General features: G+C 34.6%; 328 protein-coding genes, 12 tRNA genes and 1 riboswitch. Of the genes, 198 read left to right on the forward strand and 142 right to left on the reverse strand.

The features are described from left to right. Positions 1 to 823: 823 nt before the first annotated feature. Complete coding sequence (locus EZM65_RS05370; protein ID WP_371682992.1) at positions 824 to 1,057, reverse strand: uracil phosphoribosyltransferase; 234 nt, start codon at positions 1,055 to 1,057, stop codon at positions 824 to 826. 44 nt (positions 1,058 to 1,101) lie between these two features. Here EZM65_RS05370 and EZM65_RS05375 point away from each other — a divergent pair, with 44 nt between their 5' ends. After that, a complete protein-coding gene (locus EZM65_RS05375; protein ID WP_136667528.1) occupies positions 1,102 to 2,034 on the forward strand; it encodes a DUF6427 family protein in 933 nt (310 codons plus the stop codon). Here the strand turns inward: EZM65_RS05375 and upp are convergent. Further along, positions 2,029 to 2,682, reverse strand: coding sequence for a uracil phosphoribosyltransferase (gene upp, locus EZM65_RS05380; protein WP_136667529.1), 654 nt, complete (start codon positions 2,680 to 2,682; stop codon positions 2,029 to 2,031). The two genes, EZM65_RS05375 and upp, sit on opposite strands and share 6 nt — an antisense overlap. A 74-nt stretch (positions 2,683 to 2,756) precedes the next feature. Here upp and EZM65_RS05385 point away from each other — a divergent pair, with 74 nt between their 5' ends. Both EZM65_RS05385 and EZM65_RS05390 read left to right on the forward strand, forming a co-directional pair. Next, positions 2,757 to 3,362, forward strand: coding sequence for a DUF4254 domain-containing protein (locus tag EZM65_RS05385; RefSeq protein ID WP_136667530.1), 606 nt, complete (start codon positions 2,757 to 2,759; stop codon positions 3,360 to 3,362). An 11-nt stretch (positions 3,363 to 3,373) separates the two neighbouring features. Then, positions 3,374 to 4,405 (forward strand): glycosyltransferase family 9 protein, encoded by a 1,032-nt coding sequence (locus EZM65_RS05390; protein ID WP_169051643.1) that lies wholly within the window; start codon positions 3,374 to 3,376, stop codon positions 4,403 to 4,405. A gap of 36 nt (positions 4,406 to 4,441) precedes the next feature. Here the strand turns inward: EZM65_RS05390 and EZM65_RS05395 are convergent, their stop codons facing one another. Next, complete coding sequence (locus EZM65_RS05395) at positions 4,442 to 5,494, reverse strand: 2Fe-2S iron-sulfur cluster-binding protein (RefSeq protein ID WP_136667531.1); 1,053 nt, start codon at positions 5,492 to 5,494, stop codon at positions 4,442 to 4,444. Positions 5,495 to 5,655: 161 nt separating this feature from the next. Between EZM65_RS05395 and EZM65_RS05400 the strand changes: the two genes are divergently transcribed. The 18 genes from EZM65_RS05400 (at position 5,656) to EZM65_RS05485 (ending at position 23,602) form a co-directional block, all read left to right on the forward strand. Further along, positions 5,656 to 8,265: a tetratricopeptide repeat protein gene (locus EZM65_RS05400; RefSeq protein ID WP_136667532.1), complete on the forward strand. Its 2,610-nt coding sequence runs from the start codon at positions 5,656 to 5,658 to the stop codon at positions 8,263 to 8,265. A gap of 3 nt (positions 8,266 to 8,268) precedes the next feature. Next, complete coding sequence (locus EZM65_RS05405; protein WP_136667533.1) at positions 8,269 to 8,646, forward strand: polymer-forming cytoskeletal protein; 378 nt, start codon at positions 8,269 to 8,271, stop codon at positions 8,644 to 8,646. After that, positions 8,636 to 8,860, forward strand: coding sequence for an AtpZ/AtpI family protein (locus tag EZM65_RS05410; protein ID WP_136667534.1), 225 nt, complete (start codon positions 8,636 to 8,638; stop codon positions 8,858 to 8,860). The genes EZM65_RS05405 and EZM65_RS05410 overlap by 11 nt, the downstream gene beginning before the upstream one ends. 535 nt (positions 8,861 to 9,395) lie before the next feature. Further along, on the forward strand, positions 9,396 to 10,622 hold the full coding sequence (gene atpB, locus EZM65_RS05415; RefSeq protein ID WP_136667535.1) for a F0F1 ATP synthase subunit A: 1,227 nt from the start codon (positions 9,396 to 9,398) through the stop codon (positions 10,620 to 10,622). A 29-nt stretch (positions 10,623 to 10,651) separates the two neighbouring features. Next, complete coding sequence (atpE, locus tag EZM65_RS05420) at positions 10,652 to 10,846, forward strand: ATP synthase F0 subunit C (RefSeq protein ID WP_136667536.1); 195 nt, start codon at positions 10,652 to 10,654, stop codon at positions 10,844 to 10,846. Positions 10,847 to 10,933: 87 nt separating this feature from the next. Next, positions 10,934 to 11,434 carry a F0F1 ATP synthase subunit B gene (locus EZM65_RS05425; RefSeq protein WP_136667537.1) on the forward strand — a complete coding sequence of 167 codons (501 nt, stop codon included), beginning with the start codon at positions 10,934 to 10,936 and terminating at the stop codon, positions 11,432 to 11,434. Between the two features lie 7 nt (positions 11,435 to 11,441). Beyond that, positions 11,442 to 11,975 carry an ATP synthase F1 subunit delta gene (atpH, locus tag EZM65_RS05430; RefSeq protein ID WP_136667538.1) on the forward strand — a complete coding sequence of 178 codons (534 nt, stop codon included), beginning with the start codon at positions 11,442 to 11,444 and terminating at the stop codon, positions 11,973 to 11,975. 32 nt (positions 11,976 to 12,007) lie between these two features. Further along, on the forward strand, positions 12,008 to 13,585 hold the full coding sequence (atpA, locus tag EZM65_RS05435) for a F0F1 ATP synthase subunit alpha (RefSeq protein WP_136667539.1): 1,578 nt from the start codon (positions 12,008 to 12,010) through the stop codon (positions 13,583 to 13,585). Positions 13,586 to 13,660: 75 nt separating this feature from the next. Beyond that, positions 13,661 to 14,518 (forward strand): ATP synthase F1 subunit gamma, encoded by an 858-nt coding sequence (gene atpG, locus EZM65_RS05440; protein WP_136667540.1) that lies wholly within the window; start codon positions 13,661 to 13,663, stop codon positions 14,516 to 14,518. A gap of 118 nt (positions 14,519 to 14,636) precedes the next feature. Further along, positions 14,637 to 15,788: a hypothetical protein gene (locus tag EZM65_RS05445; RefSeq protein WP_136667541.1), complete on the forward strand. Its 1,152-nt coding sequence runs from the start codon at positions 14,637 to 14,639 to the stop codon at positions 15,786 to 15,788. A 394-nt stretch (positions 15,789 to 16,182) separates the two neighbouring features. Then, positions 16,183 to 16,620 carry a GNAT family N-acetyltransferase gene (locus EZM65_RS05450; RefSeq protein ID WP_136667542.1) on the forward strand — a complete coding sequence of 146 codons (438 nt, stop codon included), beginning with the start codon at positions 16,183 to 16,185 and terminating at the stop codon, positions 16,618 to 16,620. A gap of 40 nt (positions 16,621 to 16,660) precedes the next feature. Continuing rightward, positions 16,661 to 17,128 carry a hypothetical protein gene (locus tag EZM65_RS05455; RefSeq protein ID WP_136667543.1) on the forward strand — a complete coding sequence of 156 codons (468 nt, stop codon included), beginning with the start codon at positions 16,661 to 16,663 and terminating at the stop codon, positions 17,126 to 17,128. A 25-nt stretch (positions 17,129 to 17,153) separates the two neighbouring features. Beyond that, a complete protein-coding gene (locus EZM65_RS05460; protein WP_136667544.1) occupies positions 17,154 to 18,602 on the forward strand; it encodes a lipopolysaccharide biosynthesis protein in 1,449 nt (482 codons plus the stop codon). A gap of 57 nt (positions 18,603 to 18,659) precedes the next feature. Further along, on the forward strand, positions 18,660 to 19,094 hold the full coding sequence (gene dut / locus EZM65_RS05465) for a dUTP diphosphatase (protein WP_136667545.1): 435 nt from the start codon (positions 18,660 to 18,662) through the stop codon (positions 19,092 to 19,094). A 91-nt stretch (positions 19,095 to 19,185) separates the two neighbouring features. Continuing rightward, positions 19,186 to 20,196, forward strand: coding sequence for a sugar phosphate nucleotidyltransferase (locus EZM65_RS05470; RefSeq protein WP_136667546.1), 1,011 nt, complete (start codon positions 19,186 to 19,188; stop codon positions 20,194 to 20,196). 47 nt (positions 20,197 to 20,243) lie between these two features. Then, a complete protein-coding gene (locus EZM65_RS05475) occupies positions 20,244 to 21,593 on the forward strand; it encodes a lipopolysaccharide assembly protein LapB (RefSeq protein ID WP_136667547.1) in 1,350 nt (449 codons plus the stop codon). Continuing rightward, a complete protein-coding gene (locus tag EZM65_RS05480) occupies positions 21,590 to 22,378 on the forward strand; it encodes a DUF4292 domain-containing protein (protein ID WP_136667548.1) in 789 nt (262 codons plus the stop codon). The genes EZM65_RS05475 and EZM65_RS05480 overlap by 4 nt, the downstream gene beginning before the upstream one ends. Before the next feature lie 9 nt (positions 22,379 to 22,387). Next, a complete protein-coding gene (locus tag EZM65_RS05485) occupies positions 22,388 to 23,602 on the forward strand; it encodes a murein hydrolase activator EnvC (protein WP_136667549.1) in 1,215 nt (404 codons plus the stop codon). A 429-nt stretch (positions 23,603 to 24,031) separates the two neighbouring features. Here EZM65_RS05485 and EZM65_RS05490 read toward each other — a convergent pair whose 3' ends face one another. Then, complete coding sequence (locus tag EZM65_RS05490) at positions 24,032 to 24,469, reverse strand: hypothetical protein (protein ID WP_136667550.1); 438 nt, start codon at positions 24,467 to 24,469, stop codon at positions 24,032 to 24,034. Positions 24,470 to 24,497: 28 nt separating this feature from the next. After that, positions 24,498 to 24,662, reverse strand: a complete 165-nt coding sequence (locus EZM65_RS15450; protein WP_169051644.1) for a DUF5670 family protein — start codon at positions 24,660 to 24,662, stop codon at positions 24,498 to 24,500. 327 nt (positions 24,663 to 24,989) lie between these two features. On the opposite strand from EZM65_RS15450, the gene EZM65_RS05495 reads away from it, so the two are divergent. Continuing rightward, on the forward strand, positions 24,990 to 25,202 hold the full coding sequence (locus tag EZM65_RS05495; RefSeq protein WP_136667551.1) for a hypothetical protein: 213 nt from the start codon (positions 24,990 to 24,992) through the stop codon (positions 25,200 to 25,202). 113 nt (positions 25,203 to 25,315) lie between these two features. Next, on the forward strand, positions 25,316 to 25,807 hold the full coding sequence (locus EZM65_RS05500) for a nuclear transport factor 2 family protein (protein ID WP_136667552.1): 492 nt from the start codon (positions 25,316 to 25,318) through the stop codon (positions 25,805 to 25,807). A 1-nt stretch (position 25,808) separates the two neighbouring features. Here the strand turns inward: EZM65_RS05500 and EZM65_RS05505 are convergent, their stop codons facing one another. Next, positions 25,809 to 26,765, reverse strand: coding sequence for an NAD-dependent epimerase/dehydratase family protein (locus tag EZM65_RS05505; RefSeq protein ID WP_136667553.1), 957 nt, complete (start codon positions 26,763 to 26,765; stop codon positions 25,809 to 25,811). 120 nt (positions 26,766 to 26,885) lie between these two features. On the opposite strand from EZM65_RS05505, the gene EZM65_RS05510 reads away from it, so the two are divergent. Beyond that, on the forward strand, positions 26,886 to 27,515 hold the full coding sequence (locus EZM65_RS05510; RefSeq protein WP_136667554.1) for a hypothetical protein: 630 nt from the start codon (positions 26,886 to 26,888) through the stop codon (positions 27,513 to 27,515). 5 nt (positions 27,516 to 27,520) lie between these two features. Next, positions 27,521 to 30,874 carry a transcription-repair coupling factor gene (gene mfd, locus EZM65_RS05515; protein WP_136667555.1) on the forward strand — a complete coding sequence of 1,118 codons (3,354 nt, stop codon included), beginning with the start codon at positions 27,521 to 27,523 and terminating at the stop codon, positions 30,872 to 30,874. A gap of 97 nt (positions 30,875 to 30,971) precedes the next feature. Here mfd and EZM65_RS05520 read toward each other — a convergent pair whose 3' ends face one another. From EZM65_RS05520 to EZM65_RS05530, 3 genes are all read right to left on the reverse strand, one after another. Then, a complete protein-coding gene (locus EZM65_RS05520; RefSeq protein ID WP_136667556.1) occupies positions 30,972 to 31,634 on the reverse strand; it encodes an aspartate kinase in 663 nt (220 codons plus the stop codon). Between the two features lie 98 nt (positions 31,635 to 31,732). Continuing rightward, positions 31,733 to 32,092 (reverse strand): YraN family protein, encoded by a 360-nt coding sequence (locus EZM65_RS05525; protein WP_136667557.1) that lies wholly within the window; start codon positions 32,090 to 32,092, stop codon positions 31,733 to 31,735. A 56-nt stretch (positions 32,093 to 32,148) separates the two neighbouring features. After that, complete coding sequence (locus EZM65_RS05530) at positions 32,149 to 33,054, reverse strand: LD-carboxypeptidase (RefSeq protein ID WP_169051645.1); 906 nt, start codon at positions 33,052 to 33,054, stop codon at positions 32,149 to 32,151. A gap of 198 nt (positions 33,055 to 33,252) precedes the next feature. Here EZM65_RS05530 and metG point away from each other — a divergent pair, with 198 nt between their 5' ends. The 12 genes from metG (at position 33,253) to EZM65_RS05590 (ending at position 43,653) form a co-directional block, all read left to right on the forward strand. Next, complete coding sequence (gene metG, locus EZM65_RS05535; RefSeq protein WP_136667559.1) at positions 33,253 to 35,322, forward strand: methionine--tRNA ligase; 2,070 nt, start codon at positions 33,253 to 33,255, stop codon at positions 35,320 to 35,322. Between the two features lie 36 nt (positions 35,323 to 35,358). Next, a complete protein-coding gene (locus tag EZM65_RS05540; protein ID WP_136667560.1) occupies positions 35,359 to 35,874 on the forward strand; it encodes a ferritin in 516 nt (171 codons plus the stop codon). Positions 35,875 to 35,885: 11 nt separating this feature from the next. Further along, positions 35,886 to 36,071 (forward strand): hypothetical protein, encoded by a 186-nt coding sequence (locus EZM65_RS05545; RefSeq protein ID WP_136667561.1) that lies wholly within the window; start codon positions 35,886 to 35,888, stop codon positions 36,069 to 36,071. A 24-nt stretch (positions 36,072 to 36,095) separates the two neighbouring features. Next, entirely contained in the window at positions 36,096 to 36,779 is a 684-nt protein-coding gene (locus tag EZM65_RS05550; protein ID WP_136667562.1) for an HAD family hydrolase, read from the forward strand. Continuing rightward, the gene (locus EZM65_RS05555) at positions 36,779 to 37,408 is read left to right on the forward strand and encodes a chloramphenicol acetyltransferase (RefSeq protein WP_136667563.1); all 630 of its coding nucleotides are present in this window, start codon (positions 36,779 to 36,781) and stop codon (positions 37,406 to 37,408) included. Before EZM65_RS05550 ends, EZM65_RS05555 begins: the two co-directional genes overlap by 1 nt. A gap of 48 nt (positions 37,409 to 37,456) precedes the next feature. Continuing rightward, positions 37,457 to 38,485, forward strand: coding sequence for a helix-turn-helix transcriptional regulator (locus EZM65_RS05560; protein ID WP_136667564.1), 1,029 nt, complete (start codon positions 37,457 to 37,459; stop codon positions 38,483 to 38,485). 104 nt (positions 38,486 to 38,589) lie between these two features. Beyond that, positions 38,590 to 39,705 (forward strand): nuclear transport factor 2 family protein, encoded by a 1,116-nt coding sequence (locus EZM65_RS05565; RefSeq protein ID WP_136667565.1) that lies wholly within the window; start codon positions 38,590 to 38,592, stop codon positions 39,703 to 39,705. A gap of 38 nt (positions 39,706 to 39,743) precedes the next feature. Continuing rightward, positions 39,744 to 40,646, forward strand: a complete 903-nt coding sequence (locus tag EZM65_RS05570) for a histone deacetylase (RefSeq protein WP_136667566.1) — start codon at positions 39,744 to 39,746, stop codon at positions 40,644 to 40,646. A gap of 86 nt (positions 40,647 to 40,732) precedes the next feature. Continuing rightward, positions 40,733 to 41,143 carry a BrxA/BrxB family bacilliredoxin gene (locus EZM65_RS05575; protein ID WP_136667567.1) on the forward strand — a complete coding sequence of 137 codons (411 nt, stop codon included), beginning with the start codon at positions 40,733 to 40,735 and terminating at the stop codon, positions 41,141 to 41,143. A 78-nt stretch (positions 41,144 to 41,221) separates the two neighbouring features. Then, positions 41,222 to 41,956, forward strand: a complete 735-nt coding sequence (locus tag EZM65_RS05580; protein ID WP_136667568.1) for a 1-acyl-sn-glycerol-3-phosphate acyltransferase — start codon at positions 41,222 to 41,224, stop codon at positions 41,954 to 41,956. A 50-nt stretch (positions 41,957 to 42,006) separates the two neighbouring features. Continuing rightward, the gene (locus EZM65_RS05585) at positions 42,007 to 43,005 is read left to right on the forward strand and encodes an acyl-ACP desaturase (protein ID WP_136667569.1); all 999 of its coding nucleotides are present in this window, start codon (positions 42,007 to 42,009) and stop codon (positions 43,003 to 43,005) included. A gap of 3 nt (positions 43,006 to 43,008) precedes the next feature. Then, positions 43,009 to 43,653 (forward strand): HD domain-containing protein, encoded by a 645-nt coding sequence (locus EZM65_RS05590; protein ID WP_136667570.1) that lies wholly within the window; start codon positions 43,009 to 43,011, stop codon positions 43,651 to 43,653. Between the two features lie 68 nt (positions 43,654 to 43,721). Here EZM65_RS05590 and EZM65_RS05595 read toward each other — a convergent pair whose 3' ends face one another. The 6 genes from EZM65_RS05595 to EZM65_RS05620 are packed head-to-tail and all read right to left on the reverse strand — an operon-like array spanning position 43,722 to position 49,601. Continuing rightward, positions 43,722 to 44,819, reverse strand: a complete 1,098-nt coding sequence (locus tag EZM65_RS05595) for a serine hydrolase (protein WP_136667571.1) — start codon at positions 44,817 to 44,819, stop codon at positions 43,722 to 43,724. A gap of 56 nt (positions 44,820 to 44,875) precedes the next feature. Beyond that, entirely contained in the window at positions 44,876 to 45,658 is a 783-nt protein-coding gene (locus tag EZM65_RS05600) for an enoyl-CoA hydratase/isomerase family protein (protein ID WP_136667572.1), read from the reverse strand. Positions 45,659 to 45,661: 3 nt separating this feature from the next. After that, positions 45,662 to 47,137, reverse strand: coding sequence for an ATP-binding protein (locus EZM65_RS05605; RefSeq protein WP_136667573.1), 1,476 nt, complete (start codon positions 47,135 to 47,137; stop codon positions 45,662 to 45,664). Next, positions 47,138 to 47,689, reverse strand: coding sequence for a CopD family protein (locus EZM65_RS05610; protein WP_136667574.1), 552 nt, complete (start codon positions 47,687 to 47,689; stop codon positions 47,138 to 47,140). It abuts the gene before it with no gap. Between the two features lie 29 nt (positions 47,690 to 47,718). Beyond that, entirely contained in the window at positions 47,719 to 48,735 is a 1,017-nt protein-coding gene (gene hemH, locus EZM65_RS05615; protein WP_136667575.1) for a ferrochelatase, read from the reverse strand. Further along, on the reverse strand, positions 48,735 to 49,601 hold the full coding sequence (locus EZM65_RS05620; protein WP_136667576.1) for a helix-turn-helix transcriptional regulator: 867 nt from the start codon (positions 49,599 to 49,601) through the stop codon (positions 48,735 to 48,737). Before EZM65_RS05620 ends, hemH begins: the two co-directional genes overlap by 1 nt. Positions 49,602 to 49,829: 228 nt before the next feature. On the opposite strand from EZM65_RS05620, the gene hemA reads away from it, so the two are divergent. From hemA to EZM65_RS05670, 10 genes are all read left to right on the forward strand, one after another. Next, positions 49,830 to 51,077 carry a glutamyl-tRNA reductase gene (gene hemA, locus EZM65_RS05625; protein ID WP_136667577.1) on the forward strand — a complete coding sequence of 416 codons (1,248 nt, stop codon included), beginning with the start codon at positions 49,830 to 49,832 and terminating at the stop codon, positions 51,075 to 51,077. Positions 51,078 to 51,082: 5 nt separating this feature from the next. Further along, positions 51,083 to 52,012 (forward strand): hydroxymethylbilane synthase, encoded by a 930-nt coding sequence (gene hemC / locus EZM65_RS05630; RefSeq protein ID WP_136667578.1) that lies wholly within the window; start codon positions 51,083 to 51,085, stop codon positions 52,010 to 52,012. A gap of 2 nt (positions 52,013 to 52,014) precedes the next feature. Continuing rightward, positions 52,015 to 52,701, forward strand: a complete 687-nt coding sequence (locus EZM65_RS05635) for a uroporphyrinogen-III synthase (RefSeq protein WP_136667579.1) — start codon at positions 52,015 to 52,017, stop codon at positions 52,699 to 52,701. 69 nt (positions 52,702 to 52,770) lie between these two features. Beyond that, positions 52,771 to 53,796 (forward strand): uroporphyrinogen decarboxylase, encoded by a 1,026-nt coding sequence (hemE, locus tag EZM65_RS05640; protein WP_136667580.1) that lies wholly within the window; start codon positions 52,771 to 52,773, stop codon positions 53,794 to 53,796. Continuing rightward, positions 53,786 to 54,331 (forward strand): GNAT family N-acetyltransferase, encoded by a 546-nt coding sequence (locus tag EZM65_RS05645; RefSeq protein ID WP_169051646.1) that lies wholly within the window; start codon positions 53,786 to 53,788, stop codon positions 54,329 to 54,331. Before hemE ends, EZM65_RS05645 begins: the two co-directional genes overlap by 11 nt. After that, on the forward strand, positions 54,321 to 55,277 hold the full coding sequence (gene hemF, locus EZM65_RS05650; RefSeq protein ID WP_136667581.1) for an oxygen-dependent coproporphyrinogen oxidase: 957 nt from the start codon (positions 54,321 to 54,323) through the stop codon (positions 55,275 to 55,277). The genes EZM65_RS05645 and hemF overlap by 11 nt, the downstream gene beginning before the upstream one ends. 18 nt (positions 55,278 to 55,295) lie before the next feature. Beyond that, positions 55,296 to 55,649 (forward strand): four helix bundle protein, encoded by a 354-nt coding sequence (locus EZM65_RS05655; RefSeq protein ID WP_136667582.1) that lies wholly within the window; start codon positions 55,296 to 55,298, stop codon positions 55,647 to 55,649. A gap of 77 nt (positions 55,650 to 55,726) precedes the next feature. Then, entirely contained in the window at positions 55,727 to 56,734 is a 1,008-nt protein-coding gene (gene hemB / locus EZM65_RS05660) for a porphobilinogen synthase (RefSeq protein ID WP_136667583.1), read from the forward strand. Between the two features lie 91 nt (positions 56,735 to 56,825). Continuing rightward, positions 56,826 to 57,209: a c-type cytochrome gene (locus EZM65_RS05665; protein ID WP_136667584.1), complete on the forward strand. Its 384-nt coding sequence runs from the start codon at positions 56,826 to 56,828 to the stop codon at positions 57,207 to 57,209. A 104-nt stretch (positions 57,210 to 57,313) separates the two neighbouring features. Further along, positions 57,314 to 57,784, forward strand: coding sequence for a methylated-DNA--[protein]-cysteine S-methyltransferase (locus EZM65_RS05670; RefSeq protein ID WP_136667585.1), 471 nt, complete (start codon positions 57,314 to 57,316; stop codon positions 57,782 to 57,784). A gap of 1 nt (position 57,785) precedes the next feature. On the opposite strand, the gene EZM65_RS05675 is transcribed toward EZM65_RS05670, so the two are convergent. From EZM65_RS05675 to EZM65_RS05690, 4 genes are all read right to left on the reverse strand, one after another. Then, on the reverse strand, positions 57,786 to 58,820 hold the full coding sequence (locus tag EZM65_RS05675; protein WP_136667586.1) for an aldo/keto reductase: 1,035 nt from the start codon (positions 58,818 to 58,820) through the stop codon (positions 57,786 to 57,788). 87 nt (positions 58,821 to 58,907) lie between these two features. Beyond that, positions 58,908 to 59,876, reverse strand: coding sequence for an OmpA family protein (locus EZM65_RS05680; RefSeq protein WP_136667587.1), 969 nt, complete (start codon positions 59,874 to 59,876; stop codon positions 58,908 to 58,910). Positions 59,877 to 59,884: 8 nt separating this feature from the next. Then, positions 59,885 to 61,099 (reverse strand): hypothetical protein, encoded by a 1,215-nt coding sequence (locus EZM65_RS05685; protein ID WP_136667588.1) that lies wholly within the window; start codon positions 61,097 to 61,099, stop codon positions 59,885 to 59,887. Between the two features lie 9 nt (positions 61,100 to 61,108). Further along, positions 61,109 to 61,876: an exodeoxyribonuclease III gene (locus tag EZM65_RS05690; RefSeq protein ID WP_136667589.1), complete on the reverse strand. Its 768-nt coding sequence runs from the start codon at positions 61,874 to 61,876 to the stop codon at positions 61,109 to 61,111. A 194-nt stretch (positions 61,877 to 62,070) separates the two neighbouring features. Here EZM65_RS05690 and EZM65_RS05695 point away from each other — a divergent pair, with 194 nt between their 5' ends. Further along, a complete protein-coding gene (locus EZM65_RS05695; protein ID WP_136667590.1) occupies positions 62,071 to 63,894 on the forward strand; it encodes a GNAT family N-acyltransferase in 1,824 nt (607 codons plus the stop codon). A 15-nt stretch (positions 63,895 to 63,909) separates the two neighbouring features. On the opposite strand, the gene EZM65_RS05700 is transcribed toward EZM65_RS05695, so the two are convergent. The 4 genes from EZM65_RS05700 to EZM65_RS05715 are packed head-to-tail and all read right to left on the reverse strand — an operon-like array spanning position 63,910 to position 65,939. Next, the gene (locus EZM65_RS05700; protein WP_136667591.1) at positions 63,910 to 64,185 is read right to left on the reverse strand and encodes a TM2 domain-containing protein; all 276 of its coding nucleotides are present in this window, start codon (positions 64,183 to 64,185) and stop codon (positions 63,910 to 63,912) included. Positions 64,186 to 64,208: 23 nt separating this feature from the next. Continuing rightward, positions 64,209 to 64,577: a VOC family protein gene (locus tag EZM65_RS05705; RefSeq protein WP_136667592.1), complete on the reverse strand. Its 369-nt coding sequence runs from the start codon at positions 64,575 to 64,577 to the stop codon at positions 64,209 to 64,211. Then, positions 64,574 to 64,996: a hypothetical protein gene (locus tag EZM65_RS05710; protein ID WP_136667593.1), complete on the reverse strand. Its 423-nt coding sequence runs from the start codon at positions 64,994 to 64,996 to the stop codon at positions 64,574 to 64,576. Before EZM65_RS05710 ends, EZM65_RS05705 begins: the two co-directional genes overlap by 4 nt. Further along, complete coding sequence (locus EZM65_RS05715; protein WP_136667594.1) at positions 64,989 to 65,939, reverse strand: 2-hydroxyacid dehydrogenase; 951 nt, start codon at positions 65,937 to 65,939, stop codon at positions 64,989 to 64,991. Before EZM65_RS05715 ends, EZM65_RS05710 begins: the two co-directional genes overlap by 8 nt. A gap of 214 nt (positions 65,940 to 66,153) precedes the next feature. On the opposite strand from EZM65_RS05715, the gene EZM65_RS05720 reads away from it, so the two are divergent. Continuing rightward, positions 66,154 to 67,083 carry a magnesium transporter CorA family protein gene (locus tag EZM65_RS05720; RefSeq protein ID WP_136667595.1) on the forward strand — a complete coding sequence of 310 codons (930 nt, stop codon included), beginning with the start codon at positions 66,154 to 66,156 and terminating at the stop codon, positions 67,081 to 67,083. Here the strand turns inward: EZM65_RS05720 and mgtE are convergent. The 8 genes from mgtE to EZM65_RS05765 form a co-directional block, all read right to left on the reverse strand. Then, a complete protein-coding gene (mgtE, locus tag EZM65_RS05725) occupies positions 67,080 to 68,432 on the reverse strand; it encodes a magnesium transporter (protein ID WP_136667596.1) in 1,353 nt (450 codons plus the stop codon). The two genes, EZM65_RS05720 and mgtE, sit on opposite strands and share 4 nt — an antisense overlap. Further along, complete coding sequence (gene rsmA / locus EZM65_RS05730) at positions 68,422 to 69,201, reverse strand: 16S rRNA (adenine(1518)-N(6)/adenine(1519)-N(6))-dimethyltransferase RsmA (protein ID WP_136667597.1); 780 nt, start codon at positions 69,199 to 69,201, stop codon at positions 68,422 to 68,424. The genes mgtE and rsmA overlap by 11 nt, the downstream gene beginning before the upstream one ends. A 15-nt stretch (positions 69,202 to 69,216) precedes the next feature. Next, positions 69,217 to 69,696 (reverse strand): nucleotidyl transferase AbiEii/AbiGii toxin family protein, encoded by a 480-nt coding sequence (locus EZM65_RS05735; RefSeq protein WP_136667598.1) that lies wholly within the window; start codon positions 69,694 to 69,696, stop codon positions 69,217 to 69,219. A gap of 202 nt (positions 69,697 to 69,898) precedes the next feature. Further along, positions 69,899 to 70,210 carry a DUF4286 family protein gene (locus EZM65_RS05745; protein WP_136667600.1) on the reverse strand — a complete coding sequence of 104 codons (312 nt, stop codon included), beginning with the start codon at positions 70,208 to 70,210 and terminating at the stop codon, positions 69,899 to 69,901. A 63-nt stretch (positions 70,211 to 70,273) separates the two neighbouring features. Further along, positions 70,274 to 72,115, reverse strand: coding sequence for a tetratricopeptide repeat protein (locus EZM65_RS05750; protein WP_136667601.1), 1,842 nt, complete (start codon positions 72,113 to 72,115; stop codon positions 70,274 to 70,276). A gap of 76 nt (positions 72,116 to 72,191) precedes the next feature. Continuing rightward, positions 72,192 to 73,463, reverse strand: coding sequence for a serine--tRNA ligase (gene serS, locus EZM65_RS05755; RefSeq protein ID WP_136667602.1), 1,272 nt, complete (start codon positions 73,461 to 73,463; stop codon positions 72,192 to 72,194). Positions 73,464 to 73,528: 65 nt separating this feature from the next. Further along, a complete protein-coding gene (locus EZM65_RS05760; RefSeq protein ID WP_136667603.1) occupies positions 73,529 to 73,987 on the reverse strand; it encodes a DUF255 domain-containing protein in 459 nt (152 codons plus the stop codon). After that, positions 73,987 to 76,209: a TonB-dependent receptor domain-containing protein gene (locus EZM65_RS05765; protein ID WP_136667604.1), complete on the reverse strand. Its 2,223-nt coding sequence runs from the start codon at positions 76,207 to 76,209 to the stop codon at positions 73,987 to 73,989. Before EZM65_RS05765 ends, EZM65_RS05760 begins: the two co-directional genes overlap by 1 nt. Before the next feature lie 101 nt (positions 76,210 to 76,310). Between EZM65_RS05765 and EZM65_RS05770 the strand changes: the two genes are divergently transcribed. The 3 genes from EZM65_RS05770 to EZM65_RS05780 all read left to right on the forward strand — a co-directional run bounded on the left by EZM65_RS05770 (position 76,311) and on the right by EZM65_RS05780 (position 79,252). After that, positions 76,311 to 76,964 (forward strand): metal-dependent transcriptional regulator, encoded by a 654-nt coding sequence (locus EZM65_RS05770; RefSeq protein ID WP_136667605.1) that lies wholly within the window; start codon positions 76,311 to 76,313, stop codon positions 76,962 to 76,964. 1 nt (position 76,965) lies between these two features. Continuing rightward, positions 76,966 to 78,837 (forward strand): Nramp family divalent metal transporter, encoded by a 1,872-nt coding sequence (locus EZM65_RS05775; protein ID WP_136667606.1) that lies wholly within the window; start codon positions 76,966 to 76,968, stop codon positions 78,835 to 78,837. Between the two features lie 136 nt (positions 78,838 to 78,973). Beyond that, the gene (locus tag EZM65_RS05780; protein WP_136667607.1) at positions 78,974 to 79,252 is read left to right on the forward strand and encodes a hypothetical protein; all 279 of its coding nucleotides are present in this window, start codon (positions 78,974 to 78,976) and stop codon (positions 79,250 to 79,252) included. Between the two features lie 117 nt (positions 79,253 to 79,369). Here the strand turns inward: EZM65_RS05780 and feoB are convergent, their stop codons facing one another. The 6 genes from feoB to EZM65_RS05815 all read right to left on the reverse strand — a co-directional run bounded on the left by feoB (position 79,370) and on the right by EZM65_RS05815 (position 86,995). Continuing rightward, on the reverse strand, positions 79,370 to 81,463 hold the full coding sequence (gene feoB, locus EZM65_RS05790) for a ferrous iron transport protein B (RefSeq protein ID WP_136667609.1): 2,094 nt from the start codon (positions 81,461 to 81,463) through the stop codon (positions 79,370 to 79,372). Continuing rightward, a complete protein-coding gene (locus EZM65_RS05795) occupies positions 81,463 to 81,699 on the reverse strand; it encodes a FeoA family protein (RefSeq protein WP_136667610.1) in 237 nt (78 codons plus the stop codon). The genes feoB and EZM65_RS05795 overlap by 1 nt, the downstream gene beginning before the upstream one ends. Positions 81,700 to 81,777: 78 nt before the next feature. Next, entirely contained in the window at positions 81,778 to 83,217 is a 1,440-nt protein-coding gene (locus EZM65_RS05800) for a nucleoside recognition domain-containing protein (RefSeq protein WP_136667611.1), read from the reverse strand. A gap of 86 nt (positions 83,218 to 83,303) precedes the next feature. Further along, a complete protein-coding gene (locus EZM65_RS05805) occupies positions 83,304 to 84,017 on the reverse strand; it encodes a 3'-5' exonuclease (RefSeq protein WP_136667612.1) in 714 nt (237 codons plus the stop codon). An 80-nt stretch (positions 84,018 to 84,097) separates the two neighbouring features. Further along, positions 84,098 to 85,714 (reverse strand): DUF4139 domain-containing protein, encoded by a 1,617-nt coding sequence (locus EZM65_RS05810; protein WP_136667613.1) that lies wholly within the window; start codon positions 85,712 to 85,714, stop codon positions 84,098 to 84,100. Positions 85,715 to 85,837: 123 nt separating this feature from the next. Then, positions 85,838 to 86,995, reverse strand: coding sequence for a vWA domain-containing protein (locus EZM65_RS05815; RefSeq protein WP_136667614.1), 1,158 nt, complete (start codon positions 86,993 to 86,995; stop codon positions 85,838 to 85,840). Between the two features lie 149 nt (positions 86,996 to 87,144). Between EZM65_RS05815 and EZM65_RS05820 the strand changes: the two genes are divergently transcribed. Both EZM65_RS05820 and EZM65_RS05825 read left to right on the forward strand, forming a co-directional pair. Further along, entirely contained in the window at positions 87,145 to 88,971 is a 1,827-nt protein-coding gene (locus EZM65_RS05820; RefSeq protein ID WP_136667615.1) for a histidine kinase, read from the forward strand. Continuing rightward, positions 88,968 to 89,717 carry a LytTR family DNA-binding domain-containing protein gene (locus tag EZM65_RS05825; RefSeq protein WP_136667616.1) on the forward strand — a complete coding sequence of 250 codons (750 nt, stop codon included), beginning with the start codon at positions 88,968 to 88,970 and terminating at the stop codon, positions 89,715 to 89,717. Before EZM65_RS05820 ends, EZM65_RS05825 begins: the two co-directional genes overlap by 4 nt. Here EZM65_RS05825 and EZM65_RS05830 read toward each other — a convergent pair whose 3' ends face one another. The 7 genes from EZM65_RS05830 to panC are packed head-to-tail and all read right to left on the reverse strand — an operon-like array spanning position 89,718 to position 97,077. Then, on the reverse strand, positions 89,718 to 91,685 hold the full coding sequence (locus EZM65_RS05830) for a transglycosylase domain-containing protein (protein ID WP_136667617.1): 1,968 nt from the start codon (positions 91,683 to 91,685) through the stop codon (positions 89,718 to 89,720). 10 nt (positions 91,686 to 91,695) lie between these two features. Continuing rightward, the gene (locus EZM65_RS05835; RefSeq protein WP_136667618.1) at positions 91,696 to 92,211 is read right to left on the reverse strand and encodes a hypothetical protein; all 516 of its coding nucleotides are present in this window, start codon (positions 92,209 to 92,211) and stop codon (positions 91,696 to 91,698) included. A gap of 1 nt (position 92,212) precedes the next feature. Next, positions 92,213 to 93,574 (reverse strand): DNA repair protein RadA, encoded by a 1,362-nt coding sequence (gene radA, locus EZM65_RS05840; protein ID WP_136667619.1) that lies wholly within the window; start codon positions 93,572 to 93,574, stop codon positions 92,213 to 92,215. A 20-nt stretch (positions 93,575 to 93,594) separates the two neighbouring features. Continuing rightward, the gene (locus tag EZM65_RS05845) at positions 93,595 to 94,860 is read right to left on the reverse strand and encodes an alpha/beta hydrolase (RefSeq protein ID WP_136667620.1); all 1,266 of its coding nucleotides are present in this window, start codon (positions 94,858 to 94,860) and stop codon (positions 93,595 to 93,597) included. Between the two features lie 37 nt (positions 94,861 to 94,897). After that, positions 94,898 to 95,860: a lysylphosphatidylglycerol synthase transmembrane domain-containing protein gene (locus EZM65_RS05850; RefSeq protein ID WP_136667621.1), complete on the reverse strand. Its 963-nt coding sequence runs from the start codon at positions 95,858 to 95,860 to the stop codon at positions 94,898 to 94,900. A gap of 2 nt (positions 95,861 to 95,862) precedes the next feature. Continuing rightward, the gene (panD, locus tag EZM65_RS05855; RefSeq protein ID WP_136667622.1) at positions 95,863 to 96,213 is read right to left on the reverse strand and encodes an aspartate 1-decarboxylase; all 351 of its coding nucleotides are present in this window, start codon (positions 96,211 to 96,213) and stop codon (positions 95,863 to 95,865) included. A 15-nt stretch (positions 96,214 to 96,228) separates the two neighbouring features. Beyond that, positions 96,229 to 97,077, reverse strand: a complete 849-nt coding sequence (panC, locus tag EZM65_RS05860; protein WP_136667623.1) for a pantoate--beta-alanine ligase — start codon at positions 97,075 to 97,077, stop codon at positions 96,229 to 96,231. A gap of 107 nt (positions 97,078 to 97,184) precedes the next feature. On the opposite strand from panC, the gene EZM65_RS05865 reads away from it, so the two are divergent. The 16 genes from EZM65_RS05865 (at position 97,185) to EZM65_RS05935 (ending at position 115,327) form a co-directional block, all read left to right on the forward strand. Continuing rightward, a complete protein-coding gene (locus tag EZM65_RS05865; protein ID WP_136667624.1) occupies positions 97,185 to 97,997 on the forward strand; it encodes a glycogen/starch synthase in 813 nt (270 codons plus the stop codon). A 3-nt stretch (positions 97,998 to 98,000) separates the two neighbouring features. Continuing rightward, the gene (locus tag EZM65_RS05870) at positions 98,001 to 99,647 is read left to right on the forward strand and encodes a DUF4270 domain-containing protein (RefSeq protein ID WP_136667625.1); all 1,647 of its coding nucleotides are present in this window, start codon (positions 98,001 to 98,003) and stop codon (positions 99,645 to 99,647) included. Positions 99,648 to 99,653: 6 nt separating this feature from the next. Continuing rightward, positions 99,654 to 101,501, forward strand: a complete 1,848-nt coding sequence (glmS, locus tag EZM65_RS05875) for a glutamine--fructose-6-phosphate transaminase (isomerizing) (protein ID WP_136667626.1) — start codon at positions 99,654 to 99,656, stop codon at positions 101,499 to 101,501. A gap of 110 nt (positions 101,502 to 101,611) precedes the next feature. Continuing rightward, entirely contained in the window at positions 101,612 to 104,413 is a 2,802-nt protein-coding gene (locus tag EZM65_RS05880) for a TonB-dependent receptor (RefSeq protein ID WP_136667627.1), read from the forward strand. 23 nt (positions 104,414 to 104,436) lie between these two features. Then, positions 104,437 to 106,032, forward strand: a complete 1,596-nt coding sequence (locus tag EZM65_RS05885) for an SGNH/GDSL hydrolase family protein (RefSeq protein WP_136667628.1) — start codon at positions 104,437 to 104,439, stop codon at positions 106,030 to 106,032. A gap of 182 nt (positions 106,033 to 106,214) precedes the next feature. Next, positions 106,215 to 107,726, forward strand: coding sequence for a F0F1 ATP synthase subunit beta (atpD, locus tag EZM65_RS05890; RefSeq protein WP_136667629.1), 1,512 nt, complete (start codon positions 106,215 to 106,217; stop codon positions 107,724 to 107,726). A 47-nt stretch (positions 107,727 to 107,773) separates the two neighbouring features. Then, a complete protein-coding gene (locus EZM65_RS05895; protein WP_136667630.1) occupies positions 107,774 to 108,055 on the forward strand; it encodes a F0F1 ATP synthase subunit epsilon in 282 nt (93 codons plus the stop codon). A gap of 78 nt (positions 108,056 to 108,133) precedes the next feature. After that, complete coding sequence (locus EZM65_RS05900) at positions 108,134 to 108,619, forward strand: hypothetical protein (RefSeq protein ID WP_136667631.1); 486 nt, start codon at positions 108,134 to 108,136, stop codon at positions 108,617 to 108,619. Further along, positions 108,619 to 109,758, forward strand: a complete 1,140-nt coding sequence (locus EZM65_RS05905) for a pyridoxal phosphate-dependent aminotransferase family protein (RefSeq protein WP_136667632.1) — start codon at positions 108,619 to 108,621, stop codon at positions 109,756 to 109,758. The genes EZM65_RS05900 and EZM65_RS05905 overlap by 1 nt, the downstream gene beginning before the upstream one ends. A gap of 74 nt (positions 109,759 to 109,832) precedes the next feature. Continuing rightward, a complete protein-coding gene (locus EZM65_RS15455; RefSeq protein ID WP_169051647.1) occupies positions 109,833 to 109,973 on the forward strand; it encodes a hypothetical protein in 141 nt (46 codons plus the stop codon). 111 nt (positions 109,974 to 110,084) lie between these two features. Continuing rightward, positions 110,085 to 110,948, forward strand: a complete 864-nt coding sequence (locus EZM65_RS05910; protein ID WP_136667633.1) for a TraB/GumN family protein — start codon at positions 110,085 to 110,087, stop codon at positions 110,946 to 110,948. Positions 110,949 to 110,954: 6 nt separating this feature from the next. Next, positions 110,955 to 111,458, forward strand: a complete 504-nt coding sequence (locus EZM65_RS05915) for an RNA polymerase sigma factor (protein WP_136667634.1) — start codon at positions 110,955 to 110,957, stop codon at positions 111,456 to 111,458. Continuing rightward, on the forward strand, positions 111,448 to 112,059 hold the full coding sequence (locus tag EZM65_RS05920; RefSeq protein ID WP_136667635.1) for a hypothetical protein: 612 nt from the start codon (positions 111,448 to 111,450) through the stop codon (positions 112,057 to 112,059). The genes EZM65_RS05915 and EZM65_RS05920 overlap by 11 nt, the downstream gene beginning before the upstream one ends. A gap of 52 nt (positions 112,060 to 112,111) precedes the next feature. After that, positions 112,112 to 112,741, forward strand: a complete 630-nt coding sequence (gene bioD, locus EZM65_RS05925) for a dethiobiotin synthase (RefSeq protein WP_136667636.1) — start codon at positions 112,112 to 112,114, stop codon at positions 112,739 to 112,741. Positions 112,742 to 112,823: 82 nt separating this feature from the next. Beyond that, complete coding sequence (gene bioA, locus EZM65_RS05930; protein ID WP_136667637.1) at positions 112,824 to 114,095, forward strand: adenosylmethionine--8-amino-7-oxononanoate transaminase; 1,272 nt, start codon at positions 112,824 to 112,826, stop codon at positions 114,093 to 114,095. A gap of 56 nt (positions 114,096 to 114,151) precedes the next feature. Then, a complete protein-coding gene (locus EZM65_RS05935) occupies positions 114,152 to 115,327 on the forward strand; it encodes a beta-ketoacyl synthase N-terminal-like domain-containing protein (protein WP_136667638.1) in 1,176 nt (391 codons plus the stop codon). Positions 115,328 to 115,412: 85 nt separating this feature from the next. Here EZM65_RS05935 and EZM65_RS05940 read toward each other — a convergent pair whose 3' ends face one another. Continuing rightward, complete coding sequence (locus EZM65_RS05940) at positions 115,413 to 115,883, reverse strand: regulatory protein RecX (RefSeq protein ID WP_136667639.1); 471 nt, start codon at positions 115,881 to 115,883, stop codon at positions 115,413 to 115,415. Positions 115,884 to 116,112: 229 nt separating this feature from the next. Here EZM65_RS05940 and EZM65_RS05945 point away from each other — a divergent pair, with 229 nt between their 5' ends. After that, positions 116,113 to 119,748 carry a T9SS sorting signal type C domain-containing protein gene (locus tag EZM65_RS05945; RefSeq protein WP_136667640.1) on the forward strand — a complete coding sequence of 1,212 codons (3,636 nt, stop codon included), beginning with the start codon at positions 116,113 to 116,115 and terminating at the stop codon, positions 119,746 to 119,748. Between the two features lie 30 nt (positions 119,749 to 119,778). Here EZM65_RS05945 and dusB read toward each other — a convergent pair whose 3' ends face one another. From dusB to EZM65_RS05960, 3 genes are all read right to left on the reverse strand, one after another. Next, complete coding sequence (gene dusB / locus EZM65_RS05950) at positions 119,779 to 120,768, reverse strand: tRNA dihydrouridine synthase DusB (protein ID WP_136667641.1); 990 nt, start codon at positions 120,766 to 120,768, stop codon at positions 119,779 to 119,781. Between the two features lie 91 nt (positions 120,769 to 120,859). Beyond that, positions 120,860 to 121,234: a hypothetical protein gene (locus EZM65_RS05955; protein WP_136667642.1), complete on the reverse strand. Its 375-nt coding sequence runs from the start codon at positions 121,232 to 121,234 to the stop codon at positions 120,860 to 120,862. Between the two features lie 36 nt (positions 121,235 to 121,270). Further along, entirely contained in the window at positions 121,271 to 121,591 is a 321-nt protein-coding gene (locus tag EZM65_RS05960) for a roadblock/LC7 domain-containing protein (protein ID WP_136667643.1), read from the reverse strand. Positions 121,592 to 121,718: 127 nt separating this feature from the next. Between EZM65_RS05960 and EZM65_RS15795 the strand changes: the two genes are divergently transcribed. From EZM65_RS15795 to EZM65_RS05975, 4 genes are all read left to right on the forward strand, one after another. Continuing rightward, a complete protein-coding gene (locus EZM65_RS15795; RefSeq protein WP_256371335.1) occupies positions 121,719 to 121,850 on the forward strand; it encodes a hypothetical protein in 132 nt (43 codons plus the stop codon). Between the two features lie 152 nt (positions 121,851 to 122,002). Beyond that, positions 122,003 to 123,799 carry a translation elongation factor 4 gene (gene lepA, locus EZM65_RS05965; protein ID WP_136667644.1) on the forward strand — a complete coding sequence of 599 codons (1,797 nt, stop codon included), beginning with the start codon at positions 122,003 to 122,005 and terminating at the stop codon, positions 123,797 to 123,799. 111 nt (positions 123,800 to 123,910) lie between these two features. Continuing rightward, complete coding sequence (locus EZM65_RS05970) at positions 123,911 to 124,594, forward strand: GDSL-type esterase/lipase family protein (RefSeq protein ID WP_136667645.1); 684 nt, start codon at positions 123,911 to 123,913, stop codon at positions 124,592 to 124,594. Positions 124,595 to 124,718: 124 nt separating this feature from the next. Then, complete coding sequence (locus EZM65_RS05975; RefSeq protein WP_211196197.1) at positions 124,719 to 125,684, forward strand: YafY family protein; 966 nt, start codon at positions 124,719 to 124,721, stop codon at positions 125,682 to 125,684. A gap of 174 nt (positions 125,685 to 125,858) precedes the next feature. Here EZM65_RS05975 and EZM65_RS05980 read toward each other — a convergent pair whose 3' ends face one another. After that, positions 125,859 to 126,350, reverse strand: a complete 492-nt coding sequence (locus tag EZM65_RS05980) for a DinB family protein (RefSeq protein WP_136667647.1) — start codon at positions 126,348 to 126,350, stop codon at positions 125,859 to 125,861. A 138-nt stretch (positions 126,351 to 126,488) separates the two neighbouring features. Between EZM65_RS05980 and thiL the strand changes: the two genes are divergently transcribed. After that, entirely contained in the window at positions 126,489 to 127,538 is a 1,050-nt protein-coding gene (gene thiL / locus EZM65_RS05985) for a thiamine-phosphate kinase (RefSeq protein ID WP_136667648.1), read from the forward strand. Between the two features lie 32 nt (positions 127,539 to 127,570). Here thiL and trpS read toward each other — a convergent pair whose 3' ends face one another. Next, positions 127,571 to 128,545, reverse strand: a complete 975-nt coding sequence (trpS, locus tag EZM65_RS05990) for a tryptophan--tRNA ligase (protein WP_136667649.1) — start codon at positions 128,543 to 128,545, stop codon at positions 127,571 to 127,573. Between the two features lie 75 nt (positions 128,546 to 128,620). Here trpS and EZM65_RS05995 point away from each other — a divergent pair, with 75 nt between their 5' ends. After that, positions 128,621 to 129,385: a 1-acyl-sn-glycerol-3-phosphate acyltransferase gene (locus tag EZM65_RS05995; RefSeq protein WP_136667650.1), complete on the forward strand. Its 765-nt coding sequence runs from the start codon at positions 128,621 to 128,623 to the stop codon at positions 129,383 to 129,385. Here EZM65_RS05995 and EZM65_RS06000 read toward each other — a convergent pair. Genes EZM65_RS06000 through greA form a run of 4 tightly spaced genes read right to left on the reverse strand, consistent with a single transcriptional unit; the run spans position 129,382 to position 131,753 of the window. Then, the gene (locus EZM65_RS06000) at positions 129,382 to 129,789 is read right to left on the reverse strand and encodes a hypothetical protein (RefSeq protein ID WP_136667651.1); all 408 of its coding nucleotides are present in this window, start codon (positions 129,787 to 129,789) and stop codon (positions 129,382 to 129,384) included. The genes EZM65_RS05995 and EZM65_RS06000 overlap by 4 nt on opposite strands. A gap of 60 nt (positions 129,790 to 129,849) precedes the next feature. Further along, positions 129,850 to 130,854 (reverse strand): recombinase RecA, encoded by a 1,005-nt coding sequence (recA, locus tag EZM65_RS06005; protein WP_136667652.1) that lies wholly within the window; start codon positions 130,852 to 130,854, stop codon positions 129,850 to 129,852. A 26-nt stretch (positions 130,855 to 130,880) separates the two neighbouring features. Next, positions 130,881 to 131,270 carry an HIT family protein gene (locus EZM65_RS06010; RefSeq protein WP_136667653.1) on the reverse strand — a complete coding sequence of 130 codons (390 nt, stop codon included), beginning with the start codon at positions 131,268 to 131,270 and terminating at the stop codon, positions 130,881 to 130,883. A 6-nt stretch (positions 131,271 to 131,276) separates the two neighbouring features. After that, positions 131,277 to 131,753: a transcription elongation factor GreA gene (gene greA, locus EZM65_RS06015; RefSeq protein WP_136667654.1), complete on the reverse strand. Its 477-nt coding sequence runs from the start codon at positions 131,751 to 131,753 to the stop codon at positions 131,277 to 131,279. A 154-nt stretch (positions 131,754 to 131,907) separates the two neighbouring features. Here greA and EZM65_RS06020 point away from each other — a divergent pair, with 154 nt between their 5' ends. Then, positions 131,908 to 132,330 carry a hypothetical protein gene (locus tag EZM65_RS06020; protein WP_136667655.1) on the forward strand — a complete coding sequence of 141 codons (423 nt, stop codon included), beginning with the start codon at positions 131,908 to 131,910 and terminating at the stop codon, positions 132,328 to 132,330. A gap of 50 nt (positions 132,331 to 132,380) precedes the next feature. Here EZM65_RS06020 and EZM65_RS06025 read toward each other — a convergent pair whose 3' ends face one another. The 4 genes from EZM65_RS06025 to EZM65_RS06040 are packed head-to-tail and all read right to left on the reverse strand — an operon-like array spanning position 132,381 to position 143,094. Next, the gene (locus EZM65_RS06025; RefSeq protein ID WP_136667656.1) at positions 132,381 to 135,593 is read right to left on the reverse strand and encodes a T9SS type B sorting domain-containing protein; all 3,213 of its coding nucleotides are present in this window, start codon (positions 135,591 to 135,593) and stop codon (positions 132,381 to 132,383) included. Then, positions 135,593 to 136,282: a hypothetical protein gene (locus EZM65_RS06030; protein WP_136667657.1), complete on the reverse strand. Its 690-nt coding sequence runs from the start codon at positions 136,280 to 136,282 to the stop codon at positions 135,593 to 135,595. Before EZM65_RS06030 ends, EZM65_RS06025 begins: the two co-directional genes overlap by 1 nt. Before the next feature lie 20 nt (positions 136,283 to 136,302). After that, complete coding sequence (locus tag EZM65_RS06035) at positions 136,303 to 142,623, reverse strand: RHS repeat-associated core domain-containing protein (protein WP_136667658.1); 6,321 nt, start codon at positions 142,621 to 142,623, stop codon at positions 136,303 to 136,305. Positions 142,624 to 142,632: 9 nt separating this feature from the next. After that, entirely contained in the window at positions 142,633 to 143,094 is a 462-nt protein-coding gene (locus tag EZM65_RS06040) for a T9SS type A sorting domain-containing protein (RefSeq protein WP_136667659.1), read from the reverse strand. A 355-nt stretch (positions 143,095 to 143,449) separates the two neighbouring features. Between EZM65_RS06040 and EZM65_RS06045 the strand changes: the two genes are divergently transcribed. Continuing rightward, positions 143,450 to 143,956, forward strand: a complete 507-nt coding sequence (locus EZM65_RS06045; protein ID WP_136667660.1) for a helix-turn-helix transcriptional regulator — start codon at positions 143,450 to 143,452, stop codon at positions 143,954 to 143,956. A gap of 60 nt (positions 143,957 to 144,016) precedes the next feature. Here EZM65_RS06045 and EZM65_RS06050 read toward each other — a convergent pair whose 3' ends face one another. Together EZM65_RS06050 and EZM65_RS06055 are read right to left on the reverse strand one after the other, a co-directional pair. Beyond that, a complete protein-coding gene (locus EZM65_RS06050) occupies positions 144,017 to 146,173 on the reverse strand; it encodes a TonB-dependent receptor (RefSeq protein ID WP_136667661.1) in 2,157 nt (718 codons plus the stop codon). Positions 146,174 to 146,243: 70 nt separating this feature from the next. Beyond that, a riboswitch (TPP riboswitch) is annotated at positions 146,244 to 146,337 on the reverse strand. 112 nt (positions 146,338 to 146,449) lie between these two features. Continuing rightward, positions 146,450 to 147,202 (reverse strand): UDP-2,3-diacylglucosamine diphosphatase, encoded by a 753-nt coding sequence (locus tag EZM65_RS06055; RefSeq protein WP_136667662.1) that lies wholly within the window; start codon positions 147,200 to 147,202, stop codon positions 146,450 to 146,452. A gap of 87 nt (positions 147,203 to 147,289) precedes the next feature. Between EZM65_RS06055 and EZM65_RS06060 the strand changes: the two genes are divergently transcribed. Then, the gene (locus EZM65_RS06060) at positions 147,290 to 148,930 is read left to right on the forward strand and encodes a T9SS type A sorting domain-containing protein (RefSeq protein ID WP_169051648.1); all 1,641 of its coding nucleotides are present in this window, start codon (positions 147,290 to 147,292) and stop codon (positions 148,928 to 148,930) included. A 32-nt stretch (positions 148,931 to 148,962) separates the two neighbouring features. Here EZM65_RS06060 and EZM65_RS06065 read toward each other — a convergent pair whose 3' ends face one another. Next, a complete protein-coding gene (locus EZM65_RS06065) occupies positions 148,963 to 150,180 on the reverse strand; it encodes a TCR/Tet family MFS transporter (RefSeq protein WP_136667664.1) in 1,218 nt (405 codons plus the stop codon). A 72-nt stretch (positions 150,181 to 150,252) separates the two neighbouring features. Beyond that, entirely contained in the window at positions 150,253 to 150,612 is a 360-nt protein-coding gene (locus EZM65_RS06070) for a DUF983 domain-containing protein (protein WP_136667665.1), read from the reverse strand. Positions 150,613 to 150,712: 100 nt separating this feature from the next. Here EZM65_RS06070 and EZM65_RS06075 point away from each other — a divergent pair, with 100 nt between their 5' ends. Further along, positions 150,713 to 151,588, forward strand: a complete 876-nt coding sequence (locus EZM65_RS06075; protein WP_169051649.1) for an AraC family transcriptional regulator — start codon at positions 150,713 to 150,715, stop codon at positions 151,586 to 151,588. 150 nt (positions 151,589 to 151,738) lie between these two features. Here EZM65_RS06075 and odhB read toward each other — a convergent pair whose 3' ends face one another. Then, positions 151,739 to 152,974 carry a 2-oxoglutarate dehydrogenase complex dihydrolipoyllysine-residue succinyltransferase gene (gene odhB / locus EZM65_RS06080; RefSeq protein ID WP_136667667.1) on the reverse strand — a complete coding sequence of 412 codons (1,236 nt, stop codon included), beginning with the start codon at positions 152,972 to 152,974 and terminating at the stop codon, positions 151,739 to 151,741. Positions 152,975 to 153,028: 54 nt separating this feature from the next. Further along, the gene (locus EZM65_RS06085; RefSeq protein WP_136667668.1) at positions 153,029 to 155,794 is read right to left on the reverse strand and encodes a 2-oxoglutarate dehydrogenase E1 component; all 2,766 of its coding nucleotides are present in this window, start codon (positions 155,792 to 155,794) and stop codon (positions 153,029 to 153,031) included. Positions 155,795 to 155,913: 119 nt separating this feature from the next. Here EZM65_RS06085 and EZM65_RS06090 point away from each other — a divergent pair, with 119 nt between their 5' ends. Beyond that, the gene (locus EZM65_RS06090) at positions 155,914 to 156,453 is read left to right on the forward strand and encodes a hypothetical protein (RefSeq protein WP_169051650.1); all 540 of its coding nucleotides are present in this window, start codon (positions 155,914 to 155,916) and stop codon (positions 156,451 to 156,453) included. A gap of 2 nt (positions 156,454 to 156,455) precedes the next feature. On the opposite strand, the gene EZM65_RS06095 is transcribed toward EZM65_RS06090, so the two are convergent. Both EZM65_RS06095 and EZM65_RS06100 read right to left on the reverse strand, forming a co-directional pair. Beyond that, positions 156,456 to 157,337, reverse strand: a complete 882-nt coding sequence (locus tag EZM65_RS06095; RefSeq protein WP_136667669.1) for a hypothetical protein — start codon at positions 157,335 to 157,337, stop codon at positions 156,456 to 156,458. Positions 157,338 to 157,339: 2 nt separating this feature from the next. Beyond that, positions 157,340 to 158,581, reverse strand: coding sequence for an MFS transporter (locus EZM65_RS06100; RefSeq protein ID WP_136667670.1), 1,242 nt, complete (start codon positions 158,579 to 158,581; stop codon positions 157,340 to 157,342). Positions 158,582 to 158,768: 187 nt separating this feature from the next. On the opposite strand from EZM65_RS06100, the gene EZM65_RS06105 reads away from it, so the two are divergent. Continuing rightward, positions 158,769 to 160,046, forward strand: coding sequence for a hypothetical protein (locus tag EZM65_RS06105; protein WP_136667671.1), 1,278 nt, complete (start codon positions 158,769 to 158,771; stop codon positions 160,044 to 160,046). On the opposite strand, the gene EZM65_RS06110 is transcribed toward EZM65_RS06105, so the two are convergent. Both EZM65_RS06110 and EZM65_RS06115 read right to left on the reverse strand, forming a co-directional pair. After that, on the reverse strand, positions 160,038 to 160,391 hold the full coding sequence (locus EZM65_RS06110; protein ID WP_136667672.1) for a hypothetical protein: 354 nt from the start codon (positions 160,389 to 160,391) through the stop codon (positions 160,038 to 160,040). The genes EZM65_RS06105 and EZM65_RS06110 overlap by 9 nt on opposite strands. A gap of 81 nt (positions 160,392 to 160,472) precedes the next feature. Further along, positions 160,473 to 161,447, reverse strand: a complete 975-nt coding sequence (locus tag EZM65_RS06115; RefSeq protein ID WP_136667673.1) for a polyprenyl synthetase family protein — start codon at positions 161,445 to 161,447, stop codon at positions 160,473 to 160,475. Between the two features lie 58 nt (positions 161,448 to 161,505). Here EZM65_RS06115 and EZM65_RS06120 point away from each other — a divergent pair, with 58 nt between their 5' ends. The 5 genes from EZM65_RS06120 (at position 161,506) to EZM65_RS06140 (ending at position 168,771) form a co-directional block, all read left to right on the forward strand. Continuing rightward, entirely contained in the window at positions 161,506 to 162,093 is a 588-nt protein-coding gene (locus tag EZM65_RS06120) for a hypothetical protein (RefSeq protein ID WP_169051651.1), read from the forward strand. Positions 162,094 to 162,106: 13 nt separating this feature from the next. Then, on the forward strand, positions 162,107 to 162,703 hold the full coding sequence (locus EZM65_RS06125) for a TetR/AcrR family transcriptional regulator (protein WP_136667675.1): 597 nt from the start codon (positions 162,107 to 162,109) through the stop codon (positions 162,701 to 162,703). Positions 162,704 to 162,709: 6 nt separating this feature from the next. Further along, positions 162,710 to 164,032, forward strand: a complete 1,323-nt coding sequence (locus tag EZM65_RS06130) for a TolC family protein (RefSeq protein ID WP_136667676.1) — start codon at positions 162,710 to 162,712, stop codon at positions 164,030 to 164,032. 20 nt (positions 164,033 to 164,052) lie between these two features. Next, positions 164,053 to 165,192, forward strand: a complete 1,140-nt coding sequence (locus EZM65_RS06135) for an efflux RND transporter periplasmic adaptor subunit (RefSeq protein ID WP_136667677.1) — start codon at positions 164,053 to 164,055, stop codon at positions 165,190 to 165,192. 114 nt (positions 165,193 to 165,306) lie between these two features. After that, a complete protein-coding gene (locus EZM65_RS06140; RefSeq protein ID WP_136667678.1) occupies positions 165,307 to 168,771 on the forward strand; it encodes an efflux RND transporter permease subunit in 3,465 nt (1,154 codons plus the stop codon). A 35-nt stretch (positions 168,772 to 168,806) separates the two neighbouring features. On the opposite strand, the gene EZM65_RS06145 is transcribed toward EZM65_RS06140, so the two are convergent. The 4 genes from EZM65_RS06145 to rbfA are packed head-to-tail and all read right to left on the reverse strand — an operon-like array spanning position 168,807 to position 172,150. After that, positions 168,807 to 169,244: a LexA family transcriptional regulator gene (locus EZM65_RS06145; RefSeq protein WP_136667679.1), complete on the reverse strand. Its 438-nt coding sequence runs from the start codon at positions 169,242 to 169,244 to the stop codon at positions 168,807 to 168,809. Next, positions 169,228 to 170,508 (reverse strand): Y-family DNA polymerase, encoded by a 1,281-nt coding sequence (locus EZM65_RS06150; RefSeq protein ID WP_136667680.1) that lies wholly within the window; start codon positions 170,506 to 170,508, stop codon positions 169,228 to 169,230. Before EZM65_RS06150 ends, EZM65_RS06145 begins: the two co-directional genes overlap by 17 nt. Positions 170,509 to 170,553: 45 nt before the next feature. Further along, positions 170,554 to 171,756 carry an ABC transporter permease gene (locus EZM65_RS06155; protein WP_136667681.1) on the reverse strand — a complete coding sequence of 401 codons (1,203 nt, stop codon included), beginning with the start codon at positions 171,754 to 171,756 and terminating at the stop codon, positions 170,554 to 170,556. A 1-nt stretch (position 171,757) separates the two neighbouring features. Then, positions 171,758 to 172,150 (reverse strand): 30S ribosome-binding factor RbfA, encoded by a 393-nt coding sequence (gene rbfA / locus EZM65_RS06160; protein WP_136667682.1) that lies wholly within the window; start codon positions 172,148 to 172,150, stop codon positions 171,758 to 171,760. A gap of 83 nt (positions 172,151 to 172,233) precedes the next feature. Between rbfA and mce the strand changes: the two genes are divergently transcribed. Both mce and EZM65_RS06170 read left to right on the forward strand, forming a co-directional pair. Next, positions 172,234 to 172,638, forward strand: coding sequence for a methylmalonyl-CoA epimerase (mce, locus tag EZM65_RS06165; protein WP_136667683.1), 405 nt, complete (start codon positions 172,234 to 172,236; stop codon positions 172,636 to 172,638). Positions 172,639 to 172,683: 45 nt separating this feature from the next. Further along, positions 172,684 to 172,757: transfer RNA gene (locus EZM65_RS06170), tRNA-Ile, on the forward strand. A 103-nt stretch (positions 172,758 to 172,860) separates the two neighbouring features. On the opposite strand, the gene EZM65_RS06175 is transcribed toward EZM65_RS06170, so the two are convergent. The 14 genes from EZM65_RS06175 to EZM65_RS06240 form a co-directional block, all read right to left on the reverse strand. Further along, positions 172,861 to 173,997 carry a type II secretion system F family protein gene (locus EZM65_RS06175; RefSeq protein ID WP_136667684.1) on the reverse strand — a complete coding sequence of 379 codons (1,137 nt, stop codon included), beginning with the start codon at positions 173,995 to 173,997 and terminating at the stop codon, positions 172,861 to 172,863. After that, positions 173,978 to 174,460 carry a type II secretion system protein J gene (locus EZM65_RS06180; protein ID WP_136667685.1) on the reverse strand — a complete coding sequence of 161 codons (483 nt, stop codon included), beginning with the start codon at positions 174,458 to 174,460 and terminating at the stop codon, positions 173,978 to 173,980. The genes EZM65_RS06175 and EZM65_RS06180 overlap by 20 nt, the downstream gene beginning before the upstream one ends. Further along, the gene (locus tag EZM65_RS06185) at positions 174,450 to 174,785 is read right to left on the reverse strand and encodes a hypothetical protein (RefSeq protein WP_136667686.1); all 336 of its coding nucleotides are present in this window, start codon (positions 174,783 to 174,785) and stop codon (positions 174,450 to 174,452) included. The genes EZM65_RS06180 and EZM65_RS06185 overlap by 11 nt, the downstream gene beginning before the upstream one ends. Beyond that, complete coding sequence (locus EZM65_RS06190; protein ID WP_136667687.1) at positions 174,773 to 176,047, reverse strand: hypothetical protein; 1,275 nt, start codon at positions 176,045 to 176,047, stop codon at positions 174,773 to 174,775. Before EZM65_RS06190 ends, EZM65_RS06185 begins: the two co-directional genes overlap by 13 nt. Beyond that, positions 176,044 to 176,538: a hypothetical protein gene (locus tag EZM65_RS06195; RefSeq protein WP_136667688.1), complete on the reverse strand. Its 495-nt coding sequence runs from the start codon at positions 176,536 to 176,538 to the stop codon at positions 176,044 to 176,046. Before EZM65_RS06195 ends, EZM65_RS06190 begins: the two co-directional genes overlap by 4 nt. Further along, complete coding sequence (locus tag EZM65_RS06200) at positions 176,539 to 177,468, reverse strand: hypothetical protein (RefSeq protein ID WP_136667689.1); 930 nt, start codon at positions 177,466 to 177,468, stop codon at positions 176,539 to 176,541. Between the two features lie 4 nt (positions 177,469 to 177,472). Further along, a complete protein-coding gene (locus EZM65_RS06205) occupies positions 177,473 to 178,204 on the reverse strand; it encodes a hypothetical protein (RefSeq protein ID WP_136667690.1) in 732 nt (243 codons plus the stop codon). A gap of 68 nt (positions 178,205 to 178,272) precedes the next feature. Next, positions 178,273 to 182,310, reverse strand: coding sequence for a T9SS type B sorting domain-containing protein (locus tag EZM65_RS06210; protein ID WP_136667691.1), 4,038 nt, complete (start codon positions 182,308 to 182,310; stop codon positions 178,273 to 178,275). Between the two features lie 807 nt (positions 182,311 to 183,117). After that, on the reverse strand, positions 183,118 to 183,789 hold the full coding sequence (locus EZM65_RS06215; RefSeq protein WP_169051652.1) for a barstar family protein: 672 nt from the start codon (positions 183,787 to 183,789) through the stop codon (positions 183,118 to 183,120). Positions 183,790 to 183,835: 46 nt separating this feature from the next. Beyond that, the gene (locus EZM65_RS06220; protein WP_136667693.1) at positions 183,836 to 188,566 is read right to left on the reverse strand and encodes a lamin tail domain-containing protein; all 4,731 of its coding nucleotides are present in this window, start codon (positions 188,564 to 188,566) and stop codon (positions 183,836 to 183,838) included. A 26-nt stretch (positions 188,567 to 188,592) separates the two neighbouring features. Then, complete coding sequence (locus EZM65_RS06225; RefSeq protein ID WP_136667694.1) at positions 188,593 to 190,122, reverse strand: hypothetical protein; 1,530 nt, start codon at positions 190,120 to 190,122, stop codon at positions 188,593 to 188,595. A gap of 174 nt (positions 190,123 to 190,296) precedes the next feature. Further along, positions 190,297 to 195,453, reverse strand: a complete 5,157-nt coding sequence (locus EZM65_RS06230) for a hypothetical protein (RefSeq protein WP_136667695.1) — start codon at positions 195,451 to 195,453, stop codon at positions 190,297 to 190,299. Between the two features lie 6 nt (positions 195,454 to 195,459). Then, complete coding sequence (locus tag EZM65_RS06235; RefSeq protein WP_136667696.1) at positions 195,460 to 196,065, reverse strand: hypothetical protein; 606 nt, start codon at positions 196,063 to 196,065, stop codon at positions 195,460 to 195,462. After that, on the reverse strand, positions 196,049 to 196,621 hold the full coding sequence (locus EZM65_RS06240; RefSeq protein WP_136667697.1) for an OmpH family outer membrane protein: 573 nt from the start codon (positions 196,619 to 196,621) through the stop codon (positions 196,049 to 196,051). Before EZM65_RS06240 ends, EZM65_RS06235 begins: the two co-directional genes overlap by 17 nt. A 119-nt stretch (positions 196,622 to 196,740) precedes the next feature. On the opposite strand from EZM65_RS06240, the gene EZM65_RS06245 reads away from it, so the two are divergent. The 6 genes from EZM65_RS06245 to EZM65_RS06275 all read left to right on the forward strand — a co-directional run bounded on the left by EZM65_RS06245 (position 196,741) and on the right by EZM65_RS06275 (position 204,047). Further along, positions 196,741 to 197,145 carry a type IV pilin protein gene (locus tag EZM65_RS06245; protein ID WP_136667698.1) on the forward strand — a complete coding sequence of 135 codons (405 nt, stop codon included), beginning with the start codon at positions 196,741 to 196,743 and terminating at the stop codon, positions 197,143 to 197,145. 479 nt (positions 197,146 to 197,624) lie between these two features. Next, positions 197,625 to 199,031 carry a GspE/PulE family protein gene (locus EZM65_RS06255; RefSeq protein ID WP_136667700.1) on the forward strand — a complete coding sequence of 469 codons (1,407 nt, stop codon included), beginning with the start codon at positions 197,625 to 197,627 and terminating at the stop codon, positions 199,029 to 199,031. A gap of 35 nt (positions 199,032 to 199,066) precedes the next feature. Then, entirely contained in the window at positions 199,067 to 201,223 is a 2,157-nt protein-coding gene (locus tag EZM65_RS06260; protein WP_136667701.1) for a type II secretion system protein GspD, read from the forward strand. Further along, the gene (locus EZM65_RS06265; RefSeq protein WP_136667702.1) at positions 201,223 to 202,431 is read left to right on the forward strand and encodes a general secretion pathway protein; all 1,209 of its coding nucleotides are present in this window, start codon (positions 201,223 to 201,225) and stop codon (positions 202,429 to 202,431) included. The genes EZM65_RS06260 and EZM65_RS06265 overlap by 1 nt, the downstream gene beginning before the upstream one ends. Then, positions 202,418 to 202,930, forward strand: coding sequence for a general secretion pathway protein (locus tag EZM65_RS06270; RefSeq protein WP_136667703.1), 513 nt, complete (start codon positions 202,418 to 202,420; stop codon positions 202,928 to 202,930). The genes EZM65_RS06265 and EZM65_RS06270 overlap by 14 nt, the downstream gene beginning before the upstream one ends. Before the next feature lie 172 nt (positions 202,931 to 203,102). Next, a complete protein-coding gene (locus tag EZM65_RS06275; protein WP_136667704.1) occupies positions 203,103 to 204,047 on the forward strand; it encodes a polysaccharide deacetylase family protein in 945 nt (314 codons plus the stop codon). A 146-nt stretch (positions 204,048 to 204,193) separates the two neighbouring features. Here EZM65_RS06275 and EZM65_RS06280 read toward each other — a convergent pair. Continuing rightward, positions 204,194 to 204,273 (reverse strand) — tRNA-Leu (locus EZM65_RS06280). A 225-nt stretch (positions 204,274 to 204,498) separates the two neighbouring features. On the opposite strand from EZM65_RS06280, the gene EZM65_RS06285 reads away from it, so the two are divergent. The 3 genes from EZM65_RS06285 to pth all read left to right on the forward strand — a co-directional run bounded on the left by EZM65_RS06285 (position 204,499) and on the right by pth (position 206,780). Beyond that, entirely contained in the window at positions 204,499 to 205,440 is a 942-nt protein-coding gene (locus tag EZM65_RS06285; protein WP_136667705.1) for a ribose-phosphate pyrophosphokinase, read from the forward strand. 29 nt (positions 205,441 to 205,469) lie between these two features. Continuing rightward, positions 205,470 to 206,078, forward strand: coding sequence for a 50S ribosomal protein L25/general stress protein Ctc (locus tag EZM65_RS06290; protein WP_136667706.1), 609 nt, complete (start codon positions 205,470 to 205,472; stop codon positions 206,076 to 206,078). A gap of 78 nt (positions 206,079 to 206,156) precedes the next feature. After that, positions 206,157 to 206,780: an aminoacyl-tRNA hydrolase gene (gene pth / locus EZM65_RS06295; RefSeq protein WP_371682993.1), complete on the forward strand. Its 624-nt coding sequence runs from the start codon at positions 206,157 to 206,159 to the stop codon at positions 206,778 to 206,780. Between the two features lie 64 nt (positions 206,781 to 206,844). On the opposite strand, the gene EZM65_RS06300 is transcribed toward pth, so the two are convergent. Continuing rightward, on the reverse strand, positions 206,845 to 209,616 hold the full coding sequence (locus tag EZM65_RS06300) for a reprolysin-like metallopeptidase (protein ID WP_136667707.1): 2,772 nt from the start codon (positions 209,614 to 209,616) through the stop codon (positions 206,845 to 206,847). Positions 209,617 to 209,768: 152 nt separating this feature from the next. On the opposite strand from EZM65_RS06300, the gene EZM65_RS06305 reads away from it, so the two are divergent. From EZM65_RS06305 to bioB, 4 genes are all read left to right on the forward strand, one after another. Then, entirely contained in the window at positions 209,769 to 211,709 is a 1,941-nt protein-coding gene (locus tag EZM65_RS06305; RefSeq protein ID WP_136667708.1) for a M43 family zinc metalloprotease, read from the forward strand. A 62-nt stretch (positions 211,710 to 211,771) separates the two neighbouring features. Then, a complete protein-coding gene (locus EZM65_RS06310; protein ID WP_136667709.1) occupies positions 211,772 to 212,692 on the forward strand; it encodes a bifunctional riboflavin kinase/FAD synthetase in 921 nt (306 codons plus the stop codon). A 90-nt stretch (positions 212,693 to 212,782) separates the two neighbouring features. Then, the gene (locus EZM65_RS06315) at positions 212,783 to 213,226 is read left to right on the forward strand and encodes a hypothetical protein (RefSeq protein WP_136667710.1); all 444 of its coding nucleotides are present in this window, start codon (positions 212,783 to 212,785) and stop codon (positions 213,224 to 213,226) included. A gap of 112 nt (positions 213,227 to 213,338) precedes the next feature. Beyond that, positions 213,339 to 214,421, forward strand: coding sequence for a biotin synthase BioB (gene bioB / locus EZM65_RS06320; protein WP_136667711.1), 1,083 nt, complete (start codon positions 213,339 to 213,341; stop codon positions 214,419 to 214,421). A gap of 40 nt (positions 214,422 to 214,461) precedes the next feature. On the opposite strand, the gene EZM65_RS06325 is transcribed toward bioB, so the two are convergent. The 4 genes from EZM65_RS06325 to EZM65_RS06340 all read right to left on the reverse strand — a co-directional run bounded on the left by EZM65_RS06325 (position 214,462) and on the right by EZM65_RS06340 (position 216,033). Next, positions 214,462 to 214,680 (reverse strand): hypothetical protein, encoded by a 219-nt coding sequence (locus tag EZM65_RS06325; RefSeq protein ID WP_136667712.1) that lies wholly within the window; start codon positions 214,678 to 214,680, stop codon positions 214,462 to 214,464. Positions 214,681 to 214,761: 81 nt separating this feature from the next. After that, positions 214,762 to 215,709 carry a DUF3078 domain-containing protein gene (locus EZM65_RS06330; protein WP_136667713.1) on the reverse strand — a complete coding sequence of 316 codons (948 nt, stop codon included), beginning with the start codon at positions 215,707 to 215,709 and terminating at the stop codon, positions 214,762 to 214,764. An 85-nt stretch (positions 215,710 to 215,794) separates the two neighbouring features. Further along, a tRNA-Ala gene (locus EZM65_RS06335) sits at positions 215,795 to 215,868 on the reverse strand. Between the two features lie 91 nt (positions 215,869 to 215,959). Continuing rightward, a tRNA-Ala gene (locus tag EZM65_RS06340) sits at positions 215,960 to 216,033 on the reverse strand. Between the two features lie 63 nt (positions 216,034 to 216,096). On the opposite strand from EZM65_RS06340, the gene EZM65_RS06345 reads away from it, so the two are divergent. Then, on the forward strand, positions 216,097 to 216,429 hold the full coding sequence (locus EZM65_RS06345; RefSeq protein WP_136667714.1) for a 2Fe-2S iron-sulfur cluster-binding protein: 333 nt from the start codon (positions 216,097 to 216,099) through the stop codon (positions 216,427 to 216,429). Here the strand turns inward: EZM65_RS06345 and EZM65_RS06350 are convergent. From EZM65_RS06350 to EZM65_RS06360, 3 genes are all read right to left on the reverse strand, one after another. Further along, positions 216,426 to 217,325 carry a metallophosphoesterase gene (locus EZM65_RS06350; RefSeq protein WP_136667715.1) on the reverse strand — a complete coding sequence of 300 codons (900 nt, stop codon included), beginning with the start codon at positions 217,323 to 217,325 and terminating at the stop codon, positions 216,426 to 216,428. The two genes, EZM65_RS06345 and EZM65_RS06350, sit on opposite strands and share 4 nt — an antisense overlap. A gap of 14 nt (positions 217,326 to 217,339) precedes the next feature. Next, positions 217,340 to 218,125 (reverse strand): DUF3050 domain-containing protein, encoded by a 786-nt coding sequence (locus EZM65_RS06355; RefSeq protein ID WP_136667716.1) that lies wholly within the window; start codon positions 218,123 to 218,125, stop codon positions 217,340 to 217,342. A gap of 88 nt (positions 218,126 to 218,213) precedes the next feature. After that, on the reverse strand, positions 218,214 to 219,392 hold the full coding sequence (locus EZM65_RS06360) for an acyl-CoA dehydrogenase family protein (protein WP_136667717.1): 1,179 nt from the start codon (positions 219,390 to 219,392) through the stop codon (positions 218,214 to 218,216). Positions 219,393 to 219,652: 260 nt separating this feature from the next. Here EZM65_RS06360 and EZM65_RS06365 point away from each other — a divergent pair, with 260 nt between their 5' ends. From EZM65_RS06365 to EZM65_RS06390, 8 genes are all read left to right on the forward strand, one after another. Further along, positions 219,653 to 221,227, forward strand: coding sequence for a vitamin K epoxide reductase family protein (locus EZM65_RS06365; RefSeq protein ID WP_136667718.1), 1,575 nt, complete (start codon positions 219,653 to 219,655; stop codon positions 221,225 to 221,227). A gap of 79 nt (positions 221,228 to 221,306) precedes the next feature. Further along, positions 221,307 to 221,477 carry a hypothetical protein gene (locus EZM65_RS15460; RefSeq protein ID WP_169051653.1) on the forward strand — a complete coding sequence of 57 codons (171 nt, stop codon included), beginning with the start codon at positions 221,307 to 221,309 and terminating at the stop codon, positions 221,475 to 221,477. 23 nt (positions 221,478 to 221,500) lie between these two features. Beyond that, positions 221,501 to 221,695, forward strand: coding sequence for a hypothetical protein (locus tag EZM65_RS06370; RefSeq protein ID WP_136667719.1), 195 nt, complete (start codon positions 221,501 to 221,503; stop codon positions 221,693 to 221,695). Between the two features lie 18 nt (positions 221,696 to 221,713). Beyond that, on the forward strand, positions 221,714 to 221,893 hold the full coding sequence (locus tag EZM65_RS06375; protein WP_136667720.1) for a hypothetical protein: 180 nt from the start codon (positions 221,714 to 221,716) through the stop codon (positions 221,891 to 221,893). 71 nt (positions 221,894 to 221,964) lie between these two features. After that, positions 221,965 to 222,159, forward strand: coding sequence for a hypothetical protein (locus tag EZM65_RS06380; RefSeq protein WP_136667721.1), 195 nt, complete (start codon positions 221,965 to 221,967; stop codon positions 222,157 to 222,159). 15 nt (positions 222,160 to 222,174) lie between these two features. Continuing rightward, the gene (locus EZM65_RS15465) at positions 222,175 to 222,339 is read left to right on the forward strand and encodes a hypothetical protein (RefSeq protein ID WP_169051654.1); all 165 of its coding nucleotides are present in this window, start codon (positions 222,175 to 222,177) and stop codon (positions 222,337 to 222,339) included. 62 nt (positions 222,340 to 222,401) lie between these two features. Then, entirely contained in the window at positions 222,402 to 222,626 is a 225-nt protein-coding gene (locus tag EZM65_RS06385) for a hypothetical protein (RefSeq protein ID WP_136667722.1), read from the forward strand. A 504-nt stretch (positions 222,627 to 223,130) separates the two neighbouring features. Continuing rightward, entirely contained in the window at positions 223,131 to 224,876 is a 1,746-nt protein-coding gene (locus tag EZM65_RS06390; RefSeq protein WP_136667723.1) for an AraC family transcriptional regulator, read from the forward strand. 4 nt (positions 224,877 to 224,880) lie between these two features. On the opposite strand, the gene EZM65_RS06395 is transcribed toward EZM65_RS06390, so the two are convergent. Further along, positions 224,881 to 225,135: a hypothetical protein gene (locus tag EZM65_RS06395; RefSeq protein ID WP_136667724.1), complete on the reverse strand. Its 255-nt coding sequence runs from the start codon at positions 225,133 to 225,135 to the stop codon at positions 224,881 to 224,883. A gap of 248 nt (positions 225,136 to 225,383) precedes the next feature. On the opposite strand from EZM65_RS06395, the gene EZM65_RS06400 reads away from it, so the two are divergent. From EZM65_RS06400 to EZM65_RS06425, 7 genes are all read left to right on the forward strand, one after another. Then, positions 225,384 to 226,958, forward strand: coding sequence for a vitamin K epoxide reductase family protein (locus tag EZM65_RS06400; RefSeq protein ID WP_136667725.1), 1,575 nt, complete (start codon positions 225,384 to 225,386; stop codon positions 226,956 to 226,958). Positions 226,959 to 227,039: 81 nt separating this feature from the next. Continuing rightward, on the forward strand, positions 227,040 to 227,240 hold the full coding sequence (locus EZM65_RS06405) for a hypothetical protein (protein WP_136667726.1): 201 nt from the start codon (positions 227,040 to 227,042) through the stop codon (positions 227,238 to 227,240). A 17-nt stretch (positions 227,241 to 227,257) separates the two neighbouring features. After that, entirely contained in the window at positions 227,258 to 227,467 is a 210-nt protein-coding gene (locus EZM65_RS06410; RefSeq protein ID WP_136667727.1) for a hypothetical protein, read from the forward strand. 8 nt (positions 227,468 to 227,475) lie between these two features. Further along, positions 227,476 to 227,646, forward strand: a complete 171-nt coding sequence (locus tag EZM65_RS15470) for a hypothetical protein (protein ID WP_169051655.1) — start codon at positions 227,476 to 227,478, stop codon at positions 227,644 to 227,646. 22 nt (positions 227,647 to 227,668) lie between these two features. Further along, positions 227,669 to 227,851 (forward strand): hypothetical protein, encoded by a 183-nt coding sequence (locus tag EZM65_RS06415; RefSeq protein WP_136667728.1) that lies wholly within the window; start codon positions 227,669 to 227,671, stop codon positions 227,849 to 227,851. 198 nt (positions 227,852 to 228,049) lie between these two features. Next, entirely contained in the window at positions 228,050 to 230,242 is a 2,193-nt protein-coding gene (locus EZM65_RS06420) for a peptidase domain-containing ABC transporter (protein WP_136667729.1), read from the forward strand. A gap of 2 nt (positions 230,243 to 230,244) precedes the next feature. Next, positions 230,245 to 231,543, forward strand: coding sequence for an HlyD family secretion protein (locus EZM65_RS06425; RefSeq protein ID WP_136667730.1), 1,299 nt, complete (start codon positions 230,245 to 230,247; stop codon positions 231,541 to 231,543). 115 nt (positions 231,544 to 231,658) lie between these two features. On the opposite strand, the gene EZM65_RS06430 is transcribed toward EZM65_RS06425, so the two are convergent. From EZM65_RS06430 to EZM65_RS06440, 3 genes are read right to left on the reverse strand one after another with little or no spacing between them, the layout of a single operon-like run. Further along, the gene (locus EZM65_RS06430; protein ID WP_136667731.1) at positions 231,659 to 232,363 is read right to left on the reverse strand and encodes a tRNA1(Val) (adenine(37)-N6)-methyltransferase; all 705 of its coding nucleotides are present in this window, start codon (positions 232,361 to 232,363) and stop codon (positions 231,659 to 231,661) included. A 51-nt stretch (positions 232,364 to 232,414) separates the two neighbouring features. Then, positions 232,415 to 232,939 (reverse strand): ribosome maturation factor RimM, encoded by a 525-nt coding sequence (gene rimM / locus EZM65_RS06435; protein WP_136667732.1) that lies wholly within the window; start codon positions 232,937 to 232,939, stop codon positions 232,415 to 232,417. A gap of 15 nt (positions 232,940 to 232,954) precedes the next feature. Continuing rightward, the gene (locus EZM65_RS06440; RefSeq protein ID WP_136667733.1) at positions 232,955 to 233,500 is read right to left on the reverse strand and encodes a 30S ribosomal protein S16; all 546 of its coding nucleotides are present in this window, start codon (positions 233,498 to 233,500) and stop codon (positions 232,955 to 232,957) included. 166 nt (positions 233,501 to 233,666) lie between these two features. Between EZM65_RS06440 and EZM65_RS06445 the strand changes: the two genes are divergently transcribed. Both EZM65_RS06445 and EZM65_RS06450 read left to right on the forward strand, forming a co-directional pair. Next, the gene (locus tag EZM65_RS06445; RefSeq protein ID WP_136667734.1) at positions 233,667 to 234,353 is read left to right on the forward strand and encodes a DUF6252 family protein; all 687 of its coding nucleotides are present in this window, start codon (positions 233,667 to 233,669) and stop codon (positions 234,351 to 234,353) included. 134 nt (positions 234,354 to 234,487) lie between these two features. Beyond that, positions 234,488 to 234,838: an RNA-binding protein gene (locus EZM65_RS06450; protein ID WP_136667735.1), complete on the forward strand. Its 351-nt coding sequence runs from the start codon at positions 234,488 to 234,490 to the stop codon at positions 234,836 to 234,838. Between the two features lie 164 nt (positions 234,839 to 235,002). Here EZM65_RS06450 and EZM65_RS06455 read toward each other — a convergent pair whose 3' ends face one another. Both EZM65_RS06455 and EZM65_RS06460 read right to left on the reverse strand, forming a co-directional pair. Then, on the reverse strand, positions 235,003 to 236,556 hold the full coding sequence (locus tag EZM65_RS06455) for an FAD-linked oxidase (protein ID WP_136667736.1): 1,554 nt from the start codon (positions 236,554 to 236,556) through the stop codon (positions 235,003 to 235,005). 1 nt (position 236,557) lies between these two features. Beyond that, the gene (locus EZM65_RS06460) at positions 236,558 to 236,905 is read right to left on the reverse strand and encodes a hypothetical protein (protein WP_136667738.1); all 348 of its coding nucleotides are present in this window, start codon (positions 236,903 to 236,905) and stop codon (positions 236,558 to 236,560) included. 548 nt (positions 236,906 to 237,453) lie between these two features. Between EZM65_RS06460 and dnaE the strand changes: the two genes are divergently transcribed. From dnaE to EZM65_RS06515, 11 genes are all read left to right on the forward strand, one after another. After that, positions 237,454 to 241,968 (forward strand): DNA polymerase III subunit alpha, encoded by a 4,515-nt coding sequence (dnaE, locus tag EZM65_RS06465; RefSeq protein ID WP_136667739.1) that lies wholly within the window; start codon positions 237,454 to 237,456, stop codon positions 241,966 to 241,968. Between the two features lie 95 nt (positions 241,969 to 242,063). Then, on the forward strand, positions 242,064 to 243,014 hold the full coding sequence (locus EZM65_RS06470; RefSeq protein WP_136667741.1) for an outer membrane beta-barrel protein: 951 nt from the start codon (positions 242,064 to 242,066) through the stop codon (positions 243,012 to 243,014). 169 nt (positions 243,015 to 243,183) lie between these two features. Then, positions 243,184 to 243,501, forward strand: a complete 318-nt coding sequence (trxA, locus tag EZM65_RS06475) for a thioredoxin (RefSeq protein WP_136667742.1) — start codon at positions 243,184 to 243,186, stop codon at positions 243,499 to 243,501. Positions 243,502 to 243,638: 137 nt separating this feature from the next. Further along, entirely contained in the window at positions 243,639 to 244,103 is a 465-nt protein-coding gene (locus EZM65_RS06480) for a T9SS type A sorting domain-containing protein (RefSeq protein WP_136667744.1), read from the forward strand. Between the two features lie 11 nt (positions 244,104 to 244,114). Continuing rightward, the gene (locus EZM65_RS06485; protein WP_136667745.1) at positions 244,115 to 244,984 is read left to right on the forward strand and encodes a hypothetical protein; all 870 of its coding nucleotides are present in this window, start codon (positions 244,115 to 244,117) and stop codon (positions 244,982 to 244,984) included. A gap of 38 nt (positions 244,985 to 245,022) precedes the next feature. Then, positions 245,023 to 245,961 carry a DUF58 domain-containing protein gene (locus EZM65_RS06490; protein ID WP_136667746.1) on the forward strand — a complete coding sequence of 313 codons (939 nt, stop codon included), beginning with the start codon at positions 245,023 to 245,025 and terminating at the stop codon, positions 245,959 to 245,961. A gap of 86 nt (positions 245,962 to 246,047) precedes the next feature. Next, a tRNA-Asp gene (locus EZM65_RS06495) sits at positions 246,048 to 246,121 on the forward strand. Positions 246,122 to 246,298: 177 nt separating this feature from the next. Then, a complete protein-coding gene (locus tag EZM65_RS06500) occupies positions 246,299 to 246,538 on the forward strand; it encodes a GIY-YIG nuclease family protein (RefSeq protein ID WP_248574833.1) in 240 nt (79 codons plus the stop codon). 95 nt (positions 246,539 to 246,633) lie between these two features. Further along, the gene (locus tag EZM65_RS06505; protein WP_248574833.1) at positions 246,634 to 246,873 is read left to right on the forward strand and encodes a GIY-YIG nuclease family protein; all 240 of its coding nucleotides are present in this window, start codon (positions 246,634 to 246,636) and stop codon (positions 246,871 to 246,873) included. Positions 246,874 to 247,233: 360 nt separating this feature from the next. Continuing rightward, a tRNA-Asp gene (locus tag EZM65_RS06510) sits at positions 247,234 to 247,307 on the forward strand. Between the two features lie 172 nt (positions 247,308 to 247,479). Then, a complete protein-coding gene (locus EZM65_RS06515; RefSeq protein WP_136667750.1) occupies positions 247,480 to 250,794 on the forward strand; it encodes a PA domain-containing protein in 3,315 nt (1,104 codons plus the stop codon). 39 nt (positions 250,795 to 250,833) lie between these two features. Here the strand turns inward: EZM65_RS06515 and gldD are convergent, their stop codons facing one another. Genes gldD through mutY form a run of 3 tightly spaced genes read right to left on the reverse strand, consistent with a single transcriptional unit; the run spans position 250,834 to position 252,893 of the window. Next, positions 250,834 to 251,397, reverse strand: coding sequence for a gliding motility lipoprotein GldD (gene gldD / locus EZM65_RS06520; RefSeq protein ID WP_136667751.1), 564 nt, complete (start codon positions 251,395 to 251,397; stop codon positions 250,834 to 250,836). A 3-nt stretch (positions 251,398 to 251,400) separates the two neighbouring features. Beyond that, positions 251,401 to 251,823 carry a single-stranded DNA-binding protein gene (locus tag EZM65_RS06525; RefSeq protein WP_136667849.1) on the reverse strand — a complete coding sequence of 141 codons (423 nt, stop codon included), beginning with the start codon at positions 251,821 to 251,823 and terminating at the stop codon, positions 251,401 to 251,403. A gap of 38 nt (positions 251,824 to 251,861) precedes the next feature. Beyond that, complete coding sequence (mutY, locus tag EZM65_RS06530; protein ID WP_136667752.1) at positions 251,862 to 252,893, reverse strand: A/G-specific adenine glycosylase; 1,032 nt, start codon at positions 252,891 to 252,893, stop codon at positions 251,862 to 251,864. A gap of 132 nt (positions 252,894 to 253,025) precedes the next feature. On the opposite strand from mutY, the gene EZM65_RS06535 reads away from it, so the two are divergent. From EZM65_RS06535 to EZM65_RS06620, 20 genes are all read left to right on the forward strand, one after another. Continuing rightward, entirely contained in the window at positions 253,026 to 253,316 is a 291-nt protein-coding gene (locus EZM65_RS06535; RefSeq protein WP_073308587.1) for an HU family DNA-binding protein, read from the forward strand. A 381-nt stretch (positions 253,317 to 253,697) separates the two neighbouring features. After that, a complete protein-coding gene (locus EZM65_RS06540) occupies positions 253,698 to 255,245 on the forward strand; it encodes a ribonuclease E/G (protein ID WP_136667753.1) in 1,548 nt (515 codons plus the stop codon). 153 nt (positions 255,246 to 255,398) lie between these two features. Next, positions 255,399 to 255,764 (forward strand): NADH-quinone oxidoreductase subunit A, encoded by a 366-nt coding sequence (locus EZM65_RS06545; protein WP_136667754.1) that lies wholly within the window; start codon positions 255,399 to 255,401, stop codon positions 255,762 to 255,764. A gap of 86 nt (positions 255,765 to 255,850) precedes the next feature. After that, on the forward strand, positions 255,851 to 256,402 hold the full coding sequence (locus EZM65_RS06550; RefSeq protein ID WP_136667755.1) for an NADH-quinone oxidoreductase subunit B: 552 nt from the start codon (positions 255,851 to 255,853) through the stop codon (positions 256,400 to 256,402). A 2-nt stretch (positions 256,403 to 256,404) separates the two neighbouring features. Then, positions 256,405 to 256,926, forward strand: coding sequence for an NADH-quinone oxidoreductase subunit C (locus EZM65_RS06555; protein WP_136667756.1), 522 nt, complete (start codon positions 256,405 to 256,407; stop codon positions 256,924 to 256,926). A gap of 21 nt (positions 256,927 to 256,947) precedes the next feature. Beyond that, on the forward strand, positions 256,948 to 258,183 hold the full coding sequence (locus tag EZM65_RS06560) for an NADH-quinone oxidoreductase subunit D (RefSeq protein ID WP_136667757.1): 1,236 nt from the start codon (positions 256,948 to 256,950) through the stop codon (positions 258,181 to 258,183). Positions 258,184 to 258,188: 5 nt separating this feature from the next. Next, on the forward strand, positions 258,189 to 258,728 hold the full coding sequence (nuoE, locus tag EZM65_RS06565) for an NAD(P)H-dependent oxidoreductase subunit E (protein ID WP_136667758.1): 540 nt from the start codon (positions 258,189 to 258,191) through the stop codon (positions 258,726 to 258,728). A 4-nt stretch (positions 258,729 to 258,732) separates the two neighbouring features. Next, on the forward strand, positions 258,733 to 260,100 hold the full coding sequence (gene nuoF, locus EZM65_RS06570; RefSeq protein WP_136667759.1) for an NADH-quinone oxidoreductase subunit NuoF: 1,368 nt from the start codon (positions 258,733 to 258,735) through the stop codon (positions 260,098 to 260,100). A gap of 84 nt (positions 260,101 to 260,184) precedes the next feature. Beyond that, positions 260,185 to 261,213: a 2Fe-2S iron-sulfur cluster-binding protein gene (locus EZM65_RS06575; RefSeq protein WP_136667760.1), complete on the forward strand. Its 1,029-nt coding sequence runs from the start codon at positions 260,185 to 260,187 to the stop codon at positions 261,211 to 261,213. A 3-nt stretch (positions 261,214 to 261,216) separates the two neighbouring features. Then, a complete protein-coding gene (gene nuoH, locus EZM65_RS06580) occupies positions 261,217 to 262,260 on the forward strand; it encodes an NADH-quinone oxidoreductase subunit NuoH (RefSeq protein WP_136667761.1) in 1,044 nt (347 codons plus the stop codon). 128 nt (positions 262,261 to 262,388) lie between these two features. Continuing rightward, positions 262,389 to 262,916 carry an ORF6N domain-containing protein gene (locus EZM65_RS06585; RefSeq protein ID WP_136667762.1) on the forward strand — a complete coding sequence of 176 codons (528 nt, stop codon included), beginning with the start codon at positions 262,389 to 262,391 and terminating at the stop codon, positions 262,914 to 262,916. Between the two features lie 4 nt (positions 262,917 to 262,920). Further along, entirely contained in the window at positions 262,921 to 263,460 is a 540-nt protein-coding gene (locus EZM65_RS06590) for an NADH-quinone oxidoreductase subunit I (protein ID WP_136667763.1), read from the forward strand. A gap of 1 nt (position 263,461) precedes the next feature. Next, positions 263,462 to 263,971 (forward strand): NADH-quinone oxidoreductase subunit J, encoded by a 510-nt coding sequence (locus EZM65_RS06595; RefSeq protein WP_136667764.1) that lies wholly within the window; start codon positions 263,462 to 263,464, stop codon positions 263,969 to 263,971. Position 263,972: 1 nt separating this feature from the next. Then, complete coding sequence (gene nuoK / locus EZM65_RS06600) at positions 263,973 to 264,293, forward strand: NADH-quinone oxidoreductase subunit NuoK (RefSeq protein WP_136667765.1); 321 nt, start codon at positions 263,973 to 263,975, stop codon at positions 264,291 to 264,293. A 6-nt stretch (positions 264,294 to 264,299) separates the two neighbouring features. Continuing rightward, on the forward strand, positions 264,300 to 266,183 hold the full coding sequence (gene nuoL / locus EZM65_RS06605) for an NADH-quinone oxidoreductase subunit L (RefSeq protein WP_136667766.1): 1,884 nt from the start codon (positions 264,300 to 264,302) through the stop codon (positions 266,181 to 266,183). A gap of 15 nt (positions 266,184 to 266,198) precedes the next feature. Beyond that, positions 266,199 to 267,635: a NuoM family protein gene (locus EZM65_RS06610; RefSeq protein WP_136667767.1), complete on the forward strand. Its 1,437-nt coding sequence runs from the start codon at positions 266,199 to 266,201 to the stop codon at positions 267,633 to 267,635. 41 nt (positions 267,636 to 267,676) lie between these two features. Continuing rightward, entirely contained in the window at positions 267,677 to 269,050 is a 1,374-nt protein-coding gene (locus EZM65_RS06615; protein ID WP_136667768.1) for an NADH-quinone oxidoreductase subunit N, read from the forward strand. Between the two features lie 323 nt (positions 269,051 to 269,373). Further along, entirely contained in the window at positions 269,374 to 269,517 is a 144-nt protein-coding gene (locus EZM65_RS15475) for a hypothetical protein (RefSeq protein ID WP_169051656.1), read from the forward strand. Positions 269,518 to 269,538: 21 nt separating this feature from the next. After that, a complete protein-coding gene (locus EZM65_RS15480; RefSeq protein WP_169051657.1) occupies positions 269,539 to 269,709 on the forward strand; it encodes a hypothetical protein in 171 nt (56 codons plus the stop codon). Between the two features lie 17 nt (positions 269,710 to 269,726). Next, positions 269,727 to 269,915, forward strand: coding sequence for a hypothetical protein (locus tag EZM65_RS06620; protein ID WP_136667769.1), 189 nt, complete (start codon positions 269,727 to 269,729; stop codon positions 269,913 to 269,915). Between the two features lie 89 nt (positions 269,916 to 270,004). Here EZM65_RS06620 and EZM65_RS06625 read toward each other — a convergent pair whose 3' ends face one another. The 3 genes from EZM65_RS06625 to rplU all read right to left on the reverse strand — a co-directional run bounded on the left by EZM65_RS06625 (position 270,005) and on the right by rplU (position 271,251). Continuing rightward, complete coding sequence (locus EZM65_RS06625) at positions 270,005 to 270,457, reverse strand: 6-carboxytetrahydropterin synthase (protein ID WP_136667770.1); 453 nt, start codon at positions 270,455 to 270,457, stop codon at positions 270,005 to 270,007. 79 nt (positions 270,458 to 270,536) lie between these two features. After that, positions 270,537 to 270,797, reverse strand: coding sequence for a 50S ribosomal protein L27 (gene rpmA, locus EZM65_RS06630; protein ID WP_136667771.1), 261 nt, complete (start codon positions 270,795 to 270,797; stop codon positions 270,537 to 270,539). Between the two features lie 25 nt (positions 270,798 to 270,822). Next, the gene (gene rplU / locus EZM65_RS06635) at positions 270,823 to 271,251 is read right to left on the reverse strand and encodes a 50S ribosomal protein L21 (RefSeq protein WP_136667772.1); all 429 of its coding nucleotides are present in this window, start codon (positions 271,249 to 271,251) and stop codon (positions 270,823 to 270,825) included. A gap of 601 nt (positions 271,252 to 271,852) precedes the next feature. On the opposite strand from rplU, the gene EZM65_RS06640 reads away from it, so the two are divergent. The 18 genes from EZM65_RS06640 to EZM65_RS06725 all read left to right on the forward strand — a co-directional run bounded on the left by EZM65_RS06640 (position 271,853) and on the right by EZM65_RS06725 (position 299,986). After that, a complete protein-coding gene (locus EZM65_RS06640) occupies positions 271,853 to 272,449 on the forward strand; it encodes a peroxiredoxin (protein WP_248574829.1) in 597 nt (198 codons plus the stop codon). Positions 272,450 to 272,478: 29 nt separating this feature from the next. After that, complete coding sequence (locus EZM65_RS06645) at positions 272,479 to 273,333, forward strand: hypothetical protein (RefSeq protein WP_136667774.1); 855 nt, start codon at positions 272,479 to 272,481, stop codon at positions 273,331 to 273,333. Positions 273,334 to 273,574: 241 nt separating this feature from the next. Beyond that, positions 273,575 to 274,165 carry a PAS domain-containing protein gene (locus tag EZM65_RS06650; protein ID WP_136667775.1) on the forward strand — a complete coding sequence of 197 codons (591 nt, stop codon included), beginning with the start codon at positions 273,575 to 273,577 and terminating at the stop codon, positions 274,163 to 274,165. Positions 274,166 to 274,227: 62 nt separating this feature from the next. Further along, positions 274,228 to 274,995, forward strand: coding sequence for a TatD family hydrolase (locus EZM65_RS06655; protein ID WP_136667776.1), 768 nt, complete (start codon positions 274,228 to 274,230; stop codon positions 274,993 to 274,995). Positions 274,996 to 275,100: 105 nt separating this feature from the next. Further along, positions 275,101 to 276,237 carry a 1-acyl-sn-glycerol-3-phosphate acyltransferase gene (locus tag EZM65_RS06660; protein ID WP_136667777.1) on the forward strand — a complete coding sequence of 379 codons (1,137 nt, stop codon included), beginning with the start codon at positions 275,101 to 275,103 and terminating at the stop codon, positions 276,235 to 276,237. Further along, positions 276,221 to 277,255 carry an asparaginase gene (locus tag EZM65_RS06665; RefSeq protein WP_136667778.1) on the forward strand — a complete coding sequence of 345 codons (1,035 nt, stop codon included), beginning with the start codon at positions 276,221 to 276,223 and terminating at the stop codon, positions 277,253 to 277,255. Before EZM65_RS06660 ends, EZM65_RS06665 begins: the two co-directional genes overlap by 17 nt. Positions 277,256 to 277,263: 8 nt before the next feature. Beyond that, positions 277,264 to 277,350, forward strand: a tRNA-Ser gene (locus EZM65_RS06670). Positions 277,351 to 278,538: 1,188 nt separating this feature from the next. Further along, entirely contained in the window at positions 278,539 to 282,375 is a 3,837-nt protein-coding gene (locus EZM65_RS06675) for a Pnap_2097 family protein (RefSeq protein ID WP_136667779.1), read from the forward strand. 17 nt (positions 282,376 to 282,392) lie between these two features. Beyond that, on the forward strand, positions 282,393 to 290,312 hold the full coding sequence (locus tag EZM65_RS06680) for an amino acid adenylation domain-containing protein (protein WP_371682994.1): 7,920 nt from the start codon (positions 282,393 to 282,395) through the stop codon (positions 290,310 to 290,312). A 44-nt stretch (positions 290,313 to 290,356) separates the two neighbouring features. After that, complete coding sequence (locus EZM65_RS06685; protein WP_248574830.1) at positions 290,357 to 291,370, forward strand: NAD-dependent epimerase/dehydratase family protein; 1,014 nt, start codon at positions 290,357 to 290,359, stop codon at positions 291,368 to 291,370. Positions 291,371 to 291,500: 130 nt separating this feature from the next. Further along, the gene (locus EZM65_RS06690) at positions 291,501 to 292,199 is read left to right on the forward strand and encodes a phosphatase PAP2-related protein (protein ID WP_136667782.1); all 699 of its coding nucleotides are present in this window, start codon (positions 291,501 to 291,503) and stop codon (positions 292,197 to 292,199) included. A gap of 59 nt (positions 292,200 to 292,258) precedes the next feature. Beyond that, positions 292,259 to 294,523 (forward strand): ACP S-malonyltransferase, encoded by a 2,265-nt coding sequence (gene fabD / locus EZM65_RS06695; protein ID WP_136667783.1) that lies wholly within the window; start codon positions 292,259 to 292,261, stop codon positions 294,521 to 294,523. Positions 294,524 to 294,574: 51 nt separating this feature from the next. Beyond that, positions 294,575 to 294,814, forward strand: coding sequence for an acyl carrier protein (locus EZM65_RS06700; protein ID WP_136667784.1), 240 nt, complete (start codon positions 294,575 to 294,577; stop codon positions 294,812 to 294,814). Positions 294,815 to 294,879: 65 nt separating this feature from the next. After that, on the forward strand, positions 294,880 to 296,142 hold the full coding sequence (locus EZM65_RS06705; RefSeq protein WP_136667785.1) for a beta-ketoacyl synthase N-terminal-like domain-containing protein: 1,263 nt from the start codon (positions 294,880 to 294,882) through the stop codon (positions 296,140 to 296,142). Positions 296,143 to 296,160: 18 nt separating this feature from the next. Then, positions 296,161 to 297,405: a hydroxymethylglutaryl-CoA synthase family protein gene (locus tag EZM65_RS06710; protein ID WP_136667786.1), complete on the forward strand. Its 1,245-nt coding sequence runs from the start codon at positions 296,161 to 296,163 to the stop codon at positions 297,403 to 297,405. A gap of 90 nt (positions 297,406 to 297,495) precedes the next feature. Next, positions 297,496 to 298,281, forward strand: coding sequence for an enoyl-CoA hydratase/isomerase (locus EZM65_RS06715; protein ID WP_136667787.1), 786 nt, complete (start codon positions 297,496 to 297,498; stop codon positions 298,279 to 298,281). Further along, positions 298,269 to 299,015, forward strand: a complete 747-nt coding sequence (locus EZM65_RS06720; RefSeq protein ID WP_136667788.1) for a polyketide synthase — start codon at positions 298,269 to 298,271, stop codon at positions 299,013 to 299,015. The genes EZM65_RS06715 and EZM65_RS06720 overlap by 13 nt, the downstream gene beginning before the upstream one ends. A gap of 14 nt (positions 299,016 to 299,029) precedes the next feature. Further along, positions 299,030 to 299,986: an acyltransferase domain-containing protein gene (locus EZM65_RS06725; RefSeq protein ID WP_136667789.1), complete on the forward strand. Its 957-nt coding sequence runs from the start codon at positions 299,030 to 299,032 to the stop codon at positions 299,984 to 299,986. Positions 299,987 to 300,435: 449 nt separating this feature from the next. Here EZM65_RS06725 and EZM65_RS06730 read toward each other — a convergent pair whose 3' ends face one another. The 4 genes from EZM65_RS06730 to EZM65_RS06745 all read right to left on the reverse strand — a co-directional run bounded on the left by EZM65_RS06730 (position 300,436) and on the right by EZM65_RS06745 (position 305,464). Next, entirely contained in the window at positions 300,436 to 301,176 is a 741-nt protein-coding gene (locus EZM65_RS06730) for a sterol desaturase family protein (RefSeq protein ID WP_136667790.1), read from the reverse strand. A 1,461-nt stretch (positions 301,177 to 302,637) separates the two neighbouring features. Further along, on the reverse strand, positions 302,638 to 303,297 hold the full coding sequence (locus tag EZM65_RS06735) for an MBL fold metallo-hydrolase (RefSeq protein WP_136667791.1): 660 nt from the start codon (positions 303,295 to 303,297) through the stop codon (positions 302,638 to 302,640). A 1-nt stretch (position 303,298) separates the two neighbouring features. Next, positions 303,299 to 304,042, reverse strand: coding sequence for a 4'-phosphopantetheinyl transferase superfamily protein (locus tag EZM65_RS06740; protein ID WP_169051658.1), 744 nt, complete (start codon positions 304,040 to 304,042; stop codon positions 303,299 to 303,301). A gap of 195 nt (positions 304,043 to 304,237) precedes the next feature. After that, entirely contained in the window at positions 304,238 to 305,464 is a 1,227-nt protein-coding gene (locus EZM65_RS06745; protein WP_136667793.1) for a TCR/Tet family MFS transporter, read from the reverse strand. A gap of 679 nt (positions 305,465 to 306,143) precedes the next feature. Here EZM65_RS06745 and EZM65_RS15485 point away from each other — a divergent pair. Further along, positions 306,144 to 306,314: a hypothetical protein gene (locus EZM65_RS15485; RefSeq protein WP_169051659.1), complete on the forward strand. Its 171-nt coding sequence runs from the start codon at positions 306,144 to 306,146 to the stop codon at positions 306,312 to 306,314. Here EZM65_RS15485 and EZM65_RS06750 read toward each other — a convergent pair. Further along, positions 306,311 to 306,994: a hypothetical protein gene (locus EZM65_RS06750; RefSeq protein ID WP_211196198.1), complete on the reverse strand. Its 684-nt coding sequence runs from the start codon at positions 306,992 to 306,994 to the stop codon at positions 306,311 to 306,313. The two genes, EZM65_RS15485 and EZM65_RS06750, sit on opposite strands and share 4 nt — an antisense overlap. An 86-nt stretch (positions 306,995 to 307,080) precedes the next feature. On the opposite strand from EZM65_RS06750, the gene EZM65_RS06755 reads away from it, so the two are divergent. Beyond that, a tRNA-Gly gene (locus EZM65_RS06755) sits at positions 307,081 to 307,153 on the forward strand. 128 nt (positions 307,154 to 307,281) lie between these two features. Here EZM65_RS06755 and EZM65_RS06760 read toward each other — a convergent pair. Beyond that, positions 307,282 to 307,671: an SPOR domain-containing protein gene (locus tag EZM65_RS06760; RefSeq protein ID WP_136667794.1), complete on the reverse strand. Its 390-nt coding sequence runs from the start codon at positions 307,669 to 307,671 to the stop codon at positions 307,282 to 307,284. 217 nt (positions 307,672 to 307,888) lie between these two features. Here EZM65_RS06760 and EZM65_RS06765 point away from each other — a divergent pair, with 217 nt between their 5' ends. The 10 genes from EZM65_RS06765 to EZM65_RS15490 all read left to right on the forward strand — a co-directional run bounded on the left by EZM65_RS06765 (position 307,889) and on the right by EZM65_RS15490 (position 320,549). Further along, on the forward strand, positions 307,889 to 309,223 hold the full coding sequence (locus EZM65_RS06765) for a c-type cytochrome (RefSeq protein WP_136667795.1): 1,335 nt from the start codon (positions 307,889 to 307,891) through the stop codon (positions 309,221 to 309,223). 33 nt (positions 309,224 to 309,256) lie between these two features. Further along, positions 309,257 to 312,283: a TAT-variant-translocated molybdopterin oxidoreductase gene (locus EZM65_RS06770; RefSeq protein WP_136667796.1), complete on the forward strand. Its 3,027-nt coding sequence runs from the start codon at positions 309,257 to 309,259 to the stop codon at positions 312,281 to 312,283. A 27-nt stretch (positions 312,284 to 312,310) separates the two neighbouring features. Further along, positions 312,311 to 313,717 carry an NrfD/PsrC family molybdoenzyme membrane anchor subunit gene (gene nrfD, locus EZM65_RS06775; protein ID WP_136667797.1) on the forward strand — a complete coding sequence of 469 codons (1,407 nt, stop codon included), beginning with the start codon at positions 312,311 to 312,313 and terminating at the stop codon, positions 313,715 to 313,717. A gap of 6 nt (positions 313,718 to 313,723) precedes the next feature. Next, positions 313,724 to 314,248, forward strand: a complete 525-nt coding sequence (locus EZM65_RS06780; protein ID WP_136667798.1) for a DUF3341 domain-containing protein — start codon at positions 313,724 to 313,726, stop codon at positions 314,246 to 314,248. A 7-nt stretch (positions 314,249 to 314,255) separates the two neighbouring features. After that, positions 314,256 to 314,804 (forward strand): cytochrome c, encoded by a 549-nt coding sequence (locus EZM65_RS06785; protein WP_136667799.1) that lies wholly within the window; start codon positions 314,256 to 314,258, stop codon positions 314,802 to 314,804. 19 nt (positions 314,805 to 314,823) lie between these two features. Next, a complete protein-coding gene (locus EZM65_RS06790) occupies positions 314,824 to 316,323 on the forward strand; it encodes a quinol:cytochrome C oxidoreductase (RefSeq protein ID WP_136667800.1) in 1,500 nt (499 codons plus the stop codon). A 19-nt stretch (positions 316,324 to 316,342) separates the two neighbouring features. Continuing rightward, the gene (locus tag EZM65_RS06795) at positions 316,343 to 317,521 is read left to right on the forward strand and encodes a cytochrome c oxidase subunit II (RefSeq protein WP_136667801.1); all 1,179 of its coding nucleotides are present in this window, start codon (positions 316,343 to 316,345) and stop codon (positions 317,519 to 317,521) included. A 31-nt stretch (positions 317,522 to 317,552) separates the two neighbouring features. Further along, positions 317,553 to 319,358: a cbb3-type cytochrome c oxidase subunit I gene (locus EZM65_RS06800; RefSeq protein WP_136667802.1), complete on the forward strand. Its 1,806-nt coding sequence runs from the start codon at positions 317,553 to 317,555 to the stop codon at positions 319,356 to 319,358. A 75-nt stretch (positions 319,359 to 319,433) separates the two neighbouring features. Continuing rightward, entirely contained in the window at positions 319,434 to 320,120 is a 687-nt protein-coding gene (locus EZM65_RS06805) for a porin family protein (protein WP_136667803.1), read from the forward strand. Between the two features lie 78 nt (positions 320,121 to 320,198). Next, a complete protein-coding gene (locus EZM65_RS15490; protein WP_169051660.1) occupies positions 320,199 to 320,549 on the forward strand; it encodes a hypothetical protein in 351 nt (116 codons plus the stop codon). Between the two features lie 171 nt (positions 320,550 to 320,720). On the opposite strand, the gene rpoN is transcribed toward EZM65_RS15490, so the two are convergent. The 6 genes from rpoN to EZM65_RS06840 all read right to left on the reverse strand — a co-directional run bounded on the left by rpoN (position 320,721) and on the right by EZM65_RS06840 (position 328,115). Next, on the reverse strand, positions 320,721 to 322,193 hold the full coding sequence (gene rpoN, locus EZM65_RS06815; RefSeq protein WP_136667805.1) for an RNA polymerase factor sigma-54: 1,473 nt from the start codon (positions 322,191 to 322,193) through the stop codon (positions 320,721 to 320,723). Positions 322,194 to 322,277: 84 nt separating this feature from the next. Further along, positions 322,278 to 323,711, reverse strand: coding sequence for an asparagine--tRNA ligase (gene asnS, locus EZM65_RS06820; protein ID WP_136667806.1), 1,434 nt, complete (start codon positions 323,709 to 323,711; stop codon positions 322,278 to 322,280). A gap of 236 nt (positions 323,712 to 323,947) precedes the next feature. Beyond that, complete coding sequence (locus EZM65_RS06825) at positions 323,948 to 324,490, reverse strand: hypothetical protein (protein WP_136667807.1); 543 nt, start codon at positions 324,488 to 324,490, stop codon at positions 323,948 to 323,950. Between the two features lie 259 nt (positions 324,491 to 324,749). Continuing rightward, the gene (locus tag EZM65_RS06830; protein ID WP_136667808.1) at positions 324,750 to 325,013 is read right to left on the reverse strand and encodes a hypothetical protein; all 264 of its coding nucleotides are present in this window, start codon (positions 325,011 to 325,013) and stop codon (positions 324,750 to 324,752) included. A gap of 150 nt (positions 325,014 to 325,163) precedes the next feature. Next, positions 325,164 to 325,688, reverse strand: coding sequence for a hypothetical protein (locus EZM65_RS06835; RefSeq protein ID WP_136667809.1), 525 nt, complete (start codon positions 325,686 to 325,688; stop codon positions 325,164 to 325,166). A gap of 9 nt (positions 325,689 to 325,697) precedes the next feature. After that, a complete protein-coding gene (locus tag EZM65_RS06840) occupies positions 325,698 to 328,115 on the reverse strand; it encodes an RND family transporter (protein ID WP_136667810.1) in 2,418 nt (805 codons plus the stop codon). A gap of 172 nt (positions 328,116 to 328,287) precedes the next feature. Between EZM65_RS06840 and EZM65_RS06845 the strand changes: the two genes are divergently transcribed. Continuing rightward, positions 328,288 to 330,558: a cation:proton antiporter gene (locus tag EZM65_RS06845; RefSeq protein WP_136667811.1), complete on the forward strand. Its 2,271-nt coding sequence runs from the start codon at positions 328,288 to 328,290 to the stop codon at positions 330,556 to 330,558. On the opposite strand, the gene EZM65_RS06850 is transcribed toward EZM65_RS06845, so the two are convergent. The 4 genes from EZM65_RS06850 to pyrH all read right to left on the reverse strand — a co-directional run bounded on the left by EZM65_RS06850 (position 330,541) and on the right by pyrH (position 335,370). Then, positions 330,541 to 332,772: a DUF5686 family protein gene (locus EZM65_RS06850; RefSeq protein WP_136667812.1), complete on the reverse strand. Its 2,232-nt coding sequence runs from the start codon at positions 332,770 to 332,772 to the stop codon at positions 330,541 to 330,543. The two genes, EZM65_RS06845 and EZM65_RS06850, sit on opposite strands and share 18 nt — an antisense overlap. A gap of 72 nt (positions 332,773 to 332,844) precedes the next feature. Next, positions 332,845 to 333,921, reverse strand: coding sequence for an exopolyphosphatase (locus tag EZM65_RS06855; protein WP_136667813.1), 1,077 nt, complete (start codon positions 333,919 to 333,921; stop codon positions 332,845 to 332,847). 126 nt (positions 333,922 to 334,047) lie between these two features. Beyond that, positions 334,048 to 334,611 (reverse strand): ribosome recycling factor, encoded by a 564-nt coding sequence (gene frr / locus EZM65_RS06860; RefSeq protein WP_136667814.1) that lies wholly within the window; start codon positions 334,609 to 334,611, stop codon positions 334,048 to 334,050. A gap of 51 nt (positions 334,612 to 334,662) precedes the next feature. Beyond that, positions 334,663 to 335,370 carry a UMP kinase gene (gene pyrH, locus EZM65_RS06865; protein WP_136667815.1) on the reverse strand — a complete coding sequence of 236 codons (708 nt, stop codon included), beginning with the start codon at positions 335,368 to 335,370 and terminating at the stop codon, positions 334,663 to 334,665. 186 nt (positions 335,371 to 335,556) lie between these two features. Between pyrH and EZM65_RS06870 the strand changes: the two genes are divergently transcribed. Beyond that, positions 335,557 to 336,183, forward strand: coding sequence for a PAS domain-containing protein (locus EZM65_RS06870; RefSeq protein ID WP_136667816.1), 627 nt, complete (start codon positions 335,557 to 335,559; stop codon positions 336,181 to 336,183). A 29-nt stretch (positions 336,184 to 336,212) separates the two neighbouring features. Continuing rightward, a complete protein-coding gene (locus EZM65_RS06875) occupies positions 336,213 to 337,451 on the forward strand; it encodes an MFS transporter (RefSeq protein WP_136667817.1) in 1,239 nt (412 codons plus the stop codon). A 48-nt stretch (positions 337,452 to 337,499) separates the two neighbouring features. On the opposite strand, the gene EZM65_RS06880 is transcribed toward EZM65_RS06875, so the two are convergent. The 6 genes from EZM65_RS06880 to rplM all read right to left on the reverse strand — a co-directional run bounded on the left by EZM65_RS06880 (position 337,500) and on the right by rplM (position 341,502). Next, positions 337,500 to 337,862: a hypothetical protein gene (locus EZM65_RS06880; protein WP_136667818.1), complete on the reverse strand. Its 363-nt coding sequence runs from the start codon at positions 337,860 to 337,862 to the stop codon at positions 337,500 to 337,502. 54 nt (positions 337,863 to 337,916) lie between these two features. Beyond that, complete coding sequence (locus tag EZM65_RS06885) at positions 337,917 to 338,570, reverse strand: queuosine precursor transporter (protein ID WP_136667819.1); 654 nt, start codon at positions 338,568 to 338,570, stop codon at positions 337,917 to 337,919. Positions 338,571 to 338,652: 82 nt separating this feature from the next. Beyond that, the gene (tsf, locus tag EZM65_RS06890; RefSeq protein ID WP_136667820.1) at positions 338,653 to 339,615 is read right to left on the reverse strand and encodes a translation elongation factor Ts; all 963 of its coding nucleotides are present in this window, start codon (positions 339,613 to 339,615) and stop codon (positions 338,653 to 338,655) included. 129 nt (positions 339,616 to 339,744) lie between these two features. Beyond that, positions 339,745 to 340,503, reverse strand: coding sequence for a 30S ribosomal protein S2 (gene rpsB, locus EZM65_RS06895; protein WP_136667821.1), 759 nt, complete (start codon positions 340,501 to 340,503; stop codon positions 339,745 to 339,747). 157 nt (positions 340,504 to 340,660) lie between these two features. Then, positions 340,661 to 341,047, reverse strand: coding sequence for a 30S ribosomal protein S9 (gene rpsI, locus EZM65_RS06900; protein WP_136667822.1), 387 nt, complete (start codon positions 341,045 to 341,047; stop codon positions 340,661 to 340,663). Continuing rightward, on the reverse strand, positions 341,047 to 341,502 hold the full coding sequence (gene rplM, locus EZM65_RS06905; protein WP_136667823.1) for a 50S ribosomal protein L13: 456 nt from the start codon (positions 341,500 to 341,502) through the stop codon (positions 341,047 to 341,049). Before rplM ends, rpsI begins: the two co-directional genes overlap by 1 nt. A gap of 216 nt (positions 341,503 to 341,718) precedes the next feature. On the opposite strand from rplM, the gene EZM65_RS06910 reads away from it, so the two are divergent. Next, positions 341,719 to 342,747 carry a LacI family DNA-binding transcriptional regulator gene (locus tag EZM65_RS06910; RefSeq protein WP_136667824.1) on the forward strand — a complete coding sequence of 343 codons (1,029 nt, stop codon included), beginning with the start codon at positions 341,719 to 341,721 and terminating at the stop codon, positions 342,745 to 342,747. Here the strand turns inward: EZM65_RS06910 and EZM65_RS06915 are convergent. Together EZM65_RS06915 and polA are read right to left on the reverse strand one after the other, a co-directional pair. Further along, positions 342,742 to 343,149: a hypothetical protein gene (locus EZM65_RS06915; RefSeq protein WP_136667825.1), complete on the reverse strand. Its 408-nt coding sequence runs from the start codon at positions 343,147 to 343,149 to the stop codon at positions 342,742 to 342,744. The two genes, EZM65_RS06910 and EZM65_RS06915, sit on opposite strands and share 6 nt — an antisense overlap. Before the next feature lie 33 nt (positions 343,150 to 343,182). Then, positions 343,183 to 346,026: a DNA polymerase I gene (gene polA / locus EZM65_RS06920; protein WP_136667826.1), complete on the reverse strand. Its 2,844-nt coding sequence runs from the start codon at positions 346,024 to 346,026 to the stop codon at positions 343,183 to 343,185. A 125-nt stretch (positions 346,027 to 346,151) separates the two neighbouring features. Between polA and EZM65_RS06925 the strand changes: the two genes are divergently transcribed. Beyond that, positions 346,152 to 347,390, forward strand: coding sequence for a metallophosphoesterase (locus EZM65_RS06925; RefSeq protein WP_136667827.1), 1,239 nt, complete (start codon positions 346,152 to 346,154; stop codon positions 347,388 to 347,390). 52 nt (positions 347,391 to 347,442) lie between these two features. Further along, positions 347,443 to 347,739: a co-chaperone YbbN gene (locus EZM65_RS06930; RefSeq protein WP_136667828.1), complete on the forward strand. Its 297-nt coding sequence runs from the start codon at positions 347,443 to 347,445 to the stop codon at positions 347,737 to 347,739. On the opposite strand, the gene EZM65_RS06935 is transcribed toward EZM65_RS06930, so the two are convergent. Beyond that, complete coding sequence (locus tag EZM65_RS06935; RefSeq protein ID WP_136667829.1) at positions 347,736 to 348,395, reverse strand: polysaccharide deacetylase family protein; 660 nt, start codon at positions 348,393 to 348,395, stop codon at positions 347,736 to 347,738. The two genes, EZM65_RS06930 and EZM65_RS06935, sit on opposite strands and share 4 nt — an antisense overlap. 115 nt (positions 348,396 to 348,510) lie before the next feature. Next, positions 348,511 to 351,714, reverse strand: a complete 3,204-nt coding sequence (locus tag EZM65_RS06940) for a DUF2723 domain-containing protein (RefSeq protein WP_136667830.1) — start codon at positions 351,712 to 351,714, stop codon at positions 348,511 to 348,513. Positions 351,715 to 351,893: 179 nt separating this feature from the next. On the opposite strand from EZM65_RS06940, the gene EZM65_RS06945 reads away from it, so the two are divergent. Further along, positions 351,894 to 351,964: transfer RNA gene (locus EZM65_RS06945), tRNA-Gln, on the forward strand. A gap of 93 nt (positions 351,965 to 352,057) precedes the next feature. On the opposite strand, the gene fbp is transcribed toward EZM65_RS06945, so the two are convergent. Continuing rightward, positions 352,058 to 353,065 carry a class 1 fructose-bisphosphatase gene (fbp, locus tag EZM65_RS06950; RefSeq protein ID WP_136667850.1) on the reverse strand — a complete coding sequence of 336 codons (1,008 nt, stop codon included), beginning with the start codon at positions 353,063 to 353,065 and terminating at the stop codon, positions 352,058 to 352,060. 177 nt (positions 353,066 to 353,242) lie between these two features. On the opposite strand from fbp, the gene EZM65_RS06955 reads away from it, so the two are divergent. From EZM65_RS06955 to EZM65_RS06980, 6 genes are all read left to right on the forward strand, one after another. Further along, positions 353,243 to 354,064, forward strand: a complete 822-nt coding sequence (locus tag EZM65_RS06955; RefSeq protein WP_136667831.1) for a M48 family metalloprotease — start codon at positions 353,243 to 353,245, stop codon at positions 354,062 to 354,064. A gap of 2 nt (positions 354,065 to 354,066) precedes the next feature. Next, entirely contained in the window at positions 354,067 to 354,537 is a 471-nt protein-coding gene (locus tag EZM65_RS06960) for a GNAT family N-acetyltransferase (protein WP_136667832.1), read from the forward strand. Positions 354,538 to 354,625: 88 nt separating this feature from the next. After that, positions 354,626 to 355,879 carry an aspartate kinase gene (locus tag EZM65_RS06965; protein WP_136667833.1) on the forward strand — a complete coding sequence of 418 codons (1,254 nt, stop codon included), beginning with the start codon at positions 354,626 to 354,628 and terminating at the stop codon, positions 355,877 to 355,879. 130 nt (positions 355,880 to 356,009) lie between these two features. Beyond that, positions 356,010 to 356,492, forward strand: a complete 483-nt coding sequence (locus EZM65_RS06970) for a hypothetical protein (protein ID WP_136667834.1) — start codon at positions 356,010 to 356,012, stop codon at positions 356,490 to 356,492. A gap of 87 nt (positions 356,493 to 356,579) precedes the next feature. Continuing rightward, complete coding sequence (locus tag EZM65_RS06975; protein ID WP_136667835.1) at positions 356,580 to 359,981, forward strand: hypothetical protein; 3,402 nt, start codon at positions 356,580 to 356,582, stop codon at positions 359,979 to 359,981. A 64-nt stretch (positions 359,982 to 360,045) separates the two neighbouring features. Beyond that, complete coding sequence (locus EZM65_RS06980) at positions 360,046 to 360,627, forward strand: hypothetical protein (protein WP_136667836.1); 582 nt, start codon at positions 360,046 to 360,048, stop codon at positions 360,625 to 360,627. Positions 360,628 to 360,739: 112 nt separating this feature from the next. Here EZM65_RS06980 and EZM65_RS06985 read toward each other — a convergent pair. From EZM65_RS06985 to EZM65_RS07000, 4 genes are all read right to left on the reverse strand, one after another. After that, positions 360,740 to 360,814: transfer RNA gene (locus tag EZM65_RS06985), tRNA-Val, on the reverse strand. A 32-nt stretch (positions 360,815 to 360,846) separates the two neighbouring features. Continuing rightward, a tRNA-Val gene (locus EZM65_RS06990) sits at positions 360,847 to 360,921 on the reverse strand. A gap of 32 nt (positions 360,922 to 360,953) precedes the next feature. Further along, positions 360,954 to 361,028 (reverse strand) — tRNA-Val (locus tag EZM65_RS06995). A gap of 84 nt (positions 361,029 to 361,112) precedes the next feature. After that, entirely contained in the window at positions 361,113 to 362,342 is a 1,230-nt protein-coding gene (locus tag EZM65_RS07000) for a folylpolyglutamate synthase/dihydrofolate synthase family protein (RefSeq protein ID WP_248574831.1), read from the reverse strand. Positions 362,343 to 362,485: 143 nt separating this feature from the next. On the opposite strand from EZM65_RS07000, the gene EZM65_RS07005 reads away from it, so the two are divergent. Together EZM65_RS07005 and EZM65_RS07010 are read left to right on the forward strand one after the other, a co-directional pair. Next, complete coding sequence (locus EZM65_RS07005) at positions 362,486 to 363,199, forward strand: MotA/TolQ/ExbB proton channel family protein (protein ID WP_136667837.1); 714 nt, start codon at positions 362,486 to 362,488, stop codon at positions 363,197 to 363,199. Continuing rightward, complete coding sequence (locus EZM65_RS07010) at positions 363,180 to 363,578, forward strand: biopolymer transporter ExbD (protein ID WP_136667838.1); 399 nt, start codon at positions 363,180 to 363,182, stop codon at positions 363,576 to 363,578. Before EZM65_RS07005 ends, EZM65_RS07010 begins: the two co-directional genes overlap by 20 nt. A gap of 85 nt (positions 363,579 to 363,663) precedes the next feature. Here the strand turns inward: EZM65_RS07010 and EZM65_RS07015 are convergent, their stop codons facing one another. The 4 genes from EZM65_RS07015 to EZM65_RS07030 all read right to left on the reverse strand — a co-directional run bounded on the left by EZM65_RS07015 (position 363,664) and on the right by EZM65_RS07030 (position 367,739). Then, positions 363,664 to 364,581 (reverse strand): energy transducer TonB, encoded by a 918-nt coding sequence (locus tag EZM65_RS07015; protein ID WP_136667839.1) that lies wholly within the window; start codon positions 364,579 to 364,581, stop codon positions 363,664 to 363,666. Between the two features lie 111 nt (positions 364,582 to 364,692). After that, positions 364,693 to 365,919, reverse strand: a complete 1,227-nt coding sequence (locus tag EZM65_RS07020; protein ID WP_136667840.1) for a Glu/Leu/Phe/Val dehydrogenase dimerization domain-containing protein — start codon at positions 365,917 to 365,919, stop codon at positions 364,693 to 364,695. A gap of 96 nt (positions 365,920 to 366,015) precedes the next feature. Beyond that, positions 366,016 to 366,594 (reverse strand): chalcone isomerase family protein, encoded by a 579-nt coding sequence (locus tag EZM65_RS07025; protein WP_136667841.1) that lies wholly within the window; start codon positions 366,592 to 366,594, stop codon positions 366,016 to 366,018. Between the two features lie 68 nt (positions 366,595 to 366,662). Further along, on the reverse strand, positions 366,663 to 367,739 hold the full coding sequence (locus tag EZM65_RS07030) for an anhydro-N-acetylmuramic acid kinase (protein ID WP_136667842.1): 1,077 nt from the start codon (positions 367,737 to 367,739) through the stop codon (positions 366,663 to 366,665). Positions 367,740 to 367,830: 91 nt separating this feature from the next. Here EZM65_RS07030 and EZM65_RS07035 point away from each other — a divergent pair, with 91 nt between their 5' ends. Then, positions 367,831 to 368,970 (forward strand): acyl-CoA dehydrogenase, encoded by a 1,140-nt coding sequence (locus EZM65_RS07035; RefSeq protein WP_136667843.1) that lies wholly within the window; start codon positions 367,831 to 367,833, stop codon positions 368,968 to 368,970. Positions 368,971 to 369,112 lie beyond the last annotated feature (142 nt).

Below are 369,112 nucleotides of genomic sequence, written 5' to 3' on the forward strand. Positions count from 1 at the left end.
AGGGTTGTGTATTTTGTATTTCTGGTTTTTTTGCAAAATCATCTCCTGTTAAGGTGTTGGTTTTTAGTTATTTATGTTTTCAGGTGTTGATTTCAAGATCTTTGATCAAATCTTAAAGCCGGATTAAACAGACATAATATTCTGGTCCTTTTTTTTATTTTCCATCCATTTAATTTTCTTTCAGTTTTTAAATTGCTCAAGAAATTTTCGCATCGATTTTGAAGCGATTTCCCGCTGAATCATTTAATCCGGATGTGTTTTGTCTTTTAAGAATTAATGTTTTTTGATTTCTTTAATAAAGAGGTAAATTCCTGTTTGAAGCCGGGTCTTTTGGAACTTAACCGCATTCATATAACGTTTTATTACTGGATAATCACTATCTTATTCTTTTTTAATATACCAAATTACTTATACAGTCAAATTCGGAAATCCTGTTCAGTTTTGCTGTTTGGAAATTTTTTTTGCTGTAATTTATATTGAGAATATCCTGTAAGAGTTTTATTGGTTTCCTTTAAATATAAATGAAGTTTTTCACCTTCCGGTTTGATTTAAGGCAATTAAAATACGGATTACACAATCGGTACAAAAAGCTTAATTAAGTCGTTAAAAGGCAGAAATATTGCTATTTCATGAGCTGTTTATTGCTTAGTTTTTTTTATAGGGGCTAAATAATACTTAAGAAGAAACCGATTCTATTTAGAAACCTGAAATTACTAAATAGCATAAAGTATGGTGTTATTGATTTTAGTCTCAATAAGATAGTGTACTAATCGGGTCTGAGTGCTTGAGAAAAAAAATGCCGCTTCTCATGCGGCACTTAATTTTATTTCAGGAAAGAATGAGCAGTAGTGTCTTGCTCGTCTTCATTATTGTCTTTAAATATTTTTAACTGAATAGTCCAGTAATAAATATAGTAACAAATAATTGCCCACAATACCCAGTTAACAAGATTTGCTATCCACCAGTTTTTTAATTCTGTAAAACGCATTAAATCGTGTGGAGCAAATAAAATTCTTTCAAATAACCATTGAATTGCTTCAAAAAATGATTTCATCATGACGAATGTATTATATTTACACAGCAAAAATATAAAATATACTCATGATAACAAGTGTTTTTAGTAAATCTCGACCAATAAATTATATTATTGTAACAGTTTTATTGGTAGTATGCTTTACTGTATATCAGTTTAACACCAACTTCAATACCATATCAACCCTTGAAATTGCTAAGAAAATTGTTTTTCTGACATTACTTATCGGCTCATTATTCATCACTAATTTTATTACAAAAAAAAATGGATTGAGTAAGGATAACAGTTACACATTCTTGCTATTCTGCATATTTTTAATCCTTTTTCCCTCAATTTTGTCTAATGGGAGTTTAATTGTTTCCAATGCTTTTATTTTGCTGGCATTAAGAAGGCTGATTTCCTTACAGTCTTTAATCACTCCAAAAGAAAAAATATTTGATGCTTCTATATGGATTTTTACAGCTGCATTATTTCATTTTTGGAGTATATTATTTATTCTCTTGGTTTTCATATCAATCATCTTTCACGTGTCAAGAGATTATAGAAACTGGATTATTCCTTTTATAGCTTTATTTACTGTAGTGATTATTGCATTATTGTTTTCTTTAATTTTTGACTCTTCAATAATTCAATCCTATATAGACAATATTAAAATAAATGTAGATTTAAATTATATCGAAACTGTTTTCCAAAGCTTTTCCTTGGGGATTTATGTAGTAACAGCTATAATTGCCTTTTTTTCAATGTTCTTTATAATTGGACATAAGGCACTAAATTTACAGGCTTCCTATAAAAAAATAATCTATGCTTTCTTGTTGGGGTTAGCGGTTTTCTTCCTGTCTCCCAATAAAGATAACGGATACCTTATTTTTACTTTTGTACCCGTTTCAATCATGCTGACAAATTATCTGGAAACCATAAAAAAATACTGGGTAAAAGAAAGTATCCTGGGGATTATTCTTTTTTCCAGTTTGTTGAATTATGTATTAAGATTGTTATAATTTGCTTCCGTAAGCCAAATCACCGGCATCACCTAAACCTGGAACAATGTAATTTTTCTCATTAAGTTTGTCATCCAGGGCGGCAACCCATAAATGACAGTTTTCAGGCAGATTTTCTTGCAAATACTGAACACCCTCCGGTGCGGCTATAACAACAGCAATATGGATTTCTTTTGGTTTTTGCTCCAGATGTAATTTGTGCAGTACAGCCACTATGGATTGTCCAGTTGCCAGCATAGGATCAATTAAAATCAGGTTTTTTCCTTCAAACGAAGGCGCCGCCTGATATTCCACTAAAATATCAAAAGCATCATCATTATTGTAGTGATGACGGTATGCCGAAACAAATCCGTTTTCTGCATCATCAAAAAAGTTCATGAAGCCTTGGTGCAAAGCTAAACCTGCTCTTAAGATAGAGCATAAAACTACAGGTTCGGCAATAGTAGTAGTGTGCTTTATTCCTAATGGAGTCTGCACATCTATATTTTTGTAATCCAAAGTTTTACTCAATTCATAAGCCATAATTTCTCCTATCCGCTCTATGTTTTTACGAAAACGCATACTGTCTTTTTGAATATGAATATCGCGAAGCTGCGTAAGAAAATGGTTGAGAATACTGTTTTGTTCCGAAATGTAATGGATGTGCATTTTGATAATTTTTACAAATTCAGGATAAAAGTACAAAAAAACGCTATTTTTGTAAAAAATAAAGAGTCAAAACTATGTTTGCAGAATTTGCTTTTCCAATATTTGAGCGTTGTATTAAAGACTATCACGTAATTGATGATGTATATCAACCAGCTTTAAATCCTTATGAAAAAGGTTCAATCGAACACTTGTTATATGCTAAAAATTGGGTAGATACAGTACAATGGCATTATGAAGATATTATCCGTGATCCGCAGATCGATCCTGTAGCAGCATTGGATTTAAAACGTAAAATTGATGCTTCCAACCAGGTGCGTACAGATATGGTTGAATATATCGACAGTTATTTTCTACAAAAATATACCGCTGTTCAGGTAAAACCTGAAGCCAGAATCAATACAGAAAGTCCGGCTTGGGCAATTGACCGTTTGTCTATTTTGTCACTGAAGATTTACCACATGAATGAAGAGGCCAACCGTGCAGAAGCAACTCCGGAACACAGAGCAAAATGCCAGGAAAAATTAAATGTTTTACTGGATCAGAAATCAGATATGTTTATATCAATCAGCCAATTGATTGAAGATATCGAAAATGGTGATAAATACATGAAAGTGTATAAACAAATGAAAATGTACAACGACGAGGAGTTAAACCCTGTGTTGTATCAAAATAAAAAATAATTGTGGTTTAGATGGGTAACATCAAACACATTTTAGTAATAAGGCTTTCAGCTATGGGTGACGTTGCAATGACGGTTCCGGTGCTGAGAGCTTTTTCTTTGCAATATCCTGAAGTGAAAATCACGGTAGTTTCCCGTCCTTTTTTCAAACCTTTTTTTAACGGAATAGATACTATAAATTTCTTTGCAGTAGATTTGAATAAGCGACACAAAGGAATGATTGGCTTGGTGAGATTATACAATGATCTTAAAAAGCTCAATATAGATGCGGTTGCTGATCTGCATAATGTTCTTCGTTCAAAAGTAATTAGAGGTTTGTTTGCGGTAAGCGGCAAAAAAGCTGCTTTTACAGACAAAGGCAGAACGGATAAAAAAGCATTAACCAGAACTAAGAACAAGGTTTTTGCTCCGGTGAAATCAATGTTTGAAAGACATTGTAATACTTTTGCACAGTTAGGTTTTTCAATTGATCTATCTCAGAATAATTTTCCTGGAAAAATAACATTAAGTCAGGAAGTTATTGAAATAACAGGAGATAAAAATCAAAAGTGGATTGGTATTGCACCTTTTGCCCAATACGAGAGTAAAGTGTATCCACTGGATTTAATGCAGGTGGTGATAGATGGGTTGACGGCTTCAGGAAATAAAATCTTTTTGTTTGGTGGCGGTAAAGAGGAAATTCAAAAGCTAAACCAATTAAAGAAAGAATATCAAAATGTGATTGTGGTGGCCGGCAGGATAAAACTCCAGCAGGAATTGGAATTGATTTCAAATTTAGATGTGATGCTTTCTATGGACAGTGGGAATGCTCATATTGCAGCTATGTTAGGTGTAAAAGTTATAACACTTTGGGGAGCAACACATCCTTATGCAGGGTTTAAGCCTTTCAATCAACCTTTTGAAAATTGTATCACGGCAGACAGAGATAAATATCCTTTATTGCCTACATCAGTTTATGGAAATAAAAAGGTGGAAGGCTATGATGATGTCATGCGGACAATCTTACCAGCAACAGTTATAGAAAAAATAAATTCCAACCTTTAGAGTTGGAATTTTTATTTTATTCTAAAATCTTAAATTTTAAACATCATCATAATCAACTGTTATTTCAGCTGATGTAGGATGTGCCTGACAAGTTAAAATCAATCCGCTGGCTACTTCTTTATCTGTAAGGATAGAATTCTTTTTCATCATTGCTGAACCCGAAGTAACTTTTGCAATACAGCTGCTGCAAATCCCTCCCTGACAAGAATATGGTGCATCCATGCCTTGTTTTAAAGCAGCTTCAAGTAAAGTCTGTTTGGTTGACATTTCAAAAGTTTCTTCATCATTATCTAAAACAACAGTTATTTTAGTATGCTCAAAAGTTCCGTTGGTAATTGCTTTTTCTGTTGTTGGTGCCGCAGAAAACAATTCAAATTTAATGTCTTTTTCAGCAACTCCTTTTTCCTTTAAAGTCGCATTAACTGTATTGATCATTTCTTCAGGACCGCATAAAAAGTATTTCCCGAATTCCTGGCCTATATGTTTGTTGTGTACAAAATTCACTACAGATTTGTCGATACGGCCGAAAAGCTGCCCTTCAACATTTGCCTGACTAAATACATAGTGTACAGTTAACCTGCCTAAGAATTGTTTTTGTAATTCGGCTAACTGGTGATGGTAAATGGTTTCATCAGCAGTTTTGTTTCCATATACAAGAACAAAAGAACTTTTAGGTTCCTGGAGTAAAACTGTCTGTAAGATTGACATAACAGGAGTAATACCGCTTCCTGCAGAAAATGCCATGTAATTGCGTTGTCTGTCTGCCTGCGGTTCAAAAGTAAAACGTCCTTCAGGCAAGCCAACTTCAATTACATTTCCTTCTTTCAGCTGTTCATTGGCAAATTTTGAAAAAGTACCGTTTTTAACTGCTTTTATGGTAATTTTAAGTTCTCCGCTTGATGGAGATGAACATATGGAATAAGCTCTTCTTAATTCTTGTCCATCTAAAGATAATTTCAAATTAACATATTGACCTGCTGTAAATTTGTAAAAATCCTGAAATTCCAACGGCACATTAAACGTTACTGAAATAGCCTGAGGGGTTTCTCTTTTTACTTCTCTTATCGATAATTTATAGAATGTTGACATGTGCAATCTTTTTTTAGCAAAAATAACAAACTAAAACCGTTTATTTTTACGTTTTATCGAAATAAGACAGTTATCATTTGTAAGAAATTAGAAAAGTAATGTACATTTACACATTAGAATACTACCTGGTAGTTTTAAAAATATACTTTTAAAAAGTTAGTATGCTCACAATAAACAAACTAAAAAACATACTTTACATAACTTCAATTGCTGTTATTGTTTCTTGTTCTACCAAGAAAAATACTTTTGCAAGTCGTTATTGGCATGCTAAAAATGCCAAGTACAATACCATTTATAATGGAGATGTAGCCTTACAGAAAGGTATGGAAGAATTAAAATCAACCTACAGTGATAATTTTTGGGAATTATTGCCTGTAGAACGCATGCAGATTGAAGAGGAAACTGCACTTCCGGGACAAAAAGCGAAGAACCCTAATTTTACCCGCGCGGAAGATAAAGCAGTCAGAGCAATTCAAAAACATTCAATAAACATTGGAGGTAAAGAAAGCAATATGCAAATGGATGAGGCGCATTTACTTTTAGGTAAAGCGAGATATTATGATAAGAGATTTATACCTGCGTTGGAAGCTTTCAATTACATTCTTTATAAATATTCAAATTCCGACAAGATTTATGAAGCTAAAGTATGGCGCGAGAAAACAAATGTCCGTTTGGAAAATGATGCATTAGCGGTTAAAAACCTTCAGCTGTTACTGAAAAAATATGATTTAAAACCTCAGGTTAAATCTGATGCCAATGCCATTTTAGCCCAGGCTTATATTAATTTAGACGATAACAGCAAAGCTGTACAAGCCTTAAAAATTGCTGTAGAAACAACTCCAGGTAAAGAAGAAAGAGCACGTTACCATTTTATTTTGGGGCAATTATATCAGTCATTAAATCATGCGGACAGTGCTTATGTGTCGTTTCAAAACGTAATCGACATGAAGCGTAAGTCGCCCCGTATGTATGTTATACAGGCGCATGCTAAACAGGCCGGACTTATTGATATGACAAAAGATACTCTGGCATTTATTGAAAAATACACAAAACTTATTGAAGACAGGGAAAACCGTCCGCATTTAGATGCTCTGAATCACCAGGTAGCATTGTTTTATGATAAACTAAAACAAAAAGATAAGGCGGTTAAATATTACAATAGATCGTTAAAGGCAGGTTCAAACGACAGTTATTTAATGGCATCCAACTATAGAAACCTAGCCACGATTTATTTTGACAAATCAAAATATGAAGTTGCAGGAAAATATTATGACAGTACTTTAACCAGATTTCCTAAAAAAAACAGGGAATATTTTATTATCGAGAAAAAAAGAAAAAATCTTGATGATGTAATCAAATATGAAGGTATTGCAAGAACCAATGACAGTATTTTAAATGTAGTGGCATTGTCACCTGCTGACAGGAAAAGTTTTTATGAGGATTATATCAAACAGCTGAAAAAGAAGGATTCTATTCAGGAAGTTAAAGAAAAGCAAAAGAAAGAAAAAGAAGCACAGGCAAATCAAACCGGGGTAAACGACGTTGTTTTTGACCCAAACAAACCTTTAACACCTGGATCAAGAGGAGTAATCAATCCGCCTTCAGGATTTGACAACGGTAAAGAATCATTTTATTTTTATACACCTGCAACTGTTTCATATGGAAAAGTTGAATTTGCAAAGCGATGGGGTAAGAGAACTTTAGGTGATAACTGGCGTTGGTCCTCACAAAGCCAAAATGTAAAGACACAGGAGGCAGTAACAGATAATGTACAAAGTCAGGAAACCAAAGAAGATGTTTCATTAGCTGAAAAATACACACCGGAGTTTTATTTAAGCAAGTTGCCAACATCGCAAGCCTCTTTGGACAGTCTGGCAAAAGACCGGAATCTGGCTTATTATCAGTTAGGGCTGATTTATAAGGAAAAGTTTTTTGAAAATAAATTAGCAGAAGATCGTTTTGAGACAGTTTTGATGAACAAGCCGGAAGAACGCTTGATTCTTCCGTCAAAATACAATCTGTTTAAATTATATGAAATTTCTAATCCTGCAAAAGCAGAAGCTCTGAAAGCGGATATAATTGCTAATTATCCTAACACAAGATATGCGCAGCTGCTCACTGGTCAGATATCAGAATCGGAAGGATTAGCCCAAACTCCTGAAGAAGTTTACAAAACAACTTATAAGCAATTTGAAAATCAGGAATATGCACCTGCATTGGCCACTATTGAAAAATGCCTGACACAATTTTCCGGAGACGGTTTGATACCAAAATTTGAATTGTTAAAGGCGTCAGCGATTGGTAAGTTAAAAGGATTGGAAGAATATAAGAAAGCAATTAATTATGTTGCTTCAACCTATCCTGACACTAAAGAAGCACAACAGGCAGATGATATTTTGAGAGTAAGTATTCCCCGATTGGAACAGATGGTTATTTCTTCAGATACGACTTCCACTAAATGGAACGTTTTATATAAAGCAGGAAAAAAAGAGGATGCTGCTACAACTGCTTTAATGCAGAAAATAGAAAAATATATTAAAGAAAAGCAGTATGATAAATTCTCGGTTTCGTATGATGTGTACAATGAAACGGATAATTTTGTAGTTATTCATGGTATTTCATCAAGGGAATTTGCCCAATACTTTATAGAACTTTTAAGAGATACAAAAGGATATAATATTAAAGCCCCAGCTACTGTTATATCAAGTGAAAATTATTCGGTGGTTCAAGTCAGAAAGAACTTTGACCAATATCTTCAGTTAAAAATTTAACCTATGTTTGAAAAAAAAGAAAAATCATACACAGACCTTTTAGGTAAAACGAACCGTATTGTTGAAGGAACAATTATTAAAGGTGATATCGAATCTATTGCTGATTTTAGATTGGACGGTGTTTTAACAGGTAATTTTACTTCAAAAGGAAAGCTTGTTATCGGTCCTGCAGGAGGTGTTGTTGGAGATATAAATGCCCAAAATGTTGACGTGGAAGGAAACGCAGATGGTAAAATTAAGGTTGTGGAAACTTTAAATGTGAAATCAACTGCCGTAATCAACGGCGAGGTTACCTGCGGAAAGCTTTCGGTTGAGCCGGGAGCAAAATTTACGGCAACCTGCGTGATGAAGTCTTCCAATCCAGAAACAGATGCAAAATAATCCTAAAGAAAAATCAAAACTCAATAAGTGGCTTTCACTTGTTAACATCCCGTTTCAAATGGGGATTACAATTTTTTTATTTTTCAAAGGAGGCGAGTGGCTGGACAATAATTATCCCAACACAATTTTTTATTATTCAAAAGTCTTAACCATGGTTGGTGTTATGGTGGCTTTGTATAATGTAATAAGACAGGTAAATAAGATAAATCAATAATGTATTTTAAAGAATTTTTGCAAAAGCTGTTTCTGGCAGGAATAGCCGTTTATTTAATTAACTTTTCAGTTTTATATTTTTCCAATAAAAATCTTTTGAACACAGATTTTCATTTAATGCATTTGTTCTTTTTGTTTTTAAACAGTATCGCATTAATCGTTATGGGGAAAATTTTTAAAAAGAATAAAGATACTGTTGGGATGTCTTTTTTATTGGTTTCAACAGTTGTAACTATTGTGGTTTTTGTGTTTGGCAAATTTGTTTTTAACACCGGAGCAAGTACAGTAAAATGGAATTACTTTTCACTCTTCATAGTATATCTTTTTACAATAACTTTTTTAATAGGCCAAAAGCTTAATCAAACTAAATTCTAAGATATTGACAGTCAGAAAAAAAGATTTGGCAGACTCAGAAAGCAACAGGAAATTGAGTGTTAAAAAAATATATATCTAAAAAAAAATTCGCAATCGTTTTTCATATGAATAAAAAATGTACCTTTGCACCGAAATTTACGAACATAGAATTTTAATTTCTTATGGTGATTACAAGAAAACCTGTGTCCTTAATACTATCAGCTTTTGTTAGCTTATTTTCGGTTGTTGCATTAGCAAATCCAGTTTCTGATTCTACACATGCAACGGCAAAGCCTGTTCATGAAGCGCATGCGGTAGCAAATGATACTGCGCATGCAGTAGAAACTCATGCTGAAGCAGGACATGAAACAACACATGGTGGAGCGGTTAATGAAAAAGAAGAAGTTCAAGCTTATATTGAACACCACTTACAAGATTCTCACGATTTTTACTTTTTTGCTGATGGAGAATCAGGAAAACATTACGGTTTTTCTTTACCGGTAATTTTATGGGATAACGGCTTAAAGTTTTTCTCATCTTCTAAATTCCATAATGAAAAAGAATTGGCAGAAGTAGATGGTAACTTCTACAAAATGGTTCATGGTAAAATTTATAAGTCAGATGCAGAAGGTGCTGTGGCTTATGATGAACACAATCATCCAACAAACGTGAAACCAATTGATTTTTCAATAACTAAAAACGTACTTTCAATGTTGGTGGTTTCAGGTATGTTATTGTTCATGTTTACAAGTTTGGCAAGATCATACAAAAGAGGTCCTGTTCCAACAGGATTCGGAAGAATATTGGAACCGCTAATCATTTTCATTAGAGATGAAGTAGCTATTCCTAATATTGGTGAAAAGAAATACAGAAAATTTATGGGATTCCTTTTAACTGTGTTTTTCTTTATCTGGTTATTAAACCTTTTAGGGATGACGCCGCTGGGAATCAACGTAACAGGAAATATTGCGGTAACAATTTGTTTGGCAGTTTTCACATATATAATTACTCAATTTAGTGCTAATAAAGATTACTGGGGACACATTTTCTGGATGCCAGGTGTGCCGGTTCCAATGAAAATTATTTTAGCACCTATTGAATTGTTAGGTACGCTTACAAAACCATTTGCATTATTAATTCGTTTATTTGCAAATATTACTGCCGGTCACGTAGTAATTATGAGTTTACTTGCAATGATTTTCGTAGGTAAAAATTTAGCGGCTGATATGCCTATTTCAATCGGATTAACATTGTTCATTTCGGTAATCGAATTGTTGGTAGCGTTCTTACAGGCGTTTATCTTTACGATGTTATCATCATTGTTTATTGGTATGGCGGTTCAGGATCACCACCATGACGATCACGAACATCATGATGGTTTGGATTATACAGATAATTCAATTGTTTAATTAGAAGTTTAATTTTTTATTTATATATTATGAATATCCCAACTTTAGTAGGTGCTGGTTTAGTAGTAATCGGTGCTGGTTTAGGATTAGGTAAAATTGGTGGTTCTGCTATGGACGCTATTGCTCGTCAGCCAGAAGCTGCTGGTAAAGTACAAACTGCGATGATTATTATCGCTGCTTTATTAGAAGGTTTAGCATTCGCTGCTTTAATCTTAGGAAAATAATAAAGAAAAATTTAACAATACCTGTAACGGTTGGTTACAGGTGTTGTTTTATCATCAAAAAAATTAAATCATTTTATATTTATTATAATGGAGAAGTTATATAACGATTTTTCATTCGGTCTATTCTTTTGGCAAGCTTTTATCTTAATTGTATTAATCTTGTTATTGGTAAAATTTGCTTGGAAACCAATTATGGAATCTATCACAGCTCGTGAGGAAGGTATTAAAGATGCTTTGTTAGCGGCTGAAAAAGCAAAAAAAGAAATGCATGATTTACAGGCCAGCAATGAGCGTATCCTACAGGAAGCACGTTTAGAACGTGACACTATGCTTAAAGAAGCCCGTGAAATAAAAGAAAAAATGATTGCTGATGCTAAAGATGAGGCACAAACGCAAGGCTTAAGAATGATTGAGCAGGCTAAAGCTTCTATCGAAAGTGAAAAAAATGCTGCTATGGCTGAATTAAAAAACCAGGTATCATCACTTTCATTGGAAATTGCTGAAAAATTATTAAAAGACGAATTGTCTAACAAAGAATCTCAGGTAAAATTAGTTGAGAAAATGTTAGGTGACGTAAAATTAAACTAATATAAGTATGTCAGGTAATAGAGCCGCAGTACGATATGCAAAAGCAATTTTAGACGTTGCTACTTCAAAGGGGGCTGCCCAGGAAGTAAACAATGACATGGCTTTAATTGCAAAAACTATTCAGGATAATGCTGAGTTGGCAACTTTTATTGCTAATCCAACTTTAAAATCTGAAGTAAAGAACAATGCTTTGCTTGAAGTTTTTAAAGGTACAGGGGCAGTTACTAAATCGTTGTTTCAGTTGTTATTGGAAAACAAACGTTTTGGAATTTTAGAGAACGTAGCTTCACAATACAATAAATTGTATGATGTTGCTAACGGTATTGAAGCAGCTGTTGTAACTACAGCAGTTGCTATTACTCCGGAACTTGAAGCTAAAGTTTTAGCTAAAATTACCGAGTTTACCACTAAAAAAGTTTCAATAAAAAATAATGTAGATCCGGCTATCATTGGAGGGTTTATATTGAGAATCGGTGACAAGCAATACAATGCTTCTGTTGCCAGCAGATTACAAGTTTTAAAAAGAGAGTTAAGTAATTAATTATAACACGGAAGTGTAAAAATTATAAAACAATGGCGGAAATTAAACCAGCTGAAATTTCAGCAATATTAAAGCAACAATTATCAGGTTTTGAATCTGGTGCTACTTTAGAAGAAGTAGGAACTGTTCTTCAGGTAGGTGATGGTATTGCTCGTGTTTATGGGCTTTCAAATGTACAATATGGTGAGTTGGTAGAGTTTGATAACGGTATGCAAGGTATCGTATTGAACCTTGAAGAAGATAACGTAGGGGTTGTATTATTAGGACCATCTATTGGTATCAAAGAAGGATCTACTGCTAAAAGAACTCAAACTATTGCTTCATTAAAAGTTGGTGAGCAAATGGTAGGACGTGTAGTAAACACTTTAGGTCAGCCTATCGACGGTAAAGGACCTATTGGTGGTGATTTATACGAAATGCCGCTTGAGCGTAAAGCACCGGGTGTAATTTTCCGTCAACCGGTAACTGAACCATTACAAACAGGTATCAAAGCAGTAGATGCTATGATCCCGGTTGGTCGTGGACAACGTGAGTTGGTAATTGGTGACCGTCAGACTGGTAAATCTACAGTTTGTTTGGATACTATCCTTAATCAAAAAGAATTCTATGATGCTGGTAAACCAGTATTCTGTATATATGTTGCTGTAGGACAAAAAGCATCTACAGTTGCAGGTATCGCTAAAACATTAGAAGAAAAAGGAGCAATGGCTTATACAGTTATCGTTGCTGCTAATGCTTCTGATCCAGCTCCAATGCAGGTTTATGCTCCATTCGCGGGTGCTGCAATTGGTGAATATTTCCGTGATACAGGTCGTCCTGCTTTAATCGTTTATGATGATTTATCTAAACAAGCAGTTGCTTACCGTGAGGTGTCTTTATTATTAAGAAGACCACCAGGACGTGAGGCTTATCCTGGAGACGTATTCTACTTACACTCTCGTTTATTAGAAAGAGCTGCTAAAGTTATTGCTGATGACGATATCGCTAAAAACATGAATGACTTACCAGAGTCGTTAAAACCAATTGTTAAAGGTGGTGGTTCATTAACAGCTTTACCAATCATCGAAACACAGGCGGGTGATGTTTCTGCATATATTCCAACAAACGTAATTTCGATTACTGACGGACAGATTTTCTTGGAGTCTGATTTATTCAACTCTGGTGTACGTCCGGCTATTAACGTAGGTATTTCTGTATCTCGTGTTGGTGGTAATGCGCAAATCAAATCAATGAAAAAAGTATCAGGTACATTAAAACTTGACCAGGCACAGTTCCGTGAGTTGGAAGCTTTCGCAAAATTTGGTTCTGACCTTGATGCTGCTACTTTAAACGTAATCGAAAAAGGTAAACGTAACGTAGAAATCTTAAAACAAGGTTTAAACTCTCCGTTTACTGTTGAAGATCAAACAGCTATTATTTATGCAGGTACTAAAAACTTATTAAGAAATGTACCGGTAAATAAAGTAAAAGAATTCGAAAAGGATTATTTGGAATTCTTAAACAACAAACACAGAGATACACTTGACGCTCTTAAAGCTGGTAAGTTAGATGATAACATTACTGACGTTTTAGAAAAAGTAGCAAAAGAAGTATCTGCAAAATATAATTAATAATTTAGTGAAGAGTGAATAGTGATCGGTAAATAAGCTTATCACTATTCACTTATCACTATTTACTTATAAGAAATGGCGAATTTAAAGGAAATCCGTAATAGAATTACATCCGTTTCATCAACGATGCAAATTACATCAGCGATGAAAATGGTTTCGGCTGCGAAGCTTAAAAAAGCACAAGATGCTATTACAGCTATGCGTCCTTACGCTGAAAAATTAACTGAGTTGCTGCAAAATCTTTCCGCTACTCTTGAAGGAGAAGTTGGAGGTGCATATACTTCACAAAGAGAAGTTAAAAAAGTACTTCTGGTTGCTGTTACTTCTAACAGAGGTTTGTGTGGTGCTTTCAACTCAAATATTATTAAAGAGGTTAAAAATATTACAGATAAATACAAGGGTGTTTCTGTTGATGTTTTAACAATAGGTAAAAAAGGGAACGACATTTTACGTAAAACGTATAATGTGGTAGATAACAAAAGTTCAATTTTTGATGATTTGACTTTTGAAAATGCTTCTGCCGTAGCTTCTGAACTTACTGAAAAATTTATTGCCGGAGAGTATGACCGTATTGAATTAGTGTACAACCAATTCAAAAACGCGGCTACTCAAATAGTAAAAACTGAGCAATTTTTACCTTTAGCTCCTATAGCAAAAGGTGAAGCTGTAACCGGTGATTATATTTTTGAACCTTCTAAAGAAGAAATCGTAATGACTTTAATACCTAAGTCATTAAAAACGCAATTGTATAAAGCAATCCGCGATTCATTTGCAGCTGAGCATGGTGCACGTATGACAGCAATGCACAAAGCAACAGATAACGCAACAGAATTGAGAAATCAGTTAAAATTAACTTACAACAAAGCACGTCAGGCTGCGATTACCGGAGAAATCCTGGAAATCGTTGGTGGTGCTGAAGCTTTAAACGGATAATTTTTATTCCTTTAAGCAAAGTTTTAAACAGTTAATTTACGCTTAATTATAATTCTTTAAAAAGTCCCTAAATGGGACTTTTTTTTAATCTAAAAACAAACAAATTATTCAAATTAAAATGAAAAACAAACTACTTTTACTGATGCTTATTTCTGTGGCATCAACTTACGCTCAAAAAACAAAAACTCCTAAGGTTGACTTGGACAGGTACTCTTTTAGCATTTCTTTACAAAGACTGCCGGAAGTTGTTGTTCCGTTTGAAAAAAGAACATATAATTCAACAGTTAGTTTAGCACAGTCAATTTATAATGTTTTCCCAGATGCAAATGTTTTGAACAACAAACTTCATATTTACGGATGGAAAAGAGTTGAGCAGAATCCAACATTGGAGGTGAATGTAAAATTGAATGAATATGGTCAGTCAGGTTCAAAAATCAATTCTGAGATTGTTGAAAATAAGGATAAAGACGGGAATGTAAAAGAAAGATATACATTGTACCAGTTGGTTGCTGATTATTATGGTTCAGGAGTGTGTTATGTAAACGGTTTAGAATCTGATGTTACCCCACCTGATGCTGAAAAGGTAAGCAAATTGGAATCAAAAGTTAACCGTTTTTTGCAAAATACAACTAACGGAGCAGTTACACTGGATAAATCAGAGTCAAAAAGTACAGTGCGTAAAAATTTTAATTTATCATATCAGTATTCATCTGAAAAAGTTAAAAATTCTTCTTATGAGATCGAGAAAAATTACAGAATGAGTAAAAATGACATTTATAATTCATACGCAAAAAAGTTCTCAAATGAAGTTGCAGATGGATCATTTGATTTCATTAACTATAAGTATGGTTTTACCCCTGAAACATATAATGATAATTTATGGATTATCGATTCAGAAGATGAAGAAGGGAAAATTCAAAAAGAAGCTATTGATGCCGTTAAAGTTATTTTCAATACAATGAAGGCTAATGAGCCAATTGATGATATTAAAAGTAAAATGCAGCCATTAATCGAGTATTTTGAATCTCTGAAAACTAAATATAATGGTGATGATAAGGGAAGTAAAAAAATCAGATATTCAGCTTATTTTAACTTAGGAAAAATATATTTATATCTTGATATGCCGGAAAAGACAATCGCAGAAGGTGAAGGTTTAATTGCAAATGATTACGACAAAAAAGACGGAACAAACCTTATAAATGAAGCTAAAAGATTAATCACTGTATTTGAAAGAACTAAACTGAATACAAGACACAATAAAATTCATTAAAATATTTTAAATATCTATTTAACCTCAGGGAATCTTTCCTGAGGTTTTTTTTTAAAATAAGGATTGCATAATGAAATCATAAAACATCGCTTTTTCTTCAAGTCTCTTTTAGTAGAAACTTTTTTCTTAATAGCAGTATAATATCCTTCGGTATAGGCATTTTGCAGACTTACCCATTTTTTACTTCTTCGGATTCAGTGTCTTCCAGCCAGGCATATGCATCTTTAACCTGATGATTAAACTTTGTGATGATTTTATCAGTTTTTTTGGTTTCAATATTGGTTTGACTAAAAGATGTTGAGCTTATGCTAATGCAATTAGAAGAATTTTAAAATTCATTAAATATTTATTTTCAGCAAAAATATAGTATTTTTAATCAGCTATTAAACTATTTATGGAATTTAAAGAACTTACAACGGTTGATGAAATGCTGGCACATATTGATACAATAAAACATTTGTATCCGTCAATGACGCCGGAAAAGTATTCAGCCTATCTAACGCAGATGATCCCTCATAATTATAAACAGCTGATAGTTTTGGATGATGATACTGTTGCTGGTATTACCGGTTTTTGGAAGGGAGTCAAATTATGGTCAGGACCGTATTTGGAAATCGATAATTTTGTGGTAGTGCCTGAATACAGACGTCAGGGAATAGGTAAATTAATGACTGATTATATAGATGTAAAAGCGGGGGAATATAATGTTAACATGATAGTGCTTGATGCCTATGTTGAAAATTTTAAAGCACACCGGTTTTACTACAATCAGGGTTTCGCACCCAGAGGGTATCATTTCATAAAAATTTTACAGCCTGATAGGTTGAGTTAATTGAGGAACGTTTTTTGTATATGCTTAAAAAAATAAAAATATGAAATCGCTTTATTTAATATTAGTTTTAATTCTATCAGTTCAAAACTGTTCCAATCAAATACAGGATAAATTTCCAGCAGCTGTAAAAGAGGTCTATCATCAGCATTGGATTGGCGGTGTACAAGGAGGCGGATCAGGAACAGGATTTTATATTGAATTCAAAACAAAATTGCCTGAAACCATTGTTCTTAAGCAATTGTATTTCAGAAATGGTTTAGCCCAGGCAAATAAAACCTCAGAAACTCAATATTTATTTAATTTCGTTGGAAAAGCTAACTGGGATAGAAGAGGAGAATTGGAGATAAGCGATGTACCTGCTCCAAAAACAATTAATCCTCCGTATCCTATTAAAGAAAACGAGGCTATCTTAGAATATTTATATAAAGGGGAAAGAAAATATTTTAAAATTAGTAACGTTAAGGAAAAAGAAATGCTTGCCTATCCATCAGCAAGACCACGAAATTAATACCTTTGCGTAAATTGAATTAACCTTGAGTATTTATAAAAGCCTTTTTAAGCAAACCTTGATTTACGGTATGGCAACAGTTTTGCCAAGAATGATTAGTTTCTTGCTTAATCCGTTGTTTGTAAAAAAATTACCCACAGCAGAGTTTGCAAATGTATCTATCATTTTTGCCTATCTGGTTATTTTCAACGTAATTTTGTCGTATGGAATGGAAACTGCTTTTTTTAGATTTTATAATCTTGAAGAAGACAAGAAAAAAGTAATATCTACTTCTACCATTTCCATATTTTGGTCTTCATTATTATTTTTAGCAATAGCACTCGTTTATAGGGCTACTATTGCTGATTTTATTAGCGTAAAAACGGCATTTGTTACGTATACCATTTGGATATTGGTATTGGACGCACTAGTTATAATTCCTTTTTCAAAACTCAGAGCCGAAAAGAGACCAATGCAATACGCAGTAATAAAAATTGGAAACGTTCTGCTCAACTTAGTGTTGAATGTTTTTTTTCTAGTGATTTTGCCAACAATATCTTCAGACAATCCATTAAGTACAATTTACTTCGAAAACTTTCAAGTAGGATATATTTTTGTCTCAAATCTTGTAGCAAGTCTGGCAACTTTCCTTGTACTTTCGCCAAATTATTTTAGGATAAACTGGAAGTTCGACGCAGTTCTTTGGAAGAAAATGATGACCTATGCTTTACCAATCCTTGTGGCTGGTCTTGGATTTGCAATAAACGAACATTTCGATAAAATTTTATTAGAAAAAATGCACGTCCCAAAAACAGATATCGGAGCATATTCTGCATGTTATAAATTAGGGATGTTTATGGTCTTGTTCAGGACAGCATACACTTTAGGAATAGAACCTTTCTTTTTTAGTCATGCAGATAAAGATGATGCCCCACAAACTTATGCAACAATCACAAAGTATTTTGTAATCCTGGGGTCTTTCATTTTACTATTCGTTATCGTTTTTATAGATATTTTTAAAGTTCTTTTAGTACCTAGCGAAGATTATTGGTTTGCCATGAAAGTAGTGCCACTTATTGTATTGGCTAATTTTTTTCTGGGTATATATACAAACCTTTCAGTTTGGTATAAACTAATAGACAAAACCCATATTGGAGCAATAATTTCAATAATTGGAGCAATACTTACCCTGCTTATAAACTTTTGGCTAGTTCCTGCATTAAGTTATTACGGGTCAGCAATTGCAACAATTGTCGCCTACGGAAGTATGATGCTTATTTCCTATTATTTAGGCCAAAGAAAATATCCTATCCCTTATGATGTTAAAAGAATAGGCGCTTATATGGGAGTGGCAATTTTGCTTTCCGCATTATCATTCTATATACCTGTTTTTAGACAAAGTTACATTTTTGGAATATTTGCCTTAATCGTTTTTGGTTACTATATTTATCATTACGAAAAGGAAACCGTTTTAAGAATCCTGAAAAGAAAATAATCTCCCTTTTGAGAAGGTTAGAGAAATCTTAATCTTCTCAGTATAAATACAAAAAGTATGGAAATTAAAATTATTAATAAATCACAGCATCCGTTGCCTCATTATGAAACTGATTTGTCGGCAGGAATGGATTTACGCGCTAATTTAGAAGAATCTATTACTATTCCACCACTAGGAAGAGTTTTAGTAAAAACAGGCTTGTTTATTGAGCTTCCTGAAGGTTACGAAGCACAGGTAAGACCCCGCAGCGGATTAGCTTTCAAAAAAGGAATCACCGTTTTAAATTCTCCGGGAACCATTGATGCCGATTATAGAGGAGAAGTTGGGGTTATTTTAGTAAATTTATCAAATGACTTTTTTGACATTGAAAATGGTGAGCGTATTGCCCAATTGGTAATTGCAAAACACGAGCGTATTTTCTGGCATCCTGTGGAAGTTCTTTCTGATACTGACAGAGGTGAAGGCGGTTTTGGCAGTACTGGAGTAAAATAAAAAATCATAATTTAAAGATTGAAAATTTAAAAATTCATAATAACATTTTTAACCTTTTCAATCGTTTAATCTTTCAATTTAATATTATAAGATGAAAATAATCGTTCCTATGGCAGGACGTGGTTCACGTCTTCGCCCTCATACATTAACAGTTCCTAAACCATTAATCCCTATAGCAGGAAAACCTATCGTGCACCGTTTGGTTGAGGATATCGCAGGCGTAATTAATCAGGAAATAGAAGAAATTGCTTTTATTATCCATAAGGATTTTGGTGATAAAGTAGCTCAGGAATTAATTGTTATAGCTGAAAAATTAGGAGCCAAAGGAAGTATTTACTATCAAAATGAGCCTCTGGGGACAGCCCATGCTATTTTAAGTGCCAAGGAAAGTATGGAAGGCCCGATTGTTGTGGCTTATGCCGATACACTTTTCAGAGCCGATTTCACGTTGGATACTTCAGCAGACAGCGTGATTTGGGTGAAACAGGTAAACGATCCCAGCGCTTTTGGTGTAGTGCAGTTAAACGATAAAAATGAAATTGTAGATTTTGTTGAAAAACCAAAAGAATTTGTTTCTGATTTGGCTATCATTGGTATATACTATTTCAAATCGGGAGAAACTCTTAGAAGCGAGTTGGAATATTTGTTAGATAACAATATTCAAAAGGGAGGCGAATACCAATTAACTGACGGATTGGAAAACATGAAGCAAAAAGGCATGAAATTTGTGCCTGGTAAAGTTGAGGAATGGATGGATTGCGGAAATAAGAATGTAACTGTGGAGACAAATTCTCGTATGCTTCAGTTTTTGTATGAAGAGGGAGCAAATCTGGTTTCAGATACGGTTAGAATTGAAAATTCCACAATTATCCCACCATGTTATATTGGAGATGATGTAGTATTGATTAATTCTATTGTTGGGCCGAATGTTTCATTAGGGAAAGCGACACATCTGACTAATGTTAAAATTCAAAATAGTTTGGTGCAGACGCATGCTCATTTGAAAAATGCTAAATTGGATAATTCCATGATTGGTAATCATGCCTCATTTGACGGTGATTTCAAAAGTATTAGTATAGGGGATTATTCAGTTCTAGAATAGAGAACTGAGATATGTAAATAAGAATTCATTTTTGGTTGCAATATACAATGATTAAAAAAGCTTTAAAAATATCATTTTTATTAGTGCTGATATTCAGTACCCAGTTTTCTATTGCCCAAACTAATCCGGAAGATATTGCACTTGATTCTGATGCTTTTCAGGAAGCGTATTATGAATCCCTGAAACAAAAAGGAATTGAGAATTACGATAAAGCCATTATTGAATTAGAAAAATGTTTACAACTCCAGCCTCAAAATGCTGTTGTCTTTCATGAGTTGGGAAAGAACTATTTTTTCAAAAAAGACTATGTTCAAGCAGAAGAAGCCTATACAAAAGCAACTCAGATTGATCCTATAAATAAATGGTACTGGATAGATTTATATGAAGTGTATTATGAAACCAAGAATTTCAATCAAGGGATTTTAACACTTCAAAAAATAATCCCGCTGGACAAAAAGTATAAAGAAGATTTAGTTTCCTTGTACATGTACACACGCCAGTATGATAAAGCTTTGTTGTTGATTAACGAATTGGATGAAACGGAAGGCAAAACGGAACGCCGCAATCAATACCGTGCTGAGATCAATAAACAAACAGGCTTGAGTGCGGGGAATAAAAATGATCTGGAAAAAGCAATTGACGAAAACCCTCTAAACGAAGAGAATTATTTGTCACTGATTGCTAAATACTCTGAAAGCAATCAGGAGGAAAAAGCACGCCAGGTTCTTGAAAAATTACAGAAAAACATACCAGGTTCTGATTGGGCACAGGTATTTTTATTCAAGTATTATATTAACGACGGTAAAGGACAGGAAGCTTCAAAGGCATTGGAGACTGTTTTGAAAAGCAGAAAAGTTGATAAAAAAATCAAATTTAAAATGTTTAATGAATTCTTGATTTTTGCTTCAAAAAATCCTGCTTTCGAAAACCAATTAGCCTCTGCAGCAAAATATTTTGAAGGCGACCCGGAAGTTGATGTTTACAAAGAGATTGGTAAATTTTATTATAAAAAGCAAAATTGGGATTTAGCCATAAAAAATCTGGAAAAATCTGTTGCTGTTAAAAACAGTGATGTGGAAGCTAATATTTTCTTATTGGCTTCCTATGAAGAGAAAGCTGATTTTCAAAATATGCAAAAAGTGGCTTCTGATTTGATTGATATGTATCCTAATCAGCCGGAGTATTACTTTTTTGCAGGTAAATCGGCATTTCAATTAAAAAATGTAAAAAAAGCCAACGAATTTTTAGAGATTGGCTTGGATTATGTAGTAGACAATACAGGTTTGGAAATTGATTTCCTCAATCTGATGAGTCAGGTTGCTTCTGCTTTAGGGAATGGTAAAAAAGCAGAAGAATATTCAACCCGTGCTGCAAATCTTAAAAATAAAAAGAAATGATAAACAAAATTTTTGTTACAATACTTTTAAGTGTACTATTGGTTTCCTGTAAAGCCAAACAAAAAATGATAGCTCCTGCGGAAGTTGCCACAGCTGCTGTAAACGAAACGGCAAAAAACATCATTGTCAATCACAATGCCGTTAACCGCGATTTTAAAACGGCTTATATTAAATCAAATGTTGATTATCATGATGCAAAGCAGTCGTTGAGTGTTTCAGCTGATATCCGTATCAAAAAAGACGAAATTATTCTGGTAACTGTAAAAATGTTTGGGTTTACCGGAGCAAAAGCATTAATAACTCCTACTGAGGTTAAGTATTATGAAAAAGTAGGCGGAAAATATTTTGAAGGTGACTACAAAATGCTGAGTGATTGGCTGGGAACCGATTTGGACTTTCAAAAAGTGCAGAATCTCTTGTTGGGTAAAGCCATGGATGATTTGACTTTAGGAAAATATAATGTTGCAATAGAAGAAAATAATCCTAAATTGGAAGAAATTACGGATGGTAATTTTGCAAAATCATATATTTTTGACCCTAAGGATTTTTGGCTGAACCGTCAGGAAATAAAACAATTGGAGCCGGAACGCAGGATGATTGCAAATTATTCAAGGTATAAATCGTATCAGGAATGTGTTTTCCCAATGGAACTTGCTATTTTTGCAGTACAAGGGGACAAAATCACAACTATTGCTATAGAAAATAAAAATGTAAGTTTTAATGAAGAACTTACTTTTCCATATAGTGTGCCAAGTGGATATGAGCAAATTAAAATTAATAAGTAAAAGACATTTATGTTAAGATATATTTTTTCCATTCTATTTATTGTAAGTACAACTTTTTCCTGGGCGCAGGAAGAAGACAGACAACGTAAGCTTGAAGAACAAAAAGCAAGGATTCAGGAAGAAATCCGTCAAAAGGAACGTTTGCTGGGAGAACAAAAAAAGAAAGAAAAAAATGTTTCTAAAGTCGTATCACAGCAAAAAGCAAAAATCGGATTGCAGCAAAAACTGATTAATATAACCGAAAAGCAAAAGAAAGTGCTTGGTAACAGCATGTACATTAATCAGGTGAAAGTGAATCAGCTTAGAAAGGATTTAAAAATCCTTAAAGAGGATTATGCAGCTATGATTGAAAAATCATATAAAAGCCGGTCGGAACAAAGTAAGGCAATGTTCATTCTTTCTGCCGATAATTTTTTACAGGCATATAAACGTGCCCAATATATGAAGCAGTATTCTTCTTTCAGAAAAATGCAGGGAGAAGAAATTAAAGGTAAAACAGATCAGTTAGAACAATATCAAAATAAATTAGGCACACAAAAGAAAGAAAAGGAAAAACTGCTTGCCGAAAGTGAAAAAGAAAAACAGGTTTTAGAAAATGAGCGTCTGGAACAGGAACGTTTGCTTTTCAGAATTAAAAAAGACAAAAATAAGATTGTTGCCGAAATCCGTAAGAAGCAAAAAGAATCCCGTGCCATTGAAAGACAAATTGAAAAGTTAATCCGTGAGGCAATTGCCGCAGCTAATAAAAAGGCTGGTAATACGACAAATACAACAACGTTTGTCTTAACTCCTGAGGCCAAAGAACTGGCTAACGATTTCCGTTCGAACCGTGGCCGTTTACCGTGGCCGGTGGAAAAAGGTGCGTTAAGTAAACGTTTCGGGCGTCAGCCTCACCCGCTGGAGCCTTCCATTATGATTGAGAGCAGCGGTATTGAAATTTCATCTGAAAAAGGGGCACATGCCAGAGCGGTTTTCAGTGGCGAAGTAAGTGAAGTGCAGCAGGCAGCAAACGGTACTGCAACGGTGGTAATCCGTCATGGGGATTACATCACTACATATTCAAATTTAAGCTCGGTAAATGTAGGAAAAGGACAAAAAGTATCAACAAAGCAAACTATTGGTACCATTCATTTCAATAATTTCACAAATAAAGCGGTTCTGAAATTTTTGATATACCAAAATATAACAAAATTAAATCCACAATCCTGGTTGATTAATATGTAACATGAATAGGCGCTTAAAGGCGCCTATTTTATTCCTTATATTTGAAGAAAACAGCAATCATAAAAAACGATCCTTTAACTGTTATTCAGCTGTATTTCTTTGGAACAAACAAGAGATAAGGGCTTCGGCATAATCAATGTAATAGTGGTAGAGCCGTTAAATAGGTCCGGAAATTAAATACTCTCGAATTCTTAAAAAACTGACAATAATATCGGTTTTTTTATATTATAATGATTCAGTGAAAAACAGATTCTAAATTTCTAGTAGAGAAATCAATGAGATGAGTAAAATATAAATCACATCTCATTTTAACAGGTAATTAAAGTAAATAAAGAATGTTTTTATTATATAAGACGAGTTACAAACGTGTTGAAATATAGGTTTTGCAGATAATAGTTTTTTTAAATCAATCAAGGTCCTTTTACTGGTTTAAATACGACGAAGTATTTGGTTTACTTCCTTCTTTGTGATTGCTAATATTGTACAAACTCTTTCGAGCATTTCTTCTTTTTTTCCATCAATGTATAATAAATCTGTTTCGCTTAAAATGGGATACATTTCTAATAATTTTTCTTTTTTATAATTCCAATTTTCGTTAAGAATAACTGCTGAAATACTTGTGTTATCAATCAAGTTTTTCAAATGAATTCTTTTGTAATCATCTGTCGTTTTTTTGTAATAATTCATTTGAAAAATTAACTCTTCTAAATAGTTCATTAAATCAACATCGTCTATTTCATCCTTGCTGTAAAATTTAAGTGAAAATGGAGTTTCATCTAAATGTTCATAAATACCTGGGAAGCTCTCTTGGATCTTCTCAGTTAATGAAAATATTTTTTGAGAAAATAACGTGTTTAGACTTTCCATCACTTATCTTTTTATGTTGTAGAATTTATCATCCTTTATTTAAAAGCTTTGCTATATCAATAATGTCATAGATTAGAATCAGGGCTACAGGAATTAATAATAAATGTGTTAATAAGCCAACTTCACCTACATAAAGCCCTATTGTCCATAATACTACAAGTGCTATTGCTATGCTGTTGTATAATTTTTTCATCGTTTTTTTATTAGATTATTATTAGCCTTTATCTTCATTTTTATGAAATATTTCATTTTTCATAAAATAATAACATGGGAAACCACAGTAAATTATAAAACAATACCTATTCCAATTTAATTAAAGGTACAATTTTTGGAATCTAATCTACTTAATTTAAAGTTAAATAATTGTTTTTCAAACATTTAACATAATTAGTTATCAATTAGTTGTAACTTTAATATTCTGTCTGATTAATAGAATATTAAAGTTTTTCTTTTAGTGAGTTTATAACAACTTTTTAGATTTTTTAAAAACTTTATTTCTGTGAAATTAAATTATAAAAACATGAAACAACAGGAAATTATAACCGTTATCACAGGTATTCCTGATGATGTGCAAAAAAAACAGGCCACAATATATACTTACCCTGAACTTCAAGATTTTTTTGAAAAAGGTATGTATGTGGAAAATATGGTGCAAAGCTGCTTGGCCGATGGAAGATGTATAATAACATTTGTTTTAAGATATTACAATGCATCACAATCAAAATCGTACTAAATTAGACAATTAATCGTTGAAAATTAATTATCTGATTCAGGTATATTGTTTTCTTTAATATGTAAAAGAATTGTGCGCTTTTTTTATTTCTTATATTTGAAAAAACATCTTTTATGAGAAATATACTTCTTCTATTTTTATTTACCTGCGCTTCTTTTGCCCAAACCAAAGAAAAGACTGAAATAAATCTTGTACTTGATAATTGGCACAAAGCTGCGTCAGAAGCTAAATTTGAAAGCTACTTTGGATATTTGGCAGAAGAATCTATTTTTATTGGTACTGATGCCACTGAAAACTGGAACAAAAAACAATTCATGGATTTTGCGAAACCTTACTTTGATAAAGGCAAGGCATGGAATTTTACGGTTCTGGAACGCAATATTTATGTTTCAAAAGATAAAAAAACAGTCTGGTTTGATGAACTGCTGAATACCCAAATGAAAATCTGCAGAGGAAGCGGAATTCTAATAAAAGTGGGTAAAGAATGGAAAATAAAACACTATGTTCTATCGATGACTGTACCTAATGATACTGTAAACGAAGTGGTAAAAATTAAAGCGCCTTTAGAAGACGCTTTAATTGAGAAGTTATCACAAAAGAAATAGTTTATTTGTTGTAAACATTTTCATTTAGCTGTTTGAACATTTCGGTTGTCATCGATTCTAAATCGAAATCATTTTGCCAGCCCCAGTCTTCTCTTGCACTTGAGTCATCAATACTTGCCGGCCAACTATTTGCAATTTGCTGGCGGAAGTCCGGTGCATAATTTATAGAGAAATCTGGATAATGTTTTTTAATTTCTTCAGCAATTTCCGCAGGAGTAAAACTCATGGCGCTCAAGTTGTATGAAGAACGTATTTTTATATTTTCAGCAGGTGCCTGCATAATGCTGATGGTAGCCTTGATTGCATCATCCATATACATCATAGGTAAACCTGAATTTTCAGAAAGAAACGAAGTAAAAGTACCTTCAGTAATGGCTTTGTGGTAAATATCAACAGCATAATCTGTGGTGCCGCCACCAGGAGGTGTACTCCATGAAATTAATCCGGGATAACGCAAACTGCGCACATCTACTCCATATTGCTTGTGATAGTACTCACACCATCTTTCCCCCGTTTGTTTGCTGATTCCGTATACCGTTGAAGGTTCCATTATGGTATATTGCGGCGTATTGTGTCTTGGCGTTGTCGGGCCAAAAACAGCAATACTTGAAGGCCAGTATATTTTTTTGATTTTTCCTGCTTTGGCAAGATTCAAAACGTGAAATAATGAGTTCATGTTTAAATCCCAGGCAAAGGCCGGATTTTTCTCGGCAGTTGCAGAAAGTAATGCAGCCATCAAATACACATCAGTAATTTGATATTTTTCAATAAGATGTTCAATTTGATTGTAGTCAAGTGCATTAACAACTTCAAAAATTCCGTCGTTAACAACATCAATATTCAGTTTTCTAATATCAGAAGCTACTACATTTTCATTTCCATAAATCTGACGTAATTTTTGGGTAAGTTCGGTGCCAATTTGACCACATGCACCGATAATTAAAATCTTCGTTTCCATTTGCAACTAGTTTGGTGTACAAAGATACACAATTATCAGCCTCAAATTCTTAACATATTTAACACTTTTAATCACCTAAAACACAAAAAGTGTACTTTTGTGTTTTCAAAGTATTTTGCAATGAATAAACTTTTAAAATATAGCTTTTTGTTTGCGGTTATTTTGGTTTCCTGTAAAAAGGAAGACCGAAGTGAAGCCGTTGAAGTTCAAAGAGCACTAAAGGAAAAAGAATTGGTTTTTAATTCGCTTTCAAAAGCATGGAATTTTTCCAGCCAGCAGCTTACGCCTGAATCTGAAGTTATTGTTCAAAGCTGGAACGAATGGCGTTTGTTTATTAATGAATTAAACCAAAAACCTAAAAGCACAATCAATGCTTTTAAATTGAAAACCAAAAATCTGGTTAAAAAGGCAGATGTTTTGCCTTCTACTATTCCCAACAGATTGAATAAGCCTAAAATTAAGGCCAGGCTCTCCGCGTTGATTACTAAGCTGAAAGCTCTTGATATGTTCTTAAATATTGACAGAATTCCTGAAAAAAGGGTAATAGAATTGGTTAATGATTTGAATTTGGAGGTCAATGCTTTCAACGGTCAGATTGAAGAAATTGTTCGCCGCAGTAAAATTCAAATGGAAGAAGGGGAAGTTGAAATGATTAAGCGTGCCGGTGGGAAAAAGGTTGACACATTAGCAAATCCTCAACCGCAAACGCCGCAAAAAGAAGAAATAAAATCTTTTGAAGAAATAAAATAATAGCTTTGAGTACTGATTATATAAAACAACTATTTGCCAATCAGCCTAAAATTGCACAAATCGCCAATGCTTTAAACGGTGATGCTAAAATTCATGTTAAAGGATTGATAGGCTCATCATTGTCGTTCGTGATCGAATCATTATTTGAAAAAGCGGATAAAACAATGCTTATTTTAGCTAATGAAAAAGAAGAAGCGGCTTATATTCTCAATGACTTGGAAGAGTTAATTGGCGAAAAAGAGGTTTTGTTTTATCCCAGTTCGTATAGAAGACCTTATCAGATAGAAGAGACGGATAATGCTAATGTATTATTACGTTCTGAGGTTTTAAACCGAATCAATTCACGTAAAAAACCTTGCATCATTGTTTCTTATCCTGAAGCAATTTTTGAAAAAGTTATTACTAAAAAAGAGCTTGAAAAGAATACCTTAAAAATTTCGGTAGGAGATAAGGTTTCTATTGATTTTATTAATGAAGTCTTGTTTGAATATGATTTCAAACGGGTGGATTTTATTACAGAACCGGGAGAGTTTTCTGTACGGGGAGGTATTTTGGATGTGTTTTCGTTTTCAAATGATAATCCCTACCGTATTGAATTTTTTGGCAATGAAGTAGACAGTATCCGTACTTTTGATGTGGCCAGCCAGCTTTCTGTGGAGCAGAAAAACAAAATCACCATTATCCCCAATTTTGAAAATAAATTACTGGAAGAAAAACGGGAAAGTTTTTTACAATACATAAGCCCAAAAACTTCCATTTTTATTCAAAATACCGATTTGCTGTTGGCTAATCTGGATAAACTTTTTGTGAAAGCTCAGGAGAGTTTTGAAAAATTATCCAAAGATATAAAACACGCTTCCCCAGAAGAATTGTTTGTCAATCAGCAAACCTTTATCAAACAGGCTTTGAACTTTTCTGTGGTGGAAATGTCTCCTAAAGCGACATTTAGAATTCAGGAAACTTTTGAGTTTAACATAAAACCGCAGCCTTCGTTTAACAAACAATTTGACTTATTGTTTGATGATTTAAAAACCAACAGACAAAAAGGATTAAAAAACTATTTGTTTTGTGCCAATGAACAGCAGGCGAAACGTTTTCATGATATTTTTGAAAGTCTGGATGAACAGCAGCACGAGCATTTTGCCAAGGATTATGAAACAATTGTGCTGCCATTATACCAAGGTTTTATTGATGAGGAAAATCAAATAGCGTGTTATACAGACCATCAGATTTTTGAGCGATATCATAAGTTTTCCATTAAAAATGGTTATGCCAAAAAACAGAATATCACTTTAAAGGAACTGAATTCCCTTTCAGTGGGTGATTATGTAACACATATCGATCACGGAATTGGAAAATTTGGCGGATTGCAGAAAATTCAGGTGGAAGGTAAAACACAGGAAGCAATTAAGTTAGTATATGCCGATAATGATATTGTGTATGTAAGTATTCATTCTTTACATAAAATATCTAAGTACAATGGCAAAGACGGAGCACCACCTAAAATTTATAAATTGGGTTCGGGTGCCTGGAAAGCTTTAAAACAAAAGACAAAAGCACGCGTTAAACACATTGCTTTTAACTTGATTCAATTGTATGCAAAACGCCGTTTGGATAAAGGGTATGCTTTTGCCCAGGATAGTTATCTGCAGTTGGAATTAGAGAGTTCTTTTATTTATGAAGATACACCTGACCAGTTAAAAGCGACGCAGGATGTAAAAGCCGATATGGAAAATGAGCGTCCCATGGATCGTTTGGTGTGTGGTGATGTAGGTTTTGGTAAAACCGAAGTTGCCATCCGTGCCGCCTTCAAGGCGGTTGACAACAGCAAGCAGGTAGCAGTCTTAGTACCTACAACTATTTTAGCCTACCAGCATTTCAGAACTTTCAGATCGCGTTTGAAAGATTTACCTGTAAATGTCAGTTATATAAACCGATTCAGAACGGCGAAACAAAAGACTGAAATTTTAAAAGATTTGGAATCCGGTAAACTCGATATTATTATAGGAACACATCAGTTGGTGAATAAAAATGTCAAGTTTAAAGATTTGGGTCTGTTGATTATTGACGAAGAGCAAAAGTTTGGTGTAAACGTAAAAGATAAACTGAAAACCATTGCAACAAATGTAGATACGCTTACGTTAACGGCAACTCCTATCCCTAGAACGTTACAGTTTTCGTTAATGGCGGCGAGGGATTTATCGGTAATCAGCACCCCGCCACCCAACCGTTATCCTATCGATACGCAGGTGGTAGGATTTAATGAAGAAGTGATCCGTGATGCCGTTTCGTATGAAATAGAGCGCGGAGGGCAAGTGTATTTCATAAACAACCGTATTGAAAATATCAAGGAAATTGCAGGGATGATCCAGCGATTGGTGCCCAATGCAAAAGTAGCTATTGGTCATGGTCAAATGGATGGCAAGAAGCTGGAAGAGATCATGCTTTCTTTCATGGAAGGTGAATTTGACGTGCTGGTGGCTACAACGATTATAGAAAGTGGATTGGACGTGCCTAATGCCAATACAATTTTCATCAATAATGCCAATAATTTCGGACTGTCTGATTTACACCAAATGCGTGGCCGTGTGGGACGAAGCAATAAAAAAGCATTCTGTTATTTCATCACACCGCCTTACTCTGCAATGACTGAGGAAGCCCGTAAGCGTATTCAGGCTTTAACGCAATTTAGTGAACTGGGAAGCGGTTTTAATATTGCCATGAAAGATTTGGAAATCCGTGGAGCCGGGGATTTATTGGGCGGGGAGCAAAGCGGTTTCATCAACGAGATTGGTTTTGAAACCTACCAAAAAATCATGCAGGAAGCCATTGAGGAATTGAAAGAAAATGAATTCAAAGATTTATATCCTGAAGAAAGTGATATTGAAACCAAAGAATATGTAAAAGACCTGCAAATCGACACCGATTTTGAATTGCTCTTCCCGGATGATTACATCAACAGTGTGACGGAGCGTTTGAGTCTCTACAACGATTTGGCCATCATAAAAACCGAAGAAAAATTACAGGAATACCAACAACATCTTGAAGATAGATTTGGTAAACTGCCAAAACCGGCTTTAGCCTTATTGGATAGTTTGCGGATCAAATGGAGAGCGTCGCATTTGGGTATTGAAAAAGTAGTGATGAAGCAAGGGAAATTGGTGTGTTACTTTTTAGGAGACCAACAGAGTGATTATTATCAATCGAACCGTTTCCATAAAGTGCTTGAGTTCGTTCAGCAAAACAGTAACCTGTGTAAGATGAAAGAAAAAGAGACCAAAAATGGTCTCCGTTTATTGTTGACTTTCGAAAATGTAAAATCGGTTAAAAAGGCTTTGGAATTGATTGAGATGGTTTAGTTTTTTAAACCGCAAGGTCCGCAAAGGTTTTTTACAAAGTCCGCAAATAAAAATAGCGTACTTAGCGCTTACTTTGTGTCTTTGCGGTTAAAAATTATTACTTCGTCAATTTCAAATCCTTAACAATCCTGAAGGCTTTATCCACTACATTGTCATCTACTAAAACGGTAAACTCGTTTGAAGTAGAAATCACTTCATAAATTACAATTCCTTCCCATGCCAGGCGCTGGAAGATGAAATAATAAATTCCCGGCGTAACTGTATTTTCTTTTGGAAGTTTAACGGTGATTGAAGCCAGATTCTCTAATTTTTGAGTCAGTTTCTCACCTTTAAAATGCTTGTCAACCAAATGGCTTAACGCTTCGCTTACTACAATGTTGGTTTCGTTTACACCACGTGATGAGGTAAAGAAAGCATCGGGATGCTCATTGATTTCAGCAATCAATTCAGCCTGTTTGTGGAAAATAGTATCTGAAACTAAAAAAGTATAATCATTCAAGGAAGATCGGACTGTAATTTCCCCTATTCCTTTTAAGACTTTGGTAACTTTATGGTTTACCTGAAAACTCAAGTCTTCTGAAAGTCTTTTTAAAGCCATGATTATGGCTCCCTGCTTTACATCTTTACCTAATTCGATTTCAAGTTCATCTGTCATCACTCTGGCTAGTGAAGTCAAATTGATGATTCCCTGCGCTAAGGCATTTAACAAAAAAGGTTTTGTTTTGATGTAATTCTCTACTACTGAAGAAATTGTTTTCATACAAAATTTTTTTACAAAGTTAAATAAACAACCAAAATGTTACATTTATAACATTGTTATGTTTGTTATAAGGATTTTAAAATTTTGTGATATTTCTGTTAAAAATGATAAAACGCGTCTTCAATATGTTCTATTGTGAACGAATCAGCATTTTTTATAACAGAAATAATATCAAACCGAATTTCAAGATCTAAATCGGTTTCCAAAACATATTCATCAATAGCTTTGGCTAACAGTTTGATTTTCTTTTTGTTGACAAAATCTTCAGGATTGCCGAAGTCAACAGAAGTTCTTGTTTTTACTTCCGCAACTATCAGCCAATTGTCTTTTTGGGCAATGATGTCAATTTCTGCCTTTCGGGCCTGATAATTCCGCTGTACAATTTCGTAGCCTTTTTCTAGTAAATAATTTACCGCTGCCTCTTCACCCTGTTTGCCTGTTTCGTTGTGTTCTGCCATAGTCATTGCGAGGAGTTGCGAGGCACGAAGCAAAGCAATCTTTCCTCATTGCTTTTTTATTTATGATCGAAGATCACCTTACTGCATTCATTATTCACATCTATTGTTACCTGTGTTCCAAAAACCAAAGCTCTGTTGTCTTTGATATGTCCGGCAGGGAACTCATATATAATTGGTATGTTGTATTTTTTAGTTACGTCTTCAACAATCTGCAAGGCATTTTTCCCCCAGGGGATATCGTTGTCTCTCATCTTAGTCATACCGCCGACTAAGATTGCTTTAATACTTTCCAGACAGCCGTTGCGTTTCAGGTTCATCATCATACGGTCAATGTGGTAAAGGTATTCGTCCAGATCTTCAATGAATAACACTTTATCAGTACAATCAATCGCAGAAGGAGATCCGAATAAACTATAAAGGATTGATAAATTTCCGCCTACCAATTCACCTTTGGCTTTACCAAATTTGTTCATAGGATGCGGTAAAAGATCGTATTCCAGTCTTTCATCATTAAATAGAGCAACACGTAAAGTTTCTTTGGCTTCAGGAGTAGCTTTTGCAACCGTTACAGGCATGATTCCGTGGATAGATTTATAACCCATGGTGTTCAAATGACTGTGCAAAACGGTAACATCACTAAAACCAACAATCCATTTTGGATGCTGTTTGAATTTAGTAAAATCAAGCATATCTATCATACGCACGGTTCCGTAACCACCGCGGACACACCAAATCATTTTAATATTTGGGTTATCCAGCTGGTCTTGAAAATCTTTGGCGCGTTGTTCATCAGTTCCGGCCAATTGATTTAAGTCTAAACCTATAGTGCTTCCTATTTTTACTTCCAGCCCCCAGCTTTTCAGCAAGTCAATGGCAGGTTTTAAGTTGTCATCAATATTTTTACGAGCTGTAGCCACAATAGCTACCGTATCGCCTTTTTTTAGATAAGGTGGTGTTATCATCTTTTTTTGAGAATAGGATAAATTGGAAATTACTAGTATGATAAATAAAAAACGAAGCATTTTTATTGTTTGTGTTTTCAAAAATAAATAAAAATATATTTAAAATTCGTGTATTCGTGGCTAATCGACTATTTTTGCATTCTGATTTTGAAATCAACTCAAAATCTGTTCCAATTCATTAGATTTAAACGATTAGTTATGATTACGAATCCAAAAAGATATACAATTACTGCGGCATTGCCTTACACAAATGGACCTATACATATTGGGCATTTGGCTGGGGTTTATGTACCTTCTGATATTTATGCGCGTTACCTGCGTCTGCAGGGAAAAGATGTAGCCTTCATTTGCGGAAGTGATGAGCACGGAGTGGCTATTTCAATGAAAGCGAAAAAAGAAGGAATCACACCTCAGGAAGTAATTGATAAATACGACGGAATCATCCGTAAATCTTTTGAGGATTTTGGAATTTCTTTTGACAATTATTCACGTACTTCTGCAAAAATTCATCACGATACAGCATCGGCATTTTTTAAGAAAATGTACGATGAAGGTAAGTTTATCGAAGAAGTTACGGAGCAATTATATGATGAAAAAGCAGAACAGTTTTTAGCTGACCGATTTGTAACAGGTACTTGTCCAAAATGCGATAATCCTGAAGCTTATGGTGATCAGTGTGAAAAATGCGGAACTTCCCTTAACGCAACCGATTTGATCAATCCGAAGTCGACTATCACAGGAACAACTCCTATTTTGAAGTCAACAAAACACTGGTTTTTACCTTTAAACCAATATGATGCATTTTTGAAAGAATGGATTGTAGAAGGTCATAAAAATGACTGGAAACCTAATGTGTATGGTCAGGTAAAATCATGGATTGACGGCGGATTGGAACCGCGTGCTGTTACCCGTGATTTGGATTGGGGAATTGATGTGCCTGTAGAAGGTGCCGAAGGCAAGAAACTTTACGTTTGGTTTGATGCGCCTATTGGTTACATTTCATCTACTAAAGAATGGGCACTAAGAGAAGGAAAAGACTGGGAGCCGTATTGGAAAGATCAGGATACTAAATTAGTACACTTTATAGGTAAAGACAATATCGTTTTCCACTGTGTGATTTTCCCGGCTATGCTAAAAGCACACGGTGATTATATTTTACCGGATAACGTTCCCGCGAATGAGTTCCTGAACTTAGAAGGTAATAAACTTTCTACTTCTAAAAACTGGGCAGTTTGGTTACACGAATATCTAATTGATTTCCCTGAAAAACAGGATGCACTACGTTATGCTTTGACTGCCAATGCTCCTGAAACAAAAGACAACGATTTTACCTGGAAAGATTTTCAGGCAAGAAATAATAATGAGTTGGCGGCTATCTATGGTAATTTTATCAACCGTGTGGTGGTATTGACACACAAATACTATGATGGAATTGTGCCAGCACCAAATGCTTTAACTGAAGTTGACGAACAAACTCTAGCAGAATTAAAAGCCTACCCAGCAGTGATAGCTTCTTCAATTGAAAGATACCGTTTTAGAGAAGCATTGGGTGAATTAATGAATGTGGCCCGTTTGGGTAACAAATATCTAGCGGATGAAGAGCCTTGGAAAATGGTTAAAACCGATCCGGAACGTGTAAAAACGCAAATGTATGTAGCTTTGCAGATTGCTTCGGCTTTGGCCATTCTGTCTGAACCTTTTTTACCATTTACTTCAGCTAAATTATGTAAGATCTTAAATATAGAGCCTAATAATTGGAATTTGGAATTTGAGAACTGGAATTTAACTAAAGCAGGTCATCAAATTGGTCAGGCTGAAATTCTTTTCGCACAAATCGAAGATACTGAAATACAAAAACAAATTGATAAACTGGAAGCTACAAAAACAGCAAATGCATCTGAAAAAGCTTCAGCAAATAAAACTATTATGCCTCAAAAAGAAACTACTACATTCGACGATTTCTCAAAAATAGATTTACGTATAGGAACAATCATAGAAGCTGAAAAAATGCCTAAAGCGGATAAGCTTTTAGTATTAAAAGTGGATACAGGAATTGATGTACGTACTATTGTTTCGGGAATTGCCGAGCATTTTACACCGGAAGAAGTAGTTGGCAAGCGTGTTACTGTTTTAGTAAATCTGGCACCAAGAGCTTTGCGTGGTGTAGAAAGTCAGGGAATGCTGTTATTGACTAATAACGCTGAAGGTAAATTGGTATTTGTTAGCCCGGAGGCTGATGGAGTTGAAAATGGGGCGGTGATTTCTTAAAGTTTTTTCGTAACTTTATAGAAAACGAACTGAACTATGTTACAAAAAAGTATTGAAGACGCTTTAAACAAGCAGATAAGAATCGAAGCCGAATCGTCACAGGTGTATCTTTCTATGGCTTGCTGGGCTGAAATTCATGGTTTTGAGGGCATTGCACGTTTCATGTATTTACAGTCAGATGAAGAGCGTATGCACATGCTTAAACTGATAAAATATGTCAATGAGCGTGGCGGGCATGCACAGATAACCGAACTAAAAATGCCCAAAACAACATTTACAGCTTTTCAGGAAATGTTTGAGGAATTGTACAAGCATGAACTGTTTGTGTCGCAATCTATTAATGAATTGGTTCACATTACTTTTGAATCTAAAGATTATGCAACACATAATTTTCTACAATGGTATGTGGCAGAACAGATAGAAGAGGAGGCGCAGGCTAAAAACATATTGGATAAAATCAATATGATAGGGGATGATAAAGGAGGATTGTATTTGTTTGACAGGGATATTTTGCAAATCACCGCTAAGAATGCTGCAGTAAAACAAACTTAATTCTTTTTGCTTTGAGCAAAAAAGACAAAGATAAGGACAAAGACAAGCACGAAAAAGAGCTTAAAAAATTACACAAAAAAGCAGAAAAGTGTAAGTCACAATGTTGTGAAAAATACAAAAAGAAAGAGTCTAAACGATGCAAACGCTGCCCTATGTTTGACTTGATTGAAAAATATCATAAAGCTCCTTCTGCCTGAAGGAGTTTTTTTATACTTCAAAATATGAAACCAAAAATAATCGCTTTTGATGCCGATGACACGCTTTGGCACAATGAACCCTTTTTTGATGAAGCCCAGGAAAAATTTTGTGCCTTGTTTCAAAACTATGCCTCGCATCAGGAAATTTTGCAGATAATACTGAGTCATCAGGTGAAGAATCTTCCTTTATACGGTTTCGGGATTAAAGCGTTTACGTTATCCATGGTAGAATCGGGTTTGGATTTGACCAACCAGCAAATTTCGGGGCATGTTATCGAAAAAATCCTTCAAATAGGAAAAGATTTGTTGTTAAAACCGGTTGAACTCTTACCGGATGTAGAGGAGGTTTTAAAAGAATTGAAAGGAAAGTACAAGCTCATTGTAGCAACAAAAGGCGATTTAAAAGACCAGCACCGTAAATTGCACGATTCCGGGTTGGGACATTTTTTTCACCATATCGAAGTAATGAGCGATAAAGCTGAGGTGGATTACACTAAAATGCTGGGACGTTTGGATATTCAACCCAATGATTTTATGATGATAGGAAATTCTTTAAAATCAGATGTTTTGCCTGTTTTAAATATTGGCGGATTTGGTGTGCATATTCCATATCACACGACCTGGGCGTATGAACGGATCGATTTTGAGATTGAACATGAAAATTTCAAAGCAATTGCCAATGTAAAAGAAGTTTTATCTTTGCTTTGATGGAAAAAACAAAATTAGACTTAGCCTCATGGAACAGGGCAACGCATTTCGGGTTTTTCAGTCAAATGGAGGAACCTTTTTATGGCATGACTGTAAATATCGACTGTACTAAAGCTTTTGCAAAAGCTAAAGAGCTGGAAATTCCTTTTTTTACCTATTACATGCACAAAACCTTGGCAGCCGTTAACAGCGTAGAAAATTTCAAGTACCGGATTATTGATAAGGAAGTGTTTATCTATGACCGTATAGATGTCTCTGCTACAATCATGCGTGAAGACAAGACTTTTGGTTTTTCATTAATCGAATTTGATTCCGATTTGAATCAATTCCATCAGAATGCAAAACAGGAAATTGAAAGAATTCAAAATACAGAAGGTCTTTTTACCCGTGATTTTCCTGAAACAAATCTGATTCATTTTTCTGCAATTCCATGGGTGAATTTCACGTCATTATCTCACGCCAGAAGTTTTTCATTTCCGGATAGCTGTCCCAAAGTATCTTTTGGCAAACTGACTGAAGCTGAAGGTAAAAAATCAATGCCTATGTCTGTTCACGTCCATCACGGCTTAGTGGATGGATACCACGTAGGTTTGTTTATCGAAGAATTTGAAAAACAAATGAATTCATAAAATTGTCAGGTCTTTTGAAAATGGTAGAGTGGCTAAATAAATTTTGTGATGGAATTCAGTAAAATTATTATTTTCTTTTTTAGTGCATTGGGAGCTTTTAACGGGATTGTTTTAAGTCTCTATTTTCTATTGTTGAAAAAAACCAGAAACATATCTGATTTATTTCTTGGCGGTCTTTTGGCAGCTTTAAGTATCCGGATAGGAAAGTCGGTTTTCTTTTATTTTAATTCCCATCTTTCAAAAACATACCTGCAAATTGGTCTTTCGGCTTGTTTTTTAATCGGACCGCTTTTGTTTTTTTATATAAAATCGAAGACGCATTCTTTCAACATTAATACTGCAAAATATACATTGCTGGGTTTATTCCTGTTTATTGTAGCGCTGGGTTTACTCTTTCCGTATGAAATTTATGTCGAATTATGGAAAAAACCGATTTACTGGACAATTAATATACTATGGCTCCTGTTTATTGTGCTTTCTTTTTATGTGTCCAGAAAAACCTGGGCGAAATTAATTTACAATACCAATAAAATTAGTCAGGAGGATATGTGGATTTTAAGTGTCCTGACCGGTGTTTTTGTAATTTGGACTGCCTATTTTACAGCCAGATACACCTCATACATTTCCGGAGCATTGTCGTTTTCTTTTTGTTTCTATATTTCTATTTTACTGTTTTACACTAAAAGAAATGACGCGGTCAACTTTCCGGTTAAAAAAGAAAAGTATGCTAATAAACTCGAACAGGATACGGTAAATGAAATTTCACAGCAGTTCCTTCTTGCTTTTGAAACAAACAAGCTGTATAAAAATCCTAATCTGACGCTGCCTCTTTTGGCCCAAAATTTAAATGTCCGTCCGCAGGTACTCTCACAGTACATAAATGATAATCTGAACAGGAGTTTTACGCAACTCATAAACGAATACAGAATTGAGGAAGCCAAGCGACTGTTAAAAGAAGAAACAAATTTCAAGATAGATGCAATCGGACTGGAATGCGGGTTTAATTCGACCAGTGCTTTTTACAGCTCTTTTAAAAAAATTACCGGAATCACCCCTTCAAATTACTCGAAAAGCTGAAAATCCACTCCTGAAGTATACATCAGTATTTCATTTTCATTGACTTAAGGGTTCATTTTAAAACTGCTGAATAGTTTTGTGGACGAATTAATATTTTAAGTTTTATGAAAAAATTATTTTTTACTCTTCTGCTGACATTACAGTCTGTAATACTGCTTGCACAATCTGAAACCGAAGCTGTTGCCGCATGTATTCAAAATTACATTGACGGAACTTCTTACAACAAACCTGGTGAAATTTCAAAAGCTTTTTATTCTGAGGCCAATTTGTTTTTATCACACAAGGAAAAACCGCTGTGGATTGTGCCAATTTCTGAATACACTAAATGGTTTCAAAAGGGACAGGAAGGAAAATTTAACGGACGCTTAGGCAGAATTTTATCTTTAAGTATTTTCAATGACATAGCTTTGGCTAAAGCCGAAATTCTTATCCCGGAAAAAAAGCAGGAATTCATCGATATGTTTTTGGTAAAAAAAATACAGGGCGAATGGAAGATAATCAGTAAAACTGCCAGTATGATTTCTTCAGACAAAGTTGGCAAACGTATTTTATTTATTGTATCAAACGCCCATTATTATGGTAATTCAAAAATAGCAACAGGTAATAGTTTTGCAGAAATTGTGAATGCTTATGATACATTTACAAAGTCAGGGTATATAGTGGATTTTGTCAGTCCGGAAGGCGGAAGTATTCCTTTGGCTTACATCAACACATCGGATTCACTGCAGAAACAATATCTATACAATCCTGATTTTATGTATGCAATTGCACATACTTTACAGCCACGCGATATAAAACCTGAATTGTATAAAGCCGTTCATTATATAGGTGGTGGAAGTGCCATGTATGGTGTGCCCGAAAATGAAGCAATACAGAAAATTGCCCTTGCCGTTTATCAGGACAACAAAGGTATATTATCTTCCGTTTGTCACGGAACAGCAGGAATTGTTCATTTAAAAACCAAAGATGGGAAATATGTCGTTGCAGGAAGAAAGATAAGCGGTTATCCTGATTCATTTGAAAAACAGGACGGGGATTATTTCAAACATTTTCCATTTCTGATTCAAAAAACAATTGAGGAACGTGGCGGTACATTTAAGTTTTCTCCAAGAAATATTTCACACGTTGAGGTGGATGACCGGATTATTACCGGACAAAATTTTCAATCATCAAGTGATGTTGCCCTGAAAATAATAGAGCAAATTGAAAAAGTTGAGTAACGTTTGTATTATTCAGCGTAAATGTTGAATTTCGTGCTATGTTTACCATAGCATATCATCCTATTTACAAGCATCCTTTACCTGACGGACACCGTTTCCCAATGCTGAAATATGAGTTGCTTCCTCAGCAGCTGCTGCATGAAGGAACGGCTGCAGGCAAAATGTTTTTTGAGCCTGAAATTGCAGACCTTGCTCCGGTTCTAGCTGTCCATACTAAAGAATACGTTACGCATTTAGCAGATTTGACCCTCGATGCGAGAGCTGTCAGGAAAATTGGTTTTCCGCTTTCAGCCGAATTAGTCGAAAGGGAATTGCGTATAGCACAGGGAACAATTCTAGGTGTTCAAAATGCGCTGCATGATGGTATTGCGTTCAATATAGCCGGAGGAACACACCATGCTTACACAAACAGAGGGGAAGCATTTTGTTTATTAAATGATCAGGCTATTGGAGCGCAGTATTTATTGGATAATAATTTAGCTAAAAAAATACTGATTGTCGATTTAGACGTGCATCAGGGTAATGGTACAGCCGAAATCTTTGAAAAAAACAATCAGGTTTTTACTTTTTCGATGCATGGAAAAAGCAATTACCCTTTTAAAAAAGAAACTTCTGATTTAGATATTGCTCTGCCTGACGGTACTTCGGATGAAGAGTATTTGAAAATTTTAAATGCCACTCTGCCAAAGTTAATAGAAACACAAAAACCCGATTTCATATTTTATCTCAGCGGTGTGGATATTGTGGCTACTGATAAATTAGGAAAATTAGGATGTTCTGTTCAGGGTTGTAAAAAAAGAGATGAAATAGTTTTTGAACTTTGTAAAAAATATCAAATTCCAGTACAATGCAGTATGGGCGGAGGTTATTCCCCTGAAATAAAGACAATCATTGAAGCGCATGCCAATACTTACAGGGTTGCCAACATGATTTATCATTAATCCTCCGTTAAATTCCTATTAAATAGAACAATAAAATTCATATTCTTTGTAACTTTGCAGTTCAATAACTTTTTAACTAAAAGAATATGTATCCAGAAGAAATGGTAAAACCAATGCGTAATGAATTGACTGACGCTGGTTTTCAAGGTCTATATACTGCTGAAGAAGTTGAAAACGCTTTAGCTCAAAAAGGAACAACATTAGTAGTGGTGAATTCAGTTTGCGGATGCGCGGCGCGAAATGCACGCCCAGGCGCAAAAATGAGCTTGGATGGAGGTAAAAAACCGGATCATTTGATTACTGTATTTGCCGGAGTAGATAAAGATGCTGTTGATGCTGCACGTCAGCACATGTTCCCTTTTCCACCTTCATCGCCGGCTATGGCATTGTTTAAAGACGGTGAATTAGTGCACATGTTGGAACGTCACCATATTGAAGGACGTCCGGCTGAAATTATTGCTGAAAATTTAAAAGACGCTTACAACGAGTTTTGTTAATTACAAAACGTTATGTGTGAATGTCATTTGGAAATTTCTCTAAATGACATTTTTCTTTTTTGTCCAAATTAAATGACTATGCAAAAAATTATTTCGTATCCTGTTTCGCTCATATACTATTTATTGTTTGGATTTTGGCTGGTGCTTTTTCACCCGATCCAATGGATCTGCCTGAATGTTTTTGGTTACAATGCACACCGTTGGAGTGTGGCAGTCCTAAATTGGTTTTTGGTCCGTTCCACACATGTGCTGGGAACAACGTACAACGTAAAAGGATTTGAAAATGTGCCTGTAAACAAGCCGTTGATTATTGTGGCGAATCATCAGAGTTTGTATGATATTCCGCCGTTTATCTGGTTTTTAAGAAAATGCCATCCAAAATTTATCAGTAAAAAAGAACTAGGAAAAGGAATACCAAGTGTGTCATTCAATTTGAGACACGGAGGTTCAGCTTTGATTGACAGGAAAGATCCGAAACAGGCTTTGCCGGAAATCAAGCGTGTGGCGGAATATATCAATAAGAACAATTATTCTGTTGTAATATTCCCGGAAGGAACAAGAAGTAAAACAGGTGCGCCTAAACCATTTTCAGTAAACGGACTGAAAATGCTTTACAAATTTGCTCCTGATGCTTATTTCTTACCGGTTTCTATCAACAATTCATGGAAAATGACCCGCTATGGGAAGTTTCCTCTAGGATTAGGCAATAGATTGGATTTCAAGATTCATCAGCCTTTAAAAATTTCTGATTATTCGTTTGAAGAGATTTTGGAGAAAACAGAAACGGTAATAAAAGATAATATTAAAAATTAACCAGATTTTGACTCTGAATTCAGATGTCTGAAATCTAAAATGGATATACAATGTCAATACACAACATGCGTCTGGAAGTGATGCAGTTTTTAGAAAAAAAGATAGATTTCTTTGTGGAAAACTATCTTATACCCGTTGAAAAGATTTGGCAGCCCAGCGATCTACTGCCTAATTCTGAAAAAGAAACATTTATTGAAGATGTAACAGAATTAAGAGAAATTGCTAAGGATCTGCCGTATGATTTTTGGGTAGTTTTAGTGGGAGATACCATTACAGAGGAGGCACTGCCTACCTATGAAACTTGGTTAATGGACGTAGAAGGTGTTTCACAAAAGGGTGAAAATGGTGATAACGGCTGGGCAAAGTGGCTGCGTCACTGGACAGGGGAAGAAAACCGTCACGGTGATTTATTAAATAAATACTTGTATTTATCAGGACGTGTAAACATGCGCGAGGTTGAAATGACTACGCAGCACCTGATTAATGATGGTTTTGATCCGGGAACGGCAAGAGATCCATATAAAAACTTCGTGTTTACAAGTTTTCAGGAGCTGGCTACCTATATTTCTCACAACCGTGTAGCACAATTGGCTAAGAAATTCGGAGATCATAAATTATCAAAAATCTGTAAGTTAATTGCTGGTGACGAAATGCGTCATCATCACGCCTATAGCGAATTTGTAAACCAGATTTTTAAAGTTGATCCAAGCGAAATGATGCTGGCATTCCAGCACATGATGAAGCAAAAAATAACTATGCCTGCACATTTGATCAGAGAGTCAGGTGAAGCTATTGGAACAGCTTTTGAAAAATTCTCTGAATCGGCCCAACGAATAGGGGTTTATACAGCTATTGATTATGTTGAAATTCTTCAAAAATTAATTGATAAATGGGAAATTGATAAAGTAAACGGTTTATCTGATGAAGCGGAGAAAGCCCGTGATTATTTGATGAAATTACCGGCAAGAATGACCCGTCTGGCAGACAGATTGGTTGTACCTGCAGAAGAGAAAGTATTCAAATGGGTACAGCCTGCAATTCTTACGTAATTTATGGAGTTGATAGAAAAGACTATTGCTTTTGTAAAAGAACAGCTTAGAGATGCCGAAGGCGGTCATGACTGGTTTCATATTGAGCGTGTGTATAAAAATGCACAGCTGATTGCTTTTGAAGAGGAATGTGATAAGACTGTGGTAATGCTTGCCGCTTTGCTGCATGACATAGCTGACAGCAAATTTCACGGCGGCGATGAGAATGTTGGCCCGCAGACAGCGAGAAATTTTTTAGAATCTCAAAATGTGGATCAGGAAACGATTGATCATGTGGTGAAAATTATCGAGAATGTTTCTTTTAAGGGAGGTAATTTTGAGGCTAAATTCCATTCAAAAGAATTGGATATAGTACAGGATGCTGATCGTTTGGATGCATTGGGAGCCATAGGAATTGCACGTACGTTTAATTACGGTGGCTTCAAGAACAGGACAATCTATAATCCGGAAATTCAGCCTAAACTGAATATGTCAAAGGAAGAATATAAAAATTCTGAGACACCTACAATTAATCATTTTTATGAGAAACTTCTTTTGTTAAAAGATAAAATGAAAACCCGTACCGGAGTTAAAATTGCCGGACAGCGTCATTTGTTTATGGAAAATTTTCTGTTCCAGTTTTATGACGAGTGGGAGGGGAAGAAGTAGTTTTCAGTTAGCAATAATATTTTATAATAAATTTAAAGAGTCTTAGTTTTACTGGGGCTCTTTGAATTTTAATTGGTTTTCCTGCCCAGAAAATCAATATATTTTTTTGCGACTTCAGGTACTATTTGAATATGGTTGTATTTTTTTGAATTCATCATACGGTTAGCCAATAATGTAATTACCAATTTAGATTTAGGGTAAATGTACATAAAAGCTCTTGAGCCTATCCAGTTGCCTTCATGACCGTAATAATAATTCCCGTTAGCGTCTTTTCTTGATGAAAAGCCAATTCCATAATCAGTATTTTTACCATCAGTTGTTTTTTGATTCTTAATCAAATAAACTAATGTTTCTTTTTTTAATAGTTTTTCCGGAAAAAGAAGAGCATTGCCAAACTTTATTAAATCCTCACTTGTAGACAAAAAACAACCTTCCCCGTATTTGAATTCACAGCTGTAACCTTTTAATGTATTATAATTTTTTCTTTCAAAAAGATATAATTTTGAAACACTACTGTCTGAAAATTCTATCGAATCTTTATGAGTATTTGTCAATTTAAGAATGTCAAAAATTAGTTTTTTATTACATTTTTCTATCTCTAAACCAGACTTTTTTTCTAAAACCAAACCTAAAATTTTATAGCCTAAATTGCTATACATATATTTTGTTTGTGGTTTGTAAATCTGATTGTCTTTTTTATAGTATTCAAAAAAATTATTTTTATTTAGTTTACAAGTCGGTTCAAAAATTTCTTCTGAAGAATCTCTTTGCAGACCGGACAGATGTGCTCCTAATTGTGCAATTGTAAAATCGTAGCCTTTATGTGGTAATTCGGGAAGATATTTATAAATACTCTCCTCAAATTTTATAGAATCTAATTCGGCTAATCGGGCAAGAGAGCAAATTGTTATTGTTTTGGTTACACTGCCAATGTCAAATTTAGTTTTGGAAGGCTCGACTTTGATCCTGTTTTCCAAATCAGCATATCCAAATCCTTCAGAAAATAGAATAGTGTCATTGTAGGAGACAGAAACTGCTACTCCCGGGAGATCTTCTTTTGTTTTGTAATTCTCAATCAGTTTTTTGGTTTTTTGATTGACTTTCTCAAAACTTATTTGTGAAAATGAAATGGTTGATGATAAAAATAATAACAATAAATATTTCATAATATAAAAAAGCAGTAAACAAAATTGCTTACTACTTGATATTGATTGTTTTAAGATTATTTTCCTTCAAACGCGGCTTTCCTTTTTTCTAAAAACGCAGTGGTTCCTTCTTTAAAATCGGCTGTAGCGAAACATTCACCAAAGTTTTTGATTTCCACTTCAAATCCGTTTACACCGTCTTTGAAATTAGCATTTACGGCTTCGATTGCTTTTCCGATTGCAACCGGTGAGTTACGTTGGATTTTATCAGCAATAGTCATGTAAGTAGCAAACAAATCTGCCTGTGGTACTACGTGGTTCACCAAACCTGTTCTGTGTGCTTCATCAGCAGTAATCATACCCGCAGTCATAATCATTTCCATGGCACGGCCTTTACCCACTAACTGAGCCAAACGTTGTGTTCCTCCATAACCGGGAATAACACCTAAAGAAGTTTCCGGAAGTCCCATTTTTGCATTGTCTGATGCAATACGGAAATGACAGGACATAGCCAATTCCAACCCGCCACCTAATGCAAATCCGTTTACTGCCGCAATTACCGGTGTTTTCATGTTCTCTACAAAGTCAAACAATAATTCCTGACCTTTACGCGCCAATGCCGCACCTTCTTTTTCAGAAAAATGAGCAAATTCAGAAATGTCTGCTCCTGCAACAAATGCTTTCTCACCGCTTCCGGTAATAATGATGGTTCTTACCATGTCATTATCTTCTAGTTTTTTTAAGCAATCGTGTAACTCTTTTATTGTTTCAGAGTTTAGTGCATTTAATTTTTCAGGACGGTTGATTGTAATGGTAGCCGTAAATTTTTCGTGTTCGACTAAAATATTTTTCATTTCCATAATTTAATTATTTACAATGGGTAGGGTTACTTTAAATGTTGTTCCTTTGTTTAACTCTGATTCAAAGGTAATGCTTCCGTTATAATTTTCTATAATGTTTTTAATGATGGCTAAACCAAGACCCATACCGCTGGTTTTTGTTGTGAATTTTGGTTCAAATACCCGTTCAAAGTCCTCTTGAGCTATACCTTTGCCATTATCCTGTACTTTGATTATGGCGTAATTAGATTCTTTAGTGACAGATACAATGATTTTTTTATTTCCTTGCTCCTCAGGAATAGCCTGTATCGCGTTTTTAACCAAGTTAGTTATGATACGGATGAGCTGCGTACGGTCTATTTTTGTGATAATTTCTTTTGTGGAAGGGTAATATTCTATGTACTCTTCATTGAAAATTTCTAAAGTCAGATTAATTACATCTATTACGTTTAATGTTTCATTTTGTTGGGCAGGCATAGAGGCAAAATTGGAAAACGCAGATGCTACTGCGCTCATGGTATCGATTTGCTGTATAAGGGTTTTAGAAAAATCAGTTACTTTTTGTTTAATGTTTGGATCTTCAGGATTAAATCGCATTTCAAAGCTTTGCACTGTTAAGCGCATGGGCGTAAGCGGATTTTTAATCTCATGAGCAACCTGTTTCGCCATTTCACGCCAGGCTCCTTCACGTTCACTTTGTGCTAATTTGTTGGCACTTTCTTCCAGCTCATCAATCATTTTGTTGTAGGATTCTACCAAGCGGTCAATTTCTGAACTATTGGAAACCAAGTCTATTTTTTTGTTTTTTTCAGTTAAACTGGTTTCAGAAAGATGATGGGCGATAGTGGCTAATGAACGTGTAATATACCTCGATAAATAAAATGCCAGCCAAATGGAAAGTATAAACATCCCGAAGTAAACCGTACCGAAAATGGTAAGAAAGTTTTGAATTTCCTGTTTGTAATAGCTGTCGTCCTGTTTGTAAGGTAATCGGATAATCCCTATAGGTTTATTTTCTATATGGTCCATCAGATAGCTGTAGGAAAATGTGTAAACATCCCCTCTGGCTTCTCCCTCGCCAACAAATCTGTTGTTTTGAGCATGTTTGATTTGTTCCAGTAAATTATCAGAAATATTTAAAGAAATCTGTCCCGGAATTCTTGGAGCCCTTGAATTGATCAATAACCTCCCATGCAGATCATACATGTCGATTTCCAGATTGTGAATATTGGAAATTTCAAATATTTTGTTTTCAAAAATTGAAGTTAAATTCGCTGTAATTAAGGGGTGCGGTGTTGTTTCCAGTACATATTCGATATGCTGTTTGATTTGTTCTTCCTTGCGCAGTAAACGTTCCTGATGGTATTCCTGGCTCTCATACTGAAAATGCAAAATGGATACCAATGCTATGAGGACAGAGGAAATCAGCGTAATCAGAATCATTGCAATGAAGATTCTGGCACGAAGTGATAGATTTTGACCTGAAAAAAGGGTGTCCATTTACTGATTTTTTTCTCTAATCTTTTTATAGAATTTATACCCGAGCATTAAAAGTACTGAAAAAAGTATAATTCCAATCACTCCGTAAATCCAATTTACAGCACTTTTTAAAATCACAAGAAATACAACAGCAAATAAAATAATGGTTGCGCCCTCATTCCACAACCTAAAAAAACCTGAAGTATGTTTTACTTCGCCTTTTTGCAATTGCAAAAATATTTGATGGCATTTTAAATGATACAGGTACAAAAGAAACACAAAAGCAAGTTTTACATGCATCCAGGGTTGTTTGAGCCATACTTGACCCACTTCAGTAAAAAACAACATCCAATACGCGAAAAAACTCGCCAACACAGCACTTGGCCAGGTAATAATATACCACAAGCGGTATTGCATTAATTGGTACTGCTTAATCAGAATACTTTGTTCAGGCTCTGGCTTTTGCTTTGCTTCGGCATGATACACAAACAGCCGCACAATGTAGAACAAACCTGCAAACCAGGTAATCACAAAGATGAGATGCAGTGATTTGATATAGTTGTAAAATTCCATGTTGAAAAATCCTTTTTCCTTGCTTTTTATCAGTTTTCTTGAAACTCTTTAATCCAATTGGCGATTGTGTCCATCCATGCTTCATCTTCATTCAAACATGGAACAGCCTTAAAGTTTTCTCCGCCGTGAGCTTTGAAATCTTCATCGGCACGCATGGCAATTTCTTCTAAAGTTTCTAAACAATCGGCAACAAATGCAGGAGTAACCACAGCCAGATTTTTGATTCCTTTGGCAGGCATGTTGTTTATTTCAACATCGGTGTAGGGTTCCAGCCATTTGTCTCCGGCAAGTCTTGACTGGAAGGTTTCGCTGTATTTGTTTTTTGGAATATTCAAAAGCTCAACCACTTGACGGGTTGTTTCAAAACATTGGTGACGGTAACAAAATTCATGTGCCGGTGAAGCAGTCACACAACAACTGCTGTTGATTTTACAGTGTGAAGTAGTTACGTCAGTTTTACGAATGTGGCGTTCCGGAATTCCATGATACGAAAATAAAAGATGGTCATAATCAAACCCTTCCAAATGTTTTTTGATAGAATCGGCCAGGTTCTGGATATAATCTTTTTTATTGTAGAAAGAATTAATGTAGGTGATCTTCATTTCAGGAAACTGTTTTTTACGCAGTTCTTCTGCCAGTACAATAATTGTTTTGGTCGATGCCATAGCATATTGTGGATACATAGGCAACAGCAATACTTCGGTAACACCTTTATCTTTCAACTCCTGCAGTCCTTTTTGAATGGTCATTGAACCATAGCGCATAGCAAGTGCTACCGGAATGTCTACACGTTGTTGTACTTTCTTTTGAACATTTTTAGAAATAACAACCAAAGGAGAACCTTCTTTAGTCCAGATTTTTCCGTAAGCATGAGCAGATTCCTCAGGTCTTTTACGTAAAATTATGCCGCGGACTAATAAAGCTCTTAATAAATACGGAACATCAATCACGTACTTATCCATTAAAAATTCATCTAAATAAGGCTTAACATCTTTTGGATCCGGGCTCTCAGGCGAACCTAAATTAACTAATAATACTCCTTTCATTACTGTGTTTTTTCTAATAAATATTTTTTAGGCGTAGTGCCAAATTTCTTTTTAAATGCTGCTATAAAATGACTTGCTGTGCTGTAGCCAATTTTTAACCCTACTTCATTCACATTATACGAACCACTGTCTAATAAATTACGGGCAAAGTCCATTTTATAGTCAAATAAAAAACCATAAACCGTATCGCCGTAAATCTGCTTAAAGCCTGTTTTCAGTTTCTTAAGATTTAATCCTACTTTTTCTGAAAGTTCTTCTAAACTTGGTGGTTCGGCCATATTGGCTATGATGATTTCTTTTGCTTTTTTCAGCTTCTTTACATTTTCCTCATCAACTAAAAAAGGACATTGTTCTACATCCGGATCCTCACTTTTATTAAAGAACAGACTTAAAAGTTCGTATCCTTTTCCTTTGTAGTATAAATTTTTAATCGTTGGGTTAAGATTGTAGTGAAACATCTGATTCAAAACAATCGCCATTGAAGGTGTAATGTTCTCCTCTCCGTAATATTTTCTATCACGGTTTTCCTGGCTTAAAAAAGGAATATGGTCAGCATCGCTGGTAAATAAACCATGAAATTTTTTAATGGAAATCAAGATTGAAATGATCCAGGTTTTAGGAGCAATTTCTAAATGAAGCGGTAATTCTTTTTCCGGATTGTAAAACAAAAGCGATTTTTCATCTTTTAAATCCAAAGTATAATTACCTTTATTAAAGATGAATTTAGCCTTTCCTTTTAATCCAAAATGAAATTGAATCAATCCTGTTTTTACAGGACGCTCGTATTTCATTTCTTCCTCAGAATCATTCTGAAAGCGAATTAAAATAAATTCATCGTCTATTTTTATTTCTTCCGCTGAACTCATAGCGATACTTTTTAGTTTTCAATTTCAGTCAGCCGGGAATTTTTTATTTAGAATGATTCTACATAAACAAATCCTGAAGACCTTATTTTACAGCAAAAATAAAACAAATATCGCTAAAAAGTCTTTTGGAGTATAAAAATTACTTATAGCGACACAAATAGTACTTATAGCGTTATTTTTATAAAAAGTGTAAGGTTAAATTTGTAACGAAAATTTGATTAGGATTTAATGACACAGAATATACCCGTAAAATCGACTTCATTTTATGCAATAGGGTTAAGCTATCTTAAGGCCGATGCTGAAATGAGAGGTAAGTTTAGTCTTGACGATAAAGCCAAAGAAAATTTACTTATTCAGGCAAAATCAGAAGGTATTGAGAGTCTGATTGTAACCTCTACCTGCAACAGAACTGAAATTTACGGTTTTGCACAACACCCATTTCAATTAATCAAACTACTTTGTGAGAATAGTCAGGGAACTGTCGAAGATTTTCAAAAAGTAGCTTATGTATACAAAAGCAAAGAAGCTATCAATCATTTGTTTCGTGTAGGGACAGGATTGGACAGTCAGATTTTAGGAGACTTTGAAATTATTTCTCAAATCAAGACGGCTTTTGTACTTTCCAAAGAAAAAGAATTAGCCAATGCTTATATGGAGCGTTTGGTAAATTCGGTTATCCAGGCCAGCAAAAGGGTAAAAAATGAAACCGAAATTTCTTCGGGAGCAACTTCTGTTTCTTTTGCTTCGGTGCAGTATATTTTCAAAACTGTTCCAGATATAGCCGATAAAAACATTCTGCTTTTCGGTACAGGAAAAATTGGCCGTAATACGTGTGAAAACTTGGTGAAACACAGTAAACACGATCATATTACTCTAATTAACCGTACTAAAGATAAAGCTGAAAAACTAGCTAAAAAATTAGACCTGATCGTAAAAGATTATGCTGATTTACAGGAAGAAATTCAAAAAGCAGATGTTTTAGTAGTAGCTACAGGAGCGCAAAATCCTACGGTGGATAAAACTATTTTAAATCTGAAAAAACCATTGTTGGTTTTAGATTTATCAATTCCTAAAAATGTGAACGAAAATGTTCAGGATGTTGAAGGGGTGACTTTAGTTCACATGGATCATTTGTCGCAAATCACAGATGAAACTTTAGAAAACAGAAAAAGTCAGATTCCAGCGGCAGAGACCATTATCAATGAAATCCTAGAAGAGTTCATGACTTGGACCAAAGGTCGTAAATACGCACCAACGATTCATGCCTTGAAAGCCAAATTACAATCGATCAAAGAAATCGAAATGGCCTACCAACGCAAAAAAATGAGCAATTTTGATGAGGCTCAGGCCGAAATAATAAGCGACCGCATTATTCAAAAAATTACCAATCATTTTGCCAATCATTTAAAAGATGAAAACACTTCGGTTGATGAAAGTGTCGATTGGATTCAAAAAGTATTTCAGTTAGAAAAATAAAATCTGTGGCAAAAAATCGAATTATAAAAATAGGAACTCGCGATAGCGAATTAGCGCTTTGGCAAGCTCACACGGTTGAAAAACAACTTAACGATTTAGGTTACAAGACTGAAATTGTTGCCGTAAAATCACAAGGGGATATTATACTTGACAAACCGTTATACGAATTAGGTATTACGGGTATTTTTACTAAAACACTAGATGTTGCCATGATTTCTGGTCAGGTGGATATTGCGGTACACTCTATGAAAGATGTACCTACAGCTTTACCGCAAGGAATTGTGCAAGCAGCTGTTTTAGAAAGAGCGAATACGGTTGATATTTTAGTACACAAAGGGAATTTGGATTTCCTTGAAGGAGAAGGCACTATTGCCACTGGAAGTTTACGTCGTCAGGCACAATGGTTGCATAAATACCCGCAGCATAAAACTGTCGATTTACGTGGAAATGTAAATACCCGACTTCAAAAATTACAGGAAAGTGACTGGGGAGGAGCCATATTTGCTGCAGCTGGATTAGAACGTCTGAACTTGAAACCCGAAACATTTATTTCTTTAGATTGGATGATTCCGGCACCGGCGCAGGGAGCCATGATGGTGGTTGCGATGGCTGAAGATACTTTTGCATTGGAAGCTTTATCTGAATTAAACCACATCGAAACAGAAATTAGCACCTATATCGAACGACAGTTTTTAAGAACTTTAGAAGGAGGTTGTACAGCACCTATAGGAGCATTGGCTATTTATAATGAAAAAACAGACCAAATTGATTTCAATGGAGTGTTATTCTCTATTGATGGTCAACAAAAAATAGAAATCAAACGTTCTTTTGATATTTCCGAATGGAAAAAATTGGGACTGAATTGTGCTAAAGAAATTTTGGATAATGGCGGTACCGAATTAATGACTGAAATTAAAGAAAAGCTGAAAAAATAACAGTGGCTGAAAACATTCGCATACTATCAACAAAAATACTGCTCAGTAATCAGAAGCAGTTTTTGTTGAATGCTAACCTATCAGTTATAGAAGCCGATTTTATCACAACAAAGTCATTGCAAAAAAGTACACTGAGCGGAGTCGAAGTGATAAACGAAGCTTTAATTTTTACCAGTCAAAATGCTGTTAATGCTGTTTTGGAATTTGATAATTTTTTGGAATTAGAAAGCAAAAAAGTCTTTTGTGTAGGTATAAAAACCAAAGCCTTATTAGAAGAAAATGGGTTTATTGTACAAGCTTATGCGGGTTATGCAACCGAATTAGCTGAAATAATTTCTTTATCTTATACTAATTTGTCTTTTACTTTTTTCAGCGGAAATTTACGTCGGGATGTTTTGCCTGAAATGTTGAAAGCAAACGGAATTAAGTTCAATGAAGTTGAAGTCTATGAAACGATCTTGACACCACAAAAAATCAATTCAAAACCTGATGGTATATTGTTTTACAGTCCGTCGGGAGTAGAAAGTTATTTAAAAGAAAATAAAATTACTGATGAAATGTGTTTTTGTATTGGTACTACTACTGCAAAAGCATTGGAAAACATAACTAATAATATCATAATTGCCAATCAACCTTCGGTTGAAAACGTGATTATTCAATGTATCAATTATTTTGGCCTTAAGCAATAAGCTTTAGGCAATAAGCAATTAAAATGTAAAAGCTTAAAGCGTATAGCTTAAAGCATAAAGCAAGAAAATATGATTAAAAACGACCTATTCTTAAGAGCTTTAAAAGGAGAAACTGTTGAACGTCCGCCAGTATGGATGATGCGTCAGGCAGGTAGATATTTACCAGAATTCAGAGCGTTACGCGATAAATACGATTTCTTTACCCGTTGTGAAACTCCTGAACTAGCAGCAGAAATTACAGTACAGCCTATTCGTATTGTAAAGCCTGATGCGGCTATTTTATTCTCTGATATTTTGGTTGTACCGAGAGCTATGGGAATTCACGTAGAATTAAAGGATAATTTAGGGCCTATTATTCCTAATCCTATTCGCACGATGGAACAAGTAGAACAAGTTTTTATTCCTAATATCGAAGAAAGCCTTGGTTATGTAATGGATGCCATCAAATTGACGAAGGAAATGTTGAACGATGAAGTACCTTTAATTGGTTTTGCAGGTTCACCGTGGACAATCTTTTGTTATGCAGTAGAAGGAAAAGGATCTAAAAGTTTTGATACCGCAAAAGGTTTTTGTTTCTCAAACCCAGTAGCCGCACATTCATTATTGCAAAAAATCACCGATACTACCATTTTATACTTAAAAGAAAAAGTAAAATCGGGCGTAAATGCGGTGCAAATTTTTGATTCTTGGGGAGGTATGTTATCACCTGTTGATTATCAGGAATTCTCTTGGAAATACATCAACCAAATTGTGGAAGCTTTGGCTCCAGTAACTGAAGTAATTGTTTTTGGAAAAGGCTGTTGGTTTGCGTTAAACGAAATGTCAAAATCAAAAGCATCTGCTCTAGGTGTAGATTGGACATGTTCACCTAAAAATGCGCGCTACTTAACAGGAGGAAACATTACCTTACAAGGAAACTTTGATCCATCTCGTTTGTTATCACCAATTCCAACCATCAAGAAAATGGTTCATGAAATGATTGACGAATTTGGAAAAGACAAATACATCGTAAACTTAGGGCACGGTATTTTACCTAATATTCCAGTAGATCACGCTAAGGCTTTTGTGGAGGCAGTGAAGGAATATGGTCAATAATTTGAATATTGAATATTATATAATAGACAAACTAAAACCAATTGATTCCAATCAGTTGCATCAGTTTATGTCTGATAATAAGGAGCGATTAAAATTATTTTTTCCAGTAACATTGGAAATGAATAGTTCTTTAGAAAAAACGGAAGAATATATTTCAATTAAGAATAAAGAAATTGAAGAAAAGACAAATTTCACCTTTGCTATTCGAGATAAAAACAACCAACAGATTGCGGGTTTAATGATTATCAAAAAAATAGATTGGGACAATAAACAAGGAGAATTTGCCTATTGTATTGGTTCAGAATTTGAAGGAAAAGGATTGACATCATTTGCTGTAAAAGAGATGGCTGATTTTGCTTTTGAGGATTTGGGCTTAAAGACACTTCAAATTATTGCTCATAAAACCAACTTGGGAAGTGTGAAAGTTGCTAAGAATAATGGTTTTGTTTGGCAAAAAACATTGATAAACGAATTTACTCCAACCAATGGGACTCCATTAGATATGGAATTATATGAATTGTACAATGAAAAATAAATTCTACACCTACATACAAACCCTTCAAGATCAAATCTGCAAAGGATTAGAAAATATCGACGGAGTTGCTAAATTCCGTGAAGATTTATGGGACAGACCCGAAGGTGGCGGCGGAAGAACGCGCGTCATTGAAAACGGAGCTGTTTTTGAAAAAGGAGGTGTGAATATTTCGGCGGTACATGGTAAATTACCCGATACCATGCAAAAAATGTTCGGTGTAGGCGAAGCTGATTTCTTTGCTTGTGGATTGAGTTTGGTTATTCATCCTAAAAACCCAATGGTACCAACAGTTCATGCGAATTGGCGTTACTTTGAAATGTATGCTTCGACAGAGCTCAGCACAAGTTCCACGTCTCTCGGGGCAGGTGAAAGAAAAATTATTAACCAGTGGTTTGGGGGCGGACAGGATTTAACACCTTATTATTTATTTGGGGAAGATGCAAAACATTTTCATCAAACGTGTAAAACAGCCTGTGACAAACACAATCCAGAATTCTATCCCAATTATAAAAAGAAATGCGACGAGTATTTCTGGAATGCACATCGCAATGAAGCACGTGGGATAGGTGGTTTGTTTTTTGATTATTTGAAAGAAACGGAAACCATGAAAATGGAAGATTGGTACAATTTCGTTACCGAAGTTGGTAATTCGTTCTTACAGGCCTATGTTCCAATTGTGGAAAGAAGAAAAGACTTACCATACACTGAAGCTAATCGCACTTGGCAGGAAATCCGTCGTGGTCGTTATGTAGAATTCAATTTGGTTCACGATAAAGGAACACTTTTTGGATTGAAAACCAATGGTAGAATAGAAAGTATTTTGATGAGTTTGCCACCACACGTTCAATGGGTGTATGATCATCATCCTGAAAAAGGTAGTGAAGAAGAAAAATTAATAAATGTATTACAGCATCCTAAAGATTGGCTTTTAGCTGACAGCAATTAGCTTTTAGCTGTTTTATTTATGAGAGATTATAAAAAATATATTGTTTGGCAGAAATCACATCAGTTGGTTTTAGATATTTATAAAATTACAAAACAATATCCTAAAGAAGAAGTATTTGGGTTAGTAAGTCAAATGAGAAGATCTTCTTCTTCAATCCCTACCAATATTTCAGAAGGTGCCGGAAGAAATAGTGATAAAGAATTTTGCAGATTTCTATATATTGCCTTTGGTTCCTCCAATGAAATAGAATATCAACTAATTTTATCTAAAGATTTGAATTATATAGATAATGAAATAGCATCAGTTCTGATTTCTAATATAGAAGAAGTAAAAAAGATGCTCAATAAATTAATATCAACGCTAGAAAAATAAAGGCTAAAATTAAAGAAAAAATAATCGCTAACAGCAAAAGCTAATTGCTAAAAGCTGTCAGCTAAAAGCTATAAGTTATGTTTCCATTACACAGAGGCCGTCGTTTAAGAGTCAACGAATCTATAAGAAGTTTAGTCAGAGAAACCAGTTTAAGTCCAACCGACTTTATGTTTCCAATGTTTATCATGGAAGGTGAAAACAACAAAGTTGAAGTGCCTTCAATGCCGGGTATTTACCGCAGGACATTGGATCTGACAGTTGAAGAGGTTAAAGAATTATACACTTTAGGAATCAGAGCGGTTAATATTTACGTAAAAGTAAATGATAGTTTAAAAGATAATACCGGTAAAGAAGCCTGGAATCCAGATGGTTTGATGCAAAATGCAATTCGTGCCATTAAAGCGGCTTGTCCGGAGATGATTGTCATGCCGGATGTGGCGTTAGATCCGTATTCGATTTATGGTCATGATGGAATCATTGAAAAAGGAGATGTAGCCAATGACGCTACCAACGATGCTTTGGTAAAAATGGCGGTTTCACACGGACAGGCAGGTGCCGATTTTGTAGCGCCAAGCGATATGATGGACGGTCGTGTGTTGCGTTTACGTCAGGGATTGGATGCAGCTGGTTTCCATAATGTGGGAATCATGAGTTATTCCGCTAAATATGCTTCTGCGTTTTATGGTCCGTTTCGCGATGCTTTGGACAGTGCTCCAAAAGATGAATCGGGTGCTGAGCCTGTCGAGGTACCGAAAGATAAAAAGACCTACCAAATGGATTATGCAAACCGTATCGAAGCGGTTAAAGAAGCGTTATGGGATGTAGAGGAAGGTGCTGATATGGTAATGGTAAAACCTGGGATTGCCTATTTAGATATCGTTCGTGAAGTTAAAAATGCGGTGGATGTTCCTGTTACCGTTTTTCATGTTTCCGGTGAATATGCCATGATTAAAGCGGCTGCCGAAAGAGGTTGGCTGGATCATGATAAAATAATGATGGAGCAATTGATGTGTATCAAACGTGCTGGTGCTAGTTTAATTTCTACGTATTTTGCCAAAGAAGCAGCTATTTTATTAAATAAATAAAACAATCTTGTCATTTCGACGAAGAGGAATCTTATAAACTTAACCCTGTGGGATTCCTTTTTTTTACTCGGAAGAACATTTAAAGTCTAAAATGAAGAAATTACTATTATTATCATTAATCGGATTTTTATTCTCTTGCAAAAAAGAAAGTGGAGAAAACTTTGGGAAACCTAGTGCTGAAATTGCTGAGAATGCCTCTCTAAAGCCTGAAGAATTAGGAAAAGAAATTTTTGAGGGTAAGGGTGTTTGTTATACCTGTCATAAATCTGAAACAAAAACAGTAGGTCCTTCTATAAAAGAAATTGCAAAAATTTATAAAGAGAAAGGGGCTAGTATTTCAGAATTTCTTAAAGAAAAAGGTGAGCCTATTGTTGATCCAAGTCAGTATGCCACAATGAAAACCAATTTTGCTGTTACTAAAAATCTTCCCGAAGAAGAGTTAAAGGCATTGGAAGCTTACATTTTAAGTTTCTAATTTAACGTAACCGCAAAGAACACTAAGGAAGGAGTTATACTAATTTAGTAATGACTTTGTGTGCTTTGCGGAAACTTTGCGTACATTGCGGTTAAATGACACGTATGAAAACAGCTTTTATCAATTCGCCGTTAGGAATCACAAAAATTGAAGGTGATGAAAACGGTGTTGCTGTTATTTCTGTTTTATCGGAAGGAGAATTGTCAATTGAAATTCCAACAGAACTTCTGGATGCGGTTACCCAACTTCAGGAATATTTTGAAGGCAAAAGAACTGAATTCACTTTTAAACTCAATCCAAAAGGTACAGATTTCCAGCAAAAAGTCTGGCAGGAACTATTAAATATTCCTTTTGGAAAAACAATGTCTTATCTAGATTTGTCTAAAAAATTAGGAGATGTAAAAGCAATCCGCGCCGTGGCTTCGGCCAATGGTAAAAACCCACTTTGGATTGTGGTTCCGTGTCACCGTGTTATAGGAACAGATGGTTCACTTACAGGATATGCTGGGGGGTTATGGAGAAAGAAATGGTTGCTGGAACATGAAAATCCCAGCAAACAACAGTCTTTGTTCTAAATCAGGGAGCCGGATTAGGCTGTGACTCCTGAATCTTATTTATTGCATCTATCACTTCATCCGTTAAACGAACATCAAAAGCATTGATGTTTTCTTCCAATTGGTCAACACTTGTTGCACCAATAATAGTTGAGGTCACGAATTTTTGATGGTACACAAAAGCCAGAGATAATTCGGTTAAGGTAAGTCCTAGACTATGAGCCAAATCCTGATATTCTTTTGTTACTTTATAACAATTTTCATTGGTGTATCGTGTAAAGTTAGGAAACGTACCCATACGTGAATTAGCTGGAGTGCCGTTTAAATATTTACCGGTAAGAAATCCAAAAGCAAGAGGTGAATAAGCTAATAACCCAACATTTTCACGCATACAAACTTCTGATAAACCCACTTCAAACAAACGGTTTAAAAGAGAATACGGGTTTTGAATCGTAGCAATTCTTGGTAAGTTATGCTTTTCAGCTTCGATTAAAAAACGCATTACACCCCAGGGATTTTCATTAGAAACTCCTATATGTTTTATTTTTCCTTCTTTAATCAGTCCTTCAAAAATGGTAAGTACTTCAAAAATATTTTCTTTCCATTGTGAATCCACTTCAGTAATTCCTCTTTTACCAAACATGTTCATTACACGTTCCGGCCAGTGCGTTTGGTATAAATCGATGTAATCAGTCTGAAGATTTTTTAAGCTCAATTCAACTGCTTCATGGATGCTTTTTTTAGAGAAATCCAAAGGCTGGCGAATGTATTCCAAACCTCTATTAGGTCCGGCTATTTTTGTTGCTAAAATTACTTTATCGCGTTTTCCTGATTTTTTAAACCAACTTCCAATGTGTCGTTCAGTATTTCCGAAAATTTGAGCATTTCCTCCAATAGGATACATTTCCGCAGTGTCAAAAAAGTTTATACCGCGTTCAAAAGCATAATCCATTTGGGCATGTGCTTCAGATTCTGAGTTTTGATTGCCAAATGTCATGGTGCCGAGGCAAATGTCGCTGACTTCAAGATTGGTATGAGGAAGTGTGATGTATTTCATTTTTTAATGGGGTATGAATATTTTGAGGTGCAAAGATAAAAGGAATTGTATAAAAAAAGGCTTCAAATTTTGAAGCCTTTGTAATTATTAAATTTCATTTAATGCCTTAGTCAATTCGTCTAACTTAGGTGTTAAGATAATTTCAATTCGTCGGTTTTTAGCTTTTCCGTCAGCGTTTTCATTTGAAACTAAAGGATTGTACTCACTTCGTCCCGCTGCGGTAAGATTTTCTTTTTTTACTTTTGAATTAGCTGATAATATATTAACAATTGCTGTAGCGCGTTTTGTAGATAGATCCCAGTTGCTTTCAACACCACCGGCTAAAGTTCCTGTGATTTTGTCATTGTCGGTATGCCCTTCAATAAGTACTGAAATGTCCGGATTGTCTCCTAAAACCTTACCAACTAAATCAACTGCTTTTTTACCTTCGGCACCTACATTCCAGCTCCCAGATTCAAAAAGCAATTTGTTTTCCATAGAAACATATACTTTACCGTCTTTTTGATGAACAATCAATCCTTTTCCTTCAAATGCTTTTAAGGATTTTGACAACGTTTCACGAAGTTTTTTCATAGCTGCTTCTTTCGCGGCGATTAGGTTCTCCAGTTCGGCAACTCTGTCAGAACGGTCCTTAAAGTCTTTGCTTAATTTATCCAGACGTGCCTTTTCTGAAGCCAAAGCTTTTTCTTTTGCTTCTAATTGCGCTAAAAGTTCACGGTTTTTATCCATGTTTGCTTTTAAGGCCTCATCGCTGTTTTTCTCTAAAGCATTGTAAGAGTTTTGCAGTGTTTTTAAATTATTGCTCGTGGCTTCATAATCAGCAGCCAGTTTTGCTCTTTCGGTTTTTAATTTTTCTAATTCAGCTTTTAAATTAGTATTGTCTAAATCCGATTGGCTTTTTCCGGATTTCAACAATTCATTTTCATCTGCCAGTGCATTGCGTTCTTTTTTCAATTCGGCAAATTTATTTTCTAAATCAGTGTATATCTTCTTAGACACACAGGAAGTTGTGCTCAGTGCTAAGAATAATAATGCTATGGAAGTTCTTCTTATCATGATTGGATTTATTTGGATGATTTCTTTTTATTAGAATCAAATAATTTATAGGATAAAATCAATGAATTGCCGTCCCTGGTTTCAATAAATAATTTTGACTTGTAGCTATATCCTAAAATTAAATTCTTTATTGGTATTGAATACTCATGATTATCAGTCTCTCCTTTTATTTTAGTGTTATGTTTTTCTGTCAAAAGAATTGATAATCCAATATAAAGACTTGAATTTTTATTTATATACATGTAATGTTTTGCTCCAAAGTAAACAGCCAGATAGTTTATGTCCACATCTGCGGTATATACCCTGTCAAATAATGGGTTTGGACTATAATGATCTGTAGTTGTAACTTTATAATTAAATTTTTGAAAATTAGTGTTTAAGAAAGTTGCCCATTTATTTCTAAAGAAAAGATATTCTATTTCTGCGCCTAAAGTTAAAAACGGATTTTTTTCTGAATATGCCACTGTTTGATTTTGACTTGAATTATCTCTAAGATTGTGCTTCATTATTCCACTCTGAAGTTTAAAATTCATAGAAGATGCATGTATATTACCGTTATACTGAATCACAGTATTGTTTTTATGTAAATTATAAGCTTTGAAATAATCTGATAAACTTTTTTTATTGTACTTGATTTCTAAAAAGAAAGAAGGTTGTGCGTTTTGATAATTTAATTTTTCAAACAATTGTTTCTGAAAATCATTATTTATAGCTATAGTTGAATTGTTGGGGTTATTGGCTATATTGTTGTTATAGTATCTTTTGTATACAAGCTGCTCAATAGGTGTGTCTCCCAACTCATAAAAATACTTTGGCAAATTCTTGTCAAGGTATTCGTAAAGAGTAGCATCTCCTTCAATCAAAACACTTAATAAAAGTGTTTTGTTTTCCCATATAGGATCTCTTTTTTCAGTTAATTCGTTTAGTGACTGGCTGGAAATATCATATTTCACCTCTTTTTTTACATATTTTATAGTATTGTCAATTCCTAATTCTTTAATATTTGTAATGTCAATTTCTTTTAATTCTTTTTCATCTGGATTTAATTTGTACTTAAAATATTTTGGATTATCACTGAAAGGTTTGTTTTTTATATAGCATTCGGTTTTTACACCATTATTATCAATAAAATATCCCTTTTCAAAACGGATTTGAGCGTAAAAGCTGAAAGTGCATAAGATGATGGCGATGTAAACTCCTTTTTTAATAAAATTTTGTATCATTTTTAATTTCTAATTGTTTTCTATTTCTACAACTACCGGACAATGGTCTGAATGTTTGGCATCCGGAAGAATAAAAGCACGTTTCATCCGCTCTTTCATAGGCTCGTTTACCAGACAATAATCGATTCTCCAGCCTTTGTTGTTTTCACGGGCATTGGCGCGATAACTCCACCAACTATAGTTATGAGGTTCTTTGTTAAAGTGACGGAAACTGTCTACAAAACCAGATTTCATGAACTTATCCAGCCAGGCACGCTCTTCAGGTAAAAAACCTGAAATCTTCGCATTACGGATTGGGTCATGTATATCGATAGCTTCGTGACAAATGTTGTAATCGCCGCAAATGATAAGATTAGGGATTTCTTTTTTCAAGTTATTTGCGTAATCATGAAAATCATCCATGTAAGTAAACTTATGGTCCAATCGGTCAATATTAGTTCCTGACGGTAAATATAAACTCATGACAGAGCAATTGTCAAAATCCACTCTCAAATTACGGCCTTCTTTATCCATGTAGTCAATACCGGTGCCGTATGCTACATTTTTGGGTTCAGTTTTTGACAGGATTGCCACGCCGCTATAGCCTTTTTTTTCGGCGGGGAAATAATACTGGTAAGGATACCCGGCCATTTCAATATCCATTACAGGAATTTGATCATGCGTGGCTTTAATTTCCTGCAGGCAAATTACATCTGGATTTGCTGCCTGTAACCATTCAAGGAAACCTTTTGTAATCGCAGCACGGATTCCGTTTACGTTGTAAGAAATAATTTTCATTTTAGATATCTAGATTTTTCAAAAATAAGTAATTATTGATTGCTGACCGAAGAAATTTTATTGGAATTATCAACTGTCTAATTTTCAGGTATTTTAAATATAAAAATTAAATTTATTGGACTTATAAAGATTAAAAATAAACTTATTCACTTAACTTTTGTTATATTTGTGACTTGCATTAATCATAATTATAAATGGGTTTAGTTACCGCAAAAGAAGTTGCAAAAGCGATTAAAACTGATAAATACGGTCCGTTAGGAACCTTTTCGGGATGGTTGCTTACAAAAGTGCTTCAAATTTCTACTCTTAATAAAATTTATGACAGGAATAAACATTTGAAAGATGTTGAATTCCTGAATGCTATTTTGGATGAGTTTCAGATTAAATTTGAAATTCCTGAAGAGGATTTAAAGCGTTTGCCTAAAGAAGGGCCGTACATTACTATTTCCAATCATCCGCTTGGAGGAATTGACGGCATTTTACTTTTAAAATTGATGTTGGAGCGCGAGCCCAATTTCAAAATTATAGCCAATTTTTTATTACACCGCATAGAGCCTTTGAAGCCCTATATTATGCCTGTAAATCCTTTTGAAACGCATAAGGATGCCAAATCCAGTGTAATAGGATTGAAGGAGACTTTCCGTCATTTGAGTGATGGTAAGCCGTTAGGGATGTTTCCAGCAGGTGAGGTTTCCACCTACCGGGATGGTAAATTAGTGGTTGATAAAGAATGGGAGGAAGGTGCCATAAAAGTTATCCGAAAAGCCCAGGTGCCGGTTATTCCTATCTATTTCCACGCTAAGAACAGCAAGCTGTTTTATTTCCTGTCAAAAATAAGTGATACTTTACGTACTGCTAAACTGCCTTCTGAGTTATTGACGCAAAAAGACAGGGTTATTAAAGTCCGTATCGGGAAACCGATTTCTGTTGCAGAGCAGAATGAATATCAAACGCTTGAAGATTACACTGAATTTTTAAGAAAGAAAACCTATATGCTTGCTAATGCTTTTGCTGAAGAGCCTAAGCTGTTGCAGGCACCTATTATAAAAACAACTGCCAAGCCTGCAAAAACTATAGTTACCGGGGCTAATCAGGGCAAAATGATTGAAGAAGTTGAAAAACTCCGACAAAAAGATGCCCGTTTACTGCAAAGTAAAAATTATGAAGTATTCTTGACCGAAGCTTCAGAAATTCCTAATATTTTACATGAAATAGGAAGGTTGCGTGAAGTTACTTTCCGTGCAGTAGGTGAAGGGACGAACGAATCGATTGACCTTGATAAGTTTGACAAGTATTACCATCATATGTTTTTATGGGATGATGATACGAAGCAAATTGCCGGGGCTTATCGTATGGGGTTAGGGTCAAGGATTTATGCCAAGTATGGTATAAATGGTTTTTATTTACAGGATTTATTCCGTTTTGAGCCTGAATTGTATGACATGATGAGCAAGTCTATCGAAATGGGTCGTGCTTTCATTATAAATGAGTACCAGCAAAAACCAATGCCTTTATTCCTGCTTTGGAAAGGAATCGTGCATACTACCTTACGTTATCCTGAGCATAAATTCCTGATAGGAGGGGTAAGTATCAGTAATCAGTTTTCTGAATTCTCAAAATCATTGATGATTGAATTCATGAAATCCAATTTCTATGATCCTTATGTGGCGCAGTATATACATCCTAAAAAGGAGTATAAAGTCAAACTAAAAGATGCTGATAAAGACTTTGTATTCAATGAAGCCGAATCAGATTTGAATAAATTTGATAAAATTATTGATGAAGTTGAACCGGGGAATCTGCGTTTGCCCGTTTTGATTAAAAAATACATAAAGCAAAATGCCAGAGTAGTGGCTTTTAATGTTGATCCTTTATTTAATAATGCTGTTGACGGTTTGATGTATATTAGAATTGCTGATTTACCTGAAAGTACGGTGAAACCTGTAATGGAAGAATTTCAGGCAGAATTGGAAAGAAAACTGGCAGAAGAAAATAATCATAAAAAAACCGAGGAATAACCCTCGGTTTTTTGTTTAGAACCAGGGTTTTTTATTTAGCTGGTAAGTGTTGTAAAACTCTTCATCAGTTTTTGTCAGATATATAATTCCTTCTATAAGGCCTATAAGACCGCCCAGGCCGCAAAATATATTAAGTATAATTTGAATGATACCTTCAGTTGTATATCCTAATACGAATTTGTGTACCCCCAAACTTCCTAATAAAATTCCAAGTACACCACAAATAACTTTTTTGTTTTCCTGAACAGGCTGCGGATTATTCCAATCTTCTCTTGGTCTGGTTGTTTGCATATAATAGTTTTTTTAGTTTGTTTTTACATAGGTTCCCAAAGTTCAATTTTGTTTCCATCCGGATCTAAAATCCATCCGAATTTTCCATACTCATAAGTCTGCATTTCACCTACAATTGTTACACCTTCTTCTGCTAAAACTTTTAAAAGTTCTTCTAAATTTTCAACTCTGAAATTTACCATGAAAGGTTTTTCGCTGGGTGCAAAATAGTCACTGTCTTCCTTAAACGGAGACCATTGTGTGCTGCAGTCGTTGCCGTTTTTATCCTTCCATTCAAAACTTGCTCCGTAATCATTTGCCGGTAAACCAAGATGTTTGCCATACCATTCGTTAATAATTGATGGATTTTTGGTTTTGAAGAATAATCCTCCTATTCCTGTTACCCGCTTCATAGTTCTGTTGGGTTATGTTCGTATAAATGATGCGCTTTTTTATAGGTAAAAGTAGTAGCAATGATTAAAAGTATTCCTTCAATCGTAAAAATAAACATTGGATCTATTTTTCCTGAAATGTAAGTACAGCCTAAACCAAAGACAGCTAAACCTATGCCTAAAACCAGAACTTGTAAACGTGCTTTGTGACTCCCTATCAAGATATGGTTTGCCAAAATAAGCAGCCAAATACCGGAAATCAGCATCATGATTGAAGAATAAAACCAAATCATCCGCATGCCATTTGCCGCTGGTTCCTGAATTTCGCCTTTTTCAATATGTTCCATCACTGCCTGCATTCCTAAAAAAGCATGTGGAAAAAAGCTGAGACACGTTATAATACCAACAGTAATAACTAAATAGTAACTTTTTTTATTCATATAGTTTAATGATTTTGTTTACAATTGTTTGTGCCAGTTTTTCTTTGCTTTCATGAGTCCATCCTGCAATGTGCGGAGTTAATAATACATTATCTGCTATGAGTAAATAATCAAACGCTTCCGGTTTTTCTCCTTCAAATAAAGCTTCAAAAGACAGTTTTTCGTATTCAAGAACATCAAGTCCTGTGCCTAAGATTTTACCGGATTCCAATCCATTAACTAAATCGGCTGTTACGACGCTGTTTCCCCGGGCAGTATTGATAAACCAAAAGGGTTTTGTAAAAGCATTGATAAAATCTGTGTTGATCATTTTATCGGTCTCTGGAGTCCAAGGGGTATGCAAACTAACCACATCGGCTTTTTGCTGAAATTCTTCAAGTGAAACCTGACGGGCGTTTTCATCACCTGCATTGGGTAAAATGTCATAGCAAAGTGTTTCAACGTCAAAACCTCTTAGTTTTTTTGCAAATGATTTTCCCATATTGCCATAGCCGATAATGCCAACGGTTTTTCCGTCAAGTTCGTGGCCACGGTTGGATTCACGGTTCCAATGTCCTGATTTTACCTCTTTATCAGCCTTGTTTAGATTATTAAAAAGCGAAAGCAGCATTCCTAATGCGTGCTCACCTACGGCATTCCTGTTACCTTCCGGGGCTGCAATGAGATGGATTCCTTTAGTTTGGGCATAATCACAATCAATACTTTCCAGACCAGCTCCCACACGGGCAATGAATTGAAGATTCGTTGCTTTGTCTAAAAAAGTCTTGTCGATTTTAAAACGGCTGCGGATAACAATGCCGTGAAAGTTGGAAATCTTTTTTTCGATTTCTTCTTTTGAAGACGAAAAATCCTCAAAATTCTGAAAACCAGCTTCTTCTAATTGTTTCCAAAGCAGCGGGTGATTGCTGTCAATATGCAGTATTTTTATGTCTGAAAATGTCATTTATAATATGTAATGCTTCTCAAAGTTATTCAATTTGAAATGATTTGTTAAAATTTTTTTAAGTTATTTTTATGTTTTTTCTTAATAAAGAAGTGGTACTTTTGCATCATATTTCAAATTTTTAATAATAAATGGAAGGTTCCCATAGGAAATACTGCTAATTTAAAACAAAGCCATGTTTTTTGGTCTTTGTTAAAAAACGACGATCAAAATCATGAGAAAGTACTACAAAAACGGAATTTCCGGATTAGAAATTACTAACAATCTTAATCAAAATTGCTGGATCAGCATAGAGTCACCCACACAGGAAGATAAAAGCTTTTTGTTAAATGATTTACAAATTCCCGAAGCTTTTTATAATGACATTGAAGATATTGATGAACGGCCGCGTATTGAAGAAGAAAATGGATGGAATCTGATCATTATCCGTATTCCTTATAAAAGTGAGGACCCTAAACTCCCATTTACAACTATACCTCTCGGACTTATTTTTAACAGTCAGCATTTTGTTTCAGTGTGTTTTCATAAAACAGAAATGTTGGATGATTTTATTATTTATACCCAAAGAAAAAATTTAACGGTTAAGGATAATTTCGATTTAGTATTAAAACTACTCTTATCGTCCAGTATCTGGTATCTGAAATATTTGAAACAGATTAATCAGCGAATTAAATTAGCTGAAGATAATCTTGAAAAATCAATTAAAAATGAAGAGCTTCAGGCATTACTCGAGTTGGAAAAATGTTTGGTTTTCTTTATCACTTCTATTAAAGCGAATGATATTTTATTTCATCGTATTAAAAATCTTAAAGCCGAAAGAGAGTATTTTGATGCCGATTTGTTAGAAGATGTTGATATCGAATTAAAGCAGGCACTTGAAATGTCAAACATTTACAGCAACATTCTTACGGGTATGATGGATGCTTATGCTTCGGTAATTTCAAATAATTTGAATGTGATCATGAAGCGGTTAACCTCGGTTTCGATTATTTTGATGATACCTACCCTTATTGCCAGTTTATACGGTATGAATGTTCCTAATAAACTGGAAAATAACCCTAACGGATTGCTGATTATTGTTGTTTTTTCAGGTGTAATAGCAATGATAGGTGCTTATTTGTTCAAGAAGAAAAACCTTTTTTAAAAACCCAGAATGACTCTGGCGATAGAAAAATAAATTAAGATTCCTAAAATATCATTACTGGTGGTAATAAACGGCCCGGTGGCTAAAGCCGGGTCAATACCGTATTTGTTTAATATAATAGGGATGAAGGTGCCTATTAATGAGGCTAATACAATTACAGAAAGTAAGGCTGTAGTTACGGTTAAACCAATATGTATTTCGAATCCTAATAAATAATAGCTCCCTAAAAGCAATATAGTCGCTAAGATTAATCCGTTTAACAAGCTTAATGAAAGTTCTTTAAGTAACCGCTGTAAAATTGTGCCGCTGATAGAATTGTTGGCTAAACCCTGAACTATAATTGCTGAAGATTGTACGCCTACGTTACCAGCCATCGCCGCAATTAATGGGGTAAAGAAAAACAATTGCGGATGTCCTTTCATGGCAGGTTCAAATAAACCTAATACACGAACACTGATAAAACCACCCAGTAAGGCCAAAACCAACCATGGTAACCGTGCGCGTGTTAAATCCAAAATACTGTCATCAGCCTCAACGTCCTGTGAGATACCTGCTGCCAACTGGTAATCTTTATCAGCTTCTTCTTTAATTACGTCAACGATATCATCAATGGTAATACGGCCAACCAAGCGTCCCATTTCATCAACAACAGGAATGGCTTCCAAGTCGTATTTTTGCATGATACGGGCAACCTCCACATCTTTGGTGTCTACTTTTACATAATCAACTTTGTCGATATAAACATCCCTGATAGGGGTTTTTGTTGAAGTGGTCAGTAAATCTTTAAGTGAAAGACGTCCCTTTAATCTGTCCTCATCATCAACTACATATATAGAATGTACTCTGGTAACATGTTCAGCCTGATGACGCATTTCTTTTACACAGGTAAGTACATTCCAGTTTTCATTGACTTTTACCATTTCCTTACCCATCAAACCACCGGCAGTGTCTTCATCATACCGAAGTAAGTCAACAATGTCTTTAGCATGTTCAACGTCTTCAAGTTCAGAGATTACCTGTTCTTTTTTAGCCTGGGGCAGTTCAGCAATAATATCGGCGGCATCATCAGTGTCAAGCTCATCAATCTCTTCTGCGATTTCTTTTGCCGAAAGGTTTTTAAGGATTTTGACACGAACCTCTTCATCCAATTCAAGAAGTGCATCTGCTGTTTTTTCGGAATCTAAGAGTTTAAAAATATAATTGGCACCGTATTCATCAAGCTCATCAAGAATATCGGCAATATCAGCAAAATGGACATCCTGCAACAGGTTTTCTAATTCCTGTGCATTGTTTTCACTGATTAATTGCTCAATTTGAGCTATGAATTCGGGGCTGATTTTAAACTCCATCGGCTTGGATTTTTTGAGTGAGTTCTATGAATTGTTCCACCGAAAGCTGTTCCGGACGGAGGTCAAATATACTATCTTCCCGTAACTTTTCCGATAGATTGAAGGTTTTTAAACTATTTCTTAATGTTTTTCTTCGTTGGTTAAAACCTGTCTTTACTACATTGAAAAACAGTCTTTCATCGCATGGTAAATTAAAGTTTTCTTTACGGCGCATGCGCATTACCCCTGATTTTACTTTTGGAGGAGGTGTGAATACGTGCTCTGATACCGTAAAAAGATACTCGGTATCATAGAATGCCTGCGTTAAAACCGATAAAATGCCATACGTTTTGCTTCCTTTTTTCTCACAAATACGTTCCGCTACTTCTTTTTGAAACATGCCGGCAAATTCCGGGATTTGGTTTCGCTTTTCCAGTACTTTAAATACAATTTGTGTTGAAATATTATATGGAAAATTACCAATTACGGCAAAAGGTTCCTGACCAAAAACTTTCGTCAAATCATACTTTAAAAAATCTTCTGAAAGAATCTTGTTGGATAATTTTAGATAATGCGTCTGCAGATATTCAACGGATTCCGTATCGATTTCAATTACGTAAGTTTCGATAGGTTTTTCCAATAAATATTTGGTCAAAACACCCATTCCCGGCCCTATTTCCAATACTTTATTATACCCTTCCAGAGTCAATGCATCAGCTATTTTTTGTGCGATGTTTTCGTCGTTTAAAAAATGCTGACCAAGGTGTTTTTTTGCTTTTACTTTATCCATCGGTTTGTTTATGGTTTAAAGTTTATTGTTAATTATTTTTAATTCCTGAATGTCTAATAAATCTTTAGGTCTGCCGGATTTAATTTTACTGGTAATTAAATCTTCTAAAGAAAGCACATTCCATTTTATAATTTCAACATCATTTATTATAACTTTTTCACTCTCATTATACGCTGTTTCAAAAGATTTATTTACTGAAAACCTTGTGATTAATTCTAAATTTAGGCTGTTAGGAGAGAACTTTACTGAAATGTTTTGCTCTTGATTTTTGACTTCATTTGGGAAATCATCAATTTCATATCCCATTTTTTTGAAAACAAAAACTAGTTTTTCAAAATTCTCAGATGTTGTTTCAATCCAAAAATCTATATCTGCAGAATGTCTTTGATAACCATGAAAATTAACTGCACCACCGCCTACCATAAGCATTCTTACATTAAATTTATCACATAAAATGATAAACTGCTTAATTTCTTCATCCCAATTTTGAATCATTTGTCTTTGTGAAATCGATTAGAAAATTATTGCTTGTTTTTTCTATTCTCTTTGAAGGAAAAGCATTTATTTTTTTAGACAGATTAATAAAGGCAATAACGCGTTCAGCACCCGAAAGTTTTAAAAAATCTTCCCGTTGCTGTTTATTGCTTTGCTCTTTATTCTGAAATGTAATTTCCACAATGTTTGAAAATTAGTATAATTAATGTTCTGAAATTATTTCCAGTTCTGTTCTAAAGGCCAGCATTTTGTCGCCAAAAAGCATTAGTCCTTCTTCACGTAATTTTGGAGCGTCTTCGTCATAATAGCTTTGAAGCGTTTCTTTGCTGTCAGTGAAATATTGAATAGCGTAAGTTATGCCACCCATTTCTTCCTCAACAAGTACTTTTACCATTTTTGCCGAAGAAAATTTTCCGGTTGCCAGCATATCGCCAATATGTTTGCTTTGCATCCAGTCTAACCACTGGTCGTGTACACTCTCGTGTATGTTTATTGTTACGTTGTAGATTATCATATTTGTGGATTTGTGGATTTGTGGATTCGAATAACCGAATAAACAAATTACCAAATAAACATTTTATAAATTACTATCTCCTCTTAATTTGCGGTACTGTAACTGCGCCTCTACAAAGTAAATACTATCCTGATGATTGAACAATATTTTTTCGTAGAAAGCTTTTGCTTTTTCAGTATCCGGAATATGTTTTCTGTAAATTTCAGCAGAGAAAAATAAAGCTTCGTCTATATAAATTTCTTCAGCATGTTTGTCTATGATTTGCTGATACATTGCCAATGCTTCCTGATACTGTTGCTGTTTTTCGTGTAATTCCCCCATTTTTAAGAGAACGTCGTCTTCAATGCTTTCTCCTTTGTGCTGTTCCAGAATAAGTTTAAAAGCAGCGAGAGCATCATTGTTTTTGCTTTGAAAGGCCAAATAATCAGCTTTGGCAAATTTTTTCAACGCAACCTGGGTTGAATCTTCTACAGTATTGTCGGAAATTAATAAAAACAATTCCATTGCATCATTGGCGATTAACTGTGAAGTGGAAGATTTTAATACTTCAAACTGTTTTTTGGCCCATTCAAAATCACCTTTATAATAGCTTGCTTTTGCCATTTTTAAATTGGCTTCATGGGCTACCTCGTCATTTTCCAGCTCACTTTCAACCTGTGCATAATAAATGATAGCCTGATTGAATTTTTCATCCAATAGAAGAATATCGGCAAGTTCTAATTTTACTTCGGCTCTTGCATAGACATTTAAGGAGAGTTCCAATGTTTTGTTCAGCAGGCTTTTAGCTGATTCAAACTGGTTAAGGTAAAAGGCGTCAAAGTGAGCTTTTAACACTTGAAGTTTTACAGTGTTTGAACCGTATCCATAGTCAGCAAACAATTTGTTGAAACGCTCTGTTATGGATGGATAGTTTTCTTTTTTGGCATTATTGATGTCAATCTGCAGTAATCCATAATTCATGTCCAGAATAACATCGGCATCTGTTGCATATTCTAATATGAATGATAAAATTTCTTTTTCAGTTTCTGTCTCTTTTTCCTGAGAGGCCAATCGGGCTAAATTAAAAAGACGGCTGAAATTTTCAGGATTACGTCTGTAAATAGCTTTTTCCTGTATGAATGCTTTGTTGTATTCTTTTTGGCTGATGAAAAACCAACTCATAAATTCATTCCAAAAAATATCCTGTGTTTTTTGTGTCTTCAGTAATAATGCTTTTCGGAGTGTGTCCGCAAAAATTTTAGAATGATCCTCTGCTAAAAACCGATTGAGCTGATTTTGAACCAGAATTAAATTGCCTGGATATTTGTTGGCGTAATCCAGTAAAGAATCAATCATGAAATCTATATTTCCTAATTGTCCCTGTAACAAGGCAATTTGGTAATCAAAATTGGTTTCAGGATTTAATTTCTGCCCAAGAGTATAAGCTTCTATAGCTTGTGACAATAATACTTTTTGTTCAAAATCACGGGCAACCAGATATACATTATTGGCATTTTCATTGATTTTGTCAATAGCAAGTTTGTAATACTTATCGGCTTTATCCTGTTGCTTTTGAAGCTGGAAATTATATCCTAATTCAACATATAAATTAGGGTATTTTGTTCTGTTGAGTTTTGCCTGAATTGTCTCCTCAGCTTTGTCGAATTGTTTGAGTTGTTGATAGCACGCAATCAGCTTTTGAAAAAATTGATAATTGCTGGCTTGTTTTTTGACCAATTCTTCATACATCACGACAGCTTTGTCAAATTCCCCACGGTCAAAATAATTTTGTGCCAAATACTCATTTGCGTTGTTGCCTTGAGGCAAATGGGCTTGCGGATTACTACCCGTTGGAGGTGTGACCGTATATTCCTGACCCGAAGCAGTAACAGAAATAAAGAAAAGTATCTGGCAGATTTTCTTCATTTTTAATATAAAAAATAATGTACTAAGGTAGCAATAATTCTGCCACTTTAGTACATTTTAGGTTTTTGTTAAATAACTAATTTATAATATCAAACCCTGTGTATTTTCGTAATACTTCTGGAATTACGATTCCTTCCGGCGTTTGGTAATTTTCTAGAATGCCAGCTAAAACACGGGGCAAGGCTAATGAACTTCCGTTTAATGTATGGGCTAATTGTGTTTTACCATCTTTTCCTTTAAAGCGTAGTTTCAAACGATTTGCCTGAAATGTTTCGAAGTTGGAAACCGATGAAATTTCCAACCATCTATCCTGTGCTGTTGAAAATACTTCGAAATCATAAGTCAAAGCCGAAGCAAAGCCCATATCGCCACCGCATAAACGCAAAACACGGAAAGGCAATTTCAATTCACGCATAATCTCTTTTATGTGTTCAACCATCCCATTTAATGCTTCATGAGAATTATCAGGATGTTCAATACGAACAATTTCAACTTTATCGAACTGGTGTAAACGGTTTAGACCACGAACATGTGCGCCCCAAGAACCAGCCTCACGACGGAAACATGGTGTGTAACCTGTAACAGTAACCGGCAATTCATTTTCCTGTAAAATCACATCTCTGTAAATATTCGTTACCGGAACTTCAGCAGTAGGAATTAAATACAAATCGTCTTTTGCATCGTGGTACATTTGTCCTTCCTTGTCTGGCAATTGTCCTGTTCCATAAGCAGAAGCTTCGTTTACTAAATGAGGTACTTGGACTTCCTGATAGCCCGCATCGGTATTTTTATCTAAAAAGTACGAAATTAGTGCACGTTGTAATTTGGCTCCTTTACCTTTATAGACCGGAAAACCTGGTGCAGTAATTTTAGTCCCCAATTCGAAATCGATGATATCGTATTTCTTGATTAAATCCCAATGTGGTAAAGCGCCTTCGTGCAATACCGGAATTTCACCTTCTTCAAATACATTAATATTATCATCAGCATCTTTCCCTTGTGGCACTATATCAGCAGGCGTATTTGGTAATTTGTATAGCTCTAAAATTAATTCTTCGGCTGTAACGTTTACACTTTCTGTAAGCTCTTTTCCTTTTTCGCGAAGTTGTGTGGTTTTTTCTTTTAAGATTTCCGCTTTGGCTTTTTCACCAGCTTTCATCATCGCCCCAATATCCTTGGACAGTTTATTAGATTCGGCTAAAATGTTATCTAATTCGACTTGTGTTGCACGACGTTTTTCGTCTAATGCAATTACAGAATCAACAATTGCTGTAGCATCAAAATTTCTTTTGGCTAAAGCTTTGATCACTTCTTCCCTTTTTTCTCTAATAACTGCTATTTGTAACATGACTAAAAATTTATAAGAACGCAAATTTAACAATTAGTCAATGTAATGCAGCGTAAATGCAAAATTTATTTAAGATTTTGAAGAATTGTGAATAACTCTTTAGCAGATGTAAAAGAGTGTTTTTGAAAAAGTATGGAATAATCTTTGTCTAAAATCGTAATTGTGGGGTACACAACCTCATTTTTTATAGTGGCTAATTCTGAAGCTAATTCATGTATACCAATGTTTTGTCCTGTGGGTTTGAATTTAAATGTATGATTCAAAAAAGTGATATCTGACTTTTCTTCAGCATCAAACGAAACAAAATAAAATTGTTCGTTTAAAATCCGAATAAGTTCATGGTTTTTAAAAGTATTGTTTTCCATCATTTTACAGTACTTGCACCATGAGGTATGAATAAATACAATAGTAGGTTTTGGATCAGTTTTATTTAAATTTTCAACTTCGGAAAAAGAATGTGTTTTTATTTGCCCATAAAGTATCTGGGCAAATAAGTATAACACTATGAAGAAGATTTTTTTCATTATTTTAAAGTATATCTTACTCCTATAAAACTTCTGATGCCTTGGTTAGGACCATAAACATATCCTGGATCGAAGCTTAATTCTCCAGACTGCACATCTTCGTCGAATGGATCATCCGCCCCTGCAATAATAAATGGATTCCCTTTGTTAGGTGTCCAATTCAATAAATTTTTGATTCCAAAATATACTTCGCAGTTTTTTAGTTTATTAAAAGTAAATTGAATGTTTTGAATACTCCATATAGGTGAATATTTTTTTCTTGGGTCGTTTTGTCCTAAATGAGGCAAGCGCATAGGGCCGTATATGTTTCCTGTATAATCAATTTCAAATGGGAAATTAGGGAATTTATAGGAAACAGACCAGGTTCCGGTAAATCTTTCAGTTAGTATTTGACGGGTTTTTACTCCTTTTTCGGTTTTGTTTACATCCATGTAAGTAGCGCCAAGAATGAATTTTAGACCATTGTTGAAAACCATATCTATGTTAGTGCTTATTCCTTGCGTAACAGCAAATCCATCAAGATTTTTATAAATTATTTGGTCAGGATTGGTATCATAATCAGGAATAATTGAATTGGTAAAATAAGTGTACCAGGCACTGGACTCCCAACTAATGAAACTTCCGTTTTCAAAATAAAATTTCTTTAAAAAATTGATATTGACATTATAGGAACGCTCTGGTTCTAAGTCTTCCTGAACAATTACATCGCGTGATCCTGTAAGCGCGGCATGTTCTTCGGTAAATAAATTTACAATTCTAAATCCAGTTCCAGTATTGAATCTGAAAATGCTGTTCTCATTTACTTTCCACTTGTAAGCCAGGCGAGGTGTGAAAATATTACCATGATTTTTATTGTAATCATATCGTGCTCCTAACAAGAGATTGTGTTTTTCTGACAGATGTATTTCATCCTGTGCAAATAAACTAGGAATCCAATTTTCGTCTTTTTGTACAGTTGCTGTAGTGTTATCATCATATAGTTGATAGCGTATGGCTGTTCCAAGAAGGAAATCATGATTTTTTAGTTTTTTGTCCCATGTCAATTGTCCGAAACCTATTTTCTGCTTTGCTAAATATGGAATGTTGCCATAAACTGAATTCTGATCATGGTCTGTATATGAAAAAGAGAAAAGCATTTTTTCCTTTACTGGTAATTCATAAGCTCCCAAAATCTCATAGCGGCTTGTATAAATACTTTCCCCGTAGACTTCACTTCCGCCTCGGTATTTTTTACGCCACTGCATTTCGCCTCCCCAACGGTCTTCGTAAAAATAACGCCCGGCTAATGAAAACAGTTTTTTACTCGTTCTGTTGAAATTCCATTTTTGAAATACTGAAATCCGGTCTTGTAGGGTTACATCAGTGAAATTATCATCATTGTTATCAATTGGATTGGAATAATTGAAATAATTTACTCCGGTTAGTACAGATGCTGTATTTCCAAGATTTACTTTTGCACCCAAGTCTAAATTTGCTTCTCCCCAGCCTGTTGAAAATCCATCGACAGAAAAAGCAGGGGCATTTTTAGGATTTTTGGTGATGATATTGATTAGTCCGCCCACGGCTTCGCTGCCATATAACGATGAAGCCGGGCCTTTAACCACTTCAATTCTTTCCAATAAAGAATTTGGTATTCCTGAAAGTCCGTAAACAGTTGAAAGTCCGCTTACAATTGGCATTCCATCAATCAACACCAGTGTGTAAGGTCCTTCCAACCCATTAATGTGAATATCACCGGTATTGCAAACATTACAATTTAACTGAGGACGTACTCCGTTTACATTTTGCAAAGCTTCAAAAATGTTGGCTGTTGGGTTTTTTTTGAAAAAGGTCGGTTTAAAAACTTCAACCGGCACCGCACTCTCCAGACGACTGACAGGCTTTAAGGTACCTGTGATGACAACTTCGTCTAATTCGTTCTTTTTTTGTTTTTCAGGAATTAACTCGAAATTCAATACAATTTTAGTAGTGTCTTTAACTAAAAACTTTTTTTTCTGAGTTTGAAAACCTTCAAATGCAACTGTTATTTCATGAGAACCGTTAGTTACATTGTCAAATAGATAATTTCCGTCACTATCAGTCTTCGTTTTGAAAGATTTATTTAAGGTTACTTCAACATTATCAAAAGTAATTTTATCAGATGAAATAGTTCCCTGAATTTTAGTCTGTGCGTTTATACAGCCACAGATGATTATTGCTGCAAGGCAGATTAGATTTCTCACAATTGTGATTTTTATGTGTGTAAATAAATTTTTAGACAAAACTAAAAAATAAATTACATACCTTCAAAAAATAATAGTACTTTTGACTTAAATTTTTGAAAATGACACAGTCAGAAGAAAATTATATAAAAGTAATTTATCATTTAAATGAGGCTTCACCCAAAGGAGTGAATACAAATGCGATTGCATTAATGATGGAAACCAAAGCTTCCTCTGTCACTGATATGCTAAAAAAATTAGCAGATAAAGAATTGGTCGATTATCAAAAATACCAAGGTGTAACGTTAACTGAAAATGGGCAATTAGCCGCAAAGATGATTATTAGAAAGCATCGTTTGTGGGAAGTTTTCTTAGTGAAGAAGCTTGGTTTTGCCTGGGATGAGGTTCATGAAATTGCAGAAGAACTGGAACATATAAAATCGGAAAAGCTGATAGATAAATTGGATGCTTATTTAGAATTTCCCGGTTTTGATCCGCATGGTGACCCTATTCCAAATAGGAAAGGAGAGATGATTTTGACGCACAAACTGGTTTTAAGCGAGGCAGCATCGGATGAAAATTACATTTGCGTTGGAGTTAAAAATTCTTCGGCCGATTTTTTACAGTATTTGGACAAACAAAATATTTCTTTGGGATCAGTCATTAAAGTAATTGGTAAAGAAGCTTTTGACGGATCCTTACAGATAACAGTTGAGAATAAGGATTTGGTTATATCAAATAAAATAGCTGAAAATCTATTTATAAAAAAACAATAGCATGAGTAAATCGCTTGAAGAAGTACACGAAAGTGTATCGACACAAAATAAGGGTTCGTGGTTTAAGAAAATATTTGCTTTTTTAGGCCCTGCCTATTTAATCAGCGTGGGCTATATGGATCCGGGGAACTGGGCAACCGATTTGGCAGGAGGAAGTCAGTTTGGGTATAGCTTGTTATGGGTGCTTTTAATGAGTAATATTATGGCTTTGTTACTGCAAAGCTTGAGTGCCCGACTGGGAATTGTAACCCAGCGTGATTTAGCCCAGGCATCGAGGGAAACCTATTCGCCATTTGTGAATATCCTTTTATATATTCTGGCTGAAATCGCTATTGCGGCCTGTGACCTTGCAGAAGTTTTAGGTATGGCAATCGGTTTGAATCTGTTATTCGGAATACCGTTACTGGAAGGTGTGGCGATTACGGTTTTAGATACATTTCTATTGTTGTTTTTAATCAATAAGGGTATCCGGAAAATGGAAGCTTTCATTATAGCTTTGGTTGCGGTTATAGGTTTTTCATTTGTTTTTGAAATGATATTTGCACAGCCTGATCTTGCTCAGGTAGTTTCGGGATTAATTCCTTCACTGCCTAATGAAACGGCGTTGTACATTGCAATCGGTATTATTGGAGCTACGGTAATGCCCCATAATTTATATTTACATTCCTCATTGGTTCAAACCCGTAAATTTGACCGTAGTGAAAAAGGTATAAAACAGGCTTTGAAATATAATTTAATAGACTCGACCATTGCATTAAACCTGGCCTTTTTCGTGAATGCCGCAATTTTAATTCTGGCGGCCGCCACTTTTTACAAAAACGGAATGTTTGATGTTGCCGAGATTCAGGATGCACACCAATTTTTAGCACCTATGTTGGGTACAAAATGGGCCTCTATATTGTTTGCGGTTGCTTTAATTGCAGCGGGACAAAGCTCTACTATAACAGGAACTTTGGCCGGACAGATTGTGATGGAAGGCTATTTGAATTTAAGAATCCAGCCTTGGGTACGCCGTATTATCACCCGATTAATTGCCATAGTACCAGCAATGATTGTGATTTACATTTTTGGTGAAAAAGTAACCGGCAAAATGCTTATTTTTAGTCAGGTAGTGCTAAGTATGCAGTTGGGTTTTGCCATAATTCCTTTGATACATTTTGTGAGTGATAAAAATAAAATGAAAGGTTTTGCAATAGGCAAATGGACTCAAACAGCATCATGGATTATTGCATTGATTATTGTAGGATTAAATGCTAAGCTTGTTTTTGGTGAATTACAAAGTTTGCTGGAAGCTTCTGAAAATCCTTTGGTTCTGTGGTTAACGGTTGTTCCGGTTGCTGTTGGTTTTGCAATTTTGCTGCTGTATATCATTATTAAACCGTTTGTTCAAAAATCGAGCAGAATACTGAACCATTCACCGCATAACATGAATATTCAGTTTACACAATCAGTTGGATCGAAGATGAAAAATATTGCTGTAGCAGTAGATTTCTCCGAGGCTGATGAAACAGCATTAAATCATGCTATCGATTTAGGAGGATTGGAAGCAAAATATACTTTGATACACGTGGTGGAAACCGTTGGAGCGATAGTATATGGTAAAAACATTGAGGATCAGGAAACTAGTATAGATGAAGAATTACTGCATAAATATAAGGAATTGCTGACTGAGAAAGGTTTTGTGGTAAACACTAAGTTAGGTTTTGGCAAACCTAATAAAGCAATTCCTAAAATCATCAACCATGGCAATTTTGATATTTTAGTGATGGGAACCCATGGACATACAGGATTCAAAGACATCCTATTTGGAACAACAGTTGATGCACTCCGTCATAAAATTTCAATTCCGTTGTATATAGTAAAAAATGATTAACTTGTGTTGAAATAATTTTTTATGAAGAAGTTAATCTTATTGTTTTCAGCATTAGTTTTTTTTTGTTAGCTGCTGTTCTCAAAAAGCAGTTACGAATATTGATCAAAAATTAGATGGGAAATCAGCTAAAGAAATTGTGTTAATCAAAATAATAAATGACTCCCGTTGTCCTGAAAACGTGCAATGCATCTGGGCAGGTGAAGTGCAGTTTGAAGTGGCTGTGTATGAAAATAGTAAAATCACTGAGCAGACACAATTAACGCTTACACCACAAAATCAGAGCGAAATAGTAGCTTGGTTTGCCAATCGGCTGCCTAAAACCGATAAGCCTTTGAAGACAGTGTGGGTATTGCCTTATCCCAAAGACGGGACTTCAGTTAATTTAAGTGATTACATGATTAAGTTAGGATATTAACTGCAGCCGCAATCATTACCACAATTGTCTTTTGGTTTCTTTTTGCCAAAGAATTTTTTGTACAGAAAAACTATAGCAAGAATAAGTAACGAAAAAGCAATTATTTCCTGAATCATCTTATTTTAATAATTGATATGCAATCAGTGCAACTGTATAGGCAAATCCTGACATGAACACTAATTGAACTAACGGCCACTTCCAGCTATTGGTTTCTTTTTTTGTAATCGCCAAGGTACTCATACACTGCATGGCAAAAGCATAGAAGAGCAATAATGAAACACCGGTTGCCATGTTAAATAACTTTTCACCAGTATTGTGATTAATTTCTTCTGCTAACCTGTTTTTTACGGTTGCATCCTGATTTTCTGAATCCTGAATGCTGTAAATAGTTGCCAAAGTACCCACAAATACTTCGCGGGCTGCAAATGAAGAGACAATCGCAATACCTATTTTCCAATCGTAACCTAAAGGCTTTATAACCGGCTCTATTGCTTTACCAACTTTGCCTATGTAGGAGTTTTCTAATTTGTAAGTAGCAATTTCGGCTTCAATGTTTTCATTCGGTTTTACCTGCGATGTTACTATCTTTTCTGCATTTTGGAAATCATCACCAGGGCCATAAGAAGCTAAAAACCAAAGTATAATTGATAATGCCAAAATGATTTTACCTGCTCCCAATACAAACGATTTTGTCTTTTCTATAACATTTATTGCCACATTTTTGAACATGGGCAATTTGTAATTTGGCATTTCGATGACAAAATAGGTTTTCGACTGAATGTTAAGTGATTTATGTAAAATCCAGGCAGAAATCAATGCCATCATAAATCCAAGAAGGTACATGAACATTAAAGCAAATCCTTGTAAGTTGAAAAGGAACAATATACGTTTATTAGGTACAATAATGGAAATGATGATTGCATAAACGGGTAATCTGGCCGAACAAGTAGTAAAAGGCGTCACTAAAATAGAGATTAACCGTTCTTTCCAGTTTTCAATATTTCGGGTTGCCATGATAGCCGGAATGGCACAAGCTGTTCCCGAAATAAGAGGGACAACACTCTTTCCGGATAGTCCAAAACGGCGCATCAGTTTATCCATGATAAATACCACGCGGCTCATATAACCGCTTTCTTCCAATACAGAAATGAAAAAAAACAGGAAAGCAATCTGCGGTATGAAAATAATAATGCCTCCAATGCCAGGAATTACTCCTTGGGTGATTAAATCGGTTAAAATTCCAGCCGGCATTTGCGTTTCAATCCAACTTGCCAATGAAGCAAATGAACTGTCTATAAAATCCATCGGCACACTTGCCCAATCAAAAATAGACTGAAAAATCAGCATCAAAATAAAAAAGAAGATGAAGTACCCCCATACTTTGTGCATCAGGATTCTGTCTAATCGGCTTCTTAAATCTTTAGCTTGGTTGATGTCAACAGTTTGACCAATTTTAAGTGTATCATTAATAAACTGATAACGCTTAATAGTTTCTTTATGCTGGAGCCTCTTTAATTGGTCTTTTGATTTGGTAAAAGAGGGGTCAGGTAATTCTTTTCTATCTAAATTGACAAAATTTACATCCTGTGTTATCACTAACCACAATTTATATAGCAATTGGTTAGGAAAAGCTTTTCGTAAATTCCCAAAATATACCGGATCAATTTCAGAAGCGTTTAAGCAAGGCTCTGTTGGAATGTTTTTGTAATTGACGATAAGGTTTTTAAGCGTTTCAATGCCTTCACCTTTTCTGGAGCTAACCAATGCAATTTTAGTCTTTAACGTTTTTTCTAAATAAGGTATGTCCAAAGAAATTCCTTTGTATGACATTCTATCTGCCATATTGATCACTAAAATTGTTGGAATTTCAAGATCTTTAATTTGTGTAAAAAGTAAAAGGTTACGCTTTAAATTTTCCACTTCAGTCACAACAATAGCGACATCGGGATAATCTTTGTCATTTTTATTCAGAAGAAGTTCAATTACTACATTTTCATCCAATGAACTGGCATTTAAACTATAAGTGCCCGGTAAATCTAAAATAGTAGCTTTTAAATTTGAGGCCAGTTTACAAACCCCGACTTTTTTTTCTACGGTTATCCCTGGATAGTTTCCAACTTGCTGGTTCAACCCAGTAAGTTGATTAAATACAGAGGTTTTTCCAACATTAGGATTTCCAATCAACGCTATGTTAATATTTCCAACTTTCATTATCTTTCGTTAGAAATGATTACTTCTATAGCGTGTGCTGTTTCTTTTCTAATAGCTAAGTGTGAATCGTTTACAATCATATACAAAGGGTCGCCCATAGGAGCTACTTGAAGCAATTGAACCTCGTTTCCTGGTAAACAACCCATCTCAAGCAATTTTAAAGGCACAAGGTCTATATCAAAGTCTTCGATAATTGCCTTTTGTCCTTTTTTTAATTGCGCTAAATTTATTTTCACTTACTTTATTTAGATTGAATTAAGATTACAAAAGTAAGGAATATAATTTAAGTTGAACATGATAAATGTTAGGTTTGATTAAAAAAACCAACTTGCCACAGCTATGGCTGCTACAACGCATATAAAATCTACCAATAACATGGTTGGCAGTGTATAACGTGTGTTTTTAATATTTACTGAGCCAAAGTAAACCGCAATTACATAGAATGTTGTTTCAGCACTGCATTGGAAAATGCATACAAGTCTTCCGGTAAATGAATCCACACCTGAATTACGCATAGCGTCAATCATAAATCCTCTTGATCCGCCAGAACTAAACGGACGAAGTATAGCCACCGGTAATCCGTCAGTGATTTTTTTGCTCACACCCAGATTGGAAAACACAAATGCGATTCCGTTGCTGATAATTTCAAACAAACCACTGTTTCTAAAAAAAGAAATAGCCACAAGCATTCCCATCACATAAGGAAAAATTTTAACACCTGTATTCAATCCGTTGCGGGCACCGTCAACAAAAGTGTCAAAAATAGTTGTGTTGGCTTCTGAGAATTTTCTTTCGTTGATAAAAGAAAAAATTAAAGTAAACCCGATAATGGCAATCAGCATTAAGCCTGAAAGATTACCTGTAAATGAATTTTTGCCAATTAAATCCAAAGTGTTTATGTAAAATAACAAACCTACAATAGCACCTATAACCCCCATCAATGCGGCTAACAGACCAACACTTTTAAAATTAATACGCTGACGTATTCCTACAATAAGAAATGCCGCTATTGTACCAATAAATGAAGTAATAATACAAGGCAACATCACGTCTGCCGGGTTTGCTGCATTTTCTGCCGCACGATAACCAATGATGGAAGTTGGTATCAAAGTCAATCCAGCTGCGTGCAAACACATAAACATAATTTGTGCATCACTGGCTTTGTCTTTATCCGGATTCAATTCTTGTAAACTTTGCATGGCTTTTAATCCAAAAGGCGTTGCTGCTGAATCCAATCCAAGGAAATTAGCGGCAAAATTTAACGTCATATACGATATTGATTCGTGGTTTTTAGGTATTGAAGGGAAAACTTTTGCAAAAAGCGGACTCAGTCTTTTAGCTAATTTTTCAGAAGCACCTGATATAATCAGAAGTTCCATTAACCCGCAGAAAAAGGCTAAATAGGCAATCAGCGGTATGATTAAGTCAACCAAACTGTTTTTACAGGTAGGCAATAATCCATCAGCTTTTTGAATGCCACTGTATAATTTTACCGTTTGATTTTTATAAACATAGGTTGTATCAGCATTTAAAGTATCACGATTGACAATCATTGTCATATCGGGGGCTTTTTCAATACTGTCGGCAACAAATTTCGGAATTTGGTTTAAGTATTTTTCAGAAACTAAAATCGGATCGTCTTTTTTACCGTTTAGGATAAAATCAGTAGAATAATTATTTCCTGTAAATAGGCTTATAACAATGAATGTAATAGACGAAATGAAAATTACCAGCCAAAATCTGCTTAGAACCATAGTTTAAATTTTTGTAAATGTAGTAAATCAATGGCAATAGCAAAAATCAATTGCAATGACTATTAATTTGAGATTGTTACTGAATTTTACACATGAATCACTTCTTCCTCAATTAATAAATCTTCGCCTCTTAACCGTAATATTATCTGGGCCACCGCAATTACATCTTTTTCACAATACGTTATAATACGGTCAATGTTTTTGTCAGTGTAATATACTTTTGCAACTTCACTGCCGTCAATGTCATCCTTTGGAGATGGAATTCCTAAAACGTTGGTTAATAATTTTAAGGAAGTGTAATGTTTATAATCACCGAATTTCCACAATTCAAGGGTGTCCAAGTGCGGGACTTCCCATGGTTTTTTGCCAAAGAGATTCAGTTTTTGGGGAATGGTAACTCCGTTAATAATCATTCTTCGGGCTATAAAAGGAAAATCAAACTCTTTCGCATTATGACCACATAAAACATGCTGAGGCTGACCAAAATGATTGTTTAACAAATTTGAAAAGTCTTTTAGGATTTTAATTTCATCTCCAAAAAAAGTGGTCACTCTAAAATGACGGATATCACTTTTGAAAGTAAAATAACCCACAGAAATACAGATTATTTTTCCAAATTCAGCCCAAATCCCTGCGCGTTCATAAAATTCTTCGGAAGTGTATTCGTCTTTTCTCTGGTATTGTGTTTTTAAATCAAAAAGCTCTTTTTTGGTTTCGTCCAAATCTGAAAAATTTTCAAATTCAGGAACAGTTTCTATATCAAGGAATAAAACATTTTCCAGTTGGAGTTTGTCTAGCATTGTTTGTTTGTGTTTTGACTAAAATAGAAAAAAAGGAACAATTAAAAAATAGCTGTCTAATTTTAGACAGCTATTTTGATTTATAAATTCCCAATTATTTTGTCTTTAGGATATTTGACTATATAACTAATCCTTATTTTTTTGGTTTCGTTAGGTTTTAAATTAACATCCCAAGTTAGTATCCCGGTCTCATTATTCACTTTTGCGCCGTCTTTTCCCAATAACTCAATTTCAATTTCTTTGTCACTTGAAAGTGGATATTGGTCTTTTAGCAACATATAAATGGCTTCTTTCTTATTGTTTCGAAGTGTAATGTCGTAAGTAAAAGTCTGTTCTTTTTTAGAAGATAAAAACTTAGTTCCTGATTTATCGACTACTTTTTCGCGTTTGATTGATACTTTTTTATCACGACCCATACTTAAATTTAAAGTATCAGATGTCTGACTTGGGTTGATGTGTGTTTTTCCAACATACATTCCTTCAAAAATGATATTGGCTTCACCAGGCAGTAAATTATATTTTCCGTAGTCTTTAATTTCGGCTAATAAAAAGGCTTCTTTTTCGATTTTAGGAACCGAGTAGTATTTATAAGATGCTGGTATTTTGATATCTTTTAAGGCAACACTATGCGCTTTTCCATTGGATAGAATATCATAAGGAATATCAATGTCGAATGAAATATTGAGTTGGTTTTCAACTATGTCAACATAGCCTGAAATAGATGCAGGTGCAGCTTCACCTAACATTTTATATTCTTTAACTTGAACTCCAGCAACACTGCCTTGTAATTGATTCATCATCCCTTTTTGTCTGTAATTATAACTTGGAGCCCCATAATTTAAAAACCAAGGACTTAAAATAGGAGCTTGATTATTTTGATTAGGATTGCCTGATGATAAGGTCAATTTCACTTTTTTCCAGTCAATACCCGTATTCTGAACTACTTGTGCTTTATACATCATAGTGATAGGTTCTTTTACATTTTCTGCCCTTAAATCATAAAAAGGGGACCAACCTGCATTTTGGGTAATATATGAAATATCTAATGGTACATTGCCTGCTGAATTATTCATAAGCTGCAGTACCAGTTTACCGGTTGACATTTTTTCTTCTTTACTGCTGTCAACTTCCAGTTTTGTGTTCAAACGGGTTAAAGTTTCTCTTAATTTCTTTTCTCTTTCTTCTAGTGCGTTGATGGAATTACTGATCTCTGTTCTTTTGGTTTTGTAATATTCCACCATTTTAGTTAATTCGATAACGCTTAAACCCGAATTTTGACCAAAGACCTGTTGGTTTTTATCCAGTAATTCAATCGTTTTTTGTTCCGAAATTTTGGTGTTAATTACTTTATTGATTTCCTTTTGAACCAAATTGATGCTATCCCTTACTTTTTTTATGGCAGGTGAGTTTTCATCAATGTCATATTCTGAAATATAATCATTAGTAAACTGTACAGAGAGAACAGTAACTGTTGAAGGTGCTCCAATTTGTACCGAATTTTCATTTAGGTTATTTGCTACATTTTTAACCACAACTTCACTTGTGCCATTAGGTAGCATTGCACTAGTAGACTGTACTATTTCTGCCGAGTTGAAATATACCGTTGCTTCTTTTACTCTAGCTTGTGTAAAAATAGGTTTTTGGGCAACAGTTATTGCGGACATTAAAACCAGTAGGATAGACACTATTTTTTGCATGATAAATTTATTTGATACTCTATAAGAGTACAATTTAAGTAAAAAGGTTGGGAAACAATAGTCACAAATTCTTCACTATCCCATTTTGTCAATAGAAAAGAATTTGCGACTATGATTATAAGACTATTTTTCAACGGTATAGCCTTTTATTTTGGCAAAAGCAATTAATGACGTATTGATAGCTTTTCCTAAATCATCCTGAGATTTTGTTTTCTTCATTTCGGTATCGATATATTCCTGACGTTTTTTACCTAACTCAGTAATTTCTTTCTGTATAACTTCACGTTCTTTTGATTTTTTATCCACATACGCTTTTATCTCCTCTTTCGATTTGTTTTGAAGTTCTTTAGGCAGTTCTTCTTTTTTAAGTTTTGCTACAGCTTCTTTGTCCTGCTTCACTTTATCTACTAAATCCCAACTCTCATTTTTATATACTGCTTTGGATTTGCTCACCGCTCTCTCCGCATAATTTGCTGTTGAAACACCTTGAGCATTTCTATCCTGTGTTTGTTGGTTCATTTTCTTTTCATATCCTCTAGCGCCATAGCTAATGTAGGTTTCGTTCATACGTACATTACATTCAGAAATTTTAACATCATAAGGAGTTACAATATAATGCACTGCCTGATTGGAATCGATGTTAAAATATTTTCCTTTTCCGGCATCGGCACCATCTCTCCAAAAGGTTTGGATGCCTTCCATTTGATCACCACAGAAGATAGTGTTTACATAAATATCGTTGCGTAATGCATCGCTGATCGCCTCTTTATAGTTGATGCCTCCTTGATTGAAAGGTTCATTCCCTGCGATATAGATTAGTTTCATATTGTGGCTGTCTCTGCCCCAGGATAACTGTCGGGTAGCATCTGATATTACAGCACCACAGTATTCTGATCCGCCATTGGTTCTTAGAGAGAATAGTTTTTCGGAAATTAAATCCAAATCGGTTGTCAATGGTGCCACCTGTCTGATGTAATTGTTTTGAGATGAAAGACCATCGTTGCCATATTCGTATAAACCAATTTCAATATCCGGTGTTTTTCCATTGTATTTTAAGGTGGTCAGTGTATTTACAATATTCCACAATCGTGATTTTGCCTGTTCAATCAATCCATCCATACTATTGGAAGTATCTAATAAAAGTGCCACTTGGATTTTTGTGTTTTCGTCGGCTATTTGTGCAGTGATTGCTTTTTTGGGCTTTGCTGTTGAAGTGTTGCAGGAAGCAAATGATATTGAAGTGGCTAACAAAGCGGTTGAGAATAAAATTGACGTTTTCATGATTATTTTGTTTTAAGATTATGATTCAAAATTATTGGAAGAAATAGCACGTTTTTTGCAGAATGGGTGAAAGGGGAGGTTGACTTGGTGAAATCGTTTTGATAGCATTTTTTAAAGTAGTTTCTTTACATTATCAAATAATTACAAAGATGAAACGAGTAAATTGGATGTTTTGGACAGTCATTTTGATGTTGGGATTTCAATGTGAAATGCTGGCACAGGATACTATTGTGCCTCAAGCCAAAAGTAAAAAAACATCTTCTGTAAAAATCAGTAAGGCAGCGAGCGATTTGAAAGAATCGTTGGATTCAAATGACGAATTAAAAATTGCCAAAAATTATGAGGTTTTAGCCAAAGGTTTTACTGATAAGGAAGATTTTGTGCGGGCAGAAGAGTATCTTAAAAAAGCTTTAGCAAGTTACACCAAACTCAATTTAAATAGAGACAAAACCAGAGTAGCCCGTAATCTGGCTAAAGTACAGGAATCGCAGAACAAGGTAAATGCAGCGATTAAAAGTTATGAAATGGCAGGTGCGGCTTCAGCAGATAAAGATGCGGAGCTTATAAATAAAAACGATGCCAATCGATTGCGGAATGTTGATAATCCGGCAGTTCAAAAGGAATACTCCAAGTCAAATGTACTGTTGTTGGAAAAAGAGTCTAAAAAAGAAGAAGTAGCAGAAGCTTACAAGCAACAGGCCGAGGCTAGTTTGGTGCAGCGTAATAGTGAGGAGGCAATTCAGAATCTTAAAAAAGCGATTACGTATTCCAAAGATAAACCCGAAGAAGTGGTGAAACTTAAGAATGAAATTGCTAACGTATATGTCACCGAAAACCAGTTTGATAAGGCTATTTCGATTAATCAGAAGTTGTTGGATGATGCGATACAACAAAATGATTTTAACACTCAGATTAAGCAATTGCAGTCATTGAGCACGATTTATTTTAAAAATAATGAGCCTGAAAAGGCAGTGGCCTCATTAAAGAAATCGTATGGTCTGGCTTCGCAGTATGGTAAAACCGATGATGTTAAAAGCAGTCTGAAACAATTGCTTCAGTATTATAAATCGAAAGGTAAAGACATAGAAAGTATGGCTTTGTATGAAGATTTTTTTCAAAATTTCGACCAGTTGATTCAGAAAGACAGTACGTTGATTGATGAGAAAACATTTCAGGTTACTGAAGAGAAAATCCGTCAGTTGGAAAAAGAAAAAGCACTGAAAGACGAATTGATTTCGAAGAAAAACACTTTCAATTACGTATTGTTAGGTTCGATAGCTTTGTTACTGTTGTTCTTCGGATTTATTGTGAAAGCGTTGTATTCTATTAAAACTAAGAATAAGGAAATAGCCTTGCAGTCTTTGAGAAGAGAGATGAATCCGCATTTTATCTTCAACAGTTTGAACAGTGTGAATCAGTTTATTTCGCAAAATAAAGAATTGGAAGCCAATAAGTATCTTTCGTCGTATTCCCATTTGATGCGGAATATGATGGAGAATTCCAACAAGGATTTTATCAGTTTAGGTAATGAAATAGAACAGTTGAAAAAGTATCTGGATTTGGAACATTTACGATTTCAGGATAAATTCGAGTATCAGATTGTGGTTGATGATGCTTTGGATTCCGAGACTGTTTTAGTGCCTAATATGTTGATTCAGCCGCATCTGGAAAATGCAATTTGGCACGGTTTGCGTTACCGCGAAACAAAAGGATTGTTATTGCTGAAGTTTGAGTTGAATAGAGGTAAAGTGTCGGTTATTGTGGATGATAACGGCATTGGATTGACGCAAAGTGCCGCGCTCAAAACCCGAAACCAGAAAGTACATCAATCGCGAGGTGTGACTAATACCAAAGAAAGAATTAATCTCTTGAATGAGTTGTATAAATCCAATATATCGTTCTCGATTACAGAAAAGAACAGCGGTAACACAGGAACGATTGTAGAAATCACTTTTCCAAAGCTTGAAAAAATATGATGACATTACAAAAAATACAGGCTGTAATTGTTGAGGATGAATCGGCAGCCAGAGAAGTGCTTAAAAATTATCTGACTAAGTATTGTCCACAGGTGGAGGTGATTGGGGAAGCGCAAAATATCAAAGAAGCAGTTCCGTTGTTGCATGAAGTGAAACCGCAATTGGTTTTTCTGGATGTTGAAATGCCTTTCGGAAATGCTTTTGATGTTTTGGAAGCCTGTAAAGATTTGCAGTTTGAAACTATTTTTGTAACTGCTTTTTCTGAGTATTCCTTGAAGGCTCTTAATCAAAGTGCAGCCTATTATTTACTTAAACCCATCAGTATAGAAGAGTTAATTGTGGCTGTAAACAAAGTCCAACAGCATATCTTGAACCATGAATTATTCAATAGGAATAAAATCATTGTTGAGAATTTCCGTGAAACACAACCCGAAAAAAAGCAGGTTATTCTACCTACTCTGGAAGGTTTTGAAGTTGTGAAAATGGAAGATATTGTAAGACTTCGCGGTAACGGTAACTTCACCGATCTGTACTTGGCTGACGGAACTAAAAAAATGGTATGCCGTTTTTTGAAACACTTTACAGAAATTTTACCGTTTCCTTTTTTACGTGTACACAAATCGCATATCATCAATATCAACTACGTCAAATCGTACAACAAAGGCGGTTATGTTGTACTCAATGATCAAGCGGAAATTGAAGTTTCCCCGACTTATAAAGAGCAGTTTTTAAAGAATTTCAAATAATTAAAACTCAAATTCTGTCATAGTGGCTTTAGATGAATCAATAGCTATAGTATCCTGAATCACTTTTAGTCTAAGCAATGAACGGGCTCTTCCTGATATATAAATCGGGATAGATTGGCCAATGGTATCGTCAGGAGTAATCAAGGCACGTCTAAGCATCAGGTTCTTTATAAATTTTTGCTGCTTTTCGGCATATGATTTTTGATGGCCTTCTTCATTAAACTGGAACATGAATTTTTTCGGCTTTGGAACTATGGAAGCCAGGAAAAGACATTCATTTAGTGTCAGGTCTTCGGGTTGTTTTGAGAAATAAAACTGCGAAGCTTCTCCTACACCATATACATTTGGTCCCCATTCAATTACGTTGAAATACACTTCAAGCATTCTTTGCTTGGAGGCAATTCGGTTATTTTCCAATATATACACTAACAGGATTTCCTCTAATTTTCTTGACAATGTTTTTTCACGGGTTAAAAACACATTCTTAACTAATTGCATACTGATGGTGCTGGCACCGCGTGCGAATTTTTTAGTTCTGATGTTTTTAGCAATCGATTGTTTGAAAGCTTCAGAAATAAATCCTCTATGGCGCATAAATGAAGGGTCTTCATTCGTTAAAACCGCATTTTTTAAATATGAAGGAATCGAATCTAACGGAGTAAAATTTGGATTAGACCTCCCTACAAAAACAGGACGTTGTGGCTTGCCGTTTTCGATTGCTCTGTAAGTAAAATCGGTGTTTAACTTTTCCAAATTGGCTTCGCCGTATTTTAAAATCCGTAAATTGTTTTTATTGAATTTGCTGTCAAAAATAAGTTTGTGAGGTTTGTTTTTGTTGAATTCAAAGTTGAGGTTGTAATCAAATTCACCTTCGGCCTGCATGCCTTCAAAATGAGAGAATAGGCCTTCGGGCAAAGAAGTAATGAAATCCTGAGCTTTCATTTGGTCAAGCTTTAGTCTTAGCTTGTAAATTGTATCTTCTTCGGTATTGTATTCTAAATATGGTTTTACTTTAATCTTGTTGAGCTGTGCCACCGAATTTTCGCTTAAAGAAATAAAATCACTGCCCAATAAGAATCGGTAATCGAATTGGGCATTTTTGATAACAACATCTTTACGGGCAATTTTAGGATGATTCAATGTTAAGTTGGAAATGGAAGCCAAACCATCAATATGAAGTTTGCCAAAATCCATTTCAATCCGGTCTACTTTTAAACGGATTTTATCAAAGCTGGTTTGTAAGCCATATTTTTCATCAACATACGGTACTTTAATTTTTGACGTATCTGCAGATGAGAAAAGTAAATCGGCTTGTTTTTTTCTTGAATTGGCAAATCCCGAAATATTCCAGTCCTGATTAAAAGTACCTGTGCTGACATTAATTTTTGTGTCTAACTTTTCATTTTCCAAAGCCAGATGATGCATGTGGAAATTGATTTTTTTACCCATATCCTCTATACGAAGGGATAAATTATCCATGTTCATATTAGTAGGGAAGAGGTTAAGAATTTTAGTCAGGATTCTGTTTGCCAGTTTTGCGTAATCTTTTTTCTCATTGGTTGATTCTTCGTTTTTATCTTTCTTTAGAAAAGCATCAAAATTACGGCCGTTTTTATTTTTAACCAGCTGAATGAATCCATTTTTCATTTCAAGATTTGTCAGCTGAACATCACCTGTTAAAAGCTGCAGCAGACTCAATTCTGTCTTTATTTTTTCAACAGAAAGCAACGTGTCTTTTTGATCGGGGATAATTTGGATATTTTCCAATTCAATGCTTGAAGCACCTACAAATTGTGCTTTTCCCACATTAAATTCGGCGTTATATTCGGTTTTGAATTTGTGGCTGACTTTTTGAATCCCTTGTTCAAGTATAGTGTCACGGAAAAGATAAATTGCTCCGGCAATAACAATTACAAGTACTGAAAGTACTGTAAGAACCAGAAATAACCATTGCTTTTTTGTTCTCATGAATTAATTTTTATCGAGACAGCGAAGCTACAAAATCTTCGACTTCTTTTTTTTGTAGTAAATATTTTTCTTGAAGTACTGAGCCTTCGCCCATACGTTTGTAGTAATCGAGTGCTTTATTAGCAAAAAACAGCTGTTGTTCGTCAGCAGGGCTGGGTACCTGTGGGAATATTTTATGAAAAAGCATTTCATAATAAGCCTGCCATTCACGTTCGTTTTTATCGGGAATTAGATTTCCTTCAGCCTTTTGACCTACATGAATCATCTCATGTGCGATAAGATTCAGCATTAATTTGAATTCGAATTCAAAAGTATTTTCAGGGATACGGATAATTTGAGGTTTCCCGAATTCGCCTTCGGTGGTCATCAGGATAAATTTAGGTGCAGCTTTTTCCCGAAGTTCAAAACTTCCAAAATTAGGATGTTTTATGCCGTAAGTTTCCACAACAAAATTGGCCGCAGCAATGGTATCACCTAATTCGTGATAGGTTTGCACGGTTTGAAGTATTTCGTTGAAAGGTTTCATATTATCCAAATAGTTCACTTACCACATCCTCAATTTTAGCCACCAGTCTAATATCAATCGATGTGTTTTTTAATGCTATTTTATTGTATTTGGAAACGAAAATGGTTGAGAAACCTAATTTTTCTGCTTCCTGAATACGTTGCTCGACTCTGTTTACGGGGCGGATTTCTCCGGAAAGTCCCACTTCGCCGGCAAAACAAAAGTCTTTACCGACAGGGATATCTTCATTTGAAGACAAAATCGCTGCAACAACTGCTAAGTCAATAGCGGGATCATCAACAGAAATTCCTCCTGTTATGTTCAGGAAAACATCCTTGGATCCCAAACGGAAACCTGCACGTTTTTCTAAAACAGCCAGAATCATATTCAGTCGTTTAGAGTTATAGCCTGTAGTACTCCTTTGAGGTGTGCCATAAACAGCTGTTGAAACTAATGCCTGTATTTCTATCATCAGCGGACGCATGCCTTCCATTGTGGTTGCAATGGCAGTACCCGAAAGATTTTCTTCCTTGTGTGATATTAATATTTCGGATGGATTGGAAACTTCCCTCAGTCCTGAGCCCTGCATTTCATAAATGCCTAATTCAGCCGTGGAACCAAAACGGTTTTTCAACGAACGCAGTATACGGTATACATGATTACGGTCACCTTCAAACTGCAGCACGGTATCGACCATGTGTTCCAAGATTTTCGGTCCTGCGATATTACCGTCTTTGGTGATGTGGCCAATCAGGATTACCGGGACATTGGTTTCTTTGGCAAATTTAATAAGCTCAGCCGTGCATTCCCTGATCTGGGAAATACTTCCTGCAGAAGATTCGATATAATCAGTCTGTAAAGTTTGAATAGAATCGATAATGACAACATCGGGTTCTATTTCTTCAATCTGACGAAAAATGTTCTGGGTTTTGGTTTCAGTTAAAATGTAGCAATTATTGGTATTGGCTGTAATGCGTTCTGCACGCATTTTAATTTGCTTCTGACTTTCTTCACCGGAAACATAAAGTGTTTTGAACGGCAATTTTAAAGAAATCTGAAGTAACAGTGTACTTTTTCCTATACCCGGTTCACCACCTAATAAGGTTAAGGAGCCTGGCACTAATCCACCACCTAAAACCCGGTTTAATTCACCGTCGGTTGTATCCATACGAATTTCCTCGGCAGAGTCAATTTCGTGAATACGCAAAGGTTTTGATGCTTTTTTTACTGGAGAAGTCTCTGTTTTCCAGGCTGTTTTTTCTTCTTTCTGAATTACTTCTTCAACAATCGTATTCCACTGTTTGCAGGCAGTACATTGTCCTTGCCATTTTGCAAACTGGGTACCGCAACTCTGACAAAAAAAAGCAGTTTTTACTTTTGCCATTAATGACTTTTTATCAATTTTTATTCGTCTTTTTTCTTTTCTTCAGTTGGAGTTTCAGCCGGAGTTTCGGCAGGAATTTCTTCTATAACTTCTTCCGTTTTTTTGTCTTTTCCTTTGCCTCCTTTAAGTTTGTCTTTTTTAGGCATAAGTGCTTTTAGCTCTTCTGCTTTATTCATCATAAAGTCTTTTGTCAAATCGCCTATTTCAGCTTTTGAAAAAGCGTCCTGATAAAATTTTAAAGCCCTTTTGTGTTCGTTTCTTTTTTCCCAGTACATTCCCATGTGGTATTCATACAACATGGTTTTTTCATATTGCTGCCCTGAAATTTGAGCCAACTGTTCATATTCATACCAGGTTTCATTCTTTTTGATGGCAGCTTCTATTGCCTTCATGTCAGTATATCTGATTTTCATTTTCACGCCAAGCGCTTTTTCGATAGCCTCATATTTTTTAGTTAGGTAATCCACATGGCCTTCAGTTAATGGAAGAATTTTTTCCTGATATTCCATTGAAGTGATAGGCTGGTACATTGCAAAAATTTGATATAAGGCACTCGGAATGGCGTTAGGAGCAATACCGTAATGGGCTATTCCTTTGAAATCGTCGAATTTATAATTAAGAAACTCGTTCTTGATGGTTTTTATGTTTTGATCCAATAGTTTTATGGTTTTTTGGAACTTTTTCAAATCACCGTCAGAAGTGGCCTGATAATAAAAAACAGGTTCTTTTGCCTGGGACAAACGTGCCGCAATGCGTCCTTCCATACCTGCAGCTAAATCAGGACTCATAGATATGTAACCTGTAAATAAAGGTACTTCTTTATATAAAAAGGCATTTATAAAACCTGCGGTAGTGTCTAATCCGGCAATTATTCTAAATGGAGAAATACGATATTTTTTTTCTAAATGCGGAATTAATTCACCACCTATAAATTCAAAGAAAGCAGCTCCTTTGCCTTTAGGAAGTCCTTCTGCAGGGTCAAATTCACAGTCATCATAGCGTTCATTGTTCTTGTTTTGAGCAATACCTACAAGAATTACTTCAGGTATGTCATCCCAGTAGTTTCCGTACTTTAATGTTCCTTCAAATGGATCAAACAGATATTCGCTGTCCATCACCAAAATCATAGGGTAAAAACGGTCAGGATTAGCGGCGTAAGAAGCAGGAAGTTTTACGGTTATATCTCTTTTTGCATTAAGCCTTGCAGATTGGAAATGATCTACTGTTGTTTGTGCAAAAAGCATAGTAGAAAATACTAAGGCAAGAGCCAAAACTATTCTTTTCATAATTTGAAGCATTTTGTTGATAAGGCAATTTAGTGATTTATTTCTTTCGGGTTACAATTGGTAAAACCGAAAACGAAAAAATACCTAAAAGTATTGTGATAAGCAATTGCGAAGTCCAGATTATCCATCCGAAAGCATTTCCTGCTTCTAAAGGAATTTGGTATAAAAACAGGATTTTAGCAATCAATACAGGAAAGAAACCAAAGCCGCCATTGGTAAACGACATGGTAAGGCCTCCTATTACAAAAGCCACCATAATTGTTCCTAAACTAATATGGCTGGTTGCCTGTAATGAAAAAACAGTGATGTAAAACATCATTACATAAGAAGTCCAGATTAAGAACGTGAAAAAAATGTATTTCCACTTATCAGGCATGTGTAAAATGCTGAAAATGCCTTCTTTTAAACCGGCAATTTTTGATTTAAACAGTAAGATATATTTCCAGTTTGAGAAACTGTAGAGTAATACAAAAATTCCAAACAAAACAGCACCTACAATCATGAAAATGATAAGCTTTGATACAGGGATGTAGGTTATTAAGAAGTTTTTAAGTGTTTTGAATTCTAACGTTAAAGCAGTGAAAACGAAAAGCAGAAGGAAAATCAAATCTACAATCCGTTCAGCTATGATGGTACCAAAAGCTTTGTCAAAAGGAACGTCCTGGTATTTTTTAAGTAGTAATGCTCTTGAAAATTCTCCTGAGCGGGGAATCGTTAAATTGACAAAGTAGCCAATGCAGACTGCCAGAAAATTTAATTTGAAATCAGGCTGTACACCTATTTCCTGCAATGCATACTTCCATCGATAGGCTCTGAAGATACATCCGCAAACAGCTATAAGTAACGATATTGCCACATAATTGTAATTGGCAGTAGCAAAATACTGTTTCATTTGTGCTACCTGCTCCTCACTGAAAGAGTTGTAAGTATAATAGGTGAAACCAGCCCCTAAAAGCAATGGGATGATTACACTGGCATAGGAACGTATTTTACTGTTCACGGTTATTGTAACGAGTTGGTCTCTTCGTTAGGAAAAACTATTGAAGGCTTGAAGTTTTTAGCTTCGCTTATTTCGATACTGCCGTATGCAATGATGATAATGATATCGTCTTTATGGACTTTACGGGCAGCAGGGCCATTCAGGGTAATTTCGCCGCTGTTTCTTGGACCGGTAATTGCATAAGTTTCAAGACGTTCACCGTTGTTTATATTTACAATAGAAACTTTTTCACCTTCAAAAATATTTGAGGCTTCCATTAAGGCTTCATCAATGGTAATGCTGCCTATATAATTTAAATCGGCACCTGTAACTCGTACACGGTGTATTTTAGATTTTACAACTTGAATTCGCATGGTGCAAAGTTATAATTATTTTAATGAAATGTTGTCAATCAATCGTATATTGTTTACAAAAACTGCAATGAAACCGCGGTAGTTTTTATTATTGCTTTTCCGTTTGCAGGTTAAAAGGGTCTGTTCATCTGCGATTTCAAAATATTCCAATTCAAACATTTTTTGTTTTGCAAACTGTTTTGTAACCCAGTCAGTAACTTCTTTAGCGCTTTTAGTGCCAAATAACTGCTTGGCTTCTTTGATGATTTTGTAAATAACAGAAGCTTCTTTTCTTTCCTCGGCAGTCAGTCTTTCGTTACGCGAACTCATTGCCAGACCGCTTTCTTCTCTATAGATATCGCAGCCAATAACATTCACCGGAATTTTGTATTTCTCAACAAGCTTTTTTACAATTTGCAGCTGCTGAAAATCTTTTTCGCCAAAGTAAGCGTTTGCAGGCTGTACTATTTCAAAAAGTTTTTTTACGATGGTTCCTACGCCGTCAAAATGACCCGGGCGGTGTTTGCCTTCCATTTGAAATTCCAGCCCGTCATAGTCAAAATGTCCGGACTCAGTTTTTCCTTCGTATATATCTTCTACAGATGGTGCGTAGACAATGATGTTTTTGTTCAGACTTTCCACTTTTTTTAAGTCGGCTTCAAGAGTGCGGGGATATTTTTCCAAATCTTCCTTGTTGTTAAACTGAGTGGGATTGACAAAAATACTTACTACTGTTATTTCATTATCCGACAAAGATTGTTCCATTAATGATAAATGGCCTTGATGTAAGGCCCCCATAGTAGGTACAAAACCTATCTTCTTTTTTTGACTCAAATAAGGAGTTAAGAAGGTTTTTAATTCATTTTGTTTAACAAACAAAGACATACAAGATTTATTAAATTCAATGCAAACTTACTATTTTAGTCGGTATCTCCACAAAATTTTGTAATTTTGCATGGATTTGTGTCCAATAAACAAAACAAAAAAATAACATGGAGGATAAAAGGATTTTGTATGTATCATCCGAAGTAGTGCCCTATCTACCAGAAAATGAGGTTTCTTTAATGTCTTATGATGTTCCGAAAATGATCAATGATCAAGGCGGGCAGATAAGAATTTTTATGCCAAGATACGGCAATGTTAATGAAAGGAGACATCAGCTGCATGAGGTAATTAGGTTGTCTGGGATGAATTTGGTGGTGAATGATGTGGATATGCCTCTGATTATAAAGGTAGCTTCAATTCCAAAAGAAAGAATCCAGGTGTATTTTATTGATAATGATGAATACTTCAAGCGTAAGGCTACTTTTACGGATGAGGACGGTGTTCTTTTTCCTGACAATGATGAAAGAGCAATATTTTTTGCAAAAGGAGTTATCGAAACAGTAAAAAAATTAAACTGGGTACCGGATATTATTCATGTTCAGGGGTGGTTGGCGTCTTTATTGCCTGTTTACATGAAGCATTATTATAAAAACGATGCCTTGTTTGCTGATACAAAAGTGGTGACTTCAATTTTCGGAACTGGATTTGATGGGATTTTAGCGGTTGATACTTCAGAAAAAGTACAGTTTGATGGTGTGCCTCACGATTCAATAAAAGAATTGGATAATCCTACGTATGAAAGTCTGATGATGGCTGCGATAAGTCATTCGGACGGTGTTATTGCGGGTTCTGAAGAAATTTCATCAAATTTAACAAAATTTATACAAGCTTCGGGAAAACCTTTTTTACCTTTCGCTCCGAAAGAAACGTTTGCTGATGCATACACACAATTTTACAGAAATCAAATTTTAGGTTTATAAAAAATGAAATATAACTTTTTAAAAACACTTACAGTTGTTTTTAGTTTTGTTGCACTGACATCATGTGATAAGGATTATATAACTATAGGAGGTGATATAATAGGTGAGGAGAATTTTAATTCTGTACCGGGTGAGGAATATGATGTTAAGGTTTACAATAAAAAGATTGGACCAGTGCAGTCAAACAACCTGCCTATTAACCAAATTGGTATTTATAACAATCCTTTCTTTGGTAAAACTGAGGCTAATTTTGTAACGCAGTTGGATCTTGTTGATGTCAATCCAACATTTGGAGAAGAAATCGTGGTAGACAGTGTTGTAATGACTATACCTTATGTTTCTAAGAAGAAAACTAATGCGGCGGGAAAAACAGAGTATGAATTGCTGGATACTCACGGCAGCAATGCTTTTGATTTAGGAGTTTATAGAAATAACTATGAAATATTAAGTCTTAGTCCTGTTCCCGGTGATAATTTTCAAACGGGTGCGAGATATTATTCTAATCAGGATGATACTTTTAATAATGTAAAGAGCGGTTTGGAAAATGTTAGTGATTATAGGTTGAATGATGCCGGTTCCAATTTTGAAAACACTAATTTCCTCGCTTCAAATAAAGAAATCAAATTTTATAAATATGAAGAGAAAAAAATCGGAACTCCTTATGTTGTAACTTACGAGAAAACAACTACCGTTGAGTCTACAATAGCTCCGGCAATGAGACTTCATCTTAACAAAGATTATTTTTTAAATAGCATTATCAAGGCTTCAAAAGATAAGCTGGAAACAAATACTGCTTTTAAAAAATATTTTAAAGGATTATATATTCAGGCAAAAGAAAAAGCTAATGTTACTGGAGGATCACTAATGTCTTTGGATTTTAAAAAAGGAAATGTCACTATTTATTATAAAGAAGATAAAATTGTTAAAGACAAAAATGATGTTGTTTTAGGTAATGACAGACCTAGAAAAACTGTTGTTATGAATATGACTGGTAATTGTGTAAATCTATTCAAGGATACTCCTTCTAATGAGTATCAGAATTTTAACCCTGAATATCTATATTTGAAAGGAGGGGAAGGATCGATTGCTTACGTTGATCTGTTTACTGATGCAGCAAAATTAGCATATCTAAAAAGTAAAAACGCATTAGTTACCGAGGCTTCATTAATTTTTACGGTGAACATCGAGGAAGGAAAGATGAAAAATGCTCCTAATCCACTACGCTTGTATTTGTATGATCTTGAAAATGAAAAAACAATCAGTGATTACAATTTTGATGAAACTAAGAATTCAAGTGATGCTAAAAGAAATAAATATGTTTTTGATGGTATTTTAAAAGAGGAAAAGAATAGTGCCGGGGAAGTGACTAAGAGATACTATAAATTTAGGATAACAGATTTTGTAAACAGGATTTTAAAAGGTACACAAACTAATGTAAGACTCGGACTTGCAGTTTGTGAAAATATAAATGATGCGGGTATGTTGTTTTTGGAAACACCTGTTGATTATCAAAATCTTTCAGGGGAAAATAAACAAATCAAAAAAATCCCAAGATCATCAGTGTATAACCCATTAGGGACTGTTTTGTACGGAAATACAGCTGATGATAACAGAGTCAAGTTTATAATCAATTACGCAACAAAAAATTAATTTAGTATGTGTGGAATTGTTGGATACATAGGCCATAGAGAGGCTTATCCTATAGTTGTTAAAGGATTAAAGCGATTGGAGTACAGAGGTTACGACAGTGCCGGTTTAGTGTTGTATGATGGCGAAAATTTAAAACTATCCAAGACAAAAGGTAAAGTTTCTGATCTGGAAGAAAGGGCAAAAAGCGAAATTACTTTAAATGGATCAATAGGAATAGGACACACGCGCTGGGCAACACATGGTGTTCCAAATGATGTTAACTCGCATCCCCATGTTTCCAATTCTGGCGATATTGTAATTGTTCATAACGGTATTATCGAAAATTATGAACCGTTAAAAAAAGAATTGATCAAAAGAGGATATACTTTCAAATCTGATACAGATACTGAGGTTTTGGTTAACCTGATTGAAGAAGTTCAGAAAAACGAGAATACTAAATTAGGCAAAGCTGTCCAGGTTGCATTAAACCAAGTGGTTGGAGCTTATGCTATCTGTGTTTTTGACAGAAAAAAGCCTGATGAAATTGTAGTGGCCAGATTAGGAAGCCCGCTGGCAATTGGAATCGGTAAGGATGAATTTTTCATCGCATCTGATGCTTCACCGTTTATCGAATACACGTCAAATGCTATCTATTTGGAGGATGAGGAAATGGCGGTTGTGCGTTTGAACAAACCTTTGAAAATCAGAAAAATTAAAGACGATTCATTGGTTGATCCTTACATTCAGGAACTTCAGATGAATCTGGAGCAAATTGAAAAAGGTGGTTATGATCATTTCATGATGAAAGAGATTTATGAGCAACCTAACGTAATAAAAGATACGTATCGTGGCCGACTTCATTCTAATGAAGGTATTGTTAGGATGGCAGGAGTTGAAGATAATATTGAAAAATTTGTCAATGCTAATAGAATTTTAATAATTGCTTGTGGAACATCTTGGCATGCAGGTCTTGTGGCTGAATATATATTTGAAGAATTCACGAGGATTCCTGTTGAGGTTGAATATGCATCTGAATTTAGGTATAGGAATCCTATCATTAATGAAAATGATGTTGTGATAGCAATTTCACAATCGGGAGAAACCGCAGATACTCTGGCAGCTATTAAATTGGCAAAGGAAAAAGGAGCTTTCGTTTTTGGAGTTTGTAATGTGGTAGGTTCTTCTATTTCGCGTGAATCCCATGCAGGTGCCTATACACATGCTGGACCCGAAATAGGAGTGGCTTCAACTAAAGCTTTTACCACTCAGATTACTGTGTTGACTATGATAGCACTGCGTTTGGCAAAAGCTAAAGGAACTTTGTCTAATTCGGATTTCCATAGATATTTGTCTGAATTAGAGTCGATTCCTGAAAAAGTTGAAGAAGCTTTAAAGACAAATGATGTTACAAAGGAAATAGCTTCAGTTTATAAAGATGCGCCAAATTGTCTTTACCTTGGAAGAGGTTATAACTTCCCGGTTGCTTTGGAAGGCGCTTTGAAACTTAAGGAGATATCTTATATACATGCCGAAGGTTATCCAGCTGCAGAAATGAAGCATGGTCCGATAGCTTTAATTGATGAGCAAATGCCTGTTGTGGTTATAGCACCTAAACAAGGACATTATGATAAAGTGGTAAGTAACGTTCAGGAAATCAAATCGAGAAGCGGAAAGATTATCGCGGTGGTTACAAAAGGTGATGAGCAGGTACGTTCCTTAGCGGATCACGTTATTGAAATACCTGAAACGTCTGATGCTTTATCTCCTTTATTGACTACAATTCCATTGCAGTTATTGTCATATCACATTGCTGTTATGAGAGGCTGTAATGTGGATCAGCCAAGAAATCTGGCAAAATCTGTAACTGTGGAGTAAATAGAAATTTAACCATAAAATTATTAAAAGCGAGATTTTTTCTCGCTTTTTTTATTTTTTTCATTTTTTGTTGTATTTTGGCTATATAAAACCAACAAAATTCAAAACGAATGAGAATCTATTTTACTATTTTGTCATTGTTTTTTTGTGTATTTACTTTTGCGCAAAATACAATTTCAGGAACCGTTACAGATGACAAAAGTCAGCCTGTTCCAGGGGCCAACGTTAAAATCGTGGGGACTACTCAAGGTACCTCTGCCGGTTTTGACGGTAAATTCACCTTAAAGACCTCCAGCCAGTTTCCCTTTGAACTTGAAGTGTCAATGGTGGGTTATTCAAGTCAGGTTGTTACTGTCAGTTCAAAAGAACAGGAAATTGTTGTAGTGCTTTCTGAACAGTCAACATCATTAAATGAAATCGTTGTATCTGCTTCAAGAGCACCGGAAAGAGTTCTTGAATCTCCGGTTACAATTGAGCGTATGGGGCTAAAAGAAGTAAAAAATACTACTGCACCATCATTTTATGACGGATTGGAGAATTTAAAAGACGTACATTTCAATACTTCCAGTTTTAACTTTAAGTCAATAAATACAAGAGGTTTTGCCACTGTGGCAAACTCACGCTTTATGCAGTTGGTTGATGGAATGGATAACTCTTCGCCTGCTTTAAACTTTGTGTTGGGTAACTTGTTGGGAGTGTCTGATGTAGATGTGGCAAGTGTTGAAATTCTGCCTGGAGCTTCTTCAGCTTTATATGGTGCGAATGCATTTAATGGTATTATGTTTATGAACAGTAGAAACCCATTCAATAAAGAAGGAATTTCTGCTTACTTTAAATACGGGATGACTTCTCAGAAAGCGGCTGGTGAAAATCCATACAGGGATTTTGGTATTCGTGCTGCTAAAAAATTTACTGATCATTTTGCAGCAAAAGCTAACTTTACCTATATGTCAGCTACTGAATGGATTGCTGATGATCAAAGAGACTTGGCGGATAATTTGACGGGATTCCCTAATAATCCAAATTATGACGGATTGAATATTTATGGTGATGAAGTTTCTACAAACATTAAAGGAGTGGGTGCGGCTTTAGCACAAAGAGGATTAATTCCTGCTTCAGCTGTAAATTTATTACCTAATTACAATGTGGCAAGAACAGGTTATGCTGAGCGTGATTTGAATGATAATAAGATTGAAAGTGCTAAATTTGATGCTTCTTTACATTTCCGACCATGGGTGAACTCTGATTCGAAATTTGCTAAAAATATTGAAATTATAGGGCAGCATAAATTAGGTTTTGGTAATACGGTTTATCAAGGTGCGAATAGATATAAACTGAAGGATTTTTTCATGGATCAGACAAAAATTGAAATCAAAGGAGATAATTTCTTTGTCAGAGGATATAGAACTTCAGAAAATGCTGGAAATTCCTATGATATGCGTTTTGCTGCATGGAATGTAAATAGGGCTTGGAAATCTGACTCGCAATGGTTTGGAGAATATGCAGGTACTTATATACAGGCTACTTTAGGGGGAGCTACGCCTGAGCAAGCACATGCTGCAGCAAGAAATATTGCTGACACTGGGAGATATTTGCCGGGAACTTATCAGTTTAATCAGGCTTTAGCTAATGTGGTTAGTGATCCTGATCTAACTACAGGGGCTAAATTCCAGGATAATTCAAAAATCCATCATGTTGATGCAAATTATAATTTCAAAGATCAGATTAAGTTTGCTGAATTTCAAATAGGGGGGTCTGCCAGACAATATACAATGGATTCAAATGGAACCATTTTTACAGATACACCTGATGAGCCTTTGAAATATAAAGAGTATGGTGTTTATTTTCAAGGACAAAAGAAATTTTTAGATGAAAGAGCAAAACTTACTGCTTCAGTTCGTTATGATAAATCACAAAATTTTGATGGTAATATTTCACCTAGAATTTCATTTACATACGCTGCAGGAAATGAAAAGCAACACAATTTACGTGCTTCTTTCCAAACAGGTTTCCGTAATCCAACGACACAAGATCAATATATTGGTCTTGATTTAGGGCCATTTGCCTTAATTGGTTCAGCGCCGGATAACTTGACGAGATATGTCGAAACTCTTCCTGTAAGTACACCTGGGCAAGTTTTTACCGGCGGTTCGCCAACTGTTACTTTAAGTGGAGTTAATGCTTATACAAACTCATATTCATTAGCTTCAGTGCAGGCATTTGCAGCTTCAGGAAATCCTGCCGATTTAAAAATTGCTCAAATTGGATTGGTTAAACCTGAAGAGGTTAAGGCATTTGAATTGGGATATAGAACTGTTATTAAAAATTTCTCCATAGACTTGTCTGGTTATTACAATATATATAACGATTTCTTGAGCCAGGAAAGAGTTATTACTCCTTTATATGGTACTGTTGGTACTCCAACTTCTTATATGGCTTTGGCAAATGGAGACAGAAGAGTTTATCAAATTTATACCAATTCAACTGCTAAAGTAGATTCTTACGGTGCTGGAATTGGAATTAACAGAAAAGTTGGAAAATTCGATATTGGCGGAAGTTATAACTACTCAGGTTTTAAATTTGATCAGGATTCAGATCCTGATTTTATCCCTGGATTTAACACCCCTAAACATCGTGCTAAAGGATCTTTTGGTGCAGATAAATTATTAAATAATTTTGGATTTAACACTAATGTAAGATGGAATTCTGAATACTTATGGCAGTCTTCGTTCATTGATGCAATGGTTCCTGAGAATGTCGTTTTTGATGCTCAAATTAACTATGCAATACCGTTCTTGAAATCAGTCGTGAAAGTTGGTGGTGCTAACTTGTTTGGAAAAGATTATATTCAGGTTCCTGGTGCAGGAGCAATTGGTCAGCAGTATTATGCTTCTTGGACAATAAATCCATAATTCTTAATTTTAAAGATTATATTATGACTAAAAATATAAAATGGTTGCTATTGGCTTCACTGACATTAGTGGCATGTAACGATGATGATAATACAATAAATGAAGAACCAGTATCTGCGGGAACTGCTGATTTTTCAAAGTATGTAGCTTTAGGAGATTCTTTTGCAGCTGGATTTAGTGATGGAGCATTGTTTAAAACTGCTCAGACAACTTCTTATCCGTCTATTTTAACTGGTCAGTTTGAGGCTGCTGGAGGTGGTGTGATGACAATTCCGTATATGAATGATGATTTTGGAGGATTGTTGTTGGGAGGGAATCCAATTCCTGGACAAGGTGTTAGGCTGTATTTTGGTAAGCCTGAGGGGGCAGATTTTGATGAACCTTTAAGGGTTCCAGGGGCTTCTACTACAGAAGTAACGACAAAGCTTACAGGTACATTTTCTAATTTAGGTGTGCCCGGTGCGAGATGTATAGATTTAGTAAAAGCAGGATGGGGAAATCCTAGCCCGGGAGCTATTGTGTCCAAAATATCCAGCCCTTATTATGCTAGATTTGCTTCTTCAAGCAGTTCTACGGTGATGGCAGATGCTTTGACGCAGCAACCAACTTTCTTTTCTTTGTGGATTGGAGGAAATGATGCTTTAGGGTATGCGCTTGCTGGTGGTGATACCGCTTTTGGTCAATTGACTCCTTCAGCAGGAGAATCGGCCATTGGGTTTGATGCTTCTTATGATGAACTGATTAATAGTTTGACTGCAAACGGAAGAAAGGGAGTTATTGCTAACTTGCCTTATATTACTAACTTACCACAGTTTACTTATTTGAAACCTAGTTTTGTAGATACATTTAAGTATTATACTGATGGTGATGAAAAGAAAAAGACTCGTGTTGTAAGTGCTGGTGATGTGGCGACTATTAATCAAATTAATAGTATTGTTGGGTTTTTAGACCAAGTTTTAACGGCTTATGGACAGCCTAATAGATTTGCTGTTTTGTCATCTGCAACGGGTGCTGTTAATCCTGTTTTAATAAAAGATGAAACTTTAACTGATTTTAGCCTTCAAATAACTGGAGCTGCTCAGGCAAGTGGTAATGCTACCTTGATGGCTTTAGCATCTCATTTAGGTGAAACTTTTGGTAAGGCAAGACAAACAACTCAAGGAGATTTAATACCTTTGATTTCTTCTGAAGTAATTGGGAAACTTACAACAAATACATTACAGCCGGGGGTTCCTGATAATCTAAAAGCATATGGGATAACTTATCCTTTGGAAGACAGACATGTTTTAATTCCAACTGAAATTACTGAAATAAATAATCAAATTGATGCTTATAATGTAAAAATTGAAGCAGTTGCGACAGCAAAAGGTTTGGCTTTTGTTAATGCAAAAAACATATTGAAAAGCATGTCCGAAGGTGGAGTTTCTGAAAGTGGATACACATTGACGACTGAATTTGTGTTAGGAGGGATGTTTTCTTTGGATGGTATTCATCCAACTCCCAGAGGTTATGCTTATATAGCTAATCGATTTATTGATGCAATTAATGCGAAGTATGGTTCTACACTTAAAAAAGTCAATATAGGTACTTATAGAGTGTTGTTCCCAAGGGCACTTTAAAATATAAATTTATGAGAACCGCCGGATTATCCGGCGGTTTTTTTGTTTTTAACTGCCTCTGAAAGGGGATTTTAAAAAAACCAAACTTTTATATTGTAATTCACAATATTAAAATTATCTTTGCACTCTGAAAAAACACATCGTTTTTTATAACTAAATAGCTATTTAATAAATACATAAGTATGTCTAAGGTAATAGGAAAAGTTGCGCAAATCATTGGACCAGTTGTAGACGTGGTTTTCAATACTGCAGAAGTTGAACTTCCAAAAATTTACGATTCATTAGAAATCACTAATCAGGATGGTACTAAATTAGTACTTGAAGTACAGTCTCACATCGGAGAAGATACAGTTCGTACAATCTCTATGGATTCTACTGATGGTTTAAGCCGTGGTACTGAAGTAGTGGGAACAGGTGCTCCTATTCAAATGCCTATCGGTGGTGATATCTACGGTCGTTTATTCAACGTTGTAGGTGACGCAATTGATGGTTTAGGTGATTTACCAAAAGAAGGTGCTAACGGATTGCCAATCCACAGACAGGCTCCTAAATTTGAAGATTTATCAACTTCATCAGAAGTTTTATTTACCGGTATCAAAGTAATCGACTTAATTGAGCCTTATGCAAAAGGAGGTAAAATTGGATTGTTTGGTGGTGCTGGTGTAGGTAAAACTGTATTGATTCAGGAGTTGATCAACAATATCGCTAAAGGTCACGGTGGTCTTTCTGTATTCGCTGGAGTAGGTGAAAGAACACGTGAAGGAAACGACTTATTACGTGAGATGTTAGAATCAGGTATTATTAAATATGGTGACGATTTCATGCACTCTATGGAAAATGGAGGATGGGATTTGACTAAAGTTGACAAAGTAGGTATGAGAGATTCTAAAGCTACTTTCGTTTTCGGTCAGATGAATGAGCCGCCAGGAGCACGTGCACGTGTTGCTTTGTCTGGTTTATCAATTGCAGAGTATTTCCGTGATGGTGCCGGTACTGATCAAGGTAAAGACGTACTTTTCTTCGTAGACAATATCTTCCGTTTTACACAGGCGGGTTCTGAGGTGTCTGCGTTATTAGGACGTATGCCGTCAGCGGTAGGTTACCAACCTACATTAGCAACTGAGATGGGTGCGATGCAGGAGCGTATTACTTCAACTAAAAAAGGTTCAATTACATCTGTACAGGCGGTATATGTACCTGCGGATGACTTAACTGACCCGGCTCCGGCTACAACTTTCGCTCACTTAGATGCTACAACGGTATTATCCCGTAAAATTGCTGAGTTAGGTATTTATCCAGCAGTAGATCCATTAGATTCTACTTCTCGTATTTTATCTCCAGAAGTTTTAGGTGCTGACCATTACAACTGTGCTCAAAGAGTAAAAGAAATTCTACAAAAATACAAACAATTACAAGATATCATCGCTATCTTAGGTATGGAAGAATTATCTGAAGAAGATAAATTATCTGTATCAAGAGCACGTCGTGTACAACGTTTCTTATCACAACCGTTCCACGTAGCTGAGCAGTTTACAGGTATCCCAGGTGTATTAGTAGATATTAAAGATACTATCAAAGGATTTAACATGATTATTGATGGTGAGTTAGACCACTTACCAGAAGCAGCTTTCAACTTAAAAGGTACTATCGAAGATGTTATCGAAGCTGGTCAAAAAATGTTAACTGAAGCATAATTTTAATTGCTTAAAGTCTAAAGCTTAAAGCCTAAAGCAAATAAAAAATGATTGTAGAAATAGTATCACCAGAAGCTACATTATTCAAAGGAGAAGTTACTTCGGTAGCAGTTCCAGGAGTAAACGGCGAGTTCCAAATGTTGAATAACCACGCGCCTATCGTGTCGTTATTAGGAAAAGGTAACGTTAAAATTGTAGGTTCAAATATTAAAATTGCTAAAGAATTTGTAGGTAAATTCAGCAAGGTTAATGAACAGACTTATTGGTTGCCTATCAATTCAGGAACTATTGAAATGAATGATAATAAAATTATTGTTTTAGCTGACTAAGACAATAATTAATAAATAAGAAAGCCAAACAGAAATGTTTGGCTTTTTTTATATTTTTATACTCCTAAATCTATTATTATGAAAACAAAATTTACTTTTCTTTTAATGTTGCTTGTGAGCTTCTTCTTTTCAAGTTCATATGCACAGCAAGCACAACAAACTAAACCGGTTTTAGTATTGTCAAATGCCAAGACTAATAAAAGTATCAAAGTATGTGAAGCCATTGATCCGGATAAGATAGAGGCAATATTAGGTAAAGCAGTTACTTTGGATAAGGAAATTTTTGAAAAAGGAGAAGAACCTATTTATAAGTTTCTTTATGACGGATTGGAAATGGAAATGCAGAATAACAAAATAAAAGTACTTACTATAACCAACAAAAAGTGGAAACTTAATGGTTTTACCATAGGTACGCTGTTTGAAACTATTGAGGCTAAGCATCAGCAGATAAAAAAGATTTATTTCAGTGATTATAAATTTGAAATCAAGAATACAAACGGCTTTATGTTTGTCGATGTAGATAATTTGAAGAATGTAAAGCGCATAGGTGTCTTTTTTAATTAATGGTATTTCCCAAAACACTTCAAGATAAATTAAATCAGCGCGAAGCAGATAATGCTTTGCGCAAGCTTTCAATTAATGAGAATTTAACCGATTTTTTTTCAAATGATTATTTAGGATTTTCTAAATCAGCAATTATTTTTGAAAAGACACACGAGTTTCTGGTTGAAAATGATTTTAAAACTAATGGTGCAACCGGCAGCCGTTTGATTTCCGGTAACTATGAGCTTTACGATATAGCGGAAGATTTTATTGCTCGATTCCATAAGTCGGAAGCAGCGTTGATTTTTAATTCGGGTTATGATGCCAATGTTGGTCTTTTAAGCTCAGTGCCGCAACGAAATGATGTGATTCTTTATGATGAATTATGCCATGCTTCAATACGTGACGGTATCCAGCTTTCCAATGCAAAGGCCTATAAATTTGAACACAACGATTTAGAGGATTTAGAAAGTAAAATTCTGAAATTTAAATCACTTAATTCAAATGTGTTTATCGTAATCGAGTCGGTCTATTCAATGGATGGTGATTCGCCAAACCTGGAGGAGTTTGTTTCTCTATCTGAAAAACACAACAGTTATTTAATTGTTGATGAAGCTCATGCGTTGGGAGTTTTTGGTGAAAATGGGGAAGGTCTGGTGCAGAGTTTACATTTGCAGGATAAGGTTTTCGCCAGAATCATGACTTTCGGTAAAGGACTGGGCTGTCACGGAGCGGCCGTTTTAGGAAGTAAAGAACTTAAATCATATCTGGTTAATTTTGCCCGAAGTTTCATTTATACCACAGGTTTATCACCACATGCGGTGGCAACAATTCTGGTTGCTTACCAACAATTGAAATCGGACAGCAATGCTGTTGCTGATTTAAAACAAAATATCATTTGGTTTAACCAGCAAAAACAGCTTCAAGGTTTAAAACCTATGTTTGTGTATAGCAAGTCGGCTATCCAATGTGCGATAGTTCAAGGAAATGACAATGTGAAACGGATTGCAAGCCAACTGCAGCAAAATGGTTTTAATGTCAAGCCAATTCTCTCTCCAACCGTACCACAGGGACAGGAACGACTTCGTTTTTGCCTGCATTCCTATAATTCTACCGAAGAAATTTCAGCTCTAATAGCCGGTCTTTACAAGCTTTTGTAAAAAAATTCAACTTTTTTTGTAACGTTTTTGCTTTTGGATTACTTACGGGTTGTAATCAAATAAACAGAGCAATTATGAAAACAGAAAAGGCTTCAGTAAACACACTTGGAAACGGATCCAATCCGGTAATGATTTTTTTATCTTCTTTGGGATTGGGATATTCTTTAGTAAATTATTTTATAACCGGAGAAAGTTCTGTAATTCCTCTTTTATAATCAGCTTAATTATTTTTTCAAGAAATATAACTCCGTTTTTTAAAAATAATAAAATCAACAAGTAGGAAGTTTCAATCATCAAATTAATCATCTATAAAATCAATCAAAAAAATGAAAAATTTACTTAAATCAGCTATCGCAGCAACAGTGTCAATCTTTGGATTTTCGGCAAATGCCCAAATGCAATCCGTAGAAAATGAAAAATCATTATTATGGGAAGTATCAGGAAACGGTCTTGAAAAACCTTCTTATTTATACGGAACAGTTCACATGATCTGTGAAAAAGATTACATTTTAAAACCTAAAGTAACAGAAGCTTTTGCTAAAACAACCAAATTAGCTTTAGAGATTAATATGTCTGATCCAAATGAAATGTCGAATATGCAAAAAGCAGCTATGGGAACAGAACTGTTGAGTAAAAAATTATCTCCGGCTCAATTGGCAGAGTTGGAAACAATTTTACAAAAGCAGGCAGGAATAAGTGTAAAGCAGGTTGATAATTACAGTATGCTGACAATCATGAGTCTGCTGTCTATTAAATCTTTCGGATGTCAGAATCTGAAATTTTATGAAATGGAATTGGTTTCAAAAGCCAAAGAGACTAATAAACCTGTTATGGGATTAGAAACTGTAAATGATCAGATGAATTATCTGGGAAAATCGTTTCCGGATAATCAAATGCTGAAATATCTTAAAACTATCAGTGAAACAGAGACTCAAAAATTGGTTCAAAATTATATCAAAGAAGATGCAATGGCAATTTATAAGGAAGTTGTCAATCCCGAGAGTATGGATGCTAACGGTAAAAAGTGGCTGCTGGATATCAGAAATGCAAATTGGGTAAAACAAATGCCGGAATTGATGAAAAAGGAAAGTGTATTCTTTGCTGTGGGTGTGGCTCATTTAGGAGGTGAACTTGGGGTAATACAACTTTTAAAGAAAGCAGGATATACAGTAAAACCTATAATGAACTAAGCTGTTTTGGAAGGTAAAGAAAAAGAATTCTTAACACGGCTTGAACAGCACAAAGGAATCTTATATAAGGTTTCCAAAATGTACATGGACAATAGGGATGACCAGGAGGATTTGTTTCAGGAGATTATCTGCCAGCTTTGGAAAGCATATGATACCTTTAAAGGAGAAAGTCAGTTTTCAACCTGGATGTACCGTGTGGCAATCAACACTTCAATTGTCTTTCTGAAAAAGGAAAAGAGAAAAGTGGATAAGTATGAAATCGAATCGGAGAATATCAAAGAGGACGAAAGCGATTCCCATATAAAAGAAAGCCAACTGGAGCATTTTTATAAAGCTGTGCAAAAATTAGAAAAAATCGACAAGGCAATTATCTTTTATCAACTGGAAGGTTTTTCACATAAAGAAATTGGTGAAAATCTAGGAATTTCGGAAGGGAATGCCAGAGTCAAATTAAACAGAGCAAAAGAAAAATTAAAAGAAATTATAAAACAACAAGGTTATGGACTTTAACGATATACAATCAGCTTGGAATAACGAGCAAAATAATGAGGTAAAAATCCCTCAGAATTTAGACAAAATCAAAGCAGCAAACACACCGCTGGATAAGATCAAGAAAAATTTAAGGAATGAATTCATTTACCAGATTTTATCTATGATATTAATCGGATTAGCACCTTTAATGAAAAGTTTTCCGGTTAATGCCGTAGTGCCTTTTTACCTGTTTTATTCAATTTTCACCGCAGTAAGTATTTATTATCTGGTTAAGCTATTTCTTTTTTACAGAAGATTGACCAAAACAAATTTGAATACAAAGGACAGTTTGTATGAAACGTATTTTGATATTCGTTTAAACATGGAACTTTACAAAACTTTTGGTTTTGCTATTACTTCGTTTTTGGTTTTGTTCCTCGTTGGGGTTGTTTTATTTGAAAATGGTAATTCTGTAAACTTTTTTACAGGAAAATTAAAAAATGCAGCTTTATTGGCTTTGTTTTTTAACATCGTTTTTGTATTCTTATTTATGGGATTGGCTTTAGAATGGTGGGTGCATAAATTTTATGGTAAATACGCCAAGGAAATAAGAAAAGTGATAGACGAATTAAAAGAATAATTATTGAGCCCATCTTTACGATGGGTTTTCTATTTTTGCATAAAGTAATATTATGAAACTATTTGTAACCGGAATTGGGACTGATGTAGGGAAAACCATTGTTTCGGCAGTTATAACTCAAGCTTTGCAAGCCGATTATTGGAAGCCCGTTCAGGCTGGGGATTTAAATAATTCAGATTCTCATAAAATTAAACGATATCTTTCAAATTCACAGACAGTAATTCATAACAATAGTTACGCTTTACAAACACCGGCGAGTCCCCACTTGGCTGCAGAAATTGATGCAGTCACAATCGATTTGAATAAAATTCAGGAGCCTCAGACAAATAGTCATTTGGTGATTGAAGGTGCAGGGGGAGTTTTTGTTCCGTTAAATGAAACTGATTGCGTGATTGATTTGATGCAGCCGGATTATAAAGTTATTGTGGTTTCAAGACATTACTTAGGGAGTATTAATCATACTTTATTAACTGTAGAAGCTTTAAAAAACCGAAATTTTGAAATAGGCGGCATTATTTTTAATGGTGATGAAAATCCTTCAACCGAAGAAATCATTTTAAAGAAAACGGGTCTGAAAATGATTGGGCGTATTGAAAATGAACCGTATTTTGATGCTGGTGTTATTCGGTATTACGCAGATAAATTCCGTGAAAATCTTCAAAATTTAGAAGAAAGAGAATAGAACATAGAAAATAGACTTTATCTTTGTTTAGAATTTAGACACAGTCTTTGATTTATGTTCCATTCTCTATACTCTTTGAAAAATGAAATTATCCAAAAAAGACAAACTATACAACTGGCATCCTTACACACAACATAAAACGGCAGCTGAATTTCCTGCCATTGTTAAAGGGAAAGACGCACTTTTGTGGGATGAAAACGGAAAAGAATATATCGATGCTATTGCTTCATGGTGGGTGAATCCTTTTGGGCATTCCAATGAAGTTATTGCAAACGCTATATATAAACAGTTAACAACATTGGAGCATGTTCTTTTTGGTGGTTTTACACATAATAAAGCGGTAGAATTATCAGAAAAAGTATTGTCAATTTTACCTGCTAACCAAAAAAAAGTTTTTTATTCTGATAACGGATCCACTGCGGTTGAAATTGCCATCAAAGCAGCATTGCAGTTTTTTTATAATAAAGAAGAGAAAAGAACAAAAATAATAGCTTTTGAAGATGCTTTTCATGGCGATACTTTCGGGGCTATGGCGGCCAGCGGTATTTCATTTTTCACCGAAGCTTTTCAGGGATCGTTGCTTGAGGTTATACGGATTCCGGTTCCAACCGAAGACAATGAAGAAGAAGTTTTAAGCAAATTGGAGAGTCTGCTTCAGTCCGGGCAGTTTGCAGCCTTTATTTTTGAGCCATTGGTACTTGGTGCCGCAGGAATGGTAATGTATAATGCTTCAGCACTGGATAAATTAATAGCAATTTGTAAAAAAAACCATGTTTTTGCCATTGCAGACGAAGTAATGACGGGTTTTGGTAAAACCGGAAAAAACTTTGCCTGTGATTATCTGACACAACAGCCGGATATGATGTGCCTTTCAAAAGCTTTGACCGGGGGAACAATCCCTATGGCAATTACTACGTTTACTCAGGAAATTTTTGACGGATTTTATAGTGATGACGTCAATAAAGCTTTGTTTCACGGCCATACTTTTACTGCAAATCCCACAGGTTGCGCAGCAGCTCTGGCAAGTATTGAATTGCTGGAGTCAGATAAAATTCAGCAAAATATAACACAGGTTCACCAACAGCATTTAGTGTTTCAGGAAAAAATAAAAGCACATCCTAAAGTAAAAACAACCCGCGTTTCAGGGGTAATTTTTGCTTTGGAAGTCAAAACCGATAGTCAGGAAAGCTACTACGGAAACCTTCGCAACAAACTATATAATTTCTTTATTGAAAAAGGAATCATTTTACGTCCGGTTGGTAACATTATCTATATTTTGCCTCCGTATATTATTTCTAATGCTCAATTGCAAAAAGTCTATCAAACCATAGAAGAAGCTCTAGAAATAGTATAAAACATAGCGTACTTTGCAAAAACTTTGCGACCTTTGCGGTTAAATAAACTTTGCATTTGAAACAAAAAATTGCCATTACCTCTTTAAGTTCTATATCAGCATTAGGAAGCGATCCTGCTGAAATATGGAAAAACTATTTACTGGGTAAAGCTTTTATCACACAAAAAGAATTTAATGGCAGGATGCAGCCTGTAGCTCCGGTCTCAGAGAGTATCAGAAAGGAATTAAATGAATTGCGTCATTCCGATTTAAAATACAAAGCACTTGATGAAACTGTCTTAATGGCTGTTTTAGCATCCAGAGAAGCAGTTAATAATGCAGGCTGGAAAACCGGAGAAAACTTTGGAATTAACATAGGCTCGTCACGGGGTGCCACACAATTATTTGAGAACCATCACAAGCAGTTCATACAGACAGGTAAAACAGCGACTTTAACATCACCAACCACTACGTTAGGCAATATTTCCTCATGGGTGGCACACGATTTAAAAAGTAAAGGTTTGGCTATTTCACATTCCATAACCTGCTCCACGGCGTTGCATGCGGTTTTAAACGCAGTGGCCTGGCTGCAGTCGGGAATGGCAGCTAAATTTCTGGTTGGAGCGAGTGAAGCTCCTTTAACAGATTTTACTTTAGCTCAAATGGATGCTCTTAAAATTTACAGCAAAGAGCAGGATGAATTTCCCTGCCGTGCTTTGGATTTGGAAAAGAAGAAAAACACCATGATTTTAGGTGAAGCAGCATCGGCAGCGTGTTTGGAAATTGGAAAGCATGATAATGTTTTGGCTTATATCGAAGGGGTTGGTTATGCAACCGACAATCTGGAGCACAATATCTCAATTTCTGAAGAAGCCAAATGTTTTCAGGAATCCATGAAAATGGCTTTGCAGCATACTCCTATTGAAGAAGTTGATGCTGTTGTAATGCATGCCCCCGGAACTATTAAAGGTGATTTGTCAGAATACAAAGCCATACAAAAAGTATTTAACATTTCGACAGACTCAATGCAAAACCAATTACCGATGCTGACAACCAATAAATGGAAATTAGGACATACTTTTGGGACATCCGGAATGCTGAGTCTTGAATTGGCAATAATGATGATGAAGCACGATACATTTATTCCTGTGCCATTTGTGCCTAATCAAACTCCTGAAAGATCAATTAAAAAAGTATTGGTTAACGCCGTAGGTTTCGGAGGAAATGCAGTGAGTATATTGTTGAGTAAGTAAAGATTAAAGAGTCTTTTAGAAAGGTTCGTAAATTACCGCAGGATTTCAATTGTGCTGTTACCGGATAGATAATTTTGTCTACTGTCTACTGTCTACTGTCTACTGCTTCTAATTCTTCCAGTTTCTCAAAAATCAAATTACTCTCGTAGCCTTTTCGGAGTAAGAAATCACAAAATTTCCGTTTCTTTTTTTGAATGTTCGTTTCTTTGATTGATTCCCATTCTTTTTCTGCCAGAGAATTAAAAGTGTTCAAATAGGCTTCGGAAGAAATTTCTTTTAAGGCAGTATCGATATTGTATCTCGAAATTTTTCTAAACTTGAGTTCGTTGACCAAACGGATTTTTCCCCATTTTTTTATGTTGTGCTTGCCCCGTACAAAGGAACAGGCAAAACGTTCCTCATTGAGGTAATTGTTTTCAATTAAATACGCCATGTATTCATCAATTTCATCATAAGGTAATTTTAATGACTTAAGTTTGGAAATTACTTCCTCATGACACCGTTCCTGATAAGCACAATAGTGCTCGATTTTATTTTTAATATCTGATTTCAGCATGGTAATTATAAGTATTCAAAGGTATAAAATAGTCTCCAAATGATTATTGTAAGAAAAACATGTAAAAATTTAACATTTAAAGTCAATAAATACCGATTAGATGTAAAATTTAACGATAAAATTAAGATTAAAAAATTGCTTTTGTTTATAATTTTTTTATTTTTGGTCGCTTTATTCGATTTTTAAATGTTTGATTTTCAGTAAAGCAACAACTCAAATTTGTTTACTTATGAGAATTAAACTACTTATTTTTTCTTTATTGTTTTCTATTGTTGGTTGGGGGCAATTAACTGAAAGTTTTGAAATAGGTTTACCTACAGCTTATACAACAACTACATCCTATACATTAAATTCAGGTGTATGGTCAGGACAGTCTAATGGAGTGATTAGGGGAACTATTGGGGTTCAGTCTGGCACATATTCTTGTCAATTAAGAAGCCAGACAGGAGCACAAATTACAACTCCAAGTTTAAATAGTGTAGGAACAGTAACGTTTTATGCTTCATCTAGTACAACTTCTGGATCAGTACAGGTTAACTATTCAATTGATGGGGGAGCTACTTGGACTCCTGCCACTGGTTCGCCATTTTCTTTAACTACAGGTACACCTGTTCAAAAAACAGCAACAATTAACAGTTCGAATTCTAATATACTTGTGCAATTTTACAGGACTGGCGCAACAGTTTATTTGGACGATATAAATATAAATAATTTTATACCTTCTTCAAATATAAATGTATCCACAACTTCTCTTACAGGCTTCACGTATGCAGTGGGTTCAGGTCCTTCCACAGAGCAGAGTTTTGATGTAAGCGGTTCAAATTTGACTGATAATCTTGTTTTGACTGCGCCCGGAGATTATGAAATTTCAACAGCTTCCGGAACAGGTTTTGGGAGTTCGGTGAGTCTTGTGCCTTCTTCAGGAACTGTAGCATCAACTCCTATATATGTCAGGCTGAAGGCCGGACTTGTATTAGGGAATTATAATTCTCAAAATATTGTTTGTACTTCTACTGGTGCAACTGATCAAAACGTTAGTTGTAATGGCAGCGTGACCAATCCTTCTACTGTTTTTTCAAAAGGTGATTTTGCAGTAATTGGGTTAAATTCAAATATATCATGTTATTCAGGAGCTTATACCGCAGGTGATGATGAAATAAGCTTTATAACGTTTAAAGATATTCAAAACGGAGATTCTTTTTATATAACTGATAATGGCTATGAAAGATCTGGTTTAGGCACATGGGGAGATGGAGAAGGTGTTTATACTTTAACAAGAACTGGTGGAACTATTGTCGCGGGAACAGTAATAACAATAAGACTAAAATCTGCTGCTCCAAATGTGGAATTTGTTTCTCCGGATTCAAATTGGGCGTATAGCAAACCTTCTGGGTTTACAGGTAATATTGTAATGAATTCAGGAGGAGATCAGGTTTTCTTTATGCAGGGAGGAAACTGGAATAACCCCGGAGGAGCAAATGATGCAACATATACACCCGGAAATTATTTGTATGCATTTAATACCGCTTCAGCATGGGAGTCACTGGGGAATAGTACACAAAAATCAGGATTGCCAATAGAATTGAGATGTTTTAGTCTGGCACCGGGTTCAGCAACAGATTTTTTAGAGTATACCGGTCCAGTAACTCCGGCAGACAAGCTTGATTGGATTGCCAGATTGAATAATTCTACATATTGGACAAGCAGGGCAGACTGTGCTGGTTATTTAAGGATGCATGTTGGACAGGTTTATTCCGTTACAACTGTAGGAACTTATGTAAACGGTGTCTGGACAGGTGCCAAAAATACAGATTGGTTTGATTGTTCAAACTGGCAGACACTGAAAGTGCCTGACAATACAATTGATGTCAATTTAAATTCTGCCTATGCGGTTAGAGATGCTGTAGTTGATGTAACTTCAGTTAATGCATCATTGTATAACAGTACAGCGAAAACAAAAAATTTAACTATTTCATCAAGGAAAGTGCAGTTGGAAGCAAATGGCAATAATAAATTAGAAGTTTATGGAGATTTATTGATTGATGGAACTGGAGCATTGGATATGGATGATAGTACAACCGCTTCAGACGGTCAGTTGTATCTTTATGGAAACTGGACAAATAACTTAGGGAATACTGCCTTTTCAGAAGGAAACGGAACAGTTTATTTTACAGGTTCTGTGCCTCAAATAATAAATAATGTAACACCTGAGGGTACAGAAACCTTTTACAATGTTGTTTTAAATAATGATTTTACAACAAATGTGTCTAATGACTTGATTGCAAATGGTGATTTGACTATAAATACTTCAAAAAGCCTGACAATAGCATCAAATGATTATGTTCAGGTGGGATTGAATGTAGTAAATAACGGGAATGTTTCTGTTCAGGACGATGCTTCATTAATACAGGTTGATGATTCCGGAACATATTCAGGTTCCGGAACAAATTCATTGACCAGAACTGCTGTGAATTTAAAATCATTTGATTATGTCTATTGGTCGTCGCCGCAAAACAACAGTCCGTTTACAACTATTCCCAACAGCAGATATTATGAATGGATTGCTGATTACAAAAATCCGGATGGTTATGGATACGGAAATTGGTTTAGACCTTTAGGGGCCACTATGACAAACGGTAAAGGATATATTTTCAGAGTGCCTGATGGAAATCCTACTCAAACTGTGAACTTTTCAGGAAATCAGTTCAATACAGGTGTAATAACGTCACAAATCAAAAAGGGACCATATACCGATGTTCCTTATGCCGGAACCAACGGAATTATTACCAATGCGGATGATAATATGAATTTAGTAGGGAATCCTTATCCTTCAGCTATTGATGCTTTGGAATTTGCAGCTGATAATAGTGCTGTTTTAGAAAATGCAGAAGTATCATTGTGGAGGCATTTAACTGCGATAAGCTCTTCGGTTTCAAGTCCGTATTATCAAAGTTTTGCTTACAATTATTCAGCAAATGATTATGTTACATATACAGCATCAGGTTCAGTGCCTGGAGGTGCTTTCGATGGAAAAATTGCATCAGGACAGGCGTTTTTTGTAAAAATGAAAGATGATGTTGCTGTTTCAGCTTCTGCCAATGCAGTTTTTAATAATTCTCAAAGAAGCAGAACTCACAACAATAGTCAGTTTTTTAGAACATCAAATGCTAAAACTGCCACTCAACTGGAAAAACATAGAATCTGGCTGGATCTGGTAAATCCCAATAATATGGCAACAAGTCAGATGGTTGGTTATATAGAAGGCGCAACAAATTCTGATGATTTTTTGTATGAAGCCAAAACCAGTTTGATGTCCGGTTTTCAGTTCTATTCTTCGATTGATAATAAATTTTTCAAAATACAAGGAAGACAATTGCCTTTTGATGAGAATGATGTGGTGCCTCTTGGTGTAATCGTTCCGGCTGATGGTAAATATAAAATAGCAATCAATTCAACAGACGGTCTTTTTAAAGATGCAAACAGAAAGATTTATGTTGAGGACAAAGCAACAGGGGATATACATGATTTAACAACGGCTCCTTACCAGTTCAATATTGCGAAAGGAAATTATACCGGCAGATTTGTATTGCGGTTCACAAACCAAAGGCTGTCTAATCAAGAAAATACCTTAAATGAAAATGCGGTTACAGTTTATGTAAAAAATAATCTTGTTGGAATCAAGTCGGATAATGAAATTATCAAATCCTATGAAGTATATAATGTTCTGGGTCAGTTGCTGAAAAAGAAATCAAATGTTAATGTTTTGGAATCAGATGTTTTAGATTTGGCTAAAAACAATCAGGCATTAATTGTCAGGATTGAATTGGAAAACGGAAGTTCAATAAATAAAAAGATAATTTTCTAAAAACAGTAAATCCCTCAAAAGAGGGATTTTTTATATCAATTGACCTGCATAATCTTCTATAATTTCATCAAAAACCTGAAGTAATGCATTATGTTCGTCTAAAGTGACCAATTTGTTCCGGTGTTCTTTAAAATGAGGAATTCCTTTGAAATAATTGGTATAATGACGGCGCATTTCTACAATTCCTACACGTTCGCCTTTCCATTCCATTGACCAGATTAAATGGTTGCGGGCAGCTTCCACCCGGTCAGCGATAGTTGGTGATGCTAAATGCTCCCCGGTTTTGAAAAAATGCTTGATTTCATCAAAAATCCAAGGGTAACCTATGGCAGCTCTACCTATCATTATTCCATCTAATCCATAAGTGTTTTTGTATTCCAATGCTTTTTCAGGTGAGTCAATATCGCCGTTTCCAAAGATTGGTATTTTAATTCTGGGATTGTTTTTTACACGGGCAATATGTGACCAGTCCGAATGTCCTTTGTACATCTGCGCACGGGTACGTCCATGAACTGTCAGAGCCTGGATGCCCACATCCTGTAATCTTTCGGCAACTTCATCTATATTTATCGAAGATTCATCCCAGCCTAAACGTGTTTTAACGGTTACAGGTAAATTAGTGCTTTTTACCACAGCTTTTGTAAGACGGACCATTAAATCAATATCTTTCAAAACACCGGCGCCGGCACCTTTGCAGACAACCTTTTTTACCGGACACCCAAAATTGATATCCACTAAATCAGGTTGAACCGTTTCCACAATTCTGGCACTCATAGCCATAGCTTCCTCGTCACCGCCAAATATCTGAATGCCTACCGGGCGCTCATAATCAAAAATATCAAGCTTTTGACGGCTTTTGATGGCATCACGGATTAATCCTTCGCTGGAAATAAATTCCGAGTACATTAAATCGGCACCATGCAGTTTGCATAAACGACGGAAAGGAGGGTCGCTTACATCTTCCATGGGAGCTAATAACAGCGGGAAATCCGGTAATTCTATGTTGCCTATTTTAACCATTTCTTCTACAATTTATCCACTTCATTATGTGTAAAAACAAAAAAAGCTGTAATAATTTACAGCTTTAGTTTCGTGCAAAGATATTAATATTCTACATTTTAGCAGCGATATCTTTGCTATATTTTTTTAGAGTAGCTCTGGCCATGCCTAAATTTACTTTCGAGGAATCTACAGCAAGATAAACGAAATAGTCACCATTTTCTGATAAATCAATAATATGCAATTGGTTTGAAAGCGTGATTAAAATGTCATCAAGTTTTGAGGACAATCCCAGTGCTTTAATGGCATTTAATTTTGCTTTTACAACTTCAAGATTGTAAGCAGATGCTAGTTCGGGATCAAATTTTGGATCTACTGAAAGGGATGCAAACGACATTCCTGTTTTAACTTCTGTTACTGAAACTCCTATGAAGCCTGCAAGATTATCTTTCAGATCTGATGTAAACGTTGTTAAAAATTCTGACATAATTTAAAGTTTTAGAGTTAATATAGTTTGTTATGGTTATGAAATTGCCTGCAGTTTTAAATGAATAAGTCCTAACTTGCTTGGGTTTTTGGTTATAAGTGCCAAATATTCATCCTTCTCTAATTTTCTAACAAAAAAAAGTCCTTTTTCGGCCTGAAGAATTAATTCTTGAGAATTGCCAAGCTTTAAATCCTCAATTAATTCTTTGCACATGGTAAGTAAAATTCCTCCCATAGCTGCTATATTTCCATCAAAATTTAAATAAAGTGATTTTATTAAATTACCATCTCCATTGAAAATAAGGGCAGAATCTACTCCTGTTTCATTAATAAGAGCATCAAGGTCAAGTTTTTTCATAGAAATTATATTATTAGTTTTTAGCTAATGTAGGTTTTTTTTTACAAAAAATTGTTGTTGTTATTGATTTTTTTATATCTTTAATTGCAGTTAAAATTTATTTTTATTTCCTCAAAATAAATAAGTTATGAAAAAAGAAATTAACGTAGAAAAATTAAAAAAGAGACTTCAAAGCAACTTGCTTGAATTTAGAAAATACCGTTTTGCTAAGGGTAAAAAGTATAAAAAAGCAACTATTTTCTCTAAAATATTCAATTAGTATAGCTTATTGTAATTTGTTCATTAATTGCTTCACATAATTTTATACTTTTGTAGCAAAATTTAATAGTTAAGGTATTTGGATTTTTTAATTAAGAATCTGAATTTTACCTTCGAATAAGGCTTTGAACGGCTTTGCATATTGAGTATAGGATGAAGAAGATAAGAAATTTTTGCATTATTGCACACATTGACCACGGTAAGAGTACTTTGGCGGATCGTTTATTGGGTGCAACCCAAACTGTAACAGCCCGTGAGGAAAAAGCACAATTGCTGGACAATATGGATCTGGAGCGTGAACGTGGGATTACCATCAAGAGTCATGCTATCCAGATGGAATACAACTACAAAGGAGAAGACTATATTCTAAACCTTATCGACACTCCGGGACACGTAGATTTTTCATATGAGGTATCCCGTTCCATTGCAGCATGTGAAGGAGCGTTGCTTATAGTGGATGCAGCGCAGAGTATTCAGGCGCAAACAATTTCGAACTTATACCTTGCATTGGAAAATGACTTGGAAATTATTCCTGTATTAAACAAAGTAGATTTGCCTAGTGCCAATCCGGAAGAAGTTAGTGATGATATTATTGACCTTTTAGGATGTAAACTAGAAGACATCATCCATGCGTCAGGAAAAACAGGTTTTGGTGTTGAAAATATTTTGGCCGCTATTATTGAAAAAATCCCGGCACCAAAAGGTAATCCGGAAGAACCATTACAAGCCTTGATTTTTGACTCGGTATACAATCCTTTCAGAGGAATTGAAGTTATCTTCCGAGTGAAAAACGGGGAAATCAAAAAAGGCCAGAAAATCAAATTCATGGCTACAGGCAATGAATATTTTGCGGATGAAATTGGTACATTGAAACTAAATCAGGTTCCTAAAGATAAAGTATCAACAGGTGACGTAGGTTATTTGATTTCGGGTATCAAAGAAGCTAAAGAAGTAAAAGTGGGTGATACCATCACAGATGCTAAAACACCTACTACAAATATGATTCATGGTTTTGAGGATGTAAAACCAATGGTATTTGCTGGTATCTATCCTGTTGATACTGAAGATTACGAAGAACTTCGTACTTCGATGGAAAAATTGCAGCTGAACGATGCTTCATTAGTGTTTGCGCCGGAAAGTTCTGCAGCTTTAGGATTTGGTTTCCGTTGTGGATTCTTAGGGATGTTACACATGGAAATCATTCAGGAACGTTTAGAACGTGAGTTCAACATGACAGTAATTACTACTGTTCCCAACGTATCTTATTTAGCTTATACAAAAAAAGAACCTGAAGTTCCTTTTGTAGTCAACAACCCTTCTGACTTGCCAGAACCTTCAAAATTAGATAGAGTAGAGGAGCCGTTTATCAAGGCAACAATCATCACTAAAGCGGATTTTGTTGGAAATGTAATGAGTCTGTGTATTGAAAAACGCGGGCAAATTACAAATCAAACGTATCTGACAACTGAGCGTGTTGAGTTAAACTTTGACATGCCATTGGCAGAAATTGTTTTTGACTTCTACGATAGATTAAAAACTGTTTCAAAGGGCTATGCGTCGTTTGATTATCACCCTATTGGGATGCGTACATCTAAACTAGTACGTCTTGATGTGTTATTGAATGCACAAAATGTAGATGCGCTTTCAGCGTTGATTCACGAAGATAATGCGTACCATATTGGTAAAAAAATGTGTGAGAAATTACGCGAATTAATCCCACGTCAACAGTTTGATATACCTATTCAGGCTGCTGTAGGGGCTAAAGTTATTGCGCGTGAAACTATTAAAGCATTGCGTAAAGACGTAACGGCAAAATGTTACGGTGGAGATATTTCCCGTAAACGTAAATTGTTGGAAAAACAAAAAGCTGGTAAAAAGCGTATGCGTCAGGTAGGTAATGTTGAAATTCCGCAATCAGCATTTATGGCGGTTTTGAAACTGAATGATTAAATCATAAATAGATAAAAATGTTATATGTAGACCCAACAACGTAAGTTGTTGGGTTTTTTTCTTTTTTCTTGAGAGGTATATTATTTTCGAAGTAAATAAAATCTGTTTATCATGAAAAAAATTGTCCTCTTGTTTCTGCTTATTTTGAGCTCAAAAAGTGGTTTTGGCCAACATATAGCTTATGATACTATTCGATACGCGAAAGAATATTATGAACAGCGTGTCAAACTTTTTAATTCTGAACCTGTTGTCAAAGGCAGAACTATATTTCTTGGTGACAGTATCACTGAATTTGGTAATTGGCCACAATTAACTAATGACAGCACTGCTGTAAACAGAGGAATTGCCGGTGATAATACTTTTGGGGTTCTGGAACGGTTAGAAGATGTTATTAAAAGGGAACCTAAAAAACTATTTGTTTTGATTGGGATAAATGATATTTCTCAAAATATACCTATTGATGTTGTTATCGAAAATATTCATCGGATTATAGGGAAAATGCAGGATTATTCTCCTACTACCGAAATTTATTTAGAGAGTGTTTTGCCTACCAACGACGTGGTGAAAAACTTTTATCCGGATGCTTACGGTAAAAATGATATTGTTGATCAATTTAATGAAAGACTTAAAGAACAGGCAAGGAAACATCACATAACTTACATAGATATTCATTCGGTATTTGAAAATAAAAAAGGTCAGTTAACAGTTAAATATTCTGATAAAGATGGATTACATCTTAATGATTTAGGGTATACAACATGGATTGACTTTTTAAAATCGATGAATTGCTTATAAACATGGTTGATAATTTTAAAAGTTGAATTGAGAAATACCCAATAGTGAAAGTTGTTGGGTATTTTGTTATCTAGTTATTTAAACCAAAACAAGTATCTTTGAGAGAAAAGTTGTATTCCTGATCATGGATGATTCTCTTAACAAATTTGACCGAATAATCGCTATTTTAATCCAATTGCAGTCTAAAAAGATTGTACGTGCTCAGGATTTGGCAGATCGTTTTAATGTGAGTCTTAGAACCATCTACAGAGATGTGCGCACGCTGGAAGCTTCGGGTGTACCCATTTATAGTGAAGCCGGCATTGGTTATTCGTTAATGGATGGTTACCGACTTCCGCCCATCATGTTTACCAGAGAAGAAGCCAGTAGTTTTATTGCGGCCGAAAAACTGATGCAGAAGTTTACAGATACCGCTTTGGATAAAAATTATAAGTCGGCGATGTACAAGCTTAAAGCCGTATTAAAAAACAGCGACAAAGACTGGGTGGATGCCATCGAATCAAAAGTCATCATGCAGTCCAATCAAAAACTGTTTAACGAAAATGCCCCGAATGCATTGGCTTTATTTTTTGAAAGCATCGCAGAACGGAAGCAGATTTTGCTTTCCTATCAAACCTTCGACACCGAAGAAATCAACGAAAGAAGGATAGAACCCGTAGGTGTTTTTCATGAAAATAATTTTTGGTATGTTTTGGGTTATTGTCATTTAAGAAATGATTACCGCCAGTTTAGAACGGACCGTATTCAACAAATCCAAAAAACCGACATTGATTTTATAATGGAGCATAAATCACTTGAAGAATTGCTTCATAAAGAAACTCCTTTATCAACGCTGACTAAAGTGCGGATTTTAGTGGATACTAAAATTGCCCGTTATTTAACCTGGGAACGTAAACAATATGGTTTTGTTTCTGAAAAGAAAGTTGGAAACCAAAAGGAAATGACTTTTATGTGTTATGATATCAGGGAAAGTTTTCCGCGGTGGTTTCTGATGTTTGCGGATTATTCTGAAATTATAGAACCCAAAGAATTAAAAACGAGAGTTCTTGAATTATTGGAAGATAGTATTGCAAAATTGCTTAAAAAGTAAGAGGCTGTCCTAAAAGTCCGCAATCTTGTCATTTCGACCAAAGGGAGACTCGAGGGCTCTGCCTGAATAGGCGAAGCAAATCCCATAATATTGATTATGAGACTCCTCCTTGCGTCGGAGTGACAAACGGTGCGTTGATTTTTTACTTTTTGAACAGCCTCGTTATAAATTACATTATACTTCTCTCTCCCAAAAAAAAGGCGGTGTTATATTCAATGCTCTTAAATACACATACCCTTGTCCTCGGTGATGAATCTCGTTATCAATGAAATAAAAAATATTTTGGATGATGGGAAATTCATACTGTCCGAAAAGATTGAAATTCTCACTGAAATCCTCCACCGATAATTGCTGCCATAACGCATCGATTTCTTTAGTGTCTTTGTCCCATTGTTCTAAATACTGCGCTTTAGTCGTAAAACCCTGTGTTGAACCTTCTGTAAAAGGCTGTACTTCCCTGTTCACGATACCTCGTAATGCCGGAGCCGCAATCGCCAAAAGCTCATCGGTCAACTTTGCAAACGTACGCATCCCGGCAATTGAAAATTCGAAGAAATCTTTTTCCGGAAACATCTCGATTACGCGTCTTGTCAATGCTCTGTGTCCTTGCCAGTGTTTTAATAAATCTTCTGAGCTGATTACTTGTAAAACTGTTTCTGTGTTCATGATATTTGTGTTTTATTGATTACTGAAACAAAATTAAGAGGGGCAAGTGACAACAGTTTGTCAGTAGGAATTTAGAATTTTAAAAAATTTTACGCCTGAAAAAACTTTGTACCTTTGTCGTTCAGAAAATTGATGAACATGATTGAAGATAAAACTCCGCAAAGAACCAGCATTGCACAATTGGGTGAATTTGGTTTAATAGAACACTTGACAAAGCATTTTGAAATAAAAAACGAATCAACCATTAAAGGAATTGGTGACGATGCTGCTATTTTAGATTTTGCAGCTAAAAAAGCAGTTGTTTCTACTGATTTATTGGTTGAAGGAGTACATTTTGATTTGGCTTACATGCCATTGAAACATTTAGGCTATAAAGCAGTAGTTGTAAATCTGTCTGATATTTATGCAATGAATGCCAAGGCTACTCAAATTACAGTTTCAATTGCGGTGTCAAACCGTTTTCCTTTAGAGGCTTTAGAAGAATTGTATGCAGGGATTACACTTGCGGCAAAGCAATACAATGTTGATGTAATAGGTGGTGATACTACTTCTTCTCAAAAAGGATTGATAATTTCCATCACTGCATTAGGTGAAGTAGAGGGAGACAATGTTGTCTATAGAAACGGAGCTAAAGAGAATGATTTATTAGTGGTTTCCGGTGATTTAGGTGCCGCCTATATGGGACTACAGGTGTTGGAGCGTGAAAAGCAGGTTTTTCAGGTGAATCCTAATAACCAACCCGATTTGGATGATTATACGTATTTGATCGAGCGTCAGTTAAAGCCCGAAGCCCGTAAAGATATTCCCGAAATTTTAAAAGCTCTGGATGTGAAACCAACAGCAATGATTGATATTTCTGATGGACTTTCGTCTGAAATTATGCATTTGTGCAAGCAATCCAACGTTGGTTGTAATGTGTTTGAAGAGAAACTTCCATTGGATCCTCAGTTTATCAACGTTTGTGAAGAATTTAATATCGATTCGACTACAATTGCTTTAAATGGAGGCGAAGATTATGAATTGTTGTTTACTATCAAAATGGAAGATTTCGATAAAATCAAAGGAAATCCAAATTTCACAGTAATTGGTCACATGACGCAGCAAAGCGAGGGAATTCATTTGGTATCTCGTGCAAATACAAAAATTGAATTAAAGGCCAGAGGCTGGAATGCTTTACAAGAAGAATAAAAAAAGGTGCTTTTTAAAGCACCTTTTTTGTATTAATATCCTAATTTAGTTCGAACTCTTTTTAATACCCCATCTGCAATAGCTGAGGCTTTTTTAGCTCCTTCTAACAATAATCCTTCTAATTCCTCAAGATTATTCATGTAGTAGTTGTAGCGCTCTCTTTCGGTTGCAAATTTTTCGATGATTAATTCAAATAAAGCTTGTTTAGCATGACCATAGCCAAAATCACGGTTTACGTTTTTGTATTTTTCCGTCATATCTGCTATTTGCGCTTCAGAAGCCAATAACTTATAGATTTTAAATATATTACAAGTATCTGGGTTTTTAGGTTCTTCAAGTGGAGTACTATCTGTTTGAATACCCATAATTTGTTTGCGTAATGGCTTATCTTCTAAAAAGATATTAATCAGGTTGTTTCTTGACTTGCTCATTTTTTCTCCATCCGTTCCTGGTACTAATTTAGTATCTTCACTAGTTAAAGCTTCAGGTAACACAAACGTCTCTCCCATTTGATGATTAAAACGACCAGCAACATCACGTGTAAATTCAAGATGCTGTAATTGATCTTTACCTACAGGGACTACTTCAGCATCATATAATAAAATGTCAGCAGCCATCAACATTGGATAAGTAAACAAACCTGCATTGACATCTTGTAATCTATCCGCTTTATCTTTAAATGAATGTGCAAGTTCTAGTCTCGAAAAAGGGAAGAAACAGCTTAAATACCACGACAACTCTGTTGTTTGTGGCACATCGCTTTGACGATAAAAAATTACTTTTGAAGGATCTAAGCCACAGGCAAGCCATACTGCTGCAGTACTTGTCGTATTCCCACGTAATGTTTCCCCATTTTTGATTTGGGTAATCGAATGTAAATCAGCAATGAAAAGAAATGATTCATTAGCAGGATTTTCGGCCATTTTTATTGCTGGTAAAATAGCACCCAATAAGTTTCCTAAATGCGGGGTACCTGTACTTTGAATTCCGGTAAGTATTTTTGCCATTGTAAATTTTAGTCTAATTTTAGCAAAGTTAATTCTTTTATGATATTTTTAAAGTGAATCCGTATTTTTGACCTTATGAAAATTTTTAAAATAGTTTTTTGGTGTATTTGGCGTTTGTGGTTTTACATACTGGTGATTGTGCCAATATTAATTTTAGCGCCTTTTTTAATATTATCATTATCGAAGGATTCTTGGTATCCTTATTTTTTTAAAATGGCTCGCTTTTGGGCTAAATTTATTCTTTACGGAATGGGTTTTCATTATAAAGTGAAAACGGAACAGAAAATAGTACCTAATCATAGTTATATGTTTATTGCAAACCACACTTCAATGGCCGATGTGATGTTGATGTTGGCTGTAGTGAAGAATCCTTTTGTTTTTGTTGGGAAAAAAGAATTGGTTAAAATACCTGTTTTTGGTTTCTTTTATAAAAGATGTGCCATTTTAGTAGATAGAGATAGTGTGAAGAGTAGAAGTGGTGTTTATCAGCGTGCTAAGCATAGAATTGATCAAGGTTTAAGTATTTGTATTTTTCCTGAAGGGAAAGTGCCCGACGATGAAAGCATAATTTTAGATGATTTTAAAGCGGGAGCATTCAATATTGCAATTGACCATAAACTGACTATTGTACCCATGACTTTTTATGATAACAAAGAATTGTTCTCTTATACTTTTTTTAGTGGCAGGCCAGGGATCATGAGAGTCAGGATACATCCATTTGTAACTACTGATGATTCAAAACATGAGGATAAAAAAGTCTTAAAAGAAAAAGCTCGTAACATTATATTGAACGAGCTTTCTAATGATGCCGCTTATGTGAAATATTCTAGTAGTCGTTAAGGGATAACGGGGATTTCTGTTTCTTCGAAAATATTTTGTCCGTTAGTATCTTTTCCTTTCCATATTTTGAATATATAACTGTTTTCGACAGTTGGTTTAAAATATAAAACAGCAGTCAGAGGATTGGTTGTTGGAGGCCTGCAATTATTTTGTTCAAAAACAATTGTGCCTATAGCAATAGTTCTTACATTAGCTTCCCTGCGATAGTAAAACCCGTCAAAAGCATAGCAGGTTGTAGGTCTTGAGTATTTGAACGGGATTTCATAAATACTATCTCTTTTAAATTCATCAGGAAGCTCAACAGAATCTACCGGTAAGAGTTCATAATGAAAATCGACACCATCATCAATAGTGCAGCTTATGAAGCCAAAAAATAGTACGGCAATGCATAATACATATTTCATAATCAGTTGATTTGGATTTGCAGTACTAAAGTTATAAAAAAAGTCCCAAAAGGGACTTAATTAAACTTCTTTATCTTTTATCATCTGCTTGATTTTTACTTCAAGTTCGTCGGCCAATTCAGGATTGTCTTTAATCAATCCTTTTACAGCATCGCGTCCTTGTCCTAATTTAGTATCGCCGTAGCTGAACCAAGAGCCTGCTTTTTTAATGATTTCGAACTCAACGGCAAGATCAAGAATCTCACCGGTTTTTGATACTCCTTCACCGTACATGATGTCAAATTCGGCAGTTTTGAAAGGAGGAGCTACTTTATTTTTAACGATTTTTACTTTAGTACGGTTACCCAATACATTTTCGCCATCTTTAATTTGTGAAGAACGACGGATGTCCAAACGCACCGAAGCATAGAATTTCAAGGCGTTACCACCTGTAGTCGTTTCAGGGTTACCAAACATTACCCCGATTTTATCACGAAGCTGGTTGATGAAAAATACCGTACAATTTGTTTTGCTGATAGTAGCGGTTAGCTTACGTAACGCCTGTGACATCAAACGGGCGTGCAATCCCATTTTAGAGTCACCCATGTCTCCTTCAATTTCACTCTTAGGTGTCAATGCCGCAACCGAGTCAATAACAACAATATCCACAGCGCCTGAACGGATTAAGCTTTCAGCAATTTCCAAAGCCTGCTCCCCGTTGTCCGGTTGGGAAATGATTAAATTGTCGATATCCACACCTAGCTTTTCAGCGTAAAAACGGTCAAATGCATGCTCAGCATCCACAAAAGCAGCGATACCTCCGGCTTTCTGAGCTTCCGCAATAGCGTGTAATGTCAATGTTGTTTTACCCGAAGATTCAGGTCCGAAAATTTCGATGATTCTTCCTCTGGGATATCCGCCTACACCAAGTGCCAGGTCAACTCCTAATGAGCCTGATGAGATCACTTCCATTTCTTCAACGGCTTTGTCCCCCATTTTCATTACAGTACCTTTTCCGTAGGCTTTGTCTAATTTATCTAATGTAAGCTGTAATGCTTTTAATTTTGCTTCTTTTTCTGAACTCATTTCAAATTGAATTTGCAGATTTATAATTATAATTGGTTGCTTATCGCTTGCGCCAATGCTTTAAATTCCTCGTCGCTTAGTTTTACTTTGCTGGTAAAACGCGCATCGTCCATCATGTTCAGCGGAATTAAATGTACGTGAGCATGCGGTACTTCAAGTCCGATAACAGTCATGCCGACTCTTTTGCAGGGAACTGCTTTTTCTAAAGCGACGGCAATTTTTTTTGAAAAAGCCATTAAGCCAAGATATAAGTCGTCTTCAATATCAAAAATCTTATCGATTTCTTTTTTCGGGATGCAAAGGGTGTGTCCTTTTGCATTTGGGTTGACATCTAAAAAAGCTAAAAAATTGTCGTCTTCAGCAATTTTGTAGCACGGAATTTCTCCGTTTACGATTTTTGTGAATATTGAAGCCATGATAATTTAGTCTCTGGTTATTTCTAATACTTCAAATTTTAAAATTCCGTTTGGAACCTGAATTTCGGCGATTTCACCAACGGATTTTCCTAATAACCCTTTTCCGATAGGAGAGGTTACTGAAATCTTATTCTTTTTTAAATCGGCTTCACTTTCTGCAACCAACTGATAGGTCAGTTCCATACTGTTTGCCTGATTTTTGATTTTTACATACGACAATACTAAGGCTTTAGATAAGTCTAATTGCGACTCGTCTATGATTCTTGCATTGGAATATAATTCTTCCATTTTTGCAATTTTCATCTCAAGTAAACCCTGAGCTTCTTTTGCAGCATCGTATTCGGCGTTTTCAGATAAGTCCCCTTTATCTCTCGCTTCAGCAATAGCTTCAGAAGCTTTTGGACGTTCAACAGATTTTAAATATTCAAGTTCTTCTTTTAGTTTTTTTAATCCTTCCGCGGTGTAGTAAGATACTGTACTCATAGCTTCATTATATTACATAAATAGAAAAAATCCCTTAAAGCGGGATTCCTCTCTACAAAGATATTAATTTTATTCAGTTTGTAATTTAATTGACGATTCAACGTTTTACAAATGTAATTAAATTAAATTTGTTGCAAAATAAAAACGATTTAGAATGAAGAAATATTTTCCTTTTCTGGTTTTCATTTTTTTATTTGGATGCAATAATGACAGTTTCAATAACAGCAATCCTTATTTAGCAAATGTCAGCTTTTCTATAGATATCAATACAACCCTGCCTGCTTATACTGCGTTGCAGTATCCCGGTAATCCGGTGCTTATTGCCAATGCGGGTGCAGGAGTACAGGGAATTATTGTTATGAAAACAGGAGGTGGCAATAGTTATGTTGCCTGGGAAGCGAGTTGCCCAAATCAATATCCTACTTCCTGTTCAAGACTAAACATAAACGGAATCTATGCAAACTGTTCGTGTGATGCTTTTTCCTATAGTCTTTATACCGGAGACGGCGGACAGCAGTATCCTTTAAAGCAGTATAGGGTAGAGACTAATGGAGGTGTCGTTAGGGTGTATAATTAAAAAATGAAAGAGGCAGTTTTAAGAAAAACTGCCTCTTTCATTTTTTAATTTTATCTTTTCAAACTAAAATGTCCTTTCAGGTTTCTTCCATCCTCTAGTTGTATGGTATACCAGTAATCGTTAGCCGGTAGTGGATTACCCAAATACGTGCCGTCCCATCCCTGGCTTAGCGGACTAAGCTCTTTGAGTAGTTTGCCGAACCTGTCAAAAATTAAAATTTTGGTATTGGTGTTTATTGCCATACTAATTCCCTGAATGTTCCAGTAATCATGGTAGCCATCACCGTTAGGGGTAAAAAAGGCAGGAATTCCTAGTACGCTCACCTCTTTTGAGCTAACCCCGCAACCGTTCAAGTCTTTTACATAAACAGTATATACCCCCGCAGGAATATTGCTGAAAACATTGGACTGTTGGAAGTCGGTATTATCTAGGCTATACACATAATCCCCATTACCGATAACCGTTACAACTATACTGTTATTGTTAGACAAATCAGAAACCTGAACATCAGTGATAGTGGCCAGATCAGATGCGGAAACATTCATTGTTCTGGTTCTTGAACAACCGTATGCATTGGTTACTTCAACGGTATATAAACCTTCCAGTGTAATATTCAAGGAATAATTGGTTTCATTGGTTAAAAGTGTTCCGTCTTTTTTCCAAACATAGGTATAATCAGTTGTAGGAGAATTGTCTAATAGACCAGCATCTAAAGTTTTGGTGATAGTTTGTGCATTACACACAATTTCGTTGCCTGAAAGATTTATTTTTGGGACAGGATGCACTACAAATGGAATCGAAATGCTAGCCATACAATTAGTGTTGGTTGGATTAATCACTTCCACTCGGATATTTTGTGTTCCTGTCATAAACGGATTAGGTAACGGGCTAGGCAACGGATTGTTGTTTTGATCGTAATAGTTGATCGTCAAACCTGTTTGATTGCCTAATATTGTATTGTGAAAAGTAGAGGTATCAAAAGCATATTTTCCGTCTTGGTTTACGGGATTGGCTTCGTCATCACAAATCGTAGTAAGAGAAGTGCTTATAGGAAACGCCTCAGGTAAATCATCCACAATGAATTTAATCGTAGTTTCATACTGGCAACCCGTAGCAGTATTGTTTCGCACCACGACACGTAGGGTTTGTGAGGGTGTTACAAACGGATTGGGTAGCGGACTAGGTAACGGGTTATTGTTTTGGTCAAAATAGCTTACCGAGACATTGGTTACCCCATTCAAAAGTTCGCTTTGAACCGTTCCTGTATTAAAAGCGTAGTTCCCATCCTGATCGTCATCACAATGTTGGTACACTTTAGGTTGAACAATAGGAATGCGTTCTACATTTAGCGTTATATGTTGTCCTAAACCCAAACAATCGTTGTTGATTTTACTATCCACGCGTATGTAGATATTTTGTGTATTAGGGTAGCCTATGTTACTATAATTGGCTGTATCTGCAATAGCATTTTGCTCTGCCAGAGCATCAGCAAGATTACGGTAATAGGTGATGTTTAATTGCTGGCCTACAGGAAAAATGTTTTGGATTTGGGCTGTCACACTGCTAAAGTTAAAACTAGCCACCCTATCGGTATTGCTTCCTGAAAGGCTATCATCGCAAACGGTAAAGCTACGGGTAAAGGTAGCGGGGATTTGCGTCGTGGAAACATTAAGATTTAATTGGGCAATTCTAAAACAACCGTTGGTATTGACTATTTTCACATACACCACATCATTACTTACGGTTTGATTGGTGTATGTCGTTGGATTAGGAATGGGATTGTTCCCGCTTTGTGCATCAGTAGCCAATTTGTAATACGTAAAGGTTTCGTTTTGGTAATTGGCTGATATTTTGCTGTTGGCCTCGGTCAAATTAAATACACTAAATCCGTCAATATTGTCGTCGCATTGTTTTAGAAACACTGAGTAGGTGATTACAGGTTTAGGGAAAATTGTAATTTCACGGGTATTGGTTCTTATTCCCGTAGGAGTTGAAACAGTAGCCGTAACGGTATAAGTATTAGGTGTAAGGTAGGTGTGATTTCCATTAATAGCATTTTGTACAGGTGAGCCATCACCAAAATCCCAAGTAACTGCTGTAATATTTTGAATGCCGCTAATGGTGAATGTTGTATTGTCATTCTCGCAACTGGTATCCCATTGAATAACCGGAGTGTAGAACAATGAGGAAGTAAAAAAAGGTAACCCCATTTCGCAACGTTTATCATTAAGGTCAAGCATATTCGTTTGTACAGTGCAGCCTATTCCTAATGTGTTGGGGTTATTGATTACACCCAGTTTTCTTTTAAAGAATTGAGCAATATAGATTTTATTATCAGGGCCTAGCTGTAGTGCACATGGTTGGATGTTAGGTGTGGTTATATCAAATGCACTTGAAGCAATATTAGGTGCATTAAGGTCATATTGGATGATTTTAAACAAGCCGGCAATTGAAATATATAATATATTGTTGTCAGGAGAAAATTCCGTACCATAAGACATTTCATTATCAGTGCCAAAATAAAGAATTTTTGGATTTGTTACTTGTCCTGAGGAACTGTCAAAATCAAACAGTTCCGTATTTAGTAAACTACATACGGCTAACTTACTGCCGTCAGGTGAAATTTTCATGTATCCCCATACATTGTCTGTAGAACCAGAGACTACAGTTCCTGTATTAGAAAGTGTTGGGCTGTTGCTTAAGCCTGATGAACTTAATAAATGACTGTAAAATGTGTTATTTCCAAAACCATGTGTTACTACCCAATAATCAACATTGTTAGCATGCTTTACAATTGCTATTTTTTCATTTGAAGGAGCATAAATTAAAATGTTTTTCTCGTTTGTCACATCACCTAGACTTCCGTTGAGGTTCATGTCAACTACCGAATACCGAAAACCATTAGGATGTACTTCATAATCCAAAGTAAAAATATAAAATAAATTGGGAGAACCAGGCTTAGGAACTATTGCAGTTTGCGTAGTTGACCAGTGTCCCGCTAAATCGTTACCATTAGACATGATTTGGTGATTCTTGTTCCATACTTTTACTCCGTCAGTATAAAATAACAAATTACCATTGCTGTCAGCTAAAGTAGCACAAGCTTCACTGGCAATCATTTGACTATCAGTGAGAGTGGTAATACTATTATCAGCATTAAACTTTATTCCTGCATTGCTCCCAAAATACCAAACACTCGCTTCTTTTTGAGAGTAAGCGAGTGTGGTGAAAAATAAAAAAAATATAATTTTTTTTAAAAACATTATTTAACAAATTTTATAGGAATTTTGTTTTTTGATTTTATTGTTCCATCAAAAATTTCATAACCATTTGCTTTAATTGTTTCAAGCTCTGTACGACTTAAATATTTTTGTGACTTACTATTATTATAACTAGTCATACATAACTCAATTTCATATTTTTTATTAGAGTTAAGTTCAACGATGGATTTAGGCTCCTCAATCATACATCCAAATGGTAAAACTACAAACCATTCGAAATATAAAGTCTCTTTAGGATGTATAATAAAATTTTGCCCTTTGCTATAATATCTGAAATCATAATCTAATAATTCAAATCTTAATTCTTCTTCATTTAGAAATCTTGAAGGTATCGATTTGTTGATTTTTACAATTTCATTTTTATCATCAAAAATATTAATATAAGACTTGTCTAACTTAATACTATTTTGATTAATAAGTTCTTTTTGAAAAGATTTAATATTGAAGAAATAAGTTTTATTGCTATTATTTGTTAATTTATAGGTTATTATTGTTTTAGCTTTTTTAAATCTTTTAGATATTAAAGAGTCTTCATTCATAAAATCGCTGTATTTCTCAGCTTTAATATCTAAAGAGTTAATTTCTTTTGATAATATTTCAAGTTTTAAATCTTGTCCGTTTGAACAACTTGAGAACAAAATAACTAAAAGGATGTAGTTTAAAAATTTCATAAGTGTACTTTTTTAGTAGTTTATTGATTCAGTTTGATCATTTTCTTAATTCCTTCATCTCTATTTCCAAGCCTCCATTCTACAGAATAAGCCATTCTTTCAGCTTCAGTTGTACTTATACCCATATGTAAATTCTGGTAAACATGAGTGAGTTCGTGAAAAATTGTTGAAGCTAACCAATAATTGGAAATAAAAGCTCCGTTATATAGATATATTGTTTTTATTCCAGGTGTTTCCCCTCTTTTTTGACTACTACTCCTTCCCAAAAACTCAAAATTTGGTGAGCCAACAGATTTGTAAAAGTCATTTAATCCTTTTACACTATAAACTATTTTCATTGCATGTAATTGGGCTTGTTCTTTAGTGTTATGTGGAGCTTCAATATCAGGATCCAATCCAGAATTTTTAAAACGGTCTATTAATTTAAAATTAAAATCCAGTAAATCTTTTTTCTGTATTTGATATTCACGAAAATCGAAGGGATCATTTGTACCGCTACTTGCCATATCAAAACTTGATTCGTTTTCCCAATTAACAGAAGTATTTACATAACTATGATTCTCCACAGGATTATTATTCATATACTCCATCTGTGCGGCAGTAGGTTGGTCGTAATTCATAATATAACCATTTACGGCATCTGTAGCAGTTGTTGATACATAATTAAATACTGTTGGTCCAGCAGCTGAAGAAACTGCACCAGCCCATTGTCCCGCATTCCATTCCAAAGGATTAGCATTGCCTGTAGCTTGCGCACCATGTATATAAGTAGAAACTAAAAACCCTACAACCCATCCCCAAATCTCTCCTGATGGGTCAGTATATTTGGTTGGGTTGTTCATTACATACGCATAACGGTTGTAGTTTTGCGTATTGGCTGGATCCTGAATATTATTATCAGGCTGTAAGAATCTATGAAATTTATGGTCATAGATACGCCCGTTCATGTTTATAATATCTACTCCTAACAGATGCTCATGTCCTGTATAGCCCCTGTCAATGAACATGGTTCCGGTTGTTGACGGAATGGTGGTTACGGCTCCGTTTTGATAGTTAATCATTTCACCCCAAACGTCAAACAAGCGTTTTTCTACCATGGTTCCTAAATCATCGGTAATACCTACAATGGTTCCTTGGTAATCGCGGTGAAGGTAATACATTTTTTGCGTAGTACCATCACTTTTTAACAGGGCAGGTGCTGAGTAAGCATCTCCTCCCAAATAGGTTATGAATTCCAGAGATGCAGGGGATGTAGTTTTTAATTTAATCTCCATTGTACCATCGGCAGCATAGTATTTACGGTAAGGTCTCGATTGTTTATCTGCATCAAGGCTGCCGTAATACATTACGGATCTGTTGTTATAAGTATTGTATTCGAAATCAATATATTCTTTCGATTCTACTTTAATGCTTATAGGACTTTTAAAAACGGTATACGTTACATTTTGTATTTTAGGATCAAAGTAACTTAGCACTGGTGAAGTAGATGTTTGGTCAACTGGTGTTACTGATGAAACCTGATGCGGTTTTCCAGAAAATGTGTAGGCATAATCTCCTATATTGTTACTCGCAATGGTTCCATTATTGTTATAATTTTGTGTTTGTACACCTTGTGCATTTTTATAGGTTGTAAGTCTGTCAGCCAGATCATACGACAATGTCTCATTCCATGCCCCAAACATATTATTTGACCTTGTCAATAAATTGCCTCGTATAGGATCAAATGTATTGGTTAAAGTCATAATATTTGTGGTTGACTTATCATGTTTGTTTTGTGTAGGGAAACCGTATATGTCATACGTATTGTTTATAGCTACCCCGTTACCCAAACTTGCTGTTAAAATCTGACCTTGTGGATTTACCGTTTTGGTTTCCCATATTGGCAAGCCTGTCGAGTTATCTAAATTTTTCCATTTGTAACCATTTTTATAGACATTTGTTATCGTTCTTGAAGAGGACTTGTTATTACTTATATTTTGTGATGTATAGGTTTCTGTTGATGGACGGCCAAAAGCATCGTATGTAATAGTTTTGCTGAATTTCGCTTTGCCATTCAATTCTTCTGTAGTAGAAAGAATATTATAATATGCATCATACGTAAAGTTATTTGTCGTGAATGAATTATTAGTATAATCATCTAGGCGGATGCTTTCAACCAATTTATTTGCGTTGTAAGTATATGTGCTTTTTGAGAATAAATTTCCACCGGCATCATTTATCGTTTTACTGATTAATTTGCCTACGCTATTCAATTCATAAATGGTTTCACCTTGCCCTGCAACTTCCTCTTTGATTAATTCTCCAAAAGCGTTATAATCGTATTTTCTGTTTCCTGCTGAAGGATCAATTAATTCTTTTTTGCGACCCCAGCCATCTTGTACTATTGTTATGGTTGCCCCATTGCAGACAGTGGATTTTAAATTACCATTAGCAAAATAACTGTAATTAATAGTACCTCCAGGCGCTTCGGTTAATGAAACTGTTTGGTCTAATGAATTTCTGGTTGTTGTTTTCGGTTTAACACCGTCGTTTTCACTTACAGTTGTTCCTGAATAAGAATAAGTAGTTACTTTACCCGGTGAGCTTCCGGATTTTAAACTTATAGTTTGGATGACTCTCCCGTAAATATCATATTGGGTTTCGTTCCAAACATTTTGATTTCCGTTATTGGGTTGGGTAACAGTAGTCAACCTGTTATTGAAATCATATCCCTTATCTACAAATGTACTGTTACCGTTAAGGTCTTTATTTTCTGTTTGAATTTCGCGGCCTACAGCATCATAGGTTACTTTTAAATAGCCCCCTTCCTCATTGGTTATTTTTTTAGTAAAACCACCTTCATAAGTATTTGCATAAGTATAATTCTCTTTTTTACCATAAATATTACTTTTAGAAATCAGTTTTCCCCAAGTATCATAAGTATAGGTGTTTTTTAGACTGGAAGACGTCACAGAAGGAAAAGACTCTGTCAACAATAGTCCTTTGTTAAGATCATAGGTGTAATTTGTTATTAATCCTTCTATGTCGGTTTTCTTTGTTATAAAACGTCCTGATAAATCGTACTCAAATGAACTTACCCTAGATGTCATATTGGTTGCTGATAACGTTTTTCTGGTAATATTTCCAAAAGCATCATATTGGTTGTCTTCAGTTAAATAATCTGTACCGTCCCCTTTTTTCTTTATTTGGGTTAATAAATTTGTATTATACGTATAGACTTCCTCACTGCTTGTGGTATCGCCACTAGGATAAACTGTTGCCGTATAGTTTTTTTGAGTCAAACGATCCACCATATAAGGTGTAGTGATTGAATCGTAGTTTAGTGTTTGTGTAGCTGTTTTTTCAGTAACGCCCCCATTTTTATAGGTAGTAGTTATTTGAGTTGGACTGTTATTGGTATTATAGGTTAAGGTTTTTTCTACACTCGTACCTTCCAAACCATTAGTCTGGATTATTTTTGTAGGTTTTAGTTTGAAAACTTTATTAACTAATAATGGATTTTCAAAAACAGTATCTTCGTTATTGTAAATGGTTTGTGTTCTATTGATGAAAGATGTTCCAGAGTTTAATGTCAGGGTTGGAGAGGCTAATCCTAAAACAGAAAAACTATCTGTTTGTGCACCACGTTTGTTTATATCGAATTTTGTGATATTTGAAATAATTTGAGAAGTATCATTATACCAATTTGTTCTTAAAATTGAACGGAAGCCAAGGAAACCTTGGCCTTCAAAATTTGTAGTAGCTCCATAATATTTAAAGTCTTGCACTTTGTAATTTGTGTTGTCAGCTTGTATAATTTTTGTAACTATTTTAAACTTTTTTGAAACTAAGATGTCATAATTTGGATAGTTTTCTAGTTGACTAGCGTTAGAGTAATGGCTGTTATAGTCTATGTTATTGTAAGTTATGTATTCTTCATTGTTGTTATTCTTTATTTTTTTAAGTAGTTTGTTATCATTTATACTTGAGATGTCAAAAAACAATAATTTGTTAGCATTGTAATCTGCTATTGATAATATATTTTTTGTAAAACTCTTATTGGTTTTTATGAAAAATGGTTGATAGACATAAATTGGCGAAGCATTTGTTTCAAAACTCCCTGTTGAAAAATTTAAAGTATTGGATTTCCATACAGTCGAATTAATTCCTAGAACACCATTTTTCACAAAAGATTTTACAACTAGATCAATTTTATATGTATCTCTTTTAAAGGCTTTGGTAATTTGATAGCAATCAACTTCTTTTTGAGGGTCACATAGAGTTCCGTCTTGTTTAACGTATAATGTTGAATAAACAGTTTCTGAACTTGAATAAATTCTGTTTTTAGTAATGCTTAAAAAATCACTTTTTTTGTCATTATTAATGTCATAAATAAAAATAGTATTGTTTTCGTCCTCAGTAGGGATATCTGAAGGTATTGTTTCGACTTTAAAACTGCTTCCTGTTGAATATAAAATAACTCTAGCAGTAGATGTAAACAAAATATCAGTTTTTCCATCACCATTGAAATCACCTTCATGAATAGATTTTTTTGCATTATCTGAATATAAGTCAAACTTATATTTAAAATTAATGATTTCGTTTAATCCAGTATTAGTATCATTCAAATTATAAACAGCCACGTATGAATTAACATCGTTTTCAATATAAAGTATTATATCTGTTTTCCCATCTCCATTAATGTCGCCTGTATGAACTACTAGGTTTTTCTTATAGGAATAATTGTCATAATATTTTACTTCACCTAGATACTGAGTATAATCTACAGTTGCGCGTTTGTCTAAATTGACAAAATAAAATTTAATTTTATCTGTTAGTTGTCTTTCACCAGTAAAAGCAACTACGTCTAATAAACCATCCCCATTGAAATCACCTTTTAAAAAATTTGTTTTTTGTCCATCAAAATTTTCAAGTTTCTTTGTTTCGTTAAGTTGTATGACGTCCGTTGAACTTTTTGAATAAATTTTAAATAAAATATCAACGCCAACTCTTTCGATGTCACACCATCCTTGCTTATTTGCAATTTTATTTCCTGAGGTGTTATAGTCCAAGCCGTCAAAAGTAAAAGTATCTAATATAGCATCTCCATTAACAATATGTGGAGTAGAAGTTCTTGTGCCTTGAATGTACCCAGCAGAAGTTTCATCAAAATTTAAAAATAAATCAGAATTTCTAATAATTGTTTGGTTCGTTATAGTGTCTGAATTGCTCTTTATTATCATATCTAACTCCCCATTTCCATCAAAATCTCCTAATACCGGTTGAAATTTTCGTGCAGTCACCATTGCTTCACCTCCTGATACTATGTCTTTTTTGTTCAAAAATTGCATTGTTATTTGATTGTCACTTCCATATACAAACTCAACAGGAGTTAATAATTTAATACCATCACCAGATTTTTCCTGTATTTTGGTTAGTCTTTCATAACCTGTTATTATATCATGAGTTAAGGTGTAGTTCTTATAGCCTACATTATTTCCTAGTATCTTTATTTCACTTAATATTTTGCCATCAATTATTTCGTATCCTCCTTGAAAATATTGTTCAGCATTGTTTCTTGTTTTGTAGATGAACTGCACTTCATTGATACTGGCACTTGAATCTAAAATACCATATTTAATGGATGAGATGTATAAAAAATTATTTGAATTAGTGTAGTTGTAATTTATTTTTAATCCTTGAGGATTTACCCAAGTATTTATTTTATAGTTCGTGTTATATCCTCCATTTTCTGCATCGTAGATAGCATAAGATCCATCTGGGTATAGTACTTTAAAATAAAACCTTGTGGGGTTGCCACTAATTGGGAAAGTCATGATCTTTACGTTAGAGTGATTTTCAGTAACGTATGTTGCACCTGCTTCACCGTAAGTGCCTGTCTCTAAAATTAATCGTTGTCCATCCAGCGCAAAACGGTCATTACTGTCCAAGTCTACCGGGTCATTAAACCCATCATGAAACTTGGTGGCAGGAATTCTTGTTATGGATGATAACCCGGAAACATTCCAGCCATAACCGGCTAATCCTACTCCTCCCTGACTATTATAAGAAAGTGAGAGTTTGGGTTCTATGCCATTAATACCTGGTGGTACTTGAATAGGAACGGTGTAATTAGCTGCCCCCGTTAAAGATACGGACAGTTCACCTCTGGTTTTGCCGACTTCTGTTGGTAAAGGAGGGTCTACCGGGTCTACCGGGTCTAATGGGTCATAGGGATCGTTAGGGTCGATTGGTTCCTCTCTTAAAGTTTGTTGTCCAGTATTTACTTTGTTTTGCTTGTCAGACTGTGAAAAAGTAGTTATTGAAAAAAGGAAAGTTGTAAAAAGAATAATTTTTTTCATCTCAGCGCTTTATTTTTTTGCTTTTAAAATTTTTAATGTTTTTCTTTCCCCATTATTGTACATTAACAATAAGCTATAATATCCGTCAGGAAAATTTCTAAAAGAAACTATGGTGTTTTCATTTCTTTTCAGATTTGGATTTTGTAAAAGCAATTGACCGTTTAATGCATATAGTTCAATACTAGATATGTATTTTTCATTTGTATTTGACCAGTTCACATAGAGTTCCTCTAATACTGGATTTGGGTAATATTTTATGTCGGAATATTCAATATCTTCAATTAAGTCTTTTGGAGTTAGTGTTTCCGGCGTTTTATAAATAGTATCGTTTGAGATTCTTGCCGGGGCATTAATAATAATTTCCCTGCGGATTTGATTGCCGGCAGAATCATACATAAATTTTATTCGTTTAGGTGTTTGTCCTATGGAATTAAGGCCAATGAGGAAGAATAGAAAAAATAGTTTTTTCATTTATTTAAATTTTTTAAGGTGCAAAAGTAGATTAAAAAGCATCCATAAATCAATCCCCATTTTTAGTGATTTTTACCATTTTTAATCGTAAATAGTTAAGGATTTGATTCTGAGTTTTATGTAAAAATAAATCACCGACATAATCGATTAAGTGAATGTTTTTATCGATGAAATTCATTTTTGATTTTGTGCAAAGAGGTTGGTTTACTTCTAGAGATTTTAAAAAGCAGTTTGTAGCAAAATGTATATTTAAAATATTTTGCTGCTACTTATGTAGCAAAAAATAAAATTTTATTAAAATTGCAACAAGTTGAGTAGCAAATAATTTTTTTGAAATAAATTGCTACAAAAAGATATGGCGAGTTCAAGCGATTTTAGAAATGCATTAGGTATAAGCCAAGAAGAAGCGGCAATGTTACTTGGAGTGAGTAGGAGCCAGTTTTCGTTATTTGAGTTGGGGAAACGGAGTTTGCCTACAAAAGCAATGGTGGCTTATGTAGAAATGTGGTCCTATGTACAAGAAAAAGCAAAGTTGGATGTTGATAAGAATACACATACGGCTCTGGATAAAGAAAAGATCAAAATTGCTTTAGAAGCGCAACTAGCCGAAATGCAATACAAACAGAAGTTTCTTCAAAAAAAGATTGTAGCTACAGAAGTAAAATACAAGAAAGCACAAGCAGCATTACACTTGGTTGACTATTTAAGGAATAAGTCAAATCCCAATCAAGAAGATTTCATCCGTCTACTTGAAATGAATGCCCGTAAAAAAATGGAAAAACACGGAGTAGTAGCGCAGACAAAATTGCAAATAGAACTTAAAAGCGTTGTGTCCTATCATAAGCAACTACTAGATTTTTAGAAAAATATGTAACTAAAAAGAGATTATTAATATTTTAATAATCTCTTTTTAAGCTAAGTATTAAAACTTTAAACTAACCCCCGCTAAGAAGCTGGCGCCTGCCTGCGGATAATAATAATTGGTTCCATAATAATCATATCCGTTGGAAACATATTTTCTGTTGAATATGTTGCTGCAAACCACACTGAAACTAACTTCTTTCAATGCTTTGTTTACCGGTATATCCCAACTGAAGTTAAAATCATTAATAAAATAATCCGGTAAATAAGCCTTTTTATCATTTAGATTGTTCAGGTATTGCTTGCCTACAAACTTTGAAAGTAAACTGATATACACGTTTTTAATTGGCATATAGGTAAAGATATTTCCTGCAATGAATTGAGGAGAATAAGCAATTTTTGTATTTCCTAAAGCAACCGGAGTTCCGGAAGCGTCATTGTAAAAATCTTTATTCATGTTCTCGCTGATACTTATATTAGGAGCCAGTATAAAATGTTTTGAAAGCATAATTCTTGCATCGGCTTCAAATCCCAAGCGGTAACTTTTTCCGCTGTTCTTGCGGATAGGAGCTCCTACATCATCCAGTTCTCCGGTAAGTACCAACTGGTCTTTGTACAGCATATAATAACCGTTGATATTCAGTTTTATTTTCTCCGAGTTTAAACGCCAGCCCAGTTCGAAATCATCCAGCTTTTCCGGACGCGGATTTCCGTTTTCATAATCCGTTCTGTTTGGCTCACGGTGTGCTTTTGCATAAGAGAAATAGATGTTGGTATTATCGTTGAATGTATATGTTAAACCTGCTTTTGGATTTAAAAAATTGAAAGTATCATTCACTTTATCAGCTTGAACGCCATTGGCTTCATAACTTACATTTCTAAGCTGTAAATCTCCGTATAGGCTTAGTTTGTTAAAAATTGTATATGTCGCTTTTAAGAAAGCATTGGCGTCAGTTTTGATTCCGTAATCGTTATAATATTTATCGCCTAATTCACCAGTCGACGCATTTCTCGCCCAGATTACTTTTCCAAAATGACTTCCTTCATATTTGTTTAACGCTCCTCCAAGAATCACTTCGGTTTTCTCATCTTTATAATTCAATGAAAAAGTCGTTCCGTAAAAATCATTGTCAAGCCATTTTTGACGGATTAAATCGGTTGTGGTTTGTCCCGCAGGCGGGGTCATTCCATAATCTTCAAAGGATGCATCTTCTTTGTAGTTTTCATAATACCCTTTTCCTTTGGTATAATGCAAAGCCAGATTCATGTTTAAAACATCAGAGAATTTTTCATTCCAGTGCAATTGTGCATGATCCTGTTGGTAATTGTCGGTTTCATTGTCATAAAAACGTTCTTTGCCGTTTTCATCAATAAAATATCCCGACCAGTTAAAAGTAGGGTCAGTGTTTACGGTAGCGCCATCAATACCATTCCAGGCTTGATACGTTTTTTCTTTTCCGCCAAAAACCAATGCTTTAATTCTGGTGGTTTTACCAATGTAGGAACCTTGTAAAAAGTAAGAGCTTAATCTGGAAGAAGCTCTGTCAACGTATCCATCCGATTTAATTTTAGATAAACGGCCTGCTAATTCAAAACCGTTGTTCAATAATCCTGAACTGAATTTTACAGTGTGTTTGAAGGTATTGAAACTTCCTATAGAATTGGAAATTTCTCCCGAAGCTTTATCTGCAGTTTTATCTGTTAATAAATTTAAACTGGCACCAAAAGCACCTGCGCCATTGGTTGAGGTGCCAACACCTCTTTGTAATTGTATGCTCTCCGTTGAAGAAGCAAAATCGGGCATGTTTACCCAATAAGTACCATGACTTTCAGAATCATTGTAGGGAATTCCGTTGATGGTTACGTTTACACGGGTAGCATCGCTGCCACGCACGCGTATTCCTGTATATCCGACTCCGTTGCCTGCATCGGTAGTCGTGACTACAGAAGGAAGATAATTCATTAAGACCGGTATGTCCTGGCCTAAATTTCTTTTTTCGAAATCTTTTTTAGTGAAATTGGTAAAAGTAACCGGAGTTTTATCGTTGGCTCTGGTAGCTTGAACAGTAACTTCAGAAAGTTGGTTTGTTTTTGTAGTGTCTTTTACTTTTTCTTGAGCATAAGAAAAAAGAAAAAAGAAAATAGATAATAGACTTAAAAATGTCTTTTGAGTTTGTGCTTTGGGAGCACATTTTTTTGTTTTGAATAAAGTTCTCATCCGTAAACATTTACGAATAAAAGGGGTAATTATTCTGTTTGTTAATAATTGATTTTCTCGTAACGCAATAGTTACTGCATTACAAAATCCCTTGGCAGCATTACCCGCCCAGGTTCATTGGGTATAATCTCAGCCCGTTGTTTAGAGCACCCCTTTGAGACGGCACAAAGGTAGTTAAAAGTTAATTCTTAAGCAATAGGCTGTAAGCTATAAGCTAATAATGATCTGGTTTTAAGTTTTTAGCATAATGCTTATTGCCTATTGCTTAAAGCTGTATTAAAATTTTTTCAATTCAAAAGTAGTCCCGTCAAAAACGCCATAGGTGAAGTAACCTATCCAATCGCCTAAATTGATGTATTTGGAATTTTCATTCAATTGAATTTCCATCGGCAAATGACGGTGTCCAAACACAAAATAGTCGTAGTGCCTCGATTCCAGTTTTAATTTGGCATATTGTACCAGCCATTCATTTTCTTCCCCCAGGAATTTTACATCTTCGTCGCCGGAAATCAGTTTGTTTTTTACCGAAAGATATTGTGCCAGTTTAACCCCGATATCAGGGTGTAACCAACGGAATAACCATTTTGAAAACGGATTGGTAAACACTTTTTTCATGCGTTTGTAGCCTTTGTCTCCGGGGCCTAAACCATCACCATGACCTATTAGGAAAGTTTTATTGTTGAAAGTAAATTCTTTTGTGGTATGATAAACCGGAATATTCAGTTCTGTTTGAAAATAATCATCCATCCATAAATCGTGATTGCCGACAAAAAAATAAACAGGGATGCCACTGTCACGGATTTCGGCTAATTTACCCAAAACACGTACAAATCCTTTTGGTACAACTGTTTTATATTCAAACCAAAAGTCGAATAAGTCACCTAACAAAAAAATAGCCTCAGCATCTTGTTTTACTTCATCAAGCCACGCTACAAATTTTTGTTCACGGGGAAAACTGGCTTCGGGTGTGGGTGCTCCTAAATGCTGGTCACTGGCGAAGTATATTTTTAGTGGAGAGGAAGACATCATAATCTCTATTTGAGTTCAAAGATAATAACAATTTTGTTTTTTACTGTTTGTCTGAAATAATTCTATATTTGTAAAAAAAGTCTTATGATGAAAAAGTTATTTTTCTGTTTTGTTTTGTTTTTGAGTGGTTGTGCTTTTTCTCAGATGCTTACCGCTAAGGCTTTAACGAATCCAATCATTCCTTATGATGAAAGTTCTACGCCTGTAATTTGTCCGGATAACGGTGAAAGACTTCCTTATATTTTCTTATGTGGCTCAACAGATACGCAACTGTTGCAAACGAATATATCAGATGCTGTAAGTGTTCAGTGGTTTTTATATAACGAAGGTTCATGCGGGGCTTATCCGCTTAACAGCTGTCCAATAACAACCGATTCTTGTTGGACTAATTTAGTTGGAACGGGTTCAAATTATACAGTAGCACAAGCCGGTAAATACAGAGTGGTATTCACTTTCGCTGGAGGATCTTATTCAACTTTTTATTTTAACGTTTACCAAAGTTTACTTAATCCTCAAGTTATTGCTAAAAACATTATTTGTGGTAATCCTGGTGCAATTACTGTGGATAATGTTCCTAATAGTGGTTACCAATTCCAATTGTTAAATGGGCCAACAGTTGTTTTTCCATGGCAATCAAGTAATATATTTGATTCTATAAATACTGCCGGTAACTATACAGTTCAAGCGCGTCCAACAGCATTTAGTGGTGGTTGTGTATTTAGTGTGTCTAATATAGAGATACAAATTCAAGATATAACTGTGACAGCTCAGGTAACTCAACCATTGTGTTATGGTGAATTTGGTGAAGTTAGCTTAGGTGTTACCGGAGTTTCTGGTCAATATTATTTTATTTTGCATCAAGGTGCTACAATAGCATCTCCTATAGTTGGATCGGCAGGACCTACAGATTTGACTAATTATGTATTCAGTAATTTAAATCCTGGTGAAACGTATACATGGGAAACGAGAACCGATGACGGATGTATTCGTTCAGGTACTTTTGCTGTGAATAATCCAACACAGCTGATTGTTAATTCTTTAATAACTCTTCCTGTTAATACTAATAATAGTGGTGTAATAACTGTAAATGCATCAGGCGGAATGCCGCCATATCAATATTCCATGGACAATATTCTTTTTAGCAGTCAAAATGTTTTTACAGGATTACCGCCGGGAAGTTACAATATTTATACTAGAGACAGTAATGGCTGTTTAAATACTACTAATCAAGTTTTAAATCCTATTACCCCTGTAATTGATAATCCAACACAAACGTTTCCACAAGGAGCAACATTGGCTGATATTCAGGTTACAGGGCAAAATATAAAATGGTATGCAACACAATCCGGATATAAAAGAGCTTCTTCAGAGTTGCCTTTATCTACTGTTTTGGTAGATGGGACAACCTATTATGTATCACAAACTGTTAATGGTGTCGAGAGTGAAAAAACTGGGATTACAGTTAATGTTGGTGCGTTATCTAATGATGGTTTTACATTTCAAAATCTAAAAGTATATCCTGTTCCAGTAAAAGAGATTTTGACTGTAAATAATACTGCAGTAATAAAAAAAGCGGTAATATTTAATTATCTAGGTTCCGAAGTGCTGTCACAATCTGTTGATAAAACTAATTTTGAGATTAATTTAAGCACATTGGATAAAGGCGTTTATTTTGTGAAATTAGAATCACAAGACACGCAAAAAACTATCAAGTTTATAAAAGAGTAAACAAAAAGTCCCAGTATAGATTGGGACTTTTTTTATGCATGATGTTTCTTTAAAGATGCATAGGCAATAACAGTGCTTAATAACATACCGGTACCACCCAGGATAAACGGAGCCCCGGCAAATTTGAATGGTGCTTCATTGTGCGTGAAATAATAAAAAACAGTTGACATTACAGGAGGTCCAATAATGGCAGACACACTTATTAAACTGGTCAGCGTGCCTTGTATCTCGCCTTGTTCATTTGCCGGTACCTGTGAAGCTATGACTGCCTGTAATGCCGGACCTGCAATACCACCTAAACAATACGGGATTAAAAAGGCAAACATCATCCAGCTTTGGGTGGCAAAACCAAATAAAAACATACCAAAAGTATATAAGGCCATACCGACATAAATGCTTTTAACGTTACCTAGTCTTGGATTTATCCAGCGGATTAAGCCGCCTTGTACCAAGGCTACCAATATACCCACAACTCCCAATGAGATCCCTACCATGGTCTCGTCCCATTTAAATTGGTACATGGTAAAGTAGCTCCAGTTGCTTTGTACGGCATGTGATGCTGTATGCAGTAAGAAAACAGCTGAAACCAATCCTATTAAACGCGGGTATTTTTTTAAACTGATGAATGAACCTATGGGATTGGCGCGTTTGATGTTAAATTCTCTGCGGTTTTTTTTGATTAATGATTCGGGGAGAATAAAATAACCATATAAAAAGTTTAATAAGCATAATACTGCTGCTGCGTAAAAAGGTATTCTTGCGCCATATTGACCTAGCAATCCTCCCAGTACAGGTCCGATAATAAATCCAAGACCGAATGCGGCACCAATCATTCCGAAATTTTTGGTCCTGTTTTCATCGGTGCTGATGTCTGCAATATAAGCCGAAGCTGTTGTGATACTCGCTCCGGTAATTCCGGCAATAATGCGGCCAATGAAAAGCCAGGTAATTGTAGGTGCAAATGCCAGTAATAAATAATCCAAGCTGAATCCAAAAAGAGAAAGTAACAAAACAGGTCTTCTGCCGTATTTGTCACTCAAATTTCCAACCAATGGCGAAAAAAGAAATTGAGTTATAGCATAGGCGAATGTCAGCCACCCGCCATATTTTGCTGCCTCGCTGACATCTCCGTGAATAAGTTCCTGAATTAATTTGGGAACAACAGGAATAATGATTCCTAAACCGATAACATCAATTAACAGAGTGATGAATATAAAACCGATGGCAGCTTGTTTCTGACTTTTTTTCATAAACACAAATAAACAAAAAATCCTGTCCTGTTTTTTAATGCAGAACAAGATTTTACTTTGTTTTATACTATTTTAAAGCTGTCTCTTTGGTCCGTCAAGCATATAAATCCAAATCATACGTGACAACCTGAAGTTAAAAGTGCTCCATAGAACCGCCATTGCTGCGATTAACCCTACAATAGTCAGGAAGCTATCTATGAATTGATAGGCAATCAGAAATAGGACTACCATTTCGGCTACTAAAAGTGCGTAGCTCACAAACATAGATCCGAAGAAATAGCCCGGTTCTTTTTCAAACTTGTGGTTACAGTGCGAACAATTCGTATGCATCTTGGGTAATTCGAAAAGAAAGATGTTTCCCTTTTTGGCAAATACCTGTCCCTGATGACATTTTGGACATTTTTCGTTTACGATATTTAAGAAAGTTGACATGACTTATTTTTTATGTAAAGTTAAAGTGATTATGGATTGTGACTATTGTCAATTCACGCTATTATTTGTACTTTTAGGACATAACCAAAGAAGTGGAATCATGAAAAAATTCGCCGTACTGAATATCGGGCAATTTGGAACCGGCAACAGGATTGAAGGGTTTCATGTCAATACAATTGAAAATCATCTTATTACAGCACACCGTAATATTCATAAACCACACAAACACAATTTTTATCTGACTGTACTTTTTACCCACGGAAACGGAGTGCATGAAATAGATTTTGTGAAATATGAGGTGAAACCAGGGAGTCTTTTCTTTTTAAATCCGGGGCAGATGCACCACTGGGAGCTTTCGGATGATACTCGCGGATTTATTGTCTTTCATTCCCAATCTTTTTATGATTTGCATTTTGTTAAGGAAAAAATTAACCATTACCCTTTTTTTCATAGTATCCAAAATTTACCCGTATTGTATTTGGAGAAAGAGAGTATAGGGTATTTTAGTAGATTGTTCCAAGAGATTTTAAGCGAAAATACTTCTGTTCAGATATTTAAAATTCCTAAAATCATTGCCCTTGCCGAATTGATTTATATTGAGGCTACCCGTTTGTACATGGGCGATGAGGAATTAGAGATGGTGAAGCTAAATACTTATTCGGAGAAGTTTCAGCAGTTTGAACGCTTGGTGGAAGCAAATTATAAAACTGAGAAAGCTGCGTCACAGTATGCCGATTGGCTGCATATTTCACCGAAGCATCTGAACCGTATCACACAAAACATGGTCAACAAAACCACCACAGATATTATTTTGGAAAGAGTTTTCCTTGAGGCAAAACGCGAATTGATTAGTCAGAAATTCACTTTCAGTGAAATTGCTTCCGATTTAGGCTATGCGGATTATGCTTATTTTTCAAGACTGTTTAAGAAAAAGTGCGGTGAAACGCCTTCGGAGTTTTTATATCGTTACCGTTAGAAATAGCAAATCCCAAACGTCACTTCGGGAGCCTCAGTGACCGGTTTGGGATTTATGATTTTTATGTTAGGCGAAACCATTTTGAAATGGTAGCTGAGCTTGTCGAACTGGTAGCTGAGCTTGTCGAACTGGTAGCTGAGCTTGTCGAAGCTATAATTCCAATGCTTTTCTTGGATTACCACCCATTAAAAGTTCTGTTGGATTTTCCAAAGCTTCTTTTACTGCTACTAAGAATCCAACTGACTCACGTCCGTCGATAATTCTGTGGTCGTAAGATAATGCTACAAACATTACCGGAGCAATAACGATTTGTCCGTTTTTAACGATTGCTCTGTCTACCACATTGTGCATTCCTAAGATACCAGATTGTGGAGGATTGATGATAGGAGTTGATAACATTGATCCGAATACACCACCATTAGAGATTGTGAATGTACCACCTGTCATTTCATCCACAGTGATTTGTCCGTCACGCGCACGTAAAGCCAAACGTTTGATTTCAGCTTCCACACCACGGAATGACAATAATTCAGCGTTACGCATTACCGGAACCATTAATCCTTTTGGTCCTGAAACCGCTACAGAGATATCACAGAAATCGTAAGAAACTTTCTCCTGACCGTCAATCATAGAGTTTACATCCGGATACAATTGTAAAGCACGTGTAACAGCTTTAGTGAAGAATGACATAAAGCCTAATCCCATTTGGTGTTTTGCTTTGAATTCTTCTTTATATTGATCACGTAACGCATAGATAGCGCTCATGTCTACTTCGTTGAAAGTAGTTAACATTGCCGTTTCGTTTTTAGCAGCCACTAAACGCTCTGCTACTTTACGACGCAACATTGATAATTTTGTTTTTTCAGAACCTCTTGAACCACCAGTTGGAGTTCCCATAGAAGGTACTGCGTTTGCAGCATCTTCAGTAGTGATTCTTCCTGCTTTTCCTGTTCCAGCAACTGTAGCAGGATCTATATTTTTCTCAGCTAATATTTTTTTAGCAGCCGGTGAAGCTGAACCTGTAGCGTAAGTTGCTTCCGGAGCCGGAGCTGCTTTAGGAGCTTCAGTCTTTGTGGTTGCCGGGCTTGCCGAAGCATCTGCTTTAGGAGCTTCTGCAGCAGGGGCATCGCCTGTCGAAGCAGGTTTTGCAGCATCGGTGTCGATTAAACATACTACAGCACCAACAGCCACTGTGTCACCTTCTTCTGCTTTAAGCGTAATGATCCCGCTCATTTCAGCCGGTAATTCCAATGTTGCTTTATCTGAATCAACTTCTGCAATTGCCTGGTCTTTTTCTACATAATCTCCATCTTTTACTAACCAAGTTGCAATTTCTACTTCCTTGATCGATTCTCCCGGTGAAGGGACTTTCATTTCTAAAATCATCGGTTATAATTTTATAAAGTGTTGTTATATATCAGTTTATCAAAAATACAATTTTTATTGAAATAAGGTTTTGTCAAAAACCATAGCAATAGCTGCTGCATGACGTTTTTTAGAACGTACGTAACTACCGGCTGCAGGAGCACTGTATGCTTTAGGTGATGCTACTCTGAATTTAACTTCGTTAAAATACATAAGCATATAACCGTAAGCTCCCATGTTTCTTGGTTCTTCCTGTGCCCAAACGTAATCGTCTGCATTTGGATATTTGGCAATGATAGCTTTCATCTGCTCAACCGGTAACGGGAATAATTGCTCCAATCTTACAAAAGCCACATCTTTTCTTCCGTTTGCTTCTCTTTCTGCTTTTAAGTCGTAGTAGAATTTACCTGTACAGAAAACCAATGTTTTAACATCTGAAGGATTTACGTTTGCATCGTCAATTACTTCCTGGAACTGACCCTCAGTGAATTCGCTTAATGCAGAAACCGCTTCAGGATGACGCAATAAACTTTTAGGAGTCATAACTACTAATGGTTTACGGAATTTGGTAACCATTTGTCTTCTTAATAAATGGAAGAAGTTAGCTGGTGTTGTACAATCGGCAACATACATGTTGTGATTGGCACATAACTGTAGGTAACGTTCCATACGTGCCGAAGAGTGCTCAGCTCCCTGGTTTTCGTATCCGTGAGGCAATAGCATTACTAAACCGTTCTGATTGTTCCATTTGTCTTCCGCAGCCGAAATGTATTGGTCAATCATAATTTGCGCACCATTAGAGAAATCACCAAACTGTGCTTCCCAGATGGTTAAAGCATTCGGATTGGCCAAAGCGTAACCGTATTCGAATCCTAAAACACCATATTCTGAAAGGTGTGAGTTGTATACTGAGAAATTTCCTTTTTTGTTTGGAACATGATTCAATAAGATTACTTCTTCTTCAGAATCTTCAACCTTAACTACAGCGTGACGGTGTGAGAAAGTACCACGTTCAACGTCCTGACCTGAGATACGAACATCGTAACCTTCTGTCAATAATGAACCGTAAGCCAGCATTTCACCCATTGCCCAGTCTAACTTATCCGTTTCAACCATAGTTTTACGGTCACCGATTAGCTTAGTTATTTTGCTGATGAATTTTTTGTCAGAAGGTAATTCAGTTACTGTTTTTGCTACAGCATCAATAATCTCTTTGCTTACTTTTGTTTCGTATTTTTGAAGCATGCCTTCAGCTTCTACTTGTTCGAAACCTTTCCACTCGTCCTGCATAAACGGAGAAATTACCGTTAAGTCTTTTTTACGGGAGTTTTCCAGATTTTCTTCCAATGAAGCTTTGTATTCGTCTTCTAAACCTTTAACATAATTTCCGTCAATAGCTCCTTCTGCTTTTAATTGTTCAGCATATAGGTCTCTTGGGTTTTTATGTTTGGAAATGGTTTTGTATAATTTAGGTTGTGTAAAACGAGGTTCGTCACCTTCGTTATGACCGTATTTTCTATATCCTAATAAATCGATAAACACGTCCTGTTTGAATTCCATGCGGTATTCCAAAGCAAATAACATGGCGTGTACTACAGCTTCAGCGTCATCAGCATTTACGTGAAGTACAGGTGATAAAGTTACTTTAGCAATATCAGTACAGTATGTAGAAGAGCGTGCATCTAAATAGTTAGTGGTAAAACCAACCTGATTGTTAAACACAACGTGGATAGTACCATTAGTTTTATAGCCGTCCAGTTTTGCCATTTGGATAATTTCGTAAACAATACCTTGACCTGCTACCGCAGCATCACCATGAACGGCGATAGGTAAAACTTTAGAGAAATCTTCCGGGTAATATTTATCTTGTTTAGCTCTTGCAATACCTTCGATAACTGCACCAACAGTTTCAAGATGTGAAGGATTAGGAGCTAAGTTGATGTTGATTTTTTTTCCGTTTTGTGTTTGTCTGTCGGCTGTAAGACCTAAGTGGTATTTTACGTCACCGTCAAACAAAGCATCATCGTCATAATCTTTTCCGTCAAATTCAGAGAAAATATCCTGTGTTGGTTTTCCAAAAACGTTAGCCAATACATTCAAACGGCCACGGTGTGCCATACCCATCACGAATTGTTCTACGCCTTTATCAGCAGCAGCTTCAATTAAGAAGTCCAATGCAGGAATTGCTGATTCGATACCTTCTAACGAGAAACGTTTCTGACCTACATATTTAGTATGAAGGAAGTTTTCGAAAGAAACCGCCTCGTTTAATTTTTTAAGGATGCGTTTCTTTTGGTCTGAATTGAAATTAGGTAAATTATCGTTGATGTCTAATCGGCGCTGAATCCAGTCGATTACTTTAGGATCGCGAATATACATGTACTCAACTCCAATATGTTGACAGTAAACATTATCTAAATGTTTGATAATGTCACGTAATGAAGAAGGGTTTAAGTTTACCACTTTAGCGGCATCAAAAACAATATCTAAATCGGCATTTGAAAGACCGAAGTTTTCAATTTTTAAATCTGGTGAATATGATCTTCTTTCACGAACTGGGTTTGTTTTGGTAAACAAGTGCCCACGGGTTCTGTAAGCATCAATTAGCTTAAGAACATTGAATTCTTTTTGAAGTTTGTCAGTAACAACCGAACAATCCTGTCCATTTGCTGATAAAGCCAAGCCTTCAACAGGGCTGGCTCCAAATTCATTGGCGAAGTCAAAACCCTGGAAAAATGATCTCCAACTTGGTTCGACACTGTCTGGATTTACTAAATATTGGTCGTATAAATCGGCAAAGAAAGCCGTGTGTGCTGCGTTTAAAAAGGAAAACCTATCCATAATATTATGTGAGGAAGATTTATGGTTAAAAAATTATTGCAAAAGTATAAACTTTTACCCGAAAGTAACCTATAAAATAGTACATTTATGTGATTAATTTTTAATTCTTTAAAATCAATATGAAAAAAAATAGTTACTTAATAAAATCACTGTTTTTTTTAGGATTTTTTTTAGTTTCTTCAATTTCTCAGGCTCAAAATGACAGTATTCCAAAATCTAAGGGGGAGTTTTGGGAAAAAGTGCGTTTTGGCGGAGGATTAGGTTTGAATTTAGGGAGCGGTTTCACTTCTGTTTCTGTTTCGCCCGCGATGTATTATAATTTTAATTCCAGTACGGCACTGGGAATTGGGGTTACAGGGAGTTATATTGAGGACAGCGGGGAATACAATTCATGGATTTATGGCGGAAGTGCCATAGGTTTGTATAATCCAATTGAATACATCCAGCTTTCTGCGGAAATCGAGCAGTTAAGGGTAAATGTTAAAGTTGACAGTAATTTAGGTTACGGTTCAGATAATTTTTGGAATACAGCTTTGTTTTTGGGTGCCGGATACAGAGCTAATAATTTTACTGTAGGACTTAGATATAATGTATTGTATAATGAGAATGACAGGATTTATGCTGATGCCTGGATTCCTTTTGTGAGAGTGATGTTTTAAATTTACCTAAGTACCAGATTTGTTTTGAGTATTAAGCTTTCGCCGTCAAAAACATTGACTGAGTAATTTCCTGACTCCAAATCTTGTACAGGTATTTCTTTTTCAATACGGGTCGTTTTTTTGTTGTATTTTGTTGTGATGATGGCTGAATAATCCAATACTTTTTCACCCAAAGATGTAGTTTCGTTGTTTCCTATGATATTGTTTTTGGAATCTGTAATTTGAATATAAAACTTTTTTATCTGTGTGCCGGCTAATTCATTTTCGCCTATTATGAAACTGATTTTTAATATATCAATTCTGCTGGCTTTTTCGGTAGCAGTCAGTTCACCTGATCTTCTTTTTTTGAATGTTTTTGTTTCAAAACTGTAATATGTCAACTTAGAAGCTTTGGATATCTTTTCAGAGGCTTCTTGTAATTTCTCTGATAAATTTTTATTTCTGCTGTTTAAAGTGTCATTAGATGCTTTAGATTGAGTCAGTTCTGAATTAGTGTCTTCTATTTTCTTTTTATAATCATCAATTTCACTCATCAAGCCGTTGATTCTTGCTTCCAGATTTTGAGAATTTGCTTTGAAGTTTTTTATCTGTTCCTTGCTTAGATTTCCTTTTTTAAGCTGTACAAGCAATTCGTCAACCTTTTTCTTTTCTTTAAGTAATTCGGAATTTAGATGACCTTTATCGTTAACTGCACTGTCAAGAGATAATTTTAATTTTTCGAGATTATAAGTAAGAGTTGCTTTTTCACTTCTAAGATCGAGAATCACATCTTTTGTATGGGAAGACATTTTGTAGATGTAAAAAAAACTTCCCAGTAGTAAAAAGGAAAGAAGTGTAATGACTATCTTAAAACTATTGCTGTATACTTTAGGCTGTTTTTCCATTTTTACTGACCTGCAATCACTTCTTTTTCAGAATGTAAATTTATTTCTAAAATTAAATAAAATAAAATTCCAAATATGCCTATTGCACCCATAATAATCCAATTAAAAAGGAAACTGTAATTTTCAATTATCGTAAAGCTTAGCTTAGGGCTTAAAACCTGCGCTACACTGAAACTCATTGAGTAAAAAGCCATGTATCTTCCTTCAAAACCAATTTTTGCCCTTGATAAAGCAAAGGTATTCGCAAAAGAGAAAATGAAAATTTGCCCTAATGTAATCAAAATAATGCTTATAATTAATATTAAAATCCAATTTGCCAATGTTAAAAAGAAAAAACCGGAAGCCATAAAAACCGCACCTGCCTGAAAAATCTTGGTGTTTCTGTATTTCTGGTTTTCCAGAAAACCTATAATAGGCATCTCAAAAAAGAAAATAATCAATCCGTTGAGTGATAACAGTAAACCTACTTCAAATTCATCAAGATTAAATTTTGAGGAATTATACAAAGGGAGCGTGGTGAATAATTGGAAAAACAATAAAGCGGTTACAAAACTTCCAAATAAGAAAATTAAAAAATTTGTATCCTTAAAAACCGAATGATTTACTTCGGCAACTTCTTCTTTCAGTTTTTCAATTTTGTTTTTGAAGATGTCAATTTTTGTTTCGTCTATTAAAAATATGAACATAATTACGGCAAGTATACATGTTATTCCGTCCAGCCAGAATAAGTTGTCGTAATTTTTGCCGGAAACCATCATTCCTCCCATTACCGGGCCCGAAACAATACCTAAATTTGATGCTAACCGCACAAGGGTAAGTGCTCTTGTTCTGTTGGACCAATTACTGAAACATCCTATGGCAACATACATGGCAGGTTTGTACATATCTGCAATGGCAGTAATTATAAAAAGTCCAATCCATATCTCTGTAAAATCATACAGGAACATTAAGGATATGAATCCAAAACCGACTAAAAACAAACTGGATAGTATGACAGTGTAAAAACCTATTTTATCCGTAAGTCTTCCGCCAATCCAGTTTCCTGCCAGCGATCCAAGACCTATAGCGCTTAAAAGCCAGCCGACTTCCTGCAGACTGAACGAATAGCTTTCGTGAAGATATTTTGTCAGAAAAGGCATAACCATAGCGCCTGCACGATTAATGTAGGTGATAAGAGTTATAATCCAAATTTCTCTGGAAAATCCTCTGAAATTATTTAGATAGGCCTTAATGTAAGTTTTCATTTGGATTAGACTTGGGGAATAATCTAAGACAAATCTATAAAAAGAAATGAGACTTTTAATCTTTTACAATTTTAAATGTTAAAAAAATTAACAAAATATACATGAAAACCGTAAAACAATTCAATTTAAAGAGTTTAATTTTAATAAGACTTTTCCTTTAAAACTAAAACCACTAAACTATAAAACTATGAAACAGAACTTTTTACTGGCTGGAATGCTCTTGTGCAATTCAGTTTTTTCTCAGTATGAGAAGGGAGTGGACGGAGAAAAAAACTGGCTCGTTAACTGGACCAACTTCAAATGTAAATCTACAGAGTATAGCAGTCCTACTGAAATCCTCAATGGGGTAATTACCGGGACAAAATATTTGAAAAGAGGCAAAGTTTATTTGCTGATGGGAGATGTTTATGTAGCAAACAATACTATTCTATATATTGAACCCGGTACAATGATACGCGGAGACTTTGAAACTACAGGAACTTTAATCATTACAAAAGGCAGTAAGATAATTGCCCTTGGCGAAGAAACTGATCCTATTGTTTTTACATCAAGCAAAGGTGAGGAGGAAAGAAGACCAGGTGACTGGGGAGGAATAGTAATTATGGGAGACGCGCCGGGGAATAAGTTTACAGGTATTTTTGATACAAGTTTCGAATCGAAATACAACTTGTACGGAGGTACAAATCATGACAGTGACTCGGGTATTTTAAAGTATGTCAGAATCGAATTTGCCGGAAAAAAAGGAAAGCACAATAAAAGTCTCAGTGCGTTGTCTTTGGCAGGAGTTGGCAGAAAAACAATTTTAAATAATATTCAGGTAAGTTTTTCCAGAGATGATTCCTACAAGTTCTATGGAGGAAATTTATCAGCCGAAAATTTAATTTCGTTTAAACCGGCAGATGATGATTTCAATTTTACAGAAGGAGTACAGGCAAACCTGCAGAATTGTATAGCGGTTAGAAGTCCGTTTACTACAAATTCTGAAAACCCGAGGGTGTTTGAAGTGACGACCTATGAAGATATGGCAAGTTCTGATTTGACAAAAGCATCAACAAGTGTGAGGCTTTCGAAAATTACTGCAATAAGGGAAAATGAAAAGGAAACAGGATTTACTGATGCTATTTCCTATATAGATAATATAAGTAAAGTTGAAACAGTAAACAGTGTTTTTTCGGGATTTGAATCAGGATATATTTTTTCCAGAAAGATAAATTTTAAAAATTATGCTGTATCAAATATCAAATTCAACAACATTTATTTTAACAGCTGCAATAATATTCTTGTGTCAGAAGACAAAGAGCTTACCAAGTCAGTTAATGTGAATTATTTTACTGCTGAAAGCCGTTTCGAAACAGCGAAAAAAACTGTTCATGAAATTTTCTTTTCAGTTGATTTTAAAAAGATCCCGGATTTGCGGCTAAAATCTCAGGGACAGTCATTTGTGAGCAATGTAAGGTTAAATTAATTTATTTCTAAACCATACTTTTTGCCACTCGCGCTTAAGGATTAAGAAAGTAACCTGCTCGGCGAGCTCAATAAGGTCCGAACCGTCGAGCTTTTTTACTTCATTTTCAGAAACATCAATAATATAAAGCAAGTTCAGATATTCGGCAAATTTATGCTGGATCAGCCTGTAAATTTTCTCGTGCAGCTGTATTTTTAAATCAATGGGCAATGTAGTAACAGGGATGTCTATGCTCTCATTGGCAAATGTAAAATCCTTATTGAGTTGTTCAATAAGTTTTATGTACAAAGCTTCTTTCTGAGCTTCAGAAAGTAACAAATCGGTATTTTTAGGAGCTATATACATTTTCAATTTCAATAATCAATTTTATAACAATTACTTTTGAAGCAGTTTTGAACTATTTTAATTGCCATTGTAATTGAGCTTTTAAACATTTCTACCCATTAAATTCTCACCAAAGGATTTTAAAATCGTTTTTTTGTCCTCTTCAATATTCATTTTTCCTAATGTTTTGAAAGCTTCAAATGTGTAATCTTTTATAGCTTCCTGCGTAGCAAGACTGGCTCCTGAGCTGTTAAAAATATTTTTAATGGTCTCAATTTTATCAGTGTTGTCTGACGGCTGTATAGAATATAAATGAAGCAATTGTTCACGCTCTTCCAAGGTAGCAAATTCCAAAGCTTTAAGATACAAAAATGTTTTTTTATTTTCAATAATGTCGCCGCCAACCTGTTTGCCAAAAGTCTTTGGATCACCAAACGCATCCAGGTAATCATCCTGTATTTGAAAAGCAATGCCAAGATTTAATCCAAAATCATAAATTAAATCTGCATTTTCTTCCGATGTTTCAGCAACAATAGCACCCATTTTCATGGCAGCACCCACAAGAACCGCAGTCTTGTATTCAATCATTTTTAAATATTCGAGAATGCTGACATTGTCTCTTGTCTCAAAATCTACATCATACTGCTGTCCCTCACATACTTCCAGTGCGGTTTTGCTGAAAAGTTTTGCCAGTTCCCTGAAAATTTTTGGTTCATAGGCTTCAAAATACTGATAAGCCAATATAAGCATGGCATCACCAGAAAGTATGCCGGTATTGATGTTCCATTTCTCATGTACGGTTTGATTGCCTCTTCGTAGTGGTGCATCGTCCATGATATCATCATGAATTAATGAAAAATTATGAAAAACCTCTACAGCGGTTGCTGCATTCAAAGCTTTTTGACAGTCAGTGTTAAAGACTTCAGCAGCCATTAAAGTAAGAACCGGACGCATTCTTTTTCCGCCTAATGATAAAATATAACGGATAGGTTCGTATAAGTTGTCAGGTTGTTTATCAATTGTCAAATTTTCAAAGTGACTGGCAATAATGTCTTGATAATAGGATGTAGAATGCATTCTTGAGAATTTTTCCGCTAAAGTACTTTAAAACTCACAGATGGCAAAGTGAATCAAAATGTTAAAATTTTCTAAAAACCAAGGAAACTTTTTTGGTGTTAAAAGTTTCCGTTATATATTTGCAGTCAAAATTATAATAGGCAAGATGACTAAAGGTAGTTTAGTGTTTGATAAGGATCATTCCAATGTTTTAATAAAAATCAGAAAATCAATGAATCGTTATTTGAAAACTGATATTCTGCATTCAAATGGATTCTTAAATGTAGTCGATGGGCAGATAGAAGATCTGGAGTTGGAGTTTGTTTTGGGTATTGTCTCGGATAATTATAATTTCTTAAGGCTAAATGAGCAATCCAAAGTTTCTTTTAAATCAATTTCATTCCAAAAGATAAATACAACATTGAATTTTATAAAAGGGTATCTTACTATTAATAATGTTGTTAAAGTTGTTGAGCTGGAAGTTTCGCTTTTATATACAAAAGAGCAGGATTCAGTTTCAACTGCTTTTGTTGAAGTGAATGGTGTACTGGATAAAAATGCTTTTGGCTGGGATTTGAACGGATATAAAAATCTAAGGGATTTTCCGCTTAGCCCAAAAATAAATCTGGTGGCGAACCTGGATTTTAAAAATTTGAATGTAGGATAAGGGACTGATATTTATGAAAGACAAAATTATAGCAAAAGCAACGGAAATGTTCCTGAAATTAGGTTTCAAGAGTGTGACGATGGATGATATTGCCTGCGAAATGTGTATTTCAAAAAAAACCATCTATAAATTTTTCAGCAATAAAGAAAGTTTAGTGGAAGAAGCTACTAAAATGATGCATGAAAGGATTCATTTGGTTATTGATGAGATTGTCGTCAAGAATTATAATGCTATCCAGGAGAATTTTGAAATCAGACGTCTTTTCAAAGAGATGTTTCAAACGCTTGATAATTCGCCTGTTTACCAGTTAAAAAAACACTATCCGGCTATCTATAATAAAATTTTAGAGTTTGAAATTGAAGCCTGTAACGAAATGTTCGGGAAAAACATTCATAAAGGAATAGCTGAGGGATTGTATAGAAAAGAGGTAGATGTTGAGGCGTATATTAAATTTTATTATATCCTGATTTTTAGTATAAATGAAAATACGCCTTTTGAAAGCGAGGCAATTAAACTGGAAATGGAAGCCTTGGAATACCACACCAGAGCTTTGGCTACCCCAAGAGGAATTGAAGAATTAGAGAAACAATTACAGATACATAATAATTAATTTTTAATGAAAACTTTATACAAACTACTATTAACCGTTCTGGCACTTGGGCAGGTACATGCCCAGGATAAAGCTGATTATTCGTTTAGTTTGTCTCAGGCTATTGAGCACGCTGTTCAGAGTAATTATTCTGCCATCAATGCTTCGAGGGACATAGAAGCAGCTAAACAAAAGAAATGGGAAACCACTACTATGGGTTTACCGCAAATAAATGGTAATGTTGGTTACCAGAATAATTTTAAAATTGCCACCAACGTAATTAATTTTAATGGTCAGCAAGCTACATTACAGTTTGGTCAATACAATTCAATGGATGCAGGCTTGCAGCTGACTCAGTTGATTTTTGATGGCTCTTATTTAGTTGGTCTGGAATCCGCAAAAACCTATTTAAAAATTTCTGAAAATGCCAAAGTAAAGACTTCACAGGAAATCCGGGAGTTGACCATAAAAGCTTATGGAGATGTTCTTTTAGCTGAGGAAAGCGTGGCTATTGTTGAACGTAATAAAGTGGTTTTGGAAAAAACGTTAAACGATACAAAACAGATTTATAAAAACGGTTTCATTGAGGAAGAAACGGTGGAACGTCTTCAAATTACTCTGGCAGAAGTGAATAGTTCATTGGATTATGCTAAAAGAATGAAAATAATTGCCACAAATATGCTTAAATTGCTGATGGGTATCGAGTTGGACCAAAATATTGCTTTGACAGACAAACTGGATGATTTAACAGCAAAGAATATTGATTTGGTGATTTTATCAGAGAGTTTTGATGTTAAAAATAATATCGATTACCAAATTGGTAAAAATCTGGAAGAATCGAACCGCTTGCTGTTGAAACTGGAAAGAAGCAAAGCAATGCCTTCGTTGGGAGCACAGGTAAATTTTGGATATAATACTTTCGGAAGCAGATTTACGATGTTTGACGCAGATCAAAAATGGTATAATTATTCAAATGTTGGAGTTGGGCTAAATGTGCCAATTTTTAGTTCATTTGGAAGAAGCTCAAGAACACAGCAGGCTAAAATTGCTTTGGAACAAGCTAAAACCAAGCTGGTAGAAACAGAACAAAGATTGAAATTACAATATCAAAAAGCTAAAAGTGATTATGAATACAGCGTAGCTCAGTATGATAATTCTAAAAACACATTACGGTTAGCAGAAAGAATTGAAAATAAACAAAGTGTTAAATTTAAAGAAGGTTTGTCAACCAGCTTTGAATTCACTGAAGCTCAACGTCAATTGTATGCGGCACAGCAAAGCTTTTTACAATCAATGGTTGAAGTGGTAAACAAAAGAGCTGCTTTAGAAAAAATAACAGCAAAAAACTAAAAAGAATATAACTCCTATCTATGAAAAAAATAATCATCCTTTCCATTGCAACTGTATTTATGTGGGCATGTGGGAATAAAGAAAATTCATCTTCTATCGATCAATTGATAGAAACAAAAAATACTGTTGAGTTAAAGAGTAAAAGAGCCAGTCTTCAGGCTGATTTAGCTAAAATTGATGCCGCACTTGCAACGTTGGAGAAAAAATCCGATGAGGCTCTTGTTGAAACAATTGTGGTTAAAGACACCGTTTTTAATCACTATGTGGAAATTCAAGGTAGTGTGGATACGCAGCAAAATGTACTTATCCAACCGGAAATGGGAGGAGCATTAGTTGTATTGAATGTAAAAGCCGGTCAAAGCGTGTCAAAAGGACAACTTTTAGGTAGAGTTGACGATGCTGGTATGAGCCAACAATTAGCGAGTATTCAAACCCAGCACGAATTGGCCAAAACAACGTATGAACGTCAAAAACGTTTATGGGATCAAAAAATCGGTTCAGAAATACAATACTTGCAGGCTAAAACACAAATGGTTAGCTTAGCTAAATCAATTAATCAAATGAAAGCTCAAATAGCTAAAACTGAAATCCGTGCTCCCTTCAGTGGAGTTATTGATGAGGTTTTTGTAGAAAGAGGTCAGGTTGTGTCGGCAAATCCGCAAGGATTAATGCGGATTGTAAACTTAAGCCAAATGTACGTTAGAACTGATGTGCCGGAAATATATGTTGGTAAAGTAAAAGTAGGTACTTCGGTAGAAACGGATATTACATCTATTGGTAAAACCTATATGGGTAAAGTACGTCAGGTAGCTAAAAATATCAATCCGGCAAACAGAAGTTTCGGTATTGAAGTGAGTGTGCCCAATCCAGAAGGATTGTTACGTCCTAACCAGGTAGCAAAACTTAAAATTGTGGACTATTCAAATGCATCGGCTATTACTGTTCCTACAAACGTTATCCAGCAGGATGCCAACGGGACAAAATATGTTTACGTAGTGAATAATGCCAACGGGAAAAATGGTATTGCTAAGAAAGTGCTTGTAAAAGCAGGTCAAAATACAAATAACAGTACTGAGATTTTATCAGGTTTAAATGCCGGTGATATCGTAGTTTCTGAGGGAGCGAATACAGTTTCTGAAGGGATGAAATTAACATTCTAATTGAATAATTGTAAAGGTTGGCGGAGTAGCCATCGGGGTTTTGTTGGTTTATAATCTTAGCTGCTATGAAGCTGACCTTTCAATTTCAATTCATCATATAAAACATATCAATCTATGTCTCATCAACAAAAAGAATTCGGTATCTCGAGTTGGGCGGTAGATAACCGTGTAACCGTTTACATACTTACATTTATTGTGGTAATTACAGGTATTTATGCTTATGTAACTATGCCACGTGAGGATTTCCCTGAAATCATCGAAAACAAAATTTACATTTCTTCAATCTTCCCGGGAAACTCAGCAGAAGATGTGGAGAAATTGGTTACAAAACCATTAGAAGATAATATTAAAAATATTAGTGGAGTTAACAAAGTAACATCAAGTTCGTTTCAGGATTATGGAATGATTGTAGCTGAATTTGATGATGATATTACTGTTGACCAGGCTAAGATACTGATTAAGGATAAAACAGACGTTTCAAAAGCAGATACTGACTGGCCTACGCTTGATAACGGAAGTAAAGTGGAGCCTAATGTTTTCAGTATCAATATTGCAGAAGAAGTTCCAATCCTTAATATCAACTTAAAAGGAAATTATACGGCACAGCAATTAAAAAAATACGGAGAATATCTGGAAGATGAAATAGAGGATATTTCCGAAGTAAAAGCTGTTGATATTCTTGGTGTTGATGATAAAGAAGTCGAAATTGCTGTAGATGTTTACAAAATGAACGCTGCGCAGGTAAGCTTCGATGATATTGCAAGCGCAGTGAAGTATGAGAATATGACTTTGTCAGGAGGGAATTTAATTTCTCAAGGAGCTAGAAATAACATCAGAATCATTGGTGAAATTGCAAACCCTTCGGATTTAGAAAACATCATTGTGAAATCGTATGGTGGATCTGTTTATTTAAAAGATATTGCTACAATACGTTTTAAAGAAAAGGAAAGAACCACTTTTGCCCGTGAAAAAAATGAAGAGGTAGTGATGCTGAACGTTAAAAAACGTTCAGGCCAAAACATGATTACCGCTATTGATCAGGTAAAAGAAGTTGTTAAGAAAGCGCAGGAAACAGTTTTACCTAAAAACTTAGAAGTAACCTTAACAAATGATCAATCTTCCCGTGTAGAGCATCAAGTAGACGAATTGTCTAACCATATCATTTTCGGGGTTGTCTTGGTAATGATTGTGTTAATGTTTACCATGGGATTACGTAACTCATTGTTTGTAGGAGCAGCAATTCCATTGTCAATTTTCATTGCCTTTACATTATTACAGGCTATTGGAGTGACCATGAACACAATGGTACTTTTCGGATTGGTTATGGGGCTTGGTATGTTGGTGGATGATGGTATTGTGGTAGTAGACAACGTATTTGCCAATATGAAGAAAGGTTTGCCAAGGATACAGGCATCTAAAATTGGTATTGGGGAAATCGCATGGCCGGTAATTTCCTCTACAGCTACAACCTTAATGGCATTCCTGCCATTTGCCTTGTGGCCTGGGACAATGGGTAAATTCATGATGTATTTTCCATTAACGCTGTCAGTTACATTAGGAGCTTCATTATTTGTAGCTATGGTTGTAAATGCAGCTATGACAGGAGGTTCAATGGATATTGAAGATAGAAATATAGCTCCAAAAATCTTGAAAAGAAATACAATTATTTTCTTGGTTGTAGGAATTACATTCGTGATTATTGGTAATGTTATCGATTCAAAATTAGGAAGAGCTGTAGGACACTTATCATTGATTTCTGTTGGATTGATGTGGTTGTACTACAAAAAAATATTCCAATGGACACAGGATTTCCAACATAGTTTCTTCCCTCGTATGGAAGAAAAATACAAAGCATTATTAGCCCGTATTTTAGTTGGAAGATCGGCTTGGAGAGCTTTCGGTATTATTGTAGCAATGCTTTTCTTCTCTTTTATGTTACTTGGAATTTTCCCAAGAAAAGTATTGTTCTTCCCGGATAATATTCCTAATCAGGTAATCGCCTATATCGAATATCCTCAAGGAACCGATATTTCTAAAACCAATAAAGCAACTGAGTTTGTTGAAAAGCAGATTATCAACGTATTGGATAAATATGTGGATCCTAAAACGAGTAAAAATTATTTAGCCGAATCAATCGTTGCGCAAGTAGGTGTTGGAGCGACAAATCCACAAGTCGATTTAGGTTCGCAGTCAGAAACGCCTCATAAAGGTAAGGTAACTGTGAATTTTGCCGAATTCAAATTCCGTCGTGGTGTCAACACTGCCGATGTAATGGAAGAAGTTCGTGCTAAAATCAAATCAATACCAGGTGCTTCGGTTACTGTGGAAAAAGATGCAGCCGGACCACCGGCAGGTTATCCTATTAGTATTGAATTAACAGGAACTGATTATGACCTGATGCTGAAAGAGGCTGATAAGATGATTGCGTTCTTAAACTCTAAAAATATTCCTGGTATCGAAAAATTAAAAGTCGATATCAACAAAGAAAGTCCTGAATTATCTGTAAAAATTGATCGCGCTAATGCAGGTAGTTTAGGTGCCTCAACGGGTATGGCTGGTTTCACTTTACGTAGAGCAGTGTATGGTCAGGAAATCTCTACCTATAAAGAAGGGGATGATGATTACAACATTGTAATGCGTTTGCAGGAAGATCAGCGTAAAAATGAAAGTGTACTGTTCAATCAACCGTTAACGTACCGTAACCCAAATAATGGTCAAATCATGCAGGTGCCTATATCGGCTATTGCAGATACTGAGAAAACAACAACGTATAACCAGATTAAACGTAAGAATTACAAACGTATCATGACTGTGTATTCAAATATTCTAACTGGATATAACGGTGATGAGATTACGAAAAGTATTGCTGCAGAGTTAGAAAACTATAAACTTGCAGGGGATATTACGTATGGTTTCTCAGGAGTTCAAGAGGAGCAAGGTAAAAACCAAAGTTTCTTATTTTTTGCTTTATTCTTGGCGTTAGCAGGTATTACAACAATTATTGTACTTCAGTTCAACTCGGTATCAAAAACATTGGTAATTATGTTTACTGTATTGTTGAGTTTTAGTGGGGTATTCTACGGATATGTAATCGCACAAATGGACTTTATCGTTTTAATGACTATGATGGGTATTATATCGCTTGCCGGAGTTGTTGTGAAGAATGGAATTGTATTAATGGACTTCTTCGTGTTGTTAATGGATAAAAAAGTTGCCGATAACGGTCTTGAAAGCCATGATGATTTAACGCTGGATCAAATTAAAGAAGTTATCATTGAGTCCGGTAAATCACGTTTGCGTCCGGTATTGTTAACAGCTCTTACAGCGGTATTAGGTTTAATTCCGTTAGCGATTGGATTGAATTTTGACTTCTTCGGATTAGTAACCGATTTTAATCCTCACTTGTATATGGGTGGTGATAACGTAATTTTCTGGGGGCCATTGGCATGGACAATCATCTTCGGATTAACATATGCTACTGTATTGACATTAGTAATGGTGCCGGTAATGTTCTATCTTGTAAAAAGAACCAAATACTGGTTACGTGACAGGAGATTAGCCAGACAAAAAGTTGTATAAAAATATGAAAGCTGCCTTTACAAAGGCAGCTTTTTTTATAAAACGGATTTTATAATGTAGGTTACAATTCCCCAGACCATAAACTGATTGTCTTCGGTTACTTTAATTGGTTGGTAATTTGAATTTTCAGGCAGCAGATACAAACAATTGTCATCCAGTTTAATGCGTTTCACAGTGAATTCCCCGTCAATTAAACAAACGGCAATCTTGTTGTCACGGGCTTCTATACTACGGTCAACTATAAGTATATCACCATTGTTTATTCCTGCATCAATCATGGAATTTCCTTTGACTCTTATATAGAAAGTGGCCAAAGGGTTTTCACACAATTCTTTGTTCAGGTCAATAGTGTTTTCAGTGAAATCAGCCGCCGGCGAAGGAAATCCCGCCGAAACCCCGTCAGGAATGAAAGGAATCTGCATTCCGCTTTCTAAATCAGGTTTGAAAAATTCCAATTTATCTTTTGTCGACATCGATTTCTAAAATTTGTTTAAAGTCTGTGGTGTATTTTGGAGATAAATGATTTTGGTTCATATCCCAGGTTTTCTCCATATTTTGGTTGCCCAATTTTATTTTTCTGTTGCCGATTTTTTTGTTTAAGGAGTCAATAGTTTTCATCAAAGCAAAATGTTTTGGATTTTCATCTGCAAACAAATTAAACTGCTTTGTGTTTTCGGGAATTAAACTGGTTACTATTACACCTGCCTTTTTAAACCGTACATTTTCATTGCCTTCGCAGATTTTTTTTAAAATCTTGATCGATTCATTTGCTATTGTCAGGCTGGATTGTGTTGCAAACGGTAAAGTGACTGCCGCGTTAAAATAATATTGCCTGGACTCATATTTATGTCTGTCAACAAGCAGCATGACAATAATGGTATGGCAGCAGGATTTTTGTTTGCGCAATTTTTCTGCACATACAGTTGCGAAGGTGGAAACACGTTCCTTCAACAAATCATAATCGGAAATTTGTTTAGGGAAACTGCGGGTTACAGCAATCGATTTTTTTTGTTCGGATGCAGGCTCAAGGTCTAAAACCGACTTGCCTTCGAGTTCGTATTTTAACCGAAGGCCAATAACTCCCATCTCTTTTCTTATCCAGTCTTCATGCTGTGGCTGGATAAAATCATAGGCAGTTTTTATGTTTCTAAGTACCGCTTTTTTATAAGTGCGTCTTCCAATACCCCAAACGTCTTCAATTTTAATCCATTTCAAGGCCTTGATGCGTTTTTCTTCGCTGTCTATTACATAGGAGCCTTGAGTTTGTTCCGGGAATTTCCGGGCTATTTTATTGGCAACTTTAGATAAAGCTTTTGTTGGTGCAAAACCAGCAGAAATAGGTATGCCAACCCATTTTTGCACACGGTTTTTCATTTCTATCCCGTATTGCTGGTAGTCGCCAATTTCTATTCCGTCAAAATTTAAAAAAGCCTCGTCTATGCTGTAAATTTCAATATTGGGAGTAAACTGATTTAAAATTTGCATGACACGATTGCTGAAATCGCCATACAAAGGATAATTGGAAGAAAAAATCTTCACGTTTTTTTCTTTTAGAAGCTCGCGGGCTTTAAATTCGGGAGCCCCCATGGGTACGCCCAGAGCTTTTGCTTCATCACTGCGCGAAATAATACAGCCGTCATTATTGGAAAGAACCGCTATGGGTTTTCCAATGTATTGAGGTTGGAATATGCGCTCACAGGAGGCGTAAAAATTATTGCAGTCGACTAAAGCATACATAGTACAAATTTAGTCAATATGATAAAGTGAGTGGAATTGTAAAAGTTAATTTTCCAGCAATCGTTTGCTTACCCGGCTGCTGGCAATGTAAGAAGCGATAAAACCTAAAATCATAATAGTTGAAAATACAATGACGAAGTTTTCGATTTCAATCTTTACAGGGTAAGGTAAAGTTTCGGTAATCATAATTACATGAAACTGATTTTGGATAAAAACGATAATCAAGCCCAAAATAATTCCGAAGATACCTCCAAAAAAAGTAAGAAGTGAACCTTGAAGCAGGAAAATGTTTTTAATGTGACTAATGGTAGTGCCTACATTGTAAAGTGTTGTCAGATTATGTTTTTTGTCAAGAATCATCATAATAATTGCTCCTGCCAGTGTAAACAGGGTCATGATAATTACAAGGGTAAAAATTAAGTAAATCGCTGTGTTTTCGGTATTCAGCATTTTGTGTAAGCTGTCGTTAAGCTGTGCTCTGTTTTTGACAGTAACCTGATTGTTAAAAGCTGAAACGATTTCTTCAGTTATTTTTGGCTCATTAGCCATTGAGTCCAATTCTATTTCAATGGCAGATACCTGATTGTCCTTAAATTCTAAAAGTTCCTGAGTAAGTTTTAAATCAGCGAAAACATATTTGGAATCCAGCTCATCATTTACCGAATAAATACCTATCGGGATTAAGTTCGATTTGTTGAAAGCTGTTTCGGGACTTGTAACAGCACCTTTACCGGGTCTTGGTACAAAAATTTCAAAAGTGTTGTTCAAGTCAAACAATCCCATCGAAAGTTTGTGACTTATTCCGTTGCCTATCACTACCTGTGGGGTTTGCGGAACAATCCATTGTCCCTGAAAAAGAGACTTTTGAATTCGGTTTACATTGTTGTACTGGTTGTCAACACCCTTAATTTCTGCAACCTGTTCTTTTCCTTTGTAAACAAAAAGTACTTTCTCTTCAACAACTTTACTGTAAAACCTGATGCCTTCAATTTTACGAACGGCCTGAAGCTGGTTATCTGTAATTAACAGCGATTTCCCTTTTTTTGGGAATACCTTCAAATCAGGATCAAAATCGTTGCTAAACGACAAACTGAAATCTTTCAATCCACTGAATACAGAAAGTACCACAAATAATGACATAGCACCTATAACAATACCCACCGAAGCAATTTTTGTAATAATATTAATAGCATTATTAGTACTTGAAGTACGCAGGTAACGTTGGGCTATGTAAAGAGGAAAGTACAAATTACGATTTCTTTCTTTTGTCTAATAAATCACGGTTTTCAATTGGATTTTCTTTTCCTGATAGTGCATTGTCTATTTTTTCGATATAGTCAAGACTGTCATCAATGTAAAAAATCAAATTAGGAACTTTGCGGAGTTGTAATTTAACGCGTTGTGATAAATCATGTTTTATGAGCGGTGTATTTGTACGTACTGCTTCAAGAATCTCATCGGCTTTGCTTTGCGGGAATACGCTTAAATATACTTTTGCTATTGATAAGTCGGTTGTAACGCTTACTTTGGATACAGAAATAACAAGATTTGAAATTCCGTTTTTACGTACTTCACCTTGCAAGATATCAACCAAATCCTTTTGTAAAACGTTCCCTATTTTTTTCTGTCTGTTTGTTTCCATGGTGCAAAAATACAATTTTTTAGTTGGATAGCTGCAAAGTAACTAAAGTACAAAGTTTCTATATTTGTTCAAATTTTAAAAATATGAGAAAAATTGAACATATAGGTATAGCAGTAAAAGATTTACAGGAATCAAACAGAGTTTTTGAAAAACTGTTTGGTGCACCGGCTTATAAAGAAGAAGAAGTTGCCAGTGAAGGCGTGCGTACCTCATTTTTTATGAACGGCCCCAACAAAATTGAATTGCTTGAGGCTACAAATCCGGAAAGTCCTATTGCAAAATTCCTGGAAAAGAAAGGTGAGGGTATTCATCATATTGCTTTTGATGTGGAAAATATACAGGCTGAGATAGAAAGATTGAAAAATGAAGGCTTTGTGGTTTTAAACGAAACACCGAAGAAAGGTGCTGATAATAAATTAGTTGCTTTCCTGCACCCTAAAAGCACTAATGGGGTACTGATTGAATTATGTCAAGAAATTGCAGAATAATTTTGTTATACGCAAAAAATGTACTAATATTGCAACCTCAAAACTGGTCCTATAGCTCAGTTGGTTAGAGCACCTGACTCATAATCAGGTGGTCCCTGGTTCGAGCCCAGGTGGGACCACATTAGTTTTGAAAAACCTCTTCAGTAATGAAGAGGTTTTTTTGTTTATAGATCAATGAAAAGCGATTATCTCTAGTTTTTAGAGATTTTAAAATTATCAAAATTACCCAATTGCACTGCTTAACTGGAACATAGGGAGGTACATGGCAACTAGTAATACAGCAACAATTCCACCAACAAATAGTATTATAAAGGGTTCTAATACTGTAGTCATTATTTTAGATTGATTAATAACTTCTTGATTATATTGTTCATTAAGTTGTTTAAAGACGTATTCGGTTTGATTGGTTTCTTCAGCTACTTTGACCAAAGATATAATTCGGTTATCAAACAAAGGATTTCCCATTAAACTAGTACTCAAATTATTTCCTTTGAGGATGTTTTGTTCGACCCCTTCTAATGCATCTTGTAACGGGATAAATTGTATCATTTTTTTCACCATCTGGATACTGTTTAACATGGGTACTTTTGCAGTTGTCAATAAAGAAACGGCTTGAGTAAATTGGGCCAAATGCACTTTAGTAATAAAAGCACCTAAAATTGGTAATTTTAAAATTATCCGATGGATTATTTTTTTATATCCCGAGTTGTCTTTTAAAAATTGGGTGATTATAATTAAGAATAGAATCACAAAAAATAAATATCCTCCATATTGCTTCATTATTTCAGACATTTTTACAATAAATCTTGTCAATAAAGGCAGTTCCATATTGTTTTGTTTGAAAATATCTTGAAACATTGGAACTACATAACTCAACATGAAAACTACTACTAAAAGTGCTGTTGAAATAACTATTGCCGGATAGGTGAGTGCAGAAATTATAATACGTCTTTGTTCATTTTTTCTTTCGAAAAAATTACCGAGTTCTTGACAAACTCTTGCAGTAGTACCTGTTTCTTCTCCTATTTGTAAAGAATAAAATTCATATTCGGAAAAAACATTTTGACTTTTTAAAGCCTCAGAGAAAGGACGTCCGTTAATTACATCATCTACTACTTTTTGAATTAATTCCTTATCGTAATTTTTTTTAAGAGATTCAATAATTAAAGTCAAAGCTTCTTTGATTGTTACTCCTGCATTGAGCAAAACTCCTAATTCCTGATAAAAGGCTTGCTTTTTTTTACTTCCAAATTTTTCACCAAATAAAACTATTTCTTTTTTAAGAATAGATTCCAGGTTGTTCTTTTCTTGACTAATTGAAGTCTTGTCTTCTTTTATATTATCTAATTTGAATGTCATCTTCTTCGTTCATTTTCTGGGTTATATCATTCTTTTTAGAAACAAAAATTTTATATTTTGGTAATTCTGATTCTCCTGAAATAGCAATTGCATCAATATCACCTTCTGATACTTTTTCACCTTCGAATTGTATATGATCTATATTAAGTTTCAATTTAATAGTGTCCTTGTTTCGTAAAACAAAATCTGGTTCGAAAGCATATTGTATAGAATCTAATTCCGATTGAAATAGTAATTGACTCTTTTTCTTGTTAAACGTTATTTGATTAAACTCATTGAAATCTTGCCATAGCCTCTGTTCAAACAAAGATAGTTTTGTTGATTTTTCATAATTTCCACGAATTATATTTATTTGATTTTGAACCAATCTCAATACACTAAAAGCCATGCCTACCACGATGGCAGTAATTATCATCACTACCAGTAATTCTGAAAGTGTAAATGATTTTAATTTAGTTGGCATATACTCTTTTTCGTTTTATTTCTTTATCCGTCTTAATATTTGAAGCAGTAAATAAGATATTATCGCTTTGAGGATTCTTATCTCTAGCAATTGTTATGTTCCAATCTTCAAATTCTTCATTATATGGAAGGATTATTTTATCATTGTTAAAGGAATATTCCAACTCATTTAACCTGTATTCTAAGGAATGATTTCTTTTGGTAAATGTGTTTAGGACTAAGTTATTTAAAATTAAACTGGCTATCATAAAGATAACAACCACTAAAACAGTAGCCACCAAAGCTTCTACTAATGTAGCCGATTTAATTTTTCTTAATACATCCATTTTGCAATAATTTTAGGATTATCTTCAAATAATAAACCTCCATATTTTTTTGGAATTGAATTGTTTTCAATGATTCCATTATAAATATGATTTACAAAAGTAGATCCTGCTTGGTTAGCAACAAATTCTTTAGTAAAAACTGATCCTGAAACTGTCCCTTTCAGTTCAAAACTGCCTTGACAATACACTTGTCCTTTTATTTTTGACTCCTCTTCAAGTATGATTCTTGGATTGAAATTAGATATTTTTTGATCCCTATTGAAATAACAAACCACTCCATTAATTTGTGAATTCTTATCAATCTTGATTTTATCTTCTAATTTATCCATTACAGCGATTTTAGGATTGTCCCACAAAATTAATGCGCTGGGATAATTTAATTTGCAATTTTTACCAAGTAAAATGCCTTTGTTGGCTATTGCTTGAAAAGTACCTTTAACATCATCTTCAATCACAATTTCTGGTGCAATGAGAATAATGTCTTTTATGTTTGTTGATTTAGATATAGTTATTTTTCTGGCAGATTTAACTATTATATTGCCTATGAGTTCAATATTGTTTAATATGATATCGTTGTTTGAAATAATGTATTTGGTGTTTTCTTTGAATGAATTGTGTAATTGATTATTAGGAATTGAGTTTTTTTCTTCTGCATTTATTGGTTCAAGATCATTTAAATAATTGTCAATTGTTGTAATTGACTGGGTATTTATTTCAGGTAATTTTAGATCACTTTTGCTGGATTTTCCGTAAATCAATTGGGATCCATAATAACTTTGTCCTCCTATATACCCTGGTTTTACTCCTTGTGATGGCAAAAATACATTACCTTCTATTTTTGTATTACCTACAATTGTTAAAGGATTGTAGCTTTCTGCTAAATACAATGTTGATGCCATTTCAGAATCATTAAGCCCACCTAGCAAGGCTATCCTTTTGAATGCTTTTTTACGATGAAAGGCAATTGCAGTAACTTTATTAAACATCCCCCAATTAGAAAGATTCACTTTGACTTTTCTATTATTAGCCTCTAAGTCTTCTATTTCTAGTGTGTCAAATTCAATATCATGGTGTAAGATGTAATTGATACCTGACTCTGAAAGCTGTATTATGTCGATGGTGGCCTTTGATTGCTCTTTAAAATAAGTAAAAGTATATGCATATAGAATAAGACCGCTAAGGAGTAGTGCAATAAGCACAGAAATAAAAACCGTAAACTGTAAAGCGCCTGAACGCAGTTTTTGGATTGGTTTTATCTTCACTCTTCAATCAATATAATTTTAGACTCGTTTTTGTATTCCATCTCTACAGATTCTCTATCTCCTTCAACAAGATAAACACCATTTTCTTTATTTGAGGCACGCATTAAAAAAGTACGGCCATCTATAATCAACATAAATACTTTGTTTTTACTTTTAGCATCAGATACTATACCTTTATATGAAATTGTTGGCCAAACTATTGATTCTATTTTATCTGGAATAGGTTTAACTGTTTTTGCAACTTTTTTAAAAATATGATTACTATTCTTATTTATCTTGGTAACGTAAACTTTTCCAAGAAATGGATCACGATAATTTACATTAATAGTAATAGGTTCTCTTTTTTTAAACATTAAAGGTTTTACCACTGGTTCCTGTATGGCTACATTTTCTTGATCGGACTTCGAAAAAGTAAAAAATTGATACATTACTGCCCCCCAAATTAAAATAACTAGAGGTAGCAAAATGCGTATGTTTTTTTTATTTTTCACTTAATTTATTGTAAGACTATAGACATTGCTTTTTACACTTTGATTACCAGCTATATCAAATGATTTCACATACCAGTAATAAGTTCCAACAGGTAAAGTAACTGAATATGGGCTTGAAGTTTGTGTTTCAGAAAATAAATTAGTTAAGGCCGCATCTTTAAAAATATAAATTTTATCTGACTCAATACTACCAGCAATAGGTGTTCTGGACCATTGAAAATTTACACTAGTATCATTAGTCACGGTAGCATTTGATGGAGCGACTAATGTTGGTACATTTGGAGCTGTAACATCGACGATTATATTATTTGACGAAAACAGAGTGTTTTGGTTGCCATTAGTAGCTCTTACCCGCCAAGTAAAACTTCCTTCAGGAAATGTAAATGAAGTACTGGTTCCAGTTATATTTTGTGTAGTTATTATTACGTTATTGCTGTTAAAAACCTGAAATGTGTATCCTGTCGCGCCAATAACTGACTCCCAAGACAAATTTTGTGCGGTTATGTTAGTGTTAAAATTGTTTGCCGGACTACTTAGAACAACAGTGTTATCTTGAAAATTTTGATTGCTTAAGACAACAATACTTCTTGTTTGGTATGCTGTAGTTGTATTTCCGCTAATAGCTTGCACTCTCCATTCGTATGATCCTACTGGCAATTGTACAATTTGATTTGTAACAGTAATTTCGGTATCTAAAACAATTTGGGTAGGAGAAGTAAAATTAGGTTTTGCAATTTGTAAACGGTATTTTTTAGCATACTGAACAGGTTCCCAAGTAAAGGTAATACTCGTTGAATTGAATTGCTCGTTATTTTGAGGAGCAACTAATACAACCTCTTCTTTTGAAATATCATCTTCCAATAAAATTTCCTCGCAAGAAAAACACATCAATGAAATAATTGAAAATGCAATTAGTATAAATTTTTTCATCTTTTTACATTTTAAACAAACTTTCTTCTTTTTTAGCTTCTTTCACTTTAGAGAAAGTTTTCCCTTTGCATGAACTGGATTTAGAAATCATATCAGCAATATACCATTTCCCTCTTGGCGTTTGTGACCAACAAAGCGTATTGGTTTGATAACCGATGATAGTTTTTGAAAACATGTCAATTGATTCCGTTTTTTTGCCTTGTTTGTATAAGCCAATTGTGTATTTTTTATCTTGATTGTTGACTAAATAAAAAGCATCGGCTTGTTTAATTTTACTTAAGTCATCATCATTAACATATATGGCAATGCTATAAATAACAGTAAGGTTTTGTAAATCTTCAATTAAAGTGAATAAAGACTTATTGTGTTCAGCATTTAACTCATTAACATAACCTAATTTATCTTCTATGTGGATAAGAACCAATTCAGGCTTTGTAGGTATACTATCTACGTAATTTAATTTGTTTAGACCTTGATTGTACTTATTTTTTAATTTATACGCCTTGGCTGTTTTTTTTGTAAAAGGAACGATATCAACATTTAATTTGATTTTGTTTTCTAAAACAGGTAACGATTTAATTTCAAAAGTATTTTCTAAGTTTAATTTTGAAGAAGCATTACCCAAACTACCCAATTCAATGGCATTATCAGATACTTTGTAAGTTTCATTTTTTATTTTAACTGTTTGACAAGCTACAATAGATAAAAACAGTAACGTTATAAGAAATTTGTTCATTTATAAAAATTTGGGTAAAAATACATAATTCAAAGACATACTACAAATTGGTAAATTCCCATTTTAAATTATCTTTTCAAGCTAAAATGTCCTCTGTATTCTTTACCATTTTCTCTTTTCACAACAAACCAATAATCATTTGACGGTAATGGCTGATTCAAATAAATTCCGTCCCATCCTTCAGAATTGCTTTTTAATTCTTTTAAAAACTTTCCAAATCGATCAAAAATAGATATTGTTAAATTAGGTTCGTTTTCAGAAAAATCTATTTTCCATTTGTCATTGTAGCCATCGTTATTAGGTGTAAAATATTTAGGATAACTTAAAAGGTATACTTCTTTAGCTACTATGCCACAACCTTTTTTATCTTTCACAAATATTGTATAATTTCCTGCTGCTAAATTGCTGAAAAAATGACTGTCTTGATAATCAATACCATCAATTGAATATTCATACTCCCCATCACCAGTAACTATAACATCAATCGAATTATTATTCTCATTCCAGTCTTTAATTACTACATCTTGAATAGTTGCAATATTTGAATTGTAAACATTAAAAGAATGTTTCTTATCACAAATATCCAACCCATATTTTTTTGTTACCGTTAGAGAATATTGACCATCTTGAGTTAGAATTACTTGATTCGAAGTTTCTCCAGTTGACCATAAATAACTGTCAAAACCTGTTGGAGCGGTTATTGTAATTGTACTTCCTTGACAAATAGAATAAATATCACTCATATTTAATACAGGATTTTGATGCGTAATTATATGGAAACTTGTAGTAGTATAGCAACTTTTATTTAATTTATTCTCTACTCGAACATAAATTGTTTGATCTGATGATGTGCTGGTATAATTTACCGGTAAATTATTACTACCTGCATTAGCATCTGATAGTGAATTATGATATGTGATGACAAAATCAATTGCTGATTGATTTCCTAAAAGATTTGATTCCTCATCATTCAGAATAAAACTGCTGGTTAGACCATCACTACATTGTACTTTATTATTAATTTGGTTAGCAACAGGTAATTTGTTTACCAATAATTCAAAAGTTCCCAATTGATAACAATTTGTATTGTCTTTATTATCTACACGTACATAAATTGTTTGGGGATTTGATACGTTTTGATAATATTGAGGTAAAGCATTAATTCCTGACTGGGCATCTGTTTGAGAGAAATAATAATTCACTGTAAAGTCATTTGCATTTTGGCCTCCTAAAACAATGTAGTTATAAGAATACAAATCAAAAGTATTTTTCCCATCATTGGTTACATCATCACAAGCCATTTGTCTGGAAATGGTATTGTATTTTGGCAGGATATTTACAACCAACTTGAAACTTCCTACCGCAAAACAGTTAGGGTTAGATTTGACATAAATTCTATAGTAGATCGTTTGGTTTTGGATAGAATTATTAACAGGAGTAGTTATGGTATTTAAACTACTTACAGCTTCTGTTTGTGTATAATGATAACTAACTCCAAAAGTAGCGCTAGATTGTCCATTAAGTACTTCAGCGTTTTTAGTATTCAAATCAAATGAAGCTTTACCATCATTTGAAGCATCATCACATTGTTTGAAGTCGGTTACTTGTGACAAAGTAGGACTTTGGATTACCTTGATGTCAAAATTAGTTACTGCAAAACAATTTGGATTAGAAATGTTTTCAATTCTAACATAAAGTGTTTCCTGTGGTAATGAATTTGAGTATTGTAATGGTAGTGAATTCGTTTTTGTATTAGCTTCATTTAGTGTTTTGTGATAGGAAATTGCAAAATCAGTAGCTGATTGATTGCCTAATACTTCCGTATTTTTCGATGCCAAATCAAATTGCTCTATCCCGTTGTATGGAGCCGATTCACAAATTACATACTCTGTAGGTTGGTTAGCCATTGGCTGTTTAAATAATCCTATGGTAAAACTAGCTGTTTCAAAACAATTGGGATTTTGAATATTATAAATCCTTGCATAAATTGTTTTTATAGCATAATTAGTTTGTATGGAAGTAATAGCATTACTGTTAGCTATTGCATCAGTTTGGGAAACATAATAGCTAATACCAAATTGAGTAGCTGATTGCCCATTACGTATTTCAGTATCTTTTTGGGATAGCATATAATTTTCAACTCCGTCATTTGTTACATTATCACAAAGTTTTACGTTAGAGATAACGCTTATAGAGGGCTTTGTAAATACCTTTAAATTTACAGCTGTAGTAGCGTAACAACTTGGATTGGAATTATTCTCTACTCTTGCATAAAGCGTTTCTTGAGGTTGTGTATTAGTATAATTTAAGGGTAATGCACTAATGTCGTTAGTCGCGTCAGTAAGATTGGTATGATAGGTTATTGTGTAATTAGCCGGGTTTTGACCATTTAAAATTTGTGTGTTTAAAGTTGACAAATCAAAAACGTCTATGCCATCATGTGGCGCATTTTCACAAATGGTGTAATCAGCAGGTGTTGCTGAAATGGTTTCTTTAGTGTAATTTAAATCGAAATTAGTAATTGCATAACATGTTGGATTTCCAAGGGCATATACTTTTGCATATATTGTTCTAGTCCCAAAATTCAAACTATAATTAGTAGCATTTAATTCATAAAATCCATTTACGGCGTCTTCATAAGAGCCAAAATATTTAACACCAAATTCAGATGTAGATTGTGTACCTAAAACTATAGAGTTAAATTGTGTTAAATCATAATAGATGCTAGTAGAACCACAAAGATTTTGATCAGATATTGGATTTGCAATAATTGGTTGTGATACAATTTTAATCAGTTTCTGTTTTGTAATTGTTTTAGAACTTAGGGTTATTGTTGCTGTAACCAAATAATCTCCAATAGCCTGATAATCGTGTGTAACTGATAACCCTGACATAGTAGGAGAGCCATCACCAAAATCCCAGCTCACATTTAGTACATTATCTGGATTTTCAAGTGTTAACTTAGTAGTAGAACCTGTACAGTATTTTTGACTAGTGATAAGATTATTTAAAAACGATTGCACAAAGCAAGGTAATCCTACATTTGTCTCACCAGCTACAATCACTCCATAAGGATTATAGTTACAGTCAACTCCTAAAACTTCAGGATCATTAATTTCACCAACTACATAAGAGGAAACATTAGAAAAATATATTTTCCCATTAGATGCTAATTGCAATTGACCAACAGGACCATAAAAAAAAGTATTATGTCCTACATATATAATTTTTTGACTTGCTTCAATATTTGCCGCTGTTAAATCATACTGATAGAGTGTTGGTTCATCAGAATGTTTAGTAACATAGGCTACATTTGAGGAAGGTGAGAACTCAACGCCATAACTTGAAGTGGTGTTTACTTGCTTTGGATTTGTTATTTTACCTGTGCTGTTGTCAAAATCATATACAGAAGTGCCATAATTATAATCGCTCACTATTACTTTTTTCCCGTTAGGAGAAAATTTCATACAACCCCTATAAAATGGAGTTAAATTTTGAGGTAAAACAGTATTGCTTAGTACTGGAACTGGATTTATTCCTAAGGTAGTTATTTCAAATATTTTAAATTGGCTGGTATCGCCGTCTATAATTCCTACCCAATAACCTGTGCCAGTACTGTTTTTTACTGCAGATATTCGGCCACTACTATTAGATGATAATAATACGCCGCTATATACAACATCTCCATTATTGTTATCGAGTGTCATATCCACTTCGGCATACTTTAATGAATTTACTTGATTAAAAAATGAATCAAAATACAAAACATTGCTAAAAATATAATACCTATTTGGATTGCCTGGCTTAGGAACAATTATGGCTGATTGTGCTGCAGAACCGAAAATTGTAATTTCTTGTCCATTGGGCATTACTTGATTGTTTTTATTATAAACAGTTGAACCATTTGTATAAAACAATATATTGCCATTAGCGTCGGATATACTTGAAGAGCCACCAAATGAAGTAATAACACTGTATATGTACTGCGGTACTAAACCGTTAAAATCTATAGCAGCACTTTCTCCAAAATGCCAATTATTAGTTTCTCCTTGAGAATAAAGAGAATTTGTGATGATAAATAATAATATGTAAAGTGCTTTTTTCATAGTTTCATTTGAACAGCAAAAGTAATTATTTTACTCACAAATGATTATGGCTTGATTATGAATTTCTTTACTTTTTAAAATCGTGTTTGATTTTATTTTGCCTATATTCTTGATTTAGAAAATAAAAAATAAGGCTTTGATCTTTTGCTTTTTGATTGTATCAGTAGCTAAGTGTTTTGAACCTGCTTTCTAGCTAAACATGAATAGCTATTGACTCGAATGAATTTTAAGAATCACTTTTTTATCATATTAAAAAAAATCTATATTGAAAGGAACTTATGCTGTAGCAAAAATATTATAGAAATCACAATTGCTACAATTTATGTAGCAAAAATTAAAATTTTACTAAAATTACTGCAAGGTAAGTAGCAAATAATTTTTTCTTTAAAAAATGCTGTAAAATCATAACGCCATTAAGTAATTTAAAAAGAACAGATATATAAGTTAAGAAGCAGTGATAGTTAGAAACTCGAGATATTACAATTGTTATTCAATTTCTAAAAAAATAAAATCCTAACTTTTGCGGTTAGGGATTACTTTTTATTCTGGTTGTGTGCCCGAGCGAGACGCTCGAACGAGCGATTACGATTATTTATAGACGCCCGCGCCTGCTAGGGGCACAGAATGCAATTCTGCGCTATCCGTTGTGTTGAGACTCACTTTGCGATAAATCTAAGCCATCTGGGAGTATTTTATAGTTTAGTACTAAATCAGAGACGTTCGCACGGCGTGAAATCGTAAAATTATAGTTCAGCAGACTTAGGAGAGCTGGAGATTCTTTTTTATTATCTTATTTAATTGTTACATCTATTTACTAAACTCTATAATAAAATTATAATTTTCAAAAATTGTTAATATTTTCTCTAAATAATTCATATCACCTGAAAAATTTGCTAAGTTGTGCTTTAAAATACTTCGATTTTTTACGATTATTTTATTGTTAAATGTTGTATTTGCATTTTTTAAAGTATCAATTAATGAATCTTGGTTATTTGCAAAGTATTTTTTTCTTCCAAGAAAATTTTCAGAAAAAACAATAAAAAATTCATAAACAGTTTCAATGTTACTTCCATCAATCAGAATCTCTGTGTTATCTGGTAGAGTAATTGGAACACCTGAATATAAAAGAGTTGCAAACAGATAGGTCCATGTTTTCTTTTTAAATTTTAAAATTTCAGTTTCATTATCCCAAGTATATATCAAATCAACAATCGATTGATCATATTTGTAATATTCTATCTCGTTTTGATTAACATTGCAATCTAATAACAAAAAAGTAGATGTCTGATTTAATATAGTTTCATTGTTTGCTGTAAATTCATATTCGTATATAATATCCAGTTCATTGTTTATATTTTTGATATAACCAGAGAAAATGTATAATTCATTCTTAAAAAAGGTGAATTCTTTTTGTCTATTTTTTAATTGATACATGTAAATGTATGAATCTTCAACTACAACATAGTTAGCTTCAGCCAAAATTTGATTTTTACTATTGCTAATAGTAAAATATAAATTGCTCATATTAAAATTCTATTATTGTGTTTTTTTTATAATGATTTTTTGTCCAACCCCAAGTTGTTGAACCATCTGGGTTGGTTCTTTCTAATATTCTCCACGGAGATTGAGGGGGAGTGCCAGGAATTTTATATTCTTTAGCCCCAGTCCAGTCAGGATTTTCTCTTCCCTGATATATGTCATGCGATTGTACTAAACCTTTTTTAATAAGTTCTAAACCTTTTTTTATAAGTTTTCCAGGTCCTTCAGGTTCATTTGAGCCACCAGAACTGTGTTTCCCTTTTTTAGCAAAATAATTTACAAGACCTATTATAGAACCAGCAGTATTAGCGGCACCTTTTCCTGTTACAGCCCCCCCATGAACTATCAGGCCACTTGCTTCAGGAAGTGCTATTAGTGATGCACCTCCCGTTTCTGGAGCTGCTGCTATTGCAACCGTTCCTGTTCCAATTCCTGCACCTGCTTCAAATTTTCCTGCAACCATACTAAATATGTCCCCACCCAATTGTCCAAATCTAAAAGCGCCTTCGGTTTGTGAATCTTGCCAATTTTGAGGGTTTGTTCTTCCTTGTCCTAAGAGTAAATTAGAGCCAAACGCATTACCAAAGCCTACAATAAAAGCTCTAGAATTATTATAGGTATTTACGGCCTTAGCCATTATGAAATCAGTAAACTGATCAAAAGAAATACCTTGATGTGTAATTTGAGACCCTACATTGAATCCAATGCCAGGCTTGTAATAATCTCCACCAGACATAGATGCGGGCATTTTTCCAAAACCAAAATTTTCTTCGGCAACTCCTCCGTCTGAATCAATCATGTTTATAGGGTCATTCCCCATTCCAAGATAAGGCGAAGTATATTGTCCATAAGGGTCAGGGGTTAACCATCGGCCTATACGACCATCCCATAATCGAAGTTGGAAGGCTTCCATTTGGGTTTCTTCATCTAATTCTTGTCCTTGGTAGGCGTAGCGGTAAGCAATAGCAAGGTCTCCATTTAATAGTTTTTCACCAAAAGGATAATAGTTTGAAATATATACGGCTAAAAGTGAGCTGTTTACTTTTTTATGTATGATTGCACGAACACTACCTTGATGGTCTGTGATTTGGTAAAGTGCAGCGTCATCAGCTGGAATGCCTCCTTTAGTATAGGTCCCTAAAGTGCCTAATCCATAAATCATTAAGTCTTTTTGCGTTATAGGAGTGCTTGACGTTTTTTGATAAACAGCCATTACATTTCCTGTAATGTCCAGAGCGTAATAATCTGTTGTAATTCCTGATGCGTTATAAGACTCTTTCTTAATTCTTTGCCCTCGTTCGTTATAGAAAAATTTTACCAGAGTATTTCCTGCTCTTTTTACTTCGGTGGTTAAACCTTGTGCATTGTAAGTATATGTTAGCGTCTCAGCAGCATTAGAAATGAGTTGTCCTACTGCATTATAACCATAATTTCCTGAAGACTGATTGTCGATATCTGTTAATATTCCAGGGTTAACCGAGTCAGCAACATAATTAAGCTGGTTGTTATTATTGTAATTATAAGATAAATTATCTATTACCTGTCCGTTTTTATCAGTGCGTTGTAAGGTTTTGATATTACCATTTTCATCGTAAGTAATATTACCTTCTTTGAATTGATTATTGTTAGTTATGGTTCCGTTGGTTGTATAACTACCATAATTAGCATTTGTCAGCCATCCATTAGGGTTGTAGTTGTACATATAAGCTCCTTGTGTTACTGGGCCTGAAACAGCACCTCCTGTTACACTTTTACGATTACCCCAACGTGCGGCTTTGATGTTGCCATTAAAGTCTTGATTGGCGCCAGCAATAGTTGGTGAAGAAGTAATATTGGTATTGGCTCTTTTGTAATCACCATCATGATAATCTAAAATAATACCAAAAACATCATTGGCATCATGTCCTGGATCATCGGCTTGTAATAAGCTAGGGTGATTGATACTTTTTAACTGACCGTTTAAAGTATATACGTAGTCTAGACCTTGAGTACCTTGAGCGATTTCAGCTCTTTTTAATTCACCTGTTTTATAATAAGTATATGCTGCATGAGTAATATAATTGATGTTGTCTCTTGATGTTTCTACTTTAGTCAATGCATTGTCAATGCTATTGTAAGTATAGCGATGAACAAATATTTCACTTGAATTATTCTTCTGAAAAATTACTTTAACTACATTTCCTTTATAATCGTATTCATAATGTATGGTTTTTGCACCTAATTCTTCATTGTATTGTACAATCCAAGTTACTCGACCGTAGGCATCGTAGTTATACCAAGTAATTGCGTTAATGGAGTTACCTGTTTTATTAAAAGTACATGCAACATTGCCTGCGAGATTTTCTTGTATGTAATCAGTTGGATTGATTGAGGCAGAGGTCAATACATTTGCTAATGATAAGCTAGGCGGAATAACCATAGATGTTTGATTATTATCTATGTAATCGTAAATAATACCTGCTTGTTCAGAATAACTATAACTACTTCCTGATAAAATTGTGTTGTTGTCCAGATTGGTATTTGATGCATCAGACCATATACCAGAAGCATTTTTAGTTATTATACCAGTTTCAATGGGTCTAGCGTTGTCGTCATAATTAGTATAAGCAACTTTTGTATCCGTTTGAATTTGGTTTTGTGAATAACGTATTTGACCATCGTTGCGATAAAGAAAATTGCTGGTTCCCTGATCAGGACTAACCGATTTTTCGATAAGTCCTTGTTTGTTATATGTGTAAGTTGAAATAAAAGCAGTTGATCCAGAAAGCATGTGAGCTGGAGCGTCTTTGATAACAATATTTGTTTGATAACCTTTAGGTTGTATATTCTTAATTAGTTGTCCTATTTTGTTGTATACGTTTAAGGTGTAGTCGTAGTAGTTCACATTATAGGTAACCCCTAATGCTCCAGCATCGTAGGTGATAGTACCGCCAGCAGGGGTTTGAGCGATGTATACTTTAGGATTGGTAGTAGGAATAGTGACGTTTGGAGCTAGTGCCACACGATAGCCTTCACCTGATGGTAGGCTAGACGGTGTAGAGGAGAATTTAATGCCTGTTCTCAAGTTGAATACTTCATAGTTAGATGGGTTTCCAATCAGGGTTCCTGCTGGGGCTCCTGATGGAATATGAATATCCACAAAACCTTGGGTACCTATTAGGGAATACACTGGATAATTAGCTGGGCCACCTGATCTGGCTGCAGCAAGGGTCTTGTTTTCACCATCAGAAAAAGCTACATTTTCCACCCCATTAGCATCAACACTAACCGATTTGAAGAATTTAGTGATAACTTCCTCTTTGCCGTTAGCAATAGGGCCATCGTAATAATTGTAGCCAAAAGCATAGTACATTTCCTGAGCGGCAGGAACGGTGTAGCTATAGCCAGTTTTCCATTGCGGTGTACCGCTACTGTCTACAATTTTATTTCCTCCTACTACATTGATTACGCTACCAGGATTTAAGCTGTTGTCGTAGTTGATTTCAGAATACGGTTGTTCAGCAGTAGCCTGATAGGCTTCGTATGGATTAGTATTATTATTACTGTAGTATTTATCCAGAAACTGCGATTTTAGGTTGGGATTTGAAAGGTATTTGACATTGTCGAAATCCATACAGGTCACTGTTGGAAATGATTCTTTCCATTTGCGTCCAAAATTATCATAAACAGTTTCAGAAGCCCAACTAAGATTATTTTGGTAATCTTTAGAGATAGATACCGTTGGTTTTCCTGAGTCGTCAAAATAGGTTTTAGACTGGCCAATTATTGCTTGTGTTTTGATATCATAAACGAAGACTTCAGCCTGATTGTCGCTATTAGGATATATTGGATTAACAACAGTCATGAATGGATCAAGCGGCATTAAAGGCACCGTTACATTAGGACTTCTAAAAGGCGAAGCGGTTTCCACGGCGAAAACAGTTTGCTGATTGCTGTAATAACTATTTGCTGTAGAACGGTATATGGCTTTTTTAAGATTGTCGTCTATATCATAAATGCGTTTTCCTTCAGAGTCGGTTACATAACCAGCATTAATATTGTTAGGGTCTATTCGTCTTGGAATACCCGCCATAGGGCCATAAAATATTCCTCCATCGTTATTGTCTAAGAAGTTTCCCGCTAATTCATTTCCCTGTTGAGTATTTGTACCATAAACTATAAGTTGATCATTTTGCCTATCGTTGTTGTATTTGATTTGGTCTACAATCTTTCCATTAGGAGCAAAAAGTTTGATGTGATCACTATCATTGTAAAGTACCATTGTATTTTGTAAAATGATATCTGTAGATTGAAAATTAGGGACGGATGCAATCTCAGGAAAAAATCCCATAAAAGTTTCTCTTGTTATTGGAGCACCTTGATCAAGATACTGTCCGGTAGCCCTAATATAGCCACTATAAAAATAAAAACCACCATAAGTTATGATCTTATACCCTCCTGGTTGGATAATAAAATTAGAGTTTAAGTTATTAGGTGATAACGTATACTGTGTGTGATTATCCTGTATTGTCCAGCCGGTTAAATCTATAGGTGTATCGGAAGAATTATAAAGTTCAATATACTCACCATAATGATGTTTACTAGAAGTTATGGTTTCTTGAAACCGTGTATCAAAAAATATTTCTGAGATGACTACTTTGCCATATTTATTTTCACAAACTTGTGAAAATAAAGAGGTACTTATTAAAAGTAAAAATGCTGTTACTATTTGCTTCATATTATTTGCAAATGTTGGTTTGTTTTTTAGTTTCTTTTTTGAACAAATAAATTCTTAGGATCATAGGCAGCTATTTTTTGTACTATTTCCTTAGCCTGACTGTTTTCCCCCAAAGATTTATGTGCTTGATAGGCTAGAATATACAAAGGTTCTTTATGTCTGAAAGATTCTTTTTGTTTATTTTTAGCCAATATATGAATTTGTTGTATTGTTTTATTTTCTGCTTTTATACCTTCTTCTTCATTTAATCCAAAACGTAAAATTTCTTTGACTTTTAGATAATCTCCTTTTGCGAAATATATGGACGCATATCTGTAAATTAATTTATTGACAGTAGCTGGGCTGTTTGTGTTTAATTCATTGAGGATAGTCTGAATTACAGAAGTTGCTTCTTGGTAATTTCCTTGAGCAATATATAGTTTGGCTAGCTTATCAATGACATCAACTGCTGTTTTTTCAGTTAAACTGTAGGTGCTTAAAATTTTATCTGCAATAGAAACTCCATTAGCCAGAGAATCCTGGGTTACCTGTTTTTTGTCATAGGCATCCTGAATGGCATCAACAACTCCCAGATAACTGTAAACCGAAGGATGGGCCTCGGCAAATCGTTGGCGTTCCTTGATTAAATCGAAATACTTATTGTTGTCTTGATAAGCCTTTTTCAAATGACAAATTGCTAAGGAATCCGAAGGATCTAAATCAAAGATTCGTTTAGCCAAGTCAATATTCTTGGTTTTATCTTTTTTGTAACGTTCCCACAGAATTCTTAAATAACGTTTCTTTTGTTTGGTTACATGAAATTCTTGTTGGTTTTTTTCATGAGCCACAAACAGCTCGGGACGTTTTTTTGTATCCAGTTGTTTTATAAGCAATTCTAATTCAGTATCCGACTTAAGTCGTACTTTGCTTTTTAACTGCCTGTATTGGGCTTTGCTTTCCTTATAGTGTTCCTTTTTTTCATTTTTAAGTTGAGCTTTATCCTTTTTTAAAGCAAGTTTGAGTTTAGCTTCTTTCTTTTTAGCTAAGTGCAATTGGCCTTCAACCAAATATTTCTTAGCACCTTCCAACTCAATGGCTTTTTTGTACAATTCCTGAGCGTCATCAAACAATGAGGCGTTTTTCTGGTTCTTTTTAAGGAATGCCTCGGCTTGCTTGGATTGACTTAATTCCAAATGCTGCAGTGATCTTGCTGCTCTATCATAGAACAATCCTTTCTTTTGGTTTTTTAACAGTCCTTGTTTGAATAATTCAGCACTGGCTACAAGATTATTGGTAGCGCCATAAACATTAGACAGGCTGTCGTAAAACTGAATATAATTAGGAGCCAGTTCAATACAGCGCAAATAGGTATCGATGGCCTTTTGGTATTCTTTTTTATAGAAAAACACTTTGGCTTGTTTGGCCAGTTTTTTGGCTTCTTCGAAACCTTCTTTGGTTGTAGGAAGGTTTGAACTAAAAACACGGGTTATGGCCTGCATTTCTGATACAGGTAACAAGGTTGCTATAAAACTAAGCGAGGTTAACCTGATAAAATCTTTCCTGGAAAAGTGACTCATATCTTATTTTATGAATAAAGGAAAGAAAAGGAGAAGGGGTATTTTTATTTAAAAAATCTCCAACAGAACACTGGGTTTGTATTTTCTTAATAGTTTTTCAACTAAATTAGAATCTCCTCCTTATGCTTTCAAAATTACTATATCTTTTTTAATTACAAAATTTATTTTTACTTTTTATTGTAAATACTTGTACTTCTGGATGTTTTTGGTGATTAGTTTAAAACCTCCGGTTAGGTTATTGGTTTGATCATCAAATACTTCTACGTGAGTTTCTTCCAATCTACCTGCTTTGTCGTATTTAAAATGAGTGGCAAGTCCATTGTTACCTACAACATACGATAACTCATCCCATTCATTATACACATATCCCGTGATGCCTGAAGCGATAGGGCGTAGCATCACGTCATCGTAGATTACCTCTGTGGCATCGGTTGATGTTAGCTGTATTTGTGTAGCAGTGGCAGGAATGTCTAAATAATAGGTTTTTAATACCCAGTCACCAGCCTGCTTGATTTCACCAACTTTAATAGTACCACTGAAATTGATTTTAGCTTTTGAAGCATTGTTTTTATGTATCCAAACATTTAGCTTGTATTTACCTGCTTTGTGTGCATTTTTTAAATCAATGGTTACATTGCTAGCATTTGTGGTTGCTGCTGAATAACGTCCCGTATGAACCAAAGAGCTGTTTCTTATGGAAGTGCCATTTAGCTTGATGCTTGGTTCTAACCAGTTATTGCTGTTTAGGGTTTCCATACTCGAGTAGAACAATTCGTTGTATTTAGCATTACCCACAGCTGTAATCTTGGTGTCGTTGTCCCCCATCTTGGTAGCTGCGTGGTGGTGGTTGATGTCTTCGGCTTCCAACAGCATCGAGTAATGGTCGTACTTGGTTACTTCTGAAATTTGTTTCCATTGCGAAGGTTGTGAACCAACTCCCACGGTCCAATTGAAATCATCGTCATTAGTACTATTGAAATTCTGGAAGATACCCTGGTCATCTTTTAGCCCGTTCCAAACATAGGTTTTGTGCTTGCGCCATACTTTTTCTCTGTCTGTTGTTGATGTTGTTATATTACCCTCAATATCCTGATATTCCCAGATGTTGTTCCAAGTGGTGATACCCACACCGGTTTCTTTCCAGGTGCCATTGTCCATGATGTACGAATATTCCGCAGTGGTTTGGGACAGCATGTTTTTATAGGTAGGATCATCTATTTTAGATCCCATTTTAGCATATTGAGATTTTATATAGGCAGGAATAATACGTGTCTTGAATTTCTTGCCGTCGCTAGTCTCGGTTGTGGTTTCTAATACTTGACCGGTTAGGAAATCAAATTTGTCATAGTTTATTTTGTAGTTGTAAGAACTGTTTTGTGTTTCAATCGATTCTATTATACTTGGATATTTTATCGATTGTAAAGATACCGAGTTGTACTTACTGCCTGTATTGTATGTAGAGTATTTTGTTGAAAAAGCTTCTTCTGTAACTCCAATTTGCCCGTCAGTATCTAAATTAGTTTTAAATTTAAACTTTTTAAATCCTAAAGTTTGATTTTTATAATTGTAACTGTAAATTGAAATCAATTGTCCCAATGAATTTAATTTGTCCTTTAATATATATTTTTTTAGATACAAATCCGATATTTGTCTACAATTACAGCTGGTAGAAATAACATCAAAATGGATATTTTCATCTTGAGTTTTTTGAATTGATAATTTGTCACCCAAGTTAAATTCCATCGAATTGTCTTTTTGACTATCAAACAAAGTATTGAAGTTGTACTGAGTGCCAGTTAGCATATTGTTGTTAGTGTCATAAGTCTCCACTGTTACTGTTTTGTACAATACATTAGCGCTCGGTAAAAGTTGTGCATAAGGAAGTACCACAGGATAGTTGTATGGGACATAAGATGTAGATCCTGAAGATACATACGAGACATTGTTTGAATTTTTATCAGTACCTGCAACATTATAGAAAAATTTTTGTGTATTTTTAACACTATTCTGCTCGGCTACATTTATTTCTTTAACACGTAATCCTCCTCCTTTTGATTTTTTAGGTGTAGAAGATGAAGCTAGTCGATAGTGGAAATTAATATCATCATTGTCGTATGCATCTCTCCAGTCCCAGCAATTTTTATATCCAGCATCTCTCATGATTACACCGTCTTTTGAGCCATTTGATATATGTCTGACTGATGTTAATGCAAATGTTCTGTTAAGTATCCAGTACCTGTCATTGTTATAGAAGGACCAGTATGAGGAATTATCCAGTACTTTTAATTTTGCTTGATTTTCATCAACGCTTACTACATCGCATACGATACCATTAGGTTTGAATTTAACTTCTCTTCGACTGCCTCCATAATCGCTTCGTCGACATATGAACATTTCAAGCGAAGCCTTCTCGCCAACTGCAAAGTAATCTTTGAAATTGGTGAATTCTTCTATAGTGTCATCACCAGTTTCAGTATTTCTAGCGATAGTGATTTCCAGCTCTGACGAAGTGTTTTTTATAAGTGAAAATTTTAACCCTGAACTAAATACTCTGGAAGAAATCGAGGCTACCTGGCTGTAATCATCTTGTTCGTAATTAATTTTTAATTGTTTTCCAATTGGGGTGGTTATTTCACTCAACGACCAAGCATTTGGAAGAGTTTTGTTGTACCCCCATCCATCTTCATTTTGATTGTTAAAAGGAGTTGATGGTGAGTCGTATTTAAATTTATAATTAGGTATTGTTTTGTTACCTTCTTTACCCAATAATTCAATGGCTTGTAAGGTTAATGTTCCTTTGTTTGTGGCATCAGATGTTTTTGTGTATGGTTTTAGGCTGTAATTTGGGTCATATTCAAAATTGATTGTCTTAATAGCTTTTGTTTTAATGTCGATATTGTTTATATCATTTATGTCTAAAATGTTTTGGCTGGAATGAATCTCAAATTTTTTTATAGGATTGTCTTTTTTGGTATATATACCATCAATGCCATGATAAGTATAATCATCTTCATAACTTGCTTGCGTAATTTTAAAACATCGAGTGGTATGTGCAATATAAGCTTCTTTATCGGTTACTAAATCTGCCCCTGTTTTTTTGTCAATAACCAAATCATTATTTTTTACTAAAATAATCTTGTCTAATTTTAATGAATAATGTTTAGGGATATCTTTGTATTTATAATTTTTTTTGTATCCGGCATAGTCAAAATATTTTTTAGTTCCATTAGTTTCTGGAATATTGTAGTTCTTTGGGAAAATTATAAAATATGCGTTGTTTGCTACCGGATCATTTTTAAATGATTCATAATAATTAGATGAAATTTCCAATCCATTAACCAGTTTGTCATAGCTGGCAATACTGCCAATTTTAGCTTTATATTCCTGTATAGGTTTTGCTGTGGCATCTTTTCTTAGGCTTTTGACAAAATATGCGGTATGGGTTCTAGTTTTTATTGCATCTAGATAATAAATCTGTTTTCGTCCTTTGTAGTATTCATATCTGTCAGAGTTTTTTATGTCTCCTTTTATGAAATTATCTTCTGCAGAATTTGTTTGCCATATATAACCGTCAGACCATTTTCCGTATTCAAATTCAATCCAATAGCCATAATCATCTTTGTCGAGAATGTTGTTTCCATTTGTGTCAACATAATCTGAACCTGTTATTGCTGTAAGTAACCAATCGGTAGTGTAAGGGATTCCGTTTTCATTTTCAAAAAAATTGTCATATTCATTACTTCCTGCCTTATAGTTTTTATACCAGCTTTCAAAATTTATGACAGGCAATGAGTAATGATAGGTTTTACCATCAGCTTGTGTGATTCTATAACCTCCAATAGAGTTTTTCAAATAAACTTCTTGATCTGCTCGTGATAAACCTTTGGCTTCGATAAAATTTAGATTGGAACCGTTATTTATTATTTGCTCATTAGTGAAAGTTTCTACCTGTACCCCTTTTCTGTTGTGGTAGCCATTTTTTAAAGGCTCTCCATTAGGGGTTATAGTTTGGCTGTATGTAGAAGTAGGATTTGTTTTTGCAGCTCTGTAAGCAGAAAATGCAATTTCTCCATTATAATTTTTTGGATTTAATATACTTTCTTGTGTTAAATCTCTAACAACATTTGTCCTGTTGTTTCTGGAAAAACCAGAAGCATAACTATTATAGTCCATGAAAATCTTTGTGTTCAATTTCATGTCATTATCCAAAGGATCGTTATTTAATCCTTTACCCAGAAAATAGAATTCATCAAATTGTGATTGATGATGATTATAAGTTAACCTTATTTCGTTAGGGATGTGTGAGTTGATGTTTCCGTTTAATGCTTGTGCATTAACAATATAATTGTCTTTTGAAGGTGATAAAAAAGTTTCAAAATTAGTTACACTTTTGGATTGTTCTAGTAAATTTAATACAGATGAATTATCTTTGTAGATTGAGTTTAAGTTTGTGTCTGTCTCTAGTGAAACGCCACTTTGAAATTCTGTGCCAGTTAAAAAATCAAACATTTCAGGGTATAAGATTCCAGTGTATTTTTTTATGTTTTCTTTAAATAAGCTGTAGCTGATATGCTTGTGCCCATAGTATAAATTTATTCCATAATTTAAACTAAAAGATTCATCTTTGACATAGATATTGTAGTCATTTTTTGAAATACTGCCAGAGTTAAAAGATAATCCTGCTCCCTGACTGGTAATTCCTGTGCCGCTACTTTGAAAATTGTTATTCCCCCAAAAATCATTTACTACATTTTCTACTGTATTAGTATAGCCAAGACTGAATCCCGTTCCTGCACTACCAGCTGTTATTGAGGCAGCGGCAGGTCCGTAACCAAATGTAACGCTACCGCCTAAAGTTTTATTGCTCCCCCAGTAAGCGCCTAGACCTGCAGTTATACCTGCATAGTTAGCCCCGATGCCTACGTTGTAAAAATCGAGTTCTTTCCCTTTGTCATAAACAAATGAATATTCCTCACCTTGCGAAATATCATCAGCATATCCATTTACAAATCTGTTAATTGCTCCAGGATTTAATGACCAGCCTAATCCTGTCCAAGAAGCTTCTTGATCCATAGCGATACCAGCTTTATAAGAAAGTGCTAATGGATATCCTCCTTCTGGAGAAGGGATGTTTAGTAACGGGAGGCTATAGGACATATCACCAGTTAATAAATTAACCATGTCTGTTGCATTGGCTGGTTCGAACCCTGCAGCTTCTAATGCACTAGGTCCGTTGTTAGACGCAAACAGACTTTGTGGAACTAATGTGGGAAAGAAAATCAATAAAAAGAACGTAGCAATGGCTCTTTGGAATCTTGAATTTGGCTTCATTTTATATTAAAATCGTAATTGTGGTTCGTTTTGTAATTTGTTTGTTTCGACTTTGAATTTTATCTCTCCAGTGTCAAAACCTAGGTCTTCAATGGTGAAATTCAAATAATCATTGTTTAAATATTTTTTGTCTCGGGGATAGACTATCATTATTGTGGTAGCATCGGTCATCCCATACATACGCGGGTAAATGAAATCGGCCATAGTTAAGGTGTCTTTCTCGGGAGTGTACAGGTGTACTTTTTGATCCATTTCAAAAGCCAGCTGGTTCACCATTTGACCAAAACGCTGTTTGTCTCTGGCTAATCCGTTAAGTAGCTCTTGGTCGTTCTTAGACATGGATAAGTTGAAATACAGGTATTTTCCGTATTGTTTTCGCAGGTCTTCAATTTGTTTTGGCGTGTGTTTTTCAGGTAGTTCCTGTTGGACCAACAAATCCGTTGGGCGGTATTGCAGGGTGTAATCTACTCCGTTTACTGTTTTTTTGTATTGGTAACCGTTGTCTTCGTCAGTGATATAAACAGTCATTTCTTCCTGCGTATCAAAGCTTTTTGAACAGGAAGAAATGATAGTAATAAGTAGCAGAAGTATGAAACTATTTCTTTTTGTCATACTCTGCGTTTAGTCCTTTTAAAATGTCTTCTGTTAAATCGGCAACTTCAGCTGCATACATGATATTTCCACCTCCGGAAGCGCCAAAGATGATTTTGTAACCATGGTTTTTACCATATTCTTTAACGTAATCATTGATGTCGTTGATTACGGTTTGGGTAATTTTTTTATCTTCTTCCTGAATTTGTTTTTGAATGGCTTCCTGATATCCGTTGATTTGCTGTTGTTTGTTGGCTAACAATTCTTGTTTTAATTTTAACTCGTTAGCTGATAAGGAAGCTCTTTCTTTTTCGTAGTTTTTCAATTCGTTTTGCCATTTTCCAACCAATGAATCAATATTACCTTTCATGGCTGTGGCTTTTTTATCAAACTCGGCTTTAGCAGTTTTGGTTCTGCTGTACCCTTGAATTAATTTGTTTACATCGACATATACCAATTCTGAACTGTTATAACTTTTGAATAATCCAAAAATACTGATTAAAAAAGCTAACAATCCCAATATCCATGGTGTATTTTTATTCCCCAAAATCCCCTTCAAAAACTCTAATTTATTCATTATCTTCAATTTTGGCGCGAAAATAACTGTTAAAAAAGTCTTTACCAAATTCTTTTAACAAGAGTTGTTAACAAAAAACACATTGAAAAAAATTATATTTGCACGCAAATAAATTGAAAATGAAAAAAAATCATAAAATAGCTTCTTTCAACCTTCAGGAAATGCTAATTGTATTAGCGATTATTGGGATATTACTTTTAATTGCTTTACCTAATTTAATGCCTTTAATAACAAAAGCCAAAAGTGTGGAAGCACAAACGCAATTGAAAGCCATATTTAATGCAGAACAACAATATTTTTTCATGAATTCAAAATACTCGAACGCATTATCTGAAATTGACTATGAATTACCTAAAACAGTTAAAGATGGTGGTAGTGCTAATTACACTTATGAAATTATCAATTCTTCTGCCAATGAATTTAAAGCAAAGGCGACTGCAGTAACAGATTTTAACGGTAATGGCATTTTTAATATTTGGGAAATAGACCAAAATGGTAATCCTAAACAAATCACAGCCGATTAATGTTCTTTGTTAAGATAAGTCTAATTATAACATTATTGAGTATTTTGCATCAAGATTATAAAGATCGTGAGGTATATTGGTTTTTATATCCTTTTGCAGGGATGCTGTTTTTTATTTTACAATATCAACAGAGCGGAATTACTGTAACTCTCACGAATTTGACATTCAACTTATTCTTTATTTCAATAATATTACTTTGTGCTTATTGTTATAATCTGATTAGACTTAAATTGAATTTTTTAAAAGAGGTTTTAGGTATTGGTGATATACTTTTTTTTATCTTCATCTGTTTTGGGTTTTCACCGGTTTCTTTTATTGTCTTGTTTGTTTTTTCATTAGTATTCGCTTTGGCAATTCATCTGTCGTTAACAAATAAAAAACAGAAAAGTGTGCCTTTAGCGGGTTATATGTCTTTATTTTTTTGCATTGTACTTCTCTTTGGTTTTTTTATGAATGTATCTTTTTTATATGCTTTTTAAATGACGAACAATTATCATATTTCTACCGAATTCTTAGAGCTTATTAAAGCTGAACAAGCCTACCATTACAGAATAATACCAACAAGTAAAAAAGGATCTGTTTATATTTTTAAAACAGATCATCCTGAATTAGAGAACTTAAAAAGTGAGCTTGGAATTATACTTGGAATTACGATTGAATTAGAAAAGGACAGTACTGAAAACATTAATCGTTATTTATCTACTAACTATAGAAAATCCAACACTGAAAAAATTTCTGAAATTCATTATTCCAATGATTTTTTAGAGAAAATATTAATTAATGCAAAAGAAATAGGAAGCAGTGATATCCATTTTGAGCCTTTTGAAAAAAAAGCCCGGGTACGATTCCGCTTAGATGGAAAACTTAAAGAACAATTTCATATTACTACTGAAGAATACCCTATCTTAATTAATAAAATTAAAATCAGGGCGCAGTTAGATATTTCTGAAAAACGTTTGCCTCAAGATGGAAGAATTGCTGTTGTAACAGACACTGAAGATTTTGATATCCGTGTTTCTGTATTGCCTGCATTACATGGAGAAAAAGTAGTGTTACGTCTCTTAAGCAAAGATACTGATCATCTACAGATGGATTCTTTAGGCTTTTCAAAAAAGGAATTGAAAACATATATTGAAAACATAAAAAAGCCTAACGGAATTGTTTTAATATCTGGACCAACAGGATCTGGAAAGACCACTACTTTATATGCAACATTAAAGCATTTAAATCAACCCAACACCAATATACTTACAGTTGAAGATCCTATTGAATATACTTTAGAGGGTATTACACAAGTACAATTAAAGGAAAATATAGGTTTGGATTTTGCTACTACCCTACGTACTTTTTTGCGTCAGGATCCTGATATTATTATGGTAGGTGAAATTCGCGATATAGCTACTGCTAATATGGCAATTAGGGCTGCTTTAACTGGTCACTTGGTTTTGTCGACAATCCACACGAACTCAGCGTGGGCAACAGTTTCAAGATTAATCGATATGGGTATCCCCTCATTTCTTATTGCCAGTACCTTAAATATAAGCATTGCACAAAGATTAATCCGAAAACTTTGTAATCATTGTAAAGCCGAAGCTGCCATTTCGACTGACATTTTCCCATCAGGTTTTGTAATTCCTATGGATTTAAAACATCATTTCGAGGCAGTGGGTTGTGAATATTGTCATCATACCGGTTATCACGGCAGAAAAGCCATTTATGAAATACTTCCTGTAGATACCCAATTAGCTTCACATATTAAAAACAACCAATTAATAATAGATGATTATTTGAATGACAAAGAAATTTATACATTAAAGAAAAACAGTCTTCAGCTTATCAAAGACGGAACAACATCTATAGATGAAGTTTTTTCATTACTAATGTAATAACATTATATTTGCCACTTCAATTTAAAATTTTCATGAAAAAAATAGCTGGGTTATTCTTCTTTTTCTTTTTTTCGATAGCGTATTCGCAAGATAGTAGAATACAGCAAATAAAAAATAATATTGAATCTGTTTTACCGGATTCTAATGGCTTGTCTGAAAAAGTAAATATTAATATTAAAGAAGCAACTTTAGGTAATTTTTTATTAGCCGTTTCAGAAATTCACAAAGTAAATATAAGTGTAGCTCCAAATTTGAATCAAATTAGCATTGTAAACAATTTTACAGATGTTACTGTTGCTGACTTGTTAGTTTTTTTATGTAAAGAATATAATCTTACTATTGATTTTACAGGGAATATTCTATCAATAAAACCTTTTGAAAGACCTGTCGAAAAACCTATTGTAAAAAATATAGACGTCCAATATGATGCTGGTAATGATTTGGTTTCTTTTGATTTAAAGGAGGATAAACTGTATGATGCTTTTAAAAAAATAATGAATGAAAGTGGTAAAAACATTGTTTTTGCACCGGGTCTTGAAAACAAATTATTAACTGCCTATATTCAAAAAATGCCATTTGATGCTGCGCTGAATAAATTGGCATATGCTAATGATTTAAATGTAACCAAGTCAAAAGATAATTTTTATTTATTCGATCAATTGGAAGGGAGTTATCTTCCGGAAGCTTCAACCGAAAAAGGAACAAATACAATTAGGCAAAACAAACCACAACGTTCTAGAAAGTCTAATTTTTTCTTCAACATATTAGATCTTGACAAAAAAACATTAGAAGTCGATTTTGAGAATACACCTATATCAAGTATTGTCTATGATATTGGTAATGAATTAGGGATTGATATGTTTGTTTCCAGTCCATTAGAAAATGCTGGCAATGCTACATTCAAAGCAAAAAATATTGGATTTGACGAATTGTTAGTAAAATTGTTTGAATCTAAAATGGACGGTAAATCAGCTAGTGGAAATGGTAATTCGTCTCAACATTCTAATGAATCTAATTTTTCTTCTAACGAAAGCTTTACTTTCATGAAGAATGGAACCATTTATTATTTTGGTACAAAAAATCAATTAGTGGTTAGAAATATTAAATCTATTCCTCTAATGCATCGTTCTATTGAGCTTTTAGGAAATCCATCCGGAGAAGGGAGAAGTTCAGGAAGAATTAGCAATAGTGGCTATAGTAATTACAATAATTTTAACGACAATAAACTAAACGGTAATAATTTTCAGAACTCATCAAATTCAAATAATCTCTCTCAAAATTCTGGGACAAATAATTCTTCTGAATCTATTCTTTCTATTATTCCCGATGAAGTTAAAAAAGATTTGGATATTAAAATAGACAAAGAGTTAAATAGTTTTTTAGTAAATGGTCCTGCGGCCAATATTATTCGTTTTGAATCATTTATTAAATATATTGATAAGGCTGTCCCTGTAGTTCTTATAGAAGTTATGCTCTTAGAAAACAATAAAAGCACCACAATAGAAACAGGCATCAATGCAGGAATTGGTGATAAGCCAGTACAAACTAAAGGAAATGTTTTCCCGGGAGCAGATATTACACTTGGAGCAGAGACTATAAATAAAATCATTAATAATTTTGATGGTTTTGGTTCTCTAAACATAGGAAATGTTGTCCCTAATTTTTACTTGAGCTTGAAAGCTTTAGAATCCAATGGGAATTTAAAAATAAGATCCACCCCCAGATTATCTACTTTAAATGGACATAAAGCTTACTTATCTATTGGAGAGACTACTTACTATGTAGTTACTAATCAAAACTTTTACGGTTCACAAATACCACAAACATCTGAAATCAAAAATTATCAACCTATAGATGCTGAATTATCTGTAGCTATAATGCCATTAGTTTCTGGTGATGGACAAATTACAATGGATATCAAAGTGGTTCAGTCTAGTTTTAATGGACAAAAAGTTGATAAAAATGCCCCTCCAGGTATTAATTCAAGGGAGTTTACCTCAATCATCAGAGTAAAAGATCAAGATTTAGTTGTGCTTGGTGGTTTAGAAGAAAAAGTTAAAAACGATTCGGGAGCTGGAGTTCCTCTATTGTCAAGAATACCAATTATTAAATGGTTTTTTAGCTCTAGAAAGAGAGAGGATTCTAAGAAAAAATTAACTGTTTTAATCAAACCTACAGTTATTTACTAATGAACTTTATTGCGTCTTTTAAAAATAAAACAATTGGTAATCAATATGTAGGTATTGAATATTTTTCTGTTGATAATGAAGATAATATAGCAATTCTATTAGTTGATAAAAAGAATCGTGAATTAATTCCGACAAAAGAAGATTTACGAATTTTTAAAGATTCAGTATTTAAAAATCTTGACAAAAAAAGAGTTTATAATTTAGTTATAAACTCCAATCAAGTTGTTCAAAAGGAAATTCAAGAAACTGAGGGTGCTGATTCTAAATTATTACATAAAGCGTTTCCTAATATAAAATGGGAAGATTTTTACTATTCCATTTGGCGTTTAAAAAGTAAATCGATTATTAGTATAACCAGAAAATCGGTTGTTGATGACATAATCAATAAATTCAAAAGTAATGAGATTTTTATTTTTCATATTTGTATTGGAAATTCTCCTTTATCCGTCATTTTCGATATTGTAAATCAAGAGACATTAGAGACAAATAAGCATATTCTTAATTTTGATTACAATAAAGATCTAATCTTACCACGGGACATAAAAACTTCAATTGATTATGAAATAAACGGGCTGAAAATTTCCAATAAACATTTATTAGCTTTTTCAGTAACTCTACAGTCTATTCTGAATAGAAAACTTACTTCAGGAAACTTAGATAGCTTAAACTTGTCTCTTAAGGACAATTTTTTTCAAAAACAATTTTTCACTAAAGGAATCCAGACAGGAATAGGTGTTTTATTGATACTATTACTTTTTAATTTCTTTTTCTTCACAAACTATTATAAAAAAGTTGAAGAAAACTCTAAAACATTAGAAGTAAACCATTCTTCTCAACAAGTATTGTCAAAGCTTAAACTGCGTATTAAATTAAAGGAAGAAACTGTTAAAAAAATATATAGTAATTCAAACATTTCATGTGTGGCTATTTTGAATAATATAACCAAAGATATTCCTTCCTCAATTTTATTGTCAGAATTAACATATCAACCGCTTCAGAAGAAAATTAAGGAAGAAGAAGCTATTCTTATAGACAACAAAGCTATTCTAATTACTGGTGCAACAATAAATACAGAAATATTTACAAATTGGATTGAATCTTTAGAAAAAATAAGTTTTGTAGATAAGGTTGTTATTACACATTTTGGTAAAAATGAAAATTTAGAGACTACTTTTTCACTCAAGTTATTAATAAATGAAACTAAATAGAAAAAATAAATTTTTAATTGTTGGTTTTATTCTAGCATTTTATTTGTGCTACACCTTTGCTATTTCCAATACCATTAAGTATTATAAGGAATTCCTTTCTCAAAAAGAAGTTTTGGCTGGCCAGAATTTTTCTCCTAAAACAATAAGTCAATTGAATCAAAAAGAAAAGCAACTTGATCGATTATTGGAAAATCAACAAATAAACATATCTGAATCTTATCAAAATAATTTATTAAAATTCCTAAACACTCATGCCGTTAAATTCGATTTAAAGATTGTTGAATTTAAAGAGCCTCATGTTGTGAAAGCCAACAAATCTAAAGAGTTAAATTACATTTTCATACTTCAAGGGTCATATAATGGTATTATTTCATTGCTAAATCAATTAGAAAACAATTCTAATATTGGTTTTATAAGACATGTGCATTTTATAAAAGAAAGAAACTATAAATCTAATATCGATCAATTATTTGCTGAAATTGTATTGACGAACAATTAAAATGATTTTCTAGAAGATTTTTTAATAATGTTGATTTTGAAAAACCTCTTCAGCAATGAAGAGGTTTTTTTATTTATGTATTTTTAGGATTTATTGAGTTGTCTTGTTTGAAGGTGTGTTGAAAAAAAATCTTTCTCTTTTGATTTCCTTGTCTAAAATCTAATCCAACGATATGGTTTGTAAGTTGTTTTTGAAATATCTGTTGCTTATTGCTTTTTCAGTTATCACTGTTAATCAGGTTAGCGGGCAGTCACAAGTTGCGATTACTATTGATGATGTGCCAAATACTAAAATTTTCCAAGCCGATAAGTTTCAGTCTTTATTATTAAAGACATTGGATTCTGTAAATATTCCAATAACTATATTTATCAATGAAGAAAAATTAGTCAATACTGATAATGTAGCCAAAAATACCCGATTGCTGAAAAATTGGATAAAAAGAAAGTACATTACTGTTGGCAATCATACATACAGTCATTCCAGATATTCAGAAGCTGGTTTCGAATCTTTTACCAAAGACATTGAAAAAGGAGAGGTACTTACTAAAAAATTGTCCAAAAAATATGGTAAGCCTTTAAAGTATTTTAGATTCCCATTCAACGATTTAGGGAAAGATAGTCTTCAACACGCTAAAATACAGGAACATTTACTTCGTAAAGGCTATTGTGTGACTCCTTTTACAGTTGAGAGTATCGATTGGATGTACAATGCTGTTTATGAATATTATCTCCAAAAAAACGACAAAGCAAATGCTGAGGAAATAGGTGAAAAATACGTTGCAAAAACTATCGAGTATTTTAATTATTTTGAAGCTGTTGCAATGCAAAAATACAACAGACCAATTAAGCATATATACCTTTGTCATGATAATGCCTTAAATATTGTTTTTCTGCCTGAGATTGTCAGCAGGTTAAGAAAGAATAATTATACTTTTATAAGTCTTGACGATGCACTGCAGGATGATGTCTATAAACAAAAAGACCTGTATTATAAAAAATGGGGAATTTCCTGGATTTACAGATGGATGAAATCTCAGGAAGAAAGGATTGGACTCATGAAGAAAGAACCAAGTACGGAAGATATTGAAGGTCTATACGGTCAATTGATTCAAAAATGAAACGAGTTGTTGTTCTTGGAACAGTATAAAAAAATTGAAGCAGTAAAGTATAGGTCAAGGAAGTGTATTATTGATTTATACTGTTGATTAAAAAAAATAAAAAAGCCTTAGATTATAAATTCTAAGGCTTTTTGTTTTTTTAATCGTACCCGGAGTGGGAATCGAACCCACACACCTAAGTACACGAGTTTGAGTCGTGCGCGTCTACCAATTCCGCCATCCGGGCATAAACTGATTGTTGTTTCAGTATTGTGGGTGCAAATGTAATTAAATTTTTTAAATTTCATAAAAAATAGTTGAAAAATAGCTTTTCCAGTTGGATTTTATTCCTAAATTTGCACCGCGTTAAAGCACAACAACACATAACTAACTACATCCGAGGTGTTTATATCGATATGATTTTGAAAAATGATATTGCATAGAAACGTAACGGAATAAAAACAACTGATTAATGTCGCACCTGGAACCCGAAGCAAAAATTTTTGCCTGTTCGCAAAGTGTTTACCTAGCTGAAAAAATTGCCGAGAAATACGGTGTTGAGCTGGGAAAAGTATCGTTCTCACATTATAGTGATGGTGAATTTCAGCCGTCTTATGAAGAGTCAATCCGTGGATTGAGAGTGTTTATTGTTTGTTCAACTTTCCCAAGTGCTGATAACTTGATGGAATTGTTGTTAATGATAGATGCTGCTAAAAGAGCTTCAGCAAGACATATTACCGCTGTAATTCCTTATTTTGGATGGGCTCGTCAGGATAGAAAAGACAAGCCGAGAGTGCCGATAGGAGCTAAATTGGTTGCAAAATTATTGGAAAGCGCCGGGGCAACCCGCATCATGACAATGGATTTGCATGCTGATCAAATTCAAGGTTTCTTTGAGAAGCCGGTTGATCATTTGTTTGCTTCAACAATTTTCCTTCCTTATGTAAAAAGTTTAGGTTTGGATAATTTGACAATTGCTTCCCCGGATATGGGTGGTTCTAAAAGAGCTTATTCATATTCTAAATTTTTAGAATCCGATGTGGTAATTTGTTACAAGCAAAGAAAAGCGGCTAACGTAATAGAGTCAATGGAGCTGATTGGTGAGGTAAAAGGGCGCAATGTTATCTTGGTTGACGATATGATTGATACAGGAGGCACATTGGCGAAAGCGGCCGAGCTGATGCTTGAAAGAGGTGCGTTGAGTGTGAGAGCTATTTGTACTCATGCTATTTTATCGGGTAACGCAGTAGAAAAAATTGAAAATTCTAAACTGACAGAATTAATCGTAACTGATTCAATTCCGTTAAAGAAAGAATCTTCAAAAATCAGAGTAGTGAGCTGTGCGTCACTATTTGCTGAAGTAATGCATATGGTACACCATAATAATTCTATCAGCAGTAAGTTTATAGTTTAATTTTTTTTTATTAATTATATACATTTAAAATGAAATCGATTACAATTAAAGGATCAGAAAGAGAAAGCGTGGGCAAAGTTGCTACTAAAGCCTTACGTAATGCTGGAGCGGTTCCTTGCGTATTATACGGAGGAGATCAACCAGTGCATTTCTCAGCAGAGGACAAAGCATTCAAAAACCTGGTTTACACTCCAAACGCGCACACAGTTGTGATTGAATTGGAAAACGGTAAGTCTTTTAACGCTGTGTTACAGGACATTCAGGTACACCCGGTATCTGACAAAATTTTACATATTGACTTCTATCAATTATTTGATAACAAAGAAGTTACTATGGAAATTCCGGTAAAAATCGTTGGTAACTCTAAAGGAGTTATGGCGGGTGGTGTATTACGTCTTAACCAACGTAAATTAAAAGTTAAAGCTTTACCGGCTAACTTGCCTGACTTCATCGAAACAGATATTTCTGAATTGGAAATGGGTAACAAATTATACATCACTAAATTACATTCAGACGCTTACAAATTTTTACACCCGGACAACACTGTAGTGTGTCAGGTAAGAATTTCTCGTGCTGCGATGAAAGCTGCTCAGGAAGCTGCAAAAGCAGAAAAAGGAGCAAAAGGAAAGAAAAAATAATTTCATTACGATATCTTTCAAAAGCGTTCACATTAGTGAGCGCTTTTTTTATTTGTGACATTCAATTACTTTTGTCATATGAAATTAATTTTCGATTTGTTTAAAAAGAAACTTCCGAAAGAAGAGATTGATCCCATGAAAAAATTTTTGATAGTCGGCCTTGGAAATATTGGCGCTGAATATGTGAATACCCGACATAATATTGGTTTTAAAATTGTTGATTTTTTAGCCAAAAAACATAATGCCGAATTTTCAACAGTGAAATTAGGCGCTTTGGCTGAAGTTAAATTGAAAGGAAGAACCTTGTTTCTGCTAAAGCCGAATACGTACATGAATTTGAGCGGAAAAGCAGTTCAATATTGGATGGAAAAGGAAAAAATAGCTAAAGAAAATATCTTGGTGATTACTGATGATCTGAATTTACCATTTGGTACCATCAGAATTAAACCTAAAGGGTCTGATGGCGGTCACAACGGATTGAAAAATATTCAGTTATTGCTGAATACAACTGATTATCCTAGATTCCGTTTTGGTATCAGCGATGATTTTAAAAAAGGAAAACAGGTTGATTATGTGCTTGGGGAATGGGATGAAGAAGAAAAGGAAAAATTGAAAGAACGTTACGAAGTCTCCGCTGATGCTGTGGAGTCTTTTGCGTTAGCGGGTTTGGGTAATACGATGAGCGCGTTTAACGGGAAATAAATTCTTTATGAATATAAAAAAGGGAAGTATTAAGCTTCCCTTTTTCGTTAAATTATATCTGTGATTATTCAATGATAATACGTTTTACAATTTTCTTGATTCCATCAGAGATAGAAACTAAATAAACTCCTGATTGTGCATTGTTTAATCTGATTTCCTGGTCAAATAAACCTGAATTTGAGTAGTTTTTGTTTAAAATACTTCTTCCGCTCATATCAAAAACTTTCACATCAACTTTATTCGAATCTGAATTTAAGTTTATTTTAAATGAACCTTTGTTAGGGTTAGGATATAATGCAAAGCCTTCAAATTCATTTTCACTGGTGCTTAATGATTGAATTTCCTGATAACAGATTTCAACCGTGAAACTTGCTAAAGTTCCGGAATTGTTGTTTTTCTCCGTTGAAACGTCTGCAACTTTGAAAGTCCAGTTTCCAGCCGAATTTTTCCCGTTTAAAGAGCTTAAAGCATTTAAAGGTCTGAAAGTGCCGCCGGCAGGAAGTTCTGCTGTGTCACAATCAAAATCTGTACCGGCATCATCAAAAGTTGCATTTAAGGCATTTATCCTGTCTGCACACAAACCGGCAACCTTCCCTCTTCCTGTCGGGGTTTGGTATAAAGGAATTTTTGTGCCGTCTGGATGATCAATTCTTAAATATAACTGGTTGGGCTGATGGTTTATTCTGGTGGTTACGTTAACATCTTTAATTACAACGTTTGCAGGGATGTTTAATGTAAAATTTTGATAAGCTAAAGGATTGCTTTCCACTATTGTTGCATTAGGAGAGCTGGTGTAGCTTAAACATTGGTTGATAACATTATATCCAACAGCAAAATCTTTTGTATTGATGGCGTAAAAAATATTAGCTGTAGGTTCAACTAAAATACGGCAGAATGGAGCAGAAACACCTGCCGGCAGATTTACATTCGCAGTTCCGTTATTGGCAATATTGGATGCTAATGTATAAGGATAGGTTAAGCCTCCGTCAATCGATAATTTAACGTTTACATTCGTGGCACCTGTTAATGATGTAGTGTTGTTAACACTCCAGGTTACAGGAATTGAACTTCCGGTGGTATAGCTGATCCCTGAAGCAGCTTGAGAAGTTACTGCAAATGGACCGGCAGTGGTCACAGTAGAAACGGTCATTTCATCGTAGCCATTATTTGAACCGCCTGGTTTGTTGTCTCTGACAGTAAATCTGAAACTCAAAGTTCGTGCAACAGTTGGAACAATTTCCCATTTATTTCCACTTACACCATTTGCCAAATAATCTTCCAATCTTGGGAAATGTCTTGTAGGTGATGTTGTTGCAGTGTAGGATCTGAAATTCGGACCGGATGTTTTTGTAGCGGAAGGATAGGTGGTGGTTGAAGTTCCACTGTCCATCTGTTCCCATATGTAAGTTAAACTATCGCCGTCAGCATCGCTGCCGTTGCCGGTTAATTTGAATGCAGTACCAATTGGTAAAATAAAATTGCTTCCTGCATCAGCTGTAGGGGTTGTGTTTGTGATATCAGTTACAGTAGGGCAGGTTTTTGTCTTAATATTTGTTGTAATCTGTTCAATGCTGATAGCGTGAAATAAAGCATCACTATGTGCCTGTACATCTGTTGCGCCTGTAATGCCGGCATATCCCATAATAGTTGAACCGCTTCCCGGCTCTTTTTGTGCAATACTGCCTGTTTCTGTTGAGTGGGTAAAAGTGTGATTTCCTCCAAATTGATGTCCCATTTCATGAGCAACATAATCGATATCGAAATTATCACCATGAGGTATATCATCTCCAGGTGATGTAAATCCTGAACCTTTGTTTTTGTCTGTTGTGCTTGCAGCGTCATCTCTGCATACACAGCCAATGCATCCTGCATTTCCGCCTCCGCCTGATGCACCAAAAAGGTGGCCGATATGATAAGCGGCATTATTGGCGGCTAAAGAAGTTCCTGTTCCCGTTAAACTTGTGCTGAGAGTGTTTTGCAATTCTGTATTCCACGCTCCGCCGGATCCTGTTGCTCCGTCAGAGTATGGGTCTGTCGCAGCATTGTAGTAAATGACATTTGTGCTTTCGCTGATTATTACCATAGTTGCATTGAAGTCGGTTTCAAAAACACCATTGACTCTTGTCATTGTTGCGTTGAATGCGGCTAGCACTTTGGCAACATCTGCTGCAGATGTTGCTCCAAAATAATTTGAATACTCCGCTGTACATGACAATGCAAGTTTAAAGGTTCTCAGCTTGCTGTCATCCGCACTTCTTAGTTGGGCTGTTTTGTCTGTTAATACGTTTGAAAACTGATTTGCTTCGTCTATTGTTGAGCAGGTGAATTGCCCGTTTGCTCTTTTTGAAGATTTGTCAAATACTTTGTAAACCGAAACATTCCCTTTTTCTACGGGATCAATAATGGTAGTTGTGCCGTTCACTCCTGAACGTATTATTGCGCTGATACCATTATATGGGGATACACTGAATGATGCGGTTGTTGAAGGGTTGCTGACACTTTGACCTCTGAAGGATTTTATTTCAGGAAACCTTGACTGTAATTCAGGTTCAAAACTGGACATTTCAAAAATTCTGAAATCTTCTAATTTACCCTGACTGTCAGGCAGTGAAATAATTACTTCAGATGAATTTTTTTGTAAACTTCTTGACTGGGCTCTGTTTGCGTAGTTTTGAAAGCCGGCCAAATCAAGTTCAAATAGTTTAAAATCATTCGATTCCAAACTTTCGCTGGATGCTTTTTTAAATGTATTGCTTTCTTTCGACTTCCAATATTTATTGGTTTGGGCTTGAAAGTTAAAAGATAGGAATAACATGAAAAGTAGAGTTTTCTTCATATTTCTTTGTTTTTGGGATTATAAACCGAATATATACTATTTGTTGTTGATTATCAAAATTTTAACACATTAAATAGGTGTTGTTTTATTTTTTTGTCCGAATCGTTTTTTTTTTTGATACCCTTTTTTAACTTTACATAAAATATAATGTAATGAATTCAAGAATTGTAATAATATTATTCTTTTGCTTTTTAAGGCTAAATGCTCAGGAGAAAAAATATCCTCAAAAAAGTGATAAGTTGAACAGATGCTCAACAGTAGAGCATGAGGCATACCTTCAAAAGAAATATCCTCAAAGAATGACTAATGCCGGATTTGAGAATTGGCTGAATCCGCTTGTCGAAAAATTTAAAAAAAAACGTTCTGAATCAGGAGGCATAATTACAATACCTGTGGTTGTACACGTTGTGCATAATGGAGCGGTGGCAGGTACTGCCCCCAATATTGATGATCAGCAGGTGGAATCTCAGATAGAAGTATTGAATAATGACTTTAGAAAAATTATAGGAACTCCGGGATATAATCTCAATCCCGTGGGTGTTGATACCCAAATTCAGTTTGCATTGGCTAAAGTGGATCAAAAAGGAAATCCTACAAACGGTATAGACAGAGTGTATTACAATCACGATACATGGACAATGGATGAAATTGAAGAGGTTTTAAAGCCTCAGACTGTCTGGAATCCATCGGAATATCTCAATATGTGGACGGTTGCTTTTTCTGACAGCTCTTTGTTGGGATATGCTCAGTTTCCTGATGCGAATGGTTTGCCGGGATTAGATGCTTCAGGAGGTTTAGGAACAACAGACGGTGTGGTTTCTAATTATACTTATTTTGGATCAAGACTAATTTACCCTAATGGTATTTATGCAGATGTACAATATGATAAAGGAAGAACAATGACGCATGAAGTTGGACATTGGTTTGGGTTAAGACACATATGGGGAGATGCTTCCTGCGGGGATGACTACTGTGCGGACACTCCAACAGCTCATGCGGCAAATTACGATTGTCCTGCAGTTGTAAATTGTGATAATACCGGGAATGAAATGGTGGAAAACTATATGGATTATACAGATGATTCTTGTATGAACATATTTACACAAAACCAAAAGGACCGTATGATTGTTATTATAAATAATGCGGATAGAAGAAAAACGTTAAAAGCATCAATAAAAAATTCCCCAATTCTTTTAGTATCTAATGATGCCGAGATAAAAATTGAAAAAGTTTTCGTAGGGATTACTAATAAATGTACAAATGATCCCAGAAAAATAACATTGACGAACAGAGGGACGAATGATATAAAAACAGCTTCTGTAAACTATAATTTTAATAGCAGTGCTTCAAAATTAATGGAATGGAACGGAATCTTAAAATCCAATGAATCGGTTTCTTTTAATATACCGGAAACTGGTCTTGTAGGTGATGTTTTAAATGTAGAGATACTTAATATAAACGGTGTGTCAGACGGCAGGATATCAAATAATACAGATGCAGTTACCATTGTTAACGCGGTTAATCCGGAATCCTTCCCGTATGATGAAGTAAGTCTTAAACTTCAGTTGGATAACAAAGGATCTGAAATTACCTGGAATCTGACGGACAGCAGCGGAGATGTTCTGCTTAGCGGAGGTCCTTATGAAGATAATAATCCGTTGTTAATTGAACAAAGCTGGCAGACTAAAGACGGTGACTGTTATACTTTTACCATAAATGATACCGGCGGGGATGGTTTGTGCTGTGCTGACGGAGAGGGGTATTTTCAAATAGGAACTAATGATCAGTTGATTACAAACGGAGGGAGTTTCGAGTCTAATTTAGTGTCCAGTTTTGCAATTGAATTCTTGGATGATAAAATTTATCTTGAACAGAATCCGGTACATGATACACTTGTTTTTGTTTATGGAAAAAATGTAGGAAATATGGCGCACTGTGAAATTTTTGATATTTCCGGGAAAAAAATAAGAGAATTTCCAGCGGTTAAGAATGCATATAAAAATGAAGATGTTTTTGACCTGCAGGCTGGATTGTATGTTTTGAAAGTGACCACAGAACTAAAATCTAAAACTGTAAAATTTATAAAAGAATAAAGAGAGGTTTTTAATACCTCTCTTTATTAAATTATTAAATTTGCAAAACTTTAATTTTAATCATGAAAGTAATAAAAGATATTACTTCGCTTAGATTTGATAAAAAAACAATTGTTACCATAGGAACTTTTGATGGAGTGCATTTAGGCCATCAAAAAATCATCAAGCGACTCCAGTCTAATTCCAATGCTGCCAATGAAACGGTAATTATAACCTTCTCACAACATCCAAGATTTGTTTTGCAATCTGATAATTCGATTAAATTGCTTAATACAAATGATGAGAAAATAGCGTTACTGGATAATTTCGGAATTGATAATCTGATTATTCTTGAATTTGATAAGCAATTATCAGGGTTAAGCGGGGAAGAATTTGTGAAATCTGTTTTGGTGGATAAATTAAATGTCCAGAAAATTATAATTGGATATGATCATAAATTTGGCAGAAACCGCTCGTCTGACATTCATGATTTGATTTATTTTGGAAAAAAATACCATTTTGATGTCGAACAAATATCTGCAGAAGAGCTCGATGAAATTACCATAAGCTCAACCCGTATAAGAAAAGCAATTGAGGAAGGTAAAATTGAACTGGCTAATAATTTTTTAGGCTATCCTTACTGTTTTAAAGGTAAAGTAGTCAAAGGAAAACAGCTGGGGAGAACTATTGGATTTCCAACAGCTAATATTCAAATTGAAAATCCTTTGAAATTAATCCCTAAGCTTGGGGTTTATATCGTTCAGGTCTCCTTGAGGAATAAAACTTATAAAGGGATGATGAATATAGGTAACCGTCCTACGGTTGATGGTACTTCTACAACTATTGAAGTAAATTTATTCGATTGTGATTTTGAATTTTATGAAGAAGAATTGAAAGTCTCTGTATTGAAATTTCTACGTGAAGAACAAAAATTTTCCTCTGTTGAGGAACTGAAACTCCAATTGCAAAAAGATAAGAAAGATACCGAAGCTTTTTTTGTATAAACTAACGTTTAGTTAAACATTTGTTTTTCAGGATTTTATTAATTAAATTTATAGTACAGAATTGACATTGTTTAACTAAATTTAGTTATTATGAGCTTATCCAGAGAACTTAACAACGGCATTATGATTTTCATAGGCATAGGGGTTTATTTCCTGTCTATGGAGTTATTGGGGCTTTCAGATGTTTTTATCCTTAGACTGCTCAACATTTTTATTGTCGTTTTTTTTGTAAACAAAGTTATAAAGTCAAATTATAAAGACGGTAGGATAGAATATCTCGATAATCTCATATCAGGGACTTTAACTTCACTTATCGGTGTTGCATTAAGTGTGGCAGGTTTACTGGCATACATATCATTTAAAGGAGGGAATGAATATTTAAGTCATTTGTCAAAAAACTTCCTTTTCGGAGGTGGTGAGCCATCTATGTATCAATATTGTCTTGGATTGCTTTTTGAAGGAATTGCGTCTTCTATTATTATAACCTTTACGTTAATGCAGTATTGGAAAGATAGACCTTTAAAACACTTTTAATCTACTTAATTATATTCGTGAAAATGTTTTCAATAGAGTTGTCTGTTGAAAACATTTTGTTGTTTTAAATGAAAGTAAATCCGTATTTTTGAGCCATAAACAAATTATTGATATGAGTATCACAAAACATAACTGGACAAAAGAAGAAATAATTGAAATTTACAATAAACCATTAATGGATTTGTTGTATGAGGCAGCTGCAGTTCACAGGGAACATCATGACCCTAATGTAGTTCAGGTTTCTACTTTACTGTCAATTAAAACAGGAGGGTGTCCGGAAGATTGTGGTTATTGTCCTCAGGCAGCGCGTTATCATACTGATGTTGAAGGGAATGATTTAATGGGTGTACAGCAGGTAAAAGCACAGGCTTTACGCGCTAAGGAATCAGGCTCGTCACGTGTTTGTATGGGAGCGGCCTGGCGTAATGTTAAGGATGGTCCGGAATTTGATCAGGTTTTAGAGATGGTTAGAACTATCAATAAGCTGGATATGGAAGTTTGCTGTACATTGGGAATGTTAACAGAAAACCAGGCAAAACGTCTGGCAGAAGCAGGATTGTACGCTTACAATCATAACTTAGACACTTCGGAAGAATATTATAAGGAAGTGATCTCAACACGTGGTTTTGAAGATAGAATTCAAACTATTGAAAATGTTAGAAAAACCAATGTTACTGTTTGCAGCGGAGGTATTATAGGTATGGGTGAAAGTGTTGAAGACCGTGCAGGAATGCTTGTGGCACTGTCTACATTAAATCCGCAGCCGGAATCAGTGCCTATTAATGCTTTAGTGGCAGTTGAAGGCACTCCTATGGAAGATCAAAAACCTGTTGAAATTTGGGATATGATCCGTATGGTTGCCACTACACGTATTGTTATGCCTGAAACACAGGTTCGTTTGTCGGCAGGAAGAACGGAAATGTCGAGAGAAGGTCAGGCAATGTGTTTCTTTGCCGGAGCGAATTCTATTTTTGCCGGAGATAAGTTGTTAACGACTCCAAATCCAGATGTGAATGAAGATATGAAAATGTTTGAAATGCTAGGATTAAAACCTCAAAAACCTTTCATAAAGAAGATGCAACCTGAAACTGTTGAGGCTTGTGATTCGGAATATGAATCATTAGGTGAAAAGCCAAGATGGTCCCGTCCCGGTCATGAAATTGAAAGAAATCTTGAAGCGGCAGGTAAGAAATAAGAAATAAAAAGAAAAGCTCCTTATTTAGGAGCTTTTCTTTTTATTTCTTATGAAGTAATTGCTGTTTTCTGAAAATATAAAATGCTGTTAATAAACCAATAATTACTAGAATCCATATATTGGAATCTATTGGTATTCCCGGAGGAGGAGCCTTTTTTGGCTGCGGAGGAGAAGGGATAGCTCCAAACGCATTAATACAACTTAATAAATTAAGGGTAAAAATTACCAGCAGGTTAATATGATTTGGTCTCTTTTTCATAGGTTGTAAAAGTAAAAAAAAAAAATTACTAACAAAATTTTATTTACCATTAATGCCTTATTAATGAAGTAAATAAAAAAATTAAAAACTATACGTTAATCCTATTCCTAAAATTTGTTTTAATTGAAGTTTAGGTCCCACAGTAACCTGTTCTCCGTTCACTTCCTCTTTTGCTTTAATGTCGTCATCATAAATGAAATGTGTACCTATGTTGGCACGGACAAATTTATTTACTACTAAATCGAATTGGATTTGCCAGTTTAAATCTATATTTCCAAAATTATTCAGGTAATCTGAATAAAAGCTTATCCTGTTTTCCAGATAGATATTGCGGAAGATTTCATCCTTGTGATATCCCGTAATTAATGCTCCCACTTCATTTCTGGATTTTTTTCCTTTTGTTACTAAATTTCCATCAATATCATAAACAGCTTTAGTAACTCCAAAGGCACCTTCGTTTGCTAATGTCTGGTTTAAAACCAAGGTGGTTTTCTGTGTCAGTGGAGAAAGATAAATTTTTAATTTTTGTTCTTTATTGATGTATTCGGTACCAACACCTAAAAATAGATAAGCAGGGGCAAAAAGGCCTGAAATAGCTTTTTCGGTATTTGGATACTGATAACCGTTTGTAAACTGAGTGTTGAAATTAAACTTGGCAGAATAAAACCAGTTGGAAATGGTGTCTTTTCTAAATCCAAATGTGGAATTAAATGCTATTGCATCATCAGTTTTTCTTAATTCAACACCATCCTGTTTGTTTACTCCATAGCGGAATAAAAATTCATTGTGCCATTTCGTGTTTTTGTGTTCGTAAATTCTTTTGATTTCACCTTTTAATAAACCTGAAATAGAGTTGTTTCCTCCTGCATTCCAGTTTACAAATGAAATTTGATTAACATCAAAACCAAACTTGTGTAATTTTTTCCAGTGGGTTGTTGAATCCGGTAGTTGTGTGATAATCTTATCCTGTGCTGCAAATTGATTTGATATAAGAAAAACAAATACAATAAGAGTTTTTAAAGCTTTCATTCTTTTTTGTTTTTGGGGCTGTCTAAAGTAAAACGTCCCGATAATCGGGACGTTTATGGTTTTGGTTTTGGTTTTGGTTAATTTGTGGAGAATATCGGAGTCGAACCGATGACCTCCTGCGTGCAAGGCAGGCGCTCTAGCCAGCTGAGCTAATCCCCCGTAGCGAAGCCAAATATACTATTTTTATTTAAAAAATTTCATGTCTTAAAAAATTTAACAAAAAAGCTGAATTTTAATAAAAATTTAATTGTGGAGAATACCGGATTCGAACCGGTCGCCTCTTGCCTGCCAGGCAAGCGCTCTAGCCAAATGAGCTAATCCCCCTTTTTAACGAAGTCAAATATATTGATTTTATTTAAATATGTTTACTTTTGAAAAAAAAATCAGATGGCAGCAGATATTACCGTAGTAATAACAGATAGAGAAGGAGTGTCTCACAAAGTTCAAGCTCCTACCGATATGAATATGAATATTATGGAATTGGTTCGTGCTTACGAATTGGCTCCAGAGGGGACTATCGGAATCTGCGGAGGTATGGCAATGTGTGCTTCGTGTCAGTGTTATGTGTTAAATGATGTTGTACTGCCTGAAAAAAGCGACGAAGAAGATGCAATGCTTTGGGAAGCCTTTAATGTAAAGGAAAACAGCCGTTTAGGATGTCAAATAGCAATTACACCCGAAATAGATGGGCTGGAAGTGGAGTTAGCACCTGAAGGCTAAACATAATCCTTCAATGCCTTAGGTCTTTCAAGATATTCTTTTACAATTTGAAGGGTACCGTCATCACGGGTGTCAATAAACCATTTTATAAGGGCAATTTCTCCATTTTCAATTTCTATTCCTGTTATTGAGCGTGGATGTACACAACTTCCGTCATTAAAATAATTGGCCTGACTATCGTTAGGTTTTGAAAACCTAGGACGATGGGTGTGACCTGTGATAGTAATTTTATTATTGTTTTCTAAAATCCATTTTTTAATTCTGCGTTCCACTTTTATAAGCTCAACATAGTTTTTTGCAGGGCTTGTAGGATCTTTGATTCCCCAAATTTGTAATGGTTTCCATAAAACCCGAACCATGAATTGGTTTATTTTCCAGCCCACATAGTTCATAAAATCAGCCTGATGGCCGTGTATTAAGAAGAGTTCCTGTTTGGTGTCTTTATGCTCGAGAATAATACTTTCGTGATAGACTAACCCAGGCATCAAAGGAACCTTTTGACCTAGATTCATGTCAAAATATTCCGAAAAATTTCTTTTGACAACATTAGGATTTCTAAAAATCATGTCATGATTGCCCCAAATCATGTTCAACCTATTTTCCAGGTAAAACTTTTGCAGTAATAGATAGACGTTCTTATTAGATTCAAATACATCTTTGAAGAATAAATTCTCCCATAGTTCGTCACCGTCTCCTAATTCAATATAATGAAATCCATTTTTTAAATATTGAGACAAGGCATGAAAGAAGATATTTCGGTTGTTGGCAAAGTCGTCAGCATAGCTGCCATCACTTCTGTGGCAATCGCTAAAAAAGATGAATTTAGAAGTATCATCAAAAGGGATTCTGATGGCATTTTTGTAAGCTCGGTCTAATCGGTCTTTTGATGATAACATTTATGAAATCAGATTTAAGCTAAAGATAACTCTTTTTCTTTAATCGTTTTTTCGATAGCATTCCATAATCCAATTCTTTTCTCTAAAGCTTCTATGGCAACTTCCTCCATTTCCTTCCATTTAATTGGATCGTTTTCGGCTAATTCTTCAATCATTTTCATGGCCATTGGTCCATGTTCATCAGCATCTAATTCGATGTGTCTTTCAAAATAATAGATAAGCTTGGATAAATCGGTTTCCGGGAATGATGCCTTAAAGTTTCGTAATATTTCGGTAAACATATTAGGAATCAAATCTTCACGACCAAAAGTAAATGCCGAAGCTATTTCGTGCGCTTTTCCTCTTTCAATAACTTTAAAAGTGAAGTTTAAGAAATCTTTTACGGCATTATCCAAATGACTGTTTTTAATTGCAACAAAAATGTTTTTTGTGCCTTCAACTTCATGTAAAAACTGTTCAATTTCAGTTGTAGAAGCGTTGCAGTCCTGCATAGCCTCTATGTACATTTCGTAATGACTTAATCGTCTTCCGTCCATGGCTAAATCCGATTCTTCTGCTAAAACAATTTCGTTGATTAAATAACGTGTTTCCGGATTTGCAGAAGCTACCCAAGGCGTCGTAGTACAAGTTAATTTTTGTTGCAGTGCTTTTAGCAATGACATAAAATCCCAAACAGCGTAGATGTGAATTTCAAGAAATGAATTCAGGTCCTCTATGGTTTTTATTTGGGAGTATAAAGGATGGTTAAGTAAAACATCCTTTTGGGTTTGGATATTTTTATTGATAGATTGTATGTTCATAGGAGAAATATTTCTACAAAAATAAAGAAAGCTCCTCAAAAAGAGAAGCTTTCTATCTATTTCTTGTCACACTGAGCTTGTCGAAGTGTTATTTAAATGCAGAGAAACCGGTAACATCCATACCTGTAATTAATAAGTGGATATCGTGTGTTCCTTCGTAAGTAATAACCGATTCTAAGTTCATCATATGACGCATGATTGAATATTCACCGGTAATACCCATTCCACCTAACATTTGACGTGCTTCGCGGGCAATTTCAACTGCCATGTTTACATTATTTCTTTTTGCCATTGAAATCTGAGCCGAAGTTGCTCTTCCTTCGTTACGTAAAACACCTAATCTCCAAGTTAATAATTGAGCTTTAGTGATTTCAGTTATCATTTCGGCTAATTTCTTTTGTTGCAATTGAGTTGCTCCAATAGGTTTGTCAAACTGGATTCTCTCCTTAGAATATCTTAAAGCGGTGTCATAACAATCCATTGCGGCACCAATAGCACCCCAAGCGATTCCGTAACGTGCCGAATCTAAACACCCCAGAGGAGCTCCCAATCCAGATTTGTTAGGTAATAAATTTTCTTTAGGGACTTTTACATTGTCGAAAATAAGTTCACCAGTTGAAGAAGCTCTTAATGACCATTTATTGTGCGTTTCTGGAGTTGTGAAACCTTCCATACCACGCTCAACGATTAAACCGTGAATTCTGCCTTCTTCATTTTTTGCCCATACTACAGCAATTTGTGCAAAAGGAGCATTTGAAATCCACATTTTAGCACCATTTAAAAGATAATGATCTCCCATATCTTTAAAATTGGTTATCATTCCGCCTGGATTTGAACCATGATCAGGTTCTGTTAAGCCAAAACAGCCAATCCATTCGCCGGTAGCTAATTTTGGCAAATATTTTTTACGTTGTTCTTCATTTCCGTATTTCCAGATAGGATACATTACTAAAGAAGATTGTACTGATGAAGTTGAACGGATTCCGGAATCACCACGCTCAATTTCCTGCATGATTAATCCGTAAGAAATTTGATCTAGGCCAGCTCCGCCGTATTCAACTGGGATATAAGGGCCAAATCCTCCAATTTCAGCAAGACCTTTTACAATTTGATGAGGGAATTCTGCTTTTTGTGCATATTCTTCGATAATAGGCGAAACTTCACGTTTTACCCAGGCACGTGTAGCTTCACGTACTAATTTATGTTCATCTGTTAGTAAATCATCTAACAGGTAGTAATCAGGTGATTGAAATAAATCTGGTTTCATAATTCATTTTTTAGTGTAACAAATGTAAATAAAGATCTTAACAAATCAATTTGGGAATGTTATAAATTTTTTGATTTTGCGATTGAACAGAATTTATTGATTAAATGTTAAATTTAAGAAAAAACTTATAAAAATTTCAAGAACAACAAAGGCTTTTGTTTATATTGCAGTAAATTCTTACTTTTTTAATTTTTAAAGAGTAAGTGCTAAAAGATGAGCTGAAAAGTTTTTTAAAAATACTCATAGTTGAAACAACCGATATGTTAAACATTATAAAAAAGTACTTGAAACTTAACAAGTATTATAATCAGGAAGAATTATTTGAAGAAGCTTTTTTGTCACATCCCAATTATCCAAGCTTATATGCGGTTACAGATTCACTGAACTATGTGTCTATTGAAAATCTGGCCGTAAAGATTCCTAAGGAACAATTTTCCGAATTACCTGAAATTTTTACCGCAGTTTTTAAACGTGAACTTTTTTTAGTGACGAAAGAGGAATCCTCTGTTTTGATTGAAGATGATAAAGGCAAAAAAGTAAAATTATCTTTTGATGAATTTCTTAGTGATTGGGATCAGATTATTCTTGTAGTTGAGCCAAATGCTGAGGAAAATAATATTGATTTAAAAAATAATTACTCAAAATGGTTCTTGTATCTATTGCCTGTTGGATTATTGGTCCTTTTATCGGTTTTTTCCAATAATTTTTCTGTATCCGGTTTTCTTACTTTAGGAACAACACTTATAGGTTTAGGATTAAGTGTTTTGATTTTACAGGAAAAATATGGAATAAAAACAGAAGTTGGTTCAAAGCTTTGCAATCTCGGCACAGAAACATCGTGTGACTCAGTTATCAGATCAGATAAAGGTGAAATTATTAAAGGCTTGAGTTTTTATGATTTACCCATTTTGTTTTTTGGAATTAATTTTCTGGCATTGCTGTTAAGCCCGGAGACTTCTGGTGTTATAATATCCATATTGAGTCTGATTTCTATCCCATTTCTTTTTTATTCTGTTTGGCTGCAAAAAAATCAAATTAAAAAGTGGTGCTTGCTGTGTCTGGCTGTATCGTCAGTGATTCTTATTCAGGGATTTTTCTTTCTTATCGGAAAATCTTTTTTTGGAAGTGATTTTGTTTCAGGGATTTTAAATTACTTAATGTCTTCAGTTATAATAGGTTCAGCATGGTTCTTAATCAGGCCTTTATTAGAGAAAGAAATAAAATTAAAAGATGAATTAAATACTCATAAACGTTTCAAAAGGAATTTTAAAGTTTTCAGATTTATGATGAAAAAAATAGAAGTCCAGGAGGGTTTTGAAAGTTTAAAAGGTATTACATATGGGGATTCAAACGCAGTAGTAAAATTAACATTTTTCTTAAGTCCAAGCTGCGGGCATTGTCACAAAGCCTTTAAGGATGCTGTAAGCCTTTTTGAAAAAAACCGCGACAAGATTTATCTAAAAATCCTTTTTAATGTAAACCCTGAAAATCGGGACAACAAATATTTACAAATCGTGGAAACGCTGCTGACTTTAAATTCTTCAGATGAAGAAATAGCAAAAGAGGCATTAAATGATTGGCATGGTAAAAATTTAGGTATTGAAATGTGGAAAGAGAAATGGCCTTCATTAACGCACGATATGATAGTAAATAACCAACTGCAAAAACAATATGAGTGGTGTTTAGTAAACAATTTTAACTATACGCCGGTAAAAATAGTTAATAACGAATTGTTTCCAAATGAATATGAATTAAATGATTTGCAATATTTTATTAATGAATACTCAGAAGAAGCGGTTATGCTGCAAAATGAAGAAAATCTAAAAATAGTATAAAAATATTCCTGGCCGGAAATAGACTGAATCCCACAGTCGTTAAATGATTGGGAAATCTTAATTATTAAAATTATTAATCATGTTAAAAAACATTTTAAACTTAGAAGGTGCTCAAGAATTGGCAAATAATGAACTAAAAAAAGTAAATGGGGGAAATCCTCCTGTTCCTCCTGGTTTATGCTACTGTGAGGACTTGGGGTATGAGGTTGATTGCGATTATTATGACCAAATATGTCCATTAAATAATTAATAAAAAACTAAAAATTTTCAATCATGCTAAAAAACATTTTAAACTTAGAAGGAATTCAGGAATTGAATTCAAATGAGCAAAAAAGCATTACTGCTGGTTTAATTGAATTGTGTAAACGAGTTAATGGTAATACAGGACAAACATGTTCGACTGATGCTGAATGTACTGGACCTAATTCACCTGTTTGTTTTAATGGATGTTGTAATACTTGGGTATAATTCTTAAAAAAATAAATTATGTTAAAAAACATTTTAAACTTAGAGGGAACAAAAAAATTAACAAACAAAGAGCAAAAAGAAATTAACGGAGGAGCTTTAACTTTTCCAAGTTATTGTAATTGGCAAATTTGCGCAGATCCGAATTATCTAAATGATCCATATTTCAGAAAATGTAAGGATTATTGCGACGCAATATAATTTATAAACAGACCGAAATCCCAACGGTCGTTAAATGATTGGGAAAATCTTAATTATTAAAATTATTAATCATGTTAAAAAACATTTTAAAATTAGAAGGAGCAAAAGAAATTTCTAAAGAAGCACAAAAGAAAGTTAATGGAGGAATTCTTCCAGAAGGTTGTACTTATGAATTTTATCAAATGTCACAAGCGGAATGTACTGCTGAAGGAGGACGTTACAGCAGTTCTACAGGATATTGCCGTTTAATAGTTTGTGGTTTGTAATAATAAATCTGAAATATGCTAAAAAACATTCTAAATTTAGAAGGTGCCGAGGCATTGTCTAAAAATGAGCAAAAATCCATCAATGGTGGATTGAAAGATTGCATTGATCCAATGACTGGATTGTGCAGATATTACAGTCTGGCTTGCGCACATCCGTGCCGTATTCAACTGGAGCCTTAATTTGCTTTATGTTTAACATATTCCCTGAATTTATTCAGGGAATATTTATAATCAAATAAATTATGTTAAAAAATATTTTAAATATGAAAGGTGCTCAAAAATTATCTGTTTCTGAGCAAAAAGAGGTCAACGGAGGAATCCCTGCTGGTTGTGCCTACCAAACCTGGGAAGGTAGTAGTTTGGAAAATTGCAAGACTACCAGGTCTGGAGGATATAATTACTCTTATTCTTTAGGTATTTGTAAAGCCTATTTCTGTGGGCCTTATCTTCCACCACCTCCATACTAGGATTTGATATTAAAAGGGGAATTTTTCCCCTATTTTTTGTTTTTCAATTAATTCAATATGATCTTATCTTCAATTGTCACGTATACAAAATTAAAAATGGTCAATGCTGAATATATATGAATTGAGAAGCAACTCCAAATGATATTCTTTATTTAGGTATTTTTTTAATGGCAGCGCTTTGTTTTTATATACTTTTTTTCGTCTGTCAATAGGATTCAATAGGATTCAATAGGATTCGGATGATTTTGAAGTTTCTCATTTCATTTTAAGATTATTTTTTATCAGTCTGATCAAATCGTCAATTCTAAATGCTCCGTATTTGTCGTTATGAGAGCAATCCAATCAAAACAAAAGGAGGATACAGCATAAGTTTTTTATTAACTGTTCGGCTTTTTTAATTATATATTAGTAAAATATTAACGTTATCAGTTAAATTTTAACAAAGGGTTATTTATTAAATTGAATTAAAATTAAGTTACTTTGCAAGTGCCTAAAAACAAACAAATGAAGCTTTACCTTTTAATATTCTTCAACTTTATATTTACATCTAACTATCCGCAATCAAAAATATTTTTTAGCGGGAAAGAATATGCATCACTTCAAAATGAAATCAGAAAATCATCAATAGATAATGCTTTGATAATAGCTTCCAAACTTGAAAAATCAAGTGTGGTTGAACAAAAATTGTTTGCTAAGGCAACTTTGTCATATTTTTTACAGGCAAAGGGTGATGTGTCAATGTCTGATAAAAAAATGGATGAAGCTGTCCTGTTGTCCAAAACAATGGCGGATTCTAATGAAAAATGGAAATCATTGGCTTATATAAATAATTATATGGGACTGATAGATTGGCAAAGGCGTAAACTCAGTGATGCTTTGGTCAAACTTCAAAAAGGTATTGAGTATTCAAAAAAAACGGCTGACATAAAGCAAATTATAAAACTTGAAATAAATATTGCAACAATTAATAATGAAATTGAAAACTATCATTTAGCCATTAAATCGTTAAGAAAATCAGATAAAATGATCGAAGCGAATAGTTTTTTGTTTGATGAAGATGAGTTTTTAATTAGTAAGTCGGCATTATTTTTGAATCTGGGTAAGAATTATGAGTTTTTATATAAAAAAAATGATGTTAATGAGAAGTATTTAGATTCTGCTTTAATAAGTTATAAAAGAGCTGTAGTTTATTCAAAACCATCTATTATCAACAAGTTAAGAGCTCAGAATAATATAGCAGGATTGTATTTGGAGCAAAAAAAATATGATGATGCGATAAAAATTTATCAGAATGTTTTGGTAGAGTGTTCTGAGAATCATCTTGATAATGAATTTTACGCAGTTTCTTATAATTTAGGATATTCCTTTTTTAAGAAAAAAAAGTACGACAAAGCTTTACTATATTTTGAAAAAGTTGATTCTATTTTTAAAATTGATGATACAAAGGTTGCGGAGTATATGAAATCAAAATACTACCAATCTAAAATTTATGAACATCTTAAAGAGTATGAAAAAGCTACCGATTTTGCATCTATTTATCTGCAAAATTTAGAGAAAAGCGAATTAAAACTAAATGAAGAGAAAGAAATAATCAATAATATCCAAAGCAATCAGGCTCTGAAAAAAGAAATGGTTGAGTTGAAGGATAAATATAAATCTAAGATTCTTGTTAAGAAAATAGGTTTTTATTCAGTAATTCTAATCATTGTCTTTTTAGTGTACATGATACTTAAAAATTATAAAAGCAAAAAAATTACAGAAGCCAGATTTGATTCGGTTTTAAATGAGTACCGTCAAAGGGTGGAGGAGCTTAAAATCAAAAATGCAAGTTTGGAGCAGGAAACACAAACGATGCAGACTTTGCCCCAGGGATTAAGTCTGGATGAGGAAAAAGAAGAGGAAATAGTAAAAAAGCTTAAAGAAATTGAAGCCAAAAAAGTATTTTTAAACCAGGATTTCACTCTTCAGTTTGTAGCCAAAAAAATTAAAACCAATACGACTTACCTTTCGTACATTGTGAATAAAAATTTTGGAAAATCATTCAGTGAGTACGCTAACGAATTAAAGATTAATTATGTTATCAATGAAATGATTTCGAATCCTAAATACAGAAAATATTCAACACAGGCAATTGCAGAAAGTGTAGGCTATAAGAATGCTACATCGTTCGCAAGATCATTTAATAAAAAAACTGGACTTAGTCCAGTTCAATTTGCCCAAAAATTGGACAGCCACAATCTTTCTGTTTAATTTATTAAGGCAGCTTTACAGTAACTGTTTCTGTAGTGGTGGTGCTAGTGGGTAGTTTTATTACACCAGTTGATAAAGTAGTGGTTCCCGGTCCTCCAGTGCTGTTGTTTAATTCTATCTCTCCTGTCCAGGTATTTTCATCATCAGCACTTAATTCCGGAACCCATCCTTCAGGATAACCACCTTTGATGGAAATTTTAGATGTGTTTGTTATACCAAATTTTTCAAATGCATCAAGTTCTAATTTGTTTCTTTTCATAATTCTTAATTTGTTTCTTTTGAGTTTTTCAAAATTAAAAAAGGAATGATGATAATTTTCATTTATAATTTTTTTGAAAAAATATTTTTTTGTAATATCTTGATATTCATTGGTTTGTATTGTTTTTTTGCAATGTCAATTTATAAATTGTCTCTCTTGTAATTTAAAAATTGTAGATATATTCGTTTTGTTTTGTCTTTAAATAAGTAAAAATTTGTCTCTGTAATATAAAAAACGAGACAAACAATATGCTGCACATTGTAAATAAATACTTAGCTATAAATAAGTATTATGATAAAAAAGAATTATTTGAGGAAGCTTTTTTATCGCATCCCAATTACCCAAGTTTATTTGCTGTTACAGATTCATTAAACTACCTGACTATTGAAAATTTAGCTGTAAAAATACCTAAAGAACAATTTATTGAATTACCGGAATCATTTTTAGCAGTTTTTAAAGAAGAATTAGTTTTAGTATACAAAGAAGGGTCTTCTGTATTGATAGAAAATGAAAAAGGGAAAAAACAAAATTTATCATCGGATGGATTTCTAAAAGACTGGAGTCAAATTATAGTAGTTGTCGAGTCAAATTCAGAAGCAAACAATTTTCAATTTAATAAAAATTATTCAAAATGGTTATTATATTTTTTGCCTGTTACATTATTGGTCTTGTTGTCAGTTTTTTCCAATAATTTTTCAGCTTTCAGTTATTTCTTTTTAGGTACAACACTTGTGGGTCTGGTGTTTAGTGTTTTAATTCTTCAGGAAAAGTTTGGGATTAAAACAGAACTTGGCTCAAAACTTTGTAATATGTCTGCAGAATCGTCCTGCGATTCTGTAATTAAATCAAATGACAGTGAAATTTTTAACGGCTTAAGTTTTTATGATTTGCCAATTTTATTCTTTGGAATAAATTTTTTATCGATACTGGTTAATCCTGTTTCCTCGGACTTTATAATTCCTGTGTTAAGTCTGATTTCTATTCCTTTTTTAGTTTATTCCATTTGGCTTCAAAAAGTTAAAATAAAAAAATGGTGTTTACTTTGTCTTGGGGTTTCATCTATTATTTTTATTCAAAGTTTTCCATGTTTTTTTGAAAATTTTTCTTTTGAAAAAAACTTCTTTTCAGGAATTTCAGCTTACCTGATCTCTTCAGTTTTGGTTTTTACAATTTGGTTTTTAATGAAGCCTTTACTTGAAAAAGGGATGCAGTTAAAGGATGAGTTAAATGTTTATAAACGTTTCAAAAGAAATTTTAAACTGTTTAAATTTCTTTTGAAAAAAATAGAGATTCAGGAAGGTTTTGAAACTTTGAAAGGCATTCAATATGGTAATTCTAATGCTGTAATCAAGTTGACACTTTTTTTAAGCCCAAGCTGTGGACATTGCCATAAAGCGTTTAGAGACGCAAAAGATTTTTTTGAAAAGAATCAAGATAGAGTTTACTTGAATATTCTCTTTAATGTAAATCCAGAAAATCGCGACAACCAATATTTACCTGTGGTAGAGACATTACTTGCTTTAAATGCTTCGGATGAAGAAATTGCAGGGGAAGCATTAAATGATTGGCATTTTAAAAATCTGACTTTACAGGTGTGGAAAGAGAAATGGCCGTTATTGCCTAATAATATGGCCGTCAACAATCAACTCCAAAAACAATATGACTGGTGCTTGGTAAACAATTTTAATTATACTCCGGTGAAAATTGTCAATAACGAATTATTTCCAAATGATTACGAATTGAACGACTTGAAATATTTCATAAATGATTATATCGAAGAAACTGATTCATTACAGAGAACAGAAAATCTAAAAATAGTATAAAAACATTCCTGGCCGGGAATAGACAGAACTCCCAACTGTCTTTAAATGATTGGGAAAAACTAAATTATTAAATTATTAATCATGTTAAAAAACATTTTAAACTTAGAAGGTGCTTTTACGTTAACAAGCAACGAACAAAAATCAATTAAAGGAGGTATCACAAAGGTGTGTGCTGATGTGTGGTCTCACAGTATTTGTTATACAAAACCTGCTACGGGATGTCCTGTTGAAGATGCTGATGGGAACTCAATTATTGAGGCTTGCGGAAAATGCTGTTATTAATTATAAATTAAACAATTATGTTAAAAAACATTTTAAACTTAGAAGGAGCTCAACAATTATCAAACAATGAGCAAAGAGCCATTAATGGTGGAAGAAAAGCTTGTAATTTCAGTTTGCCAAACTATGGTTGCGGTTCAAACGAGTGCTGTTCCGAAGGAATTTGCTGGACATATGGAACACCTGGTCATTTATGCATAGCTCCTGATTTAGAATTGGATATTTATTAATTTTCATTATGCTAAAAAACATTTTAAACTTTGAAGGCGCTCAACAATTAGCAAATAATGAACTAAAAAAAGTAAATGGGGGAACTCCTCCTGTTCCTCCTGGTTTATGCTACTGTGAGAATTTGGGGTATGAGGTTGATTGTGATTACTATGACCACATTTGTCCATTAAATTATTAATAAAAAACTAAAAATTTTAATCATGTTAAAAAACATTTTAAACTTAGAAGGAGCTCATCAATTATCTAAAAATGAGCAAAAATCAATTCAAGGCGGTAGAATCCGTTGTAAAATAGGTGGTGTTTGTACACAATACGGCATTCAATGTGCTGAAACTGACTGTATGTTGGTAGACCTTTGTGTTGCTGATCCCAGTGCTTGTTAGTATTTCAAAAGGATTAAATTAAACGATACTATTGTTAACTATAATTAATTTGACTGAAGGTAAGTTAATAGCTATATTTTTTTGTAAAATTTCATGATAGTTATTTTATTTAGAGTCTTTTAATAATAATTTTGATGACTTTTTAACTGCCTGATGTAAATCAGGCAGTTTTTATTACTTTTGTTTAAAACGAAAAAATTGAAAAAATTTCCTACATATATTCAGGCTGATGCCAAAGATTGCGGACCTACCTGTTTAAAGATTGTGTCGAAATACTACGGTAGAACTTTAAACATTCAGCAATTACGGGATTATTCGGAGACTACCCGTGAGGGTAGTAATTTACTTTTTTTAAGTGATGCTGCAGAGCGTATTGGTTTTAGAACTTTAGGTGTTAAGCTTGATTTAGAAAGTCTTCAGGAAGCACCATTACCGTGTGTTTTGCATTGGAATAAAGAACATTATGTGGTTTTGTATGACATAAAAAAAGGGCAATATAAAATATCAGATCCCGGATTTGGGCTTATAGAATATTCTGAAACCGAATTTTTAAAATTCTGGATTGGCAATAATGCTGATGACAAGACTCAGGAAGGTGTTGCTTTATTATTGGAAACCACTCCGAAGTTTTTTGAAACCGATTTTGATAAAGAAGAAAAGAAAGCACTGGGTTTTGGTGTTCTTTATCAATATTTATGGAAATATAAATCGTTTTTAGTACAGTTGAGTATTGGGTTGCTGGCTGGTACCTTATTGCAGTTAGTCTTTCCTTTTTTAACCCAAAGTATTGTCGATGTAGGAATTCAAAATCAAAACTTAAGTTTCATCTATCTTATTCTCTTTGCACAACTATTTCTCTTTGCAGGGAGAACAGGAATAGAATTGATAAGGAGTTGGATTTTACTGCATTTATCTACAAGGATTAATATTTCATTGATTTCAGATTTCTTCATCAAATTAATGAACTTACCTATTTCGTTTTTTGATGTACGAATGACTGGAGATATAATGCAACGTATTAATGACCACCGTAGAATTGAAAGAATACTTACCACATCGTCTCTGAATGTAATATTTTCGGTAATAAATATGATTGTAATGGGGGGTGTTTTGGCCTATTATAATCTTCAAATATTCTTTGTCTTTTTTGCCGGTAGCTTGTTGTATTTTGGATGGATTACATTGTTTTTAAAACGCAGGGAAGCACTGGATTACAAGCGTTTTTCCGAAGTAAGTCAGGAGCAGAGTAAAGTGATGGAACTTATCAACGGGATGCAGGAAATTAAACTCCATAATGCCGAAAAACAAAAAAGATGGGGATGGGAACATGTGCAGGCGAGATTGTTTAAAGTATCTATGAAAGGACTCGTTCTGGAACAAACGCAAAGTATAGGTTCTTCTGTAATTAACGAATTGAAAAACATATTTATAGTTTTTATTTCTGCTAAATTAGTTATCGATGGCGATATAACTTTAGGTATGATGATGGCAATCAGCTCAATTGTAGGAAACTTAAACGGACCGATTACACAATTGATAGGTTTCGTTAGAGAATTGCAGGATGCTAAAATCTCTCTGGCACGTTTGTCAGAAATTCATGAAAAAGAAGATGAGGTGCAGCAGGAAGAGTTTCAAATGCATGATGTGCCAAGTAATCAGGATATAAACATAAAAAATCTAACCTACCGGTATTTAGGTTCAGATACTCCGGTTCTGCAGGATCTGAATTTAGTTATTCCAGCGAATAAAGTAACAGCGATAGTAGGTGTCAGCGGAAGCGGAAAAACGACTTTAATGAAGCTGCTTTTAAAATTCTATGAACCTGAAAAAGGTGAAGTTAATGTTGGAAGCGCACAACTCAAGAACATTTCCCAGAAAGCATGGAGAAATAGTATAGGAGCCGTGATGCAGGAAGGATTTATTTTTAATGATACCATTGCCAATAATATTGCTGTTGGTGTAGACAAGGTTGATAAACAACGATTGGTTTATGCGGCCGATGTTGCTAATATTACAGATTATATTAATGGTCTTCCATTAGGCTATAATACTAAAATTGGTTCTGAAGGTGTGGGAATGAGTACGGGGCAAAAACAGCGCTTGCTTATTGCCAGAGCCGTTTATAAAAATCCTGAAATGTTGTTTTTTGACGAAGCGACTTCGGCATTGGATGCTAATAATGAGAAAGAAATTATGCGAAAGCTGGATTTGTTTTTTAAAGATAAAACAGTTGTTGTTATTGCCCATCGATTGAGTACTGTAATGAACGCCGACCAGATTGTGGTTTTGGATAAAGGCAAAATTATCGAAATGGGCAGCCACTCGGCATTAGTAGAACAAAAAGGAAATTATTTCGAATTGGTAAGGAACCAATTGCAATTAGGGAATTAATCATGGCAAAAGATACATACGATACTTCATTTGAACTTCGCAGCGAACAAGTACAGGACATACTTTCAAAAGTTCCGCATTGGATGATACGCTGGGGGACGTTATTAATTTTTGCAATTATAGCAATGATGTTCATCATTTCGTGGTTTTTGAAATACCCCGACATTGTCCGTACTGAAGTTGTTATCACTACAAACATCCCGCCTGAAAAAATGATGGCAAAAGCCTCAGGTAGAATTCAAAGTATTTTAATTGATGATAAAGAAACGGTTTTAGCCAATACGCCTTTGGCAATTATTGAAAATGCTTCTAACTATGAAGATGTATTTAAATTAAAAAATGAATTGGAGGCTTTTCAAAAAAGAAATTTCAGTGATTTTCCTTTTGCCAAATTCAATAATGCTCAATTTGGTGATATAGAAAGTGCTTATGCTTCTTTTCAAAAAGATTATGTAGCTAACAGTCTGAATAAAAGTCTAACGCCTTACCAAGTTGAGTCTAACGCCCAAAAATCGGAAAGTTCACAAATCAAGGAGAGATTGTCATTATTGATACAGCAAAAAGCAATTAATGAGCAGGAACTCCAATTGCAAAAAAGTGAAATGACAAGATATACGAAACTTCATGATAAAGGTGTGGTTTCTGATCAGGAGTTTGAAAGCAAAAAAATGACTTTTTTACAGGCAGAAAAGAATTATAAAAATTTATTGTCTTCGATTTCGCAATTACAGTCCTCTTTAATTGACAATGCAAAAGCCATAAAAGGGAACGAAATAAACGATGTAAAAGAAACTGTGAATTTGGACAGAAACTTGTCACAATCTTTTTATCAGTTAAAAAAAGCAATCAAAGACTGGGAACTTAATTACGTTTTACAATCGGGTATTGACGGACAGGTTACGTTCACAAAAGTTTGGGTCAAAAACCAAACGGTTACTTCTGGGGAAGAGGTTTTTTCGGTAGTGCCTACAACTGGTAAAGGCTACGTTGGAAAATTAAAAGCTCCTTCTCAAAATTCAGGAAAAATCAAAGTCGGACAAAAAGTTAACGTCCGATTATTGAATTATCCCGACAGAGAATTTGGAATTTTAAAAGGTAAAATTCAAAATATTGCATTGGTTCCTGACAAAGACGGAAATATTGCTGTTGATGTGGTATTGCCGGAAGGAATGAAAACCAGCTATAAAAAAACAATCCCGTTCCAACAGGAAATGCGCGGTTCTGCCGAAATAATCACTGAAGACCTTCGTTTGCTTGAAAGAGTGTTGTATCAGTTCAGAGACATGCTGAGGGTGGAGTAATATTTGTTAGATTTGTTCATTGAGAATGCTAGAAATTTTATTCTTTTTATAGGTTTATGAAAAACGACAACTAAGCAGTAAAGAAAAATTAATCAATAAGAAATTCCCTTCCTGATTACATTTTTAAATAAAACTCTTTTGTCATGGCAATATATTCCGGCGTGTATTGGTGACGAGCAGTTTCAATAATCAACTCATCAATAATAGGAGTTTGTTCAATTCTGCAAAATGCAAGCAGGCTTCTTTTTAATTCTGTATTGGGTGTGCCTTTTACACGTGTTATTTTTAATGGAAATAATCCGCGTTCCTGACAAAGATTGATAATTTTTTCTTCTTCTTTAAAAGGAACAATCAAAGAAAAAATACCATTATCAGAAAGAAAAAAATCGGCAGCTTCGACTAATTCTTCAAAAGGTAATGAATCCTCAAAACGGGCATTGTCGCGTTGGTCATCACCGGATTTGTATTCGTCGGTGTAAAAAGGCGGATTGGAAACAATCAAATCAAATTCTTCTTCTACTTCGTCAACAAATTCATCCAATCCTGCATGATAACAATACAAGCGGGCATTCCATGGTGAATTTTCAAAATTTCCGACAGCCTGTTCGTATGCTTCGTCATCAATTTCGATAGCATCGATTTGTTCAGCGTTGCTTCTTTGAGCGAGCATTAAGGCGATTAAGCCGGTTCCAGTTCCAATGTCTAAAATGTTGTGTGGATTATTGATTAGGGGTGTCCATGCGCCTAATAAAACACCATCGGTGCCAACTTTCATAGCGCAACGGTCTTGTGTGATGGTAAATTGTTTGAATGAAAACATTTGTTTTTAGATTTTTCGAATAACCGAATAAACAAATTATTGAATCCCTTTTTAAAGATACATTTCAATTAATCCTTCAGGTAAATCCATGATCACTTTTTTGTTTTCCCGGTCAACTTTAACTAAAAACTGATCAATCATTGGGATTAATATTTCGGTATCTCCATTGATGACCTCAAAAAGAGGTTGGGCAGCACTGTCATTGATGGCGACAATTTTACCAACAATGCCCAAACGCTTGTCTTCAATTTCAAAACCAATTACTTCGTGATAGTAAAATTTGTTGCCTTCAAGTTTTGGCAGCATGGTTAACGGAAGATAAACTTCACGGCCAATCAGCTCATCAGCTTTTTCTTCACTATCCACATCTTCAAAACGGACTTTTAGGAAATCTCCTTTGTGAAGCTGTGAGTTTTCAATAAAAAATGGAACCAGATTTTTGTTGAATTCAACAAAAACTGATTCCAAATCTTCATACATTTCAGGTTCATCTGTATCCAAATAGATAAGAACTTCCCCTTTGAAACTAAATTTTTTAGCGATTTTACCTAAATAGAAACAATCGTCTTTACGCATTACCGCCAGTTATAATTAAGCTTCTGTTTGTTCGTTGTTTTCTTCAACAGCCGGAGCTTCTTCAGCAACAGTTTCTTCAGCAACCTCTTCTGTTGCTTCAGCAGCTTTAGCAGCTTCAACCTGTGCAGCAATACGTTTTTCGTTTGCTTCTTTCTCAGCTTTTAAAGCATCAGCTTTAGCATCAGCTTTAGATTTAGCTAAACCATCTTTCTTAGCGTTTACTTTTCCGGCTTTTTCATCTAACCAAGCAGTGAATTTAGCTTCAGCTTGCTCAGCAGTTAAAGCGCCTTTACGTACACCGCCTTCTAAGTGGTGTTTCAATAAAGCACCTTTGTAAGAAAGGATAGCTCTTGCAGTGTCAGTAGGCTGAGCACCGTTGAATAACCATGTAACAGCCTGATCAACATTTAAGTCGATAGTTGCAGGGTTAGTGTTTGGATTGTAAGTTCCGATTTTTTCTAAGAATTTACCATCTCTTTTTGATCTAGCATCTGCTGCTACGATCCAGTAAAAAGGTTTCCCTTTTTTACCATGTCTTTGTAATCTGATTTTTACTGACATAATCTTATTGATTAATTTGAGGTACTCGACCTCGGTTAATTAAGGGTGCAAATATAGTCATTTTTTCAATAGATAAAATACTTAAAATGAAATAGTTTAATATTTCTCCCAAATGCATTCTTTTTTGAGAATTTATATTCTATTTTTGCCCATATTTTTATAGTAAATGAAAAAGTTTTTTACCCTTCTAACTACTTGTCTGGCTCTTGTTTCCTGTCAGGATGATGTGACTTTTAATAACCCTGGTTTTCAAGCGACTATTGATAATGTTTTATGGAAGGCTAATTCCAAAACGGTGACATTGGATCGCTCAGGTTCGGTTTTGATAAAAGGAATTTCCACATCACATGTCCTGGAGTTGAATTTACAGAGCAGTGCTGTGGGAACTTATGTTTTAGGAACAGCAGATCAGATGAATCTTGCGACATATTATTCTTTAAAAAATAGTGATGTATATTATTCCACAGGTTTGACCGAGGCGCCGGTGAGTGCAGTTGCATTGACAGCCGGAGGTACAGGTTATGTGACTTCCAGCTTAGTAGCAACAGCCGGGGGGTCAGGGACAGGATTGAAAGTCAATATCACGGCAAATCCTAATGGAGTTGTGACAGCTGTTGAAATCAATACAGCTGGTGAAGGTTATGTGCAGGGTGATGTTGTTACAATCAGTACAGGTAATAATAATGCGCAGTTTGAAGTGGTGTCTGTATCTAAAAGCGGAGGTGAAATTGTAATTACTGAAAATACAGGGACAACAATATCAGGAACGTTTAAATTTACTGCTTTTGAGGAAACAACGGGAGATGTTGTTTTCTGCCGTGAAGGAGTTTTTTACAGGTTGCCTTTTAATTAAGGCTGTAGCATAGAATGTTATAAAAGAGCAACTGTTTTTTACAGGTGTTTTTTAATTTTTTTTAAATAAAAACTTTAATATCAGTTAATTATCAATTTAATAGACTATCTTTGAGCAAATTATAAATTTTATATATGAACATTTTTGTAGGAAGTCTGCCTTTTTCAATTGATGAGGCTGACTTAAGAGACTCTTTCGGAGTGTATGGTACTATTGCGTCAGTGAAATTAATTACTGATAAATTTACAGGTAGAAGTAAAGGGTTTGCTTTCATCGATATGCCAAACGATGAAGAAGCTTTAAAAGCAATCGAAGAGTTAAACGGTGCTTCTGTGGAAGGACGTACGATTGTAGTTAACAAATCGGAACCAAAACCTGAAGGCGAAAGAAGGAGTTTTAATAACAACCGTTCAGGCGGAGGTTATGGAAACAACCGCGGTGGTGGAAACTATGGCGGAGGTAACAATAGAGGAGGAAGATACTAAGAGTTATTTTTTATATCATTGTTTTAAAACCATCTCAATTGAGATGGTTTTTATATTTATAAGGATATTGAAGAATTATTGAAGAGGACAGTAATCAAAAACTCTTTTTTAGTTAATGAAATTTAATAAAAGTGTTTTGTAAGTACAGTCATAAAACTCATTTTCTACGCCAGATTAATATCTTCCAGAAATTTATTGCTGAAGAGTTTTTGCATTTCATTAGTAAGTAAGCTCTTTCTGCATTGCTTCCATTTTTCAGCATCGTGTCCATACATGTGTTCAACAAGGTTTGGAAAAGACCAGTCGGCATTTTTACCCCAGTGTGTTGTAAAAGGAATATTATTTTCTTTCAAAACCTCTATAATGCGGGTACAGAATTTCTCCAGGGAGATCATTTTTTTGTTTCCGTCCCAGATAATACCATCAATTTCGAGCATGCATGTAATAGGAAAACGGGTAAAAGCAAGAGTAGCATCTGATTTTTTTACAAATCTCATAGCAAAAATTCCAGGAATCGGACCTTCTTTTTTTGCCAAATCGGTTAGTAATTTAAGTGCTTTTGCTGAATCTTTGTGATCTATACCCACTGAGCAGGCAAAAGCCGGGCCCTGATAACCTGCATCCCAAAATATTTCGCTGAGCATTCCTGTAACATTTTCATCTACTTTGGGTAAAATAGTTTTTTCCAGTATTTTAATTAGTTTAGGAATACTGTTTTTCCACTTTTCTGCAATTGTAATAAAAAGTAAAATAAGATCCCTGTAGATTGAGGTTTCAACTTTGGCAACTGGATCCGGATAGTCACTTCTATAAGTTTTTTTATACATTAATTCAATTACAAAGTCATTCGTTTCAACATAGGGATTGATGAATATTTTGTAATGAAAAGGTCTTAATCCTTCACTGTTGGCATCCACTTCTTCTGGAATTATAGCGGAAGTGTTTTTAAAATCCATTGTTGTTGCCAATTCAAGCGCTGTGCTTTTCGGAATTTTTTTTACGTATCTGTTTAGTAAAAATCGATCTTCTGTAACGAGTACAACACTATGTATAAAACCAAACGACCCCAAACCTACTAACGCGGCATTGAATAGTTTATCGTTTCTTATAACCTTTGAGTTAATAAGATTTATAAAATCATCTGAAAGACAAGGCTCTTTTTCTCTTTCTAAAAAAACTATGTCTTCAGGATCGGGACCGATGATTAGATTTATTCCTGCCACATAATCCTGCACCGAACCTACGTCCAAAGCAGACCCGTGAACACCGGTTGAAATGCATCCAGCTATTGTTTGACCGTTGCTTGCACCGGTTGTTTTAAGGGATTTGCCACGTTCGTTGATGAAGCCTTGGATTTCCTTGATTACATTGCCGCACTCAAAAAAGAATAGATTTTCCGGCTTAAATTTTGAATCACTGTGTAGATTTTCTTTTGTAATTTCAAATTTTAAGTTCATGGATGAATTGTCATGCATGTTGTCCTGGTGATGGGCAATATGCGACATAGACCATCTGGATCCAAATGCTCTGAAGCCTTCATTTGCATCTAGAGTTTCTTTCAGTAAGCGCTGGATTTCTTTCGCGGTATCATTATAACGATCTAAAAGAATCGGAATAGTCTTGTCTGGCTTGGTTGAATGCATCGATTTTGTCTTAAAAGGACCGTTTTCATGCAAAGTGTTCCAGGACTCTATTTTCTTTGTGGTTGTATTTGCCATATCATTGTTTTATACAAACATATTTAACTTTGACTTTTTTAACTCTGCCCAGCGTAATGCCATTTAATAATACATGGCCTAATGTTGTCCTGTATTCAATGGAATAAAAACCTTTTGTGTCACATTTTTCAATAAGGCTGAAAGAATCTTCAGCAACTCCAAGTCTGATCACAGTGTCAATGACAGTTGTCTTTTTGTTTTTATAAAAATCCTGAGAATCATTGCTGTAATCCGGTTCAGGTACACCGTCTCTGCTTATTATTCTTACTGAATAGCAGGAACTTAAGCTCGTGAGTGAAATAATTAAAATAAGAAGTTTTATTACGGAATTAAAGTGTCTTTTTTTCATAATAATTTATTGATTATGAGTTTTTTAGTTTAAAAATAAATTAATCTCTGAGGTTGATAAATTTATATTTCATTGAAATCAGATGCTTAACAATGTCAGTTCTTAAGTAACTTTCTTATATTCTTCAAAATTCACAACTATTTTACCGTTATATTTTTATAATATATTGATTGTTTGTGTTTTATCAAAGATTTCTGCTTTAAGGTTGCAATTGGTAATGATAGTTTTATATTCCGTTTGATTTTTATTGTACTTATAAAGATAATAAAAAAATACTTACAATTTTCGGGTGTTTACACTTGTTTTTTAATGTGGATAAAAGTATAATTCATGCCTCTTTTTGTTGTTGGTTAAGGCTGATTTTATTTGCCCCGGCAAAATAAAAGAACAAAATGCGTTGGAGTTTAATTCTTTATTCTTCTTATATATTAAACCCATTGTTATATAAAAAAGAAATTGCCTTCTTGGTTCATATACTTCAAAAATGTACTTTTGTTTTTTGTCTAAATTTCTCATGGCTTACAGCCTAAAGCCTAAAGCTCAACAAGATGTATTTAATCTTTGATACCGAAACTACTGGTCTACCCCGCAGTTGGTCAGCACCTATTACTGATACTGACAACTGGCCCCGTTGTATACAAATTGCATGGCAGCTGCATGATGAGATGGGGAATCTTATCGAGCATCAGGATTATCTGGTAAAACCCGAAGGATTTAATATTCCTTATGACGCCGAACGTATTCATGGTATTTCAACCGAATTGGCCATGGAGCAGGGAATATCATTGCAGGAGGTTTTGGAAAAATTCAATATCGCGTTATCAAAAACCAAATATATTGTAGGTCAGAATGTTGGCTTTGATGTGAATATCATGGGATGTGAGTTTCATCGCGGCGGTATCAATTCTGATTTGTCGCAACTGCCTGTGCTGGATACGTGTACTGAAACCACTGCTGATTTACTGAAACTGCCCGGAGGTAGAGGAGGAAGGTTTAAGCTGCCGACATTAACGGAGCTTCACCAGTATTTATTTAATGAACCTTTTGCAGAGGCTCACAATGCGACTGCCGACGTAGAGGCAACCACGCGTTGTTTTTTGGAATTAATCAAGCGTGAAATTTTTACCAAAGAAGAACTTGATGTGCCTGCCGATTATTACGATCGTTTTCGTGAAAATAATCCACAGACCATACAGTTAATTGGTTTAAAACATATCAATTTAAAGTCGGCTTCTGATGAAATCAGAAAACGCCTTAATAAAATACAGCAGGAAGAGGTTGTAATTTCGGTTTCTGAAGAGGATGTAAAGGATCTGGAACATGCAGCTTATGTCCATTTGCATAATCATACTCAGTTTTCTGTTTTGCAGTCTACTATAGCAGTGCCAAATTTGGTGGCTGCAGCGGCAAAAAATAAAATGAAAGCTGTTGCAATGACTGATACGGGCAACATGATGGGAGCTTTCCATTTTGTGAGTGCCGTAATGAATCACAATAAAGCGGTTAAAGCTAAAATTGACGAAGCTGTTGCTGCTGGTGAAGAACCTGCTGAGGTTGAAATTAGGCCTATCGTAGGTTGTGAATTCAATATTTGTCAGAATCATAAAGATAAATCTCAAAAGGATAACGGATTCCAAGTTGTTCTTCTGGCAAAAAACAAAAATGGTTACCATAATCTGGCCAAGATGGCTTCGATTGCTTATACCGAAGGTTTCTATTATGTACCCCGTATTGACCGAAATGTAATCGAAAAATACAAAGAAGATATTATTGTTCTATCCGGGAATCTATATGGGGAAATTCCGAGTAAGATTTTAAATATTGGTGAAAATCAGGCGGAAGAAGCTTTATTGTGGTGGAAATCGCAGTTTGGCGATGATTTGTATCTCGAAATCATGCGTCACAATCAGGAAGACGAAAATCGTGTCAATCAGACTTTGATTCAGTTTGCCCGTAAGCATGATGTAAAACTGATTGCAACTAACAATACGTATTATGTAGCCAAAGAAGATGCAAACGCGCACGATATTTTATTGTGTGTTAAAGATGGTGAAAAGCAGGCAACCCCTATAGGCCGTGGCCGTGGTTATCGTTACGGATTACCAAATCAGGAATATTATTTTAAGAGCGAGGCGGAGATGAAAAAACTCTTTGCTGATTTGCCGGAAGCGATTATCAATATTCAGGAAGTTATTGATAAGGTAGAGCCTTATTCATTATATAGAGATGTATTACTTCCAAAATTTGACATCCCTGGCGAATTTAAAGTAGAAGAGGATAAAGCAGATGGTGGTGTACGAGGTGAAAATGCTTACCTACGCCATTTAACCATGGAAGGTGCTAAAAGAAGGTATGAGGAAATAACACCGGATATTCAGGAACGTTTGGATTTTGAGTTACTGACGATTTCCAATTCGGGATATCCCGGTTACTTTTTGATTGTACAGGATTTCATCGCCGAAGCCAGAAAAATGGGAGTTTCGGTTGGGCCGGGCCGTGGATCGGCAGCAGGATCGGCAGTAGCGTACTGTTTAGGAATTACAAACATTGACCCGATTAAGTATGATTTGCTTTTTGAGCGTTTCTTAAATCCTGACCGTGTATCCATGCCCGATATTGATATTGACTTCGATGATGAAGGCCGTGGTTTGGTAATGGATTATGTAATTAATAAGTATGGAGCCAATCAGGTGGCACAGATTATCACTTATGGTAAAATGGCGACCAAATCAGCTATTCGTGATACAGCGCGTGTATTGGATTTACCGTTGTTTGAAGCGGATAGAATTGCGAAATTGATTCCGGGGATGATGCCGTCCAAATGGAATTTGGCGCGTTTCCTGAAAGAAGATGAAAGCGAAGTTAAAAAAGCATTACGTTCGGAAGAGTTTGACAGAGTAAAAGAGTTAATTGCGATTGCCAATGAAGGTGACTTAGCAGGTGAGACTATACAACAAGCTAAAGTATTGGAAGGATCTCTTCGGAATACAGGTATTCACGCTTGTGGTGTAATTATTACACCTGATGATATTACCAATTTCGTTCCGGTAACGACTGCAAAGGATTCCGATTTATATGTAACGCAGTTTGATAACTCAGTTGCTGAAAGTGCGGGATTATTAAAAATGGACTTCTTGGGTCTGAAGACCTTAACCTTAATAAAAGATACCGTCAAGCTGGTGAAATACCGGACAGGAATCGAACTCGATCCGGATAATTTTCCTATTGACGACCAAAAAACCTATGAGCTTTTCCAGCGCGGTGAAACAGTAGGGGTGTTCCAGTACGAGTCGCCCGGAATGCAAAAATACATGAAGGATTTAAAGCCTACAGTATTTGCCGATTTGATAGCAATGAATGCATTGTATCGTCCGGGACCATTGGAGTATATTCCTTCTTTCGTCCGCCGTAAAAATGGGGAGGAAGAGATTACTTACGATTTAGATGCTTGTGAGGAATATCTAGCTGAAACTTATGGTATCACAGTCTATCAGGAGCAGGTAATGCTTTTGTCGCAAAAGTTAGCCGGATTCTCTAAGGGGGATGCCGACGTACTTCGTAAGGCGATGGGTAAAAAGCAGAAGGATGTTTTGGATAAGATGAAAGGGAAATTCATTGAACAGGCGGTGGCAAAAGGGCATGATGAAAAGAAATTGGATAAAATCTGGACCGACTGGGAAGCTTTTGCGAGTTATGCCTTCAATAAATCACACTCAACCTGTTATGCCTGGGTTGCCTATCAAACAGCGTATTTAAAAGCACATTATCCAGCTGAATATATGGCGGCAGTACTTTCTAATAATATGAATGATATCAAGCAGGTGTCGTTTTTTATGGAAGAATGTAAGCGTATGGGACTGGCAGTTTTAGGTCCGGATGTGAATGAATCGTATTATAAGTTTACCGTAAACGAAAACTACGCTGTCCGTTTTGGAATGGGAGCTATTAAAGGTGTGGGTGAAGGAGCGGTAAATACTATTGTTGAAAACAGAAAAGACGGTAAATACAAATCTATTTTTGATTTAGCCAAGCGAATTGATTTACGTTCTGCCAATAAAAAAGCATTCGAAAATTTGGCACTTTCAGGAGGTTTCGATTGTTTTGAAAATACACACAGAGCGCAGTATTTCCATCATGATGGGGATAATATCTGGTTTTTGGAAAAGGCTATGAAGTATGGTGCCAAAACACAGGAAAACGAAAATTCTTCGCAGGTGAGTCTATTTGGTGATGCTACCGAAGTTCAAATTCCTGAACCAACAGTTCCTCCTTGTGAAGAATGGCATACCATGGAAAAACTGGCCCGTGAAAAAGAAGTTGTTGGGATTTATATTTCCGGTCATCCATTAGATGATTATAAATTTGAAATGAAATATTTCTGCAATACAAAATTGGAACACTTAAATAGTTTGGAACAATTTGTAGGCAAAAATGTAACTTTTGGAGGTATGGTAAGTGAAGTACAGCATCGTACCGCAAAAAATGGTAAAGGTTGGGCGACTTTTCACTTGGAAGGTTATGATGAAAGTTTCGAATTCAGAATTTTTGACGAGGAGTACTTGAAATTCCGTCACTTTTTGGTTCAGAATACTTTTGTTTTCTTCAAAGTCAATGTGAAAGAAGGTTGGGTGAACAGGGAAACAGGCAGAAAGTCTGATCCTAGACTGCAATTTATCGAAGCAAAAATGCTGGCCGATGTTTTACCTGTTTTTGCCAAGAAAATAACCATTCAGTTTTCAATTAATGAACTGACTGAAAGCCTGGTGAGTGACTTGCATAATCTGTTCGTAAATAACAAAGGGGATCATCAGGTTACTTTTGAAGTGATGGAATTGGAAAAAATCAAGCGTCAATTGCAAATTGTCAGCGCTCCGGTAGATGAAATTTCTGAGGAAGACAGTATTACGGAAGAGGCAGAAGTTGATCTTGAAATTCCAGAAGAAAAAGAAGAAATTATTATTAAGAATATGCTTTCTATGCCCAGCAGGAAAATTAAAATTAAAATCACATCAGAATTACTGCAGGAATTAGAGAATCTGAAAATTAATTTCAAAATAAGTTAATAATTGTTTAAAAAAAGTGTTAAACTGTTTTTTTTAAGATAGCAGATGTGATGGTTCGATTAATTTTGAAAAATTAATTAAAATCCAAATCTACGATGTTTAAAAAATTATTATTAGCGGGAGCAGTAATGACTTCAGTTATAGCAACTGCTCAGGAAGAGAAAAGAGGAATGTATTTCAAATTGGGAGGTTCGTATTTTATGCAGACAGCAGCAACAGAATTTCCTATTGTTTCGGGTCAATTGCCAAATACAGATATTTATGCTGCTGACGGTACAACCTTGATTTCAAGAGAGACCAATCACGGTTCTTTTGGTGCGGGTTTCCGTGCAAGCGGAACAACGGGATACCGTTTTACTGAACGTCTTGGGTTGGAGTTTGGAATTAATTATTTCCGTGGTAACAGCAAAACAATGGTTCACACTATACATAGATTAGTGGCGGCAGGACCGACTTTTGTTGACGGTACAGCTGTAGGTAGAATTAAGGCTTTGGATTTATCGCCGGCTTTAGTATTGTTTTTAGGTGAAACAAGTGGTTTCGAATCGTACACTAAAGTAGGAGTTATTGTGCCTGTTTATGGTAACTTAACAATCGAAACTAACCGTACTTTTACAGATAACTCTGGAAATGTACTAACTAAATCCTATACTAAAGATGTAGTAAAGCCAAATCCAACAGTTGGTTTCATGGCGGCAATAGGAACTTCATATAAATTAACTGAGAAATTATCAGCTTTTGCAGAAATTGAATACCGTAATTTTACTGTTAGCGGTAAATCTAAAGAGACTGAAGTTTATACTGAAAACGGAGTGGATAGATTACATACACCTACTGCATTCCGTCCTGACGCTTCTTATTCAGCAAGCCATGTAACTTATGTGGATCAGTTAAACAGTGGTTCAAACAGTCCGTTAATCAATCCTGACACATCAACATCTAACCCTAATGATACTACAAGACCAAATGATGCAATGAATGATATAAGTTCATATGTTGGTATCAGTGGTTTAGGTTTAACTCTTGGATTAAAATATAGTTTATAGTATTATACCAAATAGTATATAAAAAGGAATCTTTGACAGGTTCCTTTTTTTTTTGTGTTAAAATTTCAGATAAGAAATTTCAATTACTCTATAATCAAAACTGATTTTGAATTAGTTTGACTTTTGAAATAAAATTATATTTTTGTTCAACAATTATAAAACAGATAAAATGGCACAAGCAATAACAGATGCTACTTTTGATGAAGTAGTATTACAATCAGATAAACCGGTATTAGTAGATTTTTGGGCAGCATGGTGCGGACCTTGCCGTATGGTAGGACCGGTTATTGATGAAATCGCAACAGAATATGAAGGTAAAGCGGTTATAGGTAAAGTAGATGTTGATGCGAATCAGGAATTTGCTGCAAAATTTGGTGTGAGAAATATTCCTACAGTATTAATTTTCCAAAACGGAGAAGTGGTAGGCCGTCAGGTAGGTGTGGCACCAAAAGATACTTATACAAAAGCAATTGACGCTTTACTGTAATAAGAAAATATGTAATTGAAAAGGTCTGACGAAAGTTAGGCCTTTTTTATTGTTGCTGTATAACCGATATTTTTCCACTTAATCTAATATGTTGTTTGTTTTCAGTAAAATGATTAAATTTATAGAAATGTTGTAGTATGAAAACGATTCTGATATTCGGATTGCTTGTTTGTAATTTCTCCTTTGCCCAACATTCAGTTAATTCATCTGGAGGTGAAACTGCAGGGGTAGGAGGCTCTGCTGGTTTTTCTATTGGTGAGGTCATTTATTCTAATTATTCTAATGCTTCAGGTTCTGTTCTCGAAGGTATTCAACTTCCTTTTGAAATAGTAACACTTAATAATTCAGTTTTTGCAAAAGATGTTCAATTGTTGGTTTTTCCTAATCCAACAACAAGTGTTTTAATCTTAAGAATTTCACAGGAAGTCAATTCAGGGTTAAAATACCAACTTTTTGATAGTCATGGGAAGTTAATTGAGACCCAAAACAATCTAAAAGTTGAAAATGAAATTGATGTGAGTGGCTTGTCTGCAGCAATATATTTCTTGAAAATTTTTAACGGAAGTGATGAGGTGAATACTTTTAAAATAATCAAAAACTAACATATACGATTATGAAAAAAAATACAGTTTATTATCTGTGGCTGTTTTTCTTGTCAGGTTTTATAGCTTATTCTCAAGTGCCGCAAAAAATCAGCTATCAATCGGTTGTTCGTAATGCCTCCAATCAATTACTTCAAAATAATTTGGTTGGGGTAAAAATAAGCATCTTGCAAGGGAATATTTCAGGCACTTCAGTGTATTCCGAAACACATTTGTTAAGTACAAATAATAATGGCTTGTTGAGTTTGGAAATTGGCGGAGGAGCTGTTGTTTCAGGGGTTTTTAATTCAATAAATTGGGCTAACGGTCCCTATTTTATTAAATCTGAAATTGATCCTGCCGGAGGGACAAATTACACAATTACAGGTGCAAGTCAGCTTTTAAGTGTTCCATATGCACAATTGGCAGAGAATGTTGTAAATCCTAAATTTTCAGTTTCTGTTTCAGATGAAAGTAGTTACGATTATTGGGGGCAAACCACACGAAACACTTGGATTGATGATCCTGACATTGCCCTTGTGGTTCCGGAAACCGGTAAATATTTATTGATATTTTCGGGAAAAGCTTATAATGTCAATACTTATCTTGGTACTCCAGGAAATAGTTTTGATACAAATTGTCTTGTTAGGGTTTTCAATAGTTCCACTGAAAATGAGTTGAATTATAGTTTAATATTGCAAGAGTGGTCAGATACTGATGTACAGAGTAATTACATTGTCATTTATAAGCTTATGCCAATGAACTCTGAAAAATCAATGTTGCTGAATTTGACACAAGGGGATATATTAAAATTACAATATAACCAAGTTGCGGTTGGAAATCCTACGACTTCTTGGTATATATTAGGTGGTAATATTTCAATCCTAAAAATCGGGAATTAAATCGGAATGGGTTCGTACTCTTTTTTTATATTTGAAGAATGAACTTAGAATCTCAAATAGAAAAAATATCCAGCTTCCAGCATTTGGAACTTTTGGCAAATCAAATTGTTGAAGGTTTTATATCCGGAATGCATAAAAGTCCATTTCATGGGTTCTCTGCGGAATTTGCCGAGCATAAAATCTATAATGCAGGAGAAAGTACAAAGCACATAGATTGGAAGCTTTATGCTAAAACTGATCGTTTGTACACAAAACGATTTGAGGAAGAAACAAACTTACGTTGTCATTTAATTATTGACAATTCTTCGTCGATGCATTATCCAAAGCTTGATAACGGACAATTTTTTTATGAAAACAAAATAGGTTTTTCTGTTTTGGCATCTGCCGTATTGATGAATCTGTTAAAAAAGCAGCGGGATGCGGTTGGTTTGAGTGTCTATAGTGATTCTTATGAGTATTATGCTCCTGAAAAGGGAAGTGAGCGTCACCACCGTATGCTTTTGCATAAACTGGAACATTTGATAAAAGAACCGAAAGTATCTAAAAAAACAGATACAGTTACTTATTTGCACCAAATTGCAGAAAAAGTCCATCGTCGTTCCATGATTGTTCTGTTTACAGATATGTTTGATTCTGAAGTCTCAGAAGATGCAAATGAAAAACTGTTTAAAGCATTGCAGCATTTAAAACATAATAAACATAAAGTAGTTGTTTTTCATGTTATTGACAGGAAAACTGAATTTAAGTTTGATTTTGATAATCATCCCCGTAAGTTTATTGATGTTGAATCCGGTGAACAGGTTAATTTGTTTGCAGAAAACATAAAACATGACTATGAAAAGCTGGTTCAAAATCATTTTGATAAAATAGCCAATACTTGTGCTATGTATAAAATTAAATATGTTCCGGTTTCTGTAGATGAAAAATTTGAAAAAATTATGACAGCCTATTTGGTTGAAAAACAAAGATTTGGATAATTTGCAGAAAATAAATTTCAAAAAAACATAAAATATACTTGCAGAATTGAAAAACGGTTGTATATTTGCAACCGCAATTAAGCGAAGGTTTGGTAGTTCAGTTGGTTAGAATACATGCCTGTCACGCATGGGGTCGCGGGTTCGAGTCCCGTCCAGACCGCTAAAATTGGGAAAATTATAAAAAGCGTTTCTTTATGAAACGCTTTTTTGCCCAAAAAAGGAATTTAAAATTAGTTGTGTTGTTTAGTCTCATTGGAGACAATGAGATGGTTTAGTAGTTAGACCAATGAAAAGCTTTCCATTTAATTGGAGGGCTTTTTTATTTTTATGCCGATTTATGTTTTATGTGTATATAATTTTTTCTGCTTCAAAAGATGTTTACTATAAAGGGTTTACATCTAATCTCAATGATAGATTGATGAAACATAATTCAGGAGAAAGTACTTATACATCGTCAGCATCTGATTGGGTGCTGGTTTATTCTAAATCTTTTGAAACAAAGACTGATGCTTTAAAAGAAGAAAAGAGACTGAAAAAGCTTAATCGTATTTCTCTTGAAAACCTTATTAAAAAATAATTATAAAATAGAGATGGTTTAGTAGTCTCGTTGTTGACAACGAGATGAAAAGCTTTCCATTTGATTGGAGGGCTTTTTTATTTTTATGCCGATTTATGTTTTATGTGTATATAATTTTTTCTGCTTCAAAAGATGTTTACTATAAAGGGTTTACATCTAATCTCAATGATAGATTGATGAAACATAATTCAGGAGAAAGTACTTATACATCGTCAGCATCTGATTGGGTGCTGGTTTATTCTAAATCTTTTGAAACAAAGACTGATGCTTTAAAAGAAGAAAAGAGACTGAAAAAGCTTAATCGTATTTCTCTTGAAAACCTTATTAAAAAATAATTATAAAATAGAGATGGTTTAGTAGTCTCGTTGTTGACAACGAGATGAAAAGCTTTCCATCTAATTGGAGGGCTTTTTTATTTTAATGCCGATTTATGTTTTGGGTTAACATCTTTTTTTTCTGCTTTAAAAAGGTGTTTGGTATTGGAATTAGAGCGTAAAATCAAGATTTGTAATTAAATTGAAAATATTTGCAACATTATTGTTGTTGTCTTGCGGGTGTAACTGCAATAGTATGAAATGCTTAGCTTTTTTTGTGTAATACGGATTTTAAAAAGCTTGATTTTTTTTCGGAAAGTATTTTTTTAAGTGTAAAATATGACTATATTTGCACCCAGAAAAACAGAAATACTGTTTTAAGGTTTGGTAGTTCAGTTGGTTAGAATACATGCCTGTCACGCATGGGGTCGCGGGTTCGAGTCCCGTCCAGACCGCAAAAAGCTCTTCAGAAATGAAGAGCTTTTTTTGTTTTACTTGCTTTATTTTTCTGTGTTTTTCACTTTATTTTTTTGTATTTCGTACTTTATTGGTTAATTTTTTAATTTTCATTCAATAAATTCAATTTCTTAGTTTAAATTAGCTGCTATTAACCCAAAACCAAATTTTATGAAAAAGAGATTACTTTCATCTTTTTTTCTTTTATATGGAATGGCTGCTGGATTTTCACAGGAAAATGTGAAATTAGCAGTTGATGACATTCAAAAAGAAAAAAAGATAACTAAGAAAGAAGCTAAAAAACTTAGAAAGAAACACGAGGCTTTTTTAGCAGACAATAAAATAAACAGGAACTTTTATTTAACAAAATCTGAAAGAAAATCGGAAGGTATTCCACCTAATAAGTATAATGAACAGGAATGGTTGCTTTCTATGAACCCTTCATTAGGTTATCCAACACATAATAAGTTAAATGAAGTAAGAAAAGAACTTGAATTCAAGCGCCAGCAGGCTTTGAATCAAAGAATACCTGGTGATGCTTCGGCAAATTCATGGGTAGAAAGAGGGCCTAACAACGTGGGTGGAAGAACCAGAGCTTTAATTTTTGATCCCGGAGATGCAACAAACAATACTGTTATTGCCGGAGGAGTAAGCGGTGGATTATGGAAGAATACTAATATTTCCAGTGCATCATCAACATGGACAAAAATAAATACTTTCCCGGAACATGTAAACGTTCAGAATATAACTGTTGATCCTAATAATACAAATACCTGGTATGTAGGTACAGGGGAATCATACGTTTTTGGTGATGTGAACGGTAACGGAATATGGAAAACCACTGACAGAGGAACTACTTGGGAAAGAGTCTATGGAGGAGGGGCTGTGACCTCGGTTGTTAAAAACCTTCATAATTTGGAAATTGTATCTCCTTCAACAGCAATAACTATAAAAGAGTATGCAACAGGGCAGGCAACCTGGACAGGAGGTAATATAATCAGCAGTTTTACAGCTCCAATAGTATTAATGAATGACGGGACAGCTCCCACAGACGATGGTTGTACAGCCGCTGTTCAAAATTACAGCGGTAAAATTGTATTGATCCGCCGTGGTACTTGTTCGTTTGAATCAAAAGCTGTTGTTGCACAAAATGCAGGTGCGGTTGGTGTAATTATCATGAATAATGCCGCTGGGGGTTCCGTGTTTAATATGGCTGAAGATGCCGCTGTTGCCGGTACAATCCCAACTATTATGATTTCAAAAGAAGACGGAGATTTGTTGGTTGCAAATCTGGCTAACTTAACAGGTACTTTTAAACCGTCGGCTGCAACTGAATTTTCAGGTCTGGAAGTTACAGGTGTTCAATTTGTAAATGACCTGGTGGTTAAAAACAATGCAGGAGTATCAGAAATTTATGCAGCTATGGGAGATGGCCAGTATTCAGATGCAAGAAACGGTACTCTGTTCGATGCTTCTAATTTTGGAATGTTCAAATCAGTAAACGGTGGTGCGACCTGGACTAAATTATCGTTGCCTGTGTCGCAAAATAATCACCCTTCTTGTCCTAATGATATTGAAATTGGTGCGGACGGCGATGTGTGGGTTTCTACTACAAACAGCTGGACTTTTGGAGACGGAGGCGGACGAGTTTTTCATTCGTCGGATAATGGAGCGTCTTTTACATTAAAGCATACTGTGCAGGGAGAAGCTGGGGGTGAACGTGTTGAGATTGAAGCATCAAACACTACTCCGGACAAAATATATGTGTTGTCTGAATTGAAAGACGATCCAAACACAACTTCAAAAGTGGAGGTGAAATTAGAGTTGACTACAAATGGTTTTGCAACAGCACCTACAGTTCTTACATTGCCTGCAGGGAATGAGTCGCGTGAAACCACTTATGGTTTTACAGGGGCGCAGGCATTTTACGATATGATGATTGAATCAGATCCGGTAGATGATAAAATTTTATATGTGGGAGGAATTGATTTATACCGTACAGTTAATGCTACCGGGCCTTCTGTAACCTGGGCGACAATTTCAAACTGGACAACTAATGTTCATTCTGATCAGCATGCTATGGTGTTTAAGCCGGGTAATAGTAACATTGGTTTATTTGGTAATGATGGAGGAGTATATTATTCAGGCAGTTTGTCAGCTACTACAACTCCTGCAACTTCAAGAAACAATGGATTTAATGTGACACAATTTGTTGGCGCTGCTGTTATGCCAAATGGTATTTCCGGTGCCTCAGGAGATTTCTTTGTTGCCGGATCTCAGGATAATGGTACTCAGTATTATTCAGGTTCGTCAACTTCTGCAACTTCTACTGTTGGAGCTTCTGCAGGATTGAATAATACATTTAGAGTTCAGGGAGGTGATGGAGGGAAACCTCTGTTTGATCAGGGCTCGGATAAATATTATATTACCAATTATGTGTATAACGATAATATGGTATTGAGAAATGTGGGTAGTACTACAACAAAAGTATTGAATGACGGTACAGCAAATGCCGGGTTGTTTTATCCTGCAATGGCTTTAGATTCTGCTAATGATATTGTTTATTCAGATTTTACAAGTGGAGGAGTTTATCAAATCAGAAGATATTCAAACATAAGAGGTAAGGGACAGGTTGCAAGAACAAATCTTTCAAATGCGTTGCTGACTACTTACGCTACAGCTTTGACAACTGGTAAAACAACGCCTTCAACATTGTATGTTGGAACCATGAACGGCAGACTTTTAAAAGTTGCAAATGCTAATGGAACTGCGGTATGGTCTAATATTTCCGGAAGTTCATTTGTTGGTAGTGTTTCTGATGTTGAATTTGGAGCTAATGATAATCAGATTTTTGTTACGATGCATAATTATGGTGTAAATAATATATGGTACACATCTAATGGTGGTGCAAACTGGTATCAATTAGATGGTGATTTACCTGATTTACCTGTAAAATGTATTTTGCCGAATCCGTTAAACGCTGCCGAATTAATGATTGGTACTGAGTTGGGTGTTTGGTATGCCAGTAATTTTAATAGCGCATCAACTGTAGACCAGGCTTTGGTTTGGAAACAGGCATATAATGGTATGAGTAATGTTAAAGTTACCGATTTGGATTTACAGGCAAATTCACCTACAGCGCCAACTGCATACAAGGTTTATGCGGCTACTTATGGACGTGGGGTTTTCTCAGGAGCTTTTACGACAGAATCTTCGGCTAAAACTATAAACCCTACGGTTACAAACGAAATATCTGTTTATCCAACGATTAGTAACGGTAATGTACGTGTTTCTTCCAATAAAAATTATGGAATAACTAAAGTAGAGTTATTTGATGTTGCCGGTAGAAATGTATTTAATAATTCTATTGAAATAAATGGAAATAATACTTTGGATTTAAATTTAGGCACTCAGGCAAAAGGAAATTACATCCTTAAATTGAGTGGTGAAGGTTTTGAAGAGGTAAGAAGATTGATTATTGAATAAATAATAAAAAGGAAGGGGTTGTTTAAAACAACCCCTTTTTTATTTCCATTCCAATGATTCCATTAATATTCTCAAGTCATTTTTTATGTAATGAGCTGCAGGCAAAACCGAATCAAAATTGGGTTTTGCATAAAAATAAATTGAACCCATTAAGAAGTTTCTAGTGCTGTCAGTCACATAAAATTGCGATTGTGATGCTGCATTTCCGCCAACCTCATAAAACATTCCGTACTTTTTGCCTTTATCATTCACATAAGGCTGTTCGATAATATTATCTGCCTTAATTACGTGCTCGTAAGTCAGCTTTTGAGCATCACGCAATAACGTTTCTATATTGTTATTTACAGGACGGTAGTTTAAATAAACTGTTGCGTTTAGATTTGGATATTCAATATGATAATTGCAGCTTCCTTTATCTGTGACTCTTCCTAAAGAATTATAATCAAAATCATAAGCACAGGCTTTTATAAATTTTTCATACTTGGCTTCAGGATATTCCAAGCTCAGATAACCTTTAGGTTTTGGTAAAATATCATCTTTACAGCTTACTGTACATAAACAAATTGCTAAGAAAGAAAGTAAGCTTAAATTGTTTTTGATCATTTTTTAAAAAGGTAAATCGTTTTCAATTGGGTTGTCAAAGTTAGTACTTTTTGAAGCATCCGGTTGGTTTTTTAACGATTCAGAATCTTTTTTAGTATTTAAAAAGGTGAATTCAGTTACCTGAATTTCTGTAGTATATTTAGTTGAGCCGTCTTCTGCCTGCCACTGGCGGGATTTTATACGTCCTTCCACGTATATTTTGTCTCCTTTTGACAGGTATTTTTCGCAGATTTCTGCGGCTTTATTTCTAACTACCACGTTATGCCATTCGGTAGAGGTTATCTTTTCACCGGTGGTTTTGTTTATATAAATGTCATTAGTGGCTAGGGGAAATCTGCCTATACAGTTTCCTCCATCAAAATAATGCATTTTAACTTCGTCTCCTAAATGCCCTATCAGCATTACTTTGTTCAATGTTCCGTTCATCTGGCTTGTAATTTTTATACTCAAATATAGTTATTTTTTTAATATGGATTGCGCTCTATAAAGTTATGGAGTACAATAGGTACCGGCAGGATCAATAACTCTTGATGTGAGATTCCTTTTTCGAGCACTGTATTGACAGTTGCTTTCCAAAAATTGATATGCAAATGCTGGTGTGACAATTTGTGGATAGTTTCTTCATGTTCAATCAGTTTTACTGAAGATGCTTTAGGAAACATTTCTTCAATTTTTGATTCTATTTCTTTTAAATCAGATTTGTTTTCAGTTTCAATTACCGGGAACTCATATAAGTTATGCCAGATACCCTTTTGTGTTCTTTTATTAATGATTGAGTTATTGTTTTGGTCAACTACTAATATATAATTAAGGTGTCGGTTGCTGATTTTTGTTTTCTTTAATTTTACAGGAAGTTCATTTACTTTGTTTTTTGCTAAAGCCAGACAGGAATTGTTTAAAGGACAATCTTTACAGTTTGGGTTTTTAGGAACACATTGCAAAGCGCCAAATTCCATAATTGCCTGATTGAATAAAGCTGGTCTTTCTTTATCTATCAATTCGGAAGCTAAAGCAGTAAATTCTTTTTTCGCTCCACCCGAAGCGATATCTGTCTCTATTGCAAAATACCTTGAAAGAACTCTGTACACATTTCCATCCACAACCGGCACGCATTCGTTAAATGAAAACGATGCAATTGCTGCGGCGGTATATTCACCCACACCTTTTAGTTTTAGTAAATCTTTATAATTGTCCGGGAATTCTCCATTTAATACTTCTGAAATGTATTTAGCGGTACCATGCAGGTTTCTGGCTCTCGAATAGTAGCCTAATCCTTGCCATAGTTTTAATACTTTCTCTTCATCTGCTTTTGCTAAATCGTGAACCGTTGAAAAAGAGCCGGTAAAAGCAAAAAAATAGGGCAAACCTTGTGCTACCCGCGTTTGTTGGAGCATAATTTCTGATAGCCAAATGTGATATGGATCAGTAGTATTTCGCCACGGTAAATCGCGTTTGTTTTCTAAATACCACGAAATTAGGAGGTTGCTGAAATTCATAGTTTTAATTTGGTCAGCAAAAATAATTCTTTATGTGGTTAAATTTTAATCATTTATACTTGAATTATTGTATTTTTTATTTCTATATTTGCACACTCAAAAAATTGCAATAAACTTAATTCTTATATTAAAATGACAAAAGCAGATATCGTAGCTAAAATTGCTGACAAATTAGGCTTAGAAAAAGGAGATGTTCAAGCTACAGTTGAGTCTTTTATGGACGAAGTAAAAAATTCATTAGAAACTGGTGATAATGTTTACTTAAGAGGTTTCGGAAGTTTTATTGTTAAAACAAGAGCAGAAAAAACAGGTAGAAATATTTCTAAAAATACTACAATTAAAATTCCTGCACACAATATCCCGGCTTTTAAACCAGCTAAGGTGTTCGTAGAAGGAGTAAAAACAAATAACGAAGCAAAATAATTATTAATCATAAAACCATCCAGTTATGCCAAGTGGTAAAAAAAGAAAAAGACATAAGGTAGCGACTCACAAACGTAAAAAAAGAGCGAGAGCAAACCGTCATAAAAAGAAAAAGTAGTTTCTAAACTACTTTTTTCTTTTTAAAAGTTCATTGAAATTGAAATTTAAGATTGTTGATAAACGATTAATGATTTTTGAAGTATTCAGAAATCAAATATACGAAATCTGACATCTGAAATTTCTTCGGGGTAAAACCTGTAAAAAATGTTTAATCCATCCTTACAATTAGTTTTAAGCTTTAAGCTTTAAGTTGTATGCATCTTTGCCTATTGCTTATTGCCTATTGCCTATTGCCAAAAAGTTGGGATAAAAATTTACGCCGTGAATAAAGAGCTAATTATTAGATCAAGTCAAAACGCTGTAGATTTTGCCTTATTAAAAGATGGAAAACTAATTGAATTACACAAAGAAGAAGAAGAAGCCGGTGCGTTTCAGGTAGGTGATATTTTTATTGCCAAGATACGTAAGCCGGTTGCCGGTCTGAATGCAGCTTTTGTAAATTTGGGATTTGAAAAAGATGCCTTTTTACATTATCATGATTTAGGGCCTAATCTGGCTTCTCAGTTGAAATTCATTAAACAAGTAAGCGCAGGTAAATTCAACGATTTTTCCCTTAAAACTTTTCCTTTCGAACCGGAAATAGATAAAAACGGTACTATAGCAGATGTGCTGAATGCTAATCAGTCTATTTTGGTTCAAATTGTTAAAGAGCCTATATCAACCAAAGGGCCGCGAATAAGTTCTGAGCTTTCGCTGGCAGGTAGATATATAGTTTTGGTTCCTTTTTCCGAAAGAGTTTCTATTTCGCAGAAAATTAACTCAAAAGAAGAAAAAGATAGATTAAAACGTTTGGTTCAATCCATCAAACCTAAAGGATTTGGGGTTATTGTACGTACAGTAGCCGAAGGCAAAAAAGTAGCCGAAATTGACAGAGATTTACAAAATTTGGTGGACAAGTGGACATCAATGTGTAAAAGAATTCCAACGGCGCATCATCCTTCTAAAGTTTTGGGTGAATTAAATAGAGCTTCTTCTATTTTAAGGGATGTATTTAACGATACATTCACATCGATACTTTCAGATGATGAGCAGTTATTACAAGAAACGAAGGAGTATTTGCAGGAAATTGCTCCAGGGAAAGAATCAATCGTTAAACTCTACAATTCAAAAGAAATTCCACTTTTTGAAAAGTATGGTATAGAACGCCAGATCAAAACATCATTTGGTAAAACAGTATCTATGAGCAAAGGTGCATATCTTATCATAGAGCATACTGAAGCAATGCATGTTATTGATGTTAACAGTGGAAACCGTTCTAACAAAGCAACTTCTCAGGAAGATACTGCTCTTGAAGTTAACCTGATTGCTGCTGCTGAAGTGGCACGTCAGTTAAGGCTTCGTGATATGGGTGGTATTATTGTGGTCGATTTTATCGATATGCAAAATCCTGATAACCGAAAAGTGCTGTACGATTTCTTAAAAGAAGAAATGAGTGACGATAAAGCAAAACACAAAATATTACCTCCAAGTAAATTTGGTCTGGTGCAAATTACACGTCAGCGTGTAAGACCGGAGGTTAATATTAAAACTCGTGAAGAAGATCCTAATAATGAAAACGGAGAAGTAGATGCTCCAATTGCATTAATTGATAAGATAGCTTCGGAACTTGAAAGAATTATTAAAAAGCATAAAAGTGTACGTTTGCATGTGCATCCTTTTATAGCTGCATACCTTACAAAAGGTTTTCCATCATTACGTTCAAAATGGTTTTTTGAACATAAAAAATGGGTAAAAATCATACCGCGCGACGCTTACACTTATCTAGAGTATAAGTTTTTAGATAAAAACGGAAATACTTTAGAAGATTAATCCTATAAACCGCCTTGAGTAATCCTGGCGGTTTTTTTATTTCTTGTTTAGAATCGATAAAAATAACAGTTTATTCATCGATTTTTAGGTATAAAAATTGAAATTTTGTTTTACGCACTTATCTTTGTAGTTCGGATAAAACTATTCAAATTTATGCAAACAGATCAGTCAAATTTTATACCTATTTTGATGCAAATTGGTTTAGCAGTTGGGTTTGTTGGATCTACAATCTTTATTTCTAGTTTGTTAGGTCCTAAACGTCATTCGGCTAATAAAGACAAAAATTTCGAATGTGGTATCGAATCTGTAGGAAATGCACGTGTCCCTTTTTCTGTAAAATATTTCCTTGTAGCAATCCTTTTCGTGTTATTTGACGTCGAAGTGATATTTATGTATCCTTGGGCTGTTAATTTCCGTGAAATGGGTTTGGAAGGTCTTGTGAAAATGGGCATTTTCATGGCGCTTTTAGTAATAGGTTTCTATTACGTGATTAAGAAAAAAGGTCTTGAGTGGGAATAAGGATTTAAGAATGAGGATTTAGGATGGTTGATTTTTGAAGAGAATTCTGAAATCTAAAATCTAAAATCATTAATCTAAAATATAAAATGAGTGATACTTCTAAATATACAATGGTAAACCCTCCGGAAGGATATACTGGAGAAGGTTTCTTTGCTACAAAATTAAGTGATGTAGTGGGGTTGGCTCGTGCTAATTCATTATGGCCATTGCCTTTTGCAACGTCATGTTGTGGAATTGAGTTTATGGCTACTATGGCATCACATTATGATGTGGCTCGTTTTGGTATGGAACGTATGAGTTTTTCGCCTCGTCAAGCTGATATGTTATTGGTAATGGGTACTATTTCAAAAAAAATGGCGCCTATTTTGCGTCAGGTTTACGAGCAAATGTCAGAACCTAAATGGGTTATCGCTGTTGGAGCTTGTGCTTCATCAGGAGGTGTTTTTGATACTTATTCTGTATTGCAAGGTATAGATAAGGTAATTCCGGTTGATGTTTATGTGCCTGGATGCCCGCCAAGACCAGAGCAGATTTTAGATGGTATTATGCGTTTGCAGGAAATTGTGAAAAACGAATCAGTACGCCGTCGCAGCTCTGATGAATATAAAGATTTGTTAGGCTCTTACAACATCAAGTAATTATGGCTTTAGAAAACGCAGTTATTCAACAAAAACTTATTGATCAATTTGGATTAAAAGTATCTGAATTTATTCAATTGCACGATATATTAACGTTTGAAGTGACTTCTGATTCAATTTTGGAAGTAATGCAATTTTTAAGAGACGATCAAACGTTACGTTTTAACTTCCTGACTGATGTTTGCGGAATTCATTATCCTGAAAATGAAGAGAACCGTCAATTGGCAGTGGTGTACCACATGCACAATTGGATTGACGGAGTTCGCATACGCATCAAATGTTTCCTGCCTTTGTCTAACCCTGAAATTGATTCGGCTGTGCCATTGTTTTTAGGGGCTAATTGGATGGAGCGTGAAACGTATGACTTTTTCGGAATTATTTTTAAAGGACATCCACAGTTAAAACGTATTTTAAATATGGATGAAATGACAGTGTTCCCAATGCGTAAAGAATTCCCATTAGAGGATGGAGGTCGTACAGATAAAGATGACCGATTCTTTGGAAGAACACAAAGCAATTGTTAATAAACCTGAAATAGTATATAAATGTCAGAGTTATTATTAAAACCAGAAGAGCGTTACGCCAGCATCATCGAAAAGAGAAGAAACGAAGATGGCAGCGAACTTGCAATATTAAACCTGGGTCCTACGCACCCTGCAACTCACGGTATTTTCCAAAACATCCTTTTAATGGATGGGGAACGTGTAATTGATGGTGAGGGAACTGTAGGTTACATCCACAGAGCATTTGAAAAAATTGCAGAGAACCGTCCGTTTTACCAGATTAATGTATTGACAGACCGATTGAACTATTGTTCAGCTCCTATTAATAATATGGGATGGTGGATGACTGTGGAAAAAGCTCTTGGAATTGAAATTCCTAAAAGAGTGCAGTACATGCGTGTTATTGTTATGGAACTGGCACGTATCGCTGACCACATCATTTGTAATTCGGTATTGGCTGTAGATACAGGAGCTTTAACAGGTTTCTTGTATGTGTTTCAGTTTCGTGAAAGAATATACGAGATCTACGAAGAAATTTGTGGTGCCCGTTTAACAACAAATATGGGACGTATTGGTGGTTTTGAAAGAGACTGGTCTCAAACGGCTTGGGATAAATTAGATGCTTTTCTAGCAGAATTCCCTGCAGTGTGGTCAGAATTTGAAAGCCTTTTAACACGTAACCGTATCTTCATGGATAGAACCATTAATGTTGGTCCTATTTCGGCTGAAAAAGCAATGAGCTACGGATTTACAGGTCCTAATTTACGTGCGGCAGGTATCGATTACGATGTTCGTGTGGCGCAACCTTATTCTTCATATGAAGATTTTGAATTCAATATTCCTGTAGGACAATCAGGAGATACTTACGATCGTTTTTGTGTTCGTAATGGAGAAGTTTGGGAAAGTATCAGCATCATTAAGCAAGCTCTTGCTAAAATGCCTGAAGGGCCTTTCCATGCTGATGTTCCTGAATATTATTTACCTCCAAAAGAGGACGTATACAACACCATGGAATCGCTTATTTATCACTTTAAAATTGTGATGGGTGAAGTTCCAGTGCCTTTAACTGAAGTTTATCAAGCTGTTGAAGGAGGTAACGGAGAGTTAGGTTTCTATCTGATTACAGATGGCAGCCGTACACCATACCGTTTACATTTCCGCCGACCTTGTTTTATATATTATCAAGCGTATGTCGAAATGATTAAAGGACAAAATCTTTCGGATGCCATCGCTACTTTATCAAGTCTTAATGTTATTGCAGGCGAATTAGACGCATAATGAGTATGGAAAAGCATAATTATTCAAATCTTAAGCAAGAAATCAATATCACTCCTGAATTGATGACGCGTATTAATGAATTAATCAGTCATTATCCGGATGATAAGCGTAAATCAGCTTTAATTCCTGTATTGCATGAAGTGCAGGATGCTCACGATAACTGGTTGAGCTATGGGTTACAAGACAAAGTAGCTGAAATTTTAGGGATTTTACCGGTTGAAGTATATGAAGTGGTTTCATTCTATACAATGTTCAATAGAAGACCTATTGGTAAATACATGTTTGAGTTTTGCCAGACTTCTTGCTGTGTAACTCGTGGTGTAGAAAATTTAATGGACTATACATGTGATAAATTGGGTGTTGAAATGGGCGAGCCTACTGCTGATGGACTATTTGAAGTTCGTGGAGTAGAATGTTTAGGGGCTTGTGGTTATGCACCAATGTTACAGTTAGGTGATTTCTACCATGAAAACCTTACAAAAGATAAAATTGACCAGCTTATAGATGACTGTAAAGCAGGTAAAGTAACATTATTGGACAAATAGTGCTATGGGAAAGAAAATATTATTAGAAAAAATAAATATTCCTGGGATTAAAAGCTACGAGGTTTACCGTCAAAATGGGGGGTATGCTTCTGTAGAAAAGGCATTAAAAGCAATGACTCCGGATGAAGTTACTGAAGAAGTAAAAACTTCAGGTATTCGTGGTCGTGGTGGTGCTGGTTTCCCTATGGGAATGAAATGGAGCTTTATCGATAAAAAATCAGGCAGACCGCGTCATTTAGTATGTAATGCGGATGAGTCTGAACCTGGAACGTTTAAAGACCGTTTCTTGATGGAGTACATTCCACACTTACTAATAGAAGGAATGATTACGTCATCGTATGCTTTAGGAGCAAATTTATCGTATATCTACATCCGTGGTGAATACATGTGGGTTTTCAAAATCCTTGAAAGAGCGATTAAGGAAGCTTATGCAGCGGGTTGGTTAGGAAAAAACATATTAGGATCTGGATTTGATTTAGATTTGCACGTACACTGTGGTGCAGGTGCTTATATTTGTGGTGAAGAGACTGCATTAATCGAATCTCTTGAAGGTAAAAGAGGTAATCCACGTATTAAACCACCATTCCCGGCGGTTAGCGGATTATGGCAAAACCCAACTGTGGTAAACAACGTTGAGTCTATTTCAGCAGTGCCATGGATTGTAATGAATTCGGGTGAAGAATATGCAAAAATAGGAATTGGCCGTTCTACAGGTACTAAACTAATTTCTGCTTCCGGTCATATCAAAAATCCGGGGGTTTATGAAATTGAAATGGGAATTACTGTGGAAGAATTCATGAATTCTGATGAATATCTTGGAGGTATGATCGATGACAGACCATTAAAGGCATTAGTGCCGGGAGGATCTTCAGTGCCGATTTTACCAGCTCACTTAATTTATAAAACGGCAAATGGTGACGATCGTTTAATGACTTATGAGTCCTTATCTGATGGTGGATTTGCCACAGGTTCAATGTTAGGTTCAGGAGGCTTTATCGTGTATAATGATACTACTTGTATTGTTCGTAATACTTGGAATTTCTCACGCTTTTATCATCATGAATCTTGCGGACAATGTACGCCATGTCGCGAGGGTACTGGCTGGTTAGAAAAAATTCTTTGGAGAATCGAAAACGGACAAGGACGTGAAGAAGATATCGAATTGTTATGGAGTATTCAGTCTAAAATTGAAGGAAATACAATTTGTCCTTTAGGTGATGCTGCCTCATGGCCTGTGGCAGCAGCAATTCGTCATTTTAGAGAAGAATTTGAATACCACGTTAGATTCCCTGAAAAAATTAAAAATAGAGAGCACTTTGTGAACGAGCCTTTTGAAAAGGTAAGACATTTAGTAGCAAAACAAACTGTATAATTTAAAAGTCTGAAGTTAGAAGTCAAAAGTAGAAGTGGTAACCGCTTAAACTTTTAAACTTTTAAACTTTTAAACAATGATAAAATGAAAGTAACCATAGACGGACAAACGATAGAAGTCGAACCAGGAACAACCATCCTGCAGGCGGCTCGTATGATAGGAGGCGAAAGTGTGCCACCTGCAATGTGTTATTATTCAAAGTTAGAAAAAACGGGAGGTAAATGCCGTTGTTGTTTGGTAGAAGTATCAAAAGGAAGCGACGCTAATCCTACACCTATGCCTAAACTGGTAGCCTCATGTGTTACCGGTGTAATGGATGGTATGGAAGTGAACAGTAAAGGTTCTGCCCGTGTGGAAGAAGCACGTAAATCGGTAACGGAGTTCTTGTTAATCAATCACCCGTTGGATTGTCCGGTTTGTGATCAGGCTGGAGAGTGTGATTTACAAAATTTGGCTTTCGAACACGGTAAATCAGAAACTCGTTTTATTGAAGAAAAGCGCACTTTTGAACCGGAAGATATTGGGCCGTATATACAATTACACATGAATCGTTGTATTTTATGTCAGCGTTGTGTTTCTGTTGCAGACCAATTGACAGACAACAGAGTTCACGGGGTGATGGATCGTGGAGATCATGCGAATATCTCAACTTGTATTTCTAAAGCTATCGATAACGAAATGTCTGGAAATATGATTGATGTATGTCCGGTAGGTGCATTAACTGATAAGACATTCCGTTTCAAATCTCGTGTTTGGTTTAGTAAACCATATAATGCACATAGAGACTGTGATAAATGTTGTGGAAAGACTACGGTTTGGATGTTTGGTAATGAAATCCAAAGAGTAACAGGTCGCAAAGATGAATTTCATGAAGTGGAAGAATTCATTTGTAATACTTGCCGATTTGAAAAGAAAGAGGTAAGCGACTGGACAATTGAAGGTCCTCGTAAATTTGAAAAATTCTCGGTTATTAACCGTAACAAATATGAGCTTCATGCTCCAAAAGTGGAAATCAAAACAGAAGACCACATTCTTTATGGCCGCGAACAGGACCGTAAAAAAATTAGTATGATTGATACTCCTCTAGAGGACAATGATAATTCAAATAAATAAGAAATGGAAAGTACATTAATTATAGAAAAAGGGATTATCATCGTGGCTGTATTTGCAATTACTATGCTTGCAGCTATGTACACAACTTTAGCGGAACGTAAAGTTGCCGCTTGGTTACAAGACCGTATAGGTCCTAACCGTGCTGGTAAAGGAGGTATTCTACAACCTCTTGCTGATGGTTTAAAACTTTTTGCAAAAGAAGAGTTTATGCCGGATACACCTAATAAATTCTTATTCATTTTAGGTCCAGCTATTTCAATGAGTATGGCTTTAATTACCAGTGCAGTTTTACCTTGGGGTGATACATTGGAAATTGGTGGTCATAAAGTAGTGCTTCAAGCAGCTGAATTGGATGTATCTATTTTATATGTATTTGCCATTTTATCTATCAGTGTGTATGGAATCATGATAGGTGGATGGGCATCTAATAATAAGTATTCCTTAATGTCGGCATTACGTGCTTCCTCTCAAATGATTTCTTATGAAGTTGCTATGGGGTTATCGATCATAGCATTGATCATGATAAACGGAAACTTGAGTTTGAGAGAAATTGCAAATCAACAACATGGAATGAACTGGAATGTGTTTTACCAACCTTTAGGTTTTATCATTTTCTTAGTATGTTCATTTGCCGAAACGAATAGAACTCCTTTTGACTTGGCAGAGTGTGAAGCCGAGTTAATTGGGGGTCACCATACGGAATATTCGTCTATGAAGATGGGATTCTATTTATTTGGTGAATATGCTGCAATGTTCGTGTCTTCAGCTATTATTTCGATTCTATATTTTGGAGGATATAACTATCCAGGTATGGATTTAGCGGCAGAATCTCTAGGTCAGAATGCTGCAAATATCATTGGTATCATAGCTTTGTTTGCAAAAATACTATTCTTCATCTTCTTTTATATCTGGGTACGTTGGACAATTCCACGTTTCCGTTATGACCAGTTGATGAATTTAGGTTGGAAAATGTTAATTCCGTTAGCAATAGCTAATATTGTGTTAACTGGAATTATTACGATAATCGCTGATAAAGGATTATTTTAATTCTTTATAAAGAAATAATGACGAAGAGAAATTGGAAAGAAGTTTCCATTTCTTTTGAAAAGTAAGACTTTTAGTTTTACAAAAATAATCACAATTTGTGGTTGACCCTATACGCCAAAATACATAATATGAGCCAAAATGAAATCAGTATTCCTGATGAAATTATTTCGGATAAGATTTATTTCATCAGAGGACAAAAAGTGATGCTGGATAAAGATCTAGCTGGACTTTATCAGGTTGAAACAAAAAATCTTAAGAGACAGGTCAGGAGAAATATTGAACGTTTTCCCGAAGATTTTATGTTTGAACTGACAGATTTTGAGATGGATTCTTTAAGGAGTCAATTTGGCACCTTAAAAAGAGGACAGCATTCAAAGTATGCTTTAATGGCATTTACAGAAAATGGAGTATCAATGCTGTCAAGTGTACTGAACAGTCCAACGGCAATAAAAGTAAATATTCAAATTATCAGAGTTTTTACAAAGATTAGGGAAGCACTTAACGATACGTTAAGTTTAAAACTCGAAATCGAACAAATAAAAAAGAAGTTGGAAAATCAAAATAAAAACATCGAGTTAGTTTTTAATTATCTTGATGAATTGATGGAAAAACAAGAAAAGAAAATTGAAAGAACCAAAATAGGTTATAAACATTAATAGAATGTCAATAGAATCAATTTCATTATCAGGAAGAAAAAAAGAAGTCTCCAATAAAAAGATGAACTTCTGGGAAAGCTTGTATCTGGTAGCAATTGTGAAAGGTTTGTTTACAACAATCCGCCACTTGTTTAAAAGAAAAGTGACGATTAAATATCCTGAGCAAGTACGTCCTTTCAGTCCGGTATACCGCGGACAGCATATGTTAAAACGTGATGAGCTTGGTCGTGAGAACTGTACAGCATGCGGTATGTGTGCGGTTGCCTGTCCTGCCGAAGCTATCACAATGACAGCAGCAGAGCGTAAACCGGGAGAAGAGCATTTGTACCGTGAGGAAAAATACGCATCGGTTTATGAAATAAACATGCTGCGTTGTATTTTTTGCGGATTATGTGAAGAAGCTTGTCCTAAAGATGCAATCTACTTAACCGAATCAAAAGTTATTGTAAAATCATCAACTAACAGAGAAGATTTTATTTACGGTAAAGATAAATTAGTAATGCCACTTGAAATGGCGATTAAAAACACTAAATCAGTTAACTAAAATGTCGATACTTACTATATTCTATATTTTAGCGGCAGTTACTTTGGCTACTGGATTTATGACAGTAATCAGTAAAAACCCTATCCACAGTGCTATTTATCTAGTAATGTGTTTCTTTAGCATTGGCGGACATTATTTGTTGTTCAATGCACAATTCCTTTCTTTAGTTCATATTATCGTGTATGCAGGAGCTATTATGGTTTTGATTCTTTTTACCATCATGTTGATGAATTTGAACAAAGAAAATGAACCTAATAAAAATATGCTGTCAGTAATTTCAGCAACAATAGCTTTTGGATTGTTGTGCTTTGTAATGCTGGCAACATTCATCAAGGCAATGCCTGTAATTTCTGAATACAAGAATTCAGGACAGGATTTCCAATCAATTAAAGTTCTAGGTAAAGTATTGTTAAACGAATATATGGTGCCGTTTGAATTTGCTTCTGTTTTATTATTAGTAGCGATGATTGGTGCCGTACTATTGTCTAAAAAAGAAAAAGCCTTACAGTAAGATGCAAAATATATTACAACAAATAGGAATTGAAAACTATATCTACCTGGCAGTTTTACTGTTTTGTATAGGAGTTTTTGGAGTTTTATATCGTCGTAATGCGATTATCATGTTTATGTCCATTGAAATTATGTTGAATGCGGTCAACTTATTATTAGTTGCTTTTTCAACTTTTCATCAGGATGCACAAGGACAGGTTTTCGTATTCTTTTCGATGGCTGTTGCTGCTGCCGAAGTTGCAGTAGGATTAGCAATTTTGGTTTCGATTTTTAGAAACACAGGATCGATTGATATAGATAATTTAAAGAATTTAAAAGGATAAATACTAATGGAGAAAAATTTAGCTTTAGTATTATTATTAGCACCGCTTTTCGGATTTTTAGCCAATATCTTTTTTGGTAAAAAAGCAGGAAAAGGATTTGTAGGATTGTTAGGGACACTTTCAATATTAATATCGTTTTTTGCAACGACGTACTTCTTTACACTAATCCAATCGAATGGGAAAGCCATTCAGATTGATTTATTTCAATGGATTTCATTGGAAAAATTCAATGTAAACTTTTCTTTCTTGTTGGATCAACTATCAGTTTTATGGTTGTTGTTTGTAACAGGAATAGGAACTTTAATCCATATGTATTCGATAAGCTATATGCACGATGATGAAAATGTGCATAAGTTCTTTGCTTACTTAAACCTGTTTGTTTTCTTCATGATTACATTAGTAATGGGAAGTAACTTATTGGTTATGTTTATTGGTTGGGAAGGAGTAGGATTGTGTTCTTATCTGTTAATCGGATTCTGGTACAAAAACGAAGAATATAATGACGCTGCCAAGAAAGCTTTTATCATGAACCGTATTGGTGACTTAGGTCTTTTGATAGGTATTTTTATTTTGGCTTATGTTTTTGGCAGTTTAGAATATTCTCAAATTGCAGCTGGAATTTTTGAAAAAGGATTAGGTACGCAGCATTCTGCGCTTATCGCTGTAGCGGCTTTATGTTTATTCATAGGGGCAACTGGTAAATCAGCTCAAATTCCATTATACACTTGGTTACCTGATGCAATGGCCGGACCTACGCCTGTTTCGGCATTAATTCACGCGGCTACGATGGTTACAGCGGGAATTTTCTTGGTAACGCGTTTAAATTTTGTTTTTGACCTGGCACCTTCTGTACAACTCTTAATTGCTGTTATTGGTGCTGGTACTGCTGTGTTGGCAGCGGCTATAGGTTTGGTTCAAAATGATATTAAAAAAGTATTGGCCTATTCTACAGTATCGCAATTAGGTTTAATGTTCCTGGCTTTAGGTTTGGGAGCTTACCAAGTTGCTGTTTTCCACGTAATCACACATGCTTTCTTTAAAGCTTGTTTATTCTTAGGGTCTGGGTCTGTAATTCATGCTTTGCATGGTGAACAGGATATGCGCAATATGGGCGGTTTGAAAAAAGCCATGCCTATTACATTCTGGACAATGATGATTTCTACTTTAGCGATTTCAGGGATTTTTCCATTTGCTGGTTTCTGGTCTAAAGATGAAATCTTGATGACTGCTTTCCATGGCAATACAGTGTTATGGGTTGTAGGATCAATCGCTTCAATCATGACCGCGTTTTATATGTTTAGACTGATGTATTTGACTTTCTTTGGTGTATTCAGAGGAACTGAGGAACAAAAACATCATTTGCATGAAAGTCCGACTTTGATAACTATCCCTTTAGTAATTTTAGCAATTCTGGCAGCAGTAGGCGGTGCAATCAATTTACCGGGAAGTACCTGGTTGAATCATTATATGGCGCCGTTATTCCATAAAGCTCATGGTGAGCATCATTTGGATAATACTGCTTATATGTTAATGGGTATTGCTACAGTGGGAGCTTTGATAGGTATTTTTATTGCTTATTCAAAATACATCAAAAAACAGGAAGTTCCGGTTCAGGATTCAGAAATTAAAGGAATTGCATCAGTTATGTATAATAAGTTTTATGTAGATGAAGCTTATGAAGCTTTAATTGTAAATCCTATTTATAAATTATCACATTTCTTTAGAAAATATACAGAAGCGGCAATTTCTGAGTTTTTATTTGGCTTAGGAAAAGTAACAAACGGAATTGGAAATCAAGGTAAATTAATTCAAAACGGAAGTATAGGAGTTTATCTGTTGGCTTTTGTTTTAGGTTTATCGTCGATTTTAGTTTATATATTTTTAGTTTAATAATACATTGCAGTAATGAACGTATCATTTATACTTGTACTTTTATTGTTTGGAGCGGTTGCTACTTATTTTTCGGGTAACAAACTCGCAAAGACAGTGGCATTGATTTTTAGTTTGGCAGCTTCGGTTTTCTCTGTTTATACATTGAATTTGCATAACAGTGGGATCAATCCTAGTTTTATGCAGCAATGGATTGCCAATCCAAACATTTTTATAGCTTTAAAAGTTGACGGACTGTCGTTGGCAATGTTATTATTGACAACTTTCCTGACGACTATAATTATTTACTCTTCTTTTGGTAATCAATTTGAAAATAGTAAAACATTTTATGCTTTAGTACTTTTTATGTCTTTTGCTATGGTAGGGACATTTTTAAGTGCAGATGCATTTTTATATTATATTTTTTGGGAATTAGCATTAATACCAATTTATTTTATTGCCTTGATTTGGGGTAATGGAGACGCGGAAGAGCGTAAAAGAGCTATCATAAAATTCTTTGTGTTTACGCTTGCGGGATCTTTATTCATGCTGGTTTCTTTTATTTACTTATTCCAAAAAGCTGGATCTTTAATGATTTCGGATTTATATGCGATTCGTTTAACGGAACAAGAGCAATTTTGGATTTTCTCAGGCTTCTTTTTAGCGTATGCAATTAAGATTCCTATTTTTCCTTTCCATACATGGCAGGCGAATACCTATCAGAAATCTCCAGCAGTTGGAACGATGTTACTGTCTGGTATCATGCTTAAAATGGGATTGTACAGTGTTATCCGTTGGCAGTTGCCTTTAGCTCCACTGGCAGCTAAAACATATATGAATGTGTTTTTAGTGTTAAGTATTATAGGGGTGGTTTATGGTTCAATTGTAGCGTTAAAACAGCGTAATTTAAAGAAGTTATTAGCGTACTCTTCCTTAGCCCACGTTGGTTTAATTGCGGCTTCAACCTATACATTGTCATTAGATGGTTTCAGAGGAGCTGTTTTACAAATGATTGCTCACGGATTTGTTGTTGTTGGACTTTTCTTTGCTGCGGAGGTAATTGAAAGACGTTTCCAGACTCAGGAAATTGCTGAGATGGGTGGCATCAGAATTCAGGATTCGAAGTTTGCTTCAATGTTTATGATTGTTATGCTGGCTTCTGTAGCGTTGCCTTCAACATTTAACTTTATCGGTGAATTTACAGCGTTATACAGTTTGTATAATGTGAATATCTGGTTTGCGGTTATAGCAGGAACAACCATTATATTGGGTGCTTTTTATATGCTTAAAATGTTCCAGAATGTGATGCTGGGTGATAAAAATGTAAGAGTGTTTGAAAGTATTACAATCCAGGAAACTATTGTTTTTGTTGTGATTATTGCCGTATTGTTATTTTTTGGTTTATACCCTAAACCAATTAACGACTTAATTACACCGGCTTTACAGGAAGTGCTTACAGTTATAAATAGATAATATTGAATAAAGAATTTGTTTCCAAATTCAAATTTTAAAAGATGAATACATTAATAGCAATATCAGGTTTAGGAGTAATTGTAATGCTTGCAGAAATGATCAATGCAAGAAAAGCTATCATTCCAGTTGCCATTTTAGGTTTATTAGCCATTTTAGGATACAATGTTTCAGAATATAACGGATTGGGTTCATTTTATAATAATATGATGACTGTTGACCGTTTTTCAGTTGCGTTTTCCAGTTTGTTTATTGGGATTACTATTTTGTTATTGGCTATGAGCCACGAATTCTATAAAGACAGACCATCACGTATCTCTGACTTTGTTTCTATTAAAATCTTTATGCTTGCCGGTGGTGTTGCTATGGTTTCTTTTGGGAATATGGCAATGTTTTTCTTAGGGATAGAAGTGCTTTCAATTTCATTGTATGTACTTGCAGCCAGCAAACGTTTAAGTTTAAAAAGTAATGAGGCAGGGATGAAGTATTTCCTGATGGGTTCTTTTGCTTCTGGAATTATTCTTTTTGGTATAGCTTTGGTTTATGGTGCGTCAGGCAGTTTTGATCTGCAGACTATTTATCAGGTAATTCATACTGCAAATTTTCCGCAGTGGTATTCTATTGGTGTGATTATGATTGTAATTGGAATGTTATTTAAAGTAGCAGCAGTTCCTTTCCATTTTTGGTCTCCGGATGTGTATGAAGGTGCTCCGGCTCTGACTACCGCAACAATGAGTACTTTAGCAAAAGTTATTTCAGTGGCGGCTTTGTTTAAATTGGTTGTTCATTTAGTGCCATCGCCAATTTATTCTTTCCAAATGTTGATTGTAGTTGTTTCAATGGCTTCGATGATTTTAGGAAATGTTATGGCTTTACGTCAGAATAACGTGAAACGTATGCTGGCTTTCTCAGGTATCTCTCATGCCGGTTTCATGATTATGACTTTGTTGGTGTCCAACTTCTCTGCAAACATATTGTTTTACTATGCTACGGCTTATGCAGTGGCTGGTTTGGCTATTTTTTCAGTTATTATGTATGTTACAAAAGATAAGGAAAATGAGACAATTGATAACTTCAACGGTTTTGGTAAAACGCATCCTTTGTTAGCGGCTGTTGTTACTACTTCGTTATTGTCATTGGCTGGGATTCCTATTCTTTCTGGATTCTTTGCTAAGTTTTTCTTGCTGAACCAAGTAATTCAAACGGGTTGGATTGTTTTGGTTATAGTGGCTATAATCGCTTCAATAATAAGTGTGGGGTACTATTTCAAAATAATTATTGCAATGTATACCAAAAGCACTGAAGGCGAAAGATTGCCTGAAATGCCTTTAGTTTATAAAATTGTTGCCATTGTGACTTTAGTGTTGAATATTGGTATAGGGCTATACCCTAATATGATTTTGAATCTTATAAGATAATCTTTTATTATATAAAATTAATGTGAGGCTCCTTATCAAGGAGCCTTTTTTTATTTATTGTATTTCGGTTTGTAGGTAAATAAATGTCTTTTGTAGACAGAAAACTTGTTTTAAAATTGATTTGAATATCTTTATTCTGATTCGTAATCGAAAGAAGATTGTCTTTAATGCTGTTAAAATGATCTTTATGATAAAAAAGCGTATCAAAAATTTGGGAAATCTATCTTCTTGAGGATGAAACAATATTGCTGCAGTAATAGTCAAGATCTCCATTGACTTTAAATGTTGGGGAACTTTTAAAAAAAACTAAAAAACGTATTATTATGAAAGAATCTATCTTAAAAATGAAGTCTGTTCAGGTTTTAACAAAAGAAGAACAAAAGCATGTATGTGGTGCAGGGTTGTGTACTCCTGGATCGCCGTGGTATGCCAGTCTGAGTGCTATGGGGCTTTGTCAGGCACAATAAAATCAGTTTAAACCCTATTTTATGAAAAAAGTTTTAAAACTTGACGGGCTGGGTGTTTTGTCTGCTTCCCAGCAAAAGGAAATTTTAGGAGGTGTCCCAAAAGATTGGTTTAAGTGCTGTCTGAAAGAGGATTCTTTAGGGGATCCACCATTAGGATGTGAAGCTTGGGTACTTTGCGACGGATATTATTAATTAACAATTTTATGGAAATGAAAAGTTCAATTTTAAAATTAAACGGTGTGCAGCTGCTGTCAAAAGAAGAACAAAAGAAAATCGCCGGCGGAAGCAACTGTTGGGTTCAAGCTTGTGGAATAACAAAAGAACAATGTGTTGATGAACTGCAGGGTTTTTACAATAAAAACACTGGTTGCTGTGGTTATGTACCTTCTAATTGTTAATCCAATATTTGAAGAAACCAAAAGAAGACTGCCTGTGAATATCAGGCAGTTTTTTTATACTTTATATTTAGTGTGCTTCTTCATTATAACTATTCATTATCCGCTGCATACCATTCAGCAAATGAAGTTTCTGTTTCCTGCAGTCTTAGAGAATGAAGCTGAACAGATTTTGGAAGACGACTTTTAATCTTTGCTGCAAAGTCAATCACCATGTTTTCACTTGTAGGTTGATAATCTACTAATATTACATGATGACCACGGCTTTTCAGTTCGTTTGCAAGTTCAATATGGGGAGTTGTAGCATTGAATACGGTAGCGTGGTCAAAAACGTCTACAATGTCTTCTTTTACAATTTTCTTTAAATCTGAAAAATCAATTACCATTCCATATTTAACATTGCTGCGGTCAGTAATAGGTGAACCTATAACCGTTACAGAAAGTTTGTAGCTGTGTCCGTGAACATTTTTGCATTTGCCGTCATAACCAAATAATGCATGTCCGGTTTCAAAATTAAATTGCTTGGTAATTCGAATTTTACTCATAATATAAATACTTGATGCAAAGGTATAAAAAAAGAAAGCGCTCGCAATGCGAACGCTTTATACTTTAAGTTCTTAAAGACTAAGCTTCAAAAGGAACAATAGAAACAAATGATTTGTTTTCTCCTTTTTTCTGGAACTTCACTACGCCGTCAACTTTAGCATGTAAAGTATGATCTTTCCCCATGTAAACATTTTCACCTGGGTTGTGCTTAGAACCTCTTTGTCTTACGATGATATTACCAGCCATTGCAGCTTGGCCACCAAAGATCTTAACGCCTAAACGTTTCGATTCTGATTCTCTACCATTCTTCGAACTACCGACACCTTTCTTGTGAGCCATGATGTATTGGTTTTATAAGTTAATATTATTCGTTAGTATCTTCTTTTTTAGCTTTAGCAGCTTTCTTTTTAGGAGCAGTTTCATCTGCAGCTACTTCAGCTTTAGGAGCAGTTTCTTTTTTAGGAGCAGCTTTTTTTGCACCTGAAGCAGAAATTCCTTCAACTAAAATTTGTGTAAGATACTGTCTGTGACCGTTTCTTTTTTTGTAACCTTTTCTTCTTTTCTTTTTGAAAACAATTACTTTATCACCTTTTAAGTGTTGTAACACTTTAGCTTCTACTGAAGCACCTTCTATAGCTGGGGCGCCTAAAGTTACGTTTCCGTTATCATCTAATAAAAGAACTTTATCAAAAGAAACTTTTGATCCTTCTTCATTAGCTAGACGGTGTACGAATACTTTTTGGTCTTTGCTTACTTTAAATTGTTGCCCTGCTATCTCTACGATTGCGTACATAACAATGATGTTTAATTAAATTTTAAGTGTGCAAATATACAACTTATATCGATATCAACAACGTATGAATAAAAAAAATATTTTTCAAATGAAAAAAATTGTAATTCCTTTATATACAACTGTTTATTAATGACTTTTTAAAAGCAAAAAATTAAATTTTTCATAATAGCTTTTTCTCATTTCTGTTCACCGTAATTTGCTTGATACTTAACTTAAGTATTAAGCTTTTATAGATAATGAAGTTGTTCTTCATAGTTTTTACTGTATCGATTTAAAGTGTTAGGTTTATATGTATGATTGAATTGAAGTATAATGTTCCGAAATTGTTCATAATGAATTAATATTCTTGTTATGGTAGAGGAAATTGTTTTTATTAACTTCTGGTCCAGAAGGTTATTATTTTGACATGATGAAGATCTTTTTATTACCAAAAAAGGTAGGTCTCATCGCTAAAAATCGTGAAGCGTTTGTCTCAAAAATTAATGAGGTAAAAAAAACATAAGAAATTTCATGCATTTCGTCGATTTTATTTTTAACTCTACTAATTTTTGCTTAATATTATTAAGTGTTTATAAAATATTAACTAAATGTATTGTTTGTGATGAGAAAATTACTTTTGTCATTATGGCTTGTAATACTTTTTGGAGCTATTTCAGTTTTATTTTGGAGAAATGAATACAAATATAGTTTGCCAACTCCAATTCCTGAAAACTATAAGGAAATTGCCATAGGCGATCAAATTGATTTTGGGAAATTGATAAAATTTGAAAATAAGCCGGTTTTTATTCATTTTTTTAATCCTAATTGTCCTTGTTCAAGATTTAATGTGCCTCATGTGAGGAGCCTTATAAAAAAATACGAAAAGGCAATTGATTTTAAAATTGTAGTGCTTAACAAGGAGAAAGATTTTAGTGTTCGGGAAATTCAAGAAAAGTTTGATTCTAAAGTGCCAGTATTCTTTGATGAGACCATTGCAAAAAACTGTGGAGTCTTTTCAACACCTCAGGCAGTATTGATAGATGCTACTCACCATCTCTATTATAGAGGAAACTATAACAAAACTAGATATTGTACAAACGCTGACAGTAACTATGCTCAAATGGCGATAGACTCACTTATATATAAAAGCGATAAGCCAATGTTTGATACTTTAGCTTTAAGAGCATATGGATGCTCGTTACCCAAGTGTACCAAATAATCAAATATTAACAAACAAACCTAATTATTATGAAGCCAAAAGCAACCTTGAATGAACAAGATTACATTCATCATTTTATGTCTACAATGACTCAAAGGTCAGACACTATTATTAACTATATTCTTGCAATTTACTATCTTTTCGGGATTGCAATAGCATATAAATATGATACATGGGAAATTGGAATAGGTGTAGGAACATTGAATTTGATAATTTATTATTCTACTAAATTTTTCTTGAAAAAATCAAAAGCATATCAGTATATACTAAGTGTGGTTTTGGCTATTTTCATGGCACAATATATTTATCAAATGCACGGGATGTTTGAAATGCATTTTACCGTTTTTATTGCGAGTACCATTTTAATTATTTATCAAGATTGGAAATTGCAATTACCGCTTACTTTTCTGGTTGTTTTGCATCATGGGGGATTAGCTTATTTACAGAATAATATTTATACGGATCCTAAAGGTCTACAAGTTTATTTTTCACAGGTTAATTTTGATACTGAGACTTTTCTTATCCATGTAGTTCTGGCTGCAGTTGTGTTTTTTATGAATGGTTATTGGGCTTATTATTTTAAAGAACATAGTAAAAATCATATTTCTAAAATATCAGGGGAGTATGAAGTAGAAAATATCAAATTAGCCTCAGCTAAATACTCTACAGCTTCGCAAAATCAAGAATTTAGTAATTTTGTTTATAATACTTCTCAGAATTTGAAATTCCCTTTAAGTTCGGTTTTAAGTGCTATCGATGTTGCTAAAACAAAAACTGACAACGATGAGATTATTGCTCATTTTGAACAAATTAAAGAAGAGACGAAAAAAATCGACACTTTAGTTAATGATATTTTTATCAAATCAATAGCGATTAAAAATTAAGCCTGTAGACAAAATTAAATTTGCAAGAAAAAACTTAAAAATCATTTATTTTATTCTGTTGCATTTGTATATTTGTGTAGCATCGATTAGCTGTTGATATAGTTTTATATTCTAAATTTGATCGTTTCTTGTTTTTTAGAATTTGATGCAAACATATTTTATAAGTTAATAAATGATAAAGAATAAATAGATGTAATAATAATCAATATAAAAAACTAACAAACATTCTTAATTAAAACTTATGGAAACAAGAACACCTAAGCCAATTCCGTCAGAAAGAGAAGTAGATTGGGACAAAAATAAAATTTTGTTAAGTAAAACAGATAGAAAAGGAACTATTTTGTACGCGAATGAGGATTTTATCGATGTTTCCGGTTATGATGAATTTGAGTTAATTGGTCAGCCTCACAACATTGTTAGACATCCGGATATGCCTAAAGTTATATTTAAAATTTTATGGGATAATATTAAAGGAGGGAAAGATGTTCATGCTATTTTGAAAAATATGTCAAAAACAGGAAGATATTATTGGGTGGTTACACAATTTAAGATTATTTCTGATTCTGATGGCGAAATTGTTGGCTATCTGGGCACTAGAAAATCTGTTTCTCAAGATATAGTGACAAAATTTATTGAACCGTTATACAAAAAATTATTACATATTGAACATGCTAGTGGACTATCTGCATCCGAAGATTATTTGATAGGATTCCTAGAAGAGCGTAGTAAAACTTATAATGAATACATAGATAATTTAATAGGTACCGGAAAAGACGAAAAAGGAAAACCTAAAGCAAGTTTTTTAGGGGGGCTTTTTGGAAATAAAAAATAGATAAAAGAATTTTAAATAAAAAAACCGACTTAGTTATAAGTCGGTTTTTTTATTTTTGTTGCATGATTTTGACTGATACCCATACTCATTTATATTCATCGCAATTTGCTGAAGACAGACAGGAGGTGATTCAAGCGGCTATAGATAAAGGTGTTGCTCGTTTTTTTATCCCTGCTATTGATTCGTCATATGCGAATCGTATGTATGATTTAGAAGCACAATATTCTGAAAATATCTTTTTGATGATGGGTCTGCATCCGTGTTATGTTAAAGAAAATTACGAAGAGGAATTGGCTTTTGTTGAGGCAGAGTTTGCAAGAAGAAAATTTTACGCAGTAGGTGAGATAGGAATCGACTTGTATTGGGATAAAACTACATTGGAGATTCAAAAAGTTGCATTTCAACGCCAAATCCAATTAGCTAAAAAGTATAAGTTGCCTATTAATATTCATTGTAGAGACGCTTTTAATGAAATTTTTGAAGTTTTGGAATTAGAAAAGGATGATGATTTATTTGGAATCTTCCATTGTTTTTCAGGTGATTTGGAACAAGCTCAAAAAGCAATCTCTTATGGAATGAAATTGGGTATTGGTGGCGTAGTCACTTTTAAGAATGGAAAAATTGACCAGTTTTTGAATCAAATAGATATCAAGCATATTGTTCTTGAGACTGACGCTCCTTATTTAGCACCTGTACCACATAGAGGTAAACGTAATGAAAGTGCTTACGTGACTTTGGTTGCGCAAAAGCTTTCTGAGCTTTATGGTCTTTCTATTGAAGAAATAGCAAGAATTACAACGAATAATTCTAAAGAGATTTTTGGAATTTAATGTTATTTATTTGTTAGGTTTTTTAGAAATTAGTAGGAATTTGATAATATATAACTTGAAATTGGGTAAATTTTCGTTCATTTGTAAGAGAAAATTGTAATTGAAATGTCAAAATTTGATGCCATTCGACCTTACTATGATGCCGAAGTAAATCTGGCTTTGCAAGACGCAGTAAATCATCCTATTATGAAGGCGATGATGAATTTTACTTTTCCCGGAGTTGATGATGAAGTATGGCAAAACCAATTGCGAAAGACACATTCAATAAGGGATTTTCAGTGTAATTTTATTTACGAAGCGATTCAAAAAGTTGTACAAAAGAGTTCTGATGGATTGTCAACTTCAGGTTTTGAAAAGTTAGAGCCTAATGCTTCGTATCTTTTTATTTCTAATCATAGGGATATTATTCTTGATACTTCTTTACTAAATATTTCACTTTTTGATTATGGGCTGGTGATGACAGCTTCTGCAATTGGTGATAATTTGGTTAAAAAAGATTTTCTTCGTTCGTTATCACGTTTAAATAGGAATTTTGTTGTGCAACGAGGTTTGCCACCACGTGAATTATTGCAAAGCTCTCAATTAATGTCTGAATATATTGAGCAATTGTTGCTTCGTGAAAACAGATCGGTTTGGATTGCGCAAAGAGAAGGAAGAACGAAAGACGGAAATGATGCAACCCATACAGGTGTATTGAAAATGCTTGCGATGGCAGCCGGCAACAGAGATGTTATTGATTATTTCAGGCAGATAAAAATAGTACCGGTTTCAATTTCCTACGAATATGACCCTACAGATGCTTTGAAAATGCCTCAGTTAATGGCTGAAGCCAATAATGAAGTATATGTTAAAAGTTCAAATGAGGATTTTAATAATATACTTAGTGGTATTATTGGACAGAAAAGGCATATTCATATCCATGTTGGAGATATTCTGGATAGTGAATTGGATATAATTAAAGCAGAAAATTCCAATTCGAATAAGCAAATACAGGCAATTGTGCAGTTGATAGATGATGCTATTCTGCAGTCGTATCATTTATGGCCGACTAATTTTATTGCCTATGATCTGCTTTTTAAAACCGACAGATTCAAAGACAGATATACTGAGCAGGAGAAGTCATTATTCGGCCGCAGGTTGGAAATGCGAATCGATGGTAAAAACCAACAAATGGTGGAAGGATTCCTGTCAATGTATGCAAATCCTGTGGTTAATAAACTAAAATATGACAACAATATCTAAACCTAATATTTTATTACTCTACACAGGAGGTACTATTGGTATGGTTAAAGATACTGATACCGGTGCCTTGGTTGCTTTTAACTTTAATAAATTACTGAAAAATATTCCTGAGTTAAAACTTCTGGATTGTAATATAGCTACTATTTCATTTGATAAGCCCATTGATTCTTCAAATATGAACATTGAAGGATGGGTGAAAATTGCTCAGATGATTGAGGATAACTATCAGCAGTATGATGGTTTTGTGGTGCTGCATGGTTCGGATACTATGTCGTATTCGGCTTCTGCATTAAGTTTTATGTTGGAAAATCTTGAAAAGCCTGTTGTTTTTACCGGCTCACAATTACCTATTGGAGATTTGCGTACTGATGCCAAAGAAAATCTGATAACAGCTATTCAGGTTGCATCTCTGCAGGAAAACGGAAAACCTCAGGTGGCTGAAGTCTGTTTGTATTTTGAATATAAATTATATAGAGGGAATCGTACTACTAAAATAAGTGCTGAACATTTCAATGCTTTTACATCACCAAATTTCCCAAGTCTGGCAGAGTCCGGTGTGCATTTGAAAGTTAATGAAGAGTATCTTTTTAAAAAAAATAGTACAAAGCAACTACAGGTCAATTCTAAATTCGATGCGAATGTGGCAATAGTTAAAATTTTTCCCGGCTTGAACGAGTCAGTAATTAAAGCTATTTTGTCAATCCCGGATTTAAAAGGTGTGGTTCTTGAAACTTATGGTTCAGGTAATGCGCCAACAGAAGACTGGTTTGTAGGTCAATTGGAAGAAGCAATTAAAAAAGGAATACATATAATTAATGTAACCCAATGTTCGGGCGGCAGTGTTAATATGGGGCAGTATGAGACCAGTTCGCAGTTGAAGCAAATAGGTGTAATATCAGGGAAAGATATAACTACAGAGGCTGCAATAACAAAATTAATGTATTTATTAGGTCAAAATGTTGCAGGTAACGTTTTTAAGACTATTTTTGAAACCTCTTTAAGAGGAGAGATGGAATAAATAAAAATAGAGAGGTGTCCGAGTGGTTGAAGGAGCAAGCCTGGAAAGTTTGTATGTGGGTAACTGCATCGTGGGTTCGAATCCCATCCTCTCTGCAAGCCAAAAGGCAAATTAGAACTGACAAACTTTTAAATAATAGATATTAAGGTTTTTTTAGTGAAATGGCTTTTTTAACTTAATAATCTCAAATGAGTTTTTAGAGTTCTTAAAATTAATTTCAAGATATTGTTTGGTTTGTGGGCAGAAAAACTAAAATGAAAGATTGTAATGACTTCACTAGAAACCTGACCATAAACCACTATAATTTTAAAAGTAAGAATTACGTTTTTAAGCTTTCCAATCTCAATGATGATTCTCACGAAAAAAATTTGCTGAACCACTTTAAGCATGAAATTTGGAGCAATAAAAGCATTTCCATCACCAATACCTCTATCGTTAAAAGCATCATTAAATAATATAATTTTACAAAGTTTTTTTATGCTTTGAATAGCAAGGGAAATTGAAAACCTTCTATAAAGATAAAGAAATCCTTATGCTCCAAACTATAATGTTAAAGGCAAATTTTAGTTTCATAACAAAACCTCGACTTTATCAGAGATATTTTTACTATCCGAAAAATTAGATGTAGTAAAACACAATAACTCAGTTGCTGAACTATTTTTTATGTTATTGATAACTATTTAATTAAGACTTGTTGAAAGGTATAATTTGAGTTTGCTAAACAAGGTGAAGTATAACATAATTATATCCAAAAATCAAATCTACAATATTGTTTATCTGGTTATTGTTTTGACGATTTTGTAGCCGGACAACAAATCAAAATGATAGGAAGAAACTTTTTTCAATGTCATAACAGGATACTCATTTTACACTCTTAGTTTTTTTAATTGAATCAGTAAAACAAACAGGACAGCAAATATTTTAGCTTCAGAAATTTAAAAAATACCACTGCTAACATACTTCAATTATGGATGTTAAGTGTATTTAATTAACCAGAATTTAAAATATAAGAGATAAAAGTGTCTTAAAGAAATGTTATATAATATTTAAAAAAAAGCGTAACATATTGGTAATTAGTAGTTTGTATTGTATAGGAAAAATTTTGTTAATTTTTAGTTTGTAGAAATGTTTTTAATCTATTTTAGCGCTTCGAAAAACTAACTAAAATGTGGCAAAATAATACAAATTTAATTTTAGATGTTGGGGAAAAGTTAAGTGTATTTATATTGAACTATAAATCTTTAATATAGGGAAATTCACTATAAATTTATTTTAACTTATTTATGAATAAAAAAATAGAAAAAGAGACTTTTTCTAATAGAAAATACACTCTTAACATGCCTCAAATGCATTGGGGGGGGATGTCTGAAAATTGGTTGTTGAAAGAATTAGGGGATATGCATTGGGCCATGATATCTGAAGGCTTAGGTGTTGAATCAGACAAGTTGATTGATGTTAATGGAGAACGACTTTATTCAAGCTTTGTTCGACTTCGTTGGGAAAGTAGTGTTAGTCTATTTACAGTTAAAGAAAATCAAGAAATAACCTTAAATAGCAAATTATCACGTTATGGAAGCAAAATGTTTTTTAGTGATAGTAATGTGATTTTTTCTGATAAAAAGCTATCAGCTTCTTTGATGTCTGTTTTTTCTTCTAGAACAGATGAAGATAATAAAGCATTAAAAAAAGGAACACCTCTGGTTTCAGATCCTGATAATATAAGAAAGCATAATAAATTACCTCTTTTCGCTTCAGAGTATCTTAATTTAAAAAAGGACTTTCTTTTATCTGCCGAAAATTTTAAAAATACAACTATAGAATTATCAGGAGTTTTATTTCGGATAGACGAAAAGCCTATTTATACTCAGGATTATACGATTGAACCTTTTGATGATATCAATGGAGTTGGTTTGATTTATTTTGCTTCATATTCTAAAATTAGTGATAAGTGTGAGCGTAATTATTTTCATGAACAAAATATTGGGAATAAAAAATGGAAAGATTGGGCATACAATAGCTCCTGTCTGGCAAGAGATATATTTTATTTTGGCAATGCTAATCCAAATGAAGAGTTAGTCTATCAATTGGAAGTTTGTAGGTTGATTGATGATACTAAAGTTCAAATGTCATCCTCTCTTTATCGTAAATCTGATGGACAGTTAATAGCTAAGATTTTCACGATTAAAGAATTTTCTGGATTAATACACCTGCATTCTGTAAATAAAAAAACAATAAAGGAAATGGTAAAAAAAGAAGTCCATTTGTCAAAAAAAAATGCTACAGGCAGGGAAACAGAAAGAAACGAAAATATATTCGTAAAATCATCTGATCTTGAAAAAGTAAAAAATACGATTTATGATAGAGAAGCAACTGATAAAATAATTATTGAATTTTTCTCTTCCATGTTGGAAGGAGAGGTTATCAATGAATCAACAGATTTAAGATTACTGGGGATAGAGTCTTTGATATATATGGAACTTTCTGAACATTTGAATAGTAAACTCCAGATCCGAAGCAATCCCAGTCGATTTTATGGATTGTCTACCGTGAAAGAGATCACTGATTATCTATTAAGTGAAAATAATGTAAATGTAATCACTCCCAAAAAAAATGTTTTAGTTGAACAAATTGAAAAAAAGTCTAATGAGGATTCTTTTGATGTTGCTATTATTGGTTCATCTTTTCGTTTTCCAGGAGCTAATAGCAAAGAAGACCTTTGGAAACTGTTAATAGAAGAAAAGTCTCAGATCAGTTCCACACCTCAAGATAGATTTAAATGGCCATTATGGGTTGATTTAAATTCAACACATGAAGGAATTAACCGAGCTGGATATATTAATGAGATAGATAAATTTGATGCTTCTTTTTTCAGAATCTCACCACGTGATGCAGAATTAATGGATCCGCAACAGAGAATATTGCTTGAGCTTACGTGGGAATTGTTAGAAGAATCAGGGTATAAAGCTTCAGAAATAAAAGGGAATAAAACGGGTGTTTTTATAGGGGCATCCGGAAGTGATTATGAACTCTTGTTAAGAGAAGATAAAAAGGATGAAACATTAACCAGTACAGGTACTTCGTTAGCAATACTAGCTAATAGGTTGTCTTATTTTTATGATTTTAACGGACCTAGTATTCAGATTGATACAGCTTGTTCCTCATCTTTAGTGGCTGTTCATGAAGCTATAAACTCTCTAAAATTAGGAGATTGCTCCCAAGTTATTGTTGGTGGAATTAATTTGATTTGTCATCCATCGAAAAGTTTGTCATATCATCAATCTAATATGTTGAGTGTTGATGGTAAATGTAAGGCATTTGATGAAAAAGCAAATGGATATGTTCGAGGAGAAGGTGCGGCGTTACTTTTTCTAAAACCTTTATCAAAAGCAGTGGAAGATGGAGATACAATTCAAGGAATTATTAAAGGTTCAGCTGTTAATAATGGAGGTCAATCGGGTGGGTTAACAGTGCCTAACCCTGAAAAACAAAGCGAACTTTTAAAAGAAGTATATGAACGGGCAAAAATAGATATCACTACTGTTAGTTATATCGAGGCACACGGAACAGGAACAAGTTTGGGTGACCCTATCGAAATAACTGGATTAACGAAATCGTTTCATTATTTAAATGAATCCACAACAAGTTCAGCTTGGTGTGGAATTGGATCTGTCAAAACAAATTTAGGTCATTTAGAAGCGGCTGCCGGGATGGCTGGAATATTAAAAGTATTACTGTCAATGAAAAATAGGCAGTTACCGGCAACAATAAATTTTGAAAAACTGAATTCAAAGATAGAATTACAAGGGAGCCCATTTTATATTCATTGTAAAACAACATTATGGGGAGTAGAATTTCCAAACAGTCCATTAAGAGCTGGTATCAGTAGTTTTGGAATTGGCGGGACCAATGCACACATTGTTATAGAAGAGTACCGTCCAGAGCCCAAAGATCAGTATGCAGGTACTTCTCCTGCAGTTATTCTTCTTTCTGCCAGGAATAAGGAGAGGCTTTATGATCAGGTGTTGAATTTAAAGCAGTATCTGAGTTCAAACTTAAGCACAAACCTTTACGATATAGCCTATACCTTACAGGTAGGCAGAGAGGCTATGGAAGAGAGACTGGCTTTTGTTTGCGTTGATGTACCAGAGCTTTTAAAACATCTTACCGGTTATCTTGAAGGAAAGTCATCGGATTATCTTAGCGGGAATATCAAAAAAGAGAAGTCGGATTTTTTATTGAACGGCGGAGCTGGACAGGCTTATATTGATTATGCTTTATCACATAAGGAAATCGGTGCATTGGCACAGTTATGGGTAAAAGGTGTTAGTGTCGACTGGTATCTGCTGTATCCTGACAATAAGCCTGAAAAGATCAGTCTGCCGTCTTATCCTTTTGCCAGAGAGCGGTATTGGATTCCTGAGCAGGCTGAGCCTGCAGTATACTTTAGCGCAGGCAGGCTGCATCCGTTGCTTCACAGCAACAGTTCAAATTTTAAAGAGCAAAAATATACAAGTGTTTACACAGGCAGAGAGTCTTTCTTTACGGATCATCAAGTACAAGGAGAAATGATATTGCCTGGTGTTGCTTATCTGGAACTTGCCCGGGAAGCGGGTGCGCAGTCTCTGGAGGCGGCAGTTACCCAACTCAGGGAGGTAAGCTGGTTACGTCCTATCCGTGTAAAGGGTACCCCAGAGAAGGTTGAGATCAGTCTTTACCCTTCGGGTGATGATGTTGCTTATGAGGTTTATACGCAAAGCCAAGGGGTTGAACAGTTGCATAGTCAGGGAATTCTTAGTGTAAAAGATCAGGCTGTACCTGAAAATCAGGATTTAGTATCAATTAAAAACAGGCTAAAACAAACCAAGGAAGGGGCATCATGTTATAGGCTATTTAGAGAGAGAGGGATTGATTTTGGTACAAGCTTCCAGGGGATAGAACTTTTTTACTATAGTGAAACTGAAGCCCTTTCCAGAATCAGTCTTCCTAAACAGCAGGGCTGTGTTCTTACGCCTGGAATACTGGATAGTGCTATCCAAACCTGTATCGCCTGGGTCAATTTTGATCAGGGAAATACAGGTTTAGAAGTACCTTTTAGCGTAAGAGAAGTTACTNCGGATTAAATTTTGATAAAGAGACAATAAATTTAGAAGTACCTTTTAGCGTAAGAGAAGTTACTATTTATAAGGAATTACCTGAAAATCTTTGGAGTTATGCCAGAAAGAGCGGTAGCAATAAAGCGTCAGGTAAGGTAATGAGTTACGATATCGATTTGCTGAACGACGCAGGAGAAGTCCTTCTGAGTTTTAAAGATTTTGTGACCCTTCCTTTGGAAGGTATTTCAACTGTGGATAATTCAGCTGTGGCTGAAGAATCGGAAGGGGTTTATTTATATGATACGATTTGGCAGGAGTCTTTGCTTTGTGAAGTTCCGGAACAATCTTCTTTTGCTTCGGGATTGATTCTATTAGCGGGAGGTCCGGCGATTTTGGCAGATCATCTTAAGGAGTCACTGGAGATAGAAGTAGAATTGATAGGCGGTGACACACCGGAATCCTATTTTGTGGATGTATTGGATAAAGTAAAAGAGAAACTAGTGGAGAAGGGCTCGTGTGAGCTGGTGCTGGTTTATCAAAATTCGGACTATACAGACTACGGTTTTGTTTCAGGACTTTTGAAGACAGCAGTCCATGAAAACCCTAGATTCAGAGGCAGGACAATAGGTGTTGACAGTTTGTCAATCCAGCATAGGCAAGAGCTTATCGGTATTTTGGAAGCAGAACAAAATTCGAAAGATATAGAAGTCCGCTATAAAGATGGGAAAAGGGAAGTTAAAACGCTTGAGCGTATACCTGAATTACTGGATTCTCAGGGGTCAAACCCTATAAAAGAAGGAGGGGTGTACCTTATTACCGGTGGAGCAGGCGGTTTAGGGCTTATTTTTGCAGAGTACATAAGCAGGACCAAAGACACAAGGGTTATCCTTACAGGCAGGACAGAGCCGGGTCTTAGTTTAAAAGAAACGCTTTTAAAACTGCCAAATGCTGTGTATCACCGCTGTGATGTGAGTAATAAGCCGGAAGTGTTTTCTTTGATTGATATGATAAAATCCACATATTCTAAACTGGATGGAGTCATTCATAGTGCCGGAGTTATCCGTGACAGCTTTATTGTCAGGAAAACAAAAGAAGAACTTCATCAGGTACTGAGTCCTAAAATATCCGGGGTTAAAAATCTAGACGAAGCCACCAGGGACGAAGCACTTGATTTTATGGTTTACTTTTCTTCCATAGCAGGAGTGCTGGGCAATGTGGGTCAGTCAGATTATGCCTCTGCCAATGCGTATTTGGATAATTATGCCCAATACCGTACCGGTGAGCAAGCCAAAGGGCATCGGCATGGCAGGACACTGAGTATCAATTGGCCGTTATGGGAAGAAGGAGGTATGCAGGTTGATGCAGAAGCTAAAAAGCACATGGAAACCCAATGGGGCATACTTCCATTGCCTGCAGAGGCCGGATGTACTGCTTTTGAAACATTGTTAAAGAATAATTCGAATCAGGGCATTGTGGCTTTTGGGAAAGCGAGTAAAATAGTCAATATACTTTTAAAAGAAGAAACAAAAATAGAGAAACCTTTAAATGTATTAGTTCCAATCGGAGATGAACTGAGCAAGTTGAAAGCGGCATCAATAAGCTACATCAGAGGACTGTTATGCAAAGAATTAAGACTGCCGGAAGATAGACTAGAGTTAGACGCTCCTTTTGAAAAGTACGGAATAGATTCGATATTGATTAGTAAATTAACGAACCGTTTAGAGGAGGTTTTTGGTCAGATTCCAAAGACGTTATTTTTTGAGTATCAAACATTAGGAGAACTTGTAGAGTATTTTATAGAAAAACACACTTTTAGATTACAAGAGGTAACAGATCATTTTGCAGAAAATGGTGCCAGTTCTTTAAGTACTGAGGTTGATTTAAAAAAATTAACTTCAAAAAATACAAGAATAGCATATAGAAATAATAAAAATATAAGGATAAAAGATTTCTTAAAAACAGAAGATATAGCCGTTGTAGCACTTGGAGGTATGTTTTCAGAAGCTTATAATCCAAGCCAATTGTGGTCTAAAGTTGCATTGGAAAAGGTGATGGAAAAGGCTGTAAAAGTGAATGGTACTGAGTATTTTTATGGACCAGTCAAAGAAACTTATGAAATAGATATAATTGAAAGATTGGGTTTCACTAAAAACAGTTTTTCTTTACTGAGCCGACAGCAACAAATGATATTCAGTGTTTTGGGACAAGCTATGGATGAAAACGATATAACTATAGATGATTTGTCTTCTAAAACAACAGGGGTATTTATAGGAGCACAAGAAGTCTCAGAAGATAAAAACAGTTTGGTTGAACAAAATCTTGATAATAATTTATCTTATTTAATACCTAACAAAGTATCATTTCAACTTAATCTAAAAGGACCTAGTGAAATAGTAAATACATATTGCACAAGTGTTTATGTTGCTTTACACAGGGCTATTCAAAGTATCAAATCAGGGGAATGTGATCAGGCAATAGTTGGAGGAGTGAATGTGATTTCTGAAAATGATTTCAAAAAGGGAGTCAACACTGAAATGAGTGAACTATTAAGTATTGACAAGAGAACTAAAAGCTTTTGTGACGATGGAACTGGTTTTGTTAGAAGTGAAGGTGCGGGAATATTAATTATCAAAAGCTTAAAACAGGCCAAAGTAGATAGTAATAGAATTTTAGCATTAATAAAAGGAAGCTCTGTTAAACATGGCGGACGCGGTTTTTCTTTAGAGGCACCAAATGCAAAAGGAATAAAAGAAGTTATACGTACCAGTATACGAAATGCAGGAATAGATTCAGCAACTATTGATTACATTGAGGCACATGGGATTGCCAACCGAATGGCAGATGCTATTGAACTCGGAGCAATCAGTGATGCTTATAATGAACTAAGTTCAAACCCTGACAAAAAGTGGCATATCAGCAGCATTAAACCAACAGTAGGCCATACTGAATTAGCTTCGGGAATGGCATCTATAATTAAAACTATTTATGCATTACAAAATAAAATAATACCAGGAATTCCTGGATTAGATATCCTTAATAAGGAATTTGACCCTGCTCATTCAATGATTCTTAAATCTGAATCTGCTCCATGGATAAACGGCAAGTACCCTAGACGGGTTGCCCTTAATGGTTATGCAGTTGGGGGTGTCAATGCTCATATTATCCTAGAAGAATATAAAGTGAATGAAGATTTTAATAGTTCAGATATCATTAAAATTGAAGACAGTATCTTGTCAGCTGAAACTAAAAATCTAGAAAGTGAACAGTTAGAATCACAAATAGATCAGAAATACATAGCTATATTATCTTCCTTGAGTCAAGAGATATTTAAGATGGATTTAGACAGTATTGATAAATCATCATCACCTATAGATTACAATTTAGACTCAGTTCAAATGATTCAATTTACAAGGCGAATCAACGAAACATTGAATCTGAACATTAAAATGGGGCAGATTTTAGGAGTTGACAACTTTAGTGATCTTTTTAATTTACTAGAGAAGGAATGGTTATCGGGCATGAATAGTAATCAAGATAGAGAAATTACCGAGGTCATTGATTTAGAAAAACTTTATGCTGTTTCTGAAGGTCAAAAAGGCTTGTGGTTCGTACAACATTTGGAACCGGATAACACCGCTTTTAATATACCTATAGCTTTCAGTTTTGCTGGAAAAGCAAATCATAATGATCTGGAAGAAACATTGAAATTAGTATTGAATGATTACCCTATTTTACGTGCTAATTTTATTGAACATCAAGATACAGGAGAAATTTTTCATAAAATAAATGACATTGAAAAATCACTGTTTTTGGATTATTGCAATATTGAAAATAGAAATAATATCAATGAGGAATTTTGGCAATTATTAAGAAAGCCATTTAATTTAAAAGAAGATAGCTTGGTTCGATTGTATATCCGATATGATCAAAGCGAAAACAAAACCTACATTTTATTTGTAATCCATCACATTGTTTTTGACGGAACATCTGCGATTCTATTTGTTAAATTATTTATGTCAAATTATCAAAAGTTCTTAAAGGGGGATGCTGTAGTTAGTAAAGAACAAGATCTTGCATACTTCGATTTTGTAGAATGGGAAAAACAATATACTTCCAGCCAAGAAGGTGAAGAAAACATGGCATACTGGCGTGAAAAGTTTCCAGATAGATTACCAGTATTGGCTTTACCTTATGATAGTGCACCATCTATAGAGCTGAAAACAAAAAAAGTTGGTTGTGAAATAGAAATAATTAAAAAAACGGAATTAGATCAGTTAAAGAAACTTGCCCGTGATTTAAACGTTAATTTATCAGTACTATTATTAAGTGTTTTTAATGTCCTTCTCCATAGATTGACCGGTGAAGAAGATATTGTAGTGCTTACACCAACAGCAGGACGACCAAAGCAAAAACATGAACAAAGCATAGGGTTTTATGTAAATATGATGATGACACGAAATACTGTTTCATCAAAAAATGAATTTAATACTCTTGTAAAAGATATAAAAAAGGAGTTTATTAATGGAATAAGTAATGCTGCTTACCCCTTTCCAAAGCTGATTTCGGAATTAAAACTTAATGGGGCCAATAGCAGAATGTCAAATTTTCAGGCATTTTATGCTTTTCAGAATATTTTTGACAAGAATGCTGACGATGAAATGATATTAATAGAAAGATTAAGTGATCAATTTCAAGAGACAGAAGAAGAATATTCTATGGAAATTTTTGATTTGCATGAAGAATTAGTGTTAAACTTAAAATACAATCAAAATTTATTTAAAGCATCAACAATTAAAAGACATCTTGGGTATTTTAAGCAATTGTTAACAGGTATTATTGAAGATCCAAATAAAATTATCAAAGACTATGAAATTCTTTCGAAAGAAGAGAAACAATTATTGTTAGTAGATTGGAATGATACTTCATCAGACTTTTCAAAAGAAAAAACAATTATTGATTTATTTGAAGAACAAGTCAATAATTCACCTGAAGCAATAGCTGTAGTCTTTGAAGATACTCATTTGACTTATAATGAACTAAATAATAAGGCAAATCAATTGGGCCATTATTTAATAGAACAGGGTATAAGGGAAGGTTCGCTTATTTCAATTTGTGTTGAGCGTAGCTTAGAGATGATTATTGGCATACTGGGAGTATTAAAGGCCGGAGCTGCATTTATACCTGTTGATCCTGAATATCCAAACGATCGTATTGCCTATATGTTGGATGATTCAGACGCTACTTTGGTACTTAGTACTTCCACTAGTAGAAAAAAAATTGAAACTAAACCAGATCTTCATATTGTTGAGTTGGATACTGATTGGAATACTATTAATGAGAAAGAAAAAATAAATCCACAAATAGAGCGAAAAGGTAAAAATCTTGCCTATATAATTTATACTTCAGGTTCTACAGGGAAACCCAAAGGAGTAATGATTGAGCATTCCGGATTGGTCAATTTATTCATTAGTCTGTCAAAAGAAATTGGTTTTGGGTCAAATTCATCTATTTTTTCCTTAGCAACATTTAGTTTTGATATGTCATATGTTGAATTGTTTTTACCTCTTATGGTAGGAGGTAAGTTTTTTATTATAAAGAAAGATATAGTTCAGGATGGGTTCAAACTAATAGAGAAAATAGACCAATATCGTCCTACACATTTGGAAGCTACTCCATCCGGCTGGCAATTACTGGTTAATTGTGGATGGAAAAATAAAGAGGACATAAAAATTCTGATTGGAGGAGAAGCATTAAATGAAAAAATTAAAGCAGAATTAACTAAAACCGGTAAAATATGGAATTTATATGGACCAACAGAAACGACGATTTGGTCTACAATTAAAAGAATTGGATCTGATGACGTTATATCTGTAGGTAAACCCTTAGCCAATACGAAAATTTATATTCTGGAAAAAGAAGGTTGTCATTTAAGGCCTATCGGAGTTTCTGGAGAGATATGTATTGGAGGAGCAGGTTTAGCTAGAGGGTACTTAAACTTACCAACTCTGACTACAGAGAAATTTATTCCTAATCCGTTTATTGATGAAACAAATTCAAGACTGTATCGTACAGGTGATTTGGGACGCTGGTTAGATGACGGTAATATTGAGTATATAGGAAGAATAGATGAGCAGGTAAAAATCCGAGGTTATCGCATTGAGTTGGGAGAAATTGAATCTGTATTGCTTCAAAGTAACTTGGTGAGCCAAGCAGTAATAGTTGTCAAAGGACAAGAAGATAGTAAACATTTAGCAGCTTATGTTGTTCCTAACGAGAAATTCAATCGATCAGAAATTATTAAATTTTTAAACAATAGACTTCCACAATACATGATTCCTATGATTGTTGAACTGGAGAAACTCCCATTAACACCAAATGGAAAAATAGACAGACGCTCATTGCCAGATATGAATAACTTAGTAAGCTATGACTATGTAGCCCCACGCAATGAATTAGAAGAAAAACTAGCTAAAACCTGGGAAGAGCTACTAAATATAGAACGGGTAGGAGTGAATGATAATTTTTTTGAATTAGGTGGTCATTCATTGCTGGCAACAAGATTAGTCTCAGCTATTCAAAAACAAGGTTATTCTATTAGTTTACAGGATGTTTTCAATGCCAGTACATTAAGTGATCTTGCAATTTACCTGGACTCCAGTGTTTTGTCTTTTGAAGAAAAGATAAACATACTACTAGGTGAAAGTGAAGGAATTCTATCAGGAAAAATTATTAGTGAAGGATCTCATACAGATATAGTAAAAGAGCAGAATAATCATTATGAAAATTATATTAATGATGCTTTTGAAAGTATTGATATTGAGAAAACTAATGACTACAATCATATACTACTGTTAGGCGCTACAGGATATTTAGGAATGCACCTTCTTCATGATTTACTCCAAAAAGAGGAACAACAGATTACAGTTGTCGTTAGGCCCGAAAAGAGTCAATCTGCAAATATCAGAATGGAGAATATGTATCAGTATTATTTTGAGCAGTCATTAGCTCCTTATTTAAAAAAACTTCATATTTTAGAAGGCGATGTTACAAATGAGTGTTTCGGATTAACAGAAGAAATTTACTTAAAATTACAAAATGAAGTAGATGTAATATTGAATTCAGCCGCTTACACAAAGCATTACGGCGATAAAATAATCTTTGATAAAGTTAATGTAAGGCTAATTCAGCATATGATTGATTTTGTCAAAAATCAATCATATAAAGCACATATTCACCACGTTTCTACGATGGGTATAATAGGTATGCCGAGTGAGAAAAAAGATGATGTTTTCTCAGAATTTGACATCGATAAAGGGCAATTGTTAGATACAGTTTATCAAAAGAGCAAGCTTAAAGCTGAAGTACTGCTAAATGAGGCTAGGGCAGATGGTTTGTCGGTAAGTATTTATCGTGTCAGTAATCTTACATTTCATTCTAAAACAGGGAAATTCCAATCAAACCCAGAAGATAATGCTTTTTATACAGTTCTCAGATCATTCTTAGAGATTGGTGTAATACCAAAAATAGATAGAGGTTTTGATGTTTCCTGTATAGATTGGATATCCGAGGCTGTAATATCAATGATGAATAAAAAAGAACTGCTAAATTTTAATTGGCAAATTAAAGATCCCGCAAGATTGTCAACAAAGCTTTTTGCTCAAACAGCCGAAGACTATGGCTTCAAAATTAAAGAGGTTGACTATATTGATTTTCTTAAGTTCATTCGTGATAATTATTCAAAATTTGAGGTGGCAATTGATAATGTGGTATTACATACAGGTATTATGAAGGATAAAAAAAGTGGAGAGACATTTCATGTAAGAAACGATTTAACTAATCGGGTCATGGAAATGCTGGAATTAGATTGGGATAATCCGGATGAATCCTCAGTTGTTAATATGCTCGATCATGCAACTCAAACAGGCTTCTTTGAAAGAAACATGTATAAGGAAAAAATGGTCTGATCGAATGAATAACAATAATATAATATAGAGAAATAATTAAAATAATGGAATCAAAACTATCATTAGTAAATGGTGCAAATGGACATTTAGGGAACAATCTTGTCCGATTATTATTAGATAAAGGAATTAATGTAAGAGCTACGGCGCGAAATATAAAAAACAAAGAGATATTTAAAGGGCTTGACTGTGAGGTAGTAGAGTCTGATTTAATGGATAAAAACTCTTTAATAAAAGCATTGCAGGGTGTTGATACGTTTTATGCTGTAGCGGCCGTATTTAAATTATGGGCAAAAGATCAACAAAAAGAAATTTATGAAATAAATCTAAAAGGAACCCAGAATGCTATTGAAGCTGCAGTAGAAGCAGGAGTAAAGAAAATAGTTTTTGTAAGTTCAATAGCAGCTCTTAATTTTTCATCAAATCCAATAAAAGAAAGTGACGGTAACAATCCAAACAGACAAAATGTTTACTTTAATTCAAAAAATGACAGTGAGTTACTTGCTTTCGAATTGGCAAAAAAAAATGGTATAGAGTTGGTTTCAGTATTGCCTTCTTCCATGATTGGATCAAACGCATTTAGAGAATTAACTCCTTCGTATAATTTGCTTAAACTTATTCTAAAAAAACAGATTCCTATTGACACTGAGATGACTTTTAATTGGGTTGATGTCAAAGACGTAGCCGAAGGATGTTATTTGGCAGCTACAAAAGGTAAAAATGGGGAACGTTATATTTTGGCAAACGAAAAATGCATGACTATTAGAGAGACAGTAATTATTACACAACAATTATTACCTGAAATGAAAATTAAATTACCAATAATTGTTCCAAAAAGTGTTTTATATATTGTTGCCTATCTAATGGAAGTAGGAAGTAAGTTAACTGGAAAAGCACCATTATTAACTGTTAACAATATTGATGTATATTTTGGTTTACAGCAAAATTTTGATATCAGTAAAAGTAAAAAAGAATTAGGTTTTAATCCCAAACCTCCCACTCAAGCTGTAGAAGAAGCTTTGAAATATTTACAGGATAATAAAGAACGTCTTTTAAATTAAATCTGATCAAGATCTATTAATATTCTAGTATTTTCTTCAATTGTTGTTTTAGATTTTAAACCCTTAAGTTATTTGAAAAATCAACGGAATTATTAATTCCATTTTAATATACATTTAATATACATTACAAATGAAAACTACCACTGATGAAGCTATTGCTAATAAAAAAATCAAAAAATCTTCATGGAAAACTGCTTGGAGTCACTCTAAATTTCGAATAAAAACTATATTAGGATTGATCTTTATGATTTCAATTTTAATTTTTTTTCCAGGGTTTCTTGCATCTATTGAGCTTAGAGATGGAATTGTTTTAAATGATTGGTTCTTGAAAATTTTACCAGCTTATGATGTTTCAATACCCATATTTATTATTCTGTACTCAATTTCAGTATTAGGTTTTATAAGAATCTATCAAAATGCTTCAATTGGTATTATGGCGATATGGGGCTTTTCTTTATTGTTTACTGCGCGCATTATTACCATTGCATTAGTACCTTTAAACACACCAAATGATTTTATTATGCTGGTTGACCCGGCATCAGTTGTTTTTTATGGATCTAATACAATTACAAAAGATCTTTTTTTCTCAGGGCATACTGCTACCTTATTTTTTTCTGCTTTGTGTTTCGAAAAGAAGACAGATAAGATTGTTACATTTATTTTAACCTTCATTATTGGTTTCTTACTATTGGTACAAAGGGCTCATTATACTATAGATATTTTGGGAGCGTTGGTTTTTAGTTATTGTTGTTGGTATTTAGCAAAAAAAATAACTAAGTATAAGACTAAGTCAAGCGAATTATTTGAAATAGAAATGTCTGGAATTTAAATTCAATCGAAGTATTTATTGTAAAGAAGAACTAATTAGTAACGAAAAGAATTGAATATATGAAAGCAATCATGTTTGCTGGTCAAGGATCACAATACAAAGGGATGGGTAAGGATTTATTCAAAATTTATCCAATGGAAACAAAACAAGCTTCGGATATATTAGGATATGATTTGGAGGAGCTTTGTGTAAATGATCCACAAAAGTTGTTAGGGAAAACACAGTTCACGCAACCTGCTCTGTATGTAGTTAATGCTTTTTCATATTACAAACAGCAAAATCAATACAACAAACCTGATTATTTAATAGGACACAGCCTGGGTGAATACAATGCATTATTAGTAGCGGGTGCTTTTGACTTTGCTACAGGATTAAAGCTTGTACAAAAAAGAGGTAGTTTAATGGCAGCTGCATCAGGGGGAGGTATGGCGGCAGTTATAGGGTTAGATGTTGATACATTAAGCCAAAAACTAGCAGATAACGGCTTCACTGGTATTGATATTGCTAATTTTAATACACCGTCACAAACAGTGATAGCTGGTCAAGAAGAAATGATAAATAAAGTGGTGAAAAATTTTGATAATCAGGGAATTAAAATAATCCCTTTATTCGTGAGTGCACCATTTCATTCCAGATATATGAAGCCCGCCGCTGAAAAATTTTCAAGTTTCCTTAATGAATTTAATTTTTCACCCTTGCAAATACCGGTTATATCAAATGTCACTGCCAGGCCATATAGTGATGATCAAATTGCAGCATTGCTAAGTAATCAAATTGAAAGTTCTGTTCAATGGACTGATACTGTTCGTTTACTTATGACAAAAGGAGTTACAGATTATGAGGAAATTGGCGGAGTAATCCTTACCAAAATGGTAAATGAAATTAAACAAAAATGCTCCCCAATTATTATTGAGGAAGAAAAATCTGTTTTAGCAGAAGAGATTAATATTAAACATACTATAAAAAGTAATGATTTATCAACACGATTAGGAAGTAAAACATTCAGAGACGATTATGGGATAAAATATGCATATGTTTCAGGAGCAATGTATCGAGGTATTTCTTCTAAAGAATTAGTGGTTAGAATGGCTAAAGCAAAGTTACTCGGTTTTCTTGGAACTGGAGGTATGTCTTTAGAAAAAGTAGAGGAGGATATCAACTATATTCAAGAGAAATTGAGAAATGAGGAAGCTTATGGGATGAATTTACTTCATAATCCAATGGATATGAAAGCTGAGATGAAATTTGTAGAACTATACATAAAAAAAGGGATTCGAAAAGTAGAAGCAGCGGCGTTTATGCAAATAACACCTGCCTTGGTTTATTATCATTTGAAAGGGTTACGAAAAAATGTGGACGGATCTATAATGTCTGATCATAAAATAATAGCAAAAATATCAAGACCGGAAGTTGCAGAAGCATTTATGAGGCCTGCTCCAGAAAGAATAGTAAATAAACTTTTAGATGAAGGTCTTGTAACTATAGAACAAGCTGAACTGGCTAAAAGAATACCTATAAGCTATGATATATGTGTTGAAGCTGATTCTGCTGGCCATACGGATTCAGGTGTAGCAATGGTATTATTACCTTCTATTCAGCAATTAAGAATGCAAATCAAAAATGAATATAATTACAATAAATCTATTAATGTTGGTTTAGCTGGTGGAATTGGAACGCCTCAGGCAGTAGCTTGCGCTTTTATGATGGGAGCAGATTTTGTTTTGACAGGTTCAATTAATCAATGTACTGTGGATGCCGGTACCAGTGATCTGGTTAAAGATTTATTACAGGATATAAATGTACAGGATACTGATTATGCTCCAGCTGGAGATATGTTTGAACTCGGAGCAAAAATACAGGTGTTAAAAAAAGGAGTCTTGTTTCCTGCAAGAGCAAATAAGCTTTATACACTTTATAATCAATACAATTCATTGGAAGAAATACCTCCAAAAATAGTCGAGGGTTTAGAAAAAAATTATTTTAAGAAATCAATTGATACTATATGGGAAGAAACTAAAAACCATTTAAGGAATAAAGGGGAAATATCAACAATTGCAGAAGCTGAGAAGAATTCAAAAGTAAAAATGGCATTGATTTTCCGCAGATACTTTGGATATAGTACAAGATTAGCTTTTGATGGAAATGAAAGTGATAAAGTCAACTTTCAAATCCATACCGGCCCATCATTAGGAGCTTTCAACCAATGGGTTAAAGGAACATCCTTGGAGAATTGGAGGAATCGTTATGCCGATCAAATAGGCATAAAAATGATGGATGAAGCTGCTTTTTTAATTCATGAAATGCTTTTAAAAGTCAGTAATTAATAATATAACAGAAACTAAATAATTTATTTTTTTACATTAAATAGAATACACATGAAAAATGAAATTTTAAACCTTATCAAAGAAAACCTTATTGAAATAATGCCTGAATTAGAAGGGAAAGAAGTATCAGAAGATGAAACCTTGGTTAATCTTGGTGCTAATTCTATTGATAGAGGGGAATTGATTACTCTAACTCTTGAACGTTTAGACTTAGATGTATCACGGATTGAATTTGTCGGCGCCCACACAATAAATGAGCTGGCTGATTTAATCGTAGAAAAAAGAAAATAATTTTTAAATCATTAGGAAACATCTTGTGGGTTAAAAGTAATGTTTGCATGTAAAATTGATTAATCATGAAACGATTAGAAACCAGCGTAAAAGTGACAGGTATGGGTGTAGTTACACCAATTGGGATAGGGCTGAGTCAATTTACGAGCGGATTAAAAAAAGGAACAACAAATTTTTCAAGAATGGAATTTAATCATTCAAGGTCATCATTCAGCTTCCCTGTAGCCAAGGTAAACGATTTTAATTTATCTGGATTGATTGGAGAAATAAATGTTAATGAAAGGATTATTGAAAAAACGAAACGGTTAAGGAATATTTCTGCCAGTACCTCTTTTGGTGTTTATTCTGCATTGGAAGCATGGGCTGATGCTGGTCTGACAGACGCAAATATAGATTTGACAAGAGTTGCAATAGTGTCTGGTGGAACTAATACTCAACAAGCCAGTTTGAAAGAAATTCAAGATAAATATCGGGAAAAATTACAGTTTATGAATCCTAATTATGGGTTTAATTTTTTTGACACTGATCTTGTAGGTGTTTTATCGGAGTTATTTGGAATAAGGGGTGAAGGCCATGTAATAGGAGCAGCATCAGCCAGTGGAAATATGGCAATTATTCAAGGGGCTAGATTAATAAAAAGTAATGAATACGATTTGATTATTGTTGTTGCACCTTTAATGGAACTTTCAATATATGAATTCCAAGGTTTTACTTCCATGGGAGCAATGGCTGTGATATCAGAAGGAATGGATCCGTCAGAAATTTGCAGACCATTTGATGAAGCTCATTGTGGGTTTGTAAATGGACAATCGGCTGGATGTATGATTTTAGAATCTGAGGAACATGCTGCTAAAAGAGGTAAAAATGCTTATGGATCTATAGCTGGATATGGATTAAATATGGATGCTAATAGGAACCCAAACCCATCCATCGAAGGGGAAGAAAAAGCGATGCGCTCTGCTATGATAAATGCCGGGGTGAATTTTCAAGAGATAGATTACGTAAACACTCATGGTACAGCTTCAAAGATTGGAGATAAAACTGAAATTGAAGCACTATTGTCAATAGGGTTAGAAGGTGTTAAAGCCAATAGCACTAAATCCCTTATCGGTCATGCTTTATCAGCAGCTGGAGTAGTTGAAAGTATTGCTAGTCTACTACAAATGAAGTATAATTTTCTTCATCCAAATAATAATCTTATAAATCCTATTAACGATAAAATTTATTGGATAAAAGAAGAATCTAAATCGATGGTTTTGAATTATACCATGAGTAACAATTTTGGTTTTGGAGGAATCAACACTTCTATAATCTTTAAAAAAAATTAATTATTTATACTTAAAAATATGAATGCAGGAATAGAAGCTATGAATATTTATTGTGGATCAGCAACAATAGAAGTAGCTGAGGTTGCAAAACTTCGAAAGTTAGATAACAATCGATTTGAACAGTTATTGATGAAAGAGAAAACTGTTCCCATGCCATATGAAGACCCTATTTCTAATGGTGTAAATGCAGCTAAACCAATTATAGACAGCTTGTCATTAGAAGAAAGAGATCGGATTGATATGGTAATTACATGTACAGAATCAGGAATAGATTTTGGAAAATCAATGAGTACATATATACATGATTATTTGGGATTGAATAGAAACTGTCGATTATTTGAAATTAAAAATGCATGTTTTTCAGGCACAGCAGGTTTTCAAATGGCTATTAATTTTGTTCTATCACAAACCTCACCAGGCAGAAAAGTACTGGTTATTTGCACGGATATTTTGCGAATGACTGCAGTTGATGAATCGATGGAAATGTCTTTTGTTGAGCCTAGTACAGGATCTGGTGCGGTAGCTATGCTTGTAAGTGATAATCCTATAGTATTTCAGGTGGATAAAGGTGCTAACGGTTATTATGGCTATGAAGTAATGGATACTTGTCGACCAGTTCCAGATGAAGAGGCTGGAAATGCTGATTTATCATTATTGTCCTATTTGGATTGTTGTGAGAATGCCTTCAAAGAATATCAAAAAAGAGTAGCAGATGCTGATTACAAAAACACTTTCCAATATCTGGCTTTTCATACCCCGTTTGGTGGAATGGTAAAAGGAGCTCACCGCACAAATATGAGAAAGTTTAATAAAGCAAATCCAGAACAAATTGAAACAGATTTTCAAGAAAGAGTAATGCCTGGTTTAATTTATTGCCAAAGAGTTGGAAATATAATGGGAGCTACAACGCATCTGTCATTAGCAAGCTTAATTGATAACGGAAACTTCGAAAAAGCAAAACGAGTAGGTGTATTCTCATATGGTTCTGGTTGCAGTTCGGAGTTTTTTAGCGGAATCATTACAGCTCAATCACAAGAAAAAATGAAACAATTTAGTTTGGCTAAACACCTTGATGATCGTTATAAACTCTCAATTAAAGAATATGAAGAAACATTGAAGGCAAATGCTAATTTAAAATTTGGAACAAGAAATCATAAGGTTGATAAAAATTTATTTCCAAATGCTTTTAAACATATAGAAGGAAAAAATAGACTTGTTTTTTCCGAAATTAAGGATTACCACAGAATATATGAGTGGGTGTAATAAAACGTTGTAGACTATTTTATTTATCTCAATTAATATTACTAAGCCTTAGATTTTTAAATAAGTAAATGCTATACATAATTATTGCCAATGGAGAACATCATAACAAATTTCTATAAGAATATAAAAGTTTCAGAGCAAAGAAATATAATTACAATACAACTTTACAGGCCTGAAGCTAATAATAGCATCAATGGTTTTCTCATAAAGGAGCTAATGATGGTTTTAGTTCAGATTGAATCGAATCCTGAAATTAAGGTAGTTGTATTGGAAGGTTTGCCTGATGTTTTTTGTTCTGGTATGGATTTTAAAACAATTTATAAAAATGACTCCGAAAGCTTAATAGGTGATGATCCGAATAAATATTACGATTTATTGAAACATTTCTCGTTGTGCTCCAAAATTATTGTTGCTAAAGTAGAAGGAAAGGTGAATGCAGGAGGAATTGGTCTAGTAGCGGTAAGTGATATTGTAATTGCAGATGAAAAAGCAACCTTTGGTTTATCAGAAGTTTTATTCGGATTGTTGCCGGCATGTGTAATACCTTTCCTTATTAGAAGAGTCGGTTATCAAAAAGCACAATGGATGACATTGATTTCCCAAGGAATTTCAGCTGAACGTGCACATCAAATAGGTCTGGTAGATGAAGTAAGTACGAATGTTAATGAAGTAGTTCGTAAGAACCTGCTTAGACTAACTAAGCTGGAAACGGATACAATAAAAGACCTTAAAGACTATATGTCTAAGTTATGGATTATAAACCAACAAACACAACAATTAGCAGTCGATAAGATATATTCCCTTTTAAACACAGAAAAAGTGCAAACCAATATTAGTAATTTTGTAGAAAACGGAAAATTTCCATGGGACAAGTAGTAAAATTAACAGAGTTAGGAGACGGAATTGTGCAAATAACCTTGGAGGACCGTGCCTCCCGGAATACCTTTTCAAGAGAATTGATGGAAGGTATTATTGAAGTTTTTGAAAAAATAAAAAAGAATTCAAGTTATAAAGTAGTAATTCTTTGCGGATATGACAATTATTTCTGTTGTGGAGGGACAAAAGAAGAGCTTTTTGCGATTCACAATGGTGAAATTGGGTTTGCTGATTTAAACTTCTTTACGCATCCTCTTGATTGTGAAATTCCAGTTATTTCTGCTATGCAAGGTCATGCAATTGGTGGTGGGTTTGTATTCGGCCTTTACGCTGATTTTGTTATTTTAGGAAAGGAGAATGTTTATACAACCAATTTTATGAAATATGGTTTCACACCGGGCATGGGAGGCACTTTGTTGGTTCCTTCAAAATTGGGTCGAACTATAGGGAATGAAATGCTATTTACAGCAGAAAATTATAGAGGTGGTGAATTAAAGGATAGAGGTGTGAAAGTAAAAGTAGTTTCTAAATCAGAAGTATTAAACGAAGCTTTAAAATTAGCAAGATGTTTGGCTGATAAACCAAGGCTTTCTCTCATTACTTTAAAGGAGCATTTAAATGCAGATATTAAAGCAAAACTTCCTGAAATTATTAAGAAAGAGTTAAAAATGCATAAGGTTACATTTCATCAATCAGAAGTCGCTGAGCGGATTGAATCTTTTTTTGGATTTTAAATTACTTTTAATAAATGGAGGATAATCAAAAAATTGTATTTCTCTTCTCTGGTCAGGGGAGTCAGTATCGTGGCATGGGGATAAAATTATTTAAAAGAAACCTTATTTTCAAAAATAGCCTAGAAAAAAGTGATTTAATTGTCAAAAAACATTTGAATCGATCTTTGATAGATGAATTATATACAGAAAAGAATGAAGTATTTGATGATTTACTTATAACACACCCTGCAATTGTTGCAGTGGAAATTGCAATGTACAATGTGATAAAAGAAATGAATGTTAAGCCTGATTTCGTTGCTGGAAATAGTTTAGGCGAATTTACAGCGGCTGTTGTAAAAGGGATATGGAGTGAAGAAATGGCAATTGAAGCATCAATAGAACAAGCTAAGTCAATCGTCAGAAATGATTCTAAAGGAGGAATGTTAGTAGTGTTGAATCAAAAACGAAAAGAAGTGGAAAAACTTTATCATCAACATGAACTAACTCTAGCATCTGATAACTTTGATGGTCATTTCACGTTGTCGGGATCAGTTAAAAATTTAGATTCATTTCAATCTGAATTGGATAGACAGGGTGTAGAATTTGTAAGACTAGCAGTTAATTACCCGTTTCATTCGTCTTTAATTGAAGGTGGTCGATATGGATTTGAATATTATTCTGAATCTATTCCGGCATTCTCCAATCCAAAATCTGGTTTTATTTCGGGGCTGGAATGTGATGAGTTATTGGTTATACCCAAAAATTATTTTTGGGATGTTGTGAGTAAATATAATGATTTCTCAAAAATGGTAAAATATATTGAAAATAAAGGAACTTGTCTTTATATAGATTTAGGACCCTCAGGTACGAGTGCAACTTTCGTTAACTATAATTTGGGGCCTTTATCTAATTCTAAAACGTTTCAAATAATGAGCCCTTTTAAAAGAGAAGAGAGGCAATTAAAGGCTTTAGAAGAACTTTTGTTTTTATAATTTTATTTTTTCTACATGGAACTCATACAAATACTGGATATTCAATAAAATGATAGGAGTATGAAGTAAAACGATAGAGCCTATATTAGGAACACTTATCAATATGAAACGGTTAATACTAGAGGAATAAAAATGGTGAAAACATGTATTAATGGCAAGTTTAACTTATAATTTAAAGAAATATTACGTTCTATAGTGAAAAACCAAGATTTTTTAACCAAATTATCCCTTAAATCAAGAGAAGAACTGCCCTTTTACTTTTAGTAAAACCATCTTTAGACTTAAAAAACCTGATTGTAAGACACTCAAATTTTAGGACTTTAGTTTTTAAGCTAAAAATTAAATCTCTTTCAAGTGGCTTTTAAGATGTTTAATTGCATAATTTTTTTGAGATATTTTGAAAAAATAGTAGTTATACAACAGTTTCCCGTTGTTATAAGAAATTTTTGTCAATCCGTTTTATTTTTTTGCGTTGTTTTGTGCACGTCCTTGAATTTTAGCATATCAAAAAATCGTTGTTCTTTGTCATTGTCAAAGCCACATGAAGTTGTAAATTCTTTTGGATTTTCATAAGTCCCGAAGAGCATATCCCACCAAACAATGTCTCCATAGTTGTTTGTGTGCTTGTTATATTCATGATGTATTCTGTGCATTTCTGGTCGCTGAAAAAAGTAACCAATCCACTGTGGTGTCTTGATATTTGCGTGACAGAAAAATTCCCCAAGTGCAGTGCAAAGTGTGTAAATTCCGCTTGCTTCTAAAGTAAGTCCGAGTAGACAGTGAACGAGTAAACTTCCAATAATAGAGTTCAAAATCATTTCAAGTGGATGTTTGTAAAAAGAAGTTATTACTTCAATTCGTTGAGGACTGTGGTGTATTTGATGAAAACGTGTCCACAAAAAGTCTGCGCTGTGTCTCCAACGATGCCACCAATAGAAAATAAAAGTCAGAATAAGATATGCAATTAATCCGCCAATAATTGGGTTAACGTGGTTTGAAAGATTAAACAATGAATATGCTGAAAACCATTTTCCCCAAGTCACGCCAGCAAGTGTGACAATTCCAAGTTGAATAAAGTTCACTGATAAAACTCTAATTGTCCAAGTTGGTACGTCAGGCAATTTCCAACCAGGAATAATTCGTTCTAGAATGAAGCATAGTCCATATATGATAAATATTATTGTCAGCATATAATGTTAGTTTACTATTTGTGTTGTTGTTTTAAATGGCTTATAACAATCTACGGGCTTTCACGAGTTGGGATTTTTTTTTACGTACTATTCCATTATATACTCAAGCTCAATTTCCTAAAACTGCTATATTTGTTTCGGAATGTAAATGTAAGGTTTTTCTGTGTTTATTTATATGAGATAAAAATATTTAATTCTAAGTATTTACTACGGTTCATCTAGATCTGCTAATGCCCAAGGTTCATTTTCAGTATTTTAGAAGAGTCAATAGGTCTTCATTTTTTAAGAAAAACCAACCAAAACTTTACAGTACAGAATGTCTGTAAAATATTGATCCAGTGGTGTTTTTAAAATTTTGTTGCTATGGTATTTGGATTAAAGCGCAGTGATAGAGTATTAATATGCTTCTGTTCCGATAGTCTACTATTCGTTTTTTGGATATGATATCGAAGAATAATTACTTTGGATAGTGCAATAATAATCAGAACAATGTGTGTGTCGGGGAAGTTTTTTGAGAATATTTCGATAAGTTTTGCGAATGTATATATGTAAAGGGATGGCTCGAGGTAAACGCAAAAATATTGATATTGCTTTAATTAAAATCAAATCACGCATTAGAAAAAAATATTTTTAGTAAAATAATTCTAACGCGTAGCTTTTGGGGGTATGAAATTCGACTTATCCTTAACAAATAAAGAGATTACGCCATTGAACAGAATGGTTTTTTCAAATAAATGTTGGACAAAATTGAGTTTAAAATCATATCAACAATTGTTGCTCAATATTTAATTAAAACTCGAATCACGTTTATGATTTTTCAATAATTTTAGAATCTTCATCCTAGTATTTGGTGTGGTACAAATCGATTTTATACATTGAAATTAAGAGCGTTAGTGTATATCTTTGGTTGGTCATAAACACTTGTTCAAGATGTTTATAACCCTTATTTTTCAAAATTTATGGATAAATGTAAAGGATAGAATTGAAATTTTGACAAAGTATATTAAGTAAATTCTTTTGGTAAAAATAGAACAATCGTATTTGTAAGACAAAAAAATACAGAGTAATCAAAGAAGACAGGAAAAACACTAAGCCTATTTGCAAAAGATGAAGTTCATCGAATTGTAGTTATTCACTCTATATTGTAAACCTAGAATTGTTTGCATACTTGGATGACTTTGAAATCTCTTACATAACAACTGATTAGAAAGTTATGTGCTCACTTAAAAGAAAAATTTACTAACATCGTGGATTGAAAAATTAATAGTAAGATTAATTTTATTAAATGGTATTTATATTTTAAAAAGAGCAAACTAAATAGGTTTTTCTCATTCTTTTAAACCGTCGTTTATGTATTGTCTTATTGTTGATTAGTTGCTCATTAGTAGAACCAATTTCATCTTCAGAAAGATGTTAATTCAAATGTTAAAAATGACTAAAAAAGTTTTTTAACACAATACCTTATGTAAATTTAAATGGATTGGGGCTATTTTTTCTCATTCTAAAATTAACAAAATGTTCTCTGTTATCTAATTGAAAATAAATATTGTTCATTAAAAGAAAATCAAGATTTTTTCCGGGTGATTGGCCAAAAGAATGTCCTGGCCAAAATAATGTTTTTTTAGGTATATGTTTTTTTATAAATTGAACAGAATCATACATTTGATTCGGGTCACTGCCTTTATCAATACATATGCCAACTCCCTCGATGAATATAGTATCTCCTGAAAAAAGATGTTTGTCTATTAAATAACATACGCTTCCAGATGTATGCCCTGGAGTAAGAATTGGAATAATTCTAAAGGTTGCAATTGTAATTTCTTTCAAATGATCTACTGCTTTAAGATTCAGGCAATCAAATTCATAATCTTCAATTTCTATTGCCGACATGAAAACCGGCACATTGTGTTTCTTGGAAAATTCTTGAGCAAGATTGGTATGGTCTTGATGAGAATGTGTCAATAGGATGCATTTTAAACCAATTTGATTATCAACTAAAAAATTATTTATAAGGTTGTAATCCCAAGCGGGATCGACTAAAATACCAATATCGTTTTTATAAATCAGATAACATTGATTTATAATAGAAAAATTAGATACGCGAAATGTTTTAACTTCCATTTTATTTTATGCTTTTTTTTGCAAAAGAATTCCAAAATTGATCTAAACCAGGATTTGTATTCTTAGGTAGTACAATTGAACACACATAATTACCGGAATGATAAGAAATAGCTTTGTATTGAGTAAAATGGGTGAAACTACTTAAGTAAATAGAACCTTCCTTTTTTAAGGATTGAATTTCTAACATTTTAAAATCCATTGTCAATCCAGTCTTAAAGATTTTTGATATAGCTTCTTTTACTGTCCAAACGACCATGCTGCCTATAGGAAATGATGTTTGGCATTCTAAAATAAGATTCATCTCAGAATCTGTTATTTGTTGCTTAATTGCAGTAATAGAATCTTCTTTAATTTTTTCTATATCAACACCTAATGGGTGCTCTTCTGGGAATGCTAAAACAATAGCAATATTGTCACAATGGCTTATGCTCACTTGAATATTATGGTTTTCAAAACTCTTAACAATTGGAAATTGAAAAATCCCAAAATCAATAAATATCGATTGATCATTAACGTCAATTAATTCATTTATTGCTTTTTTGGCAGCAATTCGGCCTAACAAATAACTTAACTTTCGTTTGTCGTATTTTAATGTATTGTAATGATTTTGCTCATTTGGATGAAGATATGTGATTTTTTCCTGTATGGAAGGCAAATCTTTATTAAGAATACAAAAAGCTGCTAAAAGATCTTTTTTTTTTCTTTTTAATAAAATTTTACCGGTAGATTTTTCCTTTTCTTTCAAAGTAAGTAGAAATTGTCGTATTTTTTAAAATTAATTTTCCTTTTAAATTATTGGGCATAAATAAGTAGTTATTTTGAGCAGTTCTCTAAGAATATTTAATATTATAATTTAAGCTGCCCAAAAACCTAAATCAATTTTTGAATACCCACATCTAAAATTTTGTCATCTGCATCCTGCAGTATATTGTATTTATAATTAACGCTCTTCAATCAAATTTTTTTTCATATTGTTTACTGTTATAAATACACTTGTCATCATTAGGAATGCGCCAACTAAAAATGGAGCTCCTGCAAATTGAATAGGGGTTGCTGGACTAGTAAATAAATAAAATATATTAGTCATTAATAAAGGTCCAATTATGGAAGCAACAGCCATTAAGCTAGTTAAAATTCCCTGTAATTCCCCTTGCTCATTTTGAGGTACATTTTTTGAGATAATTGATTTTAATGATGGTCCAGTAATACCACCTAAACAATAAGGAATTAAAAGAACAAAAATCATCCAAGTTTGATTTGCAAAAGCTAGTGAAATAAGTGAGAATGTATATAGGACTAGTCCAACAAGAATACTTTTTTTATCTCCTATTTTAGGATTAATATAACGAATCAAACCTGCTTGAACTATTACAACCATTATACCGGCTATTGTTAATGAAAGGCCAATAAAAGTGTTACTCCAATCAAACTTTTCAATATTAATAAAAGTCCATGTACTCATTACTGCATGATCGGCAATGTAAATTAATATAAATGTAATTATTAATCCACTTGAAATATTTTTGTTTCTTTTTAATTCAAATAAAGTGGCTAATGGGTTGGCTTTTTTCCACTCAAATGGACGTCTATTTTCTATGGATAAAGATTCTGGTAAAACAAAATAACCATAAATTAAATTGATGAAGGTTAAAATTGCAGAGGCAATAAATGGTACCCTTGGGCCTAATTCGCTTAATGCTCCACCTAGTATAGGGCCTATTATGTAGCCTAATCCAAATGCAGCTCCTATCATTCCAAAATTTTGAGATCTATTTTTGTCTGAACTTATATCTGCAATATATGCAGTTGCAGTTGTGTAACTTGCTCCGAATATTCCCGAAATAACTCGACCTAAAAGTAACCAATATATTGTTGGTGCTAACCAAAGAAAAATATAATCTATTCCAAAACCTAATAAAGATAATAATAAAACTGGTCTTCTGCCGTATTTATCACTAAGCCTGCCTACTATTGGAGCGCAAATAAATTGCATAAAGGCATAAGCAAAAACTAACAAACCACTCCATTGTGAAGCTTGACTGATATTTCCATCAATTAATTGTTCTATTAATCTTGGAAAGACAGGGGCAATTATACTTAGGCCAATAACATCTAATAATATTGTTGTAAAAATAAAACTTAACGCAGCCTTTTTAATTGAGGTCATATTGTTTTTATTATTATTTATTAAAGCTCAGGATTTAAGTTAATTAATTTAGCCAAAAATAGTTTTTTTTAACTTGGAACAAAAAAGTAAAATTAAATCATTTAAAAATTTGTTAGAATAATTAAGAAAAATAGATAATGAGAACATAACCAGTATATTATAAATATGACTTAAATTAGACGGCAATTTTTAAAACTATGAAATAAAGCAATTATTTTTTTAGAGTATATATTAATTTTGCCTGAAGAAATAATATGTCAAAAAGATGTAAAAAGCTTGAAAGCATTGCCAAACAAGATTATGTATCTATTTGCCCAGAGGAATGATTTATATTAAAGTTGTCGGAAAGTGCTGGTATTACTCGCTCTAAATAAGTTGACTCAAATTAGAATTTTGTTAAGACATGTGTTTGAAATATGAACATGTTAAAGAATATATTATTTCATAATTTGAAGTGTATTTGTTGGTTTTAAATCAGTTCAATTTGCTTAAAAAAAATGTAAATTACATGATGTTGTAGAATTTGAAAAATTTGTGAAGCATTTTTAAATGAAAGACTGTAAAAGTGATACGAATCCCATCCTCTCTGCAAAATAAATAGTCCGGGTATAAAATTAATCTTGATTTAACCTGGAATTCCTTAAAAATTCTTAAATTTAAGTAATTAATAAGAATTGTTATGGAAACCTATTATATATATATCATTCTTGTGTTGGCAGGCGGGCTTTTTCTGATTCGGTTTCTTTATCTGAAAAATGAAAAAGACAAAAAAGCGCTTGAAAAGCAACTTAATAACGACTATAAAAAAACACAGGAGATTGAGGTTAATGATAAAGATATGATTAATTAATTATCTTTTTTCACTTCACCTGTTTTAGTTTCTTCTGTTGTTTTGTTTTCTTCGGTTTTCTTTTCCTGATTTAAAGGTGATCCTACAGCTATGCCGCATACGTGCCCTGGCTGTCCATGAGGTGGATTCATTCCCGGGGCAACTTGCGTTGTGGCTGTATTTGTACTGACTAATGCCGGGGTGCCTGAATTGTTATTCGGATTTACGGTTGTAGTTGTTGGGCTAGTCACAGTTATTGGGTTGGCAGTGGCTTTGTTTGGTTTAGAGTTTAAAGGCACTCCAACAGCTATGTCACATCTGTGGCCCGGCTGGCCGTGTGCAGGATTCATACCTTTTGCTGTTTTTGCAGTTGGCTGATTTGTGTTGTTTGTTGTTACCGCTGTCTGGCTGACTGTAAATTGCTGGTTATTGGCTGTTTGTGATTGAGCCGGGACATTCTGCTGCTGTGTTTCATTGCCGCACACATGTCCGGGTTGTCCGTGAGGGGGATTTATCTTAGTGGCAGTTGTTGGGTTGTTTGCGTTGAAACCTGTATTGCTGTTGGGTTGCTGGTCATTATTTTGGGTTTGGTTTACGGCAGAGGTTTTGCTGAAGTCGATTGAGCTCTCCTGAGGAGTTAATTCTTTTTTGCAGCTTATCAGTAAAAATATATTGATAATGAAATAGATAGCTTTTCTCATGATTTTTTATTTACTCAAAATTAAAAAAAAATACTCTAAATGCTTGCAATAAAGCAAAACTTATTTTTATATTTGCACTCACAAAAGCGGAAGTAGCTCAGTTGGTAGAGCTCCAGCCTTCCAAGCTGGTTGTCGCGAGTTCGAGCCTCGTCTTCCGCTCAAAACCTCAAACGAAAGTTTGAGGTTTTTTATTTTACCTGTTTTTGGATAATTCTGACTGATTCTTTTGTTGGAATAAAAAAATAGGCTGTTTTTGAAACAGCCTATTCGTATTTTTGAAACAACTTCTACTTGTTCGGTTTTATTAAAAAAGCGTTTGGGTATTTCTTTTTCAAATCCTGAAGTTTTTTTTCGGCTTCTATTCTGGTTTTGAAACTTCCAACCCATACTTTATATATTGGTGTGTGAAATACTATGGTCGCATCGATGTTTTTATAGCTCTTCCTGAATTCTGTAAGTGTTTTCTTGCTTGTGGCTGCGTCTCCAGTGAAAATTTGAATTTTATAGCGTTCATTTACAGTAATCGAAGAATTTATTTTTCTTTTTTCAGAGAGTAGTTGTTCAAAACGAGGGTCTTGATTTATTTTGGATTTTCCTTCCTGTGCAAATGAAAATGTTAAAAAAAACACTGTTGTTGAAATGTTTAGCAAGGTTTTCGTAATTGTTAAAATTCTCATAAAGGGTTAATTTTTAAACAAATGTAAGTGTTAAGGGATATATAAATCAAATAATATTATTTAGAATAATTATAAATTAATATTTAAGATATATTTAAGGTTTTGAGAATAGTACATAAGTCGTATTTTTGTCGGAGTTTTTAAATGGCATACTATATTCTCTGCAAAACAACTACTGAAAATACTGTGCCAAATTTAGATGATAACCATTTAACATATGAAAAAGGTGGGAAACCATAAATCGTTTTTAAAAGTAGTAACGTTAAATCTGGCGTTTCTATTATCTGTTTCTTTAAGTTCTTTTGCTCAAGAACCGGCTGCTGCGGCACCGGCGGGAGATGCTGTTGTGGCACCTGCTGCTGCGGGAGATGCTGCTGCTGGAAAAGCTTTGTTTAATGCTAACTGTGCTGCTTGTCACAAATTAGATGATAAAATGACAGGTCCTGCGCTTCGTGGTGTGGCAGAACGCCGTGACAGAGCTTGGTTAGGTCAATGGATTAAAGATTCAAAAAGTTTAATCGCTTCAGGTGATGCTGATGCTGTGAAATTATTTGAGGAGTTTAATAAAGTGCCTATGACGGCATTTCCTCAGTTGTCAGATGCGGATATTGATAATATCTTAGCGTACACTTCTCAACCAAAAGATGAAGCTCCAACTCCTACAAATGCTGGTCCTGCTGGTCAGCCTAGTGAGTCAACAGGTATTTCCAATAACATAGTATTAGGTTTACTGGCTGTTGTTTTAGCTGTATTGGTTGGTATGCTTTTTATGGTGTACAATACATTGCGTAAAATATCTGCGGCTAACGGTATTGAAGTTAAGGAGCGTTCTTTGTCTTTCCTGCCATTATGGAGATCTTTTGCTAAAAATCAATTTTTAGTATTAGTTTCTACTATTTTATTAATGTTGGTGAGTGCTTATTTTGCTTATGGTTACTTGATGCAGGTAGGTGTGGATCAGGATTATGCGCCTATTCAGCCAATTCATTACTCTCACAAAATTCACGCAGGTGACAACGGTATTGACTGTAAATACTGTCACTCAGCTGCACGTACAAGTAAAAATGCAGGTATTCCTTCATTAAATGTTTGTATGAACTGTCATAAAAATATCTCTGAATTCCAGGGTGATAAAGATTCAACTTACGTTGAGTATACTAAGGAATTCTATACTGCGGAAATTCAAAAATTATATGATGCAGTAGGATGGGATAAAACAACTCAAAAGTATACTGGAAAACAAAAACCGGTTAAATGGGTTAGAATCCATAATCTTCAGGATTTCGTATATTTCAACCACTCGCAGCACGTTTCTGTAGCTGGAATTGAATGTCAGAAATGTCACGGTCCGGTAGAGACTTTTGAAATCATGAAGCAGCATTCGCCATTGACTATGGGATGGTGTGTGAACTGTCACCGTGAGACTGCGGTAAAAGTAGAAGGTAATGCTTACTACGAAAAAATCCATGCTGAACTTTCTAAAAAATACGGTGTAGACAAATTGACTGCTGCACAAATGGGAGGTTTGGAATGTGGTAAATGTCACTACTAATAATTTATTAAGAAGCTAATTTTTATATATAATATGTCATCAAACAAAAAATACTGGAAAAGTGTTGAGGAGCTAAACGAAAATAGCTCTATTGTTGAGACGCTTAGAAATAACGAGTTTGTTGAAGAAATTCCAACAGATGAGTTTTTAGGTGATGCTGCTTCGTTGGCATCTTCTAATACAACACGTCGTGATTTTCTTAAGTATGTGGGATTCAGTACAGCTGCTGCAACACTGGCTGCCTGTGAAGGTCCGGTACATAAGTCAATTCCTTATGTAGTTCAACCTGAGGAAATCATTCCTGGAATTGCAGATTATTATGCAACTTCATTCTCGGATGGTTTTGATTTCGCTAATATCTTGGTAAAGACCCGTGAAGGCCGTCCTATTAAGATTGAAAACAATAAATTAGAGGGAGCTCAGTTCCATGCTAATGCACGTGTACATGCGTCAGTGTTATCGTTATACGATAGCTTACGTTTAAAAACGTCTAAAATAGCTGGTAAAGATGCTTCGTGGACTGAGGCTAACGCTAAAATTACTGCAAGCGTTGCTGATGCAAAAGCTAAAGGCGGTAAAGTGGTATTGTTAACCAATACTTCAGCTTCGTCTTCTACAGACAGATTAATCGGTCAGTTTTTAGCTGCTAATCCTAATGCTAAGCATGTGGTTTATGATGCAGTTTCTTCTTCGGAGGCTTTGGATGCTTTTCAGGCTGTTTATGGAGAAAGAGCTTTAGCTGATTACGATTTTTCAAAAGCTGGTGTAATTGTTTCTGTTGGTGCTGATTTCTTAGGAGACTGGCAAGGTGGCGGCTATGATGCGAGCTATGCTCAAGGCCGTATTCCTCAAAACGGAAAAATGTCCAAACACTATCAGTTTGAAGCTAACATGACTTTGTCTGGAGCTGCTGCTGATAAACGTGTGCCAATGACAGTTGCTGCTCAAAAGCAGGCGTTGGTTCAGATTTATAATGTGGTTACAGGTGCTTCTGTTGGTTCTTCAAACAACCCAGAGGTTGCTAAAGCCGCTCAACAATTAAAAGCTGCCGGATCTAAAGGTGTTTTAGTTTCTGGTATTGATGATAAAAACGCGCAATTATTAGTATTGGCTATCAACCGTGCTTTAGGCAGTGAAGCTTTCAATACTGGTAATACACGCCAAATCCGTAAAGGTAACAATGCAGATGTTAGTCAGTTGATCGCTGATTTAAAAGCGGGAGCTGTTCATACGCTAATTATGAATGGTGTTAACCCGGTTTACTCTTTGCCTAATGGTAAAGAATTTGCTGATGCATTGAAAAAAGTAAAATTAGCAGTTACTTTCACAATGAAAGAAGACGAGACTGCTTTAGCTTCTTCTATAGCAGTTGCTGTTCCTCATTATTTAGAATCATGGGGAGATGTGAGCATCGTTAAAGGAAGCTATGCTGTTACACAGCCTACAATCCGTCCTTTATTTGATACTGTACAATTCCAGGATGCTTTATTGTCTTGGACAGGAAATACACAATCTTATTATGACTACGTACGTGGTGCTTATGCAGGTGCAAAAACCTGGAACCAATTAGTACACGACGGAGTTGAATTCACTTCATTGCCTGCTGCTGCCGGAGCAAGTGCTGATTTTAACGCAGCTGCTGCTGTATTGGCAAATGCTAAATCTGCTGGGATGGAATTAGTGTTATACACTAAAACCGGTATGGGAGATGGTCAACAGGCAAACAACCCTTGGTTGCAGGAATTCCCGGATCCTATTACAAGAGCTTCTTGGGATAACTATGTAACTGTTTCTAAATCTGATGCTGAAAAATTAGGTTTTGAAAACTGGAATGTAGCTAACGGTGGTTTGAACGGTAGTGTTGCAACTTTAAAAGTTGGTACAGTTACTTTAGAGAACGTGCCTGTTATGATTCAGCCAGGTCAGGCCAAAGGTACTGTAGGTCTTGCATTAGGATACGGACGTGTTGCTTCATTGAAAGAAGAAATGCAGGTTGGTGTTAATGCTTATGCTTTATATAACAACTTCAAGGCAGAGCAAACTGTGTCATTGGCAAAAGCTGATGGAGAACATGAATTTGCTTGTGTTCAGTTACAAAAAACTTTAATGGGTCGTAATGATATCATTAAAGAGACTACTTTAGAAATCTTCAATACTAAAGATGCGGCGGAATGGAATATTATGCCGGTTGTATCTTTAGATCATAAAGAGGTTGCTGCAACTTCTGTTGATTTGTGGGAATCGTTCGACAGAACTATTGGACACCACTTTAATTTATCAATCGACTTGAATGCCTGTACAGGTTGTGGTGCGTGTGTTATTGCGTGTCATGCTGAAAACAACGTTCCGGTTGTAGGTAAAGCAGAGGTAAGAAGAAGCCGTGATATGCACTGGTTACGTATCGATAGATATTATTCTTCTGAAACTACATTTGACGGTGATAACAAAACTAAAGCAGCTAGCGAAGGTTTAATGGATTCTATATCTACTTTAAGAGCTATGGAAGATCCATCTGAGAATCCTCAGGTTGCTTTCCAACCGGTAATGTGTCAGCACTGTAACCATGCTCCATGTGAGACTGTGTGTCCGGTTGCGGCTACATCTCATGGTCGTCAGGGTCAAAACCATATGGCTTACAACCGTTGTGTGGGTACTCGTTACTGTGCAAACAACTGTCCGTATAAAGTTCGTCGTTTCAACTGGTTCTTATACAACCAAAATGAAGAGTTTAACTACCACATGAATGATGATTTAGGTCGTATGGCTTTAAATCCGGATGTAAACTTACGTTCTCGTGGGGTTATGGAGAAATGTTCAATGTGTATCCAAATGACTCAGGCAACTATCTTAAAAGCGAAAAATGAAGGTCGCGTAATCAAAGATGGTGAGTTCCAGACTGCTTGTTCAAATGCATGTACTTCGGGAGCTATGATATTTGGTGACGTAAATGATAAAGATTCTCATGTAGCTAAATTAGCAGAAGATAAGAGAGCTTACCATTTATTAGAGCATATTGGAACAAAACCAAATGTAGTTTACCAAGTTAAAGTTAGAAATTAATATTAATAAGAAATAAGATAAAGGATTATGTCGTCTCATTACGAAGCACCTATCAGAAAGCCTTTAGTACTTGGAAGCAAAAGCTACCATGATGTAACGGTAGATGTAGCTCGTCCAGTAGAAGGAAAAGCTAATAAACAATGGTGGACAGTATTTTATATTGCTTTAGCTATGTTCCTTTGGGGAGCAAGTTGTATGCTATACACAATTACCGAAGGTATTGGAACATGGGGATTAAATAAAACAGTAGGCTGGGCTTGGGATATCACTAACTTCGTTTGGTGGGTAGGTATCGGTCACGCCGGAACCCTGATTTCTGCAGTATTATTGTTATTCCGTCAAAAATGGAGAATGGCTATTAACCGTTCTGCTGAGGCGATGACAATTTTCTCAGTTGTTCAGGCAGGTTTATTCCCAATTATTCACATGGGTCGTCCTTGGTTAGGTTACTGGGTATTACCGGTTCCGAATCAGTTCGGATCATTATGGGTGAACTTTAACTCACCGTTACTTTGGGACGTATTCGCGATCTCTACGTATTTATCAGTATCGTTGGTTTTCTGGTGGACTGGTTTATTACCTGACTTTGCAATGTTACGTGATAGAGCTGTAACTCCGTTTACTAAACGTATCTATTCAATACTGTCTTTCGGATGGTCTGGTAGAGCTAAAGACTGGCAGCGTTTTGAAGAGGTTTCTCTTGTATTGGCTGGTTTGGCAACGCCGCTTGTACTTTCTGTACACACGATTGTATCATTTGACTTCGCTACTTCAGTTATTCCTGGATGGCATACAACAATTCTTCCTCCGTACTTCGTTGCGGGAGCGATTTTCTCAGGATTCGCGATGGTAAATACTTTACTTATCATCATGAGAAAAGTTTCTAACTTAGAAGATTATATCACTATTCAGCATATCGAATTGATGAACATCATCATCATGATTACAGGTTCATTAGTAGGATGTGCTTATATTACTGAGTTATTCGTAGCTTGGTATTCAGGAGTAGAGTATGAGCAATATGCTTTCTTAAACCGTGCAACAGGTCCTTACTGGTGGTCATACTGGGCGATGATGACTTGTAACGTTTTCTCTCCGCAGTTCATGTGGTTCAAGAAATTAAGAACCAGTATCATGTTCTCATTCATTATTTCGATTGTTGTAAATATAGGAATGTGGTTTGAGCGTTTCGTAATCATCGTAACATCGTTACACCGTGATTACTTACCATCTTCATGGACAATGTTCTCTCCTACATTTGTTGATATAGGTATCTTTGTTGGTACAATAGGATTCTTCTTTGTATTGTTCTTATTATATTCAAGAACATTCCCGGTTGTTGCTCAGGCAGAGGTTAAAACCATCTTGAAAACATCTGCGGATAATTACAAAGCAGAAAGAGAAAAAAACGGTCATAATCACGATAATCACTAATAAGTCATGAGTCATAAAGTTATACATGCACTATATACTGATGATGATGTGTTAATGGATGCTGTAAAAGCAACCCGTAAAGCACACCACCACATCGAAGAAATTTACACTCCATTTCCTGTTCATGGTCTTGACAAAGCTATGGGGTTAGCACCTACAAGAATCGCAATTGCTGCATTTTTATACGGGTGTACTGGTTTAGCGTTCGCTACATGGTTATTGAACAATATCATGATTAGTGACTGGCCTCAGGATATCGGGGGTAAACCAAGTTTTAGTTACATTCAAAACATGCCTGCTTTTGTACCGGTAATGTTTGAAGAAACTGTGTTCTTTGCAGCACACTTAATGGTTATTACTTTTTATATGAGAAGTAAATTATGGCCATTCAAAAAAGCTGAAAATCCTGATTTACGTACAACAGACGACCATTTCCTTATGGAAGTAGCTGTTAATAATAATGAAGACGAATTGACTTCTTTTTTCCAAAATACCGGAGCTGTTGAAGTTAAAGTAGTTGAAAAGCATTAATAAGATTATGAGAAGAGTAGTATATTCATTAACAGCTTTAATGGGGTTATCTTCATTACTGTTTTCATGTAAAAGTGATGATAAACCGAACTATCAGTTTTTTCCAAACATGTATGAATCGGTTGCATATGAAACTTATTCAGAATCAAATGCTTTCAAAAATGGTAAAGAAGGACAGTTACCTGCTCAGGGTAGTATAAAGAGAGGTTTTGTTCCTTATGAATTACCAAATACTCCTGAAGGATATGAAGCGTCAAAGGGAATGAGTTCACCTTTGGATTCTTCATCTGTAAATATCGAAATGGGTAAAGAATTGTACAATATCTATTGTATTTCCTGCCATGGTGAAAAAGGAGACGCTAAAGGAAAGTTAGTTCAAAGAGAAAAGTTCTTAGGTGTACCTAGTTATAAAGACCGTGCTATCACTATTGGTAGTGTGTTTCATGTTGAAACTTACGGGTTGAACGCTATGGGCTCACATGCTAATCAATTGACTAAAAAAGAAAGATGGCAAGTGGCAGAGTACGTTATGAAACTTAAATCTGAATTAAAATAATAAAATACGCGATTTAGTTATGTATACATTTTCAAGCAAATTAAGAACCTTATCGTTTATCCTAATGGCATTAGGTCTTTTAGGAATAGGGTATGGTTTTTTCACTGCACCTAAGACTACTGAGGACGTTGAAAAAATATTAGCAGCTGATGCTCATGGCGGACACCATGAAGCAGCAACTGCCCATGAAGAGGCTAAGCATGAAGCTGCGCCTGCTCATGCAGAAGAAAAACATGCAGAAAATACAGAAGTTAAAGATTCTGCTGCTGCATTAGCACACGGATTGGATTCTGTGGCTAAAGATGTGGAAGAAGCGCACACTGAAGTTGCTTCTCACGAAGAAGTTAAACACGAAACTAAAGCAACTGCTCATGCAGAAGGACACGAAACTGTTGCTTCTCATGATGAGCATAAAGAACATGTTGAGCATGTATTTCATCAATTGCAGAATAAGCCTTGGTCAGCATTATATGTTGGAGCTTTATTCATTTTCTTGATTTCTTTAGGTGTTTTAGCATTCTATGCTATCCAATGGGCAGCCCAGGCAGGATGGTCTCCGGCATTGTTCAGAGTTATGGAAGCTATCACAGCTTATTTGGTACCAGGTGGTATCATTGTGTTTGTGTTGTTAGTACTTTCAGGAGTACATATGAATCACTTATTCATTTGGATGGATCCTGCAGTAGTAGCTGAAGATCATTTGATTCAAGGGAAATCAGGTTATTTAAATGTTCCATTCTTCTTGATCAGAGCGGCTATTTTCTTAGGAGGATGGATTCTTTACAGAATGTACACTCGTAAAAATTCAATAGCTTTGGATGAAACAAACGATTTATCATACTATAAAAAGAATTTCAAAGCATCTGCGGCGTTCCTGGCTTTCTTCCTTGTATCTGAGTCTATGATGTCTTGGGACTGGATTATGTCAGTTGATCCTCACTGGTTCTCTACTTTATTTGGATGGTATGTATTTGCAAGTTTCTTTGTAAGCGGTATTACTACTATTGCCTTAATTACATTGTACTTAAAATCTAACGGTTATTTAGATTTTGTTAATAACAGCCACTTCCATGATTTAGCTAAATTTATGTTTGGTATTTCAGTATTCTGGACATATTTATGGTTCTCTCAATTCATGTTAATGTGGTATTCTAATATCCCGGAAGAGGTTACTTATTTCAAAATGAGAATCGAGCACTATAACCTGCCATTCTTTGGTATGGTAGTGATGAACTTCGTATTCCCAATATTAATTTTGATCAACACTGATTTCAAACGTGTGCCTTGGATTATCACAATGGCTGGTATCATAATCTTATGTGGTCACTATTTAGATTTTCACAATATGATTTTCCCTGCAACTGTAGGTGATCAATGGTTCATTGGTGCAGCTGAGATTGGTTCAGTAGCGTTCTTTGCAGGTTTATTTATCTTTGTTGTATTTACTGCTTTAACAAAAGTGCCTTTATTAGCTAAAGGAAATCCATATATAGAGGAAAGTAAACATTTTCATTATTAATATTTAAACAAGAAAACAGATGACAACTTTGTTGGTTCTTATAGTTTTAGTCTTATTATCGATTGCTATCTGGCAAATGACTAAAATTTTCGACTTAACTCAAGTGGGTGGAAAAAGTGATGATTCACAAATTGCTACCGATAATGATAATAATGTTCAAGGATATTTAATGTTTGGTTTTCTTGCATTCCTTTACATTTTCATGATCTACGGATTATTAAAATGGGGACATTTAGCATTAGGTACTCCGGCTTCTGAGCATGGTCCTGATTATGATAACTTAATGAATATTTCATTCGGTATCATTTTCCTTGTGCAGGGGATTACTCAGGTATTATTACACTATTTTGCTTACAAATACCGTGGTGAAAAAGGAAGAAAGGCATTGTACTATGCTGATAATGATAAATTAGAGTTTATCTGGACTATTATACCTGTGGTTGTTTTAGCCGGTTTGATCCTTTACGGTCTTTATACATGGACAAACATTATGTTTGTTGATGAAGATAAAGAAGATGTAATGGTGGTTGAATTATACGCTAAGCAATTTAGCTGGGAAGCACGTTACGCTGGTAAAGATAACGTGTTAGGTAAAGCCAACGTACGTTTAATTGAAGGCGTGAACACTTTAGGTGTTGATGTTAATGATCCAAATGCACAGGACGATATTGCAGTAACTGAACTGCATATTCCTAAAGGTAAAAAAGTATTGTTCAAAATGCGTTCACAGGATATCATCCACTCAGCTTATATGCCTCACTTCAGAGCACAGATGAACTGTGTGCCTGGTATGGTTACTGAGTTTGCATTCAGACCTACTATGACTACTGACGAAATGCGTCAGGATCCTAAAATTGTTGAGAAAGTTGCGAACATCAATAAAATCAGAGCTAAAAAGACGGCTGAGTTATTAGCAGCTGGTAAAGCAGCTTTAGATCCTTATACTTTTGATTATTTATTATTATGTAATAAAATTTGTGGAGCTTCTCACTTCAACATGCAGATGAAAATCGTTGTTGATACTCCTGAGCAATTTCAATCTTGGTTAAAAGAGAAAGGAACTATTGTAGCGGCTGTTAAAGCTGATAAAGATGCTAAAGCAGCAGAAGCAAATCCTAAAACTGAAGCTCCGGCTGAAAAGAAAGCGGATACAACTGTAGTTGCTGAAGCTGTAGATTCTACAACTGTTAAGAAGTAATTAATTAGAAATTAAAATTAAATAGATATATATGGGAGCAGCAGGACATGACCACGATCACGCACACGATCACGATCACGCACACCACCATAAAGATACCTTTATTACTAAATATATTTTTAGTATTGACCACAAAATGATTGCGAAGCAATACCTTATTACAGGTATTCTTATGGGAATCGTTGGGGTTGTAATGTCATTACTTTTCAGAATGCAGATTGCATGGCCTGAGGAATCTTTCGGGATTTTTAAATTCTTGTTAGGTGAAAAAATGGCTCCGGGAGGAGTTATGCGTAATGATATTTATCTTGCGTTAGTTACAATTCACGGTACTATCATGGTATTCTTTGTATTGACTGCAGGTTTAAGTGGTACTTTCAGTAACTTATTAATTCCATTGCAGATTGGTGCAAGAGATATGGCTTCTGGATTCATGAATATGATTTCTTACTGGTTGTTTTTCTTGTCTTCTGTAGTAATGATCAGTTCATTATTCGTTGAGTCAGGACCTGCATCTGCCGGTTGGACAATTTATCCGCCATTATCTGCTTTACCACAGGCTATTCCTGGTTCAGGTACTGGTATGACTTTATGGTTGGTTTCAATGGCTATCTTCATCGCTTCGTCTTTGATGGGTTCATTAAACTATGTTGTAACGGTTATCAACTTAAGAACTAAAGGTATGTCAATGACAAGATTGCCGCTTACTGTATGGGCTTTCTTTGTAACTGCTATCATTGGTATCGTATCGTTCCCGGTATTATTATCAGCAGCATTAATGTTGATTATGGATAGAAGTTTTGGTACTTCTTTCTTCTTGTCGGATATTTTTATCTCTGGTGAAGTTTTACACTATCAAGGTGGATCTCCGGTATTATTCGAACACTTATTCTGGTTCTTAGGACACCCTGAAGTATATATCGTATTATTACCTGCTTTAGGTATTACATCTGAAATTATAGCAACTAATTCACGTAAACCAATCTTTGGTTACCGTGCGATGATTGCTTCAATCTTAGCAATTGCTTTCTTATCTACTATCGTATGGGGTCACCATATGTTTATGTCAGGTATGAATCCATTCTTAGGATCAGTATTTACATTCACTACTTTGTTAATTGCAATTCCATCAGCTGTAAAAGCATTCAACTACATTACTACTTTATGGAAAGGTAATTTACAATTGAACCCTGCAATGTTATTCTCTATCGGATTGGTTTCTACATTCATCTCAGGAGGTTTAACAGGTATTATTTTAGGGGATTCAACTTTGGATATCAACGTTCATGATACATATTTCGTTGTGGCTCACTTCCACTTGGTAATGGGTATCTCTGCATTATATGGTTTCTTTGCTGGTGTTTACCACTGGTTCCCAAGAATGTTCGGAAGAATGATGAACAAAAACTTAGGTTACATTCACTTCTGGGTAACTGCAGTTTGTGCTTACGGTGTATTCTATCCAATGCACTTCATCGGTATGGCTGGTTTACCACGCCGTTACTACACAAACTCAAACTTCCCGTTATTTGATGATTTAGCAGACGTGAATGTTTTGATTACTATGTTTGCTTTAGTTGGTGCGGCTTTCCAATTAGTGTTTATGTGGAATTTCTTCTATAGTATTTTCTATGGTAAGAAAGCGGAACAAAACCCATGGAAATCGAACACATTGGAATGGACAGCTCCGGTTGAACACATTCACGGAAACTGGCCGGGTGAATTACCTACAGTACACCGTTGGGCTTATGATTACAGTAAGCCTGGACACGAAGATGATTTCGTACCGCAAACAACTCCTATGTTGGAGGGTGAAGAAGAATTACATCACGCTTAATTATAAAAAGTTTCTTAAATGCCTCTCGAATTCGGGAGGCATTTTTTATTATCTTTAATCCGAAGTATCGTTTTTATGAAAATAATTTTTATCGTTTTATTTTATTCGGTTTGCCTCGCCTCATTTGCACAGGATATTCCAAATCTTGAAGTTGTAGATTCACTTTATAGAGAAGATCAGTTCTATTTTGGTACAACTTATAATATATTGAAAAATAAGCCTGAAGGGGTGTCTCAAAATTCGTTTTCGGCAGGTTTGAGTGTGGGTTTTTTAAGAGATTTTCCAATAAATAAAAACCGTACGTTTGCAATTGCCCCGGGAATTGGTTTGAGTTATGCTAATTTCAAGCAAAATCTTATTGTATCTGAGTCAGACGGGACTATAAATTATAGTTTGATACCTTCAGATAATGAGTATGACAAGAATAAGTTTTCTTTTACTTCTATTGACGTGCCTTTGGAATTCAGATGGAGAACTTCTACGTTCGAATCACACAAATTTTGGAGAATTTATACAGGTGTTAAAATGAGTTATGTGTTTTATAGCCGTTCCCGTTTTAAGGATAATTCCAATGATTTTGTTATAGTTAACAATCCGGATATAAATAAGTTTCAATATGGTGTTTATATTGCTACAGGTTATAATACCTGGAATATTTATGCCTATTACGGCTTGAGCGATTTTTTTAAGAAAGAGTTAATTTCAGGTTCTGACGGAAAGTTAAGAACCTTGAATATAGGCTTGATGTTTTATATACTGTAAACCAGCGGCAGTATAATTAATTGGGGTATTGCACCTATAATATATCCTAAAAAAAGCTCGGTTTTTGTATGTGCCTTCATGACTAAACGCGAAGATGCCACAAATCCGTTTAAGGCAATTAAAGTGCTTAAAAATGCGATATTTTTAAATCCGAATTTAATACTGCAAAACATACAAAATACAGTTAATGAGGATATTCCCAGCATATGCAGACTAATCTTCCGATGGGCAAAAGCTAACGCGAGTGCTATAGCGCTGCTGAAAATACTGGCCAGAAAGAAAAAGAATAATTCCGGCAGATTTGTAATTGTAAAGCTTTTTGTAATTAATGAAACGCATAAGAGAATTTGTACAAACAATGGTATTTTCCGCTGGGAAACATTGGTAACCATTATCGAATCTATTTTTTTTAATGTTACCAATAAATAGAAACATGCTATCGGGATAAATACCGTAATGATTAATGTTTGTATAATATACAGATAAACAGTTTCATAATTATAATAACCGTTTGTTACCAAAAAATAATACAATACTGCAAACACCGATATAAAAATAGGATGAAAGAGATAAGAAAAAAGGGGCAGTATTTTTTTCAAACTATATCTTTTTACGCATTCTGGCAACAGGAATTTCTAATTGCTCACGGTATTTTGCAACGGTACGGCGTGCAATAGGGTAGCCGCGTTCTTTCAGAATATCAGCTAACTGATCATCAGGAAGCGGTTTGTTTTTGTCTTCTTCCGCTATTACCTGTTCAAGGATTTTCTTAATTTCAATGGTTGAAACTTCTTCCCCTTGATCATTCATCATCGCTTCACTGAAAAAATCTTTTAAAAGTTTTGTCCCATAAGGAGTGTCAACATATTTACTGTTGGCAACACGTGAAACGGTTGAGATATCTAAACCAATCATATCAGCAATATCTTTTAGGATCATTGGTTTAAGTTTAGTTTCATCGCCGTCAAGGAAGTATTCCTGCTGAAAATGCATGATGGCATTCATAGTTACGAATAAAGTCTCCTGACGTTGTTTAATAGCATCTATAAACCATTTGGCTGAATCCAGTTTTTGTTTGATAAACTGAACTGCATCACGTTGTGCATTAGATTTGTCTTTCGAATCCTTATAAGTCTTCATCATATCCTGATAATCCTTGGATACGTGAAGTTCAGGAGCATTTCTGCCGTTTAGGGTTAGTTCCAGTTCATCGTCATTTATACGAATCATAAAATCCGGAACGATATGTTCTGTTATTTTTGAACTTCCTGAAAAAGCTCCTCCTGGTTTTGGATTCAGTTTTTCAATTTCATCGATAGCTTTTTTAAGCTGATCTTTTGAAATGCTGTATTTTTGAAGTAATTTTTCGTAGTGTTTTTTTGTAAAAGCGTCAAATTGTTCGTCAATTATACTTACCGCCAATTCAACAGATTCTGTTGGAGTTTTATGCTTTAATTGTAATAACAGGCATTCCTGCAAATCACGGGCACCAACACCTGAAGGTTCTAATTCATGAATGATTACGCAAAGTATCTTGTTTACTGTTTCTTCATCTGTATAAATAGCTTGAGTGAAAGCCATGTCGTCAACAATATCGGCAATACTTCTGCGTAAATAACCGTCATCGTCAATGCTTCCAACAAGGAATTCGGCAATTTCACGCTGTTCGTCAGTCAATACAAAAGTGTTCAGCTGATTGATTAAATCCTGATGGAAACTTACAGAAGCAACGAATGGGATGTCTCTGTCCTCATCATCATCACTGTAATTGCTTGTTTGTGTTTTGTAATCTGGAGTTTCGTCGTTGCTTAAATATTCGTCAATGTTAATGTCGTTGGCATCAATACTGTCAGAGTCATCAAAATCATCGTACTCGTCATTGTTGTCAAATTCATCTTTTTCAAACCTCTCCTCATCCTCGTTCAAATCACCTTCAAGTGCTGGATTTTCATTCATTTCTTCCATCAGTCGTTGTTCAAAAGCCTGTGTAGGTAATTGAATCAGCTTCATCAACTGAATTTGCTGAGGAGAAAGTTTTTGAGATAATTTTAGGTTTAAATTTTGTTTTAACATTTTTGACTATTCGGTTATTTGTGTATTTGGTTATTTGTAATCTGAGAGAACAAATAACCAAATACACGAATCAACTATTATTTATTAGAATTCAGCGTTTTGTGGTGTTCTAGGGAACGGAATTACATCACGGATATTTGTCATACCGGTAACGAATAATACCAAACGTTCAAATCCTAATCCAAAGCCTGAGTGTACTGCAGTACCAAAACGGCGCGTATCTAAATACCACCATAATTCTTCTTCATCGATACCAAGTGCTTTCATTTTTTCAACCAATACGTCTAAACGCTCTTCTCTTTGAGAACCACCTACAATTTCACCAATCCCCGGGAATAAAATGTCCATGGCACGTACCGTTTTTCCGTCATCATTTAAACGCATGTAAAACGCTTTGATTTTTGCCGGATAGTCAAATAAGATCACCGGTGATTTAAAGTGTTTTTCAACAAGATAGCGCTCGTGTTCGCTTTGTAAATCAGCTCCCCATTCATCAATAAGAAATTGGAATTTTTTCTTTTTGTTTGGAGTCGAATCTTTTAAAATATCGATAGCTTCAGTATAAGAAACACGTTTGAAGTTGTTTTCTAATACGAAGTTTAATTTTTCCAATAAAGTCATTTCACTGCGTTCTGCCTGAGGTTTTTGTTTTTCCTCATCGGCTAAACGAGTTTCAAGGAATTTTAAATCATCTGCACAATTGTCAACAGCGTATTTCACCACATATTTGATGAAATCTTCAGCTAAATCCATGTTGTCAGCCAAATCATTGAAAGCTACTTCCGGTTCAATCATCCAGAATTCAGCTAAGTGTCTTGATGTATTTGAATTTTCTGCACGGAAAGTCGGTCCAAATGTGTAAATCTGTCCCAAAGCCATAGCAAAAGTTTCTCCATTAAGCTGCCCGGAAACCGTCAAGTTGGTTTCAGTACCAAAAAAGTCCTTTTTATAATCTACTTTTCCGTCTTCTGTTCTTGGGGTATTGTCAAAAGGTAAAGCGGTAACTTTAAACATTTCTCCTGCACCTTCAGCATCAGAACCGGTAATGATAGGAGTGTTCACATATACAAATCCTTTTTGCTGGAAATATTGGTGTACGGCAAATGATAAAACCGAACGAACACGCATAATGGCTCCAAAAGCATTAGTACGCACACGTAAATGTGCATTTTCACGTAAAAATTCCAATGAATGTTTTTTGGGTTGCATTGGGAATTTTTCAGCATCACTGTCACCTAAAATTTCAAGTTTTTTTACCTGAATTTCATATTTCTGACCAGCTCCCTGACTTTCAACCAATTCTCCAGTTACAGATATCGCAGCTCCGGTTGTGATTCTTTTTAATGTTGTTTCAGGTGTGTTTTCGAAATCTACCACACACTGAATATTATGAATAGTTGAACCGTCGTTCAATGCTATGAATTGATTATTTCTAAAAGTTCTTACCCATCCTTTTGCGGTTACTTCATGTAATGTCTTCGTGCTGTTTAGTAAGTCTTTAACTTTTGTATGTTTCATCTTAAATGTTAGGATTTAGATTTTAGAAATCAGAAGACCGAAATCTAAAAATACTTTTACTATAATGTGCAAATATAATGGATTTGAACGAAAAGCGAAAGAATAGCTATTCAAGGAATTCTTATTATTTGTCAAAAAATATTTTTTGTGATAAGTGTTTTGTTTTTAACGAATTTGTTTGGTCTGATTTCTCCCGGAGAAAATAATATTTCCTGATTCTGTAAAATGGAAAAAAATTATCGTCTAGGCTGATTTTTTATTGCAGCATTCAGTCTTGCTTCTGTATTCGCTTTAATGGTAGTGATGAATTCTTCGTCTTTTATAAAATCACTTTTGTAAAGGCCTTTGCTGATAAAGGTTATTTTATCCTCATTTAAAAACGAAATACAGATAATTGGCATTTCATAGGAATTAATAGGTTTGATGCCAAAGTTTAAAGTTTTTACTGCTTCATCTGTGCTGACTTCTTTTTTTAAAACGAAATCATAGACAACATAATTGAGAGTATCCTTTCTGTTTAATGTCGCAATTTGTTCTGTGATTATTATCTTATCGGTTTTACTGTATAAATCTTCAGATAAAGTTGAAGCCAATTCTTTGGTGAATTTTATATCATCAATTTGCTTTCTTGAGTGTTTTTTTAATTTTAAATTAGGATTTACTATCGCAGTTTGTGGTCTTTTTATTATTTCATACTTATTTTTTGGATTTTGAATATTCTGGCAATCAGCAATGTTGATGTTGAAAACAAATAATAGGAATAGTATAAGATGTTTCATGATTAATCGGTTTTGGTGATTGGCTGATTTATTCGGGATTCTGTATTTTCTTTGATAAAACTGATAAAATCTTCGTTATTTAAATATTCTGTATCTGAGGTGAATCGGCATACGCAGGTTATTTTATTTTCATTTAGAAATGCAAAGCAGGTAGTTGGTGCTTTATAGCCGTTTATATATTTAATTCCTAAGTTTATGCTTTTTTTTAACTGATTTATGCCTGTTTCTTTTTTCAGAATATAATCATAGACAACATAATTTATGGTGTCCTTTTTTTTAAAACGGCAGTTTCATAAGTGTAGTTTATTCTGTCAGCATTTTCAAAAAAGTCTTCCGAAAGTGTTGCTGCGACAGATTTTGAAAAGCGTAAATTGTATTCTTCAGTTCTGGTAAGTTTTTTTTGGTTTTTATTTATTTTGATATTTCCTGAATCAGTCCTGTTTGTTATTTCATAATTTGTCCCGGTCTGGCAATCTGCATAGTTAAAAACTAGAAAAAATATGGATATGATGAAAGGTTTCATAATCTAAAGCGTGTATTGGTTTTTCAGCTTAAAATTGATTTTAAGTTGCGGTACTTCAATAAAAAGTTTGTTGTTTCTGCTAAAGATAACAATTAATTCAAGTAAATTCTGATTTAAATTGAATCACGGATAATTTTAAACGGTCTGTGCTTATTTCTTCAGAACCAATGTTTTTAATCTTAATTCTGTACTTTCTATAATGCTTTTTGTAAAGTTATCATCTTGAAGGACTTTTGAAGTGAATGAGTTTTCACAAACACAGGTTATTTTATCCAGATTGAAAAAGGAAGAGCAGCTAATTGGCCATTTGTACAGACTAATTCGTTTAATTCCAAAGTTTGATTTTTCCTGCAGTTCTTTAATATCGGTTCCTTTTATCAGAATAAAATCATATACAATATAGTTAATCGTATCATTCTTTTTGTTCGTGGCTGTTTCTTTACTAATAAGTATACTTTTTGTTTTTCCGTACAAAGTTGTGTTGATTTTGGAAGCTAATTCTTTTGAAAAACGCAAATCTTCGACTTCTTTTTTTGAATGTTTTTTTAGTTTTTCATTTGTATTTAAAATTTCTGTAACACTTCGGGATATTACTTCAAAAGCAAAATCAGTTCCGTTCGCCTGACAATTAGCAACAGGTGTAATGAAAAAAAATATAACGATGAAAAATTTCATGTTTTAAAGTTATTGCTTTTTTTCGACAGCTTCAATCTCTTCATCTGTTGCTTCCAGGATGTCAATAATTGGTTCCGGTAATTCTTGTTGGTTGGCCAATGTTTTGTTTAGTGAAAGTACCAATGAAGGTAATAATACCAAATTAGATAACATTCCAAAACTCAATGTTAAAGCAACCAAACCACCAAGTGCTACAGTACCGCCGAAGCTTGAAAGCATGAATACTGAAAATCCGAAGAACAGTACAATAGAGGTGTAAAACATACTAATTCCTGCATCATCAAAAGTAGCAAAAACCGATTTTTTAATTTTCCAGTCGTTGCGGGATAATTCCATCCGGTATTGGGCGAGGAAACGTAAAGTATCATCAACCGACATACCAAAAGCAATTCCGAATACCAGGATAGTAGACGGTTTTAAAGGAATTCCTAAAAAGCCCATTAATCCTGCTGTCATTAATAATGGCAGTAAGTTGGGAATGATTGAAACCAGTACCATTTTAAAAGACCGGAACATGATGGCTACTAAGGCTGCAGTTAACCCAAATGCCATTAATAATGATGAAAGTAGGTTGTCAAGTAGGTATTTTGTCCCTTTTTGGAAAACCGATGGCTTTCCGGTAATTATCACGTCATATCGTGGTGAAGGGAATAATTTGTTTGCTTTTGCTCTGATCTGAGCTTCAATTGCGTCCATTTTTTCACCGTTCTCATCTTTTATAAAAGTTGTGATTCGGGCAAACTGACCTGTTGAATCCACATAGCTTTTCATTAAATTTTCTTTTGAATTTTTCGTTGCATTTTTAGCATACGACAAAATAAAAGCTTGTTCCTGAGCGGTTGGTAATTCGTAAAAATCAGGATTCCCGTTATAGTAAGCCTGTTTGGAATATTTAACCAAATTGACTACTGAAAGAGTTTTTGATAATTCAGGAATTTCGTTGATGGTTTCTTCCAGCTCTTCCATACGTTTAAGAGTGGAAAGTTTCATAACACCTTTTTTGCGTTTGGTGTCAATCATTATTTCTAAGGGCATTACACCGTCAAATTCTTTTTCAAAGAAACGTATGTCATCAAAGAATGCTGTTTTTTTAGGCATGTCTTCAATAATACTTCCGGAAATTTTGATTTTGTGAATACCTATCATTCCTATAATCAATAAACAAACAGCAACTGTGTAAACACCAACTTTGTTGTATTTTACAGTGTTTATAATCCATCTGAAGAAAGCGGTTAAATATTCTCTCTCCAAATGCCCCAAGTGTCTTTGAATAGGAGCAGGAATGTAGCTGAAAAATACAGGTAAAATCAGCATACAAAGAATATAGATTGCTAAGATATTGATAGATGTAATAACACCAAATTCTACCAATAAAGTATTGTTTGTGGCTATAAAAGTGGCAAACCCTAAAGCTGTTGTAAGGTTTGTCATTAAAGTTGCCGTTCCTGTTTTAGTAATAACGCGTTGCAGTGCTTTTGCCTTATTGGCATGTTTGTAATATTCCTGATGGTATTTATTGATCAGGAAAATACAGTTGGGAATTCCAATGACGATTACTAAAGTTGGAACTAATGCGGTTAAAACGGTAATTTCATATCCTAACAGACCTAATAATCCAAAAGACCACATTACGCCTATAATCACTACTAAAAGTGAAATTGTTGTGGCTCTGAAAGAGCGGAAGAAAAAGAAGAATATTAAGCCGGTAACAAGAAGTGCTGCTCCAATAAATAAACCTATTTCATCTATGATGGTTTTAGCATTGAGTGTGCGTATGTAAGGCATGCCCGAGGCATGAATGTCTATTCCTGTTGTTTTTTCAAACTTTTCTATTTCAGGGATTAATGATTCTAGAACGTATTCTTTTCGGATTTTTGTATTGACAATTTTTTTATCCAGATAAACGGCCGAACGGATTGCTCCCGATTTTTTATTGAACAGCAGGCCTTCATAAAAAGGGAGGTTTTCCAATAAATCTTTTTTGACTTTAGAAAGATATTGTTGGTTGTCAGTTTTTGATTTGTCAACTAAGTTGTTCAGGGTAAAAGATTGTACAGAGTCACTTTTCGCCAAGGTTTTTAGATTGTCAGCCGAAATTACCAAATCAACTTCTTTGTGATTTTGTATGCTGGACATCATTTCGCTCCAGGCTTTGAATGCTTTAGGAGTAAAAAGTCGGTCGTCTTTTGTGGCTAAAACAATAAGGTTTCCTTCTTCACCGAATTTGTCAAGGAAATTATTGTAATCAACATTTACTTTGTCGTCAGCAGGGATAAGATTGGCTTCGGTATGTGTAAAACGGATGTGTTTCCATTGTGTAGCTAAAAGTCCGGTTATAAGCACTACAAGGAGTAATATAGTAATTCGGTTTCTTAAAATTATTCGGGCAATAAACTCCCAAAAACCAAGGCTGAGTAATTTCTTCATTTTTTACGAACAAGGGTTACAAAGTTAGCGAAAACCATTAAAACAATTGCTTTTAAGGGTTAAGTTTTAGTGAAAATAAAAAGCAATATTATTTTTTGTTCAATTCTTGCCTGTTCAGTTTTTTATATACAGTTATTTTGTCATATTTGTGAAGCAAATTCAAAAACTAAGAATGAAAAAATTAAAAAACGCTATTTTCTATTTTACTGTTACAGGTTTCTTTACTGCGCTTATGTATTGGGTGGTTGGGCAAGGAAAAGCTTTGGAAATCGGTAGAAAAATTATATCTCCTAATTCTAAAAATACATTATGGAACCAGTTTCTGGAATCATTAATTAATAATTTGCATCATCCGTTAGCGGTTTTGCTGGCTCAGATTATTACTATAATTATAATTGCACGTTTTTTTGGATGGATATTTAAAAAGATAGGACAACCTTCGGTAATTGGTGAAATAATTGCCGGAATTTTTCTTGGACCTTCTCTTGTAGGAATGTATTTTCCTGAATTCTCCCATGTTGTTTTTCCTGTAGAATCATTAGGGAATCTGCAGTTTTTGAGTCAGATAGGTTTGATTTTGTTCATGTTTGTGATTGGGATGGAATTGGATTTAAAAGTTCTGAAAAATAAAGCTAACGATGCCGTTGTAATCAGTCATGCGAGTATAATTATTCCGTTTGCTTTAGGAATGATACTGGCTTATTTTGTGTATCACCGATTTGCTCCCGAAGGAATTGAATTTTTGTCATTTTCACTGTTTTTGGGTATTGCCATGAGTATTACTGCTTTTCCTGTACTGGCAAGAATTGTTCAGGAGAGGGGATTGCATAAAACAAAAATCGGTACTGTCGTGATTACTTGCGCCGCTGCTGATGATATTACGGCCTGGTGCCTGCTTGCGGCGGTTATTGCGATTGTAAAAGCAGGTACGTTTGCCAGTTCGCTTTACATTATAGGTTTGGCAGCAGTTTATGTTGCTTTAATGTTGTTTTTAGTTAAACCTTTCCTGAAAAGAGTAGGTGATTTGTATTCGGGCAGTGATAATTTAAGCAAGCCGGTTGTGGCGATTTTCTTTTTGACATTGATTATTTCTTCTTACTGTACTGAAATAATAGGAATTCATGCATTGTTTGGAGCTTTTATGACTGGCGCGATTATGCCTGACATACCTAAATTCCGTCATGTTTTTATTGATAAGGTAGAAGATGTTTCATTGATTTTGCTGTTGCCGCTCTTCTTTGTTTTTACCGGACTGCGTACGCAGATTGGTTTGATTAATGAACCTTATTTGTGGGAAATTACAGGATATATTATTTTAGTGGCTGTTACGGGTAAGTTCATAGGAAGTGCATTAACGGCCAAGTTTGTGGGTCAATCCTGGAAAGACAGCTTAACCATAGGTGCTTTGATGAATACCAGAGGATTGATGGAGCTTGTGGTTTTGAATATAGGTTATGACTTAGGTGTCCTGACTTCGGAAATATTTACCATGATGGTTATCATGGCTTTGGTTACGACTTTTATGACTGGTCCGGCATTGGACTTAATCAATTTTATATTCAAAACCAAAGATGCTATTGTTCCAGAAATTGAAGAAGCCATTCATAAATTCAAAATTCTTATTTCATTCGGGAATTATGAAAAAGGGAAATCATTGCTTAAAGTTGCCAATGCTTTAACAAAAAAACAAAAAGAAACTTCCGCAATAACAGCTATGCACTTGTCTGTAAGTGATGAAATGCACGGTTATAGTATGGAAGAATATGAAAATGAAACTTTTATTCCAATAATAGAAGAATCGAAAGTGTTAAACAGAGAAATATCCACTATTTTTAAAGCTACTACTGATATTGAAAACGATATTGCCGAAGTTGCTGAAAAAGGGGATTATGATTTGCTGCTTGTAGGTTTAGGAAAATCAATTTTTGAAGGCTCACTTTTAGGAAAAGTAATTGGATTTACAACCAGAATGATTAATCCAGACCGTCTTTTAGATAAACTGACAGGCAAAGAAGGTTTGTTTGCAAATTCAATTTTTGATGAAAGAACCCGTCAGATTATTTCTAAAAATAAAACACCGCTTGGTATATTGGCTGAAAATGAACTGCATTCCCTGGATAAAATCTTTGTTCCTTTCTTTAATTCCGAAGACGCCTTTTTGATAGATTATATTCAGAAGTTTGTTTTTAACAATAATTCTAAAATCAATGTGGTTGATGTGAACAATCAAATTGAAAACAACTATTTGATTAAAAATGCTGTTGCGGCTTTGGATAAGGATCATCCGGACAATATTTCCATAGTTCATCAAAACAATGTAAACCAGTCTTTTCTTGTGAAGCAGGATTTGATGCTTGTGAGTCTTGAAAGCTGGAAAAAACTTGTAGCAACTAATAATCTTTGGTTGAGTAGTTTGCCTTCGGTATTAATTATTAAGCCCTAAATTTATTTGAAGACTCAGCTTTACAGCTATGTTGTCTTCAAAATTCGGTAACTGATTTGGACCATATCTATAAAAAGCTGTAAAACCAAGCCCTTTATAGATTTGGTTCATTTCAAAACCTGATTCGTAAAAACCTTTTTCAAGTGTTTTAAAAACAATGTCGCTGTGTCTTTCTTTATGCTTCAAATCACCTATACCATATCGTGAAACAAGACAAAAGACAGGTTTGATCTGTCGGTTAATCTCCCATTTCGGGAAATAGTGTTTTAAATGGATATAAGCATATTTATCAGAGAAGAACTCATTAAAAAACATAGTTTCAAAACTATCCCTGCCTGCAAAAGTAATACGCTGAATAATTTTGTCTTTGTTTAAATTGTTGGGAGAGTGGTTGTATAAATGCGTTATAGGAACATCTCCGAAAGCTCTTCCAGCTTCAAACAACAGGCTGATTTTATGATTTGAATTGAATTTTTTCTGATAATCAAAACGGAAATCGATTTTACCGAAATCAAAATCATTTGCCATCATACCTGAAACTGTTTTTGTTATCTGAAAGGTGAATTTCGGGTAATTTTTACTGTACTCGATTCTGCCGTTAGGGGTTTGCATATATTTGCTGAACGGATTCCATTGAAGTGAAAAGGTAAGCAGTGACGCGTTGAAATTCGAATAGATAGTGTTGTTTAAGCTGTAAAAGTAATTGAATCTGGGGTCAATATGACTCTGACTTAATTGCAGCATAGCCTCAGTTTTTGGGATAATCTTCGACTCTATATAACCCCTCCAGGTTTCGTGGTTGTAAAATGTATTTAGGTTAAAAGGTCTTGGATCATAAATTTTGAAGGTTCTTTTGTCTATTTCCAGGGCTGTATTGGCAATTTCAGACAGATCGTCTTTATATCCAATTCCCAGCCAGGTTTCTGAAGCTTTGTTTAAATTGACCGAAGTTGTAAGGGAACCTTTAAAAGTTCCGTCTTTTGTTCCATAGGCAAAATAGCCTTCAGTTTTAAAAATTTTAAAGAGTTTTTCGTTTGTTACCCCACCCACTCCTAAGCGAAAGCCTTCGTAATTATTGTAGCGGATTAAATACCGCAAATCAAAGTCAAAAAAGCCAACAGGATAGTAGCCCTTAATTATTTTCCGGCCTATTTTAATTTTGTTTTCTATACGTTTGGCCTCAATCAGACTGTCCATCGACACATAAGTGGTGTTGCTTCTTACATCTGTCGTGTCATTGAAATAGTTGTACCAAAGTTCTTCTTTTCTGTTAATAGCTTTTTCCGGAATTTCTATTAAAAATTGTTTGTTTTGAATGGATTGATTGCCAAAAGAGACTTGTGAAAATTTTGTAGTTGATAATATCTCAATAAAATCTGTAGCGTATTTTTTGCCTAAAGGGTTGTATTTAATGTCTGTTTCATCAAAAGAAATGGTTTCTCCCAATATTTTTATCGGATACTTATTACCGCCTTTCTTTATGGTAAGTTTTATTTTTGAAGGAAACCAATTGTGAATTTCGTCATTCCAAACCATTTCATGGATGGATGAGATGTTTAATTTTCCCGAAGTTTTAAGTTCTGCTTTTGCAATACTGAATTTTTCTTCATCAATGTATAAGCGTCCGCTTAAATTAGTGTGTTTTCTGATTGTTTTGGGTTTAAATGAAACAATCGTAATGTTTCTTGAGCCTAAGATTGTTTTGTTTTCTATTGTGAAATTGTAATCTTTCAGTCCCTTTTCAGAAATTGGATTTATATATTCCTTTTCGGCTATTTTAAATTTTCTTTTGTACAGAGAAAAAGGAGACAGCTCGAGAGCAAAGTATTCATAGATAGGTTCTTTGAACCCCGCCATTTTAGTTGATATGATTTCTTCTTTTAAAAAATCATCGGTTTTTGAGAGAGAAGAGATTTTTTCTGTCTGATATAGATGCTGCTTTGCGATTATTTTTTTGAATTTATAATCAGATGAATCTATTTCTTTAATTATTTTAATTCCTTTTTTTGTTTTATAAATTGTGTCAATATGCCCAACAGACGAGTTTGGGTCTGCGGTTATTATCAGTTTGCTGTAAGAAGTTAAATTGAAATTGTCAGGTTCGTTTTTTGCTTTATCAGCAATGATTTTTTTGATAAAAGCTTCGGGAGATTGTTGACTGTAAGTAACCGCTGTACTTAATATAAAAAAGAGCCAAAATTTAGTTTTTATCATTCAAGTATATTTTCAGTCTTCAAAGATAGATAAAATTAAAAAATCTGCCCGAAGCAGATTTTTTAATTTTTTTTACCAGACTTTTTTAACTTTTTTGGAGCGGTCAGCTATATAAGAAACCAACCAGGCTATTTGTCCTTCCTTGGCAAAATAAAGCTTTTTTTCGTTTATGTTGGGAATTGCTTCAAGAGTTACTAAAAGTAAGTTACTTGCAGAGATTAAATATTTTTGTGAATATGTTTTTAAAACTTTATCGATTTCTTTGTCGGTTTTTGCCAGATCTTCAAAACGTTTAAAGTTGTTTTTTACCATCGCATCGTAATTAATAACGTCTTCAAGTTTGAATTCGTTGAACTGTTCTTTGGTTGGTCCGTTCAAAAGAGTGTAGAAGGCCCATACAGCGCCGCCTGACATGTATACTTTTTGTTTATCCAGTGCAACCGGTTTTGAGTTGTACATTGCATTTACCTGCTCTCTCAGCATTGGCAGGAAACCAAATGATTTGATGTTGAATTCGCCTATCTCGTCATTTCTCGTTTTTTTGTTTACTGCTTCAGTCAGTGTTATAGTCCCGTAATTAAGGCTTAATGGGAAAAATACAAATGTTTCAGTGTTGAAAACATCAACATAACCTCCCTTAGTATTACCGCCACCAATATCAAGTACCATAGAATCTTTGTAATCAATAGGGGGGATGCACCCTTTTAGAAGCATTTTTCCTTCTGTCTGAGCATCAATAAATTCCAGACTTTTTGAAGTCAGCTGTTTGATTTTGTCTGCTAAGACCTGTGTGTTTTTTGCCATCGCAACACCTGACGAACCTACAATAAAAATGTTTTCATCAGCTATCTTTACTTCGGTTTTTATTTTTTTGTAGTTTTCAGCAACAACGTTGGCCGCTTTTTCTATGTCTTCGGGAAGTAAATTCCCGTCAATGGAAATTCCTTTGGCAATACCCACGTTCTCAGTCCAATAGGACTTTATGTTGAAACCGCCTTTTTTGATATTATACACATCTAAAACGGTCATTTTTATTCCTTTACTTCCTATTTCTATTCCTGCAAAGAGGTTTTCATTTTCTTGACCAAACACATGGCTTTGAAAAAATAAAAATAGCACTGCTAAAAAATATAGTTTAGTGTTTTTCATAGGTTAAATTTTAGTTAATGGGTTCCTTCCGGATTCTCAAAAATATCAAAATTTTGTTAATATTTACAATTTTTTAAAATTTGGATAAAAAAATCCGCACAAGGCGGATTAAATTTTTGGTATAAATTAAACTTTCATGATTTCAGCTTCTTTAACAGCTAAATGTTCCTCAATTTTTTTGATAAAATTATCAGTTAGTTTTTGAACATTTTCTTCTGCTGTTTTGCAGATGTCTTCAGAAGTTCCGTCTTTTTCTAATTTTTTAATATCGGTGTTTGCATCTTTGCGTGCATTACGGATACCGATTTTTGCATCTTCAGCTTCAGATTTTGCTTGTTTTACCAGCTCTTTACGGCGCTCTTCAGTTAAAGGCGGTACTGAAATGATAATATTGTCGCCATTATTCATTGGGTTAAAACCAATGTTGGCTATCATGATTGCTTTTTCAATAGGATGCAGCATAGTTTTTTCCCAAGGTGTAACCGTGATTGTTCTGGCGTCAGGAACATTGATGTTGGCAACCTGGGAAAGAGGTGTTTGTGATCCATAATAATCCACAAAAACACCACCCAGCATTTGCGGTGTGGCCTTTCCTGCACGAATATTCAAAAATTCTTTTTCTAAGTGAGCAATAGAACCTTCCATAGATTCTTTAGTGCTGTCTAGTATAAAATTAATTTCTTCAGTCATTGTTTTTGATTTTTTGATTTTTCGAAGAATCGGATAATCGAATAATCTAAATTAAATATTAACTACTGTTCCTACGTTGTCTCCTTTGCAAATTTTAAGCAAATTACCTTCTTTATTCATATCAAACACAATAATAGGCAATTTATTTTCCTGACTCAAGGTAAATGCAGTCGTATCCATTACATTAAGCCCTTTTTTCAGCACATCATCAAATGAAATATAATCAAATTTTACAGCATCAGGATTTTTTTCCGGATCGGCATTATAAACACCGTCAACGCGTGTTCCTTTCAAAATTACATCCGCATCTACTTCAATACCTCTTAAAACGGCTGCAGTATCAGTTGTAAAATAAGGATTTCCGGTTCCTGCTCCAAATATTACGATTCTTCCTTTTTCCAGATGTCTTACAGCACGTCTTTTGATGTAAGGTTCTGCAATAGCTTCAATTTTTAAGGCAGTCTGTAAACGGGTAAGCATCCCTTTTTCTTCTAATGCTCCCTGCAGCGCCATTCCGTTAATAACGGTTGCCAGCATTCCCATATAATCTCCTTGCACGCGATCCATTCCATTGCTGGCTCCTGCAACTCCTCTAAAAATATTTCCACCGCCGATAACAATTGCAATTTCAACACCTAATTCATGAATTTGTTTTATTTCATCAGCATATTCAGCCAGTCGTTTTGGCTCAATGCCGTATTGACGATCGCCCATTAATGCTTCCCCGCTTAATTTCAAGAGTATTCTTTTGTATTTCATCAGATGATTATTTGGACTGCAAATATAATTATAATCTTGAATTATTTCCGGTATATTTTCAGGTTAAACTTTGGTTTACCTTGCGTGAATTAACATAAAATAAAATTATTGTCGACTGATAAATGTCATATTTGATGATTTTAGATAGCTATAATTTTGCTGTCAATGAGCAAATTTTTAAACATTATGAATCTAGAATTAAAAAAACCTACTGTTATTGATGAAGAAGTAGTTTGGGATAAATCGCAGACTATTGTAAGTAAAACGGATTTGTTTGGCACTATTGAATATGCCAACGATGCTTTTGTTGAGGCTTCCGGCTATCAGGAATTTGAACTTGTGGGACAGCCCCATAATTTAATCAGACATCCGGATATGCCTCAGGTAGTTTTTAAAGTATTATGGGACAATATTAAAAAAGGGCATAAGTTTCATGGTATTGTAAAAAATTTATCAAAGTCAGGAAGGTATTACTGGGTCATAACCGATTTTGATTACGTTGTTGATGATGATGCCAATATTGTCAAGTATATAGCACGTAGAAAAGCTGTTCCTGACGGTGTTGTGAAAAAAGTTGAAGATTTATACCGAAGACTTTTGCAGATTGAAGAAGTCAGAGGGATAGAAGGCAGTGAAAAATATCTGACAGGTTATCTGGAGGAATTGGGTTTGACATACGTCCAGCTGATTACTAAATTAATGGTTGATGACGAACGGGAAACAGCAGAGCAGATTGAATTGGCTAATGCACAGACAGCAGAAGAGAAAGAAAATGAGGGCAGAGGATTTTTTAGTCGTTTTTTTGGTAGATAAACGCAGCTTATTTTCAACACTTTTATGCTATGAAGAATATTTTTTTTAAAAACTTTAGCGATTTTAATAAGGAAATCAAAATAATAGCATTGATTACTTTGATTAACCGCATGGGGACTGTTGTGGTCCCTTTTTTGTCTAAATATCTGAAAGAGGATTTGGATTTGAGTTACTCTCAGGTGGGTTGGATAATGGTTTGTTTTGGTTTGGGCTCCTTAATAGGAACTTTTATAAGCGGAAAGCTGTCTGATTACTTCGGGGCTTACAAAATAATGGTGTTCAGCTTATTCACAAGCGGTATTGTTTTTATAATGCTGCGTTATGTGAAAACGTTTGAGCTTTTGTGTCTTTCTGTTTTCTTTCTGACAACAATAGCAGATATGTATCGTCCCGCAATGATGCTGACAGTGAATAATTATGTCAATAAAGATATGAGACTGCAGTCACTCTCTTTGATTAGGGCTGCTACGAATCTGGGTTTGGTTGTGGGGCCGGTTTTGGGAGCATATCTTATTTTTAATGACGGATACGATACGCTTTTTTTGGTGGATGGCGTTACCTGTATTCTGGCTATTTTGCTGTTTGTTGTCCTTGTTAAAGAAAAAAAGTATTTGTACAAACTGAATTTGGCTAATCAGAAGCAGGATAAATTAGCTCCGTTAAAAGATCTCCCTTTTATTTTTAATTGGGTAATTGCCATGATTACAGGGTATTTGTTTTTTCAGGTTTTTTCTATTCTGCCCATCTATCATAAAGCAGCTTTCAAATTGACTGAATTTGACAGTGGAATGTTTTTGGCTTTCAGCGGTTTGCTGTATATACTTTTTGAGATTTCAGTGGTCAATTTTGTTCAGAAAAATAAAATCGGCGACCTTATTGCTGTGATGATAGGGTTGTTGTTTATTGGTTTCTCTTACGGATTATTGTTCTTAGTGCATGAACCTTGGGTTTTTTGGGTGTTTATGTTTTTAATTACATTCGGGAACATGCTGACTTTTACTTTTGCCAGTGGTTTTGTTATGAAACGAAGCCATAAAAATCATGAAGGTATTTTTATGTCGGCATTTCAAATGAGTTATGGTTTTGCACATTTGATAAGTTCTAAAACAGGACTGACCATTATTCAGAATTATGATTTTGATGCCAACTGGACTTTTAATATGATTCTTGCAGTGGTAGGGGCATTTTCAACATATTTGGTATTCTTAATGGTGAAAAAGGAAAAAGAAGAAATCAAACAAAAAATTGCCTTGTCTTTATTTAAGTAAGAAATTGTACAGGAAGTTTGTTAAATACAAAAGGCTGATAATTCAGCCTTATATCATTTTTTTATATTTAGCGAGCAATGCTTTTGTCATAGTTAAATTTGCCTGGGAAGCATCTACGGCAAGATAAATTAAATACTCGTTTTCTTCCGAAACATTTATGATATGATACTGCGATGTCAAAGTAATCGTGATGTCCTCAATTTTCTGATTCTGCTGTAAAGCATTTATGCCGTTTAATTTTGCTCTTACCATTTCAAGTATAAATGTTGAGCCTAGGTCAATGTCATAATTTTTGTCAGATGTTTTAGAATAATAACAAATTCCGTTTCTTATTTCAATTATACTGGTTGCTATAAATCCCGGAATGTTCTTGGAAATAGTCTCTCCAAATTCTTTTACTAAGTCGGCCATTTTATTTAATGATTCAAGGTATGCAAATTTAATAAATAGAAATTTTGCGGATTGTTAATTTTCTGTTTCTTTTAAAAAATTTCTTATTAAATAATGACCCAGATAAATTAAAGGGGTCAGCAAAACAGCGACACATAATTTAAACGTATAGCCTGTTAAGGCGGATGACAAAAAGGTCTCAAAATTTATTTTTCCCGGTAACCAAAATGCGATGCCTAAAACGATAAAAGAATCGATAAGCTGTGAAATTACAGTTGATCCTGTTGCTCGCAGCCATATTTTTTTATTGCCCGTTTTTTCTTTTACATAATGAAAAACCATTACATCGATAAGCTGTGAAATCAGGAAAGCAGTAATACTTCCCGCGATAATCCACATGCTTTGGCCAAATACAGCGGTGAACTGCTCATCATTTACGGGGCTTATTCCTTTTGCGGCCGGAACTACAATGGCTAAGAACAATACCAAAAAAGCGTATGCAATTAAGCCGGCTGTAATAAATGATAGTTTTCTTACCCCTTTTTGTCCAAAGTATTCATTAATTAAATCAGTGGTTAAAAAAACTATCGGCCAAGGCAGGATACCTATGCTCATTACAAAGGGGCCGATTTGAATTAATTTTCCTCCTATCAGTTCGGCTACAACAGCATTAGTGATAAAGATTCCTGCAAGAATGACAAAAACATAATCTTTTTTGGATTGGAACATATTCAGTTTTTTTCAAAGATATATATAAAATTAAAAATGCCGTCTCATGAGACGGCATTTTAGAAATATGTTTATGGATGGATTATCCTAAAGTAACTCTTTTGAAACCTGTAATTTCAACATTGAATCCTTTAACATAATCACCAACTTTTTTACTATCATCTTTGATAAAGTTTTGATCTAGTAAAGCTTTTTCTTGGTCTAAAGTTGTATTATCAGAGATAAAACGTTGAATTTTTCCAGGAATAATTTTATCCCAAATTTGTTCTGGTTTACCTTCAGCTTTTAATTCAGCTTTAGCATCTTCTTCAGCTTGTTTTAAAACTTCTTCAGTTAATTGAGAGTAAGAAATATATTTAGGAACATTTTTTAAAGTTTTTCCTAAACGTTTTGCCTCTTCATTTTCTTTTTCAATTACAGCAATACGTGCAGCAAGTTCAGAAGCAACGAAAGCAGGATCAAAATCTTTGTAAGATAATGTGTCAGCTCCCATAGAAGCAACTTGCATAGAGATGTCTTTAGTTAAAACATCACCATTAGCAATTGGAGCAGAAATTGCAGTTAAAGCAGCAATTTTGTTAACGTGAACATAAGATCCAACGAAAGCGCCTTCTAAAATTTCAAAACCACCGATTTCGATTTTTTCACCGATAACTCCTGTTTGCTCGATTAATTTTTCAGCAACAGTAATTCCGTTGAAATCTGAAGCTAAAAATTCTTCTAAAGAAGAAAAGTTAATAGCTCTTTCAACTAAATCTTTGGCTAAAGCTACGAAAGCTTCATTCTTACCTACGAAGTCAGTTTCACAGTTTAAAGTGATGATAGCTCCTTTAGTGTTGTCTGCATTGATAAAAGAAACAGCAGCTCCTTCAGAAGACTCACGGTCAGAACGGTTAGCGGCAACTTTTTGTCCTTTTTCTCTAAGGATTTGTATAGCTTTATCGAAATCTCCTTCAGCTTCAACTAAAGCTTTTTTACAGTCCATCATTCCGGCACCTGTAGATTGTCTTAATTTATTTACGTCTGCAGCAGTGATTGTTGCCATAGTGTTTTAAATTTTTAAGTTTTTTAAAAGTAAAAAATTCCAATCTTCAAATTCCAAATTCCAACTTTAATAAATCATCAAATTTGACAATTCTTTGGAACTTGGAATTGAGATTGGAATCTATTTTATTTATTCTTCTGAAGCTGCAGTTGGAGTTTCAACTTTTGCTTCTTCAGTAGCTTCTGCTTCTTTGTCTGAAGTTCTGTTTGATAAACCTTCAGTGATAGCAGCAGTAACTAATGATAATACTTTGTCAATTGATTTTGAAGCATCATCGTTTGCAGGGATTACATAATCAACCTGACGTGGGTCAGAGTTGGTATCAACCATTGCGAAAACCGGAATGTTTAATTTTTGAGCTTCTTTTACTGCGATGTGTTCAGCTTTGATATCAACTACGAATAATGCAGCTGGTAATCTAGACATATCAGCGATAGAACCTAAGTTCTTCTCTAATTTTGCACGTAGACGCTCAATTTGTAATTTCTCTTTTTTAGAAAGAGTATCAAATGTACCGTCTTTCTTCATTCTGTCGATAGAAGCCATTTTCTTAACAGCTTTACGGATAGTAACGAAGTTAGTTAACATACCACCTGGCCATCTTTCAGTGATGTAAGGCATGTTTGCAGCCGCTGCTTTTTCAGCAACGATGTCTTTAGCTTGTTTTTTGGTAGCTACGAAAAGTACTTTTCTACCAGATGCAGCGATTTTTTTCAAAGCTTCGTTAGCTTCTTCAATTTTAGCTGCAGTTTTATATAGATTGATAATGTGGATACCATTACGCTCCATATAGATGTAAGGAGCCATGTTTGGGTCCCATTTTCTAGTCATGTGTCCAAAATGAACACCTGCTTCTAGTAATTCTTTAACTTCTACTTTATTTGCCATTTTGTAATAGTTTACGTTCTGTTGAATTAGCAATGTTCCTTTAGGCTAAAAGCTTTAAGCTTTAGGCTTTAGGCTTCATTTAGATGCTAAACTAATCTCCGGCCTCAGCACGGAAAAGCAACAATAACTTAGTTTTTGTAATAAATAATAATAAATATTAACGTTTAGAGAACTGGAATCTCTTACGAGCTTTCTTCTGACCGAATTTCTTACGCTCAACCATACGAGGGTCACGAGTTAATAATCCTTCAGGTTTTAAGATTGCTCTGTTTCCTTCTCCTACTTCGCACATTGCTCTTGCAATAGCCATACGTACAGCTTCTGCCTGACCAGTTGCACCACCTCCGTAAACATTGATTTTTACATCATAGTTAGAAGCGTTTTCAGTCATAGCAAGAGGTTGCATTACTTTGTACTGTAAAGTTGCAGTAGGGAAGTAAGTAGCAAATGCTTTTTTGTTTACAGTGATGTTTCCTGTACCTTCTGATACATAAACACGTGCCACAGCACATTTTCTTCTACCGATTTTGTGAATAACTGCCATTACTTAAGATCGTTTAGATTAACGGTTTTAGGTGTTTGAGCAGCGTGTTTGTGCTCTGGACCTACATTTACATTCAAATTACGGAATAATTGAGCTCCTAATTTGTTTTTAGGCAACATTCCTTTTACAGCTTTTTCTACTAATAATGCAGGATTTTTTTGCTGCATTACTTTAGCTGTTAAAAATCTTTGTCCTCCTGGGTAACCTGTGTGACGAACGTAAGTTTTGTCATCTAATTTGTTACCAGTCAGGTTGATTTTTTCTGCGTTGATAACAATTACGTTATCTCCACAGTCCACGTGCGGTGTATAACTTGGTTTGTATTTACCTCTTAAAAGCATCGCAACTTTAGAAGCAAGACGACCTAAGTTATGACCTTCAGCATCAACAACAATCCACTGTTTATCTGCAGTAGCTTTGTTTGCCGAAATTGTCTTGTAGCTTAATGTGTTCACAATAATTACTTTTTAATTAAACATTCCATTCCCAATTAAGGGAGTGCAAAATTACAATTATTTATTTATAAAGCAAATAGCTTTTTAAAAAATCTTTTTTTGCTGCTATTCAGGCAATTGTGAATTTGGCAGGCATTGTATTAAATGACTCTAAAATCATTTTTCCGCTTTTCGGTTTTAATTTTTAATTTTACATATTATATATGTACATCACTTATGAAGTCTAAATCTACATTAAAGCAAATTGCTCTTCAACTGGGATACTCAGTTTCTACTGTTTCTAAAGCACTTACAAACAGCCCAGAAATCAGTGAAGCTACCCGAACCAAAATAAAGGAGTTTGCTAAAATGAGCGGTTATAAGCCTAACAGTATGGCGCAAAACCTGAAAAGGCAACGTACGAATACAATTGGAGTTATTGTGCCGAATATATTGAACCCTTTTTTTGCCAAGGTATTCAGTGGTATTGAAATGTATGCCAATGATAAAGGCTATAATGTTATTACCTATATTTCCAACGAATCTATGGAAAAAGAAAAACAGGCCATGCATATGTTGAGCAATGGTACAGTTGATGGTTTTATATTGTCTATAGCTGAAGAAAGCCAAATATTAAATGAGATGTCACATTTTAAGGAAGCTATCAGAGATGGAATTCCTATTGTAATGTTTGATCGTACATCTGATAATGTAGAATGTGACAAAGTAATTGTGGATGATTATGATTCTGCCGTGCATGCCATTCAGCATTTAATTACTACCGGGTGCAAACGAATTGCTTTGTTAACGTGTGATGCCAGCTTAAGCGTTTCCCAACTTCGTGCAAATGGTTATTATGATACTTTGAAAAAAAACAATATAACTGTTACTGATGAGTTGGTGATTTTGACTGATACAGTTGCGGAATTTGATGAAAAGCTAACACATTTGATTAATAACGTTTCTTTTGATGGAATATTTGCGTTAGATGAACATGCTTCCACTTTAGCAATGAAACTGGCGGTGAAAAAAGGAATTAAAATCCCTGATGAATTGCAAATGGTTGGTTTTGCTGACGGTGCTTGGTCACGACGGTTAACACCAAGCTTGGCGACCATCAGCCAGCATGGACCCCAAATTGGTGCCGAAGCAGCTAAACTTTTAATCGACCGTATTGAGAAAAAATCGGAAAAAAATAAATACAAAACGACTGTGATAAAAACGGAATTGCGGTATAGAGATTCTGTGAAGAAGTCTAAATTATAATTTTCCTAAAAAAAGTATAAATAACGTAAGTAGTAAAACAACAATCAGAAATGGTCTATATGTTTTTTGAAACCCTGCTTTTCTGGTAAAACCGTCTTTTTCTAATTCCCAAGAAAATAAAAAGATAGCAACTTCGCCCCAATTTATAAAGCCTTCAAAAGGGTCTAAAGTAAAGAAGCAGAAAGGTTCATTGGCGACTTTGTTACTCTCGTTCCTTTCACTTTGTTTAAGACTACGCCTTCTTTGTTTTATTGTAGTAGGGTCAACTTCCCTTAGTGTTAATTCCTCTTGAGCTAATTGAAAAGCTACTTCGTTCCACTTTTCAGGCGAAGCAGCTATCTCAATCAATTCTTTTGTTGTTCGTGATTTTATGGGAGGTTTAAAGTCGTCAATTAACTTCATGAATTAAATATCTAAAATCAGCAATTTGAAATCTTAATGCGCTTCCAGCCAATCTTTTCCTAATCCCATTTCGACTTCTAACGGAACCGCCATTTTAAAAGCATTTTCCATTTCATGTTTAATCATGGGCTGGATTTTTTCCAATTCAGAGTTGTGTACATCAAACACCAATTCGTCATGTACCTGAAGCAGCATTTTCGATTTATAGTTATCTTCTTTCAATCGTTTATGAATGTTAATCATGGCGATTTTGATAATGTCAGCAGCACTTCCCTGAATAGGAGCGTTCACAGCATTTCGCTCGGCAGCACCTCGTACCACAGCATTAGCTGAATTAATATCTTTTAAATAACGGCGACGACCCGAAATTGTTTCTACATAACCATGTTCACGGGCAAAATCTACCTGATTTGCCATGAATGATTTTAGTTTTGGATAGGTTTTGTAATAAGCATCAATAAGCTCCGCACTTTCTTTTCTTGATAATGAAGTCTGATTTGATAATCCAAAGGCAGAAACGCCATAGATAATCCCGAAGTTAACCGTTTTAGCGTTGCTTCGCTGTTCTTTGGTTACTTCTTCCAGAGAAACGTTAAAGACTTTTGCAGCCGTACTGCGGTGAATGTCCTCATGGTTTTGGAAAGCCTTAATCATGTTGTCTTCTCCGGAAAGAGCCGCAATAATGCGCAATTCAATCTGTGAGTAATCGGCAGAAAGCAAGGTGTAATTTTCATCTCGGGCGATAAATGCTTTACGGATCTGACGGCCTCTTTCGGTGCGGATCGGGATATTCTGTAAGTTAGGGTTGTTCGAACTCAAACGCCCGGTTGCAGCCACCGTTTGCATATAATCGGTATGTACCCGATTGGTTTTTTTATCCACCTGTTCCGGAAGGGCATCAACATAGGTGCTTTTCAGTTTTACCAACTGGCGCCATTCCAATATGTCTTTTACAATTTGGTGTTCGTTGGCTAAATAACTCAAAACTTCTTCGCCGGTGGCATATTGGCCGGTTTTGGTTTTCTTTTGTTTGGCACCGCCAATTTTTAATTTATCGAATAAAATATCGCCCAATTGTTTTGGTGAGGCCAAATTGAATTTTTCGTCTGCTTCTTCGTAAATTTTATTTTCGAAAGTTTCAATCTCTTTCTGCATCTCAACCGACATTGATTTCAGAAAATCTTTATCAAGGTTTATTCCTTCACGCTCCATATCGGCAAGAACCTGTATTAACGGAACTTCAATTTCATCAAACAATTTTTTAGTCCCCACACGTTCTAAAATTGGCTGGAAATGTTCTTTTAACTGGTAAGTTACATCGGCATCTTCTGTGGCATATTCTTTAATGTCTTCCAGTGCTACGTCTCTCATCGATAATTGGTTTTTGCCTTTTTTGCCAATTAGGGTTTCGATAGATTTTGGAGAATATTTTAAATAGGTTTCAGACAATACATCCATGTTATGGCGCATGTCAGGGTTGATTAAGTAATGCGCAATCATCGTGTCAAAAAAGTTTCCTTTAATTTCTACTCCGTAATTAGCCAATACTTTTAAATCGTATTTCATATTCTGACCTATTTTCTCGATGTTTTCATTCTCGAAAAACGGTTTGAATTTATTGATTAATTCCTGTGCTTCTTCCTGATTTTCTGGAAACGGAACATAAAAACCTTTTCCTTTTTCCCATGAGAGAGCTAATCCAACGAGTTCGGCATTGATAGCGTCAATTCCGGTCGTTTCGGTATCAAAACACACCGAAGTCTGCTGCATCAGATTTTGAATCAACAGATTGGTTGGTAAATTACCCTGCACAATCTGGTAAAAATGCGAGGTGTTTTCCAAAGTCGCATAATACGAATGTGATTTTGGTTCATCACTGTCTTCATCAACAAAACCAAATAAATCCATTTGGTTTTCTGCGGTTTTTTTAGTCGGGGATTTTTTAGACTGAACATTTTCAGTTCCATTGGTGACGATTTCGTCATAGTCTTTACCAGTGCCGAAAAACTTGTCAAATTGTGTTTTCAGCTGACGGAATTCCAATTCCTGAAATAAAGCATCTGTTTTTTCAACATCGGGTTTAGAAAGTTCAAAAGTTTCTTCGTCAAATTCTACCGGACAATCCAATAGGATAGTTGCCAGTTTTTTAGAAAGCAGTCCTTTGTCTTTATTGGCTTCGATTTTTTCTTTGATCGCGCCTTTTAATTGATGTGTGTTGTCTAATAAATTTTCAATTGAACCATATTCAGCTAAAAATTTCTTTGCTGTTTTTTCTCCCACGCCCGGCAATCCTGGAATATTGTCTACCGCATCACCCATCATCGCCAGAAAATCAATTACTTGTAACGGGTCTTGAATTTCAAATTTTTGTTTTACTTCTTCTACACCCCAGATTTCAATGTCATTGCCTAAACGGGCAGGGCGATACATGAAAATGTTTTCGGAAACTAATTGTCCAAAATCCTTATCAGGTGTTACCATAAAGACCTGATAACCTTGTTTTTCCGCTTTTTTTGATAAAGTCCCTATTAAATCATCCGCTTCAAATCCTGCCTTTTCGATGATAGGAATGTGCATTGCCTCGAGTATTTGTTGGATATAGGGAACAGCAATTTTTATGGCTTCAGGTGTTTCATCACGATTTGCCTTATATTCTGTGAACATTTCTAAACGGTAATCACTTCCTCCTTTGTCAAAAGCTACGGCTAAATGATCCGGTTTTTCACGTTTTATTACATCCATAAGCGAATTCATGAAACCTAAAATGGCCGAAGTATCCATCCCTTTAGAATTAATTCTTGGATTTTTGATAAAAGCATAATAGCCTCTAAAGATTAAAGCGTATGCGTCAAGCAGAAATAAGCGTTTTTGTGACATTCTTCAAAAATTTGAACTGTAAAAATAGTCAATCAAATTTGAAGTTGTAAATCATTCGTTAAAATTTGATTAACAAAATCCCATAGTGTTGACTTTCTTCGTTACTTTGTTCAAAATTTCTAGAGATGTTGTTTCGTTTTATCATAATTGCCGCGATTTTATTATTAGTTGAAATATATGCGCTTCAGGCATTTAGGACTTTGTTAAGGTCTAAATGGATTTTGTGGCTGTATGCCCTTGTGAGCTTGATAGTGTATGTGTATATTTTTTACACTATTTTCAATTTTGACAGGAAAGTGGGGCAGACAAAGCAGAGTTTGTTTGCTCTTGGACTGCTGCTGACGATTTATTTGCCTAAAATTGTTTTGGCCACAGTTATGTTAGGGGAAGATGTGGTTCGTTTTCTTTCGGGTGTGACCAATTATTTTATCGAATATGACAGCGGAAGGGAAGAATTTCTACCGCAAAGAAGAAGGTTTATCAGTCAAATTGCTTTAGGGCTTGCAGCAGTTCCCTTTTTGTCGCTTATTTATGGTGTGACAAAAGGGAAGTATAATTATAAAGTCTTTAAGCAGGATTTGTTTTTTCCTGATCTGCCGGATGCTTTTGACGGATTTACTATAACGCACATTTCCGATATACATTCAGGTAGTTTTGATAACGCTGAAAAAATTAATTATGCTGTTGATCTGATTAATGAACAGGCTTCGGATGTTTTATTGTTTACTGGTGATATTGTTAATGCAAAAGCTGAAGAAATGCATCCGTGGATAGCTACTTTCAATCGTTTGACAAAACCTGTTTTTGGGAAATTTTCTGTTTTAGGTAATCATGATTATGGTGCTTATCTGGATTGGGATTCAGAAGAAGCTAAGGCAAAAAACTTTGAGGACATTAAGGATTTGCATCGTCAGATAGATTTTAAACTTTTAATGAATGAACATATCAAGATTAAAAAAGACAATCAGGAAATTGCTTTGGTAGGTGTTGAGAACTGGGGCAAGCATTTTGGGTCTAATGGTGATATCAATAAAGCTTCGGAAGGATTGGAAGAAAAAGATTTTAAAATCCTGATGAGTCATGATCCAAGTCATTGGGAAGAAATTGTGAAACATCATTATAAGAATTTCCATTTAACATTAAGCGGACATACACACGGAATGCAGTTTGGGATTGAAATCCCGGGCTTTTTCAAATGGAGTCTGGCGCAGTATATGTACAAGCAATGGGCCGGATGTTATGAGTATTTAGGCAGATATGTATATGTAAACCGTGGTTTTGGGTTTCATGCTTATCCGGGCAGGGTAGGAATCATGCCTGAAATAACCGTTATTAGGTTAAAAAAAGGTGAAAAAATAGCGTAATTCGTTAAAAACAGTATATTTGTATTGCAAACTATAACTAATTTAGTCACTTATGTCAAAATTTGGAGAACTTATTAATGCCCAAGTCCCAGTTTTACTTGACTTCTATACTGATTGGAACGAATCTTCCCAGTCTATGCATCCTGTAATTAAAGATGTTGCGGCAGCATTGGGAGATAAAGCAAGAGTGATAAAAATTGATGTGGATAAAAACCAGGAATTAGCCGAAGCACTTCGTATAAAAGGATTACCTACATTAATGATTTATAAAGACGGTCAAATGAAATGGCGTCAGTCAGGTGAACTTGATGCTAATACCATTATCACTTTAGTGCAGGAGCAGCTTTAGGTTAAAATTTCAAACTTATATCCTTTTTCTTTATAGTATTGTATTGCTTTTGGTAATACATACGATAGTTTTTTGTGTGCTTTTACACTATCGTGAAAAACAATAATACTGCCACTTTCTATTTTTTCAACAGCATTTTTTAAACATTTTTCCTGAGAGATTTCTTCATCAAAATCAGCTGTTAAAATGTCCCACATGATTATTTTATATCCCAATTTCCGTAAAGATCTCGATTGAGAGGATGTTATCTTGCCGTAAGGCGGTCTAAAGATTTTAGATTCCTGATTTCCGTTTTCCGATTTTAGATTTCCGGAATTTTCGTGAATTTTTTTTTCGCAAAAGGCAACATCCTCCAAATATTCTTTTGTGTTTTTTTTCCAGCCGTTAACGTGATTGTAGGTGTGATTTCCTATTGCGTGGCCTTCCTTAATTATTCTTTTGAAAATCTCAGGATTTTGGTCAATGTTTTTTCCAATACAGAAAAAAGTGACTTTGATATTGTTTTCTTTTAAAATATCTAAAACCCAAGGAGTAATTTCGGGTGTTGGACCATCATCAAAAGTGAGGTAAATTTTATTCTCTTTGTTGGGAATAGACCAAATTTGGTCACGATATAACCATTTGATAAATCTATTTGTTTTGACCCAATAGAACATAAGGATTTTAGATTTCTGATGTTTAATTTTAGATTTCTGAAGTTATAAAAAAATAACGATTTTAGAAAATGAATTTAATCTTCTAAAATCGTTAATCTAATATCTAAAATATATTTTATTCCATGTCTACATCGAAGAACTCAAAACGTTTGTTGATGCTGTTAAAAGCATCTTTTTCCTGATTGTGGAATTGAGTGTCTTTATATGTTCTGCTAATTTCCAAGATGTTTTTGTAACGCACTAAGTTGGTGTAAATATCGCTGGCAAAATACTGACGTTGTTCTGATGGCGGTAATTCACTGAAATAACGCAATTCATCCTGATATTTGCCAATCAGAGGTTTTAATACCTTACGTGCTTTTTCAATTTCTCCCATTTTGTAATAACCTTCTGCAAAAGGATCTATCAGGCTGTAGAAGCCGTAATATTCCATAGGCATTTTGGTTAAAGCCAATTCAATTATTTTTTTGGCTTTGTCGTTTTTGCCCTCGTTGATTAAATTGGTCATCAAACGGGCCATGTTTGTACGGTATGAAATACAGTTTCTGCGTGTCTGTGGGTCGTGATAGATATCCGGACTGTCTCCGTTGCCCCATTTCAAGTTACTGATGATACTGTACATTTTATCGGTATCAAGTCTTCCCATTTCAAAACCGTACGCATCTTTTGCCAAAGGTGTTTTTATTGGAACTAATTTGTATACCATTCCGTCTAATTGTAAGTATTCTTTCATCCAGATATAATCATCATCTCCAAAGGCACCCGGAGAGAAATAAATCGGACGTTTCCAGTTGTTCATTCTAACAATGTCAAGCATCATCAGACGGTTTTTGTATAATGCATCACCTTTGATGTCTATGTCGATATAAGGAACAATAGAATCATTTTGTTGTGGATTAACAATTTTGTTTGTGATTACAGCTTTCTTGTCAACCGGAATTCTAACCTTGTTGGTTGGGTAAAACTGTATTTTTTGTCCGTTTCTTAATTCGATTAATGTTCTAGGATCTTCGCTATGTGCGAAATTCATAAATTCATTAATATCCAAGCGGTCTTCAGTTCTTTGGTCGTGGATTAAATAGTCACGTTTCCCGTCAACATAATCATTATGGTTAAATGATAAAGGAACAGCATCTGATTCGTACGCTTTTTTCTTCATGGAATCAATATACCAGTCGGTCATCAATAAACTTGTGTTTACAATCCGGACATCGGTTCTGTATCCTTCAATTTCCTGGACATACCACAATGGGAAGGTATCGTTATCACCAATTGTAAACAGGATAGCATTTTTATCGCAGGAATCCAAGTACGCTTTTGCGTCAGTTACAGCAGTGGATTTTCCTGAGCGGTCATGGTCATCCCAGTTTTGAGAAGCCATTAATACAGGGGAGGCAAGTAAGCATGCGCCTATTGTAGCTGGTACAGCAATTTTTGGCTGAATATAAGCTTTGATGAAATCGAAAATGGCATAAACTCCAAACCCAACCCAGATTGCAAATACATAAAATGAACCTACAAGAGCATAGTCGCGTTCACGAACTTCAAATGGTCTTTCGTTAAGATATACTTTTAGTGCTAAGCCAGTGAAAAGGAATAGAGAAAGTAAAACATAAAAACTTTTTAAATCCTTTTTGGCATGAAAAAAGATACCTATTAATCCTAGTATGAAAGGCAAGAAGAAATAAGTGTTTCTTCCTTTGTTGTTTTGCCAGTCAGCAGGCAGGTTTTCCTGTTTGCTTAATCTGATATTGTCTATGAATGAAATACCGCTTAACCAGTTTCCGTCTTTTAAGTTGTATTCACCTTGATTGTCATTTTGACGTCCAACAAAATTCCACATTAAATATCTCCAATACATGTACCCAAACTGGTATTCCACCATGAAACGCAAATTGTCAAAAGTGGTAGGTTTTTCAACATTTAAATATTCACCATACGATTTTAAGAATTTATCATAATCTTCTAAATCCAATTTGCCCGCTTTGAAAGCGGCTCTGAATTCTGAAACAATTTGTAGTAACTCATGCTCTTCATTATATTCTTCCTTAACAGAAAATTCTAATGGCGAAGAGAATTTCATGTAATTTACATTGTGTTCGTTGCTCCACATACGTGGTAAAATCGCTTTCTGATTGTCATCAGTATTTTGAACTGCGTTTTTGTAATTGTTTACAATCACATATTTTCCAGTCTTATAATCCCGTTCGTAATTAGGTTTTTCATCTAAATAAGGATTGTCTTCATCTAAGCCAGAATATGTGTCAGAAAACTGAGGTCCATAAAATAGCTTTTGTTCTCCATACTGCTCACGATTGTAATAGGCTAAAAGCTCTCTCGCGTCAGAAGGTTTGTTTTCGTTAATAGGTGTGTCAGCATTTGCACGGATCGGTAGCATAATCCATGTTGAGAAACCAATTAAGATGAATAGAATGCATAATAAAATGGTGTTGTAGAATACTTTACCGTGCTGACGTGTATATTTTAAACCAAAATAGAAAAATGCAATTAATAGGATGGTTACAATAATAGTTCCTGAGTTAAAAGGTAGTCCTAAGTTGTTTACCATAAACACTTCGGTAGCACCAAAGAAAGTCATTGTCCAAGGTAAAAGCAATTTGAAAATGAAAAGTAATACTGATATCACTACTATATTAGCAATGAGAAAGCCTTTTATAGTTACATTTTTGTAATGCTTGAAATAATATAAAAATCCAATTGAAGGTATAGTTAACAATGCCATAAAGTGAACACCGAAAGATAAACCTACAACTAAAGCAATCAGTAGTAGCCACTTATTTCCTTTAGGTTTATCCATGTCAGCCTCCCATCGTAACCCTAACCATAATAATAAGGCGATGAATAAGGTTGCCATAGCGTAAACTTCAGCTTCAACAGCGTTGAACCAAAAACTGTCTGAGAATGTAAAAGTCATTGCGCCTACAAAAGCGCTTCCAAGAATTACGATGCTGTTGTTTTGGTTTAGTTTTGAAACAGAAGCAACTATTTTGTGTAATATAATTGTTGAAGACCAAAACAAAAATAAAATTGTAAAGGCACTTGAAACTACAGACATCATGTTTACCATTAATGCTATGTTTTCTTTTCCAATGGCAAACATCGAAAAGAATGCACCCATCATTTGAAAAAGCGGCGCTCCCGGAGGATGGCCGACTTCAAGTTTTGCTGAGGTGGCAATATATTCTCCGCAGTCCCAAAAACTCATGGTAGGTTCTACAGTTAGTGTATAAACGATTAAAGCGATAAAAAAAGAAGCCCATCCTAAAATGGTATTCCATTTATTGAAGTTAAATGACATAGAAATAGTTAACTGTTTGTAATTGTAACACAAAGAAACTATTTTTTTATCTAAAGAAAAGGTTAAAAAAAAATTTTTTAAATTTTTTTAAAAAATGTTTGCGTAATTAGAAAATCGTTGTAAATTTGCACTCGCATTAAGGAATTAACGGAAACGCTAAAGATAAAATGCAGGTTTAATGGTCCATGGTGTAATGGTAACACTACGGTTTTTGGTGCCGTCTTTCTAGGTTCGAGTCCTAGTGGACCAACAAAAAAGCTCTGAGAAATCAGGGCTTTTTTTATGAAATAATTTTATGAAATTGATTAAAAATAAAAGGAGCTCAATTTTGAGCTCCTTCTTTTTATTTGTTCGTTTCCATGAATTCTTCGGCTTTTTCCACCATGTTTTGGCTTCCGCAAAAGAAAGGAACCCGTTCGTGTAATTCACTAGGTTGGATTTCCATAATTCTACTGTATCCGTTAGATGCTTTCCCACCTGCTTGTTCAGCTATAAATGCCATAGGATTGCATTCGTATAATAAACGTAATTTTCCTTTTGGAGCTTTTGAGCTTGTAGGGTATAAATAAATACCGCCTTTAATCATGTTTCTATGGAAATCAGAAACCAAGCTGCCTATATAACGTGAAGTATAAGGACGGTCGCCTTCTTCTTTCTGGCAGTATTTTAAATAATCTTTTACGCCTTGCGGGAAATGAATGTAGTTTCCTTCGTTTATCGAATAGATTTTCCCGTCTTTCGGGAACTGCATATTAGGGTGCGATAAATAGAAAGTTCCTATAGCTGGGTTTAAAGTAAATCCGTTTACCCCGTGTCCAGTAGTATAAACCAACATGGTTGATGTGCCGTAAATTACATATCCTGCTGCAACCTGATTAACACCCGGTTGTAAAAAGTCTTCTAATTGTACAGGTGTGCCCACAGGTGTGATTCTTCTGAAAACAGAGAAAATTGTACCTACAGAAACGTTAACGTCTATGTTTGAAGAACCGTCAAGAGGATCCATTAAAACCACATATTTGTTGTTGTGGCTGTTGTCAGAACCGGCAACAGTAATAAAGTCGTCGTTTTCCTCACTTGCAATACCACATACAATTTCGCGGTTTATTAATGTCTGGATAAAAACTTCGTTGGCATAAACGTCTAATTTTTGCTGGTCTTCGCCTTGTATGTTTTGGTCTCCTGCCGCACCTACTATGTCTACTAGTCCAGCTTTATTAACTTTATAGTTTACAACTTTTGCTGCTAAACGAATTGAGTTGATGATTCTTGATAATTCACCTGAAGAATATTGAAAGTCACTTTGTTTTTCAATAATAAATTCCCCAAGGGTTTTGTTGCGTTCTTCCATTGTCGAAATCGATGTAGTTAGTGGCACAAATATCCTAATTTATTTTCAAAAAAAGATATACTTGATTTCTATTTTGTGCGTTCTGAAAATGTGGTATTAATTAACAAAAAACTTATAAACAGGTTGTTTTTATCACTTGAAGTTATTTTATCTTTGTTGAACATAAAAAATATAATCATGGAAATTAAAAAGTTGGTTTGTTCTGTTTTTTTGTTAGGGGCATGTTCTTTAAATGCTCAGATTAACTTAGGTGAAAAAGCTGTCGGGGCTTTGCAGAAAGGGGTGGCCAGTTTTACCTTCAGCGATGAGGATGCCGCTACTTTATCAAAAGAGGCTGTAGCCAAAATGGATAAGGAAAACGTAGTTGCCGGTCCTAAAGATCCGTATACTATAAGATTGAATAAGCTTTTTGGTAAACATAAAAATGAAAACGGACTAGTACTTAATTATAAGGTTTATAAAACAAAAGAGGTGAATGCTTTTGCAACTGCCGATGGAAGCGTAAGGGTTTTTAGTGGTCTGATGGATATTATGGATGATAATGAGCTATTGGCTGTAATAGGTCATGAAATAGGTCATGTGGCTAACCATGATTCACGCGATGCCATAAAAGCGGCTTATAGAAATGAGGCAATAGTAGATGCTGTTGGGTCACAATCTGATAAAGTGGCTAAAGTGACAGACAGCCAATTGGGAAAAATAGGAAATGCATTAGTGTCAAGTGCTCACAGCCGTCAGCAGGAAAGTGATGCGGATTTGTATTCGTATGAATTCATGAAACGCAATAAATATAACGTGAATGCTGTGGAATCGGCTTTTACAATTTTAGCCAAATTGAACGAAGGAGGAGAGTCAAACTTTATTACAAAAATGATGAGCTCGCATCCGGATCCTAAAGACCGTGCTTTAAAGGCTAAAGAAAGAGCTGTTGCGGAAGGGTTGTATAAGCCATATGTGAAAGCGGTAAAAAAGAAAACAACTACAAAAAAGAAAAAATAATTATGATTATCCGTAAAGGTACTCCTGCAGATATGGGAGCCGTTCTTGAGCTGATTAAAGAATTGGCTGTTTATGAAAAGGAACCTGAAGCAGTTGTAGTAACTGTTGATGATTTAGTTCGTGATGGTTTTGGTGAAAACCCTCTTTTTTACACTTTTGTTGCAGAAATTGAAGGAAAAATTATTGGGATGGCTTTGTACTATTATCGTTATTCTACCTGGAAGGGAAAAACCATTCATCTGGAGGATTTAATAGTAACCGAATCCATGCGTGGAACAGGAGCGGGCTTTGCTTTGTATAAAGAAATAATCAGTCAGGGAGAAAAAGACAATGTCCGCCGCATTGAATGGAATGTTTTGGACTGGAACACTCCTGCGGTTAATTTTTACGAAAAATCCGGTGCAAGAGTTTTGTCGGATTGGCGCGTCGTTCACATGGACGAAAAAGGAATTGAAGAGTTTTTAAAAAATTAATATATATAATCTAGTCACTCAAAGAGCAGTAGAAGAATTTTACAATAATTCCTCTAACTGTCTCAAATGACAAAAAGGTAGTAATAAAATGAAAATTTTCAAATTTGGCGGTGCATCAGTAAAAGATGCTGCAGGCGTTAGAAATGTTTTTGACGTATTGCAAAAAGTAGGTTATGAAGAAGTATTGCTTGTGGTTTCTGCAATGGGAAAAACCACAAATGCTCTGGAAGAAGTAATCAAGCATTATTTTGAAAAGTCGCCTAAGTTGAGTGCATCTATCCAGGAAGTTAAAAAATACCACAATCAGATACTGTTGGATTTATTTGAAGATGAAAGTCATGAGGTTTTTTATGATGTGAATGAGCATTTTGCTGATTTTGAGTATTTTGTCAGAAGCAATAAATCGCCTAATTATAATTTTGTTTATGACCAAATTGTGAGTTACGGTGAAATTATTTCTACAACGATTGTTTCTCACTATATGAATTATAAAGGTATTCAGTCACAATGGATTGATGTGCGTAATTATATTAAAACGGACAATAATTACCGCGACGCCAATGTTGATTGGGAAATAACACAAAAAGCCATTTCTAAAATCGCTAAAAAGAAACAGCTCTTTGTAACGCAAGGATTTTTAGGTTCTGATGAGAATGGATTTACCACTACTTTGGGCCGTGAAGGATCTGATTATACAGCCGCAATTTTTGCCTATTGTCTAAATGCTGAAAGCGTGACTATATGGAAAGATGTACCAGGTGTTATGAATGCTGACCCGCGTTATTTTGAAAATGCAACGCTTTTAAATCAAATATCCTACCGTGAGGCTATAGAGTTGGCGTTTTATGGAGCAAGTGTAATTCACCCAAAAACGTTGCAACCTTTACAGCGTAAAGAAATTCCATTGTATGTAAAATCATTCGTAAATCCGTTGCTGCCTGGGACAAGTGTTTCAAAAGGTGAAGATTTAGAACCGAAACTGCCTTGTTTTATTGTAAAAAAAGGGCAATTGCTGTTGTCGCTCTCTTCGATTGATTTTTCTTTTATCATGGAAGAAAATATCAGCGAAATATTTGGTTTGCTTCATAAGTACAAAATCAAGGTCAGCCTGATTCAAAATTCAGCGATCAGTTTTTCGGTTTGTGTGGAAGATAAATACAATCATTTCAATGAACTGGTGAAAGTACTTTCTAAAAAGTTTAAAGTGACCTATAATGAAAATGTTTCGCTTTATACGGTACGTCATTTTGATGAAAAAGCGATGAAAATGGTTGAAAAAGATAAAAATGTACTGCTTCGTCAAATGAGCAGGGAAACTCTGCAGGTAGTGACTAAGGAGTAAATTCTTACAAAATAATAGTAAAGCAGACACGAATTCTATTTTTTCAGTATAATTTCTTTATATTTAATGTTTAACTGTTTTGTTTTCAGTAAATATGGGGAGTTTTTTGAAAATAAAATTCGTGTTTTTTTTGTTGCTTATTTTTCAGCTTACAAATGCGCAGGAAAAGCGTATCAGGGTCTTTGAAAAAAAAGCGGAAGGGGATGTTTCGGTAAAAACAGCGGGTAAAAATCTGCATTTGATTGTTTTTCCTTTGGGGAGACAGATTTCTTATATCATTGTAAACCAAAATAAATCTTGGGAAGTTGATGAGGTGAATCTTCAGGAATGGAAGGAATTGCCCGGCAATACTCTTGTGGTTGTCCAGTCTGTGGAAGAAGAAGCCGTAAAAAATGTAAAGACGCAGCCCAGCCCGATACTTTTAAGCAATTTTACTTTTCATGAATTTAAACAACTGCCTGACAAAGAAATTGTAAATTATGTCATTTCATGGTCAATGAATACTCTTTATGCAGGTGACAGCAGCATTCAGACTTCAAAAAAAATTGTGAGCAGTAATTGTTGTGATAAAGGTACCTGTTCTATTCTGGTTTCCGTTGAAAAAAAAAAATGATAAAATACATTTAATTTCAGCAGTCAGATAGCTTTTAGTGTATTAACCATATTTGCAATATCTTTGAGCTTTTGGAGTTTATAATTTATGTTGCAAAGGCAATTTAATCTTTTCTTAATTTTATTCTTTTTGCCGCTAATTTCATTAGCACAGGAAACTCCGTACCAATTAAAAAAAATTATTGCTGACAGGGATTCAATTAAAATTGACAGTGTAAGTATTAACTCGGCTTTTTTTAAAGTTTTAGACAAACAAAATACTGCTGTTGATTCTACTTTGTATCAAATCGATTTTGCAAAAAGCACATTATATCTTAAGGAAGGTTTTCCTAAAAGTGACACAATCATTATCAGATATCTGAAATTCCCTGATTTTTTGACAAAAGAATATTCTATTTATGATAAAAACAGAGTGGTCGCATCTTCGTCTACAGGGACATTATATAAGTCATCTACAGAAAATTTTTCAAAATTTAAACCTTTTGACGGATTAAATACTTCGGGGAGTATAACACGGGGTGTGACTATTGGTAATAATCAAAATGCAGCAGTAAATTCAAATTTAGATTTGCAGATAACAGGTAAATTATCTGATAAAGTTAGTATCCGTGCCTCATTGCAGGATGCGAATATTCCTTTGCAGTCAGGAGGCTACTCACAAAAACTGGATGAATTCGATCAGATTTTCATTGAATTGTTTTCAGATAAATGGAATGTTCGCGGCGGTGATTTGTTTCTGGAGAACCGAAGATCCCGGTTTTTGAATTTTAATAAAAAAGTACAGGGGTTATCCACACAATTTCAGTTTGGCAAACCCGAAAATAAAACAGATGTTTTTGCTTCAGGAGCCATCGTAAGGGGGCAATATGCAAAAAGTACTTTTGTAGGGCAGGAAGGAAATCAAGGGCCGTATAAGCTCCGTGGTCCTAACGGGGAGTTGTATGTTTTGGTTATTTCAGGTTCTGAACGGGTTTATGTTAACGGAATACAGTTGACCCGTGGAGAGAACAATCAATATGTTATTGATTATAATGCCGGGGAAGTGACTTTTACTTCGCTCTTTCCCATAACTTCCGAAATGCGTATTACAATCGAATACCAGTATTCTGAACGAAGTTATACGCGGTTTGTAGCTTATGGAGGCGCACATCACGAAAATGAAAAATGGAGTTTAGGTGGTTTTGTCTATTCTGAAAATGATATAAAAAATCAGCCGTTGCAGCAAAATCTTTCAGCAGACCAGGCGCAGATTCTTGTAAACGCAGGGGATAACCCTTCATTAATGACGAGTCAGTCAGCAGTTGAGGAGGCGTATGATATAAACAAAATTCAGTATAGGAAAACAATTGTCAGTGGAGTTGAGATTTTTGAGCATTCCACAAACGAAACGGATGTTTTGTATAATGTGAAGTTTACTCTGGTTGGTAAAAATCTGGGGAATTACAGAATTCTGTCTGTTGTGGGCAATGGAAGGATTTATGAATATACAGCTCCGGTTGACGGTGTGCCTCAGGGAGATTATGAGCCCATTGTGAAATTGGTGGCTCCAACTAAACTGCAGATAGCAACATTGCTTGGAAAATACAGTCCCAATGAAAAAACCGCTCTGGATTTTGAAATAGGAATAAGCAGTAATGATAAAAATTTATTTTCCGGGATTGATGATAATGACAATAAAGGGATTGCCGGTAAATTAAATTTCAATCAACTGCTGTTGTCAAAAAAGTGGAAGGTATCGGCGTTTGGAAATGTACAGTTAATACAAAAGAATTATAAAACGGTGGAAAGACTGTTTAATATTGAATTTGACCGTGACTGGAATCTGCAGAGTCCATCAGGTAATCAAAGTTTAACTGTAACCGGTTTGCAATTTGAATTGCCTCAAAAATCGAATTGGCGTTACCAATATGAGAATCTGAATTTTTCAGAAAGTTTTTCCGGTAATAAACATGGAGTTTACGGGTTTTATAAATTCGGCAATTGGTCATTTACTAATGAAGGCAGTTATATGAAAAGTAACAGCACTGTTGCAGATTCCAAGTTTTTAAGAAATAACGCCGGTGTAAAATATAATTTTAAGAAAAATTGGGTTGGAGGCAGTTTTAGAACCGAAGATAATCAGGAAAGAATAAAATCATCCAATGAATTGTCAGGGTTAAGTCAGCGTTTTAATGAATGGGGAGCTTTTGTTGGTCGGGGAGATTCAACAAAGGTTTTTGTGGAAATAGGAATGCTCCAGCGCGTAAACGATAGTCTGCAGGACGGAGAATTAAAAAGAGTCAACAGGTCACAGTCTTATTTTTTTAAATCAAAACTGATACAGACGGTGAAAAGTGACTTGTCGGTTTTCATTAATTACAGAAATCTGAAATACGAAGACAGCCGTGGGAATGAACCTTCGCTAAATTCAAGAGTTTTATACAATGACCGTTTTTTTAAGCAGTTTGTTCAAATTACATCTGCTTATGAGACAAATTCGGGTTCCATTGCGCAGCAGGAATTCAGTTTTCTCGAAGTAGAGTCAGGCAGAGGAGTGTATGCCTGGAACGATTACAACAATAATGGTATTCAGGAACTTCAGGAATTTGAAATTGCACCTTTTCCTGATCAGGCTAAATATATAAAGGTCTTTTTGCCGAATCAGGTTTTTGTAAAAACCCATCAAAATAAGTTTTCCCAATCAGTAATTCTTAATCCGTTGATCTGGTTAAACGGAAAAGGGTTTAAAAAAGTGCTTTCTCATTTTTATAATCAAACATCGTATTTAATTGATAGAAAAATAAAAAGAAGCGGCAGTAATTTTGACCTGAATCCATTTGCTGCTAACGAGGAAAATTTACTTGGTCTTACTTCAAGTTTTAAAAACAGTTTGTTTTATAACAGAGGAAAACAAAAACATTCGGTTACATACACTTTTGTTTCAAATCGTTTGAAAAGCTATTTGGTTTCAGATGCCCTTGTGAATAAAAACAGCAATCACCAACTCCTTTATGTTCATTTGTTAAAGAAAACATGGTTGTTCACGGTATCAACATCCATTTTTAACAGTAAAACAAGTTCTTTTAATTATGCGGCCAGAAATTTTGATTTGAAAGGAAACCAGAGCGAGGGTAAAATAGGGTATTTGTTTTCAAAGAATGCAAGCTGGGACGTTTTTTATGAATTTCAGGCTAAAGAAAATACTATAGGGAATTTTGAAAAGCTGGGACAAAATAAATTTGGTACTTCTTTCAACTGGGTTGCCGGCAAGCAATTTACCATGAATGGCGAAGCAGCGTTTGTGAATAATAATTTTTCAGGTGATCCGTTTTCTCCTGTCGGATTCCAAATGATGGAAGGGCTTCAGAAAGGGAAAAATGGTCTTTGGCGTTTATTGCTGCAAAAAAACCTTACACAGTATCTGGACATAAATCTTAATTATCAGGGAAGAAAGAGTGAAACTTCTAAAGCTGTCCATACAGGCAATATTCAGTTAAGAGCTTATTTTTGATTTTCGGAACGGTTTTTGTAAAAAAAGTAGTATTTTTAAGTATTAACAATTTAACATTAACATTATGAGGAAGTTATTTTTATTATGTTTTGTTTTTGTTCTTTCTAATTCTATTCTTGCTCAGGAAACAGAAACCAAAACAATTGAGAAAACCAAAGCTAAAACTGAAAAAGCAAAGACCACTGCTAAAAAGGCTGATGCCAAAGTGAAAGATGAGGCCGATAAAGCTGGATCTGCAGTCAAAAAGAATAAGACTGAAGCAAATAAGGCCGATGCCAAGGTGAAAGACGAAGCTGATAAAGCTGGATCTGCAGCAAAAAAGGCTGGAAAAGATGCTGATGATAAAGCGAATAATGCTTCAGCAAAAGGAAAAGAAAAGTCGGCATCAGGTAAAACCAAAGCAGCAGTCAATAAAGCAGATGCCAAAGTAAAAAATGAATCAGATAAAATAAAGACTGCTGCTAAGCCTAAAGTTGTTAAAAAAGAAAGAGAAACTGCAGAAAAAGCAGATTTGAATACTAAAGATAAAGTGATTGGGAAGTATAATGATAAAAAAGTTTTTCAAGGCCCCAGAGGAGGTAAGTACTATATCAATAAAAATGGAAATAAGACTTATATAGATGATGATAAATTAATTATTAAGTAAAATAGAGCATGGCAAACAAATGCCGGACTCTATTTTTATAGATTTCTTAAAAAGTGTTATATTCTGAAGATTGATATAAATAAAAAAAGCACTCATTTGAGTGCTTTTTTTGTGGGCGATGAGGGGTTCGAACCCCCGACCCCCTCGGTGTAAACGAGGTGCTCTGAACCAGCTGAGCTAATCGCCCGATAATTCTTTTTATCAGTATATTTTTTTTTGTGGGCGATGAGGGGTTCGAACCCCCGACCCCCTCGGTGTAAACGAGGTGCTCTGAACCAGCTGAGCTAATCGCCCGATAATTCTTTTTATCAGTATATTTTTTTTTGTGGGCGATGAGGGGTTCGAACCCCCGACCCCCTCGGTGTAAACGAGGTGCTCTGAACCAGCTGAGCTAATCGCCCAATAACATTGGAAGCATATCTTCCGTTATTGTGGGTGCAAATATAGGACAGTTTTTTATATCTGCAAACAAAAAATGAAAAAAATTACACAATTTCTGCAACAACAAAGGTGCTGCCACCTATGTAAATGAAGTCTTTTTCGCTTGATTTTGCTAATGCCTCCTTGTAAGCTTCTGAAACAGAGTTTGATACTTTGTTGTTTGTTAATCCGTGATTGTTCGCTTTTTCCTGTAAGATTTTTGCATCCAAACCACGCGGAACATCGGGTTTGCAGAAAAAATAATAGGCATCTTTTGGGAAAAGAGGTAAAATGTCGTCTAAATCTTTATCATTTACGACTCCTAAAACAAAAAACAGATTTTCAAATGGCTCTTTTTGGATTTGGTTTAAAACAATTTTAAGACCATGGCTGTTGTGTGCTGTATCGCAAATTGCTTTCGGATTCGAATTAATTTGCTGCCAGCGTCCTAATAAGCCGGTATTTTCAACTACATTAAGAAGTCCTTTTTTTAGATGCTCCTCGGTTATTGTAAAATGTTTATTCAGGATTTTAATCGTTTGGACTGCTGTTTTTTTATTGTGAAACTGATAATCGCCCAATAGACCGCAGGGATAATCTTCTTTTATTACATCGGAAGCAAAAAAGATTTCCGAATCAGTTTCTTTGGCTTTGTCAAGAAAAACTTTTTTTGTTTCCGGCAAATATTCGCCTATAACCACAGGAATATTCTTTTTTATTATTCCGGCTTTTTCTGTAGCTATTAATTCGATAGTGTTTCCTAAAAACTGAGTATGGTCGAAACCAATATTTGTTATAACAGATACCAAAGGAGTGATGATGTTTGTTGAATCCAACCGGCCGCCTAAACCTGTTTCAATCACAGCGGCATCCACTTTTTCTTTGGAGAAATAATCAAAGGCTAACCCCACAGTCATTTCGAAAAAACTCAAATGATTCTGCTCAAAAAATGATTTGTTGTTTTCTATAAAACCTACAACAAAATCCTCGGAAATCATTTCGTCGTTTATTTTGATTCTTTCTCTGTAATCTTTTAAATGTGGTGAAGTATATAATCCAACTTTATAGCCTGCTTCCTGTAAAATTGAAGCAATCATGGAAGATGTTGATCCTTTTCCGTTAGTGCCTGCAATATGTATGGTTTTTATTTGTTTTTCAGGATTACCCAGATGATTGGCTAACAAAATTGTATTGGTCAAATCTTTTTTATAGGCGCTGGCACCTTGCTGCTGGTACATAGGTAATTGAGCAAACATCCAATTGATCGTTTCTTGATATGCAGTGTTTTTTGGCATGGTTCTCGATAAATGTTAAACAGAAACAGATTAACTTTAACTTATAGGTCTAAAATAAAAATCAAAAATTTTAGTTTAATAAGGTATAGTTTTATCTTTAGTGCAAAATTGAGATAAAATTTAAAATAAATAAAGAATAATTTATGATTGGATTTTTATTGCAGGCCCAAAATGATACTGTTGCAAAGGCTGCTGGAGCTGTTGTTGAAAATATAGCTCCCAATACGGAAATTTCAGTGTTGGAATTTATTTTTAAAGGTGGTTTTTTTCTTATACCTATCGCGGCTTTATTGTTTTATACTATTTATGTAATTATTGAGCGTTTTTTGTATATCAAAAAAGCAACGAAACATGACCCTCATCTGTTGAAAGATATCCGTACTCATTTGAATAATGGAAGTATTGATCTGGCAATCACTGCAGCTGAAAGAGATGGAGCGGCATCTGCCAATGTGATAAAGGAAGGAATTCAGACTATTGGCCGTCCGATTGCTGAAATAGAATCAAATATGGAAAAAGTTGCTAATATCGAAATTGGTGAAATGGAAAAGAAACTGGCGACACTTGGACTTATTGCAGGTATAGCGCCTACTTTAGGGTTTATTGGGACTATTTCCGGGGTAATTAAAATTTTCTACAGTATTTCGGTAACTGAAAATATCAGTATTGGTAATATTTCCGGAGGTTTATACGAAAAAATGATTAGTAGTGGTGCCGGTTTGATTGTAGGTATTGTGGCTTATTCGGCCTACCATTTGTACAATAGTATGATTGATAACTATTCGTTGAATATGCAGCGTCACGTGTTAGAGTTTGTTAACATAATTCAGAGACCAAATGCCAATACGAAGAAATAAACGATTTCAAGCCGAAGTCGCTACGAGTTCGTTGAGCGACATTATGTTTTTCCTGTTATTGTTCTTTTTGATTATTTCAACTTTAGCGAATCCGAATGTGATTAAAATGACGTTGCCAAAATCGAAGAATAATGAGAAAACGAATAAACAGTTGGTGAGTCTTTCTGTAACAGAAGAGAAGCGTTATTATTTGGATAAGCAGGAAGTTCCGTTTGAGGAACTGGAAAAACAGCTCTTGTCTAAAATAGGAGATAATAAAGAACAGGCTGTTGTAGTTCGTATTCCTTATAATTTACAGGTGCAGGACTTGGTTGATGTGCTGCAGATAGGAGTAAAGAATAATTTGAAGTTTGTGATTGCTACGAATGCAAGCAAGTAAAATTTCAAATCACAAATAAAAAATCCCAAAACTTAAAAAAGTTTTGGGATTTTTTATTTTGAATAAGTTTTAAAGACTTGAGTTGTTAATTCAAACTAAAGCTGTAAATAATTTTTCCAACCTGTCTTTCAGGAGCATCAGCGCTGGCCTGCCAACGGGTGTTCATTGCTGCTATTTTGGCCTGACTTAAAAGGCAACTGGCTAAATTTGTAGTACCGCGTACCCCCGGAACTGCGTTGATGGTGTTTCCGTTTTTGTCAACCGTTACTTCAACAACTACTTTTCCTTCTTCGTTACAGGTATAATTAGGCTGCGGTTTGGATAAGGCTTTTCTGTTTCCTAAGGAATATCCTATTCCACCGCCACTGCCGCTTCCTGAGCCTCCGCCGGAACCTGATCCTGATCCGCTTCCGGTTCCTGTGCCGTTTCCGGTTCCTGTACCACCACCTTTACCGCCTCCGGAACCACCGCTTCCGTAGTAATCGTTTGAGCCTAGGCTTCCGTTGGTTTTTCCTTTGTTGCCTGAACGGGAATCATCACCGTCGCCGCCTTTTTTGGGACCGCCAAGAATATTTGATAAGGCATCATTGGTGTTTTTTGAAACCTTAGGTTTGGTTTCAGCTACTGGTTTTGGGTCTATTTTAACTTTTGGCTTAGTAATCTTTACCGGAGAAGTTTTTTTTGGGATTGCCACAGCGTCCGAAGCATCGTTGTCTTCAGAAATGATGTCTTCATCCGGTTCTGTCTGAGATGCGGCAGTTTTGACAGTTTTAACGTCCAGCTCTTCACTTTGAAAGTCTTTCCCGGAACCAAAATCGCTGTTGCCGAAATTGATTGTAACACCTCCGCCACCGCCACCGCCTGCAAGCATAGCCAGATCCTTGTCATTGGCCGGTGGCCAAAAACGTATAAAAAACAAAATCAGCAGAAAAAGGGCGTAAATCACAACGGTTAAGATTAGTGATTTACGTTTTTCTTCTGCTGATAATTCTAATGTTCTCATAATATTGTTCCTCTTGACAATAATAGTAACGAAAATACTATTTTTTTGTTATCCTGAAAGAACAAAAACAAGAATTATACCATTCTTCGGCAAGCTCAGAAACCGAAATTCTTAAACAAGTTGTTTAAGGGCAATTTCAAAAGCTCTTGCGCTGATGTTCTTTTTGTCAGAACCGGCTTCGTAAGTTTTCTGGATTGCTTTTTTAATAACGTCTGAAGTGTCATTGAAAATAGCTTCGTCGGTCATTTGTACTTTACGTTCCATGAAGTAAGCAAAAACTCTTGCCATACCGCAGTTTGAAATAAAGTCAGGAATTAAGCTTACTTTACTGTCAGTTTCTTCCATGATTGGTCCAAAGAAAATTTCTTTGTCTGCAAAAGGAACATTGGCACCGCATGAAATTACTTCCAATCCGGAAGCAATCATGTTGTCAACCTGTTCTTTCGTAACTAATCTTGAAGCGGCACAAGGTGTAAAAATTTCAGCACCTAAAGACCAGATTTTAGTGTTGATTTCGTTGAAAGGAATCATTTGCTCAGAAACCAGTTTGTTTCCGTCTTTGTTTAAGAATAATGTTTTGATTTCTTCGAATGAAAAGCCGTTTTCGTTGATTAATCCGCCGTCTCTATCGATAATACCGACAACTTTAGCTCCCATTTCAGCCAGATAAAAAGCGGCTGCTGATCCAACATTTCCAAATCCTTGTACGATTGCTTTTTTACCAACCACGCTTCCGCCGTAAATGTCATAAAAATGACGCACAGCCTGTGCTACACCATAACCGGTAATCATATCGGCAACAGTGTATTTTCTATTAATGTCAGGAGAGAAAGTGGTGTTTTCAATTACTTTTACAACACCTTGACGCAATTGTCCTATGCGGTTGATTTTGTCTGCTTCTGTTGGTTTGAAATGACCATTGAAGACACCTTCCTGAGGATGCCATACACCGCATTCTTCAGTCATAGGGATTACTTCATGAATTTCATCAACGTTTAAATCACCCCCGGTACCATAATAGCTTTTTAAAAGCGGGGAAACGGCTTTGTACCAGCGTTGTAAAACTTCTTTTTTGCGGGAATCATTAGGATCAAAATTGATTCCTGATTTTGCGCCGCCTATTGCTGGTCCGGAAACTGAAAATTTCACTTCCATAGTTTTTGCCAGCGAAAGTACTTCGTTCATATCAAGTCCTTTACGCATACGTGTACCGCCTCCTGCCGCGCCACCGCGTAATGAGTTGATTACTGTCCATCCTTCTGCGTCAGTTTCAGGATCTTTCCAATGGAAAACTACTTCTGGTTCTTTATTTTCAAATTTCTTTAAAAGCTCTTTCATGGTTTTTATAGTATTGTGTTATTCAAAAAAAAGTTGTGCAAATTTAGCAAAACTACTTGCTAAATTGCACAACTTTTAAATTTATTGATTTTTAAATTATTGGATACCTAATAATTCTTTTTTCAAATCTTTATCTACCGGGTTTTCTGAAAGCCAAATTCCAAATAAAGCCATTTTGAAATCAGTTCCTTCGATTTTTCCTTTCAATTTTTCGTTTTTTGTAACATAAACAGTATTTTCAAGAGGGCTGTATGATAAAACAAACACATCTCCTTTTACTATTTCGTCATCAAAAAAGCTTTTAAAGGTGTTTATTTTGGGTTCAAGTTGCTTTAAGTTATCTCCGCAAGATTTCTCAAAGCCATTTTCAAATGCTCTTTTGAATTTGTTTGCGGTTACTAATTTAGATATTATTTCAATACGAATTGCCATATCGGTCTCATTGTCTAGAATGAACTTTGCATCTTGAGATAGTGTTGTAAGATAAAGTGCCTGTACATAAACATCAACCCATGCTTTTGCTCTTGTTCCAAATCCATTCAGTTGTACTTTTTTTCCGGAATTTACTTCGATTGTTCTTGGTACAACTACGCCGTCTAGTTCAAATTGTGTTTGGGCATTAATTTGTAAAAAACTACTTACAAATAACAGAAGTGTAAAAAATGATTTTTTCATATTTGTGAAAATTAGGGTGTGCAAAATTAATTTTTTCTTTAATTATATTAAAATAAAACTTAAAAAATTTATTTTTCACAAACCTCAAAAATTATGCCAGACGAATGATCATGTTTTGCACCTGTAACGCTTGAGAGTGTATTTACTTCGTTTCTGAGCTTTAAAACACCAAGCAAACCGAAAATCAAAGCTTCTTTAAATTCAATTGTTTTTATGTCCGGTACAATTATTTTTAAAGGTTCTGTATACTCTTTAATTTTTTCAATAAGAAAGGAATTGTATGCCCCGCCTCCGGTAATAAGCATCTGTCCTTGTTTAACAGGCAGAGCATTTGCAATTTGAACAGCAATATGCTCAGTAAAAGTTCTTAATTTATCTTCTGTTGAAATTTTGTAATTTTCAATTAGCGGGATTATTGTTGTTTTTACAAATTCAAAGCCCAGCGATTTAGGATAATTCTGTTTGTAAAAGGCAAGACTGTTTAAATGAGACAGCAGTTTTTGATCAATACTTCCCGAAGCTGCTGTTTTGCCATTTTCGTCATACTTTAATCCTTTTTTTTCTGCATAAAAATTTAAAACAGTATTTACAGGGGAAATATCAAAAGCTATTCTGTTTCCGTTTTCTTCGAAAGATACATTTGAAAATCCACCTAAATTTAAACAATAATCATAATCAGAAAATAAAATCTGATCTCCAATAGGTACTAAAGGTGCTCCCTGACCTCCCAGTTGGACATCCTGTACTCTAAAGTTACAAATTACTTTTTGATTAACCAACTTTGAAATGATGGGAAGATTGCCTATCTGAAGTGTGAGTCCGTTTTGAGGCTGATGCAGAATAGTATGTCCGTGCGTGCAAACGGCGTCTATGTTTTTTAACTCATATCTGTTTATAAAGAATGTGATTATATTGGAAAGTTCTGCCGTATATTCTGTATCTAATTTTTCAAGGTCATTTTTGGGAAGGTTTATACCGTTTTTGAGTTTTTCAACCCAAATATCTGAATAGGGTACAGTTTCACATTCCTTAATTTTATAGGTCCATTTATTATTTGTTACCGAAAAAAAAATATGAGCCAGATCCACTCCGTCCAACGAAGTTCCTGACATTACTCCGATAACGTTATAGTTTTGTTTTTCCATACTTCAAAATTAATTAATCTTGTTGATAAATAAGTATAAATAACTATATTTGGGGACTTTAAAATTCAACAAACAAAATCGCAGAAATACAATGAACTTTAATTTAAGTGAAGAGCATTTAATGATTCAGCAGGCAGCAAGAGATTTTGCTCAAACTGAATTATTGCCGGGAGTAATTGAAAGAGATGAACATTCTACATTCCCTGCAGAGCAAGTAAAAAAAATGGCTGAACTGGGTTTCCTGGGGATGATGGTTGATCCAAAATACGGAGGAGCAGGTTTGGACAGTGTGTCTTATGTACTGGCAATGGAGGAAATTGCTAAAATAGATGCTTCAGCAGCAGTGGTAATGTCTGTAAACAACTCATTAGTATGTGCAGGTTTGGAAAAATTTTGTAATGAAGAACAAAAAATGAAATACCTGATGCCTCTTGCAAAAGGAGAGGTTATTGGTGCTTTTTGTTTGTCTGAACCTGAAGCAGGATCCGATGCTACTTCGCAAAAAACTACTGCAATCGACATGGGCGACCACTATTTGTTAAATGGTACAAAAAACTGGATTACAAATGGAGGAACTGCATCTACATATATTGTTATTGCTCAAACTGATATTGAAAAAGGACACAAAGGAATTAATGCATTCATCGTTGAAAAAGGATGGGAAGGTTTTTCTATTGGTCCAAAAGAAAAGAAAATGGGTATCAGAGGATCTGACACGCATTCTTTAATGTTTTCAGATGTAAAAGTACCAAAAGAAAACAGAATCGGTGAAGATGGATTTGGATTTAACTTCGCTATGGCGGTATTAAACGGCGGCCGTATTGGTATTGCTTCTCAGGCTTTAGGTATTGCATCTGGAGCTTATGAACTGGCATTGAAATATTCTCAGGAACGTGTTGCTTTCAAAAAACCAATTTTCCAACACCAGGCTATTGCTTTCAAATTAGCTGATATGGCAACGCAAATAACAGCGGCTAGAATGTTATGTTTTAAAGCAGCTTGTGAAAAAGATGCCGGTCAGGATATTTCACATTCAGGAGCTATGGCTAAATTGTTTGCTTCAGAAACCGCTATGAATGTTACTGTGGAAGCAGTTCAGATTCATGGAGGTAATGGATATGTAAGTGAATACCATGTGGAGCGTATGATGCGTGATGCAAAAATTACTCAAATTTATGAAGGAACTTCAGAAATCCAGCGTATTGTTATTTCGAGAGGTTTAGTGAAATAAATCATTGAAGATATATAATAAAAGAAGTCCCGATTTTTGTCGGGACTTTTTTAGTTAAATGATATTAGTTAATTTCTAGAAAGGATTTTTTTGATACTCATTCCTCTGCTGGTCATTACTTTTATAAAGAATAGCTGACCTC

This window comes from Flavobacterium sp. H122 (assembly GCF_004959765.1).
Lineage (GTDB): Bacteria > Bacteroidota > Bacteroidia > Flavobacteriales > Flavobacteriaceae > Flavobacterium.

Excerpts from the sequence above, each read along its gene's own strand:
- EZM65_RS05370 (WP_371682992.1), bottom strand. The coding sequence starts at position 1,057 with ATGATGAAATCATTTTTTGAAGCAATTCAATGGTTATTTGAAAGAATT.
- EZM65_RS05375 (WP_136667528.1), top strand. The coding sequence starts at position 1,102 with ATGATAACAAGTGTTTTTAGTAAATCTCGACCAATAAATTATATTATT.
- upp (WP_136667529.1), bottom strand. The coding sequence starts at position 2,682 with ATGCACATCCATTACATTTCGGAACAAAACAGTATTCTCAACCATTTT.
- EZM65_RS05385 (WP_136667530.1), top strand. The coding sequence starts at position 2,757 with ATGTTTGCAGAATTTGCTTTTCCAATATTTGAGCGTTGTATTAAAGAC.
- EZM65_RS05390 (WP_169051643.1), top strand. The coding sequence starts at position 3,374 with ATGGGTAACATCAAACACATTTTAGTAATAAGGCTTTCAGCTATGGGT.
- EZM65_RS05395 (WP_136667531.1), bottom strand. The coding sequence starts at position 5,494 with ATGTCAACATTCTATAAATTATCGATAAGAGAAGTAAAAAGAGAAACC.
- EZM65_RS05400 (WP_136667532.1), top strand. The coding sequence starts at position 5,656 with ATGCTCACAATAAACAAACTAAAAAACATACTTTACATAACTTCAATT.
- EZM65_RS05405 (WP_136667533.1), top strand. The coding sequence starts at position 8,269 with ATGTTTGAAAAAAAAGAAAAATCATACACAGACCTTTTAGGTAAAACG.
- EZM65_RS05410 (WP_136667534.1), top strand. The coding sequence starts at position 8,636 with ATGCAAAATAATCCTAAAGAAAAATCAAAACTCAATAAGTGGCTTTCA.
- atpB (WP_136667535.1), top strand. The coding sequence starts at position 9,396 with ATGGTGATTACAAGAAAACCTGTGTCCTTAATACTATCAGCTTTTGTT.
- atpE (WP_136667536.1), top strand. The coding sequence starts at position 10,652 with ATGAATATCCCAACTTTAGTAGGTGCTGGTTTAGTAGTAATCGGTGCT.
- EZM65_RS05425 (WP_136667537.1), top strand. The coding sequence starts at position 10,934 with ATGGAGAAGTTATATAACGATTTTTCATTCGGTCTATTCTTTTGGCAA.
- atpH (WP_136667538.1), top strand. The coding sequence starts at position 11,442 with ATGTCAGGTAATAGAGCCGCAGTACGATATGCAAAAGCAATTTTAGAC.
- atpA (WP_136667539.1), top strand. The coding sequence starts at position 12,008 with ATGGCGGAAATTAAACCAGCTGAAATTTCAGCAATATTAAAGCAACAA.
- atpG (WP_136667540.1), top strand. The coding sequence starts at position 13,661 with ATGGCGAATTTAAAGGAAATCCGTAATAGAATTACATCCGTTTCATCA.
- EZM65_RS05445 (WP_136667541.1), top strand. The coding sequence starts at position 14,637 with ATGAAAAACAAACTACTTTTACTGATGCTTATTTCTGTGGCATCAACT.
- EZM65_RS05450 (WP_136667542.1), top strand. The coding sequence starts at position 16,183 with ATGGAATTTAAAGAACTTACAACGGTTGATGAAATGCTGGCACATATT.
- EZM65_RS05455 (WP_136667543.1), top strand. The coding sequence starts at position 16,661 with ATGAAATCGCTTTATTTAATATTAGTTTTAATTCTATCAGTTCAAAAC.
- dut (WP_136667545.1), top strand. The coding sequence starts at position 18,660 with ATGGAAATTAAAATTATTAATAAATCACAGCATCCGTTGCCTCATTAT.
- EZM65_RS05470 (WP_136667546.1), top strand. The coding sequence starts at position 19,186 with ATGAAAATAATCGTTCCTATGGCAGGACGTGGTTCACGTCTTCGCCCT.
- EZM65_RS05475 (WP_136667547.1), top strand. The coding sequence starts at position 20,244 with ATGATTAAAAAAGCTTTAAAAATATCATTTTTATTAGTGCTGATATTC.
- EZM65_RS05480 (WP_136667548.1), top strand. The coding sequence starts at position 21,590 with ATGATAAACAAAATTTTTGTTACAATACTTTTAAGTGTACTATTGGTT.
- EZM65_RS05485 (WP_136667549.1), top strand. The coding sequence starts at position 22,388 with ATGTTAAGATATATTTTTTCCATTCTATTTATTGTAAGTACAACTTTT.
- EZM65_RS05490 (WP_136667550.1), bottom strand. The coding sequence starts at position 24,469 with ATGGAAAGTCTAAACACGTTATTTTCTCAAAAAATATTTTCATTAACT.
- EZM65_RS15450 (WP_169051644.1), bottom strand. The coding sequence starts at position 24,662 with ATGAAAAAATTATACAACAGCATAGCAATAGCACTTGTAGTATTATGG.
- EZM65_RS05495 (WP_136667551.1), top strand. The coding sequence starts at position 24,990 with ATGAAACAACAGGAAATTATAACCGTTATCACAGGTATTCCTGATGAT.
- EZM65_RS05500 (WP_136667552.1), top strand. The coding sequence starts at position 25,316 with ATGAGAAATATACTTCTTCTATTTTTATTTACCTGCGCTTCTTTTGCC.
- EZM65_RS05505 (WP_136667553.1), bottom strand. The coding sequence starts at position 26,765 with ATGGAAACGAAGATTTTAATTATCGGTGCATGTGGTCAAATTGGCACC.
- EZM65_RS05510 (WP_136667554.1), top strand. The coding sequence starts at position 26,886 with ATGAATAAACTTTTAAAATATAGCTTTTTGTTTGCGGTTATTTTGGTT.
- EZM65_RS05520 (WP_136667556.1), bottom strand. The coding sequence starts at position 31,634 with ATGAAAACAATTTCTTCAGTAGTAGAGAATTACATCAAAACAAAACCT.
- EZM65_RS05525 (WP_136667557.1), bottom strand. The coding sequence starts at position 32,092 with ATGGCAGAACACAACGAAACAGGCAAACAGGGTGAAGAGGCAGCGGTA.
- EZM65_RS05530 (WP_169051645.1), bottom strand. The coding sequence starts at position 33,054 with ATGATAACACCACCTTATCTAAAAAAAGGCGATACGGTAGCTATTGTG.
- metG (WP_136667559.1), top strand. The coding sequence starts at position 33,253 with ATGATTACGAATCCAAAAAGATATACAATTACTGCGGCATTGCCTTAC.
- EZM65_RS05540 (WP_136667560.1), top strand. The coding sequence starts at position 35,359 with ATGTTACAAAAAAGTATTGAAGACGCTTTAAACAAGCAGATAAGAATC.
- EZM65_RS05550 (WP_136667562.1), top strand. The coding sequence starts at position 36,096 with ATGAAACCAAAAATAATCGCTTTTGATGCCGATGACACGCTTTGGCAC.
- EZM65_RS05555 (WP_136667563.1), top strand. The coding sequence starts at position 36,779 with ATGGAAAAAACAAAATTAGACTTAGCCTCATGGAACAGGGCAACGCAT.
- EZM65_RS05560 (WP_136667564.1), top strand. The coding sequence starts at position 37,457 with ATGGAATTCAGTAAAATTATTATTTTCTTTTTTAGTGCATTGGGAGCT.
- EZM65_RS05565 (WP_136667565.1), top strand. The coding sequence starts at position 38,590 with ATGAAAAAATTATTTTTTACTCTTCTGCTGACATTACAGTCTGTAATA.
- EZM65_RS05570 (WP_136667566.1), top strand. The coding sequence starts at position 39,744 with ATGTTTACCATAGCATATCATCCTATTTACAAGCATCCTTTACCTGAC.
- EZM65_RS05575 (WP_136667567.1), top strand. The coding sequence starts at position 40,733 with ATGTATCCAGAAGAAATGGTAAAACCAATGCGTAATGAATTGACTGAC.
- EZM65_RS05580 (WP_136667568.1), top strand. The coding sequence starts at position 41,222 with ATGCAAAAAATTATTTCGTATCCTGTTTCGCTCATATACTATTTATTG.
- EZM65_RS05585 (WP_136667569.1), top strand. The coding sequence starts at position 42,007 with ATGTCAATACACAACATGCGTCTGGAAGTGATGCAGTTTTTAGAAAAA.
- EZM65_RS05590 (WP_136667570.1), top strand. The coding sequence starts at position 43,009 with ATGGAGTTGATAGAAAAGACTATTGCTTTTGTAAAAGAACAGCTTAGA.
- EZM65_RS05595 (WP_136667571.1), bottom strand. The coding sequence starts at position 44,819 with ATGAAATATTTATTGTTATTATTTTTATCATCAACCATTTCATTTTCA.
- EZM65_RS05600 (WP_136667572.1), bottom strand. The coding sequence starts at position 45,658 with ATGGAAATGAAAAATATTTTAGTCGAACACGAAAAATTTACGGCTACC.
- EZM65_RS05605 (WP_136667573.1), bottom strand. The coding sequence starts at position 47,137 with ATGGACACCCTTTTTTCAGGTCAAAATCTATCACTTCGTGCCAGAATC.
- EZM65_RS05610 (WP_136667574.1), bottom strand. The coding sequence starts at position 47,689 with ATGGAATTTTACAACTATATCAAATCACTGCATCTCATCTTTGTGATT.
- hemH (WP_136667575.1), bottom strand. The coding sequence starts at position 48,735 with ATGAAAGGAGTATTATTAGTTAATTTAGGTTCGCCTGAGAGCCCGGAT.
- EZM65_RS05620 (WP_136667576.1), bottom strand. The coding sequence starts at position 49,601 with ATGAGTTCAGCGGAAGAAATAAAAATAGACGATGAATTTATTTTAATT.
- hemA (WP_136667577.1), top strand. The coding sequence starts at position 49,830 with ATGACACAGAATATACCCGTAAAATCGACTTCATTTTATGCAATAGGG.
- hemE (WP_136667580.1), top strand. The coding sequence starts at position 52,771 with ATGATTAAAAACGACCTATTCTTAAGAGCTTTAAAAGGAGAAACTGTT.
- EZM65_RS05645 (WP_169051646.1), top strand. The coding sequence starts at position 53,786 with ATGGTCAATAATTTGAATATTGAATATTATATAATAGACAAACTAAAA.
- hemF (WP_136667581.1), top strand. The coding sequence starts at position 54,321 with ATGAAAAATAAATTCTACACCTACATACAAACCCTTCAAGATCAAATC.
- EZM65_RS05655 (WP_136667582.1), top strand. The coding sequence starts at position 55,296 with ATGAGAGATTATAAAAAATATATTGTTTGGCAGAAATCACATCAGTTG.
- hemB (WP_136667583.1), top strand. The coding sequence starts at position 55,727 with ATGTTTCCATTACACAGAGGCCGTCGTTTAAGAGTCAACGAATCTATA.
- EZM65_RS05665 (WP_136667584.1), top strand. The coding sequence starts at position 56,826 with ATGAAGAAATTACTATTATTATCATTAATCGGATTTTTATTCTCTTGC.
- EZM65_RS05670 (WP_136667585.1), top strand. The coding sequence starts at position 57,314 with ATGAAAACAGCTTTTATCAATTCGCCGTTAGGAATCACAAAAATTGAA.
- EZM65_RS05675 (WP_136667586.1), bottom strand. The coding sequence starts at position 58,820 with ATGAAATACATCACACTTCCTCATACCAATCTTGAAGTCAGCGACATT.
- EZM65_RS05680 (WP_136667587.1), bottom strand. The coding sequence starts at position 59,876 with ATGATAAGAAGAACTTCCATAGCATTATTATTCTTAGCACTGAGCACA.
- EZM65_RS05685 (WP_136667588.1), bottom strand. The coding sequence starts at position 61,099 with ATGATACAAAATTTTATTAAAAAAGGAGTTTACATCGCCATCATCTTA.
- EZM65_RS05690 (WP_136667589.1), bottom strand. The coding sequence starts at position 61,876 with ATGAAAATTATTTCTTACAACGTAAACGGAATCCGTGCTGCGATTACA.
- EZM65_RS05695 (WP_136667590.1), top strand. The coding sequence starts at position 62,071 with ATGGGTTTAGTTACCGCAAAAGAAGTTGCAAAAGCGATTAAAACTGAT.
- EZM65_RS05700 (WP_136667591.1), bottom strand. The coding sequence starts at position 64,185 with ATGCAAACAACCAGACCAAGAGAAGATTGGAATAATCCGCAGCCTGTT.
- EZM65_RS05705 (WP_136667592.1), bottom strand. The coding sequence starts at position 64,577 with ATGAAGCGGGTAACAGGAATAGGAGGATTATTCTTCAAAACCAAAAAT.
- EZM65_RS05710 (WP_136667593.1), bottom strand. The coding sequence starts at position 64,996 with ATGAATAAAAAAAGTTACTATTTAGTTATTACTGTTGGTATTATAACG.
- EZM65_RS05715 (WP_136667594.1), bottom strand. The coding sequence starts at position 65,939 with ATGACATTTTCAGACATAAAAATACTGCATATTGACAGCAATCACCCG.
- EZM65_RS05720 (WP_136667595.1), top strand. The coding sequence starts at position 66,154 with ATGAGAAAGTACTACAAAAACGGAATTTCCGGATTAGAAATTACTAAC.
- mgtE (WP_136667596.1), bottom strand. The coding sequence starts at position 68,432 with ATGGAGTTTAAAATCAGCCCCGAATTCATAGCTCAAATTGAGCAATTA.
- rsmA (WP_136667597.1), bottom strand. The coding sequence starts at position 69,201 with ATGGATAAAGTAAAAGCAAAAAAACACCTTGGTCAGCATTTTTTAAAC.
- EZM65_RS05735 (WP_136667598.1), bottom strand. The coding sequence starts at position 69,696 with ATGATTCAAAATTGGGATGAAGAAATTAAGCAGTTTATCATTTTATGT.
- EZM65_RS05745 (WP_136667600.1), bottom strand. The coding sequence starts at position 70,210 with ATGATAATCTACAACGTAACAATAAACATACACGAGAGTGTACACGAC.
- EZM65_RS05750 (WP_136667601.1), bottom strand. The coding sequence starts at position 72,115 with ATGAAGAAAATCTGCCAGATACTTTTCTTTATTTCTGTTACTGCTTCG.
- serS (WP_136667602.1), bottom strand. The coding sequence starts at position 73,463 with ATGTTACAAATAGCAGTTATTAGAGAAAAAAGGGAAGAAGTGATCAAA.
- EZM65_RS05760 (WP_136667603.1), bottom strand. The coding sequence starts at position 73,987 with ATGAAAAAAATCTTCTTCATAGTGTTATACTTATTTGCCCAGATACTT.
- EZM65_RS05770 (WP_136667605.1), top strand. The coding sequence starts at position 76,311 with ATGACACAGTCAGAAGAAAATTATATAAAAGTAATTTATCATTTAAAT.
- EZM65_RS05775 (WP_136667606.1), top strand. The coding sequence starts at position 76,966 with ATGAGTAAATCGCTTGAAGAAGTACACGAAAGTGTATCGACACAAAAT.
- feoB (WP_136667609.1), bottom strand. The coding sequence starts at position 81,463 with ATGAAAGTTGGAAATATTAACATAGCGTTGATTGGAAATCCTAATGTT.
- EZM65_RS05800 (WP_136667611.1), bottom strand. The coding sequence starts at position 83,217 with ATGGTTCTAAGCAGATTTTGGCTGGTAATTTTCATTTCGTCTATTACA.
- EZM65_RS05805 (WP_136667612.1), bottom strand. The coding sequence starts at position 84,017 with ATGCTAGACAAACTCCAACTGGAAAATGTTTTATTCCTTGATATAGAA.
- EZM65_RS05810 (WP_136667613.1), bottom strand. The coding sequence starts at position 85,714 with ATGCAAAAAATAGTGTCTATCCTACTGGTTTTAATGTCCGCAATAACT.
- EZM65_RS05815 (WP_136667614.1), bottom strand. The coding sequence starts at position 86,995 with ATGAAAACGTCAATTTTATTCTCAACCGCTTTGTTAGCCACTTCAATA.
- EZM65_RS05820 (WP_136667615.1), top strand. The coding sequence starts at position 87,145 with ATGAAACGAGTAAATTGGATGTTTTGGACAGTCATTTTGATGTTGGGA.
- EZM65_RS05825 (WP_136667616.1), top strand. The coding sequence starts at position 88,968 with ATGATGACATTACAAAAAATACAGGCTGTAATTGTTGAGGATGAATCG.
- EZM65_RS05830 (WP_136667617.1), bottom strand. The coding sequence starts at position 91,685 with ATGAGAACAAAAAAGCAATGGTTATTTCTGGTTCTTACAGTACTTTCA.
- EZM65_RS05835 (WP_136667618.1), bottom strand. The coding sequence starts at position 92,211 with ATGAAACCTTTCAACGAAATACTTCAAACCGTGCAAACCTATCACGAA.
- radA (WP_136667619.1), bottom strand. The coding sequence starts at position 93,574 with ATGGCAAAAGTAAAAACTGCTTTTTTTTGTCAGAGTTGCGGTACCCAG.
- EZM65_RS05845 (WP_136667620.1), bottom strand. The coding sequence starts at position 94,860 with ATGAAAAGAATAGTTTTGGCTCTTGCCTTAGTATTTTCTACTATGCTT.
- panD (WP_136667622.1), bottom strand. The coding sequence starts at position 96,213 with ATGCGAATTCAAGTTGTAAAATCTAAAATACACCGTGTACGAGTTACA.
- panC (WP_136667623.1), bottom strand. The coding sequence starts at position 97,077 with ATGTCTTTGTTTGTTAAACAAAATGAATTAAAAACCTTCTTAACTCCT.
- EZM65_RS05865 (WP_136667624.1), top strand. The coding sequence starts at position 97,185 with ATGGAGGATAAAAGGATTTTGTATGTATCATCCGAAGTAGTGCCCTAT.
- EZM65_RS05870 (WP_136667625.1), top strand. The coding sequence starts at position 98,001 with ATGAAATATAACTTTTTAAAAACACTTACAGTTGTTTTTAGTTTTGTT.
- glmS (WP_136667626.1), top strand. The coding sequence starts at position 99,654 with ATGTGTGGAATTGTTGGATACATAGGCCATAGAGAGGCTTATCCTATA.
- EZM65_RS05880 (WP_136667627.1), top strand. The coding sequence starts at position 101,612 with ATGAGAATCTATTTTACTATTTTGTCATTGTTTTTTTGTGTATTTACT.
- EZM65_RS05885 (WP_136667628.1), top strand. The coding sequence starts at position 104,437 with ATGACTAAAAATATAAAATGGTTGCTATTGGCTTCACTGACATTAGTG.
- atpD (WP_136667629.1), top strand. The coding sequence starts at position 106,215 with ATGTCTAAGGTAATAGGAAAAGTTGCGCAAATCATTGGACCAGTTGTA.
- EZM65_RS05895 (WP_136667630.1), top strand. The coding sequence starts at position 107,774 with ATGATTGTAGAAATAGTATCACCAGAAGCTACATTATTCAAAGGAGAA.
- EZM65_RS05900 (WP_136667631.1), top strand. The coding sequence starts at position 108,134 with ATGAAAACAAAATTTACTTTTCTTTTAATGTTGCTTGTGAGCTTCTTC.
- EZM65_RS05905 (WP_136667632.1), top strand. The coding sequence starts at position 108,619 with ATGGTATTTCCCAAAACACTTCAAGATAAATTAAATCAGCGCGAAGCA.
- EZM65_RS15455 (WP_169051647.1), top strand. The coding sequence starts at position 109,833 with ATGAAAACAGAAAAGGCTTCAGTAAACACACTTGGAAACGGATCCAAT.
- EZM65_RS05910 (WP_136667633.1), top strand. The coding sequence starts at position 110,085 with ATGAAAAATTTACTTAAATCAGCTATCGCAGCAACAGTGTCAATCTTT.
- EZM65_RS05920 (WP_136667635.1), top strand. The coding sequence starts at position 111,448 with ATGGACTTTAACGATATACAATCAGCTTGGAATAACGAGCAAAATAAT.
- bioD (WP_136667636.1), top strand. The coding sequence starts at position 112,112 with ATGAAACTATTTGTAACCGGAATTGGGACTGATGTAGGGAAAACCATT.
- bioA (WP_136667637.1), top strand. The coding sequence starts at position 112,824 with ATGAAATTATCCAAAAAAGACAAACTATACAACTGGCATCCTTACACA.
- EZM65_RS05940 (WP_136667639.1), bottom strand. The coding sequence starts at position 115,883 with ATGCTGAAATCAGATATTAAAAATAAAATCGAGCACTATTGTGCTTAT.
- EZM65_RS05945 (WP_136667640.1), top strand. The coding sequence starts at position 116,113 with ATGAGAATTAAACTACTTATTTTTTCTTTATTGTTTTCTATTGTTGGT.
- dusB (WP_136667641.1), bottom strand. The coding sequence starts at position 120,768 with ATGGTTAAAATAGGCAACATAGAATTACCGGATTTCCCGCTGTTATTA.
- EZM65_RS05955 (WP_136667642.1), bottom strand. The coding sequence starts at position 121,234 with ATGTCAGAATTTTTAACAACGTTTACATCAGATCTGAAAGATAATCTT.
- EZM65_RS05960 (WP_136667643.1), bottom strand. The coding sequence starts at position 121,591 with ATGAAAAAACTTGACCTTGATGCTCTTATTAATGAAACAGGAGTAGAT.
- EZM65_RS15795 (WP_256371335.1), top strand. The coding sequence starts at position 121,719 with ATGAAAAAAGAAATTAACGTAGAAAAATTAAAAAAGAGACTTCAAAGC.
- lepA (WP_136667644.1), top strand. The coding sequence starts at position 122,003 with ATGAAGAAGATAAGAAATTTTTGCATTATTGCACACATTGACCACGGT.
- EZM65_RS05970 (WP_136667645.1), top strand. The coding sequence starts at position 123,911 with ATGAAAAAAATTGTCCTCTTGTTTCTGCTTATTTTGAGCTCAAAAAGT.
- EZM65_RS05975 (WP_211196197.1), top strand. The coding sequence starts at position 124,719 with ATGGATGATTCTCTTAACAAATTTGACCGAATAATCGCTATTTTAATC.
- EZM65_RS05980 (WP_136667647.1), bottom strand. The coding sequence starts at position 126,350 with ATGAACACAGAAACAGTTTTACAAGTAATCAGCTCAGAAGATTTATTA.
- thiL (WP_136667648.1), top strand. The coding sequence starts at position 126,489 with ATGATTGAAGATAAAACTCCGCAAAGAACCAGCATTGCACAATTGGGT.
- trpS (WP_136667649.1), bottom strand. The coding sequence starts at position 128,545 with ATGGCAAAAATACTTACCGGAATTCAAAGTACAGGTACCCCGCATTTA.
- EZM65_RS05995 (WP_136667650.1), top strand. The coding sequence starts at position 128,621 with ATGAAAATTTTTAAAATAGTTTTTTGGTGTATTTGGCGTTTGTGGTTT.
- EZM65_RS06000 (WP_136667651.1), bottom strand. The coding sequence starts at position 129,789 with ATGAAATATGTATTATGCATTGCCGTACTATTTTTTGGCTTCATAAGC.
- recA (WP_136667652.1), bottom strand. The coding sequence starts at position 130,854 with ATGAGTTCAGAAAAAGAAGCAAAATTAAAAGCATTACAGCTTACATTA.
- EZM65_RS06010 (WP_136667653.1), bottom strand. The coding sequence starts at position 131,270 with ATGGCTTCAATATTCACAAAAATCGTAAACGGAGAAATTCCGTGCTAC.
- greA (WP_136667654.1), bottom strand. The coding sequence starts at position 131,753 with ATGAGTACAGTATCTTACTACACCGCGGAAGGATTAAAAAAACTAAAA.
- EZM65_RS06020 (WP_136667655.1), top strand. The coding sequence starts at position 131,908 with ATGAAGAAATATTTTCCTTTTCTGGTTTTCATTTTTTTATTTGGATGC.
- EZM65_RS06025 (WP_136667656.1), bottom strand. The coding sequence starts at position 135,593 with ATGTTTTTAAAAAAAATTATATTTTTTTTATTTTTCACCACACTCGCT.
- EZM65_RS06030 (WP_136667657.1), bottom strand. The coding sequence starts at position 136,282 with ATGAAATTTTTAAACTACATCCTTTTAGTTATTTTGTTCTCAAGTTGT.
- EZM65_RS06035 (WP_136667658.1), bottom strand. The coding sequence starts at position 142,623 with ATGAAAAAAATTATTCTTTTTACAACTTTCCTTTTTTCAATAACTACT.
- EZM65_RS06040 (WP_136667659.1), bottom strand. The coding sequence starts at position 143,094 with ATGAAAAAACTATTTTTTCTATTCTTCCTCATTGGCCTTAATTCCATA.
- EZM65_RS06045 (WP_136667660.1), top strand. The coding sequence starts at position 143,450 with ATGGCGAGTTCAAGCGATTTTAGAAATGCATTAGGTATAAGCCAAGAA.
- EZM65_RS06050 (WP_136667661.1), bottom strand. The coding sequence starts at position 146,173 with ATGAGAACTTTATTCAAAACAAAAAAATGTGCTCCCAAAGCACAAACT.
- EZM65_RS06055 (WP_136667662.1), bottom strand. The coding sequence starts at position 147,202 with ATGATGTCTTCCTCTCCACTAAAAATATACTTCGCCAGTGACCAGCAT.
- EZM65_RS06060 (WP_169051648.1), top strand. The coding sequence starts at position 147,290 with ATGAAAAAGTTATTTTTCTGTTTTGTTTTGTTTTTGAGTGGTTGTGCT.
- EZM65_RS06065 (WP_136667664.1), bottom strand. The coding sequence starts at position 150,180 with ATGAAAAAAAGTCAGAAACAAGCTGCCATCGGTTTTATATTCATCACT.
- EZM65_RS06070 (WP_136667665.1), bottom strand. The coding sequence starts at position 150,612 with ATGTCAACTTTCTTAAATATCGTAAACGAAAAATGTCCAAAATGTCAT.
- EZM65_RS06075 (WP_169051649.1), top strand. The coding sequence starts at position 150,713 with ATGAAAAAATTCGCCGTACTGAATATCGGGCAATTTGGAACCGGCAAC.
- odhB (WP_136667667.1), bottom strand. The coding sequence starts at position 152,974 with ATGATTTTAGAAATGAAAGTCCCTTCACCGGGAGAATCGATCAAGGAA.
- EZM65_RS06085 (WP_136667668.1), bottom strand. The coding sequence starts at position 155,794 with ATGGATAGGTTTTCCTTTTTAAACGCAGCACACACGGCTTTCTTTGCC.
- EZM65_RS06090 (WP_169051650.1), top strand. The coding sequence starts at position 155,914 with ATGAAAAAAAATAGTTACTTAATAAAATCACTGTTTTTTTTAGGATTT.
- EZM65_RS06095 (WP_136667669.1), bottom strand. The coding sequence starts at position 157,337 with ATGGAAAAACAGCCTAAAGTATACAGCAATAGTTTTAAGATAGTCATT.
- EZM65_RS06100 (WP_136667670.1), bottom strand. The coding sequence starts at position 158,581 with ATGAAAACTTACATTAAGGCCTATCTAAATAATTTCAGAGGATTTTCC.
- EZM65_RS06105 (WP_136667671.1), top strand. The coding sequence starts at position 158,769 with ATGAAACAGAACTTTTTACTGGCTGGAATGCTCTTGTGCAATTCAGTT.
- EZM65_RS06110 (WP_136667672.1), bottom strand. The coding sequence starts at position 160,391 with ATGTATATAGCTCCTAAAAATACCGATTTGTTACTTTCTGAAGCTCAG.
- EZM65_RS06115 (WP_136667673.1), bottom strand. The coding sequence starts at position 161,447 with ATGCATTCTACATCCTATTATCAAGACATTATTGCCAGTCACTTTGAA.
- EZM65_RS06120 (WP_169051651.1), top strand. The coding sequence starts at position 161,506 with ATGTTAAAATTTTCTAAAAACCAAGGAAACTTTTTTGGTGTTAAAAGT.
- EZM65_RS06125 (WP_136667675.1), top strand. The coding sequence starts at position 162,107 with ATGAAAGACAAAATTATAGCAAAAGCAACGGAAATGTTCCTGAAATTA.
- EZM65_RS06130 (WP_136667676.1), top strand. The coding sequence starts at position 162,710 with ATGAAAACTTTATACAAACTACTATTAACCGTTCTGGCACTTGGGCAG.
- EZM65_RS06135 (WP_136667677.1), top strand. The coding sequence starts at position 164,053 with ATGAAAAAAATAATCATCCTTTCCATTGCAACTGTATTTATGTGGGCA.
- EZM65_RS06140 (WP_136667678.1), top strand. The coding sequence starts at position 165,307 with ATGTCTCATCAACAAAAAGAATTCGGTATCTCGAGTTGGGCGGTAGAT.
- EZM65_RS06145 (WP_136667679.1), bottom strand. The coding sequence starts at position 169,244 with ATGTCGACAAAAGATAAATTGGAATTTTTCAAACCTGATTTAGAAAGC.
- EZM65_RS06150 (WP_136667680.1), bottom strand. The coding sequence starts at position 170,508 with ATGTATGCTTTAGTCGACTGCAATAATTTTTACGCCTCCTGTGAGCGC.
- rbfA (WP_136667682.1), bottom strand. The coding sequence starts at position 172,150 with ATGGAAACAAACAGACAGAAAAAAATAGGGAACGTTTTACAAAAGGAT.
- mce (WP_136667683.1), top strand. The coding sequence starts at position 172,234 with ATGAGAAAAATTGAACATATAGGTATAGCAGTAAAAGATTTACAGGAA.
- EZM65_RS06175 (WP_136667684.1), bottom strand. The coding sequence starts at position 173,997 with ATGACATTCAAATTAGATAATATAAAAGAAGACAAGACTTCAATTAGT.
- EZM65_RS06180 (WP_136667685.1), bottom strand. The coding sequence starts at position 174,460 with ATGCCAACTAAATTAAAATCATTTACACTTTCAGAATTACTGGTAGTG.
- EZM65_RS06185 (WP_136667686.1), bottom strand. The coding sequence starts at position 174,785 with ATGGATGTATTAAGAAAAATTAAATCGGCTACATTAGTAGAAGCTTTG.
- EZM65_RS06200 (WP_136667689.1), bottom strand. The coding sequence starts at position 177,468 with ATGAAAAAATTTATACTAATTGCATTTTCAATTATTTCATTGATGTGT.
- EZM65_RS06205 (WP_136667690.1), bottom strand. The coding sequence starts at position 178,204 with ATGAACAAATTTCTTATAACGTTACTGTTTTTATCTATTGTAGCTTGT.
- EZM65_RS06210 (WP_136667691.1), bottom strand. The coding sequence starts at position 182,310 with ATGAAAAAAGCACTTTACATATTATTATTTATCATCACAAATTCTCTT.
- EZM65_RS06220 (WP_136667693.1), bottom strand. The coding sequence starts at position 188,566 with ATGAAGCAAATAGTAACAGCATTTTTACTTTTAATAAGTACCTCTTTA.
- EZM65_RS06225 (WP_136667694.1), bottom strand. The coding sequence starts at position 190,122 with ATGAGTCACTTTTCCAGGAAAGATTTTATCAGGTTAACCTCGCTTAGT.
- EZM65_RS06230 (WP_136667695.1), bottom strand. The coding sequence starts at position 195,453 with ATGAAGCCAAATTCAAGATTCCAAAGAGCCATTGCTACGTTCTTTTTA.
- EZM65_RS06235 (WP_136667696.1), bottom strand. The coding sequence starts at position 196,065 with ATGACAAAAAGAAATAGTTTCATACTTCTGCTACTTATTACTATCATT.
- EZM65_RS06240 (WP_136667697.1), bottom strand. The coding sequence starts at position 196,621 with ATGAATAAATTAGAGTTTTTGAAGGGGATTTTGGGGAATAAAAATACA.
- EZM65_RS06245 (WP_136667698.1), top strand. The coding sequence starts at position 196,741 with ATGAAAAAAAATCATAAAATAGCTTCTTTCAACCTTCAGGAAATGCTA.
- EZM65_RS06255 (WP_136667700.1), top strand. The coding sequence starts at position 197,625 with ATGACGAACAATTATCATATTTCTACCGAATTCTTAGAGCTTATTAAA.
- EZM65_RS06260 (WP_136667701.1), top strand. The coding sequence starts at position 199,067 with ATGAAAAAAATAGCTGGGTTATTCTTCTTTTTCTTTTTTTCGATAGCG.
- EZM65_RS06265 (WP_136667702.1), top strand. The coding sequence starts at position 201,223 with ATGAACTTTATTGCGTCTTTTAAAAATAAAACAATTGGTAATCAATAT.
- EZM65_RS06270 (WP_136667703.1), top strand. The coding sequence starts at position 202,418 with ATGAAACTAAATAGAAAAAATAAATTTTTAATTGTTGGTTTTATTCTA.
- EZM65_RS06275 (WP_136667704.1), top strand. The coding sequence starts at position 203,103 with ATGGTTTGTAAGTTGTTTTTGAAATATCTGTTGCTTATTGCTTTTTCA.
- EZM65_RS06285 (WP_136667705.1), top strand. The coding sequence starts at position 204,499 with ATGTCGCACCTGGAACCCGAAGCAAAAATTTTTGCCTGTTCGCAAAGT.
- EZM65_RS06290 (WP_136667706.1), top strand. The coding sequence starts at position 205,470 with ATGAAATCGATTACAATTAAAGGATCAGAAAGAGAAAGCGTGGGCAAA.
- pth (WP_371682993.1), top strand. The coding sequence starts at position 206,157 with ATGAAATTAATTTTCGATTTGTTTAAAAAGAAACTTCCGAAAGAAGAG.
- EZM65_RS06300 (WP_136667707.1), bottom strand. The coding sequence starts at position 209,616 with ATGAAGAAAACTCTACTTTTCATGTTATTCCTATCTTTTAACTTTCAA.
- EZM65_RS06305 (WP_136667708.1), top strand. The coding sequence starts at position 209,769 with ATGAATTCAAGAATTGTAATAATATTATTCTTTTGCTTTTTAAGGCTA.
- EZM65_RS06310 (WP_136667709.1), top strand. The coding sequence starts at position 211,772 with ATGAAAGTAATAAAAGATATTACTTCGCTTAGATTTGATAAAAAAACA.
- EZM65_RS06315 (WP_136667710.1), top strand. The coding sequence starts at position 212,783 with ATGAGCTTATCCAGAGAACTTAACAACGGCATTATGATTTTCATAGGC.
- bioB (WP_136667711.1), top strand. The coding sequence starts at position 213,339 with ATGAGTATCACAAAACATAACTGGACAAAAGAAGAAATAATTGAAATT.
- EZM65_RS06325 (WP_136667712.1), bottom strand. The coding sequence starts at position 214,680 with ATGAAAAAGAGACCAAATCATATTAACCTGCTGGTAATTTTTACCCTT.
- EZM65_RS06330 (WP_136667713.1), bottom strand. The coding sequence starts at position 215,709 with ATGAAAGCTTTAAAAACTCTTATTGTATTTGTTTTTCTTATATCAAAT.
- EZM65_RS06345 (WP_136667714.1), top strand. The coding sequence starts at position 216,097 with ATGGCAGCAGATATTACCGTAGTAATAACAGATAGAGAAGGAGTGTCT.
- EZM65_RS06350 (WP_136667715.1), bottom strand. The coding sequence starts at position 217,325 with ATGTTATCATCAAAAGACCGATTAGACCGAGCTTACAAAAATGCCATC.
- EZM65_RS06355 (WP_136667716.1), bottom strand. The coding sequence starts at position 218,125 with ATGAACATACAATCTATCAATAAAAATATCCAAACCCAAAAGGATGTT.
- EZM65_RS06360 (WP_136667717.1), bottom strand. The coding sequence starts at position 219,392 with ATGAAACCAGATTTATTTCAATCACCTGATTACTACCTGTTAGATGAT.
- EZM65_RS06365 (WP_136667718.1), top strand. The coding sequence starts at position 219,653 with ATGTTAAACATTATAAAAAAGTACTTGAAACTTAACAAGTATTATAAT.
- EZM65_RS15460 (WP_169051653.1), top strand. The coding sequence starts at position 221,307 with ATGTTAAAAAACATTTTAAACTTAGAAGGTGCTCAAGAATTGGCAAAT.
- EZM65_RS06370 (WP_136667719.1), top strand. The coding sequence starts at position 221,501 with ATGCTAAAAAACATTTTAAACTTAGAAGGAATTCAGGAATTGAATTCA.
- EZM65_RS06375 (WP_136667720.1), top strand. The coding sequence starts at position 221,714 with ATGTTAAAAAACATTTTAAACTTAGAGGGAACAAAAAAATTAACAAAC.
- EZM65_RS06380 (WP_136667721.1), top strand. The coding sequence starts at position 221,965 with ATGTTAAAAAACATTTTAAAATTAGAAGGAGCAAAAGAAATTTCTAAA.
- EZM65_RS15465 (WP_169051654.1), top strand. The coding sequence starts at position 222,175 with ATGCTAAAAAACATTCTAAATTTAGAAGGTGCCGAGGCATTGTCTAAA.
- EZM65_RS06385 (WP_136667722.1), top strand. The coding sequence starts at position 222,402 with ATGTTAAAAAATATTTTAAATATGAAAGGTGCTCAAAAATTATCTGTT.
- EZM65_RS06390 (WP_136667723.1), top strand. The coding sequence starts at position 223,131 with ATGAAGCTTTACCTTTTAATATTCTTCAACTTTATATTTACATCTAAC.
- EZM65_RS06395 (WP_136667724.1), bottom strand. The coding sequence starts at position 225,135 with ATGAAAAGAAACAAATTAGAACTTGATGCATTTGAAAAATTTGGTATA.
- EZM65_RS06400 (WP_136667725.1), top strand. The coding sequence starts at position 225,384 with ATGCTGCACATTGTAAATAAATACTTAGCTATAAATAAGTATTATGAT.
- EZM65_RS06405 (WP_136667726.1), top strand. The coding sequence starts at position 227,040 with ATGTTAAAAAACATTTTAAACTTAGAAGGTGCTTTTACGTTAACAAGC.
- EZM65_RS06410 (WP_136667727.1), top strand. The coding sequence starts at position 227,258 with ATGTTAAAAAACATTTTAAACTTAGAAGGAGCTCAACAATTATCAAAC.
- EZM65_RS15470 (WP_169051655.1), top strand. The coding sequence starts at position 227,476 with ATGCTAAAAAACATTTTAAACTTTGAAGGCGCTCAACAATTAGCAAAT.
- EZM65_RS06415 (WP_136667728.1), top strand. The coding sequence starts at position 227,669 with ATGTTAAAAAACATTTTAAACTTAGAAGGAGCTCATCAATTATCTAAA.
- EZM65_RS06425 (WP_136667730.1), top strand. The coding sequence starts at position 230,245 with ATGGCAAAAGATACATACGATACTTCATTTGAACTTCGCAGCGAACAA.
- EZM65_RS06430 (WP_136667731.1), bottom strand. The coding sequence starts at position 232,363 with ATGTTTTCATTCAAACAATTTACCATCACACAAGACCGTTGCGCTATG.
- rimM (WP_136667732.1), bottom strand. The coding sequence starts at position 232,939 with ATGCGTAAAGACGATTGTTTCTATTTAGGTAAAATCGCTAAAAAATTT.
- EZM65_RS06440 (WP_136667733.1), bottom strand. The coding sequence starts at position 233,500 with ATGTCAGTAAAAATCAGATTACAAAGACATGGTAAAAAAGGGAAACCT.
- EZM65_RS06445 (WP_136667734.1), top strand. The coding sequence starts at position 233,667 with ATGAAAAAGTTTTTTACCCTTCTAACTACTTGTCTGGCTCTTGTTTCC.
- EZM65_RS06450 (WP_136667735.1), top strand. The coding sequence starts at position 234,488 with ATGAACATTTTTGTAGGAAGTCTGCCTTTTTCAATTGATGAGGCTGAC.
- EZM65_RS06455 (WP_136667736.1), bottom strand. The coding sequence starts at position 236,556 with ATGGCAAATACAACCACAAAGAAAATAGAGTCCTGGAACACTTTGCAT.
- EZM65_RS06460 (WP_136667738.1), bottom strand. The coding sequence starts at position 236,905 with ATGAAAAAAAGACACTTTAATTCCGTAATAAAACTTCTTATTTTAATT.
- dnaE (WP_136667739.1), top strand. The coding sequence starts at position 237,454 with ATGTATTTAATCTTTGATACCGAAACTACTGGTCTACCCCGCAGTTGG.
- EZM65_RS06470 (WP_136667741.1), top strand. The coding sequence starts at position 242,064 with ATGTTTAAAAAATTATTATTAGCGGGAGCAGTAATGACTTCAGTTATA.
- trxA (WP_136667742.1), top strand. The coding sequence starts at position 243,184 with ATGGCACAAGCAATAACAGATGCTACTTTTGATGAAGTAGTATTACAA.
- EZM65_RS06480 (WP_136667744.1), top strand. The coding sequence starts at position 243,639 with ATGAAAACGATTCTGATATTCGGATTGCTTGTTTGTAATTTCTCCTTT.
- EZM65_RS06485 (WP_136667745.1), top strand. The coding sequence starts at position 244,115 with ATGAAAAAAAATACAGTTTATTATCTGTGGCTGTTTTTCTTGTCAGGT.
- EZM65_RS06490 (WP_136667746.1), top strand. The coding sequence starts at position 245,023 with ATGAACTTAGAATCTCAAATAGAAAAAATATCCAGCTTCCAGCATTTG.
- EZM65_RS06500 (WP_248574833.1), top strand. The coding sequence starts at position 246,299 with ATGTTTTATGTGTATATAATTTTTTCTGCTTCAAAAGATGTTTACTAT.
- EZM65_RS06505 (WP_248574833.1), top strand. The coding sequence starts at position 246,634 with ATGTTTTATGTGTATATAATTTTTTCTGCTTCAAAAGATGTTTACTAT.
- EZM65_RS06515 (WP_136667750.1), top strand. The coding sequence starts at position 247,480 with ATGAAAAAGAGATTACTTTCATCTTTTTTTCTTTTATATGGAATGGCT.
- gldD (WP_136667751.1), bottom strand. The coding sequence starts at position 251,397 with ATGATCAAAAACAATTTAAGCTTACTTTCTTTCTTAGCAATTTGTTTA.
- EZM65_RS06525 (WP_136667849.1), bottom strand. The coding sequence starts at position 251,823 with ATGAACGGAACATTGAACAAAGTAATGCTGATAGGGCATTTAGGAGAC.
- mutY (WP_136667752.1), bottom strand. The coding sequence starts at position 252,893 with ATGAATTTCAGCAACCTCCTAATTTCGTGGTATTTAGAAAACAAACGC.
- EZM65_RS06535 (WP_073308587.1), top strand. The coding sequence starts at position 253,026 with ATGACAAAAGCAGATATCGTAGCTAAAATTGCTGACAAATTAGGCTTA.
- EZM65_RS06545 (WP_136667754.1), top strand. The coding sequence starts at position 255,399 with ATGCAAACAGATCAGTCAAATTTTATACCTATTTTGATGCAAATTGGT.
- EZM65_RS06550 (WP_136667755.1), top strand. The coding sequence starts at position 255,851 with ATGAGTGATACTTCTAAATATACAATGGTAAACCCTCCGGAAGGATAT.
- EZM65_RS06555 (WP_136667756.1), top strand. The coding sequence starts at position 256,405 with ATGGCTTTAGAAAACGCAGTTATTCAACAAAAACTTATTGATCAATTT.
- EZM65_RS06560 (WP_136667757.1), top strand. The coding sequence starts at position 256,948 with ATGTCAGAGTTATTATTAAAACCAGAAGAGCGTTACGCCAGCATCATC.
- nuoE (WP_136667758.1), top strand. The coding sequence starts at position 258,189 with ATGGAAAAGCATAATTATTCAAATCTTAAGCAAGAAATCAATATCACT.
- nuoF (WP_136667759.1), top strand. The coding sequence starts at position 258,733 with ATGGGAAAGAAAATATTATTAGAAAAAATAAATATTCCTGGGATTAAA.
- EZM65_RS06575 (WP_136667760.1), top strand. The coding sequence starts at position 260,185 with ATGAAAGTAACCATAGACGGACAAACGATAGAAGTCGAACCAGGAACA.
- nuoH (WP_136667761.1), top strand. The coding sequence starts at position 261,217 with ATGGAAAGTACATTAATTATAGAAAAAGGGATTATCATCGTGGCTGTA.
- EZM65_RS06585 (WP_136667762.1), top strand. The coding sequence starts at position 262,389 with ATGAGCCAAAATGAAATCAGTATTCCTGATGAAATTATTTCGGATAAG.
- EZM65_RS06590 (WP_136667763.1), top strand. The coding sequence starts at position 262,921 with ATGTCAATAGAATCAATTTCATTATCAGGAAGAAAAAAAGAAGTCTCC.
- EZM65_RS06595 (WP_136667764.1), top strand. The coding sequence starts at position 263,462 with ATGTCGATACTTACTATATTCTATATTTTAGCGGCAGTTACTTTGGCT.
- nuoK (WP_136667765.1), top strand. The coding sequence starts at position 263,973 with ATGCAAAATATATTACAACAAATAGGAATTGAAAACTATATCTACCTG.
- nuoL (WP_136667766.1), top strand. The coding sequence starts at position 264,300 with ATGGAGAAAAATTTAGCTTTAGTATTATTATTAGCACCGCTTTTCGGA.
- EZM65_RS06610 (WP_136667767.1), top strand. The coding sequence starts at position 266,199 with ATGAACGTATCATTTATACTTGTACTTTTATTGTTTGGAGCGGTTGCT.
- EZM65_RS06615 (WP_136667768.1), top strand. The coding sequence starts at position 267,677 with ATGAATACATTAATAGCAATATCAGGTTTAGGAGTAATTGTAATGCTT.
- EZM65_RS15475 (WP_169051656.1), top strand. The coding sequence starts at position 269,374 with ATGAAAGAATCTATCTTAAAAATGAAGTCTGTTCAGGTTTTAACAAAA.
- EZM65_RS15480 (WP_169051657.1), top strand. The coding sequence starts at position 269,539 with ATGAAAAAAGTTTTAAAACTTGACGGGCTGGGTGTTTTGTCTGCTTCC.
- EZM65_RS06620 (WP_136667769.1), top strand. The coding sequence starts at position 269,727 with ATGAAAAGTTCAATTTTAAAATTAAACGGTGTGCAGCTGCTGTCAAAA.
- EZM65_RS06625 (WP_136667770.1), bottom strand. The coding sequence starts at position 270,457 with ATGAGTAAAATTCGAATTACCAAGCAATTTAATTTTGAAACCGGACAT.
- rpmA (WP_136667771.1), bottom strand. The coding sequence starts at position 270,797 with ATGGCTCACAAGAAAGGTGTCGGTAGTTCGAAGAATGGTAGAGAATCA.
- rplU (WP_136667772.1), bottom strand. The coding sequence starts at position 271,251 with ATGTACGCAATCGTAGAGATAGCAGGGCAACAATTTAAAGTAAGCAAA.
- EZM65_RS06640 (WP_248574829.1), top strand. The coding sequence starts at position 271,853 with ATGAGAAAATTACTTTTGTCATTATGGCTTGTAATACTTTTTGGAGCT.
- EZM65_RS06645 (WP_136667774.1), top strand. The coding sequence starts at position 272,479 with ATGAAGCCAAAAGCAACCTTGAATGAACAAGATTACATTCATCATTTT.
- EZM65_RS06650 (WP_136667775.1), top strand. The coding sequence starts at position 273,575 with ATGGAAACAAGAACACCTAAGCCAATTCCGTCAGAAAGAGAAGTAGAT.
- EZM65_RS06655 (WP_136667776.1), top strand. The coding sequence starts at position 274,228 with ATGATTTTGACTGATACCCATACTCATTTATATTCATCGCAATTTGCT.
- EZM65_RS06660 (WP_136667777.1), top strand. The coding sequence starts at position 275,101 with ATGTCAAAATTTGATGCCATTCGACCTTACTATGATGCCGAAGTAAAT.
- EZM65_RS06665 (WP_136667778.1), top strand. The coding sequence starts at position 276,221 with ATGACAACAATATCTAAACCTAATATTTTATTACTCTACACAGGAGGT.
- EZM65_RS06685 (WP_248574830.1), top strand. The coding sequence starts at position 290,357 with ATGGAATCAAAACTATCATTAGTAAATGGTGCAAATGGACATTTAGGG.
- EZM65_RS06690 (WP_136667782.1), top strand. The coding sequence starts at position 291,501 with ATGAAAACTACCACTGATGAAGCTATTGCTAATAAAAAAATCAAAAAA.
- fabD (WP_136667783.1), top strand. The coding sequence starts at position 292,259 with ATGAAAGCAATCATGTTTGCTGGTCAAGGATCACAATACAAAGGGATG.
- EZM65_RS06700 (WP_136667784.1), top strand. The coding sequence starts at position 294,575 with ATGAAAAATGAAATTTTAAACCTTATCAAAGAAAACCTTATTGAAATA.
- EZM65_RS06705 (WP_136667785.1), top strand. The coding sequence starts at position 294,880 with ATGAAACGATTAGAAACCAGCGTAAAAGTGACAGGTATGGGTGTAGTT.
- EZM65_RS06710 (WP_136667786.1), top strand. The coding sequence starts at position 296,161 with ATGAATGCAGGAATAGAAGCTATGAATATTTATTGTGGATCAGCAACA.
- EZM65_RS06715 (WP_136667787.1), top strand. The coding sequence starts at position 297,496 with ATGGAGAACATCATAACAAATTTCTATAAGAATATAAAAGTTTCAGAG.
- EZM65_RS06720 (WP_136667788.1), top strand. The coding sequence starts at position 298,269 with ATGGGACAAGTAGTAAAATTAACAGAGTTAGGAGACGGAATTGTGCAA.
- EZM65_RS06725 (WP_136667789.1), top strand. The coding sequence starts at position 299,030 with ATGGAGGATAATCAAAAAATTGTATTTCTCTTCTCTGGTCAGGGGAGT.
- EZM65_RS06730 (WP_136667790.1), bottom strand. The coding sequence starts at position 301,176 with ATGCTGACAATAATATTTATCATATATGGACTATGCTTCATTCTAGAA.
- EZM65_RS06735 (WP_136667791.1), bottom strand. The coding sequence starts at position 303,297 with ATGGAAGTTAAAACATTTCGCGTATCTAATTTTTCTATTATAAATCAA.
- EZM65_RS06745 (WP_136667793.1), bottom strand. The coding sequence starts at position 305,464 with ATGACCTCAATTAAAAAGGCTGCGTTAAGTTTTATTTTTACAACAATA.
- EZM65_RS15485 (WP_169051659.1), top strand. The coding sequence starts at position 306,144 with ATGGAAACCTATTATATATATATCATTCTTGTGTTGGCAGGCGGGCTT.
- EZM65_RS06750 (WP_211196198.1), bottom strand. The coding sequence starts at position 306,994 with ATGAGAAAAGCTATCTATTTCATTATCAATATATTTTTACTGATAAGC.
- EZM65_RS06760 (WP_136667794.1), bottom strand. The coding sequence starts at position 307,671 with ATGAGAATTTTAACAATTACGAAAACCTTGCTAAACATTTCAACAACA.
- EZM65_RS06765 (WP_136667795.1), top strand. The coding sequence starts at position 307,889 with ATGAAAAAGGTGGGAAACCATAAATCGTTTTTAAAAGTAGTAACGTTA.
- EZM65_RS06770 (WP_136667796.1), top strand. The coding sequence starts at position 309,257 with ATGTCATCAAACAAAAAATACTGGAAAAGTGTTGAGGAGCTAAACGAA.
- nrfD (WP_136667797.1), top strand. The coding sequence starts at position 312,311 with ATGTCGTCTCATTACGAAGCACCTATCAGAAAGCCTTTAGTACTTGGA.
- EZM65_RS06780 (WP_136667798.1), top strand. The coding sequence starts at position 313,724 with ATGAGTCATAAAGTTATACATGCACTATATACTGATGATGATGTGTTA.
- EZM65_RS06785 (WP_136667799.1), top strand. The coding sequence starts at position 314,256 with ATGAGAAGAGTAGTATATTCATTAACAGCTTTAATGGGGTTATCTTCA.
- EZM65_RS06790 (WP_136667800.1), top strand. The coding sequence starts at position 314,824 with ATGTATACATTTTCAAGCAAATTAAGAACCTTATCGTTTATCCTAATG.
- EZM65_RS06795 (WP_136667801.1), top strand. The coding sequence starts at position 316,343 with ATGACAACTTTGTTGGTTCTTATAGTTTTAGTCTTATTATCGATTGCT.
- EZM65_RS06800 (WP_136667802.1), top strand. The coding sequence starts at position 317,553 with ATGGGAGCAGCAGGACATGACCACGATCACGCACACGATCACGATCAC.
- EZM65_RS06805 (WP_136667803.1), top strand. The coding sequence starts at position 319,434 with ATGAAAATAATTTTTATCGTTTTATTTTATTCGGTTTGCCTCGCCTCA.
- EZM65_RS15490 (WP_169051660.1), top strand. The coding sequence starts at position 320,199 with ATGACTAAACGCGAAGATGCCACAAATCCGTTTAAGGCAATTAAAGTG.
- rpoN (WP_136667805.1), bottom strand. The coding sequence starts at position 322,193 with ATGTTAAAACAAAATTTAAACCTAAAATTATCTCAAAAACTTTCTCCT.
- asnS (WP_136667806.1), bottom strand. The coding sequence starts at position 323,711 with ATGAAACATACAAAAGTTAAAGACTTACTAAACAGCACGAAGACATTA.
- EZM65_RS06825 (WP_136667807.1), bottom strand. The coding sequence starts at position 324,490 with ATGAAACATCTTATACTATTCCTATTATTTGTTTTCAACATCAACATT.
- EZM65_RS06830 (WP_136667808.1), bottom strand. The coding sequence starts at position 325,013 with ATGAAACCTTTCATCATATCCATATTTTTTCTAGTTTTTAACTATGCA.
- EZM65_RS06835 (WP_136667809.1), bottom strand. The coding sequence starts at position 325,688 with ATGAAATTTTTCATCGTTATATTTTTTTTCATTACACCTGTTGCTAAT.
- EZM65_RS06840 (WP_136667810.1), bottom strand. The coding sequence starts at position 328,115 with ATGAAGAAATTACTCAGCCTTGGTTTTTGGGAGTTTATTGCCCGAATA.
- EZM65_RS06845 (WP_136667811.1), top strand. The coding sequence starts at position 328,288 with ATGAAAAAATTAAAAAACGCTATTTTCTATTTTACTGTTACAGGTTTC.
- EZM65_RS06850 (WP_136667812.1), bottom strand. The coding sequence starts at position 332,772 with ATGATAAAAACTAAATTTTGGCTCTTTTTTATATTAAGTACAGCGGTT.
- EZM65_RS06855 (WP_136667813.1), bottom strand. The coding sequence starts at position 333,921 with ATGAAAAACACTAAACTATATTTTTTAGCAGTGCTATTTTTATTTTTT.
- frr (WP_136667814.1), bottom strand. The coding sequence starts at position 334,611 with ATGACTGAAGAAATTAATTTTATACTAGACAGCACTAAAGAATCTATG.
- pyrH (WP_136667815.1), bottom strand. The coding sequence starts at position 335,370 with ATGAAATACAAAAGAATACTCTTGAAATTAAGCGGGGAAGCATTAATG.
- EZM65_RS06870 (WP_136667816.1), top strand. The coding sequence starts at position 335,557 with ATGAATCTAGAATTAAAAAAACCTACTGTTATTGATGAAGAAGTAGTT.
- EZM65_RS06875 (WP_136667817.1), top strand. The coding sequence starts at position 336,213 with ATGAAGAATATTTTTTTTAAAAACTTTAGCGATTTTAATAAGGAAATC.
- EZM65_RS06880 (WP_136667818.1), bottom strand. The coding sequence starts at position 337,862 with ATGGCCGACTTAGTAAAAGAATTTGGAGAGACTATTTCCAAGAACATT.
- EZM65_RS06885 (WP_136667819.1), bottom strand. The coding sequence starts at position 338,570 with ATGTTCCAATCCAAAAAAGATTATGTTTTTGTCATTCTTGCAGGAATC.
- tsf (WP_136667820.1), bottom strand. The coding sequence starts at position 339,615 with ATGGCAACAATCACTGCTGCAGACGTAAATAAATTAAGACAATCTACA.
- rpsB (WP_136667821.1), bottom strand. The coding sequence starts at position 340,503 with ATGGCAAATAAAGTAGAAGTTAAAGAATTACTAGAAGCAGGTGTTCAT.
- rpsI (WP_136667822.1), bottom strand. The coding sequence starts at position 341,047 with ATGGCAGTTATTCACAAAATCGGTAGAAGAAAATGTGCTGTGGCACGT.
- EZM65_RS06910 (WP_136667824.1), top strand. The coding sequence starts at position 341,719 with ATGAAGTCTAAATCTACATTAAAGCAAATTGCTCTTCAACTGGGATAC.
- EZM65_RS06915 (WP_136667825.1), bottom strand. The coding sequence starts at position 343,149 with ATGAAGTTAATTGACGACTTTAAACCTCCCATAAAATCACGAACAACA.
- polA (WP_136667826.1), bottom strand. The coding sequence starts at position 346,026 with ATGTCACAAAAACGCTTATTTCTGCTTGACGCATACGCTTTAATCTTT.
- EZM65_RS06925 (WP_136667827.1), top strand. The coding sequence starts at position 346,152 with ATGTTGTTTCGTTTTATCATAATTGCCGCGATTTTATTATTAGTTGAA.
- EZM65_RS06930 (WP_136667828.1), top strand. The coding sequence starts at position 347,443 with ATGTCAAAATTTGGAGAACTTATTAATGCCCAAGTCCCAGTTTTACTT.
- EZM65_RS06935 (WP_136667829.1), bottom strand. The coding sequence starts at position 348,395 with ATGTTCTATTGGGTCAAAACAAATAGATTTATCAAATGGTTATATCGT.
- EZM65_RS06940 (WP_136667830.1), bottom strand. The coding sequence starts at position 351,714 with ATGTCATTTAACTTCAATAAATGGAATACCATTTTAGGATGGGCTTCT.
- fbp (WP_136667850.1), bottom strand. The coding sequence starts at position 353,065 with ATGGAAGAACGCAACAAAACCCTTGGGGAATTTATTATTGAAAAACAA.
- EZM65_RS06955 (WP_136667831.1), top strand. The coding sequence starts at position 353,243 with ATGGAAATTAAAAAGTTGGTTTGTTCTGTTTTTTTGTTAGGGGCATGT.
- EZM65_RS06960 (WP_136667832.1), top strand. The coding sequence starts at position 354,067 with ATGATTATCCGTAAAGGTACTCCTGCAGATATGGGAGCCGTTCTTGAG.
- EZM65_RS06965 (WP_136667833.1), top strand. The coding sequence starts at position 354,626 with ATGAAAATTTTCAAATTTGGCGGTGCATCAGTAAAAGATGCTGCAGGC.
- EZM65_RS06975 (WP_136667835.1), top strand. The coding sequence starts at position 356,580 with ATGTTGCAAAGGCAATTTAATCTTTTCTTAATTTTATTCTTTTTGCCG.
- EZM65_RS06980 (WP_136667836.1), top strand. The coding sequence starts at position 360,046 with ATGAGGAAGTTATTTTTATTATGTTTTGTTTTTGTTCTTTCTAATTCT.
- EZM65_RS07000 (WP_248574831.1), bottom strand. The coding sequence starts at position 362,342 with ATGCCAAAAAACACTGCATATCAAGAAACGATCAATTGGATGTTTGCT.
- EZM65_RS07005 (WP_136667837.1), top strand. The coding sequence starts at position 362,486 with ATGATTGGATTTTTATTGCAGGCCCAAAATGATACTGTTGCAAAGGCT.
- EZM65_RS07010 (WP_136667838.1), top strand. The coding sequence starts at position 363,180 with ATGCCAATACGAAGAAATAAACGATTTCAAGCCGAAGTCGCTACGAGT.
- EZM65_RS07015 (WP_136667839.1), bottom strand. The coding sequence starts at position 364,581 with ATGAGAACATTAGAATTATCAGCAGAAGAAAAACGTAAATCACTAATC.
- EZM65_RS07020 (WP_136667840.1), bottom strand. The coding sequence starts at position 365,919 with ATGAAAGAGCTTTTAAAGAAATTTGAAAATAAAGAACCAGAAGTAGTT.
- EZM65_RS07025 (WP_136667841.1), bottom strand. The coding sequence starts at position 366,594 with ATGAAAAAATCATTTTTTACACTTCTGTTATTTGTAAGTAGTTTTTTA.
- EZM65_RS07030 (WP_136667842.1), bottom strand. The coding sequence starts at position 367,739 with ATGGAAAAACAAAACTATAACGTTATCGGAGTAATGTCAGGAACTTCG.
- EZM65_RS07035 (WP_136667843.1), top strand. The coding sequence starts at position 367,831 with ATGAACTTTAATTTAAGTGAAGAGCATTTAATGATTCAGCAGGCAGCA.